Raw genomic sequence first — 461,373 nt, 5'->3', positions numbered from 1 at the left:
TCGGGCGCCCAGGTTGCCATCCAGGCCCAAGCGCTGGGTCTGTTTGAACAGGAACGCCGCCCCCAGGTTCGACCCTTCGCTGCAATACAGCCAACCCAACGCCTCGGCGGGGCTGGCAATGACCCGTTGCGGCGCAGCAGGCAGCGGCAACCCCAAGGCTTGCAGATCTGCCTCCACCGCTTCGAACCGCGATAAATGCACCAACCCCGGAAGGCGTCGATTCAGCTGCTCGTCGCGGTACAACGCCGTCAGGCTGCCATGGAAACGGTGTTGCACCTGCAGGAAGCGGGCATAGCGCTCACGGTCCTCGAAGGGGCGTGCGGCCATGACCAGTGCGTCGACACTGTCGTGGTCGCGGCTGCTGGACGCTTTCAGGCGTGCGCAGCGGCCGGGCTCGGTGAGGCACGTGGCGGTAGTAGTCATTGGGCGTTTCCGTGTCGAGGTGGCGAGGGTGGCATGGTAATCAGATCGCTCAGTCCAGGAAACGATCCTGTCATGCTGAAAATAATCGGCGGTGATTTATCATGCAGCCTGTCGTCATTACCCCAAGGAGTCAGCGCATGAGCGCCCCTCAGTTCCGCAACCCCGTGCCCGCCGACGCTGAACGCTGCTACGCGATCGAAATCGGTGCCTACGAAGGGGATGAAGCGGCCACCCTGGAAAAAATCCGCACCCGCATTGCCCAGTACCCGGAAGGTTTTCTGCTACTTGAAGCCGAGGGCGAAACCGTCGGCTTCATCAACAGTGGCTGTGCGCATGACGTGGTCATGTCTGACGAGGCCTTCAAGGAGCTGGTCGGCCATGACCCGGCGGCACCGAACGTGGTGATCATGTCGGTGGTGGTCGACACCGCACACCAGGGCAAAGGCTATGCAACGCGGCTGATGAGTGAGTTCATCCAGCGCATGAAGGCCCAGGGCAAGCAGACCATCCACCTGATGTGCAAAGAGCAGCATGTCGCGCTATACCAAAAGCTGGGCTACACCTACGTGCAGCCATCGCCCTCCGAGCACGGTGGCATGGCCTGGCACGAAATGCTCATGACGCTCTGAGCCTTACTCGGCCATCTGCAGCTCGGGCAGTTTCACCCGAAACGCCCGGGTCAGCCCAAGCAGGCAGGCGAACCCCACGCCCATCCAGCACAGCCCGATGGTGAACGATAGGCTCGACAAGCTGCTCCACAGCCACAGCGTACTGAGAAACCCCAGCCCAGGAACCACACCGTACAGCAGGCAGTTGCGCGTGCCCCGCAGCTTCTGGTCGATCAGGTAGTGCTTGACCACGGCCAGGTTCACGGCGGAAAACGCGAACAACGCGCCGAAGCTGATCATGTTGGCGACGGTGTCGAGGGTGATGAACAGGGCGATCAGCGACAGCAGGCTGACCAGCATGATCGCCGCCGCCGGTACACGCTTTTTCGTCACCAGCTGGCCAAACACGGCCGGCAACGCCCCATCGCGCCCCATGGCGAACAGCACCCGCGACACGCTTGCCTGGGAGACCATGGCCGAAGCGAAGCAGCCGGCGACATAGGTGGCGGTAAACGCCGTCACCAACAGTTCACCGCCCACCCGACGCATCACGTCCACCGAGGCCGAGTCGGGGTCGGCGAAACTGCCCCACTCCGGGAAGACCATCTGTGCGCAGTACGACACCACCAGAAACAGCAGCCCGCCGATCAGCGACACGGCCATGATCGCCAGTGGGATGCGAAACGTTGGGTTGCTGGTTTCCTCGGCCATGGTCGAGACCGCATCGAAGCCAAGAAACGACAGGCACAGCACGGCGGCGCCGGTCATGATCAGCGGCACGCTGAAGCCCTCATGGTGGAAGGGCGCAAGCAATGACACAGGCGCCGACTGGCCGGCCAGGTTGCTGATCGACAAGCCGACGAAGACGATGATGAACACCAGCTGGACGACCACCAGAATCCAGTTCACCCGGGTAATCGATTCGATACCGATCAGGTTGAGGAAGGTCACCAGGGCGATGGAGCCTGCGACCCACACCCAGGCGTGGATGGCCGGGAAGTACTCCGACATGTAGATGCCGATCAGCAGGTAGCTGAGCAACGGCAAGAAGATGTAGTCGAGCAGCAGCGTCCAGCCAGTCATGAAGCCGATGTGGGTGCCGAAGGCTTTGCGGGTGTAGGTGTACACGGAGCCGGAGTAGGGGTGCGCTTGCACCATGCGGCCATAGCTGTAGGCAGTCAGTAGCATGGCGGCGAGGGTCAGCAGGTAGGCGGTGGGCAGGTGTCCCTTGGTCATCTGGGTAACCAGGCCATAGGTGGTGAATACCGCCAGTGGCACCATGTAGGCAAGGCCGAACAGCACCAGGGCACTCAGCCCCATGGATTTTCTAAAGCGGCCCGACGGGCTGGAGGGCGACGCGGCATGGGCGGATTGGGCTGTAGTTGTTGTTGTATGCATTGCTAACTCCTGAAATCGGATGCAGGACGCCGCGGTAGGCGAGTGGGCTCGATACCGTTGCGGGGTCATGAAAGGAGGCTGGGCCAGCGTGCGGTGCGCGGCCCTCAGGGGTGGGGCCGGACGATGCTCCCACACCCCAGGCACACTCGAAATCACCCTTTGGGGTGAGCCGGTCGTCGCCTGAAAACGCTCACCCCAAAGGGTGATTTCGGTCTCTGCCTGGCCGTGGGAGTATTTGCAGACAACGCGCCGCCCCAACGGCGATACCGTTTCCCGCTACCGGCAGAATTCCAGTGAACAGTGACCAATTGGCTTCAGAGCAGTGGTTCGAGCACATGGCCAAGGTGACCGACACGATCGGCCAACCGGGCTTTGCCGCCACCTTGTTCGGTGCGCTCGGGTTCATCCGGCCGATCCAGGCCACCACCGTCTACCTCTACCCCCATGACGGCATGCCGAGCGCGCTGTTCGAGCAGGATGACAAGGCGCCCTGGCTGCCAGAAGGCAATGTCAGCCGCTACCTTTCCGGGTTCTACCTGCTCGACCCGTTCTACGGTGCCTGCGTGGAGCGCGTCGAGTCTGGCTGCTACGGCCTGTTCGACGTGGCCCCTGACCACTTCGAAGTGAGTGAGTACTACCAGTCGTTCTACCGCCATTCGCACCTGGAGGATGAGCTCAATTACATCCTCCAGGTTGCCCCCGGCCAGAGCCTGGCAGTGTCGCTGGCCTTCACCGACAAACTGGACGGGCCAAGCCGCGAGCTGTTCGGCCGTGTCACGCCTTGGGTGCTGGCGGTGCTCAACAAGCACTTCGCCGGGCTGGGGAGCCGCGGGGGGCGTTTCGAGAACGTGCTGGAGCAGCGTATCCATGCCGCGCTCAACAACTTTGGCAGCTCGTTGCTGACCGAGCGCGAGTGCCGCATCGCCCAACTCATCCTGCGTGGCCACTCGACCAAGTCCTTGGCCGAGCGCCTGGGGGTGTCGGAAGACACCATCAAGTCCCACCGCAAAAACGTCTATGCCAAGCTCGACATCGGCACGCAATCCGAACTGTTTTCCTTGTTCATCGACGCGCTGGCCAATGCCCAGGGCGTGCTGGGCAAGGACCCGCTGGAAAGCTACATGGGCAAGCTGCGCTAAGCGCCGCAGCCCTGCGACACCCACTGACAACAAGGAAAACCACCCATGAATGCGCCTTTCGTTCCCAAACGCCAGACCCGTGACTACCAGGCCGCCGACGCCGCGCACCACATCCATGCCTTTCTCGATCAGAAGGCGCTCAATGCCGAAGGCCCGCGGGTCATGGTTGGGGGGGAGCGGCTGCACCTGTGGGACAGCGAGGGCAAGCGTTACCTGGATGGCATGTCGGGGCTGTGGTGCACTCAGCTGGGTTACGGTCGCAAGGACCTGACCGCCGCCGCCGCCGCGCAGATGGACCAGTTGGCCTACTACAACATGTTCTTCCACACCACCCACCCGGCGGTGATCGAGCTGTCCGAGTTGCTGTTCAGCCTGTTGCCTGGCCACTACAGCCACGCGATCTACACCAACTCCGGGTCCGAGGCCAACGAGGTGCTGATCCGCACCGTGCGCCGTTACTGGCAGGTGGTTGGCCAGCCGACCAAGAAGATCATGATTGGCCGCTGGAATGGCTACCACGGCTCGACCCTGGCGGCCACGGCGCTGGGCGGCATGAAGTTCATGCACGAGATGGGCGGGCTGATCCCGGATGTGGCGCACATCGACGAGCCGTACTGGTACGCCGAAGGTGGCGAGCTGACCCCGGCCGAGTTCGGCCGCCGCTGCGCGCTGCAACTGGAGGAAAAGATCCTCGAACTGGGTGCGGAAAACGTCGCCGGTTTTGTCGCCGAACCTTTCCAGGGGGCCGGGGGCATGATCTTCCCACCGGAAAGCTACTGGCCCGAGATCCAGCGGATCTGCCGCCAATACGACGTGCTGCTGTGTGCTGACGAGGTGATCGGCGGTTTTGGCCGCACCGGCGAATGGTTTGCCCATGAGTATTTCGGCTTCGAGCCGGACACCCTGTCGATCGCCAAGGGCCTGACCAGCGGCTATGTGCCCATGGGCGGCCTGGTGCTGAGCAAGCGCATCGCCGAAGCCCTGGTGGAACGCGGCGGGGTGTTTGCCCACGGCCTGACCTATTCGGGCCACCCGGTGGCGGCGGCCGTGGCCATCGCCAACCTCAAGGCGCTGCGCGATGAAGGCATCGTGCGCCAGGTGAAGGATGACACTGGGCCGTACCTGCAGCGCATCCTGCGTGAAGTGTTTGCCGATCACCCCTTGATTGGCCAGGTGCAGGGTGCGGGCCTGGTGGCGGCGCTGCAGTTCGCTGAACACAAGCCGACCCGCAAGCGCTTTGCCAACGAGAACGACCTGGCTTGGCAGTGCCGCACCTTCGGCTTCGAAGAAGGTGTGATCATTCGCTCGACCTTGGGCCGGATGATCATGGCGCCGGCACTGGTGGCCAACCGTGGCGAGCTGGACGAACTGGTCGACAAGACACGTATCGCTGTAGACCGCACTGCCCGGTTAGTGGGCAAGCTCTGAGCCAGTGGGGGCGCTTTGCGCCCCATTCGCGACGCAAGGCCGCTCCTACACGTGCAGGCGATCGTCTGTAGGAGCGGCCTTGCGCCGCGAATGGGCTGCAGCGCAGCCCCAGAATCCAAGACAGTCATAGGGAGTGAAAATGGAGCGTCTCGAATACTGGCAAACGCGCGCTGCAAGCCTGCGTTTGCCCGACAAGGCCCTGATCGGCAGCCAGCAGGTGAGCGCTAACAGCGGCGCCACGTTCGCCGCCATCAACCCGGCCACCCAGCAGGTACTGGCGCAGGTCGCCGCCTGTGGTCAGGCTGAAGTCGACCTGGCGGTGGCCACCGCACGCCGTGCCTTCGAGCAAGGCCCGTGGTCGCGCATGGCCCCGGTCGAGCGCAAGAAGGTGCTGCTGCGCCTGGCCGAGCTGATCATGGCCAACCGTGAAGAGCTCGCGCTGCTGGACTCGCTGAACATGGGCAAGCCGGTCATGGATGCCTACACCATCGACGTCCCCGGCTCGGCGCATGTCTTTGCCTGGTACGGCGAGGCATTGGACAAACTGTACGACCAGGTAGCGCCCACCGCGCCCAACGCGCTCGCCACCATCACCCGCGAAGCGCTGGGCGTGGTCGCCGCCGTGGTGCCGTGGAACTTCCCGCTCGACATGGCGGCCTGGAAGCTTGCGCCGGCGCTGGCTGCCGGCAACAGCGTGGTGCTAAAACCCGCCGAGCAATCGCCGTTCTCGGCGCTGCGCCTGGGGCAACTGGCGCTGGAGGCCGGTTTGCCGGAGGGCGTGCTGAACGTCGTGCCAGGCCTGGGCGAAGACGCGGGCCGGGCGCTGGGGCTGCACCCGGACGTCGACTGCCTGGTGTTCACCGGCTCCACTCAGGTGGGTAAGTACTTCATGCAGTACTCGGCGCAGTCAAACCTCAAGCAGGTCTGGCTGGAGTGTGGCGGCAAGAGCCCGAACCTGGTGTTCGACACCTGCCAGGACCTGGACTTGGCGGCGGAAAAAGCAGCGTTCGGCATTTTCTTCAACCAGGGTGAAGTGTGTTCGGCGAACTCGCGCCTGTATGTGCAGCGCTCGATCCACGATGCGTTCATCGAGCGCCTGCAAGCCAAAGCCCGCCAGTGGATGCCCGGCAACCCGCTCGACCCGGCAAGCCGCGCGGGTGCCATCGTCGATGCCGAGCAGACCGGTCGCATCAAGGCCGCCATCGACCGTGCGCACGCGCAGGGCGCCCAGCTAGTGTGCGGTGGCCGGCGCCTCACCATTGACGGCTCGGACAACTACATCGAACCGAGCATCTTTGCCGGCGTCGATGGCAGCATGAGCCTGGCCCGGGAGGAAGTGTTCGGCCCAGTGCTGGCGGTCACTGCGTTCGACAGCGAGGAGCAGGCCGTGCGCCTGGCCAACGACAGTGTCTACGGCCTGGCGGCGTCGGTGTGGAGCGACGACTTCAACCAGGTGCATCGCGTTGCGCGGGCGCTGAAGGCTGGCACCGTTTCGGTCAACACGGTGGATGCGCTGGATGTCACGGTGCCGTTTGGGGGGGGCAAACAGTCGGGGTTTGGTCGCGACCTGTCGCTGCATTCGTTCGACAAGTACTCACAGCTCAAGACCACCTGGTATCAGCTGCGTGCTTGAAAAGCGGACTGCGTACCCCAGCCACGCGCGCCCGGTGTAGGAGCAGCCTTGCGCTGCGAAGAGGCCGGTGATGGCACTGAAGATTTGCTGTGCTATCACCGGCCTCTTCGCAGCGCAAGGCTGCTCCTACACGGGGCGCGCATGACCCAAGGGCAGGGCAATCAACTCAACTGCAGCACGACCTGCTAAGGCCCAACCCATTGAACCTGCAACCTGCGTTGTTCGAGCAAAAAGCGGCCAGCTACCGGGAGCGCTGGGCGTGGTTGGAAGTGGTTGGCTAAGCGATCACCGCACATCACACCTGGCTGTCAGTGCGCCCGTCACGGGTGGTCAGCCGGCGTGAGCCACTGCGCGTAAGTGATGCAGCTGATGTGTTCGGTCCGATAATCCTGGAGGAACGCGTTGTATTTGTTTTCTTCGGTGTGGTGATGGCGGAACCCGCACTTCGATTGGGCAACAAAAGACTGGGTGTTGTCAGCGAAATAGCCACACCAGAGCGCCTTGAGTTTCAGGGTTTCAAACCCGTGCCGCATCACTTCACGCACGGCTTCGGGAATCAGGCCTTTGCCCCAGTACGGCACGCCGATCCAGTAGGCGATTTCGCCTTCCTGCTCGCTGATCTCGAAGTGGCTGTTGCCGCCTATCAGAATGCCTACACATCCCACTGCTCGGCCGTTCTCCTTCAGTTCGACGGCATACACCTCGGGGTGATTGAACACGGTGCGGATGACCTCGGCACTGTACTCAACGCTGGTGTGCGGTGGCCACCCCGCGACAGGGCCAACGCGGTCGTTCTTGGCGTATTCGTATAAGTCAGCGGCATCTGTTTCTTGCCAAGGTCGCAGCCGCAGCCGTTGTGTTTCAAGTCGCATGTCCTGTACTCATCCTGGGTTGCTCGGGCGTCACAGGGTAGTGCGCGGCGCTTGATGGGTACACGTCAGTACCTCGGCAGTTTCGGTACTTTTCGAAACTCCATCAGCGAGCGGTGATAAGCTTTGCGCAGTTTAAGCGGGCAGCGTTGAGCCACCATGCAGCACATTCCGAAACTGGTTACACCTGGCGATCCGCCCCGGTTGGGGGAGACCACGCTCGCCGAAGGGGTAGGCGTGCCGCTGTCTTTCGGCCATGCCTACATAACGCTGCTGGTGTGCTTGTCCGGCAGTGCCGCCTTCGCATTCAACTTCAAGGACCAGGCGGTCAGGCGTGGTGATGTGATGGTGTTGGCCGAGGACACGATCGCGTTGCTCAAACGTCGCTCACGCAGTTTCAGGGTATTTTTTTGCCTGATGCCCAAAGGCTTTGCCGCGGAGGTGGCTTACCAACTGCCGAACCCCTTGTTCGTTTTTTTGCATGACCACCCACACTGCGTGCCGGCCAACGCCGACAGGCCGCTGCTGGCGGGCTGGTTGGCGCACATGCGGGACATTGCGCAGCGCTGCCCCACGTACCAGCACATCATGCTCAGAAACCACCTGCAAAACCTGTTTCTGAAGATCGCCGAGCAACTTCCGGCGCAGTACCAGGCGGGCCGGCAATTCAGCCGCCAGGAAACACTCAGTTGGCGGTTCTGGGAGTTGATAGGCAAACACTCCATGCGTCACCGAGAGGTGAAGTTTTATGCCGATGCGTTGGCGATAACGCCGTTTTATCTGTCGCAGCTGAGCAAGGCTTTTTTCAATGACACCCCGAAAGGCCTGATTGACCGCCAGGTGACCTTGGAAATCAAGGCACTGCTTTCATACAGTACCCTGGCGATTGGGCAAATCGCGGACACGCTCAACTTCGCCGACGCGTCGTATTTGTGCCGGTATTTCAAACGCCAGACGGGGGTTTCGTTGTCCTACTATCGAAGCCACTCGCATGAGCCGAACGGATCGCGGCCAGGCCCTTGATTGCTCGGGTTGCTTGCGGCGGGGCATTATCCTGCTTTGACTCGCCACGGATGACGACCATGCACATACGCCAACTGACCTACGACGACCTGCCCTCCGCCAGCACTCTGTGCCTGGACGCATTCATGCAGGCCGTTGCGCCTTCGCTGTCGGCGCAGGGTGTGGACACCTTCGCCAAGGTGGCGGCGGCACAGGCGTTTGCCGAGCGTATGGAGGGCGATAACCTGACGCTGGTGTGCGTCGCGGACGGCGCCCTCACCGGGTTGATCGAATTCAAGGAAGGCCGCCACGTGGCCATGCTGTTCGTCGCACCGGGCTGGCAACGGCGGGGCATTGGTACGCGCCTGATGAACGCGGCACTGGCGCAAGCGAGGGAGGCGGTGGTGACGGTCAGGGCGTCGTTGTCTTCGGTGGCCGCCTACGAACGCTATGGGTTCGTTCTGGCAGGCGACGTGGGCGAGTTTGCCGGGCTGGTCTATCAGCCGATGGAGAAGCAGCTGCCCTGATTTTTAGCGATGCCGTTACCCAACGCCCAATTCTCCTTGCACACATAGGCGCACTTGCCGGGGACGCCCCCCTGTAGGAGCAGCCTTGTGCTGCGAAGAGGCCCGTGACAACAACAGAGATTGATTGTGTTGTCGCGGGCCTCTTCGCAGCACAAGGCTGCTCCTACCGGGCTTGGGGTTGAGCGGGGATTTGACGTGTCTGTGGCCCGAATCAGAAGCTGTACTTGAAGCTCGTCATTACATTGCGTGGCGTGCCATAAACGCCGTACAGGCCGGATTGGCTGTAGTACTCACGGTCGAACACGTTGTTCAGGTTCACCGATGCACTCACGTGCTGGTTGATGTCGTAGCGCGCCATCAGGTTGGTGACCGCGTAGCTGCCCTGACTGAAAGTGTGCAGGTCGGCGCCGACCTTGCTCTGCCAGTTCACCCCACCGCCGACCGTGATCTTGTCCAGTGGCCCGTGCAGCCGGTAGCTGGTGAAGGTCTTGAAGCTGTTGCGCGGCAGGTTGGTGTTGATGCGCTGGTCGTCGGCGTCAGTGGTCACCGAATAGGCATAGCCGGCCGATGCTTGCCAGCCTTCGGCCAGCTCGCCGTTCAGCTCCAGTTCGATGCCCTTGGAGGTGGTGTCCTGTTCAGCGCTGTAGACGTTGTCGTGTTGCCAGATGGCCAGGTTGTCCTGCTCCAGCTTGAACACCGCGAGGCTCGAGTTGAGCTTGCCATCGAGGTGGGTGCCCTTGATGCCGATCTCGTAGCCGACACCTTCCATCGGGTCGAGCGGCTTGTTGCTCTCGTCGGTGACCCACGAGCCCTGCGGATTGAAGATTTTGGTGTAGCTGGCGTACAGCGACCAGGTGTCGTCGAGGTCGTAGACCACGCCGGCATAAGGGATGAATACGCCGTTTTCCTCACGGTTCACTTCGGTTTCGTCGCCGCCATACGGCCTGTCCGAGGTGTCGCGCTTCCAGTTGATCAGGCGGCTGCCAAGAATCAGGCTGAGGTCGTCGGTCACGCTGAAGCGCGAGGTCAGGTACGCCGCGTACTGGTCTTCGTCCATCGATGACTTGCCGCTTTCGACGAAGTCCGGCTTGGCAGACTTGCCGTCCCAGGTGAACAGGTTGTCGATCACACCCGCTGGCGAGCCGGCGTAGTCATAGCGCCAGCCGCCCCAGCTTGGGGTGCTTTCCCGGTATTGGGACAGGGTCATGCCGGTAATCAACTCATGGTCACGCCCGAACAGGTTGAACGGGCCGGTGACGTACAGGTCGAGGTTGTCTTGGCGCGGGGTGCCGGAAAAGCGCACGGGCAACTGGGTCAGGCCGCTGCCCTCCGGGCTCAGCTCACCCATGGCAAAGTTGAACAGCTCGTCGAATTTGTTCTCGGCATGGGTGAGCTCGACCTTGCCGCTCCAGCCGTTGCCCAGTTGCTGCTCGATGGAGGTGAAGAAGCTGGTTTGCTCGTGATCGTTGTACGACCAGCCTGGCGCGGCATTGAGCGAGCGCTTGAGGTTGGTGCGTTCACCGGTCGTGAAGCGCGTAGGCAGGCCGGAGCGCAGCGGCGAGTCGATGTCGCTGCGCAGGTAGCTGAAGCCCACGGTCAGCAGGGTATCTTCGCTAAGGTCGAATTCGGTGATGCCATACATCAGCTGCGATTGCTGGTTGTAGCGGTCAATCCAGGCTTTTTCGGTTTTGTAGTCGGCGACGAAGCGCCCCCGCACGTTGCCGGTTTCGGTCAACGGCCCGGACACATCGAAACCGGTGCCATAGCGGTCCCAGTTACCCGCTTCGCCGGTGATGCTGGCCTGGGCGTCGGCGGTGGGGCGTTTGCGGATCAGGTTGATCGTCGCCGAGGGGTTGCCCATGCCGCTGATCAGGCCGGTGGCGCCGCGCACGATTTCGATGCGGTCGTACATCGCCATGCTCTGCGAGTAGTTGTCCAGGCGGGTACTGGTCGGCACACCGTCGACCTCGTAGTTCTGGATGGCAAACCCGCGCGACCAGTACGAATCGCTCTCCGAGCCCAGGCCATCGCGAACCACGGTGATGCCTGGCGCGGCTTCCAGCGCGTCGGTGAGGTTGGTCAGGCGCTGGTCATCCAGGCGCTGGCGGGTCATCACGGTCAGCGATTGCGGGGTCTCGCGAGGGGTAAGGTTGAGGCGCGTGGAACTGCTCGACGAATAGGTGGTGTAGAGCCCGCTGCCTTCGGTGGTCGAACCCGGCGCCTTGCCAGAGATGGACACCGCGCTCAGCTCCAAGGCCCCCGTGGCAGTGGCTTGCAGCGAATAGTTGCCGTTGACGCCGCGGCTGGCTTCAAGCCCGGTGCCAGCGAGCAGCATCGCCAGGCCCTGGTCGACATCGAAACGGCCCTGCAGCCCGCTGGTGCTGCGGCCCTCGGTCAATGCCGTGGGGTAAGACAGCAGAATGTGCGCGGTCTGGCCAAAGCGGGCCAATGCGGGCGCCAGTGGGCCGGCAGCGATATCGAAATCGGCCTGCGCCTGCTCGGCAGCGGTGGCCCAGCCGGGCGTCAGCAGCAGCGGGACGCTTGCACTCATGCAAGCGATACCCTGGACCACTGCGCCGGCGAGTTTTTGCGTAACCGATAACTGCCAGCCCTGGCGTTTGCGTGCGGTGCGATTCACGAGTGTTCCCCCATTGATTTGAAGTGCTGAGGGTTAAGTCTCGTGAGACGCGAAATCGGACCACCTCTGCGCAACTTTTTTTTTGCGTCAGGCCATTCGCGGCTTCAACGTCACCCAGTAGCGGGTGAAGTGCTGCACGTCGAGCTGCAAGGTGTCCGCGACTGCGGCGATGATCTTTTCGGTGTTATCCAGCGGGAACGTGCCTGACACACGAAGGTCCGCCAAGGCGGGGTCGCAGGCCAGGTGCCCACGGCGATAGCGGCTGACGTCGTCGAGAAAGGCCGCCAAGCGTTGGCCTTGGGCAACCAGCATGCCTTGGCTCCAGGCAGGGGCAACGGGGGGCACGGGCTGACGGTCGAGCACGCCCTGGCGGCTGAAGCTGGCCTGCTCCCCGGCACTCAGCAGAAGGGGGGGATGGGGCTGCAAGGCAGGTTGCACCGACAAGCTGCCCTGATACACGCTGACCTGGGTGAGCTCGGCGTGCAGCCTCACATTGAACTGCGCCAGTGTCGATGCGAGGCGGCCATGCACGGTGTCCACCCACAGCGGCCGGCTATCGGCGCGTGGCGAGCGGCTGATCAGCATCTCGCCACGCAGCAACCGCAAGCGGCGGGCCTGGTGATCGAATGCCACATCAAGGGCGCTGTCGGTGTTCAGCTGTACCTGGGTGCCATCGGCCAGCGTCAAGCGCCGTTGCTCGCCGATGCGGCTGTGGTAGTCCGCGCGCCAGTCTTGTACCAGCGCGGCGTCTTTCAGGTACCAGGCGCCGGCACCTGCGGCCATCAGCAGCGACAGTTGCTTGAGCGCCGTGCGCCGCGACGGCTGCTGGCGCAGCGCCGCGTGGGCCAAGGGGCGTTGGCCTGGGCTGCGCATGTCCTGCATGCGTTGGGCGAACACCTGGGTCCGTTGCCAGGCGTGCTCGTGCAGCGGGTGCGCCTGGCGCCAGCTCATCCAGGCGGCCAGCGTGGCAGCGCTGACGGTCGGCTCCTGCAGTTCAAGGTGCCAGTGCATGGCCTGCTCGGCCACCTCACCCGGGATCGACGCTGAGCCCTGGCCGTTCATGGCAGGTCCAGGCTGTGATCGAGCATGATGCACAGGGCGCCTGCCTTGACGATGTAGCGCTTCACCGTGGTAATCGACACGGCCAGCCGCTCGGCAATGTCCGCGTGCCCCAAGCCATCCACCTGCGACAGCAGGAACGCTTCGCGCACTGGGCGCTCCAGGCCGTCGAGGGCGGCGTCGAGGGCGATCAGGGTTTCCAGCAGGATGGCCTGAGTTTCCAGGCTGGGCGCAACCTGTTCGGGCAGTGTCGCCAGCGCCTCGAGGTAGGCGCGTTCGAGTTTTTGCCGGCGAAAATGGTTGCACAAGACGCTCTGCGCCACCTTGGCCAGGAAGGTGCGGGGTGCATGCAACTGTGGCACGTGTTGTTTGTTCAACAGGCGCAGGAAGGTGTCTTGCGCCAGGTCCGCTGCGCTTTGCGAGCAGTTCAGCCGCAGCCTTAGCCAGCGCGTCAGCCAGCTGTGTTGCTGGCGATAGAGCAGGGCCACATCGCACAGAAGGGGATCAGGGGAAGGGAGCATGGAGTGCGGCCGCAGCAGGGGTTATTGTTGCAAACGATAATGCTTATCATATATACGGCTTGGGCACCCCTGCAACAGGCGCGCGGCAAATGCCTTGGCGGTCTTTGGTCCGATATAAAACTGCTGCCCACCGGGAAGGCGCACACTGGCTGTAGCTCAGATCTTCTGAGCATTGAGAGGTGTGTATGACCACTGGCAAGCGCTTCACAGAGGCTGATGCCCCCGCTGTCGAACCAGGGCACGGCGAAGACTGGCCAACCGGGAAAGATGAAGACGATACCGAGGTACAGACGCCGACGGAAAGCCAAAGAGGTTCCGGCCATCCCGACCCGTCCAGAGCCTCTGCGGCAGAGCGGTACAGCTATCAGCCGAAGCAGAAAATCAGGCCGTAACGCTTGGCTAAATGGCAGGACGTACAGGCGGCAGGTAGGGAAGTAGGCGTTCGGTCTCTTTCCTGACCACCGCGTAACACTCGCAACTGAGCTGCTCCAGGTGTGCCCTGTCGAGCACCCTGATATGCCCCCGGTTGTATTCGATCACGCCCAGCCGCTGCAGTTTGCCAGCGGCATCGGTCACCCCTTCGCGGCGCACGCCCAGCATGTTGGCGATCAGTTCCTGGGTCATGCACAGCCGGTCGCCCGGCAGGCGGTCCAGCGACAGCAGCAGCCAGCGGCACAGTTGCTGGTCGATGGAGTGGTGCCGGTTGCACACCGCCGTTTGCGCCATCTGGGTGATCAAGGCCTGGGTGTAGCGCAGCATCAGCATCATCAGCTCGCCATGGCGGTTGAACTCGTCCTTCAGACGCTGAACTGGCAGGCGATAGGCGTGCCCGGCGCTTTGCACGATCGCCCGGCTTGGGGTGCTTTCGCCGCCCATGAACACGGCGATGCCAACCAGCCCTTCATTGCCCACCACCGAGATTTCTGCCGAGGCGCCGTTCTCCATCACGTACAACAGCGAAACGATGGCATCGGTGGGGAAGTAGACGTGGCGCAGGGTGTCGCCGGACTCGTAGAGCGCCTTGCCAAGCGGCAGGTTGGCCCGTTCCAGTTGCGGCTCCAGCCGGCCGAACGTCTGCGCAGACAGAGCGGCCAACAGGTGATTTTGGCGGGGATTGAACGTAGATTGCATGCTCGGGACCGTCGAGGGCAGCGTCTATCAGCATAAGGTTAGCCCCTGCGAGCACGTGCTGCCTCAGTTGATGGGCAAGGGTGACGGCTGGTACTCGGCGATCACCTGATGCAGTACGCCATCATCCTTCAGCGGCAGCACCGCCTGGGTCAGCCGCTGGCCGTCGAGGGTCAAGGTCAGTTCGGCATTAGCGCCGTTGCGTACTTCAATGCGGTACGGGGTACTGCCGAATCGGTAGTGCAGGGTGTAGCCGGGCCAGTCCGCTGGCAGCAGCGGCTGAATCCGCAGGGTGTCCCCGCAGCGTTGCAGGCCCAGCAGGCTCTCTACGATCAGCCGGTACATCCAGCCAGCGGAGCCGGTGTACCAGCTCCAGCCCCCGCGGCCTGCGTGGGGGGGCACGGCGTAGACATCGGCGGCCATCACATAGGGCTCGACCTTGTAGGTGTCGATCAATCCGTTGCTGCCTTGGCGCACCGGGTTGATCAAGCGCAGCAGTTCCCAGGCCTTGGCAGCATCGCCCAGGCTGGCATAGGCCATGCTCGCCCAAATGGCCGCGTGGGTGTACTGCCCGCCATTTTCGCGTACGCCGGGCAGGTAGCCCTTGATGTAGCCGGGGTCGAGGTCGCCGTGGTCGAAGGGTGGCTCGAGCAGCTTGACGATGCCGATGTCGCGGCGCACCAGGTGTTTGTCCAGCGCGGCCATGGCGGCCCGCGCCCGTTCAGGTGGGGCAACCCCGGACAGCACTGCCCAGCTCTGCGCCAGCGAGTCGATGCGGCACTCCTGGTTGCTGGCCGAACCGAGCACCTGGCCGTCGTCGAACCAGGCGCGGCGGTACCAGCCACCGTCCCAGGCATGCTGCTCCAGGTGCTCGGCAAGGGTGGCGGCCTGGCGGCTGCACTGCAGGGCGAAGGCGCTGTCGCCGTGGCCCAGGGCGATGCTGGCGAACGCCCGCAACACCTCGTGGCCGAAGAACCCCAGCCACACGCTTTCGCCCAGGCCTTGTTCACCGACGCGGTTCATGCCGTCGTTCCAGTCCCCGCTGCCCATCAACGGCAGGCCGTGAACCCCGTATTGCAGAGCATGCCCGAGGGCACGCTGGCAATGCTGGTACAGGCTCTCGACCAGGTTCGCCTGGGTGGGCAGGTCGTAATAGGACTCTTCGCCGGCATTCAGCGCACGCCCCTGCAGGTACCCGACCGGCTCGTCCAGCACTGCGTGGTCGCCTGTCAGTGCCACATAGCGGCTGGTTGCCAGCGGCAGCCACAGCAAGTCGTCGGAGCAGCGGGTACGCACCCCGCGCTGCAGCGGTGGGTGCCACCAGTGCTGCACATCGCCTTCGGCATACTGGTGCGCGGCGCACGTCAGCAGGTGCTGGCGGGCCAGGGCTGGGGTGGCGTGGAGCATGGCCATGCTGTCTTGCAGCTGGTCGCGAAAGCCGATGGCGCCGCCGGACTGGTAAAAGCCGCTGCGCGCCCAGAAGCGGCAGGCAATCACCTGGTACAGCAGCCAACCGTTGGCCAGCACATCCAGGGACGGCTCGGGGGTTTCGATTTGCACGCTGCCCAAGGTGTCGCGCCAGTAGGCCTGGACCTTTGCCAGAGCGTCCAGGGCCGCGCGCAGCCCTCGGTATTGCTGCACGCAGTGGCTGGCGGCCTCGGCGTTTGGCCCGGCACCCAGGCGCAACACCACCTCGCGGCTTTCGCCCGCTTGCAGCAGGACGCTGACCTGCACGGCCGTGCACGGGTCCAGCCCGGCGCCGGTGCGCCCGGACAGCCGCGCCTGGCGCAGGCCTGCCGGGGCCTGGTAGTCGCCATTGCGCCCGAGGAACTCGCTGCGGTCACAGGTAATGCCATACAAGGGCAGGTCGCAATCGACAAAGCCCACATGCCGGGCAAATGCTTCGGCATAGCGGTTACGGGCAAACACGGCGCCGCTGGCCGGGTCGATTTCAGTCACTACGTGCATGGCCGACTTGCTGCGCAGGTCGCCCAGCACCCACTCGACAAAGCAGGTCACCGTCAACCGCCGCGCCTGCGTCGAGCGGTTATGCAGCTTGAGCCGACTGAACTTGATCGGCGCATCCAGTGCGACATACACCCACAGCTCACTGTCCAGGCCGTCGTCGGCATATTCGAAAACGCTGTAGCCAAAGCCATGCCGGGTGCGATAACGGCCAGGGCCTGGGCAAGGCATTGGGGTGGGCGACCAACACTGCCCGCTGTCTTCGTCACGCAGGTAAAGGGCTTCGCCGCTGGGGTCGCAAACCGGGTCATTGTGCCAAGGCGTCAGGCGGTATTCGTGGGCGTTCTCGTACCAGGTATAGGCACTGCCGGCCTCTGACAACACGCTGCCAAATTGTGGGTTGGCCAGGACATTGACCCACGGCGCCGGGGGTGGCAGGCCATCAGCGTGGGCGATGAGGTACTCACGGCCATCGGCGCTGTAACCGCCGTAGCGGTTGCCCAACATCCGCGCCGGTGCGTCTGCCAGCGAGCGACTATCGAGTTTGCTCGGGGGGTAGGTCAGGGTCGCCTCGAAGGCGGCGGGGGTGGGCGGTGTGCGGCGGTGATGCAACTGCTCGGCCAGCGTGCCGTGGCTGTCGCTGAGCACCAGCCGCGCCACCGACAGGGTAAGGGTGCGGTCCTCTGCCGACAGTTGCTGCGCCGGGCGCACGAAGATCCCCCCGTGGCGATCGAGCAGCGCAGCCTCGCTGCCGGAGGTGACGATGCCCATGATCTGCTCCTGCAATTGCTGGCGATAACCGGCCTGGTCTTCGTTCCAGATCACCAGGTCCAATGCCAGGCCCTTCTGCCGCCAATAGGCATGGGCGAGCACCATTTGCTTGACCAGGTGCAGGTTGGCCGGGTCAGCAATCTGCACCAGCACGATCGGCAGGTCCCCCGACAGCCCCTGGCCCCACAGGCCCGACTGGCTGCGCCGGTTGCGGGCCAGCAGGGCGCCGCTGGCCCGCAGCGCCGCGTTGGGGTAGAGCACCGACGCGGCCATCTGCTCGAACAGCCGGGCATCGTTGAGCGACCCATTCAGCTGTCGCAACTGCACCTGGCTATGGGGCCAGGCCAGGTCGAACACCCGGTCGGCCAAGTGCCGGTCGCGGTACCTGGCAATCTGCTGCAGGCAGGCGTCGCGGCTGTCGGTCACGCCGGTGACTAGGTCGACCGTGGCCTTCTGGCCAGGCGCCAGGCTGATGCGGCAGCGAATTGCCACGATGGGGTCGAGCACTGCCCCGGCACTGTCGGACAAGGCCTCGGTGTGGCGGTCCAGTGCCGCCGGGGCCACCAGTGTGCGGCCACGGCCGATGAAACGCGCACGGTCGGTTTCGTAAGACACCGCATCGATGTCGGCACCATGCACGGCCAGCACATGGCACATCCACGGCACCGCGTCCTGCTGCGAGCGCGGCCGCCGGGTGCAGATGATGGCCTGCAGTGGGCGGACCAGTTCGGTCTGCACGAACAGCTTGCTGAATGCCGGGTGCAGGGCATCGCTGAGCGCCGGTGCCAACACCACTTCGGCGTAGCTGGTCAGCTCCAGGGTGCGCGGCTGGTCACTGTGGTTGGTCAGGTGCAGGCGCCGCAGTTCGATGTCGTCTTCGGGGGACACGGCTATTTCGGTATGGCAGTCGAAGTCGTTTTCACGGATGCGGAACTCGGCGCGGCCATCGCTGAAAATAGCCTCCTGATTACTGCCGCGGTGCCGCGTGGGCTGGTAAGTGGTTGACCAGAATGCACCGCTGGCGACGTCCCGCAGGTAACAGAAACTGCCCAGGTCATCGCGGGTGGCGTCTTCGCGCCAACGGGTCACGGCCAAGCCATGGCGCTGGCTATAGCCACTGCCGACATGGTTGACCATGACGTGATAGCGGCCATTGGAAAGCAGTTGCACGGCGGGGTGGCGGCGATTCGGTTCGCTGAACACCCGTAGCCGGGTTTCGCCTGCGTGGCCTGCCGCGTCCACGGCCGGTGCCTGCAGGGTATGCAGGTAGGGCGCGGCGGTTTTCGGCACGCGTTCCTGTAACAGCAGCAGGCTGGCCTGGCATTGCGGGTCGGAGGTGAAGCGCCGTTGCATGGGTTTGCCCAGCAACAAGGAAGTCAGGGCCAGCAGGCTCATGCCCTGGTGGTGAGCCATGAACGAGCGGATCACCACGGCTCTCTGCCCCGGGGGGAGCCGTGCCTCGCTGTAGTCAATGGCTTCGTACAGCCCGAAGCGGCCAGCCAGCCCCAGTGTGCTAAGGCGCTGCAAGTTACGGCAGGCGGCGCCCGGCGCTACCAACAGGGCCAGCGCACTGGCGTAAGGGGCGACCACGCGTTCTTCGCCCAGGCCGCGTTTGAGGCCCAGGCCGGGTACGCCAAACGCCCGATATTGGTAGTTCAGGTGAGCGTCCAGGGCGTTGTAGGCCGACTCAGAAACGCCCCAGGGGATGCCCAGCAGGTTGCCGTGGTCGATCTGCCGTTCGACCGCGGCGCGGCAGGTCTGGTCGAGCAAGGTGCCTTCGTAGCTCGGCATCACCAGCAGCGGCATCAGGTATTCGAACATCGACCCCGACCACGACAACAGCACCGGCACGCCGGCATTGCTGGTGAGTAGCCGGCCCAAGGCGAACCAACTGGCCTGGGGGACTTGGCCCTGGGCGATGACCACGAAGTTGGTCAGGCGCATTTCCGAGGCCAGCAAGTCGTAGAACGCGGTGTCCAGGCGATGCTCATCGGCGTTGTAGCCGATGGCGAACAGGTCACGCTGGCTGTCATAAAGGAAGCTGAAGTCCATGCTGGCCATGGCGGCGATCCGCTGCGCCAGGCTGTGCGCTTGCTCGATGCGCTGGCAGGCCTGCGTGCGGACAGTGGCCACGGCCAGGCGTTCGTCGGCGGGCCAGTCGTCCGGCTCTAGCTGCGCAAGCTGGCGCCAGCTCAACGCTGCCTGCAGCGCCGGCGCATTGCCGGGTGGCAGTTGCAAGGCGTGAAGTTCGCCAGCCAGGTCCAGGCATTGCTGATGCAGGGCCTCCAGCCAGAACAGGCAATCGTCGGCCTCAGTAGTGGGCGGGGCGCATTGCTGGATCAACCCTTGTACTTGCTCGGCGAGCTGTTGCATCAACGAGGCAGGCAACGGGGCCGGTTGCTCATGGGCTTGGCGCAGCTGTTTGCCCAGCGCTTCCAGCGGTTCGCCAGCACGGCCTGCGGTGGCGAACGTTTCGTGCAGGATATCGAGCGTGTCCAGCAGGCCCTGGCTCAGGCGGCGGTCGAGCACGGGGGTATCGGCCATCGCCAGCAGCCCGGGCTTCAGCGTCAGTAGCAGGGCCGCCAGGTTGCCGCTGTCCACCGCAGAAATATACAGCGGGTGCAAGGGTGCGCGGGTCTGGGTGTCGTACCAGTTGTAGAAGTGCCCCTTGTAGCGCTCCAGGTGGTCCAGGCTGTCGAGCATCTGGATCAGGCGCTGGAACAGGCGGCCGGCCGTCAGGTAGCCAAAATCATGGGCCGCCAGGTGCGAGAGCAGGGCCATGCCGATGTTGGTCGGCGACGTGCGGTGAGCGATGCTGGGGAAGGGTGGCTCCTGCAGGTTGTCGGGGGGCAGCCAGTTGTCGGCGGGCCCTACATGGCGGTCGAAAAAGGCCCAATTACGCCTGGCCAGCCGGTGCAGAAAACGCACGTCCTGGGGTTGCGGTACGAACACGCTGCGCCCCCGAGTGCGGCTCAGCCACCAAGCCAGGGCCGGGCCGAGCAGCCATAGGGCGAGAATGGGCGAGGCCAGCACCAAGACACTGGGTTGCATCGCCAATGCGCCCGTCAGTCCAAGCACCAGGGCGGGCTGTACCCATTGCTCGCGATACACCGCCTGCAGGGTATCGGCACTGTTGCGTTCATCCTCCCGCGAAGGGTTCCACTGCAGCAGCCGGCGTTTGCTTACGGTCAGCCGCCACAGCGTGCGTGCGATGGCATCCAGGCTGTAGCGGGTCTCGAACGGCAACCAGGCCAGCGACAACCCGGCCCGCACGAAGTAGATGCCCGAGGTGTGCAGGGCGGCAAGCAGGTGCTCGGCCAGCGGCACATCGGTGGTCTTGCGCACCAGTTCGAGCAGCGTGTCCAGCAGTGGGCGGGTCAGCAGCAGGCCCAGCAGCGCGACGGTCCACAGCAGCGGCGTGGCGCTGGCCAGCCAGCCCCACAGCAATGCCGTCAGCAGCGCGGCCGGCTCCAGGCTGCGGCGCAGGTTGTCGAAGATCTTCCACCGCGACAGCGCGCTCAGCGGGCGCTGCGCCTGGCCTTCGACGCCGGTGCGCAGCCACGGCACCAGCCACGGCAGCAGTTGCCAGTCACCGCGTATCCAGCGGTGGCGGCGCTTTACATCGGCGCTGTAACGCGCCGGATAAGCCTCGAACAACTGCACGTCACTGAGCAGGCCGGCATGGGCGTAGCAGCCTTCGATCAGGTCGTGGCTGAGTACACGGTTGTCGGCAAAGCGCCCGTCCAGGGCCCGCTCGAAGGCATCCACGGCGTAGATGCCCTTGCCAATGAAGGAGCCACTGAGGAACAGGTCCTGGTACACGTCCGACACCGCCAGGGTGTAAGGGTCGACCCCGGCATCGCTGCCGAACAGGCGGGCGTAGGTGGAGCGCGACACGCTGGGCAGGCTGATGCCGACCCGAGGTTGCAGGATCGCGTAGCCTGACTGGATTCGGCCGCTGTCGGCATCGAAGCAGGCGCGGTTCAAGGGGTGCTGCATGGCACCGACAAACTTCTGTGCCACATCGCGTGGCAACTGGGTGTCGGTGTCCAGGGTGATGACGTAGCGCACCTGATCGAGCGTGCGTAGGTTGCCGACGATGCGTATGAAGCGCTCGGCCCCGTGTCCACGCAGCAGGGCATTGAGCGCTGCGAGCTTGCCGCGCTTGCGCTCGTGGCCCATCCAGCATCGCTCGGTGGGGTTCCACAGCCGCGGCCGGTGCAACAGGAAGAAGCGCTCACCGTATTTTGTGTTCAGTGCACCAATACCGTCACTGGCGAGGTCGAGCAGGGCCGTGTCTTCGGCGCAGGCTTGTGTGGGGGCGTCCATGAAATCGCTCAACAGCGCGAAATGCAGGTGCTCATCACGGTTGGCCAGGTAGCGCACCTCGAGGCCTTCGACCAGCTCTTCGACGTCGGCCGCGTTGCCCAGCAAGCTCGGCACCACGACCAGGGTGCGGGCCTCGGCGGGAATCCCCGCGGCGTAGTCCAGCCGTGGCAGAAACGCAGGCTTCACGGTCAGGGTCACCAGCCAGTTGACCAGGCCGATGGCAAGCCGGCTGGTGGTCAGCAGCACGGGAAGGGCCATGGCCGCCACTGCCCAGGCAGGCCAGCCCTCGGCTGCCATGCCCGCGACGAAGCCCCAGGCCAGCAGGCACGAGAGCAGTGCCGACGGCACCAGGTAGAACGCCAGCGGTGCCCGGTGCAACAGGCGCTGCCAGCGCTCGGCAAGCGCCACCCGCGCCCCCAGGTGCTGTTCCAGCAACGCCAGGCCAGCGCCTGCCAGGTAATAGCCGACATGGGCTGCCTGTGGGTGCGACGTCGCGCTCGCGGCACGCGCCAGTTCGATGGCGGTGCGGGCCACCTGTTCTTCACTGAAGGCGCTGTGCCGCGCCAGCCGTTCGACGATGTGCCGATAGTGATCACGGCTGGCGAAGTCCATGGCTGCGTACACGGTGGCGGGGTCTTGGCCGAGTACTTGCTCGACATGGCTCAGGTGTTCGACGAACAGCCGCCAGTCCACGGTCGACAGCAGCCGCAGGCTGCCGATGCTGTTGCTGATAGAGACCTGGTCGATGGCCTGCTGTTGCGCATCGAGCTGCACCTGGCGCTCAATGCTCATTGCCGACTCGCCCAGCAGTTGCTCGATCCAAGCCAGTGGCTGGGTCAACGCGCTGCTGTGGCCCTGCAGCCGCCTGGCCAGCTCGGCGACGAAGGCGGCGGTCATCGGTGGCTCCGAGCGGGCCATGTCGGCCACCACCAGCACCACGCTTTTGGCATCGCGTTCGGCGGTTTCGCTGAGGGTGTCGGCCCAGCCATTGGCCAGGTCGCGGTCCGCCCCGTTGGCCATGACCCGGGCGGCCACGCGGCGCAGGTTCTCGATCAGCGCCAGCCTCAGCATGATCGGGATCGCCCAGAGCTCGCCCAGGGTCAGCGTGGCGGTTTGCTGATAGGCCTCGACGAATTGGCTCAGGCTCTCGACGTCCACCCGGCCGTCGCCGTGGCAGATGGTTTCCAGTGCAATGTCATAGACCCGCGGCAAGCCGTTCGAGGGGCCATTGTCCAGTCGGGGCAGTTGCAGGCTGTAATCGCTGGGCAGGTGGCGTTTGGCGATGCGGATATGGCTTTCGACCAGGTAGAAGTTGTCGAGCAGCCACTGCGCGGCTGGCAGCGTTGGGCGTGAGTCGGGCAGGGCGGCGGCGAGGGCAGTACAGCTTGCGTAGAGCATGCGTTCGTTATCGGCCAGGCGGTCGAGCAGCGAATCGTCGGCAGGCAATTGGCTCAAGCGGTGCTGGCTGGCGAGCCAGGTGCCGTGCTCGGCCAGTTGCTTGGCGCTGTACAGCTCCGAGCGCAGCAGGCTTTCGTAGGTGAACGCGTGCCGTGGCGCGCGCCAGCGCCGGGCGCGGTTGGCCAGGCGTTGCACGTAGCTGAGTGCGCTAAGCCAAGGGTTGTCCATAGGTGTCGGGTGCCGTGAGCTGGCCGGTCTAGTAAGTAGTGTGTGCGGCGCGGGCATCGCGGGTCTGTTCGGTAGCGAACAGACCCGCTCTGGTTGAGGGCACATGCTGGTCCTGCGTCCCGATGAACTGTTCCGCCATAGGAGTGTGCCCCCGTGCTTTCCCTCGCCTTGATGCCACCGGTACCGGCGCCCCTGTACAAGCCGACCGTGTCGCCCCAGCAGATGCTGGGCATGGTCTGCCATGACCTGCGGACGCCGCTGCAGGCAGTGAGCATGGCTGCAGAGTTGTTGTCGCGTCGTCAGCATTGCGACGATACGCTCAGGCTGCTGGGCACCATCAGCGATTCTGTGGCGCGGGCTCAGCGCTTGGTGGCGGACCTACTGGACTACACGTTGTTGGAGGAAGGGCGAGGCATCGCCCTGCATCCTGTGTTGTGCGACCTGTCAGAGGCCGTTGCGCGGTGCGTGGAAGAACTGCGCTTGACCTGCCCCGATTACCCCTTGATTCACCTGCACCTAGGCGAGCGCAGCGCCCTGTTCGACAAAGACCGCCTTCATCAAGCCGTCGGCAACCTGGTCGCCAATGCCGTCGCTTATGGCGAGCGCGGTGCGCCCATTCAGGTGACATCTCGCAGCTACGGGCGTGCAGCCACGGTCAGCGTACACAATTGGGGCGTACCCATTCCTTCCGAGCTGCTTGGGCGCCTGTTCGAGCCGCTGGTACGCGGCCAGCAACGGGCTGCAAAGGCCGGCAGCATCGGGCTGGGGCTGTTTATTGTCAGGCAGATAGCCCAGGCGCATGCAGGTGAAGTTTCGGTCACATCGACAGAGCAGGCGGGTACTACCTTCTGCATCACCCTGGCGATGCCGGTACCGCAGTGATCACATGACCCGCCCTTTGTAGGAGCAGCCTTGTGCTGCGAAGAGGCCGGCGACAGCACCGTTGATCTTCGCAATGTTCACTGGCCTCTTCGCAGCGCAAGGCTGCTCCTACCGGGACGTGCCCAGCCTTTGCCTGCCTGGTCAGGCGCCTGGCAGGGGCGCGCGGCGGGCCTGGGGGGCGGCCCATAGCAGCTGTGCCACGCCAATGGCGCGCTCTTCGAAACCGCCCTGGCAATAACACAAGTAGAACTCCCACAGGCGCTGGAAGGTTTCGTCGTAGCCCAACTCCATCAACGCGTTGCGCGCATGGCGCAGGTTGTCGCGCCAATGGCGCAGGGTGCGTGCATAGTCGGTGCCGAAGTCCTCCAGGTGTACCAGGTTCAGCGCCGTTTGGCGGCTGGCGACGTCGAGCAACACGCTTAGCGAGGGCAGGGCGCCGCCGGGGAAGATGTAGCGCTGGATGAAGTCCACCGAACGCCGGGCCTTTTCGTAGCGCTGGTCACGAATGGTGATGGCCTGCAACAGCATCAGGCCGTCGTCCTTGAGCAGCGTGGCGCATTGGCGAAAGTACAGGGGCAGGTAACGATGGCCGACGGCTTCGATCATTTCGATCGACACCAGTTTGTCGAAGCGCCCTTGCAAGTCGCGGTAGTCTTCACGCAGCACCGTGATGCGTTGCTCCAGGCCTGCCGCTTGCACACGTTGCAGCGTGTACGCGTACTGCGCCTCGGAAAGCGTCGTGGTGGTCACCCGGCAGCCGAAGCGGGTAGCGGCATGGATGGCCAGGCTGCCCCAGCCGCTGCCAATTTCCAGCAGGTGCTCGTGGGGCTTGAGCTCAAGCTTCTGGCAGATGCGCTCCAGCTTGTTCAATTGGGCCTGCTCCAAGGTCTGCTCGGGGCTGTCGAACTGTGCCGCAGAATACATCAGGGTAGGGTCGAGCAGCCGCTCGAACAGCGCATTGCCCAGGTCGTAGTGGGCCAGGATGTTGCGCCGCGCACCGCGCCGGCTGTTGCGGTTAAGGCGATGCAGCAGGCGCAGGGCCGGGCGGCCGAAGCGCGCCAAGCCGCCTTCGAGGGCGTCCAGCACGTCCAGGTTGGCCACGAACAGGCGGGTTACCGCCGCCAGGTCGGGGGTGCGCCAGTAGCCATGGATATAAGCCTCCCCAGCACCGATCGAACCGTTGCCGGCGATCAGGCTCCAGGCGGCGTCATCGACGATCTCGACTTCGGCATACAGCGCGCTGCCGGCGTCACCGAAGTTCCAGTGCTGGTCATTGCAGATCAAACGCAGGCAGCCTTGGCTCAAGCGCCGCAATTGCGCCAGCACGGCCATCCGGGCCAGGCTGCCAAGCACCGGCGTCAGGCCGGCCGACTTGCTAACGCTCAGTGTGGGGTCGGACATGATCAGGTTCCTTAGAGGCGTGGCCAAGGCTCAGGTCGCCCTGGCTGGCGGTGTGGTTATAGACGGGGGTGCGCTTGAGCAGTAGGCGCAGGGCCTGCCAGTAGATGGCAGACACTGTGCGCAGGCTCATCCACGGGAAGCTCAGGATGTAGCGGTGCAAGGCGGGCCGGTCCAGCGGTTCGCGGCGCAGGGCCAGGTGGGCCTCGAATACCTTGTGCCCCTCGCGCCAGTTCGCCATGTGCACGTGCACGCGCTGGCCGTCGAGCACGAAGCGCAGGCGGTAGTCCATGTCCAGCGGCATGAACGGCGATACATGAAACGCCTTGGCCAGGCTAAATGCGTCGGGTTGGCCGTCTTGCACCGGCAGCACGTAGTGGTGGCGTTGCCGCCAGGGGGTATTGCGGACCTCCAGCAGTATCGCCACCAGGTGGCCGTCGCGGTCATGGCAGAAGTAGACGCTCACCGGGTTGAACGACAGCCCCCAGCAGCGCAGTTGCGTGAGCAGGTGCACCGCGCCTTGGGGTGCGTGCCCGGTTGCTTGGCCGACCAGCTGGCGGGCGGCTTGGGCCAACGGTATGCCGCGCGCGGTCAGTGCGGGCAGGTAGTCGGTTTCCCGCCAGCACAAGGGCGCCAGCCGCGAGCGCGCGAGCCAGCGCGACAGGCCGCGCCAGTGTGTTTGCTCGTCCAGGTCCAGGTAGAACATGCCGACCCGGTAGCGGAATGCATGGTGCCGCGGGGTCAGCCGCCGATGGCTGACCCAGCCATGACACAGGCTGCTGTTCACAAGCGCTCTCCGAAGTATTCTGCCACTTTCAACGCGCTGAGCACGCCGTCTTCATGGAAGCCGTTGCCCCAGTAGGCACCGCAGTAGTAGCTGTGCTGGCGGCCCTGCAATTCGCCTTGGCGGGCCTGCGCAGCCAAGGCCGCAAGGCTGTACTGCGGGTGGCTGTAGCTGAAGCGGGCGAGCACCTGGGCTGGGTCGATTTGCGCCGTCTGGTTGAGGCTCACGCAGAAGGTGACCGGGGCGTCGATGCCCTGCAGGATGTTCATGTTGTAGGTGAGTGCCGCAGGTGCCTGCTCGGCGCCGCCCAGCCGATAGTTCCAGCTGGCCCAGGCTTTGCGCCGATGCGGTAGCAGGCGAGTGTCGGTGTGCAACACCACATCGTTACTGGCGTAGGTGAGGGTACCCAGCACCGCGCGCTCGTCTGCACTGGGCGTTGCCAGCAGGGCCAGGGCCTGGTCGCTGTGGCAGGCGAACACCACCTTGTCGAAGCGCTCGGTACCGGCAGCGCTGATCACAGTCACGCCGTCGGGGTCACGGGTCACCCGGGCCACGGGGCAGTTGCGCCGGATACGCTCGGCAAAAGGCTGGCACAACGGTGCCACGTAGCTGCGCGAGCCACCTTCGATCACCCGCCATTGCGGGCGCTGGTTGACCGACAGCAAACCGTGGTTGCGGCAAAAGCGCACGAAAAACTGCAACGGAAAGCCCAGCATGTCGGCGCGTGACATCGACCAGATCGCCGAGCCCATGGGCACGATGTAGTGGTTGATGAAGCGCCGCCCATAGCCGTGTGTGCGCAGGTAGCTGCCCAGCGTGGTGTCCTCTTCGATGCGCCGGTTGTCCAGGTCGGCCAGGGCTTGGCGATTGAAGCGCAGGATGTCGCGCAGCATGCCCCAGAACCCAGGTGACAACAGGTTGCGCCGTTGGGCGAACAAGGTGTCGAGGTCATGGCCGTTGTACTCCAGGCCACTGGCGGGGTCATGTACCGCAAAGCTCATCTGGGTCGGCCGCGATGCCACCCCCAGGTGTTCGAGCAGGCGAATGAAATGCGGGTAAGTCCAGTCGTTGAAGACGATGAACCCGGTGTCCAGCGCATACTGCTGGCCGCCCCAGTTCACGTCGACGGTGTGGGTGTGGCCACCCACCCAGTCAGCCGCCTCGAACACCGTCAGCGCATGCTGGCGTGAGAGCAAGTGGGCACAGGTGAGGCCAGCGATACCGCTGCCGATGATTGCGATGCGCATGGCGTGCTATTCCCGTGGGTTTCGTGCCAGGCGTTGGCCTAGCTGCAGACGCCAGCGCACCGGCAATGCGCCGAGCAGGCGCAACACCCAGGTGAAAGCGCCGGGGAAGTTGATTTCCAGCGGGCGTTTGGCCAAGCGCGCGACGATGTGCCCGGCGGCGCGCTCGGCGCTCCAGCGCTGTGGCATGGGGAAGTCGTTGCGCTGGGTCAAGGGCGTGTCGACGAAGCCAGGGCTGACGAGGGTGACATCAATGCCCTCGCGGACCAGGTCGATGCGCAGCGACTCCACCAGGTAACGCAGGGCCGCCTTGGACGCGCCATAGGCGCCGGCACGGGGTAGGGCCAGCCAGCTCACCGAGCTGCCCACCACCACCAGGTGCGGGCGCTGGCCACGGCGCAGCAAGGGCAGGGCAGCGGCAAGGCAGTGGCTGGTGCCGATCAGGTTGGTGCGCATCACCCGTTCGACCAGCGCCGGGTCGAAGTGCCCCGGCTCCAGGTATTCGCAGGTGCCCGCGTTGAGGATCACCAGGTCGAGTGCACCCCAGGCATGCTCGATCTGCTCGGCGACCTTGGCGACCTGGCCCGGTTCGTCGTTATCGCCGATGGCCAGCATGGCCTGCTGCGCAAACCGCGACGCTAAAGGTGCCAGGCGCTCGGCCTGACGGCCACCCAAGGCCACCTGGTGCCCCTGCTCCAGCAAGCGCAGGGCCAGCGCCGCGCCGATGCCACTGCTGGCACCGGTCACCCAGCAGCGGCTCATGCCAGCCTCCCTTTGAGCCAGCGGACCGCGCTGCCCATGATCGGGACGTGCTCGTAAAGCAGCGCACCGGCGTCAAAGTAATCCTGATGAAAGTGAACCCGCTCGTGCCAACGCAGGTGGCTGCAGCCTTGCAGGCTGATCAGCGCGCCATTGCCCAAGCGAGGGTGGCGAAAATGCAAGGTCCAGCGCAGGTACCCGTGGCCCGGCTGCACTTCGTCGTAACCCTCGAAGGTGTAGCGAACCTCCTGCACGTTCGCGTACAGCTGCGCGAAGTACCCCCTCAGCGCAGGCAAGCCGTTGAGCTGGTGCAGGGGGTCGCGGAAGGTCACGTCCTCGCTGTACAGGTCACCGAGCATGTCGAGGGTGTGCGCATCGAGGCTGGCAAAGCGTTCGGCGAAGGTTTGCAGGTAGCTGTGCATGCACTTTCCTGTACAAAAAAGTTTTCTTGTACAGGTATAGTTTAGCTTTCGCCGCAAAGCTATACAGGATGATTTTTACCCGGTGACCGCCAAACGGTGGCCTTATTCCGGTGCCTGCGCCCCGGCAATATGCCGCCCGGCCACGTAACCGAACGTCAGCGCCGGGCCCAGGTTGATGCCGCCTGAGGGGTACCAGCCGCCAAACACACTGGCCATGTCTGTACCGGCGGCATAAAGCCCGCCAATCGGCTGGCCTTGCTCATCCAGTACCCGCGCATGGCCATCGGTGCGCAAGCCGGCGAAGGTGCCAAAGCAACCGGGTTGAACCTTCACAGCATAGAACGGCCCTTGTTCGATCGGCGCCACGCATGGGTTCGGCCCGCTGTACGCCGGGTCACCCTGCTTGCGGTTGAACGGCGTGGAGCCGCGGCCGAAAGCCGGGTCTTGGCCATGGCGCGCGTGGCTGTTGTACTCCGCGACGGTGGCACTCAAGCCGACAGGGTCGATGCCGCAGGCGCGGGCCAACTGTTCGATGCTGGCACCGCGCTTGAGGTAGCCACTGCGCAGGTGCGGCCATACCGGCAACGGCGCAGGTCGGGCGTGACCGAGGCCGTAACGCCGCAGGAAGCGGTGGTCGCAGATCAGCCACGAGCAGGCTTCCTCGCCCGGCGGCACGGCCTCGAGCATGGCTGACACATAGTCGTAGTAGCCGTGCGCTTCGTTGACGAAGCGCCTACCGCTGGCCAACACGCCAATAACGCCGGGCTTGCCGCGTTCGATGATGTGCGGGAAGTGGCCGACGCTGCCGTCGCGGTGCGGCACTTTGGAGACCGGTGCCCAGGCCACTGCAGATTTCAGGTCGGTAGCCACCACACCGCCTGCCGACTCGCCAAGGCGCAGGCCATCGCCCGAGCAGGACTGCGGGGGCAGGGCGAGGTTGTCATGGCCACTGGCATCACGCGCAAACAGCTGCCGGCGCCGCGCACTGTCGTTGGGGAAGCCCCCGGCGGCGAGCACCACGGCTTTCGCCCGGACGGTAAGGTCACCCTGCGGTGTACCTATCACGGCGCCGCGCACCTGGCCGTGCTCAATCAGCAGGCGCTTGGCCGGGGCGGACTCCAGCAGCCGTACACCAAGGTCTTCGGCCGACTTGGCCAGGCGTGCGACCAGGGCCACGCCGTTCACCAGATGCATGGCCCGGCCATGGCGGGCGAGGTGGTACAGGTGGCGGCCAAAGCGCTTGCACACATGCAAAAAGGCACGTGGCGAGCGGGTCATGTTGAGGAAGGCGGCCAGGTCAGGGCCGGCCATGATCGGCATGCCCATGAACGAGGTCTCGCGCAGGGTCTTGCGCAGGCGAGGCAACAGCGCGCCGACCTCGCGGGCATCATAGGGCGCGGCGATCACTTGGTGCCCACCGGTGGCGGCGCCGGGTGTGTCGCCATGCATGTCGGGGATGGCGTTGCCGTCGACAAACTGCAGCGCAGTGTGTTTCTCGAAAAAGGCGACCATGTGTGGGCAGGCCTCGAGGAAGGCATCAACCCGTTCAGCATCGTAATGCGTGCCCAATTCGTTACGCAGGTAGGTGCGGGGCTGTTCGATGTCTTCAACGATGCCGGCGCGGCGGGCCAGCGGGTTGCGTGGAACCCAGGCCCAGCCGCCGGACCAGGCTGTGGCACCGCCGAACACCGGCGCCTTCTCTACCAGCATCACGCGCTGCCCATGCCAGGCTGCCGTTACCGCTGCGGCCAGGCCGGCTGCGCCTGAGCCAATGACCAGAACGTCGTATTCGGCTTGCAAGGTGTCGGTAGGCATCGCAGGGTCTCCAGTATTATTATTGGAACGTGATTCCATATTCTTCATGTGAGACGGTGCCAGATGCAAGTGAGGACGTGCATAACTGGTCGATAACCGGACACTTCAACGCCCGCCTGCTGCGCCGATGGCAGTGGCTGTGGAATCATCTTCCAGAATTCATCCATTTTTCAGGGACCTTAGCCATGGCTGGTAGTCAGATCGAACGTGCCTTCAGTCTTGTAGAAAGCCTGACCGGCGAGCCTGAGGGCCTTGCCCTGCAGACGTTGGCCGAGCGCCTGGATATCCCCAAGAGCGCCACCCACCGCATGCTGGCCGAGCTGATCCGCCTGGGCTACGTGCGGCAGAACCGCGACAACAGCCGCTATCAGCTGTCTGCCAAGCTGGTGGCGATGGGCTTTCGCTACCTGTCCAGCAGTGGCGCCGACATCATTCAGCCGATTCTTGACCGCCTAGCCCAGGACAGCGGCGAGCTGGTGCGCCTGGGCGTGATCGAAGGCAGCCGCCAGACCTGGATCGCCAAGTCCCAGGGCGCGCGCTCCGGCTTGCGCTACGACCCCGACATGGGCCGCGATGCCCCGCTGTTCTACACCGCCTCCGGTCATGCCTGGCTGGCCAGCCTGAGCGACGACGAGGCGCTGCAGATGGTCTTGCGCCAAGGCATCGCCGACCCGGCACAGTTCGGCCCGAATGCGCCGCGCTCCACGGATGAACTGTTGAGCTACCTACAGCGCGCACGCGAGCGTGGCTATGCCTGGGTCGAGCAGACCTCGGCGGTGGGCACGTCGGCGTTGGCCGCCGTGGTGCGGCGTCCGCGCACTGACGAAGTGATCGGGGTGCTGAGCATCGCCGGCCCCAGTGCCCGGCTTTCCCAAGCGCGCCTACCTGAACTGGCGGCGCTCTTGTTGGCCGCAGTGGGCGAACTCTCGTCGGCCAGCCAGGCCAGTGAACTGTTTGCCTGAAGCGCTGCCTGTTCATTAGTGGTCGATAACCGCACAGTCTGTGCAGGCGGCGCTTCTGTAAAGCGGACCCGAGTTCTAAATTGTCGAGTATGAATTCTGGAACACTGTTCCGTAATTTATGCCCGACAACAATGACAAGAGGACAGTCCGTTGAATGCACCGCTTCGTATCGCCCTGATTGGCGCCGGTATCATGGGCCGCCAGCACTACCAGCACCTGCGCCAGTTGCCGCAAGCGCAATTGTGCGCGGTGGCAGACCCCGGCCCGCAGGCTGAGGCTTTCGCCGCCGAATGCGGGGTGGCCTATTACGCCGATCACCGGCAGATGCTGGCCAGTGTCAAACCTGAGGCCGTGATCGTCGCCAACCCCAACAACCTGCACGTGGCCACCGCGCTCGATTGCATCGAAGCCGGCGTGCCAGTGTTAGTGGAAAAGCCTGTGGGCGTGCACCTGGACGAAGTCCGTGCGTTGGTCGAAGCGTCCAAGCGCTGTGGTGTGCCAGTGCTGGTCGGCCACCATCGTCGGCACAACCCGCTGATCGCCAGCGCGCGCGGCCTGATCGCCGAGGGTGCGCTGGGCAGGCTGATCAATGTCACTGCGCTGTGGCAGTTGCAGAAGCCCGACAGCTACTTCGACACCCCCTGGCGCCGCGAGCCGGGCGCCGGTTTTTTGCTGACCAACCTGATCCACGACCTCGACCTGCTGCGCTACCTGTGCGGCGAGGTCGTGCAGGTGCAGGCGTTCACCCGTAACGATGTGCGTGGGTATGCCAACGAAGACAGCGCCGCCGTGCTGCTGCAGTTCGCCAACGGGGCGCTGGGCAGCCTGACAGGTTCGGACGCGGTAGCTGCCCCCTGGAGCTGGGAGCTGACGTCCGGCGAGAGCCCGATCTACCCGCGTCAGGATGGCCAGCCCTGCTACCTGCTGGCCGGCAGCCACGGCGCACTGAGCATTCCGCAGCTCAAGCACTGGCAGTACGGCGAAGCAGGCTCCGGCTGGCACACACCCTTGCTGCAAAGTGGCGCCGAAAAGCCAGCAGGTGAAGCGTTGACCTTGCAATTGCAGCACTTCATTCGCGTCGCCCGCGGTGAAGAGGCCCCCTTGACCGACGCTGCAGACGGCGGTCGCACGCTGGCCCTGGTCGAGGCGATCCGCCAGGCAGCCGAAAGCGGCCGGGCCTGCGCCCCCGAGACGATCGCCTGACGCGAGCCCCATTCACACCTTTAATTGCCTTCAGGTAACGAACATGACTGACCGTATCTTTTCCCTTGCCGCGCTGACGGTGCTCGAGCTTTCGCCGCCGGCCATGGTGGAGGCCGCTGCCCGTGCCGGCTACAGCCACGTGGGCCTGCGTTTGGTGCCGGCTACCGCAGAGGAGCAGCACTTCCCGCTGGCGGCCGACGCTGACCTGCGCCGACAGACCCAAGCGCGCCTGCGCGAGACCGGCATCAAGGTACTCGACCTGGAAATCCTCCGCCTCAAGCCTGAAACCTGTGTTGCCGATTTCGAAGCCATTCTGGCGGTGGGTGCCGAGCTGGGCGGGACCGAACTGCTGGTGGCCGGTAACGACCCGGACGAGGCACGCCTCACGGAGCGCTTTGCCGAACTGTGCGACCTGGCGGCGGGCTATGGTATCCATCCGCACCTGGAGTTCATGCCCTGGACTGACGCTCGCGACCTGCGCCAGGCCATGCGTGTGGTTGCCAACGCTGACCGGACAAACGGCTGCGTTCTGGTGGACGCATTCCATTTCAACCGCTCCGCTTCCTCACTCGACGACCTGGCCCACCTGGCACCGCAGCGCATGCGCTATGCGCAGCTGTGCGACGTGGCCGGCCCGGTGCCGGACGACATGGACGAGATCCTGCGCCAGGCCCGCAACGAACGGCGCTTCCCAGGTGATGGCGATGCTGATTTGATCGGCCTGTTGCGTGGCTTGCCGGCCACCGTACCGTTGAGCCTGGAGATTCCGACTCGGCAGTTGCTGGAGCAGGGCGTGAGTGGCGAGCAGCGTGCGCGGATGGCGCTGGAGAAAGCCAAGGCGGTATTGGCGCGGGTTTGAGCTTCAAGGGCCGCTGTGCGGCGCAGAGAACAAAGATCGAAAGCGAGTCCCCACTCCTGTGGGAGCCGGCTTGCCGGCGATGCAGGCGCCGCGGTGTATGGCACCGGCTTCGCCGGTGTTCGCGGGTAAACCCGCTCCCACAGGTCCCTGCTAAATCTATTCGGTATGTGTTGTTCTGTGAAAGCTGGCTTGCCAGGCAAGGGCTGCAAAGCAGCGCATGACAGTAAACCTCAAGGCCGGTCCAAGTTAGGGCAAAGGTCCAATGGCCTGTCTGCAGGCAAAAAAAGAGGCTCCGAAGAGCCCCATAGAGGAAACCTGAAAGGCCTTTACGCGGCCTCGATCCCACGCGGCGCCATGAAGTACATCCACACCAGGGCAATGAAGTACATCACCGGAATCATGGTGAACAGCACCGCATAATTGTTGTGGGTGACCGTCAGCACGCTGCCGACGATCTGTGTCATGAACATGCCGCCGATGGCCGCGCACATGCTGCCAAAGCCGAACACCGTGCTCACCAGATGCTTGGGCGTGTAGTCCATGACCAGGCTCCAGATGTTCGCGGTCCAGGCCTGGTGCGCGCCGACCGCCACGGCGATGGCAAGCACCGCGACCCACAGGCCACTGGCGTGGGCAGCGAAGACCACGCTGACGATGGTGCAGGCAAAGATCAGCATTGAGATCAACCGGGCACGGGTGGCGCGCATGCCGCGGCCGATCAGCCAGGACGACAGAATGCCGCCGCCGATGCTGCCGAAGTCTGCAGTGAGCCAGATCAGGATCAACGGGATCCCCATCTGGGTGACGCTGATGCCCAGGTCGTACTGCTGGTTGAGAAACGGCGGCAGCCAGTACAGGTAAAACCAGAACACCGGCGCCGTGATCGAGTAGGCCACGGCAAAGGCCCAGGTGCCGCGCTGGCGCAGGATGCGGCTGAACGGCACGGGTTTGGCTTCGGGCTCCACGTCTTGCTGGATATAGTCCAGCTCGCTCTGGCGAACGTGCGGGTGCGCCTCAGGGTTGAAATACTTCAAACCCCACAACACCACCCAGACCAGGCCAAGGCTACCCATGGCGATGAACGCGGCCTGCCAGCCCCAGGCGGCGAGAATCAGCGGCAGCAGCGCCGGGGTGACCATGGCGCCGACGTTGGTGCCGGCGTTGAACAGGCCGGTGGCAATGGCGCGCTCGCCGGCGGGGAACCACAGGCGTGTGGTCTTTACACACGCCGGGTAGTTAGCCGCCTCGGTCAGGCCCAGAATGAAGCGGCAGACCATAAAGCCCGCTGCCGAGGTCGCCAGGCCATGGGCGCCGGTGGCCAGGCTCCACAGCAGTACGGCGCCGAAGAAGGCGTGTTTTACCCCGACTTTGTCGATCAGCCGGCCCTGCAGCACAAAGCCGATGGCATAGCCGACCTGGAACCAAAAGTTGATGTTGGCGTAGTCCATCGCCGTCCAGCCCATGTCCTTGGCGAGAACGGGCTGCATGATGCCGAGGGCGGCACGGTCGATGTAGTTCAGGGTGGTGGCGAAGAACACCAGGGCAAGCATGCCCCAGCGGGTCTTGCCGACGGCGAAGGCGCCGCGCACCTTGTCGCCGATGGATCCATGGGCGAGGCGGGGGCTGGCAGTGTCGAACTTGGAAGGGGTCATGTGAAGTCGTTTCTTGAAATTGTTTTGAACGGCAATGCGTCTGGAACGCGGTTTTGCCCAGGGCAAGGCTGGGCGTGCAAGGTCATTTATGGTGAGCAGTGAAGGGGGGAGCGTCAATTCAAAGATGGGGCTACTGTTCGATGATCGAACAAAAGTGACGCGGCGTCTTCTGGCTGATTGCACAGTGCCATGCCTGCTAGGTAACCGAAGGTCATCCCAGGGCCAAGGGTGATACCGCCGCTGGGGTAGTGCCCGCCCATGATGCTGTGCATGTCGTTGCCGACCGCGAACAGGCCAGGTATTGGGCGCTGCAGGCTGTCCATTACCTGTGCCGAAGCATCCGTGTGCAGGCCGGCGAAGGTGCCGAGGCTGCCCGGCAGCAGTTTTACCGCATGAAAGGGGCCGTGCAGCAGCGGCCGCAACGACGGATTGGGCACGTGCAACGGGTCGCCCTGCGCGCGGTTGTAGAGTGAGGCGCCACGCTGGAAGTCCGGATCCGTGCCATGCGCCGCATGGTGGTTGAAACGCGCCACGGTGCGCTGCAGGTGCGTTGCGTCGATCCCGCAGCGTGCGGCCAGTTGCGCCAGGGTAGGGCCGCTGAACAGGTAGCCACGGCGCTCATAGAAGCCGGCAGGGAAGGGGAACGGCTTGGCCCAGCCGATGCCATAGCGACGTTGCGCGACGTGGTCGCAGATCAACCAGGCCTCGGGCTCCTCACCGGGTGGCGTGGAGCTGAACAGCGCATTCATGAAGGCGTGGTAGCTGTCGGCCTCGTTGACGAACCGTCGACCGTCTCGGCGCACGGCAATGAAACCCGGCTTGGCGCGGTCGATCAGGTGCGGGAAGTGGCCGAGGCTGCCGTCGCTTCGCGGCACCAGTGAGACCGGCGCCCAGGCCCCGGCGTGGGCCGCCGTGGTGGCGACCTGGGCGCCGACCTCTTCGCCTAACCGCAGGCCGTCGCCACTGTTCTGTGGCGGCGCTGCGGAGTAATGGCGATCGCCCTCAGGGGCATGGGGTATCAGCTGGGCGATGCGCTGGCGGTCATGGGGGAACCCCCCGCAGGCCAGCACGACACCGCGTCGCGTACGGATCACCTGGCCATCGCTGAACTGCACGCCTGTGATACGCCCATCCCTCAGCAAGCCTGTGGCCTGCCGGTCATGCAACAGCGTCACGCCCAGGTCGAGGGCACTGCGCAGCAGGCGCGCCACCAACGCGTTGCCGTTGACCAGTTGCAGGCCGCGACGGTGCAGCAGCAAGTCGCGCCCATGGCGCAGCAGGCGTTTGCCCACGTGCCAGGCCGCCTTGGGTGAGCGGCTGGCGTTGAAGAAGGCGGCCATGTCTGCGCCACCGGCGATGCCCATGCCGGCCAGGCTGACGATATCCAGAGGTGGCCGTAGCCGGTGGATCCAGTGCCCGAGCAGGCGCCCGTCGAACGGCTGCGCACACAGGGATCGCCCGCCACGCGCACTGCCATCCCCCTCATGCATGTCGGGCATTTTCGTCCCGGACTGGAACTGCACGGCGGTATGTCGCTGGAAGAACGCCACCATCTCCGGTCCATGGCGCAAAAACGCCTGCTGGCGTGGGTCCAGTTCGGCGACGTGGGTCTGTGCGCGCAGGTAGCGTTCTGGCGCAGCGTCGGCTTCGACGGTGCCTTCGGCGATCGCCAACGGGTTGCGGGGTATCCATAACCAGCCCCCCGACCAGGCGCTGGTACCGCCGAACTGGCTGGCCTTTTCCGCGACGATCACCTTAAGGCCGTGATGGGCGGCGGTTACTGCGGCAGCCAGGCCAGAGGCGCCGGAGCCGAGGACAAGTACGTCACATTCCAGGGGTTGCATGGAGGGGCTCCGGTCAGGTTGGAGGGGCAGTCAGTTACTGCAGCGGCGAAAAGCCGGTTGGCCGCATCAACCGCGACTGCAACCGTAACACTGCGCCCAGCTCGCGATTGCGCTGCGAGAACTCCGCCCAGCGCGGGTCCGCCGCCATCGCCGCGCGGCGCTGCATGCGGTCGTCGAGGCTGGTGTAGGCCCACAGGTGCACCACTTGGTTGACCTCGCCGAATTCACTGGTAAAGAAACCGACCAGCTTGCCCAGGTGCTCGCTCTGCACCGCCAGCGCGTGGCTTTGGTACAGGGCCAGCCAGTCGGCCATCTTCAGTGGGTCGAGGGTGTAGGTTCTCAGTTCGTAGTACATGCGTTTGTCTCCATAGGGTGGGCCTGCGCCTGCAGGCGGTTGGCAATATGACTGGCGGCGATCCAGCCGAAGGTGAGGGCAGGGCCAAGGGTGATGCCTGGCCCGGGGTAGGTGCCGTTCATCAATGAGTTCATGTCGTTGCCCGTTGCATAAAGGCCGGCAACCGGCGTGCCGGCGCGGTTGAGCACGTTGGCATGAGCGTCGGTCACCAGGCCGCGTGCCGAGCCGAGGTCGCCGGTGTGGAGCTGGATGGCGTAGAACGGCGCCTTGACCAGGGGCGCGAGGCAGGGGTTGGGCGTGTGATGCGGGTCGCCCATGTAGCGGTTGTAGCTGTTGCCGCCTTTGTCGAATGCGCGGTCGATGCCGTTGCGGGCGTCGGCGTTGAAGCGCTCCAGCGTCGCCTGCAATGCCTGAGGGTCGACGCCGATGGCCTCGGCCAGGGCGCGGGGTGTGTCGGCGCGGTACAGGTAGCCGGCGTCGATCAGTGCCGCGTTGTTCACAGGTTTCGGGCGTGCCAGGCCCAGGCCGTAGCGGTTCATGGCCTCGGCGTCGCAGATCAGCCAGCAGGTGGTGAGGTTGCTGGCGAACATGGTCTGCACGAAGTGATGGTAGGAGTTCGACTCGTTGACGAAGCGCTGCCCGGCCGGGTTGATCGCGATCACCCCCGGTTTGGCACGGTCGGTGACCAGGTGCGGGAAGCGTTCGCGCTCACCATTGGCATGGCGCAACTCGGAAACGGGGGCCCAGAAGAAGTTGGCGGCCAGCCCCTCGCCGTGGGCAGCATCCACCGCTTCACCCAGGTGCAGCGCGGCGCCGTCATTGGTTGGCGGCGACATGGTCAGGTGCGGTGCATTAACGCCTGGGCGGTAGGCGGCAGCCAGTTCACCGGCTGCGAAGCCGCCCATGGCGCAGACCACGCCACCCCGCGCACGCACCTGCACGCGCCGGCCTTCATGCTGCACCACCACGCCGGTCACCGCGCCGTGCTCGACGATCAGCGCCTTAGCCTCGCTGCGCAGCCACAGTTGCGTGCCGTGGGCAAATGCCGTGGTGGCCAGGCGTGCAATCAGCGCATTGCCGGTGGTCAGGCGGGTGCCACGGTGGTGGCGAAGGCGGTCCAACGCATAGCGTGCCATCAGCTTCAGGCAATGCCACAGGGAGCGTGGTGATTTGCGCAGGCCAAGAAAATGCTGGATATCCACGCGGTTGACCATCATCCCGCCGAACAACAGCATGCCCGGCGGTGGCATTTTCAGGTCTTTGAAGCGCGGGCCGAGGCGGCGGCCGTCGTACTCGACCATTTCCAGTGCTCGGCCGAACTGGGTGGCGCCGGGCTCATCCGGGTAATAATCCGGCGAGTGCGGGCGCAGGGCATAGCGCAGTTCGGTGTGGCGCTCCAGCCAGCGCAGCGCTTCATGCCCGCGTGCAATGAAGGCGTCTATCAGCGGTGCGTTGTAGCCGCCACCAATCACGGTTTTCAGGTAGGTGCGCATGGCTTCGGGGGAGTCTTTGGCGCCGGCTGCACGGGCTTGATCGGTGCCATACACCCACGCCGCACCGCCGGAGATCGCCGACGTGCCGCCGAAAGTGTCGGCTTTCTCCACGACCAGTACTTTCAGGCCAAGGCTGGCAGCTGTGGCGGCGGCGGCAAAGCCCCCGGCACCACTGCCGAGGACCACCAAGTCGTACACCGGTTGCGCGTGTTCGGTAGTGGCCATGGCTCAGATCTCCAGCGGGGTGACGCCCATGAAGGCGCCGAGGTGGCCGAGTTGGGCAAAGGCCATCTGCGGGCCAGTCTGGATCGCACAGCCCCGGTCGCGTGCCTGCTGCAACAGCGGGGTGATTTCTGGCGAGGTGACCACGTCGGCAACCAACGTGGAGGGTTGCAGGGTTGTCAGCATCGGCGCCGGCAGCGGCAACTCATTGGTGCTGCCCATGCCGACCGGCGACGCGTTGACCACCAGGTCGAACGCTTCCAGCGAGCGGTAGTGGGTGGCGATTTCGAGACTGGGGAAGGCCGTGCCGAGTACTTCGCAAAGCGCCCCAACGCGGGTAGCGCTGGGGTCGCTGAGGATGATCTGGCGCACGCCCGCTTCGCCCAGTGCATAGGCAATTGCACTGCCCACCCCACCACAACCAATCACCAGCGCGCGTTTGCCTGCCGGTTGAAAGCCCTGTTTGCGTGCGGCGCCAAGAAAGCCTGCGCCGTCGACATTGTCGCCGAGCAGGCGGCCGTCACTGTGGCGGCGCACCACGTTGACCGAACCCAGTGCGGCGGCGCGTGCGCTGAGGCCGTCCAGGCGTGCGGCCAGTGCCTGTTTGTAAGGCACGGTGACCACGCATCCGCGTAGGTTCTGCCAGCCGCGCAGGCTGCCGACAAAGGCTTCCAGCGCAGTTTCTTGCAGGTCGATGGGGAGCATTGCCAGGTCGCAGCCGTTGCTGGCGAACCAGGTGTTGAAGTTTTCAGGCGATTTCACCTGGGCGATGGGTGAACCGACGATGGCGACCAGTTCTGTCGAACCCCGAATCATGCTGACCTCCGTGCTTGCTGTTGTTGTGCAGCAAGGGTGACGGGGTAGTGGGCGCGGGGAAATGCGCTTGCCGGGCGGGTAGTGCGATAATCGCAGTCAGGTAGCGATTATTGGCGGGTAATACCAAAAAATGTCCGTCAGAAACACGCTCCCTCACTGTAGGAGCAGCCTTGTGCTGCGAAGAGGCCAGTAAAAACAGCGAAGATCGAGGGTGTTGCCACCGGCCTCTTCGCAGCACAAGGCTGCTCCTACCCGGGCTCGCGCATCACTGGAGAACCCCCATGGACAAACCCGATATCCACCCCCGCGACCTGATCGCGGGCTTGCAGAAAGGCCTGGCATTGATGCAGCTGTTCAGCGTCGATCAGCCACGCCTGACCGTGCCGCAGGCAGCCAGGCAATCGGGCCTTACCCCCAGTGCCGCGCGCCGCTTCCTGTTGACGTTGGTACACGAAGGCTTTGCCGACACCGACAGCCGCCAGTACTGGCTCACGCCCAAGACGTTGCGTATCGGCCAGGCCTACGTGGACTCGGCGCAGTTGCCGCGCATGCTGCGGCCCATCGTCGAGCAGGTGGCGCGGCAGACCCAGGAGCATGTCTCGGTCGGCACCCGTGACGGCGATGAAATCATCCACCTGGTGCGCAGCCGCTACAGCCACATCGCCTCGTTGTCGATCAGGCCCGGCTCGCGGGTGCCGATGTACTGCACCGCCGGCGGGCGAATCTGGCTGGCGGCGCTGGAGGGGGGCGCGCTCAATGACTACTTCTCACGCAACCCGCTCCGTCCGCTCACGCCCTATACCCAGACTGACCGGGTACTGTTGGAAGCTGAGCTGCAGCGCGTGCGCCAGCAGGGCTACTGCATCGTCGACCAGGAATACGAAATCGGCATGCGGGTGCTGGGGGTACCGCTGCTGGACCGTAGCGGCCTGCTGAAGGCGACCCTGACGATCACCACCCACGCCTCGCGGTTGAGCGTCGACGAGATACGGCTGCGCTACCTGCCACCGCTCTACGAGGCGCAGGCGTTGTTGAAGCCGGTGGTGGGCTGATTGTTGCGCTGTCAGCCAGCGGGCTACAGCTTGAACGTCAATTGTGGATAATGGGCCTAGCTGACGAGACTTATCGTCCCCGTCATATGCAGCAATCGCCTACGCTATGCTTCACAGCGTTTTTTTATATATAACAACAAGATAAGGATATTTCAGATGACGATCGAACGCCTGCACACTGACGCTCGCATGAGCCTTGTGGTCAAGCACCAAGGCACCGTGTACCTGTCCGGTGAGGTTGCCAACGATTTTGCGGGCGATGTGCAGCAGCAAACCCGTGAAACTTTGCAGAACATCGAGCGACTGCTCGACCAGGCCGGCACAGACAAGACACGGATTTTGTCCGCAACCCTTTACCTCAAAGACATCGATGCCGACTTCGCGGGCATGAATCAGGTGTGGGATCAATGGTTGCCGCAGGGGTGTGCGCCAGCGCGCGCAACGGTGCAAGCCAAATTGTATGACCCCGCCGTGCTGGTCGAAATTTCGATTATCGCAGCGCTCCCTGACGCGTAACGGCGTGCTCACAACCCAGCGCTAAGTGCAGCGCTGGCCCACAGCGCTGGACAATCTTCTACTGCCGAACGGAACTACCGCCCAGGCCACGCTTTCTCAAGGCTTGTTGCCTGCTTTCAAAGTGGCGCGATATTCGCATCCAAGTGAATAACGCTAGCCGCTTGCGAGCGCAGGGCGTTGTGTCGGGAAGCAGGAGGTAGACATGTCTGACAGGAGCAGCCTCAGGAGCAGAGCGACGGTGCTGTGCTTTCGCAGTGGCAAAATACTCCTGGTGCGTAGAAAGGCCGGGAAATGGGGCTTTCCGGGGGGCGGTGTGGGCACGAATGAGGCACCGTTGCACGCCGCCAGCCGAGAGCTGAAAGAGGAAACAGGGATTTGCCGTGAGCGCCTGGTGGCGCTGTGCACGCTGCAAGTCGGTAACACCCTCCATTACATTTTTACCCTTCAGCTGGACGATCAGGATAAACCGGTCCCGAAGAATGAGATCGTCGCTTGCAAGTGGATTGAGCGCGATGCACTGAATGCCTCCCTCCTAAAGCCCGCCGCTGCGGCACTGTTGCGTAGCGAACTGCCGGCGCTGTGTGCTTGACCCGAGTCACGCTAGCCGTCACGGCGTTTTCGGCCTGCTTCATAACGCGACAGAAGAGGCTGCACGCTTAACCCATGTACGACAATGCTCAGCGCCACTACCGACAGTGTGAGGTTGGTGATGGCCGCGGCATCGCTGGCGCTCAGGCCGTGGTTTACCGAGTAGAACAGGTAGTAAAGGCTGCCGATACCACGTATGCCGAACCAGCCCAGCATGCCGCGCTGGCGAAGGTCCAGCAGGCCACGCCCTGGGATGATCAGCGTACTCAATGGCCGAATGAACACGAACAGCGCCGCGCCTACGGTCAGTGCGCGCCAGTCCCAGTGCTCGATCAACACGACACCGAGCAAGGTCACCAGAAACACCTCCATCGCCCGCTCCACAAGCCCACCAAACGAGAGCATGTCGCCCAGCATGATGCCAGCTGCGACCTGGGTGTCTTCCAGCGCGGCTATATCGCCTTTGACCGCGTGCTCCGGGGCGACATGCTGGTGGCCGACCACAGGCTGCACAAGGTGTTCTGCAGGCGCTTGTGGGGTGGGGCTGGCGTGTACTTCGGCCTGTCGCAGGCCCAGCCCGGCAGCGAACACGGCGAGAAACCCATAGCCATGGATCAGGTCGGCGACCACATAAGCCATCGCGATCAGCGCCAGCGCCAGGTAGTCGTTGGGCGAGAGGGTGCTGTCCTCGTGCCGGGTGCGCAGGTACAGGGTCAGGTGCCCTAGGCCGCGCCCCATCCAGTAGCCACTGAGCAAGCCGGCGGGCACCGCCCACAGCACGTCTTGCCACAGCCAGTCAGTCAGCCATTGGCTGCCTGCTGCGCCCTGCACAAGCAGCAAGCCCAGGATGACGAACGGAAAGGCGACTCCATCGTTGAGCCCTGCCTCACCCGACAGGCTGAAGCGCACGCGGTCGTAGTCCTGCGCGTCATTGACCTGGACCAAGGTGGCCAGCACCGGATCGGTCGGGGCAAGGATGGCGCCAATCAACACCGACACCCCCCAGCCCAGGTTCAGGCCGTAATGCAGCACCAAGCTGACCCCGGCGATGCAAGCCAGCATGACCGGCCCAGCCAGGAAAACCGCCACCCGCCAGCTGCGGCTGCTCAGCGGCAGGCGCAGCTTGAGGCCGCTGACGAACAGCGAAAACAGCACGGCGACCTCGGTCAGGTGCTCCATCCAGCCGTGCGCATCGGGCAGCTCGAGTTGCAGCAAGCCGAGGCCACCGGGGCCCAGCGCGACGCCCAAGGCCAGGCACACGACCGAGGTCGTGACCGGGATCCAGCGCAGGTAAGAGGAGGTCAACGCCAGCAGCAACAAGACTGCGCCGAGCATGGCCACCCAGACGATGAAGCTCATGTGCGCAGTGCCTCCACGGCGTCGGGCTCTGGGGCTGGCGCAGGCAGGCAGCTTTGCTAGCCACCGACTGGGTCAGACACTCAGTCTAGTCGTCGCCCGAACTGACGCAGGTGACAAGGCGGCCGGCGACCCTGCCTCAGGCTCGCGCATTGTTGGCCGCACCGGCAGTACTGCGGCCTGTAGCTGCTTGCCAACGGCGTGATCGAACGAAAGCCTACCGTCTATCTGACGCTCCTCGATGATACGCCCGGCGTCCAACACGACCACCCGCTGGCAGAAGTAGCGCACCAGGCTCAGGTCATGGGTGATCAGCAAGAACGCGGTGCCGTGCTCGCGTCGAAGTGCATCCAGGCGCTGCAGCAGTTGCAGTTGCAACACCCGGTCCAGGTTTGACAAGGCCTCGTCCAGTATCACCAGTTTGGGTGAGATGGCCAGCGCGCGGGCGATATTGGCGCGCTGCAGCTGGCCGCCACTGAATTGGTGCGGCAGGCGCTCGGCATGCTCGCTGCGCAGGCCCATGTGCTCTAGTAGCTCCACGGTACGGGCGTTGCGTGCAGCTTCGTCCAGCTCGCTCAGGTGACGCAACGGCTCGGCAATGCTCCAGCCGATGCTGCGTTGCGGGTTGAACGCGCTGGGCGCGTCCTGGAGTACCAACTGAACGGCGCGCAAGAAAGCACGGGCCCCACCGCCGCGCAGTCGGCTGACCTCTTGGCCGGCAAATGTCACCTGGCCACACGCGGGTTTCTCCAGGCCCAGCAGTAACCGGGCAAGCGTGCTCTTGCCGCTGCCGCTGCTGCCGAGCAGGCCGAGCGACTCACCGGGCTGCAGCTCAAGCTCAATGCCGTCGAGCACCTGCAGCCAGCCGCGTCTGCTCAGTAGCCCTCCGGAACGGTAGCCATGCCCGAGTTGGTTAACGTGCAGCAGGCTCATGGCTGGCTCCCGTTTAGTAGCTGATGGGCTTCAAGCAGGGTGCGGGCGGTGGCGCTGGCTGGTTGATCGAACAGGCCATGCACTGTTTGCCGCTCGACGACGCGCCCCGCTTCCATCACCGTGACATGGTCGGCGCAGCGGGCAACCACCCCCATGTCATGGGTCACCAGCAGCACGCCAAGCTTGTGCTGTTGCACCAGTTTCATGAGCAGGTCGAGAAAGCGCGCCTGGCTCACGGCGTCAAGGTCGCTGGTGGGCTCGTCCGCCAGCAGAAAGGGGCTTTCGGCCATGAGCGCAAGGGCGATCATCATGCGCTGCAACATGCCACCGCTGAGCTGGAACGCGAACGACTGCAGGACCCGACTGCGGTCATCCAACCCCACGGCCTCCAGGCATTCATCCATGCGCGTACGTGCAGCGCTGCCGACGACCCCTCGCAGTTTCAGGGTTTCCTGGGCATGGCTAGCCATGTTGCGCACAGGGTTGAATGCACTGCGTGGGTTCTGCAGGATCAGGCTGGCAAGTTGCCCACGCACCTGATCGGCCGCCAATGGCTTGCCATCGTGCAGCAACTGGCCGCGTGTACGGCGCAGGCCTGGCGGCAGTACGTCAAGCAAGCCCAGGCAACTGAGCGATTTGCCCGATCCGCTGTGACCGACCAGGGCACAGACTTCACCGCGGCGCAGTTGCAGGTCTACGTCGTCCACCAACACGCCAGCACGCCCTTCGATACACAGGCCTTTGAGCTGTAACGTCGACACGGGCATTCAATGAGCCTCCTGGGTTGGGTCCAAGCGATCACGCAACGCATCGCCCAGCAGGTTGAACGCCATTACCGAGAAGAAGATCATCAGCCCGGGCAACAGCAGCAGTTGCGGCTGGGTCCAGATGAACTCCTTGGCATCGTTGATCATCACCCCCCATTCGGCACTGGGCGGGGTGACGCCAAGGCCGAGGAAGGACAGCCCCGAGACATGCAGCATCATGTGCCCGATGTCCATCGTGGCCAGCACCAGCAACGGGCCGGCAATGTTCGGCAGCACATGCTGGCGCAGCCGCGCCCAACGTGAGGCACCGGCCAGACGTGATGCCATCACGTATTCGCGGCCGCGTTGGGCGATGACCATGCCGCGCACCATGCGCGCATACCATGCCCAGTGCGACAGGGCGATGGCAATGATCACGTTGCTCAGGCCAGTACCCAGCAGGGTGACGAAGAAAAACGCCAGCACCAGCGTGGGGAAGGTCATGAACATGTCGCACAGGCGCATCAGCAGCAGGTCGACCTTGCCACCGACAAACCCGGACACCCCGCCCACCAGCAAGCCCAGAAACAGCACCAGCGCCAGTGTCAGCACTACGCTGCCCAGCGACAGCCGTGTGCCGACGATCAACCGGGACAGCACGTCGCGGCCAAGGTGGTCGGTGCCCAGCCAGTGGCTGCTGTCCGGTGGCATCAGGCGTCGGCCGAGGTCGACCAGGTCCGGGTCGTGCGGGGCAAGCCATTGGCCAAACACGGCCAACATGCAGAGCACGCTGACCAGTACCAGCCCTGCAATCAGGTTGGCCTGGCCGGCCAGCGTAGCGCGACGGAAGATGGCCAGTACACTCATGCGTCCACCCCTTCAAGACGGCTGCGAGGGTCGAGCCAGGCATAACAGACATCCACCACCAGGTTGCAGACCATCAGCAGGCCTGTCAGCAGCAGGGTGAAGCACTGCATGACCGGAAAGTCGCGGTTGAGCACCGCCGACACCGCGAAGCGGCCGACGCCGGGCCAGGCGAAGATGGTCTCGATTACCAGTGCCCCGCCGATCAATTCCCCAATGTGCATACCGGTGGCCGTGACGAAGGGTAGCCAGGCGTTGCGCAGCACGTGGTCACGCCATACCCGGCGCTCGGGCAGCCCGCGGGCACGGGCGTAGGTAACATAACGCTGGCCCCTGGCCTCCAGCAGGCTTGCCCGCAGCAGGCGGGCGTTGATCGACATCGACATCAGGGCAATCGCCAGTACCGGCATCACCAGATGCCCGGCACTGCCGCGGCCCAGTGGCGGTAGCCAGCCCAGCCAAAGGGAAAACAGCGCAATCAGCAGAAACGCCAACCAGAAGTTGGGCATCGAGACACCCAGGAACGTCACCGCGCGGACGGCGTGATCGGGCCAGCGCCCTTGCCAGCGCGCAGCCACCAGGCCAAGCGGAATCGACAGCAGCAGGGTGCAGGCCAGGGCCAGGCCGCCCAGTTGCAAGGTGGCGGGCAGGTAGTAAAGGAGATCGTCGAGCACCGGCCGCCCCGTGAGGTATGAAATACCGAAGTCCAGCTGCACGGCCTTCCCGAGCCAGGTCAGGTACTGCTCAAACAACGGCCGGTCGAGGCCCAAGGTATGGCGGACTTCGGCAATGGCCGCGTCAGTCGGCGGGATGTGCGACAGGCGAAGGTAGTCCAGGGCCGGGTCGGTGCTGCCCAGGTGCAGCAGCACGAAGACCAGCAGTGAAACCCCGAGCATTACCGGTACCAGCAGTGCCAGCCGCAGCAGGATATAGCGCAGCATGTCAGTCTCCCTGCTTCGGTGTCATGGCTTCGAACGGCACGTCGAACAGCGTGCTGCCGAATTGCACATGGGCAACGGAGTCGCGGCGAACACTGATGGCGGTAAGGTAGGAAATCGGCAGGTACACGGCTTGCTCATGCAAGGAGGTGAGGATGTACCGGTACTGTTCGGCGCGTTGCTGCGCGTCGGTACTTGCCAGTACCTGGCCAATGCGTCGGTCCAGTTCGTCCTTGATCGCCAAACCGCGCTGTGCCATGTAGTCGGCATGGCCGGCATAGCGCATGGAGCTGACAAAAGAGTGCGGGTCGTAGGGCGCTCCCCAGGTGTCGGCGAAGATCATGCCGAAGTCGCCATCGCGCTGGCGCCGGACCAGCCCACCTTCTTCGACCGCGCGCAATTCGATGCGCATGCCGACGTTAGCCAGCTCGCCTTGCAGCACTTCGGCCAGGCTCTTCTGCAGTGCGCTGGTGCCGAGGAACACCAGTTCGATCGACAGCGGTTCACCGGCCTTGCTACGTACCGTTGCGCCTGCCGTCAGGGTCCAGCCGGCAGCGTCAAGTTCGCGGGCGGCTTGGGCAGGGTCGTAGGCGTAGGGTTTCAGGCCGATGTCGGCATAGGGCATGTTGCTGGCGAACAGGGTATCGGCACGGGGCTCGAGGCCATACAGAATCTTGTCGATGATGGCCTGCTTGTTCACCGCTTGGTTGATCGCTTGACGCACGGCCAGGTCACGGGTGGCGCCATGCCCGGTGTTCATCGCCAGGGTGCGGGTAGCCAGCGGTGCCGAGAGGGCGGTGGCGAAGCCTTGGTCGCGCAGGCGCACGAACGTGCCGGCGGTAATCTCGCCGGCGGCCCCTTGAATCAGCTCGAGCTCGCCGGCCTGCAGGGCCATCGCGCGGCTGTTGGGATCAGGGATGACGTTTACCAGTACCTCGCCATAGGCCGGCTTTGTGCCCCAGTAAAAGGGGTTGCGGGCAAAGCGGTCATACTCGCCCAAGCGCGATTCGACGCGCATCCATGGGCCGGTGCCGGCGGGTTCGCCAGGTTTGGCCTGTGGGGACCCGAAGCGCAGCGGGCGCACTTGGGCCAGTTCCATCAGCGTTGGGTAGTACGGGTGCTTGAGCACCAGGCGCAAGGTCAGCCGGTCAGGGGCCTCGATGTGGTCGAGGGTGGTGACCAGCTCCATCCAGCGATGGCGTTGGCTATTGGCAAGGACGGCATCCAGGTTGGCCTTGGCAGCTGCAGCGTCGAATGGCGTGCCGTCACTGAAGCGCACGTCATCTCGCAAGGTGAAGGTGTAGGTCTTGCCATCGTCGGAGACTTGCCAAGCCTGTGCCAACCACGGCTCTACAGTGCCCGCCGAGTTGTAACGCACCAGCGGTTCATACACCATGGCCTGGGCGTACATCTGATTGGGCGAGTAGCCGCGTGGGTCGAGTGGGCCTGCGTTAACGGGCCAGGAATACACCAGCGTCGGGCTTTGTTGGGGTGTGCTGTCTGCGTGTGCGCAGAGGCTCGCGGCGACCATGAGAATGCCCCAGAGGGCGGGCTTTCGTTTAGCTGACTGCTGCTTCACACGGGGTCCCCACTTCGACGGAGGCGTAAGGCTAAAGAGTGGTGGGAATGATGTCCATGCAAAAACTTCTTACTGAACGTTACAAAATGCCGCGCCAGAAAAGGCAGTAGAAAGCCCTGGCGATGATTGAACCGTGACGCGTTCGCCCAGGGCCTGAAGTGGCGAGCTCAGGCGACCTGTTTGCCACAAGCCGGTTGACGCAGCGGCCTTTTGATGGTCATCTGCGCGCCTGTTTCAGGTGCCCCCTGCCGCCGTGCATGGGGTGAAACGGGAAGCCGGTTCGTCATCGTTCGATGATCAGTCCGGCGCTGCCCCCGCAACGGTATGCGAGCGAAGCATTCAAGACACCACTGTGCCCTGGCATGGGAAGGTGAAGGCTTCATGACCCTCGCGAGCCCGGAGACCGGCCTGAAGCATCGTTTGGCAAACCCGCGGTGGGCGGGCGCAGGCCGGTTTCCGTGGGCGTGCTCGTCCGCGATTCCTCTTTGCGTTGTTCCCTCCGGGATTCTTTCATTCCTGCTTCAAGTGGAACGACATGTCCCGTTATTCGCTGTTCAGTTCTCTGCCAGGTACGCTGCTGCACGCCAGCCTGGTGCCCTGTGTGTTTCTCTCTGTTGCCGCCCACGCCGCCGAGGCGGACAACGCCTTGGCGCTACCGGCCACGGACATTACCGGCACGGCCGAGCACAACCCTCAGCCCGGCCTGCATACCCCAGGCACCAGTGGTTCGCGGCTTGGCCTGACGCCGCTGGAAACCCCGGCCAGCGTGACCAGTATCAGTGCCGAGCAAATCCTCACGCGCAACAATGCCACGGTGCAGGACGCAGTCACCCGTTCACCCGGCATCACCTTCATCGGCACCCCTGGCAACGGCGGCACGGCCTTGTCGGCCCGCGGCTTCACCGGGCACAGCTCGACCATGCAGTTGTACGACGGTACCCGGCTTTACGTGGGCGCCGGCACCGTGACCTTCCCGGTCGATACCTGGTCGGTCGAGCGCATCGATGTGCTGCGCGGCCCGGCCTCGGTGCTGTACGGGGAGGGCGCTACCGGTGCGGTGGTCAACGTCTTGCCGAAGAAGCCCTTTGAAGGCGAAATCCGCAATCACCTGCGCCTGGGCTACGGCTCGGATGACCGTCGGCAGATGGCCCTGGACAGCGGCGGCTCGCTGACCGACACCTTGAGCTACCGCCTGAACCTCAACAAGCTGGCCAGCAACGGCTGGGTCGATCGGGGCGATTCGCAGAGCCTCGCCATCAGCGGCGCGCTGCGCTGGCAGCCCAGCGATGAACTGAGCTTCACCCTCAGCCACGACTACGGAGACCAAGACCCGCAGCAGTACATGGGGACGCCGTTGGTGGACGGGCATTACCGCGAGTCGCTGCGCGATCACAACTACAACGTCGACAACGCCGAAGTGCATTACAACGACCAGTCGACGCGGCTGGTCACCGACTGGGTGATCAACGACAACCTCACCGCCAGCAACCAGCTGTACTTCCTCAAGGCCCAGCGCCGCTGGCGCAACGCCGAGACCTACACCTGGCTGCCAGGCGACCAGGTGCGGCGCAGCAGCTTCATCAGCATCAAGCAGACCCAGGAACAGCTCGGCGATCGCCAGTCGTTCACCCTGCAACACCCACTGTTCGGCCTGGACAGCCAGACCGTGGTGGGCGCCGACTACAACACGATCCGTTTCGTGCGCAAGCACGACTTCGGCAACACCCTGACCGATACCGTGCCGTTGTCCGGTTCCGGTGGGGGCGAGTACATCAGCGACGACCCTTACCGCTCGCGCGAGGCCAACCAGGCCAAGCAATTCTCGCTGTTCGCCGAAAACCGCACGCAACTCACCGAGCGCCTGTCGTTGATCACCGGTGCACGCCGCGACCAGGTGCACCTGAACCGCGACGACCTGGATGCCGATACCCGCACCGATCGCAGCTTGTCTGGCGACAACTGGCGCGCCGGCCTGGTGTTCGCGCTGACCGAGGACCTGTCGGTTTATGGCCAGTACGCCACCAGTACCGAAGGTGTGAGCAACCTGCTCACCCTCAACGCCGCGCAGCAGCAATGGGACCTGAGCACCGCCAAACAGACCGAAGCCGGCATCAAGCACAGGCTGCCTGACGGGCGAGGCGAGTGGACGCTGGCGGCGTATCACATCGTCAAGAAAAAGCTGCTGAGCACCGACCCGCTCAACCCCACGCTGCAACAGCAGGTCGGCCAACAGTCGTCGGACGGTATCGAGGCCACCCTCGAACTGCGCCTGCCATACGACGTGCAGCTGTCGGCCAACGCCGCCTGGGTGCGCGCGGAGTATGACGAGTTTGCCAGTGGCGCCAACGACTACTCCGGCAACCAGCCGATCAACGTGCCGCGCCGCTCCGCCAACCTGTGGTTGAGCAAAGACTTCGGCCAACGCTTCAGTGCCGGCGCCGGGGCGCGCTATGTCGACAGCCGCTACGCCGACAACGCCAACACCGTCGAGGTGCCCAGCTACACCGTGGTTGACGCCAACATCGACTGGCACGTGCAACCGGACCTGACCCTGGGCCTGCAGTTGAACAACCTGTTCGACCGCCAGTACGTCACCACCACGGGTAACAACGGCCGGCAGTGGTACCTGGGCGAACCGCGTTCGTTCTTCGTCACGGCTGACTACAGCTTCTGAGCCTGTCGCACCGGCCCCTGGCCGGTGCTTCCTGGAGGTGATGCCCATGACGCAACTGCACATCGAGGCCCTGGACTGGGCCCTGCTTGAACGGGGACAGCCGCCGCGCCCGCTGCTGCAGGGAGTGGAACTGCGGGTGGAACAGGGCGAGTTCGTCGGCTTGATCGGCCCCAATGGCAGCGGCAAGACCAGCCTGCTGCGGTGCGCCTACCGCGCCAACGAACCTGCCGAGGGCCGTGTGCGCCTTGGCGGTGATGACCTTTGGCAACGCAGCGCACGCTGGAGCGCACAACGCATCGCGGTGGTGCTGCAGGAGTTTCCCGACGCGTTTGGCTTGAGCGTTGGCGACATCGTTGCGATGGGGCGCGCACCGCACAAGGGCTTGTTCGACGGCGACACGGCCGAGGACGCCCGGCAAGTGGCCCAGGCACTGGCGCAAGTTGGCCTTGCCGGCGAGGGCGAACGGGCCTTTGCCAGCCTGTCTGGCGGCGAGAAACAGCGCGTGCTGCTGGCCCGGGCGCTGGTGCAGACGCCACAGCTGCTGCTACTCGACGAGCCAACCAACCACCTCGACCCACGCTACCAGCTGGAGCTGCTTCAGCACCTGCGTGGCCTGGGCCTGAGCATTCTGGCCAGCCTCCACGACCTCAACCTGGCGGCTGCGTTTTGCGATCGGCTGTACGTCATCGACGGCGGGCGCATCGTCGCCTGTGGTACGCCACAGCAGGTGCTGACCCCCGCGCTGCTGCTGCAGGTATTCGGCGTCGAGGCGCTGGTCGACCCGCATCCCCTGCATCCCTACCCACGCATTACCTGGATCACTCGACCATGACCGTCCGCTACCTGATTGGCCTGCTGGCACTGCTGACCGCGCTGCCGGCGATGGCCAGCGATTTCCCCCTGAGCGTGCGCAGCTGTGACCGCAACATAACGTTCACCCAGCCACCGCAGCGGGTCGTGGTGCACGACGTGAACATGACCGCCATGCTGCTGCACCTGGGACTGGGCGAGCACATCATCGGCTACACCGGCTTCACTGCCAGCAAGCACCGCGACCCGTGGGTGGATGCAGCGCTGCAGGGCGTACCACCGCTGGCCAGCCGTTACCCCGCCATCGAAACCTTGCTGGCGGCTGAAACCGACCTGTTCTTTGCCGGCTGGAACTACGGCATGCAGGTCGGTGGGCCAGTCACGCCCAGCACCCTCGCGCCGTTCGGTATCCCGGTGTACGAGCTGAGCGAGTCGTGTTCGTGGGTCATGGCCCAGCAACGGGCCAGCCTGGATGACGTTTATCGCGACCTGGGCAATCTAGGCCGGATTTTTTCCGTCGAGCCCCAGGCCGACGCCTTGATCGCGAACATGCGCACGCGCATCGGTGACGTGCAGCGCCGGGTCGAACACGCGCAGCCTGCACCCCGTGTGTTTCTGTACGACAGTGGCGAAGACCGCCCGACCACCTCGGGAAGGCTGGGCGTACCCCAGGCTTTGATCGAGGCGGCAGGCGGTCGTAATGTGATGGAAGACGTGTCTGCCAGTTGGACCCAGGTTAACTGGGAGAGTGTGGTGGAGCGCGACCCGCAAGTCATCCTGATCGTCGACTATGGCCCTAGCACCTGGCAGCAGAAGCGCGATTTCTTGCTGCGCCAGCCGGCGTTGAAAGACGTGCAGGCGATTCGTGAGCAGCGCTTCATTGTGCTGACTTACCTGGAGGTAACGCCCGCTGTCGAGAACGCCCGGGCCATCGAGAAGCTGGCTGCTGCCCTGCATCCGCAGCTGTTCCAAGGTGCCGTTCAATGAGGGTCGGGCACAGCCCTGTGGCCTACCGGTGGTTGATCGTGATGCTGACAGCATTGTTGCTGGTGTCGTGCCTGATCGCCCTGGCATTCGGCCCCGCATCGGTACCGCTGGGCCACGTGGCCGGGATCGTCGGCCAGCAACTGGGCATCGCCGGGTCAGGCGAGTGGTCCCAGAGCCAGGCGCAGATCGTCTGGCTGATTCGCGCCCCCCGGGTTTTACTGGGGGCCTTGGTGGGGGCAGGCTTGGCGCTGGTCGGCACGGCGTTGCAGGCCGTAACCCGCAACCCCCTGGCAGACCCGCACCTGCTGGGCGTCAGCTCCGGCGCGGCGTTGGGGGCGGTGTTGGTGATGCTCTACCTCGGCGAATTCATCGGCGCCTTCAGCCTGCCGTTGGCGGCGTTCATGGGCGCGGCGGCGAGCATGCTGCTGGTGATCGCGGTGGCGCGGCGCCATGGCCGCATGGAAAGCGACCGCCTGCTGCTGGCGGGCGTCGCCGTGTCGTTCGTGTTGATGGCCGTGGTCAACCTGCTGCTGTACACGGGCGATCAGCACGCCGCCGCCTCGGTGGTGTTCTGGATGCTGGGAGGCTTGGGGGCGGCGCGTTGGCATGTCCTCTGGTTGCCGGCGCTTTGCGTGGTGCTGGGGCTGGTTGCCTTGCAGGTCATGGGGCGCGGGCTGAATGCGCTGATGAGCGGTGAGCAGACCGCAGTGAGCCTGGGTTTCAGCGGCCGACGCCTGCGCCTGCAGGTGTTCACCTGCACCTCGTTGCTGACCGGTGTACTGGTGTCGCTCTCCGGTGCCATCGGCTTCGTCGGCTTGATGGTGCCGCACATGGCGCGGGCGCTGGTGGGTGCGGAAAACCGCCGGCTGATGCCGATGAGCGCACTGCTGGGGGGGATTTTCCTGGTCTGGGTAGACGTGGCTGCACGCACCCTGATCGCCCCGCAAGACCTGCCGATCGGCATTGCGACCGCGGCGCTTGGCGGGCTGTTTTTCATTGCCCTGCTCAAGCGCTGAACGGCGGTGGCAAGCGCCCGCTAGGGCTGCAGGAAATCAGTGACCACGTTGGCGAACGCTTCTGGCTGGTCGAGCATGACGAAGTGGAAGCTATCGTCAATGCGCGTGAAGTTGATGTGCGGAGTGTTGGCATAGGCGTTGCGAAAGGTCGCCTCGACATTGGCCGCGGGGATGCCGTACACCGGGTCATAGGCATAGACGACCTCGACCGGCACCTGGATGCGATCAAGCTCTGGGCGCAGGTCGGTGGTCATCAGTTCGTAAGTGGCTTGCGCCGTGGTCTGCCGATCCGAGCTTGTCGCCGCCGCAAGCAGCGCAGGCCGGGCTGCTTCGCTTTTTACCAGGCGGGCAACGGATACACGCTGCAGGGCTTCAGCCTGCTCAGGCGTTGACGCCAGCAGCGAATCGCGGAATGCAGCCGCCTGCGGTTCGGCTGTCTCGCGGGTTGCGAAAGGGTTCATGAGCAGTGTGTAGAAGGGCAGGGCGTCGACGACCATCAGCCGCGCGACCTGATCGGGGTGACGCGCGCCGAGCATCAGCGCCACCTCACCACCCAACGAGTGACCAATGATGACCGGGGCCTTGAGGTGCTGGGTGCGGATGTAGTCAGCGATGGCCTCGGCCGTCGGCGCCACGACTTCTCCACGCGAGTCGGACACCGCAGGTGCGCCGGCGAAACCTGCGACCTGTACTAGATGAAGGCGGTGGCTGCGCTGCAAGCGGGTGGCCAGATCACGCCAGACCTCGCGGGAAGACGCCAAACCTGGGATCAAGATCACATCTGGGCCGCTGCCTTCGACCGTTACCGAAATGCGGTCTTTGTTCACCTGTGCGGGCGTCACAGGTGCCGGCTGGGTGGCCGATGCCGGGGCTGACAGCAACGTGAACGCGGCGCCGAATGCCGCGAGGAGGGTGCGTGTACGCATGACATTTTCCTTTTGTCGTTCGCCGTCCGCTAGCGCCAACGGGTTGAAACCGCTGAAGGATACCATCCAGCCTGTCTAATTCGCCTGCGGTGGCTATCTGATTCGAAGCGTCTGTACGGTAGCGCACAGACCGCTTGCGCCATTGCGTACAGGCTTTAACGGTCTGCATCCCAGGTGCAGCCGCTGTGAGGTTTCACTCAAGGCGAACGGATATGGCGGATAAATACGTTGGGAAAAAAGTCGGGGTGGGTACGGATAATGTGGTCTACGTGATCAACATTTATCAGGATGAGACCGTTGAGCGCTCGCCCAATGGAATGATTCGGCATGAAGGTCCGGTGCATTTTGAAATGCAATCCGGTGGGGCGGTGCGGCAGATATCGGAATCCGAGTACGAAATCGCTAGCACGGGCGTGAGGGTCAGTGTGCAGGAAGGTGACAGCTAAACAGCACAACCTCACAGGCTGTTTACGCTCGGGACCATACCTGCGCGGGCTTCAGGTTAATGAAATCGCGCAGGCATCTCAGCCCGGTCAGGCGGCTCCCTTGGCCTGTTGTTCCAGGTGCACCTGCAAGGTCGGGTCGATTTGCAGAGCGCTGGCCAGTTCATCAAGGTAGGCCCGCTCTGCGGCCTGCTGGTGATCCACCAGCATCACACTGGCCAGGTACATCTCCGCGGCCATGGCCGGGTCCTGTGCCGACTGTGCCACTTCGGCAGCGTCGAGGGGTTTGCTGACTTCGTCATCCAGCCATTGCTGCAGTTGCGGGTCGCCGGTGTGGCGTTTGATTTCTGCGTAGATCAACTGTTCTTCTTGCTCGTCGATGCGCCCATCAGCCTTGGCTGCCGCAATCAGCGCGCGCAAGATTGCATGGCTGTGGCCCTCGGCCTCGAGGCCGGACAATTGATCGACAGTACGCACGGCCTGTTGCGGGGCTGCTGCCTGGCTGCGCTGCCAGCTTTGATAGGCCTGGAACGCCATCATGCCCAGCGACGCCAGGGCCGCGTAATTGGTGCCACCCGTGGCGCGCCCCTGGCTAACGCCGCCAGCGCTGCCGCCACCCCGCAACAGGCCGCCCAGTAGACCGCCAAGGCCACCACCGCCACCCGCGGCGCTGCCGCCGTTAAGCAGACCACCCAGCAAGCCGCCTAAACCGCCCAGGCCATCTTGTGATGACAGGCCGCCGCTGCCTTGTTGCGCTTGCGAGCCTTGCCCGGCCCGAAGTAACTGTTCGAGAAGATCACTGGTGTTCATGGCCCCGCCCTCGGTCGGTAGTCGTTGACCAGACATGCAACGATAGCCCCCTCAAGGCGATTCGCCATGACCGTTTGGCCGACGGCTAAGCGTTACTTAGCCAGGTTTGCCCCGAGCTACCCCGATCAATCTTCTCATTTGCCAAGGCTTAGGACTGGGTCCATACCAATGACATCTCTGCCAAAGGAGTCACCGCATGTCAAAGCTCTATCCAAGTATTGATCCTGAGGGGCTGGTTGAGTATTCGGTGGTCTACACCGACCGCTCGCTCAATCATATGTCGCAGGCATTTCAAGGCGTGATGAAGAACATTTCCAGCACCCTGAAACAGGTCTATAACGCCCAGGCTGTTGCAGTAGTGCCGGGTAGCGGTACATTCGGCATGGAATCGGTCGCGCGACAGTTTGCCACCGGCCAGCAGTGCCTGGTGATCCGCAACGGTTGGTTCAGTTATCGCTGGAGCCAGATCCTTGAGATGGGCAACATTCCGGCGGCTACCACGGTGCTCAAAGCCCGACCGATCGACTCGGGTCGCCAGCCAGCCTACGCGCCCCCGCCTCTGGACGAAGTGTTGGCGACCATTGAGGCGCACAAGCCGCAGCTTGTCTTTGTACCACACGTTGAAACGTCATCCGGGATTATCCTGCCCGACGATTACTTGCGGGCCATTGGCGACGCTGTGCATGCAGTGGGGGGGCTGTTCGTACTGGACTGCATCGCCTCAGGCACGCTTTGGGTGGATATGGACAAGTGCGCAGTCGACCTGCTGATCAGCGCACCGCAGAAAGGTTGGAGCGCCTCCCCGTGCTGCGCGCTGGTGATGCTCAGTGCTTTGGCCCTCGAACGCATCGAGCAGACGCAAAGCAGCAGCTTTGCCTGCGACCTGAAAAAGTGGCTTCAGATCATGCAGGCATACGAACAGGGCGGACATGCTTACCACGCGACCATGCCCAGCGATTCTCTCGCGCGATTCAACGACGTGATGAACGAGATGCAAGCCTACGGTTTCGACAAGGTGCGCGGTGAACAACAGGCGCTGGGCGATCAAGTCCGCGCCATGTTGACCGGCAGAGGCATCAAAAGCGTGGCCGCAGCCGGCTTTCAGGCCCCGGGTGTAGTGGTGAGCTACACCGATGATCCCGACATCAAGAACGGTAAGAAATTTGCAGAACACGGCCTACAGATAGCCGCCGGAGTGCCGTTGCAATGTGATGAACCGGCCGACTTCCAGACCTTCCGTATCGGTCTGTTCGGGCTCGAAAAACTGCGCAATATCGAGCGCACGGTCAGCACCCTTGAACGGGCGCTGGACGAAGTGATGGTGAACTGAGCCCTGCTTTTGACTGCAGCGGCTACGGCTGTCAGCTAGGAGTCGAAAGCAGACGATCGTGAATGGCCGTTATCGACCCCAAGCTGCCAGTCGTGCCTGAGGTGATCTTTGTGGGAGCGGGTTTACCCGCGAACACGTGCGAAGCCCGTGCCATCCTTCGCGTTGCCTGCTTTGGGGGTAAACCCGCACACAGGGTTCGCGCCGGCCTCGGAAAATGAGCAATAGCAGTAGTTTCGCAATGGTAGCTATGGTCCGGTTAGCGCCTCTGCGTCGAACTGACCATCCTTGCCCTCCCTCACAAGGAGGACAAGCCATGAATACAACTCGACCTGCAGCCATCAGCCTTGGAACAAAGGAAAATTGGTCGGGCAAACAGCTCCGCTCCGACTGAAAGACATCTGGGCCATTCGGGTAAGGCTTCAAATCGCAAAGGCCGGATACATCAAGCCCACCCCGCTACCAGGCTTGTGCTTACCACGAGAGCAAGAATACGGGACGCAGGCATGACGTATCTCTAGAGCTAATACAGGTAGTGACCATGATGTATATTAGTCACAATCTGTCAATCAGTTCGCCACGGAGTTAAGCTTTGGTCATGAATGAAGATATGAACACCTCGACCCTACGTGGCCCGCTGGATCATGAGATTCGCGACCAGATCATCAACGCGGCGACGCAGCATTTCGGCCATTATGGTTACGAAAAGACCACCGTCTCGGACCTCGCCAAGGCGATCGGTTTCTCCAAGGCCTACATCTATAAATTCTTCGATTCCAAGCAGGCCATCGGCGGGGTGATATGCAGCAATCGCCTGGCCCTGATCATGCAAATCGTCGAAGCCGCCATTGCCGAGGCGCCGACCGCATCCGAGAAAGTAAGGCGCCTATTTCGCTCGATTTCCGAGGCTGGCAGCGATCTGTTCTTCCACGATCGCAAGCTTTACGACATCGCCGCCGTCGCTTCGCGCGACCTGTGGCCGTCGGTCAAGACTCATGAGCTGCGTATCCGCGAGCTTATCCAACAGATTGTCCTCGAAGGCCGACAGTCTGGGGAGTTCGAGCGCAAAACACCCCTGGATGAGGCCGTCAATGCAATCTTTTTGATCCTGCGCCCCTACGTCAACGCGGCTCAATTGCAGTACAACCTCGATTCAGCGCCTGAGGCCGTCGTACTTCTGCCGGCACTAATATTGCGCAGCCTGGCACCTTAGTTATTGGGTTGTGACCATTGACAGAATTGGTCACCAGAATAAGAATGTGGTTCCTATCTAGCTCTTGAGTAACGGAACCCATGCGCCTCAAGCTCGCCACCTTTGCCTTTTTACTGCCTACCGTCCTGGTGGCGTGTGGAGAGTCGTCAGTCGACCAAGACCCCCGCAACAAGCCGCCGTTGATCAGGGCGGCCACGGTCCAGCAGTCGTCCGAGACGGGCCGTTCATTCACTGGCGTAGTGGTCGCACGTACCCAGAGTGATCTGGGCTTCCGGGTATCGGGCAAGATCCTCGAGCGTTTGGTTGACACTGGGGAAACGGTCACGCGCGGCCAGCCGTTGATGCGCCTCGATCCCGTCGACCTGCAACTACAGGCGCGTGCGCAGCAGGAGACGGTCGCTTCCGCTAGGGCGCTGGCCAAGCAGACGGCTGATGACGAGGCGCGTTATCGCGTGCTTGTAGCCGCCGGCGCGGTATCGGCGTCGCGCTATGATCAGATCAAGGCCGCCGCCAACTCCGCCAAGGCTCAGCTCAGCGCTGCCCAGGCTCAGGCTGATGTGGCGCGCAATGCCACGGGCTACGCGGTGTTGTTGGCTGACGCCAATGGGGTGGTGATGGACACTCTGGCAGAGCCCGGCCAAGTGGTCAGTGCCGGCCAACCGGTGGTCCGATTAGCGCGGGCGGGGCAGCGCGAAGCTGTCGTGCACCTTCCTGAAACCCTGCGCCCGACGCCTGGCTCCACAGCTCAAGCTACCTTGTATGGCAATAGCGGCGCTGCCGTGGCAGCCAAGCTGCGCTTGCTCTCTGAGGCTGCCGATGCCACCACCCGAACCTTCGAAGCCCGGTATGTGCTTGACGGCGCGTTGGCGAGCGCGCCGCTCGGCTCCACCATTACCCTGAACATCGCAGAGGACAAGAGCGCCACTCAGCTGCTGCAGGTACCTATCGCCGCGCTATACGATCCAGGCAATGGCACAGGGGTGTGGGTAATTGCCGGCGAGCCGGCGAAGGTCTCCTGGCGGCCCGTTCAGGTAATAGGTATCAGTGATGATACGGCGCGTGTCGCTGGCAAGCTCAAGGCTGGCGAGCACGTGGTTGCCCTAGGTGCCCACCTGCTGCGTGATGGCCAGGAAGTACGGCTTGCCCAAGTGGCTGTCACGCCCGTAGCCGTGAGTCAGCCATGAGCAAGGGGCGTTTCAACCTGTCCGCCCTCGCGGTTCGCGAGCGCTCTATCACACTGTTCTTGATTATGCTGATCGCGGTGGCCGGAACGCTGGCGTTCTTTCAGTTGGGTCGTGCCGAGGATCCGCCGTTTACCGTCAAGCAGATGACCATTATCACTGCCTGGCCAGGCGCTACCGCCCTGGAAATGCAGGATCAGGTCGCCGAGCCGTTAGAGAAGCGCATGCAGGAGCTGAAGTGGTACGACCGCAGCGAAACCTACACTCGCGCGGGCTTGGCATTCACTGTGGTGTCGTTGCGCGACAGCACCCCGCCGTCGCAGGTCCAGGAAGAGTTCTACCAGGCCCGCAAGAAGCTGGGTGATGAAGCCAAAACGTTGCCTGCCGGCGTTATCGGGCCGATGATCAATGACGAGTTCTCCGATGTGACCTTCGCGGTGTATGCCCTGAAGGCCAAGGGTGAACCACAGCGCCAGCTGGTGCGTGACGCCGAATCGCTGCGTCAACGGCTGTTGCACGTGCCAGGGGTCAAGAAGGTCAATATCATCGGCGAACAGGCCGAGCGCATCTTCGTATCCTTCTCCCATGACCGGCTGGCAACCCTGGGTGTGATGCCGCAGGACATTTTTGCTGCACTCAATAGCCAGAACGCCCTGACGCCTGCCGGTTCGGTGGAAACCACCGGGCCGCAGGTCGTCATGCGCCTGGATGGTGCCTTCGACAAACTGGCAAAAATCCGCGAGACACCGATTGCCGTACAGGGTCGTACGCTGAAGCTTGCTGACGTGGCAGCTGTGGAGCGCGGCTACGAGGACCCGGCCACCTTCCTGGTACGCAACGATGGCGAGCCCGCTTTGCTGCTCGGTGTGATCATGCGCGAGGGCTGGAACGGGCTTGACCTCGGCGAGGCGCTAGAGGCAGAAACCGCGAGTATCAACGACGCCATGCCGCTAGGCATGACGCTCAGCAAAGTCACCGATCAGGCCGTCAATATCGCCTCGTCCGTTGATGAGTTCATGATCAAGTTCTTTGTCGCGTTGCTGGTGGTCATGCTGGTCTGCTTTGTCAGCATGGGCTGGCGCGTCGGCGTCGTGGTTGCCGCTGCCGTGCCGCTGACGCTGGCCATCGTCTTTGTGGTGATGGCCGCCACGGGCAAGAACTTCGACCGTATTACCCTGGGCTCGCTTATCCTCGCATTGGGCCTGTTGGTAGACGACGCCATCATCGCCATCGAAATGATGGTGGTGAAGATGGAGGAGGGCTACGACCGCTTCAAGGCATCGGCCTATGCCTGGAGCCACACCGCCGCGCCAATGCTCTCCGGTACGCTGGTCACCGCCATCGGCTTCATGCCCAACGGCTTTGCCCAGTCCACGGCGGGGGAGTACACCAGCAACATGTTCTGGATTGTCGGCATTGCCCTGATCGCCTCATGGGTGGTGGCAGTGGCGTTTACCCCCTACCTGGGCGTGAAGTTGTTGCCCGATATCAAGCAGGTCGAGGGCGGCCATGCGGCCATCTACAACACCCGCCACTACAACCGTTTTCGCGCGTTGCTGGCGCGGGTCATCGCCCTTAAATGGCTGGTGGCTGGGACGGTCATCACCTTGTTCGTGGTTTCGGTACTGGGTATGGGGTTGGTAAAGAAGCAGTTCTTCCCGACGTCCGACCGCCCCGAAGTGCTGGTCGAAGTGCAAATGCCGTACGGCACCTCCATCGAGCAGACCAACGCCACGGCGGTGAAGGTTGAGTCATGGCTGCGCGAGCAGGAAGAAGCGAAGATCGTGACCTCCTATGTAGGGCAAGGCCCACCCCGCTTCTTCCTGGCCATGGCGCCGGAGCTGCCCGATCCGTCGTTTGCCAAGATCGTGGTGCTGACGGATAGCCAGGAGGCCCGTGAGGCCCTCAAGCTGCGTATACGAGAGGCCGCCTCCGAAGGGCTGGCGCCCGAGGCCAAGGTGCGCGTCACGCAACTGGTCTTCGGCCCGTACTCGCCTTATCCTGTGGCCTATCGGGTGATGGGGCCAGACCCGATGCAACTGCGCGAAATCGCCACTCGTGTGCAGGGCGTTTTGCAAGCCAGCCCGATGATGAGAACCGTGAACAGCGACTGGGGCCCTCAGGTGCCAACGCTGCATTTCTCGCTGGATCAGGATCGCCTGCAGGCCGTAGGCCTGACCTCTAACGCAGTCGCCCAGCAGCTGCAGTTCCTGCTCAACGGCGTACCGATCACCACGGTGCGCGAAGACATTCGCTCGGTGCAGGTGGTCGGCCGGGCAGCGGGGGATATCCGTCTCGATCCGTCGAAGATCGAGGGTTTCACACTGGTTGGCTCAGCCGGTCAGCGCATTCCGCTGTCGCAGATCGGCGAGGTCGATGTGCGTATGGAAGATCCGATTCTGCGCCGTCGTGACCGCACACCGACCATCACCGTACGGGGTGATATTGCCGAAGAGCTGCAGCCGCCAGACGTCTCGGCAGCCGTATGGAAAGACCTGCAGCCGATCATCGAAACCTTGCCAACTGGCTTTCGCATCGAAATGGCCGGCTCTATCGAGGAATCGGGTAAGGCCAGCCAGGCGATTCTGCCACTGCTGCCGATCATGATCGCCCTGACGCTGCTGATCATCATCCTGCAAGTACGCTCGATCTCGGCGATGTTCATGGTGTTTTTCACCTCGCCGCTGGGTTTGATTGGCGTGGTGCCGGTGCTTCTCCTGTTCCATCAACCGTTTGGCATCAACGCACTGGTCGGGCTGATTGCACTGTCAGGGATCCTGATGCGCAACACGCTGATCCTGATCGGGCAGATCCATCACAACGAGAAAGAGGGCCTGGCCCCATTCAATGCGGTGGTCGAAGCCACCGTACAGCGCGCCCGCCCCGTGTTGCTGACGGCACTGGCAGCGATTCTCGCCTTCATTCCACTGACGCACTCGGTGTTCTGGGGAACCCTGGCTTATACCCTCATCGGCGGCACCTTTGTCGGCACCATCATGACCCTGGTGTTTCTGCCGGCGATGTACTCCATCTGGTTCAAGATCCGCCCCAGCCGCCTCGGCGATGATTCGAGCGTCACGGCGAAAGCCTGACGCAGCTCCCGGCCACGCGTTCTCCTGCGGCCAGGGAGAACGCCGACCGACAAAGAGAGGTTCCAATGAGTAACGTTCAGCAGCAGAGACGCATTGTGGTAACCGGTACTGGCATCGTCGGGCCGCTGGGCTGTGGTGTGAATGAAGTGTGGCGCCGCCTGCTGGCCGGGCGCTCGGGCATTCGCACATTGCCTGCGCACATCACCGAAGGCACAGGCGTGACGGTGGGAGGACAAGTGCTCACGCTCGAGGAAGACGCGCTGGCGGGCTATCAACCCGAACAGATCATCGCGCCGAAAGAACGCAAAAAAATGGACCGCTTTATCGAGTTTGCGCTGATTGCCGCTCATGAAGCGCTGGAGCAGGCCGGCTGGCACCCGGGCAGCGAAGCCGAGCAGGCACGAACCGCAACCATCATCGCGTCCGGCGTGGGCGGGTTCGGTGCCATGGCAGAGGCCGTGCGCACGACCGACTCACGCGGGCCGCGCAGGCTGTCGCCGTTCACCGCCCCCTCATTCCTGGCCAACATGGCAGCAGGGCATGTGTCCATTCGCAATGGCTTCAAAGGTCCGCTTGGCGCGCCCGTTACCGCCTGCGCCGCGGGTGTTCAGGCGATTGGCGATGCCGCGCGCCTTATCAGAAGCGGTGAGGCCGATATCGCCATCTGCGGCGGTACGGAAGCGGCTATCGACCGCGTGACCCTGGGCTGCTTTGCGGCGGCGCGCGCGTTGTCTACCGGTTTCGCCCAGAACCCGCAGCAGGCCTCGCGCCCGTTTGATCGTGACCGTGACGGTTTCGTGATGGCCGAAGGTGCCGGGCTGCTGGTGATCGAATCACTGGAACACGCCCTAGCGCGTGGCGCCACACCGCTGGCCGAACTGGTGGGCTATGGCACCAGTGCCGATGCCTATCACCTCACCGCCGGGCCCGAGGACGGCAGCGGTGCCCTGCGCGCCATGCAACAAGCGCTGCGACAGGCGGGCCTGAGCCCATGTGATGTGCAGCACATCAACGCCCACGCTACCTCTACCCAGGTTGGCGACAAGGGCGAGCTGACAGCTATTCAGGCGCTGTTTGGCGCCGACGCAGGCGTGGCGATCAGCTCGACCAAATCCGCCACCGGTCACTTGCTTGGCGCTGCCGGCGGCATTGAAGCGATCTTCACGGTGCTGGCGCTGCGCGATCAGATCGTGCCGCCGACACTGAACCTGAACAACCCCGACGAGGCAGCGGCGGGTCTCGATCTGGTTGCGTTCAGCGCGCGTAAAATGTCGATCACCCATGCGCTCTCCAATGGTTTCGGTTTTGGCGGCGTGAATGCCAGTGTGTTGTTCCGCCGCTGGGAGGCAACGCCGTGAGCAGGCAGCACCAGGCCGCGAGCGACAGCGTGATGCCTACAGAGACCAGCACGCCGCTGACCGGCAAAATCGTGGCTTTACTGGCTGCGCTTTCGGCGATCAGCATTTTGTCCACCAACATCATCCTTCCTGCGTTTCCGGACATTGGCCAGCAGCTAGGCGTATCGTCCCGCGAGCTGGGCCTGACGCTTTCCAGCTTCTTCATCACCTTTGCGCTCGCGCAATTGGTGGTTGGGCCGCTGGCGGATCATTTCGGCCGCATGCGGCTCGTGCTCGGCGGTCTCTGGCTTTTCGTAGCAGGCACATTGGTCGCAGGCTTTGCCGGCTCACTGGATATGCTGATCGCCGGGCGAGTCATCCAGGCGCTGGGCGCTTGCGCTGCCGCCGTGCTGGCCCGCGCCATTGCACGCGACCTGTTCGAAGGCCAAACCCTGGCGCGAGCATTGTCGCTGACCATGATCGCCACCGCGACAGCCCCCGGTTTCTCACCGCTGCTCGGCAGCCTGCTGACAACAACGCTGGGGTGGCGAGCGATTTTCGTGATGGTTGGCGTTGCTGCTGTTGTCATCGCGTTTTTCTATGCACGTGGACTTGGCGAAACGCTGCCGCCTGAGCGTCGTACCCCACAATCGGTAACGCAGGTAGTGGTCGCCTACTGGCGGCTGATCGCTGACGAACGCTTTATCCTTCCGGGTACTGCAGTGAGCTTGCTTATGAGTGGGCTGTTCGCATCCTTCGCAGCCGCACCCGCGATCCTGATGAGCGGTATGGGTTTGTCATCCTTGCAGGCAGGGTTGTACTTCGCTGTCACAGTCTTCGTGGTATTCGCTGCCGGTATGGCCGCGCCGCCCCTGGCACGCCGTTTTGGCAGCCGCACGGTCGCTACCTTGGGTCTGACCACCGCAATGCTAGCCGGCTGCCTTCTGCTGGTCGGGCCGAGCGATCCAGGCCTTGGTTGGTACTCGCTGTCGATGGCGAGTTTTCTCTGGGGTATGGGCCTGGCCAACCCTCTGGGTACGGCCATCACCATGGAGCCATTCGGCAAGCAGGCGGGGCTTGCGTCGGCATTGTTTGGCTTTATGACCATGGGTGCTGCAGCGATCACAACTTGGCTGGTATCGATTCTGCAGTACCCGCCTGTGTCGAGCTTAGGCGTTATTCAGACGTCGGTTTGCTTCGTGGCGCTGTTATTGTTCTTTTCGGGTAACCACATCGAAAGACAGACTACGAGACCCTGAGTCTCAATAAAAAAATCCAGTTGCGTGCTGCAGACTGCTTTGGGCCGATAGTCAACCTGGGCCAACGGCAGCTTTGGGTCGTTAGCTGTCGGTCCCGATGGGCGAAACCAGTTTTTTACCCATTCAGTGCATCCAGTCCGGCCGTTGGCGGGTATTGCTTATGGGCGGCCTGTGACTGCCCAGCCAAATGACCTGTCAGGAGCACTACCCATGAGCCTCAAACCCTCCGTCTGCCTGCTCGCCTGCTGCCTCGCCCTGGCGCTGCAACCCGCTCACGCCCAAACCGCGCTGCCAGATGCGGTCAAGGTCCCCGATGGTCATCGCGTCTTGCTCGAGACCGTCGGCGTCGGCGAGATCACCTACGAGTGCCGCGATAAGGCCAACACCCCCGGCCAGACCGAATGGACATTCGTAGGCCCCAAGGCCGCGCTCAATGACCGTGCCGGCAGACAGGTGGGCGACTACTTCGGCCCACCCGCCACATGGCAGGCCAAGGACGGATCAAAAGTCACCGGCACCCAGGTGGCGGTGGCACCTGCAGATAAGGGCGCTATACCTTATCAACTGGTCAAGGCCAACCTGGCCGAAGGCAAAGGCGCCATGCAGAGCGTCAGCTACATCCAGCGCCTGGCCACCCGCGGCGGCGTGGCGCCGGCAAGCGACTGTACGGCGCAGAACAAAGGTGCTAGGCAGGTCGTCAAGTACCAGGCCGACTATGTGTTCTGGACAGCCAAGTAAGACGCACTTGAGCAGACGCCTTGCAATCGTTCATCTATGCTCGTTGGCAAGCCCCCGGCTGGATGGCCGGGGTACCTTGCATGACACAAGGAAGCTGCACACGTTGAACTCGCCTGTCGCCCCCTTCGACTTCCACCGCTGCCTGGAGGCCTGCGCACAGGGTGACCGGCGTGCCCTGCAGGCGCTTTACGACCACGAAGGCGCGCGCCTGCTGGGCGTTGCCCGGCGCATTGCGCGTGACGACGCCAGCGCAGAAGACATTGTCCACGATGCCTTTATCCGTATCTGGACCCGCTCCGCCAGCTTCGACCCCGCACGCGGCTCTGCGCGCGGCTGGATCTACAGCATCACCCGACACCTGGCACTGAATTCGATCCGCGATTCACGCCGTGAAACCGTGCTGGACGAAGCCGATATGGATACGACGCCCACATTGCAGGGGGGATTCGATGACGTTGACCTCTGGTCAGGGTCGGCGAAGATCTACCGTTGCCTTGAAAAACTGCAGCCTGCACCACAGCGTTGCATCCTGCACGCCTATGTGGACGGCTGCAGCCACGCCGAAATCGCCGGGCTGCTGGGGGCGCCATTGGGCACCGTCAAAGCCTGGATCAAGCGCAGCCTCAAGGCATTGCGGGAGTGCCTGGAATGAAGCCGGATACTGCCGAGGAACTGGACAGCCTCGCCGGCGAGTTCGTGCTGGGAACCCTGTCGCCACAGCAACACGCCTCAGTGACCGAGCGCCTGGTCAGCGACTCGGCTTTGCGCGCCGCAGTGAATGCCTGGGAAGCACGTTTGCTGGAGCTGACCGCGCTGGCTGCGCCGCAACCACCAAGCGCCCGCCTGTGGGGCCGCATCCAGCGCAGCCTGAATGAACTGGCCGCACCTGCCGCACAACAGCGAGTTAAATGGTGGCGACGCCTCGGCCTGTGGCAAGGGCTGAGTGCTGCGGGGCTGGCTGCAAGCGCGGTCCTGGCGTTTACATTGCTTACTGCGCCCCCTCCGACCACCCAATTCGTGGTGGTATTGGTGGCGCCGAACAGCCAAACCGCCGGCTGGGTGGTGCAGACCAGCGATAGCCGCATGATAGAGCTGATCCCGCTTGGCCAGGATGCTGTCCCCGAAGGCATGGCCCTTCAGTTCTGGACCAAGGGCGAACAGTGGCAAGCACCGGTTTCACTGGGCCTGGTCAAACCCGGGGAGCCCTATCGTGTTCCGCTACAGAGCCTGCCACCGCTAGAGGCCAACCAATTGTTCGAACTGACACTGGAGAAATCTGGCGGTTCGCCTACCGGGCTGCCTACGGGGCCGGTGAAGTTCATTGGCCGCGCGGTAAAAGTGATTTGACCAAAAAGGTTTGCAACCGTTGACCGCTTTGGGTCGGTAGCTGCCATTCGTGCAATACGACCCTATACGGAGGCAACCTGCTCTGATTCTGGCCATCCCTCATAGAAGTACACGTCGCCCCGCTTCTCGCCTCACCACCTCCGGCAATTCCACGATCGAATCCAAGGCCTGAGCAATTAGACGGCCACCTGCCTTTGAGCATGTGAAGCGTCGCATGCCGTGCTGACAGTGTTCGCCCAGAGCATGATGGGAACCGTTGAACCCGCCTAACCTGCCTCCCTTTCAAAGGCGTAATCCTTGAAAACTAACCACCCGATTCCATGGGAGCGCTGTACATGCCTATCGACTTCAGACCCGCTCAAGCCTCAGACGCACAAGATATTGCACGCTTCTTTCAACTGACATCGGAGGGCATGGCCGATTACATATGGAGCAAGCTTGCCGCACCAGGACAAGCATTGCTGAGTGTCGGTACGTCTCGCTATGCCAGGGAACAGGGCGACTTTTCCTATAAGAACTGCCTGATGGCCATTTTCGAAGGGCGCGTCATCGGCATGATGCATAGCTATGCCTTGCGCGAGACCCCTGACAGGCCTGTCGAGACAGACCCGGTTCTCGCGCCTTATGGCGACATGGAAATACCCGACACCTTATACATATCCAGCCTGGCCCTGGATGAGGCCTGGCGCAGCCAAGGGCTGGGTGTCCAGTTTCTTCGCCATGCTCAGCAACGCGCTGAGGACTCTGGCCTGGATGGGCTATGCCTGATCGATTATGCAGAAAACCACGGTGCACGCCGCTTCTACGAACGTCACGGTTTTCACATTGTTAAAACCTGCCAGATCGTTCCGCACCCGATGCTGAGCGTAACCGGTGAAGCCTATTTGATGTATCGCCCTACCCACAACGTGCTTGAGAAAAGACCATGAACAAGAAACTGACCGTGTTCCGCGAACTGGATATCCAACCGGTGCGCGACCTTCCTTTTTTTGAAGAGGTCGTGGAAGGCAGCCCGCATACGCTGACGTCCAAGTATTATCACGATGAACAGCACGGTCGCATTTCCGGAGAATGGGAAGCCAGCACCGGAGCGTGGCGCATCGACTACAAAGTTTGGGAGTTCTGCCACGTGCTGAGTGGACGGTGCGTCATCGAGCTTGAGGGTTGCGCCCCCATCACACTGGCCGCTGGCGACACGTTCATTATCGAACCGGGCGCCAAGGGCAAATGGACCGTACTGGAAAACATGAAAAAGAACTTCGTGATCCTCTTGCCCGGGAACTAGCACCGGGTGGCGTTCATCGAGCGCAGCGCAAAGCCAGTTTGCATGCTTGCCTGCTGGCGGCGCTCGAATGTTCTTCGGCAGGCCACAACAGCTCTGTACCTCATGGCTGCGCAGTCGCGCGTATAAATAAGGCGTCAGTTGGCGCAAGCCACAATATCTGGCGCAGTGCCGGGAAATACTGGGGCTTATCGAACATGCCGAGACTCGCCTGACGGACTCCGTAAAACGGCCACAGGGGCGAGAGCGGGGTTTCGGAGCATCTGCGAGAAGGGCAGTTGGTCGAAGTGCTTGCTGACTGGCAGCCCGCCTCGGTGCCTGTGCACCTGCTATACCCGCATCAGCGCTTTCTTTCGCCAGCCGTGAGCGCATTCGCTGACTGGATCGCCAGGCTCGTTTGCGACAGCGATTCAGCCAGCATGCCAACCAATGTGCCGGCAACGGAGAGTGCGGCTGTGAATTACACTGCCACAGGTTCCTTTTCCTGATGCTTCGACGTAGCCTCTAAAACTGCGATTACACGCAAACCGTAGAAATGGCTATCGCCTTTCATCCTCCCAAAGCGGCATTTAATCCCTCGCTTGCCAGTAGAAAAAACACTATGAACGGACATACCTTGTTGCCTCCCCTTAACGCGCTCAGGGTTTTCGAGGTGGTGGCCCGTCATCTGAATTTTCGGCTGGCTGCCGACGAGCTAGGTGTCACTCAGGCCGCTGTGGCACAGCAGATACGAGGGCTTGAGACGAGCCTTGCGTTGAAGTTATTTGAACGGTTGCCTAGAGGGCTGCGCTTAACGGAACCCGGGAAGGGCTACAGCTTGGCAGTTCGTGAGGCATTCGCCTTGATCACTACGGCCACGCAAGCCCTCAAGCCAGTGGGGCTGGAGCTGACGGTCAGCGTCACGCCTACTTTTGCGGCGAAGTGGCTAATCCCTCGGCTGTCCTCGTTCTCAGTTGCGCACCCTCAGATCGATCTGCAAGTACTTGCCACTGACCGCATTTCGCAATTTCGGCCTGGTGGAGCTGACATCGCTGTCCGCTACGGACGTGCACCTTTCGAGAATATGCTCAATGCCGAGCTTTTTCTGACTGAACGTATAGTTGCGGTGGCTAGCCCGGTATTGCTTGAACAACTGGGTCGGCCAGAGAGCGTGGAAAAACTGCAGGCATACACCTTGCTGCATGACGCTCACAGTTTCTGGCCTGAGTTCATAGATCAGGCCTTCCAGAGCCCCATCCGCCAGCCCTCTAAAAATGTGCGGTTCAACCAGACAGTACTTGCGATCGAGGCTGCAGCAGCAGGACAAGGGCTGGCATTGGCCAGCTACCACTTCGTCAAAGCAGACCTAGAGGCAGGAAGGTTAGCGCTGGCGATGGCGCATCAAATGAGCTTGGACAAAGCCTATTATCTGGTCTGGCCGCGAAACGCTCACCAGCCGGCGGCCCTGGAAACCGTCCGAACGTGGCTACTTGAACAGGCGAGGCTATAGATTATCTACTGGCAGGAAGAAGGGTTGTTGTCTCTCTGAGACGTGCTGAGCGTTGCTAGTCTCATTTCACCAACAACCCGTCCAGGCCTCACTTAGGGGGATGTATGTCAGTAGAAAAAGTAGCAATAGTCACTGCCGGTGGTAGCGGCATGGGAGCGGCGGCAGCTCGCAGATTGGCTGCCGACGGCTTCAAGGTCGGTATTCTCTCTTCATCTGGCAAAGGCGAGGCCCTGGCGCAAGCGTTAGGCGGTATTGGCGTCACCGGCAGTAACCAGTCAAATGAAGATCTGCAGCGCCTAGTCGACGCAGTCATTCAGAAATGGGGCCGTATCGATGTGCTGGTTAACAGCGCCGGCCATGGTCCGCGGGCACCGATTCTTGAGATCAGCGACGAAGACTGGCACCAGGGTATGGAGACCTACCTGCTCAACGTCATTCGCCCGGCGCGGCTGGTGACCCCGTACATGCAGCGCCAGAAAGGTGGTGCAATCATCAACATTTCTACTGCATGGGCATTCGAGCCAAGCGAACTCTTCCCTACCTCGGCAGTGTTCCGTGCCGGTTTGGCGTCGTTCAGCAAAATCTATGCGGACAAATACGCCGCTGACAACATTCGCATTAATAACGTGCTGCCTGGTTGGATCGACAGTCTCCCTGCTACCGAACAGCGTCGAGAAGGTGTGCCGCTTAAGCGCTATGGCACCAGTGAGGAGATTGCCGCCACTGTCGCCTTCCTGGCGAGCGAAGGGGCAGCCTACATTACCGGCCAGAACATCAAGGTCGATGGCGGCCTTACACGCAGCGTCTGAGTGCCTCCGGGCCGCACGCGGTACGCGGCCCTTTTTCATTTTGGGCGATTGCCATGCGGTTCAAGACACACGCGCTACTAACGTAATCAGCAGCCCGAAATAGTTCACTAAGTGGAAGGGGCGGATGCTTTGCCGCCCAAGCGAATCAGCTCATTGGAGAAGCACAGGCCGACGATGATCAGTGCCGCTCCCGCGTATAGGCTTTGAGGCGGCACTTCGTTAAGCGCTACGAATGCCAGCAGCGCGGCGAACAGTGGCTCCGTGAGCTCCAGTGCCTGCACCTGGGATGGCTTCAGGTACTCGATGGCCTTGGTGGTGCAGAAGAAGCCGAGGATTGTCGGCAGCGTGGCCAGCGCCAGCAGCGCCGTGATCGCCAGCGGCGACAACTCGCCGATCGCGAAACCATCGGCGGCAGCCGGCATCAGCAGATACAGGCTGCCAAAGAACAACAATTGACGGGTGAAGTGCAGCCCTCCCGATACTCCCATACGTTTCATGGCAACCGAAAAAGCCCCATAGCCGGAGCCGGCAATGGAGGCCAGCGCAGCACCTTGCAGGCTAAAGCCCTGCTGCAGGTCGCCACCGAAGATCACCGAAATCCCAGCGATAGCCAATGCGGCGCCTAGGGTAGCGTTCGCAGTGATGGCATCCTTGAGAAAAATGCGCCCTAGGATGATCGACGAAATTGAGGCACTGGCCATCAGCACCACTACCACACCTGCCGCAGCGTAGTGTCTATAGGCGGACGTTTCGAAATGGAACAGCACAAAGATGCCAAGGAATGCACAGATAGCCGCCTGAGCCCATTGGGTCGACACCGCAGGGCGCTTGAGGAAAAACAGTAAGATCGAAAGAAGCATGCACCCCAGTACGGTCTTGATCACAGCGACACTGCTGGCCGTGAAGCCATTACTCATGAGTACTTTGCTGAGTACACCGATCGTTGCGTTCAGTGCTGCAGCGGAAAGTGCAAATATGACGCCTTTACCGAAAGTTGATTGCATTGCTGGCGATCCCTGTCGCTGAGTTGTCGTTCGATAGAGCTCCGCCAGTATCGACGGCATAATTGTTGAGGAGGGGAAGTCAGGTACCTAGCCTTTGGCGATGCAATAGGAATTGACGAACGCTGCCGTGTGCTGCAAAGACTGACGGATATCGGGTTTGGCTATTTCGTGCCGTTTTGCAAATTGCTCGACCGCCGTTGTATCAAAACGTGTGGTCTGGATAAAGTCCAAGGCTTCGGGTTTTGTGTGCAAGAACGACGCGACGGGGGGAATAGCCAGTAGCAGCTTCAGCAATCGGAGGGGAATGTGATGCTTGGGAGACGTTAAGCCCAACGGTTGTGCAACCTGCATCAGGAGTTCTCGCAAGTTTGGAGTGTGGTCATCAAGTGCCAGCAATTCCTGGCCCACCATGGCAGGGTCAAACGCACAAACTGCTACCAGCTCCGCCAGATAATCGACGGTGACCAGCGGCAGCCAGTGCTTGGCGGTACCGGGTACAGCAGTGAGCTTTCCCTGCACAAGGTTGCGTATCAGCGCCACCAGTGGCTGCCCCTCAAGAATATGCCCCGTGCGGCTGTGGCCACAGACCGTTGCAGGGTGGACAACGGTAATCTCCCCACCTTTGGCAGACATGAGCGCCAGGGTTGCAAAATGCGCCTCCAGCTTGCTTCCCTCGTAACCACCCACACGTCGATAGACGGCAGACCAATTCGTCAACTCCGGACGACGAGGATCAATTCCGATGCGTTGCAGATGTTCCTGATTTTTCAGCATGTAGCCGCCGATCATGACTAAACGGCTTTTTTGCTCTGCCGCCAGAAGCGCCACGCGCTTTGCCCCTTCCACATTTACCGCACGAGAATGCTCCACTGACAGCCCCCATGCGAAGTGGGCGCCTAGATGGAATATGACACTGGCGTGCCTTAGCACTTCACGGTCAGCAGGAGTCAGCCCGAGGTTGTCCCGTTCCAAATCGCCCGCTACGGCAAACACCCGGCTGGCGCACCCTCCCAAATTAGCGACTTGCTCGCGCAGTGCAGACAATTGCTCTGGGCGACGCATCAACACCCTGATGGTGTGACCTTTTGCACTCAAGTTCGCCACCAAATGTTGGCCAACAAAGCCAGTCCCGCCTGTGACAAAGCACTCCACGCTCATTTCCCTGTTCCTTGTTCAAGGTGAGAAACACAGCGTAAACTATCGACCCAACTCTAGGGTCAAGCGGTATTGTCATGAAAATCGGCGAACTTGAGGCGCGCAGCGGCGCTAGCCGCCATACGCTGCGTTACTACGAGCAACTTGGCCTGATCTCACCGCTGCGGCAAACCAACAACTATCGCGTTTACACCGAGCAAACGCTGCACGATCTGGACTTTATCCAGCGCGCGCAAAGCATGGGGTTTTCCCTTGGGGAAATTGGCGAGATTCTGGATGCGCAGCGGAACCAGCTGATTGACTGTGCTGACGGCGCCAGGCTCATTGAAAAAAAGATGGCAGAGATCAAGCAGAAGATCGCCAACCTCCAAAGCATTTATCGGTACCTGGATGAAGAGCGTGCAAACTTTGAGGCCAGTGCTGCCAAGCAACTTGAACTTCAGCAGCTGAACAACGCCGCAAACTGAACTGTCAGCCCGGGAAACGGAAACTGCAGCCCACGTCGCTCGTGAACGACCGCAATGGGTCGTAAGCAGACGGTCATGACTGGCCGCAATCGACCCAAGGCGTACTCTGATCCAACGCTCTGCTGTCAGTGCAGGCCTCATCGCCGGCAAGCCGGCTCCCACCGGAATATCACCAGCCTTCAGGCATGCGCTGTACCTGTGGGAGCCGCGCTTGCCGGCGATGGGGCGCGAAGCGGCCCCGGTTACAGATGTTGATTAGGCTAATAAGAAGAGCTTATGCGCCATGATGGTAAATCATTAGATCTGATGGCGGGGACGGTTTAAAACTCCCTGCATTGATCACCTTCACTGCGGAGACAGCTACATTGGCATGCACACTGAAGTCGCTCGTCCACACTCTCCATACCCTGTGCTCGGCATGGGGCAGCTACACCATGAGAAACCTTCAGCGTTAGTAGCCGTGGAGGCCAGCAATGTCATTTGTCGCTCCTGTTCTTGACCCCCAACTGGCTGAGATTGCACCAGGTTTCCGAGCGCTGAGTATCAGCGTGGAAGCTTCGCAGATCGAACACCCCCAGGTTTCTACAGACGCGCTTGAGAAGGCTTGTGAGTCGTTGGTCGCTGACACCCCGGTTTGGGCTAAGAGCCACTTGGCTGCATGGGCCAATGCATTCAGGCTGTTCGGCGCTAAACCACAGCGCACCCCGTGCTCAGCCGAAGCATTGCGCAAGCGAGTTCTGCGAGAAGGGAGCCTTCCCAGCATCGATCCCATTGTCGATTTGTACAACGCAATCAGCATCAAGTACGCCATACCCGTTGGCGGAGAAAATTTTGATGCCTACATAGGTGGCCCACGTTTAACCATCGCCGATGGCACTGAGCTGTTTGACACAACCAAAGATGGCAGTGCGGCAAACGAGTCGCCAGAAAAAGGCGAAGTCATTTGGCGCGATGATCACGGTGTGACTTGCCGACGCTGGAACTGGCGTCAGGGCACCCGCACCCGGCTTGATTCGAACACGAAGCGGATGTGGTTCATTCTGGAGAGCCTTCCTGAAATGCCCATAGAGGCCCTCAGGGCTGCTGGGGATGAGCTGAGCAGCGGACTTCAGCAGATGATGCCGGAGGCAAAAATTGCATCCCAATTGATTGAGTTTTACTGACCGGAGAAGCGTAATGGGCATCCGATGCTCAAGCCCCACTGCTGGGTACATTCGTGCCCATACCTTCAGGTAAATAGGGGCGTATCTCTTCTATTTCAGCGTGGCTAAGACGAATTCTGCAGGCGTCTATCAATCCATTCACCTGGTCGGGGCGGCGTGCGCCTACGATAGCGCCGGAAACTGCCCGGTGACGCAATACCCAAGCGATGGCTACGGCCGCCGCTTTGACCCCATGCCTGGCACCGATAGTTGCCATGACTTCTACCAACGCGAGGTTTTTGCTCAGGCGAGGTTCCTGGAAGTCGGCGCTCCGCGATTTTCGCCAATCATCGTCGGGCAGCTGTGCAATCCGCTCGCGGGTCATGCTTCCCGTCAGTAAACCAGATTGCAACGTCGAGTAGGCAATCACGCCCACCTGCGCTGTTGCACAATACGGCAGGATCTGGTCTTCGACATCACGCATCAAAGCTGAATACGGCGGTTGAAGGGAGGCGATATCGGTTACGGAGCGGGCTCGCTCAAGCTGGGAAACATCGAAGTTTGATACACCAATCGCCCTTATCTTGCCTTGAGTCTTGGCTTGGGCCAAGGTCGCCAAAGCCTCCTCGATGCCTTCGCTGTTTCCATCTGCCGGGAACGCTGGCCAGTGAATCTGATAGAGATCGATGACACTCACCTGTAAGCGACGCAGGCTATCTTCGATTTCTTTCATCAATGACTGGGGGGCGAGCGAATGAGAGATCTCACGGGTTGTGCGGTCCCACACCAGGCTGCCTTTGGTGAATACTAGCGGGCGACGCGAAGCTGGTACCTGACGCAGCAATTGCCCAGTCAATGTCTCGGCATGACCGAGCCCATATACCGCTGCTGTGTCGATCCAGTTCACGCCGCGTTCTACCGCATACTCCAATGCTGCCAGGCTATCGCCATCATCTTGCGCCCCCCAGCTGAACGCCCATCCTTGTCCTGCAATGGCCCACGTGCCCATTCCAATTGGCGAAATCAACAACTCGGATGTCCCTAGTCGATTCTTTTGCATGCAAACCTCTCGTCGATTGAGGCGCAGAGTATTCATTGAGAGGTTGCCGACGATAAGATAGCTAATCGTGTTTGAACTGCTGAGCTGTATTCATGAAATCCCCTTGCGACCTTTCCGAACTCGACGCCTTCGCCGCCGTAGCTCGCCATCACAGCTTTCGCAAAGCCGCCGACGAGCGAGGGGTATCTGCGTCAGCTCTGAGCCACGCCATGCGTGCCTTGGAAAGCAAGCTGGGGGTCAGGCTCCTTAATCGCACCACGCGCAGCGTCACGCCTACCGAAGCGGGTAATCAACTGCTCGCCACGTTGGTCCCTGCCTTGACGGAGGTCGCCAACGCGTTGCATGAATTGACCTTCAAACAGGAAGTCCCCACCGGCACGCTGCGATTGAACGTATCGCGGCCCGCTGCCCGTCTTGTTATTGCGCCGCTGCTGGCGCGATTCACGGCAGCCTACCCACGCATCAACGTAGAGCTGGTGGCCGATGATGGGTTGAGCGACATCGTCGGCAAAGGGTTCGATGCCGGCGTGCGCTTCGGCGAGAGCCTGGCGGGTGACATGATCGCCGTCCCGGTGGGCCCACCCCAGGGGTTTGTCACCGTTGCTGCCCCCAGTTACCTCAGTAGGCACGGGACACCGGACACACCGCAAAGGCTACTTGAGCACGCCTGCATTGGCCGACGCTTTCCCAGCGGCAAACTGTACAAGTGGGAATATCTTGCCGAGGGGCAGCCTATGCGCCTGGCCGTGGCAGGGCCGTTAATACTGGAAGATGACACCATGATGATTCAAGCGGCGAAAGACGGCGCCGGGATCGCGTACGTGTATGAGGAGATGGCAAGGGAATACTTGGCTCGGGGGCAATTGGAGGAAGTGCTGGAAGACTGGAGAGCCTTGCCAAGCAGGTTTTTCATCTACTACTCAAGCCGGCGTCACGTACCGCCAGCGCTAAAGGCGCTGATCGAGTTTGTGCGTGAGACGCAGCATCGTTGAATAAATGACGTGTCAAAGTGAAGGAAATCATACGAGTCGATGATCTGCAGGCGCCTAGGTTCGAATAGCGGGGCAGGGGGCCCCGCATCTGCTTCAAGCTTACTCGAGTACCGACTGACGTGCGTGCCGAAGCGGCACTGCAGACCCTTCGTCCTCATCAATGCGTTGGCGCCTGGGTAAGGCGTACCAGCGCGAATGGCTGATCAGCGGTTCAGGTGCTGGTTGGGATACTGTTGGCATCGTGCGTGAAGTGGGCAGTGATGTGTCACTGTTCAACGTGGGTGACGAAGTATTTTACGCCGGCGCAATCGATCAAGCGCCATAACGCGGTGCGAGTGTGTTGCTGGAAAGATGCCCGAACAGCGCTTTGCGGCTGCTTTCGTAGCGTTCGAAATGCTGCAGGTCGTGCATGGAAGGGATGGAGATCAGGACGCTGTTGTCGAAGTCTTGAAGGGCGCCATCCACCAGGTCGCTGGCTGACATCACGATGTTGGGATCAAGGTTCTCGACAGGCAGCCCCCCGATCTCCCAGAAGTCGGTCGCTGTGGCGCCTGGCAGCACCGCTTGAACCCTGATGCCATGTTCTGCCAGCTCTTTGTGCAGCGACTGAGTGAAGGCGGTTACGTAGGCTTTGCTTGCGCCGTACACACCATTCAGTAATTCGGGGGCCAGGCTGACGATGGAGGAAATATTGATGACTGCGCCCTGTTTGCGAGCGACGAAGCCCGGAGCAGCGGCGTAGGTGAGCCGTGTCAGTGCGGTGACGTTGAGTGTGATCATCTCGGCCATGCGCTCGACATCGCTTTCCATCAAGCTGGTGTGGGTGCCGATGCCGGCGTTATTAACCAACAGGTTGATGCTGGCGTCCTCGCGCAATTTGCGCTCGACGCGCGCCAAGTCCGCTGAGCTGCCCAGGTCCGCCTGGAAGACTTCCACACTCTGCTGGGTCTCGTTGGTGATACGGCTGGCGAGGGCATTGAGGCGATCACGATTGCGGGCGACCAGAACCAGGTCGTAGCCACGTTGAGCCAGGCGTTCGGCGTAGATCGCGCCGATGCCGGAAGATGCGCCTGTGATCAGGGCAGTGCCTTTGTATTCCTGAGTCATGGTCCAGCTCCGTTGATTGGGTGTGGAGCCATGATGCAGAGAAATTGATATGTCTTAAACGACGCATATAGTCATGATTTAAGACATCAAGAAATTGCGTTCGGGAGCGTCTTCGCGCAGGCCCAGTGCTTGGGCGCACGCAAACTAGGCTTTGTAGGAGTAGTTGTGTGGGAGCGGGCTTGCCCCGCGAATGGGGCTACGCGGTGCATGGCACCGGCTTCGCCGGTGTTCGCGGGGCAAGCCCGCTCCCACGTAATGCGTCAGAACACTGACCACCCGATCCGTGAACTCAGCAACTCGAGCGCCGCCATGCCCGCGTAGGAGTTGCCCGCAGCATTCAGTTCCGGCGACCACACGCATACGGTAAATTGGCCCGGCACGATTGCTACAATCCCGCCACCCACGCCACTCTTGCCTGGCAACCCCACGCGGTAGGCGAAATTCCCGGCTTCGTCATACAACCCGCTGGTGGCCATGATCGAGTTCACCTGCTGGGTCTGGCGTCGGCTCAGGATTTGCTCGCCGCTGTGCTTGCAGAACCCGTCGTTGGCCAGAAAGCAGAAGGCGCGGGCCAGATCGAGGCAGCTCATCTGCAGCGCGCAATAACTGAAGTAACTGCGTAACACCGTCTCGACGTCGTTATGGAAGTTGCCAAAGGACTGCATGAGGTAAGCCATGGCCGCGTTGCGCGCGCGGAATTGATACTCCGAATCCGCGACGCGGGTATCGATCGCAATATGGGGGTTGGCCGAGAGCCGTCGCACGAAATCGCGCATCGACAACGTGGGGGCTGCGAAGCGCGATTGGTTGATATCACAGATGACCAACGCACCGGCGTTGATAAAGGGATTGCGCGGGCGCCCGCGCTCGAACTCCAGCTGCACCAGCGAGTTGAATGGCTGGCCTGACGGCTCATGCCCAAGCCGCTCCCAAATGGCTTCACCGGAATGGCCAATTGCCTGGACCAGGCTGAATACCTTGGAAATGCTCTGCACCGAGAATGGCACCAGGGCGTCACCCGCGCAGTGATAACTGCCATCGTTGCCATAGACTGCAATACCCAATTGCTGCGCTGGCACGTCGGCCAGCGCAGGAATGTAGTCAGCCACTTTGCCCTTGCCGATCAAGGGGCGCACTTCGTCGAGAATCTCGTTCAACAGCGTTTGCATGGAAGGCCCTGTTATCACTCCCCATTCGACAGCGAGGGGTAGCGTTTCAGACGCAGGCTCAGCAGCAAAAATCACACACTCGGCGCGCAGCGGCCCCTTATTTCAGGCCATGGGGCTGCTCAGAAATCGTATCGGGTATTTAACATCACGTTGCGTGGCTCGCCGTAATAGCCGCTGTAGAAGGTGGTATCCAACGCACTGATGTATTTCTTGTCGAACAGATTGTTGATGTTGAGCGTCGTGGAAAGTTGGTCGGTCAGTTGATAGCGGGCCATCAGGTTGACCACGGTGAACTGCGATTGCTTGGCTTTGACCGTGCCCAATGCGGTGCTTGGCGTGACGGTGATGTGGGTGCCGCTCTGCCAGTTGGCACCGCCGCCGACGGTCAGGCGGTCGAAGTCTCCCGGTAGTCGGTAGGTGCTCCACAGTTTCACCATGTTGGCCGGGGCTTCGGTGTTCAAGCGCTCGCCATCGCGGTCCTTGGTGATGCCGTGGTTATAGCTGGCCGAGACGTTCCAGCCGGGCATCAACTCGCCGTTGGCCTCGACTTCAAAGCCACGGGTGGTGGCGCCGCTCACGGCTTTGTACGCGGCAGTCATACCATCATTGTTGACGGTCTTGCCTTCGTCGAGCACGGCCAGGTTGTCCTGCTTGACCTCATAGGCTGCGATGCTGGTATTCAGGCGACCGTCGAAGAATTCACTCTTCAGGCCCACCTCGTAGTTGTCGCCCTCACGCGGCTCGAGGGTCGAGCCGTCGGCATCACGCAGGCTCTGTGGTTTGTAGATGCTGGTCCAGCTGGCATACACCGAGTGGATGTCGTTGAGGTCATAGACCACACCGGCGTAAGGGGTGACAACGCCGTTTTCCTTGTAGTCGGTCGTGCGGTTGCTGAGGGGCGTCGCCGGGTAGGTCAGGTCGTAGTCGTAGTCGTACTTGCTGACTCGCGCACCCAGGATAACCGACAGGTCATCGGTCGGGCGCAGGCGGGTGGCAATGTAGGTGCCGGTCTGGTGAATGACGGTGTCGCCATCATAGAGCTTGCCGCCACCCATTACCGGTTTGTCTGTATAGTTGTCCCAGTCGTAGACGTTGACGAAGGTGCCTTCGATGCGGGTACCCCGGGTCGGTGTATGGCGGTTTTCGTAACGTGAATAGTTGTAGCCGACGATCAACTCATGCTGGCGGCCGAACAGCTGGAACGGGCCTTGGGCTTGTACATCCAGGCCGGTCTGTTTCTGCCAAGTGCTGCCTGCGCCACCATACAGGCGTACACCTGCACCAGTGCTCTCGTCGGGGAAGCCCCAACTGGCGGTGGCCAGTTTGTAGTCGTCACGCTTGATATACATTTGGTTGACCGACGCCTTCAGGGTCCAGTCATACGCCAGTTTCTGCTCGAGGCTTGCGAAGGTGTTGAGGGCATCTTGCGGGTTATGGCTCCAGCGCGCGGCGCTGTTGGTGGAGCGCGAGAACGACGTTTGCTCGCCATTGCTGTGGAACAGCGGGAACGCCACCGAAGACGAGCCTTGCGGGTTGTTTTTCTGGTAGTCGGCACCCACCGTCAGCAACGTGGTGTCGGTCAGGTCGGCTTCCAGGACCCCGTAGAAAATCTGCTTTTCCTGGGAATAATGGTCCATGAAGCTGTTGTTCTGCTGGTAAGCCGCGACCATGCGCCCACGCACGTTGCCGGTGGGCGTCAACGGGCCGGACAGGTCGACTTCGCTACGGTACTTGTCCCACGAACCCACGCCAGCCGTGATGTGGCCCTTGAACTCGGCCGTAGGGCGTTTGCGCACGAGGTTGATCGTGGCCGATGGGTCGCCCGCGCCAGTCATTAGCCCAGTGGCACCGCGCAGCACTTCGACACGGTCGTAGATGGCCATGTCGGCCAGGCTCTGCGCCGACATCTGGGTTGCGATATCCAGCGTGGTGGGGATGCCGTCGAACTGGTAGTTATCGACCGAGTAGCCACGCGAATAAATGTTGAAACGCTCACTGCCAAGGCTCTGCACCGACAACCCCGGCGTCTGTTGCAACACCTCGGTGATGTCGTTCAGCCCCTGGTCATCCATACGCTGACGGGTAACCACGCTGATCGACTGCGGCGTTTCGCGAAGGGTCAACGGCAGTTTGGTGGCCGTGCTGCTCTGGCCTGTGGTGTACGAGCCAGTGCCCTCGGTGGTGGCCCCCAGGCCTGTGGCGTTGATGCTGGTGGCGCCCAGTTCCAAGGCAGCGCCGCGCTCGGCCTTGGCCAGCACGTACCGTTTGTTCCCCGCCTGTACGAGCCGCAGGCCGCTGCCCTGGAGCAAGCGGGCAAACCCCTGGTGCAGCTCGAAATCTCCCTGCAGGCCTGGTGAGCCGAGGCCCGCGGTATCTTCGGCGCTGAAGGTGATCATGACCCCGCTGGCGGCAGCGAATTGGCTGAGGGCCTCGGCCAGGCTGCCAGCTGGGATGTCATAGCGCTGTGCTTGCGCCCAGGCAGCGGGCAGCACCAGCAGCGAGCCGGCCAGGCTCAGGGTGAGCGCTGCGCGGTGGATACCGCAGGCGAGTCGGGAGGGGGGTACGAACATGAACAACTTCCTGTTGGGGTTGGCAGTGGCTGCGTTTTTTACGCATGTGCAGCTAGAGCCGAAGCAGAAATCGAAATCTGTTACCCCTCACGCGAAAAAGTTTTGCTTCATGCCGCACCCGCCTCGATCCGCACCCAGTAACGGGTCAGGCGCCGGATGTGCACGGGCAGTGAGTCCTGCAGATTGGCCAGCACCGCCTCGCTGTCATCCAGCAGGAAGGTGCCGGACAGCCGCAAACCGGCGACCTCGGGCGCGCAACCGAGGTAGCCGGGGCGGTAGCGTGAAAGCTCGGCGAGCACGTCGTCCAGGCGCCAGTCGACCACCACCAGCATGCCCCGCGCCCAGGCCGAACTTTGCGCGGCGGCGGGGTGCAGTGGCCCGATTCGGTCTGCGGTAAAGGTTAGGGTTTGCCCAGCTTCGGCACGCATCACCTGAGCCTGCGCTAGCCTTGGCCGGACCTCCACGGCGTGCGCCTCGACCGTGACCCGGGTGCTGCCGTGCCCCTGGCGCACGGCAAAGCGCGTGCCGAGGGCGAGGATTCGGCCCTCGGCCGACTGCACGCTCAGTGGGCGCGTATCCTTGGCCGTTTCCACCAGAATTTCGCCCTGCTTCAGCACGATCAGCCGCTGCTGGCCATCGAAATACAGGTTCACTTGGGTGTCGGTGTCCAGCACCAAGCGGCTGCCGTCAGCCAGCGTCAGGTGGCGGCGTTGCCCCACGCGCGTGGCGTAGTCCGCCTGCCAAGGCGAAAGCTGATAACCCTGCCAACCGACCACGCCGACCCCGAGCAACAGCGCCAGCATCTTGACCGCCGCACGGCGCTGTTGCCGGGCTTGTTCAAGGGTCGCCGCACCCACCGCCGCAGGGGCTTGGGCCAAGCGTTGCTGCAAATGCTCAAGCCGGGCCCAGGCTTGTGCGTGCTGCGGGTCTGCCGCCAGCCAGGCTTGCCACTGGCTGTGGGTGGCAGGGCTGACCGTGCTTTCGTTAAGGCGCACGTACCAGTCCACCGCCTGGGCCAGGGCGCGCTTCATGCCTCGTCCAGCAGCAGGCAATGCATGAGGCCGCGGGCCAGGTGCTTGCGCACGGTGCTTACCGATACCCCACAGCGTTCAGCGGCTTTCTCGTAGGACAGCCCATCCAGTTGCACCGCCAGGAAAATCTGCCGGGTACGCGTGCCCAGGCCATCGAGCAGGCGATCGATGGCCAGCAGGCTATCCAGGATCTGTGCACGGGTTTCTGCCGAAGGGGCATAGGCTTCGGGGCGCAGTTGCAAGGCTTCGAGGTAGGCCTGTTCCAGGCTGCGCCGCCGGTACAAATCGATGACCAGGCCACGGGCGATGGTCGCCAGGTAATGCCGCGGCTCCTTCAGGCTGCTGGCGGTGCGGGCCAGCAGCACGCGCACAAAGGTATCCTGGGCCAGGTCCGCGGCATCCGCTGAGTTGTTCAGCCGATGGCGCAACCAGCTACGCAACCACACGTTGTGGTCACGGTACAGCACATGCAGATGCTCATGAGGTACTGCGTCGGGGGGCATTGTGGACATTCCCTCTCCCAGCCGGCGGAGGATGCAAATACGAAACACTCTCGATTGTAGAGGGATTGGCCAAGGCTGGGAAGAACACAGAGGGAGGAACTTAAATCTACGCGTTGGCGTATTCGTTGCGGACGATTTCAGCGCCTGCAGTCAACGCACTCAATTTCCCTCTGGCAACGTGGCGTGGTAACGGCGCCATGCCGCAGTTGGTGCACGGGTAGAGCTTGTCGATGTCGACGAACTGAAGGGCCTTGCGCAGGGTATTGGCGACTTCCTCGGGGGTTTCAATGGTATGGGTTGCCACATCAATGGCGCCAACCATCACCTTTTTACCGCGAATCAGTTCAATGAGATCCACCGGCACGCGGGAGTTGTGGCATTCCAGCGAGACGATGTCGATGCTGGATTTTTGCAGCTTGGGGAAGGCTTCTTCATACTGCCGCCACTCTGACCCGAGGGTTTTTTTCCAGTCGGTGTTGGCCTTGATGCCATACCCGTAGCAGATATGCACAGCCGTTTCGCATTTAAGCCCTTCAATGGCCCTCTCCAGGGTGGCCACCCCCCAGTCGTTCACCTCATCAAAGAAGACGTTGAATGCGGGCTCATCGAACTGGATGATGTCGACCCCAGCAGCTTCCAACTCCTTGGCCTCCTGGTTGAGAATTTTGGCAAATTCCCAGGCCAGCTTTTCACGGCTTTTATAGTGGCTGTCGTACAGCGTATCAATCATGGTCATGGGGCCTGGCAGTGCCCATTTGATGGGTTGCTTGGTCTGCTGGCGCAAGAACTTGGCGTCCTCGACAAACACCGGTTTCTGGCGAGCCACAGCCCCTACAACCGTCGGCACGCTGGCGTCATAGCGATCGCGAATTCTAACGGTTTCACGCTTCTCGAAATCGACACCGCTCAGGTGCTCAATAAACGTCGTGACAAAGTGCTGTCGCGTTTGCTCACCATCACTGACAATGTCAATGCCTGCAACTTGCTGTTCGTGCAATGACAAACGCAAGGCATCGTGTTTGCCCTCGATCAGGGCCTCATCATGCAGCTTCCAAGGCGACCAAAGTGTCTCAGGTTGTGCGAGCCAGGACGGTTTAGGCAAACTGCCGGCGGTTGAAGTGGGTAACAGCTTTTTCATAGTAAAAGACCTTGAACGTGGGAAGCGTCAATGAGCGTAATTGGCGGACCACTGCTCAAGTACGGCGTGGTAGGGTTTGATGAAGTGCTCTTCGGCGAACCGACCTTGTTCAATCGCCAGTCGGCTGCGCTCTTCGCGATCATAGACAATGCGCGTCAATGAATAGTCCTGGTGCTGCAAGCTGGGCTGATAGGACCTTCCAGCGACCGCGTTCGCGTTGTAAATCTCGGGGCGGTAAATCTTCTGGAAGGTGTCCATCGTGCTGATGGTGCTGATGAGTTCAAGGTTGCTGTAATCACCCAGCAGGTCGCCGGCGAAGTAAAAAGCCAGCGGTGCAACGCTGTTTGGCGGCATGAAGTAGCGAACCTTCAAGCCCATTTTCTTGAAGTACTCATCCGTCAGCGAATACGCGTCTTGCTGGTACTCGACCCCCAGTACAGGGTGTTGGTTTTCAGTGCGCTGATAGGTTTTGCTGCTCGAAACGCTCAGGCAAATAACCGGTGGCTTGTTGAAATGCGCTTTGTAGGCCGCTGAGTTCACGAAGCACTGGAACAGTTTTCCATGCAGGTCGCCGAAATCCTCTGGCGTGCTGAAGGTGGGCCGGCCTTTGTTGTGGGCCAGCAAGCGCACGCTGAAATCATAATCGCGCACGTAGGACGAGAAGTTATTGCCGACAATGCCATCGATACGCGTGTTGGTTTTTTTATCAATGACGGTCGTTTTAAGTAGTTCGATCAGCGGCAGGGCCGGGTCACCGCTTTCAGCATCGAGGTTCATCTCAACAGAAATGATCTCCAGCGCTACCGTGTAACGATCGCCGGTGGGGTTGTCCCAATGCGCCAGTGCATTGAAGTGATTGTCGATCATCTTCAAGGTGTTGCGTAAATTCGCTTGGCGGCTGGAGCCTCTCGCCAGGTTGGCAAAGTTGGTGGTGATGCGTGTGTTGTTCGAGGGCTGGTAGTGCTCATCGAAACAGACGCTCTTGATAGCAAAAGCAAGCGTGGTGTTCATGTTGGTGCGGTGCCTTAATCCCTTAATTGTTCAGTGCACCAGAGCTTTCCGGTGCGTTTACGCAGTGTGGGCTTCGCCAGGTAACCTGCGAGCCGGCGCAAAAAACGATAGGGGGATTTTCAGGCGTGAAGGAATATGAGGCAAACTCATTATTTTTGAGATGAACTTTATTTTGCCTCATGATTGAAGGGCGCCAGCGACGCACCGCCGTCGCCCTGCGGCTGCGGCGTCTGCTGCCTGCCCAAAAAGGACCTGTATACGAGTGCGCCCCTATCAGCAGGGTTGAACCGCCAATCGGTTACTCACGTTACGCCCCAGCACCAGCACCGTCGCAAAACCACAACCCACCAGTGCCGTGGCCAAGCTCAACAGTACTGCGGTGCCCAACTGGTCGACGATCTGCCCACCGAAGAACGAGCCCAAGGCAATGATCACCTGGAACATGGCGACGAACAGTGGCATGCCGCGTTCGACATCCTTGGGCGCTACGACAAACATCCAGATACTGGCGCACGCCGGGAAGGCGCCGAAGGCGAAGCCCCACAGTGCAATCAGCATCGCCGCGCCGGTCATGCCGGTGGCAAAGTAGGGGAACAGCGCGGTGCTGACGCCTATCATCAGGGCGACCAGCATCAGGGTATGACGCACGCTTCGGTTGGCGGCGAAGCCGGCGAATATATTGCCGATGACGCCCGCGACGCCATAGAGCAGCAGCAGCGAACCAATGGTCGGCCCATCGAAGCCAGCGCTTTGCTTGAAGAAGGGCGCGACATAGGTGTAGGCGGCAAAGTGCGCCAGGCCAATCAGCAATACCGCGATCAAGCCAACCCGCGCCTGCGGATTGATAAACAGCGCCGGCAGGTCACTGATGCGAATGGCCTTGTCTGGGTTAAGCCGCGGCAGCAGCAGGATCTGCGCCAGCAGCACAGGCACGCCCACCAACGCGGTCACCAGAAACGTCATGCGCCAGCCCATCAGGCCACTCAACCAGGTGCCCACGGGCACCCCCAGGACAGTGGCCAACGTCACACCGACCATGATGATCGACGTGGCCTGCGCAACGCCCACGCCCTTGGGCGCCAGGCGGCCGCTGAGGGCAATGGCCGTCGCCCAGAAGCCGCCGATGCTGATGCCCAGCAGCACACGGCCGAACAGCAGCAGGTTGAAGTCGCTGGCGTAGGCCACCACCGCGTTGGCGATGATCATGATCAGCGTCAGGCCGATCAACAGGTAACGACGGTCCAAGGCGCCAATGCCTACAGACAACAAGGGGGCGGCGAGGGCGGCCATGATGCCGGGCAGGGTAACCATCAGCCCGGCCTGGCCGGCACTGATGCCCAGGTCGCTGGCGACATCGTTGAGTACGCCGACCGGGAGAAACTCGCTGGTCACCAGGGCAAAGGCACCCACCGCGACCGATAGAATCGCCAGCCACTGCTGTTTGACGCTTTGTTGATTATGTTCGGGAAGGCCGCTAGGGGCCTGGCTGTCGCTTGGCATGGTGCTGGGTTCCAAGGGGGAAGTCGCCTGAAAGACGAAGAGGAGGGGGGAAAATTGGAGGCGATTATACGGGCGGGGGTGGGCAACCACACAGGCGCCCGGCTTGATAGTACTCATCAGTGAGATCGATGAAAGGCGCTGTGCAGAGCGGCGGTGGCTGGCTGATGAGGGGCGTAGGAAGACGGCGGATATGCATTCGCTACCGTTTTCGACCCATGGCTGACATTCAAGGCAAAGGGCTGATTCGGGAGTTCGTTAGCGTCTCCAAATCAAAACACGCCAGCAAGCACTGTCAGGCCAGCCACAAGGCTACCTCGCTGACCGGCTCATTGCCTTCGCACAACCAGCGCATGCGTCAATGCAAACAAGAGAAGCTGGTTGGGAGCCACACTGAGCGCGCATGATTGCAGTGCTAACGCGAGAAGAGCGGATTATCTTCTGGGCATCTTTCAACACAGGAGTGGCGATGAGAGAACACAATTATGCTGTCACCATCAATTGGATAGGCAACACCGGTGAGGGTACTGCCAGCTATACGGCTTACCAGAGAGACTTCACTGTCGAGTCACCAGGGCGAGCGCCTATCGATGGTTCCGCCGACCCTGCTTTTCGTGGTAATCCCGAATGCTGGAACCCTGAAGACATGTTGCTGGCATCGATCTCGGCCTGCCACAAGCTCTGGTATCTTCATCTGTGCGCCGTTAACAACGTGTGCGTGCTGGAATACGTCGACCACCCGGTGGGCTGTATGATCGAAGGCGATGGCCAGCGCAGGGGCCATTTCAAGGAAGCAGAGCTAAGACCTCAGATCATCATTAGTAGTCAATCAGATAGGGCGCTTGCAATGCGCTTGCATGACGATGCTCACCACGAGTGTTTCATTGCCAACTCGGTCAACTTCCCTATCAAATGTAGGGCTGTTATCAACTATCGAAACTAATCCCTCAAAGGCTCTAGCCTCGGTATCGGCCCGGACATCTGAATGTCTGCATGGGGTCGTTTGCTGTCACTCGCGCCCGACCGCTTTCGACCCAAAGCCGCCCTTCGCGATGATAGGCTTGTGGCCAAAGCGGACGGCTTAAATCACATTTCCTATCTAAGTCGAAACTACATCATCATTGGCTTGGTGAATGGAACAATCCGCGAACGACTTCCCTTAACCACCGATTCCCACTGTCCTGATGATATCGGGCATGCCAATGCTGTTTGACGGTGAACCCCTCCACTTCAACTGGGCAGTTATGCATCCGTAGTCCATGCATGTCAGCCAGCGTCTGTCCGATATGTCGCGGCAAGGTGGCCAGCAGATCCGTCGTCCCGATTATCATCCCCAACCCGAGAAACCCCGGCAGCTCCAGCATGATCCGTCGTTCGATCCCGGCGCGTGCCAATCCTGCCTCCAGCAGCTTCTGCCCAGTGCCGAAACTAATCTGCACATGCCCCTCGGTGCGGTAGCGCGTTAAGCCCATGCCTTTGCCCAGGCGGGGATGCTGCGGGTTGCTCAGGCACACCCAGTCCTGCTCGAACAGCATCTGCTGGTATATCCCCCCACCCAGCCAGGGCACGAAGCCAATGGCCAGGTCCGCCTCTCCCGACTCCAGTGCGCTCTCGGTATTGCCATCGATCCGCGCCGCCTCCAGTCGGATGCCCGGCGCATGGCTGCGCAGGTGGTTGAGGATGCTCGGCAGCAGGGTGATATGGCTGGCATCACTGACACATAGGCGAAAACGCCGCTGCGCCGTGGCTGGCAAGAACTGCGGCTCCCATGCCGTTAGCCTGCGCAATGACTCCACCACCTCGCGGCACGGGCCGATCAGTTGATCGGCCCGTGGCGTAGGAGCCATGCCCCCAGGCGTGCGCACGAACAACGGGTCGTTCAACTGCTCGCGCAGGCGCGCCAGCCAGATGCTGATAGTCGGCTGGCTCTGCCCCAACTGCTCGGCCGCTCGGGTCACACTGCGACAGTGGTACAGCACGTCGAACAGTTGCAGCAGCTTGGGTTCGGGCAGAGCCTCCAAGGCATTCATTATTGCGAATCTCAATAGTTGTATTGAGGTCATTGTATAGCCCAAATAACCCTCGCTGCATAAGGTAGTCGCAAACCACAGGAGGTCTGCGACGTGAAAATCTGCATTCTGGGCGCCGGTGCCCTGGGCTGCGCCATTGGTGCGGCCCTAAGCGAGGCGGGGCATGAAACCTGGCTATTGAACCGCGGCCGTGCGCACGTCGAGGCGATGAAACTGAACGGGTTGCGGGTGCACGACGAACGAGGCGAGCGGCAGGTGCCAGTCAAAGCTGCCATGGAAGCCGAAGATGTCGGTGTGGCTGACTTAGTGGTGGTGTTGGTGAAGTCGTTCCACACCGCCGAGGCCATCGTCGGTGCCGCCGCGCTGATCGGGCCGCAGACGCTGGTGCTGTCGCTGCAGAATGGCCTCGGCCACGAGGACATACTGGCCGACGCCGTCGGTCGTGAGCGGGTGCTGGCCGGCAAGACCTATGTCGGTGGCGTGCTGCTGGCGCCGGGTTCGATCCGCGCTGGGGTGGCCGGCAAGCAGACCTTCATCGGTGAACTAGATGGCCAGCTGTCACCGCGCGTGCAGGCCATCGCCGATGTTTTCAACAGTGCTGGATTGGCCACCACTGTCAGCGACAATATTCTCGGCACCATGTGGGACAAGTTGCTGGTCAACGTCGCCACCGGCGCGTTGAGCGGCATCACCATGCTCAGCTATGGCCAGCTGTACAGCGAGCCGCTGCTGGAAGGTACTGCCAAGGCCGCTGTGGCTGAAGCCATCACCGTGGCCCAGAGCGCTGGCATCCGTCTCAGTCTGAGCAGTTCTGACGCCGCCTGGACGTTGGCCGCTGAAGGCCTGCCGGCGAGCTTCCGTACCTCGATGCTGCAGAGCCTGGAAAAGGGCTCCATCACCGAAATCGACTTCATCAACGGTTCCGTCGTGCGCTGGGGCCAGCGTTATGGCGTGGCCACGCCGGTTAACGCGACCCTGGTGGCCTGCATCAAGGGCATCGAGCGCGCCATGGCCGATCATCAGAAAAAGGAAACCTCATGAGCCAGCCAAAAGCCTACCTCGAACATGTGGCGTTCTGGGTGCAGGACATCCAGTGGCATATCCGCTTTTTCAGCGAGGTGTGCGGCATGACCATGCGTGAAGTGCAGGGCGACGTCGAGCAACCGGCACAGTACTGGACCCTCGGCGGCCTGCAGTTCATTCATCAGCCGGACTTCGCCGGGCCGGAAGGGCGCATGGCTCACTTGGGCATAATGTGCGAGGACCTGGAAGCAGCGCTGGCCGCCGCCCAGCGCTTCGGCGTCAGCGAAATGCCCCTGGGCCGCAACTGGTTGCGCCTACCCGATGGCCTGGCAGTGGAGTTCATCCAGGCGCTGCCGGCCAAATGCGTGGCTCAGGCACTGGCCATCGATCCGCGGGCGGAGGTGCAGGCATGAGGGTGGTGGAGAAATACTGGGACGATGCACGCGAAGGCGACGAATGCATCAGCCCCACTTACACCGTGACCCGGGAACGCATCTTGGCCTACGCGGACCTCACCGGTGACCACACCCCGGTGCATGTCGACGAGGAATACGCCAACGCCAGCCACTTCGGCTGCCTGGTTGCCCACGGGCTGTTCGGCTTGTCGATTGCTGATGGCCTGAAAACCCAGTGCGAATACCGCTTCTTGCCGGGCATGTCGCTGGGCTGGACATGGGACTTCGTACTGCCGATCAAGGTCAACGACGTGCTCCATGTGCGCATGCGCGTCGGTGCGATGCGCCCGAGTAACAGCCGTCCGGGTTGGGGCATCGTGGTACTGCCATCGGAACTGATCAACCAGCACGGCGACGTCGTGCAGCGTGGCGAGCACCGGCTGATGGTACCGCGGAGGGTAGAGGCATGAGCCAGGCATTGCCATTGGCGGGTATTCGCGTCATCGACTACAGCCATTTCCTCGCCGGGCCTTATGTGGGGCGCTGTCTGGCGGCGCTGGGCGCCGAGGTGATCAAGGTCGAACGGCCGGGTAGCGGCGATGCTGGTCGCCAGCATGCGTTCACCCTGGACGACCAGCAGAGCGGCTATTTCCTGCAGCTGAACATGGGCAAGCAGGGCGTTAGCGTCAACATGAAGGACCCGCGCGGGAAGACGTTCATGCAGCGCCTTACCGATTCGGCCGACGTGTTCATCGAGAACTACCGCCCAGGTGCGCTGGACAAGCTGGGATTGGGCTACGCCGAGCTGTCGGCTCGCAACCCGCGCCTGGTGTACTGCTCGATTTCAGCCTACGGCCATACCGGGCCGGACGCCTACCGCGCCGGCTTCGGGCTGATCGCCGAGGCCAAGAGCGGCATCATGCAGATGGTTGGCGTGCCGGGCGAAGCGCCGCCGCTGCTGCGGATCTCACTGGGCGACATGTACACCGGCATCCATGCCGTGGCCGCGATCAATGCGGCGCTGCTGGGCCGGGTCAGCAGCGGCCGGGGGCAGCATATCGACATGGCCCTCTACGACACGCTGGTGTCGATGCATGAGTACGCGGTGCAGTGCTACACGTTGTCCGATGGCACCGTGCTGCCGGAGCAGACTGGCCATGACATGCCCACCTCGACCTTGTACGGCGTGTTCCGCGCTGCCGATGGCGACCTGGTGATCGCGGCCCAGGTCGACGATGCCTGGCAACGCTTTGCTGCCATGCTCGAAGCCAATGGCGGCCCGCCCGGGTTTGGCAGCGACAAGCGCTACCACAGCCTCAACGGTCGCAATGCCCACCGTCAGGCGATTCTGGCTGTGGTCCGCGACTGGGTCGGCGCCCGTCAGGTGGCCGATATCCTGCAACTGCTGGACGGCATCGACATCCCTAGTGCTAAGGTGCAGCGCATCGACGAGGTGCTGGCCGACCCGCAGATCCAGGCGCGCAACATGGTCATCGAACAGCAGCACCCGCGTTACGGCACCTTGCGCCTGCCCAACCTGCCGTTCCGTTTTTCCGACTGCGACACGACGATTCACCAGGTGGCCCCGGACCTTGGCCAGCACAACGCCGAAGTGGCCGCAGCACTTGGCTTCAGCCCTGAGGAAATAACCGCCATGCAGGCAGACGGTGTACTGTTCACCCACGGAGATGCACGATGAGCGACCGCTACGCAGTGATCGGCCGGCCGATCAACCACACCAAGTCCCCTTTGATTCACGGTCTGTTCGCCGAGGCCAGCGGCCAGGCGCTGGAGTATGGCGCCATCGAAGGCACGCTTGATGACTTCGAGACCCAGGTACTGCGTTTCCGTCGTGACGGCGGACTGGGTATGAACATCACCGCCCCGTTCAAGTTGCGCGCCTTCGAACTGGCTGATCGGTGCAGCGAGCGGGCTCAATTGGCACGGGCGGCCAATGCACTGAAGTTTGAGGATGGTCGTATCTTTGCGGAAAACTTCGATGGCATCGGTTTGTTGCGGGACATCGAAGAAAATCTCGGCGAACCTCTGCGCAACACGCGTGTGCTCATGCTCGGTGCTGGCGGCGCGGTACGTGGGGCGTTGCTGCCGTTTCTGCAGGCCGGACCTCGCGAGTTGGTGATTGCCAACCGCGATATGGCCAAGGCATTAACGTTACGCAACGAACTGAATCACCCAAGGCTGCGCATCAGTCGTTACGAAGAACTGGAAGGGCTCAGTTACGACATCGTTGTCAACGCTACCTCCGCCAGCCTGACGGGTGAACTGCCGCCGCTGCCCATGGGCGTTCTGGCCGAGACGCGCCTGGCGTATGAGCTGGCCTATGGCAAAGGCCTGACGCCATTTCTTCGTATGGCGCAAGCGCAAGGTGTGGCGCGCCTGGCCGACGGTGTCGGCATGTTAGTCGAGCAGGCGGCTGAAGCTTTTGCCTGGTGGCGAGGGGTGCGGCCTGAAACCCGTACCGTAATTGATCGACTGACCATTCCTCTGGAGTAAGCAATGGTCGCCAATGTCCTGATGCTGCACGGTATTAACCACAACATGTTCGGCAAGCGAGACCCTCGCCAATACGGCACGGCAACGCTCAGCGATATCGACCAGGCCTTGCAATCGCTGGGCGAAGAACTGGGAGCTCGGGTCGAGAGCTTCCAAACCAACTTCGAAGGCTCCATGTGCGAGCGCATTCACCAAGCCTATGAAGATAGGGTGGATGCCGTGCTGATCAATGCTGGCGCATGGACGCACTACAGCTACGGTATTCGTGACGCATTGGCCATCGTCGAAGTGCCGGTGGTTGAAGTGCATATGTCGAATATCCATGCCAGGGAGCCGTTTCGTCATCACTCGGTGTTTGCCGAAGTCGTGCGCGGGCAGATCTGCGGGTTTGGTGTCGAGACTTACCTGCTGGCGCTGCGTGCGGCGATGAAGATGATCTGAAGGCTCGTCTCTGCCCTTTCGGGGTTAGCTGACCTCCGCGAATCAGGCGGCTCAAAGCGTGATATTACTTTGCCTGGATTCGCGGGGCTGCCCGCGCGCTCATTGAAGACCCTCCACTGTCAGAAGGACTTGTAACCTTGGCCAATCCTCCAGTCACCCATACCACCCGCCAAGCCATCTGGATTGCCTTGCTAGTCGCCGTCACCTTCTTCATGGAAAACCTCGACGCCACCGTCATCGCAACCGCGCTACCGCAGATGGCCCGTGACTTCGCCGAGAACCCGGTCAGCTTGAACATCGGCATCAGTGCCTACCTGCTGGTGCTGGCAATTTTCGCCGGCAACCTAGCGATGAAACCGTTCACCACCGGGCTTCTGCGCCGCCACGGCTTTCGTCGTGTGCTGCTGGTCAATGGCTTGATCGGCGTCGGTTGCATCCTCGCGTGTTTGCTCCTGCAGCAGGGTATGCCGTGGTACTGGATGGTGCTGGTGCTGTTCATCGGCGGCCTGTCTCGTTCGATGCAGTTCACCACCTACAACGCTGTCGGTTTTGCGGAGGTTCCAAAGGCACAGATGGGCGAGGCGTCGACGCTGTTCAGCATGTTCTTCCAACTGGCAATGGCACTCGGGGTTGCGATTGCGGCTCTGCTGCTGAGAGTGTCGATGTTAATGCGGGGGGCGAAAGCGAGCTGACGGTAGATGACTTTCACTGGGCGCTTGTTGGAATCGCCCTGATTGCTTGCGTCGCTTTGGTCGATGCTGTCCGCCTGACTGGTAATGCTGGTGAGCAGGTATTGCGTACATAGCTGCGTCGGGGTCATAACCACATCATGACCCCGAGGTCACAGGCATTGGAATGGCACTCCTTTGAGCCATTAACGGCCCTGACGAATGGCCGCTTTGGGTAGATAGCAGCTGTTCGCGACTGGCTGCTATCGACCCATAGAGGCCATCCGATGTGGGCCGCTAGCGGCCCAAGTCCGCATTAGAGATCGTCATTGTCGGTGAATTTTAATCTGAAGCCCTTCATCCTCATGTGGCGCTCGAAAGTAGCTAGTGATCAGATCGAACTCCGCGTCAGTCGCCGCAAACTCATGCTCACCACGGTGGTTGCGAAGATGCAACCTTTCTCGACAGGTGTCATCGTCCACCTCGATGTAGTGGACGCAATGTGAAACCTCGGCTGCGTCAGCCAGGTTGCGCAGCCATAGTCGATCTTGAGGAGTATTTGCAGGTAAATCCAAAACGACAGTCACTCCAGCCCGAAGAAGATCGATGACGAGCGGGCCCAGCACCTGCCGAATCTGGTGCGCAAGACGCACATAGTCGTTTACTGACTTGATATGTTCAGGGTATAGCCGTGAGAGCCAATGATCCTCACTCAGCAGAACCGTCGATACTTCAACTGCCAAGCTTTTGGCTAGCGTTGACTTACCGGATGCAATTTTTCCTGAGATGAGATGCAGCACTGGTTTGGGCATAGAGACTCTCCTTGTCGAACCCCGATGATGTTCATTGAAAAGCACCGAAGCAATCACCGAGCATTCACACGTCCGCTCTCGTTCGAAAGAGGTCACTATCAGATGATGGATTTGGCCATTTCCGACGTTCCAGTCCAACCGCTCTGCTCATAGACCGGTTTACCCGTCTGGGTGGCATGCAGGACAGCGAAAGTGATTCCTCGGCGAGCGAACTCGGCGTCAGCAGCTTGCATTAATGCCGAAGCTAAACCTCGGCGGCGATAGGCCGGCTCGACGAACACATTCAACACATACCCACGCTTATCCAGGGTTGGGTGCGATGGATGGGGAGGCCAATCAATACTCATCAAGCCAATGGTTGCGACCGGTTGATCACCATCCAGGAGTTTGAATCCGTAATACCTGCCGTCACCGAGCCGCTCCTCCAACCAGGGGCGAAAGTGCTGAGTCATGATCTGTAGTTCTTCAGGATTTCCACCCGCCTCAAGAAACATTTCCTGGCGATGTGAGCAGATCATTTCTATGTCAAAGGGCCCAACACGCCGGCACTCCAGACCGCAAATTTCTACACATCCTTGTAGTTCGATCATCGTTTATCCAACGTCCGTAGCAGCGATTCATAATGAGGCAGCCTATGGCATCACGAGGCGTATTTGCAATCACCATCATGGATGGTGAAGCGTGTACTCCTGGCTCAAACCGCCGTATCCGTAAGCGCTGGCTCGGCAGTCGATCACATGGATGTTGGAGTGCGGATGTACATTTCCTATTTCGTGTGCCAGTAGTTCGAACGCATCGTGTTGGAAGCGTGCCTTCTGCGCCTTGGTATTGGTTTCATCGGTGATGGTGACTTCCAGGCGGAACGAGTTACGGCCTTGTTCTGCTAGTGATCGACTATCGATGAACCAATGCTCATGGGGCAGAAACTGCAACATCACCATGGTCTGCTCCGGTCGCTTATCCAGTACTTCACAGGTGAGGGCGGTAAGTTTGGGGACGATACTGCGGATCAGCTCACTGTCCGGCTCGCCAGAAATCTTGAGTGTAATACCAGGCATGATTGACTCCTCTGCTGGAAATGGGTGGCCCGCGCAGACTAGGAGGTTGCGATGATGATGAAAAGCCGGAAGATATGCATCTATCTATCAGTAAAACCGCAGGATGAATATGCGTCCCTTCGATCTTGATCTCTTGCGTTCCTTCACTGTCGTCGTGGAGCTTGGCAGCCTATCGCAGGCCGCACCGCACCTGTGCCGCTCGCAATCGGCGTTAAGCGAGCAATTGCGCAAGCTCGAAGCGTTCGCCGGAGTTACGCTGCTGGAACGAGGCAAAACGGGCGTTTGGCCCACACCGGCAGGCAAGCGATTACTGGTACATGCCCGGGAGCTGCTGGCCTTGAGTGATCGCGCGCTTGAAGACGTACGCGGAGTGACATTTGCGGGCGAGTTGAGACTGGCAATCACCGACTACTTTCTGCCTGGCTCGATTACCGAGCTGTTGAAACAACTACGCCTTAGTTATCCGCGTCTCAGAGTGCATGTCTCGGTGCAGAAGAGCATGGAAATAGAGAGCCGGTCTGATCCGTTTGACTTCGACATAGGCCTCTCGATGCGCATACTAGACGGCCGTAGCCTGCCCGAGGGTATCCCGTTACGTCGAGAAGCGTTGCATTGGCTATCGGCTCCTGGGTTTGAAGCGCCGAACGAAGGAGAGAGTTCGTTGCCACTGCTGGTACTGCCCCAGGGATGCGGCCTTCAGCGCCTGGCCCGAGAGATGCTGGACGCACACAAGGTGCCTTATGTCATTGCGCATTCCGCGTCCGGCGTAGCAGGGCTGCAATCAGCGCTGATGGCAGGACTGGGAGTCGCTTGCCTGAATGCTTCGGCCGTGCCGCCGGGAGCAGAGGTTTTCAGGCCGGTCCTTCCTCTGCCAGTATTGCCCGAAGTTGAGTTCAGCCTTTTACCTGAGCGTGCTGGGGAACCTGAGCTGGTTGGTGCTGTGCGGGAAATGCTTGCCAGCAAATTTCGCGGTTGGGATACAAGTCTCTGAAGTGAATAGGTCGCGTTTCAACTCAGTGTTGAGGCAGTCAGCCGTTCACCTCGACATTTGCGGCGCCTGTGAGCTCGAGCGCCGCCCCTACCAATGCGCTTCAAACAACCGGTAGCCTATGCTTGGCCGACGCCCTCCCACACTCGGACGACCCCCGCGCCAACGCAGCGGGCAGTGCCCAGTCAGCTCTGTCCTGCTCCAGCAACAGCCGGAAGTTGGCCGAAATGCTTTCGACCAGCTCGGCATCCCTGACCGGGTCCAGCCCCGGATAAGGCTTGCCCTGATACTCCCCGTCATGGGTGAGCACCGCTTCGACACGATCGCCGCTGGCCGTGTACAGCGCCTTGATCAACTGGGCCTCGCGATCTTTGCTGGCGTTGCCGTGCAGCGCATAGTGAATGGCCAGCGCCGCCCCAAACGCCAGCGCAGGGGTCTGAATGCCATGCTTGCGGGCGAGGTCGATGCTGCTGAGGATGCGCTCGTTACGCTGCAATTTACGCAGGGGGTCGCGCCCAACCCGCACGCAAGGGTCCTTGAACGAGGTTTTGCACCGTTCGATAAACGCATTGGCAAAGCTGCTGACAACCTCCGACATCTGCGGGTATTCGGCCATCAACGCTGGCGCCACTTCCTGATGAATCAGGCGCTGCGCCAGCGCACTGACGCGGGCGTCCCCCATGCCCTGGCCGACCCAGGTGTGCCCCAGCAGGCTCGCATACCAGGCGATGATCGCGTGCGGCCCGTTCCACAAGCGGTTCTTGATGATCTGGATCTGGGTAATATCCGCGACCGTTTTTACCTGGCGCAGCCGCTCCAGCAAATCACTGCCACGCTCTACGTACAGCGGCATGTCGGGCTCGCTGTTGAACAGGATCAGGTGCAACTGGCTCATGGCACTGCTGGATTGTGCAAAGGGCCTGAAGTGCCCGATAAGCCGCTCGTATTCCGGGGCTGGCGTGGCGGGTTTGCGGGTGACCGCTGGCTCATCCTCCAGGCTGTTCTTGAAGATCTGCGACTTGATGCGTAACTGCCGAACCAGCGCGTCATTGCTGATCTTGGAAACGATGCGGCTGACCACCGTTTCGGCGAAATGGGTCTTTTCCAGCACCTGCTTGCACACCCGTGGCGTGCACAGCAGCGCCAACTGTGCCTGCACCTGGCGCCGGACGAACGCCGCACCGCCGATCTTGTTCAACACGATCAGTACGGTCAGCTCGCGCCCCCTGCGTTCGAAGCGCCGCAGCAAACCCTTGGCAATGACCTTGGCCTGATGCGGGATGGCCTGCTCGGGCAGGCTCATGCCGACGACTTCGGCGGCGTTGTACATCTCGATTACCGCCTCTTCGTCGTCCATGTCGATCATGCGCACATTGTCGATGGTCTGGTCGAACGCGGTGGCGCCGTAGCGCACGCTGTAGCGGCCGAACGCAGCGACCGATTCGCGGAGCATGCGCGAACGGGTCGCGGCAATGATTTCGCAGGGGCGCGTGTAGCCGTCCCAATGGGACAGCACTTGGGTCAGGTAGCCGCCACCGATGGCGCCGAAGCCGTGGATGCCGACGCGGAACTGGTTCAGTGAGGCAGGGAACGCCTCGTCGAGCGCCGGCATGCCCAAGTCGGGCACGCACTCGCTCAAGTCGGCGAGGAAGGCGTGCATGCCACGGTAGGCCATGAGCGCGCCGGCCTTGACCTCGGGCGCGGGCGGCTTGATGTCCTCGATCAGGATTGCCTGCCCCCCGGCGCGGATCGCTGAGAGCAAGCCGTTTTCCGAGTCCTCGACCATGAAGCACTGGCTGGGTTGGCAATTGAGCGCGCGGGCGGCGTGCAGGAAGATTTCTGGGTGGGGTTTGCCTTGGCTGACTTCATCACCGCAAACGGTGATGTCGAAGTACTTGAGCACGTTGGCGTTGATCAGGTACTCCTCGGCGATGGCGCGGCGGCTGGACGTGGCGACCGCCAGGGTCAGGCCAGACTTGCGCAGGCGCTCCAGCACCTCGAGCAGGCCGGCTTTGATCGGCACGCCATGGTTGCGCACGTACGCCAGTTCGAGCTCATCGGCGCGCTGGCGGATCTGCGCATACGGGAAGTCATCGCCGTTGTGAGCCTTGGCGAGGGCCTCGGCCTTTTTCGCGCTCAGGCCCAGCGAGCCGATCAGCGTTTGCTCGCTCAAGGCGGTGCCGAAGATTTCCAGCGAAGCTTGCTTCAGCGTCCTGAAACGCAGGCGCTCGGTGTCGAACATCGTGCCATCCATGTCGAAGATGGCGCTGTGAATTTTCTTGCCCTGAAACATGATCATTGGGTGTTGCCCCTTTTTTTGCGTGAAACATCCCGCCTTCAGCCACTGAATGGCGAGGCCGGTGCGATGACGGCGCGTGGGCGGTCAGGTAGGGGGCATGCGATCGACAGGGGGGCGCTCGGGGTTGACCCAGAGGTAGGGCGGGACGGCGCGGGGTGTGCAGAGGAGGGTGGCAAGCTTCGCGGCCAGGCGGGCGCCTGGTTTGACGTTGACGTCACGCCCACTGGCTGCTGCTTGGCTTGCAGGCAATGGGCGCACGTAGCGATGGATACGTGTGATTCCAAGCATAAGGTGCTTATCTTCCTGTTCTGATGACTGACGTTCCTTTTTTACCCTTGCACGTATGCGCCGCCACATGCAAGGCGCCAGTAACAATCGTGCGGTTACCGCACACAAGCGCCTCAGCGCCACTCAAGCCCGCAGCGGGCACTCCGATACCTGCTCACCCGCCATCGAAATCCCGATGAGAAGGGGTGCCAACAGGACCATGAGGAGTACTGCCCGTATGTTTGCCGACCTGAAGATCCGCACCGGAATGTTCTGGGTGCTGTCGCTGTTCAGCCTGACCTTGCTGTTCTCCACCGTAAGTGCCTGGCGCGCGGCGGTGGGCAGCGATGAGCAGATCAGCGAACTGGACCAGACCGCGCACCAGTCGGACCGGTTGAACAATGCGTTGCTCATGGCGATCCGCGCCAGCGCTAACGTGTCTTCGGGTTTCATCGAGCAACTGGGCGGCCACGACGAGAGTGCGAACAAGCGCATGGCGCTGTCGGTCGAATTGAACGACAAGAGCCAGAAACTGGTCGATGAGTTCGTCGACAACGCTCGCGAGCCGGCGCTGCATGCGGCGGCCAAGGAACTGCAGGCCACCTTCGCCGACTACGCCAAGGCGGTGGCGGGGCAGCGTGAGGCCGTGCGGCAGCGCTCGCTGGAGCAGTACTTCCAGGTCAACACCGATGCCGGCAATGCCATGGGCCGCCTGCAGGCGCTGCGTCAGCAACTGGTTGCCACCTTGAGCGAGCGCAGCCAGCAGATCATGCTCGAGTCCGACCGCCGTCTGGAGCGCGCACAACTGCTGAGCCTGGGGCTGCTGGGCGTGACGTTGCTGCTGGCGGCGCTGTGCTGGGCCTTCATCGCGCAGCGTGTGTTGCACCCATTGCGTGAAGCTGGCCAGCACTTTCAGCGCATCGCCGGCGGCGACCTGAGCGTGCCAGTGGTGGTGCAGCGGCGTAACGAAATCGGCCAGCTGTTCTACGAACTGGAGCGCATGCAGCAGAGCCAGCGCGAAACCCTCGGCAAGCTCAGCAGCTGCACACAACAGCTGGCTGACGCGGCGACGGCGCTGAACACCGTTACCGAGGAAAGCGCCAATAACCTGCGCCAGCAGGGCCAGGAGCTGGAGCAGGCTGCCACTGCCGTCACCGAAATGACCACGGCGGTCGAGGAGGTCGCACGTAATGCTGTCTCCACGTCCGAGACCACGCAGGCATCGAATCAGCTGGCCGAAAAAAGCCGCCGGCAAGTCAACGAGAACATCGACGGTACCGAGGCCATGACCCATGAGATCCAGGCCAGCAGTGGGCACCTGGAGCAGCTGGTGGGGCAGGTGCGGGACATCGGCAAGGTGCTGGAAGTGATCCGTTCGGTGTCCGAGCAGACTAACCTGCTGGCGCTCAACGCCGCCATCGAGGCCGCCCGCGCCGGTGAGGCCGGGCGTGGTTTTGCGGTGGTAGCGGACGAGGTGCGTACACTCGCCTATCGCACACAAGCATCGACCCAGGAAATCGAACAGATGATCGGGCGCGTGCAGCAAGGCACCGAAGCCGCGGTTGCATCAATGCAGGCCAGCACCAGCCGGGCCCAGTCGACCTTGGATGTCACCCTGGCGTCAGGGCAGGTGCTGGAAGGTATCTACAGCGCCATCGGCGAGATCAACGAGCGCAACCTGGTGATCGCCAGTGCGGCGGAGGAGCAGGCCCAGGTGGCGCGGGAAGTGGACCGGAACCTGCTGAACATTCGCGAGTTGTCGAACCAGTCGGCGACCGGGGCGCAGCAAACCCGTGCGGCGAGCCAGGCGCTGTCGGGCCTGGTGGGGGAAATGACAGCGCTGGTAGGGCGGTTCAGGGTGTAAGCGCGACGTGCCGAAGTTGCCGAAGGGCCACCCAGTCAGCGTCCGGTGAAGGGCGGTTAATTATTGGCTGCCCGACGCCGCAGTAAAGCATCAATAGCTCGGATTGCGAGGGGATACCCGTCAGCGCCCATGCCGCAGATCACTGTATTGACCACGCCAGACATGATCGAGTGGCGGTGCAGTTCGTCCCGTGCATGAATGTTCGACAGGTGCAGTTCGACCAGCGGTGTGTCGAGTAATTTCAGCGCATCCAGTACTGGAATCGAGTGAAACGAAAGGCCAGCCGGGTTGATGATTACTGCAGCGCCCTGCTCGAAGGCTTCCTGAATCCAGTCGACCATGACGCCTTCGTGGTTGGTTTGGCGAAAGTCGCATATCAGGTCAAGTTCCAGCGCCAGGCTTTCACTGCGTTGGCGGATTTGCTCAAGCGTGGTGTGGCCGTAGATGTGCGGTTCACGGCGACCCAGCAGGTTCAAGTTAGGGCCGTTAAGGATGAAAACGGTGCGATTCATGATTGTCCTGCTGCGTTATTTGGAAAGAAGGGTGGTAGCGCGGGCTTCGACGGTGTCGTCTTCGGCGACAGCGTTCAGGTCGATGCCGCGGGTTTCCCGGCCGGTGATGATCATCGCCAGCGAGATCAGGTTGATCACCGCGCACAATGTCACCAGCGGCCATGGCGAGTTGTTCGACTGGCTCATCAGCCACACGGCGATCATCGGCATTGGGCCACCGATTACCAGATTGGCGCCTGTGTAGGCCAGTGCCGAGCCCGAGTAGCGGACCTGGGTAGGAAACGCTTCGGCGAAGGCCACAGGTTGGATGCCGCTTTGGAACTGGGTGAAGCCCAGGAACAGCCCCATGATTGCCATGATGGCGGGCACGTTCAGGGTGTTGAGGATTGGGAAATAGACGAACAAAATCAGCAACGTCATGCACGAGCCCAATGCCAGTGCCTTTTTACGCCCCCAACGATCGGACAGATAACCACCGGCAAGCGCACCGAAAATCGCGCACAGGTTAGCCACCATCAGTGACATGAAGCCCGTCGATTGGCTAAAGCCGAGGTGCTTGGTCAGGTAGCTGAGGGAGAAAATCACGATCAAGTAGAACAGCGCAGCGGGTGAGCAGAAGAACAGCATCAGTCGCAGGATGGTTTTGTAATGGCTGCTCACGGCTGATGTGAGTGGGCTCTTTTCCTGTTTGAGCGGGGCCTTCTTCAAGGCCACGAAGGCCGGGGTTTCATCGACTTTCAGGCGAATGAATATCGCGACGATTACCAGGACGAAGCTCATCAGGAACGGGATTCGCCAGCCGAAGCTTTCGAATTGCTCGCTTGAAAGCGTTGCTGCCAGGCCCATCAATACGCCGTTGGCCAAAATCTGGCTAAGGGGCGAGCACAGGCCGAGCATGCCGGAATAGCGCCCGCGACGATCGGGGGAGGCGTGCTCCAGCGCCATCAGTTGCGCGCCAGTGGACTCGCCACCCAGTGCGAAGCCTTGAATGATCCGCAGCAGCACCAGCAAGATCGGCGCCCAAATACCCACCTGGCCGTAGGTGGGCAACAACCCCATCAGTACCGAAGCCAGGCCCATCATGGTTACGGTGGCCAGCATCAAGTTGCGGCGGCCGAGTTTGTCACCGAGGTAGCCACAGGTAATGGCGCCCAAGGGCCGCGCGGCCAGGCCGACACCGAACGTTGCCAGCGAAGCGAGCAGGCCTGCGGTGGGTTCCATCGCAGGGAAAAACAACTTGGGCAGAATGGTCGCGGACATCGCGCCATACAACGTGAAGTCGAACCATTCCAGGGCTGTGCCAATGGTCGCGGCGGTCACCGCTTTGCGAGGCATGCGCGAATCATGAGGCGCGTCACTGATTGTGCTCATAAGGGGCTCGTCATTGTTTTTATGGTGTCGGAATACCCATACGATTCCGCTCGGGCTATGCAGTGGAAAGGAATCGTCGAAGTGAATAGACGTTAGCGCATCCTGCTTGCAGAATAATTATCGAAATCACGATAAATAGATAAGCCAGCCTTATGGTTTAATGCCAGTCAGTTAAGCGTCATCGGCTGTAATTGGGGCTGCTGTGCAGCCCATCGCAGCGGTTCGGCGCCCCGACAAGCCAGCTCCTACAGGTGAGCGAAATTCACAAGAAATACGCTATTCCTGTAGGAGCTGGCTTGCCTGCGAAGGGCCGCGCAGCGGCCCCCTTGGCCCTAACTGACTGGCATTAGCCTTATGGGTAGCGATTATGGAACTGCGTCACCTGAGAGCGTTTGTGGTCGCCGCTGACCTGCAGCATTTCAGCCGGGCGGCAGAGCAACTGGGCATTGCACAACCGGCACTGAGCCAATTGATGCGAACGCTTGAGTCTGAGCTGGGGCTGACACTGTTCCGGCGGGAGAACCGCGGCGTGGCGTTGACCGCTGCCGGCGAGGCGTTCCTGCCTCACGCGCGGCAGTCCATCGAGGCCAGCGAACGGGCAATGGCCGCGGCCCGGCGTGCCAAGCGGGGGGAGGTGGGCGAAATCAACATCGGTTACCACTCGGCATTGTTCGAAGCCAATTTGCCGCAATTGCTCCGGCATTACTTCAGCACGTTCCCCGAGGTCAAGGTGTCGCTGGTCGACGCCGGGATTCGCGCGCAGTTCGACATGTTGCTCGACCACAAACTCGACCTGGCCTTCGCCCGGGTATTCAAGGACCACCTGCCGGACCGTCTGCGCACCCACCCATTCAGCCAGTCCAGGCTCGTCCTGCTCATCCCGGACAACCATGAATTGGCCGACCGCTTCAGCGGGGACCTGTCGACCCTGCGCCACGAAAAGTTCGTGTTTCTCCAGGACAGCACCGGCATCGGCCTGACCTCCCACACCCTCCAGGCGTGCCGGCAGCATCAGTTGCACCCGCAGAACATCATGTATGTGCCGTCGCTGATGAGTATTCCCGGGCTGGTGGCCGCCGGCATCGGCCTGAGCATCGTGCCGGAAACCATGACCCGGCTGACCATGCCGGGCATCCGCATCGTGCCGCTTGCTCAAGCGGAAATGGTCAGTGAACTTTCGCTGATTTCACGGATTGACGAGCGTTCTCGTGCAGTGCTGCACTTTATCGAAGAGGCTCATGGGTGGGGGCTCGGTGGCCTGGCACCGGGCGGGCATGGCACGGCCTACTTCAGCGGGACGTAGATATCCGTTTGCCATTGCTCCAAGGGCGTTTCCGGGTACGCGCTCAGGTAATGGAAGAACAGCGGATGGTCGCGCAGCTCTTCGTTGCTCGACGGCAACCAGTCACGATAAAGCGGGTAGATGGTTTCGCCAATGTAGTCAGGCGAACCGCTATGCCGAATCACTGCACAGCGCCCCGCCGGGATAACCCGTTCGTGCACGCCGAAATCGTTGGGCTGCACAGCCTCGTCTATCTCGCCGCAAACGGCGAAGCGGAAGGCGTGCGCTGGGGTGGTGTCGGGGTTGTCGTAGGGGATGCCGAAGGTGCGGCAGCTGGCCACTGGCGATTGGCCGCTGTGCATCCGCCATTGGCGAAAACGCGCGACGCTTTCGCCGACCAGGGCGGGCGCACCTCGGTGCTCGAGCGCGGCTACCCGGGTTTCGGTGAAATCCACGATACGGATCTGCATGGTGATACTCCTGGAACGATGAGGAACAACGAATACCGCACTCCAGGCCTGCCAGTTCGGGGCCTTGGCGAACACGCTCGGCGTCATGCCGAAGGCACGCTTGAAGGCTCTGGAAAAGGCTTCGGGGCTTTCGAAACCAGCGCCGAATGCCGCTTCCAGCACCGACGTTGCGGGCGAGGCGACCAGTTGGTGCGCCGCGCGTCGAAGCCGCATCAGTTGCACATAGCGTGAAACCGGAACACCCATGAACGCCGTGAACTGCCGATGGAAGTGAAACGCCGAGAAGTTGGCGATGCGACTCAGTGCATTCACCGACAGGTCATCTTCGAGATGGTTGTCGATGTAGGCAAGCACGGCTTCGAACCGTTTTGCGTAGGTAGGGCTGTGCTGTGAGTCAGTCAACGAACGGAGCCTCTGGAAGGTGCGGTGAGCGCTAGCATCCTGTGTCCAGGCATCGAGGTGCCTAGCCGTGATTGCTCTTTCGGGGAGTCGTGTTGACCATAGCGTGGATGGCACCGAGTTTGCCGGTGCTTTCTGTCAGATCGCTCCCCCGTCATGAAGTGAAAAACCGCTGTCGTGCGATGAGAAGTGGCCGCAGCCACGGCTGCCTTAGAGTCGGAGCACCACACAACCGTGCCCGGAATCAAGAGCCGCCATGAGCAGATCCACGCAAACGAACGAGACCGTCACCCCCAGCCAGCCCCTGGCAGGCAACCCCCTGGTCAGCATGCGCTTAGCCGACCTGGCCAGTTCAGCCGGCTACCTGCTCAAGGCCGTGGGCACCTCGCCGCTCAAGGCGGGTGCCCATGTGGGGGGCTACCTGAAGGCGCTGCGCGGCATCGTCGCAGGCAACACCAGCATCGCGCCAGACCCGAAGGACAAGCGCTTCGCCGACCCGGCCTGGCAATCCAACGCCTTCCTACGCGCACTGTTGCAGAGTTACCTGGCTGGCCAGGCAGAGCTGACCCGCTTCATCGAGGCCACCGACCTGGCCCCGCTGGAAAAAAGCCGCGCCCGCTTTGTCGCAGCACAGCTGGCCGATGCCTTGGCACCGAGCAACTCCCCGCTGACCAATCCCGCGGCGCTGCGCAAATTGGTGGACACAGGCGGCATGAGCATGGCCAGGGGCATCCGCCACTTCGGCCAGGACATGCTGAATAACCGCGGCCTCCCGAGGCAGGTCGACAGTACGCCATTCACGGTGGGTGAAAACATCGCCACGGCCAAGGGCGAGGTGGTGTTTCGCTGCGAAATGTTCGAGCTGCTGCAGTTCGCGCCCACCACCGAAAAGGTCTTTGCCCGGCCCTTGGTCATGTCGCCGCCGCAGATCAACAAGTACTACGCCATCGACCTGTCGCCGGAAAAAAGCCTGGTCAAGTGGATACAGGACAGCGGCGTAAGCCTGTTCGTCATCAGTTGGCGCAACCCCACCCGCGAGCACTGCGACTGGGGCTTGTCCGATTACGCGCTGTGCCTCGATCAGGCGGTGGACGTCGCGCGTCGAATTACCCGTAGCCCGGATGTGAACATGTGGGGCTCCTGCTCGGGCGGCATCACCCTGGCAGCCTACCTGGGCTGGCTGGCGGCCCGTGGCGAGGGCCACAAAGTGGCCAATACCACCTGGGCCGTGTGCGTGCTCGACACGGCGTCGGCGCTTGACGACACCACCTTGGGGCTGTTCACCACGCCGTCCGCCCTGCGCGCGGCCAAGGCCAGCTCCCGGCGCAAGGGTGTGCTCAGTGGCCAGGACATGGGCCGCATGTTCGCCTGGATGCGCCCGAACGATCTGATCTGGAACTACTGGGTCAACAACTACCTGCTGGGCAACCCACCGCCGGCATTTGACATTCTCGCCTGGAACGACGACACCACGCGGCTCCCCGCTCAGCTGCACGCGGACTACCTCGACCTCATCCAGCAAAATCCCTACAGCAACCCCGGCACCCTGGAGATTGCTGGCGAGTTGATCGACATGACCCAGGTAACGGTGGGCGCCTATGTGGTGGGCGGCACTACCGACCACATCACCCCCTGGCAAGGCTGCTACGGCACCGCCCGGCTGTTTGGCGAGGACACGACCTACGTGCTGTCCAATGCCGGCCACTTGCAAAGCCTGGTAAACCCACCCGGCAACCCCAAGTCGTTCTACTACGCGGCGCCCGCCGCCGCCGAGGCGCCGGAAACCTGGCTGCAGAACGCCGGGGAGCGCCAGCAAGGCAGTTGGTGGCCGCATTGGCGCGAATGGATTGGGCAGCGTTCCGGCGAAAGCCTGGCGCCGCCGAAGAAGCTGGGCTCGCGCAAGTACCGGCCGCTTTGCCCTGCGCCGGGTACTTATGTCATGGAGCGTTGAGCCTGCCATTTCTTCCTGACGCTGACCCGATGCCAGCCGTCGGCTTCAGCGTCTTGCGCAAGTCGGGTGTATAGTGCTGCCCGTTTTCGGCGTGCATTCATGGAGGAACAATTGCGAATCTACATTACGGGTGCTTCATGTGCCGGTGTGACCACCTTGGGTCAAAACCTCGCGACCGTGCTTGGCGCGCGGCATGTCGATGTCGACGATGCTTACTGGATGCCCACCGACCCACCTTTCACGACCAAGCGGCCTGTCCCTGACCGCGTGAAAGTGATCCAGCAGCAGCTCGGTGACCAAGATTGGGTACTGACCGGTTCCTGCATGGTGTGGGGCGATGCCTTGCTTACGCACGTCGACCTGATCGTGTTCGTCGTCACCCCCACGCCCATTCGCCTTGAGCGGCTGGCCGCGCGTGAAAAAGAGCGCTATGGCGATCGGATTGCACCGGGTGGTGACATGCACGGAATCCACACGGCCTTCCGCGAATGGGCCTCGCAGTATGACGACCCTAACTTCTCGGGGCGCAACCGAGCGTGGCACGAGGCGTGGTTGGCAGAGCAAACGTCTGCAGTGTTGCGGGTTGACGGTATTAACAGTACGCAGGAGATGGTTGCCGAGGTGATGCAAAAGTTGTCGCAAACAGCTCACTGACGCCATGCTGTTTGGAAGGTGAACGCTTCTGGCCCAACTCCTAATATCTGACGCAATTCCCTGTGGGAGCGGGCTTGCCCCGCGAACACGGGCGAAGCCCGTGCCATCCAACGCGGCGCCCACTTCGCGGGCATTCATCGACTGGATCGAGGGGCAGCTGGCTGCAGAAGCAAATTGAACCAGGCTCCGAAATCAGCTGCCGTGAAACCTGAGCCTTTCGCTTGCTGGAAGTCGACACCGAGCCTGCAACCCTGCTGCGTGATGCCTTGGTCCACCGCGAATTGCGCAGAGCTGCAGGTGGAACTCCCCCAAGCGTGGTGGAGGGCCGCAAGTGGCCTACCTGTTGCAGCGCCTGGACGCCGAGCCCGTCTTGCAGGCCGGCTGGCTAAAGGAGATCAGCGGGTGGTGCGATCGCCAGTATCGGATTATCGACCCGGCCACCTCGCCAATCGCACGGGCCGTGCTGGTGGCAAGGCTTCATGGCCTGGTGACGACTGGGCTTGTTCGCGCGCAGCAGGTTGCCCGGGTTATTGCCTGAGCCTGCGGGCTCAAACGCCCCCAGCCTGGTGCATGCAGGTGTTCAAGTCCTCAAGGAACGCCCGCAAGATCGGCGGTGGTGTCACCCCGCGCCGGGTGATCACGTCGAAGGGCGAGGTGAGGTCCAGGGTGTTCGCGCCCAGCCGGCGCATTTCGCCGGTTTTCACCCACTGCTCGGCGAAGTGCACCGGCAGAAACCCGATATAGGCACCGGAAATGATCAGGATCGCGGCCGCCTCGATGTTCTCCACGGTCGCGGCGGCCTTGGTGATGCCCAGTTGCTCCAGGTCGTATTGCTGCATATAGCCGCGCACCACGATATGGCACTGGCGAACCTCTTCAAGCAACCGGCCGTTCGCCGCCTTGCTGGCGTACAACGGATGGCGGCGGCCGCAGTACAGCCCCAGGGCTTCGTCGTACAGCGGCAGGTACGAAAGCCCCGGCACGCGCAGCGGAAAATGGCCGATGGCCAGATGCAGCCGGCTGTCCAGCACACGCTCTTCCAGCTCGGCCGGGGTGCCGATGTAGATGTGCAGGTGGGCATCGTGCCCACGTGAAACAAAGCGCTGGGTGGTGCGCGGCAGAGGCGAGGCGGTGTCGGTCAGGGTGGAGTCGATGATGCCCAGGTTGAGTTTGCCGCTGATGTGCTGCTTGAGCACGTCGGCATCCATGCAAAAGCTTTCCACCGCGCTGAGCAGGCGCAAGGTGGCTTCGTGGATGGCCACGCCCTGTTCGGTCAGGCGAAAGCCACTGCGCCCGCGCTGGCACAGCTTGACCCCAAGGCGGGTTTCCAGGTGCGTCATCTGTTCGCTGATGGTCGATTGGCCGGCGTTGAGGGCGGCCTGCGCCGCAGAAAAGCCACCGCACCTGACGATGGTGGTGAATACCCTGAGGAGCTTCAGATCGACGTCGTGGAGCTGGATCACTGGGGCCTCCTGGCGGTGCGTCACATCGCGCTGGCTGATATGAGCGTCCGGCCATTGTTTTTTTTCAAGCTAACCACGCCCCTGTGATCACTGCAATGCCCGGCACCTGCAAATGACTGCCGGTGCACACCCGGCATTTCGCCTGGCCGCTGGCAGCGGGCGATTACTTCGGGTTGGCCGATGTATGCATCTGCACTTGCGCATTTTTCCCGCGTTGGCCTGCCGCCATAGTGGCTGCAACGGCGGTCGAGCAGTCGCCCCGTCTCCTGACCAGAACAATAAGTGGAGAAACCCGAACATGGCAAAGCACGGTTATGAATCCGGCCGCCTGAACCTGCCCTTCGTAGGGCATTGCACCTTCGCCAAGTCACCCATCTGCACCGACTGGAATGCCATCGACGCCGATGTGGCAATCCTCGGTGCGCCCAACGACATGGGGACCCAATGGCGCTCGGGCGCACGGTTCGGACCGCGCGGCATCCGCGAGGCATCGACCCTGTTCTCGTTCGGCCACGCCGGTGCCTACGACTTCGAAGATGACGCCACCTACCTGACCGATGACCAGCTGCGCATGGTCGATGTCGGCGACGCCGATATCGTGCACACCGACATGGCCACCAGCAATGCCAACATCGAGTCGGCCGTGCGCCAGATCCTCGCGGCGGGTGCCATGCCGATCGTACTGGGCGGCGACCACTCGATCCATGCGCCAGTCATCAAGGCCTTCGAAGGGCGTGGGCCGATCCACATCGTGCACTTCGATGCCCACCTCGACTTCGTCGACGAGCGCCATGGCGTGCGCTACGGCCATGGCAGCCCCTTGCGCCGCGCCTCGGAGCTGGACCACATCGTCGGCATGACCCAAATGGGCATCCGCAACGTGTCGTCCTCCAACCGGGACGACTACGATGCCGCACGCGAAGCCGGCTCGCAGATCCTCTCGGTACGCGACGTGCGTCGCCTGGGCTGCGAAGGTGTGCTGGCAAAGATCCCCGAAGGCCGCGACTACTACATCACCATCGACATCGATGGCTTCGACCCGTCCATCGCGCCAGGCACCGGTACCCCGAGCCATGGCGGATTCTTCTACTACGAAGTACTGGAGATCATCCAGGCGTTGGCCCGACGCAGCCAGGGGCGGATTGTCGGCATGGACCTGGTGGAAGTGGCCCCGGCCTACGACCCGGCAGGCGTGACTTCGATTCTGGCCGCGCAATTGCTGATGAACAGCATCGGCTTCATCTTCCACGCGCGTGCCAACGCCCGCTGATCCGGAGACCGTACCGTGGACAACAAGGTAAAAACCTACCTGCAGGCCTTCGGCGTTTCCGAGGCCACCCAGCGTTTTCTCTGCAAGCCCCAGCGCATGTTCATTGGCGGTGCCTGGCTCGAGGCCAGTGACGGTGCCAGCGCCGAGGTCATCGAACCGTCCACCGAGGGCGTGCTGACGCGCATCCCGATGGGCACGCAGGACGACCTCGACCGCGCGGTGCGTGCCGCCCGTGCGCAATTCGATGGCGGCCCCTGGAGCCAGCTCAAGCCCCTGGAACGTGAGCGCCTGATTCATCGCCTGGCCGACCTCATAGAAGACAATGCCGACGAGCTGGCACAGATCGAGTCGATCGACATGGGCAAGTCGGTCGCCCAGGCCCGCGCGGTGGACATCCAAGGTACCGTCGATACGCTGCGCTATTTCGCGGGCTGGGCCAGCAAGATTCATGGGCGCACGGTCGAGCCTTCGCTGCCGGGCAACTACCTGGCCTATACCCGCAAGGAAGCGGTCGGCGTGGTGGGGGCCATCGTGCCCTGGAACTTCCCGCTGCAAACCATGGCCTGGAAGCTCGGCGCGGCGCTGGCTACCGGCTGCACCGTGGTGGTCAAGCCGGCGGAGCTGACGTCGCTGTCGGCCCTGCGCTTTGCCGAGCTGGTGCAGGCGGCGGGCATCCCTGACGGTGTGCTGAACATCGTCACCGGTCGCGGCAGCGTGGTGGGCACGGCGATGTCCAGCCACTCAGGCATCGACAAGCTGAGCTTCACCGGCTCTACCCCGGTGGGCTGCTCGGTGGGCAAGGCGGCGATGGACCAGATGAAACGCCTGACCCTGGAACTGGGCGGCAAGTCGCCGGTGATCGTGTTCGCCGATGCCGACCTTGACGCGGCGGCCGAGGCGGTCGCCAATGGTGTGTTCTTCAACTCGGGGCAGGTGTGTGATGCCGGTACCCGTGCCTATGTCGAGCGCAGCGTCTACCCAGCCTTCCTCGAAGCGCTGGCCCGCTATACGGCCACGCTGAAGATTGCCCCGGGCCTGGACCCTGACTGCTTCATCAGCCCCATGGTGTCGCGCCAGCAACAGCAGCGGGTACTGGAATACATCGCCCTGGGCAAGGCCGAAGGGGCGCAGGTGTACTACGGTGGCGAGCCGGTCGAAGGCCCGGGCTTCTACGTGCAGCCGACCATCTTCGCCCACTGCAACAACGACATGCGCATCGTCCGCGAGGAGATCTTCGGCCCGGTGCTGGTGACCTTGCCCTTCGATACCCAGGAGCAGGCCCTGGCGCTGGCCAACGATTCGGAATACGGCTTGGCGGCGGCCATCTATTCCAACGACCTGGGCAAGGTCCACGGGCTGATCCCGCGCCTGCGCGCTGGCACCGTCTACGTCAACGCCCACAGCACGCTGGACCCCTCCATGCCGTTTGGCGGCTACAAACAATCGGGCTATGGCAAGGACATGGGCGCTGAACAACTGGAGTTTTTGCTGGAGACCAAGGCGGTCTGGATCACCTTGCCCTGAGGTACAGGGCTGGCCCGCGTCGCCTGGTTTGGCGAGCGACGCGGGGCCACATTAACGCATCGAATTTCAAGAACAAGAACCCGTCGAGGTGATGCCAATGAACAGCCAAGTGGATACCGAGCGTGCACAAGACCTGGAACGGCGCCTGCGCGCCTATGAAGAACTGGAGGGCAGGGCGCACTGGCCCGGCGCGCTGAGCGCGGCGGATGTTGTTGCCCTGGCCGTGCTGACCTTGGTCATGGTGGTGGGCGCGTATTGCCTGGGGGGCCAGCCATGAGCCGCTCCAGAGAGCAGGAATTTCGCCTGGCCGCCGAACGCGGCGATACACCCTTGCTGCCGGGCGAGCGGGTCTGGGGCTTCTGGGGTTATGCCTACGCCAACTCGGCGTTGGCGGTGGCCACCTGGGTGTTTTTGATCGGCGGTGCCACTGCGCTGTTCGTCGGGCCCTTGCAAGGCATTGCCGCGATCATCATCGGCAACATCATCGGCGTGGTGCTCGCGGCCTCGTCCACCTGCCTGCCGTGCGGCAAGTACGGCGTCGAGCAGTTCACTTTCCTGCGCAGCATGTTTGGCCTCAATGGCAGCCGGCTGGTCTATATCCTTTCGGTGGTGATCCTGACCATGGGGTGGCTGGCGGTGCTGGGGCTGATGTGCGGGCGTGCGCTGGACAACCTGGAAACCCTCGTGCAACACAGCCAGCCCGACAGCAACGACTGGCTGGTGACCGCTGGGGCCTTGCTGGCCATCGTGCTGGCGGCGCTGGTGGCCATGCGCGGGCCAGACATGATCCGCCGCCTCAGCGCGGTGATCGCACCCAGCTTGATTCTGATCATGCTGGCGCTGATGTACTTCATCTCCCGCCGCTACAGTTTCGGCGAACTGCTGGCCATGCCGCCCTTGCAGCCTCCGTTCGAAAACCCGCACGTCAACTTCATGATCGCGGTAGAAATCAACATCGCTGCGGGGTTCTCCTGGTGGCCCTACATCGGCAACCTGTCGCGCCTGTGCAGCAACCAGCGTACGGCGTTCTGGCCCAACCTGGTGGGCATCTTCGGCGCCGCGTCGCTGGGTGAGTCGGTCAGCCTGTTCGCCGCCACTACCCTGGGCAGCAGCGACCCCACCGCCTGGATGCGGCTGGCCGGCGGCATGACCTTCGGCGTGATCGCCCTGAGCTTCCTGGCGCTGGCCAACCTGACGGGCATGGTCAACATCCTCTACACAGCCGTCATCGGCCTGCGTCAGTTGGCCGGGGAGCGTTTGCGCAGCCTGGGCTGGGGGATGCTGATCGGGCTCTTCTGCATCATCCCGGTGGTCATCGTGGTGTGCCTCCCGGGTATCTACGACGGCTTCTTCATCTTCCTGGTGTGGACGTCGGCGCTGAACAGCGCGCTGGCCGGCATCGGCATCGCCGATTACTTCTTCCTGCGCAAGCAACGCCTGAACCTGCGGCATCTGTATGCCGAGCAAAGCGGCTCGCCGTTGCGCTTCTGCAAAGGCTTCAACCCCATCGCGCTGCTGGCGCTGGTGGCAGGGTTTGCCATCTACGTGGTGGTGTTCAACCCGCAGACCTTGGCCCATACCGATTTCTTCACCTTCGCCACCGCCTCGCTGCCGTCCTGCCTGCTGGCCGGGCTGGTGCATTACGGCCTGACCCGCCTGCTGGCCACACGCCTGGGCTGGGGCGGCTACCCCAAGGGCAATGAACGCAACATCGAGGCCGCAGGCCTTCGCGTACAGGACTAGAACAATGAAAAAACGATACGACTACATCATCATCGGCGCAGGCTCTGCCGGCTGCGTCCTGGCCAACCGCCTGACCGAAGATGCCGGCACCTCGGTACTGGTGCTGGAGTTCGGCGGCAGTGACCGCAGCGTGCTCATCCAGATGCCCAGTGCGTTCTCGTTGCCGATGAATACCAAGAAGTACAACTGGCGCTACGAGACCGCCGCCGAAGCCCACCTGGACGGCCGCCGATTGCACTGCCCGAGGGGCAAGGTGCTGGGGGGATCGTCCTCGATCAACGGGCTGGTGTACATCCGTGGCCATGCCTGCGACTTCGATGAATGGGAAAGCCTGGGCGCGAAGCACTGGAGCTACCGCAACTGCCTGCCGTACTTCAAGCGCGCCGAGCATTTCAAGTTTGGTGGCGATGACTACCGCGGCGGCGCAGGGCCGCTGGCCACCAACAACGGCAACAACATGCAGAACCCGCTGTACGGTGCCTGGGTAGAGGCCGGGGCCGAGGCCGGCTACATCAAGACCGCCGACTGCAATGGCTACATGCAGGAAGGCTTCGGCGCCATGCACATGACTGTCAAGGACGGGGTGCGCTGGTCCACCGCCAATGCCTACCTGCGTCCGGCGATGAGCCGGCCGAACCTGACCGTGGTGACTCACGCCATGACGCGCCGCATCCTGCTCGACGGCAAGCGCGCAGTGGGCGTGGAGTACGACGAGGGCGGGCAGACCCACACGGTGCATTGCAACCGCGAGGTGTTGGTATCGTCCGGCCCGATCGGCTCGCCGCACCTGTTGCAGCGCTCGGGTATCGGCCCAGAGGCGGTGCTGAAAAAGGCCGGAATCAAGGTGCTGCACGACCTGCCTGGTGTGGGCGAAAACCTGCAGGACCACTCGGAAATCTACATCCAGTACGCGTGCAAGGAGGCAGTGACCCTCAACGGCAAGATGAGCCTGCTGGGCAAGGCGATGATCGGCCTGCGTTGGCTGCTGTTCAAGGATGGCCTGGGCGCCAGCAACCACTTCGAGGCGGGTGGTTTTATCCGCTCGTCCAAGGGGCTGCGTTGGCCGGATATCCAGTTCCACTTCCTGCCGGCGGCCATGCGCTACGACGGTGACAAACCGTTCAAGGGCCACGGTTTCATGGTGCTGACCGGGCCGAACAAGCCCAAGAGCCGCGGCCATGTGCGGGCCCTGTCGGCCGACCCTTACCAGCACCCGGAAATCCGCTTCAATTACTTGCAAAGCGAGGAGGACCGCGAGGGCTTCCGCCGCTGCGTGCGCCTGACCCGCGAGATCATCGCCCAGCCGGCCATGGACCGCTTCCGCGGCGAGGAGCTGGCACCTGGGCCGCAGGTGCAGACCGATGAGCAGATCGATGCCTTCGTGCGTGCCAACATGGAAAGCACCATGCACCCGTGCGGTTCTTGCCGCATGGGTGAGGACGACATGGCAGTGGTTGATTCGACGCTGCGTGTGCATGGCCTGCAGGGACTGCGGGTAATCGACTCGTCGGTGTTCCCGAGCGAGCCCAACGGCAACCTCAACGCGCCGACCATCATGCTGGCCGAGCGTGCCGCCGACCTGGTGCGCGGGCGTGAGCCGCTGGCACCGGTCGATGTGCCGGTCGGTTTGGTTGACGGGTGGGAAGAACAACAGCGCAGCCGCGCGCCGCGGCGCGAGGTGCGTGCGTGATCAAGCGTGGGTGAGCCTACGCGGTCCCTGTGGGAGCGGGCTTGCCCCGCGAATGGGGCGACTCGGTGGATGGCACCGGCTTTGCCGGTGTTCGCGGGACAAGCCCGCTCCCACAGGGTCGCGGCTGAACCCATGAAATAGAGTTCGTTGTGGGCGCACCGCTTTACCTGGACCGATAGCGCTCCATTGTAGTGATATCGATACAGCACAGGGCAGGGCACGGTATACGACGCTTCGGTGTCGTACACCGCGCCATTACCGCCACTGCCTGGAGTGGCTTCATTACAGCAATAAACGTTAATACCTACATGGACCCCCGTATTTAGCGGGCTCTAGCCTTTGGCATAGTCCTTGCTCTTTCCCTTGCGTTCGGCCGGCTGTTGCAACGCATGTCCGGTTAGAAAGTTGAACTTGTGACGTTATAAAAACAATTAAACTAGCAAGGTAAATAACAATGAAGAACCTGCCGCAGGGTCACTGTCCGCCTGAGGGTGACACCCACGAACTCAAACGTAACCTGTCCAACCGCCATATCCAGTTGATCGCCATCGGCGGCGCCATTGGCACGGGCCTGTTCATGGGCTCTGGCAAGACCATCAGCCTGGCTGGGCCTTCGATCATCTTCGTCTACATGATCATCGGCTTCATGCTGTTTTTCGTCATGCGGGCGATGGGCGAACTGTTGTTGTCCAACTTGCAGTACAAGTCATTCATCGACTTTTCGGCGGACCTGTTAGGCCCGTGGGCGGGGTTCTTTACCGGGTGGACCTACTGGTTCTGTTGGATCGTCACCGGTATTGCCGACGTTATTGCCATTGCCGCCTATTCGCAGTTCTGGTTCCCGGATATTCCCTTGTGGTTACCGGCACTGGCCTGCGTCGGTGTGTTGCTGTCGCTCAACCTGATGACGGTGAAGATGTTCGGTGAACTGGAATTCTGGTTCGCCATGATCAAGATCGTGGCCATCTGCGCCTTGGTCTGCACCGGGGTGTACATGGTGGCGGCAGCCTATCAGTCGCCGACCGGTAACGTCGCCTCGCTGGCCAACCTGTGGAACGACGACGGGATGTTCCCCCACGGCGCCATGGGCTTCTTCGCCGGCTTCCAAATTGCGGTGTTCGCCTTCGTCGGCATCGAACTGGTCGGCACCACTGCGGCCGAAACCAAGAACCCGGAACGCAACCTGCCACGGGCCATCAACTCCATCCCGCTGCGCATCATCGTCTTCTACGTGTTGGCGTTGATTGCCATCATGGCCGTGACCCCGTGGCGAGAAGTGGTGGCCAACAAGAGCCCCTTCGTCGAACTGTTCGTGCTGGCCGGGCTGCCTGCTGCAGCGGGGATCATCAACTTCGTGGTACTGACGTCTGCGGCGTCTTCGGCCAACAGTGGCGTGTTCTCGACCAGCCGCATGCTCTATGGCCTGGCGGTGGAGGGTGATGCACCGGGCCGGTTCAGCGCGTTGTCACGCCGTGCAGTGCCCTCCAACGGCCTGATCTTCTCCTGTATTTGCCTGACCGCTGGCGCCCTGGTGATCTACCTGGTACCGAACATGCTCGACGCGTTCACGCTGATTACCACGGTGTCGGCCCTGCTGTTCATGTTCGTCTGGTCGATCATCCTGCTGTCTTACCTGGCGTACCGCAAACAGCGTGACCACCTGCACCGTGCGTCGAAATACAAGATGCCGGGCGGCACGATCATGTGCTGGGTCTGCTTGGCGTTCTTCGCTTTCATCCTCGGCCTGCTGGCCCTGGAGGCGGACACCCGCATGGCGTTGTTCGCTGTGCCTGTGTGGTTTGCCGTGCTGGGCCTGTCCTACCGGTCCATTCGCCAGAAAAAACAGGAGCACGCCGCGTTGTCGCTCGAAGCGGAGTAACCGCCGCCTTCACGTTTTAACCAGGGGGACAGCGCCGGGTGCGCCGTCCCCCTGTTGTCGTTTCGCCAACTAGGGAATCACGATGAGAATCCACGTCACCTTCATCGACCGCGTCGGCATCACCCAGGAAATCCTGGCGCTGCTAGGGGCGCGTAACCTCAACCTGGACGCGGTGGAAATGATCCCGCCCAACGTCTACATCGACGCCCCGGCGCTGTCACAGGCCGTGCTGGACGAGCTCTACGGTGCGCTGTTGCGCGTGGTCGGGGTGCAGGCGGTCGAGTTGGTCGACTTCCTGCCTGGCCACCGCCGGCGCCTGCAACTGGAGGCCCTGCTGGCGTCGATGAGTGACCCGGTGCTGGCGGTCGACCCGGGCGGCCATGTGCTGCTGGCCAACCCCACCCTGGTCAACCTCATTGGCCGCGAGCCGGCCGGCGAGCCGTTGTCGCGCCTGTTTGCTGAGGCCGACTTGGCCCAAACCCTGATCGACAAGGGCTTTCGCCTGCCCATGTGCGAGGTCGGGTTCCAGGGCCAGGCATTGTTGCTGGAAGCCACGCCCATCAGCGGCGGTGCCGATGCCCTGGTGGGCGGCCTGCTTACCCTGTACCCGCCAAGCCGCATCGGCGAGCGCCTGGCGTCGTTGCTGCACGACCACACCGAAGGGCTGGAGGGGCTGCTGGGCGATTCCACGGCGCTGAAGGAGCTCAAGGTGCGCCTGCACAAGGTGGCTGGCCTTGAGGCGCCGCTGCTGATCCAGGGCGAGACGGGCACCGGCAAGGAGTTGGTCGCCCGCGCCTGCCACGCCCTCAGTGCCCGGCGCGATGCGTCGTTCCTGGCCCTCAACTGCGCCGCCTTGCCCGAGAGCCTGGCCGAGAGCGAGCTGTTCGGCTACGCCGCTGGCGCATTCACCGGCGCCCAGCGCGGCGGCAAGCCCGGCCTGCTGGAGCTGGGCGATGGCGGCACGGTGTTTCTCGATGAAGTGGGGGAGATGTCGCCTTACCTGCAGGCCAAGCTGTTGCGCTTTCTCAATGACGGCAGCTTCCGCCGCGTCGGCGGTGGCGGTGAAGTGCGGGTGAATGTGCGGGTGGTCTGTGCCACTCACCGCAACCTCGAAAGCATGGTGGTCGAAGGCAGCTTTCGCGAAGACCTGTACTACCGCCTCAATGTGCTCAACCTCAAGGTGCCGCCCTTGCGCGAGCGAGGCAAGGACATCCTGCTGCTGGCCGAGTACTTCCTGCGCCAGGCCTGCGCGCAGATACAGCGCTCGCCCTGCCGGTTGGCGCTGGCGACCCATCCGCTGCTGCTGGGCAACCGCTGGGCGGGTAACGTGCGCCAGTTGCAGAACGTGATTTTCCGCGCCGCGGCCATCAGCGAAGGGGAGGTGATCGACTGCGACGACCTGGAGTTGGCCGGCACCGCCTTGAGCAGCCAGCAGGCCGACGTACACGAAATCATCAGCCTGGAAGCGGCCGTGCAGGGGTTTGAAAAATCCCTGCTGGAAAAGCTCTATGCAACCTATCCCTCGACCCGGCAACTGGCCGCACGCTTGCAGACGTCGCACACGGCCATCGGCCAGCGCTTGCGCAAATACGGCATTGCCACCCGGGCGTAGCGCCGTGGTGCCAATACGTTCCATTGGAGTGATTGCACTCCAGTTCGGCGAGGTCCCCGCGTTCATTGGCACGCCCCGGCACGCAGGCCTGCCGGGGCGATGCACTGGAGCTTATTCGTTCCATCTGGGCCGACTGGATTGGCGCCGGTTTGTATCTCAAGCCATTGAAATAAAAGAATTTAATCAAGTTGGCATCGCCCTTGCTCTTGTAGTTATCAGTCCTGTACCGGGACCTACCTGATAACAAGAGAGGAAGATCCATGAGCATGCTGCGTTTTACCCCCGAACACGAATGGCTGCGTCTGGAAGCGACTGGCGAACTGACCGTCGGCATCACCACCTATGCCCAGGAGGCGCTGGGGGACGTGGTGTTCGTGCAGTTGCCAGAGCCGGGCGAGTACGGCGAGGGCAATGAAGTCGCAGTGCTGGAGTCGGTGAAGGCCGCCAGCAACATCAGCATGCCCCTGAACGGTACGGTGGTGGCGGTCAACCAGGCCCTGGCCGACGACCCGGAACTGGTCAATGCCTCGCCGATGCAGGATGGCTGGTTCTTCCGTATCCAGGTGGCCAACCTCGCCGACCTCGACACCTTGATGGACCAGGACGGCTACGACCGCTTCCTGGCCGACAACGCCTGAGCCAGGGTATCGACATGCACAACGCACCGTTTCCATTGACCACGGATAATGAGTTCATCGCCCGCCACATCGGCCCGCGTGAGCACGATATCGAGGCGATGCTGGCGCTGACCGGCCATGGCTCCCTGCAGGCCCTGGTCGACAGCGTCATCCCAGGTAGCATCAAAGGCACCAGCGTGCTTGAACTGAGCAAAGGGCAGGGCGAGGCCGAGGCCCTGGCTGCGCTCAAGGCCATCGCCGCGAAGAACCAGCTGTTTCGCAACCATATCGGCCAAGGCTACTACCCGTGCCACACGCCGACGCCGATCTTGCGCAACCTGCTGGAAAACCCAGCCTGGTACACCGCCTACACGCCGTATCAACCAGAGATTTCCCAAGGCCGCCTGGAAGCACTGCTCAATTTCCAGACCTTGGTCTGCGACCTCACCGGCATGCAGATCGCCAACGCCTCCTTGCTCGACGAGGCCACCGCTGCGGCCGAAGCCATGACCTTCTGCAAGCGCCTGGCAAAGAGCAAGGCACCGGCCTTTTTCGCCTCCCGCCACTGCCACCCGCAAACCCTCGACGTGCTGCGCACCCGTGCCCAGCCGCTGGGTATCGAGGTGGTCATCGGTGATGAAGCGGCACTGGAAGGCCAGGGCCTTGAGGCCTACTTCGGCCTGTTGCTGCAGTACCCGGCCAGCACTGGCGCTATCGCCGACCACGGCGCCCTGGTGCAACGCGCCCATGCCGTCGGCGCTTTGGTGGCGGTGGCCGCGGACCTGCTGGCGCTGACCCTGCTGACCCCGCCGGGCGAGTTCGATGCCGATGTGGTGCTGGGCAGCGCCCAGCGCTTTGGCGTGCCGCTGGGCTTTGGCGGCCCGCACGCGGCGTACTTCGCCACGCGCGATGCGTTCAAACGCGACATGCCCGGCCGCCTGGTCGGTGTCTCCATCGACCGCTTTGGCAAGCCGGCGCTGCGCCTGGCCATGCAGACCCGCGAGCAACACATCCGCCGCGAGAAAGCGACCAGCAACATCTGCACCGCGCAGGTGCTGCTGGCCAACATCGCCAGCATGTACGCGGTGTACCACGGCCCTCAAGGCCTGGCGCAGATCGCCCAGCGTGTGCACCGGTTAACGGCAGTGCTGGTGCAAGGGCTGCTGCAGCTCGGGCACGCAGTGGAGCAAGCGCACTTCTTCGATACCGTCAGCGTGGTCACTGCCAGGCCTGCGGCCGATGTGCTGGCCGCCGCCCAAGGGGCCGGCCTGAACCTGCGCCCGATCGACGCCCAGCGGGTCGGCCTGTCACTGGATGAAACCTGCGAGCAGGCCAGTGTCGAGGCCTTGTGGCAGGTGTTCGCCGCCCCGGGCCAGTCGCTTCCGGCCTTCGTCGCCCTGGCAGAGGGCTGTGGCGATTGCTTGCCAGTGCAGCTGCTGCGCGAAACCCCGTTCCTGCAGCACCCGGTGTTCAACCGCTACCATTCTGAAACAGCACTGATGCGCTACCTGCGCAGCTTGGCCGACAAGGACCTGGCGCTGGACCGCACCATGATCGCGCTGGGCTCGTGCACCATGAAGCTCAACGCCGCCAGCGAGATGATCCCGATCACCTGGCCCGAGTTCGCCAACCTGCACCCGTTCGCCCCGGCCGAACAGTCGCTCGGCTATCGGCAACTGACGGACGAACTGCAGGCGATGCTCTGCGAGGCCACCGGTTATGACGCGATGTCGTTGCAGCCCAACGCCGGCTCGCAAGGGGAATACGCAGGCCTGCTGGCCATCCGCGCCTACCACGCCAGCCGTGGCGAAGCGGGCCGTGATGTTTGCCTGATCCCGTCGTCCGCCCACGGCACCAACCCGGCCACGGCGCAGATGGCCGGCCTGCGCGTGGTGGTGGTCAATTGCGATGAGCGCGGCAACGTCGATGTGGCCGACCTGCAAGCCAAGGCCGAGCAGCACCGGGCGCAACTGGCCGCGCTGATGATCACCTATCCCTCGACCCACGGCGTGTTCGAAGAGGGCATCACCCGCATCTGCGACATCATCCATGCGCACGGCGGCCAGGTGTACCTGGACGGTGCCAACATGAACGCCATGGTCGGTCTCTGCGCCCCGGGCAAGTTCGGCGGCGACGTGTCGCACCTCAACCTGCACAAAACCTTCTGCATCCCCCACGGCGGTGGTGGCCCCGGTGTCGGCCCGATCGGGGTCAAGGCGCACCTGGCGCCGTTCCTGCCTGGCCACGCGCACCTGGAACATAAACAAGGTGCCGTCTGCGCAGCGCCTTATGGCAGTGCGAGCATCCTGCCGATTACCTGGATGTACATCCGCATGATGGGTGGCGAAGGGCTCAAGCGTGCCTCGCAGCTGGCGATTTTGAGTGCCAACTACATTGCCCGGCGCCTGGAGGAGTACTACCCGGTGCTGTACACCGGCGAGAACGGCCTGGTCGCCCACGAGTGCATCCTCGACCTGCGCCCGCTCAAGGACAGCAGCGGCATCAGCGTCGAGGACGTGGCCAAGCGCCTGATCGATTTCGGCTTCCATGCCCCGACCATGTCGTTCCCGGTGGCTGGCACGCTGATGGTCGAGCCGACCGAGAGCGAGTCCAAGGAAGAGCTGGACCGCTTCTGCGAGGCGATGATCTGCATCCGCGAGGAAATCCGCGCCGTGGAAAATGGCACCTTCGACGCGCTCGACAACCCGCTGAAAAACGCCCCACACACCGCCAGCGAACTGGTGGGCGAATGGCCCCATCGCTACGGCCGGGAGCTGGCGGTGTACCCGTTGCAAACGCTGCGCGAGAACAAGTACTGGCCGCCGGTGGGGCGCGTGGACAACGTCTACGGTGACCGCAACCTGGCCTGTGCCTGCCCGCCCATGTCGGTCTACCAAGACGCCTGACTGCCCATGCCCGGACCCCGTCCGGGCCTTGCCTGCCCCCAACAATAAGGAAGCACCCACATGTTCCATAAAAGCCTCACCCTGTCCGACTTCGACCCTGCGCTGCAGGAGGCCATCAGCCGCGAAGTACAACGCCAGGAAGACCACATCGAGCTGATCGCCTCGGAAAACTACACCAGCCCGCAAGTGATGCAGGCCCAGGGCACTGAGCTGACCAACAAGTACGCCGAAGGCTACCCAGGCAAGCGTTACTACGGGGGGTGTGAGCATGTCGATGTGGTTGAACAGTTGGCCATCGAGCGCGCCAAGCAGCTGTTCGGTGCTGACTACGCCAACGTCCAGCCGCACTCCGGCTCTTCCGCCAACGGCGCGGTGTACCTGGCCCTGCTGCAGGCCGGTGACACCCTCCTGGGCATGAGCCTGGCCCACGGCGGCCACCTGACCCACGGCGCCAAAGTGTCGTCCTCGGGCAAGCTGTACAACGCGGTTCAATACGGCATCGACACCAAGACCGGCCTGATCGACTACGACGAAGTCGAGCGCCTGGCGGTCGAGCACACGCCGAAAATGATCGTCGCCGGCTTCTCGGCCTACTCCAAGACCCTCGACTTCCCACGCTTCCGCGCCATCGCCGACAAGGTCGGTGCGCTGCTGTTCGTCGACATGGCCCACGTTGCCGGCCTGGTTGCTGCGGGCCTGTACCCGAACCCGATCCCGTTCGCCGACGTGGTCACCACCACCACCCACAAGACCCTGCGCGGCCCACGTGGCGGTTTGATCCTGGCCAAGTCCAACCCAGAGATCGAGAAGAAGCTCAACGCTGCCGTGTTCCCCGGCGCCCAGGGTGGCCCGCTGATGCACGTCATCGCCGCCAAGGCCGTGTGCTTCAAGGAAGCGCTGGAGCCAGGCTTCAAGGCCTACCAGCAACAAGTGATCGAAAACGCCCAGGCCATGGCCCAGGTGTTCATCGACCGCGGTTACGACGTGGTTTCCGGCGGCACTGACAACCACCTGTTCCTGGTCAGCCTGATCCGCCAGGGCCTCACCGGTAAAGATGCCGACGCCGCCTTGAGCCGCGCGCACATCACCGTCAACAAAAACGCCGTGCCCAACGACCCGCAGTCGCCGTTCGTGACCTCGGGCCTGCGTATCGGCACCCCGGCGGTCACCACCCGTGGCTTCAAGGTGGCCGAATGCGTGGCCCTGGCCGGCTGGGTCTGCGACATCCTCGACCACCTTGGCGATGCCGATGTCGAGGCCCAAGTTGCCGCGTCGGTGGCCAGGCTGTGCGCGGAATATCCGGTCTATCGCGCCTGAATCGACTACGGGGAATCGTTCATGTCCACAGAACAACTCAAACAAACGCCACTGCATGACCTGCACCTGAAACTCGGCGCGCGCATGGTGCCCTTTGCCGGCTACGCCATGCCGGTGCAATACCCGCTGGGGGTGCTCAAGGAGCACCTGCATACCCGTGAGCAGGCCGGCCTGTTCGACGTTTCGCACATGGGGCAGATTCGCCTGCGCGGCGCCGGCGCTGCCAAGGCACTGGAGGCGCTGGTGCCGGTCGACATCCTCGACCTGCCGGTGGGCATGCAGCGTTATGCGCTGTTCACCAACGACGACGGCGGCATCCTCGACGACCTGATGGTGGCCAACCTGGGCGGTGGCGAACTGTTGCTGGTGGTCAACGCTGGCTGCAAGGACCAGGACCTGCTGCACCTCAAGCAGCATCTGGAAGGGCAGTGCGAGGTCGAATCGCTGTTCGAAAGCCACGCCTTGCTGGCCCTGCAGGGGCCTGCGGCGGCCAAGGTGCTGGGCCGCCTGGCGTCCCAGGTCGGCGCCATGACCTTCATGCAGTTCGCCCGTGTGAAGCTGCTGGGTGTTGACTGCTACGTCAGCCGCTCGGGTTATACCGGTGAGGATGGCTTCGAGATCTCGGTGCCGGCCGAGGCGGCGGCAATGCTCGCCCGCACGCTGCTGGCCGAGCCCGAGGTCGAGGCCATCGGCCTGGGTGCCCGCGATTCGCTGCGCCTGGAGGCCGGGCTGTGCCTATACGGCCATGACATGGATGCGCGCAGCACACCGATCGAGGCCAGCCTGACCTGGGCGATATCCAAGGCTCGACGTGCCGAGGGCGTGCGGGCCGGCGGTTTTCCGGGGGCCGAACGCCTCTTTGCCCAGCAACGCGAGGGCGTGGCCAGTAAACGGGTGGGCCTGATGCCCAAAGCGCGTGTACCGGTGCGCGAAGGGGCGCTGATCGTCGATGCCAACGACCAGGAAATCGGCCGTGTCACCAGCGGCGGTTTCGGCCCCAGCCTGGGCGGGCCGTTGGCGATGGGGTACGTGCACAGTGCGCACGCAGCGTTGGAAACCGAAGTCTTCGCCTTGGTGCGAGGCAAGCGGGTGCCGATGCAGGTGGTACGCACACCCTTTGTGGCTCAACGTTATTACCGTGGCTGAAGCCTTGATTGCCGGAGCATGAACATGAACCAGACCCTGCCTGCCGCCACGCGCCCGCAGCCCCTGCAAACCGGTGTGAAACTGCGCGGCGCCGACAAGGTGGCGCGCATCCCGGTGAAGATCCTGCCCACCGAGGAGGTGCCGCGCAAACCTGACTGGATTCGCGTGGGCATTGCCACGTCACCCGAGGTCGCACGGGTCAAGGCGCTGCTGCGCAAGCACAAGCTGCACAGTGTTTGCGAAGAAGCCTCATGCCCGAACCTGGGCGAGTGCTTCTCCGGTGGCACGGCGACCTTCATGATCATGGGTGACATCTGCACCCGCCGTTGCCCATTCTGCGACGTCGGCCACGGGCGGCCGAAACCGCTGGATGCCGATGAGCCGAAGAACCTGGCGATTGCCATTGCCGACCTGCGCCTGAAGTACGTGGTGATCACCTCGGTGGACCGCGATGACCTGCGCGACGGCGGCGCCCAGCACTTCGTCGACTGCCTGCGTGAAATCCGCACGCTGTCGCCGGGCGTCAAGCTGGAAACCCTGGTGCCGGACTACCGCGGGCGCATGGACGTGGCCCTGGCCATCACCGCGCAGGAGCCGCCGGACGTGTTCAACCACAACCTGGAAACCGTGCCGCGCCTGTACAAGGCGGCACGGCCGGGCTCGGACTTCGAGTGGTCGCTGGACCTGCTGGAGAATTTCAAACGCCGTGTGCCCAGCGTACCGACCAAATCCGGGCTGATGCTGGGTCTGGGTGAAACCGATGAAGAAGTGATCGAGGTGATGCAGCGCATGCGCGAGCACCAGGTCGACATGCTGACCCTGGGGCAATACCTGCAACCGTCGCGCAGCCACCTGCCGGTGCAGCGCTTCGTGCACCCGGACACCTTCGCCTGGTTTGCCGAACAGGCCTTGGCGATGGGCTTCAAGAACGTGGCGTCCGGGCCGCTGGTGCGTTCCTCCTACCATGCCGACCAGCAAGCGCTGCAGGCTCATGTGCAATAGCGCTGCGCCCCCAATCTGTGTAGGAGCAGCCTTGCGCTGCGAAGAGGCCGGTGAAAACACAACAATGTTCGTTGCTATCACTGGCCTCTTCGCAGCACAAGGCTGCTCCTACCGGGTAATGCGTAAAACCCGGATGGCATGCCCGGCTCAGGCGGCTTGGTAAGCCATTAAAATAAGCGCCCCTTAGGGCCCAATTGCATCGTTTTTCATGGGCGCAGGTGCGCTCTATAGTCCTCGCAGACCAGTCGAAACACCGCCGTGTTTCATCGATGCGAGACAATGACATGAATAACCAAGCAAAGGTCGCTAACGGCGTGCAGCCGGGTATCGGGACGCGGGTGGTGTGGGAGGGGGAACACGTCGAGCACCCCTTCAATGCCACCCAAACCCCGATCATCGCCAGTGCCGCCTACGGCTACCAGGATATCGACGCCTGGTACGACATTGCGCTGGGCAAGCAGCCGGGCTTCATCTACAGCCGCATGAGCAACCCGACGGTTGCGGTCCTCGAGGACAAGCTCTGTGCACTGGAACACGCCGAGTCGGCCGTGGCCTTCAGCACCGGTATGGCGGCCATCAGCGGTGTGCTGCATACCTTCCTGTGCAATGGCAAACGCGTGGTCTCGACCCGCGACAGCTACGGCGGCACCAACAAGATTTTCGAAGAATTCCTCCCCCGTCAGGGCGTCGAGGTGACGCTGTGCGACACCCTCGACACCGACGCCATGGAGCGTCAAATCGCCCAGGGTTGCGATGTGGTCTACCTGGAGACCCCGAGCAATCCGACGCTGAAAATCCTCGACATCCGCCGCTTGGTGGCTGCAGCAAAGCGTGTGGGTGCCTTGGTCGTTGCCGACAACACCTTCGCCACGCCACTGAACCAGAACCCGCTGCTGCTGGGCGTCGATGTGGTGGTGCACAGTGCGACCAAGTTCCTTTCCGGCCATGGCGATGTGTTGGGCGGGGTGGTCTGCGGCAGCGAAGCCTTGATGGCGCAGGTGCGTCACTACCGCGAAATCAACGGCGCTTCGCTGGACCCGTTTTCCGCGTACCTGATCATTCGCGGCATCAAGACCCTGGCGCTGCGTCTGCGCCAGCAGCAGGCCAGCGCCCAGGCTCTGGCTGAGTACCTGTGCAGCGAGCCGTTGGTCGAGTCGGTCAACTACCCCGGGTTGCCTGGGCACCCAGGCCACGCGATCGCCAGTGCGCAGATGCGCGGCTTTGGCGCCATCGTCAGTTTCGTGCTGGTGGGCGGGATGGGCACTGTCGTCAAGTTGCTGCCCAAGCTGCGCTACGCCCACCGCGCCGGCAACCTGGGTGCAGTGGAAACCATCTACGGGCCGGCACGGACAACCAGCCACGTGGAAAACACCCTGGAAGAGCGCCAGGCACTGGGCATCTCAGAAGGCCTGGTGCGGGTGTCGGTCGGCATCGAGGATACCGCCGACCTGCTGGAAGACCTGCGCCAGGCGTTCACCGCTGTGCAGGTCGAACGCGCGCAGGGGCAGGGCAGCGACACCTGTGGCCGGCACGTCGAAGTGTCCACCTGAGGCGTCGGGCACGCCCTTCATGATTCATGAAAGCCATAACAATAACAGCCGCTGACACAGCGACGGTGGCGGCCTCAGGGTCGCCTGCCGGCTGCTGTGCCAGCCACTTCATGAGAACTCAACTATGTCCACCGAACACTCAAACGCGGCGTCGGGCCACCCGGCCGGGTACAAGAAAGAGATGCACACGCGCCATATCGTCATGCTGGCGCTGGGCGGCGTGATCGGCACTGGCCTGTTTCTGACGTCAGGCTACACGGTCAACCAGGCCGGGCCCTTGGGCGCGGTCATCGCCTATATCGTCGGCGCGGTCATGGTCTACCTGGTGATGGTCTGCCTGGGTGAACTGGCGGTGCAGATGCCCGAAACCGGCTCGTTCAGCAGTTATGCAACCCGCTATTTGGGGCCTGGCACCGGGTACACGGTGGCCTGGCTGTACTGGTTGACCTGGACGGTAGCGATCGGCTCGGAGTTCACCGCGGCGGGTATCCTGATGGTGCGCTGGTTCCCCGACACGCCGGTGTGGATCTGGAGCGCGTTGTTCGCGATCACGGTACTGGTCAGCAACGTGGTGTCGGTACGCCTGTTTGCCGAAACCGAATTCTGGCTGTCGCTGGTCAAGGTGCTGACGGTGATCGCCTTCATCGCCATCGGCGGGGCGGCGATTTTTGGCCTGCTCGATGTGCAGCACGTGCAGGGCATCGGGCTGTCCAACTTCACCCGCGAAGGCTTGTTCCCGACCGGCTTGCTGCCGATCGCAATGACGTTGCTGGCGGTGTCGTTCGCCTTCTCCGGCACCGAACTCATCGGCATTGCCGCCGGTGAGGCAAAAGACCCACAGGACAGCGTGCCCAAGGCGATACGTACTACGGTAGTACGATTGGCGTTGTTCTTCGTCGGCACCATCATTGTCCTGGCCACCTTGCTGCCGCGTGAACAGGCAGGCCTGGTCGAAAGCCCGTTCGTCATGGTCTTCGACCTGATCGGTATTCCGTACTCGGCAGACATCATGAACTTCGTGATCCTCACCGCGCTGCTGTCGGCCGCAAACTCCGGGTTGTACGCGGCCTCGCGGATGCTGTGGACGCTCAGTGACCAGGGCCATATGCCCAAGTGCTTCGCCCGCCTGTCGCCACGCGGCACGCCGGTCAACGCCATCATGCTGAGCATGGCCGGCGCCGCGGCGTCGTTGCTCAGCAGCGTGCTGGCGCCAGACACGGTGTACTTGGCGCTGGTGTCGATTTCCGGCCTGGCGGTGGTGGTGGTGTGGATGAGCATCGCCGCCAGCCAGATCGCCTTCCGCCGACACTATGTGGCCAATGGTGGCCGGGTCGAAGACCTGCACTTCAGGGTGCGCGGCTACCCGTGGGTGCCGCTGGGCGCGATTGCCTGTTGCGTGCTGGCGTGTGTCGGCATTGCCTTCGACCCGGAGCAGCGCGTTGCCCTGTATTTCGGCATCCCGTTCATTGCCTGGTGCTACTTCGTCTACTGGGTGACCCGCAACAAACGTGCACAGCGCCTGGCGGCTGCGGCATCGGCAGGCGCGGGTGTTGGCGCGACCTGAACAAACCGGTTCATGATGCACAGATTCAACGGTGAACGAGGTCGTGTCGATGAAGCAAAAATCCCTGCCGCCGCTCAACTGGCTGCGGTCGTTCGAAGTGTCGGCACGCGCCTTGAACTTTACCCACGCGGCGGAGGAACTGCACCTTACCCAAGGCGCGGTAAGCCAGCAGATTCGGCAACTCGAAAGCCACCTGGGCGTGGCCTTGTTCAAGCGCTTGCCCAGGGGCCTGGGCCTGACCGAAGAAGGGCAGTCGTACCTGCCGGTGGTGCAGGATGCGATCAGCCGCCTGGCGGTGGGCACCAACGAGATTTTCGGCCAGCACAAGCGCGGCCCCGTGAAGGTGCGTGGCAGCCTGTCGTTTCTGCAGTACTGGCTTGCCCCGCGGCTGCCGGACTTCAGCCGCCAGCACCCGCACATCGATATCCGCTACATCAGCAATCTCTGGGTCAAGGCGCCCGATGGCGAGGACGACCTGGAAGTGCGCTGGGGCAATGGCGAATGGCCCGGCCTGCATGCCCAACGCTTGACCTGGGACGTGTTGGTGCCGGTGTGCTCGCCGGCACTGATGGCGCGCTCGGCCATTCGCGAACCACGCGACCTCAGGCACCACCCGCTGCTGCATGTGCTGGGCTATGAGGAGGGCTGGGGGTATTGGCTCAAGCGGGTGGGCGCGGACGATGTCGATTATTCGCGCGGGCTGCAGTTCGACACCCTGGTGTCGACCATCCGCATGGCCGAGCTGGGGCAGGGGGTGGCGCTGGCGCGGTCCTCGGTGGTCGAGGACCTGCTCAGGGACGGCCAATTGGTCGCGCCGTTCAGCCAGCGCATCGAAGCGAGCGAGTCGTTTTACCTGGTACGCGAGCAGGGCCGCCCATTGCCGCCCGATGCCGCGCTGTTTTCTTCCTGGCTGGTGGCACACGCGCACCGGCCTTCGTAACCCTGTGGAGTTTTCATGCACTACGTAAGTACCCGCAACGGTGATGTACGGGCGGACTTCCGTGAGGTGGTGCTGTCGGGGCCTGCCGCTGATGGCGGGCTGTATGTGCCAGCACACTTGCCGGTGATCAGCCCTGAGGAGATCGCCAGTTGGTCATGGCTGCCGTTCGATGAGCTGGTCTGGCGGGTGATCGCGCCTTTTGTCGGCGATGCCATCGATAATCAAGCCTTGCGTGCGCTGCTCAGCGACAGCTACAAGGCCTTCAGCCATCGCGCCATCACGCCGCTGCAGCAGATTGGCCATAACGAATGGATCCTGCAGCTGTTTCATGGCCCTACCCACACCTCAAAGGACTTTGCCGCACAGCTTCAGGCGCGGCTGGTCAGCCACTTTCTCGAGCAGTCGGACGAAGCGGCGTTGGTGGTCGGTGCCACCAATGGCGATACCGGCATTGCCGCCATCCAAGCCTTCGCTTCCAGGCCGAAGGTGCGCTTGGCGATTCTCTACCCCCGCAACGAGATCCCGGCAGACCGCCTGGCCGCCTTGCAGGCGGGTGACCCCGCCAGTGTTCAGCTGATACCCGTCGATGGCAGTTTCGATGACTGCCAGACCCTGGTGGCGCGGCTGTTCCGTGCCTGGCCGCTGGAAGGGTTGATACCGGTGTGTTTCAACTCCACCAACTGGGTCGGGGTACTTGCCCAGATCGTGTTCTACTTCCACGCGGGGCTGCAACTGGGGGGCGGCACCCGCCCGGTCGGGTTCAGTGTGCCCGCAGCGAGTTTCGCGGAGATCTACGCCGGCTTCATTGCGCAGAAAATGGGCCTGCCGATCAACCAGGTGATCGTGTCGACCAACAGCAACGATGCCCTCCACCGGTTTCTGCACCGCAATCGCTACGCGCCGCACGCCAGTCAGCGCACATTGTCACCGGCCATGGACTTCTCGCTCTATTCGAACCTGGAGCGCTTCATCTGGGAGCTGTACGGGCGCAGTGGCAGCAGCGTTGCGGCACTGATGGCGCAGTTCGAGGCTTGCGGTGAATTAAGCATCGGCAATGCGCAATGGCTTCAGGCGCGGGTGTTGTTCGACTCTTATGCGGTGGATGAGGCCGAGGTGCGCCGCGAAGTCATCAAGCTGCGCGCGCAAGCCGCAGCGCTGGTCGACCCGCACACGGCTGTCGGCGCGCTGGCCGGCCGCATGCATCGACGCAGCCTGGGCGCACCGATGGTGACCCTGGGCCAGATCGCGCCGGCCAAGTCGGCTGCGCTGTTGGCGCAGTTGGGCGTGTGGGAGGGTGAGCTTGCACCGCAGCCCGAGGTGCAAGACGGGCCGCCAGCCCTGTGCAGAGGGGACCTTGATGGCTTGTGCCAGGCCCTGCTGGCAGCGCAGTCGAGGCCTACATGAAGCGCATCCTCGACCCGCTGGACGAGCGCATTCTTGCCGAATTGACTGCCAATGCGCGGATCGCCCATGCCGAACTCGGGGCCAAGGTGAACCTCTCGCGCAATGCGGTGCGCCAGCGTATCGAACGGCTTGAACGCGATGGCGCGATACAGGGCTACACCGTTCGGCTGGGGGATTCCCGCCGCCCTTCATCGTTGATTAGCGCGGCGATTTTCGTCTATCGCTACGACCGCATGCGCGGGGACGACGTGCTGGCCAAATTGCGCACCTTACCTGAAGTGATCCAGTGCGAAGTGCTCAGTGGCGAGTTCGACTTGATGCTGAGGGTTGCTGCGGCGACCCCGGAACGGGTCCACGCCGTCTGGAAAGAAATCGCCGGCATGCCGGGTGTTGAAAACACCGTTACCTCGTTTGTTCTCTCCGCTGTCTTCTAATCCCCATTCTCCCCTGCGCGTGCCCCTTTCTGTAGGAGCGGCCTTGTGTCGCGAAAGGGCTGCAGAGCAGCCCCCACAATTCAGGCGGCGATGCTGAAACCTGGGGGGCGTTCTGCGACCCTTTCGCGACACAAGGCCGCTCCTACAGGGAACGCGAGCTACCTGTGGCATCCGTAAAGTGGCCATTTCGCGTGTGGGCAGAACGCCCAATAAATACGGCACTTTGGCCTATTCAACTGCCCGTAGCTGGCTCGTACGCTAGGCCCATCAAACAACAGCAAAAAGGAATGCCTTCGTGACTGAATACAACATTGCCCTGGTCGGTTTTGGCGGTGTCAATAGAGGCCTGGCCCAGTTGATCGCAACGCATAATGACAGCTGGCAGGCCACCCTCGGCTTCAGCCTGAAGATCGTCGGCGTCACCGACCTGTTCCTCGGTTCGGTGGTCGACCGCAATGGCCTGGACGCTGCCGCGCTGGCAGCCTTGCCCGCCGAAAAGGGCGCGCTCGCCCTGATTGCAGGGGGCACTGCCGAGGCGTTCAACGAGACCGTCATCAAGCAGTCCGGCGCGGACATCATCGCTGAGGCTACCTTCACCAACCCGGTCGATGGCGAGCCGGCAGCCACCTTCTGCCGCTGGGCGCTGGAGAGTGGCATCCATGTGGTGACCACCAACAAGGGGCCGATTGCATTGCACGGCGCCGAACTGAAGGCGCTGGCGCGCCGCCACAATGTCGCGTTCGAATACGAAGGCGCGGTCATGAGCGGCACCCCGGTGATCCGCCTGGCCAAGCAGGCCTTGGCAGGTTCGCAGATTCATGGCTTCGAAGGCATTCTGAACGGCACCTCCAATTACGTGCTGACCCGCATGAAAGACGGCATGTCGTTCGCGGATGCGGTGGCCCAGGCGCAGCAACTGGGGTACGCAGAGGCCGACCCTACGGCAGATGTCGAAGGCTTTGACGTGCGCCTGAAGGTGGTGATCCTGGCCAACGAGTTGCTGGATGCGCGCTTGAGCGTCAGCGACGTGATGTGCTCGGGCATCAGCGGCATCAGTGCGTCGGATATCGTCAAGGCGCATGCCACGGGGCAGTGCTGGAAACTGATCGGCGCTGCCAGCAAGGGCGCTGACGGCACGGTGTCCGCGAGTGTCGAAGCGCGTTTGTTGCCGCTCGATCATCCGCTTGCCGGCATCAATGGCGCGGTCAATGCGGTGTCGTTCAACAGCGCGCTGCTGGGGGCGGTCACGGTGTCCGGGCCGGGCGCAGGGCGTATCGAAACCGCCTATGCCTTGCTCTCCGACATCATCGCCCTGCACACCACCCCGCGTCAGTAACGGAGCCTTTATGAGCGTATCTCGCATGGCCAGTGTTCACGCTGTAGCGCCGAGCCACATCGACGTGTTCAGCCCCTTCGACGGCCGTCTGGTGGGGCGTGTGCCCAATCTGGACGCTACGGCCGTGCCCGCCTTGCTGGCACGCGCACGGGCGGGGTGCCTTGAAAGTGCAGCGATGCCCCGGCACCGTCGCGCGCGCATTCTTGAAGAAGCGGCGCGGTTGGTCGAAGCCGATGCGGCTGTGTTCGCCAACTTGATCGTGGCCGAAGCCGGTAAAACTCTGCGTCAGGCCCAGAAGGAAGTGAAGCGCTGTGTGAACACGCTGAAGCTGTCCGCCGAAGAAGCCCGACGCAATGCCGGGGAGGTGGTGCCGTTCGAAGCCTATGAAGGGTCCGAAGCCCGCCAAGGCTGGTTCAGCCGCGAACCGCTGGGCCTGATTGTCGCGATCACGCCCTACAACGACCCGCTGAACCTGGTGGCGCACAAGCTGGGCCCGGCGATTGCCGGGGGCAATGCGGTGATCCTCAAACCGTCTGAACTTGCGCCGTTGTCGGCGTTGAAACTGGTCGATTGCCTGGTGCAGGCCGGGCTTGGCGAAAACGTGGTGACCACGGCAACCGGTGGAGTCGAACTGGGCAAGGCGCTGGTCGAGCTGCGTGAGGTGCGCATGATTTCGTTCACCGGCGGTTTTGCCACCGGCGAATCGGTCGCCCGCAGCGCAGGGCTCAAAAAGCTCGCCATGGACCTGGGCGGCAATGCGCCTGTACTGGTGCTGGAGGACTGCGACCTGGGGCCGACCGTGGAGTCCTGTGTCTCTGGGGCCTTCTGGGCGGCGGGGCAGAACTGCATCGGCACGCAACGGATTCTGGTGCAGCGCGCAGTGTACGAAGCCTTCCGCGAGCAGTTCGTCGCGCAATCCAAAGCTTTGCAACTGGGTGACCCCGCCAGCCCGGACACGGATGTTGGCCCGATGGTTACCGAGCAGGCGGCTCGCCGTACCGAGCAACTAGTAGACGAAGCGCTGGGGCAGGGGGCGACGCTGCTTTGCGGTCATCGCCGGCAAGGTGCTCTGTACGCACCTACGGTACTGGAAACGGTCAGCCACGACAGCCGTATCTGGCTGCAGGAAGTGTTCGCCCCCGTAGTAATCCTGGAGCCGTTCGACACCCTCGACCAGGCCGTTGCCCTGGCCAATGCCCCGGAATACAGCCTTCATGCAGGGGTATTCACCCGAGACCTGTCGACGGCGCTGAAGCTGGCGCGGCGGATCGAGGCCGGTGGCGTGATGATCAACGACTCCTCCGATTACCGCTTCGACGCCATGCCGTTTGGGGGCTTCAAGTACGGCAGCCTGGGCCGCGAAGGGGTGCGGTTTGCCTATGAGGACATGACCCAGCCTAAGGTGGTGTGCATCAACCACCTGGATTGAAGGCGCCACGGTTAAGAGCATCCGCCCCAAGAATTGATTCAGGTGAGGCCTATGGGAGCAACTGTCTTGCGCAATTTCTAAAAATTGACGCATCGTGGGAGCGGGCTTGCCCCGCGAACACCGGCGAAGCCGGTGCCATGCACCGCGTAGCCCCATTCGCGGGACAAGCCCGCTCCCACAGAGTCCTCACAAGGTCTGAGCCTGCGCAGTTACCTGTGGGGCAAGCCGGCCCCTGAAAGTCTTGACCCGCTCTGGCTCAGGCCTTCCAGTGAGCACATAGGCATAACGATATACCCTTTAATTCTTTGTCTCCCGAGCCTGCCTGCTTTCAACTAGCGCCTTTTTGAGCGAGCGCTGCCCGTGGAGCACTGTGAAGTCATCGTCATCGGTCTGGGCGCCATGGGCGCCGCCACCGTGTATCAGTTGGCCAAGGCGGGTGTTGATGTGGTCGGTATCGACCGCTATCACCCCCCGCATACCCTTGGCTCAAGCCACGGCGATACACGCATCACCCGGCTTTCTGTAGGCGAGGGCGCGCAGTATGTGCCCATCGTCAAACGGGCCCAGCAGCTCTGGCGAGAACTGGAAGCGCTGTCCGGCGAGTCGTTGTTCGAACAGTCTGGCCTGCTCGCACTGACGTCCAGCCCCGACTTCGACCCCGACGATAAAAGCGACTTCACCCTGCGCACCATCGGGTTGGCCAAGGCCTATGGCATCGAACACGAAGTGCTCGATGCCAAGCAAATCCGCCAGCGCTTCCCACAATTCGCACACGTGCGCGATGACGCGATCGGTTACTTCGAGCCCGGTGGCGGCTTCGTGCGCCCCGAGCGCTGCATCGAGGTGCAGTTGCGTTTGGCAGCGCAGCACGGCGCTACATTGCACACCGGCGAAACGGTGACCGGCATCCGCTCGGATGAGCACGGCGTCACGGTTACCACCAACCTGCGCACGGTCAAGGCCGGCAAGCTGGTGTTCAGCGCCGGTAACTGGGCGGGCGGGTTGTTGGGTGAGCCCTTCGACCGGTTGCTGAGTGTCTACCGGCAAATGCTGTTCTGGTTTGAGCTTGAGCCGGGTGCAGGCCTGGAGGGCGCAACGCCCACGTTCATCCTCACCCATGGGCGCGGCGACAACAACATCAACTACGGCTTCCCTGCGCAGCCCGGCGAGGGCAGCTTGAAAATTGCCACGGCCCAGTACCACACGGCTTCGCAGCCCGACTTGCTGGACCGCAGTGTGTCTGCCGAACAAGCTCGCGCAATGTACGAGCAGCAAGTGCAAGGCCGTATTGCCGGGGTTACCGACAAAGTCCTCAAGTCGGCCGTGTGCGCTTACACCGTCACCCCGGACAGGCACTTCATCATCGACCAACACCCCACGCTCAAGCACACCCTGGTGGTGTCGGCCTGTTCTGGTCATGGTTTCAAACACTCGGCTGCCTTGGGCGAAGCCTTTGCACAGTGGTGCACCCGCGGCTCCACCGACCTTGATCTGTCCTCTTTCACCCTCAAACGATTCGAAGGAACACTCTCGTGAAGCGCATTGCACTTTCGCTTGCCCTGCTGGCGGCCACCCTCGGTACTGCACAGGCCGAAACGCTCAAGATCGCCGTGGTGCCCGTGCCTCACGCCGAAATCCTCGAGTTCCTCAAGCCCGAATTGGCCAAACAGGGGGTGGAGCTTGAGGTCAAGGTGTTCACTGACTACATCCAGCCGGACCGCCAGGTTGACGAGGGCCGACTGGACGCCAACTACTTCCAGAGCAAGCCTTATTACGAGGCGTACCAGAAAGACCGCCCGAGCAGCGATCAGGTACCGGTCGTGGCCGTGCATATCGAACCGTTTGGTGCCTACTCCAGCAAGATCAAATCGGTCGCCGAACTGCAGGACGGCGCTACCGTCGCGATCCCCAACGACCCCACCAACTCCGGGCGCGCACTGCTTTTGATCGCCAAGCAGGGGCTGATCACCCTCAAGGACCCGAGCAACATCATGGCAACCGCCGCCGACATCACCAGCAACCCCAAGCACCTGAAGTTCAAGGAGCTTGAAGCCGCCATGCTGCCGCGCGTACTGGGCCAGGTAGACATGGCGCTGATCAACGCCAACTACGCGCTGGAGGCCAAGCTGGTGCCGCACAAGGATGCGCTGTTTATCGAAAGTGCTGAGTCGCCGTATGCCAATTACCTGTATGTGCGCCGGGACAAGGCCAACGACCCTGCGGTGCAAAAGCTGGGGGCGTTGTTGAACTCGCCGCAGGTGAAGGCGTTCATCCTCGATCGCTATCACGGTGATGTGGTGCCGGCGTTTTAATTTGGTCGAAGTATCACTGACGCCACAATAACGCCTGGTTAATCGTTCAGGCGTTTCTTGAAGGCAGCCGTTGTAAGGTCAGGTGTGGGAGGGTTGCTTTTAGTGGCTAACGCCCCGGTTCCCTTGATATCTGCTCCGTGGCATACCGCACATCGTTGCACATAGAGATTTTTGCCATTGGCGTTTTCTGCGAAGGCGTGGGGTATTTGCGTGTGCGATAAAACCCCTAGTAAAACGAGGAACAGTTTTTTTGATGTCAGCTGGTATTTTTGTTGAGCAAGCATCCCACAGTGGTCCGACATTCTTTCTTCCTTGGGTTTCAGTCAGTTAGGGCCTGGGGGCCGCTGCGATGGGCTGCACAGCAGCCCCCATTCTGCGGCAAGGCCTGTTACCACGATAGAGCGCCCGCGCATCGCTGAAATGGCGGGCCTTTTGGTTAGGGGCTTAGTTGCCGTGGGTACTTCATCAACCCAGGAAGCTGAACATCACGCGCTTGAACCTCAACGCCGCAACAGGCGGCTCAGAACTAACGTGATGGCTGCGCCAATGGCCAGCGCTGCGATGGGCTTCTCTTTCACAAAAGTAGAAACGTTATTCAATGCGTCACCGTAGCTTTTGGTGAGTTGGCCTGCGAGCTGGCGCCCATCACCCTCAGCTGCCAGGGCAGGGTCGTCAATCAGCCGACCCACCGCGCTCTGTGCTTTACCGGTTACCTGCTCTGCAACACCTTCAATCTGTTCACGTTTCATAAATGATCGAACCTTTCTAGTGAGTGGCAATGGTCTTGCTGCTCAGGCTTAGGGCGCAGGGTTAACCAATTAGTTCAAAGAAGGTGTGGTCGGCTAATTGCCAACGTATGGACAGCGCCACTTACGCAGTCGCCGCGTCGCCATATCAACTATTTATGTCCTTTGTGTGAAAGTTACGAAATACATGAACTAAGTATTTGCCCCCAGCGATTCCTCCCGCAGTGCTGCATCACCAGAATAGCCGCCCTCAATTTGAACCGTCAGCCTCACACAATGGCCGCATAGTTGGCCAGGTGGGCTGTCGGCCTTGCATGCGCCCGTTGTTCGGGCTGATGTAACCGATACTGAATGCTAGGTAAGGAAAGTGTCATGGGAATGACCAGGCGTAAGTTTTTGATTGGCGGCGGCGTTGTGGCAGCTGCGGCAGGTGCGGGGATTCTTACCCCTATGCTGACGCGCGAGGGTCGGTTGATTCCCGGCAAACCGCGGTTCGGTTTTGTCGAAGGCACCGAGGGTGTGCTGCCCAAGCAAGCAGACGTGGTCGTCATCGGCGCGGGCATTCTCGGTCTTACCACCGCGATCAACCTGGTCGAGCGTGGCCTGTCGGTCGTCATCGTTGAGAAAGGTGATATTGCCGGCGAGCAGTCCTGCCGGTTCTATGGCCAGGTCATGACCTACAAGATGCCGGATGCGACCTTCCAGTTGCACCACCTTGCCAAGCAACGCTGGCGCGAGATGAATGCCAAGGTGGGTGCTGACACCAGCTACCGCACCCAAGGCCGTGTCGAAGTGCCTTTCGATGAAGAGGACCTGGAAGGCGTCAGAAAGTGGATCGACCTCAAAACCCGTGAGGTTGGCTCCGACATCCCCTTCAAGACCCGCATCATTCAAGGCACTGAACTTGAGCAGCGCCTGCGCGGTGCCTCGTCCAGCTGGAAGATCGCAGGCTTCGAGGAAGACTCGGGCAGCCTGGACGCCGAGCGTGCCTCGTACGTTATGGCCGAGTACGCCAAGAAAATGGGCGTGCGCATCTACACCCACTGCGCTGCGCGTGGGCTGGAAACCCAAGCAGGTGCCATCTCCGACGTGGTCACCGAGAAGGGCGCCATCAAGACCTCTCGCGTCGTCGTGGCCGGCGGTGCCTGGTCCAGGTTGTTCATGCAGAACCTGGGTGTCGATGTACCGACCTTGCCTGCCTACCAGTCCCAGCAGATCATCAGCGCGGCACCTCGTGCACCGGGCGGTAACGTTGCGTTGCCAGGGAACATCTACTTCCGCGAGCAAGCTGACGGCACCTACGCCACCTCGCCGCGCGTCGTGGTTGCGCCGGTGGTCAAAGAGTCCTTCATGTATGGCTACAAGTACCTGCCACTGCTGGCCATCCCGGACTTCCCGGTTCACGTCTCGCTCAACAAGCAGTTGATCGATTCGTTCCTGCAGCCAACCAGCTGGAAGCTGGATGAAGTGTCGCCGTTCGAGAAAAACAGGCTGATGACGGCGGCCCCTGATCTTCCAGAGCTCAATGCCTCGCTGGCAAAACTCAAGGTCGAATTCCCAGCCTTCGCCGAGTCGAAACTGATCGATCAGTGGAGCGGCGCCATGGCGATCGCCCCGGACGAAAACCCGATCATTTCGACCGTCAAGGAATACTCTGGCCTGGTCATCAATACCGCGACCGGTTGGGGCATGACAGAAAGCCCGGTGTCTTCCGAGTTGACGGCCGACCTGCTGCTGGGCAAAGCCCCGGTGCTGGACCCAACACCGTTTAGCCTGTATCGATTCTAAACCCCGCTACGACAATGGAATGACCGTGCACGCCTCGTCGAGGCGTGCACATCACCCGTGGTAATCAATTAGGAGAAACACATGAAGGTCGCTTTCAAGACCGTTGCTGCATTGGCCCTGACAATTGCTGGTGCCGGGAGCGTTCATGCACAGGATGTCGTGCGCCATAGCGCAGGCAGTTTCCCCATTTCGGCAGCTGTCGAAGTCCCCGCAGGCAAGACCGTCGTTTACCTGAGCGGCTCGGTTCCGTCGGCTATCCACCCAGAGGCAGCCAAGGATTCGCTGGAATCCTTCGGTGATACCAAAGCACAAACCATCAATGTGCTCGAGAACATCCAGAAGCAGCTCAAAGACCTCGGTCTGGGCCTGAAGGATGTGGTGAAGATGCAGGTATTCCTGGTAGGCGGCCCGGAGAACGGCGGCAAGATGGACTTCGACGGCTTCATGGCCGGCTACACCCAGTTCTTCGGCCCAGACGCCAAGCAGCCAGTCCTGCCTGCACGTTCCGCGTTCCAGATTGCAGGCTTGGCTCACCCAGCCTGGCGTGTTGAGATCGAAGTGACTGCAGTTCGTCCCTGAGAGGGATAGTTGCTGAAGGCTGGCGCGGCCTAGCCACGCCTGCCTGCGTACCTCGCCTCAGCGTGGGTTGACCACCGCAGCCGAGGTACGCAGCACCAGCAGCGCCCCCAAGGCGATCACCAGCGACAACAGGTACAGCGCCAGGCTGGCACTTTGCGTGTTGTCGCGCATCCAGCCGATCAGGTAAGGCGCCACGAAAGCGGCGACACTGCCCAGCGAGCTGATCAGCGCCAGCCCCGGCGCCAATATCGGGCCGGCCAGATAGGCGGGTGGCAACTGCCAGAACATCGGCAATGCGCTGCTGGCGCCCATGCCGGCAATGGCCAGGCCGGCCATGACCCATAGCGGTGACTGCGGCTGCAGGCCGGTCAGGGTCAAGCCCAACGCGCACATCAGAATCGGCACGCACAAGTGCCAGCGCCGCTCTTTGTGGTGGTCTGAAGAACGCCCCACGGCAATCATGAAGAAGCAGCCCGCCAGATAGGGCAGGGCACTGAGCAGGCCAACCTGGCTGTCGTGTGCAATCCCCGAGCCGTGGATCAGCGCAGGCATCCAGAAGGCCAGGGTGTTGACCGCCAGCATGACCGCGAAATAGATCGCCACCAGCAGCCAGACCTGGCCATTGGCAAAGATGCCGCGCCAGGAACTGATCTGTTTGCGCGCTTCTTCGCCGGCCAGCGTTTGCTGCAACGTCTGCTTCTGCGCGTCGCTGAGCCAGCGTGCGTCTTCGATGCGGTCGTCGAGCCGCGCCAGTATCACCAGGCCCAGCGCCACGACTGGCAGGCCTTCGATCAGGAACATCCACTGCCAGCCGCGCAGCCCGGCGGTGTCTTGCATGTGTTCGAGGATCCAGCCCGATACCGGGCCGCCGACTACGCCGGCCATGGGCACCGCCAGGGTGAACAGGGCCGTGATCGACGCCCTGCGCCCAGCCGGGAACCAGCGGTACAGGTAGACCAGAATGCCCGGGAAGAAACCGGCTTCGGCCACCCCGAGGCCGAAACGCAGGGCGTAGAAACCCTGGGCACTTTCAATTAGCAGCATGGCACTGGAGAGCAGCCCCCAGGTCACCATCATCAGGGCGATCCAGCGCCGCGGGCCGAGCTTGTCGAGCACCAGGTTGGCCGGCACGCCAAACATCGCATAGGCGACGAAGAACAGCCCGGCCCCCAGGCCGTACACGGTGTCGGAGAATTGCAGGTCGTTGCTCATCTGCAGTTTGGCGAAGCCGATGTTGATGCGGTCCAGGTGGGCGAACACGTAGCTGATCAGCAGCAGCGGCATGATCCGCCAACTGACCTGGCGGTGGGTGCTGGCAGTGCTCTGCGTGTGTTGCAGCGTCTCGAAGGTCTGGCTCATGGAAGTACCTCGAAGGGCAGGTGTAGGGGGATTCACCAGAGTTTCAGGGTGTAGCTGAGGATCAGCCGGTTCTCGTCCATGTCGCTGGCGTAGCTGGAGCGATAGGCCGCGTTGCGCCAACGCAGGCCCAGGCCCTGGAAGTAGCCGGCCTGAATCACGTAGGTGAGGTCGGTGTCGCGTTCCCACTCATGGCCGTCGGCAGCGCTGGTGCGGATCTCGTCGCCCCGCACGTAGCGGGTCATGAAGCTCAGCCCCGGTAGCCCAAGGGCGACGAAGTTGTAGTCATAGCGGGCCTGCCAGGAGACCTCGCCGGCACTGCTGAAGGTGCCGATCGTGACCAGGTTGGCGGTGTACGGCGGGGTGTAGCCGTTCAGGGTGGGGAAGGCGTCATTGCCGTACATGCGCTGGTAGCCCACGCCAACCTTGTGCGCGCCAACACTGAAGGTGCTCATCATGTTGAAGTTGCGGTTGTCGACGCTGCCGGCCTTGGCAGTGCCGGCGCTGTTGCTGTCGAAGTAGCGCAGGTCGGTGAGCAGCGACATCCCTGGCCCCAGTGGCAGCGTGTGCACCAGGCCGTAGTAGTCTTGCCGGTAGACGTCGTGCAGTTCGCCGCGAAAGACGCTGGCGATCAAGCCGTGGCCCACGTCATAGCTGGCGCCGAGTACATCAAAGGCGCCGCTGTCGAAGTCGGCGCTTCGCCCGGCCAGGTACATGCGGTCGCTGCCTGACGATTCGCGGGTGCGCGAGCGCCAGAGTTGCCCGGCGGTGAGGGTCAGCCGTTCGACGTCCTGCGACTGCAGCAGCGCGCCATCGAACGTCTGGGGCATCAGGCGCATGTCATCACGGAAGACCACGGGCAAGGTCGGGGTGAGGATGCCGACGTCGAGTCGGGTCTTGGCCACGCGCAGCTTGCCGGTAACCCCCATGTGGCTGAAGTCGTCCACCGGCCGGCGTGATTGCGAGCCAAAAGGCAGCGTGCCGTCGCCGCTGCGGCCACGCCCTGAGTCAAGCTTGACCCCCAGCAGGCCGAGATAATCCAGCCCGAACCCGACAGGCCCGTCGGTGAAACCCGACTGCATTCGGAGCATGAAGGCTTGCGACCAGTTGCCGACTTGCGAGGCCTTGGCACCGCTCTGGCGAAAGTCGCGATTCTGGTAGAAGTTGCGCAGCTCCAGGCTGCCCTGGCTGTCGGCGACGAAGTCGGCGCGGGTATGCACTGGCAAAGCCAGTGCTGCCAGCAGGGCCAGGCGCAGGCAGGTGATGCCCCGTTCAGGCTTGAACATGTGTTGTCCCTTTTATTGTTGTTATGGACGGCGGCCTGCGCTGCCTTCAGCCGACCTTGCGGCTGGTGTGCAGGCGTTCGGCATCGGCACGTTTCTTCAGGTACATGCGGGTGGCGACGGCCGGCGCGTCACTGGCCACGGAAATCTCGTAGTGGTGGTCGTCACGGTCGTCGAGCGCGGCTTCCAGTGCCCCGAGCCCTTCGACGTCTTCGTTGAAGGCGGCGAACAGCTGCTCGTGCATGTAGTCGCCCAAGGCTTCGTCGTGTTGCGCAAAGTCGCGGCCATGGACGATGAAGTAGTGCAGGCTGTTGGCGGTTTCCGGGGTCAGGATGTGCGCGGTACGAATGTGAAACTGCTGGCGTTGCTCGGCCGGTTGCGCGCTGTCGTAGAAGGTCACGCTGACCCGGTGCAGGGCCGGGGAGAGAAACTCCGAGGTGGCAATGCGGGCTGCACTGGCACAGCCTTCCAGGCCTGTGGTCTTGCCCCAGACCGGTGACAGAGTGGTCGGTACCACTTCGCGGATCAGGGTGTAATGGCCTTCCTTGAGGTCCAGTTTGTACGGGGCACTGGCGTAGTCCGGGGTGCCGATAGTGTTGGCATGCAGGAAGCTCAGGTGGGTCAGGTCCATGAGGTTCTCATGCAGGCTGACGTAGTTGCCCGGGTGATGGAAATACCCGGAGGTGCAGGCCCAGGCTGGGTCGTCGATCCACGCCTGATGGGGGATTAGCGCCGGGTCGGCGAGGGCTTGCTCGCCCAGCCATATCCACAGCAGCGGCCCCTGGCGCACCAGCGGATAGCGGCGTACGCCAATGCCGCGCGGGCAGTTTTTCTGGGAGGGCACTTCGATGAGGTCGCCGGCGGCGTCGTAGCGAAAACCGTGGTAGCCACAGACGATGGTGTCGCCTTGCAGGTGGCTGCGCGAAAGCGGGAACGAGCGGTGCGCGCAGCGGTCTTCCAGGGCCACCGGTTCACCCGCTTCTGTGCGGTACATCACCACGCGGCGGCCGAGCAGGCGCCGGGCCAACAAATGCCGGCCGACTTCATCGTCGAAGGCGGCAACGTACCATTCGTTGTAGATGAACGAGGTTTCACGGTTGGCCATCGGTTCGCTGGCCTTGCGCGCATGCGCGATGAGGTTGCTGCTTGGCAGTGACATGGGGTTGCTCCTTCAAGAAGGGTGGGGCGGTTCAGAGGTCCAGCACCAGGCTGTCGCCGAGGGCACGAGAAACGCAGATCATCAGGCTGCGGCCTTCGGCCTTGTCGGCGTCCGAGAGGATCAGGTCGCGGTGGTCTGGCACACCTGCGCAGACGCGGGTTTCGCAACTGCCGCAGAGGCCGGCGCGGCAGGAAAAGGGCAACTCGATGCCATGGTGCTCGAGGGCTTCGAGGATCGTTTGCTGGGGCGCGACCCAGAGGCTGCGGTCGCTACGGCTGAGGTGCACGGTGAAGCCGCTGTCACCCTCGGTGCTGGCCGGCGCGGCGTTGAAGCGTTCGATGTGCAGGCGTTCGGCGCGCGGCCCCGCAGCGGCTTGCAGGGCATCGAGCATTGGCGCCGGCCCGCAGGCGTATAGGTGCTCGTCGTCGCGCAGGGTGTCGAGCAGCCCAGCGGTATCCAGATGGCCGCCCGCTTCGTCGTTGAAGTGCAGGTGCACCCGCGCAGGGTCCAGTTCGCGCAACGTTTCATAGAACGCGGCGCGTTGCCGGTTGCGGGCGCAGTACACCAACCGCCAGTCTTTGTCGTGCGCCTGGCACCAGCGCAGCATCGCCAGTATCGGGGTGATGCCGATGCCGCCTGCTACCAGGCAGTAACGTTGCAGGTGCTCGTCCAGCGGGAAATGGTTGCGGGGAAGGCTGCAGGCGAGGGTGTCGCCTAGGCGCAGTTGCTGATGCAGGAAGCGCGAGCCGCCGCGGCTGTCAGGCGCCAGGCCGACAGCGATCTGGTAGCAGTCGCGTTCATGGGGGGCATTGAGCAGTGAGTAGTGGCGTGGCAGGTCGCCGGCGACGCGGATTTCCAGGTGCGCACCCGCGCTGAAGGGCGGAAGCGCCCGGCCATCGGCGGCGCGCAGTTCGATCAGAACGACGTCCTTGGCTTCGGCTGCGTAGCGCGTGACGCGCAGGTCGAGGGGGTGGAGGTCCATGGGTGTTTGCGCTCATTGTCGTTGTCGGGCCAGCTTACGGACGAGCGTCTGGCAGGGCTGTCACCCGTGAGGTGGACAAGGACAATGATTGGCGGCAGACTGATAGTTAATAGGTTAACTATTTGTCGGGCCCTGTTCGCTCGATCCAAAAACAATAAATAGCCGAGTGCCGCCATGATTCGTCTCAGCACCCCACAGGCATCGACCCTGCCCGCGGAAATACGCCCATTTAGCGACTTGACCCGTACGCTGGGGACGCCCGGTTTTCCCGGTGCGTTGCTGGACTGCCTGGGCCAATGGGCGGCTTGCCAGCATTTTTCCGTGCTGCGCATGGACGGCGCGCGGCCGCAGCTACTGGCGGCCGGCACCCGCCACCCGGACACCAACCTGGTGCTGCGGTGCGGCCAGGCGTACATCGAGCACTACCATCGCTACGACCCGCTGTTCGAACCCTTGAAGGCGGCCCCTGGGCAAGTCGGCCACCTGGTCGCACAGGACATCCGCCACGGGCCCTACCGCGAGGCGATCTACCAGCGCAACGGCATGATCGAACGGTTGTCCAGTGTGTACCTGGACGAGCAGGCGCGCCCGGTGCAGTTCAACCTCTACCGCCACCACGACCAAGGCTATTTCAACGACCGTGAACTGCAGATGTGCGAAGCGCTCAGCCCGGCGTTGTTGCAGCTCCTGCGTGGGCACCTGGCGCTGAAAGCCCTGCACCCCGTCAAGGACCCTCGGCAGCAGCTGCTCCAGCGCTGCCCCGACCTGACCACGCAAGAGTTGAACATCTGCATCCGCCTGCTTCAGGGCATGACCCACGCCGGCATCGCCGCCGACCTGGGCATCAAGGAGAGCACGGTGAAAACCTACCGCAACCGGGCGTTTGACCGGCTTGGCATTCACTTTCGCAGTCAGTTGTTTGCCTTGTTTTCATGATGTTGGGTCAGGCTAATCGGGCAAGCTGAGTCGGCACGTACTTATGACCTTTGTTCATTGATAAGTGGGCTGTTTTGGCCAACCAGAATGTCCTCGAAAAACGCCCCAACCGGCTCGGTAGGGTGGCACAGCTGAATCTCCAGCACCCACACCATCTCACTCGGCACGATGTCCAACTCGGCCAGTTTGTCCTGCCCGAACAGGGCATGCGGGAAGTCGGCAATGCGATGCCCGGCTAGATTGCGCTCCAGCTGCCAGCCTTTGGCGAGGGCGCTGCGTTCGGCGAAGTCGTACAGCTCACGGCCGGTCAGCCCCGCGCACCAGGCTTGGCGCGTTTCTTCGAACACGTCGTGCAGGGCCTTGACGCAGGCGTGATACAGCGGGTGCTCGCCAAACACGAAGGTGTCGCCGTAGTCGCCTTCGTAGCCATCCCACACCGGGCCGAGGTCGACCACGGCGATGTCGCTGGCGCGCAGTTGGCGCTGTGGGTCGATGCCTTGGCGGGGTGTGCGCACGGTGTCGTCGCCAAAGCGGATATAGGTCGGGTGCCAGGTGTGCGACGCGCCCATCGCCTGCAACGTCTCGGCCGCCATCTGCAACGCCTCGGCAGTGGTCATGCCGACTTTCAGTTGGCTGACAATGGCTGCCAGGGCCCGCACCGATTGCTCGCGGGCTGCGAGCATGCCGTCCAACGAGTAACGTGGGCCGACTTTTTCCAGCACCGGGTCCAGCGTGCTCAGCGACGCAGCCGCCGGCGCCGATGCGCCGCTGGCAACGAAAGCCTCGGCGACAAAGCGGTGAGCCTGCACGCCCGCTGCCAGGCACTGTTCGCGGGCCTTGGTGATCATCGCGCTGTTGCCGCAGGCATAGACCTGGGTATCGGCCCACCGGTGGGCATGCGTCAGTGCGACCTGTTGTACGCGGGCTTGGGCCGATAGCACGCGGTGCCAGCGAAAGTGTGGGTGGGCAAGGCTGGCCTGGTCGAGGAACGCGCCGTCATAGAAGTCGGCCAGCGATGAACCGCCCCAATACAGCGTAACCGGGGCATGGCCCGCAAGCGCCGTCAGCAACAACGGCTTGATGCCGGCATAGCCCGTGCCGGTGGCGAACAGCACGACCGGGCGTTGTTCTTCGTGCTGCCAGGTGCAGGCGCCCACCGGCCCTTCCAACTGCAGCGCATCGCCCACCTGCAGCGCGGGCAGCACGCGCTCGGTAAACAGCCCGCCGCTGACCTTGCGCATATGAAACACCAAGCGCCCCTGGTCCTGCGCTGGCAGGTTGGCGATGGAGAAACAGCGGCTGTCGCCATTGTCGAGGCAGAACCTGACGTATTGGCCGGCGCGCACTTCGAGAGGCTGGGTGGGCTGCAGCACCAGTTCGATGATGTCGACGCTCAGCGCGCGCTGGCTCAGCACATGGGCAGTGATGGCCAGCGTTGGCGTGTCCAGCGACCAGCCGGGGATTTCCAGGCGCATGTCGCTGCAGGCATGGCTCTGGCACAGCAGCATCTCGTTGGCAGCCAGGGGGTAGCAGGGCGCGGGCATGTCTGCGCTGCGCTGCTTGTCCCGGTACTGGCCCGACACCACCTTGACCTTGCACGACCCGCAGGCCCCGCGGCGGCACGAGAAAGGCACCGACAGGCCGCTGGCGAGCATCGCGTCGAGCAGCAAGCCTTCTGCGGCTTCGAAGCGTTTGCCCGAGGGCGACAGTTCAATGACATGGCGTTGCTGCATACACACCTCAGGGCTGAATTGGGGGCGAGAGAGGCCTGATTGTTGCGTTAGACTAGGACCATAAGAACCTCCAGTTCTGGATAATTCACATGGTCCAGCTTCGCAAATGGCGGCCGTTGCTCAAGCTCGACGGGGCTCAGCCGCAGGCTTCGTACAGAAAGATCGTCGAGGGCCTGGTGACCGCGATCGTCGAGGGCCGCCTGCGCCCCGGCACACTGCTGCCCGGCACGCGAGAAATGGCGCAACTGCTTGATGTCAACCGCAAGACGGTGATCCTCGCTTATGAAGAGGCGGTTACCAAAGGCTGGCTGGAGAGCGTGCAACGCCGGGGCACCTTCGTCAGCACCCGGCTCGCTGCCGGCACCCTGGCCGCCCACAGCGCGCCGCCGTCATTTGCCCTGGCGCTGCACGAGGCGCCTGCCGTTCCCTACTTCACCAACAGCGAGCAGGTGACGGCGCTGCAACATCGGCCTGGCGCGCTGTTTTTCGATAACGGCGCCTGTGACCACCGCCTGTTGCCCCAGGCTGTACTGCACCGCTATTACCGCAAGGCCTTGCGCAACAGTTTCACCACCAACACCGTGCGCCATGGTTGCGAAAGCAGCAGCCAGTACCTGCGCAGTGCATTGGCCGACATGCTGCGCCATAACCGCAGCCTTAATGTGGGGGTCGAGCATATTTGCCTGACCCAAGGCGTGCAGATGTCGCTGTACCTCACGGCCAGCGCTTTGCTCAAGCCGGGTGACGTGGTGCTGGTCGAGCGCCTGAGCTACCCGCCGGCGTGGGAGATTTTCCGCCAGCTGGGCGCGCGGTTGGTCACCGTTGACCTGGACGAGGAAGGCTGCCGGGTCGATCAGATCGACGCGCTGTGCCGAGTGCATGACGTGCGCATGATGTACCTCACCCCTCATCACCAGTTCCCTACCACGGTCAGCCTGCATGCGGCACGCCGGCAGCAACTGCTGGAGTTGGCGCGGCTGCATGATTTTTGCGTGATCGAAGAAGACTACGACCATGAGTACCACTTTGCCGGGCGCCCTTATCTGCCGCTGGCCAGCGACCGTTCGCAACGCCACGTGATCTACATCGGCTCGTTGTCCAAGTCGTTGGGCAGTACCTTCCGTTGCAGCTTTATCGTGGCGCCACCGAATGTGATCGAGGTGCTTGAGCGCACAGCGGTGCTGACCCTGGGGCAGGGCGATGCGGTGATGCAACGGATGTTGGCCGACCTGATCAATGACGGCGAACTGAAAAAGCACCTGCGCCGGGTGTCCACGGAGTATCGGCGGCGACGGGAAGCCCTGTTGAGTGGCCTGCGCGATGCCTTTGGCGAGCAGATAACGGTGCAGGAGCCGGAAGGCGGGTTGGCGCTTTGGGTGAAGTTTGCCGACACCCTCGACGTCGACCAGTTAGCGGCCAACGCGCTGGAGCTGGACCTGGTGGTGCGTGGCGGCGGCCAGTTTTCACCGTTTGGCCACCGCGAGAATGCCTTGCGGCTGGGGTTTGCCTCGTTGGATGTGGATGAAATCCGCCTTGCCACCCAGCGGCTGGCGCAGGCGGCAGCGCTATAGGTAGCTTCACTCGCCCTCTGCTTGCCGTACCGTCCGAAACCCGACATGGGACGTGGCCAGGTACACCGTCTGCGGTTGCCGTGCCGAAGGCCGATAGCGCATGCACGCGTCCGCCGAGCACAGGTGTGACCCGCCTTTGATCACCGCCACTGGTGTGCCGGGTTGGGCAGGGTCGTAGCTGTCGTCCAGCGCCGGGCCTTGTGGGTCGAGTGCGGCATCGCGGGCCTGATCATGCCCAGGGCGATAGCCGCTGCGGGTCAACTCCCAGACATTGCCCCCCGCGTCGAACACGCCAAAGCCATTGGCCACGAAGCAGCCCACCGGGGATGTGCCCGTGAAGCCATCGAGCGCTTGATTGTGATAGGGGAACTGGCCCTGCCAGGTATTAGCCATGGGTTTGCCTGTGGGCTGCTCGGTAGCGCCCCAACTGAAATCCGCATCCTGCAGGCCACCGCGCATGGCGTATTCCAGCTGAGCCTCGGTGGGCAGTGTGCGGCCGGCCCATTGGGCGTAAGCCTGGGCATCGCGCAGGGTCACTTGCACGACCGGGTGGTTTGCCCGCTCACGCCAATGGCTATCGGGCCCCAGCGGGTGGCGCCAGCTCGCCCCGGCAACGAACTGCCAGCCCGGCCGTAATACCTCGGCACCCTGTTTGAACACCATCGCCCCCGGCACCCGCAGCGTGCCAGGTAGGTCAGGGGCCGCTTGCGCGTCGATGCCCTGTTCAGCCTGGGTCACGTAACCGGTGGCCTGCACGAAGCGGGCGAACTGGGCATTGGTGACCGGGTGCACATCGATCCAGAAGGCCGAAACCTTGGCCGGGTGCGGTGGGCCTTCTTCACTGTAAAAGCGGCTTGAGCCGAAGCTGAAGGTGCCACCGGGCAGCTGCACCATGCCGTCGCGCCACGGCCCCTCGCGGGGCGCGGGCACACCGCTGTAACCGCTGCACAGCAGCGCCGGTGCAGGGGCTGCGGGCCATGCCGCATAGGCGGCGGCAAGCACGCCGAGGGCGAGTGCCGCGCCCCCGAGCAGCCGGGGTGTCATGGTTTGCTGACCAGCGCGGGGGAAACAGGCCGGCCCTCGGTCGTGATTACGATGTTGTTGCGCTGGGCGTAGCTTTTCCAGTCGCGCAGCAGTTCGGCCACTTGCTGGGGCTGTTGTGCGCCCAGGTCATGGTGCTCGCCTGGGTCCTTGCTCAAATCGAACAAGCGCCACGCCGGTGCTGCGTCGGTGGTGTCGAACAGCAGTTTGAGGTTGCCTTTGCGCAGTGAAGCGTTCCCGTTGATTTCCCAGCCCATGGCCTCGTCGCGGGGGTGGATCTGCGTGTCCCGGCCTTCAAGGTAAGCCAGGGCCGAGGTGCCTTGCGGTGGCACGATGTCACGGTCGCGGTACTTGATGCCAGGCAGTGAAGCACCGGCCAGTTGCAGCAAGGTCGGCATGATGTCGCGCACGCTGGCCAGTTCTTCGCTGCGCCCGGGTTTTATCGTGGCAGGGTAGTGGACGAAGGCCGGTACGCGGATGCCACCCTGGTAGGTGGTCATCTTGTAGCGGCGGCTGGGCAGGGCGCTGACCTGGGCCCATGCCGAGCCGATCATCAGGAACGAATCAGGCCGGCCGTAGTTGTCCAGGCGGTTATCGAAATTGCGTTTGATCCATTCTGGGTCGACGCGGTTGGCGTTTTCCGGGCCATTGTCAGACATGAACAACACCAAGGTGTTGTCCAGCTCGCCGGTTTCACGCAGGTGGTCCACCAGGCGGCCCACCTCGGCGTCCAGTGCCGCCACCATCGCGGCATACACCTCCATGGTGCGTGCTGACTGTTGCCGTTGCTCCGGGGTCAGCGACGCCCAGCTGGGCACACCTTCGAGTTGTGGCTCCATCGGGAAGTCCGCAGGCACCAGCCCGGCCTTGCGCTGGCGCTGCAGCCGCTCGCGCGCGATCTGTTCGTAGCCTTGGTCATAGCGGCCACGGTACTGCGCCAGGTACGCGTCGGGCGCTTGCAGCGGCCAGTGCGGTGCGGTGTAGGCGGCGAACGCGAAGAAGGGCTTTTGGCTTGCCTTGCCCTGGTCGATGACGTCGATCAGGCGGTCAGTGAACCAGCGGGTCGAGTAGAAGTCGTTGGGCAGTTCCACCGGCTCGCCGTTGTGGCGGAAGCTCCAGCTGTAGTTGGGCAGCAGGCCCATGTTGGTTTGCTTGAAATGCGCCGCGCCGCCTTCCAGCAACACGTACGCCTGGTCGAAGCCGCGGTTTTGCGGCTGCTGCGCGGGCGTCATGCCCAGGTGCCACTTGCCGGCAATGTAGGTGCGATAACCGGCATCGCGCAACAACTCGGCGAGCGTGGCCACATTGGCGCCCAGCACCCCTTCATACCCCGGTTGCACCTCGCTGCCCGCCGGCAGGCGCCCACGCGACTCGGCCATCATGCCGACCCCGGACAGGTGCGGGTCGTTGCCGGACATCAGCATGGCGCGGGTGGGCGAGCAGCTGGGTGAGGCATGGAAGTCGAGCATCAGGCGTCCGTCGGCCAGCAGCTTGTCCAGGTGCGGGGTCGCGATCTCGCTGCCCAGCGCAGACAGGTCGGAGAACCCCAGGTCATCCGCGACCACGAGCAAAATGTTGGGTTGTTTAACGGTTGGGGCGGCGAACGCTTGGCTGGCGCCGAGCAGCAGCAGGCTGAAAGCGAGCAAGGGCTTGGAGGGGATCATGGGTTTCTCTTTATTATTGTGGGTTGGGTGCACTACATGATTTTTTTATTTAATTATCTTGTCAAGGAATGAAGGCCGGCGGCGACCCTGGCTGAAACGCTTCTGTCCGGGTTCATCCAGGCAATCCACCTAAATAGCGGGTTTAAAAACTGTTCGATCAGCGAACAGTGATCGCGCCTCGTTGTATGCGATAAGCGCTGACGGCTATTGACGCCATCATCGTTAAACAAAATAATCGTTAACAGAGTTATCCATTTTCACAACAACAAGAAAGGATATTCTGATGACGAAGCCGCTGACGGGGGCATGTCTGTCCCTGGCGCTGTTATCAATCGCCCAGCTTTCACAAGCGGCGAGCCCCCTGGAAGACAGCCGCCCAGGGCGGCCTGGCGCGCCGCGCTGGGTCGAGGATTACCGCTTTCTGGATGACCCAGGTAAAGCCCGCGATCCTTTCGATGGCCTGCGTTACCATCGCCTGTCCGAAAGCGCATGGCTGCAACTGGGCGCGGAAGCGCGCTACCGCGCCGATTCACTGGACAAACCCTTCTTCGGCCTGCGCGGGATCAAAGACGACTCCTACCTGATGCAGCGCCTGCAAGCCCATGCCGACCTGCACCTGTTCGACGATGCGCTGCGTGCCTTTGTGCAAGTCGAGAACACCCGCGCGTTCGGCAAGGACCTGTACTCACCGAACGACGAAAGCCGCAACGAAGTGCGCCAGGCCTTTATCGACCTGAACCATGACATTGACGGCGGGCGCTACACGGCCCGTGTCGGCCGCCAGGAGATGGCGTTCGGCAACCAGGTGTTCGTCACCTACCGCGACTCCCCCAACATCCGCCAGACCTTCGACGGCCTGCGCACCAGCCTCAACCTCAAGGACGGGCGTAAGCTCGATGCTTTTGCGGTACGGCCGGTGAAGACCGGCGAGGACAGCTGGGATGACGGCAGCAATAATGGGGTCAAGTTTTATGGCCTGTACGGCACCCTGCCGTTGACCCAGGCCTGGAACATCGACTTGTTCGCCTTTGGCCTGGAAACCGACGACCGCGCCCTGGCGGGGGAAACCGGTGATGAACAACGCTACACGTTCGGCACCCGCCTGTTCGGCCGTTACCAGGCCCTGGACTGGAGTTGGGACTTGGCCGGCCAAAGCGGGCATTTGGGCAACGCCTCCATTCGTGCCTGGGCGGTGTCCAGCGACACCGGCTACACCTTCAACCACCCCTGGGCCCCACGCCTGGCCATGCGTCTGGACGCGGCCAGCGGTGACGGCGACCTGGGCGATGGCAAGGTCGGTACCTTCGACCCGTTATACCCGCGCAACGGCGTGTACGGCGAGGCCAGCCTGACCACCTTGAGCAACATCCTCGTCATCGGCCCGACCTTTGGCTTTTCACCCTGGCGCACCCTGCGTTTCGAACCCGGTATCTTCGAGGTGTGGAAACAGAACACCCACGACGGCGTATACATGCCTGGCATGAGCATTCTTGCCAACACCCGCGACACCGGCCGACACGTGGGCACCATCTACCGCGTCAATACCCGCTGGTTGGCGACGCCTAACCTGACGCTCGACCTGGACCTGAAGTACTACGACATAGGCGCCGCCATCCGCGATGCCGGGGGCGACGACGCCTCGCTGGTGTCGGTACGTGCGACCTTCAGGCTCTGACTCCTATTCGCATAACAACAAGAGGGCTGCACATGAGTGGTTCAATCGCACCATCGCACCGGCCGGTACTGACGATCGGCCTGTGTTTTCTCGTCGCGCTGCTTGAAGGGCTCGACCTGCAAGCCACCGGCATTGCCGCGCCCCACATGGCCAAGGAATTCGCCTTGACCCCCGCCATGCTGGGTTGGGTGTTCAGTGCCGGCTTGCTCGGCTTATTGCCGGGCGCCTTCGTCGGCGGCTGGCTGGCGGACCGCATGGGGCGTAAACGCATCCTGATCCTGGCCGTGTTGCTGTTCGGGGGGTTCTCGTTGGCCACCGCGCATGCCTGGGACTACCCATCGCTGCTGGTGGCGCGGCTGATGACCGGGCTGGGGCTGGGCGCGGCGCTGCCGATCCTTATCGCCATGGCCAGTGAAGCCGCCCACGAGCGCCTGCGCAGCACGGCGGTCAGCCTGACTTACTGCGGCGTGCCGCTGGGTGGCGCCATCGCTTCGGTGATTGGGATGGCGGGCCTGGGCGAGGGCTGGCGCACGGTGTTCTACGTGGGCGGCTTTGCGCCGATTGCGATTGCCTTCGTGCTGATGGTCTGGCTGCCGGAGTCCCAAGCGTTTCGCGCCCAGGCTGCCGCCAGCGGCACGCAGAACGGGCTGGCAGCGCAACTGTTTGGCCCCGGCCGGGCGAGCCGCACGCTGCTGCTGTGGCTGGCATGCTTCTTCACCTTGACCGTGCTGTACATGCTGCTGAACTGGCTGCCCTCGCTGCTGATCGGCCAGGGCTATTCGCGGCCGCAGGCCGGCGCGGTGCAGATCCTGTTCAACCTGGGCGGCGCGGCGGGGTCATTCCTGACCGGGCGCATGATGGACCGTGGGCACGCTGGGCGTGCGGTGTTGATCGCCTACGCTGGCATGCTCGCCTCCCTGGCGGGCCTGGGCCTGTCCACCACCTTCGGTTTGATCCTGCTGGCCGGTTTTACCGCCGGCTATTGCGCCATCGGCGGCCAGTTGGTGCTGTACGCGCTGGCCCCCACGCTGTACCCGACACACGTGCGTGCCACGGGGGTGGGCGCGTCGGTGGCCGTGGGCCGACTGGGGTCGATGGCCGGGCCCTTGGCGGCAGGGCAGATTCTTGCCGCTGGCGCCGGGGTAGGGGGCTTGTTGCTGGCGGCCTCGCCGGGCTTGGTGGTAGCGGCTGTGGCGGCGATGGCGCTGCTGGGGCGGCGTGCAACGCCCACCGAGGCTGCGGCTTCGCAAGGGGTGGCGCCATGAGCCTGCGTAAAGGGCTTATCGCCCTGTGCTTGAGCAGCTGCGCCGCACTGGCCCAGGCCGCGAGCTATGAACCGCCGCCGCTCAAGCTCGAGCCGCTGGCGCGCTTCAGCGTTGACCTGGTGGCACCGATCTGGGAATTGGGCGCCACCAGCGGACAAGGCAAACGGCGAATCATCCCCATCACGGGTGGGCATTTCGAGGGCCCCCGGCTCAAGGGCACCATCCTCAACAATGGCGCGGACTGGCAGGTGGTCACCCCCGAGGGGGTCGCCATCATCGACACCCGTTACCTGCTGCAGACCGACGACGGTGCGTTGATCTACCTGCGTACCGAGGCTATCGCTTCGGCCCGCCCGAGGTGATGAAAAAAGTCGCCGCCGGCGAGGATGTCGACCCCAGCCTGTACCAGTTCCGCATCACGATGCACTTTGAAACCTCGGCCCCTCAGTACGCCTGGCTCAACCGCACGGTGGGCGTTGGCAGTGCCATGCGCCTGGGCAATGCCGTCGTCTACGACGCCTTCGAAGTCAAATAGATAATTTTATTAATGGTTAATTGACTTAACTAAATGGCCGGGCTAATGTTCGGCCAACCACAACGAACAATCAGTACAAGAGGTGTGTGATGGGCCAATACGACAACCGCTGGCAGACCGTGAAAGTTACCGTCGAGCAAGGCATCGCCTGGGTCAGCTTCAACCGTCCTGAAAAGCGCAATGCCATGAGCCCGACGCTCAACCGTGAAATGCGCGATGTGCTGGAAACCATCGAGCAGGACGCCGACGCCCGTGTGCTGGTCTTGACCGGCGAAGGCAGCGCCTGGACCGCGGGCATGGACCTCAAGGAGTACTTCCGCGAGGTGGACGCCGGCCCGGAAATTCTTCAAGAGCGCATCCGCCGCGATGCCTCGGAATGGCAGTGGAAGCTGCTGCGCTTCTACAGCAAGCCAACCATCGCCATGGTCAACGGCTGGTGCTTCGGCGGCGGTTTCAGCCCGCTGGTCGCTTGCGACTTGGCCATCTGCGCCGATGAGGCCACCTTCGGCCTGTCTGAAATCAACTGGGGCATCCCACCGGGCAACCTGGTCAGCAAAGCCATGGCCGACACCGTGGGCCACCGTGAATCGCTGTACTACATCATGACCGGCAAGACCTTCGACGGGCAGAAAGCCGCGCAAATGGGCCTGGTCAACAAAAGCGTGCCGCTGGCGCAACTGCGCGATGAAGTGGTACTGCTGGCCCAGGACCTGCTGGACAAAAACCCGGTGGTGCTGCGCGCCGCCAAAAACGGCTTCAAGCGCTGCCGCGAGTTGACCTGGGAGCAGAACGAAGACTACCTGTACGCCAAGCTCGACCAGGCGCAACTGCGTGACCCCGAGCACGGGCGTGCGCAGGGCTTGAAGCAGTTCCTTGACGACAAGAGCATCAAGCCTGGCCTGCAAGCCTACAAGCGCTGAGTGATCTTGGCGTTCATTCCCGAATAATCAGAAAAGAGGAATGCCCGATGTTCGAGGTGCCATTGTTAATTGGCGGTAAGGCCCGTGCGGCCAGCGACGGCGGCACGTTCGAGCGTCGCCATCCGGTCAGCGGCGAGGTGGTGTCGGTGGTGGCTGCGGCCACCCTGGCCGACGCCGATGCGGCGGTCGAAGCGGCCCAGGCGGCGTTCCCCGCGTGGGCTGCGCTGGGGCCAGGCGAGCGCCGCGCGCGCTTGCTGAAGGCGGCCGATGCGCTGGACGCCCGGCGTGACGAATTCCTGGCCATGGCCGGGGAAACGGGGGCCAAGGCCAACTGGTACGGTTTCAATGTGATGCTGGCGGCCAACATCCTGCGTGAAGCGGCGTCGATGACTACCCAGATCCAGGGCAGCGTCATCCCCTCCGACGTGCCCGGCAGCTTTGCCATGGCCCTGCGCCAACCTTGCGGCGTGGTGCTGGGCATCGCGCCGTGGAATGCACCGGTGATTCTGGCCACACGCGCTATCGCCATGCCCCTGGCGTGCGGTAACACCGTGGTACTCAAGGCCTCCGAAGCCAGCCCGGCGGTGCATGGCCTGATCGGCCAGGTGTTGCAGGCGGCCGGTTTGGGCGATGGCGTGGTCAACGTGATCAGCAACGCCCCGCACGATGCGCCGGCGGTGGTCGAGCGGCTGATCGCGCACCCGGCGGTGCGCCGGGTGAACTTCACCGGGTCTACCCATGTAGGGCGCATCGTTGGGCAATTGGCGGCGCGTCACTTGAAGCCCGCGGTGCTCGAACTGGGCGGCAAGGCACCGTTCCTGGTGCTGGCCGATGCCGACCTGGATGCCGCGGTGGATGCCGCAGCGTTTGGCGCCTACTTCAACCAGGGCCAGATCTGCATGTCCACCGAGCGGCTGATCGTCGACCAGGCCGTGGCCGATGCCTTCGTCGCCAAGCTCGGTGAAAAAGTCCGCAGCTTGCGCGCAGCGGACCCTGCGCAAACCGATGCGCCGCTGGGTTCATTGATCGATGCCGGGGCCGGTGAGCGCATACAGGCGCTGGTTGATGACGCCCTCAGCAAGGGCGCGACCCTGGTGGCGGGTGGTGAGCGCATGGGCAGCGTTATGCAGCCGGTGCTGCTCGACCAGGTCAACGCCGACATGAAGCTGTACCGCGAAGAGTCGTTCGGCCCCGTCGCGGTGGTGCTGCGCGCCAGCGGTGACGAAGCGCTGCTGGCCCTGGCCAACGACTCCGAGTTTGGCCTGAGCGCGGCGATTTTCAGCCGTGACACCCAGCGCGCCCTGGCCCTTGCCCAGCGCCTGGAGTCGGGCATCTGCCACATCAATGGCCCGACCGTGCATGACGAGGCGCAGATGCCTTTTGGCGGGGTCAAGGCCAGTGGTTACGGCAGCTTCGGCAGCACGGCGGCGATCGACGCCTTTACCCAGCTGCGCTGGGTCACCGTGCAGCAAGGCGCCCGGCACTACCCGATCTAACCCACGCACTCACAACAACAATAGCGAATGCACTTGGGGGCCTCTCGGCCCTCGGGCGCACTAAGGCAGAGGTAGCCTTCATGGTCTGCGAAACCCTCTCCGTTGCCCAGCGTGCGCCCTTGCGCGCCGTCAAGATCGGGCAGCCTCAGGTACAGGTGCGCCAACAAGGCGACATCCTCTACCTGAACCCTGTGGAACCACTTGCTGCTTACCCGGCACGGCTGATGGAGCGCTTGCTGCATTGGGCCGAACAGCGCGGCGAGCAAACGTTCGTTGCCCGCCGTGGTGCCGATGGCGAGTGGCAGCACATTAGTTACGCCACCATGTTGCAGCGTGTTCGATCCATCGCCACCTGGTTGCTGGATCAAGGCCTGAGCGCCGAACGCCCGCTGGTGATCCTCTCGGGCAACGACCTTGAGCATGTGCAACTGGCCTCGGCCGCACTGTATGCCGGCATCCCGTATTGCCCGGTATCGCCGGCCTATTCACTGCTGTCCCAGGATTTTGGCAAGCTGCGCCATATCGTCCAGACCCTCCAACCGGGCCTGGTCTTCGCGGCCGACGCTGCCTATGGCAGAGCCATCGATGCGGTGTTCGAGCCCTCGGTGTCACTGGTGCTGGGCGAGGGCGAACTGCCAGGCCGGGCGAGCACGCCGTTCGCCGAGGTGTTGGCCACTGCCGCACACCCTTGCGCCGACCAAGCGTTTGCCGCGTTGCGCCCACAAAACCTGGCCAAGTTCCTGTTCACGTCCGGCTCCACCAAGCTGCCCAAGGCTGTGGTCACCACCCAGGGCATGCTCTGCGCCAACCAGCAGATGCTGTTGCAGACCTTTCCGGAATTCGCCGAGGTGCCGCCGGTGCTGGTCGACTGGCTGCCGTGGAACCACACTTTTGGCGGCAGCCATAATGTGGGCATCGTGCTGTACAACGGCGGCACGCTGTATATCGACGATGGCAAGCCGACGCCGCAAGGCTTTGCCCAGACGCTGCGTAACCTCAAAGACATTTCCCCCACGGCGTACCTGACCGTGCCCAAGGGCTGGGAAGAACTGGTCAAGGCGCTGGAGCAGGACAGCAGCCTGTGCGAACGCTTTTTCCAACGCATGAAGCTGTTCTTTTTTGCCGGCGCCGGGTTGTCACAGGCCATCTGGGACCGGCTTGACGCGGTGGCCGTGGCCCATTGCGGTGAACGCATCCGCATGATGGCGGGGCTGGGCATGACCGAGACCTCGCCGTCGTGCACGTTCACCACGGGGCCGCTGTCGGTCGCAGGCTACATTGGCCTGCCGGCCCCGGGCTGCGAGGTCAAGCTGGTGCCGGTGGACGGCAAACTCGAAGCGAGGTTTCGCGGGCCGCATGTGATGCCGGGGTACTGGCGCTCATCCCAGCAAACCGAAGCGGCGTTCGACGAAGAAGGGTTCTACCGCAGCGGTGATGCCGTGCGCCTGTGCGACCCCGACAACCCGTAGCTTGGGCTGATGTTCGACGGGCGTATTGCCGAGGACTTCAAGTTGTCCTCCGGGGTGTTCGTCAGCGTCGGGCCCATGCGCACCCAGGTGATCCTGCAGGGTGCCCCATATGTGCTGGACGTCGTGGTACTGGGCCCTGACCGCGAATGCCTGGGCTTGCTGATCTTCCCGCGGTTGCCGGAGTGCCGGCAGTTGGCCGGGCTTGGCGACCAGGCCAGTGATGCCCAGGTGCTGGCATCGCCTGCCGTGCGGGACTGGCTGTCGAGTCTGCTGGCCAGCCTCAACCGAGGCGCCACGGGTAACGCCAGCTTCATCCAGTTCGCGGGCCTGGCCTACGAAGCGCCGTCCATCGACCGCGGCGAGATCACCGACAAAGGCTCTATCAACCAGCGTGCGGTCCTGCAACTGCGCCAGGGCCTGATCGACAGCCTGTACGCCGGGTCGGGGCCGTTACGTGTAGACGCGCCATGACGGCCCGGGGGCAATTCCGCGCGTTTGCGGCGACCGCGTTGCTCGATGGTATCCGCACGCCGTGGGTCGATCTCAATGGCGCATTCGGGTTGCTCTCGCCGACCGACCTGGGTATCAAGGCCGGCCGCGCAGTGTTGCAGCGCGCCGGGCTGGAGGGGCGTGCTGTCGACAGCGTATTGGCTGGCTCCATGGCCCAGGCTGACTTCGACGCCTACATGCTACCCCGGCATATCGGGCTGTACTGTGGCGTCGACCAGGCAGTACCCGCGCTGATGGTGCAACGCATCTGCGCGACCGGTTTTGAACTGCTGCGCCAGGCGGGTGAGCAAATCCAGGCGGGGGAGGCGGGCACGGTGCTGTGTGTGGCGGCGGAGTCGATGTCACGCAATCCGATCGTGGCCTACACCCACCGTGGCGGTTTTCGCTTGGGCGGCGAAGTCGGCTTCAAGGACTTTCTCTGGGAAGCCCTGTTCGACCCCGCTGTTGGCATCAGCATGATCCAGACCGCTGAGAACATCGCCCGGCACTGTCACATCCCCCGGGCTGCCGTAGACGCCTGGGCGGCCCAGAGCTTCGCGCGGGCCATGGCTGCGCGGGCGCTAGGGTGGTTTGCCGACGAGTGCGTCAGCGTTGGCAATGAAGTGTTCGAAGCGCCCGGCTTGCAGCCACGCGGCATTCGCCTGCCGCGTGGCGTTGAAGCCGTCTCCGAAGACAGCCACCCGCGCGCGACCGCGTTCGAGCGTTTGCAGCAACTGCCCCCGATTTACCCGCAGGGGGTGCAAACCGCGGGCAATAGCTGTGCGGTGGTGGATGGCGCAGCGGCGGTGCTGATGTGTTCGGCAGACCAGCTGGCTGGGCGCATGCCGATGGCCTGGTTGCGGGCCAGCAGTGTGGTGGGCGTCGCGCCTGAGGTGATGGGGCTGGGCCCGGTGCCGGCCATCCGTTTGCTGCTGAAGCGTGCAGGCCTGCCGCTGGACGCCATCGCCTGCTTCGAAATCAACGAAGCCCAGGGCGCGCAGATTGTAGCGGTGCAGCAGTCGTTGGGCATCGCGCCGGAACGGCTGAATGCCTGTGGCGGCGCTATCGCCCTTGGCCACCCGCTGGCCGCAACCGGCCTGCGCCTGGTGATCAGCGTTGCGCGGCAATTGCGCGCCAGTGGCCAGCGCTATGGCGTGGTATCTGCCTGCGTCGGCGGTGGCCAGGGCATGGCCCTGCTGTTGGAAAACCCACTGGCCAAGACCTGAAAAGGAGGTTCACGTGTCTATCTATCGCGCTCCGCTGCAAGACATCCGTTTCGTGATCGATCACTGGCTGCAAGCACCTGCGGCCTGGGCTGAATCCGAGCGATTCGCCGGCGTCGACAGCGCGTTGGCTCACCAACTGCTGGAGGAGGGCGCGCGCTTTGCAGAACACCAGTTGCTGCCGTTGAACATGAGCGGCGACCGCGAAGGCTGTAGCTTCCACGCCGGCAAAGTGACCACCCCGAAAGGTTTCCGCCAGGCCTACCAGCGTTACGTGGAGGGCGGCTGGCCAGGGTTGACCTGCGCAGTGGAGCACGGCGGCCAGGGCCTGCCGCTGCTGCTCGGGGCTGCGCTGCACGAAGTGATCTACGCCTGTAACCATGGCTGGGCCATGTACAGCGGCATCGCCCATGGCGCCTACGAGTGCCTGCGTACGTTTGGCTCTGCCGAGCTGTGCCGGGCCTGGCTGGGCAAGATCGTCAGCGGTGAATGCCTGCCCACCATGTGCCTGACCGAACCCCAGGCCGGCAGCGATGTGGGGCTGATACGCACGCAGGCGCGGGTGGATGAAGCAGGGGCTTATCGGCTGACGGGCAACAAAGTATTCATTTCGGGTGGCGAGCACGACCTCACCGACAATATCGTCCACCTAGTGCTGGCGCGGCTGCCCGATGCGCCTGCAGGCAGCCGTGGTCTGTCGTTGTTCCTGGTTCCCAAGTTAACTGAGCAAAGCCAGTCCAACGGCGTTCATTGCACCGGCATCGAACACAAGATGGGCATTCACGCCAGCGCTACCTGCAGCCTCAGCTTCGACCAGGCTCAAGGCTGGCTCATCGGCGAGCCCCATTGCGGCCTGGCTGCGTTGTTCGTGATGATGAACAGTGCCCGCACCTACGTGGGGCAACAGGGCTTGGCCCATGCCGAAAGTGCCGGGCAGCGTGCCTTGGCCTATGCACAGGCGCGTGTGCAAATGCGTGCGGTGGTGCGCCCTGAAGGTGCTCCAGCTGCCGCAGCGGACCCGGTGGCCCTCCACCCGGCCGTGCGGCGGGTGTTATGGCAGTCTCGGGCGCTGACCGAAGGCATGCGCGCCATCGGCTATTGGAGTGCCCACCTGCTCGACCTTGCCGAGCAGTCGCAAGGGGCGGCCCGTCACACCCTGGAGGCCCGCATCGGCTTGCTCACGCCCGTGGTCAAAGCCTTTTTCACCGAGCAAGGGTTCCAGCTGGCCAGTGACGCGTTGCAGGTGTTTGGCGGCTACGGGTACGTCACCGAATCGGGCATCGAGCAGACCGTGCGCGACAGCCGCGTGGCCATGATTTACGAGGGCACCAACGAGATTCAGGCCAACGACCTGCTCGTGCGCAAGGTGTTGGGCGACCGTGGCGAGGCGCTGGAATCGCTGCTCGACCACGTGCTGGAAGATGCGGGCTTGGCGAGTGACGCCGAAGGCAGGCGTTGGGCGCAGCAGTTGCACGTAGCCAGTGACGGATTGCGCGCTTGGGTGCGTGGGCTTGTGCGGCATGATGACAGGGAATATGCCTACCGGGCAGCGGGTGACTTCCTGCAAGCGTTAGCGATGGTGTTGCTCGGCCATGCCTGGGCCCGGGCGGCACGCTTGGCGTTGATGCAAGTGGAGCAACCGTTCTACCGGCGCAAACGTCAGACGGCGGCGTACTTCTTTGACCACCTGTGGTTGCGTTTTGAGTACCGGTTGCAGTGCCTGCAAATGGCCGAACTACCGCTGCCGTTTGTGGATGACCTGTAAGAGGCTTACGCATTTCAGTGTAGGAGCAGCCTTGTGCTGCGAAGAGGCCCGTGACCAAACCGGGAATCTTCAGGGCTGCCACCGGCCTCTTCGCAGCACAAGGCTGCTCCTACCCAGACCGCGCATGACCGGAGGATGAGGCAGGGGGAGCGGGTTTCTCGGACCTTTATACGGAGTCCAGCTCATAGTCGATTCGCGTCAACCTATCATTTTTACCAGTAGACGATAATCACCATCCGGTGTGTCATTCAAGGGTGTGCGAAGCGCACAGTGGAGTGCATTATCTCTTGAGAAATGGAGGTTAATAGATGCGTGTACATTGTGCAGGGTTGATAATGCTGGCGATGATCGGGCCTGTACAGGCATCGCCTGAGCTGGATAAGTACGGTAAGGAAGTAGAGAAAAAAGTTACATTGCGCTATCAAGCTTATGTGCAGTCCTGTCCGAATAATCGCCCGGCGTACGAATGCTCCGGTCTATTGATAAGAGGTGTGGGCGATCCGCGTGGAAAGCATTTTAACGCGTGGGATCCCCCCCGAAAGGGAGCAACGCACGATACCTCGTTTAGTTACGTGCGCATCGGTATATCCTTTGAACGGTTAGCGTATGCATACACCAATGGTTATATTGTGTCACCGCCAGGTCAAGAACAACCGGATCAATTGCAGTTGCAGCCAACCTGCTTCTATCCCGTTGATGGTGCCTCGGACAAACGCTCAGACAAGGGTTGTGGAGCGTATGAGGACAAGAAGGACAGCAGTGCGCCATGTGTGGTGTCGAGTGACATTGTCACAGGTGCCAAGGCCTGGTTTGAGGCCCATTCACCCATTGATGATAAGGCCTACGACAAGCGGTGCGCGTTCTCCCTTAAGGGGCCAGATGTAACGGAGGCGTTCATGACGGCACTGGCGGTCGTTGAGCGGGCGTCCGAAAAGACCACCGTGCCTAATGACTTCAAGGTGACCTCGTGGACGGCTGAAACAGCCGGCGCGCTTCCCGTTGAAGCTTTTTTCTATAATGACGAAGATAAATTAATTGGGCTTCCCATTGCACAATTTAATCAGTGCCGATTCAAGCACGTGACGGGGCGTGAGGTTCCTATTCTGCGCAGGGTTGTACTTTTGTTAAATCTCGAGCCCTTCGAGCACACGATCGAAAACGTTAACCCACCGCTGGCTGAAGTGTATCCAACGCTAAAAGACATGGCCTTTGAACATGGCACGTTGAGGGCGGCAGTCAAAAGCATTGCGCCTAGGGCTGAAGGTTTAATGGCGTATAATTCCTTTTCTTATTATTCGCAAGATCAAACAGGTGTTCAGCGCTGCAGCGAGGTGCTGAGTGCTGCAGCGGGTTGACGGTGTACTGACGCTATAAACGTTGTGGAACTGTGCGTAAAAAGTTGAGGTGGTAACTGTTTCTAAGGTGACGAAATCCTTCTTGTGCTAAAGGTGATAGCTGGGTATGGACAATCAATCTGCAGAAAGTAAGCCGCATCTTGTTAATAGTGCAGTAGGTGACGTGCGCTTAGAGTTTGCGAGCCACCATTCACTCACCCTTGGCAGCGATGGGCCACTTAATGGTGGCTCGCCCACTGCGCTGTTTCAAGACGCTGAGCCTAAGGACATGCCTGATTACCTTGCTGCTGGCTACAGTGTCACGCTGGACCTTGCCAAGCGCCAATTCAGTGAAGCCTGCGCGCCCACCTTCAAGGGTAGGAAGCAAACGGCCACCTCCCTGCACATCTACTCGGCGGCCGGCCAGTTGCTCAGCTTCGACGACATTACGGGGACTACCACAACGTTCACCTACGACACCAACCACCGCGTCGTCAGTTCAGCCAGTTCGGCATGCCAGACAACCAGCACCTACAACGACCAAGGCCAACTCACTCAGGAAACCATCAAGGATGTCTGCAGCGGCGCCTTGATGACGGTGAGTTACGCCTATGACCCGTCAGGCAATGAAACTACGCGTACTTTCAGTGGCGACGGCTTTCCTACCCTAAGCCTTGAGCGAACGTTGCTCAGCGATGGGCGGCTGAAGCAGTTCGTGCTAAGGGTCGATGACAAGGAGCACCGCAGCGACCATTACACGTACGACAGCGATGAGCGTCTGCATAAATGGTATTGCACGGGCGAGAATGCGCCCGTCAGCAGCAGCAACAAAGCCTATACCGAGCAGATATTTACGTACGACACCCATGGCAACGTTGTGTCGCGCAGCCACAAGTCGAGCAAGGGGCCAGGTGTTTCTACTTACGGCTATGACCCAGACCGCCCAGGTGCACTGATCTCATCGAACGGTGACCCACAAGTCAACGATCAACGCGGCCGCACCTTGAAACGCAGCAATCGCAAGCTCGGTTATCACGCGAATGGACAGATCAAGTCATACAGCAGCCAGGCAGGGGGAGAGGGCGCGGATTACCAGTTTGCCTATGACACTCAGGGGCGGATCAGGGAAGTGGTGCTAGGTGAGCAGCGGGAGGTGTATCACTACCGGGAAGGGTCTATCTATGCCGTTCAACAATTGGGCGATCACTTTACCGGCAAGGCAGCGAAACGGCGGATGGTGCTGCTTAATAACAGCCCCTCGTGCTTTTTGCAGCAAATTACAGAGGCCACTGGTGACGTGTGGGAGTCAACGACCTGCACGTTCGAACTGCGCGATGCTGCGGGCACCGTGTTCGCCAGCCTCAAGCATGGCCAATCTACCCCCCCGGTCTATTACAGCTACCTGCCCTATGGGTTTCGTGTTCGCGACTTAGCATCCACTACTTGGCTGGGTTTCAAAGGCGAACTGCTCAACCCTTTGAGCTTGTACCACTTGGGCAATGGCGATCGTTTGTACGATGCGCAGCTGCACCGCTATCAGGTGCCTGCGGGCGCAGGTCTGCTTGCTACTCAAAATGGCTCGCCGTACTTGTACTGCAACGGCGACCCGGTGAATAAACCGAAGCAGGCGCCGACGAGCTAAAGTTGAACATCCACTCCGAGTGATCAAGCGGCAGCGCGGTACAGCAGGCTGCGGCCTCAGCACTAAAGCACAGCTACTGCGTTGCCTGGTCTGGCCTCTTCGCGGGTTAACCCGCTCCCACAAAGTTATTTGGTCTCGAGGCTTACGCATTTCATTGTAGGAGCAGCCTTGTGCTGCGAAGAGGCCCGTGACCAAACCGGGAATCCTCAGTGCTGCCACCGGCCTCTTCGCAGCACAAGGCTGCTCCTACCCAGACCGCGCGTGACCGGAAGGTGACGCAGGGGGTGGGCTTGCACTGCGAAGAGGCCGGGTTGTAAAGCTTCGGAGAGAAGAAATCAGATTTAACCCCTTCCTTGTAGGGCATTTCCCAAACATACTCCTGCCGCCTTTTTTCCGTTGCGGCTGTTCAGGCAGCGCTCTAGTCTCGGCGTGTCGTTGCACATCAACGACACGGCTTTGACAGGCCGCGACGGTAATCATGCATACGGTTCGTCCTTTATGGCGGCTGTACGTGTGGGCACGCTTGCGTGCGCCGGAGCTTCGTGATTCCGCCGGTCTGTCAACCCACGTACAGCTGCCACCTTTCTGTTTGACAGCAGGCGGGTGGTTGCCACTTAGAAGGAATTATAGGATGTTGAAGATAGTCCCCGATCCACCCCACAACCACCATTCCCTCGAAGACACCCTCATCCAGGCAGCGGACTACGCCCTGTGCGCACAATCCGTGGCAAATCAGGCCATTCTCCTACAGCCCAAATCACCCGTGTCGATCTTGATGATGGCGACGATGCATGAGCTGGAGGCACTGCGTGTGCTGCTGGAGTCGGCGTTGATCCAGGTGCAGATGCCGGCGCATCAGCCACGGACTCAGCATTGAGCCACAGGTAATGAGTTGCCTGTTCGGGCCTCTTCGCGGGGCAAGCCCGCTCCCACAGGTACACCGCAGGTCTCAAGGCCTGTGTATACCTGTGGGAGCGGGCTTGCCCCGCGAAGAGGCCCGAACAGGCGGTGAAATTTCAGGGAGACCGAACAATGACCACAGGCGCCAACAAAGCCCCAACCACGGTCGGCAAGACCAAGTTCTACCAGGGCGAAAAAAAGACCCAGCCGCTGTTCTGCATCGAGCCCGGCATCCCTTGCCAAGACGCCCGTGAGCAAGCCTCAGAGCTGATGGGCGTTGTGCGAGACCTGACCATCGCAGGGGTAATGGACGACAACCCGCAGCTTATCTGGGCCTCACATTATCTAAGCGCCTTGGCCAAGGCGCTGATGGATGATGCCGAACTGGGGATGACGCGCTAACGGTGGGGTTGCCGAGGCTCGATTCATTGTCCTACCGTTAAGTCGGGGCCGGTAGTGTGGGCAACCCATTACGCCTGTATGGACTTAGGTTTCATTTTAGACAGCGCGATTCTCCTGGTCCTCATTCGGTATTTAAAGGTCTGGACCCTAGACTGAGTACGTTCCCATCATTCAAAAAGTATGCCGCCATGGATTTGTATGGCTTTCCAGCGACGCTAGGTAATGTGTCCGCCAAGAAGGTGCGTTCAGTAGCTCAGCATTGTCATTCGGTCAAATCGTGAGCACTATCATTTTTGCTAGTTGCAATCAATAAGCCGTTTTTGGATTATTGGGGTGGGAGATGTTGCAGGTTGCGGTTAAGGATCGGAGGATCCCTAGCTCAAATACCCAGTGGTACTTCTGAAACACCACACTAGCGAAGGCGCTTGCTTACGATTTTTGTTAACTAGAATGCTATGCCGGTTGGACAGGTAGCATCTGGCGCTTTTGTATGACTCACCAAACAAAGTGGAGTTATTAACATGGCGTGGAAAGACAGTCAAATTGGTGCGGCTCGAAAAGGTTGGAATCTGGTTTTGTCTGTGCACAGGCAAAATGTCGATGATATAACTGATATTATTAAGGAGATGAAGTCGGGGAGTTTTTTGAATTTGTCTTTTATAGCTGCCATTGATGATGGTGGATATGCATCAAGCGCTGAGTTTGGGCTAAGGCCTACTAAAGATCTTAATGCATTGACTACTGAGGAATTCAATCGGTTTTGCGATGCCATCCCTAGCGGGATAAATGTCACACTCTCTCTGCCGTCATAGAGAAAGGGGATGTTGTAAGTCATGTGTCATACCCACAATGAAAGAGGTATGACACATAACCCTAGTTCCGATCACTACCAATATTGCTTCGGGATGAAGGTTCATGTTGGCGTTGATGCGGAGTCCGGTCTGGTTCATTACGTCCATGGCACCGCCGCCAGTGTGGCCGATTTTTTCGACAAATAGCGCTGTGTGACGGGGGAACTACGACTTGCCGCCGCTGCGCGGCAAGTTGATCGAAGGATCCTTAGGTGCTCAATAGACCTTGCGCAGCAGGGCAAGCAACTGCCGCCGCTCGTCATCATCCAAATTGGCCGTAGCGGCACGGTCACTCTCTTCAGCTACCCCATACAGCGTTTTCAGCAGCTTCTCACCCGCTTTGCTCAGGTACAGGCCATAAGAGCGCTTGTCTGCCTTGCTGCGCACGCGCAGGGCCAGGCCCGCTTCTTCAAGCTTGTTGAGCAGCGGCACCACTTGGGGCGGCTCAATGTTCAACGCCTTGGCCAGCTCGGCCTGCGTAGGGCCTGGGTTTTGCGCGATGATGGCCAACGCAGAAAACTGTGCAGGCCGCAGGTCGTAGGGCGTCAGGCACTCGACAAGGTGCTGAAACACCTTCATCTGCACGCGGCGCAAGGCGTAGCCAACCAGATCATTCAGGTCGGTCGGCGCAGTGGCCTCGCTGCTGTCGGCGCCCGGTTGCAGTGCAGGGGATGTGTTCATGCGATCTCGTGTGTCAGCGACGGTAAGGGTAAAAAAATGATTAAGAAGTATAACCGATGCTGACCCGATGCAAACAGCGCAGGGCAGGTGGCAGCCGCAACCGGCTGCCACCCCGCAGGCTCACTCCATGGCCTCCGCTACGCCTTGGTCTTCACCCAAGAAGCCGCCACTCTGGTGCTGCCAAAGCCGTGCATAGGTGCCGTTGCGGGCCAGCAGTTCGGCATGGGTGCCTTGTTCGATGATGCGCCCTTCATCCATGACGATCAGGCGGTCCATGGCAGCGATTGTCGACAGCCGATGGGCGATGGCGATGACGGTCTTGCCGTGCATCATCTCATTGAGGCTTTCTTGGATGGCGACTTCGACCTCGGAGTCCAGCGCGCTGGTCGCCTCGTCGAGCAGCAGGATCGGGGCGTTCTTGAGCATCACCCGGGCGATGGCAATGCGCTGACGTTGGCCACCGGACAGCTTGATGCCGCGCTCACCCACCAGCGTGTCGTAGCCGCTGTGGCCTTGGCGGTCGCTCAGCTGGTTGATGAACCCGTCAGCCTGGGCGTTGGCGGCGGCCTCGCGGATTTGCGCGTCGCTCGCGTCGGGGCGGCCGTAGGCGATGTTGTCGCGAATCGAGCGGTGCAGCAGCGAGGTGTCCTGCGTGACCATGCCGATGGCGCTGCGCAGGCTGTCCTGGGTCACCTGGGCAATGTTTTGCCCATCAATGCGAATGGCGCCGTGGTCAACGTCGTAAAAGCGCAGCAGCAGGTTGATCAGCGTCGACTTGCCCGCACCGGACCGCCCCACCAGGCCGACTTTCTCACCGGCGCGAATGTTCAGGCTCAGGCCATCGAGCACCTGCCGCTCACCGTTGTAGTTGAAGCTGACATTGTCGAAGCTCACCGCGCCGCCTGACGTCACCAACACCCCGGCATTCGGCGCGTCCTGTACTTTGGGGCCGCGGGTCAAGGTGGCCATGCCGTCCTGCACGGTGCCGATGTTCTCGAACAGGGAGGTCATCTGCCACATGATCCAGTGCGACATGCCGTTGATGCGCAAGGCCATGGCGGTAATCGCCGCCACCGCACCGGTGCCGACTTCGCCTTGGTGCCACAACCACAGGGCATAGCCGCCAGCGCCGATGATCAACCCGACAACCAAGGCCTGATTGACGATTTCGAACTGGCTGACCAGGCGCATCTGGCGAAAGCCGGTCTGTTTGAAATCCTCCATCGCCGCCCGCGCAAAGTGCGCTTCGCGTTTGGAATGCGAAAACAGCTTCACGGTGGTGATGTTGGTGTAGGCGTCCGAGATGCGCCCGGTCATCGATGAGCGCGCATGGGCCTGTTCCTGGCCGACTTTGCCCAGGCGCGGCACGAAGTACAGCAAGGCCAGCCCAAACAGCGCGACCCAGGCAATGAACGGCAGCATCAGCCTCAAGGCAAAACCGCCCGCCAGCGCGATGATGGCGATGAAGTACACGCCGATGCCGGGGGCGATTTCGATCAGGGTGAACAGCACTTCGCGCACGGCCAGTGCGGTCTGCATCACCTTGGTGGTGACACGGCCGGAAAACTCGTCAGAAAAGAAAGAAAGGCTTTGCCGCAGCATCAGCCGATGGAAGTCCCAGCGCAGCCGCAGCGGCAAATTGATCGCCAGTACCTGGTGCTGCACCATCGTGCGCAGCGCCACCAGCCCAATGCTGGTCAGCAGTACGATGCCAATGCCCCACAGCACGCGGCTTTCCTGAGCCGCTTCAGCGCCGCCCGTTTGCCAGGTCGAGAGCAAATCGACAACCTGGCCGAGAAAGGAAAACAGCCAGGCTTCGTAGATCGATACACCGGCGCTGAGCAGCGCCAGCGCCAGTACGTAACCACGCGCGCCGCGCGTGCAGGCCCACAGAAAACGCAGTAGGCCGACCGGTGGCGGCGGGGCCTCGTCGGGTGGGAAGGGGTCTAGCCGTCGTTCAAACACACGGAGCATGGTGGCCTCCTAAAAGGTCCAGTTGTACCCCGTGCGGGCGTCAGGCGCCAGACCGACATGCAAACCTTACACCTAGGGAACCCTAGGCCAGCCTCCACCGTCGAAGCTGGCCGAGGGTGTTCATGCTTCATGCTTGCGCCGCACTCATCCCGCCTGCAGCCAGGGCATTCTTTCTAACGGCCCGGTACAGCAGGCTGGACACCATGAACCCTGCAACGGCCAGGATACTCATCAAGGTGAAGACCCAGTTGTACCCCTGCTGGCCGGGGAAGTGGTCGAGGATCGCACCGTAGATGACGTAGGCAAACATGCCCGGCGCGTAACCGATCAGGCAGCCGATACCGAAGGCGGAACCGGTGATGTGCTGGGGAATACCGACTTCGCCCATCGGCGCCCAGAACACGCCGCGCATGGAGAACACGATCAGCGCAAAGGACAGGGTGGCGGCCATGCCGGCATAGATGAAGGTCGGGCTTTTCGGAATCAACATGATCACCGCCATCAGCGGCAACAGTGCCAGAAAGGCCCACTTCAGGTAGCGGCTGGTGCTCTTGAACTGCTTGTCGGCAATGAACCCACCGGCAGGCCCGCCCAGAATCTTCAGGAAATACTGGTTGATGATGCCGTAGGCACCCACCAGCGCCACCGGCAAGCCGTACATCTCCTTGAGGTAGGGGATGAAGTAGGTCAGGCCGCAATAGACGATGTAGACCATGAACACGTTCAGGCTGACCAGCCAGATACCCGGCACCTTGATCGCCTCCATCAGGTTAGCCAGGCCATTTTTCGGCTTGGCCAGCGACGGCGCGCTGTCGCCCTTGAGCAGGAACCAGGTGAGGGTGCCGGCCAGCAGGTCGATGACCGAGTAGAACAGGATCGCTGACTTCAAGCCGCTTTCGCCCGAGCCCATCGCCACGAACACCCCCAGTGCGGCAAACGCGACCAGCGTATCGACCACGCCACGCCCGCCTTCGAGCAGGCCGAACAGGCGCCCTTGTTCCTGGTCGTTACCCAGGTTGCGGATGGCCTTGAGCAGCGATGGCCAGAACAGGCAGTCGGCACACACGGCCAGCAGGCTGAACACGATCAGCAAGCTGCTGAACGGCGGGAAGGTGGCCAGGTACACACCCAGGCAGCCGGTGCCGATCAGGCCCAGGGGGATGAGCCTGCGCGTCTCGAAGCGGTCGGCGAGCATGCCGCCGACCACGAACAGTGCGGTGGCGATGATCGCGTTGGCGCTAAGTAGCAGGCCGATTTCAGTGTGGCTCAGGCCCATGAATTCCTGCATGGGGACGTAGAATGCATCCTTGAGGTTCGCCAGCTTGTAGACGGTACCGCCGCCAAGGACGAGGATCAGGAATCGGAGCCATTTGGCTTTGTTCTGGGCTGTCATTGTTGTTCTCCGCAGGTAGTCGGGTCGCCAGGTTCAAGCGTTGGCCAAGGTCAGCTCGGCCAGGGTGCGAAACTCGTTCAGCAGGCCGCGCACGTAGGCCACCTGGTTGTTCGCCCAACGGTGTTCGTCAGCCAGCATGCGCTCCAGGGTGAAGCCGGCCGGCAGGGGGGTGTCGCTCATTTCCCGATACGCGATGAAGGGGTCGGCCGCTTCCTGCTGTTGGCGGAAGGCCGGGGCCACGTAGTGGTTTTCCTGCTCGAGGATGAAGGCGATCACCTGCGGGGCGGTGTCGCCCAGCATCAGCAGCTCGAACAGCATGCGGGCATTGGGCAGGTCGTCATCGGCGCTGCCTTGCAGCACGCCGTAATGGCCGAAGCCGTTGTGTTCGGCCACGATGCGCACACCCTTGAGGTGGCTTTGGCGGATGTGCGGCGCCAGGTTGCGCAGGGCCTGCAGGGGTTGTTCGCAGGCATTGATCATGTTGCCAAAGTCGAACAGGGCATGCAGGCGAGGGTGGTCGAGGCGCTTGAGCAACTGGGCGATCTCGTCGCTCTTGAGCTCTTCGTGTTGCTCGAAGTCAAAGTACAGGTTGTGGGCGTCGGCCTGTTGCGCCAGGTAGTGCAGGTCGCTCTCGATGATGTCCATGACCCGCGACAGTGGGCCCTCGTAACGCGAGTAGACGCGGATGTTGCACACCCCCAGGGCCTTGGCGATGGCGATCACCTGGTCGACGTCTTTTTTCAGCGTGCTGCTGATTTCCACATGCACGTCCAGCCCCAGCGCCTTGGCCTTGTCGGCAAATGCCTGAAGCTGGGCGGGTGTCATCTGGCTCAGGCTGTTCTGCTCGCCGTCGAGCACGTGCAGGCTCAGGCCTTGCAACTCATGGCGATAGGCGAAGTCGAGCAGGTCGGCGGGGGTGACCCGGCCGTGGGTGAGGTTGGTCAGCAGCGGGTAGGCATGGGCAAAAAGGCGCAGTTGCCCGAGGCGTTCGAGCAAGCGCTGGGCCAGTGCCTGGGTCAGCACGGGGGCTGGCGCCTGTTCCACCACGTTGTGGCTCAGCAAGGCGTTGAAACGTTCCTGGATCTTATTGTTCATTAGCGTCGTTCCTGGTTCAGACGCCGGGGTCTACCGGCGCAACCTTTATCGCGCCAGTGAGGAACGTTCGATAGATCCATTATCCGCCAATCGATAGGACCACTTGCCTGGCCTCAGGTGTTTGCGGGCAGGTACCCCAGTGTGCGCAAGGCCTGGGCCAGTGCCTGGACGCGTGCTGCGGCCTGGTTTTCCGGCGTGCCGGCAAAGCCGATCAGCAGCGCAGGCGGTTGCGCATGCTGGATGCTGTAGTCGCTCAAGGGGTAGGTGTGGATGCCGTGCTCAGCCAGTTGCCGGGCGATGTCGGCATCGTTGAGCTCAGGGGGCAGCCAGGCGATCAGGTGCATGCCCGCATCGGCCGGGGTGAGGGTGAAGAAGCCGCCCATGTGCTGTTCGAGCTGTGCGATCAAGGCCTGCTGGCGTGCCTTGTACAACGCGCGCATGCGGCGGATGTGGCCAATGAAATGGCCTTGCGCCATGAAGTCAGCGGTGGTGGCCTGCAGCAGTGTGGGCGGGCTCCGGTCCATGACCGCACGCAGGGTGCAGAAGGGTCCGACCAGCGCCGGCGGCAGGATCACGTAGCCCAGCCGGAGTGACGGAAACAGCACTTTGCTGAAGGTGCCGACATAGATCACCCGGGCCATCTGGTCCAGGGCATACAGGGCGGGCAGCAGGCGGCCACTGTAGCGGAACTCGCTGTCGCAATCGTCTTCGATGATCCAGCTTTGTTGTTGCGCGGCCCAGTCGATCAAGGCCTGGCGCCGCGCGTAACTCAAGGTGACGCCCAGCGGGTGCTGGCGCGAGGGGGTGCAGAACACCAACCGGGCCTCAGGGCATTCGCGCAGGCCTTGCTCCACGTCGATCCCGTGTTCATCGACACGCAACGCGGTCACCCGCGCCCCTTGCGCCTGCAAAGCAATGCGCGCGGCGATATGCCCCGGGTCTTCCATCCATACACTGTCCTGGGGGTTGAGCAGCAACATGCCCAGCAAGTTGAACGCTTGCTGGGCGCCAGACACGATCACCACCTGCCCGGCATCGCAGTCGATGCCACGGGCATCGAACACATACTCGGCAATGGCGCTGCGCAAGGCCTGCAAACCTTGCAGCTCGCCGTAGCCCAGCATCGCCTTGGTGGGCTTCAGCAGGTGCTGGTTCATCAGCCGCCGCCATATCGCCTGGGGGAAGGCTTCGTAGGTGCTGTGGCTGGGCAGGAACGAGGTCGGGGTGGCCGGGTCCCAGTCGGTGTACGAGACGCCGCGAAAATGATCGCTGCGCAGCGACAGCATCGACTGGCTCAGGTCGGACAGGCGCGGCGGCGGCTGGGGCTGCTCGGGCTCGCTGCCGCGGCTTTCCCATTCCGTGCCGACATAGGTGCCGGCGCCGGTGCGCGAGGCCAGGAAGCCTTCGGCAATCAATTGATCGAACGCATTGAGAATGGTGATCCGCGACAACCCCAACTCGTTGCTCAAGGTGCGGGTCGAGGGCAGGCGCACGCCACCCTGGATCCTGCCATTGAGTATCTGCTTGCGAATCTGCAGGTACAGCTGGCGGTACAGGGGGATGGCACTGGCACGGTCCAGCTCGATGGCCGACAGCAGCAAACCTGCGGCGGTTTTCATGACATGCTCGTCTGCGCAAAAAGGATTGGGCCCAAAACCGTCAGGCCACCAGAGGCCAAGGGTATCGGGCGCCTCGCGATAAGTCATCCGCAGGATGCGCGCAAACGCCGCCACAGGGTGCTGCGGCTGACACCCAGGCAACGCGCAGCCTGGTCCATGTTGCCGTCGCAGCTGTCCAGCATGCGCCGGGCGTGCGCCGCCTCGGCGGCCTTGCCCAGGCTGCGCAGGTTCTCGCTAGCGGGTAGCGGCTGTGCGGCGGCCTGCACATGCTCGAAAAATTCCGGGAAGAGCGTGGCCAGGCCGATGCCATCGGCGCCCACCAAGGCTTGGGCGCACAGCGCGGCGCGCTCGGCGATGTTGTCGAGCTCGCGGATGTTCCCTGGCCAGCGGTGGCGCAGCAGCAGGGGCAGCAGGGGTTGCAACTGCGGTGTGACGAGCGGTGTTGCACCGTGCCGTGCGAGCAGCGCCTCGAACAGGGGCAGGATGTCTTGGAGCCGATCGCGCAGGGGCGGCACGGCAAGGCGCAGGATGTTCAGGCGGTAGAACAGGTCGGCGCGAAACTGCCCGTTGGCGATGCGCGCTGGCAAGTCGCAATGGGTGGCGGCAATTACGCGGATGTCCACCGGTGTTGGCGCGCAGCCACCCAGGCGCAGCACCTCGCGCTCCTGCAACACACGCAGTAAACGGGTTTGCAGCGGCGCGGGCATGTCGCCGACTTCGTCGAGGAACAATGTGCCACCGTGCGCCAGCTCGATCAGGCCGGGTTTGCCCCCTTTGCGCGAGCCGGTGAACGCGCCGTCTTCAAAGCCAAACAGCTCGCTCTCGAGCAGCGGCTCCGGCAGGGCCGCGCAGTTGATCGCCACGAACGGCCCCTGCTGGCGGGCGCTGGCGTGGTGCAGGCTTTGTGCGAGCAACTCCTTGCCCGTGCCGCTTTCGCCGGTGATCAGTACCGTCGCGTCGGTCGCGGCGTAGCGCTGCGCCAGCTGCACGGTCGCGCGGAACGCCGGGGCATCACCCAGCAACTGATCGAAACGATAGCGCGTCGTGAATGGCTGCGCGGCAGGCGGCTTGCGGCTGCGCCGGGGCTGAATGCGCAGGTTGTCGAACGCATGGCGCAGGCTGTCGCTGTCCAGGGCCAGCACGCCCTGGGCACCGGCCGCGTCGGCCAGCTGGCACACCGTCGGCGACCCGATGATGACCTGGACGCCGTCCGCGACCAGCTGCGCGACCTGCGCCCGGGCCTGTTCCAGGCGGGTATAGGTGTGCTCGTGGACCTTGAGGTTGAGCAACGCTTGCATCGCCGCCAGCCCGGGGTGGGGGTGGCCAAAGCTGAGCACGCCGACGCGCCGGGTGCGCGTATGGGCAAGGGCGAGGGCGCGGATCAGGTCGTGCTCGCCCAGGTGCAGGGCCTGCACCGAGGTCGACAGGTGCTGGCGCAAGTAGTCGGCGGCGGCCCCGGAACACAGGATGACGTCGGCCTGCTGGCGCCTCTCCAGCTCGCGCGCCAGCGGCAGCAGCTTGCCGAGGGTGGTTTCCATCACCTCGACATGGGCCTGCTGCCGGTAGTCGGCGCTGACCTGCTCGATCCGCCGGGCCATGGGGCTGGGTGCTCCAGGGCAGCGCAAGTGGGTGACCAGCGCGACCACCCGGGGCCGGTAAGCGGCGGTGGGCATGCAGGCTCCTTGTTACAACGGGTTGACCAAGTGCCCGCCATCCACGGCGAGGACGCTGCCGGTCATGAACGCACCGGCGTCACTGGCCAGCAATAGCAGTGGTCCGTCGAGCTCGCTCAATTGGCCCAGGCGGCGCATCGGCACGTGGTCCTTGATGTATCCCTGGCCGGCCTCGCTGTCGAAGTAGGCCTCGTTCATCTCGGTCTTGAAGTAACCGGGGGCGATGGCATTGACGCGGATCCGGTAGCGGGCCAGCTCCAGCGCCATGGCCTTGGTCAACTGCACCACACCGGCCTTGGCCGTGCAGTAGTGGCTCAGCCCGGCCCCTACGCGCAGGCCCAGGATCGAGGCGATGTTGACGATGCTCCCGGCGCGGCCGGCCTTGACCAGGCGCTGGCCAGCGCATTGGGCGACATGAAACACGCCATCGAGGTTGGTCGAGAGCATGCGCTGCCAGTCCTGCCCGCTCAGTTCGAGAAAGCGCCCAGGGTCGCCGATGCCGGCGTTGTTGATGACCACATCGACCACACCGAAGCGGGCCTCGGCCTGGTCGAAGGCCTGTTCGACACTGTCGCGTTGAGTGACGTCGAGCGCCACGGCCAACGCTTCGCCACCCTGGGTTTCAAGTTGCTCGACCAGCGCCTGCAAGCGCTCGACCCGCCGCGCCGCCAGCACCACACGGGCGCCAGCGGCCTGGGCCAAGCGTGCGAAGTGGGCACCCAGGCCGCTGGAGGCGCCGGTTACCAAAACAGTCTTGCCGGCCAGGGAAAAAGGGGTTGCTAGCATGGAGCGTTCCTCATCTTTCAGTGAGTGGGCAGGGGTGAGAGCCCTTGCGGTCCGGTTGTGTTCACAGCACTTCAAACAGGCCCGCCGCCCCCATGCCACCGCCCACGCACATGGTCACCACCACATAGCGCACCCGGCGCCGTTTACCTTCGAGCAGCGCATGCCCAACCATTCGCGCGCCGCTCATGCCATAGGGGTGGCCAATGGCGATGGCGCCGCCGTTGACGTTCAGGCGCTCAGGGTCGATGCCCAGGGTGTCGCGGCAATACAACACCTGGCAGGCGAACGCTTCGTTCAGCTCCCACAGGCCGATATCGTCGACGTTCAGCCCATGCTGCCTGAGCAGGCGCGGCACCGCGTACACCGGGCCGATGCCCATCTCTTCCGGCGCCAGGCCGGCCACGGCGATGCCCCGGTACAGGCCCAGCGGCCTGAGGTTGCGCTGCTCGGCCAGGCGCGCGTTCATCAACACGCAAGCACTGGCGCCGTCGGACAGCACGGGCGATCTACCGGATCGGCGAGCAGTACGCATCCGTCGAGGAAACCTTGCTGGCCAACGGCATGGCGCCGAACCGCCGGCCGGGCCAGAAGGGCGCGCCACAGCGCGCCTAAGGCACTGGCCTCACTCCCTGTAGGAGCAGCCTTGTGCTGCGAAGAGGCCCGTGATTACTGCGAAGATCTGCGGTTCTTTCACCGGCCTCTTCGCAGCGCAAGGCTGCTCCTACAAGGGGCGCGCGTCTGACGCGAGGCGATGAGGCCAGTACCCGCAGCACAGATTTTGGCATTTGTTCATAACAACAAAAACAACCCAAGCCAGATACCCGAGGAGGCAGCATGGCCACCTATCACACCGGTGCGACGGACCCAGGCACGGATACATCACTGGGCATCCCCCGGCGCTATGCCTGGATCGTCTTTGCCCTGACCTTCGGCCTGTTGATCTCCGACTACATGTCGCGGCAGGTGCTCAACGCCGTGTTCCCCCTGTTGAAGCAGGAATGGCAGCTCAGCGACAGCCAGCTCGGCCTGCTCAGCGGCATCGTTGCCCTGATGGTCGGGCTGCTGACCTTTCCGCTGTCATTGCTCGCCGACCGCATCGGCCGCATCAAGAGCCTGACCTTCATGGCGGTGATGTGGAGCCTGGCCACGCTGGGCTGCGCAGTTGCCGAAAACTACCAGCAGATGTTCATCGCGCGCTTTCTGGTCGGTGTCGGCGAAGCTGCCTATGGCAGCGTCGGTATTGCCGTGGTGGTGGCGGTGTTCCCGCGTGAGATGCGTGCCACCTTGGCCGGGTCGTTCATGGCCGGTGGCATGTTCGGCTCGGTGCTGGGCATGGCCCTGGGCGGCGTGATGGCCCAGCACCTGGGTTGGCGCTGGGCGTTCGCCGGCATGGCGTTTTTCGGCCTGGCCCTGGCGCTGCTCTACCCGCTGATCGTACGCGGGGCGCGCATTGCCCCGAAAAATCGGGCGAGCGCCGCCGACAAGGCCGCCTTGAAGGCATTGCGCCCGCTGCGCACGCTCTATTCAAGCCGCTCGGTGATCAGCGCCTATGTCGGCAGCGGCTTGCAGCTGTTCGTCGGCGGCACGGTGATCGTCTGGATTCCCAGCTACCTGAACCGCTACTACGCCATGAGCACCGACCGGGCTGGGGCCGTGGCAGCAATCATCGTGCTGTGCAGCGGCGTCGGCATCGTGCTGTGCGGCATGTTGTGCGACCGCATGGGGCGCGATCGCCCTGATCGCAAGATCAGCCTGGCCATCGCCTACTGCCTGGGCAGCTGCGTGCTGCTGTCAGTGGCCTTCGCCATGCCGGCGGGCCTGCCGCAACTGGTGCTGATCTGCCTGGGCATGATGATTGCCGCAGGCACCAATGGCCCGTCCAGTGCCATGGTCGCCAACCTGACCCACTACACGGTGCATGGCACGGCATTCGCCACCCTGACGCTGAGCAACAACCTGCTCGGCCTGGCCACAGGCCCGTTGATCACCGGCAAGGTGTCCGACCTGATCGGCCTGCAAGCCGCCTTTCAACTGGTGCCGTTGATCAGCATCGCCGCCGCCGCGGTGTTTTTCTACGCCAAGCGCCACTACCACCCTGACATGGCGCGCCTGGCCTGTGGCAATAGCCCGCAAGCGCCTGTCGAGCCCGTACTGGAGGCCCGTACGTGAAGCATTCGCTGTCGATTGACGTGTATTTCGATTTCATCTGCCCGTGGTGCCTGATCGGCAAGCGGCAACTGCAAACCGCACTGGCTCAGTTGCGCGAAGCCCGGCCCGAGGTCGAGGTCACCCTGGCCTGGCACGGCGTGCAGCTGTTGCCCGACCTGCCCGCAGCCGGCCAGCCGTTCGCCGACTTCTACCGCCGCCGCCTGGGCAGCGACGAGGCGGTGCGGCAACGCCAGGGGCAAGTGCAGGAGGCTGCGCGTGCCGTGGGCGAGCTGATCGACTTCAGCCGCATCGCGTGCATGCCCAATACTGCCGACGCCCATCGCCTGCTGCTGCATGCGGTCGAACTGGGCAGCGAGCAACAGGTCGAGGCGCTGCTGGAGCGGCTGTTTGCCGCGTATTTCCGCGAGGGCGAAGACTTGGGCGATCGCGACACCCTGTTGCGCATCGCCGAACAGTGCGGCTTTACGCCTGCCGCGCTGGCCGGGAGCCTGAGCGCTGATGGCCGGCCATTCATCAGTGCCAGCGCCGACATCGCCAGCAGGGGCGTGCCGTGTTTCGTCTTCGACGATCACCTGCGCGTGTTCGGTGCCCAGCCGGTAGAGCAACTGCTCGACGCCATGCACCTGGCGCTGTCGCGTTCGGCGGGGGTGCAGGCGTGAACGGGCGTATCGAGGTACCGGCCCAGCGTGTGCCAGGCGTCGGCGAGCGTGTGCTGTTCGAACACGGGGGCAAAAGCCTGGCGCTGTTCAATGTCGACGGGCGTTTGCTGGCCATCGACGACAGCTGCCCGCACCAGGGTTCATCGTTGTGCGCCGGGCAACTGGACGGCGCCGTGATCCAGTGCCGCGCCCATGGCCTGCGCTTTGACCTTGCCAGTGGCTACCTGCTCAATTCCACGGCACTCAAAGTGGCCAGCTATCCGGTGGAGGTGGAGGGCGACCAGGTCTTTATCGTCATCGCCGGCCAGGAGGTGGTGTCATGAGCACCCTTGCGCTTGCCCAGGTCAACCACCGCGCGTGGGAGTTGGCGCCGGGGCTTAGCGTCAGCCTGATTACCGCTGGGGCGGCGAGCTTTCTGGCGGAGCATTATGGCGCGCCGGTCATGCTGTTCGCCCTGCTACTAGGCCTGGCGCTGAACTTTCTGGCCAGCGATGGCAAATGCAAAGCCGGCATCGAATTCACCGCACGCACGGTATTGCGCCTGGGCGTGGCATTGCTGGGCATGCGCATCACCCTGGAGCAGATGGCAGGCCTGGGCTGGAAGGCCGTCGCACTGGTGGTGATCCTGGTGGTGGTGACCATCGGCGTGTCGATGGTGGCGGCCAAGGCCCTGGGGTTCCAGCGCCTGTTCGGTATGCTCACCGGTGGCGCCACGGCGATCTGCGGCGCCTCGGCGGCGTTGGCGCTGGCCGCTGCGTTGCCCAGCCACCCGCAAAAAGAGCGGGCGACGCTGTTCACCGTGATCGGTGTGTCGGCGTTGTCGACCCTGGCGATGATCCTCTACCCAATGATCGCCAACGCGCTCGGCCTGTCGCCACAGGCTGCCGGGGTCTTTCTTGGCGCGACGATCCATGACGTCGCCCAGGTAGTGGGGGCGGGCTACAGCATGTCGCCCGAAACCGGCGACACCGCCACGGTGGTCAAGCTGATGCGCGTCGCCATGTTGGTGCCGGTGATTGTTGTCGCGGCCATGATCTCGCGCCGCCAGGGTACCGACACCGCAGGCAAGCGCCCGCCATTGTTGCCCTGGTTCGCGGTGGGGTTTCTGGCGCTGGCCTGCATCAACAGCACCGGGTGGGTGCCGTTGGCCGTGCAGGGTGGGGGCAACGAGCTGTCGCGCTGGTGCCTGGTGGTGTCGATCAGTGCCCTGGGCATGAAGACTCAGCTCAAGGAGCTGGCCGCCGTGGGCATCAAGCCGATTTTGCTGATGGTTGGCGAGACGGTGTTCTTGGTGGCGCTGGTGCTGGTGCTGTTGCACGTGGGGCTCTAGGTTTTGTACGAAGCAGTGCTGTAGGTTTCAGCTCCGCTTTTCGGCTTCAGAAAGAGTCATAACAGTTGCTGGTCGACCTATGTCGATACACAACGCTTTCCCGATGAACAGTGGGGTGAGCGGCCGATTGCCCTGGTGGTCCGCGCGCCCGGTGACAGCCTTGACCAGCCGATGCTCGAGGCGCACCTCAAGCAGTTCGTCGACCGGGGCCAGATCAACAAGTGGGCGATCCCCCGGCAGGTGCACTTCGTCACTGACATCCCCAAGACCAGCATCGGCAAGATCAACAAGAAGCTGATTCGCGAGATGCACATGGTGTAAGGACCAGTCATGGCACCGGCTTCGCCGGTGATCGCTGGCAAGCCAGCTCCCACAGGTCCCTGCTAAACCCATAAGTTATGTGCTGTCCTATGGAAGCCGGCTAAACCAATGAAGTCTATTTTTGTGTAGGGATTGGACTGCCCCTCCATAACCTGCACAATTGCCGGCTTTTTTCGCGACAGGAAGCCGCCATGCAACGGATTGTGATTCTGGGAAATGCCGGCAGTGGTAAATCCACCCTTGCTCGTGCCGTGGGCAAGCGGCTCGGCGTGCCGGTGGTTCACCTGGATACCCTGTTCTGGGAGCCCGGCTGGGTCGAACCGGACGCCGAGCTGTTCCGCCAGCGGGTCGGCGAGGCGACAGCAGGAGACAGCTGGGTGTGTGAAGGCAACTACGCCCGGCGCACATTCGACCTGCGCCTGCCCCGTGCCGACCTGGTCATCTGGCTCGATACGCCCCGGCTTACCTGTTTCACCCGGGTGATCCTGCGCAGCGTCATGAACCGGCCCCGTCCAGACCTACCCGCCGGTTGCACAGAGAAACTCGACCGGGCGTTTCTGACCTTCCTGAACTTCGTGTGGAACTTCGATCGCGGCTACCGCCCAGGCATCGAGGCGCAGCGCCTGGCGAAAGGGCCGCAGGTGCCTGTCGTGCACGTGCGTGGCAGCCAACAAATTGCCGCATTTCTCGACAGCTTGCCGGCTGCCGGCAAGCTGGCGTCAGCCGGGCAGTAGCGTACGCAGCGCAGCGGTCACGGCGAGGGCGAACAGCATCACTGGCAAGATTGAAAACCGTGAAGCGGCATAAGCGGTAAGTGCCAGGGCGATGAGGTCTGCGGGATGGCCAGAAACGAAGGCGGGCGTGATCACGGCAACCAGCACGCAGCCAGGGGCGGCGTTCAGCACCCGGCTGAATGGCTTTGCCCACAGGTACGCGCTGACCAGGCCGGCCAGCGTGCCCGCCAGCACGTACCCGCCACCGGGAATCAGCAGGTAGAACAGCCCTGCAGTCACCAGGCTGAACAGCCAGGGCAGGGCGGCGTGCACCCCTTTCCACAGGCCCTTGAGCAGCACCAGCAAGACGGCGGCAAATGCCATGTCCAAGCCGTAGGGGTGCAGGTCACCCAGCAGCGGCCCGATCAGCGCGCCGAGAGTGATGAAGCTGACCCAGGCCACCCACTGACACCCCCTCGAAGTGGAGCCGGTGCGCGGGCTCGATTGGGGTGGCGATTCGGTGGTCGCGGCAGCGGGGCATTCGCGGTCTGGCGTTGCAGGGGGATCTTCAACTACGGATTCAAGGGCATTCATGGTCACCTCCAGTGGGGGAAAATTATTCCAATGAATCGCTGAAATAGGGTTGCGTAGTGGCTCTACTGGCGTGAGTATTTGGCATCTGCTGCCGAAATATTCCAATCAAAGGTTTTCAATGCCAATCAAGCTCGACGCCATCGATCGACGTATCCTGCGGGCGCTGCAACGCGACGGCCGCCTACAGAACCAGGAGCTGGCCAAACAGGTGGGGTTATCGCCCTCACCGTGCCTGCGGCGGGTGCGCCTGCTGGAAGAAGCCGGCGTTATCGAGCGCTATGTGGCGCTGGTGGACCCGGCCAAGGTAGCGCTGGGCCTGACCTTGTTTGTGCGGGTGTGGCTCAAGCGCCAGGACCAGGACACCACCGATGAGTTCGTCGAAGCAGTGCGGCTTTTGCCCGAAGTGGTGGAGTGCCACGTCATGGCGGGTGACTGCGACTTGCTGTTGCGGGTGGTAGCCGCGGACCTTGAGGCCTATCGCCGCTTCCAGATCGCTCACTTGACCAGCCTGAGTGTGGTGCAAAACGTCAAAACCGAAGTGCCCATGGAGAAAATCAAGCTCACCACCGAGTTGCCGGTGTAGGCGGCTTCGATTCGCAACGCGCCAGGCAAGCTTGGCCTAGAGTTAGCGGCACGTGCGATGGCGCAATGCAATTAATTGCCAGTCGCCACAACTATTTCCCTCGGCAAATGTCACTTCTCGGAGCCGGTACGAATTATGGGGCACCGGCCACGTATTTTACGGAGCTAACTCGACATGGCAGCACTGCAGAACAGTACGTTGGAAGCGATTGGCAGCAATCAGGCGCAGCTGCTGAGTGAGTGGCACGCCTCACTCGAAGCCAACGGGGCGACGCGTAATATCCGCGAGCAGGACCTGCGCCAGGAAACCCGTGAATTCCTCCAGTTGGTGGTCGATGGCTTGCGCAATGAAAGCGGCACCAACATTGCTGCCGAAGGCTGGGAAGAGACACGCCGCTTCCTCGAGAAGCTGTCTGCCAGCCGCGCCCAGGTGGGCCAAGAGTCCCATCAGACGGCATTCTTCATCTTTGCGCTGAAGGGCCCGCTGTTCAACTTGCTGCAAACCCATTACCGCGAGCAGCCCGCGCTGCTGGCCGAGCAGCTGTGGGAGATTTCGTCGCTGTTCGATGCCTTCGGCCTGCACACCATCCGCACTTACCAGAAGAATCGCGAAGCCGTGATCAAGCGTCAGCAGGAAGAGCTGCTGGAGCTGTCGACCCCCGTGGTCAAGTTGTGGGAAGGCGTCCTGGCGTTGCCACTGATTGGCACCCTGGACTCCCATCGCAGCCAGACCGTGATGGAGTCGCTGTTGCAACGCATCGTCGACACAGGCTCCGAGATCGCCATTATCGACATCACGGGCGTGCCAACAGTCGATACCTTGGTGGCCCAGCACCTGCTCAAGACCGTGACCGCCATCCGCCTCATGGGCGCCGACTGCATTATCAGCGGCGTGCGCCCGCAAATTGCGCAAACCATCGTGCACCTGGGCCTGGACCTGGGCACGCTGACCACCAAGTCCAACCTCGCCGATGCCTTGAAGCTGGCGCTGGCGCGCCTGGGTACCGCTGCTGGCGAGCGGGGCTGAGCCCATGGAACGAATCCCCATCTTGCAAATGGGCGAGTTCCTGCTGGTGACCATCCAGGTCGATATGCATGACCAACTGGCGCTGCGCCTGCAGGACGACCTGACCGATCGCATCGAACACACCTCGGCCCGTGGCGTGCTGATCGACATCTCGGCACTGGACATGGTCGACTCGTTCATCGGCCGCATGATTGCCACTATCTCGGGGCTGTCGCGCATCATGGATGCCGAGACCGTGCTGGTCGGCATGCAGCCAGCGGTGGCGATCACCCTGGTGGAGTTAGGGCTGACCCTGCCGGGTGTCAGCACTGCGCTCAATGTCGACCGCGGCATGCACCTGTTGCGCAAGCGGGTAGGCCACTCATGAGCCTTCGTGAGCGTGGCAGCCAGCCGGTACGCATCGAGCAGGACGTGGTGCTGGCCCGCCAATTGACGCGAAAAATCGCCAGCGATTGCGGCATGCGCCTGGTCGACTTGACCAAACTGGTCACCGCCGTCAGTGAACTGGCCCGCAACACGGTGGTGTACGGCGGGGGCGGTGACATGGACTGGGAGGTCATCGAAGAGGCCGGCCGCGTTGGCGTACGCCTGGTGTTCCGTGACGAAGGGCCGGGCATTGCCGACATCAAACTGGCCCTGACCGATGGCTGGACCTCGGGCGGCGGCCTGGGCCTTGGCCTGACCGGTGCACGACGCCTGGTCGACGAATTCGAGCTGGACACCGCGCCTGGGCAAGGTACCCGGGTAATGATCACCCGATGGATATGAGCCTGAGCGCAAGCCTGACCCAGGTGCTGCGCCTCGACGATGCCAGCCAGGTCGGGCACGCCCGACGTGTGGTGCAGAAACTTGCCGAACAGCAGGGCTTCGACGCCGCTGATGCAGGCCGGGCAGCCCTCGTCGCCACCGAGCTTGCCAGCAATGTGCTCAAGCATGCCGCATGCGGCGAGCTGCACCTGCGCGTGCTTGCCCATGGCGGCCAGCCTGGCATCGAGTTACTGACTGTGGACCGCGGGCACGGCTTCGACCTGGCCAACTGCCTGATCGATGGGTACTCCACAGGTGGCACTCAGGGTATCGGCCTGGGGGCTGTCAGCCGTCTGGCTCAAGTGTTCGATGTGCACACCGATGCACATGGCTCGGTAGTACTGGCGCGGGTCTACAAAGGAGGCACGGCCTTGCGCGGGATGTTCCGCCCGATCGTCGACATGGGTTCGGTGGACCTCATCTTTGAGGAGCCACACGGGCTGCCGAAGATGTATACCGATGACAAGAAGCTGGCGCAGATCCTGCGCAATTTCATCTCCAACGCGCTGAAGTTCACCACCCGTGGCGAAGTGCGGGTGTCGGCGCACTTGCAGGGCAACGACCAGATCCGCTTCGCGGTCAGCGACACAGGCATCGGTATCGCACCTGAACTGCTGGGCGGGCTGTTCGAAGACTTCGCCCAAATCGACTCGCCGCTACAGAAACGCCTGCGCGGCACCGGCCTCGGCTTGTCACTGTGCAAGCGCTTCGCGGCCTTGCTGGGCGGTGAAGTAGGGGTGGACAGTGTGCCGGGCGAAGGGTCGTCGTTCTTTGTCATCATCCCGCTGGCGCTGGCCCAGGAGAGCGCTGATGAACCCTGACATTCGCCTGCTGATCGTCGACGACAACGTCGCCACGCGTTATGCGCTGCGTCGCCGCCTGGCCCTGCATGGCTACCAGGTGCTGGAGGCGGGCACCGGTGGTGAGGGGCTGGCCATGATCGGCAGCGAGCAGATCGACGGGCTGATCCTCGACGTCAACCTGCCGGACATGAGCGGTTTCGATATCGTCCGGTTGCTGCGCGCGGACCCTGAGACTGCATTGTTGCCGGTGATTCACGTGTCGGCGGCGTCGATCCAGACCGGTGACATCATTACCGGGCTCGACGCCGGTGCCGACGCTTACTTGGTGCATCCAGTGGACCCGGATGTGTTGGTGGCGACCCTGCGGACCTTGATGCGGGTGCGCGATACCGAGCGGGCGCTGCGCGCAAGCGAGGCCAACTTTCGGGAAATCTTCACCAATGTCTCAGCACCCATCGCCGTGCTCGATGCCGAGCTCAAGGTGCATGAGTGCAACCATGCATTCGCCCAGCTGACCCAAGACAACCGTAACCCCAAGGCGCTGCAGGAGTGCTTTGTCGACGGTCAGCAAACCGCCATCGCCGCCTTGCGCCAGCACCTGGCCGCTGGCCAGCGCTGGCGTGGCACGCTGGGCATGAGCGTGCACGGCCAGCCACGGGACACCGAGTGGCAGCTTTCGCCCTACCGAGCGCCAGGGTTCTGCCTGGTGTTCGTCGAGGACGTCACCGAACACCGCCACCGCGAACGCTCGCACCTGGCACGCCTGGATGACGCCAACACCCAGCTGGCGCGAGAAATGGCCCAGCGGGCGCAGACCGAGGCGCAACTGCTGCAGTTACAAAAGATGGACGCCTTGGGCAGCCTGACAGGGGGGATCGCCCACGATTTCAACAACCTGCTGACCGGCATCATCACCAGCCTGGAGCTGATCCGCAAACGGGTGGCGCAGAACCGTCTGGAAAAGATCCCGAGTTACGCAGACGCCGCGCTCAGTTCAGCCATGAGCGCCGCTTCGCTGACCCACCGGCTGCTGGCATTTGCCCGTCAGCAGCCGCTGGACACCCGCCCGGTGGACATCAACGAGCGCGTGCGCTCGCTGGAAGAGCTGATCACCCGCACCATCGGCGAACGGATCGTGCTGGTATTAGAGCTTTCCAGCGAGCCGACCATCGCCCTGGTCGACCCGATCCAGCTAGAGAGTGCGGTGCTCAACCTGGTGATCAACGCCCGCGATGCCCTGGCCAAAGGCGGGCATATCTGGGTCAACACCGCGGCGAGCTGGTCGCATGGCAACCCTTACCTGCAGGACGGCCCCTATGTGGCGGTGAGCGTGCGCGATGATGGCGGCGGCATCGAACCGGAGGTGCTGGAGCGGGTGTTCGACCCGTTCTTCACCACCAAGCCGGTAGGCCAAGGGACCGGGCTTGGGCTATCGACCATCTATGGCTTCGCCCGCCAGTCGGGTGGGCATGTGTCGATCTGCAGCGTGCTAGGGCAGGGGACCGAGGTGACGTTGATGTTGCCGGCCAGCAGCCACCAGGTCACCTGTGAGGCACAGGTGCCACAATTGGACCAGCGCGGCGCTGGCGAGCATGTGCTGGTGGTCGAAGACATGGCCTCTGTGCGCCTGTCGGTGGCAGAAGTGCTTGCTGACGCGGGTTATCGCTGCACCCTGGCCGAAACCATCGAGCAAGCGCTGGACCACCTGCGCGAAGATGCCGACATCGAGTTGTTGCTGACCGATGTCGGGCTGCCGGGCATGAGTGGCCGCGAACTGGCCGACATGGCGCGTACTTACCGCCCAGGGCTGCCGGTTTTGTTCATGACCGGTTATGCCGAGACCGCGCTGGATCGGCAGGCGTTTCTGGACACTGGGATGGACCTGTTGATCAAACCGTTCCAGATCGGTGATCTGCTCGACAAGGTGCGGCTTAACCTTGGCTAGCACAAGTCGAACAACTCGATGCGCGGTCATGACATAAAGGGAATTTAAAGTTGGCATGAAAATCTCATGCTTAACCGTTATGCGACCCATCCTGTCGACCTGTAAACAACTTCCCACGCCAAAAAGAGCATAAGGGGGCTTCATGAGTTGTCTGATTTGCGCTGGACATGCTGATTCCGTCGAATGCCCGCTCGGGTGGGAAGAGCGACGCTGCTCGCAATGCGGGTGTTACAGAATGTCTCAATCACTCATTCTAGTGATGATGGAGGAGGGTCAGATTTTCGATACCGAGCGCATGCGGGCGTGGCTTGCCGCCCGGCGAGAGGAGGTATCCATACCCTCTATCGAACACCATCAGGCCATCTTGGTGAGTTGAACAGATGAACTGCCATGTGTTCGGCGTGCATGAGCGGCGGGGTTAGACTGATTTCGTTGTTGCATCAGGGCAATGCGCGGTGTAAACCACAGTGCTGACGCACTGGCGAAAGCGCTTCAGCGTGCATCTTTATCTCGTTTCTGGAAATAGTCCCCATGCAGCATCAATCTCCCGACGAAACCATTCGCGCCGCGCTGCAGAAGTCGCATGCCAGGCTGCGGCGGCAGCACGAACTGGTCGTCGAGTACGGCGTCATGTCACTGAAGTCGTCTAACCTGGATGCGCTGCTGACGCTGGCGTGCGATGTCGTGGCCAAGGGCATGGAGACGCCATTTGCCAAAGTGCTCACGCCCATAGCGGACAGCGACGAGTTTTTGCTGTCCCATGGTGTGGGTTGGGATGAAGCTGACATCGGGCATGCCACGGTGGGCGGGGACATCGCCAGCCCCGCAGGCTATGCCATTTCCACCTACCGGCCGGTGCTGTCCAACCACCTGGGCCAGGAGCAACGCTTCAGAACCCCCTCACTGCTTAAAAAATACGGCATCGAGCGTGCGATCAACGTCCCCATTCGCGGGCCATCCGCCCCGTTCGGCGTGCTCGAAGCCGACAGCAGCAATGGCGAAGACTTCATCGAAAGCGACCTGGTGTTCCTGGAGGGCATTTCCAACGTCATCTCCATGGCGGTCGAGCGGATTTCTGCAAGCTCGGAGATGCATTCGTCCGACCCTTATTCGGAGAGCGTGCTCAACGCCAGCCCCGATTGCGTGAAGATCCTGTCCGCGAGCGGCGACATAGAATTCATGAACGATGCCGGCATGTGCCTGATGCACATCGGCGACCTGGCCCAGGTTCGCGGTGTGGCGTGGTCGCAGCTCTGGCCTGACGAATCCCGAAACCTGGTGCTGGAAGCGATCAGTAAAGTCACAGGCGGCGAGTCGACCCGGTTTGAGGCCTTTTGCCCAACCCAACATCACGAGCCGAAATGGTGGGACGTGACGGTTGCGCCCATTTTTGGCGAGCAAGGGGACTTTCAAAAGATGATCGCTGTTTCACGCGACATCACCGAGCGACGTCATCATGAAGCCCAGTTGCTGTCGTTGATCGACGCGCAGAACATCAAGCTGAGCAAAAGCGACCTGTACCTGGAAGAAATCCATCACCGGGTCAAAAACAGCCTGCACCTGGTCAACACGTTGCTGTTGCTGCAGGCGAACATGGCCCAGGATGAAGCGGTAAAGCTGCAGCTTGAGACGGCGGCGACTCGGGTATTGACCATCGCCAGCGTGCATGAGCGGCTTTATCAGAACGCTGAGGCCCAAGCCGTGCGGGCCTGTGACTACCTTGCGGCGTTATTGGGGGATTTGGGCAAAGCCTTGGCCGAGCGCAGAATCTTGCTCAACGCGGACACGTTCGTCTTGCCCGCCGAACGGATGGCGCCTCTGGGTTTGGTGATTTCCGAACTCATCACCAACGCCTTGAAGTATGGCAAAGGCACGGTGGAAGTCAGCGTGAGTGGCCAAGGGGATCATGCGCTGATCACCGTAACCGACGAAGGCGATGGTTTTCCGGAGTCTTACCCAAAACCAACGGGTACCGGCCTGGGTATGCGTTTGGTCAAAAGCTATTCGGGTTATGGCAACCAGGCGATCACAGTTGACCGTGCGCAAGCAAAAAGCACGATCCATGTGCGTTTCAAACTTTAGCCCCAGGGCAGTAGTGCAACCCCGGGGCCAAAGGCATCAGCGGTCTTCATCCCGTTGCTGAGCATCCCCGTGTTCGGCCTGGCCACCCATACGGCCCTTGTCGGCGGGGTCTTGGCGGTTGGCTTGGTCAGTGCCGGGCTGCCCCCCTTGGCGCCCTGTGTCAGTTGAGCGATCCCAGTCCTTGTTCATCTTGTCTTCAGGTTTCTGTCCTGGTTGCTGGCCGCCTTTCTGTTTGTCGGGCATGTCGCCCCCGGTACCCTGGCCGCCTTTCTGACCGGCATCGCCGGCACCGGTATTGGCGTTGCCGCCTTGGTTTGCACCCCAGTCTTGATTGTTCGCCATGACTGCATACCTCTGTTCACACACAGGAAGGTCTGTGTTCAGTTGTGACTTCGAGGCAATCTTGGCTGGTGCATTTATTGTTGGGGATTCTGACAAAACGCCTGAACAACCGCCGGCCCGGTATTTATGGCTCCAATAATCCTAAGCTTTTTGGGTTTAACCTCATTCTTTGCATGAGCCAGCTTGAGTCTTTCCCATATGCAGACTAATACTAAAGAACTGCCGGAGAGGGCTGATCATGCACATGCGCTTCGTTGTGGTTCCCGCGGTACCTCGCCATAAAGAGATCTTTCCTCGGCGCATTGGTTTTCCCAGTGCCTTGGGGGAGGGCTATGACCTTTACGATACGCAAGAAAAGGTGCGTCTCAGCCTGAGCTTTTCGACACGCGCCGAAGCGGAGTTCGAATGTGCGTGCCGCAATGAGTTCCAGGGTAACGATGACGCTAACTTCGTCGGAATTGGATGAGCGCATGCAGAAACAGGCAAGTCTGCCTGTTTCTGCATCAATGTAGGCCTTATTGGCCGGCGGCCAGCAGGTTGTCGCGGGTCTGTTGCTCAACGGTGTTCTGGATCTCGCGAGCCAGGGCTTTTACATCATGCTGGGCAATTTCCTTGGGCATGACCTGGAACCCGATCGAGTTGTACAGCCGGCCCCAGGCAGCCTGGGCGTCTGAGTAGGCCGCTTCGCGCTGGTAACGTGACAGCAGCAGGCGGCCTTCGGCGCGGATCAGTTCCAGTTCGCTGCCCAGCGCGGCACTGCGCGACGACTGGGCGTAGTTGAGCAGGCTCTGGTCCACCCGCAGGCTTTCGTCGGCAAACTCCACCTCCTGGCGCGCCAACTGGTAGCGCAGCAGGCCAACGCGGACCTGGGTGAGGATCGCCATCGACAGGGCCGTGCGGCGCATGTCGTCGGTTTTTTCCTGGCTTTTCTCCGCTGCGGTGATGTCCGGGTACTGCAGCAGGCGCAGCAGGTTCATCGAGACATTGATACCGGTCTGGTTCCAGTCGCTGTTGTACAGGTACTTGTTGGAGTCGTACTCGTAGCCATAGTTGAAACTCACGTTAGGCCACAGCTGGGCCTTGGCGATCTTCAGGTCGTTCATGCTCACGCGTTTGCGGTACCACTCTTCCATGATTTCCGGGCGGCGTTCCAGTGAAAGGCGCTCCAGTTGCTCGACGTTGCTTTTCAGCAGCGGCAGCGGCGGTTCGCTGGTATCGGCCAGGACCATGCGGGTATTGGGCGGCAGCGACATCAGCGCGGCCAGTTCGGCGCGGGCGAACTCCAGGTCCTGGCGGCGAACGGTGAGCATATACACCGAATCGAGCAGGGCGCGCTGGTAGGCGAGGATGTCCTGGCGTGGCAGCAGGCCTTTGCCCTCGGCTTCCCGGGCCGCCGTCAGGGCGCGGTGAGTACGCATCAGCAGGCCATCTACCTCGGGTAGCAGGCGCTGCGCGCCAAGTGCGCGCCAGTAAGCGTTGCGCACGTCCTGCAACACATTCTGCGCGACCTTTTCACGGCGCTCTTCGGCCATCAGCATCTGGTCATTCTTCTGTTGCGTGCGGAAGTAGGCGACCCCGAAGTCCAGCAGGCTCCAGGACAGCCCTAGGCTGTAAAGGGTGCGGTAGCGCTCTTCGGAGGTAGACGGGCGCAAGCTGACCTGGCGGTCCTCGATGCCGATCGATGTGCCACCGGAATCGTTGTTACGCCCGGCGTAACCGGCCGAAGCGACCAGGCGCGGCAGCATCTCGTGGCTGGAGACATCGCGCAGGTCCGACGCCAGCGCGCTTTCCAGCAGCTTCAGGCGGTAGTCGAGGTTGTACTTCAACGCCCGTGCCGAGGCTTCGTAGAAGGTGATCGGCCCGTTCACCGGCTCCTGTTCCTTGTACATCCGCGCCTGGTCTTCGATCACCCGCTGGCGCATTTCGTCCTCGGTGAAGGGTTTGGGTTCGAAGGCCGAGCAGGCGCTGAGCAGGATGCTGACAGCGGTGAAGGTGCTCAGGCTTTTCAATGTTGATACTGACATAGGCAGTCCTTGATCCTTCCGTGAAATAGGCATCAGCTTCATGGGGCATTGCTGCCGCGGCGTTGGGCGGCTTCGCGCAATTGCGCACGGAAGCCGCGCGCAGGCTGTGGCGGTTGCTCCGGTGGCGCCACCATGTCAGTGGGCACCGGTGCCCACAGCGAAGGGTCCGGCAGCAGGCCATCGGCGGTCAGGCTGATGACGCCGTGGCGGCCGTCGACCCAGTTCTGGTCCTGCGCGCTGCCGCGCCGGCTCTCGGCCACTGCGCGGGCAACGAACTGGCCATGGACCTGGCCAAGTTGGCTGCCAAGCGACTGGCTTTCGATTTCGGGCGTAGCGAACAGGCGCACATCGCTGCCGTCGGCGCCCCAGGCGGACAGCGTCAAGGTTTCTTCGACCCGCTCCACTACCGGTGCGACGAAAATCGCTGGGGTCACGTCTGGCAGTGGCTGCGACGACAGCCCGGCGTGGCTGTCGCGGTCCACGTATGGCCCTGGCGGGATGTAAGGGGTGGAGATATCCAGGGTGATGGTCAACTGGGCCTGGTCGGTGGCTCCTGCCAGGTCGCTGAGCGTGTAGGTGAAGTAGTCCTTGAGTACCTGCCCCAGGCCGGCCGCCGCCAGCACGTCGCGGTTGCTCAGGTCGATGGTGTAGGTGTAGCTGCCATCGGCGTTCAGCACCAGAGTGCCGTACTGGCCTTTGATGGGCTGGCCGATGACGCCGACATTGCCGCTACCGGCCTCTTGGCCGCTGCGGATGCCGGTCACGCTCAGCCCGTCGCCGCCGTCTACATCGCTGTCATTGGGCAGCACGTTACCGCTGGTGTGCGGTGCCGGCACCTGATCGCTGGCGGTGTTGCTGTCGTCGCGGGCCACCGGGTTGTCGTTGGCGCCCTGGATGGTCACGGTCAGGCGGGCATCGGCAGTGATGCCTGCAGTGTCGCGCATGCGGTAGGTGAACACCTCCCGCAGCGATTCGCCGGCGCTGCGCATGGCCTGCACGGTGGGGTTGGTATTGTCGACGATATATTGGTAGCTGCCGTCGGCAGTGATCAGCAGCGTGCCATAGAGACCCTGCAGCACCTGCCCGGCAGACGCGGTCTGGCCATTTTCGCCGGTGTATTGCAGCACCGTCTTGGTCTCGCCGTACTGCACGCCGTCGACATCGGTGTCGTTATCCAGCACGTTGCCGCGGGGGTCGACGCCAGCCGTGCCGTTGTTCACGCCGCCGGCCTCCACTGCGATAGCGGTGTCGTCGTTGGCCACGGGGTAATCGTTGCGGCCGTCGATGGTGATGGTCAGCAGGCCGTTGGCAGTGCCGCCCCAGAAGTCGGCCAGCAGGTAGGTGAAGTTGTCTACCAGGGTCTGGCCGCTGGCGCGCAGTTGCTGAACGGCCTGCAGGCTGTTGTCCAGCACGTAGCGCCAGGTGCCGTCGCCATTGAGCGTGAGGTCGCCATACTGGCCGCGCAGGGTTTGCCCGACCAGGCTGGCATTGCCCGGCAGCGGGCCGTCGCCACTCCAGAACGCCAGCACTTCGAGGGTTTCCGGGAACAGGATGTTGACGGTGTCCGGGTCGCTGTCATTGTCCATCACGTTGCCGCTGGGGTTGCTGCCCGGGAGGGTGTTGTCGACGCCGCCGGCCTCGACGGCCAAGCCCTGGTCGGGGCCGGCAATCGGCGGCTGGTTTTCGCCGCGGATGAAGACGGTTAAGGTCGCGGTATCACTCAGCCCGCCGCCGTCGGTGACTTGGTAGGTATAGCGCTGGATGACGAAGCCCAGCGGGCCGAGGGCAATGATGTCGGGGTCGTTGGAGTTGACCACGAAGCGGTAGCTGCCGTCGGCGTTGAGGGTGAGGGTGCCGTAGTTTGTGGTGACGGTGGCGCTGCCGGTCAACGGGTCGAGGGACGGGTTGTTGCTTTCTTCGCCCAGGCCCACGGCGGTGACCACTTTGCTGTCGTTGGCATCGACATCGGTGTCGTTGTTCAGCACATTGCCGGTGGGGTTGCGCCCGCCGCTGCCATCGTCGTCCACCGCCACGGCGTAGGCGAAGTCGTCGTGGGCCACTGGGGTGTCGTAGCGGCCTTCGAGGGTGATGTTGATCTGCGCTTGGGCGGCGGCGCCGTCGGTGTCGTGCATGCGGTAGGTGAACGTTTCGCGCAGTTGCTCGCCGGCCTTGAGCGCCTGCACGGTGGCCAGGCTGTCGTTGACGGTGTAGACGTAGTTGCCGTTGGCATCGATGCTCAGGGTGCCGTAGGTGCCGGCTACCAGGGTCGGGCCCGCAGACACCTCAATGAACGTGCCGCCCGCGGCGAGGGTGCCCAAGTAGATGCCATCGACTGTCTTGCTGTCGCCAGCATCGACGTCGCTGTCGTTGCTCAACGCGTTGCCGCTGCCCTGCTGGCCAGGCGTTGTGTTATTGGTGCCGCCCGCTTCGATGGCAATGGCGTTGTCATCGGCTGCGACGGGGGTGTCGTTGCGGCCATGTATGACCACGGTGAAGGTGGCCGTGACGACTTTGCCGTTGCCATCGCTGACGCTGTACTGGAACACCTCGGTCAGTTGGTCGGCATCGGTGCGCAGGGCCTGGACCGCAGCGTTGCTGTTGTCCACCACGTAGCGGTAGTTGCCTTGGGCATCCAACACCAGGCTGCCGTAGTTGCCGGCCAGTGCTTGGCCCGGTGTGCCATTGATGCCATTTGGGTTGACCACGGCGCTGACGATCAGGGTGTCGCCATCGGGGTCGGTATACGCGCTGCGGATGCTGCCGCTTGGGTCGAGCCCCGGCTGGCCGTTGTTCACCCCACCGGCCTCGATGGCGTCGACCGTGACCGGGTTGACCACGGGTGGGTCGTTGACGCCGGTGACAGTGATCACCAGTTGCGCCTGATCGGTCAGGCCACCGCTGTCGTGAATCTGATAGGTAAAGATCACGTCCAGGCTCTGCCCAGCCGTCAAAGCAAGGAGGGTTGGGTCGGCGCTGTTGACTTCGAAGGTGTAGCTGCCGTCCTCATTGAGGATCAACTGCCCGAAGTTGCCACTGATCAGGCTGTTGTCGGCCAGGCGGCCAACCGTACCGGTGATAGTGGCCGGCGCGCCGTTGGCCACTGGGGTAAGCGTGCCACCAGTGACTTCCAGGCCGCTGCGCACGCCATCGACCTTGAGCTGGGTCGCGGTGGGTTGGTCAAGGTTATCGACGTCCGTGTCGGCGCCCACGCCGCCATCGCCAGTGATTACGTTACCGCTGGTGTTTACTGGCGCCGGGCTGCCGATGGTGATCATCTGCGCCAGCCCGGTGTCGCATGCTAGGTGAACGTTTCGCCGTGCTCGTCGACGGCCACCGGCTGCATCAGGCTGTGAATGAGGTCACCAGTTGGTCGCTTGGCACTGACCTGGCCGCCGAGGGTGCTGCCGTCGGTCGATCGCTCAGGGTGTGTACGATGGTGCCTCGACCAGCGTGGCCTGGACACCTGCCGTGGCGTTGCGTCGATGACGTAGCGGTAGCTGCCGTGGGACTGCCGAAGTGGATGCCATCGACTGTCAGGCATTGTCGCCAGCATCAACGTCGGATGGGTTGCTTGCGCTTTCGAGCCAGGCTGGGGCCGTTGTTCACCCCACCGGCCTCGATGGCGTCGAGCGTTGCGTGCCCTGGTCAGGCGTTGTAAAGCACGCTGTGCCGCCCGTTGCTTCGGTCCCATTGAGGATCAATGGCGTTGTCATCGTACCGATTCACTGGGGTAAGCGCCACCAGTGGGGTCGCTGCGCACGTTGCGGCCATGGATGTTATCGACGTCCGGTGACGCCGCCATCGCCAGTGATTACGTTACCGCTGGTGTTTACTGGCGCCGGGCTGCCATCGGTAGCCCCCGCGCTGGCAGTACCGTGGTCGTCGACGGCCACCGGCGCATCGTTGGCGCCCTGAATGGTGATCACCAGCACGGTGACAGCGGTCAGGCCGTCGGTATCGACCACCTGATAGGTGAACTGCTCGACCAGCGCTTGGCCTGGGGAAAGCGCCTGCACGGTGGCGTTGCTGTTGTCGCGGCCGTCTGCTGGCTGGCAACCGCAGCCGTTGGTACCTGTTGTCCGCCCCCGGTGCCATCGCGGATCGCGGTTGGTTTCGTTGCCGTCGACGTCGGTGTCGTTGTCCAGCACGTTGCCAGGCTGCGGGCGTAGTTGCCGGCCGGTGGCGGCGTTGGTCGCAACAGGGTGTCGTTGCGGCCGTGGATGATGACGGTGAAGGTGGCAGTGACGATTTTGCCGTTGCCATCGCTGACGCTGTACTGGAACACCTCGGTCAGTTGGTCGGTATCGGTGCGCAGGGCCTGAACCGCAGCGTTGCTGTTGTCCACCACGTAGCGGTAGTTGCCTTGGGCATCCAACACCAGGCTGCCGTAGTTGCCGGCCAGTGCTTGGCCCGGTTGTTGGGCTGACCACGGTGCTGACGGTCAGGGTATCGCCGTCCGGATCGCTATATGCGCTGCGGATGCTGCCGCTCGGGTCGAGCCCCGGCTGGCCGTTGTTCACCCCACCGGCCTCGATGGCATCGACCGTGACCGGATTGACCACGGGGGGGTCGTTGACGCCGGTGACGGTGATCACCAACTGCGCTTGATCGGTCAGGCCACCGCTGTCGTGGATCTGATAGGTAAAGATCACGTCCAGGCTCTGCCCAGCCGTTAAAGCAAGGAGGGTTGGGTCGGCGCTGTTGACCTCGAAGGTGTAGCTGCCGTCCTCATTGAGGATCAACTGCCCGAAGTTGCCACTGATCAGGCTGTTATCCGCCAGGCGGCCAACCGTACCGGTGATAGTGGCCGGCGCGCCGTTGGCCACTGGGGTAAGCGTGCCACCAGTGACTTCCAGGCCGCTGCGCACGCCATCGACCTTGAGCTGGGTCGCGGTGGGTTGGTCAAGGTTATCGACGTCCGTGTCGGCACCGACGCCGCCATCGCCAGTGATCACGTTACCGCTGGCGTTTACTGGCGCCGGGCTGCCATCGGTAGCCCCCGCGCTGGCAGTACCGTGGTCGTCGACGGCCACCGGCGCATCGTTGGCGCCCTGAATGGTGATCACCAGCACGGTGACGGCGGTCAGGCCATCAGTATCGACCACCTGGTAAGTGAACTGCTCGACCAGCGCTTGGCCTGGGGAAAGCGCCTGCACGGTGGCGTTGCTGTTGTCGATGACGTAGCGGTAGCTGCCGTCGGCGTTGATGGTCAAACTGCCGAAGCTGGCTGGCACGCAGGTCGCTTGGCCGCTGGCCACTGGTACCAGTTGTCCGCCCCCGGTGCCATCGAAGCGGATCGCGTTCACCTGCTTGGTTTCGCCCAGGGCCACGGCGTCGACGTCGGTGTCGTTGTCCAGCACGTTGCCGGTGGCATCCTGCCCGGGCGTGCCATTGTTGGTGCCACCGGCTTCGATGGCGGTGGCGGCGTCACTGGTCGCAACAGGGGTGTCGTTGCGGCCGTGGATGATGACGGTGAAGGTGGCAGTGACGATTTTGCCGTTGCCATCGCTGACGCTGTACTGGAACACCTCGGTCAGTTGGTCGGTATCGGTGCGCAGGGCCTGAACCGCAGCGTTGCTGTTGTCCACCACGTAGCGGTAGTTGCCTTGGGCATCCAACACCAGGCTGCCGTAGTTGCCGGCCAGTGCTTGGCCCGGTGTGCCATTGATGCCATTTGGGCTGACCACGGTGCTGACGGTCAGGGTATCGCCGTCCGGATCGCTATATGCGCTGCGGATGCTGCCGCTTGGGTCGAGCCCCGGCTGGCCGTTGTTCACCCCACCGGCCTCGATGGCGTCGACTGTGACCGGGTTGACCACGGGCGGGTCGTTGACGCCGGTGACGGTGATCACCAGTTGCGCCTGATCGGTCAGGCCACCGCTGTCATGAATCTGATAAGTGAAGATCACGTCCAGGTTCTGCCCAGCCGTCAAAGCGAGGAGGGTTGGGTCGGCGCTGTTGACTTCGAAGGTGTAGCTGCCGTCCTCATTGAGGATCAACTGCCCGAAGTTGCCACTGATCAGGCTGTTATCCGCCAGGCGGCCAACCGTACCGGTGATAGTGGCCGGCGCGCCGTTGGCGACCGGCGTAAGGGTACCGTCCGTGACTTCCAGGCCGCTGCGTACGCCATCGACTTTGAGCTGGGTGGCGGTGGGTTGGTCAAGGTTATCGACGTCCGTGTCGGCGCCCACGCCGCCATCGCCAGTGATTACGTTACCGCTGGCGTTTACTGGCGCCGGGCTGCCATCGGTAGCCCCCGCGCTGGCAGTACCGTGGTCGTCGACGGCCACCGGCGCATCGTTGGCGCCCTGAATGGTGATCACCAGCACGGTGACGGCGGTCAGGCCATCAGTATCGACCACCTGGTAAGTGAACTGCTCGACCAGCGCTTGGCCTGGGGAGAGCGCCTGCACGGTAGCGTTGCTGTTGTCGATGACGTAGCGGTAGCTGCCGTCGGCGTTGATGGTCAAGCTGCCGAAGCTGGCTGGCACGCTGGTCGCTTGGCCGTTGGCCACCGGTACCAGTTGGCCGCCACCGGCGCCATCGAAGCGGATTGCGTTGACTTGCTTGGTTTCGCCCAGGGCCACGGCATCGACGTCGGTGTCGTTATCCAGCACGTTGCCGGCGGCATCCTGCCCGGGCGTGCCATTGCTGGTGCCACCGGCTTCGATGGCGGTGGCGGCGTCACTGGTCGCAACAGGGGTGTCGTTGCGGCCGTGAATGATGACGGTGAGGGTGGCAGTGACGATTTTGCCGTTGCCATCGCTGACACTGTACTGGAACACCTCGGTCAGTTGGTCGGTATCGGTGCGCAGGGCCTGAACCGCAGCGTTGCTGTTGTCCACCACGTAGCGGTAGTTGCCTTGGGCATCCAACACCAGGCTGCCGTAGTTGCCGGCCAGGGCTTGGCCTGGCGTGCCGTTGACACCGTTGGGGTTGACCACGGCGCTGACGATCAGGGGATCGCCGTCCGGGTCAGTATACGCGCCGCGGATGCTGCCGCTTGGGTCCAGGCCCGGCTGGGCGTTGTTCACTCCACCGGCCTCGATGGCATCGACCGTGACCGGGTTGACCACGGGTGGGTCGTTGACGCCGGTGACAGTGATCACCAGTTGCGCCTGGTCGGTCAGGCCGCCGCTGTCGTGGATCTGGTAGGTAAAGATCACGTCTAGGGTTTGCCCGGCCGCTAGCGCTCGGATGGCCGGGTCGGCGCTGTTGACCTCGAAGGTGTAGCTGCCGTCTTCGTTCAGAAGCAGCTGGCCGAAGTCGCCGCTGATCAGGCTACTGTCAGCCAGGCGGGCGACTGTGCCAGTGAGGGTTGCAGGTGCGCCGTTGGCGATCGGCGTAAGGGTACCGCCCGTGACTTCCAGGCCGCTGCGCACGCCATCGACCTTGAGCTGGGTCGCGGTTGGTTGGTCGAAGTTGTCGACGTCCGTGTCGGCGCCCACGCCGCCATCGCCGGTGATCACGTTACCGCTGGCGTTGACCGGCACGGTGCTGCCGTCGCTGGCACCCGCGCTGGCGGTGCCGTGGTCGTCCACGGCCACCGGCGCATCGTTGGCGCCCTGAATGGTGATCACCAGCACGGTCACCGAACTCAGGCCCCCAGCATCGACCATCTGGTAGGTGAACTGCTCGACAAGAGTCTGCCCTCGGGATAGTGCCTGCACCGCGGCGTTGCTGTTGTCGATGACGTAGCGGTAGCTGCCGTCGGCGTTGATGGTCAAGCTGCCGAAGTCGGCCAGCACGCTGCTCGATTGGCCGCTGACCACCGGAATGATCCGGCCGCCGCCCAGCCCATCGAAGCGCACCGCGCTGACCTGCTTGGTCTCGCCCAAGGCCACTGAGTCGACGTCGGTGTCGTTGTCCAGCACATTGCCCGTGGCATCCTGCCCCGTGGTGCCGTTGTTGGTGCCTCCGGCTTCGATGGCGGTGCCAACATCGCCATGGGCCACCGGGGTGTCGTTGGCGCCATGGATATTGATCTGCAGCACCGAGCTGCTGGTCAAACCGCCGATGTCGACGATGTCATAGCCGAAGAAATCACTGATGAAGTTGCCGGCGGTGCGCAGTGCCTGCACCTCAGGGTTGTCGTTGTCGACGATGTACTGGAAACCGCCGCTGGCGGTGATCGACAAGGTGCCGTACAGCCCTTGCAAGGTCGTGACCCCATTGGCGGCCACTGCGACTCCACCGGGGGTGGTGTTGTTGGCGATGCGGGTGACGGTAAGCACGTCATTGTTGGTCTGAATATCGACATCGGTGTCGTTGGCCAGCACGTTGCCGGTGGGGTTCACGCCCGGGTCGGCGTTGTTGAAGCCACCGGCTTCCACGGCGATGGCCAGGTCGGCGTTGGCGATCGGGGCATCGTTGACCGGGTCGATGATGATGTTCATCACGTCGGTGTCGGTCAGCGCATCGACCGGGTTCTGCCCGGGCACGCCGTCGCCGTTGACCGGTGCGTCGCCGAAATTGCCCTGGTCATTGGTGACCATGGTCAGGGTTTCCGAGTCGCGGAAGGTGTTGAAGTCCTGGTCGCCTTTGTAATACAGCTGGCTCAGCAACACGTTCAGTTCGGCCAAGGTGCCGGTAAGGACCAGGCTGCGTCCAACGCCGGCAGGAGGTGTAGCTGTGGCCTCCGGCGGGGTGGCGGTTTGCCAGATGACCCCGTGTACCACGGTCAGGGTAATGGTCATGACGCCGTCGGCAGTGCCGGCGTTGACGTCCACGTCACTGATGGCCAGGCCACCGATGTGCAATACCGTGTCTTCCTGGCCGTGCTGGTCGGACACCGTATTGACCGGCGCCTCGTTCACATGCACGTAGCCGGCGTCGGCGGTGCCGGTTGTGCCTTCGCCGAGTGCCAGGTTGATGCTGCCCAGGCCTGTAGCCGCAGCGCCCGTGTCGGTGTCGATACGCACCCGGAAGGTGTTGTTGGTGCTGACTTGGTGGTCTTGTGCCACCGCGATCAGGTAGCTGCCGGAGGGCAGCAGGGCGAACTGGTAGAGGCCGCCATTGGCGGTAACGGTGTTGAACGTGCGGTCGTCCGCGGTGCCGAACTGACCGTCGTCACCGGCCCAGGTCAGGGTGACGCCGATGCCGTCCAGCCCGGGCCCGTCCGGGCTGACGTTGTCCGTAGCGCTGCGGGTATCGTCCCACAGCGTGCCCTGGATCACGCCCATGCCGGCGCCATCGCTGAGGATGTAGTTGTTCAGGCCGGTTGCGCCGTCCTGGCCGGTGCGCTCGCCGTCGGCAGCGCCAGCACCCGCGGGCAGCGAACCGCCCCACCCGTTGGTTTCAAAGTCGGTGGGCAGGCTGGTCCAGGTGAGCACGGCGGAACTGGCGGCGTCGTCGGCGATGGTCACGTTGGGTAGAGTGACGGTGTAGATCACCTGGATCGCGTCGTTGGGCGCAAGCCGTGCGAAGTCCATGACGATACCGCTGCCATCGCTGAAGCTGATGCCGCTGGGCAGGTTACCCAGGTCCAGCGCCACGCCATTGAGCAGGATGCTTTGCACCTGGTAGTTGCTGCCATTGGGGAACTGGTCGGTCAGGTGGGTGTTGTAGGCGGGCGCGCCGCCATCCTGGGTGAAACTCACCGAGACGGTGGCCGTGGTCGTGCCGGCGCCCGGGGCGACGTCGATGACCGACTTCTGCATGCTGGTGAAGCTGGGCTCCACCACGCGCTCGAACACCGTATCGCTGCGGCCGCGGTCAACGCCATCGCCCGGGCCCACGTGTTCGAACACTGTCATGCCCAGCTGGGTGTTGGCCTGGTTGCCGGTCACGTTGTTGACGCGCACGTTGAACTCGAGGATCACGCCTTCGATATCGCTGTCATTGGCCTCGCCATTGGTCACGTTGCCAAGATTGAAGGTGATGGTCTGGCTGCCGTCTTGGTTGGTCGTGATCTGCAGCCGGCCATTGTCACCATCGAAAACACCCGAGGGCACCACGCCGCCCAGATCGGGGTGGATCGGCAAGGCCACATCGCTGTTCTGGTTGCCGGTCATATACAGCGAATTGCCGTCGCCGAGCACCAGGTCGGTGGCGTCGGTGGTCAAGCCGCCTAGCTGGCTCGACACCATGGCGATCAGGATGTTGTTGAGGTCGGCGGTGATGAACTCCAGGCCGGCGGCCAGCTCGATGCGGATCTGGTAATTGGGGTTGTCGCCGGTCGGTACCAGCACGGCCACGCGGTAACGGACGATTTCGCCGACTACCACGGTTTCCAACAGGCCGCTGGTGTCGATGGTGCCGCTGCCGTTGGTGGCCGGGGGCGTGTCGGTGACGCCGCCGACGCGGGACACCTGGATGCCGTTGGTGACCGGGATCAGCAAGGCACTCAGCACCCGGTAATCGTTGAGCACGCCTGAATTGAGCAGGCCATCGTCGCCGCTGCGCTCGCCATTGACGGTATCGGTGCTGTTGCTGCTGCCGTCCAGGCTGCTCCAGCGCACCACGACGTTGTTGGCGATCGCTGCCTCGCCTGCGGCCGTGGCATTGACCACGCCGGTCAGGGTGATGACGATGCTCCCGCCGTTAGCGATGTCGATGTTGGCGCCATTAGCGGTCACCAACTGGCCGTTGAGGATGACGAAATCAACGCCGCCGTTGTTAGTGGCGCCGCCGCTGTACTGGATGGTGCCACTGATCACCAGGTTATCGATTTCAGTCGGCAGCACGTCCAGCAGGCTGATGTCGAACGCGTCGGTGCCCGAATTGTTGGCCACGGTGATGGTGAAGGTGACGGTATCGCCTTGGTCGAAGCCACCAAACGAGGGGGTCGAGGTAATCTGCTGGGTGACGCTGAGGGTCGGCTCGACGATGGTCACGCCGGGCTGTTCGGCACTGTTGATGTTGCGGTCCACGGCGGTGGTGCCGTTGGGGGTGTCGCCATCCGGATCGCTGTACACCAGCTGCGCGCCGTTGTTCAGCGTGGTGCCTTGCTGGTTACCGGTCACGTTGCTGGCCACCAGCACCAGGCGGATGACGAAGCTGTTGTTGCCGGTAATGTTGTCGGCCGTGGCCCCGGCGCTGGCGAACACCAGCATCAGGTCGGCGCCGTCGCTGCCGTCCAGGGTCACCGGGTTGACGTTGAGCACACCGTTGAAATCGGCCGTGAGGGTAGCACTGGCTGTGGTGCTGGTGATGATTTCATAGCCCAGGTTGCCATTGAACCGTTGGTCCAGCCGCAGGCCCGGGGGGATCAAGTCATTGATGCGCAGGCTGCCCGTCGAACCCTCGGGCAGGGTGACGACGATGTCGTAGGTGATGCTTTCGCCAATCACCAGGTTGCTGCCCGTGGTGTGCCCGGCGCTGGAGTCGTCCTCGGTCAGGCTGCCGTCCTTGTAGGTCTTGCTGATGGTCGGCGCGGCGACTTGCTGGTTGGCGACCTCAGTCAGGTCGGTGGGGGTGAAGTCCTGGCCGCCATCGACGCTGGCGTAGTAAGTCAGCGCGGCAGTGCTCTGCAGCGTGCTGGAGGCGAGGATGGCATTGTCCACGTTGACGTCGTAGGTGATCACCACCACGTTGGCCCCGGACAGGTCGCTGGCGGTGCCGGCGCGGCCTGCCAGCAGGGTGGCCTGGCCGTTGGCGTCGAGGAAGGTAATGGCGTTGCCGTCGACGCGGTAGTCGGTGCCCTGCACCAGCACGCTGCCGTCCCCGCGGTAGATCTGCAGGTTGGCCGCGCCCAGGCTGCCGCCGACGAACGACAGGCCTGCGGGCAAGGTGATGCTGGTGCTGACATCGTAGGCACCGCCGCCGCCGGTGTTTTTCAGGGCGGTGGCCAGACGCAGGTTGTCGGCCCCGTCGATGCCGCTGACATTGCCGTCCACCGCCGCCAGGCTGGTCACGCTGCCGCTGAACGGCACACCGCTGCTGCCGGGGGCGGCCCAGCTGCCGGTGGTGCCGGTGACTGTGCCGTTGCTGCTGGACACCACGCCGTGCTTGATGTCCAGCACCGGCTCAGCGACCGACTGGATCACCGCCACATCCGATGAGGTGAGCACAGTCTTGTCGACCGTGGTGGTCTGGCTCGACTGCGCCAGCACGTCGAGTTCACGCTGATCGGCAAATGGCTGGTCGCCCACCACCATGGTGAAGCGCACCTGCACGGTACCGCCATTGAGCCCATCGGAGACGAAGTTGCCGAAGTCGAACACGATCGAGTTGCCGGGGCCGGTGGTGACGCTGTCGGGTACGTCGAGAATGGTATTACCGCTGCCAAACGTCCACTGGCCAATCCCGCTGCCGACACTCCAGCTGATGCCGCTGGCATTGAGCAAGGGCAAGGGCAGGTACGCCGTGAGTTTGAAGTTCTCGTAATCGGCCACCAGCAAGTCGTAGCTGATGGTGAAGGTCACCACATCGCCCGGGCGCAGCTCGCCGTTGCTCGGCGGGTTGCCGCCGTTGACCTGAGTGAGTTCGATATCGACCGAGGAGCTTGCGATGGTGCTGGTGGTACTGGACCCGTCTGTCTGGGTCCCGCCCAGGTTGACCGCATCGCGCAGCACGGTGGCATCCACCGTGGCGTTGTTACCAACGCTGTCACCTTCGTTGAGTTGGTCGTGGGGTGGGTGGTCACTGGTGTAGGTGGTGTCGACCAGTGCGTCGTAGACGATGCTCAGGCGTGTGGCACCTTCCTGTAGGGTGTCGTCGTAAAGGTCGCCGAACAGCGCCGCCACGCCAGGGCCGGCAACCGCCTGGCGAATGGACTCGGCAATGTCGAAGACCAGCGTGGTGCTGCCGTCGGCATTCACCGTCTGGGTGTAGACCAAGGCAATGGCCTGGGACCCACCATGCTGCTGGATGATCAGCGTAGGTGGGTTGCTCGGGTCGAACGTTTGGCCGTCGCCGAGCTGGTCGGTCAGGGTGAACTGGCCCTGTTCGAGGATGTTTTCGCCAAAGGCGAAGAAGTCGGAAATGGCCACATCCAAGGTGTAGCGCAAAGTGTCGCCGGGTGTGAGGCCGGGCGTGCCCACGTCATTTTGCAGGTCCACCTGCTTGAGCAGCGTGATCGACTTGGCGACGAAGGTCACGCCTTGGCCATTGCCGGTCTCGGTGAACGGATAACCCTCCGGGTCGGTGGGGCGGTCGCGTGGGTCGAGCGGGTTCCAGCCACCGGTCACGCTGGCGGTGCCGAAGTTGATGGTGGTCGGATTACCGGTGGTCGGGTCGATCACTGGCCGGCCGTTGGCGTCGATCTCCGGCACATAGAAGCTGACTTGGGTTTCGCTGGCCGCGCTCAGGGTGTCGTAATGGATCTCATAGCTGGCCACGAAGGCGTTGGGGTTGGCCAATGCCGCAGCGATAAGCAGGGGGTTGGTCAGCACCGTGCCGTCGTGAAGGGTGACCGACGTCAGGGTGCCACCGGCCCCCGGCGTGATGGCGCTGACGTGCACCTGGTCGGGCACGGTCTGGGTGACGGTGACATTGCTTAGCGTTTGCCCGGGGGCCGGGGTTACGGTCACGGTCTGGGTACGGGTGAAGTTCGGCCCGGTTACCGTTTCGCCTTCTGGCAGGTTGACCGTTTGCGTGACCTTGAGCAGGGTCGGGGTGACGATGAAGCTGTGCAGCGCGCTTTCTACCCGGCTTGGGTCCTGCGCCGGATTGTTCAGCGAATCGTTACCGTACTCGAAACCAGCGCGGGCATTGATGGTGAGGTTAGGCGCGCCGTCGGAGTAGCTGGTGTCGGCCAGGTTGCTCAACTGTGCGGTAATCTGCACATCGATCGTGGGCTGGCCGTTGGTGACGCTGGCGTAGGGCAGTTGCAGCACCACCATCTGGTCGCCGGGCTTCATGCCGACGCTGGCGGCATTGATCACCAGGGCATTGCCGCTGGCGTCCTTGGCCAACGGGTGGGTGGCATTGCCGTTGGCATCGAAGGTGATCACGAAGCTGTTCACCGCCTGGCCCAAGTAGGTGGCGGAGACGAAGGTGGCACCATCGTCGCCGTCGCGCCCGGTGGCCGGTATGAAAACATCGAGGAACGGCGCATAGCCTTCCTGGGTCGACGGGTTGCTGAAACTGACGGTGAAGTTGAATTGCTCGCCCAGTTGCACCTCGGCACCGCCGCTGCTCAGGCTGGCGGTCGGGCTGGCATCGGCCAGCAGGCCTTGGAAGCCGTTCAGGGTGGCTGCTGCCAGGGCAATGGTCTTGTCAACATCGCCATTGCTGACCTCAAGGCGCCAGTCGCCGCCGGCCAGTTGGCTGCCGGTGGCGTTGCTGGAGGCGCCGACGTCAGCGCCGGTCCAGCGCGCCAGTTCGTTCACCAGCGCCTGGCCTGCACTGCTGGCACCTACATCGCAGCCATACAACTGGATGTCCGCGCCCGCGTTGAGTTCACCGCGCCAGGCGCTCAGGCGGTCGCCCAGCTGCTCGACGGTTTGGCTGGTGAATACCTGGTTGCCCAGGGTGAACTGGCCAGACGCGCCGTGCGAGAACACTTGGATCGAGTCGACCTTGCCCAACTGCGCCAGGGCATTGCTGATGGCTGCGATGGCATCCTGGCCAGGGTCCACCACCAGCGCGGTGGTACCGGTTGGCAGGTTGGCTGCCAGCTGGTCGCGGTTTTCCACCCGGGCATCGATGACCACCAGGTTGCGGGGGGCGGGCGCCGCTGTGGTGGTTTGTGCCTCGCTGGCAGTAGGGGCCGGGTGGCGGGTGTCCTTGGCCTCTGCTGTACCTGCATCACTGTGATGCTGCTGGTCGACAGCCGCTGCGCCAGCGCCGTCGAAGAGGATGCGTTGCTCAAGGGCAACTGTCTGCGACCGAGGGCGCGAAACCATGGCGAAGCCGGCTCTGCTCTTGATGTCCATTTCCAATCCTGCCCAGAAGTTACGATGCCATTTCCGAAACTAAATCAATCCTAGTCCGGTTTTTTCGGGGTGCCGGCTGAGGCGCCGGAAGGTCTTCAGAAGCCGCTTTCGCGCAGCCCGACTCCCAGAATCCATTTACCCAGCTCACCGAGGAGGCTGCGTTTTTCCCCTTCGATCTGCAGCTTGCCGCGGGTTTCGCGCACGCTGGCCAACGGCTCATCCAACGCGACCAGTACCTGGAACAGCGCGTTGCTGGGCACCAGCGACTGGCCGCTGGTCGGCACCGGGCCGCCGAAATGCGAAGACAACATGCGGTGGGCCAACTGCCCGGCGCGGGTGCTGCCAATGGCCAGCACTTTGCCGCGCAGCGCGGTGGCCTGGCCTTCGGGGTAAAATTTCACGGCATTGCCCACAGCCAGGTGGTGCACCTGGTCCTGGGCGACGTAGGCATCGACCTGCCAGTGACTGGGGTCGATCAGCATGCCCAGCGGTTCCTGGCGGTTGAGCCACTGGCCAGGGCGCCAGTCCGGGTCCAGGTCCAGCCAGGTGCCGGCGAATGGCGCCTGCAGGTTGAGGCGGGCGATTTCGATGCGTGCCGCGCGGGCTTCTTCGTTCTGCACCTTCAGGCGTTGCTGGGTGGCAGCGTCCTCGGTCAGCCCGGCGGGGTCGGCCAGCAGCCCAGAAAGGCGCGCCTGATAGCTGCGGGCGCTGGCCTGGCTGCTGCGCATGCGCGAATCCAGGTCTGGCTCTTCGAGCACTGCCAGCACGTCGCCAGCCTTGACGTGGCCTTGCGAATGCAAGCTTTTCAGCCGCGCAGGGTAGGGCGTGTACACGCGCAACTGGTGTTCGGCCCGGGCTACGCCAACGGCGTCGACCTGGCTGTGCCAAGGCACCGCCAGCGCCAGTACAACAAGGCCTGCGCCTAGGTAGAACAGCCGTTTGCGCTGACCCGGGATGCGTGCCCGCTGTTGCCACCAGTGGCTCAGCTCACGTTTCACCGGCAGCGCGATAAACCACGCCAACTCGACCATGAACAGCACGATCCCTAGCAGTTTGAAGAAGAACAGGTACACCGCCACGGCAATGCCGAGGAACAGCACCAGGCGGTACAGCCAAGTGGCAAAAGCGAACGCCACCAGCAGGCGGCGTTGCCCTACCGGGAATGGCTCGGGCCATGGCTCGTTGAGCCCAAGCAGGTTGCGCCGCAGGGCAACCCGCGCCAGCGCCGAGGCGCGCTCGTGCAGGTTGGGGAAGTCGAGCAGGTCGCTGAGGATGAAGTAGCCGTCGAAGCGCATGAACGGACTGGCGTTGAGGGCCAGCGACAGCACCCAGCTGGTGGTCGCCAGGTACAGCAGCGCGTTGCGCAGGGCGCCGTCGTCGCACAGCGCCCAGCCGAGGGTGGCCAGGCCTGCCAGGGATAATTCGGTGACGATGCCGGCCGAGGCGATGGCCAGGCGCTGGTGGGCGCGCTTGAGTTTCCAGCTTTCGCCGGTGTCGGTGTAGAGCATCGGCCACAGCACCAGAAACGCCACGCCCATGTGCCCCACGCGCAAGCCCAGGCGTGTGGCGACCAGCGCGTGGCCAAGCTCGTGCAGGGTTTTTGCGACCACCAGAGCCAGGGCAAAACTGAACAGGCCTTCGGTGGAGAACGACTCGACCACTGCATGGGTGAAGGCGTCCCACTGCTGCATCACCAGGATGATCCCGAGCAGGGTCAGGCCGATCACCAGCACGCCGGTAAGCGGATGGAACAGCCAGCCTAGCGCTACCGCCAGGCGCTGCAGGCCGGCTTGCGGGCGCAGCAGCGGCACGCGGAAGAACAGGTAGTGGTGCAACCACCAACGCCAGCTCGACCAGGTGCGCGCCTCGCTCGCGGCCTGCAGTTTGGCCAATTGCTCGGGGCCGGGGCGCAGCAGGTGGTGGTGTTCGAGGAACGTGCGCAGCGCCAGCACCTGCTCGACATCGGGGTTGAGCGCGCTGTCCCGCGATACTTGTTCGCTGATCTGGCGCGGCGTCTGGCCCCAGCGCAGCAGGCACTCGAACTCCAACCAGCCAATCCGGTAGAAACGGTTGACCACGGTGTCGTGGATCATCCATGCCGGTTCCCCTTCACGGCTGTCGGCGGCCTCGCACAGGCGCAGGTCCTCGCGCAGCGGGGGCAGCGGCAGGTCGGACAGGTCGAGCATCACCAGCCACTCCAGGCACGCACCGTGGCCAGCGGCCGGCGCAGCAGGTAATAACCGAGCATTACCCGGCCGCCGTACAGTTTGGCGGTGCCGTGCAGGCCCAGGCGGGCATGCTCGGAGCGTTCGTCGATGCTGGCCAGCAGGCGGTAGGCGACCACGCCGTCATCACTGGGCTTGGCCTGGTAGCTGGTTTCGAGGATTTTGCCCTTGAGCGGGCTGAGCGGATAGGCGGTGAGGAACAGCGTGACCTCGGCGCCCGGCTCCAGGGCGATGGCATCGGCCACGGCCAGCTGGATCTGCATGGCCGGTTGTGCCGGGTCGGCCACGTGCATGATGCGCTCGCCGGTCGATACCGGCTTGCCGAGCCAGTCGTTGGGGTCGCTGAACACAGCAACCCCGGCCCGTGGTGCCAGCACCTGGGTACGCCGTAACTGCGCTTGCACCGCGGCCAGCTCGGCGCGACGTTGCTGGGCACGGCCTTGCAGCAAGGTCAGCTCGTTCTTGCTTTGCGGGTTGTCGAATGCACGCTGGCTGGCGGCTAGCAGCTCGGCGTCGGCCACCGCGACTTCCTTGCCGAGTACCTCGGCGCGGCTGCGCAGGGTGGTTTCGTCGAGGGTGAACAGCGGGGTGTCGGCTTCCACCGGCTGGTTGGGGCGCACCAGTACCTGGGCGATCACGCCGTCGATCGGTGAACTGACGATCTGTGCCTGGCGCGACACGATCTGTGCCGGTGCCAACGCCGTTTGCCGCACTGGGAGCAGCAACAGTCCGGCGGCCACCAGCAGGGTGATCAGCACCTGGCGGCGGCTGGGGCGCCAGCGGCCGATTCGCCGGCGCCGGGTCAGCGCATGCCAGCAATAGGCCCAGGTGCGCGTCAAACCATCCAGCTGCTGGTGCACCACCGCCGGCGGTGCTTCTTCCAGCAGCAATACCAGCAGGCCAAGGCGATGGCCGGTCGGGGCATGCAAGGGGATGCACCACAGGCCGGTAGGCCACCACTCGGCCCAGCCCTCGGCGATGTCTTCAGGTGGCGCGGCGTCGGCCTGGGTCAACCAGGCGGGCTGCGGCTCGACCAAGCGCTCGGCCAACCAACGGCTGGCGCGTCTGAGCCAGACCAGGTAGGGCGAGTCTTCGCTGGGGCGCGCCAGGCCCGACACGCACAGCAGCTCCAAGCCGCTGTTGCCTTGCTCGAACACCAGCGACTGGTGGAAGGGCAGTAGCGGGTACAGGTCGTTGGCCATGCTGAATGCCAGCGCGCCCAGCGTTTCGGCGGCCATGGCTTTATCGCGCAGGGCGTCCAGTTGCAGCAACAGCTGCGGGTGGGGCAGTGGTCTATTCACGGTCATGGTCGAACCGCGCCGTGCCGCTCATACCGGCGATCAGTTCGGGGTAGCGCTGGTCGAAGCGCGCTTCAAGTTCCACTGTCTGCGCCACGGCATCGACCCTTGAGTTGATCACACTGACCTTGGCCGGGTAGGTTTTGCCCGTCTCATGCACGCTGACCTGCAGCGGCTGGCCGGGGCTTAGGCTTTTCAGCTGGCTGGAGGGCACATTCAGGCGCACCTTCAATGCGCCGTCGCTGACCAGGTCGAACAGTGGCGTACCCGCGCTGACGGTCTGGTATGGCTTGACGTAAACCTTGGCCACATGGCCCGAGAAGGGGGCCAGTACCTGGCAGTAGCTCATTTGCGCTTCGCCCATGGCACGGGCGCCATCAGCCTTCTGCACTTCGGTATTGGCTGCGGCCACTTCGATATCGCCGACGGCGTCGAGTTTGCGCAGTTGCTTTTTGGCTTCCAGGTTCTGCCGGGCCATGGCCAGCTCGGCCACGGCGACCTTGCCGCGGGCTTGGGCCTCGTTGCAATTGAAGCGCGCCAAGGTCGCGCCTTTGGTCACGTGCTCGCCGAAGCTGGTTTTCAGCTCCCCCAGTGTGCCGCTCATCTGGCTGGAGAGGGTGGTTTCCAGCTCTGCTGCCAGCAGGATGCGGATCAACTGCGGGTCTTCGGCGGTCGGCTCTTGCTCGGCGTGGGCGCAAACGCTGGCCAAGGCCAACAAAAACGGTAGGTAGCGGTGTCCAACAACAGGCAAAAGCATGCTCGACTCCTTGGTCCAAAACACGTAAAGGCGAACTAGCCGCTTGTGGCCTTCCTCTCTGACTGGGGCTGAAACCTTCGCTTGACGCTTTTTTCGCTTGCATAAACCAGGCTGTTCTCAGCCTCATCTCATTAAAGAGCCGAAAACGGCGTTCCGGTATGTTCAATTGGCGACATCGCGCTGGTGTAAGGCAGGAACGGCTGAACGCTGGTTGATGTGCGCAAAGGTACCGCCGTCGAGAGCGTTTCATGACGCTTTGCAGCCATGAGCCGTATGGGCAAGCGTCCTTCTTTGGGCATCACGAGATGCACAGTAGAGCTGTTTCTCGGTGGGCAAAAAATGGTGGGGGTTATCGACATCTCATGCAGGGCCTCATGGGCAAACGCGATCGAGTTGTACTACGGTGAACCTGCCCGCGATTGCCATCATTCAAGTACCGATTGCGATCATGGCCGAACCGCAATTGTCTGGAGGGAGCCCGATGGAGTCGTTGCCGGTCAAGCGGGATCTGTCCCGTGCACTGTTGGATGAACTCATTCGCGCAGGGCTGATGTTGTTTGAAAACGGTGCCTGGCACATTCCTCCCGCCAACCCTGACGTCCAATCCTGGCCATTAGTCGGGTCGCAACTGTTCACCCTGTGGCAGCAGGGCGCCACAGATGCGACCAGCCTGATGCAGCAAGTGGTGCCTCACCTCAAAGGCATTGGCATGGTGGTGCTGGGCAAGCTTGCAGGGGTGGGTACGGGCTTTCTGATGTTCATCGGTGCGCTGATCCTGTCGGGTATCGACATGGCCTATGGCGACAGCGGGCAGCGTAACGCGCTGCGCATCGCCACCATTCGCGCCGTGGCTCAGGGTGTTGTTGGCATCGCCTTTGTGCAGATGGTGCTGGTAGGCGTCGGTTTCGTGGTCATGGGTATCCCAGGTGCAGGGCTGCTGGCGTTACTGGTGCTGTTGCTGGGGATCATGTAATTGCCGGTGCTGCTGATTACCCTGCCGGTGGTGGGCTTCGTGTTCTTCACCGAGGGTGCCACGGTCGGTAGTGTGGTGTTTGCCGTATACAGCGTGCTCGCGGGCATGGCCGACAACGTGCTCAAACCATTGCTGCTCGGCCGAGGGGTGAATGTACCGATGCCGGTGATCCTGATCGGTGCTCTGGGCGGCATGGTGGCCGGGGGGATCATCGGCCTGTTCATCGGGCCGGTGATCCTGGCCGTTGGGTACATGCTGTTCTGGCAGTGGGTGGATGACGCCTCAGGCGGGGAACAGGTAGCCCGCGTCGAAATTGATTGATCAACGAAAACAGCCCGCTGCAGGGCGAACAGCGCAGACCGTGGAGCTAAAGCATGGGGTGTATTGCACAGGCAGTGCAGAGGGTGAGGGCGGTTATCGGAATAGGTGTCTTGCTACTGCCACTGTGCACCGTTGGGCTGAGTCAGGCAGCCACCGAGCAGGGGCAGTTGCCGGCCCAGGCCAAGGAACGTGAGGGCTATGCGGAAGCGACCAGTTGCCAGGCGTGCCATACCGAGCAGGCCAAACAATGGCAGCAGTCCGACCATTCCTGGGCGTTGCGCGATGTCAGCCCGGCCAACGTGCTGGGCAACTTCAATGACGTGCGCTATGACGAAGACGGGGTGAAGGCCCACTTTTACCGCAAGGGTGACAGTTTTTTCGTCAACATCGAGGGCGAAGATGGCAAACCGGCTGACTTCAAGGTGCTCTATACCTTTGGCTTCGAGCCGCTGCAGCAGTACCTGGTGGCGCTGTCGCGCGGCCGCTTGCAGGCCTTGACCCTCGCCTGGGACAGCCGGCCGGCGGCGCTTGGCGGTCAACGCTGGTTCTCGTTGTACCCTGGGCAACGCTTCGCTCCTGACGACCCGCTGCACTGGACGGGCCGTTACCAGAACTGGAACGGTATGTGCGCTGACTGTCACTCGACCCGGCTGGTCAAGCATTACGATGATACCCACGACAGTTTTGCCAGTACCTGGCAGGAAAAGACTGTGGGTTGCCAGGGCTGCCACGGCCCTGGCCAGGCCCATGTTGACTGGGCCAGCCAACACCCCGGCGTTTCGCCTGCCCAAGGGCTTGCGGTGGATTACAAAGCGCTGGGCAGCAAGGGCTTGGTAGAGCAATGCGCCTATTGCCACAGCCGCCGACAAAGCCTGGGCACTGGCCAGATGCCGGGCCACCCTCCGCTGGACCAAAGCTTGCCCGCCACGCTGCGCACGGGCCTGTACCATGACGATGGGCAGATCGACGGCGAAGTCTATGAGTACGGCTCATTTACCCAGAGCAAGATGTTCGCCGCCGGTGTCGGTTGTACCGATTGCCATAACCCGCATACCACCAAGGTGCGCATAGAAGGTAACGGGCTTTGCCTGCAATGCCATAACACCCAGCCCAATGCTGCACGTTTCGCTGGCTTGCAGGCCAAGGACTATGACAGCCCCGCGCACCATCACCACGCGGCCGGCTCGCCGGGTTCGCAGTGCGTCAATTGCCACATGCCCAGCAAAAATTACATGGTGATCGACCCCAGGCGCGATCACAGCCTGCGTATACCCCGGCCGGACCTTGCCGCAGAGGGCAACGGCCCGGATGCCTGTACCACCTGCCACCAAGACCGCAAGCCCGAGTGGGCGGCCAAGGCCATTGAAGGTTGGTTCGGGTCACCGAAGCGCCCCGCTCATTACGGCCAGAACTTCCACGCCGTGCGCGAGGACCCGAGCACTACCCTGAGCCGCCTGGGTTATCTGCTTGCGGACAAGAGCAACCCGGCCATCGTCCGCGCCACCGCCGCCGACCAGTTGGCAGACTTGGGCACCGCAGCGGCCAGCAACTTGCAATGGGCACTGCAGGACAAAGACCCGCTAGTGCGCGCCTACGCTGTGGCCGGATTCACCAGCCTGCCCCCCGAGCAGCGTTTGAAACCGTTGCTGCCCCTGCTCGAAGACCCCACCTTGGCCGTGCGCGACGAAGCCGTGCGGGCCTTGGCCGATGTCCCGGCAGCACAGTTACCTGAAGCCAGCCGCGAGTCGTTCAAAACGTTGCTTGACGATTACGAGCAGCGCTTGCGCAGTAACGCGGACCTGCCAGGGGGGCGGCTCAACCTGGCGGTGCTTATGCAGCGCCAGGGCCGCGACGAGCAGGCTGTGGAGCAGTATCGCCAAGCCTTGCGCATGGACCCGTATTTCGTCCCGGCGCGAGTCAACCTGGTGACCCTGGCCAGCAGCGCGCAACGCCTGGATGATGCCGAAAGCCTGCTGCGCGAGGGGGTGGCGCTGGACAAGATGCCCGCTGCCGATCGTGGCAACCTGGCCTACATGCTGGCTTTGCTGCTGGTCGAGCGCGGCAATCCCGACGAGGCGCTGGGCTGGATGGAGCGGGCCGCCGTGGCGCTGCCGGGCAATACGCGCATTCGCTACAACCAGGGCCTGCTGCTGTCTCGCATGAACCGCCGTGACGAAGCCCTGCAAGCGTTGCGTAGCGGCTTGGAGCAAGCACCAGAAAACGTCGACCTGCTGTATTCGTTGATCTACCTGCATGCATTGGCTGGCGAGCGCGAGCAGGCTTACGGCTATGTCGAGCGGATGCGCGCGGTGGCACCAGACGACCCGCGGCTGCAGGCCATCGAGCCGTATTACCAGAAGGGGCGGTGAGGGGGGAGGAACGTGAGGCCGGAAGTTCGCCATGTTCTCTTCACGACACCCCATTGCACCCTGGCCTGGCACTACTAGATTTACCCCATTGCCAACCGCTGACAGGGACCGGGCCAGTGAACACCCATGAACACGTCAAAGCGCTGGAAGCGTCGGTCGCCGAGAAGGTCCTCGGCCAGGCCGAGACCATTCGCCATGTACTGCTGGGGCTGCTTGCCAACGGCCATGTGCTGCTCGAAAGCCTGCCGGGCCTGGCCAAGACGCGCACAGTCAAGGCCCTGGCCACGCACCTGGAAGCGCAGATGCGGCGCATCCAGTTCACCCCCGATCTGCTGCCCTCGGACATCACGGGCGGCGAAATCCTGCAGCAGTCGGCCGAGGGCAACAAGATCAGCTTTCAACCTGGGCCGCTGTTCGGCAACGTGATACTCGCCGACGAAATCAACCGTGCCCCGGCCAAGGTCCAGGCGGCCTTGCTCGAGGCCATGGAAGAGCGCCAGATCACCGTGGCCGGGCAAAGTTATCCGATGCCGGGGCTGTTCATGGTGCTGGCCACCCAGAACCCCATCGAGCAGGAAGGCACTTACCCGTTGCCCGAGGCGCAGATGGACCGGTTCTTGATGAAGCTGCACCTGGATTACCCGCACTCTGACGACGAAACCCAGGTGCTGCGCCTGGTGCGTGCCGAGGACCAGGCCACCCACGCAGGCGCCGCGCAACCTGTACGCCTGGCCCAGCAAGTGATCTTCGATGCCCGCAGCGAGGTGGCGCGGGTGCATGTTGCCGAGGCGATTGACCGTTACCTTATCGACCTGATCAACGCGACCCGTCACCCAGGCGACTACGATGCCGAGCTGGCGCGCTGGATCAACATCGGTGCCAGCCCGCGCGGTGGCATCAGCCTTGACCGGGTGGCACGCGCACATGCCTGGCTCAACGGCCAGGACTTTGTTTCACCGGACAACGTGCGCGCGGTGGTGCACCCGGTTTTGCGCCACCGGCTGCAACTGTCGTACGACGCGGTCAGCGACGGCGTGGCGGCAGACCAGGTTATCGACAGGTTGTTGGACAAGGTGGCCATTCCGGCCTGACGGACACGCTCATGCCCGCTAATAGCGTTACGCCTGACGGTTTTGTCTACGCCTCGCTCACTGAACTGGTGGGGCTGGAGGCGCGCGCGCGGGGGCTGAGTTTCGTCGCCCGGCAGCCGCTGTCGAGCATCCTTTCCGGTAACCATGCCTCGCGCCTGCGTGGGCGCGGCTTGAGCTTCGACGAGCTGCGTCACTACATCCCCGGCGACGACTTGCGCCACTTGGACTGGCGCGCCTCGTTGCGTTACGGCAAGCCCTTCGTGCGCACCTTCACCGAAGAGCGCGACCGGCCTACGCTGGTGCTGGTGGACCAGCGCATGAGCATGTATTTCGGCTCCCAACGCTACTTCAAGTCGGTCACTGCGGCGCAGTTGGCGGCGTTGTGTGCATGGATGGCGTTTCACGCCGGTGACAGGGTCGGTGGCCTGGTGTTCGGCAATCAGCGGGTGGAGCGCGTGCGGCCGTTGCGTAGTCGCGCGCGGGTCGAGGCCCTGTGCAGTGCAGTGGTCAGGGCCAACCACGCGCTGACGGCGTTCGCCAGCGAAGACGCAGATGGCCAATTGGACAAGGTGTTGCGCACCTGCGTTGCCTCGGCAGGCCATGATCACTTGATCTGCATCATCAGCGACTTCGCGGGTATCAGCGAGCAAACCTTGCCGCTGCTGCGCCAGTTACGCCAGCACAACGATGTGATCGCCCTGCAGGTGTACGACCCCATCGCATTGCAAGTGCCGGACAGGGGGCGGGTGAACGTGACCCAGGGTGCGCAGCAGGTGGAGTTGGAAGTGGGCAGGCGTCGGGTTAGCAAACCGCTGGGTGATTTTCTCGCCGGGCGCCTGCGCGATGTAGAAGCGCTGCTGCGCCGCAGCCAGGTACCGCTGATGCTGATCAATACCGCCGAGGACAGCCTTGAACAACTGCGCAGGGAGCTGGGCCGCCTGGCCCAGGTACCGCGATGAGCACTGCCGTCATACCGTCAATCGACCAGTTGCGCGAGCTGGCACCTGGCACGCCGCCGTTCAGTTACCTGCCGCACACCTGGGCGTGGTTGGTGATGGGGCTGGTGATGCTGGCCTTGCTCCTGGTCTGGGTGGCCCTGCGCTGGCGGCGTTGGTCGCGCGAGCGTTATCGCCGCCAAGCCTTGCAGTATCTTGATCTGCTGGCCAAGGCCGAGGGTGATCAGCGCCTGGCCGCTCTGCGGGAAGTGCCCGTGCTGCTAAAACGGGTGGCGCTGTCGCTGCCAGATCCGCCGCCTGTGGCCAGCCTGGCCGGCGCGCAATGGCAGGCTTTTCTTGAACAGCGCGCCGGTCAGCCGTTACCTGCCGGTTTTGTGCAAACCCTGCAAACGGTCGCGTATGCGCCCGATGCCCAACTGCTCGCGCTCGATGCGCAGCAGGTCGCTGCGTTGTACAGCACCAGCCGATGCTGGATCGAGGGGCACCATGTGGCAGTTTGATTACCCGTGGGTGTTCTTGCTGTTGCCAGCTGCTTGGCTGGCCTATCGTCTGTCGCAGCCCTATAGCGAAAGCCGCAGTGCATTGCGGGTGCCGTTTTTTGCGGCGATGAGCCGCGCCACCGGGCAGCAGCCGGGGCAGGCGAGTGCAGCGGGTGGGCGCTGGCAATTGTGGCTGAACCTGCTGGTGTGGGGGCTTCTGGTAGCGGCCTGCGCACGGCCGGTATGGGTGGAGCGGCCGATTGAACGGGAGCGACCGATCCGCGACATCATGCTGGCCATTGATATTTCCCAGTCCATGCAGGCCAACGACTACACCAACGCCAACGGCGAGCGAACCGATCGGTTGACTGCGGTGAAGTTGGTGGTGCGCGACTTCATCATGCGCCGCAAGGACGACCGCATCGGCCTCATCGTGTTCGGCACCGGCGCTTACCCTCAAGCGCCCTTGACCCTCGACCACGCCAGCCTGCTGATGCTGCTGGATGAAGTTGGCATCGGCATGGCCGGGCCGAACACCGCACTGGGCGATGCCATCGGGCTCACCATCAAGGCGTTGACCAACACACCCGAGCAGGAAAAGGTGCTGATCCTGCTGACTGACGGCAACGACACTGGCAGCGCAATCACCCCCGAACACGCGGCTCGCCTGGCCCATGAAAAACGTATCGTGGTACATACCATTGGTATCGGTGACCCAGCTGCGACCGGCGATGACAAGGTCGACCTGGCGGCCCTACAAGGCATTGCGCGTACTACTGGCGGGCAATTCTTTCGCGCCGATGATCGCCAGGCGTTGCAGCAGGTCTACGCGACCCTGGACCGGTTGACCCCGCATCAGGTCAAGACCTTCAGCCACCAACCCAAGCGTGACTTGTTCGTTTGGCCGTTGGGCCTGGCGCTAGGATTGCTGCTGGTGGCCCACCTGCTGGCCTTGGCGCACGCCCGCCTGGTCGGCCGCCGGCCAGTGCCCGGAGCACCGCCGGCATGACCTTCGACCCCTCTGCGTTCCATTTCCTGCGGCCGCTGTGGTTGCTGCTGATCGTGCCGGGCCTGCTGTTGCCTCTGCTGTGGCTGCGCCGGCATGATCTGTGCCGACAATTGGAGGGCATCATCGCGCCTCACCTGGTCGAGCACTTGATGATTACGCCAAAGGAACAGCGGCGTTTGCGCCCGGTGCACCTGTTGGGGGCCAGTCTGGTACTTGGAGGTCTGGCCACTGCCGGGCCGACCTGGGTGCAGGACACCCCCGACTTTCTCGATGACCGCGCCCCTTTGATCATCGCCGTGGACCTGTCGCCGTCGATGGATGCCGACGATGTGCCGCCCACTCGGCTGGCGGCTGCTAAACACACCCTGCACGACTTGGTCCTGCGCCGTGCGGGCGCCCGTACCGCACTCATCGCCTATGCCGGCAATGCCCACTTGGTGCTTCCTGTCACCGAGGATCCGGCGTTGCTCGATACCTTCATCCAGGCACTGGCCACGGACCTGATGAGCACCCCGGGCAAGGATGCCTTGGGCGCGATAGACCTGGCCTTGAAGCTGCTGGCGGCTGAGCAGACGCCGGGCACTTTGGTGCTGCTGACCGATGGCGGTGATGCCAGCCAATTTCCAGCGATTGCTAAACGCGTCTCAGGCTCGCCCTTGCAAGTATTGGTGTTGGCGGTTGGCAGTCAGTCGGCTGCGGCAGGCTTCGATGAGCAGGGCCTGAAGGGGCTCGCCAAGGCGGCCAATGCGCCTCTGGGCAGCCTATCGCTGAACGATGACGACCTGGACTGGGTCGAGCTGCATGCTCAACGTCACTTCAAGGCTGCCCAGGGCGACGATGCCCAGTTGCACTGGAAGGACGCCGGTTATTGGCTGTGCTGGCCGTTGCTGCTGGTAGTGCTGGCAACCCTGCGGCGCGGCTGGCGGGTGAACTGGCTGCCCGGGATGTTGCTGGCCCTGCTGTTGGGCGGCAGTGCTGAGCCGGCAAGGGCCGGTGCGCTGGCCGATGCGTTTTTCACGGCCGACCAGCAAGGGCGCTGGGCGTTCGAGCAGGGCCACTATCCGCAGGCGGCAACGCGGTTTCACGACCCTTACTGGAAAGGCGTGGCGGCATACCAGGCGGCTGATTTTGAGGCAGCGCTGGTCAGCTTGGGCAAGGTCGATAGTGCCCCTGCCTGGTTCTACCAGGGCAACAGCTATGTACGCTTGTTCAAGTTCCCACAGGCGATTGCCGCCTACCAGCAGGCCCTGCGCCTGCAGCCGTCGTTTACAGAAGCCAAGGCCAACCTGGCGTTGGCCGAGGCCTTGCTCAAGGATTTTGAGGATCAACAGGAACAAGGCCCGCCCACTGAAAAGCCCGACAAGGTCGTCGAAGACCAGACGCCCTCGGGCGGCAAAACGCAGCAACAGACCACCCCGCAGGCTGCATCGGACCAGCTGTGGCTGGATAACCTGACCACGTCACCGGCGCAGTTTCTCAAACGCAAGTTTTCCATTCAGGACGCCGCCCGCCAACAGGCGGCGAAGGAGGCGCCATGAGGCGCTGGGCCTTGCTGTTGTGCTGCCTGGCGGGTTGGGCGGTAGCGGATGACCCACAGGTGCGGGTGGAAACGCGCCTGGTGCCAAGCACCACGGTCATGACCGGCGCCACACTCAGCCTGGAAGTCGACCTGCTGGTCGACACCTGGTTCACCGATGCCCCCGTATTGCCCGCGCTGCAACTGCCGGGTGCGGTCGTCAGCCCACCGAGTGGCGAAGCCCAGCACCTCAACGAAAAACGCGAGGGCAAGGCCTTCTTCGGCCTGCGCTACCGCTACGCGATCACCCCGACCCAGGCGCAGCGCTTCGACATCCCGGCGCTGACCTTTCGCGTGCAGCCTGGCCCCAGTGGCGGGCCGCAGGCGGTCACCAGCCAGCCACTGTCGTTCGAGGCCAAGGCCCTGGCGGGCAGCAGTGGCGGCCAACACCTGGTGGCGCGTAGCGTGCACCTGAGCCAGGAGGTCCAGTATTCCCACCAGCCGCTGCGTGTGGGGGACAGCGTGACCCGGCACGTGCATGTCGACGCTGAAGGCACGCAGGCGATGCTGCTGCCGGCACCGGTCTTAGCCGAGGTCGACGGACTCAAGCGTTACCTGCAGACGCCTAGCGTCAAGCCGCTCAGTGATGGGCGTGGCGGCACGTTGGGCGGTCAGCGCGATGACAGCGCCAGCTACGTAGCCACGGCAGCCGGCCGTTATCGCTTACCCGCCATCAACCTGCAATGGTGGGACGCGGCCACGGGTGAGCAGCACAGTGTTTCGGTACCAGCGGTGGAGCTGGTGGCAGAGGAGGGCGTGTACCAGGCGCCGTTCTCGCTTGCTGAAGACCTGCGCGCCTTGGGCCAGAACGCCCGGGTCAGCATTGCCAGCCATGGGCTGCTGTTGACGCTGGCGCTGCTGTTACTGGGTGGGTTGTCCTGGGCCGGGCGTGCCTATGGCCAGGCTGGCTGGCAATGGCTGCGCGCCTGGCGGCTGCGGCGGCGGCAGGCCTGGCTGGCGTCTGAAGGCTATGCCTGGCGCCAGGCGTGGCGGCAATGCGGCCATGAGCCTGCTCGCCTCGATGGCCTCTACCTGTGGTTTCGGCGGGCCAGCGGGCAGCGCACCTTGTCGTCAAGTGAACATCCTCCTGGCGGGGCGGATTTGCTAGCCTTTTTCGAGGCTGCCTATGGTCCGCACCGCGGCCAGGGGCTTACCACCAATGCCCGGCGGCGTCTGTTGTCGGCCCTGCGCCAGCAACTCGGTACGCACCCGCAGTCACGCCCCGATAAAAATGGGCTGCGGGACCTTAATCCCTGAAATGTGGAATACAGCTCAAGGAGGGCCAGATGCGTCACTTCAAGCGTGATCTGCGTTTCGTGCGCAGTGTGTGGTTTGTGCTCTGCCTGCTGCCCCTGCTTGCCCAGGCAGCCGATCCGTTGCCCGCCTGGCGCGAGGGCCCGTCACGCACGGCCATCCTGGCCTTTGTCAAGGACGTCACCACTGAAGGGGGCCCGCGCTATGTCGCGCCTGCCGAGCGCATCGCCGTGTTCGACAACGATGGGACGTTGTGGAGCGAGCAGCCGATGTATTTCGAACTGCTGTTTGCCTTGGACGAGGTCAAGCGCCTTGCCCCTCAGCACCCGCAATGGCGCAACGAGCAGCCGTTCAAGGCGGTATTGGAGAACGATCAACAGGCACTCGCCGCCCAGGGCATGGACGGCTTGCTGAAAATCGTCGCCGCCACCCATTCGGGCATGAGCACGCAACAGTTCACCGCGGTTACCCGTAAATGGCTGGCCAGCGCCCGCCATCCGCGCTCGGGCAGGCCCTACACAGAGATGGTGTTCCAGCCGATGCTCGAACTGCTGGGCTACCTGCGCGCTAATGGCTTCAAGACCTACATCGTTTCGGGCGGTGAGGTGGCTTTCATGCGGGCCTTCTCCGAAGAGGTCTACGGCATACCGCCCGAGCAGGTCATCGGTACCACATTGGGCGCCAAGTTCGAGGACCAGGTAGGTACCTTGAGCATCCAGCGCCTGCCCAATATTCAGCACAACGATGACGGCCCTGGTAAGCCGGTCAGCATCGATACCGTCATTGGCCGCCGGCCGATCCTGGCGTTCGGCAACTCAGACGGTGACCTGCAGATGTTGCAATGGACCATGGCCGGCCAAGGCGCGCGTTTTGCCGGCCTGGTGCACCATACGGACCAGCGCCGCGAGTGGGCCTACGACCGCAAGAGCCATTTCGGCCGGTTGGACAAGGCGCTCGACCAGGCGCAAACCCAGGGTTGGACCGTGGTGGACATGGCGCGGGAATGGCGCCGAGTCTATCCCTTCGATTCGCAGTGACCATTCCAATGGGTAAACAAAGCCGCAGGAGCACAGCAAGCCGGCCGCAACCGGTGTGCCCGAAGTCGTGGACTACAGCAGTGATTGCATACGGAGAGCATAACTATGAAGTCCAGTACAACCTGGTTGTCGGCGGTCGCCCTGGCGGCCACGGCGACCCTTGGCGCTGGCATTGCCAGCGCGGCGGACAAGCCGAATATCCTGGTGATTTTCGGCGATGATATCGGCCAGACCAACATTAGCGCCTATGGCAAAGGGGTGGTGGGCTACCAGACGCCCAACATCGACCGAATCGCCAAGGAAGGCATGATGTTCACCGATTACTACGCCGAAAACAGCTGCACGGCGGGGCGCTCGACGTTCATCACAGGCCAGGCCACGCTGCGCACAGGGCTGTCCAAAGTTGGCATGCCGGGCGTGCCAGTGGGCCTGCAGGCGCGTGACGTGACCATCGCCCAGGCGCTCAAGGCCAAGGGTTATGCCACCGGGCAGTTTGGCAAGAACCACCTAGGCGACCGTGACGAATACCTGCCCACCAACCACGGCTTCGATGAGTTCTTCGGCAACCTGTATCACCTCAATGCAGAAGAAGAGCCGGAACGGGCGTTCTGGCCCAAGGAAGATCAGGAGTTCGTCAAGGCTGCATCGCCACGCGGTGTCATCAAGTCGAGTGCCGACGGCAAGATCGAAGACACCGGGGCGCTGACCAAGAAGCGCATGGAGACCATCGATGACGAGACCACCCAGGCCGCGATCAACTTCATCGACAAGCAAGTGAAGGCAGACAAACCGTTCTTCGTCTGGATGAACACCACGCGCATGCACGCGTTCACCCATGTGCGCGAGGCCATGCAGGGGCAGAGTGGCATGGTTGGCAATGACTACGCCGACGGCATGCTGGAGCACGATGGTGATGTGGGCAAGCTGCTCAAGACGCTGGATGACCTGAAGGTCGCCGACAACACCATCGTCGTCTACACCACCGACAACGGCCCCAACCAGTGGTCCTGGCCGGATGCCGCGACCACGCCCTTCCGCAATGAGAAAAACTCCAACTGGGAAGGCGCGTTCCGCGTACCTGCCATGATTCGCTGGCCAGGCAAGATCAAGCCAGACTCCGTCAACACCCAGATGATATCGGGCCTGGACTGGTTCCCGACCTTGCTCGCGGCCGTGGGTGACACCGACATCAAAGACCGCTTGCTCAAAGGCGCCGACGTGGGTGGCAAGACCTTCAAGGTGCACCTGGACGGCTACAACCAGCTGGACATGCTGACTGGCAAGACCGAAAAGAGCGCGCGCAACGAGTTCTACTACTTCAGCGACGACGGCGACCTGGTCGGCATGCGCTACGACAACTGGAAGATCGTGTTCTGCGAGCAGCGTGCGCCAGGCGGCCTGAAAGTGTGGAGCGAGCCGTTCGTGTGCCTGCGTGTTCCAAAAATGTTCAACCTTCGCATGGACCCTTACGAGCGGGCTGATGTGGTGTCGGATCAGTACTATGATTGGCTCACCAAGAACGATTTCTTGATTTTCAATGGCGTGAGAAAAGCGGCAGCGTTCCTGCAGACCTTCGTGGAGTACCCACCGAGCCAGCGACCAGCCAGCTTCAGCATCGACCAGATCCGTGCTGACGTAGACAAAAAGATCGAAGAAAAGATGAAGAGCCAGTAACACCGATGCGGCCGGCTCCCTATAGGAGCCGGCTTGCCGGCGATGGGCTGCAAGGCAGCCTCGGCATCTCTCTACCCGACAAGGCATCCCTGCATGGCATCATCCGCAGCAACCCGCGCTGTTATCGATAAAGACCATTCCAAGGCGCGCATGCTGTGGGCCTTGCCGGCCACGCTGCTGTTCTTCTCTGGCGCTGCCGGCCTTGTCTATCAGGTACTTTGGATCAAACAACTGTCGCTGGTGGTCGGCGTCGAAGTGCACGCCGTGGCCACTGGCATCAGTGCCTTCTTCGCCGGCCTGGCGCTGGGCGGCCTGCTGTTCGGGCGCTGGGCCGACCGGTTGCGGCGCCCGGTGCGGCTTTATGTGTGCCTAGAGTTGGCCGTGGCCCTGCTCGGCATTGCCGCAACCCTTGGCCTAGCCCAAGCCGCTGGCCCGTTCGCCCGCCTGGAGGCCAGCGTGGGCCTGCTGGCCTGGGCTTTACCGTTCATGATGGTCGGCTTACCCGCGTTTTTGATGGGCGGCACGTTGCCGGTGCTGGTGCGTGCATTGGCACCGGCCACGGGGCAACTGGCAGAGGCGGGCGGGCGCCTGTATGCCGCGAATACCGCCGGTGCCATTGCGGGTACCTTGCTGGCCGCCTTCGTGTTGCTGCCGCGCCTGGGCGTTACCGGCAGCGCCTGTGCCGCCGCCACGCTGAACCTGCTGGCTGCCTTAGGCGCGTGGCTGGCACGCCATCGCGATACGGCGTTGCCAGCGCCTGGCAACCTGGCTTCAGCGCCCCGTACCGCACAAGCACGGCTTGCCATCGGCCTGTACTGCATTGCCGGGGGCGTGGCGCTGGGCTACGAATTGGTCTGGAGCCAATCGATCGTGCCGTTCATGAGTACTCGCGCCTTTGCCTTCGCAGTGGTGTTGGCGACTTATCTCGGTGGCTTGCTCGCGGGCAGTGCGGTGTATGCGCGGCGTGCCGATCGCATCCGTGACCCATGGGGCCTGTTTGGCCTGTTGATAGCCGTCGCCGGTTTGCTGGCATTGCTGCAGATCGCTGGGCTTGGGCGCTGGCTGGTGCTGCTGCAGACCCAAGCCGAAGGCGTTGCCCTGCAACTGTTCGGCAGCGAATTGGCGGGCATGTGCGCGCGCTTCGCCATGGCCGCGGTGTGCATGGTGCTGCTGCCGACGACCTTGCTCGGCGCCGCGTTTCCGCTAGCCCTGCGACTGGCGGTGGACAGCGGCCATGTCGGCCGTGACGTGGGGGCCGTGGTGGCGCTCAATACCTTGGGTGGCATCGCTGGCGTATTGCTCACCGGCTTCGTACTCGTGCCGCAGGTTGGCTTGGTGCGCGCCTTGGGCGTGCTGGCCGGCGTCGCTGCGCTGGTAGCTCTGGTTGCTGTCTGGCGTGGGCCTGGCGTGCGGCGCCCAACAGTCATTGTTGTGGGGGTGGTGGCAGTGGCGACCCTGCTGGTAGCCGTTCTCACGCCTCCACAGCGCCTGGCCGAGCTGTTGCCTGGCGCGCGTAACGGCCAGCTCACTTTTTACCACGAAGGTAAGGGCGGCACCGTGGCGGTGGTTACTCAAGGGCGTCCAGGCAAGACGTTCAGCCGCCTTTACATCCAGGGCGTATCGAACACGGGCGATGCCATGCCGTCGCTGCGCTATATGCGCCTGCAAGCCTTGCTGCCGCTGTTGATCCACAGCGGTGAACCACGCTCGGCGCTGGTGATCGGGTTTGGTACCGGCATTACCGCAGGTGCCATGCTGCGCTATGCGGGGCTGGAGCGCCCGGTGGTCGCCGAACTGCTGCCTGAAGTCCTGCAGGCGGCGCCCTTGTTCAAAGGCAACTACGCAGCGGTCGTCGATCCGCGGCTGGATATCCGCTTGCGCGATGGCCGCCGCGAATTGCTGCGCAGCGAGCAGCGCTACGACCTGGTGACGCTGGAGCCGCCACCCCCTTCGGCGGCCGGGGTGGTCAACCTGTATTCGCGTGATTTCTACCAACTGGCCGCCTCGCGCCTGCAGCCTGGCGGGCTGGTGGCCCAATGGCTGCCCTTGCCGACCCAGAACGATGAGGACAGCCGCGCGCTGGTACGCAGCTTCATCGACGTGTTTCCGCATGCCTCACTGTGGACCACTGAGTTTCACGAGATGCTATTGATCGGCTCGCTGCAGCCGCTGCAACTGAACGTATCGCGCATTCGCCAGCGCCTTGCGCAACCCGCCGTCGCGGCAGCCCTGGCCGAGGTTGGCATCGACTCGGCGCAGGCCCTGTTGGCCACCTGGATCACCGACCGTGCCGGCCTTGAGCGTTACGCTGCGAACGCGTTGCCGGTCACCGATGACCAGCCCCGTATCGAGTACGCCAACTGGGTGCGACCGCGGGAGATCACCCGCGTGCTGCCGGCCTTGCTGGCCCTGCGCAGCGCACCGCCCTTGCAAGGTGACGAGCCCGCCTTCGCCAGTGCGGTGAACGACCAATGGGACACGCTGGCGCGCTTCTACAGCCTTAGCCTGCATGCCTACAACGGCAATCGCCAAGCCTGGGCCCGCGAGGCGCGTGAGCTGGCCCGCAGTGACGGCGACAATCCTTACTTTCACTGGTTTCTAGGGGCAGCAGGCGGTCAGTGACAGCTGTGCTATCACTACAAGGATGCCGTGCGTCCGCAGGCCAGGGAGTGAGCGATGAATCACCTGTTTCGCGTGTTGCTGGTGCTGTTGGCCTTCTTGCCCATGGTGGGGCAGGGTAATGACGCCGCCACCATCGCCACCGAAGGCATCCCTGCCGAGCCGGCCGAGCTGACGATCGCCAACCGCAGCGTTTTCACCTTCCACGCGACCTTGCTGGGGGAGACCCCGGCTGCCCGAGCGCAGCGGGCTGCGGCAGTGATCGAAGAGGCCCTGCGCGGCACCGACGAGTTAAAGGTCAGCGTCGACCCGATCCTCAGCAGCCACCTGGTGCTGCTGGGGGGCCGGCGTGCGTTCATCGTTGCGCCCCAGGACCTTGAAATCAGCGGCGCTGACACCCGCGAAGCAGCCGAACAGGCCGCGGCGGTGTTGCGCCAGGTGGTCGAGGAGTCGGGCGAGGCACGCAACCTGCATTTTCTGCTCAAGGCCTTGGGCTTGTCGGCCTTGGCCACGCTGATCTACCTGGCCTTGATCAAGGGCGCCCACCTGGCCCGACACAAGCTGCGGGGGCGGCTGCCGCAACTGATGCGCGAACGCGCCCGGCAGATTCGCGTTGGGCAGATGCCGCTGTTCGACATGCAGTACGTGTATCGGCTGATCGACAGCCTGTTGCGGCTGCTGTACCTCGCGGTTGTGCTGTTGCTGAGTTACCAGGAGTTGAGCTTTGTGCTGTCGCAGTTCCCCTATACCCGGCCGTGGGGTGAAAGCCTCAACGTGCACCTGCTCGACCTGCTGCGCTACTTGCTTGACGGCATTTTGCAGGCCATCCCCGGGATTGCCGTGGCCATCACGATCTTCTTCATCGCCCGCGGCATCAGCAGCTTCAGCCGGCGCGTGCTGGAGCGCATGGCACGCCCAGGCACACTCAAATGGCTGACCGAAGAGACGCTGAAGCCCACCATGCGCCTGATCTCGCTGGCCATTTGGCTGTTTGCTCTGGTCATGGCCTACCCATACCTGCCGGGTTCGGGCACCGATGCCTTCAAAGGCCTGTCAGTGCTGCTCGGGCTGATGATTTCACTGGGTGCCTCCAGTGTCGTGGGCCAGGCGGCGGCGGGGCTGATTCTGACCTATTCGCGCACGTTGAAGGCTGGCGAGTATGTGCGGGTCGGTGACAACGAAGGCACGGTAACCGAAGTCGGCATGTTCAACACCACGATCCGCACCGGGCTGGGCGAGGTGCTGACCTTGCCCAACTCGATGATCACCGGCGCCGTGACGCGCAACTATTCCCGTGCGGTACAGGACCATGGCTATATCATCGATACCGTGGTGACCATCGGTTATGACACACCCTGGCGACAGGTGGAGGCGATGTTAGTGGCGGCTGCTGAGCGCACCGAAGGCATCCTCGAAAAACCCAAGCCGCAAGTGTTTCAGACCGGGCTGTCGGACTTTTACCCCGAATACCGCCTGGTGGCCCAGGCTGTGCCAAGCGAACCGCGGCCACGGGCGGAGTTGCTGAGCCTGCTGCATGCCAACATCCAGGATGTGTTCAACGAGCACGGCGTACAGATCATGTCGCCGCACTACCTGGGTGACCCGCAGCAAGAGAAGTGGGTGCCGCGCGAGAAGTGGTTCACAGCACCGGCGCGCAGGCCAGATGGGGATGCCGATGGCATCTGAGGGGGTGGGTAGCGTCGGTTAAAGCGCAGCAATCACCGGGTCGCCGTGCAGGCGACGGTGTTCCAGTGGGGTCATGTCGAACCAGCGCAGGTGAGCACGGCAGAAGGAGGTGGTGCGGCGATAGCCCAATTCGCTGGAAATCTGCCCCACCGACAACGTGGTGCTGCGCAACATCTGCTGGGCCTGATGGCGGCGCAGGCCATCCAAGTAGTCCTCAAAGTCGATACCCTCGCTGGCCAGGCGGCGTTGCAAGGTGCGGGGGTTGAGGCCCAACGCCAGGGCTACCTGGTCCAGGGTGCAGCGTTGGCTGGGCAGCAACATCTGGATCTTGCGCTCCACTTGCGCGCGCAGGCTGTCGCAATGCACCGCCTGGTTTTCCAGGTAGTGACGGACGATGGCGTGCAAGGTCGGGTCATGGCTGACAGACCCTTCCAGCAAGATATCCGCTGACAGCACTAGGCAGTTGTGGTGCTGACCAAACAGAACCGGGCAATTGAAATAGCGTCGGTAACCGTCGGCGTCGCCCAGCGCCTTGTGGCGGAAGGTCACGGCTTTGGGGCGCAGCGGCGCGCCGCGCAGCTCAGCGATCAGCAGCTGTGCACCCATCACCGATTTTTCGACGATCTGTGGCATCTGTTCAGCCCCTGGCTGGCCATTGTCGAAGTACAGCAATGCCTGCCCTGCACGGTGCTCCAGGCGGTAATGGATGGCAGCGCTGTAGTGGCGCATGTAGCGGATCACCGCTATCAGCGCATGGCCCACTGTGGGCGCTGACCGCGCCAGGTGCTGCAAAGGCCCCACTAAGGTGGAGCCCTGGCGCAGGGCCAGTTCAAGGCCGAAGCGGGGCAGGCTCAAGGCATGCGCGCTGCCCTCGAACAAGCGCACCAGGCTGAGGTAAGGCAAGGTCTTGCCGTAGCTGCCAACCACGTCCAGGCCAATCTGCAACGGTGCCAGGAAATCCCGTTGCACGGCACCGTGCTCGGCCAGCAACTGGTCGAATTGAAGTAGCGCGCTGCCGCGAATGCTTTCCATAGAATCGCGCCTCCGTTGTTACTGGACCGGTTCCACACACCCCGCTGCAGGCTCCGCCCCGCAGCGGGGTGAACGGCTCACTTTCTCAAGGTTTGGAATGAGCCGACCATGTCTTTTGCCCATCCATCGAGTACAGCCTTGGCATCCTTGGCCTGCATCACTTGTGAGGAATTATCAAGTTCGGTCCCTGCACCTTTACGCACCACCTCAGCCACCACCTGATTGGTTTCACCATCGAGGAACGCGGCTTCGGTGGCAATACTGGTGTCCTGGTCACGGATACCGGTTGCGGTGCTGATGCCAGCGGCGATCAGCGCGATAGGGATCACTTCATACGGCCGCAGGCTTTTAGTCTGGGCGCTGACGGCGGTGATCGCCGGGCGTACTACCAGCACACCCTGTCCGGGGCTGGTGGCCAATGGTAGTACCTGGGAGAAGTGGTTCTTCAGGGTTTGGTCGTAGTACTGAGTGATGCCTTGCAAAGTCGACTGTGGAACCTTTTCGGTCGGTTGCGGCTTGGGATAGAGCTGGCTAGGTTCGATGTAAACGCTGGTGTAGCGCTTGGCGTCGACGCCAGGCTTGATCCAGCGCATGACCGGGGCCCCCGAGGGCGACTTGTCTTCCTTGAGTACGCTGTAGTCCTTGAGAAACCCCGAGTACTGGTCGGATTCCACGTACTTGCTGGCACAGCCTTGCAGCATGAGCGTTGCCAGGCACAGCGATGCAGCCAACGTTTTGGTGTTCATGCAGCTTCTCCTTCTCACTAGGTTCGGTGCCCTGCGGCCGTGCGGTTACCTCAGAAACGCCAGGTCGCGCCGCCACCGACGATGTGCAGCGCGCTGTTGTCATAACTGCCGGACAACGTATTGCCGGAACGGGCCTTGGTCTGCTCGACATCCATGTTGCCGAGCCACACCAAGGTATAGGCCAGGTGCAGATCGAGGCCTTCGTCGACCTGGTAGTTGACCCCCGCCGCCAACCGCCAGGCTTCGCCCATGGGGTTGTCGACGGTGCGGTCCTTGTCATCCACAGCAGAGCTGTCATAACCCAGGCCTACACTCCAGCGCCATTGCTGGGTGGCCTGGTATTGCGCGCCTACAGAGGCGTGCCAGGTGTCCTTGTATTGGCGGTCGACAGTACGGCTGGTGCCGCCAGCGTTGCTGTCGACGTCCACCCCGACATCGCCGAAATCACTCCAGTCCTGCCAGTTCAGGCTGCCTAGCAAGGTCCATTGATCGTCGAGCTGATGGGCAATGCTGAAGGTCACCGTCTGGGGCACGTTAAGGTCCAGTTCCAACGAATCCACTTCGAGCCGGCGTAGCGCAGCATTGAGCAGTGGGTTGTTGATATCGCTGAGGTGCGGTTTATCCTCGAACTCGAGTTTGACTTTGCTGGTGTAGGCTAGGCCGACGCGGGTCCGGGCATCAATTTGGTACATCAGGCCGAGGTTGACGCCAACCCCTACATCGGTGTCCTTGTATTCCAGCTGGCCGTCTGGCCGGTCGGCCAGGCCCAGCAAGTTGTTATTGATGGCCATTTCGGTACGGTAGTAACCGACCATGATGCGTGGGCCGATGCCAATAGACAGATCGTCGGTGAACTTGTAGGCCCAAGTGGGTTGCAGCGACATCCCTATCACGGCGGCTTCCTGAGTGAAATAGCGGCCTGCCCAGTCATCGTCATAGTCCAAGGCCAGACCGAAATTGCCGTACATGCCAAAACCGATAGCCGAGCGTTCGTCCAGTTGGTGGCTGATGAACAGGCTTGCACCGGGCAGGTATTGCAGGGCATCGCCGCCCTCATTGCCGTCGAACTGGTTATTGCTGTCGCGTGAAAAACGCAGGTCGCCGAGAATCACCTGGGCATTGGCGCTGATCTGCGTGCCCTTGAGCTGGGTAATACCGGCCGGGTTGCTCATCAATACGCTGGGATCGTTTGCCAGCGCTGCAGAACCGGCGTTGGCCAGGCCATTGCCTTCCTGGCCGGCTTCGTAGATGAGGATGCCACCGGCGCTTGCATCGTTACCGTACAACAGCACTGCGCAGGCCATTGCGAGTGTCTGCTTGCCGAGCAGACGAGTGCGGTAGCTCATATCACCAGCTCCTTTTTCGATATGACGCGCTGTATCGGGTTTACGGTAAAGACCAGCGAACTATGTGCAAGATAAGCAGGGTAGTTGTATTGAATGAAGAGGCTCCAGACTAGGCCTCTCATTTCATGACATCGACGCCGATTAGAACGAGAAGCAACGGCGTTGGTCCGCGTTAATACATTAGACGACAGATATTCCCGCGCAACTCTTAAAGCCCATTCAGGCGAGCGCGATGATGATCGGGCCGCACACCGCCAGCAATACATTGGAAACGGCATAGCAGACGGTAAACCCTATGACAGGGGTGTTGCTGCCTGACTGTTCGATGATCTTGTTCATCGAGGCTGCCTCAGTCTGCGCACCCGCCAATGCACCGAACAGGATCATCGGGTGCAAGCGCAGTACATAACGGCCAAAAAATAGGGTGACCAAAGGCGGAATGAGGGTAACGAGCGCCCCTGCAACCAACAGGGCAAAACCTTGTTCTTTGATCGCGAAGAGCGCCGCAGGGCCCGCCAGCAGACCCACTACGGCACCAAACGCCGTCAGACCGAACTCGGAAAATGCCCATTGTGCCGCTGCAGGCATCGCACCCAGTTCCGGGTGTCGCGAGTTGTACCAACCGATCAGCAAACCCGCCAACAGTACTCCGCCGCCAATACCCAACTCCACCGGGATCATTCCGATGTGGGTGGACAGCAGGCCAACCAGCGAGCCAGCCACCAGCCCTAGCGCATGCAGGGCGATATCACTGCGGTAGCTAAGCTCGCGAATCCGCCCCAGTTGTGCGGCCAGCGCTTCCACGCTGGCTGCGCGCCCCGTGAGGCTGATGAGATCGCCGCGGCGCAGGACCGTTTCTGGCAGCAGCGGTAAGTTCAGGCCTTGGCGGGTGATGCCGGTGAGGAAGCAGCCCATGCGTTCGGTATCGGTCAGCGCCGCCTTGATCTGGTGCAGTGTATGGCCAACCAGCTTGGGGTTGGTCAGTACGATGTCGGCACTGCGGGTGGGGAATGACAGGCTCTCAGGGTTATCCACCTCCGGGCCGATCCAGTCATGCAGATCACTGACTGCATCACGCAGGGCGTAGATGCCAAGGATATCGCCGTTTGCCAGCACCAGCGCGGGGGCACGCGGCAGATGCTGCCCGGCACGGGTAACACGCTCGATGGTCAGCGAGGGGTGGCGCGCCTCGATGTCAGCAATGCTCAGGCCTGGGGCCAATGAGGCGGTAAAGCGATGTGCGCGTACGACGATACGGGTATAGGGGATGCTGATGGCCTCTTCGTTGCGCTCGATGCCCAGTTCGCGCTCAAGCGCTTGCGCACTTGCCCGCAGGTCGACGCCGAGCAAGCGCGGGGCCAGGCTGCCGACGAAGACGATCAGCCCGACAGTGCCAAACACATAGGTGATGGCGTAGGCAACGGCCATGTGGCTGTTCAGTTCGGCCTTGGCTGCGGCGTCCAGGGGCAACTGGGCAATGGCACTGCCGGCAGTGCCCATGATCGCAGTATCGGTGAGGGCACCAGCCCCCAGGCCTGCGGTAAACCCTGCGTCGAAGTCATACAGTACGTTCATCGCCAGAATGACTGCCAGCGCTGTTGCGCAAAGAATCACAGACATCAACACCAGCTTTAGTGTGCCGCGATTAAGGCTGCCGAAGAATTCAGGGCCGCTCTTGAACCCCACGGCATAGATGAACAGGGCGAAGAACACCGACTTGAGATCATGCGGCACTTGCAGCCCGATCTGCCCGATTAGCAGCCCCATGAGCAAAGCGCCTGCCACCGAGCCTAGATGAAAACTGCCAATCCTCACACGCCCTAGCAATATGCCGGACGCAATGGCGAGGAACACGGCGATTTCTGGATTGGCACGCAAAGCATTCACGATAAAGTCGAACATTGACGACTCCCTGCAAGGCTGCGTAATCCGTTGGACTTGCCTGAGTATGTTGAAAAATGACTAGCGAGCCACGGATGTCGTCAAATGCGTACAGCTGAAATAAGCAGTTCGCCAGGCCTTTGGCTAATCTTGGCTGGCATGCAAGCGCCATTTCGGTTCAATGTCCGTACGTGACCGCTGCCAACGCGTTGTTATTGGGGATATGCATGGCCCGAGCGGATGATGTGATCATTTGCGAGTACTGCGACGCCGTGTACCGGCGCACGCCATTGCACCGTCATCAAAGTGCCTGCTGCCAGCGCTGCGGCGGCGTGCTTTATCGCCACAACCCACTGAATGTCCAGCAGCGTCTGGCGTTGTGCATCACCGGCGGGGTACTGCTGGTCTTCGCCAACGCCTACCCGGTAATGACGATCAGCATGAGCGGCTTGAGCAATTCGGCCACCTTGTGGGATTCGGTGCAGATCCTCAGCCACGGCAGCATCACCTTCATCGCCCTGGTATTGGCGTTGGCGATCATCTTCGCCCCGGTGCTACAGATCGCCCTGTTGTGCTGGGTGCTAGGGTTTGCCCTAGGCAACCGCCGCGCGCCGGGGTTTGCCGCTTGCATGCGGGCGCTGGAGGGGTTGCGGCCCTGGAGCATGCTGGAGGTGTGCTTGCTGGGCGCCATGGTGGCGGTGATCAAGCTGGCAGGGTTACTTGAGGTGATCCCGGGGATTGGGCTGATCGCGCTGGCGGCGTTGAGCGTGTTGATGATCTTCATTGCCGGCCGCGATATTCGCGACTTGTGGGTGCAGGTATGAGCGCCCCGGCGCTGGCCGAGCAACTGCACCTGTGCCTGTGCCACGGCTGCGGCCAGGCCTGCGACCTGCGCCAAGGCCAGCACCAGTGCGACCGCTGTGGCGCGCCGCTGCACCGGCGCAAGGCCAACCCGATCGCCCGGGGCTGGGCATTTCTGTTTGCCGCGCTGATCTTCTACGTGCCGGCCAATGCGCTGCCTGTGATGCGCACCGAGATGCTCGGCCAGGGCAGCGACAGCACCATCGTTGGCGGGGTGCTGGAGTTCTGGGAGGCGGGCGCCTGGGACATCGCGCTGATCATCTTTATCGCCAGTATCGGTGTGCCGGGCATCAAGTTCGTGTCCCTTGGCCTGCTGCTGTTCACTGCCCAGCGCCGCAGCCAGTGGGCGCGTCGCCAACGTTCGCAACTGTTTCGCTTCGTCGAGCTGATCGGCTACTGGTCGATGCTCGACGTCATGGTAGTGGCGTTGGTAGCCGCGCTGGTGCAACTGCGCGGGCTGGGCACCATCGAGCCGCGGCCTGGCATCCTGTTCTTCGGCCTGGTGGTGGTACTGACCATGCTCTCGGCCATGAGCTTCGACCCACGCCTGATCTGGGACGATCATCCACACGACGGGGAGCACCACGATGGCGCTGGAGACTGAGAACCCTGCTGGGCCCGGCCAGGCGCAGGTACGCACACGCCGCTTCAGTGTCTCGCTGGTGTGGATCGTGCCGATTTTGGCACTGCTGGTGGGCGCCTCGCTGGTGGTGCGCAATTGGATGGAACAGGGGCCAGTGATCTCGATTTCCTTTCGCAGCGGCGAGGGGCTGGTGGCGCACAAGACCCAGGTGCGCTACCGCAGCGTGGTGATCGGCGAAGTCACCTCGGTGGAGCTGGCGGCGGACCACAAAAGCGTGGTGGCCAAGGTGGAGCTGTCGAAAGAGGCGGAGTCGTTTGCCACCGAAAGCGCCCGCTACTGGGTGGTGCGCCCGCGTATCGGCGCCGGTGGCATATCTGGGGTCGACACCTTGCTGTCGGGCAGTTTCATCGGCGCCGATGCCGGCGAGTCGAATAAGCCCGCGAAAACCTTCGTCGGCCTGGAATCACCGCCGGCCATCACCTATGGCGAGAAGGGCAAGCGCTTCGTGCTCAGCGCCAATGACCTCGGCTCGCTGGATATCGGCTCATCGATCTATTTTCGCCGGATCCAGGTGGGCGAGGTGGTGTCCTACGCGCTGCAGCCCGATGGCAGGGGCGTGGACATCGACGTTTTCGTGCAGGCCCCCTACGACGCCTTCGTCACCCTCGATACGCGGTTCTGGAACGCCAGCGGCATCGACATGCAGATTGGCGCCAACGGGCTGAAGGTCGAGACGCAGTCGTTGTCGTCGATCCTTATGGGCGGCTTGGCCTTCGGCACGCCCGAATATGCCGTTGCAGCCGAGCCCGCCGCCGACCAGCAGGCGTTCGAGCTGTTCGTCGACCGCGACGCGGCCCTCGCACCGCCAACGGGCAGCCCGCAGTACTTGCGCCTGCGCTTCGACCAGTCGATGCGCGGGCTGACGGTGGGCGCGCCGGTGGAGTTCAAAGGGGTTGAATTTGGCAGGGTGACGTCGATTACGTTGGATTACGACCCGAAGAAACAGATCTTCCCTGTGGTGGTCGATGCGGCGATCTACCCGAAACGCTTGGGGCCGGTGCACCAGAAAATGCTCAAGGTGTTCAACCATGCAGAAGGCGACGCCGCCGGTGCCCGGCGCCTGATAGGCACCTTCGTCGAACACGGCCTGCGTGCCCAGGCGCGCAGTGGCAACCTGATCACCGGGCAGATGTACATCTCGCTGGACTTCTATCCGGACGCCCCGAAAGTGGCCTTCGACATGAGCGCCGAGCCCATCGTCATCCCCACCGTGCCCGGCAGCCTGGAAAAACTCCAAGAGCAGTTGCAGGGTGTGGTCGAGCGTATTGGCAAGCTGCCGCTCGAAAGCATTGCCGGAAATCTGGACGGCACGCTGCGCGAACTGCGCAGCGCGGCCAAGCGCGTCGATGGGCAAACCCTGCCTGGGCTGACGACCACACTGGATGAACTGCAGAAAACCCTGCGCACGGCCAATTCAGCGATCTCCGAGAACTCGCCGCAGCGGGAGAAACTCGGTGACACGCTGCAGGAGTTGGAGCGCATGTCCCGTTCGCTGAGGGACCTGGCGGATTACCTCGGCCGTCATCCCGAATCGCTCATTCGCGGCCGGCCAAAAGCGGCAGGCGCGGACGACGTGCAACCCTGACCACGCCCAAGGAGTGAGAGCCGATGCGCACGTTGCCTACCCTGTTGCTGGCCACGCTGGTGGTGCTGACCGCGGGCTGTCGCAGCGCGCCCAACAACTACCACACGTTGGTCGCTGCGCAGCCCAGCCACGCGGCGGGCGAGAAGATCCTGGTCGAGCGGGTCAGCATGCCGCCGCAGGTGGACCGCCCGCAGTTGGTGATCCGCCAGGGCACGAGCAGCCTGGTGATTCTCGAAACTGAGTGGTGGGGCGCCAACCTGGTCGATGAGTTCCGCAGTGCCTTGCAGGACCAGCTGGGCGGGCCGGTCGGCGGCACGCCCAGCACACTGCTGCGGGTGGATGTGCAGCGCTTCGACTCAGTCCCTGGCCAGTACGCACTGCTGGAGGCGGTGTGGCGGCTGAAGCGCCCCGGGCAGGACGAGATGACCTGCCGCACCTCCGTGCAGACCCCCGCGCAAAACAGCGTCGGCAGCTTGGTCGGCGCCCAGCAGGCCAACCTGCAGAAGCTCGCCAGCGCCGTGCGTGCCAGTGCGTCGGGTTGCCCGAGGTCTTAGGCTTTGTTGCGCAATTTCTAAAAATTGACGCACGTGGGAGCGGGCTGCCCCGCGAACACCGGCGAAGCCGGTGCCATACACCGCGTAGCCCCATTCGCGGGGCAAGCCCGCGCCCAAAACGTTTCGTACAGAGCCTAAATAGGCGGCGTTCAGCGCAGCCGCAGCACGCGGTCCAGTGACAGCGCGCCAGCGCCCTTGGCCACCAGCAACAGCAGCAGGCCCGCCCAGGACAGGTGGGTAGGCCAGGCGTCCGGGTAGACGAACACCTCGATCACCGTGGTCATGCCCAGCAGGGCCAGCGCCGAAAGCCGGGTAAACAGGCCAAGCACCAGCAGCAGCGGGAACAGGTGCTCGGCATAGGTCGCCAGGTGGGCCGCGAGCCAGGGTGAAACCAGTGGCAGCGCATACTCGCTCTGGAACAACTCATAGGTACTGGGCGTGATGCTCAGAAGGCCCTCGACCTTGGTTCGGCCAGACATGAAGAACACCGAGGCGATACCCAGGCGCGCGACCAGGCACAGCACGGTGTCGTTGAGCAGTAATTGCAGGCGTTCGGCTAGGCTGTTCCAGCGTTGGCGCAGGCTTATTGCCGGGGCAGTGGGGCGTAGGGTGTCCATGGCCATTCCTTCATGCGAATGAGAGTGGGCGAAAGACCCGGGCTTGCATCAGGCGGCCGAGCAGGTCGCTGAAGTCCAGGTCGGGCTGGCGTTGCTGGGCGCATTGCGACGCGGTTTCCAGCGTATGGCCTGCCGCGCAGGCATCGAGAAAGGCGCAACCCCCGGCTTCCAGCGGCTGATAGCTGACGCCGTCGAGGCCGCCGCAGAGCAGCACGCCTTCGGCCACCCACGGTGTGGCGCCGCAGGGCTGCTAGCCGGTTCGACTGCAACCTTGGCGTATTGCCTGCACTGCCCGGAAATGCAGGTGCCGTTCTGGGGGGCTTGGTACCTGTTGGGCATGCTGGTCCCCACGTTGGTGGGGGCGTTGGCGGGGCCCCGGTTGTTGCGCTGGTGAGAACAGGCGAAAACGCTAAAACCCGCGCGAATGTGTTAACAAATCGGCGGTTCTTCGCGAAAACGATAACGGTCAAAACAATCAAAGAGACTATGTGATCCCCCTGTTGCGAGATTTAGTCGTGTGTCATCTGCAGGGAACGTACAGGCGTTGATGACCTGTCACTCAAATCAGAATGTAATCGCTCCGTTGCACAATGCCGTAATGCTCCCCCTCAACCAGGTGCACATAGCGCCCTTCCAGCAGGTCAATCGGTAAGCAATCGTCGACATCGAGCACCGCGTCGGTATGGGGCTTCAACCAACCCGCCGCCATACGCTGCTTACCCAGTTGCTTGGCTGCGGCTTTGTCCGGAGCAGCCACCAGTAAGTAGCGATGCGCTTCGCCAAACACCTGCCGCTCATAGCCCCCCAGGTTCAGGAAGAACAGGCGCAGGGCCCCTGGCTGGGGCGCAGCCTGGCTGAATTCGATGCGGTAACCCTCCACCCCATGCACTTCCAGCCAGGAGTCGATGTGCAACCCTTTGGGGCTGCCGAACCAGGCGTTGCGCAAGAGGGGGTAGGTTTGCTCCAGCGAGTCGGCCTGGGCAAATACCACATCGTGAACTTCAATGCTGGCGCGAGGATGGCGTCCGCCGAGCATGACAACGTAGAGCATGGATGAGCCTGCGATAACTGAAATCGTCCTATTGTGCTGTTTTTGCGCCGCAGGTGTGCAGCTGATTGCGATCTCACGCTCAATTCAGGCCACAGCCTGCCCCGCTCAAGACTTGCGCTGAACGCATTCTGCTGCCCTCCGGGGCCCGGCAGCAGGTCGATGCCCAATGCCACCGGACCGTGAGCGCGTGTCACTGCATCGCGCAGGGCGCACTTGGGTGCGCCTCGCGGCACCCTTGTTCAATCGCCATCAGCGCAGGCAAGTCGAGGATCTCGACAAGCCGCCCGCGCATCGTAACAATACCCTGCGCGCGCAAGCGGGCGACCGACCGGCAGACGGTTTCCAGGCGCAAGCCCAGGTATGACGCCATGTCCTCGCGGGACATACGCAGCATGAAGCCATGGGCGGAATAGCCGCGGTTGTAGAAGCGTCTGGACAACCCCAGCAGAAAACTCGCCAAGCGCTCTTCGGCCGTAAGGTTGCACAGCATCAGCACGCGCTCATGCTCGCGCACGATTTCTCGGCTCATCAGGCGATTGAGGCTTTGCTGAAGCATGGGCACGTCACGGGCCAAGGCTTGCAGGCGGCGATAGGGTACGGGGCAGACTTCGCTGTCTTCCAGAGCAACGGCGTCGCACACATGGTGTTCGGTGGCGATGGCATCAAGCCCCATCACCTCACCTGGCATCCAGAAGTTGATCACCACGCCTTGGCCTTCGGCATTGTTCAGGCTGGTCTTGAAACTGCCGCAGCGCACCGCATACAGCGTTGTCAGCGGGTCGTTGGCGTTGAACAGCGCCGCCCCCTTGCGGATGCGAAGGCGAGGGCCGATCAAAGCGCCCAGGCAATCGTGATCTTGCGCGGGTAGGCCGGTCGGCAAGCACAAACCGTTGACGCGGCACTCTTCGCACAGCGTCGAGAGGGGTTTGAGGTGGATGGGCGTTGCCCGTCGCATCGGCGCAGGTTGATCAAGTGCTTTGACATCGATTAGCCCGGACATGTCAAGCTTCCCTGGCGCATCGGCGCTCTGCGTTGTCGGGGCTGCCAAGCGGTGTATCCCCCTCAGTCAAGCCCGCACGAGGTTGCCAGCCAGCAATCATGTTCAGCGGGTGCGGTGCGTTCAGCCGGGTAGATAGCCGTTGCACGAACTCTTCAGCTTCACGCGGGCTAGTGAAACTCACCCGCCAGTCATCCATGTGAACCCACCAGTGATGCTGTTCGGGGATTTCCTCGACATAGACGTTCATTGGAACCTCCAGAGCCTGTCAGACAAAGGACTGCCTATCGATGCAAAGCGAAGGCTTCCTGCCTGCAACGGCGGACGTCAGGGGGTGATGGCCACCTTCATCACGCCGTCGCGCTGATGGGCGAATAACTCATAAGCGGCCTCGATGTCATCGAGACTAAAACGGTGGGTAACCAACAGGCTCGTGGCCCACGGTCAAGCCTTTGGCTACCGGGTATTCGCCGCGCAGGATATGCACGTCGGTGCCACACAGGGTGGTGGTGGTAATACGCACCAGCGCGTCCAGCGGGTCGATGTCCGGCACTGGTTTGTCCTCCAGTACGATACGATTCTTCTCGACAAAAACCTGCTCTCATGAGGGTCATCGCACGCCTCCGGGCAATACTGATGATTGTTGGCTAGGGGTAGCGTGCGCGCAAAAAGCCTCGAAGCATTGATCTGGGTCAAATGCCTAGCGTGCAGCGCTGGCCGTTGGTCAGGGCATTGAAGTTGATAAACATCAAGCCCGTTGCGTGACGTTGGCAGATGATCGAGTGGCCCATCAATAATGTAGAGGTGTGCCATGTCCAACCCGCAAAGACTTCTCTTCATCGCCTCGCCCTTGATGCGCCGGACACCGATCTACGACCGGGCTGCAGCGCTGGCTAAAGCCAAGGGGATGGCCTTGCACATTGTCGCTTTCGACTACCTCGAAGGCCTGGCCACCGCGGGCTTGGTCAATGAGCAGGCGCTGGCGGTCATGCGCGAGGGGTATGTGCAGCAACACCGTGAATGGCTCGAAACCCAAGCGGTGCCGATGCGCCGCAATGGCGTCACCGTGACCACCGAAGTGGTGTGGGTCCAGCACCCGCTAGACGAGATCCTGATACACCTGCGCGAACAGCCCTTTGCCATGCTGATCAAGGCGTTCGAGCATGAGCCTTGGTGGATGCGCGCGATGTTCACCTCACTGGACATCCAGTTGCTGCGCGAAACCCGGATCCCGCTGCACCTTGTGCACAAGGCCAGCAATGCCCTGCCGAGGCGGATATTGGCGGCAGTCGACCTGTCTCGGCCGGAGGACCAGTTCGAGGGGTTCAATGACCAGATCATCAGCGAAGCGCTAAAGCTCGCGCTGCAGTGCAATGCCAGGATCGACTTGCTGTATGCCTATGACCTCGGTTCAATGTACCTGGATGCCGGCGGCAGCCGGGAGCATTCATTCCTGTTCGATTCCAACCAGGCGCGCACGCTGCATGAAGCTCAGAGCGATGCCTTCCAGGTGCTCGCCGAGCGCAATGGTATCGCGGTTGAGCAACGACACCTGCGGGTTGGGGATCCGGCCAAGGTTTTGGGGCTGTTCATGCAGAACAACGACATCGATGTTCTGGTAATGGGCAGTTATCACCACCATGGTATCGGCTGGTTCATCGGCAGTACTGCCGAGCGGATGCTCTACCGGTTGACCAGCAGCGTGCTGGTGATTTCTCCGGAGCATTCGCAAGGTTGAATACAAGGCCCGAAAGGGCCTTGTTCTTTACGATTGCAGGTCCAGTTCGTGAAGAATCTCGCTGACATCGCCTGCCAAGTAGCGTGCCCCAAATCCTAACGCCTTGGACAGCCGGTGCATCGCGTAATTGTTCGCCAGGTCGCGGGAGATCATGCACTGAAAGCCATTGCGTCGGGCTGCCTCGATCAAGTGTTGCAACAGTAACTTGCCGAGGCCCTTGCGTTGCCAATCTTCACTGACCGCCAGCGCGCATTCGCAATTACGGCTGCCGGGGATGGCGGCATAACGGCTGACACCCACCTGACACAGGCGTCCATTTACATGGGCAAGTGCGACGTAAGCCATGCATTGGTGGTAGTCGACCTGCATCAACTGCTCATCGAGATTGGGCAAGCCAGCGCTGAGCCCGGCAATGAACCGGAAGCGTCGCGATTCATAAGCCAGGGTGTTCAGGAAGCGCTTGTCCCGCTCATGGTCCTCGTCGCGCAGGGGGCGGATCAGTACCGGCGTGCCGTCTGCCAGTTTTTCGACCCAGTGTTCGCTTGCGTCTGTGTAGGGGGGTGGCTGCATGTTCATAGTGCCTCCAGATCACGCCACCGCTGGCGTCTGAGAAGGTTGTAGCGTGAACGGCCCGCCAGGGTCTGACTTGGGTCAATTTTGCGCGCAGGTGACGAATTTCTGATCTGTATCAAACAGCGCAGGCCGTAACTTCCGATGCTCGCAACATCGCCACCACCGCGTCTATCGGGAGGTTTCCATGGGTCAGTATCGACAGTTACTGGTGTTGCTTCGCGAAATCGACCCGCATTCAGCTGCGTTGCGCAGGGCTCTGGCCCTTGCCCATGTCAGCAGTGCCAGCGTGCATGTGCTGGGCCTGTTCGAACCCACCGAGACGCATTTGCTGCGCGAAGAACGGCTGAACGAAGCCGATGTCCAGCGCCAATTCAGCCGCTACCGAGAGCAGCTCGAACAGCTGATGGCACGGCACGCCAACGGTGATCTTGCGCTGACGTTCGATAGCCTGAGCGCAGAGGATATTCGCAGTCAGGCCATCGACTACATTGCCGAGCTGCAACCAGACATGGTGATCAAGGACAGCGAGGCCACGCCGCCCCTGGCACGCCTGTTCGCTACGCCACTGGACTTCGCGCTGATGCGTGGTGTTAAAGGCATAGCGCACTTTGTGCCGACCGCAGCCCCGTCATTGCCCCGACGGATACTGGTCGCCGTGGACACCGCCTGGGACGACGAGACGGGTACCCAGGAGCTGTTCAATCGCGGGCTGATCCAGGCTGCGCAAGCGTTGGCACTGCAGTGTGACGGTCAACTGCACCTGTTGTGCGCCTACAACCTGGCGGGTGTCTTCACCTCGGATATGAACGTCACGCAAGCATGGATCGATGAAATGCGTACGGCATTGCAAGCCCCCTTCGACGCGCTGGCCGATGCCGAAGGCGTGCCCACCGATCGCCGTCACTTCATGGAGGGCGGGCCTGTCACGGTCCTTCGCGAGCAGGTGGCCGCACTCGACATCGACGTGGTGGTGATGGGGGTGGTGCAGCCCAAAGGGCTCGACAAACTGCTGGGCGACACCACTGAGCGCATCGTCGGTAAACCACCGTGCAGTGTCTTGACCGTTCATCCGCAGGTGATCGATACGTGGGAGCCGCAGCCATGCAACTGACGTTCCTGGGCGGCACCAGCACGGTTACTGGCAGCAAGTTCCTGCTGGCTCATGGCTCAACCCGCGTGTTGATCGATTGCGGGCTTTTTCAAGGCTACAAACAACTGCGTCTGCGCAACTGGGAACCGCTGCCCGTGGCCTTGCGCTCGCTGGATGCAGTGGTGCTGACCCACGCTCATCTGGACCATAGTGGTTACCTGCCCGTGTTGGTCCGTGAAGGCTTCCATGGCCCGATCTATGCTACCCCGGCCACCTGTGCCTTGGCCGAGATCCTCCTGCTCGACAGTGCTCGGTTGCAGGAAGAGCAGGCTGAACACGCCAATCGCCATGGATACTCCAAGCACTCGCCGGCGCGGCCCCTGTATACCGAGCAGGATGCAAAGCAGGTGCTGAAGCTGTTTCATCCGGTCACGCTGCACCAGCACCTGGACATTGCGCAAGGCGTGACGCTTCTGCTGCGTACGGCAGGGCATATCCTGGGCGCAGCGACCGTGCAACTGACAGTCAATGGGCAAACCTTGGTGTGCTCTGGCGACCTGGGGCGGCCACAGGATCCGATCATGCGCGCGCCCGAACTGATCAGGACCGCTGACGTACTGCTGGTAGAATCCACCTACGGAGACCGTGTCCACCCACGGGAATCGACTGAGCAATACCTGGCCAATGTCATCAACCAGACGCTCCTGCGCCACGGCATCACCTTGGTCCCGTCGTTCGCCGTGGGGCGTGCCCAGTTGTTGATGTATTACCTGTACACGCTCAAGCGCGAGGGGTTGATCCCCGACATCCCGGTCTATCTCAACAGCCCGATGGCCATGGATGCCACCGCCCTTTACCAGCAGTTCAGGAGCGAACACCGTTTGAGCCGCGACGAATGTGCCGCCGTATTCCGCGGCACGCGCTTCGTGCGCACGGTCGATGAGTCCCGGCGTTTGGACCAACTCCGCGAACCGGCCGTGATCATCGCCGCCAGCGGCATGGCGACCGGCGGTCGTGTGCTGCATCATCTCAAGGCGTTGGCACCCAATCCGCGCAACAGCGTCCTGTTTTCGGGCTTCCAGGCCGGCGGTACACGAGGCGCCGATATCGTCGCGGGCGCACGCACTGTGCGCTTGCAAGGCGAGGACATACCTATTCGGGCGCAGGTGTATGCCATGGACAACCTGTCGGCCCATGCCGACGCGGATGAAATCATGGAGTGGCTGCGCGGCTTCACCCGGCCACCACGGCAGACCTATGTGATTCACGGTGAGCCGCACGCAGCGGACACCTTGCGGCGCCGGATCAGCGTCGAGCTTGGCTGGCAGGTGGCCGTGCCCGAACACCAGGAAACCGTTGCCATAGACGCTGTGTGCTAACAAGCACGGGAGGCTTTCATGGACATGCAAGCCAGGGCCAGGCTCAGGGCCTGGATGAAGCGCCCTCGGGGCAGTTTTGGTTGGCTCGTGGCACTTGCCACGTGGGTCGTGGCGGCATCGGCCTACCAGGCGCTTGGCCCAACGTGGCGCCTGCCCATGCGCGATCCGAGCATGCTGCTGGCGTTGCTGCTGCTCAGCGCAGCCGCCGGATGGGCTGTACAGCGGGGCGTCAGGCGCACAGTCGGCAAGACCATCTTCAGCGACCAGGCCACAGGCTGGCAGGTCCGGCTCGCGTTCATCCGGTCGGTTGCCCAGGAATCGAACGTGCTACTTGGGATGTTACTTGTAATGGCGCTGCTGGGTGTTGCCACGCTGTGGTTGGCAGGTCGATCGGTGGAGCGGATCGTGAGTGGCTGCCAGGCCAATCTGCAGGCACAGGTCGATGTGCCCGAAACCGTGCCTTTGGCCGCACTGGTGGGCAAGCCGATCTGCGGTTGCTTGGCGCAAACCTTTCTTGATCGCAATGGAGTGGTCCGCCTGGCACTGTTCAACACCCCCCTGATGGAAGTCAGCTCGTTCAAGCAGTTGACCCCGGCCGATGAGCGACGCTGCCTTGAGCAAATGGACATGCTGCCTGATGAGGCCCCGCGCGGGCCGTCAACCCTTACGCCTCAAGAACCAGAGGGCGATTCTGTTCGATGATTGCTTGGCAACCGAGCCACGAGCTGCGGGCGTAAGCTATCGGGTGTTGTAGTGCTGCGTTTAATTCAGGACAGGGCAATGCGATGAATGACCTGCGCTGCATCGTCTGGGTCCCGGGTCGTGGTGCTGCCAGCTACCAAGGACAGTAACGGCGCACTCCATCGGTCCCCACCATGAATCCTCGCGAAGACCTGCCAGAAGTGGCTCGATGGCTCTGGACAGCGCCTCCAGAGGCCTGAAAAAGTCGCTACTTGGCCTTCCAGTATTTCTGCATCTCCAAAAACAGGAACGACGCGGTCCAGGTGATCAATACCAGGCCCGTGAGCGCCTGCAAGCCTGTCAGGTACTTGAGGTTGCCGCTGGGGGCGATGTCGCCGAAGCCGATGGTGGTATAGGTGGTGAACGAGAAGTACACGCAGTCCATGAATGTGCCGTCGAAGTTGCCGGTCAATGTTCCCCAGCCTTTAGCATTGGCCATCAGGTAATACGCCAGGGCAAAGCACCAGACTTCCAGCGCATGTGCCACCAGTGCTCCAAATACGCCGACGACGATCCGGAACCGGCTCCACAGCTTCAATCGGGGCAGCCAATCGTTCAGGCGCAGCAAGCATTCGTAGTGGATGACGACCACCAGCACCACTACCAGAGTATTGATCAATGTTACCCAGAGCATTGCTCTCCGTCCTCATAGTCGCGTCCTTCATGGGCAGCCAAGGTCCAGCACAGCCGTTGCGCTAGGCCATTGGCATAGGCTTGGCTGCCAGGCAGGGCGAACAGCAGCGGATGGGGAATATTCATGACTTTCGCTCCACGCCCATTTCCACCAGCAGGCCAGGGGCCGCTACCTTTTCTGTAGTTGAGTGTTGCACATGAACTGGCAGTGCTCCTGCCAGCCGTATCGGCCCCGCAGCGGGGGCCTCCTTGCGCGTGCTAGGGATCTTTTGTCAATTATTGGCTGACTTCAGATTCCTTTCAGATTGGCCCCTGATACTGCCGCCATCGGATCCTACGGGGGGCGTTTCATGACCCAGCCACACTGGAGCAACCTGCTCCCACTGCGCGTCGGCAGCCACGCCGACCACCATGCCCAACTGTCTCTGCACCTGGAGCCTGATGCAGGGCGTCGTGACCTTGAGCACTTCATTCACCAGTGTTTTCAGAGCGTGCATCACGCCGATGTGCACCATTACCTGCCTGAACTCCTGGCGTTGCATGACAGCCATGGGCGGATGATTGCCGCCGCAGGCATGCGCCCGGCCAGCAGTGGTGCGCTGTTTCTCGAGCGATACCTGGACGAGCCATTGGAGGCGTCGGTTTCCCGCGTGGCCGGCTACCCGCTAGCGCGGGAGAGCATGGTCGAGGTGGGCAACCTGGCCTCGCTGAGCGCTGGCAGTGCACGCATCATGATCATTGCCGTGACCTGGCTGCTGGCCACGCGCGGTTTGCAATGGGTGGCATTCACGGGGGCGGCCACGCTGATCAACAGCTTCCAGCGCCTGGGGCTGATGCCTACGGTGCTGGCTGCGGCCGACCCTGAGCGGTTGGGCGAGCAGATGGACCATTGGGGAACCTATTACGACCAGCATCCGCAGGTGTTCGCCGGCAACATCGGGCTCGGTTTCGAGGCGCTGAGCAAGGCTGGCGTGTTTGAGCGCCTGGGTCTGCCATCGATCATCGAGGAGACCGGCCATGCCGCATGAGCTGCAGTACTTCCGTCAGTTGCTGTTCAAGTATGCAAGTGAACAGGAGCGGGCCGTAGCCGTGCAAGGTGTAGCAGGGCGCTTCACCTTCCGGCAACTGCTGGCTGAAGTCGAAGCACGGGCCCATACCTTGCGTGCGCAATCGGGAGGCCCCTTGGTATTGGCCCTGGATAACGGCCCCGAACTGCTGTTCTGGGACTTGGCGGCGTTGTTTGCCGAGCGCCCTTGCGTGATCGTCCCTGGGTTCTTCAGTACTGCACAATTCAGGCATTGTATCGGGCAAAGCGGCGCCAGCCATGTGCTGTGCGAGGCGCAGTGGATAGATACGCTCGCCGAGTTGGGGTTTGTCCAGCAGGACGCGTTTTGGGCCCGGCCTGTTGGTGGGGAGGTGGCGCTGCCCAGCGGTACCGCCAAGATCACCTACACCTCTGGCAGCACGGGCCAGCCCAAAGGCGTTTGCCTGGGTGCCGATGCCATGCTGCGCGTGGCCCGGGAACTTGAAGCCGCCAGCCGGCCGAGCGCCCCCCAGCGCTATCTGGCGGTGCTGCCGTTTGGCGTGCTGCTGGAAAACCTTGGTGTGTACGCCGCGCTGATCGCAGGGGCATGCGTGCAACTCTATCCCCAGGTGCAATTGGGCATGGGGGGCGCGAGCCAGGTCGACTTCAAGCGCTTGCTGAGTGCCATTGCGTTGAGTGGCGCCCAAAGCTTGATTCTGGTGCCGCAGCTGTTAATGGGGCTGATTACCGCCATTGAGCGCAGCGTCATGCAGGTGGGGCCGCTGCGCTTCGTCGCCGTCGGGGGCGCGCGGGTTTCGCCCAGCCTGCTGGCAAGGGCCGAAGCGATCGGCTTACCGGTGTTCGAGGGCTATGGCCTGTCCGAATGCGCTTCGGTGGTGGCGTTGAACCGCCCCGGCGCCCAGCGCCTCGGCAGTGTCGGCAAGCCACTGCCCCATGTGCAGGTGCGCATCGCCGACGACGGTGAGGTGCTGGTGGCAGGTTCGCTCCTGCTCGGCTACCTGGGCGAAGCCCCTGTGTCCACGCCATGGTGGGCCACCGGTGACCTCGGCTATGTCGATCAGGACGGCTACCTGTACCTGAACGGGCGCAAGAAGCACCAGTTCATCACCAGTTTCGGGCGCAACGTCAACCCGGAGTGGGTGGAGGCCGAACTGACCCAAAGTGGCGTCATCGCCCAGGCGTTCGTGCACGGCGAGGGCATGCCGCGCAATGTGGCACTGCTCTGGCCACTGGATCCCAGTACCCCTGATGCCACGATCGAACAGGCCGTGCAGCACAGCAATGCGTCACTGCCTGACTACGCCCGGGTTCATGCCTGGCGACGCTTACCCAGCCCCCTCAGCTGCGCTGATGGCACCCTGACCGCCAATGGCCGCCCACGGCGCGAGGCCATTTTGCAGCACTACCAAGGCTTGTTATCCGACATCCCATTGTGAGGTTCGCCATGTCCTTTTTCGACACGCTGCAATTGCAAACCACCGACGAGCGCCAGGCACTGTTCAGTGTGCCGGTGATCCGTGAAGCCTTGGCCGGCCAGGTCAGCCTGGACAGCTACGTCGCCTTCCTGACCCAGGCGTATCACCATGTGCGTCACACCGTGCCACTGATGATGGCGTGCGGCGCACGCTTGCCATCACGCCTGGAGTGGCTGCGCGGCGCCGTGTGCGAGTACATCGAGGAGGAGTACGGCCACGAGCAGTGGATTCTCAACGATATCGATGCCTGTGGGGGTAACTGGGAAGCGGTGCGTGACGGCCGACCGGCAATGGCGATCGAATTGATGGTCGCCTACCTCTACGACCTGATCGCCCGCGGCAACCCGGTCGGGTTGTTTGGCATGGTCAACGTACTTGAAGGCACCAGCATTGCCTTGGCAACTCATGCCGCTGGCAGCATCCAGCGTACCCTGGCGCTGCCGGACAAGGCGTTCAGCTACCTCAGTTCTCACGGTGCGCTGGACCAGGACCATATGGTGACCTACAAGCGCCTGATGGACCGCCTGGACACTGCTGACGATCAGCAGGCGGTGGTCCACGCCGCCAGGGTGGTGTACCGCCTGTACACCGAGATGTTCCAGGGGTTGCCGCGTGGCAGCCAACTGGGCCAGCAAGAGGTGCACCATGCGCTTGTCTGAATCCGTGGTAGTGCTGACCGGCGCCAGCGGCGGCATTGGCCTGCAATTGGCCGAGCAGTTGTGCGCAGCCGGTGCCCGGGTACTGGCGGTGAGCCGGCAGATGGGCAAGCTCGCCAGCCTGATGAACCACTACCCTGACAGGCTGCGCTGGCAGTCGGCCGACTTGCGTACCCCTGACGGCCGTGAGCAGGTGCTCGCCCGTGCCCGGGACATGGGCGGTGTCAACGTGCTGATCAACGCTGCCGGCGTCAATCGCTTTGCCTTGCTCGACCAACTCGACGAGCAGGCCCTCGACGAACTGCTGGACATCAACATCAAGGCGGCCTTGCAGCTCACGCGTGTCTGCCTGCCACTACTGCGTGCGCAACCCAAGGCGCTGGTGGTCAATGTCGGCTCGACCTACGGTTCTATCGGCTACCCGGGTTATGCCACTTACTGCGCCAGCAAGTTTGCCCTGCGTGGGTTCTCCGAGGCGCTGCGCCGCGAACTGGCCGATACCTCGGTGAACGTGCTGTACGCGGCCCCCAGGGCGACGCGCACGGCGATGAACAGCAGTGCAGCCACGGCGCTCAACGAAGCGCTGAAGGTCGGCATGGACGACCCCGCCGACGTGGCCCGCGCCGTCCTGCAGGCGGTTCAGTCCGAACGCAGCGAGCTCTACCTCGGCTGGCCAGAAAAGCTCTTCGTACGCATCAACGGCATGCTGCCCGGCGTGGTGGACCGCGCTCTGCGCAAGCAACTGCCGGTTATTCGTCGCTACATCGGTAGCCATTCCAAGGAGTCGCTCAAATGAAACGTCTGTTCGTTGTCGGGCTGCTGGCCTTCACACCCCTGACCTGGGCGCTGGACCAGGCGGGCACGCAGCAGTTGGCCGCGCTGCAGCAACGCTGGGCGCAGATCCAGTATCAGACGCCCAAGGACAAGCGCGCCGATGCCTTCGAAAAACTGTCGAGCGACGCCTCGGCCTTGGTCCACCAGCACCCAGGGTCGGCCGAACCCTTGATCTGGGACGGCATCATCAACAGCAGTTGGGCCGGAGCCATCGGCGGCCTCGGTGCGCTGGGCAAGGTCAAGGCCGCCAAGGCGAGCCTGGAGCAGGCGATTGAAATGGAGCCCACCGCCTTGCAAGGGTCCGCTTACACCAGCCTGGGGACCTTGTACGACCAGGTACCCGGCTGGCCCATCGGCTTCGGCGACAGTGACAAGGCTGATGCCTTGCTGCGCAAGGCGCTGCAGATCAACCCCAACGGTATCGACAGCAATTACTTCTGGGCCGATCATCTTTACCGGCAAAAACGCTATGCCGAAGCCACCGCGGCCCTTCAGAAAGCGCGGCAGGCCCCGCCTCGGCCAGGGCGTGAACTGGCCGACCAGGGCCGGCGTGGCGATATCGATGCTTTACTCAAAGCCATCAAGGACAAACAGGACTGAACATGCGGCTGCTGCTGGTTGAGGACGACACCGCACTGGGCGAGGGGATTTGCGACGGCTTGCGCCAAGAGGGCTACACCCTCGATTGGTTGCGCGATGGCGTGAGCGGGCTGCATGCCCTGCAGCACGAGGCATTTGACCTGGCCATCCTCGACCTGGGCCTGCCGCGCTTGGACGGCATCGAGTTGCTGCGCCGGCTCAGGGCGGGGGGCGACAGCCTGCCGGTGTTGGTGCTCACCGCCCGTGATGCCACCGATGACCGCGTCGTCGGGCTGGATGCTGGCGCCGACGACTACCTGGTCAAGCCGTTCGACCTCAACGAACTCAAGGCCCGCCTGCGCGCGCTGCTCAGGCGCAGCGCCGGGCGGGCCAAGGTGCTCATCGAGCACGCCGGAGTGACCCTTGACCCCAGCACTCAGCAGGTCCACTACAACGGCCTGCCCGTGGTCTTGACGCCCAAGGAGTACCGGTTGCTGCACGAGTTGCTGGCGCAGCCGGGCAAGGTGTTCACCCGTGAGCGCCTGACCCAGTTGCTGTACGGCTGGGACGAGGAACCGGAGAGCAATACCCTGGAGGTGAACATCTACCAACTGCGCAAAAAACTGTTCAACGGCCTGATCCGCACCGTTCGCGGCATCGGCTATCTGGTCGAGGGCAAGGTATGAGCTCACTGCGTCAACGCACGCTGTGGCGGGTGATGGTGCTGATGTTGCTCGGTACAGGGCTGCTGGCGCTGTACAACTACCATGACAGCCGGCGCGAGATCAACGAGGTCTACGATGCCCACCTGGCGCAGAATGCACGGCTGCTACAGGGGGTGATGAGCTTGCCGGTGCAGGAGGGCAACCGCGAGCAACTGTATCGCGCGTTCAACGAGGCACTGAGCAAGGCCGGGCGCCACCGGGTTGGGCACCCTTATGAAAGCAAACTGGCGTTCCAGGTCTGGGGGGACGGGGCAGGGCTGCTGGTGCACACGCCCAGTGCACCGACACTCGACCCACCGCCCACGGCGCCGGGTTTTTATGATTTTTCCAGTGAGGGCGAGCAATGGCGCGGTTTCGTTCTGCCAGTGCCGGAAAAGCACTGGATGATCTGGGTGGGCGAGCGCGATGATGTGCGCTTCGACCTGATCGACCGCATCGTGCGCCATACGTTGTTCCCGTTCCTGTTGGGCAGCCTGGGCTTGGCGTTGTTGGTCTGGGCTGCCATTGGCTGGGGCCTGCGCCCGTTGCAGAACATGGCCAATGTCATTCGCGCACGGCATGCCGACTCGCTCGAACCCCTGCAACTGGTGCCGCTGCCGTCGGAGCTGGAACCCATGCAGGCCGCCATCAACCGCCTGTTGGCGCACATCGAGGACCTGCTGCGCCGTGAGCACCGGTTCATTGCCGATGCGGCCCATGAAATGCGCACGCCGCTGGCCATCCTCCGCCTGCATGCGCAGAACGCCCAGGCCGCCAATACCGATGCCGAGCGGCAGAAAGCCTTGGGCTACCTGATTGGCGGCGTCGACCGCCTGACCCGGGTGGTCAACCAGTTGCTGACCCTGGCCCGGGTCGAACCGCGCCTCGGTCAGCGTGCCACCACCGAGGTCGATCTGGGCGAGGTCGTCACCGATATCCTGGCAGAGCTCACCCCCTGGATACTGGACCGCGGCCTTGAGCCATCGCTGGAGATTGGCGAGGGTGATCTTCACCTGGCGATCGATGCCGGCGCGTTGGGTATCGCATTGCAGAACTTGGTCTCCAACGCGGTCGAGCACTCGCCACCCGGCGGGCGTATCACGGTTTCACTCAAGCGCTTGGGCAGTCGTTTCGAGCTGACTGTCGACGACGATGGGCCGGGCATCGACAAGGCCAGCCTCACCCGTGTGTTCGAGCGTTTCTACAGCCGCAACAGCCCGAATGGGGCAGGGCTCGGGCTCTCGATCGTGGCCACCATCATCGAGCGGATGGGCGGGCAGGTACGCCTGGACAATCGCGCCAACGGCGGGTTGGCCGCAACGTTGTCACTGCCCTTGCGGTGAGCGGGCGCTTCAGCCTGGGGTATTGATCCTTCGCTGATCATCAGGCGTACACCCTTGGTGTTGCCTCCTGGTCTAAGCCGGTCTCGGGCCTTAATCATCGCGCCACGCGCGCCGGCCCAAAGCAGCCTGCAACCCCCTCCAAGGCAGCGTACCGAGCGGTGTGCCTGCTTCTGATAATCGCCTCCAACACCGAGCCCACGTTTTTGGAGCGCGTCATGCACAACAACAATAAGAAACTATCGCCTCGTATCCTGACGGCTGTCATCGCCAGCCTTTCGACCCTGGGCCTGAGCGGCGTCGCCGAGGCCGAGATCATGCTGTACGACAAGGACCAGACCACGTTTTCCACCGACGGCTACATCAATGCCTTTTACGTCAACAGTGATGTCGACCGGGCGGGCGATCAATTCGACCGCCGCCAGTCACGGGTGAAGATGGGTTTTTTGCCCAACTACCTGGGCTTCAACATGGGTAAACAGGTGGATGACCTGAAGCTCGGGGCGCGTGCCTCGTTCTGGGTGACCATCAACGACAGCGAAACCAACGGCACCGACACCGCCATCGACGTGCGTCAGTTCTACGGCACCGTGGCCAACCCCGAGTGGGGCGAGGTGCTGATCGGCAAGGACTTCGGGTTGTTTGCGCGTTCCAACATTCTGCTGGACGAGCTGCTTGCCGGTTACGGCCAGGTCAGTGACAGCCTGGGGCTGGTGGACGGCGGCGGGGTATCGTTCGGCAACATCGGCAGCGGTTACCCGTACCCGTTCCCCACCTCGCAGATCACCTACCGCACACCGGTGATGGATGGCCTGCGCGTGGCGGTGGGCATCATGGACCCGGTGGACACCAACGACAGTAGCCCGACCGGCAAGGCTTATCAGGAAAACCCCCGCACCGAGAGCGAGATCACCTACCAGTTCGACCTGGCCGGCGCCAAGATCTACAGCTGGATCAATGGCAGCTACCAGACCTCGGACAACACCGACTCGACGGTCAAGTCGATCACCTCCAAAGGTGTCGGCTATGGCGTGCAGGCGAAGATGGGCGGGCTGTCGCTCACCGGCTCCGGCTTCCAGGCCAAGGGTATCAACCCGTTCTTCACCAACAACGCCGGCGAGCCGACCCTGCGCAATGTCGACAGCGACGGCTACCTGCTGCAAGGGTCGTACAAAGTTGGCAAAAACCGCCTGGCGTTGTCCTACGGCAAGACCAAGGACGATGGCAACGGGGTGGTGGGCAGTGGCGCGGATTACGAGACGCGGGGTGTGGCGCTGTTTCATGACGTGAACGACAACCTCACGTTGGTGGCCGAGTACAACCAGTTTTCCATTGATGGGCATGACACCAGCGATCAGAACGAAGACACCGATACCCTTGCATTGGGGGCGGTGCTGACCTGGTAGCGTTTTGGAGGGCGAGGTGTTTGCCTCGGCATTTTCTGCGCCCATGAGATCGAGCGCCGCCCGCGCGGCGCTCGATCTGCGCCCCACCACCCCCCCCAAGGCAGGCCCCTACAACCAACCCATACTCCCATGGAACCGCCTACCCGCTACCCAAGTAGCATTCGCCCTCTGGGACGTCCTCCGTACACTCAACCTTCAGACAACCCGCGCCGGAGACCACGATGCAGCAGGCCCAGAACGACGGTGTGGTCAGCGCTATGTCCCAGGCAACCGATGCGCGGCTTGCAGCCCAGGACCTGGCGCGGCAGCTGCTGCACCCGCACCTGGGGTTCGTGCTGTTCTTCTGTTCTGCCGAATATGACCTGCAGGAACTGGGCGAGGCCCTGGAACAAGGTTTCGGCGGCATTCGCCTGGTGGGCTGCACCAGTGCCGGCGAAATCACCCCGCTAGGCTACGGCCGTAACTGCGTGACGGCGCTGGGGTTCGATCATCGGCAGTTTTCCATCGCCACCGAACTGATCGATGAAATGGAACGCTTCAGCCTGATCGACGCCCAGCAGATGGTCGAACGGCTGGTCGGCACCTGCCGCAGCAATACCCTCGCGCCGATCAAAGGCCACAGCTTTGCCTTGACCCTGCTCGACGGCTTGTCCAGCCGCGAGGAGATGTTCCTTGGCGCCCTGAGCGCGGCATTGGGGGACATTCCGCATTTTGGCGGTTCGGCCGGCGACGACAACTACCTGACCCGTACCCACGTGTACTTCGGCGGGGCGTTCCACAGCGGCGCGGCGGTAGTGGTGCTGGTCAATACCTGGCTCGACTTTGAAGTGTTCACCACGCACCACATCCTGCCGCGTGATGAAAAGCTGGTGGTGACCGGCGCCGACAGCGCTCAGCGGCGGGTCTTCGAACTCAATGCCGAACCCGCTGCCGAGGAATACGCCCGGCACATCGGCGTGCCGGTGGCCGAGCTCGATCACCGGGTATTCGCTGCCCACCCGTTGGCGGTGCGAATTCACGATCAGTATTACGTCCGGGCAATCCAGCAGGTGCACCCGGACCTGAGCCTGAGTTTCTACTGTGCGGTGGAAAACGGCATCGTGCTCACGGCCATGACACCGGGCCCGCTGTTGCCAAAGCTGCACACCCTGTTCGACGGGCTGCACCAGCGCCTGGGCCCCTTGCTGCTGACCATTGGCTGCGACTGTTTCCTGCGGCGCCTGGAACTGGAAGCCCACGACGGCCTGGAGCAGGTCGGCGCGTTCTTGCGCGAGCAGCGGGTGATGGGCTTCAACACCTATGGAGAACAGTTCAATGGCATGCATATCAACCAGACCTTCACCGGGGTCGCCATTGCCCGCAACCGGCCACCCGTCAGCCGCTGAACTGCAGGCCGAGGTCGCTCGGCTGCAGCACGAGAACCGCAAGCTGCAGCGCATCAACACTGCGCTGATAGAACGCGTCGAGTCGGGCGTGACCCGCGGCAACGACCCCTACGCGGCATTCCAGCACTCGGTGGTGCTGGCTGAGCAGGTCCGCGAACGCACTGACGCCCTCAACCAGGCCATGGCCGAGCTCAAGGCCGGTAACCACCTGCTCAGTGAAGCGCGGTTGCGGGCCGAGACCGCCCACCAACACTTGATCGACGCCATCGAAAGCATCTCCGACGCCTTCGTGCTGTTCGACCAGAACCAGCGCATCGTGCTGTGCAACAGCCGTTTCAAGGCGTTCTGGGCCAACAGCCGGGTGCGGATCATCGCCGGCATGCGCTTGGCCGAGGTCAAGCAACTGATGACCGCCAGCGGGGTGTTCACCGAAGAGCCCCGCGGGCCGGCCGATGAGCACCTGCTGTACCGCCTGCAGAACGGGCGCTGGCTACAAGTCAGCGAACGCCCTACTTGCGAAGGCGGGCGTGTGTTCCTGTTCACCGACATCACCGAGGTCAAGCTCAGCGAGACCTTGCGCCGCGAGCAGGCGGTGGCGCAGAAATCGCAACTGATTCGCCTGATCACCGACCATGTTCCAGCGCTGATTGCTTACCTGAATGCCGACCTGGTCTACGAGTTCACCAACAAGGTGTACGAGGAGTGGTACTGCTGGCCCCGCGGCGTGATGTTGGGCCAAAGCCTGCGCGAGGCCCACAGCGAATCGCATTACCAACGCCTGGAGGCCTACGTGGCGCGCGCGTTGGCGGGCGAGAGCGTGACCTTCGAGTTTGCCGAAAACAACATCAACGGCCAGGAGCGCTACATGCTGCGCTCCTACGTCCCCAACCGCCTGGCCAATGGCGAAGTGGTGGGGATTTTCGTGTTGATCCGCGACATTACCGAGCGGCGCAAGAGCGCCGAGGCGCTGCACCAGGCTTACCAGAACCTTGAGCAACGGGTGCGCGAGCGCACCGCCGAGCTGACCAGCCTCAACGACCAGTTGCTGCGCGAGATCGATGAGCGCAGCCGGGCCGAATCACGGTTGCGCGAGGCCAAGCGCGAGGCCGAGCAGGCCAACCTGTCGAAAACCAAATTTCTCGCTGCGGTCAGCCATGACCTGCTGCAACCCCTGAACGCGGCGCGGCTGTTCACCAGCGCGTTGCTCGAACGCCGCGAGCCGCACCAGAGCGTTCAACTGGTGCGCAACGTCAGTAATTCCCTGGAAGACGTGGAAAACCTATTAGGCACCCTGGTGGATATTTCCAAGCTTGACGCCGGGGTGATCAAGGCCGATATCGCCCCCTTCGCCCTTAGCGAACTGATGGACAACCTGGCCGCCGAATACGCCCAGGTGGCGCGCAGCGAAGGGCTGGAACTGCACTTCGTGGGCTGTTCGGCCTTGGTGCACAGTGACATCCAACTGTTGGCGCGGATTCTGCGCAACCTGCTCAGCAATGCCATCCGCTACACCCGCAGCGGCCGCGTGGTGCTGGGCTGTCGGCGCCAGCGCCGGGGCCTGTGGATCGAAGTCTGGGACAGCGGGATCGGCATCGCCGAAGAGCGCCTGGACGAAATGTTCCAGGAGTTCAAACGGGGCGATGTACAGCGCCCGGACCAAGACCGTGGCTTGGGCCTGGGCCTGGCAATCGTGGAAAAGATCGCGGGCATCCTCGGCCATCGGATTCGGGTGCGTTCCTGGCTCGGCAAAGGCTCGGTGTTCGCCGTCGAAGTGCCGCTGAGCGCAACCGCGCCCAAGGCCCCGCCGAGCCTGGCCATCAGCGAGCCGATGCTCGAACGCCTGCGCGGTGCGCGGGTGTGGGTGCTGGATAACGATGCGGCGATTTGCGCCGGCATGCGCACCCTGCTGGAAGGGTGGGGTTGCCGGGTGGTCACTGCGCTGTCGGAGGAAGACCTGGCGCGGCAGGTGGACAACTACCACGCCGAAGCCGACCTGTTGATCGCCGACTACCACCTGGACAACGACTGCAATGGTGTCGATGCCGTGGCCAGGATCAGTGCCCGCCGCGCCGTCCCGATTCCGGCATTGATGATCACCGCCAACTACAGCAACGAACTTAAGCAACAGATCCGCGAGCGGGGCCACACCCTGATGCACAAGCCGGTGCGGCCAATGAAACTCAAGGCTGCGATGAGCCATTTGCTGGCCAACAGCCCCGTTCAGCCACTTTAACGGCGCAGGTAGTCGCCGAAGTCGATATCGCCAGCACTGAGGATGGCCTGCACCCGGTTGTGCACGTTGAGTTTGCGCAAGATCGCCGAAACGTGGGCCTTGACCGTGGTTTCAGCGATGTCCAGGGTGTAGGCGATCTGCTTGTTCGACTCGCCTTTGGTCATGCGCTCGAGCACCAGCAACTGCTTGCGGGTCAGGGCCTGGAGCATCTCGGGTGGGAAGCTTGGGGTATCGCTCTGGCGCCGGCTGGTGCTGCTTTTGTTGGCGCGAATGATGTCGGGTGGCAGGTAGACATTGCCGGTGAGGATCTGCTCGATTGCTTCGATCATCTGCGAACGTGGCGAGGACTTGGTGATGAAACCCACGGCGCCATAGGTGATGGCCTGCAGCACGATTTGTTTTTCCTGCTCGGCCGAGACAATCACCACCGGTGTGGTCGGTGCCTCGTTGCGCAGGGTGATCAGGCCATTGAGGCCGTGCATGCCGGGCATGTTCAGGTCGAGCAGGATCAGGTCGAGGTCGTCATGTTCCAGGGTCAGCGCCAGGGCGCTGTCCAGGTCGGCAGTCTCCATGACTTCGCTGCCTGGGAAGCCATCGCTGATGACGTTGTGGATGGCTTCGCGAAACAGTGGGTGATCGTCGGCAATCAGAATTTTGTACATGGCCTTTTCACCTCGTTTTTATTGGATGGGGCGCGCACGCGTTTACCGGTAGTGAGTTCAGGGAAAGGGCTCTGGCTGGGCCGGCTGCAATGGCAGGTTGGCAGCTTCCCAGGCGTCCAGGCCGTCGCGGTACCAATACAACGTCTTATAGCCCAGGGATGCTGCGCGTTTTACCGCGTTCCAGCTTAACCAGCAATCGGAGCGGCAGTAAAAGACCAGCGGTTGCTCCAGGCGGCCGGCGGTGGCTTTTTGCAGATGGTGCACGAAGTAGTCTTGCCAGGCGGGGCTCAGCTCGCCGTCGCCGGTGTTGGCCAACCAGTGGCTGCCGGGGAGGTTGGCGTGGGGTTCGTCTTCGATGAAACGGCCTTGCAGCCATTGCCGGCGGTACACATCGACCAGCACCGGCTTGGGGTGCTGCCCCAGCAGGTTTTGCAAGGTGGCGGTGTCGATGACCTGGGCGCCCTCGACCTGGTGCGGTGTCGGGCTGCGGTAGAGGGTGGTGCGATACCCCTCGGCAGAAAACAGCGGCGTGGTGCCGGCCTGGGCGACGCCCAGCAGCAGACTCAGCGAAAGGGCTGCCAGCAAAGCACGTGGCAGCCTGGGCAGGGCACGAGGCATGGGGTTTATCCTTTTTGTTATAGGCCCATTACATGCCAGCGGCGGTGCTTTGTGAATGCGACGATAGACAGTAAAGCCGGTACTAAAGTAGTAGGTGGTCAAGCGCTTGAGGAGCACCTTGTGGGAGCGGGCTTGCCCCGCGAACACCGGCGAAGCCGGTGCCATGATCCGCGTGGCCTCATTCGCGGGGCAAGCCCGCTCCCACAATGACCCTTGTTCTCTGCGTGACAGCGCAAGCTGTCAGCGCGGCTTGCGCAGCGCTGCGTGCTGGGGGTTGAAGGTCAGTATCGCGAGCAGGGTGAACAGCACGGTCAGGCCCAGGCAAACCGCCAGCGCCAGCGGATTGAAGCGTTCGTACAGCGCGAAACGCACCAGTTCCACGGCGTGGGTGAAGGGGTTCAGGGCGCACAGCCAATACAGCCACTGGCTGGCCTCGCGCATCTTCCACAGCGGGTACAGCGCCGAGGACAGGAAAAATAACGGGAAGATCACGAAATTCATCACCCCGGCAAAGTTCTCCAACTGGCGAATCGCATTCGACAGCAACAGCCCCAGAGCGCTGAGCATCAAGGCCACCAGCAACAAGGCCGGCAGCGCCAGCAACAACCCCGCAGCCGGGGGTTGCACGCCATACAGCCAGGCAATGGCGAGAAACGCATAAACCTGTAGCAGGGAAATCAACGAGGTCGCCAGCAGTTTGCTGCCGAGCAGAAACGCCCGCGGCAAGGGGCTGGTCAGCAGCACGCGCATACTGCCCATCTCGCGGTCATAGACCATCGACAGCGAGCCCTGCATGCCGTTGAACAGCAGAATCATGCAGGCAAGGCCGGGGATGATGTACACCTCGTAGGGGATGTAGGTGTCGTAGGGCTCGATGATCGCTATGCCCAGGGCCGCACGAAACCCGGCGGCAAAGACCAGCAACCACAGCAGCGGGCGCACCAGGGCGCTGAGAAACCGCGTGCGCTGCAACACGAACCGCAGGCATTCGCGCAGCAGGATGCCGTTGAAACATTGCCAGTAGGCGTTCATCAGGCCTTCACTCCTGGGGTGGCGCCGGGCGCGCGGGTCAGGCGCGCGAAGGCGTTGTCGAGGTTGCCGCCGTGCGCTTGGGTCAGGGCATCGGCGGTGCCACTGGCCACCAGGCGCCCCTGGTGCAGGATCAGCAGGTCATCACTGGGCTGCACCTCATCCAGCAGGTGTGTGGTCCAGAGCACACTCAGCCCCTGCTCGCGGCACAGGTGCCGAAGGTGCTGGTTGAGCGCCAGGCGGCTGGCCGGGTCGAGGCCGACGCTGGCTTCGTCGAGCAACAGCAAGCGCGGTTGGTGGAGCAGGGCGCGGGCAATTTCCACCCGACGCCGGTGCCCGATATTCAGCGCACGAACGGGCTCGCGCCGACGCTCGTCAAGGCCCTGGCGGGCCAGTTCGGCCTCGACTCGCAGGTTGCCTTGGCGCCGCGACAGGCCATGCAACGAGGCGTGGTAGCGCAGGTTCTGTTCGACACTCAGGTCCAGGTCCAGGGTGCTTTGCTGAAACACCACGCCCAGTTGTCGCAACGCCGGGCGCGCCGCGTTGCGCAACGAGCAGCCGCAGACGCGGATGTCGCCCTGTTGCACGTCGTAAAGCCGGGTGAGCAGTGCGATCAAGGTCGACTTGCCGGCGCCATTGGGGCCCAGCAACGCAGCAAAACGCCCAGGCGCCACACTGAACCCCACGTGCTTGAGCGCCTCGCGCTGGCCGTAGGCGAAACTCACGTCACTGACGTCGAGGGTATTCATGGCGTGACCACCACGCCCCAGGGGTAGCGCCCGACCTTTACCGATTTGAGCACCTTGAGGGTTTTTGTATCGATCACCGAGACGTCGCCGCTGACCCCGTTGGTGGCCAGCAATTGGCTTTGGTCTGGGGTGAACGCCAGCTGCCAAACGCGCCGCCCAACCAGCAGGTAGTCCAGCACTTCGTAAGTCTTGGCATCGATCACCGCCACATGGTTAGCCGGGCCCAGGGCGACGAACGCGTACTGGCCATCGGCGCTGAGCTTGATGCCCACCGGCTGGACTTTGTCCGGGTGCACGCCCTTGATCTGGAAGTTCAGGGTTTTCAGCACCTGGCGCGTGTCCACGTCGAGAATGGTCACCGTACCGCCGATTTCCGCCGAGGCCCAGAGCCGCGAGCCATCCTGGTTGAACTCGACGAAGCGCGGCCGTTGATCCACCAGGGTGCTGTCGGCCAGGGTCTGGGTGCTGGTGTCGATCCAGTGCAGCATGTTGGTGGTTTCGCTGGTATTGACCGCCCACTTGCCATCCGGGCTTACCGCCATGCCCTCGGGCTCGATGCCGACGTTGATCTGGCCGAGCACTTTGTCGGTTTCGGTGTCGATCACCGTTACCAGTGCGTCGTCTTCGTTGGACACATACAGCCAGCGGTCATTGGGGTGCAGGGCGAACTGCTCGGGGTCCTTGCCGGAGGGCAGCTCCTTGATGATCTTGCGGGTGGCCACGTCCATCACCTGCACGCGGTCCGAATCGCTGGCGCAGATGTACAGCCGCTTGTTGTCGTGGGACAGCAGCAGGCCACGTGGGCGCTGGCCCACGGGCAGGGTCTCGGTAACTTCCAGGCTTTGCAGGTCGATCAGGCTAAGGCTGTTGTCCTTCTCGTTCGAGACCCAGGCGGTGGCGGCGCTGGCGTGCCCGCTGGCAAGCGCCAGCGCGCCGGCCAGCAGGGTGGGGAAAAGCACAGGCCGGTAGCAAAGGGGGCGACGCATGGCGGAATCCTTTTTTTGTGATTATCGGTTTCAGGGGTAGCCGCAGGTCACTTCGGGCTTGTCGAAGCCCAGGCTGTCCATTTCGTTGAAAGGGTGCAGGAAGCCCTCCTGGGGCGAAGTGCTGACCAGCGCGCGTGGCTGAACCAGCGGGATGGGTTGGCGCAGCTCGCCGTTCCAAGGGCGGTAGCTGAGCTTGCGGCCCTTGAAGCCATCCAGCGGCAGCTGGTCGCTGAGCAGCAGTTGCTGCAGGGCGCGTGGCTCGGCCTGGCGCAGTTTGCTGACGGCGCTGGCGATGCTGCGCACGGCCATCCAGGCGGCGAAGTCGCGGTCGTTCATCCAGCGTCCGGCCTGGGCTTCGAAGCGTTTTTGCAACTGCGCCGCGCCGAAGGTTTCTACCGTCTTGTGCCAACCGGTGGGGGTCAGGCCCTGGGTGCCGGCCACGGGGCGGGGGTACCAGGTCTGGTAGGGCAGGTATTCGCCGAAGTCACCGCGTTCGTCGGCCACCAGCACCACGTCGTACTCGGCGGTTTGGGTGAACAGGGGCATGTCGGCTTGGGCGCTGCGGCGCTGGTCGTTGTCGAAGCGCCAGGTTTTTTCCGCCACCAGCTGCACGCCGAAGCGCTTCACCGCCCGGCGCAGGGCCGCGGCGTAGGCCTGGTCGTCTTCGGTCTGGCCGACCACGAGCAACGCCCGTTGCCATTTGCGCAGTACCAGAAACTGCGCCAGGGCATCGGCCAGCATGGCGCGGCTGGGCAGGCTATGCAGCACATTGCCCTGGCACTGGCTGCTGCGCAGGCTGTCGTCGGGGCTGCCGGCGTTGAACAGCAGGCTGTCGGGCAGGGCGGCAGACAGTGCGCGCAGGCTGGCGGCCGGCGCGTTCACCACGAACAGCCGCAGGCCCTGGTCATGCTGGGCCTTGGCGGCTTGCAGCAGGGCCTCGGGGCTGTCTACGTGGGTGCTGGCAAGGGTGAACGCCTGCTTGAGAAAACGCCCCGTACTGTTGCTGTCGACAATCGCCAGCTCGGCGCCCTGCAGCCCCGCGTCGGCGGGCTCGGGGATGATGTTGGACAGCAGCGGGCCGGGGTCGGGGCGATAGCCCAGGTAGCCGATGCGCACCTGCAATTGCTGCTCTGGCGGGGCGGCCGATGCGAAGGCCGAACACAGTGCCGTGGCCAGGGCCAGCAGGCAGGTCAGGGCAAGAGGGGCAGGCTGGCGCATAAACGCACTCCACGGCAGATGGCGCCAGCATAGGAAGCCGGCCGGGAGGGGGAAATATGCAGAAAGTAGCGCTCGGCCAGTACCAAGGTAGTAAATCACCGCTAAGGCCTCGGTTTTACGATGGGTCGCAGCCCTGGCCGCGTTCACCCGGAGGAAACTGCCCAATGCGCCTCATCAACCTGTCGGCCCAGTGGCGGATCAACCTGTGGGTCACGTTCTTTTTCGCCTTGGTCACCTTGGCCTGTGGCGGGTTGCTGCTGCACCAGGCGGTGGCCGATGTCGAGCGCGAATTGCAATCTGCCGAAGCTGTGGTGGCGTACCTCGCCGACACGGCCGAACGCGACCCGGCGAGCCTGCAACCGCGGCTGACTCAGCGCCTGCGCCACGTGCGGGTGCACTGGCTGGCGGCGGGCGAAACCGCGCAGATGCCGCGGGAGGCCGGCCTGGATGCCTGGCTGGGGCGCCAGCTGTTCGGTGATCGCCGTCACAGCACCCGTTTGTTGGATTTGAGCGACGGGCGCCGGGTACTGATCGCCGTGGATGCGCGGGATGAAATCGACGAAGTCCGGGATTCCCTGCAGCAGTTGCTGGGCTTGTGTGGCCTGGCCTTGCTCGTGAGCCTGTTGACCATACGCTGGGCCGTGCGGCGCGGCATGAGCCTGCTGGATGAACTGCTGCGCGCGTTGCGCCAGGTCTCGGGTGGGCAGTTGACCACTCGCCTGCGCGAATCCGGCCTGCCGGAGGCACGCCAGTTGGCGGCGCACTTCAACCGCATGACCGCGACCTTGGAGCAGACCCGGGCTGACAATGCCCAGCTCACCCAAACCCTGTTGGCAGTACAGGAACAGGAACGCACCCACCTGGCGCAGGCCCTGCACGATGACCTCGGGCAGTACCTGGCGGGTATCCGCGCCCAGGTCTGCCTGCTGCGCCTGGTGGCAGGCGAGCCGACGGTGGTGGAGCAGACCGCGCAAGCCCTGGAGCTTAATTGCGATCGCCTGCAGCAAGGCTTTCGTGCCTTGGTACACGACTTGTATCCAGTGGCGTTGCAACACGTGCCATTGGCCGAAGCCTTTGGTGTGCTGGTGAGCCAATGGCAGGCCAGCCAGGGCATCGATTGCCGTTTGCGGGTCGGTGAGCGCCTGCCGGTGCTGCCTGGCTCCAGCAGAACGCATTTGTATCGCCTGCTGCAGGAGGCGTTGACCAACGTTGCCCGGCATGCCGGCGCCAGCCAGGTGCGGGTGCGCCTGCAACGCAGTGCCAAGGGCTTGCGCCTGTTGGTGCGTGACAACGGCTGCGGCGCGAGCCAGCCCCAGCGGCCCGGCGTTGGCCTGCATTCGATGGCCGAGCGCGCGCGCAGCCTGGGCGGCGAATTACGCATCCTGAGTCGCCCGGGTGCCGGCTGGGCGTTGGCCCTGAACATTCCCATGGAGGCCTGATGAATATCGTATTGGTGGATGACCACGCCGTGGTGCGCCAGGGTTATGCCAGCCTATTGCGGGCGGTGCTGCCGGCGATGGAAGTGCGCGAGGCCGCCAGCGGCGAAGAGGCGCTGGTGCGGGTTCAGGAGCAAGTGCCGAACCTGGTGATCATGGACTTCGGCCTGCCCGGCATCAGCGGCCTGGAGACCACCCGCCGGCTACGTCAGCGCCTGCCGCAGCTGCGGGTACTGTTTTTCAGCATGCATGATGAGCTGCCCCTGGTGCGCCAGGCCCTGGAGGCGGGGGCTTCGGGTTACCTGACCAAGAATTCGGCGCCCCAGGTGTTGATCGAGGCGGTACAACGGGTGTTGGCCGGGCATGCCTATATCGAGCAGCCTTTAGCTACACAGCTGGCCTGCACACCGCAACAAAACGCCAGCGACCCGCGCTTGCAGCGCATGACCCAGCGCGAGTTGGAGATTTTCGTGATGCTGGCCAAGGGCACCCCGGTGCGGGTGATTGCCGAACAGCTGTGCATCAGTGCCAAGACCGTTTCCAATCACCTGACCTTGCTCAAGAGCAAGTTGCAGGTGAGTTCCCATGCTGAGCTGGTGCACCTGGGGATCGATCTGGGGGTGGTGCGGGTGGCGGGGTGAGGTTTGGTGGGAGATTTTGTGACCTTGGGGTTCGGTTTGGAATTTTTGGCGCCTGTGAGATCGAGCGCCGCCCGCGCGGCGCATCGCGAGCAACGCTCGCTCCTACGTTTGTTTCGGGCCAATTATTCCTGGGGCAAACGCGCGCGACCGCCCTGGCGCATGACGCGATATCGCGTCGAACAAACAAGGCGGTCGCGCGCGCCTGTCACAGGCGTTATTGGCCAAAAACAAACGTAGGAGCGAGCGTTGCTCGCGATGCGCCGCGCGGGCGGCGCACGATCTCACAGGCGCCAAACCCCTCACGGCGAACACCCTGCTCAATCATCCCAACTCCCAGGACAGCCCGCACACCCTTCCATATTTGCCTCCTGAAAATTCCCATAATGCTGCCGCGCCCCACGCAGGTCGGCTTGCGCCAGGTTGCTCTGGCCAAATTTGGCTTCCTGCAGGTTGGCATCGCCGAGGTTGGCCCCTTGCAGGTCGGTTTTACTCAGCCAGGCCATCTCCAGGTCCGCCGCCCGCAGGTTGGCCTGGTGCATGTTCGCCCCGGAAAGCCTGGCGAACTGCAGGTACGCCGCACTGAGGTCGGCCTTCTCGAACTGCGCCCCCTGAGCAAACAGCCCCCAGCCTTGAATGGCAATCAACGTGCTATGGCTCAGGTCTGCCAACCGCAGGTTGCTCTGTTGCAGGCTGGCGCGGGTCAGGTTGGCGCCCTGCAAGCGGGCCTTTTCCAGGTTGGCCAGGTCCAGGCGGGCATGGCGCAGGTCGGCATCGCGCAGGTCAGCGCCGGCCAGGTTCATCTTGCGCAAGTCCTGGTTGGCCAGGTTGGCGCCACGCAAGTTGGCGCCCGGGCACTGGCTGCCTTCGGCAATTACGCAGCCGTTGACGGTCAAGGGGGCATCGTTGTCGTCGTCGGCATTCACCGCCAGGGCAGGGGCAAGGACCAACAGCAGGGCAAAGGGCAGGTAATTCATGAGCGAAGACTCTGGGTGACAGTAGGGTAGGTGCGGGGAGCGCGCTGGGCGCTCCCCGCAGGCGATCACCGCTGCGCGGTCTTGTTGTCCCAGCTTGGGATCTTGAACACCCAGAACGAGCCGCCCTGGGCCACCGGCTTGGTCAGTTCGGCCATGTCGCCGCCCCACAGCGGCACCGCGCCGCCATAGCCCACGGTCACGCCGATGTACTGCTCGCCGTCCTGTTCCCAGGTGATGGGTGGCGAGACGATGCCGCTGCCGGTCTGGAACTTCCACAGCTCCTTGCCCGTCTTGGCGTCGAAGGCCTTGAAGAAGCCGTCGCCAGTGCCGGTGAACACCAGGTTGCCCTTGGTCGCCAGTACGCCGGCCCACAGTGGCAGATGCTCTTTGTGCTCCCAGACCAGCTTGCCGGTGGCCGGGTCCATGGCGCGCAAGGTGCCGACGTGGTCGTCATACATACGCTTGATCCGGAAGCCCATGCCCAGGTAGGCCGAGCCCTTCTTGTAGTTCACTTCTTCGGTCCAGTACTCCTCCTTCCACTGGTTGCCGGGGATGTAGAACAGGCCGGTGTCCTGGCTGTAGGCCATGGGGTTCCAGTTCTTGCCCCCCAGGAACGGCGGCGAGACTTCCACCGGCTTGCCCTTGGTTTCACCCGGCAGCGGCTTGGCTGGCCGCTGGCCGGGGTTTTCCACCGGGCGGCCGGTCTTGAGGTCGATATGGCTGGCCCAGGTGATGTTGTCGACGAAGGGGAAGGCGTTCTGCAATTTGCCGTTGTTGCGGTCCACCACGTAGAAGAAGCCGTTGCGGTCGGCGTGGCCGGTGGCCTTGACCACCTTGCCGTCCTTGTCTTTGTAATCGAACAGCACCAGCTCGTTGTTGCCGGAGAAGTCCCAGGCATCGTTCGGCGTGTGCTGGTAGAACCACTTCACCTCGCCGGTGCTGGGGTCGACGCCGACCTGGCCCGAGGTGTAGAGGCTGTCGTAGTCGTGGGGGTTGCCGTCCTTGGACGTGCGCGCCCAGGTGTTCCAAGGGCCAGGGTTGCCGGCACCGACGATGATGGTGTTGCTCTCGGGGTCGAAACTGGCGCTCTGCCAGGGTGCGCCGCCGCCGTGGCTCCAGGCCTCGACCTTGCCGGTCTCGGTGGTCGGGTCGTCTGGCCAGGACGGCGCCTTGACGTCGCCGGTCGGGGTGCTGTCCTTGCCGTTCAGGCGGCCCATGTGGCCTTCGACGAAGGGCCGCATCCACACTTCTTCGCCGGTGTCCGGGTCGCGGGCGAACAACTGGCCGACCACGCCGAACTCATCGCCAGAGCTGCCGTGGATCAGCAACACCTTGCCGCTGGTCTTGTCTTTGATCAGCACTGGGGCGCCGGTCATGGTGTAGCCGGCGCTGTGGTCGCCGAACTTCTTGTTCCACACCACCTTGCCGGTGCGCTTGTCGAGGGCGATGAGGCGGGCGTCGAGGGTGCCGAAGTAGATCTTGTCGCCGAAGATGGCCGCCCCGCGGTTGACCACGTCGCAGCACGGGCGAATGTTGTCTGGCAGGCGGTGGTTGTAGGTCCACAGGCGTTTGCCGGTCTTGGCGTCGAGGGCAAATACCCGCGAGTAGGAGCCGGTGACGTAGACCACGCCGTCGCTGACGATGGCCTGCGATTCCTGGCCGCGCTGTTTCTCGTCGCCGAAGGAATAGGACCAGGCTGGGGTCAGCTTGAACACGTTCTGGTCGTTGACCTGGGCCAGCGGGCTCCAGCGCTGGGCATTGGTGCCCATGCCGTATTGCAGCACGTCCTGGGTGGTCAGGTGGTCGTTGGCGATGTCTTCCCAGGTCACGTTCTTGCTGGCAGGTGCCGCGGGGGCGGTGGCCGCGGTGGCCGCCGTGCAGAGGGCCAGGCTACCGGCCAGCAGCAGGGCCCGCACGCTGAGGGCCAGAGGGGAAAGGGCGGGTAGCGATCTTATTGTCATGGTTGCAGTTCCCTGTGGAGGTTTTGGCCTGCACAGGGTGGCGGCGGGACGGCGGCTGGGGATACGGAAAAAGTCCCGCCCTTGCCGGGAATAGTTCCCGGGCGGCACCTCATTTGGCCCTTCGCCACAAGCCCTACTACCAAGGGAGTAAGGCCCGGCCACCAAAGCAGCATACGGCCGCGCGCGGGCTGTTTCTAAGATGGCGGCACGGCCTCTGTGGTTGAGGCCTTGCGTGCAATCTTGAGGGCATAACAATGACAAAAAAACGCAACGTCTTGCTCGCTACAGGCCTGCTGGCCGGTGCTTTGCTGACGGGCACGGTGTGGGCTCATGGCAATGTGGTGCCCCAGGCGGTGGAAACCCAGGGCCTGACCCCGATCAAAGACGCCGGGGTAAGCCTGGACGGCGACGGCTGGGCCGCGGTCAACCCGTACCGCACCTCCCCAGAGCACGACAAAGCCGTGGAAATCGGCGCCTCGGCCTACAACCAGAACTGCGCTGCCTGCCATGGCCTGGAAGCCAAGTCTGGCGGTATCGCCCCGGATTTGCGCCTGCTCGATGTGGGCGAGGCCGGGGATGAGTGGTTCGTCGAGCGGGTGCGCCACGGCGCGGTGCGTGACGGGCGGGTGTACATGCCGAAGATGGCCGATTACCTGAGCCAGGAAGCCCTGTGGGCGGTACGCACCTACCTGGACAGCGTGCACGTCGAGGAGTGATCGCCATGCGTCTGTCGGCCGTGCTGTTGAGTGGCCTGCTGCTGTGCTGTGCGGCAGTGCAGGCTCAGGTGCGCAACTACGACGCGATCATCGCTGCCGGTGAATTGAAGGTGGCGGTGTACAAGGATTTCGCGCCCTACAGCTTCGAGGACCACGGCCAGCCGCGTGGCGTCGATGTGGAGCTGGCGCAAGCGCTGGCCACGGCCTTGGGGGTGCACCTGCAATTGATCTGGGCGCCGCCAGGGGAAAAGCTCGACGACGACCTGCGCGACTACATCTGGCGCGGCAGCCCGCTGCGCCACCAGCAGTTGGCCGACCTGATGATGCGGGTGCCCTACGACCACGCCTACGCGCAGAAGCGCAACGAGCTGGGCGAGCTGGAAAACGCCCAGGTGGTGATGTTCGGCCCCTATCAGGAGGAGCGCTGGCAGGTGGCCTATGACCGCCGCCGCCTGCCCTCGGTGGCCAGTGTCGCGGTGTTCCAGCAGCACCCCATCGGGGTCGAGGTGGACAGTGTGCCGTCGTTCTACCTGACCTCGGTGTTCAACGGCATGCTCAGCGCCAACACCCACCATTACCCCAGCGTGCAACAGGCGTTCGGCGCGCTACAGGCCGGCCAGGTGGACGCGGTGATGGCGATGCGCGGCGAGGTTGACTGGCAGTTGCATCAGGCCGCCGACCCGCAACTGGCCCTGGCGGAAAACGCCTACCCGAACTTGGGCAAGCAGGCATGGGACATCGGCATGGCCGTGCATGAAAGCAACCGGCAGTTGGCCTATGCGGTGGAGGAAGCCCTCGAGGCGATGATCCGCGATGGCCGGCTGAAGGCGCTGTACGCCACCTACGGCCTGCGCTACGAGGTCCCGGAGATGTACCAATGAACTGGCGGGCGACCTTACTGCTGGCCTGCTGGATGCCTTGGGCAGCCCAGGCCGGTGAACCGAGCAGCAAGACCGACCCGGTGCCCTCGGTGATGTGGGATTTCTACCACAAGCAACTGCTGGGGCAAGCGCCGTTCGTTTTCGATGAGCGGGTCAAGCTGCTGGCGCCGCCCTTTGCCGAGGACGCCCGGCAAGTGCCGCTGGAGATCGACGCCCGCGCATTCGCGGGCGACGTGGTACGGATTCTCGCCTGGGCCGAACTCAACCCCCTGCCGCGTATTGTCGACTTCGAGCCTGGCGAACGTGTGCTGCCGTGGCTGTCGATCCGCATCCGCATCGAACAAGCCACACCGCTGCGCGCTGCGGTGCTGACGCGTGACGGCCTGTGGCATGTCGGCTCGACCCTGATCGATGCGGCAGGCGGTGGTTGTACCGCACCCAGCGTAGTGCGTACCCAACCTGGCTGGGAGGAGCATGTCGGTGAGGTGCTAGGCGGGCGCTACCCGCGCGGTGATGGCAGCCGCTTGCGCCTGCAGGTGTCCCACCCGATGGACAACGGCCTGGTCAGCGGCATCCCTGAGTTCTTCCTCGAACATGCCGAATTGCAAGGCGCCGATGGCCAGCGCCTGGCCAGCCTCGCGCTGTATCCGGCAGTCAGCGAGAACCCCAACCTGGGGTTCGATATCCAGGGCCCCGGGCTTACCCGGCTACTGTTGCGGGACAACAGCGGTAACCAGTTCGAAGCGGCGGTGCCCTGAGCGCGTTGCTCGCCTTCACCCCCTGACCAGAGGCGCCTGTCATGCGTTGGATGCTGCTGTTGTTGCTGTGCCTAGGCCTACCGGCCTGGGCTGACTTGGACTATCGACTCACGCCCCGGCAAATCGCGGAAGGCACTTGGCTGCTGGAGGGCAGCACCGACAATTTCGCCAAGGCCAACGGCGGCAATATCGTCAATACCGCGTTCATCGTCACCGACAGCGGCGTGGTGGTGATCGACAGCGGGCCGTCCAAGCGCTACGGCGAGGCCCTGCGCCAGGCTATTGCCGCCACCACCGACAAGCCGGTGGTTGAAGTGCTGCTGACCCACCATCACCCCGACCATGTGCTGGGCAACCAGGCCTTTACCGATGTGCCCATCGGTGCCCTGGCTGGCACAGGCGACCTGTTACGCCAGCAGGGCGAGGCGATGGCCGAGAACATGTACCGCCTGGTCGGTGACTGGATGCGCGGCACCGAGGTGGTGCTGCCGACCCGGGTGCTGGAACCGGGTGTGCATGAGGTGGGTGGGCACCGGTTGCGGCTGTTGGCGCTGGGCGGGCATACCGGCGCCGACCTGGCGATTCTCGATGAGAAGACTGGCGTGCTGTTTGCCGGCGATTTGGTGTTTTACGAGCGCGCCTTGACCACCCCCAACAGCCCAGGGCTGGACGTTTGGCTCAAGGACCTGGACACCTTGCAGGCCTTGCCCTGGAAGCAGCTCGTGCCGGGGCATGGGCCGGTGGCCAGCGATGCTAAGCCTTTTGCGCAGATGCGTGATTACCTGGGCTGGCTGGATGGCCTGATGCGCGAGGGGGCAGCGCGTGGGGATGACATGGTCGAGATGATCCGCAGCCCGATCCCTGAGCGGTTTGCCGGTATCAGCCTGACCCGTTATGAGTTGATTCGCAGCGTCAGTCACCTGTACCCGCGGTATGAGCGTTTGCGGTTGCAGCGTATCGACGGCAAGCCGCCTCTCTGATGAGTTAACTCGGCCTATTTGTAGGAGCGGCCTTGCGTCGCGAAAGGGCTGCGAAGCGGCCCCGGGATTTCTGCATCACCGCTGAAATTGCTGGGGCTGCTTCGCAGCCCTTTCGCGACGCAAGGCCGCTCCTACACCGGGCCGCGTGAGGGCAGGCCCTGTACCAAGGAACTAGAAAACTCCACATTGCGGGCAATTGTTGGCAAGCAGGTCGGGCACAAGAATTCTCGGCACACCGGGAAAATTTCCCGGGCACAACAAAAAAACCAAAGGTAGCCGTCATGACCCGATCCCCACGTCGTCCCTTGTTCGCCGTGAGCCTGGTGCTCAGCGCCATGCTGCTGTCCGGCGCGGCACAGGCCGCTGTCAGCGATGAAGAAATCCTCCAGGACCCGAAAAACCCGCAGCAGATCGTGACCAATGGCCTGGGGGTCCAGGGCCAGCGCTACAGCCCGCTGGACCTGCTCAATGTCGGCAACGTCAAGGAACTGCGGCCAGTCTGGGCCTTTTCGTTCGGCGGTGAGAAGCAGCGCGGCCAGCAGGCCCAGCCGCTGATCAAGGACGGCGTGATGTACATGACCGGCTCCTACTCGCGGGTGTTCGCCGTCGACGCCCGTACCGGCAAAAAACTCTGGCAATACGATGCGCGCCTGCCAGATGACATCCGCCCTTGCTGTGACGTGATCAACCGCGGCGTGGCGCTGTACGGCGACCTGGTGTTCTTCGGCACCCTGGATGCCAAGCTGGTGGCCCTGAACAAAGACACCGGCAAGGTGGTCTGGAGCAAGAAGGTCGCCGACCACAAGGAAGGCTATTCCATCAGCGCCGCGCCGATGATCGTCAACGGCAAGCTGATCACCGGTGTGGCCGGGGGCGAGTTTGGCGTGGTGGGCAAGATCCAGGCGTACAACCCGGAGAACGGCGAACTGCTGTGGATGCGCCCGACCGTGGAAGGGCACATGGGCTACGTCTACAAAGACGGCAAGGCCATCGAGAACGGTATCTCGGGCGGCGAGGCGGGCAAGACCTGGCCCGGCGACCTGTGGAAGACCGGTGGTGCAGCGCCGTGGCTGGGCGGTTACTACGACCCTGAAACCAACCTGTTGCTGTTCGGCACTGGCAACCCGGCGCCGTGGAACTCCCACCTGCGCCCAGGCGACAACCTGTATTCCTCGTCGCGCCTGGCCCTGAACCCGGACGACGGCACCATCAAATGGCACTTCCAGAGCACGCCCCATGACGGCTGGGATTTCGACGGCGTCAACGAGCTGATCTCGTTCAACTACAAGGACGGCGGCAAGGAGGTCAAGGCCGCCGCAACCGCTGACCGCAACGGCTTCTTCTACGTGCTGGACCGCACCAATGGCAAATTCATCCGCGGCTTCCCCTTCGTCGACAAGATCACCTGGGCAACCGGCCTGGACAAGAATGGCCGCCCGATCTACAACGAGGCCAGCCGGCCAGGGGCACCGGGCACTGAGGCCAAGGGCAGTTCCGTGTTCGTCGCACCGGCCTTCCTCGGCGCCAAGAACTGGATGCCCATGGCCTACAACAGGGACACCGGGCTGTTCTACGTACCGTCCAACGAATGGGGCATGGACATCTGGAACGAAGGGATCGCCTACAAGAAGGGCGCGGCGTTCCTCGGGGCCGGTTTCACCATCAAACCGCTCAACGAAGACTACATCGGCGTGCTGCGCGCCATCGACCCCGTCAGCGGCAAGGAAGTGTGGCGCCACAAGAACTTCGCGCCATTGTGGGGCGGGGTACTGACCACCAAAGGCAACCTGGTGTTCACCGGCACGCCGGAAGGTTTCCTGCAGGCGTTCAACGCCAAGACCGGCGAGAAAGTCTGGGAGTTCCAGACGGGCTCCGGCGTACTTGGCTCGCCCGTGACCTGGGAAATGGACGGCGAGCAGTACGTCTCAGTGCTGTCTGGTTGGGGCGGCGCGGTGCCGCTGTGGGGCGGCGAAGTGGCCAAGCGGGTGAAGGACTTCAACCAGGGCGGCATGCTCTGGACTTTCAAGTTGCCTAAACAGCTGCAGCAAGCGGCCAGTGCCGAGGCGCCAGCACCCAGCGCCAAGCCGCAAAGCTGACACCGGGCCGCTTGCGCCCCTACTACCAAATGACGAGAGCTCCGCTGCCAACGATGCATACGTCTGGCACGCGGGGCTTTTTACCATCGGTCCATCGCCTGTCGTTGGACAGGCATCGACCCGCAGAGGCTCAGCATGATCTACGCACAACCCGGAACCCCAGGCGCCATCGTGTCGTTCAAACCCCGCTACGGCAATTTCATCGGCGGCGAGTTCGTGCCGCCGTCCGGTGGCCAGTACTTCACCAACAGCTCGCCGGTCAATGGCCAGCCGATTGCCGAATTCCCACGCTCCACCGCCGCGGACATTGATCACGCCCTGGACGCCGCGCATGCCGCTGCCGACGCCTGGGGCAAAACCTCGGTGCAAGACCGCGCCCTGGTGCTGCTTAAGATCGCCGACCGCATCGAGCAAAACCTGGAAGTGCTGGCCGTCAGCGAAAGCTGGGACAACGGCAAGGCCGTCCGCGAAACCCTCAATGCCGACGTGCCGCTGGCGGCGGACCACTTCCGTTACTTTGCCGGCTGCATCCGTGCCCAGGAAGGTGGGGCGGCAGAGATCAACGAGCTGACCACGGCCTACCATTTCCACGAACCCCTGGGTGTGGTCGGGCAGATCATCCCGTGGAACTTCCCGCTGCTGATGGCCGCCTGGAAGCTCGCCCCGGCCCTGGCCGCCGGTAACTGCGTGGTGCTCAAACCCGCTGAACAGACCCCGTTGTCGATCACTATTTTCGCCGAGCTGATCGCCGACCTGCTGCCAGCAGGTGTGTTGAACATTGTCCAGGGCTTTGGCCGTGAAGCCGGTGAGGCCCTGGCCACCAGCAAGCGCATTGCCAAGATCGCCTTTACTGGCTCCACCCCGGTGGGCTCGCACATCATGAAATGCGCGGCCGAGAACATCATCCCGTCTACTGTCGAGCTGGGCGGCAAATCGCCGAACATCTTCTTTGAAGACATCATGCAGGCCGAGCCTGCGTTCATCGAAAAGGCCGCCGAAGGCCTGGTGCTGGCGTTCTTCAACCAGGGCGAGGTGTGCACCTGCCCGTCGCGGGCGCTGATCCAGGAATCGATCTACGAGCCGTTCATGGCCGAGGTGATGAAGAAGATCGCCAAGATCACCCGTGGCAACCCGCTGGACACTGACACCATGGTGGGTGCCCAGGCCTCCGAGCAGCAATACGACAAGATTCTCTCCTACCTGGAGATTGCCAAGGAGGAGGGCGCGCAGTTGCTCACCGGCGGCGCTGCCGAGCGGCTCGACGGTGACCTGGCCACCGGGTACTACATTCAGCCGACCCTGCTCAAGGGCCACAACAAGATGCGCGTGTTCCAGGAGGAGATCTTCGGCCCGGTGGTGGGCGTGACCACCTTCAAGGACGAAGCCGAAGCGCTGGCCATCGCCAACGACAGCGAGTTCGGCCTGGGCGCAGGCCTGTGGACCCGTGACATCAACCGCGCCTACCGCATGGGCCGGGCGATCAAAGCTGGCCGCGTGTGGACCAACTGCTACCACCTGTACCCGGCGCATGCTGCGTTTGGCGGTTACAAGAAATCCGGCGTGGGCCGCGAGACCCACAAGATGATGCTCGACCACTACCAGCAGACCAAGAACCTGCTGGTGAGCTATGACATCAATCCGCTGGGCTTCTTCTAAGGGCACACAGGCCCGGCGGTAGGGTGCCGCCAGGCCTGGATGCAACGACGCACGTGGGGAGGGCTCTGGGTGGGCGCCTCCCCGCGTGCGTCACCCGTGTGGGTAAAAGCCCGCGTCACCCCCTACCAACGCACGCGGCAAGTTCGTTCCAAAGTAGCATTCGGCCCCGCCGCCCCCCGTGCATTAATGCCTCTACCGGAATTGCCCGGCACAAGAAGAGGACTGCCCCATGTGGACTAAACCCGCCTTTACCGACCTGCGCATTGGCTTCGAAGTGACGATGTATTTCGCCAATCGTTGATGGCTCTGCGGCCATCGTAGCGATGGCCGTTCCTTCTCTGGGGATCGTTGTCCATGCACATTCGTGTTCTCGGCTCCGCCGCTGGCGGAGGTTTTCCGCAGTGGAACTGCAACTGTCGCCAATGCACCGGTGTGCGTAATGGCAGCCTGAGGGCGCAGCGGCGCACGCAGTCTTCGATCGCGGTGAGCGATGATGGCGAGCAGTGGATCCTGTGCAACGCTTCACCCGACATCCGCGTCCAGCTCGAAAGCTTCCCCGCTTTGCAACCGGCGCGCCGCCTGCGCGACACGGCAATTGGCGCGGTGGTGCTGCTGGACAGCCAGATCGACCATTGCACGGGCCTGCTCAGCCTGCGCGAAGGCTGCCCGCACACGGTGTGGTGCACTGAGCGGGTGCGTGAAGACCTGAGTAGCGGTTTCCCGCTGTTCACCCTGCTCAAGCACTGGAACGGTGGCCTGCAGTGGCAATGCATCGGCCTGGACCGCGAACCGTTTCGCATCGCTGCCTGCCCAAACCTGCAATTTCGCGCGATCCCGTTGGTGAGCAACGCGCCGCCGTATTCGCCCAACCGCGGCAACCCGCAGCCGGGCGACACCCTTGGCCTGCTCATCGAGGACCGGCGCACCGGTGCCTCGGTGTTCTACGCGCCGGGCCTGGGGCAGGTCGATGCCGAGGTGGCGAGCTGGATGCGCCATGCCGACTGCCTGCTGCTGGACGGCACGCTGTGGCGCGACGACGAGATGCGAGTGTGCGAAGTCGGCCAAAGCCTGGGCAGCGAAATGGGCCACCTGGCGCAGAGTGGCCCCGGTGGCATGCTCGAGGTGCTGGAGGGCTTCAGCCGCCAGCGCAAGATCCTCATCCACATCAACAACACCAACCCGATCCTCGATGAAGACTCGGCCGAACGGGCCTTGCTGGATCGACGGGGGATTGAAGTGGCGTACGACGGCTTGTCTATCACGCTGTAAGGGCTGGCACCGCGTGCCCTGGAGAACCGCAATGACCGACACCCCCATGACACCCCCTGAATTCGAAGCGGCCTTGCGTGCCAAGGGCGCCTATTACCATATCCACCATCCCTTCCATCAGGCGATGTATGCCGGGCGTGCGACCCGTGAGCAGATTCAGGGCTGGGTTGCCAACCGCTTCTACTACCAGGTCAACATCCCGCTCAAGGACGCGGCAATCCTCGCCAACTGCCCGGACCGCGAAGTGCGCCGGCAATGGTTGCAACGGGTGCTCGACCACGATGGCGCGCCGGGCAGCGAAGGCGGTATCGAAGCCTGGTTGCGCCTGGGGGAGGCGGTCGGGCTGACGCGTGAGCGCATCCTCTCCCAGGAGATGGTCCTGCCTGGGGTGCGTTTTGCCGTGGACGCCTACGTCAATTTCGCCCGCCGCGCAGGCTGGCAGGAGGCTGCCAGCAGCTCGCTGACCGAACTGTTCGCGCCGCAGATCCATCAGTCGCGCCTGGACAGCTGGCCCCAGCACTACCCGTGGATCGATGCCGCCGGCTACGACTACTTCCGCACACGCCTGGGCCAGGCGCGGCGCGACGTCGAACATGGCCTGCGTATCACCTTGGCGTATTACGTGACGCGTGCCGGCCAGCAGCGGATGCTGGAGATTCTGCAGTTCAAGCTCGACGTGCTCTGGAGCATGCTCGATGCCATGAGCATGGCGTATGAGCTGGAGCGGCCGCCTTATCACAGCGTGACCCAGGAAAACGTCTGGCATCGGGGGATCGCCCTGTGAAACTGATCGACGGCGAACAGGTGCTGGGGTTGCGCCGTGGCTACCGCCTGCAATGGGAGCCGCGCCAGGATTGCCATGTGCTGCTGTACCCCGAGGGCATGATCAAGCTCAATGCCAGCGCCGGTTGGGTGTTGGAGTTGCTGGACGGCCAACGGTGCGTAGCGGCGATCATCGACGGCTTGGCGCAGCGCTTCCCCGATGTACAGGGGCTGGACGAGGATGTGCTGGCGTTTCTGGAGGTGGCCCGTGGCAAGCACTGGATCGAATGACACCCGCCCGGGGCCGCCGCTGTGGTTGCTGGCGGAGCTGACGTACCGCTGCCCGTTGCAATGCCCGTATTGTTCCAACCCGTTGGACTTTGCCCAACATGGCCAGGAGCTGAGCACTGAGGAGTGGATCCGCGTGTTCCGCGAAGCGCGGGCGATGGGCGCCGCGCAGTTGGGCTTTTCAGGCGGCGAACCGCTGGTGCGTCAGGACCTGGCGCAGCTGATCAAGGCCGCGCGGGACATGGGCTACTACACCAACCTGATTACCTCGGGTATTGGCCTGACCGAGCAGAAAGTCCGCGACTTCAAGGTCGCCGGGCTCGACCATATCCAGATCAGCTTCCAGGCCGCAGATGAGGCGGTCAACAACATGCTGGCCGGCTCGCGCAAAGCGTTCGCCCAGAAGCTGGCGATGGCCAAGGCAGTCAAGGCCCAGGGTTACCCGATGGTGCTGAACTTCGTGACCCATCGGCACAATATCGACCAGATTGCCGACATCATTGAGCTGTGCCTGGCGTTGCAGGCGGACTTCGTGGAACTGGCGACCTGCCAGTTCTACGGTTGGGCCGAGCTCAACCGTGCCGGCCTGCTGCCGACCCGCGAGCAATTGCAGCGGGCCGAAGCCATTACCCAAGGGTATCGCCAGCGGCTGGAGGCGGAGGGGCATCCGTGCAAGCTGATTTTCGTCACGCCGGACTACTACGGAGAACGCCCCAAGGCCTGCATGAACGGCTGGGCCAACCTGTTTCTCGATATCACCCCAGACGGCACTGCGCTGCCGTGCCACAGCGCCCGCCAGTTGCCGGTGGCTTTCCCCAACGTGCGCGAGCACAGCATCGAGCACATCTGGAACGATTCTTTTGGCTTCAACCGCTACCGTGGTAATGATTGGATGAAGGAGCCCTGTCGCTCGTGCGATGAAAAGCACCAGGACTTGGGCGGCTGCCGCTGCCAGGCGTACATGCTCACCGGCGATGCCGCCAATGCCGACCCGGTGTGCAGCAAGTCGCCGCACCACGGGGTGATCCTCAAGGCCCGGGAGCAAGCGCAAACAGCGGGGCAGGGCATAGCGCAGCTGACCCTGCGCAACGAGCAGGCGTCGCGGCTGATTTTTCGTGGCTAGGCTGGGCCCCCGCTTTGGTCTGGTTGCTTTCGCCGCGGGATGCTTTACGCTGGCGATTACCTTCCAGAACAATAAGAACAGGCTTTCCAATGAGCCAGAGTTTCAGCCCGCTTCGCAAGTTCGTTTCGCCTGAAATCATCTTTGGTGCCGGCTGCCGGCACAACGTCGCCAATTACGCCAAGACCTTCGGTGCGCGCAAGGTGTTGGTGGTCAGCGACCCCGGCGTAATTGCTGCGGGTTGGGTGGCGGATGTCGAGGCCAGCCTGCAGGCCCAAGGCATCGACTACTGCCTGTACACGGCCGTGTCGCCCAACCCGCGGGTCGAAGAGGTCATGCTCGGTGCCGAGATCTACCGGGAAAACCACTGTGACGTGATCGTCGCCGTCGGCGGCGGTAGCCCGATGGATTGCGGCAAGGCGATCGGCATCGTGGTCGCCCACGGGCGCAGTATTCTCGAGTTCGAAGGGGTGGACATGATCCGCGTGCCCAGCCCGCCGCTGATCCTCATCCCCACCACGGCTGGCACCTCGGCGGACGTGTCGCAGTTCGTGATCATTTCCAACCAGCAGGAGCGCATGAAGTTCTCCATCGTCAGCAAGGCGGTGGTGCCCGACGTCTCGCTGATCGACCCGCAAACCACCCTGAGCATGGACCCGTTCCTGTCTGCCTGCACCGGCATCGATGCGCTCGTGCATGCCATCGAGGCGTTTGTGTCCACCGGCCACGGGCCGTTGACCGACCCCCATGCGCTGGAAGCCATGCGCTTGATCAATGGCAATTTGGTACAGATGATCGCCAACCCGACCGATATCGCCCTGCGCGAGAAGATCATGCTGGGCAGCATGCAGGCGGGGCTGGCGTTTTCCAATGCGATTCTGGGTGCGGTCCACGCCATGTCCCACAGCCTGGGCGGCTTCCTCGACTTGCCCCACGGCTTGTGCAACGCGGTGTTGGTGGAGCACGTGGTGGCGTTCAACTACAGCTCGGCACCCGAGCGTTTCAAGGTGATTGCCGAGGTGTTCGGCATCGACTGCCGCGGCCTTAACCACCGGCAGATCTGCGGGCGCCTGGTGGACCACCTGATCGCCCTGAAGCACGCGATCGGCTTCCACGAAACCCTGGGCCTGCATGGGGTGCGTACGTCCGACATCCCGTTCCTGTCGCAACATGCGATGGATGACCCGTGCATCCTCACCAACCCCCGCGCGTCGAGCCAGCGTGATGTCGAGGTCGTTTATGGCGAGGCCCTCTGACGAGCAGCAGCGAGCGCTCGCCGGGCTGCTGGGGCTGGGCGACCACTCGGCACGCAAGAGCCATTACCCGGAGCTGGCAGCCCGCCTGGACGAGCTGGAGGCCGAACGCAACCGCTACAAATGGCTGTTCGAAAATGCCGTCCACGGGATTTTCCAGGCCAGCCTGCAAGAAGGCATGCGCGCCGCCAACCCCGCGCTGGCGCGCATGCTTGGCTACGACAGCCCGCAGGCGGTGCTGTTTTCCCTGACGGACCTGGCCGCCAACCTGTTTGTTGGCGGCGCCGAAGAGCTGCATGCGATCACTGCGACGCTCGCGCGCGAACACAGCCTGCACGGCTACGAAACCCGCTTGCGGCGCCGTGACGGCAGCCACCTCGATGTGCTGATGAACCTGCTGCTGAAGCCTGGCCACGAAGGGCTGGTCGAAGGTTTTGTCGCCGACATCACCGAACGTAAGCAGGCCCAGCAGCACCTGCAGCAACTCAACGACGAACTCGAACAACGGGTCGCCGCGCGGACCGATGAACTGCTCGAGGCCAACCGCAACCTGCAGCAGCAAATCACCGAGCGTAAAGCGATTGCCCGCGCCCTGCGCGATGCCCGCGACGCCGCCGAAACCGCTAACCGCAGCAAGGACAAATACCTGGCTGCTGCCAGCCATGACCTGCTGCAACCGCTCAATGCCGCCCGCCTGTTGATTTCGACCTTGCGCGAACGGCAGTTGCCGGAGGCGGAGCAGGTGCTGGTGGAGCGTACCCACCAGGCCCTGGAGGGCGCCGAAGACCTGCTGACCGACCTGTTGGACATCTCCCGGCTCGATCAGGCGGCGGTCAAGCCCGACGTGGCCTTGTACCGCCTCGACGAGCTGTTTGGCCCGCTGGTCTCGGAGTTCAGTTCGGTGGCGGACGCTGAAGGGCTGAAGCTGCGGGCGCACATTGGCGACTATGCCATCAACACCGACCTGCGGCTGATGACACGGATTTTGCGCAACTTTCTCAGCAACGCCTGCCGCTACACCGACGACGGCAAGATCTTGCTTGGGGCCAGGCGTCGCGGCAGCCACTTGCGCCTGGAGGTCTGGGACACCGGGCGGGGCATCGCCGAAGATCGGTTGGAAGCTGTTTTCCTTGAGTTCAACCAACTGGACGTCGGCCGTGCTGCCGATCGCAAAGGCGTGGGCCTGGGGTTGGCTATCGTCGAGCGGATCGCCAAGATTCTCGGTTACCGCGTCCAGGTACGATCGTGGCCGGGGCGTGGCTCGATGTTCAGCATCGAGGTACCGATCGGCACAGAAGTGCCGCTGCCTGCTCACCCGGCTATGCCGCAAGCCAGCGCCGGAAACCCGTTACCCGGCCGCCGGCTGCTGGTGTTGGACAACGAAGTGAGCATCCTCGAAAGCATGGGCGCGCTGCTTGGGCAGTGGGGCTGTGAGGTGGTGACTGCAACCGATCAGGCCGGTGCCCTGTTGGCCTTGCGGGGGCAGGCGCCGGAGCTGATCCTGGCGGATTATCACCTGGACCACGGCGTTGTGGGTTGCGAGGTGGTCAGGCACTTGCGCGAGCATTTTGCCGTCGCCATTCCAGCGGTGATCATTACCGCGGACCGCAGCGATCAGTGCCGGCGGGCCTTGCAGAAGCTTGGCGCGCCGCTGCTGAACAAGCCCGTCAAACCGGGGAAGTTGCGGGCGGTGTTGAGCCAGTTGTTGGGGTAGGGCGGTTAGGGCAAAAGGGTCCGCTGCGATGGGCTGCGCAGCAGCCCCAATAACAGCCCACTCAGTCGCCCAGGCAATCCTGCACGATCCTCACCCAACAATCCGAACCCAAGCCAATCAACTCATCATTGAAATCATAATGTGGGTTGTGCACCGAGCAACCATGGAACTCGCCTTCTCCATTCCCCAAGAAGAAGTAGCACCCCGGGACCTCTGTGAGCATCCAGGCGAAATCCTCAGTGGCCATCAGCTTTTTGCCGCGTGAGAGCAGTGCCTGCGGCGCGAACAAGGGCGCCAAGCTTTGCCGCACCTGGCGCGTTTGCTGCTCGCTGTTAACCAGCGCAGGCGCCAGTTGAACTGTTTCAAGGGTGATCGTCACGCCATACACCTGTTCATGCCCACGCACAATCTCTTCCAACCGACGGTTGATCTTCTGCTCGGTTGCTGGGGTATCGGTGCGCACGCTCAGCAGCATCGAGGCAGTGTCTGGAATGATGTTGTAGACCGTGCCGGCCTTGACCATGCCAATGCTGATCACGGCATGCTCATCGACCCCCAGGTTGCGCGACTTGATGGTCTGGATGGCATTGATCAGGCTGGCTATTACCGGGAACGGGTCGACGCTGCGTTCGGGCATGGCACCATGCCCGCCGCGCCCTTGAATCTGGATGCTGACTTGCTGCGAAGCGGCCATCGTCGGTCCGGCTTGCACGATTGCAGTGCCTACGGGCACGCCGGGGAGGTTGTGCAGTGCAAAAATGGCGTCGCACGGGAAACGGCTGAACAACCCGTCATCCATCATCGCTTTGGCGCCGCACAACCCTTCTTCATCCGGTTGGAAAATCAGGTTGAGCGTGCCATCGAATTCGACTGACTGCGCGATGCGCCAGGCCGCGGCAAGCAGAATCGCGGTATGCCCGTCATGGCCACAGGCATGCATGCGCCCGTCAATGCGGCTGGCGTGGGTAAAGGGGTTTGCTTCCTGCATGGGCAGTGCGTCCATGTCGGCACGTAAGCCGATGCTGCGGGTGCTGGTGCCTTTGCGCAGTACCCCGACTAGCCCATGGCCGCCGATACCGCAGTGCACCTCATAGCCCCAGGAGGCCAGTTTGTCTGCCACCAACTGCGCAGTGACAGGCGTGTCGCCACCCAGCTCGGGGAGGCTATGAATTTCGCGTCGCAGGCGGACGAAGGCTTCGAGTTCTGCCAGCGAAGCGGCAGCGGTGAGGGTATTCATAGGGTCATTCCCGTCCAGGGTTTTCAGGGTATAGCGCCAGGCAGATCAGGCTGATCACACCGCCGACGAACAGATAGAGGGCGGGCGCTAGGGGGCTTTCGAGTGCACCGGTCAGCCAGGTGGCAATCAAGGGCGAAAAGCCGCCGAACAGCGTCACGCCGAAGCTGTAGCTCACTGCCGTACCCAGCGCGCGCGAGCGTTTCGGGAAGGCTTCCATGATCAGCGCGAAGAACGCCCCGGAGCCTATGCAGCCAGGCAGTACCAAGACTGCGATAACCAGCATGGCCAGCATCAGGTTGTTGCTCAGACTCAGTACATACAGGGCAGGGCCTGCAAGTACGACCGGCAAGGCAATGGTCCAGACCAGCAGTTTTTTGCGCAGGACATGGCGATCGGCAAAGCGTCCGGCCAAGGGCGTGATGATGGCCAGGCAGGCGCTGGCGACACAGGCCACTGCAAGGGCGCTACGTTGCGGGTAGCCGAGCGAAGACGTGAGGTACGCAGGCATGTAGAAAATGAACAGATAGATACTGATGGTCGCACTGGCCATCAGGCCAATGGCAAGCAGCGTATGGCGCATGTCGAAATGGTCACGCCAGTGCCCCTGGTTTGTGGATTCTGCTTCATGGGTTTCCGGCAGGCAGCGGCGGATGTACCAACCGACCGGCCCTATCAGCAAACCCAGCATAAAGGGAATGCGCCAGCCCCAGTGCTCCAGCGCATCGGCCGTGAGGCAACTGCTCAACAACAGCCCGATGCCAGCACCAACCAACGCGGCGTATCCTTGGCTGGCCGCTTGCCAACTCACGTTGTGGCAGCGGTTGGCTGTGGTGCTGGACTCCATGAGAAACACCGACGCGGTGCCGATCTCGCCACCTGCCGAGAACCCTTGGGTCAGGCGGCCTACGATCAAAATGACTGTCCCCAGCACGCCGATCTGGTGGTACGTGGGCGCGAACGCGATCATCGCCGTGCCCAAGGTCATCAAGCCGATGGTCAACCCCAGTGCTGCCTTGCGACCCTGCCGGTCGGCAAAACGGCCAATCACCACAGCGCCCACAGGCCGCATCAAAAAGCCCACGCCAAAGGTGGTCAGGGATAACAGCAACGAGGCCATTGCTGATTGGGCGGGGAAGAAGTTTTTAGCGATCACCACGGCAAAAAAGCTGTAGATGGTGAAGTCGTACATCTCCAGGGCGTTGCCTAGCGCGCAAGCTACAGTGGCCTTTCTTGACGCAGGTCGTGTGCTGCGGGAAGCGCAGGCGAGGGAGGGCGCGTGTGCAGTGGACATCAAGGTGGTCCCGTCTTGTTATGGTGTCCACCGACTATCAGTTATTTTGTTGTCCCTGGCGCTTACGCTTTTGGGCGCGACTTAACCATTGGTTAATCCATTACGGATTGCTGGGTGGCTAGCGCACTCAAACCGAGCCGTTGCCGTCGTTTTATCGAGCGCCTGCACCTTCACTGCACAGCAAGGCACCTGAACATTGGGCCAAGGTTCGATCACAACAGGGGATACGCGCCTGATACTGCAGGGCAGGCGGGGTACTTAACCAAACGGCAAAGCGTTGCGTTAATTCGATATCAAATGGGCCCACATGCTGCCGCGGGTCATGCGCGCAGCGGCTCGCTGGTGCTCAGCGTCGCACGAATCTCGTAGTACAAGTCGCGTGCAGACGTCGTCATGCTGTGCCGGTCTGTGCAGACTTGATAGATGGGGTACTCAGGAATGCTCTCTTCGACCCGCACCTGGACCAGGTCCTCGCTCAAACCGTGGGTCAGCATGTTGTCCAGGGCGGCTTCGCTCAGTGTCATGATGGCGTCGGAGTGGTGCAGCAGGTGCAGGGCCAAGTGTACGGACGAGCATTCGGTGATCCGCGAAGGGAGTTGAATCTGATTGTCCTCGAACATCTGGTAGAACTGCGAGGAGTGATCATCCATCGCATCAAGGCTCACCCAACTGGCCTGCAACAAGTGGCGCAGTGAGCGCGCATTTCTGAGGGGATGGGTTTTGCGGCAAACGACAAGCCCGGGCATGCGGGTTAGCGCTTCCCAGTCGAGGTTGAGGCGTTGAGTGTGCTGCTGCGAGGTCACTGCAAAATCCAGTGTGCCGTCGCGTATCTGCTGGATGATCTGGTAGGGGCGCAGTTCGATCAACCGGATCCGCACACGCGGGCTACGCGCCTGAAAAGCGGTAATGCTGGTACCCAGGCCTTTCAACACCGCGGTCAACGAGGTCACGCCGACGGTGACCTCGCCAATCTGCATGTCCTTGATGTTTTCGGCTTATAGTTGCAGACGTCGCAGGCTTTCCATCGAAGACTGCGCGTGACGGATCAGGCGCCGCCCTTCTTCTGTAAGGGTCATGCCTTTGTGCGAGCGCTGCATGAGCGACAGGCCAAGTTCACTCTCCAGTTCCTTGATCGATCGGCTCAATGCAGGTTGAGTGACATGCAGCGCTTGAGAGGCCTCGCTGAGGCTACCGGTCTGATGTACTGCGACCAATGCTCTGATTTGGTGAAATTTCACGTGCAGTCAGGTCCTTGCTCTGGCGTGGGGAAGCGAGCCTGTACCGGGGTTTACAGGGGCTGACATGCTCAATGATTTGACTTCACCTATCAAGATGGGGCGTCAAGACTTCAGCGGCACAGGCGCTCAATCTAGAAGTGGTAATACATGCCGACAGCCAGGTTGCGGGGATCATCGCCCGTTTCTTCGAGCGGGATGCCCGCGTAACTCAGTGACGATTTGGCGCTGTTATGGATCATCGCTACCCGTCCATAAACCGCCCAGTTGGGCTTCAGAAAGTGGTCGTAGCCAATCATCACGCCTGTGGCGTCTTTGCCACCTGTTTCGACATTACGCTGCACCACCAGCAAACGCGCAACGTCGGTTTTACCGACCGGTGCCATGAGGCCGAGCGTCCAGGCCGTCATGCTAGGGGTGTTGTGCAGGTCCACCTCCTGGCGTTGCCACGTCAGGCTGGATGAGAAGGGGCCGAAATCGTAGAACGCAGAGGCGCTTGTAAAATGGTTGTGTGTTTGGCGCTGCTGGCCATTGTCCTGCCAAGGGTCGCTGAGGTAGTCGTTGAATGACCCCAGCAGCATCATCCTGGCGTTGGCGTACTGGAGCTTCACGCCTTTCCCCCGAACAGTTTTGCCCGCACTTGCGGTGTCATCAAAGCCGAACGTGACTGCCGTGCCTACGCTGAACCCGCCTAGCGTTGGCGTGGTGTAAGCCAAGGTATGTTTGGGGCGCATGTCCAGATAGTAGGCACCTTTGCCTGATGGCGGCAGGGTCAGGAAGGTGTAGGGCGACCCATATACAGCGAGAAACGGATCGGCGTAGCTGGGTGTACTCATGTTGTACGTTTTACCAAACTCCAGCTTGCCATAGCGCTTTGAGCGCAGCGCGGCTACCGCCAGGCGTAGCGAGCCCACTTGCTTCCAGTGATGCTCAAGTGCTTCGCCATTGAGGTTGAAACCCTCTTCGATATCCAGTTCCAGTGCCGTGTCATCCGCGACCGCCTTACGCAGGTAAAGGCCCAGTTTATTAGTCCATGCGCCACCCCCCTCGACCCGCAGGCCTTCGTGGTGTTGCGCGTCATGGTAAGAGGCAAAGGCGTCGACGGTTCCGTACAGCTTGAGGGTGTCGTCATAGCCTTTATCCACGTTGTAGTACCCGAACCCTGGGGCGATCCTTGCCAATGCAGGAAATCCTTCGGCATTTGCCTGCTGCACACTGCCCAGGCTCACCACCATGATCGCCAGTAACGCGTGTTGCTGATGAAAAGAAATGCACATGCCCGAGACTCCTTGCGCCTCAATGAACCCTGTGCGCAGCCTCCATCAAGTTTGCTCAGACCAACATTAACTGTTTGGGCAGCCTATGTTTCTTGGCTAACGTGCGGCGTAAAGGGCCTGAATAGACAGGCAGACATGTACGCGTTGAATGGTAGGGGGCGTGCGGGTAGGCGTGGGGCGTGTGCTGGAAACGCTGGAAACGGGTGCACACGGCCACTGCGAGGGCGATAGGCGCACCTGAATTAGGCATTTCAGTGAGCCTGTTTAGGCACGCTTTACCTAAATGGTTAAGCCCTTGCACAAAGGGCAAGGCTTGCGTTGAGCCCTTGCCGACGCTGGATGGCGCGCCGGCTAGCCTCGAATGGCAATTCAGTTCACTTCAGTTCGACAAGCCTGCCTTATCCAGCACCTTGTGGAGCCACGACTGGTCCAGTTTACCCGTGGCAATCTCTGCCTTGACGGCCTCTTCGTGAGCCTCGTGTTCGCGCGCTTTGCCTAGCACGAGTTCAGCCAGGTTCTGGGGGAACGCGACGATGCCGTCTTCGTCAGCGACGATGATGTCACCGGGTGAGACGAGCATGCCACCAATCGAAACCGGCACGTTGATTTCGCCCGGCCCGCTCTTGTAAGGGCCGCAGTGCACGACAGCCCGTGCATAGCAAGGGCTGGTCTTGAAGCTATCAACGTCGCGAATCGCCCCGTCGACGATGAAACCAACGCAGCCACGCTGCTCTGCGTAGAGCTTGATCAACTCGCCGATGACCGCATTGTTGGTGTCACCCTGGGCATCGATGACCAGTACGTGACCGGGTTCGAGCAGTGTCAGTGCCTTGTAGATGAACAGGTTGTCGCCGGGGCGTGTTTTGACGGTCAGCGCAGTGCCGACCAGCTTGCCCGAGGTGTTGTAGCGGTTAAGCCCTCGCGCGCCAATGTGTCGACCCAGGTTGTCGCTGATGTGCGGCGTGACGACCGATCGGAACGATTCGATCACATGCGCAGGGGCGAGTGTTGGCGACGGCAGGATACGAGACCCGGGTAACAGCATGACAATCTCCTGAATGGCTTGACCCAGTGGGGTATGGGTCGATGGTAGGAGAGAACTGCCGTTACTTTTAGCGATATTTTTTGATTAAAAAACATCGCCTCAGGTGATGATAAGCCGGGTGAAGTCGCAGGCCTGTTGCGCCAACCGCGCCACTTCATTGCTGAGCCCTTGGTAGCGGTCAGCCCGGTGCACGCAGACATAGCTGATCGGCGGCAGTGGCAAGTCGGTTTGTATGACCTTCAATCGGCCCTGCTCGATCATCGAGCTCATGCATTGCCTGGGCAGGTAGCTGAGCCCGACACCCGAAATCGCCAACCCGACTTGTGCGACCAGGTAGTTGCTGGTGAGTGTCTTGGTCAGCCGCACGTCATGTTCCGCCAGCCAGCGTTCGTAGGTTTTCCCGGTGCCTGAGCTGCCTCCCTGGGTGAGTACCGTAAACGACGACAGCGATTGCAAGTCCATGGGCGCGTCACTCGGGTACAGCGAGGGTGAGCACATCCACGCGTTTTCGACAGAGGCGAGCGGGGTACTGATGAAGCGGGCATCGCGGAAGATGTCAGGCACGATGATCAGGTCAAGCTCGTCAGCCTCGAGCCGGCGCAACAGGTCGGTGCTCAACTCGATCGAGGGTTCCAGATCGACCTTGGGGTAGGTCTGGTGAATTTGATCGACCAGGTTCGGCAACCACGTGAGCGCCGTGAGTTCCGTTACGCCAAGCCTGAAGCGTCGGACCAGCGTTTCTTTAGAGCTGATGCGCTCCAGCAGGTTATCCCGCTGGCGCAACATTTCAACGGCGCAGCCATGCAGCTCCAGGCCTTTTTGGGTCAGCCGGGCGCTGCGTTTCGAGCGGTCGAAGATGGCTACGCCAAAGGCATCCTCGAGCTCTTGCACGCGTTTGGAGATCGCCGATTGAGACATGTTGAGTTTGGCGGCAGCCGCTTCAAAGCTGCCCAGCTCGACAATCCAGTAGATGGCCTCGATTTGCTTCAGCGTGATCATCGCGTGCTCCAGGTATGAAAAGCCCGTTTCAGAGCGGCCCCGAAGTGATTTCAAGGCAGGTGAGTGAAAGCGATTGTCCACTAAAAGTGATGATAAGTGGTGAGTATTTGTCGCTTTTTTTCTACCTTTGCGGCGCCTAGATTACCGCCGAATTACAAAAACAAAGGTATGTACCTATGTCGATCGCTGAAGTTGCCTATGCCAAAGGGCGCAGCAGTTACCGGTGGATCGTGGCTGGCATGATCTTCTCGATCTACACCATCGCTGCCGCCGACCGCGCCAATCTCGGCGTGGCGTTGCCTTTTATTCGTAAAGAGTTCGAGATGAGCAACGCCGAAGCGGGTGGGCTGATGAGCCTGTTCCTGCTGGCTTATGCCTTGGCACAAATCCCGGCAGGCTTGGCCTTCAGCCGCCTGGGCGTGAGCCGGATCTTGCCGACCGCCATGGTCATGACGTCGGTGCTGACCGGGTTGGTGGGTACCGCAGGCTCACTGCTGGCGTTGAAAATCTATCGGTTCGGCCTGGGCCTTGCCGAAGGGCCACTGCCGATCAGCATGACCACCACCATCAACAACTGGTTTCCGCCGAGAGAAAAGGGCATTGCTTCAGGCATTTTTCTGTCTGCGGTCAAGTTCGGCCCGGTCATCGTACCGCCGCTGTGTGCCTTGATCATCGCGGTGTGGGGCTGGCGCGAGGTGTTCTATTTCTTCGCCGTGCCGGGCATTTTGCTGTCGATCGCTTGGTACTTTCTGATTGCCGACCACCCTTCGAAAAGCCGCTTCGTCAATCAGGCGGAGCTTGATTACATCACTGACGAAACGCCGCGCGACAACGTCGCCAGCACTGAACCCACCGTGCAGACGACCTCAGGGCGAGGCTTCGAGCGCCTGGACTTCTTCATTCGTCGGCGCGAGGTAGCGGCGCTGGAGACCAAGCGCCAGGTCTTCGGCTCGTGGTTGATCTGGGGGAGTGCGCTGGCGTACTGCTTTCAGCTGGGTGTTTCCAGCGTACTGTTGTCCTGGATCCCCACCTACCTGATCACTGTCAAAGGCTTCTCGTTGATGAACATGGGGTTGGTCTCGGCTGCGCCTTGGGTTGGGGCCGTGCTGGGCAACTTGTTGGGCGGCTATTGCTCGGACCGTTGGTTGGGCGGGCGGCGCAAGCCTGGGATGCTGCTTTCAGCGCTGGGTACCTCGGTGATGATGTACCTGTTGATTCATTCGCCTGCCGACCCGTTCTCGTATGGCCTGTTGCTGATGGCGACCGGCATCGTGCTGAGCTTCGGGTTCTCTTCTTACATGGTTTACCCAATGGCACTGGCGACCAAGCAGACGTTCCCCGTCGCCAACGCCATCGTCAACATGGTCGGGCAGCTGGGGGCCGCGGCGACGCCGTTTTTGACCGGCTTGTTGCTTGACAGTTATGGCTGGAACTACGTGTTCTCTTACCTTGCGATTGGTTCGTTCGCCAGCTTTGTACTGTTGCTGACGATTCTGGAGCCGGTGCCGAAGACTCAAAAGGCGTGACCTCACGGCCTGTGGTGTCACCCGTTGTGATCAATCCGTCTGTTTGAAAGGAGCTAATGATGCACGCAGAAGATAAAGCGCTGGTCGCACTGTTCGAAGGGCTGGACACGCCCGGCGTCTCGGATGCCTTGGACAAGCTCGGCCTGCCTGGCCATTGCTTTGGTGTGATGCCGCTGGACAACTACAAGCAGGTGGTCGTGGGGCCGGCGTTCACGGTGAAGTACGTATCGGCGAGCGTGCCACCGGGCACCGTTGGTGATTTCATCGAAGAGGTCGCTGAGGGCGATATCGTGGTGATCGACAATGATGGCCGCACCGACTGCACCGTGTGGGGCGATATCATGACTCAGTATGCCGGGGCCCGGAAGATTGCTGGCACGGTGATCGACGGCGTCTGCCGCGATGTGAACAAGGCCTTGGGCGATGGCTATCCGCTGTTTACCCAGGGGCGTTTCATGCGCACAGGCAAGGACCGTGTCCAGGTCGAATCGGTCAACCAGCCGGTTTCCATCGGCCAGGCCCGTGTCTGCTCCCGTGACATCATCGTTGCCGATGCCAACGGCGTTGTTGTAGTGCCGCGTGAGCGGGCGCAAGAGGTTGCCCAGGTTGCCCGTCAGATCGAAGCAGTCGAAGCGGATATCCGTGCGTTGATCAGCGAAGGGCGCACCCTCAAGCAAGCGCGCGATGCGCTGAATTACCACACCTTGCAACGCAAGTCCTAAGTGGCATTGTGCTGACCCTTGCAGGTGCAGGGGTCAATAGCTGTTATGCCCAGAGGGTTTAGCACCGCTCGCAGCATCGCCTTAAACTAGGCGCGTGCGTCCCGCGCACTGATTCGTTCGTCTTGTTGAAGGTTTACCGTGCACGCCGAAGCTCGTCTACCCGGGGCCCCTGGCATTTTTTGCCTGGGCATGCTGCAGATTCTGGTCTGGGGCGGCTCGTTCTTCTTGCTGGCGGTCATGGGCGAGCCGATAACGCGCGAGACCGGTTGGGGCAGCCAGTGGGTGTACGGTGCGTTGTCGCTGAGCTTGATGGTCTCGGCCCTGCTTGCGCCGCTGTCGAGCCGCCTGGTTGCCCGTTACGGTGGCCGGACACAACTGGCCAGCAGTGGCGTGATCGTTGCTCTCGGGTTGTTGATCATCGCGGCTAGCCAGACGTTGCCGACGTTTTTGCTCGCGTGGGTGATCATCGGTGTTGGCATGGCCGCCGGGCTCTACGAAGCGCTGTTCGCGACATTGGGTGCGCTGTATGCCGAGCGTGCGGGTAAAGCCATCACCGGCATCACCCTGATTACAGGGTTTGCCACAACGCTGTGCTGGCCGCTGGTGGCATTTGCCATCGAGCATGTGGGCTGGCGCTACGCGTGTGTCGGCTATGCCGCAGTGCTTCTGGTGACCACGCCGTTCTACCTCAAGGTACTGCCGAGCGCTGTCCGGTCAGCGCCGCGCAAGCGCCTCATCGAGCAGAGCAGTGCGGGCGTTAACCGACGCGTGTACCTGCAACTGACGTGGATCTTCGCGCTGGGTGCGGTCATCATGACCGCCATTTCGGTGCAACTGGTCGCCGTTCTGCAAGGGCTGGGCTATTCGCTGGCTGCAGCCATCGCGCTTTCGGCGTTGTTGGGGCCGAGCCAGGTCGCCTCGCGGGTGTTGCAGATGCTTGCAGGCAAGCGTCACCCCATTTGGACTGCATTGGTGTCAGTCGTGCTGGTTGCGGTAGGCGTATTGCTAGTCGCGTTTGTGCCAGGCGCGACAGCGGCAGGCTTGTTACTCTACGGCCTGGGCAACGGGCTGCGAGCGATCGTGCGCGGCCTGCTACCGCTGGCGTTGATGCCACCGTCGCAGTACGTGGTGTTGATGGGCAAGATGTCGCGGCCTTCACTGATCGGCCAGGCACTGACACCGTTAGTTGGCGGCTACCTGCTGCAGCACTTCGGTGCCATGGGGGTGCTCATGGCGTTGGGCTGTCTGGCCGCGATCAATGTCGGGCTGGTAGTGATGGTGTTGCGCGCGTTGCCAGCAGCCAAGTCGGCACCGAATGAAACGGACGAAACGATAGCGGTCGATGGAGATAGCGATGCACGATGATGCACGAAGCGAACAACTGATCACGGGCCCGGCCGGGCTGATCGAATTGATTGTCGATGAACCGGTGTTGCCCGTCAGGGGCATTGCGGTGGTCAGCCATCCGCAACCCTTGCTGGGCGGCAGCCCACACCACGTGGTACCTCTGACCTTGGCCCGCAAGCTGTGCGCTGCAGGCTGGCGCGTGGTGCGCCCGAGCTTTCGCGGAGTGGGGCAAACCGCTGGCACACATGCCGAGGGAGTAGGTGAGGCCGAAGACAGCATTGTCGTCGTCAGGCACCTGCAGGAACGTTACCCCGGGCTGCCCATCGCACTCGTCGGCTTCTCGTTTGGTGCGCACGTGTTTGCCCGGGTCGCGGTCACGCTGGAAAGCTCGCTGCATGCTGTCGCGTTGTTGGGGCTGCCGGTGGGAGAGGTGCCTGGCGGGCGGTTCTACCCAGCGCTGCCGTTACCCTCCCGCTGCCTGTTGCTGCATGGCGAGCACGACGAGATGGCGCCGCTGGCCAACCTGCTTGATTGGGCACGGCCAGAGCACCGCCCGGTCATTGTCTATAGCGCGGCCAATCACTTCTTCAAAGGCTGCCTGGCGCAGGTAGCGGACCAGGTGGTCAGGCATTTGAACGAGAGAAGCTGAAAGCCAGGCAGGATTGATGTATAGCTGCCTGGTATCTCAGGCATTCGCGGGAAACACAGCTTTCCCTAGGGATGCTCCGATCAACTGTTGTCGAGCCATCCACAGGTTCGACAGGGCGAACAGCGTGGTCAACTGAGCGGTGTTTTACATCAGCCCACGAAAGCGCACTTTCACGTAGCCAAACTGACGCCTGACCACCCGAAACCGATGCTCGACCTTGGCGCCGATATGCACCTTCATGCCGAAGAAGTATTGGTTACCTTTCTTCGTCTGATGCATCTCGGGGGTTGGTAATGTAGTGGTCATGCAGTGTCCGGCACTCTCAAAACTATCACTTTTACCAGGTGTTGAAGTGTTCCCGTGTGTGTAACGTTGCTGAACGCACCTGCGCGTTTGTTTTCCTTACCTTGGACGGCTCCAACTGCATCGAAGGATTGAAAAAAATGAGCTCAACAGTGATAGCCCTCCCCGTTAATCCGAATAGCATTGTGCCAGGCAGTTCTGCTGGCATTGACGATCTGCGCATCGAGTTTGATCTTCACTTGAAGAACCGCTATCCGAAAGAGGCGATTTCAGATTATCCAAGGCCTATGGTCATCGGTGCCACCTGGCCTGTCTCAATCGCGGATGTGGGTATCAACCACGAGGAAGTCTGGGACCCTGACGACGGCGTGGTGGTCGTCATCCCTGCCTTCAAGGACATGGCCGTGGATGATTGGATCATCGCAGACTGGAGCGGCAAGAGAGTACCCGCGAAGGTCGTAGCGGACGACGTGAGCAACCAGTATCTGACAGTGATCGTGCCCAGTGCCTTCATCAAGGAAAAAGATGACGCGCAAGTAAAGTATTCCGTTACACGCAAAAACAGCGCTGGCGCCTATGGCACTGTGGGCACTTCACAGGTGTTGATTGTTAAGGTGCGATTCGGCCAACCGGGGCATGTGGGTAACGCAGCGCCTGTGCCGTTGAATGCACCCACCCTGACAACGCCGGCCACGGGGCCGGCAGGCGAAAGCGACGCCAAGAGCGGCGTGCAAGTGACGATTGCGGCTTACACGGGCATGGCGCCCTTCGATACGGTCGTACTGTATTGGGGCCATGAAACCGTTGAGCGTAGCGTGGAGGCGGCGCACGTGGGCAAGCCGATTGTCGTCACCGTGCCGGAGGCTACAGTACTGGCAGCGGGAGACAGCAAAGACCTTGAAGTGGATTACTACGTCGATGATGAGGTTGGCAACGAGTCCGAATGGTCGGTAACCACCCGTGTACAGGTCGCCGTATCGAAGCTTAAGTTTACTGCACCCACCCTCAGCGATCTGGAAGACCTGAAACGCACTATTGTCCAACCTTTCAATTTGGACATTTATGGCAGCAGGGGGCTGGAAATTAAAGCTGACCCCGGCAATTTCCAGCCAGGCGATAGTGTAACCGTCAAATGGAAAGCCACTACCGAAGCAGGCCTTGCTCAAGCATCCGATCTGGGAACTGTGGATATAACAGCTGCTGGCGAAGTGCTTACCTTTACACTGCCCCACACGGAGTTATGGGGCCTCGCCAATGGTTCAGGCAGCGCTTATTACGAAGTAAAACGCAATAATACGGTCACGCTGTCACAGTCAGCCACCCTTGATTTCATCGGCACGCGTGCATCCAACGCATTGCCCGCAGTGTCGATAGACGGCGCCGCAAGTGTGGATAATGGCTGGTGGATCGACTCTGATCTGGCGGTGGCAGACCTGGTCATTCCTCAACTGGCCAATCTGATGACGGGTGATGTTGTTGACGTCGTGATGCGCGGGGTTGCTGCCGACGGTCGTAGCCTGGTATTCAAACCCAGAAAGCATCGTGTCACCGCAGTCCAGGTCGGCAGTGAATTGCGGTTACGCTTGGACGGGCCTAAGTTCCTGCTGCCCCTGGAGGGTGGCTATGTGGATATCTACTACACCGTGAAGCGGGGCAAGAACAAGGTCAAGTCGTTATACCAGCGATTCTACGTTGGTTATCTTGCCGAGACGCTGCCGGCGCCCACCACTGAAACCGATCTTTCCGGTTCCAATAATGTGTTGGACCCCGGCCGGCAGGAGTTTGCACACGGTGTTTATATCGCGCTGCCGGATCTATGCGCGGTGAAGGGGGATTATACGCTTCAAATGATCTGGGAAACCTCGGAAGGGGGGTACCATGAGCAGTCGCAAGACATAGACGCAGGCGATACCCCGACCTCGTTCCAGGTGCCTGCCGCTGAACTGACGCTCAATGGAAACCCGATTGATGTTGTTGTTTACTACATTGTGTCCCAGGCCAACACACCTGATCGTGCGTCTGCGGACCTGGAATTTACAATCGCAACGCCTGCGATGCTGGTTGCCCCGTTGGATGTCAGCCAAGCCCCGATGGTGCTGCGCGGAGGGGCCATCGAGATGTGTCAAATGGTGGCCAATGCCTGGGCCGTTATCCCGCCCAAAGTCAATGGCAATATCGCAAGGTCCCAACAGCGATTGCCCACCGGCGGCACCCCTCCGTATACCTATGCTTCAAGTACCCCAGCCATTGCTCGGGTAGATGCCGACGGTCGTGTCTGGCCATTACGCAATGGCGACGTAACCATCACGATCACCGATGTGGCGAACAAAACCATCAGCTATCCGGTGCAGGTGAGTTATTGCTTCAGGGTGCTGATCGGCCCAGGCAGCTACAATTTGGTCAGTGCCGAGAGTTTTGTCAGAGCGGAGTCGGCCCTGCCTGTGAACGACGACTTGATCCCGGATCTGCGTGTATTATACGGGGCACAGTTGCCATTAAATCGTCATACTTGGACAGGCCATAGGCTTTTTCATGAAGGGTTCAACAATGGCCCAGGCTCCGGGTCTTTCTATCACGTGGCAACAAAGACAATTCACTTTGCGAATTCTTATAACACGAATGTCACAGGCGCCATGGCAATGAAACCTGTCTAGGTTTTGTACGAAAAGTATGGTCATCCATCGTTGTGGGAGCGGGCTTGCCCCGCGATCTGCCGCAACGCGGCTGCACAGCAGCCCCAATAACAGCCGATGACGCTTAACTGACTGGCATTAGGGTAAAGCCCTGGTTATCAGGTCTTACCGGCGCACCCTCCGCAGATTTCACCGCGAAAACTGCGTGATCATTTGCGGCGCTCTTTCAGCACGGGTCAAGCGGACTGCGCTGGCTATATGGGCGTTTACCTAGCATTTTTGTCAGTTGTGGGCACTCAGTGAACGGTTCAAGAATGGCGCCATGATCCTGATCGGCATGGAGCTCTGCGTAATGTCAAACAACATTTCCGAAAGCAGTATCGACGCCAAACAGACCTTCCAGGTGCCCTACCTGATCACCAACCAACCCGACGGCTACCTGCCCGACATGCAGGACTTCGGCCTAGAGCGGGCGGGTACTGCTGAAGGTGGCTGGTACAGCCTCTGTCCGCTCAAGGCCGAGCGCGCCTTAGTCGAGGACGAAGTTGTCAGTGCCTGCCTGGTGCACCGTCGCACCGGCGAGCTGACCCGTATCGACTACACCGCGCAGGCCGGCAAGTTGCGGGACACGCAGTGGCTTCAGGACTTTGCCCAGAAGGTCGCCGAGGCCGGCATGCCCATCGCGGTCAACGGCCTTGGCGGCAGCAACGATTTTCCCAGCAGCCACGCGCTGCCGCGCCTGTGGTGCCAAGCCGACTACCGGGCGTTCAGCACCGCGCCGTTCAGCAGCAACCTGGTCCAGGTGCTGGCCTGTAACCATAACTTCCTGCTGGCTCAAGGGCAGACCCTGAGCCTGCAGGTACGCGACCTCAAGACCCAGGCCCTGCACGAGCAGCACCTGTTCACCGCCGAGGCGGACAGCGGCTGGGTGCAGGCCCTGTGCGCGCAGGTCAACCGTGACAGCCGTCTGCTGCGAGCTGGGGTGCCGGGCGCCGACTGCTCGGTGACGCCGGGCGCGGTGAACAACGCGTTCTGGGGCCCGCAGCACGCCGAGCTGTGCGTGACCCTGGCCGAGGTCAACTGGTGGGCCAGTCGCACCCTCGATGACGCGGCGCTGCCTAGCGATAGCACGCTGCAGGCCTGGGTCTATGATGCGTTCTCTCAGCGCCTGCTCGGCCACTTTGCCTGGAGCCCGAGCGACGAGGCGCAACGTGCCAAGGACAAATGGCCGAAGGACTGGGCCGAAGCGCTGGCAAAATCGGATGTGGCGCCCTACTTGCGCGTCAACACGACCAGGTCGATGCTCGAACAGCGCGGCGACGGCCTGCGCATCGTCGTTACCCTGCCGGGTGACGATTATACGGTCGAAGGCCCGCTGCTGGCGTCGGCGTTCAAGGCGCCCGAAGATGCCGTGCTGGTGACCGTGCGCCCCCCCGGCAACGGGGCCTTGCTGCACCACGCGCTGTTTAGGCCCCAGGATTGTGCTGACGATGAAATGCCCAGCAAGCAGGAAACCTGGATACAGGCGCTGGCCAGCTTCATCGAAGCGCAGCAGTGGCCAGAGTTGTGCGTCAAGGACGGCGAGCAGCTGTGGCTACCGCGGCACGCCGAACTGCGGGTCGCGCTGGATAACGTTGGCGACGGGAACGGCTGGAAAGCCGAGGACTATGGGCTGGAACTGCTGAACGCCGATGAATGGCCAAGCGAGGAGGCTGCCGAACCGGCGCAGGTCACCCTCGAGCCGGACGAGGGGCGGACGGGGGTGACCATCAGCTCGCAGGGCGCAGAGCTGGAGTTTCGCTTGGACAAGGCGGCACGCGATAAAGGCTACCGGGTGATGGCGTGTGTGCCGAGGCAGGCAGCGGCCAAGCAACTAAGAGAGGCGTACATCAGCTATGTGGAGGCTTGTGTCAAGGCTCGTATCCCTGTCGCCATCTCGTTTGCCGAAGTCGGTACGTTAACGGCCCTCGCCGCCGCTGCTGCCGTCGTCATCGCCATGGAGTCGACCCCCCATGATTGCCCCGGCGCCATGGGCTTGGCCATCATCGGCACCGCAGCCGTCCTTACCGGAGGCACCGACTTCGTAGACACCGTTGCCGCCCGTGTCGTCGCCATTCGCGCGGATTTCCTCCGCGCGAATGGCGACGTCGCGAATTCCCTCCGCAATGGCGTCCGCCGCGCGGCCGCCGCCGCCGCCGACGCCCGCGACCGGGCCGGCAAAGACGCCTGTGCCGGAAAAACCTACAACAGCGACGCCCAGGGAGCCTACGCCACCGCCTACACCGCCGCCAACGCCGAAGCCGTCGCCGCTACTTACACCAGCGCCAAAGCCGAAACCAAAGCAGACGTTGCCGCTTACGCCACCGCCTACGCCGACGCCTACGCCGCTGCCTACGCCGACGCCTACGCCGCTGCCTACGCCGTCGACGTCGCCGTCGTTAAGCTCGTCTGCACCGCCGCCGACGCCTACACCGCTGCCTACGCCGACGCCAACGCCTACGCATACGCAGCCGCCGGTGCCGCCTACGTCGCCGCCGACGACCACGCCTACGACAACTACGCCGCCGCCGAAGACGACGACGCCTACGCCGCCGCCGCCGTTAAGCTCGTCTACGCCATTGTCGTCGCCCACAAGGAACCCCCTGCAGTGTGGCCAGCCTCGGTCACCGGCGACACCATCACCTGGCAAGGCCCACTGACCGGAACCCTTGTTCAAGGCGGACTACGTCACGCCGCAGGAGAAGACCGCGCAGGTAAAGATGCAGGTCTGGCCGCAGAGCAAGACCGAGCAGTACGAGGTCAAGCTGGAGCTCAAAGACTATCTGCTGCGCACGCTCAGGCGCGAGCAAAACGGCAGAGAGCTGCAGCAGGTCGACTGCGATTACGACGACGACCCGACCCTGGACCGGGTGCTGTGCAGCCTGCGCGAGCTGGACGGCTCGGTGGAGTGCGTGAAGTACCAGCCGTGGCAGGCAAAGTACGCCACACAGAAAGACCAGCGCCCGGGCCTGCCTCGGGTTGCGCTGCACACCCTGGTGCCAGGCGATGGGCAAGAGAACCAGGTGGCGACCTACCGTTACGACGGGGACTTCCTGGCGCCCGACCAGCGGGTCGTCAGCGTCGAGTACGAGAGCGGTGTGCATGCGACCCGGGAGCATCACCTGCTGGTGCACGGCAATGTCATGCACAGCGATCGCCTTGTGCGTTTCGAACTGTTGCGCGGGGTTGCCTCGGGGCAAGACCACTGGCTGGCCTTCTCCACACAAGAGACCGAAGAGGAGAACGACCAACGCAGGGTGACCAAGGGCTACCGCTACACGGGGGTGGGCGATGAGTTCGCCGAACTGCTCCACGGCCTTGAGGCCGGCGCCAACAAAGGCACTGTCAAGCTGAAGCTCGAACGGCAGAAGGCGCTGCGCAAATGGTTCTTTAGACATTCCCAAAGAGCCCACCGACCGAAACTGGCTGCGTGCATCACCCGGATGGTGGCCCATATCCCCCCTGCAGAGCGCGACGCGCTGGGGCGTACGGTGGAGGTGGCGACGCATGGTGAGGACAAGGCTGGCAACGTGCTGTGGCTGCACAAGAGCGACGAGCACCGGCTGTACCGCTGCTATTACACCGAGGCCGGCGGCAACCTGTTCACGCCCAAGGATGTCACGGGGCTGAAGGGTGTGGAGGGCCTCGGCAACCTGCCGGCCCTGAACTGCCCGTTCATCCCGGCGCATGCCTCGTTGCCCGTCATGGCTGAATACCAGTGTGACCCCTTCGGCAATCCCCAGGGCCTGCGCTTGTTCGGTTATAACAAAGTGACGCGTGGCAGTCGGGAGCTGCTGGAGCTGAGCGAGGTGGTGACGGTCGAGGGGGTCAAGGGCACGCTCACTAACGACAGGCTTGACGCCACAGCCACCTGGGCGCTGGCCGACTCGCCTGCCAGGTTGCTGTGGCGCCAGCGCAGCATCGAGATCACCGTGGTCACGCCCAAGGCTACACCGAGCGGGGAAAGCAAGGTCAAGCAGTGGTCGGTCAAGGATACCCAGCGCAGCTACCTGGGCGCGCAGATGTTCAAACTGGAGAGCGTCCAGCATTTCGAAGACAACCCGACCAATGACGGCATCGTGGTACGCGTCACCAGCAGCACCGAGCACGGTAGCGAACTGGTCAGCAATGTGCAGCGCTCACGGCATGGCTGGCGCTGCCTGGGTCGGCTAGAGCCAGGGACGCAAGTGCACTGGCAGTACGATGCGCTGGGGCGGGTGACCCAAGAGAAGCGCTTCCGGCTCAAGAAGGACGCCACCGGCCAGTACCTGAACAAGGACAAGGACCAGCAACCTGACGAGCAGATCGACACCGTGTATTCGCTTGATGGCAAGGTCGCGATGCACACCCATGCGAACCAGGACATAAGCCGCAGCTACCTGGACGGCTTGCAACGGGCCTGGGGGCACGAGTGGCGCAAGCACGGCACCCCGCACTATGTGCCGGTGGCTCAATACAGCCTGCAAGGGCTGGATACGTCGCAGCGAGTGGCCAGTTGCGAGTGGGACTACTTGCCGGGCGGGCAGGCCGTGGTGGCGATGGCCCCGCAGGTGTCGGCCGTGGGGCCGCAAACCTGGGTTAGGGAGCAAGGGGGCCTGGATGGGCCGGGTACACGAGCCCGGCTCGAAGAAGAAAAAGAAGAAGAAGAGGCTGCCAACGCGCAAGTCCCGGCGCCCGATGTGTTCTCGCTTGAACCCTTTGCGGATCAAGACATCTTGAGCAAACGCATCGTCGAAGAGGGCTTCGACGAGCACTCCCTGTACCAGCGCACCCTCGATTACATCTACTGCAAGGACGGCACCTTCGAGCAGGTGGAACACGTGACCGACGGTGCTGGGCAAGCGCAGTTGCAGGTGCGCCAACGCTTCGACGACTCGGGGGCCGTCATCGCTTATGGCCGCACCGTGGGCGGGAAAACCCGCGTGTATAACCTCGAACGCGACGCCGTGGGCCGGGTAACCAAGGTCACGCGCCCCGACCGCTCTACCGTCGAGTACCGCTACCATGGCCTGAGCAACCATGCCACCGAGCTCAAGGTGGACGGCAGGGTGGTGGCGACACAGACGGTGAATAACCCCAGCACCTTGACCTCGCGCACGGTAGGCGGGCGCGCGTACAGCTTCATGGACGATAGCGTGACCTTGCCCGACAAGACCACCCTCACCACCCCGCGCAATGCCGAGGGCCTGCGTTTCAAGGTGGATGATCGCACCCTCTCCAGCCTTACCGAGAACGACGACACACTGACCCTGGCCTCGGCCGCCAGTGACGCCGCGCTGAAGACCGACTGGGCACAGACCTACCGGAGCGCGAGCCTGCCCGGCCGGCAGTGGGTTGCGCAAACCTCGCCGCGCGCCAAGCGCCAGGGCTGCCGCTGGTTGAGCCTGCATGGCCGGCCGCTGGCCTCGCTGCGCGCCGACGGCCACTGGCAGCGCGTGTTCAGCGACGAGCAGGGCCGTGTGCTGCGCACCTGCCAGGACCACGAAGAGGTGGTGTACCGTTACGACGCCCAGGGCCGGCTGCAGTCACGCCAGGCCCAGGCGCTCAAGGCCGGTGGGCAGTGGCAGGTGCTCAGCGCGCATGACGGCTTTGGCCAGGAAGTCACCCGGCGGTTCCTGCACAACGGCAACGAATGCTTCAAGCAGTGCCTGACCTGGCGCGGCGACGGCCGTCTGACCAGCAAGGCGAGCTACGAAAGAGGCACGCTACTGCGCGCCGAGCGCTTCACCTACGATGTGCTCGACCGCCTGCAGCGTTATGAGTGCGAGGCGGACAAGGCCGAGCATTGCCCGCAGGACGCCCACGGCACGGCGGTCAAGGCCCAGGACTTCAGCTGGGACGCGCTGAGCAACCTGACCCGCTGCGTCACCACCGGCTTCGATGGCACGACGCAGACCGAGGAGCTGGCCTATGCGACCAGCGACCCGACCCGGCTGACGCGGATCACCCGCGGCCAGGACCAGCGCGCGCTGGCCTGGAACAGCAATGGCTACCTGACCGACGACGCTGACCACGGCAGGGAACACCGCTTTAGCTATAACGCCGCCGGCCAGCTCGACAAGGTCAGCGACAGCGCCGGCCAGTTGCTGGCCCGCTACGAGTACGACGGCAGCCAGCGCCTGGTGGCGCAGTACCTCAAGGGCGACGAAAGCACCCGTGAGCTGCGCTACAACGGCGATGAACTGATCGGCGAAATCCGCTATGACAAGGCCGGCAAGGTCAGCCAGACCACCAGCCTGTCCAGTGGGCTGGCCCAGTACGATGATAACGAGGTGCGTTGGCTGATCAACGACGCGAACGCGGGCGTCGCCGGGCAATTCAAGGACGGCGCGCTGGAGCTGGCACCGCTGCTGCCGTTCGGCGATGGCAAGGCGCTGGAAGGGCTGGTCGCCGGCTACAACGGCATGCGCCGCGACCCGCTTACCGGGCACTACCACGCCGGCAATGGCTACCGCAGTTATGACCCGACGCTGCGCCGTTATGCCCAGCCGGACTGGCTCAGCCCGTTCGGTGAAGGTGGGCTCAACGACTACGCCCACTGCCCGGACCCGATCAACCTACACGACCCCAGCGGGGCGATCATGCTCAGCCGCTGGGACCAGAATCACCAGCTGGCCACTTACGAACAGGCGCTGCAGGACACGCAGAAGATGAAGGTTGGCAGCCGCTGGCGGGACCTGGCGTTTTCGCTGACGTTGGCCGTGGCGGGCGGCGCGCTGACCGTTTTCAACGGGGGGCTGACGATGGCCATGCTGGCGTTCGTCACGGCGATGAGTGTGGCGTCGTTCGCTTTCGAAGTGGCGTCGGTATTGACGGAGGAATCCAACCCTGGATTGTCCAAGGCGCTGGGCATCGTCTCGGTTGTCACGGGGGCATTGAGTTGTCTGGGCTTCGCCGGGGTGATGAAGTCTGGCTTCAAAGGGCTACAGTTCGCGCACAAGGGGCCCAAGTTGATCGGAAACGGTGCCAAAGTGGGGAGCGCTGCATCGCGTGTTGGACGTGCAGGCTCACGCGTGGGAAGTGCAGGCTCTCGCGTTGGAAGCGCAGGTTCACGCGCTGGACGTGCAGGGCAGATTGCCGATAACGCGCTGGGGAGTCTTTATGTCCCTCGCACGGTGAGTGGTTTTATTGGCCCTCAAAACGTGGGCGCCCTGAGCCGCTTTAAGTACAACTACTTGGACCCCGCGGCGCAGTGGTTGGCTCGGAACGGCCTGAATGGCGCTCGGAAGCGGGCTTGGAGCTACCTGACAGCCCCCGTTGAAATTGCTGAACAACCCACGTCCACCTCGGGTTGGCTAGGGGGAATTGGCAATTATTTTCGCTCGTCGCTCGCGACACCCGGCACGTCGCGGCTCGGCTCGCTCGCAATTTACGTTACCAGCACGACGATTGAGTCCTACATTCTGTATTCGACGATCGACTCCAGCATAAGCCTGGCGCAGAAAAAAGAGGCTACGGTCAGTGCGAGGGGCGGGGGCGGTCATGAACCTGTCAAAGTGCCCAAGCTTCCGTCTTTGAGCATCGTGCAACACGACTTGCCAGTGGCCACGCACGGCGTGCGGTTCTGGTAGTGAGTGTGCCGAGGCCTGGCCATGGGGTACCTGACAAAAGTGCCAGTATCTGGGCGGTGGCAGGCGCAGTAGGCTTTTCCCGTACCCGCGTTTGGGCGCGGGGATAGCATCCACAGACAATGACATTGAGGATCGAAATCATGAGCACAGTAAAAACGGGCAAGCAAGGAACAGTGTGTCAACTCCATGCCACCCAGAAGTTCGGTTTCATCGAAGTCGAGGGCGATGAAGAGGGTGATCAGGTGTACCTGCCGCCCGCGGAGGCTGGGGACCTGAAGCTAAAGTCCAAGGTCAGGTTCAATATCAAGTTGGTGAATGGAGAATATCACGCCACTGATGTGGAGGAGATCAAGTAGGCCGAAGCGTACGCGACCGCGCCCAGCGCCAAGCAGCGAGGGTGCGGTCATTTGGCGGAGTGGCGCAACGCTGGCTGGCTTCGAACAGTACCTGGCACCCTCAATGCTTGTATATGAAGAAATTCCCCTGCTCGAGGCGGCGCTACGCAATTTCACCGCCGATCAAAGCGTGGCGGGCGGACAGCCGAAGGGCAGACGCCGCTGGAGCCTTACAGCGAGTGGCGTTGACAGGCGCATCTAAGGCGCGCTCAGCCGCCTTACGTCCACCACCGGCAGCCCACCGCGCCGCGCTGCCTCCAGGCCTTGCTCGCTGTCCTCGAACACCAGGCAGCGAGCAGGCGGCAGCCCCAGTCGCCGGGCGGCCTCTAGAGGGATAGCAGGATCAGGCTTGGCCTTGCCGACATCGTCGATGGTCACAATGGCGTCGAACAGCTCGGCCAAACCCAGGGCGGCCAGTGAGTTCAAGACAATCTCGCGTGATCCACTGGATGCCACCGCCATGGGCTTCACCCCGGCAAACCGCCTGGCGATGGCAGTCACCTGGCTGATCTCACGCACATGCCGGGAAAGGTTGGCCAGGTAGTGCTGGCGCATCGTCGCCACCACCCTGGGGCGATCCAGCGTGACCTGGTGGCTCTGTTCGAAATGCGTCATCAATTGCGTCTCGCAGAGCCCGCAGCGGGCGGCGTGCCATGCGCTGTCCATCCCCTTGCCAGACGCAGCGAAGCCCGCGCGCCAGGCGCTGGCGTAGGCGGGCAGGCTGTCGATCAGGGTGCCGTCGCAGTCGAAAATCAGGCCTTCGGCGGCCAGCAAGCGTGTTTCCAATGGGGTGTCGAGTGGGTGTTTCATAGCGCGTCGACCTGGCCGGGGTAGCGGGTTTGCAGCACCACGGCGAGGGCGTCCGGGCGCCAGAATTCCTGGTCGAACTCCACGGGCTGGCCGCGCTCGCCGAAGCTCAGGCGTTCCAGGTAGAAACTGCTCGAGCCTGGGGAGACTTGCAGCAGATCGGCCTGAAAGTCGTTCATCGTCTCAGGGTGCATGCACAACTCGCTGCGCGACTGCACGCGGCCGAAACGTTCGCGCAGCAGGGCGGTCAGCGAGGTGTTGAGGTCGGCGTCGAGCAAGCCGGGGCACCAGTCGGCAACCAGCACATTGCACTCGAGCAGCACCGGGCGTTGGTCCACGTAGCGACGGCGCTGCAGGTAAAACACCGGCTCCTCCGCATGCTCCAGGCCCATGCGCTTGGCCAGCCAGGCCCCGGCTGGGCGGCGCTCGGCTTGCAGGCACTCGGTGCGTGGCGTGCGGCCCTGGGTGGCGACGTACTCCATGAAGCCTGTGATGCCGGTTGGGTCGTAGCGGATGCGTGGGGGGCTGACGTACCAGCCGCGGCGGTCCTGGCGGTAGATGACGCCGTCGGTTTCCAGCAATTGCAGTGCCTGGCGCAGGGTCACCCGTGTGCAGCCGAAACGCTCGGCCAGGTCGCGCTCTGCGGGCAGCTTGCTGTCGGCGGGCAGGCAGCCTTTAGCCAGGTCACTGGCCAGTTGATCGCGGATACGCAGGTAATGGGGCTGGCTGGCGCGCCAAGTGGCCTGTGGCTGCGACTCGCTGACGAATGAGGTGCGAAACGGGTTCATGGCACTACCTCGGCGCCTGCAGGCAGGGGCTGTTGCTGGGCCAGCAGTTCGTTGCGCCAGGCCAGCAGGCCGTAGGCGGCCAATACCACGAAGCCGGCGTACAGGGCCGCCGTGAGTTGCAGGTCCTTGAACAGGAACAGCCCGACGTAGGCGCTGTCGAGCACGATCCACAGCCCCCAGCTGGCGACGTATTTGCGTGCCGCCCAGAAGCTGGCCACCAGGCTGAGCGAACTCAGCAGCGCGTCGATCCACGGCGCCGAGGCATCGGTGTAGCGCTGCATGACGGCGCCAAGCAGTACTGCGCCAGCAAGCCCCGCCGCCAGGCTGATGATGGCCTCGCGGCGCGGCAGGCGTTGCACGCCGACCTTGCCGGCGACGCTGTAACCCTGGCTCCAGCGCCACCAGCCGTAACCTTGCAGCACGGCGAAGACCAGTTGCAGCAGCATGTCGCAATACAGCTTCACGTCGAAGAATATCCAGGCGTAGAGCAGCACGGCGACCACGCTTACTGGCCAGCACCAGCGAATACGTTGGGTGGTCAGCCACACGCCGAGGATGTTGAACAGCACGGCGATGATTTCTAACGTTGACATGGGCGCCTCCTCGGCAGCGTCAGTACTGGGGCTTCAAGACCTTGTGCTTGAAGGCACGCTTCTGTTGTTCCGACAACCCTTCGCGCCCCTGATACGGCGCGCTGTACCAGCCGCCATAGGTGGGGTTGGGCAGCAGGAACCAGCGTTCACCCAGCCAGGCGAAGTAGGGGCGGGCCGCGTCGAGCTGGGCCTGCTGGCTGCCGCGGGTGGCCATGAAATCACCGATACTGTCGCCCAGCTGCATCAGCACCCGCGCCTGGGTCCCCACCCAATGACGGCGGCAGGTCTTGTCCGAACCGCTGGCCTGGCAACCGCCAATGGCGGTGCCGGCGGTGAGGATCTGGGCGCTGCTGTCGATGGGGAAGCCGGCGCGGCGCAGGTTTTCCAGGGTTGCCTGCTCCTGGCCTGGTGCTCGGTTGGTCAGGTAGTACGGCGTGATACCACGGCGCGCGGCGGCCTGCAGGAAGCCCACCGCGCCGGGCAGGGCAGGGGCCTTGGCGCGATCGACCCACTGGTACCAGGCGTCGTAGTCATAGGGGCGGTCATTGATGATCGAACGGGCGTTGAGCGGGACGTTATCCAGCAGGGTTTCGTCGATGTCGATGATCAGCGCCGGTGGCAAACCGTTTAGCGCGCGCGGTGCCTGTGCCAGCGCATCCCAGGCGGGGTCGGCCAAGGCCCTGTCGAGGTGCTGGGTGGCACTGGCATACACCTGGCGGAACAGCAGGTCGTGTTCCACCGACGTCTGGGTCCAGAGCACCGCATCGAGCTGGTCGTTAGCGGGCGGGTGCTGCTGGCAACCGGTGAGCAGCGTTGCCAGCAGGGTGGCGATCAGCGAGACGGACCGGGTCATGGCGATTCCTCAGAAATTCACGGTGGCGGACAGGCGAGCGGTGCGCGGCGCACCCTGGAACAGGTAGCCATCCCCCATGTACTCGCCCACATCACGCCAGTAGCGTTTGTCGAAGAGGTTGTCCACGGTCAGGCGCACTACGGTTTCGTAGCCTTCCAGGTCCAGGGTGTAGCGCGCCCCGGCATCGAACACCGTGTACCCGTCGACCTTCACGTTGCCGGCCTGGCTTGCATACTTGCTGGCGCTGTAGCGCAGGCCGCCGAGCAGGGCCAGGCCCTTGATGCTGGCGACACTGTAGTCGGCGTGCAGGCTGGCGCGCACGTTTGGCACGTTGATCGCCTGGTGCCCTTCGTAGCTGTCAGTGCCGCTGTCCTCGACCCGGGCGCGGATGGCCGCGGCACTGGCCGACACCTGCAACTGCTCGGTCAGGTGCCCGCTGGCGGACAGTTCGAGGCCGATGTTTTCCTGGTCGCCTTGCTGCACGTAGGTGAAGCTGCCGTCGCCATTGGGGCGTGAATACTGGTAGGCCTTGCTGATGCGAAACAGCGCGGCGCCGAGGCTCAAGCCCTGCCAGTCACGCTTGGCACCTACCTCCAGTTGCCGTGAAACCGTGGGCGGCAGGATCTCGTCGGCATTGGTGGTGAACCACGCCGCTTCGCCGCCCAGTGACAGGCCTTTGCTGTAGCTGGTGTACAGCGAGATGTCCGGGCGCGGTTTGTAGATCAGTGCCACGTTGGGCAGGAACTCCGAACGTTGGGTATGGCGCGTGGTGTTGCCGTCGATATCGAAGGTTTTTTCGTCCAGCCGCACCTGGCGGCCACCCAGAATGGCCTGCCAGTGTTCGCCGTAGCTCAGCCGGTCGCTGAAGAACAAGCCGTACTGGCGGCTGTCCAGGCGCCGGTAGGTGTGGCCCAGCGGTTCGCTGGTCGGCGCAAAGTCGGGTACCGGCTGGTAGATGTTGGCAGTGCCCACCCATTCGTTGACCGAGTCGCGGCGGTCGACGATACGGCGCAGGGCGCTGCTGCCGACGGTCAGCTCATGCTGCAAAGGGCCGCTGTCGAAGCGCCCGCTCAGTGCCGCCTGAAGCTCGTCGTTGCGGCGGGTATCGTCGGGGTTGCGGAAGTCGTAGACATCGTAGTCGCCCTCGGGGCTGAAGTAGTTGGGCACGGCTGAGCTGGCGCAGCTCGGGGCGCCATAGCAGCCCCAGGCGAAGGCGCTGTAGTCGTCGATCACCACCCGGCTGCGCGAAGCGCTCAAGTTGGCGGTCCAGTTGTCGTCGAAGCGGTACTCGAAGCGGCTGCCAAGGTTGAGCGAATCGATACCCACCGGTTTCGACCAGCGCTGGTCGGCCAGGCGGTCCTTGGGGTCGATGCCGCTGGGCACCACGCTACCACCGAGTAGCTGATAGCCCGGCACCGAGCGCTGTTCGCGGGTCTGGTACTCGGCATCCAGCTGCAGCAGGGCGGCATCGCTGAGGTTCCAGTCCACGGCCAGGGAGGCGAAATCGCGTTTGCCGTCCGAGTTGTCCACGTAGGAGCGTATGTCTTCGTGGGCGAAGTTGGCGCGCACGCCCAGGCGCTGCTCGCTGTCCAGCCAGCCGCCAAGGTCGGTGGCCACATAGCGCTCGCCTGATTCGTTGCTCGCGACGGTGACTGAACGTACGTTCTGCGGGCGCTTGGTGACGTAGTTGACCAGCCCGCCCGGCTCGGAAACGCCACTTTGCAACCCGGAAAGGCCTTTGAGCAGCTCGACCTGCTGTTTGTTTTCCAGCGCGACGTTCTGCTCGCCAGTGATGGTGCTGCCGTTGATCTTGTAGCTGTTGGCGGCGCTGAGGGAAAACCCGCGAACCACGAAGTTTTCGTAGTAACCGATCGGCGCATAGCTTTCGCCGGTCGAGGCGTCGTTGCTGAGCACGTCGCTGAGCAGCCTGGCCTGGCGGTCCTTGAGCAGTTGCTCGGTGAACACCGCAACCGAGGCTGGCGTATCGAGCAGTGGCGCTTCGCCCAGCCCCCCCACCGAGGCTGAGGTGGCTTGGTAGCTGTTGGCTTGGGCGCCCGTCACGGTGATGGCCTCCAGCAGGGTGCTGTCTGCCCAGCCCAGGGCCGGGTTCAATGACAGGCTCAGCAGCCCCAGCGCGAGGCCGTGGCGGTGTTGAAAAGACAAGGATGAAGCCATGAACGAACTCCTGGGTGACCAGCGGTGTGGCACCGAAAATCGGGTAAACCTGTGCTCGCGATGCCGCGCCTATGCAGCGGCGACAGCATCGTTGAGCGGGCGCTTGAAGGGGGTGTAACTTCAGGCCGGCGTTGCTCCGGTGGTCATTGGTAATGCAGGGTCAGCTGCCCATTCCTGCAGCGAGCCGTCATAGATCGAAACGCCCTGGCGCCCCAGGCGCGTCAGGGCCAGGGCAGTGGCGGCTGCGGAAATACCGCCGCCACAGTAGAGGACCAGTGGCTGGGTGCCTTCGACCAATGCTGGGCCGAGTGCGCGGGCCAATGCGTCGGGCGCCAGGTAGCGGCCCTGCTCGTCGAACAGTTGCCGCGCCGGTCGGTTGAGGCTGCCGGGGATATGGCCGCGTCGGGCATAGCGGGTCACCGCGCTGCCCTCGAACAGCCCCTTGGACAGCGCACACACCAGCGTGCCTGGCGCTTGTCCATCGAGTACGGCCAGCACGTCTTCGCGGTTTGCCCAGTACCCTGGATGGACGGTGAGCGACACTGGCGAACCCGCTACACCAGGCTGAGCTTGCTCACCGCGGGCCAAGGGCAGGTTGGCCTGGCGCCAGGCCTTCAGGCCGCCGTCGAGCACCGACGCGGCCACGCCCAGGCTACGCAGCATCCACCACAGGCGTGCAGCCCAAAAACCCTCATGCCGGTCGTAGACCACGATATGCCGTGCCTCGGCGATGCCCAGGCGTGCCAGCGCCGCGGCTGCCTCCGTCGGAGAAGGCAGGGCGAAGCTGTAGCTCGCTGCGGTGTCGGCCAGCTCGCGCGTCAGGTCGGCATGCCGCGCCGTCGGGATATGTTCGGCCAGCCAGGCCGCATGGCCACTGGCGACGCGGTAGTCGCCATCGAACTGGGCGGCGGCCAGTTCCACACTGGCGTCGAGCACCACCAGCCCCGGCTGTTGCAGGGCGTGGTGCAAGGCGTTGGGTGAAATGAGGATGTCGGGCATAGGGGCTCCTGTCAGCGCGCGCGTGCGATGCGGTGCAGATGATCGAGCAGGCGGGTGCCTTCGCTGTTGCCAAACCATTGGCCATGGCCGATCAAAAAATGGTGGTAGGCGATGTCGGCGTTGCTCCGGGACCCGACGATGCCTTGGAAGTAGTCGATTTCGGCGAGGGCGAAATCCACATGGACTAATGGCAGCAGCGCTTTGAGCGTGAGCAGGTCGGCCTGTGTCAGGGGCCGCTGGCTGTGGTAACCGGCCAGCAGTGCTTCGACGGCGTCGAGGTCGGCGGCGGCGCGCCCGCCTGCATCGAGTTCAAGCCAGGGAATGCAATTGCGTTCTACCGCAGTGGCCAGGTCGAACACGGCGAAAGTCCGGTCACTCAAGCCGAAATCAAGGACGCTGCGCACCTGCGTGGCGTCAGCCGATTCGTCCCACAGCAGGTTGGAGGCGTGCCAGTCGTTGTGGGTCCACAGCGCCGGCTGGTGCTGCAGCAGCGGCAGCAGGGCGCGGTGATGGGGCAGGTAGAGTTCGCTCAGGGCCTGCTGCCAGTGTTTGTCTGCGAGGTAGTGAGCCAGTGCGGGCTGCTGCGCCAAGGCCGTTTCGATGGACGACAGCGGCGCGTGGTGGCTGAAGAACCGCAGGTTGGCAATCAATACGGGCGTGCGTCGGGCGCCCGCAGTGAAGCCTTCGGCGGCCAGGTGCAGGCGAGCAAGGGCAACGCCCGCCGCATGGGCGTGCGGCAGGCTGAGGAAGGGTGTCCACGACAGCGCGTCACGGTACAGGTCGTGGCCCTGCGCGCAGGGCAGCACCTCGTAAGTCCATTCACCCAGGGCCACCACGCTGTCGCCGTTGCGGTCGAGCAACGGGGTGACAACGGGCGCGCCACGCTGTTCAAGGTGCTGAACGAAGCGGTGTTCTTCCAGCAGCCAGGCGGGCTGGCGGACACTGCGGTGGTGGCGTTTGACGAACAGCTCGCCCTGGTCTGTGCGCACCTGCGCGGCAGCCGAGAAGGGGCGGGGGCTGTGCCAGTGCAGCGGGCCCACGGTGCCAAGCCGCGGGAAATGGCTCAGTACCGCTTCCACATCCACCTGAGTCAGCGCGGGCCAGTCGGCTTCTACTGGCTGCACGCCCATGCCATGGGCCATGCGCAAGGGCTTGTTCATGCCTGTGGCTCCGGCAGGTAACGGTTACTGGTGGCACCACGCCAAGCGTCGGCGTCGGCCAGTACGCCGTGGTGGTGCAGCCACTGGGCGTAGGGCGCGATCAATTCTTCGCGTTGCTGGCCCCAGCGCTGCTCATGCAGCCAAGTGGGTGCGATGTGCTGTAGCGATTGGCTGAGCAGCGCCCTCGGAAAGTAAGGGGTGGCGGCCTCATAGGCGCCCAACGCGCTTTGCGGGTCAGCGGCCGCCGCGCGAAAGCCACGCTCGGTGGCGGCGAGAAAGGCGCGGGCGATCTCGGGGTTTTCCTCGAACCAGCGTTGCTGCCCGCCCAGCAGGTAGCTGTGATATCGCGGTGCGCCAATGTCATCGACTGGCCAGACCACACGTCGCTCGGCCGCAACCGGGCTGTCCATCAAGGCCTCCCAGGCCCAGTAGCCGCCAAAACTGGCGTCGGCAATGCCTGCCGCCAGGTCTTCCGGGCGCAGTTCGCGCACTTTGCTGTCGACGATGATCACGGCATCCGGGTCGCCGCCATCGGCGGCCACCAGATGGCGCACCATGGCCAGGCCACGGGGCGTGGGGTTGAGCGCCAGGCGTTTGCCAGCCAGGTCCCTGGGGCGGCGAATGCCGAAGTCGGTGAGGGTCTGGATCGATTCAAGGCCCCGATGGTTGATGGCCGCGACACCCAGCAGCGGCTGGCCGAGGCTGCGCCTGACCAGCAAGCGATTGCTGGGAAACACGCCGACATCCGCATCGCCGTTGAGCAGGTGCTCCAACGTGTCGCCATGGAAGGGGTCGGGCACTACCAGTTGCACCGACAAGCCGGCGTCCTGATACCACCCGCGCTCCCTTGCGACGTAGAACCCTGCCGAATTTGGCCAAGGGTGGAAATATTCCAGCATTACCCGTACCGCGTTCATCCTTTCGTGCTCCTTGGTGCCCTCAGGGCTCAGGGAGCAGATTTAACGGGTAGACATCTGGTATATACCAATATCGTTCGGTGCTATTTTTATTCCTTCAGGTAATAAATTGGCCTGCTTTAATTTCTTTTTGGCTGTGGCGCATTCGGTTCATGCAGCCCTTCGTTCGCCCTTGAGCATTTTCCTGTGCGCCTCCATGGCAATGCCCATCTCTTCCAGCTGATCTTTGCCCAGCAGTTTTTTCGCCGTGGGGAACAGCTCGCCTTCCTCTTCTTCGATGTGATGTTCAAGCAGCTCTTTCATCACCTTCACCCGCCCGGCAAATTCCAGGGTGCCGGTTTCGGTATGAAGCAGATCAGGAAGCACCAGCGAATCGACGGTACGGTGTTCTTCCTTGGCTTCGTAATACATCTTCGCCTCTTCCTTGCCGCCGGCTTTCTTGATGGCCGGGTAGAGGATGTCCTCCTCCAGTGCAGTGTGGACTTGCAGCTCCTGCTCGATCCGGTGCAGCAGTTCGGCGCGCTTTTTCACCGCTCGCTCGGTGGTTGAAGACAATTCAGCCAGCAGCTTCTTCACCAATTTATGGTCTTGAATCAACAGGTCGATAGCGTTCATGCAGGCACCTCATGGCGGTCGGGGGAAACACGGATTGCTGGGTACAAACTCATCGGTTCTGTTGCGGTGGACGTGATGGGCGTGCGAATGGTTCAAGTCTTTACCGCATGGTTCGCAGCGCGCAGATGAAGCGGCGAGGCCTGCAACAGCAAGCCTCGTCATGGTCGTCAGAGGATCGGTTTGCCGCCCGTGACGCCGTAGCGTGAACCCGAGATATAACTGGCTTCATCAGAGCCCAGCAAAACGTAGATCGGCGCGACCTCGACCGGTTGCCCTGGCCGCCCCATGGGGTAGCCCGAGCCAAAGTTTCTGACGGCCTCATCCGGCATGGTGGCGGGGATAAGCGGTGTCCAGATCGGGCCTGGCGCCACGCTGTTGACCCGGATGCCTTGCTTCGCCAGCAACTGGGCGAGGCCTGCAGTGAAGTTGGCAATGGCGCCTTTGGTGGCGGCGTAGGCCAACAGGCTGGGTGACGGGTCATCGGAATTGACCGAGCTGGTGTTGATGATCGAGCCGCCCTTCGGCATTGACGGCAATGCCCGTTGGCAGATGCGGAAGATGGCGGTGATGTTGGTGTCGAACGTCTTCACCCATTCCTCATCGTCAATGTCGTCCAGGCTTTCATGGGCCATCTGGAATGCGGCGTTGTTGACCAGGATGTCGATGCGACCGAACTGTTCCACGGTCTTGTCGACAATGGCGTAACAGTGCTGTTTGTGCGCCAGGTCACCGGGTAGCAGGAGGCACTGGCGGCCCGCGGCTTCGACCCAACGCGCGGTTTCTTGCGCATCTTCGTGCTCATCCAGGTAGGCGATGGCAACGTCTGCACCTTCACGCGCATAGGCAATCGCAACGGCCCGACCGATGCCGCTGTCGGCGCCGGTGATCAAGGCGATTTTGCCTTCGAGCCGGTTGTGGCCTGTATAGGTCTGCTCACCACAGTCCGGGTACGGCTCCATCTTGCGCTGCGAACCGGGGACGCTTTGCGGTTGCGAGGGGAATGGCGGAGTAGGGTAGTCGCTCATGGTCGAAGCTCCTGCAGTTGAGAACGGTCATTACTGTTCGAGCGGTGCGAGCAGCCAGCGTTGAAGTGGATGCTGGATTTGAACGACGGACGGCCAGTAAGCCACTTGCAATGAATTTTCGTTGAAGGGATCGCTCTATCGCTGATCAGCAGTGCGCTGTACTCACGATTTTCAGGAGCGTCCCAGTGCCTCGAATCATTACGCCCACCACCTCTGAGCATGAAATCGATCAGCAGAATGCGCGGATGTTCGGTACGCCCAAGGAACGCCTGGATTTCTATCGACGCGAAATCCAGTACGAGACCACTATTCTGGCCAACCGTACCGATGCGTATCTGGCCGCTCAGTCGTTCCTGGTCATTGCCTTCGTGTCTTCGATGAGCAACCTGAACCACAGCTGGGGGGAAATGTTCACGTTGATCGTGCCAGCGTTTCTTGCCCTGCTCGGCGTGTTGAGCTCGTTGAACGCCTGGCCGGGCATCCGCGCAGCGTTCCGGATCATCGAGCACTGGCAGCTGAAGCAGAGCCACTTGCTGCGCAGTGAACCGATGATGGGCCTGGCCTATGATGAATCGCCCTTATTCTGCGAGGCTGAAACGTCCCGGGCCGGGCACCGGAAATCCTTGCTGTTCTCCCTTCGTACGCCTTGGATTTTTCTAGGGTTCTGGGTTTTGCTGGGCAGCTACTCGGTGTATATCCAGCTCGCGTGACGGGCGCGCTGCTTTAAGCAAATGACTGCCAGGAAGCCCTAGCGGCGCCTGCGTTGCGAACGAGTGAAGACAAACCCGGCAATGACACCCAGCAGCGCCGCACCCACCCATAAAGAGGTTTTATCTTTCTGAGTTCTCCAGCCACCGTCCACACTTCGCCGGTCATCGGGTGGCTCGAACAGATTCCCGGAAGATATCGCCGCGCTGGGGCTGCGGTTCAAGCCCCAGCGCGTGAGCCACCCTGACAACTGAGGGAGCCCCGGTACCAGGTAGCTGGCCAGATGGGCGAGGCGAGCGGCAGCGCCGACAGTGGTGCGCGCGCTCGGGGAAATGGCGCAGGCTACCATGGCGTTTGCCACCCGTTCCGGGTCGTAGATCGGCCCTGGGGGTGTCAGCGCGTGGCCGGTGTAGTTGCCTGCGTCTCGCAAGCCTGGCGTGTCCATGACAGCCGGATAAAGATCACACACATGAATGCCGGGGAACGCCGTGAGCTCACCGCGCAGCGCTTCGGTCAGGCCTCGCAGGCCGAACTTGCTCGCCGAGTAGGCTGCCGCATAGGGTTGGGCGATCCAGCTGCCAAGCGACAAGGTGTTGATCAGTATGCCGCTGCGCTGTGCCTTGAAGTAGGGAAGCACCACGTAAGCGCCGCGCAGATAACCGACCAGGTCGGTTTGAATCACCTGCTCATGCGCCTCAAGCGGTGTTTCGTCGAAGCTGCCTAACGCGCCAACCCCGGCGTTGTTGATCCAGATATCGATACGTCCATGGCCAAACTCGGCAGCTTGGGTGGCCAGGGCTGCCACCTGATCGCTGTGGGTGACGTCGGTGGTGATGGCGACAGCGTCCGTGCCGCAGTCGGTGCATTCATCCAGCACGTCGAACAACGCTTCCTCATCGCGTGCCGCGAGCACCAGTCGGGCACCTTTGCAGGCAAACGCATGCGCAGCCGCCCGGCCTATGCCGCTGGAGGCGCCGGTGATGACCACGACCTTTCCGCGCAATGGGCTTTTGATCGGTGTCGGGATCATTGGCATGGCGTGCTCTGGGGCTGGTCTGTCTTCACGGTCGATAGACCCGAGGGTGGCACTGGCCTCTATGGGGGTGAGATCAAGGGTGGTTCCGTCGGCCATTACCAGCTTCAAGCCCTCGATGGTGCCCGCTACCCGATCCGGGAAGACGGGTTCGCCTTCTGCATCCAGGCTGTCGTAGATGAACTGCGTGCCTTCGAGCCAGCCGACCGCAGTCAGCAGTTCGGGGCCGAGGTAATACTTGCCGTCTTGAAAGTACCCCGGGAACTGATGGGCGCGCTCGACGTTCTCCACGCAATAGCGCTCGCCTGGTTTCATACCTGTCGCTTGATCGATCATGGTGAAAACCCCTTTTCTGAAAGCCGGCTGTGCAGCAGATATTGCAGTGAGTAAGCAGGGGAATCCGTTGGGCAGGACAAAGTTCAGAGCAAGCGTTTCAGCGGTTTTTTTTTAGCGGCGGATGGCCAGTGCTTACCGTTTGTTGAAACCTATACAAAAAGCTATTCTTGTACAGGATTTTCCCAATTGTTCGAGGTAAGCATGGTGCCTCCTGCGCGTTGGGCCAGCCTGTGCTTGCTGATGGTTGCGCTGTCGACCGTGGCAGCAGACTGGCGAGCCGAATTGCCAACGGCGCAACCGTTGGGTGCTGGCGATTTCACGTGGTTCGGCGTGCGCCTTTACAGCGCCCGGCTGTGGACGGTGGGCCCGGTTCAGGACTGGAACCAGCCCTTTGCCCTGGAACTGCGCTACCACCGATCGCTGTCCAAGGAGACGCTGGTAGACGCCAGCCTTGCGGAGATACGCCGCCTTAACGCCAACATCACGCCGCAGCAGCGCGCAGCGTGGAGCAAGGCCCTTGAAGGGGCATTCGTGGATGTGCGCCCAGGTATGCGTATCACGGGTGTGTACCTGCCAGGCCAAGGGGCTCGCTTCTATGTCGATGGCACACTCAGCCAGGTAATCGCCGACCCGGAATTTTCCCGAGCATTCTTCGCCATCTGGCTCGACCCACGGGCCAGGGACCCACAGCTGCGCCAGCGCCTGCTCGGGCGGGCGGGCAACGACCGAGGGACGTAAACATGTACAGAGCACTGTTACTGGTTGGCTGCCTGCTCCTCGGCAGTTGTGGCAACGTCGGTGTCGAGCACTATGCCAAGGAGCAACCAAAACTCGACCTGGCGGCATTCTTCTCGCGACCGGTGCAAGCCTGGGGGATGTTCCAGAAGCGTTCCGGCGAGGTGGTGAAGCGCTTTCACGTGCGTATCGATAGCCGCCGCGACGGTGAGCGGCTGATCCTCGATGAGCATTTTCTGTACAGCGATGGCACGCGTCAGCAGCGAACCTGGACGCTGGTGCCGGAAGGTGCGGGCCGCTGGCGAGGAACAGCGGGTGACGTGATCGGTGAGGCCCGTGGCGAATCGGCCGGTAATGCGCTGCGCTGGCGCTACCGGCTGGACCTGCCGGTAGACGGGGAGCATTGGCAGGTGGACCTGGACGACTGGATGTACCTGATGGATGAAGACACCCTGATCAACCGCTCGAGCATGAGCAAACTGGGCGTGGAGATTGGGCAGATCACGCTGTTCTTCCGCCGCTTGCCGGAGGGCACACCATGAACCTGAATGCGCTTACTCAACGGGTTACGGCCGGTGAAGTCAGAGAGCTTGAACTGCTGTCGCTCGAAGGTGGCTTCTACATCCTCCGCGCACTGACCGGTGCCGGCCCGGTCACGTTGATTGATGATCATGGTCAGCCCGTTCGCCTGCGCTCCACCACCGAGCTGCGCCACTTGTTGGCCGAGCTGCCACCGGTGCCGTGCATGCTGGTGCAGCAGGTGGTGCATGATGAAATGTGTGGGCAGCGTGACGGACCTATCGCGCCGCTGCGGGTACCCGTGACGCTGACGACCCAATGGTAGCCCGGCCCCCGCGGCTGGGTTTGGTGCTCGGTGACCAACTGTCGTTCGACCTGGCAAGCCTGGCGGCCCTGGACCCTACCCGCGACGCTATTCTGATGGCGGAAGTGGAGGGCGAGGCCCGCTACGTGCCGCATCATCCACTGAAGATCATCCTCATCTTCAGTGCCATGCGCCATTTCGCAAAGGCGCTGCGGGAGCGGGGTTGGCAGGTGCACTATGTCGAGCTCAACGCTGCCGGCAACAGCGGTAGCATCGCGGGCGAGCTGCGTCGCTGGCAGCAGGCACTGGGCGCCACGCACATTCACCTGACAGAGTGCGGTGAGTGGCGCCTGGAGCAGGCGCTGCGCGATGCGCAGCTACCGCTTGTGTGGCATCGCGATACGCGCTTTTTGTGCTCGCGTGAAGCCTTCGCGCGGTGGGCGCAGGGGCGTAAGCAACTGCGCATGGAGCATTTCTACCGCGGCATGCGCAAGCGTTGCGGGTTGCTGTTGGAGGCCGATGGCAGCCCGGCAGGCGGTGCCTGGAATTTTGATGGGGATAACCGCAAGCCGTTGCCGCGCCAGTTGCGAGGGCCGTTCGCTGCGCAGTTTGAGCCAGACGCGATCACGACAGCGGTAGTGGCCCTGGTTCGCCAGCGTTTCAGTGACCATTACGGGGCCGTGGACGGGTTCAACTACCCCGTGACCCATGAGCAGGCCCATCAGCTCTGGCAGCATTTTCTCGATTTCGGCCTGGCGGCGTTCGGTGACTACCAGGACGCCATGGCGGAAGGCGAACCGTACCTGTTCCATGCGCGCATCAGCGCGGCACTCAACATTGGCCTTCTGGATGTGCGTTGCCTGTGCGACGACGTCGACAAGGCGTGGCGTGAGGGGCGGGTGCCGCTGAATGCCGCCGAAGGCTTCATCCGCCAGTTGATTGGCTGGCGCGAGTATGTGCACGGCATCTACTGGCTGCGCATGCCTGAGTATGCAGGGCTCAATCATCTGGGTAACCAGCGTGCCTTACCGGAATTCTACTGGACGGGCGCCACCCGCATGCGCTGCATGGCGCAAACCATCGGGCAGACGTTGCGCTTGGGTTACGCCCACCATATCCAGCGGCTGATGGTTACCGGTAATTTCGCCCTGTTGGCCGGCATCGTGCCAGACGCCATTTGCGAGTGGTACTTGGCCGTGTACATGGATGCCTTCGACTGGGTCGAACTGCCCAACACGCTGGGCATGGTCATGCATGCCGACGGTGGGTACCTGGGGTCGAAACCGTACTGTGCCAGTGGTCGTTACATTCAGCGGATGTCCGACCATTGCAAGGCGTGCAGCTACAAGGTCGACCATGTGATCGAGGAGGATGCCTGCCCATTCAATGCCTTGTACTGGCATTTTCTGATACGTCACCGCGCTCAGCTGTCGGCCAATCCACGCCTGGCCATGGTCTACCGTAACCTGGACGGCATGCCGCTTGGCCATCGCGAAGCGGTGTGGCAGCGTGGCCAGTCACTGCTGGCGCGGCTGGATGCTGGCGAGGTGGTATGAAAAAGAGCCTGCTGCCCAGCAAAACCTGCGTGGTATGTGGCCGACCCTTCAATTGGCGCAAGCGCTGGGCACGCTGCTGGGCCGAGGTGCGCTATTGCTCCGAACGATGCCGCCGGTCAGCGCCGCGCCGCGATGCGCAGCAGTAATGGCAGGGCCAGGGCCCACACCGGCATAAGCAACAAGCCGGTTTCAATCACACCCAGCGGCAGGCCGACCCCCGCCAACCTGGCGCCACCGACGTAGGCCAGTGGGGCGCCAAAGGCGCCCAGCAACGCGCCGCGCCAGTAGGGCCGGCCGGCCCAGGCCAGGCTATGGCGAAGGCCGCTGGCCAGCACCCACCACAGCAATACCAGCCACAAGGGCAGGGGCCACGTATCGAAGCTGAATACGCCCAGTGCCCCCAGCACGCTATCCAGCACGCAGCCGGCCAATGCGACACGCAACAATGCCTTGATTTCTGCCTTGTAGTCAGGGCACAGCCACAGGTGTATGGCCAGGCCGAGTGGTACCAGCAGCAATAAGCCAGGGTACTGAGCACCCAGCACGCAAGCCCACCAACCAGCCTGCAACCAGAGTGCATTGGCGACCAGCCAGCTGCTGGGCATCATTGACCGGCCGGACAAAAATGGGCGTCTAGATTGCCCCTTGTAAGATTATTGAAGGGCCTGGCGAATGGCTGAAAAACGGACATGTTTGGCATCCAGATGCTCCTCAAGCAACAGTGAACTGTTGAAGGGATATAGTTGAAGCCTATGACTAAATTTGTACAAGTCAACGAAGTTGTACAGCTTTTATTCAGTCCTGGGCTCACTCAACGGGTACGTAAGTGAGCGATTTCCGCTTACAGTTCGCGAACCCGCTGTTCGGTGTTCATTTTGATACTGAATGACCGGATGAGTGCTACGAAGGAACCTATTCCGCTTTTCAGTCAAGCTGGCCAAGGCCGTCACGCATGCGGGCCAGTGCTGACCTTGTAACGTCGCTAGCGCAGTGCGTCGGATCCACAGACGGTGTCGCGCATGGACTGGCAGCGTTGGGTATAGGACTGTGCAAACAGCCTGTACCTCGATGGCTTCCTTTTGAAAGTGTGAAACATTCTTAAGGATTGATTAACCATGGACACGCGCTTCGCCTCGGTAACATGCCGTTCTTTTTTCCTGCGGAGAACGTTCCAATGCGTCGAATGCTGCCCTTTACTGCCCTGCTGATTACGTCAATCGCCTGCTCGGCTGCTGACGCCGCGCAAGCAGGGGCTCAAACGCTGACCGTCCTGAGTTCAGGCGGCATCATGGGCGCTATCCGGGAAGTGGCCCCAATCTATCAGAAGAAGTTCGGTGTGAAGCTGGAAGTACTTGCCGCGCCCTCTATGGGGGAGACCCCACAGGCGGTCCCGAATAGGCTCGCCCGCGGTGAGCAGGCGGATGTTGTCCTGATGGTGGGCTCGGCGCTAGACAACCTGGTGGCCGACGGCCAAGCGGACAAAACCAGCCGCGTCGATCTTGGGAAATCGTTCATCGCCATGGCCGTACGCAAGGGCGAACCGAAGCCGGATATCAGCACCATGCAGGGATTGCGCACGGTGCTGCAAAACAGCAGCGCTGTCGCCTACTCTGACAGCGCGAGCGGGGTATACCTCTCCAAGACCCTGTTTCCTCGCATGCAGCTCGGTGAACAGTTCGAGGCTAAGGCTCACATGATACCGGCTGAACCCGTCGGTGCAGTGGTCGCGCGCGGCCAGGCGCAGATCGGCTTTCAACAGCTAAGCGAGCTCAAGCCGGTAAAGGGCATCGACATCGTTGGTTTGATCCCGGCCGAAGCGCAGAAAATGACAATGTATTCGGGCGCGGTCGTCAGTAAGAGCCAACATCATGCCGCAGCCCAGGCGCTACTCGACTACCTTGCCTCGCCACAAGCCGACGCCGCGATCGAAGACAGTGGTCTGACGCCACTGCCTCATACCGCCAGCTAACCATAAATGCGGGCGCCGATACCGAGGCTGTAGCGTACTTACGACCAGCTGAACCGCCTAGGCTCTGCAAATACCTTTAACATGGCTCAGCACTTGGGCCAGTCGTTGAAAGAGACTTGTATGGAGCTGCGTCAACTTCGCTATTTTCTGGGTGTATTGGAGTACGGCAGCCTGGGCAGGGCTGCGGTCGAGCTTGGGGTTGGCGCCTCTGCATTGAGCCAGCAACTGTCGAAGCTGGAGGGTGAGTTAAGTACCCGGCTTTTGACACGTTCGAGTACCGGCGTCTCTCCGACGGCAGCGGGCCTGGCCTTCGAATACCATGCTCGCCTGGCGCTGCGCCAGGCAGAACATGCCGTCCTGGCGGCACAAAGCGGGCGCATGAGCGGCTATGCCAGCGTGGGGCTGGCACCGACCACGGCGTCGATTCTAGGCCTGGCATTGATCGACAGGATGCGCGAACGCTATCCCAACATTCGTCTGCACCTGGTGGAAATGCTATCTGGCTATCTGACCAACCAACTCAATACCAGGCACCTTGACCTGGCGGTGTTGTTTCAGACGGAAACAGGGCCGCGATTAGAGGTGCGGGCGCTTTTGACAGAGCGACTGTTCGTGCTGGTTCCTGCGCCGCTGGTCAACGCTGAGTGGGGCGAGTCGTTAACACTGGAGCAGATCGCGACGCTACCCTTGGTGATGCCCAGTACACAGCATGGTTTGCGCACGACAATGCGCGCGATTTTCGAACGGGCGGGGCTTGAGACCCGCATCGTCATGGAAGTTGATGGCCTGTCGTTATTGATGGATTGCGTCTGTGCCGGTCATGCCGCCACCATTCAGCCCGGCGCGACGGTGGCCCGGGCGCATCAGGCTGGCTTGCGCGTGTTCGCTATCGATGAAGCACAGGCGCAGCGTCGCAATGTGATTGTCAGCCTGACCGATGACGAGCTTTCGCCGGCCGCGTTGGCGACACGGATCGTATTGCAGGAGGTCGCCCGGGACTTGGTGGAACAGGGCCGATGGCCTGGGGCCCGGTTGCTTTGACCCAGGCTCGGGGGCCTCTCACCCAACCCCTTTAGTAAAACTGAATGCCTCCCCTCGGCGATCGCGTTTCGCACCCCCCGGGCACTGATTAAAGTCCGTGGCCACGAAGAGCCCCCGAACATTTGGCTCTTCGCGACCTGGAGGCGAAATGATCGATGTGTTAGTCATCGGAGGGGGCAATGCCGCCCTCTGTGCCGCGCTGATGGCGCGCGAGGCCGGAGCCAGCGTGCTGCTGCTCGAGGCTGCACCCCGCGCCTGGCGGGGTGGCAATTCGCAACATACGCGTAACTTGCGGTGCATGCATGATGCCCCGCAGGACGTGCTGGTGGAGGCGTACCCGGAAGAAGAGTTCTGGCAGGATCTGCTGAAGGTAACCGGTGGCCAGACTGACGAGAAGCTCGCGCGCCTGGTGATTCGCGCGTCCTCTAATTGCCGCGGGTGGATGCGCCGTCATGGCGTGCATTTTCAGCCGTCGTTGTCTGGTGCGCTGCACACCGCACGGACCAATGCCTTTTTCATGGGCGGCGGCAAGGCGCTGGTCAATGCCTACTACCGTAGCGCCGAAAACCTCGGGGTACAGATTCGCTACGACTCACCGGTGGCCGACATCGAACTGCAGGGCGGTCGCTTCGTTGCGGCCCATGTGCCAGCGCGTGAGTCCCACGGGCGACAGCTGCCTGCCGAGCGCATCGAAGCGCGCAGTTGCGTCCTCGCCGCCGGCGGCTTCGAGTCCAATCGCCAATGGTTGCGTGAGGCCTGGGGGCAGAACGAGCGAGGGGAGTGGCCTGCGGACAATTTCCTGATTCGCGGTACGCGTTTCAATGACGGCGTGCTGTTGCGCCGCATGATCGAAAAGGGCGCTGACAATATTGGCGACCCGACACAGGCGCACATGGTGGCGATCGATGCCCGTGCCCCCCTGTACGACGGGGGTATCTGCACCCGTATCGATTGCGTGTCGCTGGGCGTGGTGGTCAACCGCGACGGTGAACGCTTCTACGATGAGGGCGAGGATTTTTGGCCCAAGCGCTATGCCATCTGGGGGCGCTTGGTGGCACATCAGCCGGGGCAGGTTGGTTTTTCGATCATCGACCAGAAAGCGCTCGGTCGGTTCATGCCGCCGGTTTTCCCAGGCACTGCCGCCGACAGCCTGGAGGCGTTGGCCGGCTTGCTGGGTTTGCCCGTGCAGGCCTTCGTTGAAACCGTGCGTGCCTACAACCGTGCCTGCCAGGTGGGAACCTTCGATCACACGCGCCTTGACGACTGCCACACCGTGGGGCTCGAACCGGCTAAAAGCCACTGGGCGCGCCCGCTCGATACCCCGCCTTACTACGGGTACCCCCTGCGTCCTGGCGTGACCTTTACCTACTTGGGGCTGCGCACCGACGAAACCGCCGCGGTTCACTTCGATGGGCGCCCCAGCCCGAACCTTTTCGTCGCCGGCGAGATGATGGCGGGCAACGTGTTGGGCAAGGGTTACACCGCAGGTGTCGGCATGTCCATCGGCACCGCTTTCGGCCGCATCGCCGGGACCAGCGCCGCGGCAGCGGCAGGACACGTCTATCCAGAACAAGAGAATCGCCATGACCGCACAACTGCCTGAACCACGCCAACCGGATGCCGCCCAGCCGGGCCTTGCACTGATCCCGGTACTGAACCTGGAAGAGCAGGAAGTCGATCGGCAAATGCGGATCTGTAACGCCTGCCGATACTGCGAAGGTTTCTGCGCTGTGTTCCCGGCGATGACCCGCAGGCTGGAGTTCGGCAAGGCCGATATCCATTACCTGGCCAACCTTTGCCACAACTGCGGCGCCTGCCTGCACGCCTGCCAGTATGCTCAGCCCCACGAATTTGCCGTGAACGTGCCACAGGCGATGGCCAGAGTGCGCGGGCAGACATACGCCGAGTACGCCTGGCCGGCCCTCTTTGGTCGACTGTATCGGCACAACGGCACCTTTGTCGCCGGTGCCTTGGTAATCGCGTTGTCACTCTTCTTGCTGCTGACGTTGTACGTCAACGGCACGTTGCTGCCGGGGCGGTTGGCGGGGAACTTCTATGCTGTCTTCCCGCACAACACCTTGGCCTTGATGTTCGGCGGTGTCTTTGCCGCGGCAGCGGTGGCGCTGACGGTGGCGATACGGCGTTTCTGGCGCTCGGTCTCGCCTGCCGAGGCCCTGGCGCAACCGGCCAAGGGGGCAGTGTTCGAGGCCTCGAGCGCGGCGTTGACCCTGAAGTACCTGGACGGTGGGCATGGCCAAGGCTGCACTGATGTCGATGATCGATACACGCTCTGGCGCCGTCGTTTCCATCATTTCACCTTCTACGGCTTCCTGTTGTGCTTCGCTGCCACTGTGGTCGCTACCGGGTATCACTACCTATTGGGCCAGCAGGCGCCGTATCCATTGCTGAGTGCACCGGTGCTGCTGGGAACCTTGGGTGGTGTTGGCCTGATCATCGGGCCGGCCGGGCTTCTGATGCTCAACCTTCGCAGGGCACCGGAGCAGGGCGATGTTGCCCAGCGCCCCATGGACCGGGCTTTCATCCTGCTTCTGCTGCTGGTCAGCGCTACTGGCCTTGCCTTGCTGGGCCTGCGTGACACTGCAGCAATGGCAATTGCGCTGGCGATTCACTTGGGTGCGGTGATGGCGCTATTCATCACGCTGCCATACGGCAAGTTCGCCCATGGCCTGTTCCGCAGCGCCGCACTGCTCAAATTTGCAATCGAAAAGCGCCGGCCCAACCCACTGGGTTTGGGGGAGGAATGAGCCATGAACGCAGCCCGTAATTACCCTGCGTCGCGTCAGGCCGCAAGACGCGCATTGCTTTCAACGGTTCGGCCATTTGTCCAACAAGATCGACACAAACTTTTCCGCGGCGGGCGACAGAGACGCCCCTCGGCGATAGACCAATCCCAGTGTGCGGGTTACCTGCGGTTCGATCAGCGGCACGCTGACCAGCGTCGGGTGGTCGGCGCTTGGCATGGCCAGGCTAGGCATGGCCGACACGCCCAGCCCGGCCTCGACCATGCCCAGCGAGGTGGACAGGTGCTGAACCTCATAGAACCACTTCGGCCGCAGGTTGAGCCCGGACAGCGCATGGTCCAGCAGCATCCGGTTGCCGCTCAGGCGGCCTACGCCGATCAGCCGGTAGTCGGCCAGCTCTGTCCAGGTGACGGAGTCACGGTTCGCCAACGGGTGGTCTCTTCTGCAGGCCAGGACGAAATGCTCCTGCACCAGGGAGACGAACTCGATGTCTGGGTGCTGGCCGCTCATCATGTTGATGCCGAAGTCCGCTTCACCCCGCAGCACGGCTTCGAGCCCGTCATTGGCGCTGAGGTCCAGCAGGCGAATACGGATCTTCGGGTACTGCTCGTTGTAGTCGCGGATGACCGACGGCAGAAAATAGAACGCTGCCGTCGGGATACAGGCAAGGGTGACCTGGCCGCTCTGTCGTTCGGCGAGTTCGCGAATGCTCAGGATCGAATCTTCGAAGTCATCCAGCAAGCGCCTGGCCTTGGGCAAAAAGTCCCGCCCGACGCTGGTGAGGCTAACGCGCCGGGTGGTGCGTTCCAGCAATGAGGTGCCTAGTCCTTCCTCGAGCTTCTTTATCCGCCGGCTGAGTGCCGGTTGGGACAGGTGCAAGGCTTCTGCAGCTTCATGGAAACTGCCCAGTTCGGCGATTTTAACGAAAGATCGAATGTCTTGAAGCTCATATTCCATCTGAGTTGACTCCCCAACCTTGGCCGTAAATTGATGTGTGAATCGCAATAATGCCTACGATATTTGCATTGGAATGATTTATACAGAGCTGTCAGTCTTGTGCCCACAACATCAATGATGTCCATTGATCAACAAGAGTGCAAAATCATGCAACGAATTCCCTGCGTGCTCATGCGCGGTGGCACCTCTAAGGGGCCCTTTTTCCATGCATGGGATCTTCCTGCCAATGTGGTCGAACGCGACGAACTGCTGATCAACCTGATGGGTTCCGGGCATGAACTGGAAATCGACGGTATCGGCGGTGGTAGCCCTCAAACCAGCAAGGTCGCGATCGTCAGCCCTTCGCTGCATGCCGACGCCGACGTCGATTACCTCTTCGTCCAGGTCATGGTTGCCCAGCGCCGGGTCGATACTGCGCCCAACTGCGGCAACATGCTGTGCGCCGTTGGCCCGTTCGCTATTGAGCAAGGGCTGGTCAAGCCCCAGGATGGCAAGACCCTGGTACGCATCCGTAACTTGAACACCAACACCTTCGTCAACTCGCTGGTGGAAACACCTGGCGGGATCGTGCGTTATGAAGGCCGTACGGCGATCGACGGGGTACCCGGCACTGCCGCCCCGGTGCACCTGACCTTCCTCGATGCGGTAGGCAGCAAGACTGGTAAGCTGTTCCCGACTGGCCAGGCCCAGGATGTGATCGACGGTGTGCCAGTCACGTGCATCGACATGGCCATGCCGATGATGATCGTCGATGCCAGCCAGTTGGGTGTCACGGGCTCCGAGACCCCGGCGCAGTTGGATGCGGACACGCGCCTGCTACAGCGTCTGGAGGCGTTGCGCCTGAAAGCAGGCAAGGCGATGGGGCTGGGCGATGTCAGCGGCATGGTGATTCCAAAGCCAGTGTTGGTTTCTCCGGCGCGCTATGACGGCACGCTGCAGGTCCGCTACTTCATGCCCCATAACTGCCACCGCGCCCTGGCCATTACCGGTGCCATTGGCCTGGCGACTGCCTGCGTCAGCCCTGGCACGGTGATCTTGGACATGCTTGGGGATCAAGCCCAGCAATTGAAAGAGGTTCGTCTGGAGCACCCGAGCGGCGGTATCGACGTGGCGCTTTCACGCAGCGGTGCCGATGGCAAGACACTTCAGGCCTCCGTGGTGAGAACCGCACGCCGACTCTTTTCAGGCTTCGTCTACGCCCCGACCTTGCGCAGGATGGCAGGGTAGGAAGGGGCGGATCACGTTGGCAACCATCGCATCCGCACAATTTCAACAATGGGTGATGCCTCATGAAACTCGCGAAGTCACTGTATTTCCAGATCCTCTGCGCTGTCCTGCTGGGCGTGGTGGTTGGTCACTTCTGGGCGCAACAGGCCGTTGCGCTGAAGCCATTGGGTGATGCGTTCATCAAGCTGATCAAGATGATGATCGCCCCCGTGGTGTTCTGCACCATCGTCACCGGCATCGCCGGCATGACCGACAAGCGCTCCCTTGGGCGGTTGATGAGCAAGACCTTGCTGCTGTTCCTGGTACTGACGGTGGTCAGCCTGATCATTGGCCTGGGGGCGGTGTACCTGTTCCGTCCGGGTGTTGGCATGAACATCGATCCGGCTACGCTCAGCACTGTAGGCCTCAGCCAGTACACCGCCTCTGCGGCCAAGCTCAGTGTGGTCGATTTCTTCATGCACATCATTCCGGACACCTTCATGGGGGCGTTCAACAAGGGTGAAGTGCTGCCGGTGCTGTTCATCGCTGTACTGAGCGGGTTTGCTCTGTCGTCAATGGGCGAGAAGGGCAAACCGGTACTCGATGTACTGGAGTCGGCCTCTACCATGGTGTTTCGTATCTTCGGCTACCTGATGCGCTTCGCCCCAATCGGCGCCTTCGGTGCACTGGCCTTCACTGTCGGGCAGTACGGCGTGACGTCCCTGGGCGCATTGGCCAAGCTGGTAGGTACACTCTATATCGCCTGCGCATTCTTCGTGCTGGTCGTGCTGGGGGGTATCTGCCGGGCGCACGGCTTCAGCCTGTGGAAGCTGCTGCGGTATTTTCGCGAGGAGTTTCTGGTGGTGCTCGGCACTTCGTCGACCGAGCCCGTTCTGCCGCGCATGTTGGAAAAACTCGAGAAGCTTGGCTGCAAGAAAGGTGTGGTGGGGCTGGTGCTGCCAACCGGCTATTCCTTCAACCTCGACGGTACCGCCATCTACCTGTCACTGGCGGCGGTGTTCATCGCCCAGGCTTGCAACATCGATCTGACGTTGGGCCAAACGTTGACAATGCTGGCGATCATGCTGTTGTCGTCCAAAGGCGCTGCGGGCGTCACCGGCAGTGGCTTCGTGGCGCTGGCCTCGACGTTGACGGTTATTCATGACATCCCGTTGGCAGGGCTTGCCTTGCTGATCGGCATTGATCGCTTCATGTCCGAAGCGCGTGCACTGACCAGCCTGGCCAGCAATGCCGTGGCCACGGTTGTCATTTCACTGTCGGAGAACGACTGTGATCGGGAAACCTTGCTGCGTCGCCTGAACGGCACCCCGGCAGCACCGGACGAAGCGGATACGGCGCAGGCCAGCTGGTCAGCCGAACCTCGCCATCACGGCTAATAGCCGCTTCCACCTCCCATTGTTGACTTAAAATCCCACTCAACATCCCAGTGATGTCGAGTGGGGTAGGGGGCCGTCTGCCCTATAGACGGCCGCACACAATAAAAACAAGAGAAAAGACCATGCTCGCACTTCTGGGCCTGATTATGGTGGTGACCTTCACCTACCTGATCATGAGTAAACGCCTGTCTCCTATCGTTGCCCTGACCGTCGTTCCGATTGTTTTCGCTGTGATTGGCGGCTTTGCGCCTGACCTTGGCAAGATGATGCTCGATGGGCTGAAAATGGTCGCACCGTCTGCGGCGCTGCTATTGTTCGCCATCCTGTTTTTCGGCCTGATGATCGACGCCGGTCTGTTTGATCCGCTGATCCGCAAGATTCTCAAGCGGGTGAATGGCGACCCGATCAAGATCGCCATCGGTACCGCCTTGCTGTCGCTGCTGGTGGCGCTGGACGGTGATGGCACTACGACCTACATGATTACCTGTGCGGCCATGCTGCCGCTGTACAAGCGTATCGGCATGAACCCGATGATCCTGGCTACCGTATCGATGCTGTCGTTGAGCATCATGAGCGGCATGAGCCCATGGGGCGGGCCTGCCACCCGTGCCATTGCGGCGCTGGGCCTGGATGCGACGGAGTACTTCATCCCGATGCTGCCGACCGTCATCGGTGGGGCAGCGTGGGTAGTGTTCACAGCCTACTTGCTTGGCCGCGCCGAGCGCCGACGCATCGGCAACATCGCGCTGGAGTCCGGCGGTGGTAACTGCTACATCAAGGAAATCCTCGGTGATAACCCGCACAAGCGCCCACGGCTGGCCTATGTGAACCTGTTGCTGGTCATCGCTGTCATGACTGCGTTGGTGCTGGGGGTTATGCACGCCGCCATCTTGTTCATGATCGGTTTTGTCGCCGCATTGATGATCAACTACCCGCAACTGGACTTGCAGAAAGAACGCATTCTCGCCCATTCAGGCAACGCCATGACCGTGGTGCTCCTGGTGTTCGCCGCAGGCATCTTCGCCGGTATTTTCTCGGGCACGAAGATGGTGGATGCGCTGGCGCAGACCCTCGTGGACTGGATTCCGGAAGCCTGGAGCCACTGGTTCCCGCTGGTGGTGGCGCTGACCAGCATGCCGCTGACTTTCGTGCTTTCGAACGACGCTTACTATTTTGGCGTTGTGCCGATCCTGGCCAATGCGGCTGCCGCGTATGGTATCGACCCTGTAGAAATTGCCCGCGCCTCGGTGCTGGGCCAGCCTGTACACCTGATGAGCCCGCTGGTGGCTTCGACCCTGCTGCTGGTGGGCATGGTTGATCGAGATATCGGCGACTTCCAGAAGGCAACCGTGAAGTGGGCGGTTTTGACATCGCTGGTCATCACTGCGCTGGCTCTGCTCACGGGTGCCTTGTCCTTCTTCGTCTGATCTAAATAGGGCGCAGCTTGCGCCCACCTCATCCAATAACAACAATAGAGTATCGAACATGTCCCGAGCTGTTTTCCGTGGGGCCACCTGTGGCCTGCTCTGCGGCTGGTTGCCTGTGGCCGGCGCTGCCGGTTTCATCGACGACAGCAAGCTCAAACTGCAGCTGCGCAACGTCTATTTCAACGAAAACTTCCGCGACGAACAGGGCATGAGCGCCCGCGCTGCTGCGACCGCCAAGAGTGAGCGAGTGGAATGGGCGCAGGGCTTCTTGCTCGACTATCAATCAGGGTTTACCCAAGGCCCGCTGGGCCTGGGGGTCGACGCCCTAGGGCTTGTAGGCGTGCGCCTCGACTCGGGGCGCGGCCGCAGCGGTACCGGCCTGCTGCCGGTTCATGACGATGGCCGCGCCGCAAGCGAGTTTGCCAGTGCCGGCGTGACTGCCAAGGCGCGGGTGGGGCAGACCGTGGTCAAGCACGGTACCTTGCTGCCCAAGACACCGGTGCTTGTTTATAACGACGCCCGGCTTCTGCCGCAGACCTACCAGGGCACACAGTTGACCAGTACGGATGTCGATGGCCTGACGCTGACCGCAGGCCACTTGGATCGGTTCAAGCAGCGCGACTCGTCCAACAGCACGGGCCTGTACCTGGATGGTTACGGCGGCGACGAGTCTGGCGATTTCAGCTTTGCGGGTGCTGACTTTGCCATCAGCAAGCAACTGCGTGTGAGCTACTTCCATGGCCAGCTCGAGCACTTCTACCGCCAGGACTATGCGGGGCTGGTGCACGATCTACCCTTGGCCGGCGGAGTGTTCACCACCGACCTGCGCTACTTCAAGAGCCGTGACAGCGGAGCTGCTTATGGCGGTAAGATCGACAACGACATGTTCAGCGGGCAGGTGTCGTATACCCACTCCGGGCACACCGTCGGTGCCGGTTACCAGATGCTAGACGGCGATGCCGGGCTGCCCTACATCAGCGGTGCGACTGTTTACTCGTTCAGCAACGTTGGCATCGGCAAGTTCATCGAGGAGGAAGAGAAAACCTGGATGGCAAGCTATGCCTACAATTTTGCAGCAGCCGGTGTCCCTGGGCTCACGTTCATGGCGCGATACCTGAGCGGGGACAACGGTCGTTCCGCTGAAGCTGAACTCAACGAATGGGAGCGTGACATGGAACTGGCCTACGTTGTGCAGTCAGGGCCCGTCAAAGGGCTGGGTGTAAAACTACGCAACTATGTCTACCGTTCTGATTTTTCCCGCGGGCGCGACAGTAACCGCATCTACCTGACCTACGACATTGCGATTTGGTAATGCGGCACCCTTGCAAGTACAGGTGGTGACCTTTGAGATAGCCAAGCACGGCCAATATGGGATCATTTGCTATCTTGGCGTCGACTCGTAGGCGGTTTGCGCCGTGTGATGTTGGCTGGCTCAATCACAGCACCTTGTCGAGCGTGATGGGAAAGTCCCTTACACGCTTGCCCGTGGCATGGTAGACCGCGTTGGCCACCGCGGCGGCTACCCCGACGATGCCGATTTCGCCGACACCCTTGGACCCCAGCTCGTTGACAATATCGTCGTGCTCTTCAACGAAGATCACGTCGATATTCCCGCTGTCTGCGTTGACCGGGATGTGGTACTCCGCCAGGTTGTGGTTGACGATGCGGCCCAACCGATGGTCAGTCAACGCTGCTTCGTGCAGGGCCATGCCCACCCCCCACACCACGCCTCCCAGAATCTGACTGCGCGCGGTTTTCGGATTGACCACCCGTCCTGCCGCCACCGCGCTCACCACTCGGGTTACTTTGATCATGCCAAGGTCCTCGTCGACGTGGACTTCCACGAAGACCGCCGAATGGGTGGCGGTGGAGAACGGTTGGCGCCTGGCGCCGGGTTCGGCGTCGATCTGCACGGCAAACTCCCCGCCGGGGGCGCTGGCAACGATGTCCGCCAAGGCCAGCCGATGGCTGCCCGCGTGCAGGTAGCCCTCGGCGAAAACGATCTGCTCCCGGGGCGTGCTGGCCACTTGGGGGTACATTTTGCGCGCATGTTCCAGCACTTTGGTGCGCAGTACCTGGCAGGCCTGGCGCACGGCCGAGCCCACCGACGACACCGTGAACGATCCGCCCTGAAGCGGGGCGGTGGGCAGTGAGGAGTCACCCAGCATGAAGGTGACATCCTGCACCCTGACGCCAGCGGCGTCGGCGGCAATCTGAGTCATGACGGTGTAGGTGCCGGTCCCGATGTCGGTGGTGGCACTGCTGACGGTGAGGTGGCCTTGGGCATCGATATGGGCCTTGGCGCTGGCCTTCATCTGCATGGCTTCCCAAACGCCACCGGCCATACCCCAGCCTACTAACTGGCTGCCATTGCGCATGCTGCGCGGTTGGGGGTTGCGGTTACGCCAGCCAAAACGTTCGGCGCCTTGCTGGTAACACGCCAGTAGCTCTTTGCTGGAGTAGGGTTTGCCTTCGTTGGCATTGTTGGCGGCAAAATTACGCTGGCGCAGGTCAACCGGGTCGATCTGCGCCGCACAGGCCAGCTCATCCATGGCGCATTCCAAGGCAATCATCCCGGACGCGGCCCCAGGCGCACGCATGTCCAGCGGGGTGTACACATCGAGCGATGCCAGGCGGTAGCTAAGCGCAATGTTGTCGCACTGGTAGAGCATGCCGCTCCACTCCACCAGGTGCTCGGTGAAGTCCTCAAAGCGGGAGGTCTGGCCAAGCGCATCGTGGGCGATCGCCAGCAAGCGCCCGTTTGCATCTGCACCCAGGCGCAGGCGCTGCTCGGTGCGGGGCCGGTAGCCAAAGGTGAACATCTGCTGGCGCGTTAGCGTGACGCGCACCGAGCGCTGCAGGTGCAACGCTGCCATCACTGCCAGCGGCAACTGGTACTGCGGGCGCAAGCCCGAGCCGAAGGCACCGCCGACGAACGCCGCGCGCACATGGATGTTTGCCTTGGGCAGGCCGAACACCTTGTGCAGGTAGTCCTGGCAGTTCTGGGTGCCTTGGGTCTTGTCGTGGATTTCCAGGGTGCCATCGGCTTTGTACAGTACGGTCGAGGCATGGGGCTCCATCGGGTTGTGGTGCTCGTTGGCCGTCAGGTAGGTGGCATCCACCTGCACCGCGGCCCCGGCAAACTGCCCGGCGAAGTCGCCACGCGGCGCCGGTGTTTGCGCAGGTGCCGCATGTGACTGTTGGCATGCGCCAAGGTCTGTCTGGTGGGCTTCCTCGGCATAGTCGATCCTGATCAGCGAACCTGCATAGCGGGCCAGTTCGAGGGTTTCGGCGACCACTAGCGCCAACGGTTGGCCGCTGTAGAGCACGCGATCATTGAACAAGGGCCGAAACGGCGCCCCCTGCGCAGCATCGGCGTCGCTGTAGTCGTCGTCGTAACTGGAGATGCGCGGACGATGGCCATGGTCGAGCACGGCGATGACCCCGGGCACTCGCATGGCCTGCGAACTGTCGATGTCGAGCACCCGACCGCAGGCGATGGTACTGGATACCACGCTGCCATGAAGCAACCCCGCCTCGGGGTATTCGCCTGCATAGCGTGCCTGCCCGGTGACCTTCGCCACGCCGTCCACGCGGTCCAGGGGCGTGCCAACTACCGGTATGGGTGTGATCATGGTCGTGTTCCCCAGTCCGCGGCGCCGCGCGCCGCATCATTCAATGCCCGCACGATTGCCCGCTGGGCGAGCGATACCTTGAAGCCGTTGTGGCTCAGGGGCTGTGCACCTTGCAGCAACGCTTGCGCGGCGCGGGTGAAGAGCGCTTCGCAAGGCACTTGGCCGGCCAGCATGCGCTCCACAATCGGGTCCCGCCACGGCTTGTGGGCAACGCCGCCCAGCGCTAGGCGAGCCTGCTGGATCAGCTTGCCATCGAAGCTCAAGGCGGCGGCGACCGACACTAGCGCGAACGCGTAAGAGGCGCGGTCGCGTATTTTCAGGTAACGGTAATGGTGGTCGAACGCCGGGGGCGGCAGCTCAATGGCAACCACCAGTTCATCGACTGCCAGGTGATTGTCGCGCTCCGGGGTGCCCTCGGGGAGCCGATGGAACGCCGCAAAGGGTATCTGCCGTTCACCGCCCGGCCCCTGTACATGCACCACGGCTTCGAGCGCTGCCAATGCCACGCACATGTCCGAGGGATGGGTCGCGACACAGGCATCACTGGCGCCGAGAATGGCATGGATGCGGTTCATACCTGTACGCGCAGGGCATCCGCTGCCTGGTTCGCGCTTGTTGCAGGGTGTGCCGGTGTCATAGAAGTAGTAGCAACGGGTACGTTGCAGCAGGTTGCCACCGGTGCTGGCCATGTTCCTCAACTGCGGTGATGCCCCCGCGAGGATGGCATGCGATAACAGCGGGTAGTGCTGTTCGATCGTCGGGTGCCAGGCCAAGTCGGCATTGCTCACCAATGCGCCGATCCGCACGCCGCCGTTTGAGGTGGGGTGGATGCCGTTCAGCCCAAGGCCGGAAATATCGATAAGGCGCTTGGGGCGAACCACGTTTTCCTTCATCAGGTCGACAAGGTTGGTGCCCCCGGCAATGAAGTGCGAGCACGCGTCAGCCAGGCTGACGGCTTCACTGACCGATGCGGGCTTGTGGTAGCTGAAGGGCGTCATGGGTTCGGCCCTCGTTGTGGCTGGGCCTCGACCCTCATCAACGGCAGGGCTTCTTCCACCGCAGCGACGATGTTGCTGTAGGCACCACAGCGGCAAAGGTTGCCGCTCATCTGTTCGCGGATCGCTTCGCGGGTGTCGGCATGCTCTTCATGGGCAAGCCCGACGGCGGAGCAGATCTGGCCTGGCGTGCAATACCCGCATTGAAAAGCATCGTGAGTGATGAATGCGCGCTGCATGGGGTGCAGAACGTCGCCGTTGGCCAGCCCTTCGATGGTTACCAACTCGGCCCCATCGCACATGATGGCCAACGTCAGGCAAGCATTGACACGCTTGCCATCGCGCAGCACGGTGCAGGCCCCGCACTGGCCATGGTCACAGCCCTTCTTGGTGCCGACCAGGTCCAACTGCTCACGCAGCAGGTCGAGCAAGGTGGTCCAGGGGTGCACCTGCAGTGTTCGGGGTTGACCATTGAGGGTCAGGCGGAGGGGGTATTCTTCAGCCCCATTGGGAGAGATCGCGCTCATGGTAGGTCCTCACGGTCAGGGTTCGCGCAGTCCGCTGCGTCTTTGTTGTGCGACCTGGCCGGCTGAGCAAACGTTCAGCCGGTTAGCCGACGTGCCCATCACTTTTTGCCTGGTAGCACCGAGCCGAGCACCTGCTTGGCTGTCTGGACGATGATGCCCGCCTGGTCGGGGTCGCCCTTGAGCAAGGTACTGGCAAACTTCTTCGCTTGCTCCAGCTTGATGTGCGGTGGCAGGGGCGGCACGTTCGGGTCGGTCTTGAACTCGATCAGTACCGGCCGATCCGCAGCCAGCGCGCGCTCCCACGCAGCGGCAACGTCCTCTTCGCGGTCTACGTAGATACCTTGCAGGCCAATGGAAATAGCGAACAAATGGTAGGGCACGTCAGGGATCGACTGCGACGCTTCGAACTTGGGATCCCCCTCCATGACCCGTTGCTCCCACGTCACCTGATTGAGGTCCTCATTGTTGAACACAGCACAAATCCATTGTGGGTTGTCCCACTGTTGCCAGTACTTGGCCACGGTGATCAGTTCGGCGAGGTTGTTCATCTGCATCGCCCCATCGCCCACCAGGGCAACCACAGCCCGTTGCGGGTGGGCGAACTTGGCAGCAATCGCATAAGGCACGGCTGCGCCCATGCAAGCCAGGCCGCCGGACAGCGAGCACTGCATACCCTGGCGAATCTGCAAGTCGCGGGCAAACCAGTTAGCACAGGAGCCGGAATCGCTGGTGATGATGGCGTGGTCGGGCAGGCGAGGGGACAGCTCATGCACTACACGTTGCGGGTTGATCGGGTCAGCCTTGACCAGGGCGCGCTTGGCCACGGTCTTGTCCCACTGCGCACGCCAGGTCTGCACCTTGTCGCGCCAGCGCCGTTCGGTCTTGTATTCAAGTAACGGCAACAGTGCGCGCAGTGTTTCGCTGGCATCGCCGACCAGGTTGACCTCCATCGGGTAGCGCAGGCTGAGCATGTCGGGTTGCAGGTCGATCTGCACGCCTCGTGCCTGGCCTTCCTTGGGCAGAAACTCGGAATAGGGGAAGCCGGAGCCGATCATTAGCAGGGTGTCGCATTCGCTCATCAGCTGATAACTGGGTTCGGTGCCGAGCAAGCCGATCGACCCGGTGACCCACGGCAGATCATCCGGTAGCACAGCCTTGCCCAGCAGCGCTTTGGCCACGCCAGCGCCGAGTTGTTCGGCGACCGCCATTACTTGCTCAGTCGCCTGCAGGGCGCCGGCACCCACCAGTATCGCCACTTTGCGCCCGGCGTTGAGTACAGCGGCGGCGCGCTGCAGGTCTTCGTCGAACGGCAATACCCTCGGCTTGCTGTAGCCGATGCCTGAATGCACCGTACCGTGAGCCCGCGGGGGCTCGTTGTAGGGCAGGTCCTGCAAGTCGTTGGGCAGAATAACAGCGGTGACCCGGCGTTCGCCGACGGCCGTACGCACTGCACGGTCGAGCAGGTGGCGCACCTGCTCTGGCGTAGAGGCCTGCTGGACGAAGGCACCGGCGACATCCTTGAACATGGACAGCAGGTCCAACTCCTGCTGGTAGTGCCCGCCCAGTGCTGCACGGGCCTGTTGACCAACGATGGCCAGCACTGGCTGATGGTCCATGCGTGCATCGTACAGCCCGGTCAGTAAGTGCGAGGCGCCCGGGCCGGAGGTCGCGATGCAAACACCGAGCTCGCCGGTGAACTTGGCATGGGCGCTGGCCATGAAGGCGGCCATTTCCTCATGGCGGGCCTGGATGAATTCAATCTTGCCGTTGGCCCGGCTCAGCGCGCCGAACACGCCATTGATGCCGTCGCCGGGGTACCCGAAGATGCGCCGCACGCCCCATTGATACAAACGCTCCACCAGAAAGTCGCCTACCGTGCCGGTCATTACCTGCTCCCGTTTAGTGATCGATAGGGGTCTGGACTTGGCAGGTGTCGGGAAAGTTTCAACGGTATGCGCACCCGTCTGCCGGCTGGAACTTGGCAACAGCGGGTGGGTTCGAACCTGAACCCATCAACCGATCAGGATGCGCATCGTGACGCTCATGAACACAGCAGATGCCGCCGTACAGGCGTTGTATTTCGAGGACGACGGCGCTACGCCGAACAGCCGTTTCCCCGTGCTGTTCTATCGGCTGACGCTTGATCCGTCGGTGGATAATGCCCGTGCCTTCGAAGCACTGTTTGCGGCTCACCAATGGACCCCGCTGTGGCGCGACGGGATCTTCGATTATCACCACTTTCACCCTAACGCTCATGAGGCGCTGGGCATTGCTTGCGGGCAGGCCCGATTGACGCTTGGCGGAGCCTCTGGGCAAAGCGTCAGCGTAGAGTGCGGCGATGTGCTGGTGCTGCCGGCAGGCACGGGCCATCGGTGCATTGAATGCAGCGATGACTTTCTGGTGGTCGGCGCCTATCCACACGGGCAGGAAGACTACGACATCCAGCAGCCCGACAGCGCCGCCCACCCGCGCGCGCTGGCGTGCATCGCCATGGTGCCGCGCCCTGAGCAAGACCCGGTCAGTGGCATCCGCGGTGCATTGATGACGCATTGGCGTTAAGTGCGCGTGTAACGGGGCTTGCGCTGAAACGCTCTCAGGGTCGCCAGATAGGCGATGAACGAGTCACCCATCGCCATCGGCTATTTCAGTTAACGGCCGGAACCTGAGCCTGACCCACTACCGGCCGAGTCGCTGCTTCCAGTGCCCGAGCCTGTGCCGCTATCACCAGAGCCATTACCGCCGGTTTCCGAGCCACTGTTGGTACCGTCACCTCCGGTGTTGTCCGTCCCATTGTCATCAGTACCGCCATCACCGGTACCCATGCTATCGCCTGGTGTTCCTGAGCCCGTCGCATCCCCTTGGCCGTTCATGTGCCCATTTTCGTGGGATTGTGTGCCCGGGGCGCGCTGATCGTTCAGGTCTGTGGCAGCCAAGGCAAGGGGGGCGCCCAGGCTCAGGCACAACGCGAGCAGTAATGTATGTGGTTTTGCTGGCTTCATGGCGGAGCGCCTTTTTTGGTTGTTCACCCTCTATTCGGCCTGCTGATCGCCAGAGGGTGCCCGCAGAGCGACGGAAGGCCCTGCTATAGGCCGGCACTTCAACAATCTACGGCGTTTGGTCCAGTAATTTGGCATAGGTCACCAGGCGTAGGTAGCGGTCTTCGTCGATGGTCAGCGAGGTGTGCTCGAACCGCTCGATCTTGCTGTTTACGATCCCTCTCCAAGCACCATTGAGCTGCATGAATCAAAGGTTTCAGGGCGCGTCGGGATTTCTCACAAAAAGCAATGATGGCACGTTGACTCTCCCCTTAGGGGGAGACTTTAGACTCCCGGCCCTCGATAGATCTGGCCTGAAAACAGCTTTTTTGGCCCGATGACTTTATTCATTCAATGCGGCTTTTGTAGGGAAGCAATCAATGAACAATCCATTGGAATTGGACAGCGTTATCAGCACTACACAGGAGATTCTTGCGCAGTTGCTGGTGTTGGATAAGGGCGACGTGGCAGAGCACAGCAGTCTCGTTGACGACCTCAGCGCCGACTCGCTGGACATCGTCGACCTGAGCTTCCAGCTGGGCCGTCAGTACGGTTGCACCTTGCCGAAAACCAGCGTGCTGGATCACGCGGTAGCGGTGTTCGGCGACGCCACCCGGTTTGTCGATAAAGGCCGAATCACGCAGGACGGCGTGGCCTTGCTGGAGCAGAGCCTCAGCGCTTATGCGCCGGGCCAGTTGCACGCGGGCATGCAGCCGGGCGATGTCTTTTCGGCCACCACCGTGCGTAACTGGGCGCAGCAATGCCATAACGTTTTCAACTACCTCCCCGAGACCTGCCCTGAGTGTGGCGCGGTTCATGCCCAACTCAATGAACGCAAACACGTGGTGTGTGGCGGTTGCAGTGCTCGCCTGACCCCTCTGGACGGTGACTCGATCTCGCGTCAGTTGGTTGAGCAGTACGCGGCCACCCAGTTGAAGGCTTCGGCGTAGGGGTTGCCTTGATGCAGGTCCGAGAGGTTCTGGTCACCGGCTATGGCCTGGTGGCTCCCACGGCACTGGATGCTGCCTCGCTGTTCACGACGATCAGCGAAAACCGTTCCTGCATTCGCCAGCACCCGGCGTTTGTCGAACTGGGGTTTGCAAACCCGGCGGCCGGATTTATCGATGAGCAACAATGGCAGGTCATCGCGGCGGCCTTTCCGGGCGACCTGCAGACCACCTCCCGCCAGGAATGGCTGGCGCATTACGTGGCCCGTCAGGCGCTGGCCCATGCCGAGTTGGCCGACGGCGCATTTGCCCGAGTCGCCAGCGGTATTTTCGTCGGGGCCAACAAACACTGCGTGAGCGGTGATTTGCGGGACGCCAGCCGTTACATGGACGATCAGGGGCGGGTCGATCTCGACCAGTACTTGGATAACCACACCCTCAGCGGTGGGGCGTTTGCCCGGCGGGTTGATCAGCAAACCCGCCATCTCGCCGAATGGCTGGGTATACGTGACCATATCTCCACACATTCCGATGCCTGTGCCGCCGGCACCATGGCCATCGGTAGCGCCTATCGAGCGATCGCCCGTGGCGAGATCGACCTGGCGTTGTGTGGCGCAGTGGAGTTGATGGCCCATGAGTTGTCCTACTACAGCTTTGATGGGCTGGGTGCACTCTGCCAGCGAACGGACTTTTCCCCACAAGAACAGAGCCGGCCGTTCATGCCGGAGCGCTGCGGTTTTGTGCTGAGTGAAGGGGCGGCGCTGTTGGTGCTGGAATCCCGCGAGCATGCCGAGCGTCGTCAGGCCTGTTCGCTGGGCCGGGTGCTGGGTTACGCGAATCAGTGCGAGGCAGAGAAAATCACCTCCAGCAGCCGCGACGGCAGCAAGTATGCCGCCTGCATGACGGCGGCCCTGGCCGATGCCGAACTGACCAGCGCGGCGGTGGACCATGTGAATGTTCACGGTACGTCGACACAGGCCAATGACCGTTGTGAGGCCCTGGGCCTGGCGCAGGTCTTCGGCGAAACCCTGGAGCAGATGACGTTCACCGCTAACAAATCTGCCGTAGGGCATTCGTTGGCCAGCAGTGGTGCCATTGAGGCGGTGCTGTCGTTGATGAGCATCCAGTTGGGCGTGGCCTTGCCGACCCTCAATTTTCAGCCGGAAAAAACCGAATTTCCGGAGTTGAAATTCCTTTGCGAACCGTTGCAGCAACCGATCAATGTCGTGCTTTCCAACTCCTTCGGGTTTGGTGGCGTGAACAGTTCGTTGGTGCTGGGCAGGGCATGACATGACCGAATCCAATTCAACCGCTGTTTATATCACCGCTGCGTCGGTACTCAACGCCGCCGGTACTGAATGTGCGTCTCGTGACAGTCAACCTCAGGCCGCGCAACCGCTGGATTTCGACCCGGCACGCCTGGCCCATTGTGTCGCAGCGCCCGCCTTGCCGGCGGGTGTGTACGACCGCAAATTGTCCCGCAGCCTCGAGCCTCAGGGCGCGCGCCTGCTGTATTGCGCCGGCCGTCTCGCCGAAGCCTTGCGTGGGCTGGACTTGCCCGACGAGCGGATTGCATTGACCGCTGCCATTCCGGAAGTGGATGGGCCCAGCTCGTGCTGGGATGCAGTGCAGGCCATTGGCGCACAACCGGCAGATCTGTTGGCGCAATTCTTTGCCCACACACCGCCCCTGCATGCGCTGATGATGCTCAACAGCAGCGTCATGGCCCACGTGGCTGAGGCCTTGGGTTGCAAGGGGCCCATGGGCGGGTTTTGCTCCCAGGGCAATGCGGGGCTGGATGCCTTGATGGAGGCCGCCGCCCATCTGAGCGAAGGCCGCGCCGATGCTGCCGTCGTCGTCAGTAGCAGTCCGAACATCACCCCGGCGTTGTACCTGCGTGAAGCTACTCACCCACCTGTGAACCCCAGCCCGTGGGTTTTCGGCGAAGGTGCTGCGGCACTGTTGCTGACGACCCACTCGGGCAGCGGTGCTCAATCTGTGTTGCGTATTGCCGGGTTTGCCCGTGGTTATAGCGCGCAACCCGAGCGTGGACTGGCGGTTGGTCGCGACGTCATTGAGCGTGCTTTGAGGAACGAAAAACTGTGTCTCAGCGATGTCGGGCAAGTCGTCGCCGATGTACAGGATCCGCAGATTGCGGCGTTGTTTGCCCTATCGGGGCACACCCTCGAACACTCCAAGGCGTTGCTAGGTGACTTGGGCGCCAGCGCCTTGCTCAGCGAAATCGCTGTGACCTGGGCACTGGACTGCAGCCGTTACACGCTGTTGCTCGAACATAGCCGAGGCGGGCATTGGGGCGCGGTGCTGCTGGCCAGAACGTCGTCGGACACAGAGACAATGGAGCGTTACCCATGAGCCCCACACGGATCGTGATCACGGGCATGGGCGCCGTCACCGGCTTCGGTTTCGAGTGGCAGTCCATGTGGCAAAGAATGTTGGCCGGCGAACATTGCATTCGGCCATGGCAACCGGAAGGCGTAGAGGCAGGTGCGTTCCCTGTGCGTTACGCAGCGCCCGTGGATATGGGCTTGATGCCGGCACACTTGAAAGACCATCCGGCCTGGGGGTTGTCGCTGGAAAAACGCACCCGCTTTGGTTGGGTCGCGGCCACCCAAGCCATTGCTGACAGTGGCCTGAGCCCCGAACAGCTGCGTGGCGCGGCGGTATTGTCAGCGTCCGGCGCACCTGCTCATCGTTTGCAGGACATGCTGCTCAGCCTGGCGGATGACCCGGCGCAGGCGCCGTCCTGGGCTCAATTGATGGCGCGACAGGCGCAGGTCGATCCTGACAGTTCACTGTGTCAGAGCAACGACCGCCTTGCGCGGGTGATTGCCGATGGCATCGGCAGTGAAGGCCCGGTGATCAATATCAGCAGCGCCTGCGCGGGCGCTTCCCAGGCCATCGGCAATGCATTCCAGATGATCCGTCGCGGCGAGGTCGAGCTGGCCATTGCCGGGGGCGCCGATTCGGTGCTGAGCCTGGACACCATGACCGCGCTGTATCTGCTCGGCGCCGCCAGCAGCGAACAGCGTTGGGGCACCGAACTGTGTCGGCCGTTCGACCGCCATCGCAGTGGCTTGATTGCGGGTGAAGGCGGTGGTTTTGTCGTGCTCGAAACCCTCGAACGGGCGCTGGCCCGAGGGGCAACGCCGTACGCCGAAGTGCTGGGTTTCGGCAGCAGCTTGGATGCCTACAAAATCACCGCACCCGACCCGCAGGGCCGGGGAGCGGTGCTGGCGATGCAGGCGGCCCTGACAGATGCCGGGCTGGAGCCGCAACAGATCGATCTGATCAATGCCCACGGTACGTCGACACCCCTCAACGATGCCGCCGAAACCCTGGCGATCAAAACCCTGTTCGCCGAGCGCGAACATTATCGGCGGTTGCTGGTGACGGCCAACAAGTCCCAGTTCGGCCACTTGATTGCGGCCGCCGGAGCACCGGAGTTCATGCTCACGGCCCTGGCCTGCCGGGATGATCGGGTCACGCCGACCCTGAACCTGCATGATGCCGACGAACAGTGCGACCTCGACTACTGCGCCCATCAAGCGGTCAAGCGCAAGGTCGACGTTGCCTTGAGCAACTCCTTCGGTTTCGGCGGCCTCAACACTTCACTGGCGCTGGGCAAGTACCGGGAGGCGCCGCGATGAAACAGGCGGTCGCGATTGCCGGTGCGGGTTGCGTGTTGCCCAGCGGCTGGGGTGTCGAGTCTTTCTGGGCGGCCGCGAACGAAGGGCGCAGTGCAATTACGGCGCTGAACGCCCGAAGGTTCAGCAGCGAACGGGTGGTGGCGTTCGGCCAAATTCAGGATCAGGACCACCAACGCAGCCGACAAGACCTTGCGCAAAACCTTCAGCGTTACTGCACGCCGGCAGTGATCTGGGGTGTCAGCGCGGTACGTCAGGCGTTGGAAGAAGCAGGCCTGGCCAATGAACAGCCGGATGTCCGTTTCGGTTTGTATTGCTGTCAGGGCGGCTACACCCATCCGTCTCTGGAATCCTATGCCGAGTTGTTGCTCGGCTGTCGGCAAGACGGCGTCGCTGACATGGCGGCGTTCGCCAAACGGATCCTGCAAGACCGTGCCCAGGACCCTTTTCTGGTGCTCAAAGGCTTGAGCAACTGCTTGCTGGGTGTTACCAGCCTGGCGCTGAAACTGGTGGGGGAGTGCAACGCCTATATGCAAGGTGTCGCCGGCAACCTGGCAGCCTTGCGTGAGGCTACGGCCGCTTTGCAGGATGGCCGAATTGACGCGGCAATCGTTGTCGGTGCGGGCAGCGAGCTGGATGCCCTGGCGCTGTCCGGGTTGGTCCAGGCGGGGGTGATCAGCGCCAACGGCTCGAACACTCTGCTGCCGTTTGACCTTCGGGGCACCGGCGGCATTGCCGGGGAGGGCGCTGCAGCATTGGTGCTGCGCCGGCGCGAAGACCTGCCAGCGGGTCCTCAGGCGTGCCTCGCCGACATGACAGCCCATGCCACCCTCGGTCGCTTGAGCCTGCCCGACAGCGCAACCGATGTGTTGGTGTGCAGCGGCACCGGCGATGCGCACAAAGACCGCGTGTTGTGCCAGACGCTGGCCCTTGCGCGCGCCTCCCACATCACCAGCGGGTTGGCGATCAACGGCATTCTCAGCGCGGCGCCGAGCCTGGTGGATCTGATACTTGCGCGTTGCGCATTGCAGGCCCAAAGCGTGCCGCCGATCGCCGGTTTGCAGCAGCCAGTGGCGAACCTGCCGTTTATTCGGGGTGCGCCCCATGCCGGGAGCCTTGCGCATTGCCTGGTGCTGAACCGTGACGACAACGGATTCAGCGCCGCCTATCAAGTGCTCTACAGCGCACAGGTCACTCAAGACTGACGCTGACTACCGCCTCTTTTTTATCGTCAAGGGATATGACTGTCATGGATTATCGCGATTTCGTTCGGCCCAAATTCGTCGGCCTGCTCCAGGCACTGGGCCTGGAGTGTGAGTTTCAGCGCGCCCTCGGTAGCCAGTTGTTCTACCGCAACCCCAAGGGCGACATGGTCACGGTCACCGACTTTCTCGGCGGTTACGGTGCGGCACTGTTCGGCCACAACGACCCACAATTTGTCGATCAGCTATGTGCGCTGCTGCGCAGCGACGTGCCATTCAACGCACAAATGTCGATCCGCGGTGCGGCCGGGCAATTGGGGCGAGAGCTCAGCGACGCCTTCAATCGCGAACTGAAGAACACCGAACGTTATATTTCGACTTTCTCCAACAGTGGCGCGGAGGCGGTGGAAATTGCCGTCAAGCACGCGGAGTTCCGTCGCCAGAAGAGCCTGCAAAAGCAGTTCGACGACATCGATTTCACCCTGGCCAGCCTGACCGCCAGCGAACGCGCTTACCGCGAGCTGGATGTGGCGGACCTCGACCTGCCTGCAGGTGTCTTGCCGGCCACCCTGAACAGCGTGACCTTGCGTCAGGTGGTTGAAGCCGTTCGCCAACACAACCTGGCGCAGTTGCACATCGAACCGGTATTCGTCGCCCTGCGCGGCAGCTTCCACGGCAAATTGGTCAATACCGTGCAACTGACCTATGGCCGTCAGTACCGCGCGCCGTTTGCCCGTTTTGGTCTGAACGTCGAGTTCATCGACCCACAGCAGCCCCATCAGTTGCAGGAATTGCCGGCCCGGCACACGCACCATTGGTTGAGCCTGCAATGGGACGGCGAACACCTGAACGTGCTGCAACTGCCGTTCAGTGCGATTACCGCCGTGTTGATGGAACCGATTCAGGGCGAAGGCGGTATCAACGAGTTCGCGGCCGAGTTCTACCTGGGGCTGCGCAGGCTGTGTAACGAGCAACAATGCCCGCTGGTGGTCGATGAAGTGCAGTCGGGTTTTGGTCGCGCCGGGACGTTTCTTGCCAGCAGCCAGTTCAACCTGCAAGGCGACTATTACTGCCTGTCCAAGGCCCTTGGCGGCGGCTTGATGAAGATCGCCGCGACGGTGATCCGCAGCAGCCACTACGAAGGCGAGTTCAGCTACATCCACAGCTCGACCTTCGCCGAGGACGATCCGTCCTGCCATATCGCGCTGTCGGCATTGCGCCGGTTGTTCGCCAATGACGACGCGATGCTCAAAGACGTACGTACCAAGGGCGCCTACCTCAAAGCCTCGCTCAATGAACTGAAGATGGCCTATCCGGATGTGATCGCCGATGTGCGCGGGCGTGGCTTGCTGGTGGGTTTGGAATTGCACGACTTGAGTGTCAGCAGCTCGCTGGTACAGGCGTCGGCCCAGTACAACGATGCCTTGGGTTACTTGATCGCCGGTTACCTGTTGCAATTCGAAGCGTTGCGGGTAGCACCGTCAGGCAGCAATTCCAATGTGATTCGCCTGGAGCCGCCAGCCTGTATCACCTTGAGCGAAATCGACGGGCTGATCGGTGCCCTGCAACGGGTCTGCGACATGCTGCGCCGTGGCGATGCGTTGCCGTTGGCGGCAGGTATCTGCGCGGACTCGATTCCCGCCGTGCCAGTCCGTCAGGACGATTTTCGGGTGGCCGAGCCCGTTGAAAACATCGATGCCAAGGTCGAAGTCGTCGCTCGGGTAGCGTTCATCAACCACCTGATCGATGCAGATATCCTCGGTGACGTCGATCCCTCGCTGGCAGCCCTGAGCCCGGAACAAAAACGCACGTTCATCAACCGCACCAAGCCTGAACGCCGCGCTGTGCCAGTGGGCCCGGTGATCATTCGGTCGCGCCTCGGCATGGCGGTGGAGTTCACCTTGTACCCGCTGTGCATGGATTCGGATGCCATGGCCGAGTACATCCTCAGCGGTGACCTGGACAGCATCCGCGAAGAAGTCGGCAGACGTGTCACCGATGCCCGCGCCGATGGCTGCAACATCGCCGGCCTCGGGATGTACACCTCGATCGTCACCCACAATTGTCAAGCGCTGAAGATTGCCGACATGGCGTTGACGTCCGGCAATGCCCTGACCATCGGCATGGGGCTCGAAGCCATCGAGCAAGGCTGTGTACAGCAAGGTCTGGCACTGCGCGAGCAAACTGCTGCCGTTGTCGGTGCCGCCGGTAACGTTGCGTCGACCTATGCTTCGGTGCTGTCCGCCACCGTCGATCACCTGATTCTAATTGGCAGCGGTCGTGACGGCTCGGTTCGGCGCCTGGAGAAAACTGCGCAACAGATTTACGCCGACGCGGCCCGTTCGATCCTCAAAGGCACGGCCGAACACGACCGGTTGGCGCAGCGACTGCTGACCCTTGAAGGTTTTCGTGGCTTGTTGCACTCACATGGACAAAAAGCCGACCTCGGTTTGCACATCGCCCGTCTGGTGGATGAGCGCCTTGGCGCGAACGCCTTCATCACAGTCACCAACGATCTCGACGCCCTCAAGGGCGCACGGATCGTCCTGTGCGCTGCCAATGCGCCTCAGCCGTTCCTCGGTGCCGAACATTTCGCCGAGCGCAGCGTGATTTGCGATATCGCCGTGCCGCTGAACGTCCATCAAGGCCTGCCGAGCCAACGCGAAGACGTGCTCTACATGCACGGCGGCATCGTCCAGACGCCGTTCGACGACGGCCTGGCGCCCAACGTGCGGGCCTACCTGAAAAAAGGCCAGCTGTATGCGTGCATGGCCGAGTCGGTGTTGATGGGCTTGTCTGGTATGAGCCAGCACGGTTCCTACGGCGATATCAGCCGTGAGCAAGTTCAGCAGGTCCGCGCACTCGCCGCGACCCACGGCTTCACCCTCGCGCAATTCAAAACTCAAAACTCACTTTAAGGAGCGGTCATGGCTCAGAAAATAGCTGTCGTGACTGGCGGAAGCCGCGGCATTGGCAAGTCCATCGTGCTGGCCCTGGCCGGCGCGGGTTATCAGGTTGCCTTCAGTTATGTCCGTGACGAGGCGTCAGCCGCTGCCTTGCAAGCGCAGGTCGAAGGGCTCGGCCGGGAGTGCCTGGCCGTGCAGTGTGATGTCAAGGATGCGCAGCGCATTCAGGCGTTTTTTGAACGGGTCGAGCAACGTTTCGAGCGTATCGACTTGTTGGTCAACAACGCCGGTGTTACCCGTGACGGTTTGCTCGCCACGCAATCGTTGAGCGACATCACCGAGGTCATCCAGACCAACCTGGTCGGCACGTTGTTGTGCTGTCAGCAGGTGCTGCCCTGCATGATGCGCCAACGCAGCGGGTGCATCGTCAACCTCAGTTCGGTGGCCGCGCAAAAGCCCGGCAAGGGCCAGAGCAACTACGCCGCCGCCAAAGGTGGTGTAGACGCATTGACACGCGCACTGGCGGTGGAGTTGGCGCCGCGCAACATCCGGGTCAACGCGGTGGCGCCCGGCATCGTCAGCACCGACATGAGCGAAGCCCTGGTCGGCGCCCATGAGCAGGAAATCCAGTCGCGGCTGTTGATCAAACGGTTCGCCCGGCCTGAAGAAATTGCCGACGCGGTGCTGTATCTGGCCGAGCGCGGCCTGTACGTCACGGGCGAAGTCTTGTCCGTCAACGGCGGATTGAAAATGCTATGAGCGAGGCACGCACGATTGTGATTACCGGCGCGGCCAATGGTATTGGCCGCGCCGTCGCGGAAAATTTTGCAGCACAGGCCGAGCACCTTTTGATCTTGCTTGATCGGGATCTGGCAACCTTGCAGAGGTGGGTCACCGAGGGCGAATTTGCCGCTCGCATCGAAACCCATCAAGCGAACATCGCCGATCTCGCCAGCCTGCAACTGCTGTTCAAGGGCCTGGCCAACCGGGTCGGCTTTGTCGATGTGCTGGTCAACAGCGCCGGGGTCTGCGACGAGAACGAACCCGAAGACCTCGACAACTGGCACAAGGTAATTTCGATCAACCTCAACGGCACCTTTTACGTCACCTCGTTGTGCCTGCCACTGATGGCGGATGGTGGGCGGATCGTCAACATGTCGTCGATCCTCGGCCGAGCGGGCAAGGTCCGCAACACCGCTTACTGCGCCTCCAAGCACGGCATCATCGGCATGACCAAAGCCTTGGCGCTGGACCTGGCGCCACGGCGAATCACCGTCAATGCCATCCTGCCCGCCTGGATCGACACACCGATGCTGCAAGGCGAATTGGCGGCTCAAGCGCGCATCGCCGGGATCACCCCCGAGCAAATCCTGCGCAATGCCAAGAAGAAGTTGCCCCTGCGGCGCTTCATTCAGGGCGACGAAGTGGCGGCCATGGTCCGTTATCTGGCGAGCCCGCAAGCGAGTGGTGTCACGGCGCAAAGCCTGATGATCGACGGCGGTGCCGGGTTGGGAATGTAGCCATGGCTCGACTGGAATTGAACCGCGGCCTTTTGGCCGCGCTGGTCAGCCTCGGCTCGCCAGTGGCGATTGCCGAGTGGTTGCCGGCGCATCATGAAGCGGAGATCGGCGTTGCCACGGCCGTGCGTCTGCACGGTGACGACCAGGTCACGCAAAAGGCCGTGTACCTCAAGTTCAGCCTGGAGGATGCCTGGGACAGCGGCTACTACAAGGCCAAGGGCCGAGCCCGTTACGACTTCCGTTATGACGGCAACAACCCATACAGCGCGCAAGCCCGGGACGATTACCGGGCAACTGCCGATTGGCGGCACCTTTACTGGGGGCTCTACGTTGGTGACGGCGAGCTGACGGTGGGCTGGCAGCAAGTGGTGTGGGGGCGTGCAGATGAATTACGGGTGCTCGATCAGATCAACCCGCTGGATTATCGCGAGGGTGTGATCGGTCTGTTGGAAGACAGCCGCATCGCCGTGCCGATGATTCGCCTAGTGCAGCCGGTCGCCGAGTGGGAGCTGGAAGCGCTGGTGATCACTGATTTTGTGAAAAACCAGGCGCCGGCCGTCGGCAGCGAGTTCGATGCACCGATCTTTGCCACGCCCGATCCGCAGATGTTTGTGGTCGATTCGCGGCCCGGTTATGACGGTCACAGTGGCTTCGGTTACGGCGCCAGTGCCAACGGCCGGATCGGCACGGTGGATGTCAGCTTCGTTGCCCTCAACGCCCGCCAACAGGACCCGGTTTACGCCGTCGAAGGCCAGACCGAAGAGGGCCTGATTCGCCTCGAACGGCAATTCCCGCGCTATTCCATGGGCGGCGCCGGTGTGGCCATCGATGCCGGCCACAGCATCGTGGTACGCAGTGAAGTCGCCTACTTCGACAATTGGCGCGTCACCGATCCTTACCGCGCTTACGGCAGCGACCAGACGGCGATGACCAAGTCGCTGCTGGGCGTCGATTACCTATTGCGGGACTGGCTGATCTCGACGCAGTGGCAACATCAGCGGCTGCTCGACTGGCAGCCCGGTATGGTCCAGGACAAACGCGACGACCTGTTCACCGTGTCTGCCGAAGGCTCGCAGTTCCAGGATCGCCTCAAGACCCGTCTGGTTTTCGGCATGTCGCCGCCAGCGCAGGACGACAGTTTCGTTCAGGGGATCTTCACCTACAAACCGGTGGACTGGCTCAAGTTGGGGCTCGAAGTCGATGTGTTCTTCGGCAAGCCCGACCGCCAGTTCGGTGCGTACGCCAACCGCGACCAGGTGCGCTTGTCCGCCGGTTATCTGTTCTGACCACACCGGTGCGGTGTGCGAACCACTCAAACAATGAAAAGGAAATCGCGATGTTGCCCATCTTCAAGACCCTGACGGTAAGCGCACTGCTGCTGAGCGCCGCTGCCACCCTGGCAGCTGAAACACGCACGGCCGACGACATCATTCGCCAGGCCCGGGACCGCGATGACGGCAAGAGCTTCATGTCCCAGGTGTCCCTGATCCTGATCGACAAGCAAGGTAACAGCCGCATCCGCGAGTTCAGCTACCTGCAAAAGGATTACCCGGACAGCGACAAATTCACCATGTATTTCTCCGCGCCGAGTGATGTGCGTGACGTCGCCTTCCACATCGAAAACCCGCGCGAGGCCCTGGGCCTCGAAGACAGCCAATGGATGTATTTGCCGGTCAGCCGACAGACCCGAAGGATTTCCACCACCGACAAACGCGGGGCGTTCATGGGTAGCGACTACTCCTATGCCGACCTCGACAAGATTCGCGCCGAAGACTATCGCCAAACGCTGGTTGGCGAAGAGCAGTTGCAGGGCCGCGATTGCTACGTGATCGAGCGTGAGCCGGCGACGCCTGCCGTTCTGGCCAAGACCGGCTACAACAAGCTCAAGGTCTGGGTTGATAAGAAGAACTCACTGGTATTACGCCAGGACTTCTTCGATGTAAAAGGTGTGATGTTCAAGCAGATGCGCACCCTGAAGACTGAAACCATCGACCAGATCGACAGCATTACCCTCAGCGAAACCGAGGACTTCATCGCCGGTACGCGCTCTCAGCTGCGCTTCAACCAGTTGCAGTACAACGTCGCGCTGGACGACCGCCTGTTCACGCAGACCGCGATCAAACGGGGGCTGAAAGCCGGCGACTTGCCGGAATACGCCGTGTCTGCCCGCTAAGCGCCGCTCTCGATTCATCTGGAACCTTCATTCATGGAAAGATACCTGAACTTCGTCGAGCGCTATGCGCGGGCAATTGTGTTCGTGCTGGTGGCGATCACCGCCTACTTCACCTACACCCTCGGCGCGCTGATGTCGGACACCAATCCGTATCTGCTCAAGGACACTCACCCGGCGCGCAAGACGATCATTGATTTGCAGCGTGAGTTCACCGGCACGTATGACTCGGTCATGGTGGCGCTGAGCAACCCGGAGAGTGTCTTCAACACCACGTCGCTGAACGCCCAGTTCGAGCTGTCCCAGGCCATACGCCGGTTGATGCTGGCGAACGATGAGGACCGTGTCGAACTGCAGCGCATCGTCGGCCTCCACAGTGGCGACCCTGATGCCCAGAGTTTGCTGGTGCAGATCCTCGCCGAGGGTTTTTCGCAGAACGATTACGCTGCCGCCAAAGCGCTGCGCGACCATGGGATTGCCCGGCACTGGGACAGCCATGACCTGCAGTTCCTGAGCTTTCTTGCCGAGCGGCTCAACCCGATCCAGGAAATGGCCTCGATGGCTGACTTGGAAAACATCAGCTTGAGTGCCGATGGCGAGTTGTGGATCCACAAGACCCTGCACGCGCTGGATATGGACCCGATCAAGGTTGAAGCGCAGATCATGGGCAATGAGCAGATGGTCGGTGGCGTCGTTTCGGCGGACAAGAAAGTCGCCATGGTCGTCGCCGAACTGGGCACCAAACAGGACGACGCTCAGGCCCAGTTGCGTGCCTATCACCAGGTCCGTGAGATCATCGCGAAGTACCAGGCCGCTCACCCGGAGTTCACCGATGAGGTGTTTATCGCCGGCATGCCGATCTTCATCGCGGCCCAGCAGGAAATCATCGATCACGACCTGGCGATGCTGTTCCCGATCGTGTTCCTGTTGGTGACCTCTCTGCTGGTTTTCTTCTTTCGCAAACCACTTGGCGTGGTGCTGCCGCTGTTCAATATCCTGTTCTGCACCATCTGGACCCTTGGCCTGATGGCGTTGCTGCATGTGCCGATGGACTTGCTCACCAGTGTCTTGCCGGTGTTCCTGTTCACCATCTGTTGTGCCGACGCGATCCACGTCATGGCCGAGTATTACGAACAGCTCAATTCGGGTAAGTCGTTCCGCGAAGCCAACCGTGAAACCCAGCGCCTGATGGTCACGCCCGTGGTTCTGACAACGGTCACGACTATTGCGACGTTCTTGATTTCCACCACCAACAACATTGTCAGCATCCGCAACTTTGGCGTGTTCATGTCCATCGGCCTGACCGCGGCGCTGATCATCTCGTTGCTACTGATTCCGGCGTGGATTTCGATCTGGGGCAAAGATGCCGTACCGCGCAAAGTGCAACTCAAAGAGTCGCTGATCTCCTACTATCTGGTGGTGTTCTGTGCCTGGCTGATTCGCTGGCGCAAGCCTGTATTGCTGGTGACCCTGCCGTTGTTGGCGATGATGACAGTGTTCACGTTCAAGGTAGATATCGAAGACTCGGGCATTGCCTACTTCAAGAAGGACAGCCCGGTGCGGATGTCCGACGAGTTCATCAACCGGGCCGGAGTCGCGGGTACATCCCCGGGCTGGATCGCTTTCGACACCAAGACTCCGCGTGGCGCGCTGACCACTGAAACCGTGCAGTTCCTCGAGCGTCTGGACCAGTTCATCAAGGCCCAGCCGAACGTGAGTTACACCTATTCGGTGGCGACCTACATCAAGCGCATGAACCTCGTGCTCAACGACATGAACCCTGCTTTCCTGCGGGTGCCGCAGGCAGTGGAGCAGGTGACGGTGGTCGATGATGACGGGAACCCGGAGACCTTCGATGTCGACGGCAACTCGCTCATCGAGCAACACATCATGATGTTCGAGAACGGTGGCGGCACCGACTTGCAGAACGTGCTCAATGCCGATTACTCGAAGGCGGTGACGCTGTTTACCATGACCTCCTCTGTGGCGGGCGATTACCAGGCGATGCTCGATAAACTGGACGCCTGGCTGGTCATCAACAAACCGGCCAACCTGCACGTCACCCATGCCGGTACGCCGTACATATGGACCGGTGTGTTGCAGGAAATCACCCAAGGTCAGGTGCTGAGCTTCTCGCTGGCGTTGCTGGCCGTGACCTTGATGATGATGTTCTGGCTCAAGTCAGTACGCCTGGGTATCCTCGGCATGCTGACGTTGCTCACCACGTCGGTGACGGTGTACGGCAGCATGTACCTGTTGGATATCGAGTTGAACATCGGTACCACACTGGTGACGTTCCTGGTGGTGGGCGTCGTGGATTACGCCGTTCACCTGTTGTCACGGATCAAGATGCTGGTGCACAAGGGCATCGAGATCGACGAGGCCATCCTGGCGGCCATGCAGGGCGTCGGGCGCTCGACGGTGGTCAACGTCGTGATCTTCTCGATGGGCTTTGTCGCGCTGCTGTTCTCCGCCTACAAACCCGTCATTGACTTGGGTGTATTGGTAATACTGGCGCTGTCATCCAGCGGCTTCATGACCATTTTGTTGGTCACGCTGATTTCGCCGTGGTTCTTTGCCTCGATTGTGCCGCAGCCAGCCGTGCAAGAGGGCGAGCAGCCGGGGGGTGAGACGGTGCCAGGGTAAATCGCCGGGGCGCCTGCGTGCTGAAAACGGCGCGGGGCGCCATGGCCGTTCAGGGGCGGCGGTGCGGATTCAGCGGGCTTTTGCCAAGTGTTCGAACTGGCATTGCATCTGAGCATCTTTGAGGCTCAGCTCAAACTCAACCAAGCCGTCATGCACTTGCTGCAAGGCCTGGATCTGCCCCATCAATTCCTGCTTTTTGTTATCGATGGCCTGCATGGCCAGATCCCAGGGCAGCTCCTGGCCGCGATGATCCTGCAGAATGGCCTGCATTTCCTTGAGCTTGAAACCGAGTTGCTGAGCGCATTTGATGAAGGTCAGCAGCTCTACGCTTTGCTGGCTGTAGATGCGGTACTTGCCTTCGCGTTGCGGAGGGGGCAACAGGCCGATTTCTTCGTAATGTCGAATGCTTTTGACGGTGGTGCCCGACAGCTGGGCGGCTTTGCCGATGTACATGAAAATCCCTTTTTTTGACGCATCAGAAGCGAAAAGATGTCGCGCGCTCGTGCAGGCGCGCGACATCTTTGCACAAGCGTCAAGGGGGGGGAAGCCAAGTTGAACAAGGTGTCACAGCAGGGAGGCTCGGTTGCGCAGCGCAGGGGCACGGCCCGACCGGGCCGATCAGCGGCTGGCGACTGCCTGGACTTGTTTGAGCCAGGCTTCACGCTGTTCCGGCTTGGAGCCCAATACCGGACCGAAGGTCAGGGTTTTCAGGGGTTTTATGCCGCAGAACTCTAGGGTGGTCTTGCGCATTTGGTGCAGGCCCGGCATGCGATACACCCACCGGTAGTACCACGGCGGCGTGTCCATGGTCACCAGAAGGTGAGCCGTGCGGCCCTTGAGCAGCTTATCCGGGAAGGGCGAGCCCTTGCGGTACTTGAAGGCAAAACCTGGCAGAAACACGCGGTCGAAAAACCCCTTGAGCAACGCCGGAATGCCGCCCCACCAGATCGGGTACACCAATGTCAGGTGTTCGGCCCAGGTAATGTCGTTCTGTGCGTCGATCAAATCGGGCTCAAGCAACTGGATCTGGTTATAGCCATCGTGCAAGACTGGATCGAAATCCAGGGTGTCCAGGCGCAGCAGGCGCACCTCATGGCCTGCTTGCGTGGCGGCCTCGACATAACGTTCGGACACAGCGCCGCAAAAGCTGTCGTTCGAAGGGTGGCCGAGGATTACGAGCATGCGTTTGCTCTTCATGACGAACTCCACATAATGAAGTGCCAAGGGTAAAGTCTGCCCCTAACGGTAGAGTCAAGCCTTGCCGGTTAGCGGTAGAGGCAAACAGTCCAGCAGCGCTCGGGTGTAACCCGGCAAACCGTCGAATCAGCGGGCGCAGATCACCACACTAACGGGTGGCGATCGCGCAGCGGGAAAGCCCAGAAGTCAGCCGTTGCCGGGTGCTGGGTGACTTGTTTGGAGTTTCCCTAAAGAATGTCAGGGTCGCCAAAAAAAAATTGGACATCCATATAAATCAAAAGGTTATGAATGGGGAGTTGGTTTTGTATCCCCAGATGTACGCTTTTTTACAGCTGCTACGAGTGGATTACAGTGGACGCACCGAAGGGGGGGGGCCGCTGTCAAACGTGCAATCCCTCACCCAGTCGCGCAGCCTATGCTTTGGGCTCACCCCAGTCGCTACGCGTCGCAGCAGTCAGTGGGTGGGATGCACACGTTTTCCACTGAGGCCTGAACCAGAAAGCCGACATTTCCTGAGAAAGCCGGCTTTCTGGTTTCAGGGGACAACCTGAATGGTCAGACGATGAAGTTCACCAATCGGTTAGGCACTACGATCATCCTTCCTGCGCTTTCCAGATATTTGCTCAACACAGGATCGGACAGCGCCTGGTCACGGATTGTGTCATGGTCGGCATCGGCCTGGACCAGAATCTCCCCCCGTAGCTTGCCATTGACCTGTACCATCAACTTCACTTCGTCCTGCCTTAAGGCGTCGCTGTCCGGGGTCGGCCAGGCACTGTCGTAGATCGCGCCGGGGAATCCTAATGCCTCCCAGAGAACCTGGGAGATATGTGGCGTCACAGGTTGCAGCACCTGCAAGAGAATGGCCATGGTTTCCCGGCAGACCTGGTGACCAACGCTGCGGGCACTCTCCAGTACCTTGAGCATCTTCATTGCACCCGATACGACGGTATTGTATTGCAGACGCTCATAATCGTTATTGATTTGCTTCAACAAGTCATGGGTCATGAAGCGCACACGGCTGGCTTCTGTGGCGTCTGCCGCCTGGCCGTCACTTTCGCTCCAGCGTGCCTGCTCATCAACGGCAAAGCTCCAGAGACGGCGCAGGAAGCGATAAGCCCCTTCGACACCGGTGTCGCTCCAGATCGTGCTTTGATCAGGGGGGCCGGCGAAGATGGTGAACAACCGGGCGGTGTCCGCACCAAACCGGTCGATGATGTCCTTGGGCTCGACCACGTTGTTCTTCGACTTGGACATCTTCTCCACGCCACCCAGGGTGACAGGCAAGCCATCTTCGATCGCTGTCGCGCTGACCGGACGGCCTTTTTCATCGTATTGAACCGATACTTCGCAGGGGTAGAACCATCGTCGGCTACCGTCCTGCGCCTTGCGGTAATAACTTTCCCGCAGCAGCATGCCCTGAGTGAACAGATTCTTGAATGGTTCACTGAAGTCCACCAATCCCTCGTCGCGCATCGCCCTTGTCCAGAACCTGGCGTAGAGTAAGTGCAGCACCGCATGCTCGATGCCGCCGATGTACTGGTCGATGGGCATCCAGTATCGGTTGCCAGGCCCTACCATCGAAGTGTGACAGTCGGGATCGCAGTAGCGCATGAAATACCAGCTCGAGTCGACGAAGGTGTCCATTGTGTCCGTTTCCCGTTGCGCGGGTGCTGCACAACGAGGGCACGCGACGAGGCGGAACGATTCACGCCGCAGCAACGGATTGCCGCTTCCGTCGGGAATGCAATCGGTCGGCAATATTACCGGCAGGTCTGCGTAAGGTACTGGTACATCGCCACAGTATTCGCAATGAATGATCGGAATCGGAGTTCCCCAGTATCGTTGCCGGGAGATTCCCCAGTCACGCAGGCGCCACGTGGTGGCTTGCTCGCCACGCCCACGCTCGGCCAGGGCGTCAACGATTGCCAGGGCAGCTTGCTCCACCGTGAGACCATCATAGACGCCAGAGTTGATCAGGCGACCTTCCTGGCTGCCGTAGCGATCCGACCAGGCTGCAGGGTCATAAGGAGCCCCGTCGAGCGCGATGACGGGGTGTACGGGCAAGCCATACTGACGGGCAAAATCGAAATCGCGCTCATCATGGGCCGGCACCCCCATCAAGGCGCCTTCCCCATACTCACCAACCACATAATTGGTGATCCACACGGCGACCGGTTCGCCGGTCAATGGATGCTCGACGTGCAAGCCGCTCGGGATACCGAGCTTCGCCTGCGCGCCGGCGGCGGGGCTGGTCTGTGCCGCCTGTCGACACGCCTGCACCTGCGGCTCGAGCCCTGGATCGAGCGCCGTGGCACGCTTGGCCAGCGGATGATCAGGTGAAACGGCACAAAACGTCACACCCATCAGCGTATCGACGCGCGTCGTGAACACCCACAGCTTGCCTGCGTCGATCAACTGCCCGTTTGCGTCTTCGACAGTGTGGACAAAGGCCAGGCGGACTCCACTGGCCTTGCCAATCCAGTTGCGCTGCATGCTGCGGACCATGTCCGGCCAACCCTCCAGGGTATCGATGGCCGACAGCAGTTCCTCTCCATACTGCGTGATGCGCAGGTAGTAGCCGGGAATCTCGCGTTTCTCGACGAGCGCTCCGGATCGCCAACCCCGGCCATCCACCACTTGCTCGTTGGCCAGCACGGTTTGGTCGACGGGGTCCCAGTTGACGATCTGGGTCTTCTTGTAGGCCACGCCCTTTTCCAGCAACTTCAAGAAAAACCACTGGTTCCATTTGTAGTATTCGGGATCGCAGGTGGCGATTTCTCGTGACCAGTCGAAAGCCAGTCCTAGCGGCTGCATCTGCGACTTCATGTCGGCGATGTTCATCCGTGTCCACTGAGCGGGTGATACGCCCGACTGCATCGCGGCGTTTTCTGCCGGTAGGCCGAACGCATCCCATCCCATCGGCATCAGGACGTTGTAGCCCTTCATCCGCATGTGACGGGCCAACATGTCATTGATCGTGTAGTTGCGCACATGCCCCATGTGCAACTTTCCGGAAGGGTAGGGCAGCATGGAACAGGCATAGAACTTTGGCCGGCTTTCGTCCTGGACAGCCTTGAATACTTCATCGCGAAGCCATTTGGCCTGAGCCGTGCTTTCAACCCAGGCAGGATCATACTGCTGTCGCATAGGGGGTCCTCGATATTGTTGGAGCTGGACGACGATAAATCGCCCGGCTCATATGTTCTTGTAAGATATCGCTCGGCCTGTTGAACATCGCTTGCCGCAAGTGTAAGCGCTTACGGTAATCTGGCAGGGATTAGGTTTGAAAAGTTTTTTCCTTTTTGCGCCCTCCCGCCAACCAGCCACGGGGCCACACGCTGAAAGCCCGAGGCGGCTTGTATTTGGCTTTAAGCGACCGTAACAGACTGCCGTGAGTAATCAAGCAGAAATCGGGTTGGAAGTGCTGCATATACTGTGGGATCTTATCCCATGGAACTGTAGGAAAAATATGATGGGCGCCATGGTAGTTGAAGTTCATCAGGCACACTCGCTCGAAAAAGAGTGGCACTTTCACGTTTCTCGCAAACAGCGAATCATTGATGGGCGTCTGGTAGTGGGCAAAACTGTCCAGCACAGTGAGAATGAATGCTCTGAGTAAGTAGAGGATCACCAATATCCACCAGTTGGCGCCATACAGAAAAGCACTGCAAGCTAACAGCAGCAAGGTGCACGCGCCTTCGGTGCGCAGTGCGCTCAATTTTTTATTGCGCAGGGTGATGGACAGCGCGCAATGGTCCGACGGCACCACTGTCGAGCCGTAGATGAGGCTCGTCAGCGGGTAGATAAAACGGGGCGGCAGGAAGCAGACGATTGCGGTCAGCACGAAGTCGTGCCAGTAAGCACCAAACAATTTGCGATAGTAATAATTGACGACCTTGCGCGTCGATCGGCGCGGGGCGATATAGATCTCGTCGCAATCATGCTCGGTACGATTGACGCGGTGATGCCGCAGATGATCGAAGCGTTGCAAGTCATAGGCGATGCCCATGAACACCGCCATCACCTGGCCCATACGCCGGTTCCTCCGGGGGGCAGGGTGCAGCAATCCGTGTATCGCCTCATGCACCATGACGCCGGTGGTCGAAGAGAACAACAGGGTGGGTAGCAGGGTCAGCGTGAACCAGGGGTTTGTAGAGATCAACAGGGGAGCGATGAGAAACTGGTAGCCGTTGACCAGTACAAGAAATGCAAAGATCAAGTTGTTGGTCGTGACATCGATATCGTCGAAGTCGCGGGTTTTGACCAGGGTCGGATTGCCACGATACAAACGCTCGTACAGGTCCTGCGTCAGTGTTTCGCTCATGCTGAATGCACCTCTTCCTTTTGATGTCTGAAACGAGCCTCCTGGCTCAACTTCTTCGTGGTGATGAAACCTGTGGAGCCTTGGCTTCCCGGCCCCACAACCAGCAGACGCCTCCGAGCAGCAGACCCAGAAGTCCGTAGAGGCTCCAGCTCAGCGTGAACCCAGCGCTGGAGTTCAACGAGGCGCCCAATCCCACCGAGACCATTCTGGCGAGCGCGAGCAGGATGGGAATTAGCGAAAAGAGGCTGGCCTGGGTTTGCAATGATGTCTTTTGGGAAATCAACGCGGTGATATGGGTGATGCCGAGAATCTCACCCATCGTCCAGAAGAAAACGAACGTCAGAATCAACGCGGTATGCTCGAAAAACGCGTAGGCGCCAAATCCGATACCGTAGAAGATTCCTGCCGCGGCCAGGTTGGCGAGCGTGCTGAATCGGGAGGTTAACGCGATCAGAGGCTGCGTGATCAGGATGACCAGCAACGCGTTGACGATCCCCACGGCAGCGAAGATGCTCGCGGCACGGTCAACGGCTATTACATCGAGCCACAACGGTAGCTGATACTCACGCTGCGCATCCAACACCGACAAAGCGAAAAACATTGCGCCGGCGACGATCACGATCCTCGGTATGTCGATCATGTTGCGCAAGATTCTGCGTCGTGCCTGTGGCGTATGAACCTGTCGCTCAGGCAGCACCAGGAAAAGACTCGCAAGGAAACACGCAATGCTGACGCCGGCGGCGAATACCATCAGGTAATGACTATGCAGGCCGAGCAGATACCCACCGATGACAAACAGCAGCGCGGCGCCCAAGTTGCTGGCCAGGTGAAGGTAGCCGAAGGATGCAATGCGGTTGCCATCGTCCGCCGCCAGCGAGGTCAGCATGCTGAACACTGGCGTGATCACGCCTGCGCATAGCATGAACATCAGCACCATGGCAATGGACGTGGTCGGCGTGTTGAACACCATCGCGAGCAGCAGAAAGACCGACGAGCACAATGATGTGCCCAGTAACAGTGAGCGAAAGGAGCAGCGACTGGCCAAGGCCCCACCCAACAAGTTGCCCGTCAAGTAGAACGCCGATACCAGCGTTATCACCAGCGCCACTGCCGAGCCATCGAGATGGTAGTGACGGTTGAAAAACAGCGCTGCGAATGGCCCCAACGCGTTCGCCATGACGAAAAGCAGACGAAGCAGGATGATGTTGCGCATCGCCGTCGTCAGCCCCGCGTCCTTGAAGAGCTTGTTCACTTGAGGATCACCTCGGTGTCACGAACGCGCGCAGTGCTCGCTGCACGGCATTCGTGCGCCGTATCTGCCTGGGTGATGATGAACGCAGCTCGATCAAGAAAGGCATCCGGCGGCAGCTTCAAGGTGCGGCCGGAGGCGGCCTCGACGACCAATTGCGACCTGACGCCTGCGGGCAGTGCGGGCAGTGCGGCATGCACCTTGACCAATACCCCCGCGTGGGCCGGGTAGATGAAGTCGATGGCGGCCACCCGGTGGCGCGTCGGTCGCAGGTCCAGCGGTACATCCCGGAAACTGTCCACCAGCAGCTTGAACAGATCCAGGCCGCTGGCCAGCTCTACCAGCTTCAGGATCTGATCACCACCGGCCCGGGTCGCAAGTTCAATGACCTTCGCACCATCCTTGCCCAGGCGGATTTCCGTATGGGTGATTCCCCACTGCACAGCCAGCGCCTGATGGGCGGCAACCACCAAGGCCGCAACCGCCGACGGCAGATCCTGCCCACCCGGCTCGAAAGAGACCAGGTGACCAACCTCCTCGAAGTAAGGTGCCGGACCGAGACGTTTCTGCGTCACGGCAACAATATTGACGCGACCTTGGGCCACCACACTTTCGACACTGATTTCCGGGCCATCGACATAGGCTTCCACCAATGTCTCGTCCATGATCGCGCTGCTGGTACGTACCTGTTTTTCGCTAGCGTGCCTGGCCGCGATAGCCGCGAGCAGTGCCTGCTCGGTGTCCGCCAGCACCACGCCGATGCTGCCTGCCAGTTTTCTTGGCTTGATGACCACCGGGAAACCGATTGCCCGTGCGGCCGCGACAATCTCCGCATCCGTCAGGGCGAGCAATGAGGCGGGAGAAGACACGCCGTGCCGGGCGAACGCTTCGCGCATCAGGCGTTTGTCCCGGCTCACCCGGGCGGTATCCAGCGTATGCTCGACATGCCTGACGCTCAAGTCGGTCAGTCCTGAGTTCTGCGCAAGTTGCCAGGAGGGATTACCAATTTCGACCGTCCTGGCAGTATTGATGTATTGGTTCTTCAAATTAGACATAAACCTTCCATTTGCTTGGTTCAAGCTCGATAAAAGTTGTCTTTGCGAATACGTCGAGCGCTGCCTCGGGTATCCTTATGGGGGCGCAGTGAAGAAACTGACCTGAGTTTCAGTCGTTGACCACAGTTGTAGTAGGTCAGTAGCCGGTGCTCAGTGCGATTAAATATGGCCAAAACCAAATTTTGATGTCAAGCATTTATTTCGGACAAGTAAATCGAGCTGTCAATAGTCGCGTAAAAGGCAACTATCCTTGAATTATCTAATCCTGGGGCGGTGCTGGCGGCTTCAGCGCCTAAGCGTCTCGCCTCGAACCGAAATCCGATTCATAGTTTCGCTCATTGGAGGCGGTGATCGATCTGTTTAAAGGTGGCGACTGAGTTGTAGGAAAAATCGTCGGAGTGCATTGGGTTTCGTTACAAAATGTTCCTCGAGTATCCTTTTGCACCGCACCCTTGTATCGCACATCTTCAAGATGTCAAAAGTAGAGGACTCATTATTCCGAGTAGCCATGAAAACAACTTCCGTCAGCCTCTGCGTATAGCGCAGTAATAGGTGTCATTGGCGTGTACCATAGTCGGAGATGATAAGTCTTGCGGTTGCCGTTATTGACTTTCCAACTTCAATCTGGAGCGGCCACCTACGCCGCAATGTTGTCCGGGCATGTCGCTGGGCATGATTTGTACTGTGTCCCGTGACACCGTCAGGGCACTGACTGACGATATGGGGGGGTGTGGCGAAAGCATGGGCAGAGATGGACATCAGTCCAACCAAGAAGGTCCCACTCCATGCGCTGTGGTAGGGCGTGGTGCTGTGTCACGGCCGTTCGCTGTGTTCGCTGTCTCTGCTTATCGCGTCGGCGAGTGCCATGGCAGTTGTCCGGCCGGACTGTTGCCTTCATGGCGTTCTGATCAAAGACTGTCCGGGTCGCCAAAGAACATCTGAATCCGCGACCGCAACCAGCGCTCCGCCGGATCGTTATCCTGCGCCCCCCGCCACGCCATGTGCAGTTCGAAACTGCGCACCTCGATCGGCAGGTCCTCAGCCCGCAACCCCCCGGCAGCCGTCAACGCATCCGCCGTGTAATCCGGCACCGTGGCAACGATGTCGGTACCCGCCAGCAAACTCCCCAGCCCATTGAACTGCGGCACCGCGAGCACCACATGGCGCTTGCGGCCTATCTCGTCCAGGGCTTCGTCGATGAAACCGGACAGGTCACCGGCAAACGACACCAGGGCGTGCGGCCGGGCGCAGAAGTCGTCCAGGGTGATGCTGCCGGGCACACTGTCGGCGCGCAGCAGTTTCGGCTTGCTGCGGCGCAGCACCTTGCGCTTGGCATTGGCTGGCAGCTCGCTGGTGTAGCTCACGCCCACCGAGATTTCCCCCGAGGCCAGCAGCGTTGGCATCAGCAAGTAGTTGACCCGGCGTACCACCAGCACAATACCCGGTGCTTCGGCACGGATGCGTTTAAGCAGTTGCGGCAGCAAGGCGAATTCGGCGTCGTCCGACAGGCCGATGCGGAACACCGCGTTGCTGGTGGCGGGGTCGAACTCGGCCGCGCGGCTGACAGCGGTAGAGATCGAGTCCAGCGCCGGGGAGAGCAGGGCGAAGATTTCATGTGCCCGCGCCGAGGGCTCCATACTGCGGCCGGTGCGCACGAACAGGGGGTCGTCGAACAGGTTGCGCAGGCGCGACAGGGCCGCGCTGATGGCCGGCTGGCCGAGGAACAGTTTCTCGGCAGCACGGGTCACGCTACGCTCGTGCATCAGCGTTTCGAACACGATCAGCAGGTTGAGGTCTACACGACGCAGGTCGTTTCGATTCATCGGTGCGCTTCGCCTAAAGTGGGGCAGGGGTGAATCTTAAGGCCAAAGGCTGTTACCCTGCACCGATTTCCGGGGGCCAATTCAGATGAATGTCAGGTGCCCAATCGATGACAAGCATGTCGACTATTAATGACCACTGATGGTCTAACGGCCAAAGCCCGGATAAAGTCCGTGGTAATAGAGGTTCACAAGGCGAGGTATGCGATGTCCCGCATGATCCGTTTCCACAAGTTCGGTGCAGCCGATGTGCTCCGTTGCGAAGAGCAGGCCGAACCGTCGCCCGCCGCCGACGAGGTGCAGGTCCGCGTCGAGGCGATCGGCGTCAGCTGGTATGACGTGCTCTGGCGTCAGAACCTGGCACCGTCCCAAGCCCGCCTGCCGGCGGGAATCGGCCATGAGATGGCGGGTGTGGTGACGGCTGTCGGTGAAGGGGTCGAGGATATTGCGGTCGGTGACCGGGTCGCCAGCTTTCCGGCCACCAGCGCCAATGATCACCCGGTCTATGGCGACGTGATCGTGTTGCCGCGTACAGCCATCACCCGCTACCCGGCTATCCTCACGCCGATCGAAGCCAGCGTGCATTACACGCCGCTGTTGATTGCCTACTTCGCGTATGTCGACCTGGCCCGCGCCAAGGCAGGGCAAACCGCGTTGGTGACCGATGCCAGCCACTGCGCCGGGCCTGCGTTTGTGCAGCTGGGCAAGGCGCTGGGGTTGAAGGTGTTTGCGGCCACCAAGGAGCCTGAACAGCGCGACTACCTGTTGGGCCTGGGGGCGGACAAGGTAATTGTCACCGAAGAGCAGGACCTGCTGCTGCAGGTTGGCAAATACACCGACGGGCGTGGCGTGGACATGGTTCTCGATGGCATGGGTGGGCCGCAGATGTCGCTGCTTGGCGATGTGCTCGCGCCTCGTGGCAGCCTGGTGCTGTACGGCCTGCAAGGCGGCAACCAGACACCGTTCCCGGCCTGTGCGGCGTTTCAGAAGAACATCCAGTTCTATGTGCACTGTATCGGCAACTTTACCGGCAAGCCGGAGCTGGGTATCAGCCAGGACCAGGTCGCGCTGCAGCGGGCGCTGCGGGATATCAACCAGTTCACCGCCGATCAGTTGCTGACCCCGCAGATCATCAAGGTGTATCCGTTCGATCAGGTGGTCGAGGCGCATCGGTACATGGATGAATGCCCGTGTGGCGGGCGGGTGGTACTGGACATGGCACAGCCTTCCTGAAGGGGGCGTTGAAGACCACAAGAACCCGGGCAACGTCCCGGGTTTTTTGTGCGTGGGCGGGTGCAATGCCCAAATGCTATATCCATAAAAAATCAGACGCATCCTACAATTAAAAAGTACGGAGACTACATATTTTAAGTGTTTGCTTTTAATTGTCGTAATATCTTGGAAGGAAATTCAAGTTGAATACTTGCGGCCCCCGGAGCATTGTGTATTCCCATGCTTGCTGAATGGTTTTTTTACGCTGATCTGTATCTTCTATTCGATATCCAACGCTCGATAATGGCCCAGTGATAGTTTGCGCAAGGAGCGTGGAATGAGCATGGCTATGCCCGAGTTAGGGCAGCGTATGGCAGCAGCCGGTCATCGGTGCGGCGCATTTTTTTCGATGGCTTGGCGACAGAGCAGTTCACGTCATTATTTCCCGTAGTTTGTAGGAAATTTCTTCAGGAAGGACGCATTGCACTGTTTGCAGTTGCCGGTGTGATGGATACATGAAGTTGATGAGGTGATTACGTGGGCGCTATACACGATCAGGCGATGCACTATATCTACCAGCAAGTGCTCGAGCGCTTGTTGAGCCATATGTCCCAGGCGCAACGTGCCTCCTTGCAGTTGCTGATTCAGCGATTGCTGGTGGCTGCCGGTGGGCCCGAATACATTGGCACGTTCCGTTTGCTGGTGCTGCAAGGGGCTGATCGGCGCAGTGCCCACCTGTTGGCCACCTTGCGTGCCGCCCAGTTGAGTATCGCCTTGCGTGCACCTGTGACGTTTCAGTTGCGGGTACTGGTGGTCAACCTGCCTGCTGCCGGCAGTACCGTGCTGGAAAACCATGAACGCAGCTTCAATGCCTTGTTCATGCAGGATGACCCGCGGGTGCAACTGCAGATGACCGAAGGCTGCGAAGTCGTGCCTTTCAGCCGTCGGCAGTCGGCTGCACCGGAGCGCTGGGCACTGGCGCGCAATGCCATGCTGATGTTCGGCCACGGGGTCGATGCCAGGCCCGAAGCCCTGCTGGGCAGCCGGCTGCACCTGGAGCTGGCGGGCGCAGTGGGCCTTGCGCTGCAGGCGCAGCCGCGGGCCGATGTGCTGATTACTGCCGTACCTGCACGCCAGCGCCGCCGCTACCTGGCCTGGGCGCGGCGGAGCCTGCGCCTTGCAGGGGAGCGTGGCCCCCACGTCGTGCACCAGTGCCTGTCGGCATTGGCCAATGGGCTGGGCAGGTTACATGGGGTTGCCGGCTCACCCCTGGAGCGCGCAGACGCTTCAAGCAGCATGGCAACCGAGGAGGCGCCCTTACGTGTAATCGCCATCGACGACCTGCTGCCACACCTGCTTGAGGACGAGCAGTTCGATCACATGCTGGGCTGCTGCTTCGATGCGGCCCAGGACGCTTGGCCCTTGGCGGCCTTTGTCGATTCGCGGGCCGTGGCGCAACTGCACGATTTGCGCGCGCGCAGCCTCGAGCCGCTGGTCCATCGGCCGGCACTACGCTTGGCAAGCCCCAGCAGCGACGGCGGGCAGCGCGAGCCAACCTCCGCGCACCTGGGCAAACCCTATGGCATCAGCCAGACCCAACTGGTGTGCCTGCTGTTCAGCCCTTTCGCCCGGCAGGGAAAAGGCCTTGAGCGTTTTTTAAGATGCCGTCATCCCGACATGTTGGTGGCGTTGCCCTACCTGCACCGGGCCTTGCAGGGTAAGCCGTGCCCCGAGGCGGTGAAGGACTGGCTGGTGAACACCAGCGGCCTGGCGCTGGTACCGTTGCGGGCGATCTATGAGGGGGGCCTGCAACCGTCGTCGAGGCGCTTGATGGCCAACCTGGCTCGCCGCGATGTGCACCTGAAGTGGCTGCCGCGCCCGCCCGCTGCAGGAAGGCCCGCCTTTGAGGGCTTGCCCTGATGGGCCGATCGGTACCGGGCGACTACGCCTATCGGAAGGTGTATCACTACCTTGAAGCGCTGATCGATGAGGCACAAGGCCGTGAGCCATGGCGCTTGCCGTCGTTACGCACGCTTTCGCGGCGCTTGCGCGTATCGCTGGCCACTGTGCAGAGCGCCTACAGCTTGCTGGAGGATGAGGGCCGTGTGCATTGCGTGCCGCGGTCCGGTTACTTCGTGCGCGCCCACGCTGGCGGCTCGCCGGTGCAAGCGGTGGCTGGGCCATGGCATGTGCCCGCTCACTCGATGCTGGAGCGGTCGCTGTTTACCCATGAGCGGCGCCTGGCACGTCAGCGTGCGCGTGGCACCGCCCCGGTGGAAGAGGTCGGCGGTGCTCGTCTGCGCAATGCGTTGGCCGAGCGCTATACCCGTTCCTCCACCCATTACTGGCGTGCCGAGGAGGTGCACCTTGCCCCTGACGTGCAGGCATTGGTGGAAGTGCTGCTGGCGGCGTTGGCCTTGCGTGGCGCCACCGTGCTGGTGCAATCGCCGTGCTGCTGGCCGGTGCTGCGCGCCTTGCAGCGCTGCGGCATGCGTGTGCTGGAGGTACCGTTGAGCAACAGCGGCACGGCGGATTTGCAGGCGTTGGCACGGCTGCTCAGTGCCGAGCCGGTGGGTATGCTGATCATGCCATCGTGCCTCAGCCTGCCGCAGGGCAGGCTGATGTCGCAGCATGACCAACAGCAGATTGGCCAACTGCTTGGCGACCACCCGGTGTGGTTGCTGGAAAGCGACCTGGACAGCGAGCTGTGTTACAGCGGGCCACCGAATGCGCGCCTGCGCGACTGGGTCGACCCGCGCTGGCTGTTGGTGATGGGGTCGTTCGAGGCCGCAGTGGGGGGCGAAGCGCCTTATGCCTATGTGATGGGGCGTCATGCCGGCTTGGCCGAGGCGTTCGCCCAGCGTGCGTTTCAGCTGGCGCCGTTGCGGCTGCAGGCACTTGCTCACCTGCTTGGCAAAGGTGAAATCGAGACCCAGCTGGCGCGGCTGCGGGCAGAACTGCAACGGCGCATGGCGTGCTTTAGCCGGCAACTCAAGCTTGAGCTGGGCGAACACGTGACGTTCGACATGCCCGAGGGCGGCTGGACCCTGTGGTTGCGCTCCCGCTGGCCGCTGCGACTGGATGACGTGGTAGCGGCGTTGTCAGGCACCGACCTGCGCGTGGTCCCAGGTGGGCAGCACAGCGCGGAGGTACGTCATCAGCAATACCTGGCACTGACCTGGGTGGGCGAGGATCCTGATGCATTGCAGCATGCTCTGGAAAAGCTGGCTCAAGCGCTGGAGCTGCGCTGCGGCCGGCCAATAGGGCAGCGCGGCTCGCAGCACTTGAGATGAGGGCGAGCTACTGCTCCTGCCCCTGACGCAAACGGGTGCTGATCAGTGCCGCCACCACCAGCATCGAAGCAATGATCCACAAGCCATTGCGGGTGCTGCCGGTGGCCTGTTCGATCAGGCCCATCACCGACGGCCCTACAAACCCACCAAACAGGCCGCAGGTGGTGACAAAGGCCAGGCCCGCCGCCAGTGCGTTACCGCTCAGGCGGCTGGACGGGAAGACGAAGATGATCGACTGCACCACGAACAGCATCAAGGCGGTCAACGAAAAGCCGATCAGCCCAATGAAGGAGTTGGACAGCGAAGCAAGCAGCAACCCGGCCGACATGGTCAGCAGACCAAAGAACAGTAGGGTACGGCAACGGCTGGGCGAGGTCGCCAGGCGCGGGAATGTGGCGGCGCCGATGGCGGCGGCGATCCAGGGTACCGAGGTCAGCAACCCGACCTGGAAGGGCGACAGCGCGGCATAGGTGCCGATGATGCCTGGCAAGAAGAAGATCACGGTGTAGATGGTGATCTGGTGCACAAAATACACCGCAATCGCCAACCAGATCTGCTTGTCGCGAAACATTTGCCCCAGCTTGCTCTGTTGCGGCGCTGCAGCCCGTTCGGCACTCAGGCGACGCTCGATGTCCTGGGCATCGGCAGCGGACAGCCAAGGTGCCGACGCGGGGCCATCGGGCAGCTTCTTCCACACCACATAGGCCAGCGCCACTGCAGGCAGGCCTTCAAGCACGAACAGCCATTGCCAGCCGTGCCAGCCCAGCACGCCGTCCATTTCCAGCAGCGCGCCGCCCAGCGGCCCACTGAGGATGTTCGCCAGGCACACACCCAGCAGGAAGTAGCCGGTGGCGCGCGCACGCTGTTCGCGGTCGAACCAGTACGTCAGGTACAGCATGACGCCGGGGAACAGGCCGGCCTCGGCCACCCCGAGCAGCAGGCGCATGATGTAGAACGAGGTTTCCCCCTGGACGAACGCCATGCCCGCTGACAGCAGGCCCCAGGTGATCATGATGCGGGTGATCCAAAAGCGTGCGCCCACCCGGTGCATGATCAGGTTGCTCGGCACTTCGGCCAGGGCATAGGTGAGGAAGAACAGCCCGGCACCCAGGCCGTAGGCCGCCGCCGACAGGCCCAGGTCGATGCCCATGCTGGCCTTGGCCAAGGCGATGTTGGTGCGGTCGAGGAAGCTCATCACGTAGACGACGATGAGCAGTGGCATCAATTTGCGCAGCAACAGGCCGTTCAGGCGCTGTTCGGTAGCGACGGCAGGCGCGGTGGCCGCTGTCGTGCCGGTGAGGATTGTCATTGTTTTTTTCCCCGTGATAAGTGCTGGTGGTGTGCCGCGCTTGCGGCGGCACACCCAGGTCGGTAGGTCAGGAACGGTTGATGTCGAGCCACGCCGCGCCGTTGGGGTACTGGTAGCGTTCCAGGGTGTCAGCGTGCATTTCAATGCTGTAACCCGGGCGCTGTGGCGGCATGTAGCGGCCGCGACGGATCACCACCGGGTCGAGGAAGTGTTCGTGCAGGTGGTCGACGTATTCCAGCACCCGGTTGTGCAGCGATGCCGAAACGGCGATGTAGTCGAACAAGGCGATGTTCTGCACATATTCGCACAGCCCGACCCCGCCACCATGCGGGCAGACCGGCACATCGTACTTGGCCGCCATCAACAGCACGATCAGCACCTCGTTCAGGCCACCCAGGCGGGCCGCGTCCAGCTGGCAGAAGTCCAGTGCGCCGGCCTGGAACATCTGCTTGAACATCACCCGGTTGTGGCAGTGCTCGCCGGTGGCCACGCCGATGGGCGCGATGCGCTGGCGGATGGCTGCGTGGCCGAGGATGTCGTCGGGGCTGGTGGGTTCTTCGATCCACAAGGGTTCGAAGGCGGCCAGGCGGCGCATGTTGGCCACCGATTCATCGACGCTCCAGACCTGGTTGGCGTCCATCATCAGGGTGCGTTCCCAGCCGATTTCGTCCCGCAGGATGCTGGCGCGGCGAATGTCTTCTTCCAGGTCGGCGCCGATTTTCTGCTTGATGTGGGTCCAGCCGTCGGCGACCGCTTCGCGGGCCAAGTGGCGCATTTTTTCTTCGCTGTAGCCGAGCCAGCCGGGGGCGGTGGTGTAGCCGGGGTAGCCTTCGCGCAGCATTTGCGCTTCGCGCTGGGCCTTGCCTGGCACCTGACGGCGGAGCAGGGCGATGGCTTCCTCGGGGGTCAGCACGTCGGTGACGTAGCTGAAGTCCAGGCAGCGCACCAGTTGCTCTGGGGTCATGTCGGCCAGCAGCTTCCACACCGGCTTGCCTTCGTGCTTGGCCCACAGGTCCCACACGGCGTTGATGATGGCGGCGGTGGCCAGGTGGATCACGCCTTTCTCGGGGCCAAGCCAGCGCAACTGGCTGTCACCCACCGTGAAACGGTGCCAAAACGCGCCCATGTCGGCGGTGATTTCTTGCAGGGTCAGGCCGACGATCATCGGTGCCAGCGATTGCACCGCCGCCGCGCAAATTTCGTTGCCGCGGCCAATGGTGAAGGTCAGGCCATGGCCTTCGAGGGCGTCGGCGTCGGTGTGCAGTACGACGTAGGCGGCCGAGTAGTCAGGGGCGCTGTTCATGGCGTCGGAGCCGTCCAGCGACAGCGAAGTCGGGAAGCGGATGTCACGGACGCTCAGGTGGGTAATGCGTATGCTCATGGCGGACTCTTGTTCTGGTCAGGCAGTGGGAGACTCGACTGTAGGTTGTCGAGCGATACAGGCATAATCGCCAATTCCTAAGTAGGGATATCGGAATTGATATGTCTCAAATGCCCGCAGACAGCCCAGCGCTGCCGCAAAACCTTGGCACATTGAAGATCTCCAGCCGCCAGATCACCTTGCTCAACGCCCTGGGCGAGTTCGGCAACCTGCGCCGTGCCGCCACGGCGATGCACACCACGCAACCGGCGGCCAGCCTGCTGCTGCAGCAACTGGAAGAACGCCTGGGCGTGCGCCTGTTCGAGCGCCTGCCGCGTGGCATGCAGCCAACGCTGTATGGCGAGGTGATGATTCGCTACGCGCAGAACGCGCTGCACGAGTTCGAACATGCCCAGGCACAGATCGCCGAACTGGCGCGCGGTGCCTTGGGCCTGGTGCGGGTGGGCAGTGTGATGGGGCCGGTGCCCGGTTTGCTGACCAAGGCGGTGCTGGCCTACAAGCGCGATCACCCCAAGGTGCGTATCTCGCTCGAAGTCGGCACCAGCGATACCTTGTTGCCGGCGCTGCTGCGCGGTGATTTCGACATGGTGGTCGGGCGCCTGCCCGACCAGAGCGACAGCCAGGACCTGAACATCGAACTGTTCGAGGGCGGTGAGCAAATGCGCGTCATCGCCCGCGCCGGCCACCCCTTGGCCGACGCCAAGGCGTTGCAACTGGCCGACCTGGTGGCCCTGACCTGGATCCTGCACCCCATCGGCAGCCCCATGCGCCGCCGGGTCGAAAGTGCCTTGCAGGCGGGCGGCATGGTGCAGTCGCTGGACATTGTCGAAACCGCCTCGATCCTGGCCACCACCGCGATGTTGGAGGCGTCCGAGATGATTGCGGTGGTGCCCAACGATGTGGCCGAGCATTATGCGCGCTACGGCATGGTCGCCATCCTGCCGGTAGAGCTGCCGATCTCGATGGCCAACCTGGGCTTGCTGACCCTGCGCTCGCGGCCCAACTCTGTGGCCTTGGACAGGTTGCTGCAGTACCTGCGCACGCAATAGCCCTGCCTTTACACCTTTTCGAGGTTGCCCTCTGATGCCGTCGGACATTACCCACTCCAGCTTTTGCAACTGGGTCCGCTACAAGCACCTGGTGCTGATCGACACCCTGGCACGCACCCGCAACATGCACGCCACCGCCACGCGGATGAACCTCAGCCAGCCGGCGCTGAGCAAAATGCTGCGTGACCTGGAGGAGCAGTTTGGCTTCGCCTTGTTCGAGCGCCTGCCACGCAGCATGCCGCCCACCGAGCTTGGCGAGTATGTGGTGCGCTACGCCCAAGGGGTGTTGGGCGACTCGCAGCAGTTTGTCGACCAGGTCAACCGGTTGCGCAAGGGCGGGCACGGGTTCATCCGGGTGGGTGGCATTTTTGCGGCCACCCCCGTGGTGCTGCCTCAAGCCATTGCCGCCATCAAGGCACGCAGCCCGTTGCTCTCGATCGAAGTGGTCGAGCACTCCAGTGACCACCTGTTGGCCATGCTGGAGCAGAACAAACTCGACATCATGATCGGCCGCTTCACGGAAGAACGCTTCAGTCAGCTGTTCGACTATCAGCCCCTGGAGCCTGAGCCCTTCAGCCTGGTGGTCAACAGCCGCCACCCCCTCAATGCGCTGGCCAGCACCCCGGTGGAGGCACTGGGTGAGTGGCCCTGGGTGCTTTACCCCGTGGGCACGCCAATTCGCAATCGCCTGGAGCAGGCCTTCAGGGTGGCCGGAATTGCCACACCGGCGGACAGCGTCGAGACCATCTCGATGCCGATGTTCCTGCAGTTGCTGCAATCGGGCCCGATGATCGCGATGCTGCCCAGGTCGATGGTCGCCGCACAGCTGAGCAGCGGCCAGTTCAAGGAACTGCAGAGCCCCTTGCACCTGCCCGCGCTGGAGTACGGCATCGTTACCCGCAAGGACGAGCCGCTGACCCCGTCGGCCCACGCGTTCGTCGACATTCTGCTCGACTTCGCACAGCAGCGACGTGCCGCGCAGGGCGCAACAAGCGATTGATAAATCACCACCGATAGATGGTATTGATAACCATGGGTTATCGCGTGATCGGATCATCTCATTGGGAATGTTGCGCAAGGCTTCTTACAGTGGTTGCAGATTCGCCCGGTATCGAACGGGCGACGCCATAACAAGAAGTCAGCCGCACCGCCTTGAGAGGTCTCATGCAACTGATTGCCCGCTCTGGTGACCTTGCCGTCATCCGCCTCAACCCGCTGGACAACGTTCTCATCGCCCGCCAGGCCTTGCCTGAAGGTTTGCACCTCGACGCAGAAGGGATCATCGTCCGCCAGGCGATCCCCTCAGGCCATAAAGTCGCCACCCAGCGCGTGGAGCAGGGCCAGCCCCTGCGCCGCTACGGCCAGATCATCGGTTTTGCTTCACAGGCCATCGACGCCGGCGACCATGTTCACGTGCACAACGTGCAGATGGGTGATTTTGCCCGCGACTATGCCTTTGGCGTCGATGCCCGCAGCACGCCGGTCGCTGAGGCGGTGTTCCAGGGCATTGTGCGTGCCGATGGCCGGGTAGCCACCCGCAACTACATTGGCATTCTCACCTCGGTGAACTGTTCGGCGACCGTGGCCCGGGCCGTGGCCGACCATTTCCGCCGTGACATCCACCCCGAAGCGCTGGCCGACTACCCGAATATCGACGGTGTAGTGGCCTTGACCCACGGTGCCGGCTGCGCAGTAGACCCTTCCGGTGAAGCCTTGGGCCTGTTGCGTCGGACCTTGGCTGGCTATGCCGTACACCCCAATTTCGCGGCCGTGCTGATCATCGGCCTGGGTTGTGAAACCAACCAGATCGAAAGCCTGCTGGAGACCCAAGGGCTTACCACCAGCACGCAACTGCGCGCCTTCACCATCCAAGGCATTGGCGGCACCTCGAAGACCATCGCTGCCGGCATTGAGCAGGTCAAGGCGCTGTTGGCCCAGGCCAACCAGGTAGAACGCGAGCCGGTCAGCGCCCGCCACTTGATCGTTGGCCTGCAGTGCGGCGGCTCGGATGGCTACTCGGGGATCACCGCCAACCCCGCGTTGGGCAATGCCGTCGACCGCCTGGTGGCGGCCGGTGGCACCGCGATTCTGTCTGAAACACCGGAAATTTATGGCGCCGAGCACCTGCTGACCCGTCGCGCCGTAAGCCGCGAAGTCGGCGAGAAGCTGGTGGCACGCATCCACTGGTGGGAAGACTACTGCCAGCGCATGAACGCTGAACTGAACAACAACCCGTCGGCCGGCAACAAGGCGGGCGGCCTGACCACCATCCTCGAGAAGTCGCTGGGTGCGGTGGCCAAGGCCGGCTCCAGCAACCTGGTCGACGTCTACCAGTACGCCGAAGCGGTACGCGCCCATGGGCTGGTGTTCATGGACACGCCGGGCTACGACCCGGTCTCGGCCACCGGCCAAGTCGCAGGCGGCGCCAACCTGATTGCCTTCACCACCGGCCGCGGTTCGGCCTACGGCTGCGCCCCGGCGCCGTCGATCAAGCTGGCGACCAACAACCGGGTGTTCGAGCACCAGGAAGAGGACATGGACGTCAACTGCGGTGGCATCGCTGATGGCTCCACCAGCATCGAAGAGCGTGGCGCGTACATCTTCGAACAGATGCTGCGCATCGCCTCCGGCGCGCGCAGCAAAAGCGAACAGCACGGCTATGGGCAGAACGAGTTCGTGCCCTGGCAGATCGGCGCCGTGACCTGATCGACAGCCCACTCCCGAATTTGAGGCAACCTTTTATGCACGTTAGCGGACACAACTTCATTGCCGGCCAGCGCAGCGCGCTGGGCCAAACCCTGGTCTACAGCGTGGACGCCCACACCGGCGAGCGCCTGCCCGGCGGTTTCTATCAGGCCACCTTGGCCGAAGTCGACAACGCCGTGGGCGCGGCCTCGGCGGCTTTCCCGCTGTTTCGTAACCTGCCAGCGGTGCGCCGCGCCGAGTTCCTGGAGGCCATTGCCGACGAACTCGACGCCCTCGGCGAAGACTTCATTGCCTTGACCTGCCAGGAAACGGCCTTGCCTACTGCGCGAATCCTGGGCGAGCGGGGGCGTACCAGCGGGCAGATGCGCCTGTTCGCCCAGGTGCTGCGCCGTGGCGACTTCTATGGCGCCCGCATCGACCAGGCCCTGCCTGCCCGCACGCCGTTGCCCCGCCCAGACTTGCGCCAGTACCGCATCGGTGTGGGCCCGGTGGCGGTGTTCGGCGCCAGCAATTTCCCGCTGGCGTTCTCCACAGCGGGTGGCGATACCGCAGCAGCCCTGGCGGCCGGTTGCCCGGTCGTCTTCAAGGCCCACAGCGGCCATATGGCCACTGCCGAACGCGTAGCTGAAGCGTTGATTCGTGCCGCTGAACGGACGGGCATGCCAGCCGGTGTGTTCAACATGATCTTCGGCGGCGGGGTTGGCGAGGCCTTGGTCAAGCACCCCGGCATCCAGGCAGTCGGGTTTACCGGGTCGCTCAAGGGCGGGCGTGCGCTGTGCGACATGGCGGCGGCACGGCCGCAGCCGATTCCGGTGTTCGCCGAAATGTCGAGCATCAACCCGGTGCTGGTGCTGCCCCAGGCCTTGGCCTCGCGCGGTGCGCAACTGGCCAAGGACCTCACCGCGTCGGTGGTGCAGGGCTGTGGCCAGTTCTGCACCAACCCGGGCTTGGTCCTGGGCATTCGCTCCCCAGCGTTCAGTGCCTTTGTCGAGCAGTTGGCCGGGCACATGGCAGAGCAAGCGCCGCAGACCATGCTCAACGCTGGCACCCTGGGCAGCTATGGCAAGGGCTTGCAGGCCTTGATTGCCCACCCTGGGGTCAAGCGGTTGAGTGGCCAGGCGCAACACGGTAACCAGGCTCAACCGCACCTGTTCGAGGCTGATGTCAGCCTGCTGCTGGAGCAGGACGAGCTGCTTCAGGAAGAAGTGTTCGGCCCGTGCACAGTGGTGGTTCAGGTTGCCGATGAAGCCGAGCTGACGCGCGCGGTGGCAGCCTTGCGCGGCCAACTGACCGCCACGTTGCTGGCGGACGATGCCGACCTGGCGGCCTACGGCTACTTGCTGGGTGCGTTGGAAGTGAAGGTGGGTCGCGTGCTGCTCAATGGCTACCCCACCGGGGTCGAGGTGTGCGATGCCATGGTCCACGGCGGCCCATACCCGGCCACTTCGGACGCCCGCGGCACCTCGGTCGGCACCCTGGCCATCGACCGCTTCCTGCGCCCGGTGTGCTACCAGAACGTGCCTGACGCCTTGCTGCCCGCCGCCCTGCAGAACGCCAACCCGTTGGGCATCCAGCGCCTGGTGGACGGCAAGCCCAGCACCGCAGCCCTGAACTGACCGTGGAGTGACAGGCATGACGCAAACCAAACGGTATGACGTGCAGGCGCTAACCCGGTTCGTCGAGCAACTGTTTGAAAAAGCCGGTGCCGATGCCGAGGTCGCCCAAGTGGTGACCCAGGTATTGCTCGAAGGCGAACTGCTAGGCCATCGCACCCACGGCCTCAACCTGGTCAGCCGCTATATCGGCGGCATGCTCAGCGGGCAGGTCAAGGCGCAGGCCCAGGCGCTGGAGCAGGTGTCGGACAGCGGCATTTCCAGTCTTTTCGACGGCCATTACGTACTTGGCCCGTACTGTGTCAGCCGGGCCCTCGACTGCGCGGCCAAAGGTGCCAGCGCACAGGGCATCGGCATTGCCGTGGTGCGCCGGGCCGCGCACATCGGCTGCCTGGCGGCTTACCTCAAGCCTTATACCGACCGTGGCCTGGTGGCCATGGTGTATTCCTCGGACCCGTCCGTGGGGCTGGTCTGTGCCCATGGCGGGGTCGACCCGGTGTTCACGCCCAACCCGATTGCCGCCGGCATACCGACCCAGGGTGAGCCGATCCTGCTGGACGTGAGCATGTCTACGGTAACCCTCGGCCTGGTCGGGCAGTGCCGTGATGCCGGCAGCCGGCTGCCGCACCCGGTGCTGATGAGCAACGATGGCCACCTGAGCGATGACCCGCGTGACTTCTTCACCACGCCCCAGGGCAGCATTCTGCCACTGGGTGGTCAGGCCTTTGGCCACAAGGGCTTTGCCCTGGCAATCCTGGTCGAGGCACTGACCTCGGCATTGGCCGGCCATGGCCGCAAGGACGCCCCGGACCAGTGGGGCGCGTCGGCCACCGCGGTGGTCATCGACCCGCGCTTTTTCGGCGGCTTGCAAGCGTTTACCGACGAAACCAGCTTCCTCGGCCGGTTGATCGTGGCCAGCCGACCGGTAGACCCCGAGCGCCCGGTGCGCCTGCCTGGGCAAGCCGGCCTGGCGTTGCGCCGGCAAGCCTTGACGCAGGGCCTGAGCCTGTCGCAGCCAGTGCTCGACGACCTCGACCGGCTGGCCGAGCAGTTGCAGCTGGCGACCCGTTCGCAGGCGCTTTCCCAATGAATGACAATGACAACAAGGGTGCACCCATGACAGACCAATCGAATGCCAACCAGCCACTGCCGCTAAGCCACGACCTTGCCGTGTTCGACACCGGCAGCTGGGTGGGGCGCGTCTGGCTGCCGGATCAAGGCCCCGCCGTGGTGCTTGTCAAGGCCGGCGCCGTGCACGATATCAGCGCCCATGTGGCGACGGTTTCGGCCCTGCTGGAAGTGGCCGACCCGGTGGCCTACCTACGTGCGTTGCCTTTGCCCGACGCGTTGATCGAGTTGCCGGCGCTGCTGGCCAACAGCGACCCTGGCCAGCGTGACGCGCGCTTGCCTTGGCTGTTGGCACCGATCGACCTGCAAGCGGTGAAGGCCGCCGGTGTCACCTTCGCCGCCAGCTTGCTGGAGCGAGTGGTGGAGGAGCAAGCCAAGGGCGACCCGGCCAAGGCCGATGCCATCCGCGATACGCTGGCCAGCCGCATCGGTGCGGACCTCTCCCAGATCATCCCGGGCTCTGCCCAGGCCGAAGCGCTGCGCAAGGTCCTGGTGGAGCAGGGCCTGTGGTCGCAATACCTGGAGGTGGGCATCGGCCCGGATGCCGAAGTCTTCACCAAGGCGCAGCCACTGTCGGCGGTCGGGCATGGTGCCGACATCGGTATCCACCCCAAGTCGAGCTGGAACAACCCGGAGCCGGAAGTGGTACTGGCGGTGTCGAGCGACGGCAGCATCAAGGGCGCCATGCTCGGCAACGATGTCAACCTGCGCGACTTCGAGGGGCGCAGTGCCTTGCTGCTGTCCAAGGCCAAGGACAACAACGCCTCCACCTCGCTGGGGCCATTGCTGCGCCTGTTCGACGAGAGCTTCAGCCTGGACGATGTGCGTAACGCCGAAGTGGACCTGCGTGTCGAGGGCCAGGACGGCTTCATCCTGTCCGGCCGCAGCTCCATGCGCCAGATCAGCCGCGACCCCCAGGACCTGGTGCAGCAGACCCTCAACGAAAACCACCAGTATCCCGACGGTCTGGTGCTGTTTCTCGGTACCCTGTTCGCGCCCAAGCAGGACCGCGACCAGCCAGGCAACGGTTTTACCCACAAGCCCGGCGACCTGGTCGCCATCAGCAACGCGCAATTGGGCACCCTGTGCAACCGTGTCACCACCAGCGACCTCGCGCCGCAGTGGGGCTTCGGCCTGCGTGCGCTGATCGACAGCCTGAGCCGGCGCGGCCTGCTCGAGGCGGCGGTAACTGCGCGTCAACCTTGAGGGTTGCCGCACCAAGGATGAACGCAACAGGACCGACGGATCGCCAAGGCGCTGAAGGCGCCGCAACAATAATAATAAAGGCCACCCAATGAACCCTATGAAGAAGTATCAGCGCCTCACCGTTGTCTTCCTGCTGTTGATTGGCATCGTCAACTACCTGGACCGTAGCGCGCTGTCGATCGCCAACACTTCGATCCAGAAAGACATGATGATCAGCCCCTCGCAGATGGGCATTCTGTTGTCGGCCTTCTCCATTGCTTATGCCTTTGCCCAGTTGCCAATGGGTATGATCATCGACCGCCTGGGCAGCAAGATCGCCCTCGGCGCCTCGTTGCTGGCCTGGTCGGTGGCCCAGGCCACCTTTGGCATGGTCAGCAGCTTTGCCGGTTTCATGGGCTTGCGCGTGTTGCTGGGGATTGGCGAGGCGCCGATGTTCCCTTCGGCGGCCAAGGCCTTGTCGGAATGGTTCGATGCTAACGAACGCGGCACCCCGACCGGTATCGTCTGGTCCTCGACCTGTCTTGGCCCATGCCTGGCGCCACCCTTGCTGACGCTGTTCATGGTCAATTTCGGCTGGCGCGGCATGTTCATCATCACCGGGTTGATCGGTGTGGTGCTGGCGGTGTGCTGGTTGAGCTTCTACAAGAGCAAGGCGCAGTACCTGGCCGAGCTCGCTGCGCAAGGTAAACCGTTGCCTACCGAGTCCAAGCAGCCGCTGCCTGCGGCCAATCCACAGGCGCCGAAGGTGTCGTACTTTGCGGGTTGGCTCGACTTGTTCAAGCACCGCAGCACCTGGGGGGCGGTACTGGGCTTCATGGGCGTGATCTACATGCTCTGGCTGCACCTGACCTGGCTCCCCGGCTACTTTGAACGTGAGCACGGCCTGGACCTGTACAAGACTGCTTGGGTGGTTTCGCTGGCCTATGGCTTCGGTGCGGCGGGCACGATCGTCGCCGGGCGCTTCTGTGACTTGCTGGTCAAACGCGGCATGAGCATCCTTGGCAGCCGCAAATTCAGCGTGATCACCGGCCTGGTGCTGGCGGCGCTGTTCACCTTGCCGCTGTCCTTCGTCAGTGGCCTGACCGGCTGTGTGGTACTGCTGTGCCTGGCGCTGTTCAGCATCAACATGGCCAGTGCCACCGCGTGGATGATCGTCAACACCATCGTCGACAGCCCGCGGGTGGCGTCGTTTGGCTCGATCCAGAACTTCGGCGGCTACATTGCGGGCTCCGTGGCACCGATCGTCACCGGCTTCAGCATCCAGTACTCGGGTTCGTTCAACACGGCATTCATGATCAGCGCGATCGTGGCACTGTGCTCGGCGGTGGCTTACTTCCTGCTGCTGAAGGCACCGATCGGCAGTGCCAAGGCCGAGGCGGGGCCGATGGTTGGGGTGACCCAGTAACAGCCCTACTGCGCCACTGGACCTACGGCACTTGTCAGGTGTGGGTATCTGTATGTATAACCAGTACCCATATTCACTGCCCGACTTTGCCCCGTGATCGCCCATTCTGTCGACGACCCGTTCTATTACCTGCATAACTTCCGCCAGGTGCTGCTATGGGTCGAGCAGCGCTATGAAGACCTGCTCGATGACCAGGAGCTGGCGTTCATCCAGGCGTTTGCGCAATTGGACGCGCCGGCGCAGGCCTTGATGGTGCGTATGGTCATGCGCAAGGGCGAGCTGTTTCGCAGTGACAAGCTGACCTATGCCGAGATCGGCGACACCGCGCTGGCCTTGCAGCCGTTGCAGGCGTTGGGTTGGGTTCGGGAGCCTGCGCATCTGGAGCTGGAGCAGCTGTTCAGCTTGCTGCGCAAGGACGAACTGGCTTCGTGCTTCGCCGCCCAATTGAGCCGGCCGCGCGCCGCCAAGCACGACTTGCTCGCACAGCTTCAACCCCTGGGGCTAACGGCCAGGCCATTGCAGGCGTGGTTCCCCGGCAGTGACGTGCGCATTTTCCAGTGGTGCCTGCAGCCGCTGTGTGACCGCATGCGCCTGTTGTTCTTCGGCAACCTTTACCAGGACTGGTCGGACTTCGTGCTCGCCGACCTGGGCTTGCTGCGCTACGAGCACGTGCCTTTCAGCACCGATTCGCGCGCCTTGCGCCATCGCGCCGAGGTCGATCTGGCCATGGCGCTGCACCAGTGCGCCGAGCGCCTGGAGCAGGGCGATGACCCGCTGTCGATCCTGGGTGCGATGGCAGGGCTGCACAGTGACAACCCTTGGTTGGCCCGGCGCCATGCGCGCCTGCTGTTTGCCCTGGGCCAGCAATGCGAGCGCCAGGGCGACTGGGACCAGGCCATGGCTGTCTACGGCCAGTGCAGCCATGCGCAAGCGCGAATCCGTCAGGTGCGTGTACTGGAACGTAGCGAACAATGGCCGCAGGCCCATGCGCTGGCACAGCAGCTGGCCGCGGCCCCGGCCAATGCGCTGGAGGTGCAGGCGCTCGAACGCATGCTGCCGCGCCTGGCCCGCAAACTTGGCGGCCCGCCACAACGTCGCCAGCGTGCTGCGCCGCTGCACTTGATCGAACTTGAGCTGCCGCGTGAACACGCAGCCCTGGGTGTGGAGGAGGCTGTGCGCCAGCACTTGGCCGAGGCCGGCGGGCAGGTCCATTACGTGGAAAACACACTGTTCAACAGCTTGTTCGGCCTGTTGTGCTGGGAGGCTATTTTCGCGCCGGTACCGGGTGCCTTTTTCAACCCGTTCCAGGCCGCGCCACAAGACCTGCACGACAGCGACTTCCAGCAACGGCGCAGTGCGTTGTTCGACCGCTGCCTGGGGCGGCTCGACGAGGGTAGCCACCGCCAGGCCATTCTCGATTGCTACGCCGCCAAGCACGGCCTGCAGTCGCCGTTCGTGTTCTGGCCGATGCTCAGCGAAGCCTTGCTCGAACAGGCACTGGCTTGCCTGCCGGCCGCGCACCTGAAGCAGTGCTTTCTGCGCCTGTTGCAGGACATCCGCAACAACCGCGCCGGGATGCCTGATCTGATCCAGTTCTGGCCCGAGCAGGGCGGCTACCGCATGGTCGAGGTCAAGGGGCCGGGCGACCGCCTGCAAGACAACCAATTACGCTGGCTAGAGTTTTGCCGTGCCCAAGGTTTGCCCGTTGCAGTGTGCCATGTGCGCTGGAGCGAGGCGGCGTGAGCTACAGCGTGGCGGTGCGTGCCCTGTGCGAGTTCAGTGCCAAGGTTGGCGACCTGGACCTGCGCTTTACCCCGTCGCCCACGGCCCAGGAAGGCATCGAGGGGCACCGTCGGGTAGTGGCGCGGCGTGCGGCCGATTACGAGTCGGAGGTGGCCCTTGAGGGGCAGTTCGAAAGCCTGCGGGTGCGAGGCCGAGCCGACGGTTACGACCCCAGTTGCAACCGCTTGGAAGAGATAAAGACCTACCGCGGCGACCTTACGCGCCAGCCGGCCAACCATCGCCAACTGCACTGGGCCCAGGCCAAGGTCTACGCCTGGTTGATGTGCCAAGCGCGGCAATTGCCGGCCATCGAAGTGGCCCTGGTCTACCTGGACGTGGACAGCGACGGCCAGACGCTGATCAGCGAGCACCACACGGCTGCCGCGCTGCAAGCGTTCTTCGATACCCAGTGCCGCTGCTTTCTGGCTTGGGCGCAGCGTCAGCAAGGCCGACTGGCCGAGCGTGACCGCGATCTGCAGGCGCTGGGGTTTCCCTATGCGCAATTCCGCCAGGGCCAGCGGCAATTGGCCGAGACCCTGTACAAGGCTGTCAGCACCGGCCGATGCCTGATGGCTCAGGCCAGTACCGGTATCGGCAAGACCCTGGGCACCTTGTTCCCGTTGCTCAAGGCGATGGTGCCGCAGCAGCTCGACAAAGTGTTCTTTCTGACGGCCAAGACGCCGGGCCGTGCGCTGGCCCTCGATGCCATGCGCCAGATCACCGATGCCACGCCGCAACCGGCCTTGCGCACCTTGGAGCTGATCGCCCGCGACAAGGCCTGCGAGTACCCCGACAAAGCCTGCCATGGCGAGTCCTGCCCGTTGGCGCAAGGCTTCTACGACCGCCTGCCCGCCGCGCGCGAGGCAGCAGCAGGGGTGCCGTTGCTGGACCGTGCCAGCCTGCGCGAGGTGGCCTTGGCGCATCAGGTTTGCCCTTATTACCTGGGCCAGGAAATGGCCCGCTGGGTCGACCTGGTGGTGGCCGACTACAACTATTACTTCGATGCCCATGCCTTGCTGTTCGGCTTGGCCCAGGCTAACCAATGGCGGGTGGCGGTGCTGGTGGACGAAGCGCACAACTTGGTCGAGCGCGGTCGCGGCATGTACAGCGCCAGCCTCGATCAAAGCCAGTTGCTCGCCTTGCGCCAGAGCAAACCGCAAGGGCTGACCCGTGCGCTGGACCGCCTCAACCGGCAGTGGAACGCGTTGTACAAAGAGCAGCGTGCACCGTATCAGGCCAGCGAGCAGTTGCCGGAGGCCTTCATACGCGCCCTGCAGCAGTGCATCGGGCTGATCCAGGAGCGCATGAATCAGGCACCAGCCGAGGTAGATGCGCAAGTGCTGCAGTTCTTCTACCAGGCGTTGCAGTTCAGCCGGGTGGCTGAATTGTTCGACGAGCATTTCATCTTCGACATCAGCCAGCGCGAAGGCCAGCGCAAGCGGCGCCTGGCCACCCTGTGCCTGCGCAATGTCACCCCGGCGCGGCTGCTGGCCCCACGCATGCAGGCGGCGCGCAGTGTGACGCTGTTTTCCGCCACGCTGAGCCCTCGGCATTTCTACAGCGACTTGCTCGGCATGCCGGCCGACACGGCCTGGTTGGAGGTGGCAGCGCCGTTTCGCGCCGAACAACTCGAAGTACGCATCGCCAGCCAGGTCTCGACCCGTTACCGAGAACGCCAGGCTTCGCTGGCGCCAATCGTCGAGCTGATCGCCGAGCAGTACCAGCGCATGCCCGGTAACTACCTGGCCTTTTTCAGCAGCTTCGAATACCTGCAGCAGGTGGCCGGCTTGCTGGCAGAGCGGCATGCCGACATTCCCCTGTGGGCGCAGGCGGCAGGCATGGATGAAGAGGCGCGTCAGGCATTTCTCGACCGCTTCGTAGCGGATGGCTGCGGGGTGGGTTTTGCGGTGCTGGGGGGCGCGTTCGGGGAAGGGGTCGATTTACCCGGCACGCGCTTGATCGGGGCGTTTGTCGCGACCCTCGGGCTGCCCCAGGTCAACCCTGTCAACGAGCAGTTCAAGCAGCGCCTGGGGCGCCAGTTTGGCGCAGGCTTTGATTACGCCTACCTCTACCCAGGCGTGCGCAAGGTCATTCAGGCGGCGGGCAGGGTCATTCGGGGGGACCAGGACCAAGGCGTGCTGGTGTTGATCGACGAACGCTTTGCCGAACCACGGGTTCAGCAAATGTTTCCCAGTTGGTGGCGGTCGGGCGGTGCGTGACGCTTGCCGCTGCCCTTGGCGCCGTTCACTGCTGGTCAAGCTGTGGACGGGTAGGCGGGCTTGGGTTCGTTATGCGGGCGTCAGTTGGGGTAACATTACCCTCCGCGCCGTCTTCAAACCCCTTGAATATCAAGGTGATGGCACTGCTCCAAGCCCGAATGGCCATGCGTTGTCATTTGGGCTTGCTTTCATGTCGAATAGACTCGCTTCACGCTTTGGCTGCCCCCGTACCGGTCCAAGCGTCGCTACAGGATTCACGTTGTGACCGATCTCTCGAAAAACCCGCTGCTGCAGTACATGGCCCGCCTGGCACCGTCGAGCCAGCAAACCATGCGCTACATCCTTCAGGACGCGGCCGACCGGCTGGGTTTCGTCGACTGCAACCTTGTCGATGTACCGTGGCACTTGCTCGAACCTGGGCATGTGATCGGCTTGGTAGCGGCATTGCGCGAGGATGGGTACGCCCCTAACAGTTCGTCGCTGTATGTGAATGCGGTGCGTGGGGTGATGAACGAGGCGTGGCGCCAGGGCCTGATCGACCATGAGCAGCTGTTGAGGATCCGCGAGGTCAAGCCGGCGACCGGTAGCCGCCTGCCACCGGGGCGCAACCTGCGGCGCAGCCTGATCCGTGAGTTGATGGACGTGTGCGCGGCCGACCCTCGGCCGCAAGGTGTGCGGGACGCGGCGATCATTGCCTTGCTGTACGGCACCGGCATGCGCAAGTCGGAGTCGGTCGACATCGACCTGGACCAGGTCGACTTCGACGCTCGCAGCCTGCAGGTACTGGGCAAGGGCAACCGGCAGTTGATCAAGTATGCGCCGCCTTGGGCGTTCGAAAAGCTGCAGGCGTGGCTGGACCTGCGTCGCAACGATTTGCCGGAGGGGGCAGCGGACGACCCGTTCCTGTTCAACCGCATTCGCCGGGGCAACCACATTACCCGCGCCCGCATCACCAAGCATGCGATCTACTACATTGCGCGCCAACGCGGTGCCCAGGTGGGTGTGAAGATCATGCCCCATGATTTTCGCCGTGCATTCATCACCCGGGTTATTGAAGAGCACGACCTGTCGATTGCCCAGAAGCTCGCGCACCATGCCAATATCCAGACCACGGCCAGTTACGATCGCCGGGATGACAACGAACGGCGGCGGGCGGTAGACCGCTTCGATTACTGAAGCCTCACTGCCTAGCTGTCTGTAGGAGCAGCCTTGTGCTGCGAAGAGGCCGTTGTAAGCAGTGGAGATTGCAGGTGCTTACACCGGCCTCTTCGCAGCAAAAGGCTGCTCCTAGAAAAAACAGAGCTCATTACATTCGGGCACCGAAACAGGGCCTTCGTGCGCCCTCGCTTTGTGCGCGCCACCCCTGTGTGCCCGATGCCAGAGCGGTCGCGCTGACGATTTCATTTTTGTTCACCTGCGTAGTTGGCCCGCAACCTGCTATATCCAGCCTGAGAATTTGATCGAGTGGTCAGGCTGGCAGCCCTCAAGCGCCGCCTGCCTGGCCCTCTAAACGGCCACCAGGCCACGGATATCAGGGGCCGCAGGATGTCGCTCGCGGAGCAGATCGAACAACAACAAGACGACGCAGGCTGGAGCGCCTTCCTGCAGTTGCGCTTTACCCATCGCGACGGTGTGACCCGCCTTGGTGCGCGGCGGCATTTTGGACCTCTTTTGGTGCAGCGGCCTTTCTATCCCGAGGGCGCGCCGTGCCATGTCTATGTGCTGCATCCGCCCGGCGGCATCGTTGCCGGTGACCGGCTGGAACTCGACATCCACCTTGAACCTGGCAGCCACGCCTTGCTGACCATGCCCGGCGCGAGCAAGTTCTACCGCAGCATTGGCCCCACCGCACGGCTGGCCCAGCGTTTTCACCTGGCCGCCGACAGCACCCTGGAATGGCTGCCTCAAGACAGCATTTTCTTCGCCGGTGCCCGTGCCAGCCTCGACAGCCGCTTCACCCTGGCGCCAGGCGCCCGGTTGCTGGCCTGGGAAACCCTGTGCCTGGGCCGCCCGGTGATGAATGAGCGCTTCGATCACGGCGCCCTCGACAGCCGCTTGCACATCGAAATGCCCGATGACCCAGGCCTGTACGAGCGCCTGCGCATCGAAGGCGGGCAATTAGGCAAGCTCGGTGGGCATCCCTTGGTCGCCACCTTTTGCGCCGCCCCGGCGGACCCTGCGCTGCTGGACCACGTCCGGGCCTTGCTCGATGAGCTGGACAACCCCGCTGGCGCCACCCTGATCGGCTCGCTGCTGGTCATCCGCCTGCTCGACCACGACAACCAACACCTGCAACACACCTTGCAACGCCTCTGGCATGCCTTGCGCCCGGCCGTCCTCGGCCTACCGGCATGCCCGCCGCGTATCTGGGCTACCTGAGAGAAGCGCCATGGAGCTGACCCCAAGAGAGAAAGACAAACTGCTGCTGTTCACCGCCGCGTTGCTGGCGGAGCGGCGCCTGGCCCGCGGCCTGAAACTCAACTACCCGGAAGCGGTGGCGCTGATCAGTGCCGCCGTGCTCGAGGGCGCCCGGGATGGCCGCACGGTGGCCGAGCTGATGAGCCTGGGCCGTGAAGTGTTGAGCCATGAGCAAGTTATGCCCGGCGTCGCTGAAATGATCCACGACGTGCAGGTCGAGGCGACCTTCCCCGATGGCACCAAACTGGTGACCGTGCATGACCCTATCGTCTGATACAGCCCAGGAGCCCAGCATGATCCCAGGTGAAATCCAGGTCGCCGCCGGCGACATCGAGCTCAACAGCGGCCGCGCGACGGTGAGCGTCAGCGTGGCCAACCACGGCGACCGGCCCGTGCAGGTCGGCTCGCACTACCACTTCTACGAGGTCAACGACGCACTGGTGTTCGAGCGTGCGCCTACCCTGGGCTTTCGCCTGGACATTCCAGCCGGCACCGCCGTGCGCTTCGAACCGGGCCAGGCCCGCACCGTGCAACTGGTTGCCTATGCCGGCAAGCGCGAGGTCTATGGCTTCCAGGGCAAGGTGATGGGCGCACTGGAGGGCAGGGCATGAGCCGTATTTCCCGCCAGGCCTATGCCGACATGTTCGGCCCCACCGTGGGCGACCGCGTGCGCCTGGCCGATACCGCGCTGTGGGTGGAGGTCGAGAAAGACTTCACCGTGTATGGCGAAGAGGTCAAGTTCGGCGGTGGCAAGGTCATCCGCGATGGCATGGGGCAAGGCCAGATGCTGGCGGCCGAAGCCATGGACCTGGTGCTGACCAACGCGTTGATCATCGATCACTGGGGTATCGTCAAGGCAGACATCGGCGTCAAGCACGGCCGCATCGCTGCCATTGGCAAGGCCGGCAACCCCGATGTGCAACCAGGGGTCACCGTGCCAGTCGGCCCAGGCACCGAGGTGATCGCTGCCGAAGGCAAGATCGTCACCGCTGGCGGCATCGACTCGCACATCCACTTCATCTGCCCGCAGCAGGTGGAGGAGGCCCTTACCAGCGGCGTCACCACCTTCATCGGTGGCGGCACGGGGCCGGCCACCGGTACCAACGCCACCACCTGCACCCCTGGCCCGTGGTACCTGGCGCGCATGCTCCAGGCCGCCGACAGCCTGCCCATCAATATTGGCCTGCTGGGCAAAGGCAATGCGTCGCGCCCCGAGGCATTGCGCGAGCAGATCGCGGCGGGCGCCGTCGGCCTGAAACTGCACGAGGACTGGGGCTCGACCCCGGCAGCCATCGACTGTTGCCTGGGCGTGGCCGAGGAAATGGACATCCAGGTGGCGATCCACACCGACACCCTCAACGAGTCCGGTTGCATCGAAGACACCCTGGCGGCCATTGGTGACCGCACCATCCACACCTTCCATACCGAGGGCGCAGGCGGTGGCCATGCGCCAGACATCATCCGCGCTGCAGGGCAGGCCAACGTGCTGCCGTCCTCGACCAACCCGACCTTGCCGTACACCGTCAACACTGTCGACGAGCACCTGGACATGCTCATGGTCTGCCACCACCTGGACCCGAGCATCGCCGAGGACGTGGCGTTCGCCGAGTCACGCATCCGCCGCGAAACCATCGCTGCCGAGGACATCCTGCATGACATGGGTGCGTTCGCCATGACCTCGTCCGACTCCCAGGCCATGGGCCGCGTGGGGGAAGTGGTGCTGCGCACCTGGCAGGTGGCGCACCAGATGAAGCTGCGCCGTGGGCCTTTGGCGCCGGACAACAGTTACAGCGACAACTTCCGAGTCAAGCGCTACATCGCCAAGTACACCCTCAACCCAGCGTTGACCCACGGCATTGCCCATGAAGTGGGTTCCGTGGAGGTGGGCAAGCTGGCTGACCTGGTGCTGTGGGCCCCGGCCTTTTTTGCGGTCAAGCCCGCCTTGGTGATCAAGGGCGGGATGATCGTCACCGCGCCCATGGGTGATATCAATGGCTCGATCCCGACGCCGCAACCCGTGCACTACCGGCCGATGTTCGGCGCCTTGGGCGCGGCGCGGCACGCCACGCGGATGACCTTTCTGTCGCAGGCCGCCATGGACAGCGGCCTGGCCGAAGCACTCAACCTGCGCAGCCTGATCGGTGTGGCCCACGGCTGCCGACGGGTGCGCAAGGCCGACATGGTCCACAACACCTTGCAGCCGGTCATCGAAGTCGATGCGCAGACCTACCAGGTGCGTGCCGACGGCGAGTTGCTGGTGTGCGAACCGGCCAGCGAACTGCCGCTCGCCCAGCGTTACTTCCTGTTCTGAAGGAGCACAGATGATAGTCCTGACTCGCCGGGTCACCGAACCTGGCTCGCTTGCCGAAACCGGCACCGTCACCCTGGATGTGGACAGCCGCATCAAGAGCCGCCTGCGGGTAACCCTCGACGACGGCCGCGACGCCGGGCTGATGCTCGCACGCGGCCACCTGCTGCGCGGCGGTGAACTGCTGGCCGATGCCGATGGCAGCCAGGTCATTCGCGTGCTGGCCGCACCAGAAACGGTGTCGACGGTACGTTGCGCCGACCCGCACTTGCTGGCACGGGCCGCCTACCACCTGGGCAACCGTCATGTGCCGCTGCAGATCGAACCTGGCCTGCTGCGCTACCAGCACGACTATGTGCTGGACGACATGCTGCGTGGCCTGGGCCTGACGGTGGAAACCGAACTGGCACCGTTCGAACCCGAGGCGGGCGCCTACCAGAGCGCGCCGCACAGCCATAGCCACAGCCATGGCAACGACCACCCATTCGTGCGCCTGCCTGCCCATTCCTGAACTGCCCTGGAGCTACTGATGAAAAAGACGTTCGCCCTGTTTCTGCTGATGCTGGCGGTGCCGGCCTTCGCCCACCCCGGCCACGACAGTAACCCGTTGCAGGACGGCCTGCTGCACCCGCTGACCGGCCTGGACCACTTGCTGATGCTGCTGGGTACTGGCGTGCTCGCTGCGCTGACCCGACGCAACCTGACCTTGCCCTTGGCAACCCTGGCGGCGATGTTTGGTGGCGCGGTGTGCGGCCATCTGTTTGGGGATGTGTTGGGCATGGAAACGATGATCAGCGTGTCGTTGCTGGTCGCCGCCGGGGCCCTGTTGCTGCCTAGCCGCCAGCTGTTGCTGGCGCTGGCCATGCCGGTGTTCGCCCTGTTTCACGGCTGGGCGCATGGCGTTGAAGCCACGCCCAGCGCGTTCTGGCAGTTCAGTGCTGGCTTCGTGACCGTCAGCGGCCTGCTGCTGGTGGCCGGGTTCGCGGTGGGTTGCTTGCTGCGCCGCCACAGCGGCCTGCAAAAAGTCTTCGGTGGTGGCCTGCTGGCCGGCGCCGCACTGGTACTGGCCGGTTGATGGACAGCGACCTGGCGCTGTTGCGCTTGCTGCAACTGGCCAGCCCGGGTTTGCCAGTGGGTGGGTTCACCTACTCGCAAGGCCTGGAATGGGCCGTCGAAGCGGGTTGGGTGCAGGATATCGCCAGCTTCAGCGCCTGGCAGCGCGAGCAGTTGCACGACACCCTGGGCTGCGTCGACTGGCCCGTGCTGGCACGCCTGTATCAGGCCTGCCTGGCCACGGATGCCCAAGCATTCAGCCAATGGAGCCGCTTTCTGCTGGCCAACCGGGAAACCGCGGAGTTGCGCCTGGAAGAACAACAGCGTGGCTCGGCGCTGGCACGCCTGCTCGATGGCTGGCAATTGGGGCAGGACCCCGCCTGGCGGGCCAGCCTTGAACTCAGCCAACTGGGCGGTATGGCCTGGCTCGGCGCCTACTGGTCGATCCCGCTGCGTCAGTTGGCGCTGGGCATTGGCTTCGCCTGGCTCGAAGGCGCAGTGATGGCCGGGGTCAAGCTGGTGCCGTTCGGCCAGCAGGCGGCGCAAACCTTGCTGCGCGACCTGGGCCAGGACTTACCCGCCGTACTCGACCAGGCGCTGGCCCTGGGCGATGACCAGCTCGGTGGCGGCCTGCCATTGCTGGCGATTGCTTCATCGCGACATGAAACCCAATACACCCGTTTGTTCCGCTCCTGAGGACTGCCTTCATGCAAAGCTATCAACAACCCCTGCGCGTCGGTGTCGGCGGCCCGGTCGGTTCTGGCAAGACCGCGCTGCTCGAAGCCTTGTGCAAGGCCATGCGCGATCATTATCAGATCGCCGTGGTGACCAACGACATCTACACCAAAGAGGACCAACGCATCCTCACCGAGGCCGGTGCACTGGAGCCTGAGCGCATTGTCGGCGTGGAAACCGGCGGCTGCCCACACACGGCGATCCGCGAAGACGCCTCGATGAACTTGGCGGCCGTGGAGGCTTTGGCGCGCAAGTTCGGTAACCTTGAGGTTATCTTCGTGGAGAGCGGTGGCGACAACCTCAGCGCCACGTTCAGCCCGGAGCTGGCCGACCTGACCATCTACGTCATCGATGTTGCCGAGGGTGAGAAGATCCCGCGCAAGGGCGGACCGGGGATTACCAAGTCTGACTTCCTGGTGATCAACAAGACTGACCTTGCGCCTTACGTCGGTGCATCGCTGGAGGTGATGGAGCGCGACACCCAGCGCATGCGCCCGCAGCGGCCATGGACATTCAGTAACCTGAAAAAGGGCGAAGGGCTGCAGGCGGTGATCGATTTCATCGTTGAGCGCGGGATGCTTGGTGTGCGCGGCTAGCCGGCATGCAATACGCGTGTAGGAGCAGCCTTGTGCTGCGAAGAGGCCGGAAGCTACACAGTGAAACGTCGCTGCTTTCACCGGCCTCTTCGCAGCACAAGGCTGCGCCTACAGGGCAACATTCAGGGCAGGCTTGCATCAGTCATGGCAACAATGCGCCTTGCCGGTCTGCCCTTCATAGCGGTCATGGTGCCGCACCCAGTCCATGGTTCCGGCCTCGTTACGCCCCAACGGCGCAATGTCGAGGAAGTTGTAGGTATTGACCAGAATGTCCAGCCCGCGGGCATAGGTTGAGTACGTGTGGTACACGCTGCCGTCCGCGTCAAGGTAGAACGCACTCAGCCCCGGCAACTCGCTTTCGCTGCCTTCATAAGGCTCATAGTTGTACTGCCGAGGCGCGTCGCTGCCCACGCTGACGCCAAAGTCTTCATTGAACCCGCTACCTGCGGACGAGTACCACGAAAACTGCCAGCCCATGCGCTGGCGAAATGCCTGGAACTCGGCGTAGGGCGCCCGGGAGACGGCCACCAGCGATACATCGTGGTGCGCCAGGTGCAGGTTCGCGCCGTCAAAATGGTCAGCCAGGAAAGAGCAGCCTGGGCAACCTTCACGCCAGCCCTCGGCGAACATGAAGTGATAGAGCAACAGCTGGCTGCGCCCGGCGAACAGTTGGGCCAGGCTCAGTTCGCCCTCCGGCCCCTGGAATCGATAGGGTTGTTCGACCTTCATCCAGGGCAAAGCGCGACGTGCTGCAGCCAGCTCGTCGCGTTGATGGGTGAAGGCTTTTTCGTGCAACCACAGCTGCCGGCGTGCTGCCAGCCACTGGCTGCGGGAGACCACCTCATGCCTGTTTTCACTGCTCATGGTGCTGACTCCAGGGTAGGGATTCAGCACTGGTCGAGCGGGGCAGGGCCAGATCGACAGGCATCGAAGGTGGTGCGATGAACGGTGGGCTTGGCGTCAGCCCGAATGGGCGATAGGGTCGTCGGTCAGTTCATCCGGCACGTCGCTTTCCCCAGGTAATGCGGTAATCACACTGAAGTCGCTGACTTCGACCGCACCGCCGCCATACCCCAGCAGGTGGAAGGAAAACGCCTTGCGCTCGGTCGGGTTGTCAAAGCTGAACTCCATTTCCAGTGGCTGATCCGCCGTCACGCGGATTTCTTCTGGCAGCCCCAATGGCACATCTTGCTCCAGTTGCTTGGCCTTGAGCTGAATGTAGGCCGCACGACGTGGGTCCAGCGAGCGCACCTTGACCCGTACACGGGTGTGCGAGCCGCCGGGCATCTCCAGGTACTGCGCACCGATCAGGTTGTCGGCCCAGTCATCGTGAATGCGCTTGCGCAACTTTATCGGTGATGGGCCGCCGAACTGGTAGCGCAGGTTGAGCGGCGTTTGCAGCAGCGACTGGTCGAGGGTGCCGGCCAGGGTAACGACCTGCTGGCCGAGCATGTCGTCACCGGTGCCGAGGTAGCGCGCCTGGTCGGCGATGAAACCTTCGCTGGCGTAGCGTCGGCAGCGCTGCTGGAAGTCGCATTCGGTGAACACGCCTTGGCCGTTGTGGTAACGCAGCATGCCGTTGGTGTAGGCGATCATCTCGCGGCCAGTGTCGTAATCGCGGTACAGCGAGCGGCCACCCAGTGCGACGGGGATCGGCAAGGCGAAGTAGTCGAGCAGCGACGTGGTCAGGTCGATATGGCCATAGGTGCCGCGCTTGATAGTGGGTAGCTCCGCCTGCTCCGGCGCCAGGGTGAGGTTGAAACCCCACGAGGATGCCAGACGCACGCCGTCTATGCCGTGGGACTCGTCGGAAGTGACTACCACCAGGGTGTCCTTGAGCACACCCTGGCGTTCGAGGTTATCGAGAAACGCGCCGATTGCATCGTCCAGGTAGGCGACGGCAGCCTGCTTGGGCGTGTCGTAGCGCTCGAGGTAAGCCGCCGGTGCCGAATAAGGCTGGTGAGTGCCCACGGTCAGCAGGGTCAGCATCCAGGGTTTGTCTTGTTTCCTCAGCTGGCCGACATAGTCCAGGGCACCTTCGAAGAAAGCGCGGTCGTCCTTGCCCCAAGGAAATTCCAGGTAGTTCTTGTTGCGGAACCACTCCAGGCCATGCACCGAATCGAAACCGATGTGCGGCATGATGCGGTCCTTGGCCATGAAGCGCAGCCCAGCACCCTGTAGGTAGTGGGTGGTGAACCCGGCCTGGCGCAACTGTGCCGGCAGGCAGGCCTGGTTACGGTCGTTCTGGGTCAGCAGTTCGACGCCCTTAGGCGTGCCGTTGGCCAGCTTGTCGTAATCACCGCACAGCATCGCGTACAGGCCACGGATGGTCTGGTGGGTGTGCAGCACATAATCCGGGGTGTTCATGCCGCGTTCGGCCCAACGGCTGAGCTTTGGCATCAGGTCTTCGTCGAAGCGGCTGTGCAGGGCCTGGCGGTTGGCGCGAATGTAGGCCCCGGGGATGCCTTCGACGGTGATGACCAACAGGTTGCGTGCACTGCCCGGTGCCTTGAGCAGCTTCTGGCCATGCAGGTCGGACTGGGTCAGGCCACTGCTGGGCAAGGGCGTGACCACCTGTTCCTGGCCGGCCCAGCCCAGGGCCTGGCGCTGCAGGCTACCGACGCCGGCCGACAGCACCTGATGCGAGAGGTTGTACTGCCGCCACTGCTCGGCATCGGAAGGCGCCAGGTGTTGGCTGCCCCAGTGCGCGCCAAACAGCAGCAGCGTAACTGCCCAGGCCTTGCGGGGCAGGGGGGCGACACGTTGGCCGCGGCTGCTCCAGACGCTGAGCAACCAGCCCAGCACGCCGGCCGCCAAGAGCCAGGGCAACCAGCCATGCGCGAGGCCGCCGCCGGTTGAGTTCTCCATGAATTGGGAGTCGGTCAGGTAGCCGAGGTCGGCGCTGGTGGGCAGCCTGCCCACCGCGCTCACCAGCTCGGCCGACGCCACCCAGAGCGCCGCCCAGGCCAGCAGAACCGGCAACGCCAGCCACCACGGCCGGCGGTGCAGCAGCAAGACCAGCAGGCTGCCGAGGGCCAGATCGGACAGATAACCGAGCGGGTTGGACCAACCCAGCATGGCGCGCGTACCCAGTGGGATCACCAGCACCAGGCCCGCCAAAGCGACGAGCCGGGTGCGTGGGTGGTCGAACAGGTTCTTCACAGAAAACTTCCCTTTTGCCATTAAATCGTCATGCAACTGTGCTGAATGATAACAGGCTGGGCCAGGGAATACGGCGGGCTACAAGGCTGGTAACCAAATGCCGGGCTGGCTTGCGCAGGCCCGGCAGGCGGCTGGGGGTCAGAAGTAGTAGGGGAATTTGAGGCTGAAGGAGAAGTCTGGCGCATCGTCGGTCAGGCCAATCGAGAGGTTGGGCACGATGGTCAGGTTGTCGCTGGCCGCAAAGGTCATGCCGATGTTGAAGTTGGCTGAGTTGTAATCGCTGTTGCTGATCGATTGCCAGTCGCCGCCATCCGGCTTGATCTTGCTCTTGCGGGCAAACTGGTCGGAAACCGAGAACGACATGCTCATCTTCTCGTTCAAGGCAAAGGCGATACCGGCCCCGACTTGCCAGGAGTCGCCGAGTTTCACGTCACCCGGCACCTTGCTGTTGACCTGGGGGCTGATGTCGCTGAACGAGTCTTCCATGTTGTAGGTGTAGGACAGGCTGCCGAACAGCACGGCGGGGTCGAAGGTCTTGACCAGCGAGATGCCCGGTGTAATCGCCCATACGCCGTTGCCGGTCGGCAGGCTTTCCGGCACCGACAGGTTGTCGTTGCCTGGTACCTCGCGCAGCTTGATGCCGTACGGGTCCTTGCCGGTGGGCGCTTTGACCCGCAGTGTCGCCACCGCATCGGGCCAGTTTTCGGACTCGTCCATGAACTTGTAGGCAACGCCGACGTTGATATCGCCGATTTCCGGGTCGCGGGTGACGGTTTCATCACTGGTGACCGGGGCTGCACCACCGGCGCCGCCAGACGAGTAGGTCGATTCGCGGTAGACCACTGGAACGTTAATGTCGAACTGCCAGCGCTGCGCCAGGTTGTAGCGGGCGGTCATGTCCAGGGTCCAGTTGTCTGCCTTGATGCGGTCCAAATTGATGTTGCCGAGGAAAATCGAGTCCAGCGCAAGGAAGCCGTTGAGCACCAGTGCGCGGGTGTCGTAATGGGTGTAGGTCACGCCGGTTTCGAAGCTGAACTTGCCGCCACCGAAGAAGCCGCTGGCCTCGTCGTACAGGTTGGACACACTTTGCGCAGGTTCGGAATCGTCCTTGAGCGATTGGCCATAGGAGCTGCCGGTGGTGCCTGGCGCCCCGGCGGCGACAGTCTGGCCGCCTTTGACCGTTTCGGCCGGGGATTTGGTCAACCGTTTAGGCTGCGGCGCCGCCGGGGTCTCCTCCACCTGGCGAACCCGCTGTTCAAGGACCATCAACGCTTGCTGCTGCGCTTCGTAGCGCTGTTTCAACGCCATCAGTTCTTGTTTCAGGGCCTCAACCTGTGGGTCGACTGCTGCATAAAGGGCGGTGGATGGGGCCAGGGTAATCAAACAGACAAAAGCTCTGAACGTTAACGATCGGTGCATGGATATGCCGTCCCTTCCGACTACTTTTGATGAGACTGAGCGTAGATCAGTATCCGAGAGTGCGAAGACCTTTGAGCTGGTCGAGGCTACCGTTCAGCGAAGCGGCCGTGGGTACGTTCTCGCGCATGACGACGTTGAGGGAGGTGAGGTTGCTGACCTGGTTGCCGTTGCCAAGCAACGTCGTGTTCTGCGTCAGGCCCCCTTGGGCCAGGCGTTGCACAGTGCTGCCCTGGTTGTTGGCGGCATTGATATTGAGCTGCACGCCCACGCCGGTGGACGAAACGCTCAGCGCGCCTGCGCCGTTTTCGCCGACCAGGGTCGAGCCTGCGGTCAGTGCCTGGCCCTGCGGTTGGGCCACGGGCGCCTGGTTGGCCTTGGTGACGTTGATGTCGACATTGTTATAGGCGGTGTTGTTGTCGCCCGCCGCACGCACCACCTGGGTCACCCCTTCGGTGGTGGTCAGCCCGCTGCCGCCGCTGACCGCACCGGTGCCGGGCGCAGGGCTGGCACTTTGCGAATGGGCCGCACTGGTGCCTTTTTCGTCGATCATCGACACATAGAACTGCGGTTTTATGGTGTTTTGCTGCACTTGCAGCGTCGACGATGCCCCGATCACGTCGCCCTTAGCGTTCTGCCAGGTGCTGGTCATGACGATGCCGAAGCTGACGATCCGCCCCGGCATCACATAGCGCCCGCGCAGGTTCGCCAACTCCTGATCCTTCAGTTCGATGGGGGTGAGCGGCTGTGCGTGGGTCGGAAGGCTGGCGGCCAGGCATGCCACGGCTAGCCAGAATGGAATCTTCATTGGATGCTCCCGGAGCGTCGTGCTCCCAATCGTTAGAAGAACCGTTAGAAAAAGTCGCTTTTGATGAAGCCGAAATCCAGCAGCTCTGCGTCCTGTACCGGGGTGAAGTTATTGACGCGGCCCTTGGCAGTCAGTGGCAGAGGCGGGTCGAGCAGGGCATTGCCCTTGTCATAACCCTGGCCGATCACGGCGAAGATGATGCCGTTCCAGCCTTTGAGGAAGTCCTCGACCTTGAAGCGTTTGTGGCCCAGCACAGGGTCACCGATGTACACCCAGCCGTTGTCGACCTTTTGCATGACCACAAAGTGCTTGTAGCCACGGATGTCCATCAGCACCACGACCGGGATACGCACGCTGGTCAGGGTTTCGGGTGCTACCCGGTACCCACGGGCGCGCATGCCCAGGCTTTCTACGTAGCGTTTCATGTCGAGCATGGAGAAGCCCTGCGTGCGCACCAGGTCTTGATCGGCGTGCGCCAGCATGCCTTCGATGATGTGTTGTTCGTCCACGTCGAGCCAGTAGGCCTGGCGCAGGATGGTGGCCAGCGCCGCGGCGCCACAACTGAAGTCGGTTTTTTGTTGCACCAGGTCGGCGAACTTGCGCTCGCGCACACTCTGGATGGGTTTGAACACCACCGCGCCACCGGGCAGCACGGACAACGGCATTTGTGCAGCTTCGCTCACGCTGGCCAGGCACAGCAAAAACGCCAAGGCGAAAATACGCATGATCGGGTGCCTTCTTGTTCTGGTTGAAAAAGGCCCCCCGCAGGGGGCCTCGAGGCTACAGCCGTTAGAACGAGGTGTTGGAGATGGCCAGCGAGTTGCTTTGCTGGTTGCCCACACCGGCTGCCACGTTGACGCCCAGGTTGCCGCTGCCACCATTCACCGAACCGCTCAGGGTTGCAGTGTTGGTCACAGGGTTGGCCCAGCCGGTTGGGGTCAGCACTTGGAAGGACACGGTGTTGCTCAGGTCATACGAGCTGCTTTCGCTGAAGCTTTTCGACACGTCGTTAGACGATTGATTGGCTTTTTCGCCCGATTTTTCGTACGCAGACTCCGAAGCGTTTGCGTAAGAAGAATCGTGGGCTTTCTCATACGAAGAGTCGCGGGACTTCTCGTACGAAGAGTCGCGAGACTTGTCGTACGAAGAGTTGCGGGTCTTGTCGTAGGAGGAGTCGAACGCTTTTTCGAACGACGAGTCGTAGGCGCTTTCATGCGACTTGTCGATCGAAGCATCGAGCGACGCATTGAGCGAAGCATCGAAGCTGTCGGTACGGGTGCGTTCACGACGGCCATCGTCGGTGGTCACAGTGCGCGTCGCATCGGCGGCAGCTGCCAGGGTAGCGTTCAGGCTGGCACTGCTGGACGAGCTGGCGTTAGCGCTGGCAGAGCCGCTGGCGTTCCAGCTATTGGAGCCGCTGGCAGTGGCGCTGTTCGACCCGCTGGCGTTGGAGCTGTTGGAGCCGCTGGCGTTCGAACTGGCCGAGCCACTGGAGTTCCAGGAGCTGGAGCCATTGTTGCTGGCGCTTTTGGCACCGGCCACGCTGAAGCTCGAGGACGAGCTGCGGTCATCGCTGGAGGTGAACGAGCCATCGCGAGAGCTCGAACCGCTGGCCGACGTGGTGAAGGTCAGCGTGTCCACACGGTAGGTGCGGTCGGCGTTGTTGTGCACGGTCAGGCCTGGGCCGTTCTGGTCGGCAGAGGCGGTTGCGGTGGCATTACCCAATGGCGCATTGGTGTTGGCGATCGCCATGGTGTTTTTCTGTTGGTTGAGGTCGCCACCCGCAATGTTGACGCCCACGTTACCGGAGGAGCCGTCACCCGAACCGCTCATCACCGCAGACGATTGGGTAGACCAGTTGTCGACCCGGTTGTTGTTGCTGAACTGGCGAACGTCCGCAGTGGCTTCGGCGGTTCCGAACACGAAGCTGTTGTCCAGGCTCGAGTCGGACGCTGCGTTGGCGATGGCGGCGGCGTTGTCTTGTTGGTTGCCGTTACCGGCCGCCACGTTGACCCCGACGTTGCCGCTGGCACCGGTGGCCGAGCTGCTCATCTCGGCTTCGTTGATGGTACCTTGGTTGGTGACGGTATTGCCGGTGCTGCGCTGGCTATCTATGGCGTTGGCGGTGGCGTACACCGGGATCCGGGTGGGAGGTGGGGTGTGTTGGCCGTTGTTATGGTGACCATTGTGGTGCCCACCACGCCGGTCGTTCTGATCAGCTTGTACAGCAACAGCCATGACCGCAGCAATTGCGAAAACCAGAGGCTTGATTGCCATCGAGGGTTTCATGGTGATTCTCCGTACTTTATTTAGGTTAAGTGTTGTTCTTAACTGTTTGGGTCAATCTGCGACCCGTATGCTCAAGGTGTTGGCCATTCGGTTTCCCACCCCGGCACTCTGATTCACCTGAATCACCCCACGGCTACCGGTGAATGCCTGGTCACTGGTCGTGACCTGGCGATGGCCGGGTGCGGTGTCAGCTGGATCGGAGTTGTTGAGCAGCGCCACGTTCTGTTGCATGAGGACGCTGTCGTCGATGCTTTGCGGTTGAGTACTGAGGCTGATGCGCAGTGCGTTGGCTTGCTGGGTGCTGGCACCGGCGCTCTGGTTGACGCCCAGGGCGCCGCTGCCTTGGCTGAAAGCATTGCCCTGGATGCTGGCGGTGGCATCCATGTTGCGGTCGACTGCGGTGCCGAGCCGCTGGCGTATCTGAGTGGTGGCGCTGGCCTCATGGCCCACGGCGATGGCGCGGGCGTTAGCCTGCTGCTGCAGGTCGCCGGCTGCCTGGTTGACCGTGAGGTTGCCCTGGTATTGGCTGCCCGAATCGTCGATGTTGGCGTTGTTGATCACGGGGGATTGGGCAAAGGCCGGCGCACTGCAGAGCGTGGCCAAAATCAGCAGCGTATGCCTCATCTCACTTGCCTCCCGTCAGGATTTGCAAGGGGGCCAGGCCGCGTTGCACGCTTGAGTTGACCATGTTGGAGATGCCGTTGCCTGAACCTGAGCCGCGCCCAGCGGCGAGGTTGGGCAGTTGCGTCTGGTTGGTGACGTTGCCGCCAATGGTGTTGGTCTGTTGCGTGACCAGGGCGCTGATGCCGGCACCGCTGCTGATGTTGGCAAAGTCGCCATCGCTCAGTTCATGGGTCTGCTTGAGAATCTGCGCCGACGGGTTAGCGTTGACGGTGGTCGGGCTGGGGTCGGGAATCAGCGGCGGGATGGTCGCGTTGCGCGTCTGCACATCGCGGGTAATGGTGATGATCCCATTCTCGGCCTGGGCAGGCAGGCTCAAACCCGATCCGACGATGCTACTGACCAGCAGGAGCCGATAAATGCCTTTATCAAGATTCCCCACGATGGCAATTCCTTCTTTATGAGCGCTGGCCCTATTCAGCGTTGCGAATAAGAGAGCAGAAGGTGTGCCGCTTTCAGTTAATGCTGTGCAATCAACAGGTTGGGAAGAAAAGCTGAAGAAGAGCGGCTTTTTTTGTTTCACCGCTGAAACAGAGCATTTGGCCAGCCACTGGCAAAGCCAGCACAGGCCGTGCCTGGAGGGATTTTTGCAGGGGTGTATCACGGGGTTGACACTGCCCCAGGAACAGGGGCAACCCCCGCATTTGCGGGGACTATCACCCACCAGGGTGTGTCAGTGGCTTAACACTCGGTGGGGCAGGCTGGCGCATCGCTATCAAGCAGCGTAGCGACTGCTTGCAAGGCTCGCAACTGGCGTTGCGGCCAATTGCCATCAATCACCAACAGTGCTTGTTGATGGCGTTGCAGCCACTGCAGGCTATCGTCGAAAAAGCGCTGACGGTCGTTCAGGTCGGGGTGGCAACGCTGGCCATCGGCAACCCAGTCCACGCCTTGAGGGCTCAGTAACAGGTGCAGGTCGTAGTGCCTAGCAAGCAAGGCCTGTTCCAGCCAGGCCGGGCAGTCGTCGAACAGGGCGCGGCTCCAGAGCATGTTGCTGAGCAGGTGGGTGTCGAGTATCAACAGTTCGGGCGCTTGCGCGCGGGCGCGGTCTTCCCACTCGAGTTGGCCACGGGCGATGGTGGGGATGTCTGCGTAGCAGGTGTCGCGGCATTCATGGTCGATGAAGTGGCGCACGTATTCAGCGACCACCACGCCACCGAAATGCGCCTGCAGCACGCCACTTAGCCAGCTCTTGCCACTGGATTCCGGCCCGCACAGCACCAGCACCTTCATGCTTGCACCAGCGCGGGGTCACGGCGCCATTCCAGCCAGCCACGTATGGCGATCAGCGTGAGCACCGCGAAGAAGCCTGCGGTGAAATACAGTTGCTGATGCAGGTACTGGCCGACATAGACGATGTCTACCACAAACCACAATGGCCAGCATTGCAGGCGTTTCTGTGCCATCCACAGTTGCGCGACCAGGCTGAAGCCGGTCAGCGTGGCGTCCAGCCAGGGCAGGGCGGCATCGGTCCAGTTGGCCATGGCTGCACCCAGGGCCGTGCTGAGCAGTGCGCCGAGTGCGAGCCCGGTGCACAGCGCGCGCGTGTGCAGGCGTGTCACCTGGCGGGCATCGTGCGCACGGCCCGGGCGCTTCCATTGCCACCAGCCGTACAACTGCAATAGGGCGTAGGCCACTTGCAGCAACATGCCCGAGTACAGCTTTACCTCGAAGAACAGCCAGCCATAGATCAACACCATGACCAACCCGATCGGCCAGCACCAGGCGTTCTGCTTGACGGTGAGCCAGACAGCGGTGACGCCGAGTACGGCGGCGATGAGTTCAAGGCCGGACATCGGCGATCCTTGGAGAGGCGATAAGAGGGGCGCGATTGTAGCTTGTCGATAATGGAAGGAGTAGTGCAGGAGCGCCCCGGCAAGGCCGCTCCCACAGGGGCTATACGCGGAACTGCCGCAGTAGCTGCTCCAGTTCCTGACTCAACCGCCCCAGCGCTGCGCCTGCATCACTCGACTGGCGTGCCGCCTCGGCGGTCTGCTGGGACAAGCCGGCGGTATCCAGCACGTTGCGGTTGATCTCCTCGACCACATGCGATTGCTGCAAGGTGGCACTGGCGATGGACGCGTTGAGCGCGGTCAGGTTATGCAGCACCTGGCTGATGGCATCCAGGCTGGCACCGGCCTCGCGGGCCTGCTCGATAGTCTGGCGCGAGGCCTCGCTGCTGGTGTCGATAGCCCGTACTGCCGCGTCCGACTGGCCTTGCAGGTGCTCGATCATGGTATGGATTTCGGCCGTGGACTGAGCGGTGCGCTGGGCCAGCAGGCGAACCTCGTCGGCGACCACCGCAAAGCCACGGCCCTGTTCACCGGCGCGTGCCGCTTCGATGGCCGCGTTGAGGGCGAGCAGGTTGGTCTGCTCGGCGATGGAGCGAATCACGTCCAGCACACCCCCAATGCGCGTGCTGTGCCCGGCCAAGTCGCGAATCACCTGGACAGCCTGGTCGATGGTCGCCGACAGCCGATCGATCTGTTCCAGGCTGCCATGAATGGCCTGCTGGCCATGCTGCACTTGTTGCTGGGCCGCGCGCATTTCCCCGGCGGCCTGCTCGGCCGTCTTGGCCACATCCTGCACGGCGTAGGTGACTTCGTTGACGGCCGTGGCCACCTGCTCCATCTGTTGGGATTGCTGGGCACTGTGCTGTTGCGCTGCCCCGGCGTTGTCACCGACATGGCCGGCGGACCTGGCCAGGTCATGGGCGGCGCCCTGTAGCTGGCCGACCACGCCCTGAAGCTTGCCGTTGAAGCGGTTGAAGTGTTCACCCAAGTGCGTGATTTCATCCCGGCCGTGGGTGTCCAGGCGTCGGGTCAGGTCGCTTTCGCCACTGGCGATTGTGCCCATGGCCTGCACGGCCTCCTGCAAGGGGCGGGCGATACTGCGGGCAATCAGCATGACCACCAGCGCCATCAGCAGCGCAATGCCCAGTCCGACCAGCGAGGCGTCGCGCAATTGCCGGGCAAATTCGGCCTGCACGTCATCGATGTACACGCCTGAGCCGATGACCCAGCCCCACGGCTTGAACAGCTGTATATAAGAGGTTTTCGCGACCGGTTCACTGGCGCCGGGTTTGGGCCAGCGATAGTTGACCGGGCCGGCGCCCTGGCTGCGGGCGAGGTTGACCATTTCGTTGAACACGGCAAAGCCGTCGGGGTCGCGAATGGCAGACAGGTCCTGGCCGTCGAGCTTGGGGTTGGCCGGATGCATGATCATCTTCGGCCCCAGGTCGTTGATCCAGAAGTAGTCGTCGTGGTCGTAACGCAGCGCGCGCACCACTTGCAACGCCTGTTGCTGGGCGGCATCGCGGCTCAACGTGCCGGCCGCCTCCAGGCCTTGGTAATAGGCCAGCACACCGGCTGCGGTCTGCACCACGTGGCGGGTCTTTTCCGCCTTGGCGTGGTACAGGTCGCCATGGATCTGGCGCAGCATCAGCAGGCCCAGGACTACCAGCATGGCCACCGCCACCAACAGAATCAGCCACAGACGACGGCTGATCGACATCGATCTCAGGGTTTTCATCCAGGCACTCCCGCCTTGTTCTTGTTATTCAGGTGCATCCAAGCATGCTTTGCGACAAGCCCCCACTCGACTAATGGCTAAGTGCTAGTCTGGTCGTAGTCTGCAGCAACGGAACAAGCCATTGCAAAGCGGCTTTGATAGGATTTCGGCCGCGCAAGATGAAACCTTTAGGGGGCGTGAACTTTTCCACTGGCGTTACGCCCAACAGTCGCTGTAAAACAGCCGGGCCGTGTGCGGCAACTTCAAGTAAATCAAGAACAAGGGGCCTGCAGCAGCAGCGCTCCATCGGGGGAATGATGGATTTTTGGACTGCCTTTCAGGCAATCATCTTAGGCGTGGTCGAAGGGTTGACGGAGTTCTTGCCGATCTCCAGCACCGGGCACCAGATCATCGTCGCCGACCTCATCGGCTTTGGTGGCGAACGGGCCATGGCGTTCAACATCATCATTCAGCTTGCCGCCATCCTGGCGGTGGTGTGGGAATTCCGACGCAAGATACTAGACGTGGTCTTTGGGCTCACCACCCAGCCTACGGCGCGGCGCTTCACCGGTAACCTGTTGCTGGCGTTCATGCCGGCGGTGGTGTTGGGCGTGCTGTTCGCCGACCTGATTCACGAATACCTGTTCAACCCGATCACCGTGGCTGCGGCCTTGGTGGTGGGCGGCGTGATCATGCTCTGGGCCGAGCGCCGTGAGCACCGCGTGGAGGTCGACCACGTTGATGAGATGCGCTGGAGCCATGCCTTGAAAATTGGTTTCGTCCAGTGCCTGGCCATGATCCCGGGCACCTCGCGTTCTGGCTCGACCATCATTGGCGGCCTGCTGTTCGGCCTGTCGCGCAAGGCCGCGACCGAGTTCTCGTTCTTCCTAGCGATGCCGACCATGGTCGGTGCAGCGGTGTACTCCGGCTACAAGTACCGTGACTTGTTCCAGCCAAGCGACTTGCCGGTGTTCGCCATTGGCTTCGTGACCTCGTTCATCTTTGCCATGATCGCTGTGCGCGCCCTGCTCAAGTTCATCGCCAACCATAGCTACGCGGCCTTCGCCTGGTACCGTATCGCCTTTGGCCTGTTTATCCTGGCCACTTGGCAGTTCGGTTGGGTGGATTGGTCGACGGCGCACGGCTGATATGGGCAGAGAGCAACGCGAGGAGGGCGTACGTAATGTACGCCTGAAACTACTGGTTTTGGGCGCGCTGTGCCTGCTACCGGGCCTGGGCGCGGCGCAGATGGCCTGGCACGATCAGTCCTGGTTGCCGTTGGCGCTCTACCCGGCGGTGAGCCTGATCAGCCTGCTGCTGTACTGGCAGGACAAACACCAGGCACGCAGCCAGGCCTGGCGCACGCCAGAAAAAGTGCTGCATGCCAGCGAGCTGTTTGGCGGCTGGCCGGGGGCGCTGGTTGCCCAGCAGATGTTCCGCCACAAGACGCGCAAGCTGTCGTATCAGCTGGTGTTCTGGGGGATTGTGTTGCTGCATCAGGTGTTTTGGGCGGACTACCTGTTTTTGGGGCGCCACCTGCTCTGGGTGTCCTGACGCTCAGATCAACAAGCCCACCTGCAACCGCTTCGCCAGCTTTCGCACCACCAATTGGTGCGAACGCTGCAGCAGGTCACACAGCTCGTCGCGCCCCATGGGGTAAGGCGGCGCCATGCTGACCCACCGCGCCCGCGCAAGGTAGGGCGCGGGCCGCACGCCGGGGCGGTCGCAGTAGCCCAGAAACAGCTCATCGGCGACCTTGAACGATAACCCTGCGCCCGCCAGGTCCAGCACCGCGAACATCTTGTTGCCCGCGACCGAAAACACCCGGATACCGCCCCACTTATAGTCCTCCCGCGCACCGGGCAGGCTCAGGCAGAAGTCCGCCACCTGGTCTTCGGTCATTTTCTGCTTAGACATAACGCTCCCCACAGGCCTCGAACGACGCTGCCAGATGATCAATCCATACCCGTACGGCCGGCAACACACCGCGCCGGTGAGGGTACACCGCCTGCAGATACCCACCCGGCAATGACCAGTCCGGCAGCAGCCGCACCAGCTCGCCACGTTCCAATTCCTCTTCGCAGAACATACTGGGTAGCGCAGTGAAGCCCAACCCGGCGCGGACCGCCGCATTGCGCACCACGAAATCATCGATGGCCAGGCGTGGCTCCAGGGCGATGTCCTGTTGGCGACCATTCGGGCCGAGCAGGCGAAAGTGTACCAGCCGGTCAGCTTCGGCCGCGCCCAGCACCGGCAATGAGGCCAGCTCGGCGGGCTCGCGAATGTGGTCAGCGAAGCCTGGAGCGGCGACCAGTTGCATTTGCGCCTGGCGCAGCCGGCGGGTAACCAGGGCCGGGTCCTCGTCGCCCAGGTCACGCACGCGCAGGGCTACGTCGATGCCTTCGGAAATCAGGTCGACCCGGCGGTTGAGCAGGACCATGTCCAGCTGTACCAGTGGGTACTGTGCAAGAAAACGGCTGATCACGTCCGGCAGAAACGCATGTGCCAGTGCTACCGGGCAGGACACCCGCAGCCGCCCGCGTGGTTCGCTGCTCATGCTGGCGACGGCCTCGTCGGCGGCTTCTGCCTCCAGCAGCATGGCCTGGCAGTGGTGCAGGTAGCGCTCGCCCACGGCAGTCAGCTTCAATTGCCGCGTGGTGCGCTGCAGCAGGCGTGTGCCCAGGCGCTCCTCCAGCTCGGCGATGCGCCGTGACAGGCGTGATTTAGGGATGCCCAGCTGGCGCCCGGCAGCGGCGAAACCGCCGGCTTCGACCACGCGTGCGAAGTAGAAGAGGTCGTTGAGGTCTTGCATGGGAATGTCTCACTGTTCCATCTGTGGGACAAACTAACGCATTTTTGCCTGCTTATCAGCTATTCGTCATCCCGGTAGGATTCTCCCCATCGTGATCGCCCAATGCCGCGGTCTTCATTACAGGAGAGTCCCATGAAACTGTTGCACATCGATTCGAGCATCCTGGGCGACAATTCCGCCTCCCGCCAGCTGAGCCGCGAAGTGGTCGAAGCCTGGAAAGCCACCGACCCAAGCCTGGAAGTGGTCTACCGCGACCTGGCTGCCGACGCCATCGCCCATTTCTCCGCTGCTACCTTGGTGGCCGCCGGTACCGCAGAAGACATGCGCGATGCGGCCCAGGCCTTCGAAGCCAAGCTGAGCGCCGAAACCCTGGAAGAATTCCTCGCCGCCGACGCCGTTGTGATCGGTGCGCCGATGTACAACTTCACCGTGCCGACCCAGCTCAAGGCCTGGATTGACCGCGTAGCCGTTGCCGGCAAGACCTTCCGCTACACCGAAGCCGGCCCTGAAGGCCTGTGCGGTAACAAGAAGGTGATCCTGGTATCCACCGCCGGTGGCCTGCACGCTGGCCAGCCGACGGGTGCCGGCCATGAAGACTTCCTCAAGGTGTTCCTGGGCTTTATCGGTGTCACCGACCTGGAAATCGTACGCGCCCATGGTCTGGCCTACGGCCCAGAGCACCGCAGCCAGGCCATCGATGCCGCACAGGCCCAGATTGCCAACGAGCTGTTCGCAGCTGCCTGATTGCAGTAAAAGGGGGCGCCTTGCGCCCCATCGCCGGCAAGCCGGCTCCCACAGAGATAGCGCCAACCTCAGTCCTGGCGCTGTACCTGTGGGAGCCGGCTTGCCGGCGATTCGGCTGTGTCAGGCGACCGGGATCGTCGGGTCAGCCGCGGCCAGCGCCGCCGCACGATCGTTCGCGGCCGGTGGGTAGATCCAGACCGTGTTGATCTGCGATTTGAGCACCTTGGCCTCTGCCTTGTCTTCCGGTGGCGATACTTTGCGCTCCCAACCTTCGGTATACACTGCGCCCCAGGCGCCCAGGTCGAGGCAGGTGACGTACTTGGGCTGGCTGTAGGTCATCGGTGCCACGCCGATCAATTCGGCCACGGCATTGTTGCCGGCGTAGCGGCCCAGCGGGATCGCATGCTGACAAGACATCACCGCATAGTTGCCAACCTCGTCGCAGGCGGCATAAGCAACGTCGCCTGCCGCGTAGACCGCGTCGTTACCCTTGACCTTGAGGTTGCCGTCCACGTGCAGCCGACCTTGGCGGTCTCGGTCACCGCTGATCTGCTCGGTCAATGGGTTGGCCTTGAACCCCACCGTCCAGATCACGGTATTGGCATCGATGCGCTGGCCGTTATCCAGCAGGACGCCGTCGGGGTCCACCGAGGCCACGGTTGCGCCGCAGATCCATTCCACCCCCAAAGCCTCGGATGCCTGCTCGATCGCGGGGCGGATGCCATCACCCAAGGCTGCGCCAATCCTGGCGCCACGGTCGATGACCACCACACGCAGTGTGGCCTGCTCACCAAGGATGTTGCGCAAGCGCGCCGGCAACTCGGTGGCAGTCTCGATGCCGGTGAAGCCACCCCCGGCCACCACCACGGTGTTGCGGGCAGGTGTGTCCGGCAGGCTAGCCAGGGACTTGAGGTGCGCCTCCAGGCGCGCCGCGCTGTCGATCTTGTCGACATCGAAAACATGCTCGATACCGACCATGTCCGGCCGGTTGAGCACACTGCCGCAGGCCATGATCAGGCGGTCATAACCCAGCTCGCACTCGGTACCGCTTTGCGTGCGATAGCGTACGCGCCTGGCAGCTTCATCGATGTGGAAGGCCGTGCCTTGCACAAAGCGCACGTTCACCGCCTCAAACAGCGCCTCCAGCGGCGCGGCCATCGTATGTACTTCAGGTTCGTAGAAGCGCGGGCGTACATGCAGTTCGGCCTGGGGCGCGAGCAGCGTCACCTCGACATCATTGCGACCGTTCAAGTCCAGCTGGCGAACAGCGCTCAGGGCGCTCCAGAGGCCGGCAAAGCCCGCGCCAATGATCAGGATATTCTTCATCGTTGTGCTCCTGGAATGTCCGGGTACTCAAGGTAGCCCGTGTTTGAGGAGACCGATGTTACGAGCGACGAGCGTAACGCCCTAGGTCAAAGAACCCTGAATTTCGGCCAACGAAACAGAGCGTGCAAAACGGGCGCGATAGTCACGCGGTGTTACCGCCAGATGACGCTGGAAGGCCAGGCGCATGCGTTCTTCGTTGCCGAAACCGCACTGGCGCGCGACCTGCTCGATAGGGCTTTCGACGCTTTCCAGCAGGCGCCGCGCGGCTTCCAGGCGGAACACTTCGATAGCTTTGGCCGGTGTGCGGCCGGTCTTGAGCTTGTACACCCGGGTGAAGTTACGCAGGCTCATGTGCGCCTGTTCGGCCAGGTGTTCGACGCTCAGCCGCGGGTCGCCAAGGTGTTCGTTGAGCCACAGGTGCAGGGCTTCGAACTCGCTGCAATCGCGCCCCTGCAGCTTGAGCAGTTCACTGAATTGCGCCTGGCCGCCGGGCCGCTTGAGAAAGACCACCAACTCGCGTGCCACCTGCATCGCCACTTCACGGCCGCAGTCCAGTTCGACCAGGGCGAGGGCCATGTCGATGCCGGCGCTGACCCCGGCCGAGGTCCACACCGCGCCTTGCTGAACGAAGATCGACTCGTGGTCTACCTGCACCGCTGGGAAGTCGCGGCGCAGTACCTCGCACATGGCCCAGTGGGTGGCGGCGCGGCGCCCATCGAGCAAACCGGCGCTGGCCAGCAGAAATGTGCCGCTGCACACCGAGGCTGTGCGCCTGGCCTGCACGGCGGCGCGGCGCAGCCAGGCCACCAGCGGCGCGTGGTCGGGGAGGGTGCGGATGATGTCCGGGGCGCCGGGTACGATCAGCGTGTCGACTACCTGTGCCATCACGGTGTCCAAGGTTTCTGTCGCCACCACCAGGCCTTCAGCGGTTTGCTGCAGGCCGCCGTCAAGGCTGGCGGTGTGTACCCGATAGCCTGGTCGGCCGCGTTCGGCCATGGCCTTGGTGGCGGCCCAGAACACCGTCTGGGCGCCCGTGAGGTCGAGCAGGCCCATGTGCGGATAGGCGACGAAGACCACGACGCGAGGGTGGTCGACCGGTTGCAGCGCAGGCTCAAGCTGGTGGGCGTGTTCAGTCATTGGCGGATGGCCTGATCAAAAGTGACCGCTTGGCGGGCTCAAAAGGTCGGTGGCGTGATCACCCAGATCACCACGGCATCCACATCCCCAGGGTTGCCATAGCGATGCGGCTCCTGGCTGGAATAGCTGAAACTATCGCCTTCGCCCAGCTGAAAGTAGCGCTCGCCCACCCACAGTTCAAAACTGCCGCTGAGAATATACCCTGCCTCTTCGCCGTCATGGCTGTAGCTCTGCTGGCTGTAGGTGCCCGGTGGAAAGCGCGAGTGAAGCATTTCCAGCTGGCGGTTGGGCTGGGGTGTAAGCAGTTGGTCGACGATGCCGTCCTCATAATGCACGCTGAGGCGGCTGTTACGGCGTACCACGTAGCCCTGGTCCTCCGGTGCAGTGCTGGCCTCGCTGGCAAAGAACCACTGGATGGTCACACCCAGGCTGCGGGCAATGTTGAACAGTGCCGGGATCGACGGGTAAGAGAGGTTGCGCTCCAACTGGCTGATGTAGCCGGCCGTCAGCTCGCTCTGTGTGGCCAACTCCGCCAGGGTCATGCCGCGGCGCTTACGCAGGCCGCGGATGCGGGTTCCCAGAAACTGCGGCGCGGCGTTGCCGTCGTCGGTGGCGGAGGGGGGCTGCGGGAGTTGGCTCATGCACGTCGGTCCGTCGGAAAACGGCAGTATGTACAGCCTCAGAGTGCCCAGGCAACCGTCAGCCCATCGTGAATCGCCTCCTCGGCGGTACGCGGTGCCAGGCAGTCGCCGATGCGCCGAACGTTGACCAGGCCGGCCAGCTCCGAAGCCAAGGTGTCATTTGGCTGGTGGCCCAGGCACAGCACCAAGGTGTCGATGCCTTCGAAGATCATCGGTTCGCCGCTGGCCGTGTGCTGCAAGTACACGCTGTTGTCATCGCAGCCATAGAGGCGGGCGTAGGGCGTGATGGGAATACCCAGGCGGTGCAGCTCGCCAGCCAGTTGATCGCGCACGTACAGCGGCAGGTTCTCGCCGCAATGGGTGCCGTTCACCGCCAATTGCACCTGATGCCCTTCGCGCGTCAGTCGCTCGGCGATACCCGGGCCGATCCAGTCGCAACGCCAGTCGATGACCAAGACCGAGCGCCCTGGGGTGACCTCGTTGCGCAGGATTTGCCAGGCATCCACTACCTGCAGTTCGCCGGCGCGTTCGAATGCCGGCCAGTAGGGCGTGGCGCCGGTGGCGGCAATCACCAGGTCGGGCCGCTCGCGCTCGACCAGTGCGCGGTCGACCCGCGTGTTGCGCACCACCTCCACGCCGGCCAAGGCCATTTCCCGTTGCAGGTTGGTGCTGGCGCCGCCGAATTCGCTGCGCCGGGGCAGCAGTTGCGCCAGCAGCACCTGGCCACCCAGTTGCGGGCCGGCCTCATACAGGGTGACGTGGTGGCCGCGCGCGGCGGCGACGGCGGCCGCCTTCATGCCTGCGGGGCCGCCGCCTGCAACCAGGATGCGCTTGGGGGCTGGGGTGGGGGTCATCTGGCCGTACTGCAGTTCGCGGCCGGTTTCTGGGCGCTGAATGCAGGAAATCGCCAGGCCGCGGTGAAAATGCCCGATGCATGCCTGGTTACAGGCAATGCAGGCGCGCACGTCCTCAACCCGGCCATGCTCGGTCTTGGTCGGCATCAGCGGGTCGCAGATCAGTGCGCGGGTCATGCCACACACGTCGGCCTGGCCACGCGCCAGGATCAGCTCGGCCTCTTGGGGTTGGTTGATGCGCCCAGTAACGAACAACGGAATGGCCAGGCGCTGCTTGAACGTACCGGCTTCGCGCGCCAGGTAGGCTGGCTCGATGGCCATGGGCGGGACGATATGCACCGCGCCCCCCTGGGACGCCGAGGTGCCAGCGACGATGTGCAGGTAGTCGAGCTGGCCTTGCAACGCTTCGGCGGCCGCCAGCGACTCGTCTTCGCTCAGGCCTTCACTGTCACGCTCGTCGGCGCTGATGCGCAGGCCGACGATAAAGTGTTCGTCGGTGGCTGCGCGCACCGCCGCCAACACTTCGCGCAGAAACCTCAGGCGCTGCTCCAGGCCGCCGTTGTAACCATCGGTGCGCAGGTTGACCCGCGGATTGAGAAACTGCGCAGGCAGGTAGCCATGGCTGGCGACCACTTCGACGCCATCCAGCCCCGCCTGGTGCAGGCGGCGGGCGGCGCTGGCATAGCCCTGGATGATGTCATCGATCATCGGCTGGTCCAGCGCGCGCGGCATCACCCGGAAGCGCTCGTTGGGCACCGACGAGGCCGAATAGGCCACTGCCAGCAAGCCGTCGGCAGATTCCATGATCTCCCGCCCCGGATGAAACAGCTGCGACAGCACCACGGTGCCGTGTTCATGGCAGGCCTCGGCCAGGCGCCGGTAGCCGTCGATGCAGGCATCGTCGGTGGCCATCAGCACGTGGGAGGTGTAGCGGGCGCTGTCATGCACACCGGCCACCTGCAGCACGATCAGGCCAACCCCACCGGCGGCGCGGTCTCGCTGGTAAGCGATGAGCTTGTCGTTGACCAGGTTGTCGGTGGGCAGGCACGTGTCGTGGCCCGTGGACATGATGCGGTTCTTCAGCCGTTTGCCGCGAATCTGCAAGGCTTCGAACAGGTGGGGAAAGGCAGTTTGCATACGGGCGGCTCCGGTGCGGTGTTGTTCTTGTTTTGTTTATGAAAGTGTACCGACAGTAAAAAATCAACTTGTTTTTTTACTGGTGCGCGGCTAGGTTTTCTTCACCCTCACTGGTGAGGGCGTGACCTCACAACAACAAGAAATCGGGCCCTTGGGCACCGGCAGGAGGCAACCTCGATGCATGCATTCCCTCGCACAACCCACCTTTGCGCAGCGCTTCTGGCCCTTGGCTTGGGCAGTGCGCACGCTGCGCCGCAGATGGTCGTGGTCGGCTATGGCGGCGCCGGTCAGAAAGCCCAGGACGAGGCGATCTTCAAGCCTTTCAGTGCCCAGGACGGCAGCAAGTTGATCCAGAGCGAATACAACGGCGAAATGGCCCGTATCCAGGTCATGGCCGATACCGGCAACGTCGATTGGGACGTGGTGCAGATCGAGGGGCCCGACCTGATGCGCGGCTGTGAGGAGGGCATCTATGAGCGGCTGGACTGGCAGCGCCTGGGCCATGCCGCCGAGCTGATACCGGATGCCGCGCAGGACTGCGGTTCTGCCGCCCTGGTGTGGAGCGTGGCGATTGCCTACGACCGCAACAAGCTGGCTCAAGCCCCGGCTTCATGGGCCGACTTCTGGGACGTCAGCAAGTACCCAGGCAAACGTGGCCTGCGCAAGCGTGCGGTGTACAACCTGGAGTTCGCCTTGCTGGCTGATGGGGTCAAGGTCGAGGACGTGTACACGGTGCTGTCAACGCCAGCCGGGGTCGACCGCGCGTTTGCCAAACTCACTGAGCTCAAGCCCTATATCCAGTGGTGGGACGCGGGTGCCCAGCCGGCCCAGTGGCTGACTGCCGGCGATGTGGTGATGACGTCTACCTACAGCGGCCGCATCGCGGTGGCAGCGCAGCAGGGCAGCCCGCTGGCCTTGGTCTGGCCGGGCAGCCTGTATGGCATGGACTATTGGGCGATCATCAAGGGCTCGCGGCATGTCGACCAGGCCAAGCGGCTGATCGCCTATGCCAACCAGCCTGATACCCAGGTGCGTTACGTCGAGCAGATCCCCTATGGGCCCACCAACACCCAGGCAGCGGCCAGGCTCGCCCCGGCGCTGGCCGGCTGGGTGCCAACCTCGCCACAGAACCTGCAGGGGGCGCTGGCGATGAACGTGGCGTTCTGGGTCGACCATGGCGAAGAGCTGGAGCAGCGATTCAATGCTTGGGCTACCAAATAGCCTAGTGTTCACAGCTGCCTTTCTAACAGGACGAACGAGAAATGACCCTTACCGAACAGACCCTGCGTCAGGAGCTGGCGGCCTGCTACCGCCTGGTCGCTCACTTTCGCATGAGCGACCTGATCTTCACGCACATCTCGCTGCGCGTGCCTGGGCCGGAGCACCACTTTCTGATCAACCCCTACGGCTTGCTGTTCGACGAGATCACAGCCTCCAGCCTGGTGAAGATCGACTTGCATGGGCAGCCAGTCGAGGCGACCCCACACCCGGTCAACCCGGCCGGGTTCGTCATCCACAGTGCTATTCATGCGGCTCGCGAAGACGCCCACTGCGTGCTGCACACCCACACCCGGGCCGGGTGTGCGGTGGCGGCACTGGAATGTGGCCTGCTGCCGGTCAACCAGATGTCCATGGAGTTTCATGGCAAGGTTGCCTACCACGATTACGAAGGCATCGCCCTGGACCTGGATGAGCAACAGCGCTTGGTGGCCGACCTGGGTGACCGGCCGGTGATGATCCTGCGTAATCATGGGTTGCTGACCACCGGGCGTTCTGTGGCCGAAGCCTTCCTGCGCATGTACTACCTGGAAAAAGCCTGCGAGATCCAGTTGGCGGCGCAGAGTGCCGGGCAATTGATCCTGCCGCCGGCCGCCGTGTGTGAGCGTACCGAGCAGCAGTTCAATGCGCCACTGAAGGGCTTGAAGCAGGGCGAACTGTCGGACCCGGATGCAGTGGGGCTGGCGTGGGGCGCGCTGCTGCGGATGCTGGAGCGGGGGGCGCCGGGTTACCGCGACTGATGGTTGAATGCCACGGCGTATGAAGACTGCAACAGTGACACTGTTGCGCAACCCTGCGCCCTAACTGTGCTGGTCCCTGGAAAAGGAATAGCCTTATGCTGTAACGAAATATGTCTAGAAAGCCTGAAGAAGGATGTCGCAATGCCGCTCAAGGACCTGCTGATCGCCCTGGTGGTGATTGTTGCGTGGGGAGTCAACTTCGTGGTCATCAAGGTCGGCCTGGATGGCCTGCCGCCGATGCTGCTGGGGGCGTTGCGCTTCTTGTTGGTGGCCTTCCCGGCGGTGTTGCTGGTAAAGCGGCCCAAGCTGCCCTGGCGCTGGTTGATCGCTTATGGCGCGACGATCTCCTTGGGGCAGTTCGCCTTCTTGTTCCAGGCCATGTACAGCGGTATGCCGCCGGGGTTGGCGTCGTTGATCCTGCAATCCCAGGCATTCTTCACTTTGGGTTTCGCTGCGTTGTTCCTGGGTGAGCGGTTGCGCCTTGCCAGCCTGCTGGGGCTGCTGGTGGCGGCCAGCGGGTTGGCCTTGATCGGCAGTGAAGACGGCGGCCATGTGCCGATGCTTGCGCTGTTGCTGACCCTGTGCGCGGGCGCGATGTGGGGCGTGGGCAACATCATCACGCGGCGTTTCGGGTCGGTCGACCTGGTGGCACTGGTGATCTGGGGCGGGCTGATTCCACCGTTGCCATTCTTGGCTTTGTCGTGGTGGCTGGAAGGGCCTGAGCGCATTGGCCATGCCTTGGCCAACATCGGTTGGAACTCGGTACTGGCGTTGGCCTACCTGGCATTCGTCGCCACCATGCTCGGCTACAGCCTGTGGAGCAAGCTGTTGTCGCGCCACCCGGCGGGCAAGGTCGCGCCATTCTCGCTGCTGGTCCCCGTGATTGGCTTGAGCTCCTCGGCCTGGTTGCTGGGGGAACGCCTGACCATGTTGCAGGGGTGGGGCGCGTTGCTGGTGATGGTCGGGCTGCTGGTGAATGTGTTTGGCGCGAAGATCGGCCAGCGGTTACGTGCGGCCAGCGTCTCCTGACGCCGGGCTGCCAGTGCTCTGTTAGAATTGGCGCTTTTCGCCAGGCCAACGGAGCACTTTCATGATCATCTCCACCACCAGCCAGCTCGAAGGCCGTCCGATTGCCGACTACCTGGGCGTCGTCAGTTCTGAGTCCGTGCAGGGCATCAACTTTGTGCGGGATTTCTTCGCGCGTTTCCGCGACTTCTTCGGTGGCCGCTCACAAACCCTGGAGAGCGCACTACGCGAGGCCCGCGAACAGGCTACCGAAGAGTTGAAAGCGCGCGCACGGCAGTTGAATGCTGATGCCGTAGTCGGTGTGGATTTCGAAATCAGCATGCCATCGGTGCAGGGCGGCATGGTGGTGGTGTTCGCCACTGGCACGGCAGTCCGCCTGAAGTAAGGCCATGTGCCACTGGTCGGGGGTAAAGCGTTTGGCCGGGCAGTCTGCAAATGACCAGCTAGTCTCACTTTTACCGGCCGCGTTCACCTAGGCAATACATCTGCTTGCCGGCGCGACCACCACTGGAGGGAGACTGGGCATGAGCGAATCCTTTTTTGAAGACCTGAACGACGCATTCCCGATCAACAGCCAGGTGCGTTGCGGCCAGTCGGCATTCCGTCTGGGCTTCGCCAACATGACGCTGGATGATTCGGAACAGCTTCAGCCTGCACATCTGCAGCGCACCAAGAAGGGCCGCTTCATGCCGCGGGTTCCGCTGAAAAAGTGATCCCGCTCCAGCAACCCCGCCAAACGGCGGGGTTTTTATTGCCATTCGTTGACGCCGCTCATGGCATCGCTGGGTTGCGCTCGCAGGCCTTGCGAAGATGTGGTTTTCTGGCGCGGCATTTCAGCAAACGGAGATTGAACGCTCATGCGAGTCAGGGAAGAGACCTATTGGCAGTGGGCCGACGCTCAACTGCACAGCCGCAGCCACGATGAAGCACTCAGTGACGGCACCACGCTGGATGTGCAGGTGCGGTTGTCGCGCCTCGGCGCCACCCAGTTGTTCCTCGGTGTGTACGCCGGCAATGGCCGGGCAGTGCTGGAAGAGTATTACCCCTCGCGCCCTGGCGAGACCATGACCCGTGCGCTGGTCTGGGGCGTCGAGCGGGCCCGGGCACTGGCTACCGGCGCCTTGCCGCTGCCAACCGTGGCGCAACCGCGCAAGCGCGCATGAAAAAGCCCGGCCTTTTGGGGCCGGGCTTGAGGGTGCGGGTAGCCACTCAGTTGAGCGGTTCGATCACCTTGACTGCCTGCCGCTCACGGGCGGCGGGCCATTCTTGTTGCAGGGTCTGCAGCACGCGGCCAACGAACTCGGTGTCGGCAGCGGCCTTCTTGCCGACGTAGCCTTGGCCACGGCGGTAGACCTTGAAGCGTGCACGCATGCTGGGCAGGTGCTCTTCGAATTCAGATTCGATGGTGTTCGGTGGCAGGCGGTCGAGACGCACCTCACCGGTCTGGCTGACCCACAGCAGATGGTCGTCGAGGCTGTCCTTGCGCACGGCGAACAGCTGGGCCAATTGGTCGATTGTGGGATTGTTGTTCAAGTTCATCATAAAGCCCCCATTACCCATTCGTAGGTGATTTTCACAGTTGGCGCTACCACGGTGTAGCGCACTACCAAGGCTGCTACAGCAGCATCGCAACAGGGGCTTTCACACGCTGCCTTTTGGACAGTTCCCTCTCCACGGACGGCCTGCGTTACCGCGCAAGCCGTCTGGAACACCCTTGCCACCGCTCCCGATCGGGGAGACGACTCAATCATGCCCAAGCGCGATGAACGGCGTCAACAGTTTTGTAGTGAATATTTTTACTCACTACATTTTTGTCATGTTGTTCGACAATCCAAGCGCTGGCCGGCGTAAAACCGGCCGCAGCCTTCAAAGCCCCTCAAGAATCTGGAAGGCCGCACGCACGCGGGCTTCGTTCGGATAATTACGGTTGGCCAGCAACACCACGGCCATGTTTTTGGCAGGAATAAAAGCGGCGTACGCGCCAAAACCGCTGGTTGCGCCGGTCTTGTTGTACCAGGCCTCACGCGGGGCAGGGCTGGCAGGGACGAGGCGGGTGGTGGCCTGAGGTTCACGGATCAGGCGAGGGCTGTTGCCATCGATCAGGGTGCCTAGCGCAACCGGATAAGGGTAATGCTCCCAGCCAAGGCCTTGGGTCATGGCGCCGACCTGGAAGTAGCCCTTATGGGTGATTGCAATGGCGTTTTGCAGTGCAGCGGGGAGGCCGTCTGGCTGCATCTGCAGGCGCACGTAGCGCAGCATGTCGCTGGCGCTGGTCTTGATGCCATAGGCTTCATCGGCATAAGGGCCTGGGCTGACGCGTACCGGGCGGTCTTCTGCGTCGTAGCCTTGGGCATAGAGCCCTTGGGCGCTGGCGGGCACTTGCAGGTAGGTGTGTTTCAGGCCCAGTTGCACCAGCAGGCCCTGGCTCATCAGCTCCGCGAAGGGGCGCTGTTGCGCGCGTGCCGCCAAATCGCCGAACAGGCCCAGGCTCGGGTTGGAATAGCAGCGCTGGGTGCCCGGCGCGGCGCGAGGCTTCCAGTGGCGGAAGAAGTCCACGACCTGTTGCGGCGTCTGCACTTCATCGGGGAACTGCAACGGTAGGCAATCGGCGCTGTAGGCCCCCAGTTCCAGCACGCTGGCGTCCCCCAGTGGCACCCCAGCCAGTGCGGGCTGATAGCGTTTTGCCGGGGCCTGAAGGTCCAGTTTGCCTTCGGCGCTGGCCAGGGCAGCGAGGGTAGCCGTGTAGGTCTTGCTCAACGAGCCGACCTCGAACAGGGTGTCTTGGGTAACCGGCGTGCCCTCGGCCTTGCTGGCCACGCCATAGTTGAAATAGTGCGCCTGGCCGTGGGCGTACACCGCCACGGCCATGCCGGCGATGCCTTGTTCCTGCATCAGTGTGCGAATGAGGGGGTCGACGCGTGCTTGCAGCGTGTCGTCAGCCTGAGCGGCTGCGTGGCCCATGGCGAATGTGATGACAGCAGCCAGTGCGGCCAGGCGAGGGAGCAACATGGGCAGGTCCTTTGTGGGGTTGTGTCCGTTCATCGACACCTGTGGGGGTTCCGGCGTTAGCGAAGAAAAGCCGCAGACCTTATCGTCTGCCTTTGCACAATGACAAGACGGAACCTGTGATGAAGTATTTGCGGATGTTATTCGACAATTTCACCCTGGCGCTGCTCGGGGTGGTGCTGATCGCCACCGTGCTGCCCTGCTCAGGTGACGGTGCAGTGTATTTTGGCTGGCTGACCAACCTGGCCATCGGCCTGCTGTTCTTCCTGCACGGCGCCAAGTTGTCGCGCGAAGCGATCATCGCCGGGGCCGGGCACTGGCGCCTGCACGCGTTAGTGTTCTCCTGCACCTTTGTACTGTTCCCCTTGCTGGGGTTGGCGTTCAAGCCGCTGTTCGTGCCGCTGGTTGGCAACGAGCTGTACTTGGGCGTGCTGTACCTGTGTGCGTTGCCGGCCACTGTGCAGTCAGCCATCGCGTTCACCTCCCTGGCCCGCGGTAACGTGCCGGCCGCCATTTGCAGCGCTGCCGCTTCGAGCCTGCTGGGCATCTTCCTCACGCCGCTGCTGGTGATGATGTTGTTGGGCGCCAGCGGTGACACTGGGTCGGGGCTGGATGCCGTACTGAAAATCACCCTGCAGCTGCTAGTGCCCTTCGTGGCCGGGCAGATAGCACGCCGCTGGATCGGCGCATGGGTCAAGCGCAACGCGCGCTGGCTCAAGGTCGTGGACCAGGGATCGATCCTGCTGGTGGTGTACACCGCGTTCAGTGAAGCGGTGGTGACGGGCCTGTGGCACACGGTATCGCCACAGCACCTGGCGGGGCTGTTCGTGGTCTGCGGGATTTTGTTGGCGGTGGTGCTGTATGGCACCCGTTTCCTTGGCAAGGTGCTGGGCTTTGACCTTGAAGACCGCATCACCATTCTGTTCGCCGGTTCGAAAAAGAGCCTGGCGACCGGCGTGCCGATGGCTCAGGTGCTGTTTGTGGGCAGTGGCATTGGCGCGATGATTTTGCCGCTGATGCTGTTCCATCAGATCCAGCTGATGGTGTGCGCGGTGCTGGCACAGCGTTATGCCAGCCGTGAGGATGTGGGTGAGAAGGCCCCTGTATCGTCCTGATAGACAAGGGGAATACCTACTGCTGACTGTGTGAGAGCAACTGTCTTGTGGTGCGTGTTCCGGCCTCTTCGCGGGCAAGTCGGACCGCCGCACCGCCGCTCCCACAGGTAATTGCGCAGGCTCGGACCTTGTAATCTTCAACAAATATCTACTAAGTCAGGTAGTTATGTTTTGTTCTTGAGGTTTTTTGTCACATCACCGGGCCTGGCCGGAGCTGCGCGCTCTTAACGCCTTGGCAACTTCCGCCTCTATCTTGTAGGCCGGGCCTTCCAGCTCATTGAAGTCACGCGTGTAGCGCCGGGCGAACTCATCGATGCCTAATGCCTGGTACTGCTGCACGTGCTTGAGCTCGTGCGCCCACAGCGCCACATTGTCTTCAGCATCGCTGGCATGGCGGAAGATGATCGTGTCGATCAGTGTCACGGCATTCACATCGGGGTTTTGCAGCATCGCGTTGGCTGCGCTCATCTGCTGTTCATCACCAACCCTGAAGCGCGCGGCATCGAGCACGGCAAAGTCATACCAGGGTTCGAGCTGGGCGCGGATGTGTAGCGGGATCGGCTCACTGCCGCTGGCGCTGGCTTCGTCACGGGCCTGGCGCAACGCGTAGGCCAGGCTGGTTGAGGCCATGGTTTCGACGTCCTTGAGGATCTGCCCGGCCTGGCCTGGGTCGACCGGCGCACAGAAACAGCCCATCAGGCAGACTTGGTACTGGCCCGGAGGGCAGGTCTGTTCAGCAAACACGGGCACGCTCAAAAACAAGCCAAGCAACAGGTTAACGGCTTTCATTCAAGGCCTTTTCGACGAAGCTGCGGCTGGCATCGAGTACTTCGGACTGCACGGCTTCGCTGGCGAGCATGCGCCCGATCAGCAACGCACCGACGCATTGGCTGATCAACACCCAGGCCAGTTGTTCATCCTCCAGTGTTGTGCTCCAGGCGTTGTGCAGCTCGACCAGCCAATGTTCGGCCACCTCACGCACCGGTTGATCTGCCCGGGCGATTTCCACCCCGAGCGGGGGCAAAGGGCAGCCCCCTTCGGCATTGTGCAGGTGGGCCAGGCTCAGGTACTGCTGCAGGCAACGGCCAAGGCGCTCGCGGCTGGCACCTTGGTTGGCCAGGCGCGCCAGCGGGCTGTTGCAAAGTTCCTGGCGAACGACTTCGGTGAACAGGTCATCTTTGGAAGGGAAGTGATTGTAAAAGGCACCGCCGGTCAGCCCGATGGCTTTCATCAGCCCAGCCACGCCAGTGCTGGTAAAACCGCCGCGTTTGGCCAGTGCACCGCTGGTGGCCAGCAGCTTTTCGCGGGTTTGTTGCTTGTGGTCGCTGGTATAGCGCATTCCATAGCCTCTGCACGCTTGGCTTGACGATGGGGGCGATCATAACATAGCGTTCGTTTACTAAACGATCATTCACCAAAGAGGCGCACATGACTCAACCACAAAAAGTAGTGCTGGTGATCGGCGCGGGGGATGCCACAGGGGGCGAGATCGCCAAACGTTTCGCGCGGGAAGGCTACGTGGCCTGCGTCACTCGCCGTCAGGCGGACAAGCTGCAACCGCTGCTGGACGAGATCCGCGCCGCAGGCGGCCAGGCTCATGGCTTTGGCTCCGATGCGCGTAAGGAGGAAGAGGTGGCCGCGCTGGTTGAGACTATCGAGCGTGATATCGGCCCGATCGAGGCGTTTGTCTTCAATATCGGCGCCAATGTGCCTTGCAGTATTCTCGACGAAACGCCGCGCAAATACTTCAAGATTTGGGAGATGGCCTGTTTTGCCGGGTTTCTGACGGCGCAGGCGGTGGCACGGCGGATGGCGGTGCGTGAGCGCGGCACGATTCTGTTCACAGGCGCTACTGCAGGTACCCGTGGCGCTGCTGGCTTTGCCGCATTCGCCGGTGCCAAGCATGGCCTGCGGGCGCTGGCCCAGAGCATGGCGCGTGAGCTGGGGCCGCGCAATATCCATGTCGCCCATGTAGTGGTGGATGGGGCAATCGATACCGCGTTCATCCGCGACAGTTTCCCCGAGCGCTACGCCCTCAAGGACCAGGATGGCATCCTCGCTCCGGCCCATATTGCCGACAGCTACTGGTTCCTCCACGCCCAACCGCGAGATGCCTGGACATTCGAACTGGACCTGCGCCCCTGGATGGAACGCTGGTAAGCCCCCTCGTCGACCAAGGACCCTACCCATGACCAAGACCGTCGAATTTTTCTTTGACCTCGGCAGCCCCGCCAGTTACCTGGCGTGGACCCAGCTGCCGGGTATCTGTGACCGCCATGGCGCGGCGCTGCATTATCGGCCCATGCTGTTGGGTGGGGTATTCCAGGCCACCGGCAATGCCTCGCCGGCAATGATCCCAGCCAAGGGCCGCTACATGTTTACCGACCTTGCACGCTTCGCAGCGCGCTACGGTGTGCCGTTTGGGCTACCACCGGGCTTCCCGATGAATACCCTGATGCTGATGCGCGGTGTAATCGGCACACAGTTGCAAGCACCGGAGCGCTTCGAGGCACTGTTGCGGGCATTGTTCAACGGCCTGTGGGCCGAGCGACGCAACCTGGGGGACGCGGCTGTGTTGCAGCAGACGCTGGAACAGGCCGGCTTTGACCTTGCCGCGCTCACTGCCCTGGCGGGCGACGCGCAGGTGAAGGCGGCCCTGAAGCAGGCCACCGAGGAAGCCGTTGCGCGCGGTGTATTTGGTGCGCCGACCTGTTTTGTCGGTGATGAGATGTTCTTTGGGCAAGACCGCCTGGATTTTGTCGAGGACGCGCTGCGTCAACCGGCCAGGCGCGCTTCCAGCTGAGTACGTTCCCACAGGCTGAGCAGGTCGGTGGGGTTGGTGCCGTAGCGGTGCCAGTCTTCAAGGCCGGCCTGATCACCGTTGGGGGCCACGCACTGGACGCATTGAGCAAGGCCTTCGGCATCCACGGCCAGGGTCAACTGCCAGCCTTCGATCAGCACATCGACCAGCCCTTCGGCCCGCTGGGCGGTGATGTGCAAGGGGTGGACGCCCAGGGCTGCGTCACGCAAGCGCTGATACGCGGCCCGTGTGTTCACGGTGCCTGGGCGGTTCACGGTCAGAAGTTCGCCGGGGTGTTGGCGCTGATGATTTCGGCCTCATCCTGGCCAATGTTCTTGAAGCTGTGCGGCAGGGTAGTGGGGATGTAGTAGCCATCACCCGAATTGAGCACGCTGACCTGGCCATCGACCCACAGTTCGACGGTGCCGCGGGTGACCAGGCCGCACTCTTCGCCTTCTGCATGCACGATCGGCTCGCCCGAATCGGCGCCCGGTGCGTACAGTTCACGCAGCATGCGCATTTGACGGGCCTCGACACTGGCACCCACCAACAGCATGCGCAGGCCGTTACGGCCCAAGTCTGGCTGCTCGCTGGCGCGGAACACGAAGCGCTCTTCCCGCACCGGCTCGTCGAAGCTGAAAAACTCCGCCAAGCTCATCGGGATCCCTTCGAGCAGTTTTTTCAGGGAGCTGACCGAAGGGCTGACGCGATTCTGTTCGATCTGCGAGATCGTCGAGTTGGTCAGCCCGCTGCGGCGGGCCAGTTCCCGTTGGGAGAGGTTGTTGCGTTCACGCACCAGTTTGAGTCGCGTCCCCGTGTCCATAGCCGCCTTTAATCAGAGGTGTCAAAAATAATGAGCGACGCATTAAAACACACTCTGCACGCTTGCGCGCTGTGCTTGTCAGGCGCGCGGTTCGCGTGGCATCGGCCATAGCCCGACCAGCAGCAACAGCGCGGCTACCGCCATGAACGGCAAGCGTGGGTCAAGGGCATACACCAGGGTGCCGGCCAGTGGCCCGATCACCGCGCCCATGCCCTGGGCGGCGCCGATCGAGCCCGCTGTCGCGCCTTGTTCCGAGGCCTGCATGGCGTTGGCTGCCAGCGCCGAAAACGCCGGGAACACAAAGCCCATGCCGGCCGCAGCGACGAAAAAGCACGCCCACAGCCAGGGCGCGGTGGTCGCCAGCGCACCGCAGGCAAAGCCCACGGCCGACACGCTGGCGCCCACCCGGATCATCTTCAGCGGTGGCCATTCCAGTTGGCGCAGCACAACTTGGGCCAGGATCAGCGCCACACCGACCGTGGTCAGGGCAATGCCGGCGACCTGAGCCGCGTCAGCCGGGCCCAACTGCAAGCGGTCCAGGGCGAAGAAACCGACGATGATCTGTGACACGGTGACGCTGAGCATGGCACTGAAGGCCACCAGCAAAGGCCGGCGCAGCCGCGGATCGCTCAGTTGCACCGGGCTGGGCGCATGGGTGTGCGCCAACGCTTGTGGCTTGAGTGTGAACAGCAACGCGAAGAACGCGGTGGCCGGCAGCAGCGACATGAGGTGGAACGGCAGGCTCAGGCTGTACCGCGCGAGCAGGGCGGCCAGCGCCGGGCCCAGCACGAGGCCGACCGCGTTTGCCGCGCCCAGTGAGGCCATGGCGCGGGCTCGGCGCTGCGGTTCGACATGGTCGGCGATCAGTGCATTGCAAGCCACTGGGATGGCGGCGTAGAAGGCGCCGATGCAGCCGCGTGCGAGCATGAGGCCGATAAAGGCCAGGGTTGCACCCGGCATCCAGCGCAGCGCGCCTTCGACGAATACGCACAACAGCCAGTAGGCCACGGTAAAGCCTGCGCTGCCCAACAGCAGCACGCGGCGGCGGCCGAGCCGGTCAGCCGCGCGGCCCCACGGGCGTGCCAGCAACACCCAGACCACCCCGGCGACGGTAACAGCGGCACCGGCCTGCCAGGTGGCCATGCCGAGTTGGCGGGCAATTGGGCCTATCAGGGCAACGAAGGCCATCATCGACATGGTGCAAGCCATGTTGGCCAGCAGCAATGGGCGTAAGTCGAGCGTGCCGGCAGGCACGAGAGTGGCAGGATCCTTTGCGACGTTCATGGGCAGTCCAGAGAAGTTCAGCGATAAGTGCGCCGATGGTAATAAGCATTATTATCGATTGTCGACCGCCCTGAACCGCACCGGCTTATTCGCTGCGACGCAGAGGGCCAGGCCACATGCTACGCAAGACGCCGTCGCGGCGCACCAAAGCGTGCATCAGCGCTGCGCCTAGGTGCACCAGGATCGTCGCGAACAGCAGGTAGCCAGCCCAACCGTGGGCTTGTCGCAGCACGGCATACAGCTGCAGGTCGTGGGGGGCGATTGCCGGTAATTGCAGGGGCCGCGGGTAGCCACCGGCCGACAGCATGGCCCACCCCAGCAGCGGCATGGCCAGCATCAGGCCATAGAGCAGTACATGCGAGGCCCCGGCGGCGAACCGCTGCAGCGGTGGCAGGTCGCGTGGCAGCGGTGGGTGTGGCAAGGCCAGACGCAGGCCGATACGCAACACCACCAGTACCAGCAAAGCCAGGCCCGTGGCCTTGTGCAGGCTGATCAATACGGGGTGGCGCGGTGACAGGTCGCTGACCATGCTCACACCGATGAACAGCATGGCCACAATCAGCACCGCCATCAGCCAGTGCAGCAGCCGGGCGAGGGGGTGGAAGGCTTCAGGTTTCATGGGCGGGCTCCAGTGTCGAGCGATTCACGGCTGCGGCGGTTGAACGATTCTGAATAGGCGGCGGATCGGGCGGCCAGAATCGGGTCGGCAGAGGCTTCGATGCCGTGGGGCAGGATCAGTGGGTCGAAATTAATGTCGCGACAAGCACCTTGCTCAGGCGCTTCGACCTGTTCGAGCACAAGCGTGCCGGCGTCTACACTGCGCCGTTGCGCAGGCCATGGGCTTGCCGGGTTGTCCACGGCGTCGCCAGGCTCGGCCAGGACCAGGCGCAGGGTCCAGCGCAGCGGCCCTTGAGCCAGGCGCTGTTGCAGGTCGTGCTGCAGGTATTGTTTGTCGTCCACCTGGCCTGGCAGGGCGGTAAACGGGGTTTGCGGCTCCAGTTGCCAACGTACCGGCTGGGCCGCGCCGGCGGCGTCGATCAGGCGGAAGGCATTGATGCTGTGATACTGGGTACTGGCGAAACTGTTGCTTGGCTTGTAGCTCGCCGCCCACTGGCGGAACGCCGCGCTTTCGGGGTGGGCGGCAAAAAACGCTTGTTGCCTGGCCGGGTTTGGTTTGCCGGTGGCCGGGTCTGGCGTACTGGCCAGGACCTGTTCATAGAAAGCCTGCGGCGTACCCACCGCCAGCACCGGCGGGTTGTTCATGCCGGTACGCCAGACTTGCCCGTCGTCAGTGCTGAGCTGAAGCGCCAGGCTGCGCACCGGGATTGCGGTGTCCGGCGCGAACGGGTTGGCGCCGCCAATGGCAAAACGGCCGATAACCGGCACGCGTGCCTGGCTGAACACGCGGGCCGTGGACAGGCTGGCAGCCTGGCCGCTGGCCTGGAAGTAGCCCGAGACACAGAGGCCTTTTGCGTGGTTCTTGCGGTAGCCTGGGTAGTGCCCTGCCTGGGCCTCGAAGGTGTCGATGATGCGCTTTGGCGTCAGTTCAGGTGCGCCGATCCAGCCGGCGGCATAGGCAAAGCCTGCGCCGGCAGCCAGCATGACAGCGCCGATGGCCGCCAGGCGCAGGGCCTTGGCGGGGCCGTGCAAAGGTGAGTTCATGATCATCGTCCGGTTCTGTGAAGGTGCCGGTACGACGCTGCAGGGAAAAACTTATTCCCTCGGCGGGAATAGATTTTGTTACCGGGCGTCTGCCTCTTACACTGACAACCCCAGAGGCCGGGACATAGCCATGCACGATCTGGACGAACACCAGTGGCGCGAGCTGCTGGCACGTTTGCGCCGCTTTGCCTTGTGGTTGACGCGCGAACCGGGCAGCGCCGACGACCTGGTGCAGGCCACCGTCGAGCGAGCCTTGAGCCGCCAGGGCCAGCAACGTGAAGCTGAGGCGCTGCGCGCCTGGCTGTTCACCATCCTTTATCGGCTGTTTCTTGACGGCAAACGCCGCGACCGTCTGCATGCCCGTTGGCTGTCCTGGTTCGGCCGAGCCGAGGTAGAAAACGAGCCCGTTGGCGGCAATATCGAAGACATCGTGCTGGCCCAGGCCGACCTGCGTGCCTTTGCTCGGCTGTCGGCGGAGCAGCGTGCTTTGCTGCTGCTGGTGAGCATCGAAGGTTTGAGTTACAAAGAGGCCGCCCAGGCCTTGGGCATCCCTATCGGTACCGTGATGTCGCGCTTGTCGCGCGCCCGCAATGCCTTGCGCGAACTGACCGAGGGCAACCCTCAACCCCCGGCCTTGCGGAGACTGAAATGACACGCCTGATCCCCACTGAAGATGAGTTGCATGCCTACATCGATGAGCGCTTGGCGCCTGCTCGCCGGGCAGAGGTAAAGGCCTGGCTGGCGGCCAACCCGCAGGAGGCGGCGCGGGTCGAGGGCTGGCGCAGCGATGCGCGGCGGCTGCGTGTGGCACTTGCCGGCCTGGGTGAACAGCCGGGGGCTGCGCAGCTGGATCTGGGCCAATTAAAGCAGCGGCTGCGCCAGCGACGTCAACGGCGTTGGGCATCGGCGGCAGTGCTCGTGCTGGCGATTGGTGTGGGTGGTTTGGGCGGTTGGCAGGCACGGGATGCGATGTTGGCCCGGGTCGATCTGCCCATGGCCGATGCGGTCCAGGCGCATCGGCTGTTTGCCGGTAGCGAGGCGCTGGATATCCAAGCCAGCGACCCGACTCAATTGCGTGACTGGTTGGGGCGTCATTTCAGCCGGGTAGGCCAGCTGCCGGACCTGGCGGGTTACGGTTTCAGGCCGGTGGGCGCGCGGTTGCTCAGCAACGAACAAGGGCCTGCGGCGCTCCTGGTGTTTCAGGATGGCAAAGGGGAACGCATCAGCCTGTTTCTGCGCTCGCCGGGTGAGCGTTATGAACGCATGCCCGAGGGGCAGCGGGTTGATGGGCAACTGGAGGCACGGTACTGGTCGCATGGGGCGTATAACTTTGCGTTGGTCAGTGCGGCGGACGATACGCGTGGGGCGGGGGTAGGGGAGGCGTTGCGGTTGGGGTTGTAGGGTGATGGTGATGATTTGGTTGAGTGGGTGTGGGCAGCCAGGCGTAGGGCATTGGATTTTTATCGCCCGTGAGATCGAGCGCCGCGCGGGCGGCGCTCGATCTCACGGGCGCTGCAACTCAAATGCCTTACACCAGACCCGCGTCAGCTCAACTCCAGCCAGATCGGTGCATGGTCCGACGGCTTTTCCATCCCGCGCAACTCATAGTCCACACCCGCCGCCTTGATCCGTGGCACCAGGTGCTGCGACGCCATGATCAGGTCGATGCGCAGGCCACGCTTGGGTTCGTCCTCGAAACCGCGGCTGCGGTAGTCGAACCAGCTGAAGCGGTCGGCCACGTCCGGGTGCAGGTGGCGGAAACTGTCGACCAGGCCCCAGCCTTTAAGGCGCTCCATCCATTCGCGCTCTTCCGGCAGGAAGCTGCATTTACCGGTCTTGAGCCAACGTTTGGCGTTGTCCGGGCCGATGCCGATGTCACAATCCTGGGGCGAGATGTTCATGTCGCCCATCACCAGCACCGGCTGGTCGTTGCGGAACTGGTTTTCGAGCAGGGCCTGCAGGTCGCTGTAGAAGCGCTGCTTGGCCGGGAATTTGGTGGGGTGGTCGCGGCTTTCACCCTGGGGGAAGTAGCCGTTCATGATGGTGATCGGGTTGCCGTCGGCATCGGCGAAGGTGCCCCAGATGAAGCGGCGCTGGGCGTCTTCCTCATCGGTGGCAAAACCCTTGTGCAGGCTCAGCGGTGCCTGGCGCGACAGCAAGGCGACGCCATAGTGGCCTTTCTGGCCGTGGTAATGCACGTGGTAGCCCAGTGCCTGGACATCGGCCAGAGGGAACTGATCGTCGCTGACCTTGGTTTCCTGCAGGCCGATCACGTCAGGCTGATGCTTGTCGATCAGCGCCGCCAGCTGATGCGGGCGCGCTCGCAGGCCGTTGATGTTGAAACAGACGATCTTCATGGAAAGACAATCCCGGTAAAAGCCGCGATGCTAGCCGACATCGCGCGGCATCACCAGCATGGCGGGTTCGGGGTGCTGCTGCTAACGTGCTGTAGGGGCTGAACGATGCGCGGTGGAGCACACTCCAAGGCATTGCAAGCCCATTCCAGGAGGACTGCCCGCAATGCCCGAAACCACTGCCACGCCGGCGCGTATCTGCCAGCTCGACGACGGCTACAGCCGTGAGGCGCGTTCGCTGCTGTACAACGCCTACCGCCATGAACCTACCTTTGCTTACATTTTCGAGGCGCAGCGCCCAGGCTATGAGCGCCGCCTGCGAGTGATGGTGCGTGAATGGGTGCGCCAGCACTTTTACCTGCAACTGCCGGCCATTGGCCTGTTGCTGGATGACCGCTTGATTGCCCTGGCCCTGATCGTGCCGCCGCTGCGCAGGCTGGGGGTGGCCGACAGCTGGGCCTGGCGTTTGCGCATGATGCTGGGTACCGGCCTGCGCTGCACGCGACGCTACATGGACTACCAGGCGGCATTGGCCAGTTGCTTGCCTACAGACCAGGTACACGTCCTGCCTCTACTGGGCGTGCACCCGCAATTTCAGGGGCGCCAGTACGGTGAGCAATTGTTACAAGCTGTGCATGACTGGTGCGCGGAAGACCCCAGCACTCAGGGCGTCGTGCTGGACACCGGCAATGAACACTACCTGGCGTTCTACCAGCGTCAGGGCTATGAGGAAATTGGCGAGGTTGCCGTAGGGCCGATCCGAGAAAGGGTGTTCTTCCATCCCAACCCCGTGTCTTCAACGTCCGCTTTGGCCTGACAAGCCGCCAGACGGCTCCCTTGAGCGCCCGGCTCTGGTAGCATGCCCCGCATGACGTATTCAGGAAGATTAACCTGGGGCCTGGTTTTCTGGGTCGCCAGTTTCGCAGCATGGGGCCAGAGCGAGTTGCTGGTGAAGGTAAAGCCAGCCAACAAAGCGCTCAAGGCCAATGTCGAAGGCTATATCGGCAACTTGGGTGACCGCGATGAAGAAGCGCTGCTGCGCTTCAGTCGCGGGGCTCAGGAGCAGGCGCGCAAAGCCGCGCAGGCACTTGGCTACTATCAAGCCCAGATCGATACCGAGGTCAAGCCTCCCGCCAAAGCCGACCAAGCCCCGCAATTGATAATCCAGATCGCCCCCGGTGAGCCTGTGCGCCTGCGCAACGTGACGGTGCGCATCGAAGGGCCTGCCAGTGAGATGAAGGCGTTTCGAGTGCCCGACAGCAAGGCACTGCGCGCTGGCGAGCAGCTTAACCATGGGCTTTACGAAGATGCCAAACGGCTGATCCAGAACCAGGCTTCACGCTATGGCTTTTTCGCCGGCCGCTTCAGCCGCCAACGCCTGGCAGTCGACCCCCAGGCCGGCGTGGCCGACATCGAACTGGTCTACCAAAGCGGCCCTCGCTACCGCCTGGGCGCGGTCAAGTTTGGCGGTGACACACCGCTGGATGAAGACCTGCTGCAGCGCATGGTCTCGTTCAAGCCAGGCACGCCCTATGACTCCGAGCTGATTGCCGAACTCAACAACGACCTGCAATCGAGTGGTTACTTCGAGGGTGTGCGGGTAGACGCCGCGCCGACTGCCGCCGTGGGCGAGGACATCCCGGTGGAGGTCCGCCTGGAAACCCGCAAACCACGCACCATGGGCCTGGGCCTGGGCTTCTCGACTGACGTCGGCCCCCGTGGCAAGGCGAACTGGACGCGACACTGGGTCAACCCTCAGGGCCACAGCTACGGCTGGGAAACCGAACTGTCGGCACCTCGGCAGAACGTCGGCCTGTGGTATGACGTGCCGCTCGACCCGCCGCTGACCGACAAACTGCGCTTTGCCGGTGGTTACCAGAACGAGGAACTCGCCGGTACCGACACCCTCAGCAAGCTGCTCACCGTCGGGCCAGAATGGCACAGCAAGTTGCCCAGTGGCTGGCAGCGGGTTATCTCGCTCAAGTACCAGCGTGAAGAGTACCGCCTGGGCGATGACTCGGGGCTGAGCAACTTGCTGATGCCGGGCGTCAGCTTCTCGTACCTGCGCAGCGACAACCGCATTGACCCGCACAATGGCTACCGCCTGCAGTTCGATACCCAGGTGGCGAAGGAAGGCCTGGTCTCCGACACCAACCTGCTGCATGGCAACGTGCTGCTCAAGGGCCTGACCACGCTTGGCCATAACCATCGCTTCCTCGGCCGGGTGCAATTCGGCGGCAGCGCCACCAACGGCTACAAGAACAACATCCCGCCTTCGCTGCGCTTCTTCGCCGGTGGCGACCAGAGCGTGCGTGGCTATGACTACCAGACCTTGTCGCCGAAAAACAGCGACGGCGACCGCATCGGTGGCCGCTACCTGGTGGCTGGCAGCGTCGAGTACCAGTACTCACTGACTGAAAAGTGGCGCGTGGCAACCTTTGTCGATCAGGGCAACTCGTTCAACACCTTCGAGCTGCCAAGCCTCAAGACCGGGGTGGGCATTGGTGTGCGTTGGGTTTCACCGGTTGGGCCATTGCGCCTGGACCTGGCCAAGGCCCTCGATGACGAGGGCGGTATTCGCCTGCACTTCTCCATGGGGCCTGAGCTGTGACACGTGTGTTCAAATTCGTACTGCTGGGCGTGCTCGGCGGGGTGGTGGCCGTGGGCCTGGCGCTGGGCGTGCTGGTGGGGACCGAAAGCGGCAGCCGCTGGGCACTGGCCAGGGTGCCGGGGTTGCAGGTCGCTGACTTCCAAGGGCGCCTGGCGGGCAGTTGGCAAGCCAGCCAGCTGAGCTGGGTCGAGGGCGGTAACCGGGTCGAGGTGCAGGCCCCGCTGTTGACGTGGTCGCCCGCGTGCCTGCTGCGTGCCACCTTGTGTATCGATCAACTGCAGGCGCAGCGCATCGACATGGCGTTTGCACCCAGCGATGCACCGGCTGAAAGCGGCCCGCTGCAACTCCCGGCCCTGCGTTTGCCGGTCGCCATCGAGCTGGGTGAGGTCAAGATCGGCCAACTGCGACTCGACGGCAGCGACCTGCTGGGTGATGTGCAACTGGCCGCCCACTGGACCCAAACGGGCATGCGCATCGACCGCCTGCATCTGCAGCGCGATGACCTGCGCCTGGACCTGCAAGGCGACCTGCAACCTGAGGGCGATTGGCCGCTGCAGTTGCAAGGGCAAGTTCAGCTGCCTTCGGTAGAGGGTAAAAGCTGGCAACTGGCGTTGACCGCGCACGGCGAGCTGCAGAAAACCCTCACACTCGAAGGCACCAGCTCGGGTTACCTCGATGCACGGCTGAACGGTGAGCTACAAGCGCTGGCTGAAAACCTGCCAGCAACGCTGCAGATCCGTTCCGACGCTTTCAAACCAACCGGGTCGCTGCCGGACACCTTGCAGTTCAATCAGCTTGAGCTTAATGCCAAAGGTGATTTGCTCAAAGGCTATAAATTATCGGGCTCAGCCAGTTTGCCGGCTGAGCAGTCGCCGATTGCCTTGGTCCTGTCTGGGCGGGTGGATAGCAAAGGGGCCAAGGTCGATGCCCTGGACCTCAACGCCAGCGATAACCAGCGGCTGAAGCTGCAGGCCAGTGCCGACTGGCAACAGGGCCTGACTGCCGATGCCCAGCTCGATTGGCTGGACTTCCCATGGTTGCGCCTGTACCCGCTGGAGACGCCGCCTGACGTCACGCTCAAGCAATTCAATGCCCAGGTGCACTACCGCGATGGCAATTATCAAGGCACCTTCAAGGGTGATCTTGACGGCCCGGCGGGGGCGTTTTCCCTGGCCAGCCCGTTCGAAGGTGATTTGAACCAGGTGAAACTGCCGCAGCTGGCGCTCAGCGCTGGGCAAGGCAAGGCCGAAGGCAGCGTCGCGGTGCGCTTCGCCGATACGCTGGCGTGGGATGTCGACCTGCAGCTCTCGGCGCTCGACCCCGCGTATTGGCTTGCCGAACTGCCCGGCACCCTGGCCGGGCCGCTGCGCAGCAAAGGTGAAATGAAGGGGGATGCACTCAAGCTCGATGCCCAGCTAGACCTTAAAGGCCGCCTCCGCGGGCAGCCGGCAGTGCTCAAGGTCGAAGCCCAAGGGGCAGGGGAAAGTTGGACACTCGGAGCCCTGGCTATCCAGCTGGGTGACAACCGCATCAATGGCAGTGGCAGCCTGCAACAGCGGCTGGCCGGGCGCGTGGATCTCGACTTGCCGCGTTTGGGGCAGCTATGGCCGAGGCTGCAAGGGCAGGTCAAGGGCCGGCTGGACGTCGCCGGGACCTTGAAGGCGCCCCAAGGTACGCTCACTTTGCAGGGCCAGCAGCTGGCGCAGGCCGAAAACCGTATTCAGCGCCTGGACCTGGACGCACGCCTGGACAGCGCCCAGCGTGGTGTGATCGACCTCAAGGCCGGCGGCATTCACCTCGGTGACACGGCACTGGGCACCTTGCAGGCCAATGGCAAAGGCGACATTCGCCAGCAAGCCCTGACCCTGGCGCTCGACGGCCCGCAGCTCAAGCTGGACCTGGGTCTGGACGGCCAGTTGAACAAAGGCGACTGGCGTGGTCGCCTGGCCAGTGGCCGAATCCAGGCCGGAGGCCAGGATTGGCAGTTGCAGGCGCCGGCACGCCTGCAGCGGTTAGCCAGTGGCCAGCTGGATTTTGGCGCCCATTGCTGGCGTTCCGGCCAGGCCAGCCTGTGTGGTGATGACCAGCGCCTGGCACCTGAGCCGCGCTTGCGCTACCACCTTAAACAGTTCCCGCTGGACAGCCTGGCCCAGTGGCTGCCAAAGGACTTTGCCTGGCAGGGCCTGCTGAATGCCGACGTCAACTTGGATATCCCGGCCAGCGGCCCCAAGGGCAGCATTGTTGTGGACGCCAGTGGCGGCACCTTGCGCGTGCGCGACAAGGGGCGTTGGATCGATTTCCCTTATCAGGCGCTGCGCCTGGACAGCACCCTGGCACCTCGGCGCATCGACACCCGCTTGAATTTCCGGGGTGAGCGCCTGGGCGAACTGAGCCTGAATGCCCGCCTCGACCCCTTGGGCAAGAACAAGCCATTGTCGGGCGATTTCCGCCTGGCGGGCCTGGACCTTTCCGTCGCCCGACCGTTCGTGCCCATGGTCGAACGCCTGGCCGGGCAGTTGAATGGCAGCGGAAATTTATCGGGTACGCTGCTTGCACCGCAGGTCAACGGCAACCTGGTACTGAGCCAGGGCGAGGTCAGTGGTGCCGAGCTGCCGGTGAGCCTGCAAGACCTGTCGTTGCAGGCTACGATCGCCGGTGAACAGGTCCAGCTCAACGGCGGTTGGCGCAGTGGCGAAGCGGGGCGCGGCCAACTGTCCGGTAACCTGACCTGGGGGCAGGCCTTAGGCATGGACCTGCGTTTGCAGGGGCAACAATTGCCGGTGACGGTCGAGCCCTATGCGACGCTGGAAGTCGCACCGGACCTGAACCTGCGCCTGGTCGACGACAAGCTGGCGATAACCGGCAAGGTGCAGGTGCCAAAAGGCAAGATCACGGTACGCGAGCTGCCGCCCTCCACGGTGAAGGTGTCTGATGACACCGTTATCGTTGGCCATCAGACCGAAGAGGGCAAGCCGCCCATGGCGATGGCCATGGACATCGATGTCGATGTCGGGCGCGAAAAGCTGTCGTTCAAAGGCTTTGGCCTCACGGCCAACCTGTTGGGCCACGTGCATATCGGTGACAACCTCGATACCCGCGGTGAGCTGAGCCTGGCCGATGGTCGTTACCGCGCCTACGGGCAGCGCCTGACCATACGCCGGGCGCGCTTGCTGTTCGCCGGCCCGCTCGACCAGCCGTACCTGGACATCGAAGCGATTCGCAAAGTCGATGACGTGATTGCCGGTATTCGCTTGAGCGGCAGTGCCGAGCAGCCCACCACGCAGGTGTTCTCCGAACCTGCCATGAGCCAGGAACAGGCGCTGTCGTACCTGGTGCTGGGTCGCCCTTTGGGCACGTCGGGTGAGGACAACAACATGCTCGCCGAGGCCGCGTTGGGCTTGGGCTTGGCAGGCAGTGCCGGCATTACCGGAAGCCTGGCATCGAGCTTGGGTATCGATGACTTCCAGTTGGATACCGAGGGTTCGGGTAACACCACGAGTGTGGTCGCCAGCGGCAACCTGACCGAGAAGCTGAGCTTGCGCTACGGGGTTGGAGTGTTTGAACCGGCCAACACCATCGCGTTGCGCTACAAGTTGAGCCGGATGGTGTACCTGGAGGCGGCCAGCGGGTTGGCGAGCTCGCTGGATATCTTCTACAAACGGGACTTCTGATCGCCGCGGTCAACGGACCGTGGCAGCCTCGACGAACTCATTGGTATCGGGTGTGGGCGGGGGTGTGGGTTTGGCTATGCGCACCGGTGTGATCAGGCTGGTGTACTCCTCGATCAGCCGGTTAAGCGCTTCAGGCGGCTCACTGGCCTGGAACTGCATGCGGATCTGCACCTCGTCAGGGTCACGACTGTCGCCCTGGCGGCCCTGGCCACCAATGGTCACCTTGAAACTGGCGGCGTTCGTCTCGCTGGCCGCCAGCAGTGCTTGCTGCGCCTCGGTGCCCTTCACGCGGACCGACAGGTCAACCTGCATGCGCTCAAGTGCCAGGCCCTTGGGCGACACTAGCGCAAACAAGGGCACACGCATGATGTGCTGCTCATCCATGGCAATTTCGACCATCTTGGCCTTCATGGGCGCACCCAGTGCTTCGGTGTCGCAGTCGAAGAATTGATCGAACAGATTGATGTACTGCTGAGCTATCAGGCTGTTGGTGGCGCTGGCGGCTTCTTGCAGGCCGCGTGTGATCTCGCGCAGGTCGATGGATGTCATGGGGGCGGGGGACTTGTCCAAACGTTCGGCTCCTGGGTCCAGGGGGTGCCCCCTGTTGCGAGGGGGCGATCATTACCGACCTCAGTTGGCAGCAAGTGCCCCAGGCGTTGCTTTACTGCCCGGCGCATTCTGAGCAGCGGGCGCTGGTTTGCTGCCGTTCGCGAGGCCGTTGAGCGTGTCGGCTTGCGAGATCACGTCCGGGCTATTCAGCTTCGCGGACTTGACGACAGTGGGTTTGGTGGCGGCCTCGGTCAGGAAATCGATGACCCTCATCATCGCTTCAGGCGGGTCTTGGCGCTTCAGGGTCGTGCTGAAAGCGTAGCGGGCGCGGGTATCGGTCTTGCGGGTTTGCGTGGACTTGTGGCTGATGCTGCCCTTGACGTTGAGCTTGAACGGCCCCCAACCCAGCGACCCGGTTGCAGATGCGGCCAGGTTCTTGTCGGTCACGTCTTCCGACATCTGGTTGATGGTCAGTTCGAACTCGACATTACCTTCCTCGATGGCGATGTTCGGGTGGGTGATCGCCGCTACCAGCGGCACTTTCATGGTTTTGCTGACGACGCCTTGGTATTCACCCTGTTCATCGACGATGGTTTCGTCGTAGTCGAACTGGATGGCGACGGCCTTGCCTTCCTGAACGCACACTTGCATCAGAAAGTCGGCGTACGACTTGCTCGCGGTAACTTGTGCCTGAACCATGGCTTGCAGGGGGCCTGCGATCATGCGATCCATCGGCAAGGCATTGATGACGGACCCGATGAGGCTGTTGTCTAGGGACATAGCTGGATTCTCTTTTTAATGGGTGCAGCAAACGTGGCCGTCAGTGGCGACCATTAGGGTTATCGCCTAGCGAACATAGGGGGTCCTGTCGGCGGATATTGCCGATCTGCCGCAGGCTCAGGCCGTATTTGTCGGCCAGCAGGCTGCGTGACAAGCCCTCGGCGCTTTCCTGCTGGATCTGTAGGTTGCGCAACTGGCGCATGAAGTGGTCGGCTTTGGGGATTTCCAGGGCCACACCAGCGAAGCGCTTGATCAGCGCATCGAGCGCCTCGGCCGGGAGCACATTCGCGAGCTTGGTGCGCTCGCGGTGCTTGGGGATGTATTTGGGTCTGCCGCCATAGGCGCAGGTGAGCTGGAATGCATTGTCGATACCGATGCAGTCGATCAGCGCTTGCAGTGAGTGGGGTAACTGGCTGATGTCTATCCGGGTAAGGTCTGGTAACTCCATGCGACGCTCCATCGTTCGGTGTAGATGTGGTAAGCGATCACCTGCGGCGTTGTGTCGAAGGTGTGACCGAATTCTCAGGTAGAGCCAAGGTGCGTCGCTAGGCGCCATATAGGCTTGGGTTTGTAGCCTCGTTGAACAGTGTTTGCAGGCAGTGATTTCCCTTCTTGTAGGACATGCCTTCAACTATTCGCTGCAGCCGTTGAATTCCCGCTGTGACACGCCATGACTCACTTGCTGGGGCCAGTGACCTTCAGTCGCACGGATAGATGCTCAACAGGCTTGCGCTTCTCAGGTATGCCTTGGGGGTCGTGCTCATGTCTTGGGGCAGGGCGCGCCAGTCGACCAGCAGGCACAGCGCGCGGAACGCATGCTCGGCGCGTTTTCCTATAATGCGATCGGGAAAATCTCGGCGATAAAGTGCCCGAGTCTGCTTCACTGCGTGCACTTGGTCGGCCTGTGCCAGTGTTTGTCGGGCCAACTCCGGTAACAGGGTTGCCGGCACGGTGAAGTGCACCTGGGTGGCATGAGCCTGCAGGTAACCCGCTTCGCGAACGCTGTACCAGAGTTGTTGCCATTGACTGGATCCGGCGCTGGCCCCCAGTTCATTGCCTAGCTTGAGCAACTGTTCGGTGGGCGCCTGGCGCGTGTCCAGTGCGTAAAGAGGGAGGGGCGTCACAGCAAGGGATGCGAACAGCAGGGATTTGTACATGGTGCCTCCGGCACGGGCGATGAGGGCCCATGCTTTCAGGCGAGTGGCACCACACTAAGCAGGAAATGCAGCGCCAGTGCGGGTGGGCGTTGTATCATTGCCGCGGCTCGTTGCGAGCCTTTTGCCCCTGATGTTGCAAGGAACTTTCAATGACACACGTGCAGCGCCTCAAATATTCACTTCTGATCATCCTGGTGGTACTGGGCCTCATGGTTGGCCTGTCCCACCTGCAAAAGCAGGGCACGATCAGTGAGCAGACCTTCCAGTTGCTGGCGATCGCCATTGCGGTGGTCGTGGTGGTCATCAACGGCATTCTGCGGCGCAAGGTCAAGCCCTGACCTGTGCGGGCCGGCCAGGTGTGGCCGGCCGTACGCTCAGCGTGGGGACGCTTGATCCAGCACGGCGCGGGCCTGGGGGTTGAGGCTGTAACATTTGTCGCTGCCCAGGTTGATGACGCCTTCGGCGCACAGCCGCTTGAGCACTTCGCGTACGCTCAGGAACGACAGCGGAATGTCCAGTTGTTCCAGTTGCGCGTGCACGCCACGCACGCCAATGCTGCGGCCATGGCGGTCGGCCGCATGCAGCGCATCGATCACCTTCAAGCGGATCAGGCTGGTGCGCAAGCCAAAGGTGCGTAAAAGTTCGCGAATCTGTTCGTTACCGACACGTTCTTCGGCGAAAACGTCCTGTCCCTTGGGCGCTTTGCCGGGTACACGTGCAGCCTGCATTGAGGGTTGCGGGTTGTACATGTGAATGCTCCTTTTCGTGGACTAACCCGAAATGTGGTTGCCTCACTTATTAGGACGAATGAGAACGGAAAATCTGCAGCCCGCTCGAAAAAAAATATGCCTGTCCCTGTTCAAGACGTTCTATCGCCTTGTAATACGTAAAATTTTCATTCAGCCATTCGTCTGATCGGGATGACCCCCCGATCCGAGGTGTGCCCGTGTTTTCGATTTCTCGTCCCATAAACAGCGCTGGCCTGGCGGCTGCGCTGGTCGCCTTCAGCACTGCTGCGCTGGCGCAGCCCGCCAGCACGGATGCCAGTGCGCAGATCCGGCGTACCAGCTACGGAGTACCGCACATCGTGGCCAAGGATGAGCGCGGCCTTGGGTATGGCATCGGCTATGCCTACGCACAGGACAACCTGTGCCTGTTGGCCAACGAAGTGCTGACGGTCAGCGGCGAGCGATCGCGGCACTTCGGTGCCAAGGCCAAGACCATCGAGCAACGGGACAACCTTGCCAGCGACCTGTTCTTCACCTGGCTCAATACGGCGAGCGCAGTGGGGGCATTTCTGCAGGCACAACCGGCACCGGTGCGTGACCTGCTCGATGGCTATGCGCGCGGCTTCAACCGTGCCCTCGCCGAGCGTCGCAGCCAAGGCCTGCCGGCAGAGTGCGGGCAGGGTGACTGGGTGCGGCCGATCACCCGCGAAGACTTGGTCAAGTTGACCCGTCGCCTGTTGGCTGAAGGGGGCGTTGGACAGTTCGCCGAGGCGCTGGCAGGGGCGCAGCCGCCCTCATTGACGAGCCAGCGCGAGGCCACAGGCTTTGCCACGGCGTTGGCCCGGCAGGAGCGTTTTGCCTCGGAGCGTGGCAGCAACGCTGTGGCCGTCGGTTCGCAGCGCTCGGCCAATGGCCGTGGCCTGCTGCTGGCCAATCCGCACTTTCCCTGGATGGGCGGCATGCGCTTCTACCAGATGCAACTGACCATACCGGGCCAGCTGAATGTGATGGGGGCGGCACTGCCGGGCTTACCTGTGGTGAATATCGGCTTCAACCGGCATCTGGCTTGGACACATACGGTCGACACGTCAAACCATTTCACCCTTTACCGCCTTCAGCTGGACCCGAAGGATCCGACCCGCTACCTGCTCGATGGCAAGTCTGTGCCGTTGATGCGGCAGGTCGTCAGTGTCACGGTCAAGGCCGAAGATGGCACCTTGAGCCAAGTATCACGCCAAGTTTACAGCTCGGAATTCGGGCCAGTGGTGCAATGGCCGGGGCGCCTGGATTGGGACGCGCGTGCGGCCTACAGCCTGCGCGACGCCAACCTGGACAATACGCGAGTGTTGCAGCAGTGGTACCGCATCAACCGCGCCGACAGCCTGGACGCGTTGAAGGGCTCGGTGCAGCAGTTGCAGGGCATTCCCTGGGTCAACACGCTTGCTGTCGATGAGGGGGGCGGGGCGCTGTACCTGAACCAGTCGGTGGTGCCGTACGTCGACCAGCAACTGCTGAGTGAGTGCGGCGACCCCAAGGCGCAAGGGCGCATGGTGGTGCTCGATGGTTCGCGCAGTGCCTGCCAGTGGAAGGTCGACGCGCAGGCCGCGCAGCCCGGCATCTTCCCCGCACGATTGCTGCCGAGCCTCGCGCGCAAGGACTTCGTGCAGAACTCCAACGACCCTGCCTGGATGGCCAACCCGGCTCAGCCGTTGACCGGGTTTTCGCCGCTGGTCAGCCGTGATGACCAGCCCCTCGGCATGCGTGGGCGTTTTGCCCTGCAGCGCCTGCAAGGCACGGCCAAGCTGGGTGTAGACGACCTGCAGCGCATGGTGATGGATGATGAAGTCTACCTCGCGAGCCTGCTGCTGCCGGACCTGCTGGCGTGGTGCAAGGGTGCCGAGGCAGATGTGCAGCCTGTGTGTGCCAGCCTGGTCGCCTGGAATGGCAAGGCAGACCTGGACAGCGGCGTTGGCCTGGTGCATTTCGAAAACATGCTCGAGGCCCTGGCGGCTCACCCTGAAAGCTGGCGGGTAGCGTTCAACCCGGCCGACCCGCAGCATACGCCGCGTGGCCTGGCGGTCGAGCAGGCGGCAGTGCGCAAACTGCTGCACGAGGCGGCGTTGGCGTCCCAGCAGCAAGTGGCAAAAAGCGGGGTCGGGGGCGACAGCCGTTGGGGGCAGGTGCAGCAGGCTATCGATGGTACGCCGGTGCCTGGCGGGCCGCAGGGGCTTGGGGTGTACAACGCGATCCACAGTGTGCCGCATGGGCCGGGCAAGCGCCTGGTGGTCAGTGGTACCAGCTACCTGCAACTGGTCAGCTTTACCGAACAAGGGCCGGAGGCGCGTGGGCTGCTGGCGTTTTCACAGTCAAGCGAGGTGGGCTCGGCGCATGCGCATGACCAGACCAAGGCATTCTCGGCCAAGCAGCTGGCAGTGATGCCGTTTACCGAAGCGCAGATAAAGGCAGATCCGGCGTATCGCGAGACAGTAATCAGCGAAGGGGATAGATAAGTGAATCTGGGGCTGCTTTGCAGCCCATCGCAGGCAAGCCAGCTCCTACAGGTATGTGCGAATCCCTGGGAATACGCTGTACCTGTAGGAGCTGGCTTGCCTGCGATGGGCTGCGAAGCGGCCCCAGATTTCCGGGTAGTCAGGAAAACTCGAACGGCGTTAACTGAAAGCCCTGTTCATCGACCTGCAGGGTCCAGCCCCGGCGGTCCCAGTCCCCTAGCACAATGCGCCGTGCCGGTTGCCCGTCCACCACCAGCTTGTGAATCGCCGGCCGGTGGGTGTGACCGTGAACCAGCGTCCTGACACCGTGCGCCGCCATCACCTTGGGCACTTCCTCTGGCGTGACGTCGACGATTTCCGTGGCCTTCATGCGCGTTTGCGTGCGGCTTTCACTGCGTAGCTTGCGCGCCAGCTTGTGCCGCGTGGACAGCGGCAGGTGCCGCAGAATCCAAAGGCTCAACGGATTGCGCAGGTAACGACGCAGCTTCATGTAGGCCACGTCCCGCGTGCACAGCGTGTCACCATGCATCAGCAGCACCTGCTCACCGCCCAGTTCGACAACGCTTGGGTCGGCCAGCAAGGTGCAGCCCGCGGCATCGCAAAAGTCCTGACCAATCAGGAAATCACGGTTGCCGTGCATCAGGTAGACCGCCGTACCGCTGTCGCTCAACTGGCGCATGGCCTGGCAGATCGACTGCTGGAACGGCGTCATGGCATCGTCGCCGATCCACGCTTCGAAGAAGTCGCCCAGGATGTAGAGCGCTTTGGCATGCCGCGCACGGCCATCGAGCAGATCAAGAAACGCCCGGGTGATATCCGGGCGTTCTTCTTGCAGGTGCAGATCGGAGATCAGCAGTATCACCCAATGATCTCGGCTTTCTCGATGATCACGTCTTCTTTCGGTACGTCCTGGTGGCCCGCTTTTGAACCGGTGGCGACTTTTTCGATGGCGTCGACGATTTCACGGCCTTCGATCACTTCGCCGAATACCGCGTAGCCCCAACCCTGCACGTTCTTGCCGCTGTGGTTGAGGAAGTCGTTGTTGGAGGCGTTGATGAAGAACTGCGCCGAGGCCGAGTGCGGCTCCATGGTGCGGGCCATGGCGATGGTGTACTTGTCGTTCTTCAGGCCGTTGTCGGCTTCGTTCTGGATGCTGGCACGCTTGTCACGCTTTTCGTTCATGCCTGGCTCGAAACCGCCGCCCTGGATCATGAAGCCCTTGATCACCCGGTGGAACACGGTGTTCGAGTAGTGACCGGCTTCAACGTATGCCAGGAAGTTGGCAACGGTCAGCGGGGCTTTTTCGGCGTTCAGTTGCAGGACGATGTCGCCGTGGTTGGTGCTCAGTTTGACTTTGGACATGCTGAAATTCGCTCTTTCAAGGCATTAAGGAATTAGGGTGCGCAGTACGCGGGTTATCACCTGACGCAGTATCAGGCGATCGCGACACAATGGCGCGCACAGGCCATTTTGCCAGCCTGCGGCAAAAAGCCGTGATAAATCACGCCAGTTTGTCCGAGCCCGGCTGTCAGCAGCTTGACTGCTTCGGCTATGATAGGCCCTTTGATTCAATCGGCCTACCCAGGCCGGACACGTGCATTCAAGGATCCTATGAGCAAGCCCACTGCCGACAACGCGCCCAACGCCGCTGCCAAAGGCGCCCCCGCTGTCCCTGCGAACTTCCTGCGGCCGATCATCCAGGCCGACCTGGACTCGGGCAAGCACAGCAGCATCGTCACCCGCTTCCCGCCGGAGCCCAACGGTTATCTGCACATTGGTCACGCCAAGTCGATCTGCGTGAACTTTGGCCTGGCCAAGGAATTCGGTGGCGTCTGCCACCTGCGTTTCGACGATACCAACCCGGCCAAGGAAGACCAGGAATACATCGACGCCATCCAGAGCGACGTCAAGTGGCTGGGCTTCGACTGGGCCGGCGACGTGCGCTATGCCTCCAACTACTTCGACCAGTTGCACGATTGGGCGGTCGAGCTGATCAAGCGTGGCAAGGCCTATGTCTGCGACCTGACCCCTGATCAGGCCAAGGAATACCGCGGCAACCTCAAGGAGCCTGGCAAGAACAGCCCGTTCCGCGAGCGCAGCGTCGAAGAAAACCTCGACCTGTTCGCACGCATGAAGGCCGGCGAGTTCAAGGACGGCGAGCGCGTGCTGCGGGCCAAGATCGACATGGCGTCGCCGAACATGAACTTGCGCGACCCGATTCTTTACCGCATCCGTCATGCCCACCATCACCAGACCGGTGACAAGTGGTGCATCTACCCCAACTACGACTTCACCCACGGCCAGTCGGACGCCATCGAGGGCATTACCCACTCGATCTGCACCCTGGAGTTCGAAGGGCACCGTCCGCTGTACGACTGGTTCCTCGACAACCTGCCGGTGCCGGCGCACCCACGTCAGTACGAGTTCAGCCGCCTGAACCTGAACTACACCATCACCTCCAAGCGCAAGCTCAAGCAGTTGGTCGATGAGAAACACGTCGACGCCTGGGATGACCCGCGCATGTCGACCCTGTCCGGCTTCCGCCGCCGCGGTTACACGCCGGCGTCGATCCGCAATTTCTGCGAGATGATCGGTACCAACCGTTCCGACGGCGTGGTCGACATGTCGATGCTTGAGTTCAGCATCCGTGACGACCTCGACCGCACCGCGCCACGTGCCATGTGCGTACTGCGCCCGCTGAAAGTGGTCATCACCAACTACCCGGAAGGCCAGGTCGAGCAGCTCGAACTGCCGCGCCACCCGAAGGAAGACATGGGGGTACGTGTCCTACCGTTCGCCCGCGAGCTGTACATCGACCGCGACGACTTCATGGAAGAACCGCCGAAGGGCTACAAGCGCCTGGAACCGGCCGGTGAAGTGCGCCTGCGTGGCAGCTACGTGATCCGCGCTGATGAAGCCATCAAGGATGCCGACGGCAACATCGTCGAACTGCGTTGCTCGTACGACCCGGACACCCTGGGCAAAAACCCGGAAGGCCGCAAGGTCAAGGGTGTGATCCACTGGGTGCCGGCCGCAGGCAGCGTCGAGTGTGAAGTGCGCCTGTACGACCGCCTGTTCCGTTCGCCAAACCCGGAAAAGACCGAAGACGGCGGCAGCTTCCTGGACAACATCAACCCAGATTCGCTGCAAGTGCTGACCGGCTGCCGCGCCGAACCGTCGCTGGGCCAGGCGCAGCCTGAAGACCGCTTCCAGTTCGAGCGCGAAGGCTACTTCTGCGCCGACCTCAAGGACAGCCAGCCGGGTCGCCCGGTGTTCAACCGCACCGTCACCCTGCGTGACTCCTGGGGCAGCTAAGGAACCGTCGTGCTTAACATCTACAACACGCTGAGCAAAACCAAGGAAGCCTTCAAGCCGCTGGATGGCAATAAGGTGCGCATGTACGTGTGCGGCATGACCGTGTACGACTACTGCCACCTTGGCCACGGCCGCAGCATGGTGGCCTTCGACCTGGTCACCCGTTGGCTGCGCAAGAGCGGCTACGAGCTGACCTATGTGCGCAACATCACCGACATCGACGACAAGATCATCAACCGGGCCAACGAGAACGGCGAGACCTTCGACGCGCTGACCGCCCGCATGATCGACGCGATGCACGAAGACGAGCGCCGCCTCAACATCCTGCCGCCGGACCAGGAGCCACGTGCCACCGATCACATCGCGGGCATGCACGCCATGATCCAGACGCTGATCGACAAGGGCTACGCCTACGCGCCGGGTAACGGCGACGTGTACTACCGGGTAGGCAAGTTCGTCGGGTACGGCAAACTGTCGCGCAAGAAGATCGAAGACCTGCGCATCGGTGCCCGCATCGAGGTCGACGAGGCCAAGCAGGACCCGCTCGACTTCGTGCTGTGGAAGGGCGTCAAGCCGGGCGAGCCGAGCTGGGAATCGCCGTGGGGCCCGGGCCGTCCTGGCTGGCACATCGAGTGCTCGGTGATGTCCACCTGCTGCCTGGGCGAGAGCTTCGACATCCACGGTGGTGGCAGCGACCTGGAGTTCCCGCACCACGAGAATGAGATCGCCCAGAGCGAGGCGGCCACCGGCAAGCAGTACGCCAATGCCTGGATGCACTGCGGCATGATCCGTATCAACGGCGAGAAGATGTCCAAGTCGTTGAACAACTTCTTCACCATCCGTGACGTGCTCGAGAAGTATCACCCGGAGGTCGTGCGCTACCTGCTGGTGGCCAGCCACTACCGCAGTGCCATCAACTACTCCGAAGACAGCCTGCGCGATGCAAAAGGCGCGTTGGAGCGCTTCTACCACGCCCTGCGCGGCTTGCCACGAGTGCCGGCCAAGGGCGGCGAGGCGTTTGTCGAGCGCTTCAGCATGGCGATGAACGACGACTTCGGCACCCCGGAAGCCTGCGCCGTGCTGTTTGACCTGGTGCGCGAGATCAATCGCCTGCGCGACAGCGATCCGGACGCGGCAGCGGGCCTTGCCGGTCGCCTGCGTGAGCTGGGCGATGTGCTGGGTGTGCTGCAATTGGAGGCCGACGACTTCCTGCGTGCAGGCGCAGAAGGCAAGGTCGATGCGGCTGAAGTGGAAGCGTTGATCCAGGCGCGCCTGCAGGCGCGTGCAGACAAGAACTGGGCGGAATCCGACCGTGTCCGTGACCAGCTGACCGCCATGGGCGTGGTGCTGGAAGACGGCAAGGGCGGGACTACCTGGCGCTTGGCGGACTGATCAATGGCGCGAGGGGCTGCCACGCAGCCCTTTCGCGACACGCCACTAAGCAGCAGGCAGCGGTTTTCTCCCCAGCACCACTCGCCCTTTCTTCATGCCAACCGCCAGCGCTGACAAAATCAGGGCAATACACAGCCACTCCCAGCCGCTAGGCACCTCATCCACGATCAAGGCTGAGCTGACGATGCCGAATACCGGAATCAGCAGCGACAGCGGCGCTACCGTGGACACCGGGTATTCGCGCAGCAGGTAGTTCCATCCCCAATAGCAGAAGTGCGTCGCGGCATACACCTGGAAGACCAGGGAAAAGACCACGACGGCATTCGTCTGCGCTGCCAGTGCCACGAACGGGGTTGCGCCATGCAGCCACCACGTGAGCGACAGCAAGGGTATTGGCGCAAATAGGCTGGCCCATACCACGAAGGCAAAGATTTCCTTCACCTTTGACAGCTTGATGATGACGTTGCCGATGCTCCAGGCCAGTGCGCTGATCAAGACCAGCAGCAACCCTGTTGTCGTGGTTTTGCCCGGGCTTGCTGCGAGGATGCCAACCAAGCCGGTCGCCGCCAGCCCGATGCCGACCAGTTGCGGGCCGGTCAGGGGCTCGCGAAACAGCAAGCAGCCCCACGCCAGGGTAAAGAATGCACTGAACTGAATCAGCAGCGAGGCGCTGCCCGGTGGCACACCCATGGCGATGCCGAGATTGATCAATGCCCACATGGCTACGCCGAAGATCAGGCCGTAGGCACCTAACCAGCGGACGGCAACCTTGGGGCGCTTGACGAAAAACACCCACGGCAATGCGCACAGCGCGAAGCGTAAGCCGGTGAGCAGCAGTGGGTCGACGTGGGCCAAGCCCAGTTTGGTGATCGGGAAGTTGAGGCCCCATAGGGCTGTGACCAGGACGGCAAGGGTCAGGTGTTTTCTGTGCATGGTTTGGCAATCTTCTGAGGTCGCGGCAGTGCGCCTTGACGCTTCAGTCACTATGCCGCGGTAACGGTTTGGCCCGCTTTCAATTCAAGGTCGAATCTAATTAAAATCAGGCCATGACCTACGTTGACGATACGCTGTACGACGACACGCCTTGTGATGTGGTGGTGACGAGAAAGGCCTTTGCGGACGGCGAACTGTTCCCGATGCATCGCCATGGTCGCGGCCAGTTTGCCTTTGCCGCTTGCGGCGTGATCACGGTTGCAACCGAATCAGGTAATTGGGCCGTGCCGCCGTTACGGGCCATCTGGGTGCCTGCACAAGTGGCCCATGCCATGCAGATGCGTGGCCCGGTGACCATGCTCAATGCCTATATTTGCCCGCAGGCCGCCGAGCGGGTTGGGTTGCCTGGGCATTGTCAGGTGTTTGCGGTTTCCCCTTTGGTGCAGCAGCTGCTTGAAAAGGCGATCGAAGTGCCTGCGCAGTACCCCCTGCAGGGGCGTGATTCCTGCTTGATGGGCTTGCTGCTGCATGAAATTGCCGACATGCCGGCGCTGTCGCTGAATGCGCCGATCCCCGAGGAGCCGCGCCTTGCGCGGGCATGCAGAGCGTTTCTGGCGGCGCCTTCGCTGCAAACAGGCATCGATGGCATGGCGGACTGGGCCTGCATGAGCCGGCGCACCTTCACGCGCCAGTTTCGCGTGTACACCGGGATCAGCTTTATTGAATGGCGCCAGCAGGCATGCTTGCTGGACGCCGTGGTGCGGCTTGGCAAGGGGGAGCCGGTCACCCGCGTCGCGATGGCGCTTGGCTACAGCAGCCCGAGCGCCTTTGCGACCGTGTTCAAGCGCTTGCTGGGCGAGGCGCCCAGCCGCTACTTCGATGCCCCCATCAATGGGCAATGCAGTACCAGCCCGGCGCCGCCCAGTTCGCTGGCGCCTACCTCCAGCGCAAACCCATGAAGGTCGACGATCGCGGCAACGATCGACAGGCCCAGCCCGAAACCTGGGTGCCGGTGACCTTCCTCGCTGCGATAGAACCGCTTGAGTACCGCCGTACGTTCCTCTTCAGGAATTCCCGGGCCGCTGTCTTCGATGGCGATGTGCAGGCCTTGGTCGTCCTGCGTCGCCAGCACGCGCACGCGGCCACCCTCTGGGGTGAACTTGATAGCGTTGCCCACTAGATTGGCCAATGCCTCGAACAGCAGTTCGCGGTCACCGTGCAGCGCCGGTAGCTGCGCGGGCTGCGCAAGTTCCAGGCGGATACCGCCATCCTCCGCCAGCGGCAGGTAGAAGTCGTGCAGCTCTACCAGCAGATCATGCGGGTCGAGTTGTACAAAACCTGCACGCCGCTGACGGTCCTCCAGTTCACTGATGCGCAACAAGCCGCGAAAGCGCGCCATCAAGGTATCGGTTTCGCCAATCGCCTGGTCGAGTGCCTCGGCCTGCGCCGAGTCGGTAGCACTCTGCTGGCGGATTCGGTACAGCTGCGCGCGCAGGCGGGTCAGCGGCGTGCGCAGGTCGTGGGCAATGTTGTCGCACACCCCCTTGACCTCGTGCATCAACCGCTCGATGCGGTCGAGCATGGCATTGACGATGGCGGCAAGCATGTCCAGCTCGTCGCGACGGGCTGACAGCGGCAGCCGGTGGGTGAGGTCGCCGGCGACGATCAACTCGGCCTGGGCCTGAATCGCGCGAATGCGCTTGAGCGGCCTGCGCCGCAGCAGGTACCAGCCGGCAAACCCGGGGATCAAGGTCAGGGAAATACCCCAGAGCAGGGCATGCAGGATGATCCGCGTGACCACGAACAACGAGCCATTGTCCCGTACCAGCACCAGCCAACGGCCATCCTGCACTTTGATGGCCACGGCGTCGCAGCTGTCGCGTGGCATGTGCGGGTCATCGGCGTCCAGGCAGCGTTTGAGCTCATGCACCTTGCCGTCCAAGCCTAGCTCCGAAGGCAGCGTGCGCAGGCGGCCGCCAAGCGGGTTGAGCTGGGCATCGAACAGGCCGTAGGCATCGAAGCTGCGCTCCTCGAACGCCTGGCTGGCAATCAAGGCGTCGTCCAGTTGCTTGCCGCTCATGTGTGCGAACAGGTGCTGGCGCTGCAGCATGGAATGGCGGGTCAGTTTGTTCAGGTAGCTGGAGACCTCGAAGTACAGCACCCCCATCAGGATGCTGCTCCAAGCCACGAACAGAAAGCTGTACAGCGCCAGCAAGCGGCTGGTTGACGAGCTCCAGCCCTTAGACGGGTTCAGCAATGGCATAGCCGGAGCCCCGTACCGTACGGATCAGCGGCGATTGGCCGGGCGAGTCGATCTTCTTGCGCAAGCGGCCGATATGGACGTCGATGAGGTTGGTGCCCGGGTCGAAGTGATAGCCCCAGACTTCTTCGAAGATCATCATCCGCGTGATCACCTGGCCGCTGTGGCGCATCAGGTATTCGAGCAGTTTGTACTCGGTCGGCAGCAGGTTGAGGGTGTGCTCGCCGCGGCGTGCTTCGTGGCTGATCAGGTCCAGCTGCAGGTCGGCGACTTGCAGGCGGGTCTGGGTCATAGGCACGCTGTTGCGGCGCAGCAGCACCTCGACACGGGCGGCCATTTCGTCCGAGGCGAACGGCTTGGTCAAGTAGTCATCCCCCCCGGCACGCAGGCCACGCACGCGTTCGTCAACGTCGGACAGGGCGCTGATCATCAGGATCGGCGTGGCGATTTTCAGGTTGCGCAAGGTCGTGACGATGGTCAAGCCATCGACTTCGGGCAGCATACGGTCCAGGGTAATCAGGTCGTAGCCACCGGCAATCGCCTTGGCCAGGCCTTCCCGGCCATTGTCGGCCCAATCCACGTCCAGGCCGTGGCTGGAGAGTTCGGCGACGATTTCCTGGCCGGTGACGGCGTCGTCTTCGATGGTCAGTACGCGTGGCATGCTGGTTCCTGGGCGGCGAATAGAGGCTTGATTGTGCCAAAGAATAGACAAACGGCGATTTAAGAAAAATTCATCTGGCGGTTCGGGCCCGACCCAGCAGCCAAAAAAAAGGGCATGCCATCATCTGGCATGCCCCTTTGTCAGGCTTGCAAAGCGCCTCAGGCGACCTTGACGATCCAGCCTGCCGGTGCTTCGACGTCACCGCTCTGGATGCCAGTCAGCTCGTTGTAGAGCTTTTGGGTTACCGGGCCGACTTTTTCCAGGTCATGGAAGACGTGCAGCTTGCCGTTGTACTCGATGCCACCGATCGGGGTGATTACCGCAGCGGTACCGCAAGCGCCTGCTTCGGTGAAGCGGTCGAGGTTGTTGATCTCGACATCGCCTTCGATCACTTTCAGGCCCAGGCGCGAGGACGCCAGTTCCATCAGCGACAGGCGGGTGATGCCTGGCAGCACGGAGGCCGACTTCGGAGTCACGAACTCATTGTTGGCGGTGATGCCGAAGAAGTTGGCCGAACCGACTTCCTCGATCTTGGTGTGAGTCAGCGGATCGAGGTAGATGGCGTCGGCGAAGTTGGCTTTCTTGGCTTCAGCACCTGGCTGCAGGCTGGCAGCGTAGTTGCCACCGACTTTGGCCGCGCCGGTGCCTTGCGGGGCGGCACGGTCGAAGCTGGAGATCTGGAAGTTGTGCGGCTTCATGCCGCCTTTGAAGTACGAGCCAACCGGGATGGCGAAGACCGAGAAGATGAACTCGGGGGCGGTGCGCACGCCGATGTTGTCGCCGGTGCCGATCACGAACGGGCGCAGGTACAGGGCGCCTTTGCCATGGGGCGGCACGAAACGCTCGTTGGCCTTGACCACTTGCTTGCACGCTTCGATGAACACATCGGTCGGCACCTGTGGCATCAGCAGGCGGGCGCAGCTGCGCTGCATGCGTGCGGCGTTCTGGTCCGGGCGGAACAGGTTGATCGAGCCGTCCTTGCAACGGTAGGCCTTCAGGCCCTCGAAGCACTGTTGGCCGTAGTGCAGGGCAGTGGAGCCTTCACTGATGTGCAGTACGTTGTCTTCGGTCAGGGTGCCTTTGTCCCACTCGCCATTGCGCCATACGGACAGGTAGCGTTTATCGGTCTTGATGTAGTCGAAACCCAGCTTGTCCCAGTTAATGCTCTCGTTACTCATGACACCCTCGATTGTCTTGCAGATGCCCGATCGCTCGGGCTGCTGTTATATGCGCACCACGCCACGATAATACATCCGTCGCGGATCGGGAACGGCCAGTCACGAAACAGCGTGCGATTGGGTGGGGGGAGGGAGGTGTAGGCCTTGGGTTTTTCAGCGCCTATGAGATCGAGCGCTGCGCGGGCGGCGCTCGATCTCATAGGCGGCGAAGATCAACGCCCCCGCAACCGCTTGCCCCAATCCCCGCCGTGGCTACGGCTACAAGCCTCTTCACTGTCAAAGCGCACATGCCAGGCCGGGTGATCCAGCCGTATCCCCACTTCATCAAGCGCCTGACAGGTCAACGCCAGCATCCGCGCTTTGGCCACCCCAGCCAGCGCTGCAGCTTTGTCTGCCTCGCGCTCAAATACCCAGGTAATGCGCAGGCTGGCAGGAAAACTGTCGGGGTCAAGGTGATGGGTGAGCCAGGTGAACCCTGCCTTGGCCGTTTCGCAGGCCTCCGTCAGGCAAACCACCAGCTCACGCTCCACACGGGCCATTTCGCGCTTACCCATGGCCTTCATTGCGCGGCCTCATCATCGATTTGCTGGCAGAAGCGCAGGCGGTTGCCAAACGGGTCATGGACCTGCATCTGCAGGCCCCAGTCCAGGCGCTCGGCTTCGGGGCGGGCGTAGCCGTAGCGTTTGGCCTGCAGTTCGCGCTCAAGGGCGCGTAGGTCGTCGAGGCGGGCGAACACGGTCGAGCCCGGGGTGGCATCGCCGTGGTGTTCGCTTAGGTGCAGGATCAGCCCATCGCGGTGGATTTGCGCGTACAGGGGCAGGTCCGGGCTGAAGCGGTGTTCCCAGTCCAGGCTGAAGCCGAGGAAGTCGAGGTAGAACTCTTTGGCTTTTTCGACCGAGAAAATACGCAGTACCGGGATGGCGGGGGCGAGCGGCATAGGGCGTCCTTGGCCGTTGATAAAGGTGCAACTGTAGCGTAGATGCGCCGTTGCTTGTGCGTCTGTCGCGCAATGGCCGACGGCAATGGTTGACCACCTGCCAGCCACTGCGTAGCCTTGCCACTTCGAGGTTCTTCGGCCAGGCCGAAGCTAAGACGGGAACGCGGTACAAGCCGCGGCTGCCCCCGCAACTGTAAGCACCGACAACGGGCCGACACAGCCACTGCGCAAGCGCGCGGGAAGGCGTCGCGCCCTCCAGCCCTGTTATTCAAAGCACGGCAGGTACGGTGCGAGCCAGGAGACCTGCCTCGAGGCGATTTCGACTTTCAACCGGGCGGGGTGATCCGGTGGCGAACAAGCCCGGCCGACCTGGCCCGTGGCTTTCGTCCTGCATGCCCGCGCCATCTTGCCAAGGGCATCGCGACATGAAAACACTGGCCAAACTCCCCGTCACCATCGTTACCGGCTTCCTCGGTTCGGGCAAGACCACCTTGCTTCGCCACATGCTCGACAACGCCCAAGGCCGCCGTATCGCGGTGATCGTCAATGAATTTGGCGAACTGGGCATCGATGGCGAGATCCTCAAACAGTGCAGCATCGGTTGCACCGAAGAAGAGGCCAGCGGCCGCGTGTACGAGCTGGCCAATGGCTGCCTGTGCTGCACCGTGCAGGAAGAGTTCTTCCCAGTCATGCGCGAGTTGGTCGCACGCCGTGGCGACCTTGACCACATCCTCATCGAAACCAGTGGCCTGGCGCTGCCAAAGCCGTTGGTACAGGCCTTCCAGTGGCCAGAAATCCGTAACGCCTGCACCGTCGATGCGGTCATTACCGTGGTCGACAGCCCGGCTGTGGCGGCCGGCACCTTTGCCGCCTACCCAGACCAGGTGGACGCACAGCGCAAGCTGGACCCGAACCTGGACCACGAGTCGCCGCTGCACGAACTGTTCGCTGACCAGTTGGCCAGTGCCGACCTGGTGGTGCTGAACAAGGCCGACCTGATCGACGCCGAAGGCCTGGCCAAGGTCCGCGCCGAGGTGGCCGAGGAGCTGCCGCCCGCCGTCAAGGTGATCGAGGCCAGCAGCGGCCGTCTGCCACTGGACGTACTGCTGGGCGTGGGCGCCGAGTCCGAGGTGCACATCGATGGCCGCCGTACCCACCACGATTCACACCACGATGGCGATGATCACGACGATCATGACCACGACGCCTTCGATTCGATCTCCATCGACCTGCCAGAAGCCGACGAAAGCCTGTTGCTCGATGCCCTGACCCAGTTGGTGGTCGAGTTCGGCATCCTGCGCGCCAAAGGTTTCGCCGCCATCCCGGGCAAGCCGATGCGCCTGCTGGTGCAAGGCGTGGGTACCCGCTTCGACAAGCACTTCGACCGCGCCTGGCGTGCCGACGAGCCGCGTATCACGCGCCTGGTGCTGATCGGTCAGGACCTGGATGCCGTGCAGCTCGAAGCGCGTCTGCGCCAGGCCTTGGGCGCCTGACCCATGCACCTGCTGCGGACCCAGCCCGGCGGCTTCGTGCCGGATGACAGCATTGCCGACCTCGGCCAGACACCCGCCGAACTGGTGATCCTCTGCAGCGGCGATTCACACCTGGCATTGCTTGCCGATACCGCCGAGCAATTGCCCGAGGACTACCCCAGCCTGCGCCTGGCCAACCCGATGCAGGTACAGAACCACGCCTCGGTCGACCTGTATGTCGACGAGGTGCTGCGCCATGCCAAGGTCATTGTGGTGTCGCTGCACGGGGGCGTTGGCTACTGGCGCTATGGCGTCGAGCAACTGGTCGCCCTGGCGGCCCGCGGCGTGCAGCTGGTCCTGGTGCCGGGCGATGATCGGCCGGACCCTGAGCTGACCGGCCTAGGCACCGTGACCGGCGATCAGGCCGAACGCCTCTGGCACTACCTGCGCCAGGGCGGCAAGGCCAACGCCCTCAACCTGTTCAACTGCCTGGCCAACCAGTGGCTGGGCCGTGACTATGCGTGGGACGAGCCGCAGCCATTACCACGCACCTCGGTGTATCACCCGGCCAAAGGCAGTGCGCTGCTTGAGGACTGGTACGCGCACTGGCACCCGGAGCATCCGGTGGCACCGTTGCTGTTCTACCGGTCACACCTGCAAGCGGCCAACACCGCGTTCATCGACGTCTTTTGCGAGCGTTTGCTGGCGGCGGGGCTCAACCCCTTGCCGATTGCCGTGGCCAGCCTCAAGGAAAGCGCCTGCTTCGAACAGGTCGAAGCCTGGCTGGATGAAGTCGGCGCGGAGGTGTTGATCAACACCACGGGGTTTGCCTTGTCCAGCCCCGAACGCCCCAACCTGCGCCCGTTCCGCCGCGACATCCCGGTGTTGCAGGCCATTTGCGCGCAGGACAACCAACCGGCGTGGGAAGCCAGCGAGCAGGGCCTGGGCGCGCGTGACCTGGCCATGCACATCGTTTTGCCGGAGCTGGACGGGCGAATCATCACCCGCCCGGTCAGTTTCAAGGACATGGCCTGGCGCAGTGAGCGCAGCCAGTCCGACGTAGTCTGTTACCGCGCCCACCCCGAGCGCATGGATTTTGTCGCCGAGCTCGCTCGGCGCTGGGTAGAGCTGGCCCGGTTAGCCAATGGCCAGAAGCGCGTAGCCTTGGTGTTGGCCAACTACCCGACCCGTGACGGCCGGATTGGCAACGGGGTGGGGCTGGATACGCCGGCAGCGGCCTTGAATATTCTCAAGGCACTGCAGGCAGAAGGGTATCCGTTGGCGGGCCTGCCAGGCACTGGCACGCAGTTGATCCAGCAGTTGCTGGGCGGTGTGACCAATGACCTCGATCACCTGGACCAACGCCCGTGCGCGCAAAGCCTGAGCCTGGATGACTACCAGGCTGCGTTTTCCCGCCTGCCTGAAGCCAACCGCCAGGCAGTGCTGGAGCGCTGGGGGCCCCCGGAGCAAGACCCGATGTACCGCAGTGGCCGCTTGATGGTTGCGGGCTTGCGCTACGGCCTGACCTTCGTCGGCATCCAGCCGGCGCGGGGCTATCAGGTCGATCAGAGTGCGGTGTATCATGACCCTGACCTGGTGCCGCCACACGCGTACTTGGCGTTTCATTTCTGGCTGCGCCATGCCTTTGCCGCCGACGCGGTGATCCACGTCGGCAAGCACGGCAACCTGGAGTGGCTGCCTGGCAAGGGGGTAGGGTTGTCTGCGCAATGCTGGCCAGACGCGCTGCTGGGCCCGCTGCCGAACATCTACCCGTTCATCGTCAACGACCCAGGTGAAGGCGCCCAGGCCAAGCGCCGAACTCAGGCGGTGATCATCGACCACCTGATGCCGCCGCTGACCCGCGCCGAAACCTATGGCCCGCTGCGTCACCTGGAACAACTGGCGGACGAATTCTACGAGGCGCAGCTGCTCGACCCGCGGCGTGCCCGCGAGCTGCAGCGCGACATTCTTGAGCTGGTCAAGGCCAACCACATCGACCGGGAACTGCAACTGGAAGGGCAGCTGGACGATGCCGCTGTGTGGCTGCCGCGTCTGGACACCTACCTGTGTGACCTCAAGGAATCGCAGATTCGCGATGGCTTGCACGTGTTTGGCCAGTCGCCCGAGGGCCGGCTGCGTTTGGACACCCTGTTGGCCTTGCTGCGTGTGGAGCGCGGTGACGGCCGGGGAGGCAATGCCAGCCTGTTGCGAGCACTGGCCAAGGCGCTGGTGCCGGGCTTCGACCCGCTCGATTGCGACCTTGGGCAGCCGTGGCTGGGGCTGCGGCCCGGGCCTTTGCAGGCGATCAGCGACGCGCCATGGCGCACCTGTGGCGATACCCGCGAGCGCCTAGAGCTGCTGGCCTTGCAGGTGATAGAGCAGGCGCTTGGCGGCACGCTGGTGCTGCCCGCCTTGAGCGAATGGCAACCGGTACGTGATGTGGTGCAGGCATTGTGTGACGCGGTGGCGCCGAGCCTGGATGCTTGTGGTGCGGCCGAGATCAACGGCCTGCTGGCGGCCCTGGCCGGCCGTTTCGTGCCGGCCGGCCCGAGTGGCGCGCCAAGCCGCGGTCGCCTGGATGTACTGCCAACCGGGCGCAACTTCTATACCGTGGATGTACGCAACCTGCCCACCAGCACGGCCTGGCGCCTGGGTTTTGCCTCGGCGAGCCTGATTCTCGAGCGCCATCTACAAGACCATGGCGACCACCTGCGCCAGTTGGGCCTATCGGTATGGGGCACCGCGACCATGCGCACCGGCGGCGACGATATCGCCCAGGCTATGGCCCTGATGGGGGTACGCCCGGTGTGGGCTACCGGTAGCCAGCGGGTCGACGATTTCGAAATCTTGCCGCTGAGCCTGCTCGACCGCCCGCGGGTGGACGTAACCTTGCGGGTGTCGGGGTTCTTCCGCGACGCGTTCGGCAACTTGATCCGCCTGTTCGATGCTGCAGTTCAAGCGGTGGCGGCGCTGGATGAGCCTGATGACCTCAACCCGCTGGCAGCGCGTGTGCGCAGTGAGCGTGAGGCACTGCAGGCGCAGGGCGTGCAACCTGAGCAGGCGGCGCGCCAAGCGGGCTGGCGGGTATTCGGAGCCAAGCCCGGTGCCTACGGTGCCGGTGTGCAGAATGCAATCGATGGCCGCTTGTGGCACAGCCGTGACGACTTGGCTGAGGTCTACCTCAACCATGGCGGGTACGCCTATGGCGGCAGTGATGAAGGCACCCCGGCCCGTGAACAGTTCGCCCGCCGCCTGGGGCAGGTCCAGGCGGTACTGCAGAACCAGGATAACCACGAGCATGACCTGCTCGATTCCAACGACTACTACCAGTTCCAGGGTGGCATGCTGGCCGCCTCGGAAACCTTGTCTGGCGCGTCGGTGGCCAGCTACCACGGCGACCACAGCCAGGTCGATCGGCCGCGCATCCGCACCCTCAAGGAGGAGCTCAACCGGGTCATTCGTGCCCGTGCGCTCAACCCCAAGTGGATCGACGGGGTAAAGCGCCATGGCTACAAGGGTGCCTTCGAGATGGCGGCAACGGTCGACAACCTGTTCGCCTTCGATGCCACCACGCACCTGATCGACGACCATCATTATCAGTCGCTGGCCGATGCCTACGTGCTCGACCCGGCGACCCGCGATTTCATGCGCGAGCACAACCCCGAGGCGCTACGCGACCTCACCGAACGCCTGCTGGAGGCCCAGCAACGCGGCCTGTGGGAGGCGCCCGGCGATTACCGCGAAGCCCTTGAGGCGCAACTGCTCGACGGCGAGGAACAGGCTTGAAATGAGTGAACCCGTACAATTTCCGCTGGCCGCCGTGGTCGGTGCCGACGCGCTGAAACTGGCCCTGTGCCTGACCGCCATCGACCCGAAGATCGGGGGCGTGCTGATTGAAGGCCCGCGCGGCATGGCCAAGAGTACCTTGGCCCGTGGTCTCGCCGACCTGCTCGGCGAGGGGCCGTTCGTCACGCTGCCGTTGGGCGCCAGTGAAGAGCGCTTGGTCGGCACCCTCGACCTGGACGCTGTGTTGGGGCAGGGCAAGGCCCAGTTTTCACCCGGTGTGCTGGCCCAGGCCGATGGCGGCGTGCTGTACGTGGACGAGGTCAACCTGTTGCCCGATACCCTCGTCGACCTGTTGCTCGACGTGGCCGCCAGCGGCACCAACCGCATCGAACGTGATGGCATCTCGCACCGGCACAGCGCGCGTTTTGTGCTGATTGGCACCATGAACCCAGAAGAAGGCGAGTTGCGACCGCAGCTGCTTGACCGTTTTGGCTTGAATGTGGCCCTCGAAGGCTTGCCGGAGCCTCAGGCGCGCCAGCAGATCATCCGCCGCCGCCTGGCGTTCGACAGCGACCCCCAGGCCTTCTGCGCGCAATGGGCAACTGCCCAGGCGCAACTGCGCGAGCGCTGCCAGCAGGCGCGCCACGACCTCGCCCAGATTGCCCTGGACGACCAGGCCCTGGCCTGGATCACCGAGCGCTGCTACGCCGCCGGGGTCGATGGCCTGCGGGCGGACCTGGTCTGGCTGCGCGCAGCACGCGCGCACTGTGCCTGGCGCGGCGGCGAGGCCATTGATGAAGCCGATGTCGAGGCGGTGGCCGAGTTCGCTTTGCGCCATCGCCGCCGTGTATCGCCCCAGCAGCCGCCGCCTTCGACACCGCCTGAGACGGGGCAGCAGAGCGCAAACAGCCAGGGCAGCCAAGGCGGGCAGGGTGACTGGGGCGCGCTGCCACCACAGCCAGTGACCAGTGGTGCGCGCCGTGAGGTGCCGAACTGGGCAAAAAAGCCCTGAGCATCCGCCAGCGAAAAGCCCAAGGGACGGATGCCAGGCCACGTGCAGGGCAGTTGAAAGGCGCCAGCCGTGGCCGTGTACACAGCACCACTTCGGGCCGAGTAGCCTGGCTGCCGACTTTGCTCAAGGGGCGGCCACGGCTGCGTGAAGACCTGTGCTGGCAACAGCGCAAGGCTCAGCCTGGCGAACTGTGGCTGGTGATCGTCGACGCCTCGGCCTCAACCCGCCGTCACCAGGCGCTGGCGCAGACCAAAGGTTTGCTGGCGGCGTTGTTCGACCAGGCATACCGTCAGCGGGCGCGGTTGGCCCTGCTGACAGCGAGCGGGCAGACGCCGCAGTGGCAGCGACACGGCCTCAAGGCCTCGGCGGCCTTGCAGCCCTGGTTGCAAGCACTGGGGGCAGGGGGCGGTACACCGTTGATCGCCGCGTTGGAGCAAGCGCGGCAGTGGCTGCAGGCGCGGCAGCAGGCTCACCCTCATGAAGCTGTGCGCTGCCTGGTATTTACCGACGGTCGGCTGCAGCACTCGGATAACGTGCAACCGATGGGCTGTGCCACGTTACTGGTCGACATGGAGCTGGCGCCCGTTCGTCTGGGCCGTGCGCAACAATTGGCTGCGCAACTGCAGGCCGATTATCAGCACCTGGAGCACTTCAAGGTCGTGGATTGAATAACAGTGCGGCGTGATACTGCGACACAATGTCGCAATAAGGTGTCGCAATAAGAAAAGTTGCAGCGGCAGCAACTGAGAAGTTGCACAAGTGCGTGGCAGGGCACGCACTTGGAGGGGCAATCGCAATTACTTCGGCATCGACCACGGTTGCAGGTCATAACCTTTTTCGCACAGCTCGGCGCGCACTTCCTCGATCAGGCTGGCCCATTGCGCAGGGTCGGAATAAATGCGCGAGGACACTTGCTTGCTGCCGATGCGGGTGCTGGTCCGGTCGATCACTGCCAGGCTCAATTCACCAGTACCATTGGGCGCATCCCAGGCTACGCACTGGAAAGGTTCGAAGGCGTGGTCGGCAATCAGCAGTGCTTCGTTGACACGGAGCGGGGCATTCATGGTTCGGTCTCTCTATGGTCCCAAACATCGAAGTGAAGTCCGCGTTGCTATAAATTCGCCTCAATCATCGCGATATGCAGCGCGGGGTTATGTGTACTGATGCTCGTTGTCCGGGGGCAAGTCACACATTGGGTGTAAAAATTTGTGTCAGGGTTGAATCCGTTCTTGCCTGCGCCGCCATGGGATGTCGATAAAGTGCGAAAATTCCCGTCAGGGTTTGTAAAAAAATGATTCGGCAGACAGACGGTACTGGGCACCGTCAAGTTCGTTGCTACTGTTAATTGGGCGCCACAACTTGCTGTTTTACTTCACAAAACCAAACTCTGGCGCCAAGGAACGGTCATGCAGCAACCCGCTTCCCAACGCCGTTTGCTCATCGTCGACCCCTGCGACGACTGCCACCGTTTATTGCCAGGCCTGCGCAGTGCCGGCTGGGATGTGGACAGTTGTATGCTCGGTGCTGCTCTAGACCACGCCTGCGATGTCGGCCTGCTGCGGCTGCAGGCATCGCACCTGCGCCATCCCGACGCAGTCAAGGACATGATCAAGCGCAGCAATACCGAGTGGATCGCCGTGCTCAGCGCCGAGCAGTTGCGCATGCAGAACGTCGGTGATTTTGTCTGCGAGTGGTTTTTCGACTTCCATACCTTGCCGTTCGACGTTTCCCGCGTTCAGGTTACCCTCGGGCGTGCCTTCGGCATGGCGCGGCTGCGTGGCAAGGGTGCGGTGCGGGTGGATGACTCGGTTCACGAGTTGCTGGGTGAGAGCCGGCCGATCCGCGAGTTGCGCAAGCTGTTGGGGAAACTGGCGCCCACCGAGTCGCCGGTTTTGATCCGTGGCGAGAGTGGCACAGGCAAGGAGCTGGTGGCGCGCACCCTGCATCGGCAGTCGCAGCGGCACGATCAGCCATTCATCGCGATCAACTGCGGGGCGATACCCGAGCACCTGATCCAGTCCGAGCTGTTTGGGCACGAGAAGGGTGCCTTTACCGGTGCGCATCAGCGCAAGGCCGGGCGAATAGAGGCGGCGCATGGCGGTACCTTGTTCCTGGACGAGGTGGGTGACTTGCCGTTGGAACTGCAAGCCAACCTGCTGCGCTTTCTGCAGGAAAAACACATTGAACGGGTCGGTGGCAGCCAGCCTATCCCCGTGGATGTGCGGGTGTTGGCGGCGACCCACGTGGACCTTGAAAAAGCCATCGAACAGGGCCGCTTTCGCGAGGACCTGTATTACCGGCTGAATGTGTTGCAGGTGGTGACGGCGCCACTGCGAGACAGGCATGGTGACCTGTCGATGCTGGCCAGCCATTTTGCCCATTTCTACAGCCTGGAGACCGGGCGCAGGCCGCGCTCGTTCAGTGACCATGCGTTGGCGGCCATGGGCCGGCATGACTGGCCGGGCAATGTGCGTGAGCTCGCCAACCGAGTGCGGCGCGGGCTGGTGTTGGCAGAAGGGCGGCAGATCGAGGCGCAGGACCTGGGCTTGCAGATCGAGCAAGAGCAGCCGCCGCTGGGTACCCTGGAGCAGTACAAGCACCGGGCAGAGCGCCAGGCTTTGTGTGATGTGCTTAACCGGCACAGCGACAACTTGAGCATCGCTGCGAAAGTACTCGGGATCTCGCGGCCGACATTCTATCGGCTGCTGCACAAGCACCAGATTCGTTGACGCCTGCCTGTGTAGGAGCAGCCTTGAGCTGCGAAGAGGCCGGTGGCAGCACTTAAGATCTCGGATGCTGCCGCCGGCCTCTTCGCAGCACGAGGCTGCTCCTACAAGGGAGGGCGGTGGCAGTACCTAAGATCTCGGATGCTGCCGCCGGCCTCTTCGCAGCACAAGGCTGCTCCTACAAGGGTGCGATCAATGCGGTGCGCGCGGGATGGTCTTGAGCAGGTCTTCCGGGCTGATATGGCCAACTACTTGGGCCACCGCGCTGCCGGGGGGCGGCAGGTCGATGATGTGGCTTTTCATCTTGCCGACCACATGCATTTCACACGGTTTGCAGTCGAATTTCAGGGTCAGCACTTCGTCGCCCTGAATCAGCTGCATCGGCGCCACCTTGGTGCGCACGCCGGTCACGCCCTTGGCCTGCTTGGGGCACAGGTTGAACGAGAAGCGCAGGCAGTGCTTGGTGATCATCACCGGCACTTCGCCGTGCTCTTCATGGGCCTCGTAGGCCGCGTCGATCAGCTGCACGCCGTGACGGTGGTAGAAATCGCGCGCTTTCTGGTTGTAAACGTTGGCCAGGAACGACAGGTGCGACTCCGGGTACACCGGAGGTGGCGTGGTTTCAGCTTTACGACCGCCGCGCGGATGCGCCTTGACCCGAGCAGCGGTCAGCGCCTCGATGGCTTCACGGCGCAGGGCCTTGAGCTGGGAGTTAGGGATGAAATACGCCTGTGGGGCATCCAGTTCGATGGCGTTGGCGTGGTACTGGGTGGTACCCAGTTGGCCCAACAGGTCGTGCAGTTGGTCCAGCGCCTGTTGCGGCTTGTTGGCCGCGCCGAACGGGCCGTCCAGGGCCACTTGCACGCTGACGCCTTCCTCGCTGCTGACGGTGAGCATCAGCCGCTGCTCGCGCAGCACCGCGTGCCATTCCACACCCACTCGGCGTTCGGCCGACGTGCGCTGCAAGGCCTGTTGCCAGTTGTGGTCGAGGTTGCGCGACAGCGGGTGATTTGGCCGCAGTTTGTACAGGCCGTCAGGCATTTCGTTGGGTTCGACGCGGTAGCGATAGCGCTTCTGGCCGTCTTCCTCGAACTCGCCACGGGGTTCGGCAATGTTGGCGCGGAACCCCACCACCTCGCGCTTGACCAGCACGTTCAGGCCGTCGCCGTTGGTCAGCGGCACGTCAGTGGTGACCAGCATGTCGCGTTTGTTGACCTTTTCCACTACGCCCACCGGCAAGCCGGTGAACGTTGGCGAGTCGAACGCGCCGATGTCGATCTTGCGGTCGCTGACGAAGTAGTCGGTGCTACCGCGGTGGAAGGTCTTGTCCGGGTCTGGGACGAAGAAGTGCTCGGTGCGGCCACTTGACGCGCGGGCCAGGTCCGGGCGGTCTTCGAGGATGGCGTCGAGCTCTTTGCGGTAGTGGGCCGTGATGTTCTTCACATAGCCCATGTCCTTGTAGCGGCCCTCGATCTTGAACGAGCGCACGCCAGCGTCGACCAGGTCGCGCAGGTTGGCGGTCTGGTTGTTGTCCTTCATCGACAACAGGTGCTTCTCGAAGGCCACCACGCGGCCCTGGTCATCCTTCAGGGTGTAGGGCAGGCGGCAGGCTTGTGAGCAGTCGCCACGGTTGGCGCTGCGCCCAGTCTGGGCGTGGGAGATGTTGCACTGGCCGGAAAAGGCCACGCACAGCGCACCGTGAATGAAGAACTCGATGGCGGCGTCGGTTTCGGCGGCAATGGCGCGGATCTGCTGCAGGTTCAGCTCACGGGCCAGTACCAGCTGCGAGAAGCCCGCCTGATCGAGGAACTTGGCGCGCTCTAGGGTACGGATGTCGGTCTGGGTGCTGGCGTGCAGCTCGATCGGTGGGATGTCCAGCTCCATCACCCCCAGGTCCTGCACGATCAAGGCGTCGACGCCCGCGTCGTAGAGCTGATGGATCAGCTTGCGCGCCGGCTCCAGCTCGTTGTCGTGGAGGATGGTGTTGATGGTGGTGAACACGCGTGCATGGTAGCGACGGGCGAACTCGACCAGTTCGGCGATTTCGCTGACTTCGTTGCAGGCGTTATGGCGCGCGCCGAAGCTCGGGCCGCCGATATAGATGGCATCAGCGCCGTGCAGGATCGCTTCGCGAGCGATGGCCACGTCACGGGCAGGGCTGAGCAGTTCCAGGTGATTCTTTGGAAGGGACATGTCGTTATAGTTTCGGGCGGTCACGGTTTAGGCGGGCATTGTAGCGGTGAAACGGGCTGGTGGCATCCCTACGCTGCCCAGAGGCGGCGCGACCTGGAGGTGTAGGAGCGGCCTTGCGTCGCGAAAGGGTCGCGGAGCGGCCCCAGCTGTCTTTGTGAGTGCACCGAATCTGGGGCCGCTTCGCAGCCCTTTCGCGACGCAAGGCCGCTCCTACATGGGGCATGCATGAGCTGGCGTAATCAGCGTTTGGCAGCCATCGCGGTGACTTCCACGCGCATGCCTTCGACCGCCAGCGAGGCCACGCCAACGGCGGCGCGCACGGGCCATGGCTTGCTGAAGAAGCGCTGGTACACCTCGTTGAACGCTGCACGTTCAGCCATGTCGGTGAGGTAGATGGTCAGGTGCAGCACGCGGTCCATGCCGCTGCCGGCTTTTTCCAGGGCTACTTTCAGCGCCTGCAGGGTGCATTCGCTCTGCGCAACGATGTCGCCCAGCTCGAGGCTGCCATCGGCGCGGGTGGGGATCTGGGTGGAGACCAGCACACCGTTGTATTCGGCGACGTCGGACGAAATGGAATCGGCGTCCGGATCGGGGGTGTAGATGATATCTGTGTTTGCCATGGGCGCGTTTGCCTTGCTACGGAAGGAAAGCGGCAAGCGTACGCGAGCAGGCGGCAGGGGTCGAGTCGTTAGGGCGCTGCCGCAGGTACCACTGGCACATGCCAAAAAAACAGGGCGCCTGATAGGCGCCCTGTTTTATGTTGCTTAGGCTTCAGCGTCCCAAGGACGATCGCCTTTCTCATCTTTGACGCGAGTCGGCAGGCCCATCACGTCCAGCGCCTTGAGGAACGGCTCGGCTGGCAGTTCTTCGACGTTGACCATGCGCTTGGCATCCCACTCGCCACGGGCGACC

The 461,373-nt window shown here is 62.6% G+C and carries 390 protein-coding genes, 15 pseudogenes and 2 riboswitches (2 of these 407 only partly in view); of the genes and pseudogenes, 232 read left to right on the top strand and 173 right to left on the bottom strand.

Annotated elements, in window-relative coordinates; all coding sequences use genetic code 11:
- Positions 1-423, bottom strand: partial view of a biliverdin-producing heme oxygenase gene (locus HU764_RS15805; protein ID WP_186703457.1) — the 5' portion only. It extends 174 nt beyond the left edge of the window; 423 of the gene's 597 nt are visible here — the first part of the coding sequence; the start codon lies at positions 421-423; the stop codon falls past the left edge of the window.
- A gap of 137 nt (positions 424-560) precedes the next feature.
- On the opposite strand from HU764_RS15805, the gene HU764_RS15800 reads away from it, so the two are divergent.
- Positions 561-1,052: a GNAT family N-acetyltransferase gene (locus tag HU764_RS15800; protein WP_186680527.1), complete on the top strand. Its 492-nt coding sequence runs from the start codon at positions 561-563 to the stop codon at positions 1,050-1,052.
- Between the two features lie 3 nt (positions 1,053-1,055).
- On the opposite strand, the gene HU764_RS15795 is transcribed toward HU764_RS15800, so the two are convergent.
- Positions 1,056-2,429 carry an APC family permease gene (locus HU764_RS15795; RefSeq protein WP_186703456.1) on the bottom strand — a complete coding sequence of 458 codons (1,374 nt, stop codon included), beginning with the start codon at positions 2,427-2,429 and terminating at the stop codon, positions 1,056-1,058.
- 335 nt (positions 2,430-2,764) lie between these two features.
- Here HU764_RS15795 and HU764_RS15790 point away from each other — a divergent pair, with 335 nt between their 5' ends.
- The 3 genes from HU764_RS15790 (at position 2,765) to HU764_RS15780 (ending at position 6,629) form a co-directional block, all read left to right on the top strand.
- Positions 2,765-3,568 (top strand): helix-turn-helix transcriptional regulator, encoded by an 804-nt coding sequence (locus HU764_RS15790; protein ID WP_186703485.1) that lies wholly within the window; start codon positions 2,765-2,767, stop codon positions 3,566-3,568.
- A 45-nt stretch (positions 3,569-3,613) separates the two neighbouring features.
- Positions 3,614-4,996, top strand: coding sequence for an aspartate aminotransferase family protein (locus HU764_RS15785; RefSeq protein ID WP_186703455.1), 1,383 nt, complete (start codon positions 3,614-3,616; stop codon positions 4,994-4,996).
- 139 nt (positions 4,997-5,135) lie between these two features.
- Positions 5,136-6,629: an aldehyde dehydrogenase gene (locus HU764_RS15780; protein ID WP_027596233.1), complete on the top strand. Its 1,494-nt coding sequence runs from the start codon at positions 5,136-5,138 to the stop codon at positions 6,627-6,629.
- 320 nt (positions 6,630-6,949) lie between these two features.
- Here HU764_RS15780 and HU764_RS15775 read toward each other — a convergent pair whose 3' ends face one another.
- Entirely contained in the window at positions 6,950-7,501 is a 552-nt protein-coding gene (locus HU764_RS15775; protein ID WP_186703454.1) for a GNAT family N-acetyltransferase, read from the bottom strand.
- A gap of 156 nt (positions 7,502-7,657) precedes the next feature.
- On the opposite strand from HU764_RS15775, the gene HU764_RS15770 reads away from it, so the two are divergent.
- Complete coding sequence (locus HU764_RS15770; RefSeq protein WP_186703453.1) at positions 7,658-8,521, top strand: helix-turn-helix transcriptional regulator; 864 nt, start codon at positions 7,658-7,660, stop codon at positions 8,519-8,521.
- A 59-nt stretch (positions 8,522-8,580) separates the two neighbouring features.
- Complete coding sequence (locus HU764_RS15765; RefSeq protein ID WP_186680541.1) at positions 8,581-9,027, top strand: GNAT family N-acetyltransferase; 447 nt, start codon at positions 8,581-8,583, stop codon at positions 9,025-9,027.
- Between the two features lie 211 nt (positions 9,028-9,238).
- Here the strand turns inward: HU764_RS15765 and HU764_RS15760 are convergent, their stop codons facing one another.
- The 5 genes from HU764_RS15760 to HU764_RS15740 form a co-directional block, all read right to left on the bottom strand.
- Entirely contained in the window at positions 9,239-11,578 is a 2,340-nt protein-coding gene (locus HU764_RS15760; RefSeq protein WP_186703484.1) for a TonB-dependent siderophore receptor, read from the bottom strand.
- Between the two features lie 174 nt (positions 11,579-11,752).
- Complete coding sequence (locus HU764_RS15755; RefSeq protein ID WP_186703452.1) at positions 11,753-12,727, bottom strand: FecR domain-containing protein; 975 nt, start codon at positions 12,725-12,727, stop codon at positions 11,753-11,755.
- Complete coding sequence (locus tag HU764_RS15750) at positions 12,724-13,245, bottom strand: sigma-70 family RNA polymerase sigma factor (protein WP_099454554.1); 522 nt, start codon at positions 13,243-13,245, stop codon at positions 12,724-12,726. Before HU764_RS15750 ends, HU764_RS15755 begins: the two co-directional genes overlap by 4 nt.
- 399 nt (positions 13,246-13,644) lie before the next feature.
- The gene (locus HU764_RS15745) at positions 13,645-14,376 is read right to left on the bottom strand and encodes a Crp/Fnr family transcriptional regulator (RefSeq protein WP_186680546.1); all 732 of its coding nucleotides are present in this window, start codon (positions 14,374-14,376) and stop codon (positions 13,645-13,647) included.
- A 63-nt stretch (positions 14,377-14,439) separates the two neighbouring features.
- A complete protein-coding gene (locus HU764_RS15740; RefSeq protein WP_186703451.1) occupies positions 14,440-23,064 on the bottom strand; it encodes a GH36-type glycosyl hydrolase domain-containing protein in 8,625 nt (2,874 codons plus the stop codon).
- A 153-nt stretch (positions 23,065-23,217) separates the two neighbouring features.
- Here HU764_RS15740 and HU764_RS15735 point away from each other — a divergent pair, with 153 nt between their 5' ends.
- Positions 23,218-23,946 (top strand): sensor histidine kinase, encoded by a 729-nt coding sequence (locus HU764_RS15735; protein WP_338109074.1) that lies wholly within the window; start codon positions 23,218-23,220, stop codon positions 23,944-23,946.
- 141 nt (positions 23,947-24,087) lie between these two features.
- Here the strand turns inward: HU764_RS15735 and HU764_RS15730 are convergent, their stop codons facing one another.
- The 6 genes from HU764_RS15730 to HU764_RS15705 all read right to left on the bottom strand — a co-directional run bounded on the left by HU764_RS15730 (position 24,088) and on the right by HU764_RS15705 (position 30,368).
- Positions 24,088-25,347 carry an SAM-dependent methyltransferase gene (locus HU764_RS15730; RefSeq protein ID WP_186703450.1) on the bottom strand — a complete coding sequence of 420 codons (1,260 nt, stop codon included), beginning with the start codon at positions 25,345-25,347 and terminating at the stop codon, positions 24,088-24,090.
- Positions 25,322-26,131: a DUF1365 family protein gene (locus HU764_RS15725; RefSeq protein WP_186703449.1), complete on the bottom strand. Its 810-nt coding sequence runs from the start codon at positions 26,129-26,131 to the stop codon at positions 25,322-25,324. The genes HU764_RS15730 and HU764_RS15725 overlap by 26 nt, the downstream gene beginning before the upstream one ends.
- Positions 26,128-27,375: an NAD(P)/FAD-dependent oxidoreductase gene (locus HU764_RS15720; protein ID WP_186703448.1), complete on the bottom strand. Its 1,248-nt coding sequence runs from the start codon at positions 27,373-27,375 to the stop codon at positions 26,128-26,130. Before HU764_RS15720 ends, HU764_RS15725 begins: the two co-directional genes overlap by 4 nt.
- A 6-nt stretch (positions 27,376-27,381) precedes the next feature.
- Positions 27,382-28,134 (bottom strand): SDR family NAD(P)-dependent oxidoreductase, encoded by a 753-nt coding sequence (locus tag HU764_RS15715; RefSeq protein WP_186703447.1) that lies wholly within the window; start codon positions 28,132-28,134, stop codon positions 27,382-27,384.
- A complete protein-coding gene (locus tag HU764_RS15710) occupies positions 28,131-28,553 on the bottom strand; it encodes a nuclear transport factor 2 family protein (protein ID WP_085273153.1) in 423 nt (140 codons plus the stop codon). The genes HU764_RS15715 and HU764_RS15710 overlap by 4 nt, the downstream gene beginning before the upstream one ends.
- A 102-nt stretch (positions 28,554-28,655) precedes the next feature.
- Positions 28,656-30,368 (bottom strand): FAD-dependent oxidoreductase, encoded by a 1,713-nt coding sequence (locus HU764_RS15705; RefSeq protein WP_186680556.1) that lies wholly within the window; start codon positions 30,366-30,368, stop codon positions 28,656-28,658.
- Positions 30,369-30,553: 185 nt separating this feature from the next.
- On the opposite strand from HU764_RS15705, the gene HU764_RS15700 reads away from it, so the two are divergent.
- The 3 genes from HU764_RS15700 (at position 30,554) to HU764_RS15690 (ending at position 33,392) form a co-directional block, all read left to right on the top strand.
- A complete protein-coding gene (locus HU764_RS15700) occupies positions 30,554-31,330 on the top strand; it encodes an IclR family transcriptional regulator (RefSeq protein ID WP_186680558.1) in 777 nt (258 codons plus the stop codon).
- A 150-nt stretch (positions 31,331-31,480) separates the two neighbouring features.
- A complete protein-coding gene (locus tag HU764_RS15695) occupies positions 31,481-32,533 on the top strand; it encodes a Gfo/Idh/MocA family protein (RefSeq protein ID WP_186703446.1) in 1,053 nt (350 codons plus the stop codon).
- Between the two features lie 43 nt (positions 32,534-32,576).
- On the top strand, positions 32,577-33,392 hold the full coding sequence (locus HU764_RS15690; RefSeq protein ID WP_186703445.1) for a sugar phosphate isomerase/epimerase family protein: 816 nt from the start codon (positions 32,577-32,579) through the stop codon (positions 33,390-33,392).
- 326 nt (positions 33,393-33,718) lie between these two features.
- Here the strand turns inward: HU764_RS15690 and HU764_RS15685 are convergent, their stop codons facing one another.
- The 5 genes from HU764_RS15685 to HU764_RS15665 form a co-directional block, all read right to left on the bottom strand.
- Positions 33,719-35,044 carry an MFS transporter gene (locus HU764_RS15685; RefSeq protein ID WP_186680567.1) on the bottom strand — a complete coding sequence of 442 codons (1,326 nt, stop codon included), beginning with the start codon at positions 35,042-35,044 and terminating at the stop codon, positions 33,719-33,721.
- A 113-nt stretch (positions 35,045-35,157) separates the two neighbouring features.
- Positions 35,158-36,888: an FAD-dependent oxidoreductase gene (locus HU764_RS15680; RefSeq protein ID WP_186703444.1), complete on the bottom strand. Its 1,731-nt coding sequence runs from the start codon at positions 36,886-36,888 to the stop codon at positions 35,158-35,160.
- Positions 36,889-36,922: 34 nt separating this feature from the next.
- Positions 36,923-37,243 (bottom strand): NIPSNAP family protein, encoded by a 321-nt coding sequence (locus HU764_RS15675; RefSeq protein ID WP_085273160.1) that lies wholly within the window; start codon positions 37,241-37,243, stop codon positions 36,923-36,925.
- Positions 37,228-38,961, bottom strand: a complete 1,734-nt coding sequence (locus HU764_RS15670; protein WP_186703443.1) for an FAD-dependent oxidoreductase — start codon at positions 38,959-38,961, stop codon at positions 37,228-37,230. The genes HU764_RS15675 and HU764_RS15670 overlap by 16 nt, the downstream gene beginning before the upstream one ends.
- Before the next feature lie 3 nt (positions 38,962-38,964).
- Positions 38,965-39,774, bottom strand: coding sequence for a shikimate dehydrogenase family protein (locus tag HU764_RS15665; protein WP_186703442.1), 810 nt, complete (start codon positions 39,772-39,774; stop codon positions 38,965-38,967).
- Positions 39,775-40,055: 281 nt separating this feature from the next.
- Here HU764_RS15665 and HU764_RS15660 point away from each other — a divergent pair, with 281 nt between their 5' ends.
- The 3 genes from HU764_RS15660 to HU764_RS15650 all read left to right on the top strand — a co-directional run bounded on the left by HU764_RS15660 (position 40,056) and on the right by HU764_RS15650 (position 41,931).
- The gene (locus HU764_RS15660; protein ID WP_186703441.1) at positions 40,056-40,826 is read left to right on the top strand and encodes an IclR family transcriptional regulator domain-containing protein; all 771 of its coding nucleotides are present in this window, start codon (positions 40,056-40,058) and stop codon (positions 40,824-40,826) included.
- Positions 40,827-40,982: 156 nt separating this feature from the next.
- Entirely contained in the window at positions 40,983-41,342 is a 360-nt protein-coding gene (locus HU764_RS15655) for a RidA family protein (protein ID WP_186703440.1), read from the top strand.
- A 202-nt stretch (positions 41,343-41,544) separates the two neighbouring features.
- Positions 41,545-41,931, top strand: a complete 387-nt coding sequence (locus HU764_RS15650) for an NUDIX domain-containing protein (protein WP_186680590.1) — start codon at positions 41,545-41,547, stop codon at positions 41,929-41,931.
- Between the two features lie 11 nt (positions 41,932-41,942).
- Here HU764_RS15650 and HU764_RS15645 read toward each other — a convergent pair whose 3' ends face one another.
- The 6 genes from HU764_RS15645 to nikA all read right to left on the bottom strand — a co-directional run bounded on the left by HU764_RS15645 (position 41,943) and on the right by nikA (position 48,346).
- Positions 41,943-43,289 (bottom strand): cation:proton antiporter, encoded by a 1,347-nt coding sequence (locus tag HU764_RS15645; RefSeq protein WP_186680593.1) that lies wholly within the window; start codon positions 43,287-43,289, stop codon positions 41,943-41,945.
- Between the two features lie 72 nt (positions 43,290-43,361).
- A complete protein-coding gene (gene nikE, locus HU764_RS15640; RefSeq protein WP_186703439.1) occupies positions 43,362-44,219 on the bottom strand; it encodes a nickel import ATP-binding protein NikE in 858 nt (285 codons plus the stop codon).
- Positions 44,216-44,986, bottom strand: coding sequence for a nickel import ATP-binding protein NikD (nikD, locus tag HU764_RS15635; protein WP_186703438.1), 771 nt, complete (start codon positions 44,984-44,986; stop codon positions 44,216-44,218). Before nikD ends, nikE begins: the two co-directional genes overlap by 4 nt.
- Positions 44,987-45,832, bottom strand: a complete 846-nt coding sequence (gene nikC, locus HU764_RS15630) for a nickel ABC transporter permease subunit NikC (RefSeq protein WP_099454533.1) — start codon at positions 45,830-45,832, stop codon at positions 44,987-44,989. It abuts the gene before it with no gap.
- The gene (gene nikB / locus HU764_RS15625; protein ID WP_186703437.1) at positions 45,829-46,770 is read right to left on the bottom strand and encodes a nickel ABC transporter permease subunit NikB; all 942 of its coding nucleotides are present in this window, start codon (positions 46,768-46,770) and stop codon (positions 45,829-45,831) included. The genes nikC and nikB overlap by 4 nt, the downstream gene beginning before the upstream one ends.
- Position 46,771: 1 nt before the next feature.
- Entirely contained in the window at positions 46,772-48,346 is a 1,575-nt protein-coding gene (gene nikA / locus HU764_RS15620) for a nickel ABC transporter substrate-binding protein (RefSeq protein ID WP_186703436.1), read from the bottom strand.
- A 219-nt stretch (positions 48,347-48,565) separates the two neighbouring features.
- Positions 48,566-48,772: riboswitch (cobalamin riboswitch) on the top strand.
- A 109-nt stretch (positions 48,773-48,881) separates the two neighbouring features.
- On the opposite strand from nikA, the gene HU764_RS15615 reads away from it, so the two are divergent.
- The 4 genes from HU764_RS15615 to HU764_RS15600 are packed head-to-tail and all read left to right on the top strand — an operon-like array spanning position 48,882 to position 53,833.
- A complete protein-coding gene (locus HU764_RS15615) occupies positions 48,882-51,020 on the top strand; it encodes a TonB-dependent receptor (protein ID WP_186703435.1) in 2,139 nt (712 codons plus the stop codon).
- A 46-nt stretch (positions 51,021-51,066) separates the two neighbouring features.
- Complete coding sequence (locus HU764_RS15610; RefSeq protein ID WP_186680612.1) at positions 51,067-51,852, top strand: ABC transporter ATP-binding protein; 786 nt, start codon at positions 51,067-51,069, stop codon at positions 51,850-51,852.
- A complete protein-coding gene (locus HU764_RS15605) occupies positions 51,849-52,817 on the top strand; it encodes an ABC transporter substrate-binding protein (protein WP_186680614.1) in 969 nt (322 codons plus the stop codon). The genes HU764_RS15610 and HU764_RS15605 overlap by 4 nt, the downstream gene beginning before the upstream one ends.
- Positions 52,814-53,833: a FecCD family ABC transporter permease gene (locus HU764_RS15600; protein ID WP_186680616.1), complete on the top strand. Its 1,020-nt coding sequence runs from the start codon at positions 52,814-52,816 to the stop codon at positions 53,831-53,833. Before HU764_RS15605 ends, HU764_RS15600 begins: the two co-directional genes overlap by 4 nt.
- A gap of 20 nt (positions 53,834-53,853) precedes the next feature.
- Here the strand turns inward: HU764_RS15600 and HU764_RS15595 are convergent, their stop codons facing one another.
- Positions 53,854-54,759: an alpha/beta fold hydrolase gene (locus tag HU764_RS15595; RefSeq protein ID WP_186680618.1), complete on the bottom strand. Its 906-nt coding sequence runs from the start codon at positions 54,757-54,759 to the stop codon at positions 53,854-53,856.
- Between the two features lie 212 nt (positions 54,760-54,971).
- Between HU764_RS15595 and HU764_RS15590 the strand changes: the two genes are divergently transcribed.
- Positions 54,972-55,205, top strand: a complete 234-nt coding sequence (locus HU764_RS15590; RefSeq protein WP_186680621.1) for a hypothetical protein — start codon at positions 54,972-54,974, stop codon at positions 55,203-55,205.
- 87 nt (positions 55,206-55,292) lie between these two features.
- Here the strand turns inward: HU764_RS15590 and HU764_RS15585 are convergent, their stop codons facing one another.
- The gene (locus HU764_RS15585) at positions 55,293-56,012 is read right to left on the bottom strand and encodes a tellurite resistance TerB family protein (protein WP_186680624.1); all 720 of its coding nucleotides are present in this window, start codon (positions 56,010-56,012) and stop codon (positions 55,293-55,295) included.
- Between the two features lie 196 nt (positions 56,013-56,208).
- Between HU764_RS15585 and HU764_RS15580 the strand changes: the two genes are divergently transcribed.
- From HU764_RS15580 to HU764_RS15515, 14 genes are all read left to right on the top strand, one after another.
- Complete coding sequence (locus HU764_RS15580) at positions 56,209-57,342, top strand: aminotransferase class V-fold PLP-dependent enzyme (protein ID WP_186703434.1); 1,134 nt, start codon at positions 56,209-56,211, stop codon at positions 57,340-57,342.
- A gap of 595 nt (positions 57,343-57,937) precedes the next feature.
- The gene (locus HU764_RS15575; protein ID WP_099454523.1) at positions 57,938-58,552 is read left to right on the top strand and encodes a TetR/AcrR family transcriptional regulator; all 615 of its coding nucleotides are present in this window, start codon (positions 57,938-57,940) and stop codon (positions 58,550-58,552) included.
- Between the two features lie 80 nt (positions 58,553-58,632).
- Positions 58,633-59,736, top strand: a complete 1,104-nt coding sequence (locus HU764_RS15570; protein WP_186703433.1) for an efflux RND transporter periplasmic adaptor subunit — start codon at positions 58,633-58,635, stop codon at positions 59,734-59,736.
- Positions 59,733-62,825 (top strand): efflux RND transporter permease subunit, encoded by a 3,093-nt coding sequence (locus tag HU764_RS15565; protein ID WP_186703432.1) that lies wholly within the window; start codon positions 59,733-59,735, stop codon positions 62,823-62,825. Before HU764_RS15570 ends, HU764_RS15565 begins: the two co-directional genes overlap by 4 nt.
- A gap of 65 nt (positions 62,826-62,890) precedes the next feature.
- Positions 62,891-64,183 (top strand): beta-ketoacyl-ACP synthase II, encoded by a 1,293-nt coding sequence (gene fabF / locus HU764_RS15560; protein ID WP_186703431.1) that lies wholly within the window; start codon positions 62,891-62,893, stop codon positions 64,181-64,183.
- 32 nt (positions 64,184-64,215) lie between these two features.
- Complete coding sequence (locus HU764_RS15555; RefSeq protein ID WP_186703482.1) at positions 64,216-65,421, top strand: Bcr/CflA family efflux MFS transporter; 1,206 nt, start codon at positions 64,216-64,218, stop codon at positions 65,419-65,421.
- Positions 65,422-65,631: 210 nt separating this feature from the next.
- The gene (locus HU764_RS15550; RefSeq protein WP_186680638.1) at positions 65,632-66,159 is read left to right on the top strand and encodes a DUF3455 domain-containing protein; all 528 of its coding nucleotides are present in this window, start codon (positions 65,632-65,634) and stop codon (positions 66,157-66,159) included.
- 103 nt (positions 66,160-66,262) lie between these two features.
- Positions 66,263-66,811: a sigma-70 family RNA polymerase sigma factor gene (locus tag HU764_RS15545; protein WP_186680641.1), complete on the top strand. Its 549-nt coding sequence runs from the start codon at positions 66,263-66,265 to the stop codon at positions 66,809-66,811.
- On the top strand, positions 66,808-67,506 hold the full coding sequence (locus HU764_RS15540; RefSeq protein WP_186680644.1) for an anti-sigma factor: 699 nt from the start codon (positions 66,808-66,810) through the stop codon (positions 67,504-67,506). Before HU764_RS15545 ends, HU764_RS15540 begins: the two co-directional genes overlap by 4 nt.
- A 335-nt stretch (positions 67,507-67,841) precedes the next feature.
- Complete coding sequence (locus HU764_RS15535; protein WP_225935662.1) at positions 67,842-68,435, top strand: GNAT family N-acetyltransferase; 594 nt, start codon at positions 67,842-67,844, stop codon at positions 68,433-68,435.
- The gene (locus tag HU764_RS15530) at positions 68,432-68,791 is read left to right on the top strand and encodes a cupin domain-containing protein (protein ID WP_186680647.1); all 360 of its coding nucleotides are present in this window, start codon (positions 68,432-68,434) and stop codon (positions 68,789-68,791) included. Before HU764_RS15535 ends, HU764_RS15530 begins: the two co-directional genes overlap by 4 nt.
- 284 nt (positions 68,792-69,075) lie before the next feature.
- Entirely contained in the window at positions 69,076-69,276 is a 201-nt protein-coding gene (locus tag HU764_RS28140) for a hypothetical protein (RefSeq protein WP_420876203.1), read from the top strand.
- Between the two features lie 113 nt (positions 69,277-69,389).
- Positions 69,390-70,277, top strand: a complete 888-nt coding sequence (locus tag HU764_RS15520) for a LysR substrate-binding domain-containing protein (protein ID WP_186680712.1) — start codon at positions 69,390-69,392, stop codon at positions 70,275-70,277.
- Between the two features lie 104 nt (positions 70,278-70,381).
- Complete coding sequence (locus tag HU764_RS15515) at positions 70,382-71,086, top strand: SDR family oxidoreductase (RefSeq protein WP_186680650.1); 705 nt, start codon at positions 70,382-70,384, stop codon at positions 71,084-71,086.
- Positions 71,087-71,193: 107 nt separating this feature from the next.
- Here HU764_RS15515 and HU764_RS15510 read toward each other — a convergent pair whose 3' ends face one another.
- Together HU764_RS15510 and HU764_RS15505 are read right to left on the bottom strand one after the other, a co-directional pair.
- The gene (locus HU764_RS15510; protein ID WP_186680653.1) at positions 71,194-72,090 is read right to left on the bottom strand and encodes a DMT family transporter; all 897 of its coding nucleotides are present in this window, start codon (positions 72,088-72,090) and stop codon (positions 71,194-71,196) included.
- A gap of 87 nt (positions 72,091-72,177) precedes the next feature.
- Positions 72,178-73,248, bottom strand: coding sequence for an SDR family oxidoreductase (locus HU764_RS15505; protein WP_186680656.1), 1,071 nt, complete (start codon positions 73,246-73,248; stop codon positions 72,178-72,180).
- 74 nt (positions 73,249-73,322) lie between these two features.
- Here HU764_RS15505 and HU764_RS15500 point away from each other — a divergent pair, with 74 nt between their 5' ends.
- Complete coding sequence (locus HU764_RS15500) at positions 73,323-73,712, top strand: MerR family transcriptional regulator (protein WP_099454510.1); 390 nt, start codon at positions 73,323-73,325, stop codon at positions 73,710-73,712.
- 473 nt (positions 73,713-74,185) lie between these two features.
- On the top strand, positions 74,186-74,875 hold the full coding sequence (locus HU764_RS15495) for a B3/B4 domain-containing protein (protein ID WP_186703429.1): 690 nt from the start codon (positions 74,186-74,188) through the stop codon (positions 74,873-74,875).
- Between the two features lie 28 nt (positions 74,876-74,903).
- Here the strand turns inward: HU764_RS15495 and HU764_RS15490 are convergent, their stop codons facing one another.
- Positions 74,904-75,914: an aldo/keto reductase gene (locus HU764_RS15490; RefSeq protein WP_186680661.1), complete on the bottom strand. Its 1,011-nt coding sequence runs from the start codon at positions 75,912-75,914 to the stop codon at positions 74,904-74,906.
- Between the two features lie 92 nt (positions 75,915-76,006).
- Here HU764_RS15490 and HU764_RS15485 point away from each other — a divergent pair, with 92 nt between their 5' ends.
- Both HU764_RS15485 and HU764_RS28135 read left to right on the top strand, forming a co-directional pair.
- Positions 76,007-76,906: a LysR family transcriptional regulator gene (locus HU764_RS15485; RefSeq protein WP_186680663.1), complete on the top strand. Its 900-nt coding sequence runs from the start codon at positions 76,007-76,009 to the stop codon at positions 76,904-76,906.
- A gap of 220 nt (positions 76,907-77,126) precedes the next feature.
- Positions 77,127-77,222, top strand: a pseudogene (locus tag HU764_RS28135) (alcohol dehydrogenase catalytic domain-containing protein); the annotation flags it as partial.
- Here HU764_RS28135 and HU764_RS15480 read toward each other — a convergent pair.
- The 8 genes from HU764_RS15480 to HU764_RS15445 all read right to left on the bottom strand — a co-directional run bounded on the left by HU764_RS15480 (position 77,219) and on the right by HU764_RS15445 (position 86,935).
- A complete protein-coding gene (locus HU764_RS15480; protein WP_186703428.1) occupies positions 77,219-78,013 on the bottom strand; it encodes an SDR family NAD(P)-dependent oxidoreductase in 795 nt (264 codons plus the stop codon). The pseudogene HU764_RS28135 and the gene HU764_RS15480 sit on opposite strands and share 4 nt — an antisense overlap.
- A gap of 260 nt (positions 78,014-78,273) precedes the next feature.
- Positions 78,274-79,182 (bottom strand): glutaminase B, encoded by a 909-nt coding sequence (glsB, locus tag HU764_RS15475; protein WP_027596305.1) that lies wholly within the window; start codon positions 79,180-79,182, stop codon positions 78,274-78,276.
- Positions 79,183-79,301: 119 nt separating this feature from the next.
- Positions 79,302-81,752 (bottom strand): TonB-dependent siderophore receptor, encoded by a 2,451-nt coding sequence (locus HU764_RS15470; protein ID WP_186680667.1) that lies wholly within the window; start codon positions 81,750-81,752, stop codon positions 79,302-79,304.
- Positions 81,753-81,859: 107 nt separating this feature from the next.
- On the bottom strand, positions 81,860-82,783 hold the full coding sequence (locus HU764_RS15465) for a FecR domain-containing protein (RefSeq protein WP_186680669.1): 924 nt from the start codon (positions 82,781-82,783) through the stop codon (positions 81,860-81,862).
- On the bottom strand, positions 82,780-83,295 hold the full coding sequence (locus HU764_RS15460) for a sigma-70 family RNA polymerase sigma factor (RefSeq protein WP_050580784.1): 516 nt from the start codon (positions 83,293-83,295) through the stop codon (positions 82,780-82,782). Before HU764_RS15460 ends, HU764_RS15465 begins: the two co-directional genes overlap by 4 nt.
- 97 nt (positions 83,296-83,392) lie before the next feature.
- A complete protein-coding gene (locus HU764_RS15455) occupies positions 83,393-84,424 on the bottom strand; it encodes a methionine synthase (RefSeq protein ID WP_186703427.1) in 1,032 nt (343 codons plus the stop codon).
- A gap of 27 nt (positions 84,425-84,451) precedes the next feature.
- The gene (locus tag HU764_RS15450; protein WP_186703426.1) at positions 84,452-85,435 is read right to left on the bottom strand and encodes a DUF1852 domain-containing protein; all 984 of its coding nucleotides are present in this window, start codon (positions 85,433-85,435) and stop codon (positions 84,452-84,454) included.
- Between the two features lie 273 nt (positions 85,436-85,708).
- Complete coding sequence (locus HU764_RS15445) at positions 85,709-86,935, bottom strand: MFS transporter (protein ID WP_027596311.1); 1,227 nt, start codon at positions 86,933-86,935, stop codon at positions 85,709-85,711.
- A 466-nt stretch (positions 86,936-87,401) separates the two neighbouring features.
- On the opposite strand from HU764_RS15445, the gene HU764_RS15440 reads away from it, so the two are divergent.
- Positions 87,402-87,875: an OsmC family protein gene (locus HU764_RS15440; protein ID WP_186680715.1), complete on the top strand. Its 474-nt coding sequence runs from the start codon at positions 87,402-87,404 to the stop codon at positions 87,873-87,875.
- Between the two features lie 175 nt (positions 87,876-88,050).
- Here HU764_RS15440 and HU764_RS15435 read toward each other — a convergent pair whose 3' ends face one another.
- Complete coding sequence (locus tag HU764_RS15435; RefSeq protein ID WP_186703425.1) at positions 88,051-88,962, bottom strand: LysR family transcriptional regulator; 912 nt, start codon at positions 88,960-88,962, stop codon at positions 88,051-88,053.
- A 93-nt stretch (positions 88,963-89,055) separates the two neighbouring features.
- On the opposite strand from HU764_RS15435, the gene HU764_RS15430 reads away from it, so the two are divergent.
- From HU764_RS15430 to HU764_RS15400, 7 genes and pseudogenes are all read left to right on the top strand, one after another.
- Complete coding sequence (locus HU764_RS15430) at positions 89,056-90,003, top strand: 2-dehydropantoate 2-reductase (protein WP_186703424.1); 948 nt, start codon at positions 89,056-89,058, stop codon at positions 90,001-90,003.
- Positions 90,000-90,398: a VOC family protein gene (locus HU764_RS15425; protein WP_186680681.1), complete on the top strand. Its 399-nt coding sequence runs from the start codon at positions 90,000-90,002 to the stop codon at positions 90,396-90,398. The genes HU764_RS15430 and HU764_RS15425 overlap by 4 nt, the downstream gene beginning before the upstream one ends.
- Positions 90,395-90,850, top strand: a complete 456-nt coding sequence (locus tag HU764_RS15420; protein ID WP_186680683.1) for a MaoC family dehydratase — start codon at positions 90,395-90,397, stop codon at positions 90,848-90,850. The genes HU764_RS15425 and HU764_RS15420 overlap by 4 nt, the downstream gene beginning before the upstream one ends.
- Positions 90,847-92,079 (top strand): CaiB/BaiF CoA transferase family protein, encoded by a 1,233-nt coding sequence (locus HU764_RS15415; RefSeq protein WP_186680685.1) that lies wholly within the window; start codon positions 90,847-90,849, stop codon positions 92,077-92,079. Before HU764_RS15420 ends, HU764_RS15415 begins: the two co-directional genes overlap by 4 nt.
- Positions 92,076-92,894, top strand: a complete 819-nt coding sequence (gene aroE / locus HU764_RS15410; RefSeq protein WP_186680687.1) for a shikimate dehydrogenase — start codon at positions 92,076-92,078, stop codon at positions 92,892-92,894. The genes HU764_RS15415 and aroE overlap by 4 nt, the downstream gene beginning before the upstream one ends.
- Positions 92,895-92,897: 3 nt before the next feature.
- Complete coding sequence (gene aroQ, locus HU764_RS15405) at positions 92,898-93,335, top strand: type II 3-dehydroquinate dehydratase (protein WP_186680690.1); 438 nt, start codon at positions 92,898-92,900, stop codon at positions 93,333-93,335.
- 212 nt (positions 93,336-93,547) lie between these two features.
- Positions 93,548-94,140: pseudogene (locus HU764_RS15400) on the top strand (MFS transporter).
- 189 nt (positions 94,141-94,329) lie between these two features.
- Here the strand turns inward: HU764_RS15400 and HU764_RS15395 are convergent.
- The 3 genes from HU764_RS15395 to HU764_RS15385 all read right to left on the bottom strand — a co-directional run bounded on the left by HU764_RS15395 (position 94,330) and on the right by HU764_RS15385 (position 95,873).
- Positions 94,330-94,815, bottom strand: a complete 486-nt coding sequence (locus HU764_RS15395; RefSeq protein WP_186703423.1) for a P-loop nucleotide/nucleoside kinase family protein — start codon at positions 94,813-94,815, stop codon at positions 94,330-94,332.
- Between the two features lie 98 nt (positions 94,816-94,913).
- Positions 94,914-95,405 carry a GNAT family N-acetyltransferase gene (locus HU764_RS15390; protein WP_186703422.1) on the bottom strand — a complete coding sequence of 164 codons (492 nt, stop codon included), beginning with the start codon at positions 95,403-95,405 and terminating at the stop codon, positions 94,914-94,916.
- A gap of 75 nt (positions 95,406-95,480) precedes the next feature.
- Positions 95,481-95,873, bottom strand: a complete 393-nt coding sequence (locus HU764_RS15385; protein WP_186703421.1) for a tautomerase family protein — start codon at positions 95,871-95,873, stop codon at positions 95,481-95,483.
- A gap of 109 nt (positions 95,874-95,982) precedes the next feature.
- On the opposite strand from HU764_RS15385, the gene HU764_RS15380 reads away from it, so the two are divergent.
- Complete coding sequence (locus HU764_RS15380) at positions 95,983-96,864, top strand: LysR family transcriptional regulator (RefSeq protein WP_186703420.1); 882 nt, start codon at positions 95,983-95,985, stop codon at positions 96,862-96,864.
- Positions 96,865-96,964: 100 nt separating this feature from the next.
- Here HU764_RS15380 and mtlD read toward each other — a convergent pair whose 3' ends face one another.
- Complete coding sequence (gene mtlD, locus HU764_RS15375; RefSeq protein WP_186703419.1) at positions 96,965-99,160, bottom strand: bifunctional mannitol-1-phosphate dehydrogenase/phosphatase; 2,196 nt, start codon at positions 99,158-99,160, stop codon at positions 96,965-96,967.
- An 84-nt stretch (positions 99,161-99,244) separates the two neighbouring features.
- Entirely contained in the window at positions 99,245-99,448 is a 204-nt protein-coding gene (locus tag HU764_RS15370; RefSeq protein ID WP_217835009.1) for a hypothetical protein, read from the bottom strand.
- Between the two features lie 217 nt (positions 99,449-99,665).
- On the opposite strand from HU764_RS15370, the gene HU764_RS15365 reads away from it, so the two are divergent.
- Positions 99,666-101,291 (top strand): methyl-accepting chemotaxis protein, encoded by a 1,626-nt coding sequence (locus HU764_RS15365; protein ID WP_186682477.1) that lies wholly within the window; start codon positions 99,666-99,668, stop codon positions 101,289-101,291.
- A gap of 56 nt (positions 101,292-101,347) precedes the next feature.
- On the opposite strand, the gene HU764_RS15360 is transcribed toward HU764_RS15365, so the two are convergent.
- Both HU764_RS15360 and HU764_RS15355 read right to left on the bottom strand, forming a co-directional pair.
- Positions 101,348-101,803, bottom strand: a complete 456-nt coding sequence (locus HU764_RS15360; protein ID WP_186682475.1) for a type II 3-dehydroquinate dehydratase — start codon at positions 101,801-101,803, stop codon at positions 101,348-101,350.
- A 15-nt stretch (positions 101,804-101,818) separates the two neighbouring features.
- Positions 101,819-103,174, bottom strand: a complete 1,356-nt coding sequence (locus tag HU764_RS15355; protein WP_027596322.1) for an MFS transporter — start codon at positions 103,172-103,174, stop codon at positions 101,819-101,821.
- A 367-nt stretch (positions 103,175-103,541) separates the two neighbouring features.
- Between HU764_RS15355 and HU764_RS15350 the strand changes: the two genes are divergently transcribed.
- Positions 103,542-104,477: a LysR family transcriptional regulator gene (locus HU764_RS15350; RefSeq protein WP_186682473.1), complete on the top strand. Its 936-nt coding sequence runs from the start codon at positions 103,542-103,544 to the stop codon at positions 104,475-104,477.
- Here the strand turns inward: HU764_RS15350 and HU764_RS15345 are convergent.
- Positions 104,459-105,328, bottom strand: a complete 870-nt coding sequence (locus tag HU764_RS15345) for an AraC family transcriptional regulator (RefSeq protein ID WP_186703418.1) — start codon at positions 105,326-105,328, stop codon at positions 104,459-104,461. The genes HU764_RS15350 and HU764_RS15345 overlap by 19 nt on opposite strands.
- Positions 105,329-105,581: 253 nt before the next feature.
- On the opposite strand from HU764_RS15345, the gene HU764_RS15340 reads away from it, so the two are divergent.
- From HU764_RS15340 to HU764_RS15330, 3 genes are all read left to right on the top strand, one after another.
- Positions 105,582-107,276, top strand: coding sequence for an alpha/beta fold hydrolase (locus HU764_RS15340; protein ID WP_186703417.1), 1,695 nt, complete (start codon positions 105,582-105,584; stop codon positions 107,274-107,276).
- 111 nt (positions 107,277-107,387) lie between these two features.
- The gene (locus HU764_RS15335) at positions 107,388-107,930 is read left to right on the top strand and encodes a P-loop NTPase family protein (RefSeq protein WP_186703481.1); all 543 of its coding nucleotides are present in this window, start codon (positions 107,388-107,390) and stop codon (positions 107,928-107,930) included.
- 331 nt (positions 107,931-108,261) lie between these two features.
- Positions 108,262-108,468, top strand: a complete 207-nt coding sequence (locus HU764_RS15330; RefSeq protein WP_186703416.1) for a hypothetical protein — start codon at positions 108,262-108,264, stop codon at positions 108,466-108,468.
- Between the two features lie 10 nt (positions 108,469-108,478).
- Here HU764_RS15330 and HU764_RS15325 read toward each other — a convergent pair whose 3' ends face one another.
- Entirely contained in the window at positions 108,479-109,393 is a 915-nt protein-coding gene (locus tag HU764_RS15325) for a LysR substrate-binding domain-containing protein (RefSeq protein ID WP_186703415.1), read from the bottom strand.
- Between the two features lie 298 nt (positions 109,394-109,691).
- On the opposite strand from HU764_RS15325, the gene speB reads away from it, so the two are divergent.
- The 21 genes from speB (at position 109,692) to HU764_RS15220 (ending at position 137,068) form a co-directional block, all read left to right on the top strand.
- A complete protein-coding gene (gene speB, locus HU764_RS15320) occupies positions 109,692-110,663 on the top strand; it encodes an agmatinase (RefSeq protein ID WP_027596333.1) in 972 nt (323 codons plus the stop codon).
- Positions 110,664-110,678: 15 nt separating this feature from the next.
- Positions 110,679-112,187 carry an aldehyde dehydrogenase family protein gene (locus tag HU764_RS15315; RefSeq protein WP_186703414.1) on the top strand — a complete coding sequence of 503 codons (1,509 nt, stop codon included), beginning with the start codon at positions 110,679-110,681 and terminating at the stop codon, positions 112,185-112,187.
- 97 nt (positions 112,188-112,284) lie between these two features.
- The gene (locus HU764_RS15310) at positions 112,285-112,464 is read left to right on the top strand and encodes a hypothetical protein (protein ID WP_027596335.1); all 180 of its coding nucleotides are present in this window, start codon (positions 112,285-112,287) and stop codon (positions 112,462-112,464) included.
- Positions 112,461-113,930, top strand: a complete 1,470-nt coding sequence (locus HU764_RS15305) for a cytosine permease (RefSeq protein WP_099454485.1) — start codon at positions 112,461-112,463, stop codon at positions 113,928-113,930. Before HU764_RS15310 ends, HU764_RS15305 begins: the two co-directional genes overlap by 4 nt.
- Positions 113,931-113,934: 4 nt before the next feature.
- Positions 113,935-115,620: a choline dehydrogenase gene (gene betA / locus HU764_RS15300; RefSeq protein WP_186703413.1), complete on the top strand. Its 1,686-nt coding sequence runs from the start codon at positions 113,935-113,937 to the stop codon at positions 115,618-115,620.
- A 454-nt stretch (positions 115,621-116,074) separates the two neighbouring features.
- Positions 116,075-117,499: a D-serine/D-alanine/glycine transporter gene (gene cycA, locus HU764_RS15295; protein WP_186682461.1), complete on the top strand. Its 1,425-nt coding sequence runs from the start codon at positions 116,075-116,077 to the stop codon at positions 117,497-117,499.
- A gap of 82 nt (positions 117,500-117,581) precedes the next feature.
- Positions 117,582-119,111, top strand: coding sequence for a sigma-54-dependent transcriptional regulator (locus HU764_RS15290; RefSeq protein WP_027596339.1), 1,530 nt, complete (start codon positions 117,582-117,584; stop codon positions 119,109-119,111).
- A 260-nt stretch (positions 119,112-119,371) separates the two neighbouring features.
- Positions 119,372-119,749 (top strand): glycine cleavage system protein GcvH, encoded by a 378-nt coding sequence (gcvH, locus tag HU764_RS15285; RefSeq protein ID WP_027596340.1) that lies wholly within the window; start codon positions 119,372-119,374, stop codon positions 119,747-119,749.
- A gap of 14 nt (positions 119,750-119,763) precedes the next feature.
- Entirely contained in the window at positions 119,764-122,634 is a 2,871-nt protein-coding gene (gene gcvP / locus HU764_RS15280; RefSeq protein ID WP_186703412.1) for an aminomethyl-transferring glycine dehydrogenase, read from the top strand.
- A 60-nt stretch (positions 122,635-122,694) separates the two neighbouring features.
- Complete coding sequence (gene glyA / locus HU764_RS15275; protein WP_186715074.1) at positions 122,695-123,951, top strand: serine hydroxymethyltransferase; 1,257 nt, start codon at positions 122,695-122,697, stop codon at positions 123,949-123,951.
- A 21-nt stretch (positions 123,952-123,972) separates the two neighbouring features.
- Positions 123,973-125,097, top strand: coding sequence for a glycine cleavage system aminomethyltransferase GcvT (gene gcvT, locus HU764_RS15270; RefSeq protein ID WP_186682455.1), 1,125 nt, complete (start codon positions 123,973-123,975; stop codon positions 125,095-125,097).
- 24 nt (positions 125,098-125,121) lie between these two features.
- Positions 125,122-126,099: a lipoyl synthase gene (gene lipA, locus HU764_RS15265; protein WP_225935661.1), complete on the top strand. Its 978-nt coding sequence runs from the start codon at positions 125,122-125,124 to the stop codon at positions 126,097-126,099.
- 284 nt (positions 126,100-126,383) lie between these two features.
- A complete protein-coding gene (locus HU764_RS15260) occupies positions 126,384-127,649 on the top strand; it encodes a cystathionine gamma-synthase family protein (protein WP_186682451.1) in 1,266 nt (421 codons plus the stop codon).
- A gap of 124 nt (positions 127,650-127,773) precedes the next feature.
- Entirely contained in the window at positions 127,774-129,213 is a 1,440-nt protein-coding gene (locus tag HU764_RS15255; protein ID WP_186682449.1) for an amino acid permease, read from the top strand.
- Positions 129,214-129,262: 49 nt separating this feature from the next.
- The gene (locus tag HU764_RS15250) at positions 129,263-130,153 is read left to right on the top strand and encodes a LysR substrate-binding domain-containing protein (RefSeq protein ID WP_099454474.1); all 891 of its coding nucleotides are present in this window, start codon (positions 129,263-129,265) and stop codon (positions 130,151-130,153) included.
- Between the two features lie 15 nt (positions 130,154-130,168).
- Positions 130,169-131,557: a threonine synthase gene (gene thrC / locus HU764_RS15245; protein ID WP_186682447.1), complete on the top strand. Its 1,389-nt coding sequence runs from the start codon at positions 130,169-130,171 to the stop codon at positions 131,555-131,557.
- Positions 131,554-131,991 (top strand): Lrp/AsnC family transcriptional regulator, encoded by a 438-nt coding sequence (locus HU764_RS15240; RefSeq protein WP_027596349.1) that lies wholly within the window; start codon positions 131,554-131,556, stop codon positions 131,989-131,991. The genes thrC and HU764_RS15240 overlap by 4 nt, the downstream gene beginning before the upstream one ends.
- Positions 131,992-132,286: 295 nt before the next feature.
- The gene (locus HU764_RS15235) at positions 132,287-133,327 is read left to right on the top strand and encodes a homoserine dehydrogenase (RefSeq protein ID WP_186703411.1); all 1,041 of its coding nucleotides are present in this window, start codon (positions 132,287-132,289) and stop codon (positions 133,325-133,327) included.
- A 10-nt stretch (positions 133,328-133,337) separates the two neighbouring features.
- Positions 133,338-134,756 (top strand): aldehyde dehydrogenase family protein, encoded by a 1,419-nt coding sequence (locus HU764_RS15230; RefSeq protein ID WP_186703410.1) that lies wholly within the window; start codon positions 133,338-133,340, stop codon positions 134,754-134,756.
- Positions 134,757-135,116: 360 nt separating this feature from the next.
- Positions 135,117-136,292, top strand: a complete 1,176-nt coding sequence (gene solA, locus HU764_RS15225; RefSeq protein WP_186703409.1) for an N-methyl-L-tryptophan oxidase — start codon at positions 135,117-135,119, stop codon at positions 136,290-136,292.
- Entirely contained in the window at positions 136,289-137,068 is a 780-nt protein-coding gene (locus HU764_RS15220; protein WP_186682440.1) for a MetQ/NlpA family ABC transporter substrate-binding protein, read from the top strand. Before solA ends, HU764_RS15220 begins: the two co-directional genes overlap by 4 nt.
- A 41-nt stretch (positions 137,069-137,109) precedes the next feature.
- Here HU764_RS15220 and HU764_RS15215 read toward each other — a convergent pair.
- Both HU764_RS15215 and HU764_RS15210 read right to left on the bottom strand, forming a co-directional pair.
- Positions 137,110-137,352: pseudogene (locus HU764_RS15215) on the bottom strand (c-type cytochrome); the annotation flags it as partial.
- Positions 137,353-137,568: 216 nt separating this feature from the next.
- Positions 137,569-137,817, bottom strand: a complete 249-nt coding sequence (locus HU764_RS15210) for a CsbD family protein (protein ID WP_186682438.1) — start codon at positions 137,815-137,817, stop codon at positions 137,569-137,571.
- A gap of 393 nt (positions 137,818-138,210) precedes the next feature.
- On the opposite strand from HU764_RS15210, the gene HU764_RS15205 reads away from it, so the two are divergent.
- Together HU764_RS15205 and HU764_RS15200 are read left to right on the top strand one after the other, a co-directional pair.
- Positions 138,211-139,602: an NAD(P)/FAD-dependent oxidoreductase gene (locus tag HU764_RS15205; RefSeq protein ID WP_202883856.1), complete on the top strand. Its 1,392-nt coding sequence runs from the start codon at positions 138,211-138,213 to the stop codon at positions 139,600-139,602.
- An 81-nt stretch (positions 139,603-139,683) separates the two neighbouring features.
- The gene (locus HU764_RS15200; protein ID WP_033694339.1) at positions 139,684-140,181 is read left to right on the top strand and encodes a RidA family protein; all 498 of its coding nucleotides are present in this window, start codon (positions 139,684-139,686) and stop codon (positions 140,179-140,181) included.
- A gap of 57 nt (positions 140,182-140,238) precedes the next feature.
- On the opposite strand, the gene HU764_RS15195 is transcribed toward HU764_RS15200, so the two are convergent.
- Genes HU764_RS15195 through HU764_RS15180 form a run of 4 tightly spaced genes read right to left on the bottom strand, consistent with a single transcriptional unit; the run spans position 140,239 to position 144,961 of the window.
- Positions 140,239-141,540 (bottom strand): MFS transporter, encoded by a 1,302-nt coding sequence (locus HU764_RS15195; RefSeq protein WP_186703408.1) that lies wholly within the window; start codon positions 141,538-141,540, stop codon positions 140,239-140,241.
- A gap of 32 nt (positions 141,541-141,572) precedes the next feature.
- Complete coding sequence (locus HU764_RS15190; RefSeq protein ID WP_186703407.1) at positions 141,573-142,823, bottom strand: OprD family porin; 1,251 nt, start codon at positions 142,821-142,823, stop codon at positions 141,573-141,575.
- Positions 142,824-142,869: 46 nt separating this feature from the next.
- The gene (locus HU764_RS15185) at positions 142,870-143,979 is read right to left on the bottom strand and encodes an aromatic ring-hydroxylating oxygenase subunit alpha (protein WP_186703406.1); all 1,110 of its coding nucleotides are present in this window, start codon (positions 143,977-143,979) and stop codon (positions 142,870-142,872) included.
- A gap of 31 nt (positions 143,980-144,010) precedes the next feature.
- Positions 144,011-144,961: a PDR/VanB family oxidoreductase gene (locus HU764_RS15180; RefSeq protein ID WP_186682430.1), complete on the bottom strand. Its 951-nt coding sequence runs from the start codon at positions 144,959-144,961 to the stop codon at positions 144,011-144,013.
- Between the two features lie 174 nt (positions 144,962-145,135).
- Here HU764_RS15180 and HU764_RS15175 point away from each other — a divergent pair, with 174 nt between their 5' ends.
- Complete coding sequence (locus HU764_RS15175; protein ID WP_186703405.1) at positions 145,136-145,897, top strand: helix-turn-helix transcriptional regulator; 762 nt, start codon at positions 145,136-145,138, stop codon at positions 145,895-145,897.
- A 41-nt stretch (positions 145,898-145,938) separates the two neighbouring features.
- Here HU764_RS15175 and HU764_RS15170 read toward each other — a convergent pair whose 3' ends face one another.
- Positions 145,939-147,630: an NAD(P)H dependent flavin oxidoreductase family protein gene (locus tag HU764_RS15170; RefSeq protein WP_186703404.1), complete on the bottom strand. Its 1,692-nt coding sequence runs from the start codon at positions 147,628-147,630 to the stop codon at positions 145,939-145,941.
- An 89-nt stretch (positions 147,631-147,719) separates the two neighbouring features.
- On the opposite strand from HU764_RS15170, the gene pdxR (HU764_RS15165) reads away from it, so the two are divergent.
- Positions 147,720-149,201 carry a MocR-like pyridoxine biosynthesis transcription factor PdxR gene (pdxR, locus tag HU764_RS15165; RefSeq protein ID WP_186703403.1) on the top strand — a complete coding sequence of 494 codons (1,482 nt, stop codon included), beginning with the start codon at positions 147,720-147,722 and terminating at the stop codon, positions 149,199-149,201.
- Between the two features lie 6 nt (positions 149,202-149,207).
- Here pdxR (HU764_RS15165) and HU764_RS15160 read toward each other — a convergent pair whose 3' ends face one another.
- Positions 149,208-150,245 carry a formylglycine-generating enzyme family protein gene (locus tag HU764_RS15160; RefSeq protein WP_186703402.1) on the bottom strand — a complete coding sequence of 346 codons (1,038 nt, stop codon included), beginning with the start codon at positions 150,243-150,245 and terminating at the stop codon, positions 149,208-149,210.
- The gene (locus HU764_RS15155) at positions 150,242-151,906 is read right to left on the bottom strand and encodes an arylsulfatase (protein WP_027596360.1); all 1,665 of its coding nucleotides are present in this window, start codon (positions 151,904-151,906) and stop codon (positions 150,242-150,244) included. Before HU764_RS15155 ends, HU764_RS15160 begins: the two co-directional genes overlap by 4 nt.
- A gap of 283 nt (positions 151,907-152,189) precedes the next feature.
- Between HU764_RS15155 and HU764_RS15150 the strand changes: the two genes are divergently transcribed.
- From HU764_RS15150 to HU764_RS27860, 14 genes and pseudogenes are all read left to right on the top strand, one after another.
- A complete protein-coding gene (locus HU764_RS15150; RefSeq protein WP_186703401.1) occupies positions 152,190-153,581 on the top strand; it encodes an alginate export family protein in 1,392 nt (463 codons plus the stop codon).
- Positions 153,582-153,613: 32 nt separating this feature from the next.
- A complete protein-coding gene (mhpT, locus tag HU764_RS15145) occupies positions 153,614-154,846 on the top strand; it encodes a 3-(3-hydroxy-phenyl)propionate transporter MhpT (RefSeq protein WP_186682418.1) in 1,233 nt (410 codons plus the stop codon).
- Positions 154,843-155,381: pseudogene (locus tag HU764_RS15140) on the top strand (DUF3237 domain-containing protein). The gene mhpT and the pseudogene HU764_RS15140 overlap by 4 nt, the downstream one beginning before the upstream one ends.
- 89 nt (positions 155,382-155,470) lie before the next feature.
- Positions 155,471-156,301, top strand: coding sequence for a p-hydroxycinnamoyl CoA hydratase/lyase (locus HU764_RS15135; protein ID WP_027596364.1), 831 nt, complete (start codon positions 155,471-155,473; stop codon positions 156,299-156,301).
- A 47-nt stretch (positions 156,302-156,348) separates the two neighbouring features.
- A complete protein-coding gene (locus tag HU764_RS15130; RefSeq protein WP_186682416.1) occupies positions 156,349-157,797 on the top strand; it encodes an aldehyde dehydrogenase in 1,449 nt (482 codons plus the stop codon).
- Positions 157,798-157,877: 80 nt separating this feature from the next.
- A pseudogene (locus tag HU764_RS15125) lies at positions 157,878-159,737 on the top strand (feruloyl-CoA synthase).
- A complete protein-coding gene (locus HU764_RS15120) occupies positions 159,734-160,981 on the top strand; it encodes a thiolase family protein (RefSeq protein ID WP_186703400.1) in 1,248 nt (415 codons plus the stop codon). Before HU764_RS15125 ends, HU764_RS15120 begins: the two are co-directional and overlap by 4 nt.
- A 13-nt stretch (positions 160,982-160,994) precedes the next feature.
- A complete protein-coding gene (locus HU764_RS15115) occupies positions 160,995-162,743 on the top strand; it encodes an acyl-CoA dehydrogenase family protein (protein WP_186703399.1) in 1,749 nt (582 codons plus the stop codon).
- A gap of 335 nt (positions 162,744-163,078) precedes the next feature.
- Positions 163,079-164,098 (top strand): hypothetical protein, encoded by a 1,020-nt coding sequence (locus tag HU764_RS15110; RefSeq protein WP_186682408.1) that lies wholly within the window; start codon positions 163,079-163,081, stop codon positions 164,096-164,098.
- 106 nt (positions 164,099-164,204) lie between these two features.
- The gene (locus HU764_RS15105) at positions 164,205-165,719 is read left to right on the top strand and encodes an RHS repeat domain-containing protein (RefSeq protein ID WP_186703398.1); all 1,515 of its coding nucleotides are present in this window, start codon (positions 164,205-164,207) and stop codon (positions 165,717-165,719) included.
- 631 nt (positions 165,720-166,350) lie between these two features.
- Positions 166,351-166,596, top strand: a complete 246-nt coding sequence (locus HU764_RS15100; protein WP_027596371.1) for a hypothetical protein — start codon at positions 166,351-166,353, stop codon at positions 166,594-166,596.
- Between the two features lie 155 nt (positions 166,597-166,751).
- On the top strand, positions 166,752-167,021 hold the full coding sequence (locus HU764_RS15095; protein WP_186682401.1) for a DUF3077 domain-containing protein: 270 nt from the start codon (positions 166,752-166,754) through the stop codon (positions 167,019-167,021).
- Between the two features lie 521 nt (positions 167,022-167,542).
- Positions 167,543-167,833, top strand: a complete 291-nt coding sequence (locus tag HU764_RS15090) for a hypothetical protein (protein ID WP_186682399.1) — start codon at positions 167,543-167,545, stop codon at positions 167,831-167,833.
- A gap of 21 nt (positions 167,834-167,854) precedes the next feature.
- Positions 167,855-168,004, top strand: a pseudogene (locus HU764_RS27860) (transposase); the annotation flags it as partial.
- A gap of 84 nt (positions 168,005-168,088) precedes the next feature.
- Here HU764_RS27860 and HU764_RS15080 read toward each other — a convergent pair.
- The 8 genes and pseudogenes from HU764_RS15080 to HU764_RS15045 form a co-directional block, all read right to left on the bottom strand.
- Complete coding sequence (locus tag HU764_RS15080) at positions 168,089-168,553, bottom strand: MarR family winged helix-turn-helix transcriptional regulator (protein WP_050580787.1); 465 nt, start codon at positions 168,551-168,553, stop codon at positions 168,089-168,091.
- A 120-nt stretch (positions 168,554-168,673) separates the two neighbouring features.
- A complete protein-coding gene (locus HU764_RS15075; protein ID WP_186703397.1) occupies positions 168,674-170,527 on the bottom strand; it encodes an ABC transporter ATP-binding protein in 1,854 nt (617 codons plus the stop codon).
- 127 nt (positions 170,528-170,654) lie between these two features.
- Entirely contained in the window at positions 170,655-171,920 is a 1,266-nt protein-coding gene (locus HU764_RS15070) for an MFS transporter (protein ID WP_186703396.1), read from the bottom strand.
- A 33-nt stretch (positions 171,921-171,953) separates the two neighbouring features.
- The gene (locus HU764_RS15065; protein WP_186703395.1) at positions 171,954-173,015 is read right to left on the bottom strand and encodes a sugar phosphate isomerase/epimerase family protein; all 1,062 of its coding nucleotides are present in this window, start codon (positions 173,013-173,015) and stop codon (positions 171,954-171,956) included.
- A 113-nt stretch (positions 173,016-173,128) separates the two neighbouring features.
- A complete protein-coding gene (pdxR, locus tag HU764_RS15060) occupies positions 173,129-174,634 on the bottom strand; it encodes a MocR-like pyridoxine biosynthesis transcription factor PdxR (protein WP_186703394.1) in 1,506 nt (501 codons plus the stop codon).
- Positions 174,635-174,717: 83 nt separating this feature from the next.
- A complete protein-coding gene (locus tag HU764_RS15055) occupies positions 174,718-176,307 on the bottom strand; it encodes a sigma 54-interacting transcriptional regulator (RefSeq protein WP_186703393.1) in 1,590 nt (529 codons plus the stop codon).
- 12 nt (positions 176,308-176,319) lie between these two features.
- The gene (locus tag HU764_RS15050; protein WP_027596379.1) at positions 176,320-177,093 is read right to left on the bottom strand and encodes an SDR family NAD(P)-dependent oxidoreductase; all 774 of its coding nucleotides are present in this window, start codon (positions 177,091-177,093) and stop codon (positions 176,320-176,322) included.
- A gap of 61 nt (positions 177,094-177,154) precedes the next feature.
- A pseudogene (locus HU764_RS15045) lies at positions 177,155-177,595 on the bottom strand (thiolase family protein); the annotation flags it as partial.
- On the opposite strand from HU764_RS15045, the pseudogene HU764_RS15040 reads away from it, so the two are divergent.
- From HU764_RS15040 to HU764_RS15010, 7 genes and pseudogenes are all read left to right on the top strand, one after another.
- Positions 177,583-177,705, top strand: a pseudogene (locus tag HU764_RS15040) (3-keto-5-aminohexanoate cleavage protein); the annotation flags it as partial. The pseudogenes HU764_RS15045 and HU764_RS15040 sit on opposite strands and share 13 nt — an antisense overlap.
- A 222-nt stretch (positions 177,706-177,927) precedes the next feature.
- A complete protein-coding gene (locus tag HU764_RS15035) occupies positions 177,928-179,262 on the top strand; it encodes an MFS transporter (RefSeq protein WP_186703392.1) in 1,335 nt (444 codons plus the stop codon).
- Complete coding sequence (locus HU764_RS15030; RefSeq protein WP_186703391.1) at positions 179,259-179,921, top strand: DsbA family protein; 663 nt, start codon at positions 179,259-179,261, stop codon at positions 179,919-179,921. Before HU764_RS15035 ends, HU764_RS15030 begins: the two co-directional genes overlap by 4 nt.
- A complete protein-coding gene (locus HU764_RS15025; protein ID WP_186703390.1) occupies positions 179,918-180,244 on the top strand; it encodes a Rieske 2Fe-2S domain-containing protein in 327 nt (108 codons plus the stop codon). Before HU764_RS15030 ends, HU764_RS15025 begins: the two co-directional genes overlap by 4 nt.
- Positions 180,241-181,251 carry a YeiH family protein gene (locus tag HU764_RS15020; RefSeq protein ID WP_186703389.1) on the top strand — a complete coding sequence of 337 codons (1,011 nt, stop codon included), beginning with the start codon at positions 180,241-180,243 and terminating at the stop codon, positions 181,249-181,251. Before HU764_RS15025 ends, HU764_RS15020 begins: the two co-directional genes overlap by 4 nt.
- A 102-nt stretch (positions 181,252-181,353) precedes the next feature.
- A pseudogene (locus HU764_RS15015) lies at positions 181,354-181,572 on the top strand (AMP-binding enzyme); the annotation flags it as partial.
- Between the two features lie 191 nt (positions 181,573-181,763).
- Entirely contained in the window at positions 181,764-182,306 is a 543-nt protein-coding gene (locus HU764_RS15010; RefSeq protein ID WP_186683095.1) for a P-loop NTPase family protein, read from the top strand.
- Here the strand turns inward: HU764_RS15010 and HU764_RS28130 are convergent.
- Positions 182,292-182,879 (bottom strand): hypothetical protein, encoded by a 588-nt coding sequence (locus tag HU764_RS28130; RefSeq protein WP_225935660.1) that lies wholly within the window; start codon positions 182,877-182,879, stop codon positions 182,292-182,294. The two genes, HU764_RS15010 and HU764_RS28130, sit on opposite strands and share 15 nt — an antisense overlap.
- Before the next feature lie 118 nt (positions 182,880-182,997).
- Here HU764_RS28130 and HU764_RS14995 point away from each other — a divergent pair, with 118 nt between their 5' ends.
- The 7 genes from HU764_RS14995 to HU764_RS14960 all read left to right on the top strand — a co-directional run bounded on the left by HU764_RS14995 (position 182,998) and on the right by HU764_RS14960 (position 190,125).
- Positions 182,998-183,462, top strand: a complete 465-nt coding sequence (locus HU764_RS14995; RefSeq protein ID WP_081717555.1) for an Lrp/AsnC family transcriptional regulator — start codon at positions 182,998-183,000, stop codon at positions 183,460-183,462.
- Positions 183,463-183,636: 174 nt separating this feature from the next.
- Positions 183,637-184,488, top strand: coding sequence for an STAS domain-containing protein (locus HU764_RS14990; RefSeq protein ID WP_186703388.1), 852 nt, complete (start codon positions 183,637-183,639; stop codon positions 184,486-184,488).
- Between the two features lie 4 nt (positions 184,489-184,492).
- Positions 184,493-184,855, top strand: coding sequence for an STAS domain-containing protein (locus HU764_RS14985; RefSeq protein ID WP_027596405.1), 363 nt, complete (start codon positions 184,493-184,495; stop codon positions 184,853-184,855).
- Positions 184,852-185,256 carry an anti-sigma regulatory factor gene (locus tag HU764_RS14980; protein ID WP_027596406.1) on the top strand — a complete coding sequence of 135 codons (405 nt, stop codon included), beginning with the start codon at positions 184,852-184,854 and terminating at the stop codon, positions 185,254-185,256. The genes HU764_RS14985 and HU764_RS14980 overlap by 4 nt, the downstream gene beginning before the upstream one ends.
- Complete coding sequence (locus HU764_RS27740) at positions 185,247-186,116, top strand: ATP-binding protein (RefSeq protein ID WP_225935659.1); 870 nt, start codon at positions 185,247-185,249, stop codon at positions 186,114-186,116. The genes HU764_RS14980 and HU764_RS27740 overlap by 10 nt, the downstream gene beginning before the upstream one ends.
- Positions 186,106-188,043: a response regulator gene (locus HU764_RS14965; RefSeq protein WP_186703387.1), complete on the top strand. Its 1,938-nt coding sequence runs from the start codon at positions 186,106-186,108 to the stop codon at positions 188,041-188,043. The genes HU764_RS27740 and HU764_RS14965 overlap by 11 nt, the downstream gene beginning before the upstream one ends.
- Before the next feature lie 531 nt (positions 188,044-188,574).
- Positions 188,575-190,125, top strand: coding sequence for a sensor histidine kinase (locus tag HU764_RS14960; RefSeq protein WP_186703386.1), 1,551 nt, complete (start codon positions 188,575-188,577; stop codon positions 190,123-190,125).
- A gap of 36 nt (positions 190,126-190,161) precedes the next feature.
- On the opposite strand, the gene HU764_RS14955 is transcribed toward HU764_RS14960, so the two are convergent.
- Entirely contained in the window at positions 190,162-190,467 is a 306-nt protein-coding gene (locus HU764_RS14955) for a hypothetical protein (RefSeq protein ID WP_186703385.1), read from the bottom strand.
- Positions 190,468-190,699: 232 nt separating this feature from the next.
- On the opposite strand from HU764_RS14955, the gene HU764_RS14950 reads away from it, so the two are divergent.
- A complete protein-coding gene (locus HU764_RS14950) occupies positions 190,700-190,933 on the top strand; it encodes a hypothetical protein (RefSeq protein ID WP_186703479.1) in 234 nt (77 codons plus the stop codon).
- A 49-nt stretch (positions 190,934-190,982) separates the two neighbouring features.
- Here HU764_RS14950 and HU764_RS14945 read toward each other — a convergent pair whose 3' ends face one another.
- From HU764_RS14945 to HU764_RS14915, 7 genes and pseudogenes are all read right to left on the bottom strand, one after another.
- Positions 190,983-192,491, bottom strand: a complete 1,509-nt coding sequence (locus HU764_RS14945; protein WP_186703384.1) for a TolC family protein — start codon at positions 192,489-192,491, stop codon at positions 190,983-190,985.
- A gap of 38 nt (positions 192,492-192,529) precedes the next feature.
- Positions 192,530-195,754, bottom strand: a pseudogene (locus tag HU764_RS14940) (VCBS domain-containing protein); the annotation flags it as partial.
- A gap of 35 nt (positions 195,755-195,789) precedes the next feature.
- Positions 195,790-196,032, bottom strand: a complete 243-nt coding sequence (locus HU764_RS14935; RefSeq protein ID WP_217835008.1) for a hypothetical protein — start codon at positions 196,030-196,032, stop codon at positions 195,790-195,792.
- Positions 196,033-196,282: 250 nt separating this feature from the next.
- Positions 196,283-207,310: pseudogene (locus HU764_RS14930) on the bottom strand (VCBS domain-containing protein); the annotation flags it as partial.
- Between the two features lie 95 nt (positions 207,311-207,405).
- The gene (locus HU764_RS14925; RefSeq protein WP_186704141.1) at positions 207,406-209,496 is read right to left on the bottom strand and encodes a site-2 protease family protein; all 2,091 of its coding nucleotides are present in this window, start codon (positions 209,494-209,496) and stop codon (positions 207,406-207,408) included.
- Positions 209,496-210,842 carry an efflux RND transporter periplasmic adaptor subunit gene (locus HU764_RS14920; RefSeq protein WP_186704140.1) on the bottom strand — a complete coding sequence of 449 codons (1,347 nt, stop codon included), beginning with the start codon at positions 210,840-210,842 and terminating at the stop codon, positions 209,496-209,498. Before HU764_RS14920 ends, HU764_RS14925 begins: the two co-directional genes overlap by 1 nt.
- A complete protein-coding gene (locus tag HU764_RS14915) occupies positions 210,829-211,590 on the bottom strand; it encodes an efflux RND transporter periplasmic adaptor subunit (protein ID WP_186704139.1) in 762 nt (253 codons plus the stop codon). The genes HU764_RS14920 and HU764_RS14915 overlap by 14 nt, the downstream gene beginning before the upstream one ends.
- 391 nt (positions 211,591-211,981) lie before the next feature.
- Between HU764_RS14915 and HU764_RS14910 the strand changes: the two are divergent.
- From HU764_RS14910 to HU764_RS14855, 12 genes and pseudogenes are all read left to right on the top strand, one after another.
- Positions 211,982-212,884: pseudogene (locus HU764_RS14910) on the top strand (AI-2E family transporter); the annotation flags it as partial.
- Between the two features lie 53 nt (positions 212,885-212,937).
- The gene (locus tag HU764_RS14905; protein ID WP_186704138.1) at positions 212,938-215,253 is read left to right on the top strand and encodes a tetratricopeptide repeat protein; all 2,316 of its coding nucleotides are present in this window, start codon (positions 212,938-212,940) and stop codon (positions 215,251-215,253) included.
- Positions 215,254-215,369: 116 nt separating this feature from the next.
- Complete coding sequence (locus tag HU764_RS14900) at positions 215,370-216,344, top strand: AAA family ATPase (RefSeq protein ID WP_186704137.1); 975 nt, start codon at positions 215,370-215,372, stop codon at positions 216,342-216,344.
- Positions 216,345-216,355: 11 nt separating this feature from the next.
- Positions 216,356-217,303 carry a DUF58 domain-containing protein gene (locus HU764_RS14895; protein ID WP_186704136.1) on the top strand — a complete coding sequence of 316 codons (948 nt, stop codon included), beginning with the start codon at positions 216,356-216,358 and terminating at the stop codon, positions 217,301-217,303.
- Positions 217,300-217,800, top strand: coding sequence for a DUF4381 domain-containing protein (locus tag HU764_RS14890; protein ID WP_186704135.1), 501 nt, complete (start codon positions 217,300-217,302; stop codon positions 217,798-217,800). Before HU764_RS14895 ends, HU764_RS14890 begins: the two co-directional genes overlap by 4 nt.
- Entirely contained in the window at positions 217,787-218,788 is a 1,002-nt protein-coding gene (locus tag HU764_RS14885; protein ID WP_186704134.1) for a vWA domain-containing protein, read from the top strand. Before HU764_RS14890 ends, HU764_RS14885 begins: the two co-directional genes overlap by 14 nt.
- Positions 218,785-220,326 (top strand): VWA domain-containing protein, encoded by a 1,542-nt coding sequence (locus HU764_RS14880; RefSeq protein WP_186704133.1) that lies wholly within the window; start codon positions 218,785-218,787, stop codon positions 220,324-220,326. Before HU764_RS14885 ends, HU764_RS14880 begins: the two co-directional genes overlap by 4 nt.
- On the top strand, positions 220,323-221,621 hold the full coding sequence (locus tag HU764_RS14875; protein ID WP_186704132.1) for a hotdog family protein: 1,299 nt from the start codon (positions 220,323-220,325) through the stop codon (positions 221,619-221,621). The genes HU764_RS14880 and HU764_RS14875 overlap by 4 nt, the downstream gene beginning before the upstream one ends.
- A 29-nt stretch (positions 221,622-221,650) precedes the next feature.
- Entirely contained in the window at positions 221,651-222,655 is a 1,005-nt protein-coding gene (locus HU764_RS14870) for an HAD family hydrolase (RefSeq protein ID WP_186704131.1), read from the top strand.
- Between the two features lie 105 nt (positions 222,656-222,760).
- Positions 222,761-224,329, top strand: a complete 1,569-nt coding sequence (locus tag HU764_RS14865; protein ID WP_186704130.1) for an arylsulfatase — start codon at positions 222,761-222,763, stop codon at positions 224,327-224,329.
- A 93-nt stretch (positions 224,330-224,422) separates the two neighbouring features.
- Positions 224,423-226,951, top strand: coding sequence for a fused MFS/spermidine synthase (locus HU764_RS14860; RefSeq protein ID WP_186704129.1), 2,529 nt, complete (start codon positions 224,423-224,425; stop codon positions 226,949-226,951).
- A 54-nt stretch (positions 226,952-227,005) separates the two neighbouring features.
- Positions 227,006-228,634 (top strand): mechanosensitive ion channel family protein, encoded by a 1,629-nt coding sequence (locus HU764_RS14855; RefSeq protein ID WP_186704128.1) that lies wholly within the window; start codon positions 227,006-227,008, stop codon positions 228,632-228,634.
- 18 nt (positions 228,635-228,652) lie between these two features.
- Here the strand turns inward: HU764_RS14855 and HU764_RS14850 are convergent, their stop codons facing one another.
- The 4 genes from HU764_RS14850 to aspT form a co-directional block, all read right to left on the bottom strand.
- Positions 228,653-229,666: an AraC family transcriptional regulator gene (locus tag HU764_RS14850; RefSeq protein WP_186704127.1), complete on the bottom strand. Its 1,014-nt coding sequence runs from the start codon at positions 229,664-229,666 to the stop codon at positions 228,653-228,655.
- A 77-nt stretch (positions 229,667-229,743) separates the two neighbouring features.
- Positions 229,744-230,412, bottom strand: coding sequence for a DUF3313 domain-containing protein (locus tag HU764_RS14845; RefSeq protein WP_186704126.1), 669 nt, complete (start codon positions 230,410-230,412; stop codon positions 229,744-229,746).
- Between the two features lie 50 nt (positions 230,413-230,462).
- Complete coding sequence (locus tag HU764_RS14840; RefSeq protein WP_186704143.1) at positions 230,463-231,716, bottom strand: OmpP1/FadL family transporter; 1,254 nt, start codon at positions 231,714-231,716, stop codon at positions 230,463-230,465.
- A 261-nt stretch (positions 231,717-231,977) separates the two neighbouring features.
- A complete protein-coding gene (gene aspT / locus HU764_RS14835; RefSeq protein WP_186704125.1) occupies positions 231,978-233,660 on the bottom strand; it encodes an aspartate-alanine antiporter in 1,683 nt (560 codons plus the stop codon).
- Positions 233,661-233,866: 206 nt separating this feature from the next.
- Between aspT and HU764_RS14830 the strand changes: the two genes are divergently transcribed.
- The 4 genes from HU764_RS14830 to HU764_RS14815 are packed head-to-tail and all read left to right on the top strand — an operon-like array spanning position 233,867 to position 237,282.
- A complete protein-coding gene (locus HU764_RS14830) occupies positions 233,867-234,463 on the top strand; it encodes a paraquat-inducible protein A (RefSeq protein WP_186704124.1) in 597 nt (198 codons plus the stop codon).
- Positions 234,460-235,104, top strand: coding sequence for a paraquat-inducible protein A (locus HU764_RS14825; protein ID WP_099453829.1), 645 nt, complete (start codon positions 234,460-234,462; stop codon positions 235,102-235,104). The genes HU764_RS14830 and HU764_RS14825 overlap by 4 nt, the downstream gene beginning before the upstream one ends.
- Entirely contained in the window at positions 235,088-236,728 is a 1,641-nt protein-coding gene (locus tag HU764_RS14820) for a PqiB family protein (RefSeq protein WP_186704123.1), read from the top strand. The genes HU764_RS14825 and HU764_RS14820 overlap by 17 nt, the downstream gene beginning before the upstream one ends.
- A gap of 23 nt (positions 236,729-236,751) precedes the next feature.
- Complete coding sequence (locus HU764_RS14815; RefSeq protein WP_099429619.1) at positions 236,752-237,282, top strand: PqiC family protein; 531 nt, start codon at positions 236,752-236,754, stop codon at positions 237,280-237,282.
- A 149-nt stretch (positions 237,283-237,431) separates the two neighbouring features.
- On the opposite strand, the gene HU764_RS14810 is transcribed toward HU764_RS14815, so the two are convergent.
- On the bottom strand, positions 237,432-237,899 hold the full coding sequence (locus HU764_RS14810; RefSeq protein WP_027596417.1) for a DoxX family protein: 468 nt from the start codon (positions 237,897-237,899) through the stop codon (positions 237,432-237,434).
- A 238-nt stretch (positions 237,900-238,137) separates the two neighbouring features.
- Between HU764_RS14810 and HU764_RS14805 the strand changes: the two are divergent.
- A pseudogene (locus HU764_RS14805) lies at positions 238,138-238,293 on the top strand (NrsF family protein); the annotation flags it as partial.
- A gap of 165 nt (positions 238,294-238,458) precedes the next feature.
- Here the strand turns inward: HU764_RS14805 and HU764_RS14800 are convergent.
- From HU764_RS14800 to HU764_RS14785, 4 genes and pseudogenes are all read right to left on the bottom strand, one after another.
- Positions 238,459-238,950, bottom strand: coding sequence for a DUF1543 domain-containing protein (locus HU764_RS14800; RefSeq protein ID WP_186683073.1), 492 nt, complete (start codon positions 238,948-238,950; stop codon positions 238,459-238,461).
- Positions 238,951-239,140: 190 nt separating this feature from the next.
- Positions 239,141-239,950 carry a helix-turn-helix domain-containing protein gene (locus HU764_RS14795; RefSeq protein ID WP_186704122.1) on the bottom strand — a complete coding sequence of 270 codons (810 nt, stop codon included), beginning with the start codon at positions 239,948-239,950 and terminating at the stop codon, positions 239,141-239,143.
- A gap of 1 nt (position 239,951) precedes the next feature.
- A complete protein-coding gene (locus HU764_RS14790; protein ID WP_186704121.1) occupies positions 239,952-240,197 on the bottom strand; it encodes a hypothetical protein in 246 nt (81 codons plus the stop codon).
- A gap of 171 nt (positions 240,198-240,368) precedes the next feature.
- Positions 240,369-240,521 (bottom strand): annotated as a pseudogene (locus HU764_RS14785) (alcohol dehydrogenase catalytic domain-containing protein); the annotation flags it as partial.
- 237 nt (positions 240,522-240,758) lie between these two features.
- Here HU764_RS14785 and HU764_RS14780 point away from each other — a divergent pair.
- The gene (locus HU764_RS14780) at positions 240,759-241,685 is read left to right on the top strand and encodes a universal stress protein (RefSeq protein ID WP_186683067.1); all 927 of its coding nucleotides are present in this window, start codon (positions 240,759-240,761) and stop codon (positions 241,683-241,685) included.
- 27 nt (positions 241,686-241,712) lie between these two features.
- Here the strand turns inward: HU764_RS14780 and HU764_RS14775 are convergent, their stop codons facing one another.
- The gene (locus HU764_RS14775; protein WP_225935658.1) at positions 241,713-242,255 is read right to left on the bottom strand and encodes a GNAT family N-acetyltransferase; all 543 of its coding nucleotides are present in this window, start codon (positions 242,253-242,255) and stop codon (positions 241,713-241,715) included.
- Positions 242,256-242,442: 187 nt separating this feature from the next.
- Between HU764_RS14775 and HU764_RS14770 the strand changes: the two genes are divergently transcribed.
- Genes HU764_RS14770 through HU764_RS14760 form a run of 3 tightly spaced genes read left to right on the top strand, consistent with a single transcriptional unit; the run spans position 242,443 to position 245,429 of the window.
- Positions 242,443-243,369 carry a universal stress protein gene (locus HU764_RS14770; RefSeq protein WP_186683063.1) on the top strand — a complete coding sequence of 309 codons (927 nt, stop codon included), beginning with the start codon at positions 242,443-242,445 and terminating at the stop codon, positions 243,367-243,369.
- Entirely contained in the window at positions 243,360-244,727 is a 1,368-nt protein-coding gene (locus tag HU764_RS14765) for an MBL fold metallo-hydrolase RNA specificity domain-containing protein (protein ID WP_186683061.1), read from the top strand. Before HU764_RS14770 ends, HU764_RS14765 begins: the two co-directional genes overlap by 10 nt.
- Before the next feature lie 18 nt (positions 244,728-244,745).
- Complete coding sequence (locus HU764_RS14760) at positions 244,746-245,429, top strand: hypothetical protein (RefSeq protein WP_225935657.1); 684 nt, start codon at positions 244,746-244,748, stop codon at positions 245,427-245,429.
- A gap of 247 nt (positions 245,430-245,676) precedes the next feature.
- Here the strand turns inward: HU764_RS14760 and HU764_RS14755 are convergent, their stop codons facing one another.
- Together HU764_RS14755 and HU764_RS14750 are read right to left on the bottom strand one after the other, a co-directional pair.
- The gene (locus tag HU764_RS14755; RefSeq protein ID WP_186683059.1) at positions 245,677-246,102 is read right to left on the bottom strand and encodes a potassium channel family protein; all 426 of its coding nucleotides are present in this window, start codon (positions 246,100-246,102) and stop codon (positions 245,677-245,679) included.
- The gene (locus HU764_RS14750) at positions 246,090-246,227 is read right to left on the bottom strand and encodes a hypothetical protein (RefSeq protein WP_420876192.1); all 138 of its coding nucleotides are present in this window, start codon (positions 246,225-246,227) and stop codon (positions 246,090-246,092) included. Before HU764_RS14750 ends, HU764_RS14755 begins: the two co-directional genes overlap by 13 nt.
- 224 nt (positions 246,228-246,451) lie before the next feature.
- On the opposite strand from HU764_RS14750, the gene HU764_RS14745 reads away from it, so the two are divergent.
- From HU764_RS14745 to HU764_RS14700, 10 genes are all read left to right on the top strand, one after another.
- A complete protein-coding gene (locus tag HU764_RS14745) occupies positions 246,452-247,129 on the top strand; it encodes a thermostable hemolysin (RefSeq protein WP_186704119.1) in 678 nt (225 codons plus the stop codon).
- Entirely contained in the window at positions 247,119-248,582 is a 1,464-nt protein-coding gene (locus HU764_RS14740) for an AMP-binding protein (RefSeq protein WP_186704118.1), read from the top strand. Before HU764_RS14745 ends, HU764_RS14740 begins: the two co-directional genes overlap by 11 nt.
- A gap of 8 nt (positions 248,583-248,590) precedes the next feature.
- A complete protein-coding gene (locus HU764_RS14735) occupies positions 248,591-249,280 on the top strand; it encodes an iron-containing redox enzyme family protein (protein ID WP_186683053.1) in 690 nt (229 codons plus the stop codon).
- Positions 249,267-250,073, top strand: a complete 807-nt coding sequence (locus HU764_RS14730; protein ID WP_186683051.1) for an SDR family oxidoreductase — start codon at positions 249,267-249,269, stop codon at positions 250,071-250,073. Before HU764_RS14735 ends, HU764_RS14730 begins: the two co-directional genes overlap by 14 nt.
- On the top strand, positions 250,070-250,711 hold the full coding sequence (locus tag HU764_RS14725; RefSeq protein ID WP_186704117.1) for a tetratricopeptide repeat protein: 642 nt from the start codon (positions 250,070-250,072) through the stop codon (positions 250,709-250,711). Before HU764_RS14730 ends, HU764_RS14725 begins: the two co-directional genes overlap by 4 nt.
- Before the next feature lie 2 nt (positions 250,712-250,713).
- Positions 250,714-251,376: a response regulator gene (locus HU764_RS14720; protein ID WP_186704116.1), complete on the top strand. Its 663-nt coding sequence runs from the start codon at positions 250,714-250,716 to the stop codon at positions 251,374-251,376.
- Positions 251,373-252,737, top strand: a complete 1,365-nt coding sequence (locus HU764_RS14715) for a sensor histidine kinase (protein WP_027596430.1) — start codon at positions 251,373-251,375, stop codon at positions 252,735-252,737. The genes HU764_RS14720 and HU764_RS14715 overlap by 4 nt, the downstream gene beginning before the upstream one ends.
- A gap of 215 nt (positions 252,738-252,952) precedes the next feature.
- On the top strand, positions 252,953-254,140 hold the full coding sequence (locus HU764_RS14710) for a porin (protein WP_186704115.1): 1,188 nt from the start codon (positions 252,953-252,955) through the stop codon (positions 254,138-254,140).
- A gap of 221 nt (positions 254,141-254,361) precedes the next feature.
- A complete protein-coding gene (gene nosP / locus HU764_RS14705; protein ID WP_027596432.1) occupies positions 254,362-255,525 on the top strand; it encodes a nitric oxide-sensing protein NosP in 1,164 nt (387 codons plus the stop codon).
- Positions 255,455-257,758, top strand: coding sequence for a hybrid sensor histidine kinase/response regulator (locus HU764_RS14700; RefSeq protein ID WP_225935656.1), 2,304 nt, complete (start codon positions 255,455-255,457; stop codon positions 257,756-257,758). The genes nosP and HU764_RS14700 overlap by 71 nt, the downstream gene beginning before the upstream one ends.
- On the opposite strand, the gene HU764_RS14695 is transcribed toward HU764_RS14700, so the two are convergent.
- From HU764_RS14695 to HU764_RS14670, 6 genes are all read right to left on the bottom strand, one after another.
- Positions 257,755-258,420: a response regulator gene (locus HU764_RS14695; protein WP_027596434.1), complete on the bottom strand. Its 666-nt coding sequence runs from the start codon at positions 258,418-258,420 to the stop codon at positions 257,755-257,757. The two genes, HU764_RS14700 and HU764_RS14695, sit on opposite strands and share 4 nt — an antisense overlap.
- Positions 258,421-258,477: 57 nt before the next feature.
- Positions 258,478-259,038, bottom strand: a complete 561-nt coding sequence (locus HU764_RS14690) for a PQQ-dependent catabolism-associated CXXCW motif protein (protein ID WP_186683041.1) — start codon at positions 259,036-259,038, stop codon at positions 258,478-258,480.
- A 240-nt stretch (positions 259,039-259,278) separates the two neighbouring features.
- Positions 259,279-260,070, bottom strand: a complete 792-nt coding sequence (locus HU764_RS14685) for an ABC transporter permease (protein ID WP_027596436.1) — start codon at positions 260,068-260,070, stop codon at positions 259,279-259,281.
- Positions 260,070-260,816: an ABC transporter ATP-binding protein gene (locus HU764_RS14680; RefSeq protein ID WP_186683039.1), complete on the bottom strand. Its 747-nt coding sequence runs from the start codon at positions 260,814-260,816 to the stop codon at positions 260,070-260,072. Before HU764_RS14680 ends, HU764_RS14685 begins: the two co-directional genes overlap by 1 nt.
- The gene (locus tag HU764_RS14675; RefSeq protein WP_186704113.1) at positions 260,813-261,802 is read right to left on the bottom strand and encodes a YVTN family beta-propeller repeat protein; all 990 of its coding nucleotides are present in this window, start codon (positions 261,800-261,802) and stop codon (positions 260,813-260,815) included. The genes HU764_RS14680 and HU764_RS14675 overlap by 4 nt, the downstream gene beginning before the upstream one ends.
- Positions 261,803-261,832: 30 nt before the next feature.
- Positions 261,833-263,020 carry an ABC transporter substrate-binding protein gene (locus HU764_RS14670; RefSeq protein WP_186704112.1) on the bottom strand — a complete coding sequence of 396 codons (1,188 nt, stop codon included), beginning with the start codon at positions 263,018-263,020 and terminating at the stop codon, positions 261,833-261,835.
- 164 nt (positions 263,021-263,184) lie between these two features.
- On the opposite strand from HU764_RS14670, the gene HU764_RS14665 reads away from it, so the two are divergent.
- Complete coding sequence (locus HU764_RS14665; RefSeq protein WP_186704111.1) at positions 263,185-264,459, top strand: sensor histidine kinase; 1,275 nt, start codon at positions 263,185-263,187, stop codon at positions 264,457-264,459.
- On the top strand, positions 264,459-265,097 hold the full coding sequence (locus tag HU764_RS14660; protein ID WP_099453851.1) for a response regulator: 639 nt from the start codon (positions 264,459-264,461) through the stop codon (positions 265,095-265,097). Before HU764_RS14665 ends, HU764_RS14660 begins: the two co-directional genes overlap by 1 nt.
- Before the next feature lie 317 nt (positions 265,098-265,414).
- Here HU764_RS14660 and HU764_RS14655 read toward each other — a convergent pair whose 3' ends face one another.
- Together HU764_RS14655 and exaA are read right to left on the bottom strand one after the other, a co-directional pair.
- Positions 265,415-266,071, bottom strand: a complete 657-nt coding sequence (locus HU764_RS14655) for a pentapeptide repeat-containing protein (protein ID WP_186676214.1) — start codon at positions 266,069-266,071, stop codon at positions 265,415-265,417.
- 65 nt (positions 266,072-266,136) lie between these two features.
- Positions 266,137-268,032, bottom strand: a complete 1,896-nt coding sequence (exaA, locus tag HU764_RS14650) for a quinoprotein ethanol dehydrogenase (protein ID WP_033694345.1) — start codon at positions 268,030-268,032, stop codon at positions 266,137-266,139.
- A 254-nt stretch (positions 268,033-268,286) separates the two neighbouring features.
- On the opposite strand from exaA, the gene pedF reads away from it, so the two are divergent.
- The 13 genes from pedF to HU764_RS14585 all read left to right on the top strand — a co-directional run bounded on the left by pedF (position 268,287) and on the right by HU764_RS14585 (position 281,525).
- Entirely contained in the window at positions 268,287-268,748 is a 462-nt protein-coding gene (pedF, locus tag HU764_RS14645; protein ID WP_027596444.1) for a cytochrome c-550 PedF, read from the top strand.
- A gap of 5 nt (positions 268,749-268,753) precedes the next feature.
- Positions 268,754-269,629 carry a substrate-binding periplasmic protein gene (locus HU764_RS14640; protein ID WP_027596445.1) on the top strand — a complete coding sequence of 292 codons (876 nt, stop codon included), beginning with the start codon at positions 268,754-268,756 and terminating at the stop codon, positions 269,627-269,629.
- Positions 269,626-270,387, top strand: coding sequence for a quinoprotein dehydrogenase-associated SoxYZ-like carrier (locus HU764_RS14635; protein WP_186676239.1), 762 nt, complete (start codon positions 269,626-269,628; stop codon positions 270,385-270,387). The genes HU764_RS14640 and HU764_RS14635 overlap by 4 nt, the downstream gene beginning before the upstream one ends.
- Before the next feature lie 41 nt (positions 270,388-270,428).
- Positions 270,429-271,367: a quinoprotein relay system zinc metallohydrolase 1 gene (locus tag HU764_RS14630; protein WP_099429604.1), complete on the top strand. Its 939-nt coding sequence runs from the start codon at positions 270,429-270,431 to the stop codon at positions 271,365-271,367.
- Positions 271,368-271,648: 281 nt separating this feature from the next.
- The gene (gene pedH / locus HU764_RS14625) at positions 271,649-273,463 is read left to right on the top strand and encodes a PQQ-dependent alcohol dehydrogenase PedH (protein ID WP_027596448.1); all 1,815 of its coding nucleotides are present in this window, start codon (positions 271,649-271,651) and stop codon (positions 273,461-273,463) included.
- A gap of 135 nt (positions 273,464-273,598) precedes the next feature.
- Positions 273,599-275,119 (top strand): acetaldehyde dehydrogenase ExaC, encoded by a 1,521-nt coding sequence (gene exaC / locus HU764_RS14620; RefSeq protein WP_186676243.1) that lies wholly within the window; start codon positions 273,599-273,601, stop codon positions 275,117-275,119.
- A gap of 229 nt (positions 275,120-275,348) precedes the next feature.
- On the top strand, positions 275,349-275,420 hold the full coding sequence (gene pqqA, locus HU764_RS14615) for a pyrroloquinoline quinone precursor peptide PqqA (protein ID WP_003253598.1): 72 nt from the start codon (positions 275,349-275,351) through the stop codon (positions 275,418-275,420).
- 53 nt (positions 275,421-275,473) lie between these two features.
- On the top strand, positions 275,474-276,388 hold the full coding sequence (pqqB, locus tag HU764_RS14610; protein WP_186676246.1) for a pyrroloquinoline quinone biosynthesis protein PqqB: 915 nt from the start codon (positions 275,474-275,476) through the stop codon (positions 276,386-276,388).
- A gap of 31 nt (positions 276,389-276,419) precedes the next feature.
- Positions 276,420-277,172, top strand: coding sequence for a pyrroloquinoline-quinone synthase PqqC (gene pqqC / locus HU764_RS14605; protein ID WP_027596451.1), 753 nt, complete (start codon positions 276,420-276,422; stop codon positions 277,170-277,172).
- Positions 277,169-277,441 (top strand): pyrroloquinoline quinone biosynthesis peptide chaperone PqqD, encoded by a 273-nt coding sequence (gene pqqD / locus HU764_RS14600; protein ID WP_027596452.1) that lies wholly within the window; start codon positions 277,169-277,171, stop codon positions 277,439-277,441. The genes pqqC and pqqD overlap by 4 nt, the downstream gene beginning before the upstream one ends.
- Positions 277,419-278,561: a pyrroloquinoline quinone biosynthesis protein PqqE gene (pqqE, locus tag HU764_RS14595; protein WP_186702739.1), complete on the top strand. Its 1,143-nt coding sequence runs from the start codon at positions 277,419-277,421 to the stop codon at positions 278,559-278,561. Before pqqD ends, pqqE begins: the two co-directional genes overlap by 23 nt.
- Before the next feature lie 89 nt (positions 278,562-278,650).
- Positions 278,651-279,814 carry an alcohol dehydrogenase-like regulatory protein ErcA gene (gene ercA / locus HU764_RS14590; RefSeq protein ID WP_186676248.1) on the top strand — a complete coding sequence of 388 codons (1,164 nt, stop codon included), beginning with the start codon at positions 278,651-278,653 and terminating at the stop codon, positions 279,812-279,814.
- Positions 279,798-281,525, top strand: a complete 1,728-nt coding sequence (locus HU764_RS14585; protein WP_186702738.1) for a PAS domain-containing hybrid sensor histidine kinase/response regulator — start codon at positions 279,798-279,800, stop codon at positions 281,523-281,525. The genes ercA and HU764_RS14585 overlap by 17 nt, the downstream gene beginning before the upstream one ends.
- A 61-nt stretch (positions 281,526-281,586) precedes the next feature.
- Here the strand turns inward: HU764_RS14585 and HU764_RS14580 are convergent, their stop codons facing one another.
- The 7 genes from HU764_RS14580 to HU764_RS14555 all read right to left on the bottom strand — a co-directional run bounded on the left by HU764_RS14580 (position 281,587) and on the right by HU764_RS14555 (position 288,609).
- Positions 281,587-282,762, bottom strand: a complete 1,176-nt coding sequence (locus HU764_RS14580) for a M20 aminoacylase family protein (RefSeq protein WP_186702737.1) — start codon at positions 282,760-282,762, stop codon at positions 281,587-281,589.
- A gap of 4 nt (positions 282,763-282,766) precedes the next feature.
- On the bottom strand, positions 282,767-284,053 hold the full coding sequence (locus HU764_RS14575; RefSeq protein WP_186676251.1) for an MFS transporter: 1,287 nt from the start codon (positions 284,051-284,053) through the stop codon (positions 282,767-282,769).
- Positions 284,054-284,373: 320 nt separating this feature from the next.
- Complete coding sequence (locus HU764_RS14570; RefSeq protein ID WP_225935655.1) at positions 284,374-285,030, bottom strand: LysR family transcriptional regulator substrate-binding protein; 657 nt, start codon at positions 285,028-285,030, stop codon at positions 284,374-284,376.
- 18 nt (positions 285,031-285,048) lie between these two features.
- Positions 285,049-285,291, bottom strand: coding sequence for a LysR family transcriptional regulator (locus HU764_RS27720; RefSeq protein WP_338109073.1), 243 nt, complete (start codon positions 285,289-285,291; stop codon positions 285,049-285,051).
- Between the two features lie 131 nt (positions 285,292-285,422).
- Positions 285,423-286,565: a porin gene (locus HU764_RS14565; RefSeq protein WP_186702736.1), complete on the bottom strand. Its 1,143-nt coding sequence runs from the start codon at positions 286,563-286,565 to the stop codon at positions 285,423-285,425.
- A gap of 379 nt (positions 286,566-286,944) precedes the next feature.
- On the bottom strand, positions 286,945-287,610 hold the full coding sequence (locus HU764_RS14560; protein WP_186702735.1) for an RraA family protein: 666 nt from the start codon (positions 287,608-287,610) through the stop codon (positions 286,945-286,947).
- Between the two features lie 99 nt (positions 287,611-287,709).
- On the bottom strand, positions 287,710-288,609 hold the full coding sequence (locus HU764_RS14555; protein ID WP_099453863.1) for a LysR family transcriptional regulator: 900 nt from the start codon (positions 288,607-288,609) through the stop codon (positions 287,710-287,712).
- A gap of 176 nt (positions 288,610-288,785) precedes the next feature.
- Between HU764_RS14555 and HU764_RS14550 the strand changes: the two genes are divergently transcribed.
- The 4 genes from HU764_RS14550 (at position 288,786) to HU764_RS14535 (ending at position 292,853) form a co-directional block, all read left to right on the top strand.
- Entirely contained in the window at positions 288,786-290,135 is a 1,350-nt protein-coding gene (locus HU764_RS14550; protein WP_186676272.1) for an MFS transporter, read from the top strand.
- Between the two features lie 59 nt (positions 290,136-290,194).
- The gene (locus HU764_RS14545) at positions 290,195-290,857 is read left to right on the top strand and encodes an RraA family protein (RefSeq protein WP_186676274.1); all 663 of its coding nucleotides are present in this window, start codon (positions 290,195-290,197) and stop codon (positions 290,855-290,857) included.
- Between the two features lie 189 nt (positions 290,858-291,046).
- Positions 291,047-292,222 (top strand): MFS transporter, encoded by a 1,176-nt coding sequence (locus tag HU764_RS14540; protein WP_186702734.1) that lies wholly within the window; start codon positions 291,047-291,049, stop codon positions 292,220-292,222.
- On the top strand, positions 292,212-292,853 hold the full coding sequence (locus tag HU764_RS14535; RefSeq protein ID WP_186676278.1) for an alpha/beta hydrolase: 642 nt from the start codon (positions 292,212-292,214) through the stop codon (positions 292,851-292,853). Before HU764_RS14540 ends, HU764_RS14535 begins: the two co-directional genes overlap by 11 nt.
- Before the next feature lie 36 nt (positions 292,854-292,889).
- Here HU764_RS14535 and HU764_RS14530 read toward each other — a convergent pair.
- Positions 292,890-293,138, bottom strand: a pseudogene (locus HU764_RS14530) (hypothetical protein); the annotation flags it as partial.
- A gap of 158 nt (positions 293,139-293,296) precedes the next feature.
- Between HU764_RS14530 and HU764_RS14525 the strand changes: the two are divergent.
- The 4 genes from HU764_RS14525 (at position 293,297) to HU764_RS14515 (ending at position 303,755) form a co-directional block, all read left to right on the top strand.
- Positions 293,297-295,810 (top strand): hypothetical protein, encoded by a 2,514-nt coding sequence (locus HU764_RS14525; RefSeq protein ID WP_186702733.1) that lies wholly within the window; start codon positions 293,297-293,299, stop codon positions 295,808-295,810.
- Positions 295,811-296,111: 301 nt separating this feature from the next.
- On the top strand, positions 296,112-299,123 hold the full coding sequence (locus tag HU764_RS27715) for a hypothetical protein (RefSeq protein WP_225935654.1): 3,012 nt from the start codon (positions 296,112-296,114) through the stop codon (positions 299,121-299,123).
- 148 nt (positions 299,124-299,271) lie between these two features.
- On the top strand, positions 299,272-303,399 hold the full coding sequence (locus HU764_RS27975) for an RHS repeat-associated core domain-containing protein (RefSeq protein ID WP_338109084.1): 4,128 nt from the start codon (positions 299,272-299,274) through the stop codon (positions 303,397-303,399).
- Positions 303,400-303,539: 140 nt separating this feature from the next.
- Complete coding sequence (locus HU764_RS14515) at positions 303,540-303,755, top strand: hypothetical protein (protein ID WP_186676290.1); 216 nt, start codon at positions 303,540-303,542, stop codon at positions 303,753-303,755.
- Between the two features lie 237 nt (positions 303,756-303,992).
- Here the strand turns inward: HU764_RS14515 and HU764_RS14510 are convergent, their stop codons facing one another.
- From HU764_RS14510 to HU764_RS14465, 10 genes are all read right to left on the bottom strand, one after another.
- Positions 303,993-304,604: an HAD family hydrolase gene (locus HU764_RS14510; protein ID WP_186676292.1), complete on the bottom strand. Its 612-nt coding sequence runs from the start codon at positions 304,602-304,604 to the stop codon at positions 303,993-303,995.
- The gene (locus HU764_RS14505; RefSeq protein WP_186676295.1) at positions 304,601-305,389 is read right to left on the bottom strand and encodes a GntR family transcriptional regulator; all 789 of its coding nucleotides are present in this window, start codon (positions 305,387-305,389) and stop codon (positions 304,601-304,603) included. Before HU764_RS14505 ends, HU764_RS14510 begins: the two co-directional genes overlap by 4 nt.
- Positions 305,386-305,982 carry a nicotinamide riboside transporter PnuC gene (gene pnuC / locus HU764_RS14500; protein ID WP_186676298.1) on the bottom strand — a complete coding sequence of 199 codons (597 nt, stop codon included), beginning with the start codon at positions 305,980-305,982 and terminating at the stop codon, positions 305,386-305,388. Before pnuC (HU764_RS14500) ends, HU764_RS14505 begins: the two co-directional genes overlap by 4 nt.
- 19 nt (positions 305,983-306,001) lie before the next feature.
- The gene (locus HU764_RS14495) at positions 306,002-306,835 is read right to left on the bottom strand and encodes a 5'-nucleotidase, lipoprotein e(P4) family (RefSeq protein ID WP_186702731.1); all 834 of its coding nucleotides are present in this window, start codon (positions 306,833-306,835) and stop codon (positions 306,002-306,004) included.
- Positions 306,836-306,844: 9 nt separating this feature from the next.
- On the bottom strand, positions 306,845-309,010 hold the full coding sequence (locus tag HU764_RS14490) for a TonB-dependent siderophore receptor (RefSeq protein ID WP_186702730.1): 2,166 nt from the start codon (positions 309,008-309,010) through the stop codon (positions 306,845-306,847).
- A gap of 120 nt (positions 309,011-309,130) precedes the next feature.
- A complete protein-coding gene (locus HU764_RS14485) occupies positions 309,131-310,009 on the bottom strand; it encodes a sulfurtransferase (RefSeq protein WP_186676305.1) in 879 nt (292 codons plus the stop codon).
- Positions 310,010-310,020: 11 nt separating this feature from the next.
- A complete protein-coding gene (locus HU764_RS14480; protein ID WP_186676310.1) occupies positions 310,021-311,169 on the bottom strand; it encodes a phosphotransferase enzyme family protein in 1,149 nt (382 codons plus the stop codon).
- The gene (locus tag HU764_RS14475; protein ID WP_027596484.1) at positions 311,166-312,086 is read right to left on the bottom strand and encodes an ABC transporter substrate-binding protein; all 921 of its coding nucleotides are present in this window, start codon (positions 312,084-312,086) and stop codon (positions 311,166-311,168) included. The genes HU764_RS14480 and HU764_RS14475 overlap by 4 nt, the downstream gene beginning before the upstream one ends.
- A 150-nt stretch (positions 312,087-312,236) precedes the next feature.
- The gene (locus tag HU764_RS14470; protein WP_186676313.1) at positions 312,237-312,701 is read right to left on the bottom strand and encodes a hemerythrin domain-containing protein; all 465 of its coding nucleotides are present in this window, start codon (positions 312,699-312,701) and stop codon (positions 312,237-312,239) included.
- 167 nt (positions 312,702-312,868) lie between these two features.
- The gene (locus tag HU764_RS14465) at positions 312,869-313,726 is read right to left on the bottom strand and encodes an SDR family oxidoreductase (protein WP_099429576.1); all 858 of its coding nucleotides are present in this window, start codon (positions 313,724-313,726) and stop codon (positions 312,869-312,871) included.
- A 185-nt stretch (positions 313,727-313,911) separates the two neighbouring features.
- On the opposite strand from HU764_RS14465, the gene HU764_RS14460 reads away from it, so the two are divergent.
- Entirely contained in the window at positions 313,912-314,436 is a 525-nt protein-coding gene (locus tag HU764_RS14460) for a hypothetical protein (RefSeq protein WP_186676316.1), read from the top strand.
- A gap of 38 nt (positions 314,437-314,474) precedes the next feature.
- Here the strand turns inward: HU764_RS14460 and HU764_RS14455 are convergent, their stop codons facing one another.
- Positions 314,475-315,803 carry an SDR family oxidoreductase gene (locus HU764_RS14455; protein ID WP_186702729.1) on the bottom strand — a complete coding sequence of 443 codons (1,329 nt, stop codon included), beginning with the start codon at positions 315,801-315,803 and terminating at the stop codon, positions 314,475-314,477.
- Positions 315,804-316,004: 201 nt separating this feature from the next.
- Here HU764_RS14455 and HU764_RS14450 point away from each other — a divergent pair, with 201 nt between their 5' ends.
- Genes HU764_RS14450 through HU764_RS14430 form a run of 5 tightly spaced genes read left to right on the top strand, consistent with a single transcriptional unit; the run spans position 316,005 to position 319,063 of the window.
- On the top strand, positions 316,005-316,541 hold the full coding sequence (locus HU764_RS14450) for a chalcone isomerase family protein (protein WP_099455826.1): 537 nt from the start codon (positions 316,005-316,007) through the stop codon (positions 316,539-316,541).
- Between the two features lie 2 nt (positions 316,542-316,543).
- The gene (locus HU764_RS14445; RefSeq protein WP_027596490.1) at positions 316,544-317,080 is read left to right on the top strand and encodes a DUF3833 domain-containing protein; all 537 of its coding nucleotides are present in this window, start codon (positions 316,544-316,546) and stop codon (positions 317,078-317,080) included.
- Entirely contained in the window at positions 317,077-317,382 is a 306-nt protein-coding gene (locus HU764_RS14440) for a DUF6482 family protein (RefSeq protein WP_027596491.1), read from the top strand. Before HU764_RS14445 ends, HU764_RS14440 begins: the two co-directional genes overlap by 4 nt.
- A complete protein-coding gene (locus tag HU764_RS14435) occupies positions 317,376-318,917 on the top strand; it encodes a cryptochrome/photolyase family protein (protein WP_186702728.1) in 1,542 nt (513 codons plus the stop codon). The genes HU764_RS14440 and HU764_RS14435 overlap by 7 nt, the downstream gene beginning before the upstream one ends.
- Positions 318,914-319,063 carry a DUF2256 domain-containing protein gene (locus HU764_RS14430; RefSeq protein WP_186676319.1) on the top strand — a complete coding sequence of 50 codons (150 nt, stop codon included), beginning with the start codon at positions 318,914-318,916 and terminating at the stop codon, positions 319,061-319,063. Before HU764_RS14435 ends, HU764_RS14430 begins: the two co-directional genes overlap by 4 nt.
- On the opposite strand, the gene HU764_RS14425 is transcribed toward HU764_RS14430, so the two are convergent.
- Complete coding sequence (locus HU764_RS14425) at positions 319,034-319,522, bottom strand: DUF2878 domain-containing protein (RefSeq protein ID WP_186676936.1); 489 nt, start codon at positions 319,520-319,522, stop codon at positions 319,034-319,036. The two genes, HU764_RS14430 and HU764_RS14425, sit on opposite strands and share 30 nt — an antisense overlap.
- Before the next feature lie 569 nt (positions 319,523-320,091).
- Between HU764_RS14425 and HU764_RS14420 the strand changes: the two genes are divergently transcribed.
- From HU764_RS14420 to tcuB, 4 genes are all read left to right on the top strand, one after another.
- Complete coding sequence (locus tag HU764_RS14420; protein WP_186676320.1) at positions 320,092-320,886, top strand: substrate-binding domain-containing protein; 795 nt, start codon at positions 320,092-320,094, stop codon at positions 320,884-320,886.
- Between the two features lie 120 nt (positions 320,887-321,006).
- On the top strand, positions 321,007-321,927 hold the full coding sequence (locus HU764_RS14415; protein WP_099453886.1) for a LysR family transcriptional regulator: 921 nt from the start codon (positions 321,007-321,009) through the stop codon (positions 321,925-321,927).
- A gap of 148 nt (positions 321,928-322,075) precedes the next feature.
- Positions 322,076-323,530 carry an FAD-dependent tricarballylate dehydrogenase TcuA gene (tcuA, locus tag HU764_RS14410; RefSeq protein WP_186676322.1) on the top strand — a complete coding sequence of 485 codons (1,455 nt, stop codon included), beginning with the start codon at positions 322,076-322,078 and terminating at the stop codon, positions 323,528-323,530.
- The gene (gene tcuB / locus HU764_RS14405) at positions 323,511-324,692 is read left to right on the top strand and encodes a tricarballylate utilization 4Fe-4S protein TcuB (protein WP_099453888.1); all 1,182 of its coding nucleotides are present in this window, start codon (positions 323,511-323,513) and stop codon (positions 324,690-324,692) included. The genes tcuA and tcuB overlap by 20 nt, the downstream gene beginning before the upstream one ends.
- A gap of 60 nt (positions 324,693-324,752) precedes the next feature.
- Here the strand turns inward: tcuB and HU764_RS14400 are convergent, their stop codons facing one another.
- Complete coding sequence (locus tag HU764_RS14400; RefSeq protein WP_085273766.1) at positions 324,753-325,646, bottom strand: LysR family transcriptional regulator; 894 nt, start codon at positions 325,644-325,646, stop codon at positions 324,753-324,755.
- Between the two features lie 147 nt (positions 325,647-325,793).
- Here HU764_RS14400 and HU764_RS14395 point away from each other — a divergent pair, with 147 nt between their 5' ends.
- The 4 genes from HU764_RS14395 to HU764_RS14380 all read left to right on the top strand — a co-directional run bounded on the left by HU764_RS14395 (position 325,794) and on the right by HU764_RS14380 (position 330,988).
- Positions 325,794-326,873: a 4-oxalomesaconate tautomerase gene (locus tag HU764_RS14395; RefSeq protein ID WP_186676329.1), complete on the top strand. Its 1,080-nt coding sequence runs from the start codon at positions 325,794-325,796 to the stop codon at positions 326,871-326,873.
- A 62-nt stretch (positions 326,874-326,935) separates the two neighbouring features.
- A complete protein-coding gene (locus tag HU764_RS14390) occupies positions 326,936-328,249 on the top strand; it encodes a dicarboxylate/amino acid:cation symporter (RefSeq protein ID WP_186676332.1) in 1,314 nt (437 codons plus the stop codon).
- A gap of 122 nt (positions 328,250-328,371) precedes the next feature.
- Positions 328,372-329,676, top strand: a complete 1,305-nt coding sequence (locus HU764_RS14385; RefSeq protein ID WP_027596501.1) for a CitMHS family transporter — start codon at positions 328,372-328,374, stop codon at positions 329,674-329,676.
- Positions 329,677-329,734: 58 nt separating this feature from the next.
- The gene (locus tag HU764_RS14380; protein ID WP_099453891.1) at positions 329,735-330,988 is read left to right on the top strand and encodes an OprD family porin; all 1,254 of its coding nucleotides are present in this window, start codon (positions 329,735-329,737) and stop codon (positions 330,986-330,988) included.
- Between the two features lie 124 nt (positions 330,989-331,112).
- Here HU764_RS14380 and HU764_RS14375 read toward each other — a convergent pair whose 3' ends face one another.
- From HU764_RS14375 to HU764_RS14360, 4 genes are all read right to left on the bottom strand, one after another.
- A complete protein-coding gene (locus HU764_RS14375) occupies positions 331,113-333,311 on the bottom strand; it encodes a xanthine dehydrogenase family protein molybdopterin-binding subunit (protein WP_186676334.1) in 2,199 nt (732 codons plus the stop codon).
- Positions 333,308-334,309: an FAD binding domain-containing protein gene (locus HU764_RS14370; protein ID WP_186676337.1), complete on the bottom strand. Its 1,002-nt coding sequence runs from the start codon at positions 334,307-334,309 to the stop codon at positions 333,308-333,310. The genes HU764_RS14375 and HU764_RS14370 overlap by 4 nt, the downstream gene beginning before the upstream one ends.
- Positions 334,306-334,833 (bottom strand): (2Fe-2S)-binding protein, encoded by a 528-nt coding sequence (locus tag HU764_RS14365; RefSeq protein ID WP_186676341.1) that lies wholly within the window; start codon positions 334,831-334,833, stop codon positions 334,306-334,308. Before HU764_RS14365 ends, HU764_RS14370 begins: the two co-directional genes overlap by 4 nt.
- Positions 334,834-334,931: 98 nt before the next feature.
- A complete protein-coding gene (locus HU764_RS14360; RefSeq protein WP_186676343.1) occupies positions 334,932-336,719 on the bottom strand; it encodes a thiamine pyrophosphate-requiring protein in 1,788 nt (595 codons plus the stop codon).
- Between the two features lie 157 nt (positions 336,720-336,876).
- Between HU764_RS14360 and HU764_RS14355 the strand changes: the two genes are divergently transcribed.
- A complete protein-coding gene (locus tag HU764_RS14355) occupies positions 336,877-337,392 on the top strand; it encodes a cupin (RefSeq protein WP_186676345.1) in 516 nt (171 codons plus the stop codon).
- 546 nt (positions 337,393-337,938) lie between these two features.
- Here HU764_RS14355 and HU764_RS27850 read toward each other — a convergent pair.
- Positions 337,939-338,073 (bottom strand): hypothetical protein, encoded by a 135-nt coding sequence (locus HU764_RS27850; protein WP_264083907.1) that lies wholly within the window; start codon positions 338,071-338,073, stop codon positions 337,939-337,941.
- Positions 338,074-338,248: 175 nt separating this feature from the next.
- Here HU764_RS27850 and HU764_RS14350 point away from each other — a divergent pair, with 175 nt between their 5' ends.
- The 11 genes from HU764_RS14350 to HU764_RS14300 all read left to right on the top strand — a co-directional run bounded on the left by HU764_RS14350 (position 338,249) and on the right by HU764_RS14300 (position 352,924).
- Positions 338,249-338,818 carry an acyl carrier protein gene (locus tag HU764_RS14350; RefSeq protein ID WP_186702727.1) on the top strand — a complete coding sequence of 190 codons (570 nt, stop codon included), beginning with the start codon at positions 338,249-338,251 and terminating at the stop codon, positions 338,816-338,818.
- A gap of 11 nt (positions 338,819-338,829) precedes the next feature.
- Positions 338,830-340,104 carry a beta-ketoacyl-[acyl-carrier-protein] synthase family protein gene (locus HU764_RS14345; protein WP_186676349.1) on the top strand — a complete coding sequence of 425 codons (1,275 nt, stop codon included), beginning with the start codon at positions 338,830-338,832 and terminating at the stop codon, positions 340,102-340,104.
- A 157-nt stretch (positions 340,105-340,261) separates the two neighbouring features.
- A complete protein-coding gene (locus tag HU764_RS14340; protein WP_186676938.1) occupies positions 340,262-341,188 on the top strand; it encodes a beta-ketoacyl-[acyl-carrier-protein] synthase family protein in 927 nt (308 codons plus the stop codon).
- Positions 341,185-342,483: a beta-ketoacyl-[acyl-carrier-protein] synthase family protein gene (locus HU764_RS14335; protein ID WP_186702726.1), complete on the top strand. Its 1,299-nt coding sequence runs from the start codon at positions 341,185-341,187 to the stop codon at positions 342,481-342,483. Before HU764_RS14340 ends, HU764_RS14335 begins: the two co-directional genes overlap by 4 nt.
- Complete coding sequence (locus tag HU764_RS14330) at positions 342,480-343,685, top strand: beta-ketoacyl synthase N-terminal-like domain-containing protein (RefSeq protein ID WP_186702725.1); 1,206 nt, start codon at positions 342,480-342,482, stop codon at positions 343,683-343,685. The genes HU764_RS14335 and HU764_RS14330 overlap by 4 nt, the downstream gene beginning before the upstream one ends.
- Positions 343,686-343,729: 44 nt before the next feature.
- On the top strand, positions 343,730-346,600 hold the full coding sequence (locus HU764_RS14325; RefSeq protein ID WP_186702724.1) for an aminotransferase class III-fold pyridoxal phosphate-dependent enzyme: 2,871 nt from the start codon (positions 343,730-343,732) through the stop codon (positions 346,598-346,600).
- Between the two features lie 9 nt (positions 346,601-346,609).
- Positions 346,610-347,347, top strand: a complete 738-nt coding sequence (locus HU764_RS14320) for an SDR family NAD(P)-dependent oxidoreductase (RefSeq protein WP_186702723.1) — start codon at positions 346,610-346,612, stop codon at positions 347,345-347,347.
- Positions 347,344-348,108 carry an SDR family NAD(P)-dependent oxidoreductase gene (locus HU764_RS14315; protein WP_186676361.1) on the top strand — a complete coding sequence of 255 codons (765 nt, stop codon included), beginning with the start codon at positions 347,344-347,346 and terminating at the stop codon, positions 348,106-348,108. Before HU764_RS14320 ends, HU764_RS14315 begins: the two co-directional genes overlap by 4 nt.
- Before the next feature lie 2 nt (positions 348,109-348,110).
- Positions 348,111-349,394, top strand: a complete 1,284-nt coding sequence (locus HU764_RS14310; protein WP_186702722.1) for a DUF1302 family protein — start codon at positions 348,111-348,113, stop codon at positions 349,392-349,394.
- A gap of 50 nt (positions 349,395-349,444) precedes the next feature.
- On the top strand, positions 349,445-350,281 hold the full coding sequence (locus HU764_RS14305) for an outer membrane lipoprotein-sorting protein (RefSeq protein ID WP_186702721.1): 837 nt from the start codon (positions 349,445-349,447) through the stop codon (positions 350,279-350,281).
- Between the two features lie 33 nt (positions 350,282-350,314).
- Positions 350,315-352,924, top strand: a complete 2,610-nt coding sequence (locus HU764_RS14300; protein WP_186702720.1) for an efflux RND transporter permease subunit — start codon at positions 350,315-350,317, stop codon at positions 352,922-352,924.
- A gap of 69 nt (positions 352,925-352,993) precedes the next feature.
- Here the strand turns inward: HU764_RS14300 and HU764_RS14295 are convergent, their stop codons facing one another.
- From HU764_RS14295 to HU764_RS14265, 7 genes are all read right to left on the bottom strand, one after another.
- Complete coding sequence (locus HU764_RS14295; protein WP_186676940.1) at positions 352,994-353,377, bottom strand: MerR family transcriptional regulator; 384 nt, start codon at positions 353,375-353,377, stop codon at positions 352,994-352,996.
- A 165-nt stretch (positions 353,378-353,542) separates the two neighbouring features.
- Positions 353,543-354,121, bottom strand: a complete 579-nt coding sequence (locus HU764_RS14290; protein WP_186676384.1) for an NAD(P)H-dependent oxidoreductase — start codon at positions 354,119-354,121, stop codon at positions 353,543-353,545.
- 555 nt (positions 354,122-354,676) lie between these two features.
- Entirely contained in the window at positions 354,677-357,271 is a 2,595-nt protein-coding gene (gene leuS, locus HU764_RS14285; RefSeq protein ID WP_186676398.1) for a leucine--tRNA ligase, read from the bottom strand.
- Between the two features lie 130 nt (positions 357,272-357,401).
- Positions 357,402-358,448, bottom strand: a complete 1,047-nt coding sequence (locus HU764_RS14280; RefSeq protein ID WP_186676401.1) for a fatty acid desaturase family protein — start codon at positions 358,446-358,448, stop codon at positions 357,402-357,404.
- Positions 358,449-358,494: 46 nt separating this feature from the next.
- Positions 358,495-359,700: an MFS transporter gene (locus HU764_RS14275; protein ID WP_338109072.1), complete on the bottom strand. Its 1,206-nt coding sequence runs from the start codon at positions 359,698-359,700 to the stop codon at positions 358,495-358,497.
- A complete protein-coding gene (locus HU764_RS14270) occupies positions 359,697-360,752 on the bottom strand; it encodes an ATP-grasp domain-containing protein (RefSeq protein ID WP_186702719.1) in 1,056 nt (351 codons plus the stop codon). Before HU764_RS14270 ends, HU764_RS14275 begins: the two co-directional genes overlap by 4 nt.
- A 908-nt stretch (positions 360,753-361,660) precedes the next feature.
- Positions 361,661-362,575 (bottom strand): LysR family transcriptional regulator, encoded by a 915-nt coding sequence (locus HU764_RS14265; RefSeq protein WP_225935653.1) that lies wholly within the window; start codon positions 362,573-362,575, stop codon positions 361,661-361,663.
- Positions 362,576-362,779: 204 nt separating this feature from the next.
- Between HU764_RS14265 and HU764_RS14260 the strand changes: the two genes are divergently transcribed.
- The 3 genes from HU764_RS14260 to HU764_RS14250 all read left to right on the top strand — a co-directional run bounded on the left by HU764_RS14260 (position 362,780) and on the right by HU764_RS14250 (position 367,077).
- Positions 362,780-363,805 carry a zinc-dependent alcohol dehydrogenase family protein gene (locus tag HU764_RS14260; protein WP_027594744.1) on the top strand — a complete coding sequence of 342 codons (1,026 nt, stop codon included), beginning with the start codon at positions 362,780-362,782 and terminating at the stop codon, positions 363,803-363,805.
- 516 nt (positions 363,806-364,321) lie between these two features.
- Entirely contained in the window at positions 364,322-365,704 is a 1,383-nt protein-coding gene (locus HU764_RS14255) for a hypothetical protein (protein WP_186676406.1), read from the top strand.
- Positions 365,704-367,077, top strand: a complete 1,374-nt coding sequence (locus tag HU764_RS14250; RefSeq protein WP_186702718.1) for a GntR family transcriptional regulator — start codon at positions 365,704-365,706, stop codon at positions 367,075-367,077. Before HU764_RS14255 ends, HU764_RS14250 begins: the two co-directional genes overlap by 1 nt.
- Positions 367,078-367,084: 7 nt before the next feature.
- Here HU764_RS14250 and HU764_RS14245 read toward each other — a convergent pair whose 3' ends face one another.
- Together HU764_RS14245 and HU764_RS14240 are read right to left on the bottom strand one after the other, a co-directional pair.
- The gene (locus tag HU764_RS14245; protein WP_186676413.1) at positions 367,085-368,386 is read right to left on the bottom strand and encodes an MFS transporter; all 1,302 of its coding nucleotides are present in this window, start codon (positions 368,384-368,386) and stop codon (positions 367,085-367,087) included.
- 67 nt (positions 368,387-368,453) lie between these two features.
- On the bottom strand, positions 368,454-369,767 hold the full coding sequence (locus tag HU764_RS14240; protein WP_186702717.1) for an L-fuconate dehydratase: 1,314 nt from the start codon (positions 369,765-369,767) through the stop codon (positions 368,454-368,456).
- Positions 369,768-369,868: 101 nt separating this feature from the next.
- Here HU764_RS14240 and HU764_RS14235 point away from each other — a divergent pair, with 101 nt between their 5' ends.
- The 18 genes from HU764_RS14235 (at position 369,869) to ureG (ending at position 389,985) form a co-directional block, all read left to right on the top strand.
- Positions 369,869-370,816: a LysR family transcriptional regulator gene (locus tag HU764_RS14235; protein ID WP_099429552.1), complete on the top strand. Its 948-nt coding sequence runs from the start codon at positions 369,869-369,871 to the stop codon at positions 370,814-370,816.
- Positions 370,817-370,850: 34 nt separating this feature from the next.
- Positions 370,851-371,816 (top strand): LysR family transcriptional regulator, encoded by a 966-nt coding sequence (locus tag HU764_RS14230; protein WP_186702716.1) that lies wholly within the window; start codon positions 370,851-370,853, stop codon positions 371,814-371,816.
- A gap of 164 nt (positions 371,817-371,980) precedes the next feature.
- Complete coding sequence (locus tag HU764_RS14225) at positions 371,981-373,522, top strand: UxaA family hydrolase (protein WP_099429550.1); 1,542 nt, start codon at positions 371,981-371,983, stop codon at positions 373,520-373,522.
- A 35-nt stretch (positions 373,523-373,557) separates the two neighbouring features.
- Positions 373,558-375,138, top strand: a complete 1,581-nt coding sequence (locus HU764_RS14220) for an aldehyde dehydrogenase (NADP(+)) (protein ID WP_186702715.1) — start codon at positions 373,558-373,560, stop codon at positions 375,136-375,138.
- A gap of 16 nt (positions 375,139-375,154) precedes the next feature.
- Positions 375,155-376,225, top strand: a complete 1,071-nt coding sequence (locus HU764_RS14215) for an Ldh family oxidoreductase (protein WP_186702714.1) — start codon at positions 375,155-375,157, stop codon at positions 376,223-376,225.
- Between the two features lie 26 nt (positions 376,226-376,251).
- Positions 376,252-377,469 (top strand): fumarylacetoacetate hydrolase family protein, encoded by a 1,218-nt coding sequence (locus HU764_RS14210; RefSeq protein WP_186676419.1) that lies wholly within the window; start codon positions 376,252-376,254, stop codon positions 377,467-377,469.
- Between the two features lie 97 nt (positions 377,470-377,566).
- A complete protein-coding gene (locus HU764_RS14205; protein ID WP_225935727.1) occupies positions 377,567-378,874 on the top strand; it encodes an MFS transporter in 1,308 nt (435 codons plus the stop codon).
- A gap of 93 nt (positions 378,875-378,967) precedes the next feature.
- Positions 378,968-380,617, top strand: a complete 1,650-nt coding sequence (locus tag HU764_RS14200; protein WP_186676421.1) for a VRR-NUC domain-containing protein — start codon at positions 378,968-378,970, stop codon at positions 380,615-380,617.
- Positions 380,614-382,875 carry a helicase C-terminal domain-containing protein gene (locus HU764_RS14195; protein WP_186702713.1) on the top strand — a complete coding sequence of 754 codons (2,262 nt, stop codon included), beginning with the start codon at positions 380,614-380,616 and terminating at the stop codon, positions 382,873-382,875. The genes HU764_RS14200 and HU764_RS14195 overlap by 4 nt, the downstream gene beginning before the upstream one ends.
- A gap of 261 nt (positions 382,876-383,136) precedes the next feature.
- A complete protein-coding gene (locus tag HU764_RS14190; RefSeq protein ID WP_027594757.1) occupies positions 383,137-384,051 on the top strand; it encodes a site-specific integrase in 915 nt (304 codons plus the stop codon).
- A gap of 369 nt (positions 384,052-384,420) precedes the next feature.
- On the top strand, positions 384,421-385,254 hold the full coding sequence (locus HU764_RS14185) for an urease accessory protein UreD (RefSeq protein WP_186702712.1): 834 nt from the start codon (positions 384,421-384,423) through the stop codon (positions 385,252-385,254).
- A 10-nt stretch (positions 385,255-385,264) separates the two neighbouring features.
- The gene (locus HU764_RS14180) at positions 385,265-385,567 is read left to right on the top strand and encodes an urease subunit gamma (RefSeq protein WP_027594759.1); all 303 of its coding nucleotides are present in this window, start codon (positions 385,265-385,267) and stop codon (positions 385,565-385,567) included.
- A gap of 19 nt (positions 385,568-385,586) precedes the next feature.
- Positions 385,587-385,904: an urease subunit beta gene (locus HU764_RS14175; RefSeq protein WP_085273499.1), complete on the top strand. Its 318-nt coding sequence runs from the start codon at positions 385,587-385,589 to the stop codon at positions 385,902-385,904.
- Positions 385,901-387,604, top strand: coding sequence for an urease subunit alpha (gene ureC / locus HU764_RS14170; RefSeq protein WP_027594761.1), 1,704 nt, complete (start codon positions 385,901-385,903; stop codon positions 387,602-387,604). Before HU764_RS14175 ends, ureC begins: the two co-directional genes overlap by 4 nt.
- A gap of 10 nt (positions 387,605-387,614) precedes the next feature.
- Positions 387,615-388,112, top strand: a complete 498-nt coding sequence (gene ureE, locus HU764_RS14165) for an urease accessory protein UreE (RefSeq protein WP_186702711.1) — start codon at positions 387,615-387,617, stop codon at positions 388,110-388,112.
- 18 nt (positions 388,113-388,130) lie between these two features.
- Positions 388,131-388,676: a HupE/UreJ family protein gene (locus tag HU764_RS14160; RefSeq protein ID WP_186702710.1), complete on the top strand. Its 546-nt coding sequence runs from the start codon at positions 388,131-388,133 to the stop codon at positions 388,674-388,676.
- Complete coding sequence (locus HU764_RS14155) at positions 388,676-389,350, top strand: urease accessory protein UreF (RefSeq protein WP_027594764.1); 675 nt, start codon at positions 388,676-388,678, stop codon at positions 389,348-389,350. The genes HU764_RS14160 and HU764_RS14155 overlap by 1 nt, the downstream gene beginning before the upstream one ends.
- Positions 389,351-389,361: 11 nt before the next feature.
- Positions 389,362-389,985, top strand: a complete 624-nt coding sequence (gene ureG / locus HU764_RS14150) for an urease accessory protein UreG (RefSeq protein WP_010953755.1) — start codon at positions 389,362-389,364, stop codon at positions 389,983-389,985.
- Between the two features lie 138 nt (positions 389,986-390,123).
- Here ureG and HU764_RS14145 read toward each other — a convergent pair whose 3' ends face one another.
- The 11 genes from HU764_RS14145 to mcpP all read right to left on the bottom strand — a co-directional run bounded on the left by HU764_RS14145 (position 390,124) and on the right by mcpP (position 401,872).
- Positions 390,124-390,849 carry a DUF899 domain-containing protein gene (locus HU764_RS14145; RefSeq protein WP_186702709.1) on the bottom strand — a complete coding sequence of 242 codons (726 nt, stop codon included), beginning with the start codon at positions 390,847-390,849 and terminating at the stop codon, positions 390,124-390,126.
- A 96-nt stretch (positions 390,850-390,945) separates the two neighbouring features.
- Positions 390,946-393,147, bottom strand: a complete 2,202-nt coding sequence (locus HU764_RS14140) for a sulfatase-like hydrolase/transferase (RefSeq protein WP_186702708.1) — start codon at positions 393,145-393,147, stop codon at positions 390,946-390,948.
- A 138-nt stretch (positions 393,148-393,285) separates the two neighbouring features.
- Positions 393,286-394,566 carry a coiled-coil domain-containing protein gene (locus HU764_RS14135; RefSeq protein ID WP_186702707.1) on the bottom strand — a complete coding sequence of 427 codons (1,281 nt, stop codon included), beginning with the start codon at positions 394,564-394,566 and terminating at the stop codon, positions 393,286-393,288.
- A 46-nt stretch (positions 394,567-394,612) separates the two neighbouring features.
- On the bottom strand, positions 394,613-395,371 hold the full coding sequence (locus tag HU764_RS14130) for a hypothetical protein (protein WP_186676433.1): 759 nt from the start codon (positions 395,369-395,371) through the stop codon (positions 394,613-394,615).
- A 44-nt stretch (positions 395,372-395,415) separates the two neighbouring features.
- Positions 395,416-396,096, bottom strand: coding sequence for a C39 family peptidase (locus HU764_RS14125; protein ID WP_027594769.1), 681 nt, complete (start codon positions 396,094-396,096; stop codon positions 395,416-395,418).
- A gap of 64 nt (positions 396,097-396,160) precedes the next feature.
- Positions 396,161-397,660 (bottom strand): heme utilization protein, encoded by a 1,500-nt coding sequence (locus HU764_RS14120; protein ID WP_186676434.1) that lies wholly within the window; start codon positions 397,658-397,660, stop codon positions 396,161-396,163.
- 51 nt (positions 397,661-397,711) lie between these two features.
- Entirely contained in the window at positions 397,712-398,284 is a 573-nt protein-coding gene (locus HU764_RS14115; RefSeq protein ID WP_027594771.1) for a hypothetical protein, read from the bottom strand.
- A gap of 1 nt (position 398,285) precedes the next feature.
- A complete protein-coding gene (locus HU764_RS14110; protein WP_027594772.1) occupies positions 398,286-398,723 on the bottom strand; it encodes a hypothetical protein in 438 nt (145 codons plus the stop codon).
- A gap of 299 nt (positions 398,724-399,022) precedes the next feature.
- Positions 399,023-399,574, bottom strand: a complete 552-nt coding sequence (locus tag HU764_RS14105) for an AAA family ATPase (protein WP_186676436.1) — start codon at positions 399,572-399,574, stop codon at positions 399,023-399,025.
- Positions 399,571-400,137 (bottom strand): nicotinamide riboside transporter PnuC, encoded by a 567-nt coding sequence (gene pnuC / locus HU764_RS14100; protein ID WP_027594774.1) that lies wholly within the window; start codon positions 400,135-400,137, stop codon positions 399,571-399,573. Before pnuC (HU764_RS14100) ends, HU764_RS14105 begins: the two co-directional genes overlap by 4 nt.
- A gap of 100 nt (positions 400,138-400,237) precedes the next feature.
- Positions 400,238-401,872 carry a methyl-accepting chemotaxis protein McpP gene (mcpP, locus tag HU764_RS14095; RefSeq protein WP_027594775.1) on the bottom strand — a complete coding sequence of 545 codons (1,635 nt, stop codon included), beginning with the start codon at positions 401,870-401,872 and terminating at the stop codon, positions 400,238-400,240.
- A 296-nt stretch (positions 401,873-402,168) separates the two neighbouring features.
- Here mcpP and HU764_RS14090 point away from each other — a divergent pair, with 296 nt between their 5' ends.
- Together HU764_RS14090 and HU764_RS14085 are read left to right on the top strand one after the other, a co-directional pair.
- The gene (locus HU764_RS14090) at positions 402,169-402,999 is read left to right on the top strand and encodes an undecaprenyl-diphosphate phosphatase (protein WP_099455835.1); all 831 of its coding nucleotides are present in this window, start codon (positions 402,169-402,171) and stop codon (positions 402,997-402,999) included.
- A gap of 1 nt (position 403,000) precedes the next feature.
- Positions 403,001-403,405 (top strand): DUF1294 domain-containing protein, encoded by a 405-nt coding sequence (locus HU764_RS14085; protein ID WP_186676438.1) that lies wholly within the window; start codon positions 403,001-403,003, stop codon positions 403,403-403,405.
- Positions 403,406-403,408: 3 nt separating this feature from the next.
- Here HU764_RS14085 and HU764_RS14080 read toward each other — a convergent pair whose 3' ends face one another.
- Positions 403,409-403,768 carry an MmcQ/YjbR family DNA-binding protein gene (locus HU764_RS14080; protein ID WP_186702706.1) on the bottom strand — a complete coding sequence of 120 codons (360 nt, stop codon included), beginning with the start codon at positions 403,766-403,768 and terminating at the stop codon, positions 403,409-403,411.
- Positions 403,761-404,663: a LysR substrate-binding domain-containing protein gene (locus tag HU764_RS14075; RefSeq protein ID WP_027594779.1), complete on the bottom strand. Its 903-nt coding sequence runs from the start codon at positions 404,661-404,663 to the stop codon at positions 403,761-403,763. Before HU764_RS14075 ends, HU764_RS14080 begins: the two co-directional genes overlap by 8 nt.
- A gap of 132 nt (positions 404,664-404,795) precedes the next feature.
- Here HU764_RS14075 and HU764_RS14070 point away from each other — a divergent pair, with 132 nt between their 5' ends.
- Positions 404,796-405,407 (top strand): FMN-dependent NADH-azoreductase, encoded by a 612-nt coding sequence (locus tag HU764_RS14070; protein WP_027594780.1) that lies wholly within the window; start codon positions 404,796-404,798, stop codon positions 405,405-405,407.
- A gap of 120 nt (positions 405,408-405,527) precedes the next feature.
- Here HU764_RS14070 and HU764_RS14065 read toward each other — a convergent pair whose 3' ends face one another.
- From HU764_RS14065 to HU764_RS14050, 4 genes are all read right to left on the bottom strand, one after another.
- On the bottom strand, positions 405,528-406,733 hold the full coding sequence (locus tag HU764_RS14065; RefSeq protein ID WP_186702705.1) for an NAD(P)/FAD-dependent oxidoreductase: 1,206 nt from the start codon (positions 406,731-406,733) through the stop codon (positions 405,528-405,530).
- Between the two features lie 81 nt (positions 406,734-406,814).
- Positions 406,815-407,870 (bottom strand): GlxA family transcriptional regulator, encoded by a 1,056-nt coding sequence (locus HU764_RS14060; protein WP_186702704.1) that lies wholly within the window; start codon positions 407,868-407,870, stop codon positions 406,815-406,817.
- Between the two features lie 38 nt (positions 407,871-407,908).
- Positions 407,909-408,511 (bottom strand): cupin domain-containing protein, encoded by a 603-nt coding sequence (locus HU764_RS14055; RefSeq protein WP_186676452.1) that lies wholly within the window; start codon positions 408,509-408,511, stop codon positions 407,909-407,911.
- Positions 408,512-408,549: 38 nt separating this feature from the next.
- A complete protein-coding gene (locus HU764_RS14050) occupies positions 408,550-410,502 on the bottom strand; it encodes an oxidoreductase (RefSeq protein WP_186702703.1) in 1,953 nt (650 codons plus the stop codon).
- A gap of 177 nt (positions 410,503-410,679) precedes the next feature.
- Here HU764_RS14050 and HU764_RS14045 point away from each other — a divergent pair, with 177 nt between their 5' ends.
- From HU764_RS14045 to HU764_RS14020, 6 genes are all read left to right on the top strand, one after another.
- Positions 410,680-411,723, top strand: coding sequence for an ABC transporter substrate-binding protein (locus HU764_RS14045; protein WP_186702702.1), 1,044 nt, complete (start codon positions 410,680-410,682; stop codon positions 411,721-411,723).
- A 41-nt stretch (positions 411,724-411,764) separates the two neighbouring features.
- Complete coding sequence (locus HU764_RS14040; protein WP_186702701.1) at positions 411,765-412,520, top strand: class II aldolase/adducin family protein; 756 nt, start codon at positions 411,765-411,767, stop codon at positions 412,518-412,520.
- 141 nt (positions 412,521-412,661) lie between these two features.
- Positions 412,662-413,549, top strand: coding sequence for an EamA family transporter (locus HU764_RS14035; RefSeq protein ID WP_085273494.1), 888 nt, complete (start codon positions 412,662-412,664; stop codon positions 413,547-413,549).
- 61 nt (positions 413,550-413,610) lie between these two features.
- A complete protein-coding gene (locus tag HU764_RS14030; protein ID WP_027594788.1) occupies positions 413,611-413,931 on the top strand; it encodes a YbjQ family protein in 321 nt (106 codons plus the stop codon).
- Between the two features lie 139 nt (positions 413,932-414,070).
- Entirely contained in the window at positions 414,071-414,259 is a 189-nt protein-coding gene (locus HU764_RS14025) for a hypothetical protein (RefSeq protein ID WP_027594789.1), read from the top strand.
- Positions 414,260-414,403: 144 nt separating this feature from the next.
- Positions 414,404-414,709 (top strand): hypothetical protein, encoded by a 306-nt coding sequence (locus tag HU764_RS14020; RefSeq protein WP_186676470.1) that lies wholly within the window; start codon positions 414,404-414,406, stop codon positions 414,707-414,709.
- A 46-nt stretch (positions 414,710-414,755) separates the two neighbouring features.
- Here HU764_RS14020 and HU764_RS14015 read toward each other — a convergent pair whose 3' ends face one another.
- Complete coding sequence (locus HU764_RS14015) at positions 414,756-415,088, bottom strand: hypothetical protein (protein WP_186702700.1); 333 nt, start codon at positions 415,086-415,088, stop codon at positions 414,756-414,758.
- A gap of 324 nt (positions 415,089-415,412) precedes the next feature.
- Complete coding sequence (gene ampC / locus HU764_RS14010) at positions 415,413-416,555, bottom strand: class C beta-lactamase (RefSeq protein ID WP_186702699.1); 1,143 nt, start codon at positions 416,553-416,555, stop codon at positions 415,413-415,415.
- A 119-nt stretch (positions 416,556-416,674) separates the two neighbouring features.
- On the opposite strand from ampC, the gene HU764_RS14005 reads away from it, so the two are divergent.
- A complete protein-coding gene (locus tag HU764_RS14005) occupies positions 416,675-417,667 on the top strand; it encodes a bile acid:sodium symporter family protein (protein ID WP_099429524.1) in 993 nt (330 codons plus the stop codon).
- A 195-nt stretch (positions 417,668-417,862) separates the two neighbouring features.
- Here the strand turns inward: HU764_RS14005 and HU764_RS14000 are convergent, their stop codons facing one another.
- Both HU764_RS14000 and HU764_RS13995 read right to left on the bottom strand, forming a co-directional pair.
- On the bottom strand, positions 417,863-418,456 hold the full coding sequence (locus HU764_RS14000) for an eCIS core domain-containing protein (protein ID WP_186676476.1): 594 nt from the start codon (positions 418,454-418,456) through the stop codon (positions 417,863-417,865).
- Complete coding sequence (locus HU764_RS13995; RefSeq protein WP_186702698.1) at positions 418,443-419,006, bottom strand: TetR/AcrR family transcriptional regulator; 564 nt, start codon at positions 419,004-419,006, stop codon at positions 418,443-418,445. Before HU764_RS13995 ends, HU764_RS14000 begins: the two co-directional genes overlap by 14 nt.
- 89 nt (positions 419,007-419,095) lie before the next feature.
- Between HU764_RS13995 and HU764_RS13990 the strand changes: the two genes are divergently transcribed.
- On the top strand, positions 419,096-419,827 hold the full coding sequence (locus HU764_RS13990; RefSeq protein WP_186676482.1) for an SDR family oxidoreductase: 732 nt from the start codon (positions 419,096-419,098) through the stop codon (positions 419,825-419,827).
- A gap of 28 nt (positions 419,828-419,855) precedes the next feature.
- On the top strand, positions 419,856-420,470 hold the full coding sequence (locus tag HU764_RS13985; RefSeq protein WP_186702697.1) for a 2-hydroxychromene-2-carboxylate isomerase: 615 nt from the start codon (positions 419,856-419,858) through the stop codon (positions 420,468-420,470).
- On the opposite strand, the gene HU764_RS13980 is transcribed toward HU764_RS13985, so the two are convergent.
- The 5 genes from HU764_RS13980 to HU764_RS13960 form a co-directional block, all read right to left on the bottom strand.
- The gene (locus tag HU764_RS13980; protein ID WP_338109071.1) at positions 420,443-420,742 is read right to left on the bottom strand and encodes a DUF7693 family protein; all 300 of its coding nucleotides are present in this window, start codon (positions 420,740-420,742) and stop codon (positions 420,443-420,445) included. The genes HU764_RS13985 and HU764_RS13980 overlap by 28 nt on opposite strands.
- Positions 420,743-420,744: 2 nt before the next feature.
- Entirely contained in the window at positions 420,745-421,290 is a 546-nt protein-coding gene (locus tag HU764_RS13975; RefSeq protein WP_027594799.1) for a cupin domain-containing protein, read from the bottom strand.
- Between the two features lie 78 nt (positions 421,291-421,368).
- Entirely contained in the window at positions 421,369-422,574 is a 1,206-nt protein-coding gene (locus HU764_RS13970; protein WP_186676488.1) for an MFS transporter, read from the bottom strand.
- A gap of 85 nt (positions 422,575-422,659) precedes the next feature.
- Positions 422,660-423,193 carry a cytochrome b gene (locus HU764_RS13965; protein ID WP_186676491.1) on the bottom strand — a complete coding sequence of 178 codons (534 nt, stop codon included), beginning with the start codon at positions 423,191-423,193 and terminating at the stop codon, positions 422,660-422,662.
- A complete protein-coding gene (locus HU764_RS13960; protein ID WP_186702696.1) occupies positions 423,190-424,242 on the bottom strand; it encodes a catalase family peroxidase in 1,053 nt (350 codons plus the stop codon). The genes HU764_RS13965 and HU764_RS13960 overlap by 4 nt, the downstream gene beginning before the upstream one ends.
- A gap of 124 nt (positions 424,243-424,366) precedes the next feature.
- Here HU764_RS13960 and HU764_RS13955 point away from each other — a divergent pair, with 124 nt between their 5' ends.
- Both HU764_RS13955 and HU764_RS13950 read left to right on the top strand, forming a co-directional pair.
- On the top strand, positions 424,367-424,888 hold the full coding sequence (locus tag HU764_RS13955) for a sigma-70 family RNA polymerase sigma factor (protein WP_186676503.1): 522 nt from the start codon (positions 424,367-424,369) through the stop codon (positions 424,886-424,888).
- The gene (locus HU764_RS13950) at positions 424,885-425,637 is read left to right on the top strand and encodes an anti-sigma factor family protein (protein WP_186676506.1); all 753 of its coding nucleotides are present in this window, start codon (positions 424,885-424,887) and stop codon (positions 425,635-425,637) included. Before HU764_RS13955 ends, HU764_RS13950 begins: the two co-directional genes overlap by 4 nt.
- Before the next feature lie 143 nt (positions 425,638-425,780).
- Here the strand turns inward: HU764_RS13950 and xthA are convergent, their stop codons facing one another.
- Positions 425,781-426,593: an exodeoxyribonuclease III gene (gene xthA / locus HU764_RS13945; protein ID WP_027594805.1), complete on the bottom strand. Its 813-nt coding sequence runs from the start codon at positions 426,591-426,593 to the stop codon at positions 425,781-425,783.
- Positions 426,594-426,756: 163 nt separating this feature from the next.
- Between xthA and HU764_RS13940 the strand changes: the two genes are divergently transcribed.
- From HU764_RS13940 to HU764_RS13930, 3 genes are read left to right on the top strand one after another with little or no spacing between them, the layout of a single operon-like run.
- Positions 426,757-427,407, top strand: a complete 651-nt coding sequence (locus tag HU764_RS13940; RefSeq protein ID WP_186702695.1) for a GNAT family N-acetyltransferase — start codon at positions 426,757-426,759, stop codon at positions 427,405-427,407.
- Positions 427,408-427,458: 51 nt separating this feature from the next.
- A complete protein-coding gene (locus HU764_RS13935) occupies positions 427,459-429,201 on the top strand; it encodes an autotransporter assembly complex protein TamA (RefSeq protein WP_027594807.1) in 1,743 nt (580 codons plus the stop codon).
- A complete protein-coding gene (locus HU764_RS13930; protein WP_186702694.1) occupies positions 429,198-432,872 on the top strand; it encodes a translocation/assembly module TamB domain-containing protein in 3,675 nt (1,224 codons plus the stop codon). Before HU764_RS13935 ends, HU764_RS13930 begins: the two co-directional genes overlap by 4 nt.
- A 9-nt stretch (positions 432,873-432,881) precedes the next feature.
- Here HU764_RS13930 and HU764_RS13925 read toward each other — a convergent pair whose 3' ends face one another.
- From HU764_RS13925 to HU764_RS13910, 4 genes are all read right to left on the bottom strand, one after another.
- Entirely contained in the window at positions 432,882-433,442 is a 561-nt protein-coding gene (locus HU764_RS13925; RefSeq protein WP_186676512.1) for a DUF2589 domain-containing protein, read from the bottom strand.
- A 60-nt stretch (positions 433,443-433,502) separates the two neighbouring features.
- A complete protein-coding gene (locus HU764_RS13920; RefSeq protein ID WP_186676516.1) occupies positions 433,503-434,201 on the bottom strand; it encodes a DUF2589 domain-containing protein in 699 nt (232 codons plus the stop codon).
- 40 nt (positions 434,202-434,241) lie between these two features.
- Complete coding sequence (locus tag HU764_RS13915; protein WP_186676518.1) at positions 434,242-434,649, bottom strand: Mor transcription activator family protein; 408 nt, start codon at positions 434,647-434,649, stop codon at positions 434,242-434,244.
- Positions 434,650-434,899: 250 nt separating this feature from the next.
- On the bottom strand, positions 434,900-435,358 hold the full coding sequence (locus tag HU764_RS13910; protein ID WP_186676520.1) for a hypothetical protein: 459 nt from the start codon (positions 435,356-435,358) through the stop codon (positions 434,900-434,902).
- Positions 435,359-435,507: 149 nt separating this feature from the next.
- Here HU764_RS13910 and HU764_RS13905 point away from each other — a divergent pair, with 149 nt between their 5' ends.
- Positions 435,508-435,696 carry a hypothetical protein gene (locus tag HU764_RS13905; RefSeq protein ID WP_027594812.1) on the top strand — a complete coding sequence of 63 codons (189 nt, stop codon included), beginning with the start codon at positions 435,508-435,510 and terminating at the stop codon, positions 435,694-435,696.
- A 36-nt stretch (positions 435,697-435,732) separates the two neighbouring features.
- Here the strand turns inward: HU764_RS13905 and HU764_RS13900 are convergent, their stop codons facing one another.
- Positions 435,733-436,107 carry a fe2+ zn2+ uptake regulation protein gene (locus HU764_RS13900; protein WP_186702693.1) on the bottom strand — a complete coding sequence of 125 codons (375 nt, stop codon included), beginning with the start codon at positions 436,105-436,107 and terminating at the stop codon, positions 435,733-435,735.
- 197 nt (positions 436,108-436,304) lie between these two features.
- Here HU764_RS13900 and pvdQ point away from each other — a divergent pair, with 197 nt between their 5' ends.
- Entirely contained in the window at positions 436,305-438,596 is a 2,292-nt protein-coding gene (pvdQ, locus tag HU764_RS13895; RefSeq protein WP_186702692.1) for a bifunctional acylase PvdQ, read from the top strand.
- A gap of 139 nt (positions 438,597-438,735) precedes the next feature.
- On the opposite strand, the gene HU764_RS13890 is transcribed toward pvdQ, so the two are convergent.
- Together HU764_RS13890 and HU764_RS13885 are read right to left on the bottom strand one after the other, a co-directional pair.
- Positions 438,736-439,458 carry a UDP-2,3-diacylglucosamine diphosphatase gene (locus HU764_RS13890; RefSeq protein ID WP_085273483.1) on the bottom strand — a complete coding sequence of 241 codons (723 nt, stop codon included), beginning with the start codon at positions 439,456-439,458 and terminating at the stop codon, positions 438,736-438,738.
- A complete protein-coding gene (locus HU764_RS13885; protein WP_186676526.1) occupies positions 439,455-439,958 on the bottom strand; it encodes a peptidylprolyl isomerase in 504 nt (167 codons plus the stop codon). Before HU764_RS13885 ends, HU764_RS13890 begins: the two co-directional genes overlap by 4 nt.
- Positions 439,959-440,207: 249 nt before the next feature.
- Here HU764_RS13885 and HU764_RS13880 point away from each other — a divergent pair, with 249 nt between their 5' ends.
- Both HU764_RS13880 and cysS read left to right on the top strand, forming a co-directional pair.
- Positions 440,208-441,911 carry a glutamine--tRNA ligase/YqeY domain fusion protein gene (locus tag HU764_RS13880; protein WP_027594817.1) on the top strand — a complete coding sequence of 568 codons (1,704 nt, stop codon included), beginning with the start codon at positions 440,208-440,210 and terminating at the stop codon, positions 441,909-441,911.
- Between the two features lie 9 nt (positions 441,912-441,920).
- The gene (cysS, locus tag HU764_RS13875; RefSeq protein ID WP_186702691.1) at positions 441,921-443,303 is read left to right on the top strand and encodes a cysteine--tRNA ligase; all 1,383 of its coding nucleotides are present in this window, start codon (positions 441,921-441,923) and stop codon (positions 443,301-443,303) included.
- Between the two features lie 45 nt (positions 443,304-443,348).
- Here cysS and HU764_RS13870 read toward each other — a convergent pair whose 3' ends face one another.
- Entirely contained in the window at positions 443,349-444,236 is an 888-nt protein-coding gene (locus HU764_RS13870; RefSeq protein WP_186702690.1) for an EamA family transporter, read from the bottom strand.
- A 113-nt stretch (positions 444,237-444,349) separates the two neighbouring features.
- On the opposite strand from HU764_RS13870, the gene HU764_RS13865 reads away from it, so the two are divergent.
- A complete protein-coding gene (locus HU764_RS13865; RefSeq protein WP_186702689.1) occupies positions 444,350-445,195 on the top strand; it encodes an AraC family transcriptional regulator in 846 nt (281 codons plus the stop codon).
- Here the strand turns inward: HU764_RS13865 and HU764_RS13860 are convergent.
- The 5 genes from HU764_RS13860 to HU764_RS13840 form a co-directional block, all read right to left on the bottom strand.
- On the bottom strand, positions 445,108-446,499 hold the full coding sequence (locus HU764_RS13860; protein ID WP_186702688.1) for a sensor histidine kinase: 1,392 nt from the start codon (positions 446,497-446,499) through the stop codon (positions 445,108-445,110). The two genes, HU764_RS13865 and HU764_RS13860, sit on opposite strands and share 88 nt — an antisense overlap.
- A complete protein-coding gene (locus HU764_RS13855) occupies positions 446,477-447,157 on the bottom strand; it encodes a response regulator transcription factor (RefSeq protein WP_027594822.1) in 681 nt (226 codons plus the stop codon). Before HU764_RS13855 ends, HU764_RS13860 begins: the two co-directional genes overlap by 23 nt.
- Positions 447,158-447,315: 158 nt before the next feature.
- Positions 447,316-448,335, bottom strand: coding sequence for a branched-chain amino acid aminotransferase (locus HU764_RS13850; RefSeq protein WP_186702687.1), 1,020 nt, complete (start codon positions 448,333-448,335; stop codon positions 447,316-447,318).
- Positions 448,336-448,547: 212 nt separating this feature from the next.
- Positions 448,548-448,898 carry a hypothetical protein gene (locus HU764_RS13845; RefSeq protein WP_186702686.1) on the bottom strand — a complete coding sequence of 117 codons (351 nt, stop codon included), beginning with the start codon at positions 448,896-448,898 and terminating at the stop codon, positions 448,548-448,550.
- A complete protein-coding gene (locus HU764_RS13840) occupies positions 448,895-449,272 on the bottom strand; it encodes a glyoxalase superfamily protein (RefSeq protein ID WP_027594825.1) in 378 nt (125 codons plus the stop codon). Before HU764_RS13840 ends, HU764_RS13845 begins: the two co-directional genes overlap by 4 nt.
- Before the next feature lie 111 nt (positions 449,273-449,383).
- A riboswitch (cobalamin riboswitch) is annotated at positions 449,384-449,597 on the top strand.
- 100 nt (positions 449,598-449,697) lie between these two features.
- Between HU764_RS13840 and cobW the strand changes: the two genes are divergently transcribed.
- Genes cobW through HU764_RS13820 form a run of 4 tightly spaced genes read left to right on the top strand, consistent with a single transcriptional unit; the run spans position 449,698 to position 456,210 of the window.
- Positions 449,698-450,765: a cobalamin biosynthesis protein CobW gene (gene cobW, locus HU764_RS13835; protein ID WP_099429505.1), complete on the top strand. Its 1,068-nt coding sequence runs from the start codon at positions 449,698-449,700 to the stop codon at positions 450,763-450,765.
- A 3-nt stretch (positions 450,766-450,768) separates the two neighbouring features.
- Positions 450,769-454,530: a cobaltochelatase subunit CobN gene (gene cobN, locus HU764_RS13830; protein WP_186702685.1), complete on the top strand. Its 3,762-nt coding sequence runs from the start codon at positions 450,769-450,771 to the stop codon at positions 454,528-454,530.
- 1 nt (position 454,531) lies between these two features.
- A complete protein-coding gene (locus HU764_RS13825) occupies positions 454,532-455,542 on the top strand; it encodes a magnesium chelatase ATPase subunit I (RefSeq protein ID WP_186702684.1) in 1,011 nt (336 codons plus the stop codon).
- 53 nt (positions 455,543-455,595) lie between these two features.
- Entirely contained in the window at positions 455,596-456,210 is a 615-nt protein-coding gene (locus tag HU764_RS13820; RefSeq protein ID WP_225935652.1) for a vWA domain-containing protein, read from the top strand.
- A 129-nt stretch (positions 456,211-456,339) separates the two neighbouring features.
- Here HU764_RS13820 and HU764_RS13815 read toward each other — a convergent pair whose 3' ends face one another.
- On the bottom strand, positions 456,340-456,606 hold the full coding sequence (locus HU764_RS13815; RefSeq protein WP_013972506.1) for a hypothetical protein: 267 nt from the start codon (positions 456,604-456,606) through the stop codon (positions 456,340-456,342).
- A gap of 342 nt (positions 456,607-456,948) precedes the next feature.
- Here HU764_RS13815 and HU764_RS13810 point away from each other — a divergent pair, with 342 nt between their 5' ends.
- On the top strand, positions 456,949-458,271 hold the full coding sequence (locus HU764_RS13810; RefSeq protein ID WP_186676548.1) for a sigma-54 dependent transcriptional regulator: 1,323 nt from the start codon (positions 456,949-456,951) through the stop codon (positions 458,269-458,271).
- 189 nt (positions 458,272-458,460) lie between these two features.
- Here the strand turns inward: HU764_RS13810 and HU764_RS13805 are convergent, their stop codons facing one another.
- From HU764_RS13805 to HU764_RS13795, 3 genes are all read right to left on the bottom strand, one after another.
- Entirely contained in the window at positions 458,461-460,461 is a 2,001-nt protein-coding gene (locus tag HU764_RS13805) for a peptidase U32 family protein (protein ID WP_186702683.1), read from the bottom strand.
- Between the two features lie 239 nt (positions 460,462-460,700).
- Complete coding sequence (locus HU764_RS13800) at positions 460,701-461,081, bottom strand: RidA family protein (protein WP_099429500.1); 381 nt, start codon at positions 461,079-461,081, stop codon at positions 460,701-460,703.
- A 144-nt stretch (positions 461,082-461,225) separates the two neighbouring features.
- Positions 461,226-461,373, bottom strand: the final stretch of a protein-coding gene (locus HU764_RS13795) for a saccharopine dehydrogenase family protein (protein ID WP_186702682.1). It continues 1,097 nt past the right edge of the window; 148 of the gene's 1,245 nt are visible here — the last part of the coding sequence; its start codon lies off the right edge, out of view; it ends in the stop codon at positions 461,226-461,228.

The sequence above is a fragment of the Pseudomonas kermanshahensis genome, from assembly GCF_014269205.2.
In the GTDB taxonomy this organism is placed as follows: Bacteria; Pseudomonadota; Gammaproteobacteria; order Pseudomonadales; family Pseudomonadaceae; genus Aquipseudomonas; species Aquipseudomonas kermanshahensis.
Note: the sequence above shows the minus strand (reverse complement) of the source record. Positions and strands in the feature narration are given on the sequence as shown.

Excerpts from the sequence above, each read along its gene's own strand:
- HU764_RS15800 (WP_186680527.1), top strand. The coding sequence starts at position 561 with ATGAGCGCCCCTCAGTTCCGCAACCCCGTGCCCGCCGACGCTGAACGC.
- HU764_RS15795 (WP_186703456.1), bottom strand. The coding sequence starts at position 2,429 with ATGCATACAACAACAACTACAGCCCAATCCGCCCATGCCGCGTCGCCC.
- HU764_RS15790 (WP_186703485.1), top strand. The coding sequence starts at position 2,765 with ATGGCCAAGGTGACCGACACGATCGGCCAACCGGGCTTTGCCGCCACC.
- HU764_RS15785 (WP_186703455.1), top strand. The coding sequence starts at position 3,614 with ATGAATGCGCCTTTCGTTCCCAAACGCCAGACCCGTGACTACCAGGCC.
- HU764_RS15780 (WP_027596233.1), top strand. The coding sequence starts at position 5,136 with ATGGAGCGTCTCGAATACTGGCAAACGCGCGCTGCAAGCCTGCGTTTG.
- HU764_RS15775 (WP_186703454.1), bottom strand. The coding sequence starts at position 7,501 with ATGCGACTTGAAACACAACGGCTGCGGCTGCGACCTTGGCAAGAAACA.
- HU764_RS15770 (WP_186703453.1), top strand. The coding sequence starts at position 7,658 with ATGCAGCACATTCCGAAACTGGTTACACCTGGCGATCCGCCCCGGTTG.
- HU764_RS15765 (WP_186680541.1), top strand. The coding sequence starts at position 8,581 with ATGCACATACGCCAACTGACCTACGACGACCTGCCCTCCGCCAGCACT.
- HU764_RS15760 (WP_186703484.1), bottom strand. The coding sequence starts at position 11,578 with ATGAGTGCAAGCGTCCCGCTGCTGCTGACGCCCGGCTGGGCCACCGCT.
- HU764_RS15755 (WP_186703452.1), bottom strand. The coding sequence starts at position 12,727 with ATGAACGGCCAGGGCTCAGCGTCGATCCCGGGTGAGGTGGCCGAGCAG.
- HU764_RS15750 (WP_099454554.1), bottom strand. The coding sequence starts at position 13,245 with ATGCTCCCTTCCCCTGATCCCCTTCTGTGCGATGTGGCCCTGCTCTAT.
- HU764_RS15745 (WP_186680546.1), bottom strand. The coding sequence starts at position 14,376 with ATGCAATCTACGTTCAATCCCCGCCAAAATCACCTGTTGGCCGCTCTG.
- HU764_RS15740 (WP_186703451.1), bottom strand. The coding sequence starts at position 23,064 with ATGGACAACCCTTGGCTTAGCGCACTCAGCTACGTGCAACGCCTGGCC.
- HU764_RS15730 (WP_186703450.1), bottom strand. The coding sequence starts at position 25,347 with ATGTCCGACCCCACACTGAGCGTTAGCAAGTCGGCCGGCCTGACGCCG.
- HU764_RS15720 (WP_186703448.1), bottom strand. The coding sequence starts at position 27,375 with ATGCGCATCGCAATCATCGGCAGCGGTATCGCTGGCCTCACCTGTGCC.
- HU764_RS15715 (WP_186703447.1), bottom strand. The coding sequence starts at position 28,134 with ATGAGCCGCTGCTGGGTGACCGGTGCCAGCAGTGGCATCGGCGCGGCG.
- HU764_RS15710 (WP_085273153.1), bottom strand. The coding sequence starts at position 28,553 with ATGCACAGCTACCTGCAAACCTTCGCCGAACGCTTTGCCAGCCTCGAT.
- HU764_RS15705 (WP_186680556.1), bottom strand. The coding sequence starts at position 30,368 with ATGCCTACCGACACCTTGCAAGCCGAATACGACGTTCTGGTCATTGGC.
- HU764_RS15700 (WP_186680558.1), top strand. The coding sequence starts at position 30,554 with ATGGCTGGTAGTCAGATCGAACGTGCCTTCAGTCTTGTAGAAAGCCTG.
- HU764_RS15690 (WP_186703445.1), top strand. The coding sequence starts at position 32,577 with ATGACTGACCGTATCTTTTCCCTTGCCGCGCTGACGGTGCTCGAGCTT.
- HU764_RS15685 (WP_186680567.1), bottom strand. The coding sequence starts at position 35,044 with ATGACCCCTTCCAAGTTCGACACTGCCAGCCCCCGCCTCGCCCATGGA.
- HU764_RS15680 (WP_186703444.1), bottom strand. The coding sequence starts at position 36,888 with ATGCAACCCCTGGAATGTGACGTACTTGTCCTCGGCTCCGGCGCCTCT.
- HU764_RS15675 (WP_085273160.1), bottom strand. The coding sequence starts at position 37,243 with ATGTACTACGAACTGAGAACCTACACCCTCGACCCACTGAAGATGGCC.
- HU764_RS15670 (WP_186703443.1), bottom strand. The coding sequence starts at position 38,961 with ATGGCCACTACCGAACACGCGCAACCGGTGTACGACTTGGTGGTCCTC.
- HU764_RS15665 (WP_186703442.1), bottom strand. The coding sequence starts at position 39,774 with ATGATTCGGGGTTCGACAGAACTGGTCGCCATCGTCGGTTCACCCATC.
- HU764_RS15660 (WP_186703441.1), top strand. The coding sequence starts at position 40,056 with ATGGACAAACCCGATATCCACCCCCGCGACCTGATCGCGGGCTTGCAG.
- HU764_RS15655 (WP_186703440.1), top strand. The coding sequence starts at position 40,983 with ATGACGATCGAACGCCTGCACACTGACGCTCGCATGAGCCTTGTGGTC.
- HU764_RS15650 (WP_186680590.1), top strand. The coding sequence starts at position 41,545 with ATGTCTGACAGGAGCAGCCTCAGGAGCAGAGCGACGGTGCTGTGCTTT.
- HU764_RS15645 (WP_186680593.1), bottom strand. The coding sequence starts at position 43,289 with ATGAGCTTCATCGTCTGGGTGGCCATGCTCGGCGCAGTCTTGTTGCTG.
- nikE (WP_186703439.1), bottom strand. The coding sequence starts at position 44,219 with ATGAGCCTGCTGCACGTTAACCAACTCGGGCATGGCTACCGTTCCGGA.
- nikD (WP_186703438.1), bottom strand. The coding sequence starts at position 44,986 with ATGCCCGTGTCGACGTTACAGCTCAAAGGCCTGTGTATCGAAGGGCGT.
- nikC (WP_099454533.1), bottom strand. The coding sequence starts at position 45,832 with ATGAGTGTACTGGCCATCTTCCGTCGCGCTACGCTGGCCGGCCAGGCC.
- nikB (WP_186703437.1), bottom strand. The coding sequence starts at position 46,770 with ATGCTGCGCTATATCCTGCTGCGGCTGGCACTGCTGGTACCGGTAATG.
- HU764_RS15615 (WP_186703435.1), top strand. The coding sequence starts at position 48,882 with ATGTCCCGTTATTCGCTGTTCAGTTCTCTGCCAGGTACGCTGCTGCAC.
- HU764_RS15610 (WP_186680612.1), top strand. The coding sequence starts at position 51,067 with ATGACGCAACTGCACATCGAGGCCCTGGACTGGGCCCTGCTTGAACGG.
- HU764_RS15605 (WP_186680614.1), top strand. The coding sequence starts at position 51,849 with ATGACCGTCCGCTACCTGATTGGCCTGCTGGCACTGCTGACCGCGCTG.
- HU764_RS15600 (WP_186680616.1), top strand. The coding sequence starts at position 52,814 with ATGAGGGTCGGGCACAGCCCTGTGGCCTACCGGTGGTTGATCGTGATG.
- HU764_RS15595 (WP_186680618.1), bottom strand. The coding sequence starts at position 54,759 with ATGCGTACACGCACCCTCCTCGCGGCATTCGGCGCCGCGTTCACGTTG.
- HU764_RS15590 (WP_186680621.1), top strand. The coding sequence starts at position 54,972 with ATGGCGGATAAATACGTTGGGAAAAAAGTCGGGGTGGGTACGGATAAT.
- HU764_RS15585 (WP_186680624.1), bottom strand. The coding sequence starts at position 56,012 with ATGAACACCAGTGATCTTCTCGAACAGTTACTTCGGGCCGGGCAAGGC.
- HU764_RS15580 (WP_186703434.1), top strand. The coding sequence starts at position 56,209 with ATGTCAAAGCTCTATCCAAGTATTGATCCTGAGGGGCTGGTTGAGTAT.
- HU764_RS15575 (WP_099454523.1), top strand. The coding sequence starts at position 57,938 with ATGAATGAAGATATGAACACCTCGACCCTACGTGGCCCGCTGGATCAT.
- HU764_RS15570 (WP_186703433.1), top strand. The coding sequence starts at position 58,633 with ATGCGCCTCAAGCTCGCCACCTTTGCCTTTTTACTGCCTACCGTCCTG.
- HU764_RS15565 (WP_186703432.1), top strand. The coding sequence starts at position 59,733 with ATGAGCAAGGGGCGTTTCAACCTGTCCGCCCTCGCGGTTCGCGAGCGC.
- fabF (WP_186703431.1), top strand. The coding sequence starts at position 62,891 with ATGAGTAACGTTCAGCAGCAGAGACGCATTGTGGTAACCGGTACTGGC.
- HU764_RS15555 (WP_186703482.1), top strand. The coding sequence starts at position 64,216 with ATGCCTACAGAGACCAGCACGCCGCTGACCGGCAAAATCGTGGCTTTA.
- HU764_RS15550 (WP_186680638.1), top strand. The coding sequence starts at position 65,632 with ATGAGCCTCAAACCCTCCGTCTGCCTGCTCGCCTGCTGCCTCGCCCTG.
- HU764_RS15540 (WP_186680644.1), top strand. The coding sequence starts at position 66,808 with ATGAAGCCGGATACTGCCGAGGAACTGGACAGCCTCGCCGGCGAGTTC.
- HU764_RS15535 (WP_225935662.1), top strand. The coding sequence starts at position 67,842 with ATGCCTATCGACTTCAGACCCGCTCAAGCCTCAGACGCACAAGATATT.
- HU764_RS15530 (WP_186680647.1), top strand. The coding sequence starts at position 68,432 with ATGAACAAGAAACTGACCGTGTTCCGCGAACTGGATATCCAACCGGTG.
- HU764_RS15520 (WP_186680712.1), top strand. The coding sequence starts at position 69,390 with ATGAACGGACATACCTTGTTGCCTCCCCTTAACGCGCTCAGGGTTTTC.
- HU764_RS15515 (WP_186680650.1), top strand. The coding sequence starts at position 70,382 with ATGTCAGTAGAAAAAGTAGCAATAGTCACTGCCGGTGGTAGCGGCATG.
- HU764_RS15510 (WP_186680653.1), bottom strand. The coding sequence starts at position 72,090 with ATGCAATCAACTTTCGGTAAAGGCGTCATATTTGCACTTTCCGCTGCA.
- HU764_RS15505 (WP_186680656.1), bottom strand. The coding sequence starts at position 73,248 with ATGAGCGTGGAGTGCTTTGTCACAGGCGGGACTGGCTTTGTTGGCCAA.
- HU764_RS15500 (WP_099454510.1), top strand. The coding sequence starts at position 73,323 with ATGAAAATCGGCGAACTTGAGGCGCGCAGCGGCGCTAGCCGCCATACG.
- HU764_RS15495 (WP_186703429.1), top strand. The coding sequence starts at position 74,186 with ATGTCATTTGTCGCTCCTGTTCTTGACCCCCAACTGGCTGAGATTGCA.
- HU764_RS15490 (WP_186680661.1), bottom strand. The coding sequence starts at position 75,914 with ATGCAAAAGAATCGACTAGGGACATCCGAGTTGTTGATTTCGCCAATT.
- HU764_RS15485 (WP_186680663.1), top strand. The coding sequence starts at position 76,007 with ATGAAATCCCCTTGCGACCTTTCCGAACTCGACGCCTTCGCCGCCGTA.
- HU764_RS15480 (WP_186703428.1), bottom strand. The coding sequence starts at position 78,013 with ATGACTCAGGAATACAAAGGCACTGCCCTGATCACAGGCGCATCTTCC.
- glsB (WP_027596305.1), bottom strand. The coding sequence starts at position 79,182 with ATGCAAACGCTGTTGAACGAGATTCTCGACGAAGTGCGCCCCTTGATC.
- HU764_RS15470 (WP_186680667.1), bottom strand. The coding sequence starts at position 81,752 with ATGTTCGTACCCCCCTCCCGACTCGCCTGCGGTATCCACCGCGCAGCG.
- HU764_RS15465 (WP_186680669.1), bottom strand. The coding sequence starts at position 82,783 with ATGAAGCGCGCCCTGGCCCAGGCGGTGGACTGGTACGTGCGCCTTAAC.
- HU764_RS15460 (WP_050580784.1), bottom strand. The coding sequence starts at position 83,295 with ATGTCCACAATGCCCCCCGACGCAGTACCTCATGAGCATCTGCATGTG.
- HU764_RS15455 (WP_186703427.1), bottom strand. The coding sequence starts at position 84,424 with ATGAAAAAGCTGTTACCCACTTCAACCGCCGGCAGTTTGCCTAAACCG.
- HU764_RS15450 (WP_186703426.1), bottom strand. The coding sequence starts at position 85,435 with ATGAACACCACGCTTGCTTTTGCTATCAAGAGCGTCTGTTTCGATGAG.
- HU764_RS15445 (WP_027596311.1), bottom strand. The coding sequence starts at position 86,935 with ATGCCAAGCGACAGCCAGGCCCCTAGCGGCCTTCCCGAACATAATCAA.
- HU764_RS15440 (WP_186680715.1), top strand. The coding sequence starts at position 87,402 with ATGAGAGAACACAATTATGCTGTCACCATCAATTGGATAGGCAACACC.
- HU764_RS15435 (WP_186703425.1), bottom strand. The coding sequence starts at position 88,962 with ATGAATGCCTTGGAGGCTCTGCCCGAACCCAAGCTGCTGCAACTGTTC.
- HU764_RS15425 (WP_186680681.1), top strand. The coding sequence starts at position 90,000 with ATGAGCCAGCCAAAAGCCTACCTCGAACATGTGGCGTTCTGGGTGCAG.
- HU764_RS15420 (WP_186680683.1), top strand. The coding sequence starts at position 90,395 with ATGAGGGTGGTGGAGAAATACTGGGACGATGCACGCGAAGGCGACGAA.
- HU764_RS15415 (WP_186680685.1), top strand. The coding sequence starts at position 90,847 with ATGAGCCAGGCATTGCCATTGGCGGGTATTCGCGTCATCGACTACAGC.
- aroE (WP_186680687.1), top strand. The coding sequence starts at position 92,076 with ATGAGCGACCGCTACGCAGTGATCGGCCGGCCGATCAACCACACCAAG.
- aroQ (WP_186680690.1), top strand. The coding sequence starts at position 92,898 with ATGGTCGCCAATGTCCTGATGCTGCACGGTATTAACCACAACATGTTC.
- HU764_RS15395 (WP_186703423.1), bottom strand. The coding sequence starts at position 94,815 with ATGCCCAAACCAGTGCTGCATCTCATCTCAGGAAAAATTGCATCCGGT.
- HU764_RS15390 (WP_186703422.1), bottom strand. The coding sequence starts at position 95,405 with ATGATCGAACTACAAGGATGTGTAGAAATTTGCGGTCTGGAGTGCCGG.
- HU764_RS15385 (WP_186703421.1), bottom strand. The coding sequence starts at position 95,873 with ATGCCTGGTATTACACTCAAGATTTCTGGCGAGCCGGACAGTGAGCTG.
- HU764_RS15380 (WP_186703420.1), top strand. The coding sequence starts at position 95,983 with ATGCGTCCCTTCGATCTTGATCTCTTGCGTTCCTTCACTGTCGTCGTG.
- mtlD (WP_186703419.1), bottom strand. The coding sequence starts at position 99,160 with ATGATCATGTTTCAGGGCAAGAAAATTCACAGCGCCATCTTCGACATG.
- HU764_RS15370 (WP_217835009.1), bottom strand. The coding sequence starts at position 99,448 with ATGCTTGGAATCACACGTATCCATCGCTACGTGCGCCCATTGCCTGCA.
- HU764_RS15365 (WP_186682477.1), top strand. The coding sequence starts at position 99,666 with ATGTTTGCCGACCTGAAGATCCGCACCGGAATGTTCTGGGTGCTGTCG.
- HU764_RS15360 (WP_186682475.1), bottom strand. The coding sequence starts at position 101,803 with ATGAATCGCACCGTTTTCATCCTTAACGGCCCTAACTTGAACCTGCTG.
- HU764_RS15355 (WP_027596322.1), bottom strand. The coding sequence starts at position 103,174 with ATGAGCACAATCAGTGACGCGCCTCATGATTCGCGCATGCCTCGCAAA.
- HU764_RS15350 (WP_186682473.1), top strand. The coding sequence starts at position 103,542 with ATGGAACTGCGTCACCTGAGAGCGTTTGTGGTCGCCGCTGACCTGCAG.
- HU764_RS15340 (WP_186703417.1), top strand. The coding sequence starts at position 105,582 with ATGAGCAGATCCACGCAAACGAACGAGACCGTCACCCCCAGCCAGCCC.
- speB (WP_027596333.1), top strand. The coding sequence starts at position 109,692 with ATGGCAAAGCACGGTTATGAATCCGGCCGCCTGAACCTGCCCTTCGTA.
- HU764_RS15310 (WP_027596335.1), top strand. The coding sequence starts at position 112,285 with ATGAACAGCCAAGTGGATACCGAGCGTGCACAAGACCTGGAACGGCGC.
- HU764_RS15305 (WP_099454485.1), top strand. The coding sequence starts at position 112,461 with ATGAGCCGCTCCAGAGAGCAGGAATTTCGCCTGGCCGCCGAACGCGGC.
- betA (WP_186703413.1), top strand. The coding sequence starts at position 113,935 with ATGAAAAAACGATACGACTACATCATCATCGGCGCAGGCTCTGCCGGC.
- cycA (WP_186682461.1), top strand. The coding sequence starts at position 116,075 with ATGAAGAACCTGCCGCAGGGTCACTGTCCGCCTGAGGGTGACACCCAC.
- HU764_RS15290 (WP_027596339.1), top strand. The coding sequence starts at position 117,582 with ATGAGAATCCACGTCACCTTCATCGACCGCGTCGGCATCACCCAGGAA.
- gcvH (WP_027596340.1), top strand. The coding sequence starts at position 119,372 with ATGAGCATGCTGCGTTTTACCCCCGAACACGAATGGCTGCGTCTGGAA.
- gcvP (WP_186703412.1), top strand. The coding sequence starts at position 119,764 with ATGCACAACGCACCGTTTCCATTGACCACGGATAATGAGTTCATCGCC.
- glyA (WP_186715074.1), top strand. The coding sequence starts at position 122,695 with ATGTTCCATAAAAGCCTCACCCTGTCCGACTTCGACCCTGCGCTGCAG.
- gcvT (WP_186682455.1), top strand. The coding sequence starts at position 123,973 with ATGTCCACAGAACAACTCAAACAAACGCCACTGCATGACCTGCACCTG.
- lipA (WP_225935661.1), top strand. The coding sequence starts at position 125,122 with ATGAACCAGACCCTGCCTGCCGCCACGCGCCCGCAGCCCCTGCAAACC.
- HU764_RS15260 (WP_186682451.1), top strand. The coding sequence starts at position 126,384 with ATGAATAACCAAGCAAAGGTCGCTAACGGCGTGCAGCCGGGTATCGGG.
- HU764_RS15255 (WP_186682449.1), top strand. The coding sequence starts at position 127,774 with ATGTCCACCGAACACTCAAACGCGGCGTCGGGCCACCCGGCCGGGTAC.
- HU764_RS15250 (WP_099454474.1), top strand. The coding sequence starts at position 129,263 with ATGAAGCAAAAATCCCTGCCGCCGCTCAACTGGCTGCGGTCGTTCGAA.
- thrC (WP_186682447.1), top strand. The coding sequence starts at position 130,169 with ATGCACTACGTAAGTACCCGCAACGGTGATGTACGGGCGGACTTCCGT.
- HU764_RS15240 (WP_027596349.1), top strand. The coding sequence starts at position 131,554 with ATGAAGCGCATCCTCGACCCGCTGGACGAGCGCATTCTTGCCGAATTG.
- HU764_RS15230 (WP_186703410.1), top strand. The coding sequence starts at position 133,338 with ATGAGCGTATCTCGCATGGCCAGTGTTCACGCTGTAGCGCCGAGCCAC.
- HU764_RS15210 (WP_186682438.1), bottom strand. The coding sequence starts at position 137,817 with ATGAAACGTGAACAGATTGAAGGTGTTGCAGAGCAGGTAACCGGTAAA.
- HU764_RS15200 (WP_033694339.1), top strand. The coding sequence starts at position 139,684 with ATGAAGGTCGCTTTCAAGACCGTTGCTGCATTGGCCCTGACAATTGCT.
- HU764_RS15195 (WP_186703408.1), bottom strand. The coding sequence starts at position 141,540 with ATGAGCCAGACCTTCGAGACGCTGCAACACACGCAGAGCACTGCCAGC.
- HU764_RS15190 (WP_186703407.1), bottom strand. The coding sequence starts at position 142,823 with ATGTTCAAGCCTGAACGGGGCATCACCTGCCTGCGCCTGGCCCTGCTG.
- HU764_RS15185 (WP_186703406.1), bottom strand. The coding sequence starts at position 143,979 with ATGTCACTGCCAAGCAGCAACCTCATCGCGCATGCGCGCAAGGCCAGC.
- HU764_RS15180 (WP_186682430.1), bottom strand. The coding sequence starts at position 144,961 with ATGGACCTCCACCCCCTCGACCTGCGCGTCACGCGCTACGCAGCCGAA.
- HU764_RS15175 (WP_186703405.1), top strand. The coding sequence starts at position 145,136 with ATGATTCGTCTCAGCACCCCACAGGCATCGACCCTGCCCGCGGAAATA.
- HU764_RS15170 (WP_186703404.1), bottom strand. The coding sequence starts at position 147,630 with ATGCAGCAACGCCATGTCATTGAACTGTCGCCCTCGGGCAAACGCTTC.
- pdxR (WP_186703403.1), top strand. The coding sequence starts at position 147,720 with ATGGTCCAGCTTCGCAAATGGCGGCCGTTGCTCAAGCTCGACGGGGCT.
- HU764_RS15160 (WP_186703402.1), bottom strand. The coding sequence starts at position 150,245 with ATGACACCCCGGCTGCTCGGGGGCGCGGCACTCGCCCTCGGCGTGCTT.
- HU764_RS15155 (WP_027596360.1), bottom strand. The coding sequence starts at position 151,906 with ATGATCCCCTCCAAGCCCTTGCTCGCTTTCAGCCTGCTGCTGCTCGGC.
- HU764_RS15150 (WP_186703401.1), top strand. The coding sequence starts at position 152,190 with ATGACGAAGCCGCTGACGGGGGCATGTCTGTCCCTGGCGCTGTTATCA.
- mhpT (WP_186682418.1), top strand. The coding sequence starts at position 153,614 with ATGAGTGGTTCAATCGCACCATCGCACCGGCCGGTACTGACGATCGGC.
- HU764_RS15135 (WP_027596364.1), top strand. The coding sequence starts at position 155,471 with ATGGGCCAATACGACAACCGCTGGCAGACCGTGAAAGTTACCGTCGAG.
- HU764_RS15130 (WP_186682416.1), top strand. The coding sequence starts at position 156,349 with ATGTTCGAGGTGCCATTGTTAATTGGCGGTAAGGCCCGTGCGGCCAGC.
- HU764_RS15120 (WP_186703400.1), top strand. The coding sequence starts at position 159,734 with ATGACGGCCCGGGGGCAATTCCGCGCGTTTGCGGCGACCGCGTTGCTC.
- HU764_RS15110 (WP_186682408.1), top strand. The coding sequence starts at position 163,079 with ATGCTGGCGATGATCGGGCCTGTACAGGCATCGCCTGAGCTGGATAAG.
- HU764_RS15105 (WP_186703398.1), top strand. The coding sequence starts at position 164,205 with ATGGACAATCAATCTGCAGAAAGTAAGCCGCATCTTGTTAATAGTGCA.
- HU764_RS15100 (WP_027596371.1), top strand. The coding sequence starts at position 166,351 with ATGTTGAAGATAGTCCCCGATCCACCCCACAACCACCATTCCCTCGAA.
- HU764_RS15095 (WP_186682401.1), top strand. The coding sequence starts at position 166,752 with ATGACCACAGGCGCCAACAAAGCCCCAACCACGGTCGGCAAGACCAAG.
- HU764_RS15090 (WP_186682399.1), top strand. The coding sequence starts at position 167,543 with ATGGCGTGGAAAGACAGTCAAATTGGTGCGGCTCGAAAAGGTTGGAAT.
- HU764_RS15080 (WP_050580787.1), bottom strand. The coding sequence starts at position 168,553 with ATGAACACATCCCCTGCACTGCAACCGGGCGCCGACAGCAGCGAGGCC.
- HU764_RS15075 (WP_186703397.1), bottom strand. The coding sequence starts at position 170,527 with ATGCTCCGTGTGTTTGAACGACGGCTAGACCCCTTCCCACCCGACGAG.
- HU764_RS15070 (WP_186703396.1), bottom strand. The coding sequence starts at position 171,920 with ATGACAGCCCAGAACAAAGCCAAATGGCTCCGATTCCTGATCCTCGTC.
- HU764_RS15065 (WP_186703395.1), bottom strand. The coding sequence starts at position 173,015 with ATGAACAATAAGATCCAGGAACGTTTCAACGCCTTGCTGAGCCACAAC.
- pdxR (WP_186703394.1), bottom strand. The coding sequence starts at position 174,634 with ATGAAAACCGCCGCAGGTTTGCTGCTGTCGGCCATCGAGCTGGACCGT.
- HU764_RS15055 (WP_186703393.1), bottom strand. The coding sequence starts at position 176,307 with ATGCCCACCGCCGCTTACCGGCCCCGGGTGGTCGCGCTGGTCACCCAC.
- HU764_RS15050 (WP_027596379.1), bottom strand. The coding sequence starts at position 177,093 with ATGCTAGCAACCCCTTTTTCCCTGGCCGGCAAGACTGTTTTGGTAACC.
- HU764_RS15035 (WP_186703392.1), top strand. The coding sequence starts at position 177,928 with ATGGCCACCTATCACACCGGTGCGACGGACCCAGGCACGGATACATCA.
- HU764_RS15020 (WP_186703389.1), top strand. The coding sequence starts at position 180,241 with ATGAGCACCCTTGCGCTTGCCCAGGTCAACCACCGCGCGTGGGAGTTG.
- HU764_RS15010 (WP_186683095.1), top strand. The coding sequence starts at position 181,764 with ATGCAACGGATTGTGATTCTGGGAAATGCCGGCAGTGGTAAATCCACC.
- HU764_RS28130 (WP_225935660.1), bottom strand. The coding sequence starts at position 182,879 with ATGAATGCCCTTGAATCCGTAGTTGAAGATCCCCCTGCAACGCCAGAC.
- HU764_RS14995 (WP_081717555.1), top strand. The coding sequence starts at position 182,998 with ATGCCAATCAAGCTCGACGCCATCGATCGACGTATCCTGCGGGCGCTG.
- HU764_RS14990 (WP_186703388.1), top strand. The coding sequence starts at position 183,637 with ATGGCAGCACTGCAGAACAGTACGTTGGAAGCGATTGGCAGCAATCAG.
- HU764_RS14985 (WP_027596405.1), top strand. The coding sequence starts at position 184,493 with ATGGAACGAATCCCCATCTTGCAAATGGGCGAGTTCCTGCTGGTGACC.
- HU764_RS14980 (WP_027596406.1), top strand. The coding sequence starts at position 184,852 with ATGAGCCTTCGTGAGCGTGGCAGCCAGCCGGTACGCATCGAGCAGGAC.
- HU764_RS27740 (WP_225935659.1), top strand. The coding sequence starts at position 185,247 with ATGGATATGAGCCTGAGCGCAAGCCTGACCCAGGTGCTGCGCCTCGAC.
- HU764_RS14965 (WP_186703387.1), top strand. The coding sequence starts at position 186,106 with ATGAACCCTGACATTCGCCTGCTGATCGTCGACGACAACGTCGCCACG.
- HU764_RS14960 (WP_186703386.1), top strand. The coding sequence starts at position 188,575 with ATGCAGCATCAATCTCCCGACGAAACCATTCGCGCCGCGCTGCAGAAG.
- HU764_RS14955 (WP_186703385.1), bottom strand. The coding sequence starts at position 190,467 with ATGGCGAACAATCAAGACTGGGGTGCAAACCAAGGCGGCAACGCCAAT.
- HU764_RS14945 (WP_186703384.1), bottom strand. The coding sequence starts at position 192,491 with ATGTCAGTATCAACATTGAAAAGCCTGAGCACCTTCACCGCTGTCAGC.
- HU764_RS14935 (WP_217835008.1), bottom strand. The coding sequence starts at position 196,032 with ATGCCTGACAGTCGATGGCATCCACTTCGGCAGTCCCACGGCAGCTAC.
- HU764_RS14925 (WP_186704141.1), bottom strand. The coding sequence starts at position 209,496 with ATGCTCGACCTGTCCGACCTGCCGCTGCCCCCGCTGCGCGAGGACCTG.
- HU764_RS14920 (WP_186704140.1), bottom strand. The coding sequence starts at position 210,842 with ATGACCGTGAATAGACCACTGCCCCACCCGCAGCTGTTGCTGCAACTG.
- HU764_RS14915 (WP_186704139.1), bottom strand. The coding sequence starts at position 211,590 with ATGCTTTTGCCTGTTGTTGGACACCGCTACCTACCGTTTTTGTTGGCC.
- HU764_RS14905 (WP_186704138.1), top strand. The coding sequence starts at position 212,938 with ATGGGGTGTATTGCACAGGCAGTGCAGAGGGTGAGGGCGGTTATCGGA.
- HU764_RS14895 (WP_186704136.1), top strand. The coding sequence starts at position 216,356 with ATGCCCGCTAATAGCGTTACGCCTGACGGTTTTGTCTACGCCTCGCTC.
- HU764_RS14890 (WP_186704135.1), top strand. The coding sequence starts at position 217,300 with ATGAGCACTGCCGTCATACCGTCAATCGACCAGTTGCGCGAGCTGGCA.
- HU764_RS14885 (WP_186704134.1), top strand. The coding sequence starts at position 217,787 with ATGTGGCAGTTTGATTACCCGTGGGTGTTCTTGCTGTTGCCAGCTGCT.
- HU764_RS14880 (WP_186704133.1), top strand. The coding sequence starts at position 218,785 with ATGACCTTCGACCCCTCTGCGTTCCATTTCCTGCGGCCGCTGTGGTTG.
- HU764_RS14875 (WP_186704132.1), top strand. The coding sequence starts at position 220,323 with ATGAGGCGCTGGGCCTTGCTGTTGTGCTGCCTGGCGGGTTGGGCGGTA.
- HU764_RS14870 (WP_186704131.1), top strand. The coding sequence starts at position 221,651 with ATGCGTCACTTCAAGCGTGATCTGCGTTTCGTGCGCAGTGTGTGGTTT.
- HU764_RS14865 (WP_186704130.1), top strand. The coding sequence starts at position 222,761 with ATGAAGTCCAGTACAACCTGGTTGTCGGCGGTCGCCCTGGCGGCCACG.
- HU764_RS14860 (WP_186704129.1), top strand. The coding sequence starts at position 224,423 with ATGGCATCATCCGCAGCAACCCGCGCTGTTATCGATAAAGACCATTCC.
- HU764_RS14855 (WP_186704128.1), top strand. The coding sequence starts at position 227,006 with ATGAATCACCTGTTTCGCGTGTTGCTGGTGCTGTTGGCCTTCTTGCCC.
- HU764_RS14850 (WP_186704127.1), bottom strand. The coding sequence starts at position 229,666 with ATGGAAAGCATTCGCGGCAGCGCGCTACTTCAATTCGACCAGTTGCTG.
- HU764_RS14845 (WP_186704126.1), bottom strand. The coding sequence starts at position 230,412 with ATGAACACCAAAACGTTGGCTGCATCGCTGTGCCTGGCAACGCTCATG.
- HU764_RS14840 (WP_186704143.1), bottom strand. The coding sequence starts at position 231,716 with ATGGCCTGCGCAGTGCTGTTGTACGGTAACGATGCAAGCGCCGGTGGC.
- aspT (WP_186704125.1), bottom strand. The coding sequence starts at position 233,660 with ATGTTCGACTTTATCGTGAATGCTTTGCGTGCCAATCCAGAAATCGCC.
- HU764_RS14830 (WP_186704124.1), top strand. The coding sequence starts at position 233,867 with ATGGCCCGAGCGGATGATGTGATCATTTGCGAGTACTGCGACGCCGTG.
- HU764_RS14825 (WP_099453829.1), top strand. The coding sequence starts at position 234,460 with ATGAGCGCCCCGGCGCTGGCCGAGCAACTGCACCTGTGCCTGTGCCAC.
- HU764_RS14820 (WP_186704123.1), top strand. The coding sequence starts at position 235,088 with ATGGCGCTGGAGACTGAGAACCCTGCTGGGCCCGGCCAGGCGCAGGTA.
- HU764_RS14815 (WP_099429619.1), top strand. The coding sequence starts at position 236,752 with ATGCGCACGTTGCCTACCCTGTTGCTGGCCACGCTGGTGGTGCTGACC.
- HU764_RS14810 (WP_027596417.1), bottom strand. The coding sequence starts at position 237,899 with ATGGACACCCTACGCCCCACTGCCCCGGCAATAAGCCTGCGCCAACGC.
- HU764_RS14800 (WP_186683073.1), bottom strand. The coding sequence starts at position 238,950 with ATGCTCTACGTTGTCATGCTCGGCGGACGCCATCCTCGCGCCAGCATT.
- HU764_RS14795 (WP_186704122.1), bottom strand. The coding sequence starts at position 239,950 with ATGTCCGGGCTAATCGATGTCAAAGCACTTGATCAACCTGCGCCGATG.
- HU764_RS14790 (WP_186704121.1), bottom strand. The coding sequence starts at position 240,197 with ATGAACGTCTATGTCGAGGAAATCCCCGAACAGCATCACTGGTGGGTT.
- HU764_RS14780 (WP_186683067.1), top strand. The coding sequence starts at position 240,759 with ATGTCCAACCCGCAAAGACTTCTCTTCATCGCCTCGCCCTTGATGCGC.
- HU764_RS14775 (WP_225935658.1), bottom strand. The coding sequence starts at position 242,255 with ATGCAGCCACCCCCCTACACAGACGCAAGCGAACACTGGGTCGAAAAA.
- HU764_RS14770 (WP_186683063.1), top strand. The coding sequence starts at position 242,443 with ATGGGTCAGTATCGACAGTTACTGGTGTTGCTTCGCGAAATCGACCCG.
- HU764_RS14765 (WP_186683061.1), top strand. The coding sequence starts at position 243,360 with ATGCAACTGACGTTCCTGGGCGGCACCAGCACGGTTACTGGCAGCAAG.
- HU764_RS14760 (WP_225935657.1), top strand. The coding sequence starts at position 244,746 with ATGGACATGCAAGCCAGGGCCAGGCTCAGGGCCTGGATGAAGCGCCCT.
- HU764_RS14755 (WP_186683059.1), bottom strand. The coding sequence starts at position 246,102 with ATGCTCTGGGTAACATTGATCAATACTCTGGTAGTGGTGCTGGTGGTC.
- HU764_RS14750 (WP_420876192.1), bottom strand. The coding sequence starts at position 246,227 with ATGAATATTCCCCATCCGCTGCTGTTCGCCCTGCCTGGCAGCCAAGCC.
- HU764_RS14745 (WP_186704119.1), top strand. The coding sequence starts at position 246,452 with ATGACCCAGCCACACTGGAGCAACCTGCTCCCACTGCGCGTCGGCAGC.
- HU764_RS14740 (WP_186704118.1), top strand. The coding sequence starts at position 247,119 with ATGCCGCATGAGCTGCAGTACTTCCGTCAGTTGCTGTTCAAGTATGCA.
- HU764_RS14735 (WP_186683053.1), top strand. The coding sequence starts at position 248,591 with ATGTCCTTTTTCGACACGCTGCAATTGCAAACCACCGACGAGCGCCAG.
- HU764_RS14730 (WP_186683051.1), top strand. The coding sequence starts at position 249,267 with ATGCGCTTGTCTGAATCCGTGGTAGTGCTGACCGGCGCCAGCGGCGGC.
- HU764_RS14725 (WP_186704117.1), top strand. The coding sequence starts at position 250,070 with ATGAAACGTCTGTTCGTTGTCGGGCTGCTGGCCTTCACACCCCTGACC.
- HU764_RS14720 (WP_186704116.1), top strand. The coding sequence starts at position 250,714 with ATGCGGCTGCTGCTGGTTGAGGACGACACCGCACTGGGCGAGGGGATT.
- HU764_RS14715 (WP_027596430.1), top strand. The coding sequence starts at position 251,373 with ATGAGCTCACTGCGTCAACGCACGCTGTGGCGGGTGATGGTGCTGATG.
- HU764_RS14710 (WP_186704115.1), top strand. The coding sequence starts at position 252,953 with ATGCACAACAACAATAAGAAACTATCGCCTCGTATCCTGACGGCTGTC.
- nosP (WP_027596432.1), top strand. The coding sequence starts at position 254,362 with ATGCAGCAGGCCCAGAACGACGGTGTGGTCAGCGCTATGTCCCAGGCA.
- HU764_RS14700 (WP_225935656.1), top strand. The coding sequence starts at position 255,455 with ATGGCATGCATATCAACCAGACCTTCACCGGGGTCGCCATTGCCCGCA.
- HU764_RS14695 (WP_027596434.1), bottom strand. The coding sequence starts at position 258,420 with ATGTACAAAATTCTGATTGCCGACGATCACCCACTGTTTCGCGAAGCC.
- HU764_RS14690 (WP_186683041.1), bottom strand. The coding sequence starts at position 259,038 with ATGCCTCGTGCCCTGCCCAGGCTGCCACGTGCTTTGCTGGCAGCCCTT.
- HU764_RS14685 (WP_027596436.1), bottom strand. The coding sequence starts at position 260,070 with ATGAACGCCTACTGGCAATGTTTCAACGGCATCCTGCTGCGCGAATGC.
- HU764_RS14680 (WP_186683039.1), bottom strand. The coding sequence starts at position 260,816 with ATGAATACCCTCGACGTCAGTGACGTGAGTTTCGCCTACGGCCAGCGC.
- HU764_RS14675 (WP_186704113.1), bottom strand. The coding sequence starts at position 261,802 with ATGCGTCGCCCCCTTTGCTACCGGCCTGTGCTTTTCCCCACCCTGCTG.
- HU764_RS14670 (WP_186704112.1), bottom strand. The coding sequence starts at position 263,020 with ATGCGCCAGCCTGCCCCTCTTGCCCTGACCTGCCTGCTGGCCCTGGCC.
- HU764_RS14665 (WP_186704111.1), top strand. The coding sequence starts at position 263,185 with ATGCGCCTCATCAACCTGTCGGCCCAGTGGCGGATCAACCTGTGGGTC.
- HU764_RS14660 (WP_099453851.1), top strand. The coding sequence starts at position 264,459 with ATGAATATCGTATTGGTGGATGACCACGCCGTGGTGCGCCAGGGTTAT.
- HU764_RS14655 (WP_186676214.1), bottom strand. The coding sequence starts at position 266,071 with ATGAATTACCTGCCCTTTGCCCTGCTGTTGGTCCTTGCCCCTGCCCTG.
- exaA (WP_033694345.1), bottom strand. The coding sequence starts at position 268,032 with ATGACAATAAGATCGCTACCCGCCCTTTCCCCTCTGGCCCTCAGCGTG.
- pedF (WP_027596444.1), top strand. The coding sequence starts at position 268,287 with ATGACAAAAAAACGCAACGTCTTGCTCGCTACAGGCCTGCTGGCCGGT.
- HU764_RS14640 (WP_027596445.1), top strand. The coding sequence starts at position 268,754 with ATGCGTCTGTCGGCCGTGCTGTTGAGTGGCCTGCTGCTGTGCTGTGCG.
- HU764_RS14635 (WP_186676239.1), top strand. The coding sequence starts at position 269,626 with ATGAACTGGCGGGCGACCTTACTGCTGGCCTGCTGGATGCCTTGGGCA.
- HU764_RS14630 (WP_099429604.1), top strand. The coding sequence starts at position 270,429 with ATGCGTTGGATGCTGCTGTTGTTGCTGTGCCTAGGCCTACCGGCCTGG.
- pedH (WP_027596448.1), top strand. The coding sequence starts at position 271,649 with ATGACCCGATCCCCACGTCGTCCCTTGTTCGCCGTGAGCCTGGTGCTC.
- exaC (WP_186676243.1), top strand. The coding sequence starts at position 273,599 with ATGATCTACGCACAACCCGGAACCCCAGGCGCCATCGTGTCGTTCAAA.
- pqqB (WP_186676246.1), top strand. The coding sequence starts at position 275,474 with ATGCACATTCGTGTTCTCGGCTCCGCCGCTGGCGGAGGTTTTCCGCAG.
- pqqC (WP_027596451.1), top strand. The coding sequence starts at position 276,420 with ATGACCGACACCCCCATGACACCCCCTGAATTCGAAGCGGCCTTGCGT.
- ercA (WP_186676248.1), top strand. The coding sequence starts at position 278,651 with ATGAGCCAGAGTTTCAGCCCGCTTCGCAAGTTCGTTTCGCCTGAAATC.
- HU764_RS14585 (WP_186702738.1), top strand. The coding sequence starts at position 279,798 with ATGGCGAGGCCCTCTGACGAGCAGCAGCGAGCGCTCGCCGGGCTGCTG.
- HU764_RS14580 (WP_186702737.1), bottom strand. The coding sequence starts at position 282,762 with ATGAATACCCTCACCGCTGCCGCTTCGCTGGCAGAACTCGAAGCCTTC.
- HU764_RS14575 (WP_186676251.1), bottom strand. The coding sequence starts at position 284,053 with ATGTCCACTGCACACGCGCCCTCCCTCGCCTGCGCTTCCCGCAGCACA.
- HU764_RS14570 (WP_225935655.1), bottom strand. The coding sequence starts at position 285,030 with ATGCAGATTGGCGAGGTCACCGTCGGCGTGACCTCGTTGACCGCGGTG.
- HU764_RS14565 (WP_186702736.1), bottom strand. The coding sequence starts at position 286,565 with ATGTGCATTTCTTTTCATCAGCAACACGCGTTACTGGCGATCATGGTG.
- HU764_RS14560 (WP_186702735.1), bottom strand. The coding sequence starts at position 287,610 with ATGCTGTTACCCGGGTCTCGTATCCTGCCGTCGCCAACACTCGCCCCT.
- HU764_RS14555 (WP_099453863.1), bottom strand. The coding sequence starts at position 288,609 with ATGATCACGCTGAAGCAAATCGAGGCCATCTACTGGATTGTCGAGCTG.
- HU764_RS14550 (WP_186676272.1), top strand. The coding sequence starts at position 288,786 with ATGTCGATCGCTGAAGTTGCCTATGCCAAAGGGCGCAGCAGTTACCGG.
- HU764_RS14545 (WP_186676274.1), top strand. The coding sequence starts at position 290,195 with ATGCACGCAGAAGATAAAGCGCTGGTCGCACTGTTCGAAGGGCTGGAC.
- HU764_RS14540 (WP_186702734.1), top strand. The coding sequence starts at position 291,047 with ATGCTGCAGATTCTGGTCTGGGGCGGCTCGTTCTTCTTGCTGGCGGTC.
- HU764_RS14535 (WP_186676278.1), top strand. The coding sequence starts at position 292,212 with ATGCACGATGATGCACGAAGCGAACAACTGATCACGGGCCCGGCCGGG.
- HU764_RS14525 (WP_186702733.1), top strand. The coding sequence starts at position 293,297 with ATGAGCTCAACAGTGATAGCCCTCCCCGTTAATCCGAATAGCATTGTG.
- HU764_RS27715 (WP_225935654.1), top strand. The coding sequence starts at position 296,112 with ATGATCCTGATCGGCATGGAGCTCTGCGTAATGTCAAACAACATTTCC.
- HU764_RS27975 (WP_338109084.1), top strand. The coding sequence starts at position 299,272 with ATGGTGGCCCATATCCCCCCTGCAGAGCGCGACGCGCTGGGGCGTACG.
- HU764_RS14515 (WP_186676290.1), top strand. The coding sequence starts at position 303,540 with ATGAGCACAGTAAAAACGGGCAAGCAAGGAACAGTGTGTCAACTCCAT.
- HU764_RS14510 (WP_186676292.1), bottom strand. The coding sequence starts at position 304,604 with ATGAAACACCCACTCGACACCCCATTGGAAACACGCTTGCTGGCCGCC.
- HU764_RS14505 (WP_186676295.1), bottom strand. The coding sequence starts at position 305,389 with ATGAACCCGTTTCGCACCTCATTCGTCAGCGAGTCGCAGCCACAGGCC.
- pnuC (WP_186676298.1), bottom strand. The coding sequence starts at position 305,982 with ATGTCAACGTTAGAAATCATCGCCGTGCTGTTCAACATCCTCGGCGTG.
- HU764_RS14495 (WP_186702731.1), bottom strand. The coding sequence starts at position 306,835 with ATGACCCGGTCCGTCTCGCTGATCGCCACCCTGCTGGCAACGCTGCTC.
- HU764_RS14490 (WP_186702730.1), bottom strand. The coding sequence starts at position 309,010 with ATGGCTTCATCCTTGTCTTTTCAACACCGCCACGGCCTCGCGCTGGGG.
- HU764_RS14485 (WP_186676305.1), bottom strand. The coding sequence starts at position 310,009 with ATGCCCGACATCCTCATTTCACCCAACGCCTTGCACCACGCCCTGCAA.
- HU764_RS14480 (WP_186676310.1), bottom strand. The coding sequence starts at position 311,169 with ATGAACAAGCCCTTGCGCATGGCCCATGGCATGGGCGTGCAGCCAGTA.
- HU764_RS14475 (WP_027596484.1), bottom strand. The coding sequence starts at position 312,086 with ATGAACGCGGTACGGGTAATGCTGGAATATTTCCACCCTTGGCCAAAT.
- HU764_RS14470 (WP_186676313.1), bottom strand. The coding sequence starts at position 312,701 with ATGAACGCTATCGACCTGTTGATTCAAGACCATAAATTGGTGAAGAAG.
- HU764_RS14465 (WP_099429576.1), bottom strand. The coding sequence starts at position 313,726 with ATGAGCGACTACCCTACTCCGCCATTCCCCTCGCAACCGCAAAGCGTC.
- HU764_RS14455 (WP_186702729.1), bottom strand. The coding sequence starts at position 315,803 with ATGATCGATCAAGCGACAGGTATGAAACCAGGCGAGCGCTATTGCGTG.
- HU764_RS14450 (WP_099455826.1), top strand. The coding sequence starts at position 316,005 with ATGGTGCCTCCTGCGCGTTGGGCCAGCCTGTGCTTGCTGATGGTTGCG.
- HU764_RS14445 (WP_027596490.1), top strand. The coding sequence starts at position 316,544 with ATGTACAGAGCACTGTTACTGGTTGGCTGCCTGCTCCTCGGCAGTTGT.
- HU764_RS14440 (WP_027596491.1), top strand. The coding sequence starts at position 317,077 with ATGAACCTGAATGCGCTTACTCAACGGGTTACGGCCGGTGAAGTCAGA.
- HU764_RS14435 (WP_186702728.1), top strand. The coding sequence starts at position 317,376 with ATGGTAGCCCGGCCCCCGCGGCTGGGTTTGGTGCTCGGTGACCAACTG.
- HU764_RS14430 (WP_186676319.1), top strand. The coding sequence starts at position 318,914 with ATGAAAAAGAGCCTGCTGCCCAGCAAAACCTGCGTGGTATGTGGCCGA.
- HU764_RS14425 (WP_186676936.1), bottom strand. The coding sequence starts at position 319,522 with ATGCCCAGCAGCTGGCTGGTCGCCAATGCACTCTGGTTGCAGGCTGGT.
- HU764_RS14420 (WP_186676320.1), top strand. The coding sequence starts at position 320,092 with ATGCGTCGAATGCTGCCCTTTACTGCCCTGCTGATTACGTCAATCGCC.
- HU764_RS14415 (WP_099453886.1), top strand. The coding sequence starts at position 321,007 with ATGGAGCTGCGTCAACTTCGCTATTTTCTGGGTGTATTGGAGTACGGC.
- tcuA (WP_186676322.1), top strand. The coding sequence starts at position 322,076 with ATGATCGATGTGTTAGTCATCGGAGGGGGCAATGCCGCCCTCTGTGCC.
- tcuB (WP_099453888.1), top strand. The coding sequence starts at position 323,511 with ATGACCGCACAACTGCCTGAACCACGCCAACCGGATGCCGCCCAGCCG.
- HU764_RS14400 (WP_085273766.1), bottom strand. The coding sequence starts at position 325,646 with ATGGAATATGAGCTTCAAGACATTCGATCTTTCGTTAAAATCGCCGAA.
- HU764_RS14395 (WP_186676329.1), top strand. The coding sequence starts at position 325,794 with ATGCAACGAATTCCCTGCGTGCTCATGCGCGGTGGCACCTCTAAGGGG.
- HU764_RS14390 (WP_186676332.1), top strand. The coding sequence starts at position 326,936 with ATGAAACTCGCGAAGTCACTGTATTTCCAGATCCTCTGCGCTGTCCTG.
- HU764_RS14385 (WP_027596501.1), top strand. The coding sequence starts at position 328,372 with ATGCTCGCACTTCTGGGCCTGATTATGGTGGTGACCTTCACCTACCTG.
- HU764_RS14380 (WP_099453891.1), top strand. The coding sequence starts at position 329,735 with ATGTCCCGAGCTGTTTTCCGTGGGGCCACCTGTGGCCTGCTCTGCGGC.
- HU764_RS14375 (WP_186676334.1), bottom strand. The coding sequence starts at position 333,311 with ATGATCACACCCATACCGGTAGTTGGCACGCCCCTGGACCGCGTGGAC.
- HU764_RS14370 (WP_186676337.1), bottom strand. The coding sequence starts at position 334,309 with ATGACGCCCTTCAGCTACCACAAGCCCGCATCGGTCAGTGAAGCCGTC.
- HU764_RS14365 (WP_186676341.1), bottom strand. The coding sequence starts at position 334,833 with ATGAGCGCGATCTCTCCCAATGGGGCTGAAGAATACCCCCTCCGCCTG.
- HU764_RS14360 (WP_186676343.1), bottom strand. The coding sequence starts at position 336,719 with ATGACCGGCACGGTAGGCGACTTTCTGGTGGAGCGTTTGTATCAATGG.
- HU764_RS14355 (WP_186676345.1), top strand. The coding sequence starts at position 336,877 with ATGAACACAGCAGATGCCGCCGTACAGGCGTTGTATTTCGAGGACGAC.
- HU764_RS27850 (WP_264083907.1), bottom strand. The coding sequence starts at position 338,073 with ATGCAGCTCAATGGTGCTTGGAGAGGGATCGTAAACAGCAAGATCGAG.
- HU764_RS14350 (WP_186702727.1), top strand. The coding sequence starts at position 338,249 with ATGAACAATCCATTGGAATTGGACAGCGTTATCAGCACTACACAGGAG.
- HU764_RS14345 (WP_186676349.1), top strand. The coding sequence starts at position 338,830 with ATGCAGGTCCGAGAGGTTCTGGTCACCGGCTATGGCCTGGTGGCTCCC.
- HU764_RS14335 (WP_186702726.1), top strand. The coding sequence starts at position 341,185 with ATGAGCCCCACACGGATCGTGATCACGGGCATGGGCGCCGTCACCGGC.
- HU764_RS14330 (WP_186702725.1), top strand. The coding sequence starts at position 342,480 with ATGAAACAGGCGGTCGCGATTGCCGGTGCGGGTTGCGTGTTGCCCAGC.
- HU764_RS14325 (WP_186702724.1), top strand. The coding sequence starts at position 343,730 with ATGGATTATCGCGATTTCGTTCGGCCCAAATTCGTCGGCCTGCTCCAG.
- HU764_RS14320 (WP_186702723.1), top strand. The coding sequence starts at position 346,610 with ATGGCTCAGAAAATAGCTGTCGTGACTGGCGGAAGCCGCGGCATTGGC.
- HU764_RS14315 (WP_186676361.1), top strand. The coding sequence starts at position 347,344 with ATGAGCGAGGCACGCACGATTGTGATTACCGGCGCGGCCAATGGTATT.
- HU764_RS14310 (WP_186702722.1), top strand. The coding sequence starts at position 348,111 with ATGGCTCGACTGGAATTGAACCGCGGCCTTTTGGCCGCGCTGGTCAGC.
- HU764_RS14305 (WP_186702721.1), top strand. The coding sequence starts at position 349,445 with ATGTTGCCCATCTTCAAGACCCTGACGGTAAGCGCACTGCTGCTGAGC.
- HU764_RS14300 (WP_186702720.1), top strand. The coding sequence starts at position 350,315 with ATGGAAAGATACCTGAACTTCGTCGAGCGCTATGCGCGGGCAATTGTG.
- HU764_RS14295 (WP_186676940.1), bottom strand. The coding sequence starts at position 353,377 with ATGTACATCGGCAAAGCCGCCCAGCTGTCGGGCACCACCGTCAAAAGC.
- HU764_RS14290 (WP_186676384.1), bottom strand. The coding sequence starts at position 354,121 with ATGAAGAGCAAACGCATGCTCGTAATCCTCGGCCACCCTTCGAACGAC.
- leuS (WP_186676398.1), bottom strand. The coding sequence starts at position 357,271 with ATGCGACAGCAGTATGATCCTGCCTGGGTTGAAAGCACGGCTCAGGCC.
- HU764_RS14280 (WP_186676401.1), bottom strand. The coding sequence starts at position 358,448 with ATGAGCGAAACACTGACGCAGGACCTGTACGAGCGTTTGTATCGTGGC.
- HU764_RS14270 (WP_186702719.1), bottom strand. The coding sequence starts at position 360,752 with ATGTCTAATTTGAAGAACCAATACATCAATACTGCCAGGACGGTCGAA.
- HU764_RS14265 (WP_225935653.1), bottom strand. The coding sequence starts at position 362,575 with ATGAATCGAAACGACCTGCGTCGTGTAGACCTCAACCTGCTGATCGTG.
- HU764_RS14260 (WP_027594744.1), top strand. The coding sequence starts at position 362,780 with ATGTCCCGCATGATCCGTTTCCACAAGTTCGGTGCAGCCGATGTGCTC.
- HU764_RS14250 (WP_186702718.1), top strand. The coding sequence starts at position 365,704 with ATGGGCCGATCGGTACCGGGCGACTACGCCTATCGGAAGGTGTATCAC.
- HU764_RS14245 (WP_186676413.1), bottom strand. The coding sequence starts at position 368,386 with ATGACAATCCTCACCGGCACGACAGCGGCCACCGCGCCTGCCGTCGCT.
- HU764_RS14240 (WP_186702717.1), bottom strand. The coding sequence starts at position 369,767 with ATGAGCATACGCATTACCCACCTGAGCGTCCGTGACATCCGCTTCCCG.
- HU764_RS14235 (WP_099429552.1), top strand. The coding sequence starts at position 369,869 with ATGTCTCAAATGCCCGCAGACAGCCCAGCGCTGCCGCAAAACCTTGGC.
- HU764_RS14230 (WP_186702716.1), top strand. The coding sequence starts at position 370,851 with ATGCCGTCGGACATTACCCACTCCAGCTTTTGCAACTGGGTCCGCTAC.
- HU764_RS14225 (WP_099429550.1), top strand. The coding sequence starts at position 371,981 with ATGCAACTGATTGCCCGCTCTGGTGACCTTGCCGTCATCCGCCTCAAC.
- HU764_RS14220 (WP_186702715.1), top strand. The coding sequence starts at position 373,558 with ATGCACGTTAGCGGACACAACTTCATTGCCGGCCAGCGCAGCGCGCTG.
- HU764_RS14215 (WP_186702714.1), top strand. The coding sequence starts at position 375,155 with ATGACGCAAACCAAACGGTATGACGTGCAGGCGCTAACCCGGTTCGTC.
- HU764_RS14210 (WP_186676419.1), top strand. The coding sequence starts at position 376,252 with ATGACAGACCAATCGAATGCCAACCAGCCACTGCCGCTAAGCCACGAC.
- HU764_RS14205 (WP_225935727.1), top strand. The coding sequence starts at position 377,567 with ATGAAGAAGTATCAGCGCCTCACCGTTGTCTTCCTGCTGTTGATTGGC.
- HU764_RS14185 (WP_186702712.1), top strand. The coding sequence starts at position 384,421 with ATGTCGCTCGCGGAGCAGATCGAACAACAACAAGACGACGCAGGCTGG.
- HU764_RS14180 (WP_027594759.1), top strand. The coding sequence starts at position 385,265 with ATGGAGCTGACCCCAAGAGAGAAAGACAAACTGCTGCTGTTCACCGCC.
- HU764_RS14175 (WP_085273499.1), top strand. The coding sequence starts at position 385,587 with ATGATCCCAGGTGAAATCCAGGTCGCCGCCGGCGACATCGAGCTCAAC.
- ureC (WP_027594761.1), top strand. The coding sequence starts at position 385,901 with ATGAGCCGTATTTCCCGCCAGGCCTATGCCGACATGTTCGGCCCCACC.
- ureE (WP_186702711.1), top strand. The coding sequence starts at position 387,615 with ATGATAGTCCTGACTCGCCGGGTCACCGAACCTGGCTCGCTTGCCGAA.
- HU764_RS14160 (WP_186702710.1), top strand. The coding sequence starts at position 388,131 with ATGAAAAAGACGTTCGCCCTGTTTCTGCTGATGCTGGCGGTGCCGGCC.
- HU764_RS14155 (WP_027594764.1), top strand. The coding sequence starts at position 388,676 with ATGGACAGCGACCTGGCGCTGTTGCGCTTGCTGCAACTGGCCAGCCCG.
- ureG (WP_010953755.1), top strand. The coding sequence starts at position 389,362 with ATGCAAAGCTATCAACAACCCCTGCGCGTCGGTGTCGGCGGCCCGGTC.
- HU764_RS14145 (WP_186702709.1), bottom strand. The coding sequence starts at position 390,849 with ATGAGCAGTGAAAACAGGCATGAGGTGGTCTCCCGCAGCCAGTGGCTG.
- HU764_RS14135 (WP_186702707.1), bottom strand. The coding sequence starts at position 394,566 with ATGCACCGATCGTTAACGTTCAGAGCTTTTGTCTGTTTGATTACCCTG.
- HU764_RS14130 (WP_186676433.1), bottom strand. The coding sequence starts at position 395,371 with ATGAAGATTCCATTCTGGCTAGCCGTGGCATGCCTGGCCGCCAGCCTT.
- HU764_RS14125 (WP_027594769.1), bottom strand. The coding sequence starts at position 396,096 with ATGCGTATTTTCGCCTTGGCGTTTTTGCTGTGCCTGGCCAGCGTGAGC.
- HU764_RS14120 (WP_186676434.1), bottom strand. The coding sequence starts at position 397,660 with ATGAAACCCTCGATGGCAATCAAGCCTCTGGTTTTCGCAATTGCTGCG.
- HU764_RS14115 (WP_027594771.1), bottom strand. The coding sequence starts at position 398,284 with ATGAGGCATACGCTGCTGATTTTGGCCACGCTCTGCAGTGCGCCGGCC.
- HU764_RS14105 (WP_186676436.1), bottom strand. The coding sequence starts at position 399,574 with ATGAAGGTGCTGGTGCTGTGCGGGCCGGAATCCAGTGGCAAGAGCTGG.
- pnuC (WP_027594774.1), bottom strand. The coding sequence starts at position 400,137 with ATGTCCGGCCTTGAACTCATCGCCGCCGTACTCGGCGTCACCGCTGTC.
- mcpP (WP_027594775.1), bottom strand. The coding sequence starts at position 401,872 with ATGAAAACCCTGAGATCGATGTCGATCAGCCGTCGTCTGTGGCTGATT.
- HU764_RS14090 (WP_099455835.1), top strand. The coding sequence starts at position 402,169 with ATGGATTTTTGGACTGCCTTTCAGGCAATCATCTTAGGCGTGGTCGAA.
- HU764_RS14085 (WP_186676438.1), top strand. The coding sequence starts at position 403,001 with ATGGGCAGAGAGCAACGCGAGGAGGGCGTACGTAATGTACGCCTGAAA.
- HU764_RS14080 (WP_186702706.1), bottom strand. The coding sequence starts at position 403,768 with ATGTCTAAGCAGAAAATGACCGAAGACCAGGTGGCGGACTTCTGCCTG.
- HU764_RS14075 (WP_027594779.1), bottom strand. The coding sequence starts at position 404,663 with ATGCAAGACCTCAACGACCTCTTCTACTTCGCACGCGTGGTCGAAGCC.
- HU764_RS14070 (WP_027594780.1), top strand. The coding sequence starts at position 404,796 with ATGAAACTGTTGCACATCGATTCGAGCATCCTGGGCGACAATTCCGCC.
- HU764_RS14065 (WP_186702705.1), bottom strand. The coding sequence starts at position 406,733 with ATGAAGAATATCCTGATCATTGGCGCGGGCTTTGCCGGCCTCTGGAGC.
- HU764_RS14060 (WP_186702704.1), bottom strand. The coding sequence starts at position 407,870 with ATGACTGAACACGCCCACCAGCTTGAGCCTGCGCTGCAACCGGTCGAC.
- HU764_RS14055 (WP_186676452.1), bottom strand. The coding sequence starts at position 408,511 with ATGAGCCAACTCCCGCAGCCCCCCTCCGCCACCGACGACGGCAACGCC.
- HU764_RS14050 (WP_186702703.1), bottom strand. The coding sequence starts at position 410,502 with ATGCAAACTGCCTTTCCCCACCTGTTCGAAGCCTTGCAGATTCGCGGC.
- HU764_RS14045 (WP_186702702.1), top strand. The coding sequence starts at position 410,680 with ATGCATGCATTCCCTCGCACAACCCACCTTTGCGCAGCGCTTCTGGCC.
- HU764_RS14040 (WP_186702701.1), top strand. The coding sequence starts at position 411,765 with ATGACCCTTACCGAACAGACCCTGCGTCAGGAGCTGGCGGCCTGCTAC.
- HU764_RS14035 (WP_085273494.1), top strand. The coding sequence starts at position 412,662 with ATGCCGCTCAAGGACCTGCTGATCGCCCTGGTGGTGATTGTTGCGTGG.
- HU764_RS14030 (WP_027594788.1), top strand. The coding sequence starts at position 413,611 with ATGATCATCTCCACCACCAGCCAGCTCGAAGGCCGTCCGATTGCCGAC.
- HU764_RS14025 (WP_027594789.1), top strand. The coding sequence starts at position 414,071 with ATGAGCGAATCCTTTTTTGAAGACCTGAACGACGCATTCCCGATCAAC.
- HU764_RS14020 (WP_186676470.1), top strand. The coding sequence starts at position 414,404 with ATGCGAGTCAGGGAAGAGACCTATTGGCAGTGGGCCGACGCTCAACTG.
- HU764_RS14015 (WP_186702700.1), bottom strand. The coding sequence starts at position 415,088 with ATGATGAACTTGAACAACAATCCCACAATCGACCAATTGGCCCAGCTG.
- ampC (WP_186702699.1), bottom strand. The coding sequence starts at position 416,555 with ATGTTGCTCCCTCGCCTGGCCGCACTGGCTGCTGTCATCACATTCGCC.
- HU764_RS14005 (WP_099429524.1), top strand. The coding sequence starts at position 416,675 with ATGAAGTATTTGCGGATGTTATTCGACAATTTCACCCTGGCGCTGCTC.
- HU764_RS14000 (WP_186676476.1), bottom strand. The coding sequence starts at position 418,456 with ATGAAAGCCGTTAACCTGTTGCTTGGCTTGTTTTTGAGCGTGCCCGTG.
- HU764_RS13995 (WP_186702698.1), bottom strand. The coding sequence starts at position 419,006 with ATGCGCTATACCAGCGACCACAAGCAACAAACCCGCGAAAAGCTGCTG.
- HU764_RS13990 (WP_186676482.1), top strand. The coding sequence starts at position 419,096 with ATGACTCAACCACAAAAAGTAGTGCTGGTGATCGGCGCGGGGGATGCC.
- HU764_RS13985 (WP_186702697.1), top strand. The coding sequence starts at position 419,856 with ATGACCAAGACCGTCGAATTTTTCTTTGACCTCGGCAGCCCCGCCAGT.
- HU764_RS13975 (WP_027594799.1), bottom strand. The coding sequence starts at position 421,290 with ATGGACACGGGGACGCGACTCAAACTGGTGCGTGAACGCAACAACCTC.
- HU764_RS13970 (WP_186676488.1), bottom strand. The coding sequence starts at position 422,574 with ATGAACGTCGCAAAGGATCCTGCCACTCTCGTGCCTGCCGGCACGCTC.
- HU764_RS13965 (WP_186676491.1), bottom strand. The coding sequence starts at position 423,193 with ATGAAACCTGAAGCCTTCCACCCCCTCGCCCGGCTGCTGCACTGGCTG.
- HU764_RS13960 (WP_186702696.1), bottom strand. The coding sequence starts at position 424,242 with ATGATCATGAACTCACCTTTGCACGGCCCCGCCAAGGCCCTGCGCCTG.
- HU764_RS13955 (WP_186676503.1), top strand. The coding sequence starts at position 424,367 with ATGCACGATCTGGACGAACACCAGTGGCGCGAGCTGCTGGCACGTTTG.
- HU764_RS13950 (WP_186676506.1), top strand. The coding sequence starts at position 424,885 with ATGACACGCCTGATCCCCACTGAAGATGAGTTGCATGCCTACATCGAT.
- xthA (WP_027594805.1), bottom strand. The coding sequence starts at position 426,593 with ATGAAGATCGTCTGTTTCAACATCAACGGCCTGCGAGCGCGCCCGCAT.
- HU764_RS13940 (WP_186702695.1), top strand. The coding sequence starts at position 426,757 with ATGCCCGAAACCACTGCCACGCCGGCGCGTATCTGCCAGCTCGACGAC.
- HU764_RS13935 (WP_027594807.1), top strand. The coding sequence starts at position 427,459 with ATGACGTATTCAGGAAGATTAACCTGGGGCCTGGTTTTCTGGGTCGCC.
- HU764_RS13920 (WP_186676516.1), bottom strand. The coding sequence starts at position 434,201 with ATGTCCCTAGACAACAGCCTCATCGGGTCCGTCATCAATGCCTTGCCG.
- HU764_RS13915 (WP_186676518.1), bottom strand. The coding sequence starts at position 434,649 with ATGGAGTTACCAGACCTTACCCGGATAGACATCAGCCAGTTACCCCAC.
- HU764_RS13910 (WP_186676520.1), bottom strand. The coding sequence starts at position 435,358 with ATGTACAAATCCCTGCTGTTCGCATCCCTTGCTGTGACGCCCCTCCCT.
- HU764_RS13905 (WP_027594812.1), top strand. The coding sequence starts at position 435,508 with ATGACACACGTGCAGCGCCTCAAATATTCACTTCTGATCATCCTGGTG.
- HU764_RS13900 (WP_186702693.1), bottom strand. The coding sequence starts at position 436,107 with ATGTACAACCCGCAACCCTCAATGCAGGCTGCACGTGTACCCGGCAAA.
- HU764_RS13885 (WP_186676526.1), bottom strand. The coding sequence starts at position 439,958 with ATGTCCAAAGTCAAACTGAGCACCAACCACGGCGACATCGTCCTGCAA.
- HU764_RS13880 (WP_027594817.1), top strand. The coding sequence starts at position 440,208 with ATGAGCAAGCCCACTGCCGACAACGCGCCCAACGCCGCTGCCAAAGGC.
- HU764_RS13870 (WP_186702690.1), bottom strand. The coding sequence starts at position 444,236 with ATGCACAGAAAACACCTGACCCTTGCCGTCCTGGTCACAGCCCTATGG.
- HU764_RS13865 (WP_186702689.1), top strand. The coding sequence starts at position 444,350 with ATGACCTACGTTGACGATACGCTGTACGACGACACGCCTTGTGATGTG.
- HU764_RS13860 (WP_186702688.1), bottom strand. The coding sequence starts at position 446,499 with ATGCCATTGCTGAACCCGTCTAAGGGCTGGAGCTCGTCAACCAGCCGC.
- HU764_RS13855 (WP_027594822.1), bottom strand. The coding sequence starts at position 447,157 with ATGCCACGCGTACTGACCATCGAAGACGACGCCGTCACCGGCCAGGAA.
- HU764_RS13850 (WP_186702687.1), bottom strand. The coding sequence starts at position 448,335 with ATGAGTAACGAGAGCATTAACTGGGACAAGCTGGGTTTCGACTACATC.
- HU764_RS13845 (WP_186702686.1), bottom strand. The coding sequence starts at position 448,898 with ATGAAGGCCATGGGTAAGCGCGAAATGGCCCGTGTGGAGCGTGAGCTG.
- HU764_RS13840 (WP_027594825.1), bottom strand. The coding sequence starts at position 449,272 with ATGCCGCTCGCCCCCGCCATCCCGGTACTGCGTATTTTCTCGGTCGAA.
- cobW (WP_099429505.1), top strand. The coding sequence starts at position 449,698 with ATGAAAACACTGGCCAAACTCCCCGTCACCATCGTTACCGGCTTCCTC.
- cobN (WP_186702685.1), top strand. The coding sequence starts at position 450,769 with ATGCACCTGCTGCGGACCCAGCCCGGCGGCTTCGTGCCGGATGACAGC.
- HU764_RS13825 (WP_186702684.1), top strand. The coding sequence starts at position 454,532 with ATGAGTGAACCCGTACAATTTCCGCTGGCCGCCGTGGTCGGTGCCGAC.
- HU764_RS13815 (WP_013972506.1), bottom strand. The coding sequence starts at position 456,606 with ATGAATGCCCCGCTCCGTGTCAACGAAGCACTGCTGATTGCCGACCAC.
- HU764_RS13810 (WP_186676548.1), top strand. The coding sequence starts at position 456,949 with ATGCAGCAACCCGCTTCCCAACGCCGTTTGCTCATCGTCGACCCCTGC.
- HU764_RS13805 (WP_186702683.1), bottom strand. The coding sequence starts at position 460,461 with ATGTCCCTTCCAAAGAATCACCTGGAACTGCTCAGCCCTGCCCGTGAC.
- HU764_RS13800 (WP_099429500.1), bottom strand. The coding sequence starts at position 461,081 with ATGGCAAACACAGATATCATCTACACCCCCGATCCGGACGCCGATTCC.